The sequence below is a fragment of the Paenibacillus sp. XP01 genome (genome assembly GCF_057364885.1).
Window position 1 is genome coordinate 3,562,098 of sequence record NZ_CP139481.1, and the last position, 461,373, is coordinate 4,023,470.

The 461,373-nt window shown below is 46.9% G+C and carries 373 protein-coding genes, 9 pseudogenes and 1 riboswitch (2 of these 383 running past the window's edge); of the genes and pseudogenes, 68 read left to right on the top strand and 314 right to left on the bottom strand.

Annotation, left to right across the window (positions count from 1 at the left end; translation table 11 throughout):
- From SNR34_RS16200 to SNR34_RS16215, 4 genes are all read left to right on the top strand, one after another.
- Positions 1-1,404, top strand: the 3' portion of a protein-coding gene (locus SNR34_RS16200) for a WG repeat-containing protein (RefSeq protein WP_486179595.1). 1,131 nt of this gene lie to the left of the window's left edge; the window shows 1,404 of its 2,535 coding nt (coding positions 1,132-2,535); its start codon lies off the left edge, out of view; it ends in the stop codon at positions 1,402-1,404.
- A gap of 200 nt (positions 1,405-1,604) precedes the next feature.
- Positions 1,605-2,117: a hypothetical protein gene (locus SNR34_RS16205; RefSeq protein WP_486179596.1), complete on the top strand. Its 513-nt coding sequence runs from the start codon at positions 1,605-1,607 to the stop codon at positions 2,115-2,117.
- Between the two features lie 408 nt (positions 2,118-2,525).
- Positions 2,526-4,235 (top strand): ABC transporter ATP-binding protein, encoded by a 1,710-nt coding sequence (locus tag SNR34_RS16210; protein WP_486179597.1) that lies wholly within the window; start codon positions 2,526-2,528, stop codon positions 4,233-4,235.
- An 874-nt stretch (positions 4,236-5,109) separates the two neighbouring features.
- Entirely contained in the window at positions 5,110-5,544 is a 435-nt protein-coding gene (locus SNR34_RS16215; RefSeq protein WP_236414311.1) for a hypothetical protein, read from the top strand.
- Positions 5,545-5,594: 50 nt separating this feature from the next.
- Here the strand turns inward: SNR34_RS16215 and SNR34_RS16220 are convergent, their stop codons facing one another.
- The 26 genes and pseudogenes from SNR34_RS16220 to SNR34_RS16345 form a co-directional block, all read right to left on the bottom strand.
- On the bottom strand, positions 5,595-6,104 hold the full coding sequence (locus tag SNR34_RS16220) for a hypothetical protein (RefSeq protein WP_236414312.1): 510 nt from the start codon (positions 6,102-6,104) through the stop codon (positions 5,595-5,597).
- Between the two features lie 2,297 nt (positions 6,105-8,401).
- Positions 8,402-8,740 (bottom strand): hypothetical protein, encoded by a 339-nt coding sequence (locus SNR34_RS16225; RefSeq protein WP_486179598.1) that lies wholly within the window; start codon positions 8,738-8,740, stop codon positions 8,402-8,404.
- A 23-nt stretch (positions 8,741-8,763) separates the two neighbouring features.
- Positions 8,764-9,339 carry a papain-like cysteine protease family protein gene (locus SNR34_RS16230; protein WP_343262911.1) on the bottom strand — a complete coding sequence of 192 codons (576 nt, stop codon included), beginning with the start codon at positions 9,337-9,339 and terminating at the stop codon, positions 8,764-8,766.
- Between the two features lie 255 nt (positions 9,340-9,594).
- A complete protein-coding gene (locus tag SNR34_RS16235) occupies positions 9,595-9,756 on the bottom strand; it encodes a hypothetical protein (protein WP_486179599.1) in 162 nt (53 codons plus the stop codon).
- Positions 9,757-10,451: 695 nt separating this feature from the next.
- Positions 10,452-10,565 (bottom strand): annotated as a pseudogene (locus SNR34_RS16240) (winged helix-turn-helix transcriptional regulator); the annotation flags it as partial.
- Positions 10,566-10,646: 81 nt separating this feature from the next.
- The gene (locus SNR34_RS16245) at positions 10,647-10,841 is read right to left on the bottom strand and encodes a hypothetical protein (RefSeq protein ID WP_486179600.1); all 195 of its coding nucleotides are present in this window, start codon (positions 10,839-10,841) and stop codon (positions 10,647-10,649) included.
- Between the two features lie 1,080 nt (positions 10,842-11,921).
- A complete protein-coding gene (locus SNR34_RS16250; RefSeq protein ID WP_486182468.1) occupies positions 11,922-12,236 on the bottom strand; it encodes a DUF3888 domain-containing protein in 315 nt (104 codons plus the stop codon).
- Positions 12,237-12,296: 60 nt separating this feature from the next.
- A complete protein-coding gene (locus tag SNR34_RS16255; RefSeq protein ID WP_486179601.1) occupies positions 12,297-12,830 on the bottom strand; it encodes a hypothetical protein in 534 nt (177 codons plus the stop codon).
- Positions 12,831-14,492: 1,662 nt separating this feature from the next.
- Positions 14,493-15,656, bottom strand: coding sequence for an MFS transporter (locus SNR34_RS16260; protein WP_486179602.1), 1,164 nt, complete (start codon positions 15,654-15,656; stop codon positions 14,493-14,495).
- 139 nt (positions 15,657-15,795) lie between these two features.
- A complete protein-coding gene (locus tag SNR34_RS16265; protein ID WP_486179603.1) occupies positions 15,796-17,220 on the bottom strand; it encodes a 6-phospho-beta-glucosidase in 1,425 nt (474 codons plus the stop codon).
- Positions 17,221-17,249: 29 nt separating this feature from the next.
- A complete protein-coding gene (locus SNR34_RS16270) occupies positions 17,250-19,139 on the bottom strand; it encodes a beta-glucoside-specific PTS transporter subunit IIABC (RefSeq protein ID WP_486179604.1) in 1,890 nt (629 codons plus the stop codon).
- 174 nt (positions 19,140-19,313) lie between these two features.
- Complete coding sequence (locus SNR34_RS16275) at positions 19,314-20,195, bottom strand: LysR family transcriptional regulator (protein ID WP_486179605.1); 882 nt, start codon at positions 20,193-20,195, stop codon at positions 19,314-19,316.
- Positions 20,196-20,948: 753 nt separating this feature from the next.
- A pseudogene (gene ggt / locus SNR34_RS16280) lies at positions 20,949-22,529 on the bottom strand (gamma-glutamyltransferase).
- 58 nt (positions 22,530-22,587) lie between these two features.
- Positions 22,588-23,916, bottom strand: a complete 1,329-nt coding sequence (locus SNR34_RS16285) for an amidohydrolase family protein (RefSeq protein WP_486179606.1) — start codon at positions 23,914-23,916, stop codon at positions 22,588-22,590.
- Positions 23,913-24,353: a cupin domain-containing protein gene (locus SNR34_RS16290; protein WP_486179607.1), complete on the bottom strand. Its 441-nt coding sequence runs from the start codon at positions 24,351-24,353 to the stop codon at positions 23,913-23,915. Before SNR34_RS16290 ends, SNR34_RS16285 begins: the two co-directional genes overlap by 4 nt.
- Positions 24,354-24,399: 46 nt before the next feature.
- Positions 24,400-26,082 (bottom strand): CocE/NonD family hydrolase, encoded by a 1,683-nt coding sequence (locus SNR34_RS16295; protein WP_486179608.1) that lies wholly within the window; start codon positions 26,080-26,082, stop codon positions 24,400-24,402.
- A gap of 96 nt (positions 26,083-26,178) precedes the next feature.
- Positions 26,179-27,513, bottom strand: coding sequence for an FAD-binding oxidoreductase (locus SNR34_RS16300; RefSeq protein WP_486179609.1), 1,335 nt, complete (start codon positions 27,511-27,513; stop codon positions 26,179-26,181).
- Positions 27,514-27,560: 47 nt separating this feature from the next.
- Entirely contained in the window at positions 27,561-28,181 is a 621-nt protein-coding gene (locus SNR34_RS16305) for an ABC transporter substrate-binding protein (RefSeq protein ID WP_486179610.1), read from the bottom strand.
- Between the two features lie 58 nt (positions 28,182-28,239).
- On the bottom strand, positions 28,240-28,578 hold the full coding sequence (locus SNR34_RS16310; protein WP_486179611.1) for an ABC transporter substrate-binding protein: 339 nt from the start codon (positions 28,576-28,578) through the stop codon (positions 28,240-28,242).
- Between the two features lie 35 nt (positions 28,579-28,613).
- Positions 28,614-29,480 carry a fumarylacetoacetate hydrolase family protein gene (locus tag SNR34_RS16315; RefSeq protein WP_486179612.1) on the bottom strand — a complete coding sequence of 289 codons (867 nt, stop codon included), beginning with the start codon at positions 29,478-29,480 and terminating at the stop codon, positions 28,614-28,616.
- The gene (locus SNR34_RS16320; RefSeq protein ID WP_486179613.1) at positions 29,477-30,319 is read right to left on the bottom strand and encodes a creatininase family protein; all 843 of its coding nucleotides are present in this window, start codon (positions 30,317-30,319) and stop codon (positions 29,477-29,479) included. The genes SNR34_RS16315 and SNR34_RS16320 overlap by 4 nt, the downstream gene beginning before the upstream one ends.
- Positions 30,320-30,391: 72 nt before the next feature.
- Positions 30,392-31,579: an amidase gene (locus SNR34_RS16325; protein WP_486179614.1), complete on the bottom strand. Its 1,188-nt coding sequence runs from the start codon at positions 31,577-31,579 to the stop codon at positions 30,392-30,394.
- A gap of 21 nt (positions 31,580-31,600) precedes the next feature.
- A complete protein-coding gene (locus SNR34_RS16330) occupies positions 31,601-32,413 on the bottom strand; it encodes a cysteine hydrolase family protein (protein WP_486179615.1) in 813 nt (270 codons plus the stop codon).
- A gap of 63 nt (positions 32,414-32,476) precedes the next feature.
- Positions 32,477-33,505, bottom strand: coding sequence for an ABC transporter substrate-binding protein (locus SNR34_RS16335; RefSeq protein ID WP_486179616.1), 1,029 nt, complete (start codon positions 33,503-33,505; stop codon positions 32,477-32,479).
- Positions 33,506-33,531: 26 nt separating this feature from the next.
- Positions 33,532-34,410 carry an ABC transporter permease gene (locus SNR34_RS16340; RefSeq protein ID WP_343260452.1) on the bottom strand — a complete coding sequence of 293 codons (879 nt, stop codon included), beginning with the start codon at positions 34,408-34,410 and terminating at the stop codon, positions 33,532-33,534.
- Positions 34,411-34,440: 30 nt separating this feature from the next.
- Positions 34,441-35,238 carry an ABC transporter ATP-binding protein gene (locus tag SNR34_RS16345; protein ID WP_343260451.1) on the bottom strand — a complete coding sequence of 266 codons (798 nt, stop codon included), beginning with the start codon at positions 35,236-35,238 and terminating at the stop codon, positions 34,441-34,443.
- 273 nt (positions 35,239-35,511) lie between these two features.
- Between SNR34_RS16345 and SNR34_RS16350 the strand changes: the two genes are divergently transcribed.
- The gene (locus SNR34_RS16350; protein WP_486179617.1) at positions 35,512-37,110 is read left to right on the top strand and encodes a PucR family transcriptional regulator; all 1,599 of its coding nucleotides are present in this window, start codon (positions 35,512-35,514) and stop codon (positions 37,108-37,110) included.
- Positions 37,111-37,469: 359 nt separating this feature from the next.
- Here SNR34_RS16350 and SNR34_RS16355 read toward each other — a convergent pair whose 3' ends face one another.
- The 11 genes from SNR34_RS16355 to SNR34_RS16405 form a co-directional block, all read right to left on the bottom strand.
- Complete coding sequence (locus SNR34_RS16355; protein WP_486179618.1) at positions 37,470-38,186, bottom strand: hypothetical protein; 717 nt, start codon at positions 38,184-38,186, stop codon at positions 37,470-37,472.
- Positions 38,187-38,303: 117 nt separating this feature from the next.
- Entirely contained in the window at positions 38,304-39,686 is a 1,383-nt protein-coding gene (locus SNR34_RS16360; RefSeq protein ID WP_486179619.1) for a sensor histidine kinase, read from the bottom strand.
- A 41-nt stretch (positions 39,687-39,727) separates the two neighbouring features.
- Entirely contained in the window at positions 39,728-40,435 is a 708-nt protein-coding gene (locus tag SNR34_RS16365; RefSeq protein WP_486179620.1) for a response regulator transcription factor, read from the bottom strand.
- 572 nt (positions 40,436-41,007) lie between these two features.
- On the bottom strand, positions 41,008-41,808 hold the full coding sequence (locus SNR34_RS16370) for an ABC transporter permease subunit (RefSeq protein ID WP_486179621.1): 801 nt from the start codon (positions 41,806-41,808) through the stop codon (positions 41,008-41,010).
- 14 nt (positions 41,809-41,822) lie between these two features.
- On the bottom strand, positions 41,823-42,617 hold the full coding sequence (locus SNR34_RS16375) for an ABC transporter permease subunit (RefSeq protein ID WP_486182469.1): 795 nt from the start codon (positions 42,615-42,617) through the stop codon (positions 41,823-41,825).
- Positions 42,618-42,619: 2 nt separating this feature from the next.
- Positions 42,620-43,513, bottom strand: a complete 894-nt coding sequence (locus tag SNR34_RS16380; RefSeq protein ID WP_486179622.1) for an ABC transporter ATP-binding protein — start codon at positions 43,511-43,513, stop codon at positions 42,620-42,622.
- A gap of 78 nt (positions 43,514-43,591) precedes the next feature.
- Positions 43,592-44,278, bottom strand: coding sequence for a TetR/AcrR family transcriptional regulator (locus SNR34_RS16385; protein WP_486179623.1), 687 nt, complete (start codon positions 44,276-44,278; stop codon positions 43,592-43,594).
- Positions 44,279-44,993: 715 nt separating this feature from the next.
- Positions 44,994-45,977, bottom strand: coding sequence for a glycoside hydrolase family 43 protein (locus tag SNR34_RS16390; RefSeq protein ID WP_486179624.1), 984 nt, complete (start codon positions 45,975-45,977; stop codon positions 44,994-44,996).
- Between the two features lie 28 nt (positions 45,978-46,005).
- On the bottom strand, positions 46,006-46,824 hold the full coding sequence (locus SNR34_RS16395) for a carbohydrate ABC transporter permease (RefSeq protein WP_486182470.1): 819 nt from the start codon (positions 46,822-46,824) through the stop codon (positions 46,006-46,008).
- A gap of 31 nt (positions 46,825-46,855) precedes the next feature.
- A complete protein-coding gene (locus SNR34_RS16400; RefSeq protein ID WP_486179625.1) occupies positions 46,856-47,752 on the bottom strand; it encodes a carbohydrate ABC transporter permease in 897 nt (298 codons plus the stop codon).
- An 84-nt stretch (positions 47,753-47,836) separates the two neighbouring features.
- Positions 47,837-49,174 (bottom strand): ABC transporter substrate-binding protein, encoded by a 1,338-nt coding sequence (locus SNR34_RS16405; protein WP_236412829.1) that lies wholly within the window; start codon positions 49,172-49,174, stop codon positions 47,837-47,839.
- A gap of 262 nt (positions 49,175-49,436) precedes the next feature.
- Here SNR34_RS16405 and SNR34_RS16410 point away from each other — a divergent pair, with 262 nt between their 5' ends.
- Positions 49,437-50,501 carry a GntR family transcriptional regulator gene (locus SNR34_RS16410; RefSeq protein WP_486179626.1) on the top strand — a complete coding sequence of 355 codons (1,065 nt, stop codon included), beginning with the start codon at positions 49,437-49,439 and terminating at the stop codon, positions 50,499-50,501.
- 1,019 nt (positions 50,502-51,520) lie between these two features.
- On the opposite strand, the gene ilvD is transcribed toward SNR34_RS16410, so the two are convergent.
- Both ilvD and SNR34_RS16420 read right to left on the bottom strand, forming a co-directional pair.
- Positions 51,521-53,212, bottom strand: a complete 1,692-nt coding sequence (gene ilvD / locus SNR34_RS16415) for a dihydroxy-acid dehydratase (RefSeq protein ID WP_339272240.1) — start codon at positions 53,210-53,212, stop codon at positions 51,521-51,523.
- A gap of 17 nt (positions 53,213-53,229) precedes the next feature.
- A complete protein-coding gene (locus SNR34_RS16420; RefSeq protein WP_236412826.1) occupies positions 53,230-53,895 on the bottom strand; it encodes a GntR family transcriptional regulator in 666 nt (221 codons plus the stop codon).
- A 733-nt stretch (positions 53,896-54,628) separates the two neighbouring features.
- On the opposite strand from SNR34_RS16420, the gene SNR34_RS16425 reads away from it, so the two are divergent.
- Positions 54,629-55,867: an RNA polymerase sigma factor gene (locus SNR34_RS16425; RefSeq protein ID WP_486179627.1), complete on the top strand. Its 1,239-nt coding sequence runs from the start codon at positions 54,629-54,631 to the stop codon at positions 55,865-55,867.
- 325 nt (positions 55,868-56,192) lie between these two features.
- On the opposite strand, the gene SNR34_RS16430 is transcribed toward SNR34_RS16425, so the two are convergent.
- Both SNR34_RS16430 and SNR34_RS16435 read right to left on the bottom strand, forming a co-directional pair.
- Positions 56,193-56,690: an SRPBCC family protein gene (locus tag SNR34_RS16430; RefSeq protein WP_486182471.1), complete on the bottom strand. Its 498-nt coding sequence runs from the start codon at positions 56,688-56,690 to the stop codon at positions 56,193-56,195.
- A gap of 178 nt (positions 56,691-56,868) precedes the next feature.
- Positions 56,869-57,804 carry a phosphotransferase family protein gene (locus SNR34_RS16435; protein WP_486179628.1) on the bottom strand — a complete coding sequence of 312 codons (936 nt, stop codon included), beginning with the start codon at positions 57,802-57,804 and terminating at the stop codon, positions 56,869-56,871.
- Positions 57,805-58,387: 583 nt separating this feature from the next.
- On the opposite strand from SNR34_RS16435, the gene SNR34_RS16440 reads away from it, so the two are divergent.
- Positions 58,388-58,960 carry a sigma-70 family RNA polymerase sigma factor gene (locus SNR34_RS16440; RefSeq protein ID WP_236412818.1) on the top strand — a complete coding sequence of 191 codons (573 nt, stop codon included), beginning with the start codon at positions 58,388-58,390 and terminating at the stop codon, positions 58,958-58,960.
- Positions 58,950-59,999, top strand: a complete 1,050-nt coding sequence (locus tag SNR34_RS16445; RefSeq protein WP_486179629.1) for a hypothetical protein — start codon at positions 58,950-58,952, stop codon at positions 59,997-59,999. The genes SNR34_RS16440 and SNR34_RS16445 overlap by 11 nt, the downstream gene beginning before the upstream one ends.
- 470 nt (positions 60,000-60,469) lie before the next feature.
- Here the strand turns inward: SNR34_RS16445 and SNR34_RS16450 are convergent, their stop codons facing one another.
- The 3 genes from SNR34_RS16450 to SNR34_RS16460 all read right to left on the bottom strand — a co-directional run bounded on the left by SNR34_RS16450 (position 60,470) and on the right by SNR34_RS16460 (position 63,314).
- On the bottom strand, positions 60,470-61,348 hold the full coding sequence (locus SNR34_RS16450) for a CPBP family intramembrane glutamic endopeptidase (RefSeq protein ID WP_486179630.1): 879 nt from the start codon (positions 61,346-61,348) through the stop codon (positions 60,470-60,472).
- A gap of 156 nt (positions 61,349-61,504) precedes the next feature.
- Positions 61,505-62,149 (bottom strand): response regulator, encoded by a 645-nt coding sequence (locus SNR34_RS16455; protein WP_486179631.1) that lies wholly within the window; start codon positions 62,147-62,149, stop codon positions 61,505-61,507.
- A complete protein-coding gene (locus tag SNR34_RS16460; RefSeq protein WP_486179632.1) occupies positions 62,136-63,314 on the bottom strand; it encodes a sensor histidine kinase in 1,179 nt (392 codons plus the stop codon). The genes SNR34_RS16455 and SNR34_RS16460 overlap by 14 nt, the downstream gene beginning before the upstream one ends.
- A 125-nt stretch (positions 63,315-63,439) precedes the next feature.
- Here SNR34_RS16460 and SNR34_RS16465 point away from each other — a divergent pair, with 125 nt between their 5' ends.
- The gene (locus tag SNR34_RS16465; RefSeq protein ID WP_339272254.1) at positions 63,440-64,057 is read left to right on the top strand and encodes an SDR family NAD(P)-dependent oxidoreductase; all 618 of its coding nucleotides are present in this window, start codon (positions 63,440-63,442) and stop codon (positions 64,055-64,057) included.
- A 170-nt stretch (positions 64,058-64,227) separates the two neighbouring features.
- Here the strand turns inward: SNR34_RS16465 and SNR34_RS16470 are convergent, their stop codons facing one another.
- On the bottom strand, positions 64,228-65,079 hold the full coding sequence (locus SNR34_RS16470; RefSeq protein ID WP_339272256.1) for a helix-turn-helix domain-containing protein: 852 nt from the start codon (positions 65,077-65,079) through the stop codon (positions 64,228-64,230).
- Positions 65,080-65,196: 117 nt separating this feature from the next.
- Here SNR34_RS16470 and SNR34_RS16475 point away from each other — a divergent pair, with 117 nt between their 5' ends.
- Complete coding sequence (locus SNR34_RS16475) at positions 65,197-66,366, top strand: epoxide hydrolase family protein (RefSeq protein ID WP_339272258.1); 1,170 nt, start codon at positions 65,197-65,199, stop codon at positions 66,364-66,366.
- Between the two features lie 438 nt (positions 66,367-66,804).
- Here SNR34_RS16475 and SNR34_RS16480 read toward each other — a convergent pair whose 3' ends face one another.
- From SNR34_RS16480 to SNR34_RS16515, 8 genes are all read right to left on the bottom strand, one after another.
- Positions 66,805-74,121 (bottom strand): DUF5695 domain-containing protein, encoded by a 7,317-nt coding sequence (locus SNR34_RS16480; RefSeq protein WP_486179633.1) that lies wholly within the window; start codon positions 74,119-74,121, stop codon positions 66,805-66,807.
- 1,134 nt (positions 74,122-75,255) lie between these two features.
- Entirely contained in the window at positions 75,256-75,672 is a 417-nt protein-coding gene (locus SNR34_RS16485) for a helix-turn-helix domain-containing protein (protein WP_236412798.1), read from the bottom strand.
- 409 nt (positions 75,673-76,081) lie between these two features.
- A complete protein-coding gene (locus SNR34_RS16490) occupies positions 76,082-77,041 on the bottom strand; it encodes an L-threonine 3-dehydrogenase (protein ID WP_486179634.1) in 960 nt (319 codons plus the stop codon).
- A 37-nt stretch (positions 77,042-77,078) separates the two neighbouring features.
- On the bottom strand, positions 77,079-78,269 hold the full coding sequence (locus SNR34_RS16495) for a glycine C-acetyltransferase (protein ID WP_236412796.1): 1,191 nt from the start codon (positions 78,267-78,269) through the stop codon (positions 77,079-77,081).
- A 601-nt stretch (positions 78,270-78,870) separates the two neighbouring features.
- The gene (locus tag SNR34_RS16500; RefSeq protein ID WP_486179635.1) at positions 78,871-79,560 is read right to left on the bottom strand and encodes a metal-dependent hydrolase; all 690 of its coding nucleotides are present in this window, start codon (positions 79,558-79,560) and stop codon (positions 78,871-78,873) included.
- The gene (locus tag SNR34_RS16505) at positions 79,557-80,798 is read right to left on the bottom strand and encodes a multidrug effflux MFS transporter (protein ID WP_486182472.1); all 1,242 of its coding nucleotides are present in this window, start codon (positions 80,796-80,798) and stop codon (positions 79,557-79,559) included. The genes SNR34_RS16500 and SNR34_RS16505 overlap by 4 nt, the downstream gene beginning before the upstream one ends.
- A 153-nt stretch (positions 80,799-80,951) precedes the next feature.
- Positions 80,952-81,587 (bottom strand): FMN-dependent NADH-azoreductase, encoded by a 636-nt coding sequence (locus SNR34_RS16510; RefSeq protein WP_236412794.1) that lies wholly within the window; start codon positions 81,585-81,587, stop codon positions 80,952-80,954.
- 40 nt (positions 81,588-81,627) lie between these two features.
- Positions 81,628-82,011: a tautomerase family protein gene (locus tag SNR34_RS16515; protein ID WP_486179636.1), complete on the bottom strand. Its 384-nt coding sequence runs from the start codon at positions 82,009-82,011 to the stop codon at positions 81,628-81,630.
- 124 nt (positions 82,012-82,135) lie between these two features.
- Between SNR34_RS16515 and SNR34_RS16520 the strand changes: the two genes are divergently transcribed.
- Positions 82,136-84,664, top strand: a complete 2,529-nt coding sequence (locus SNR34_RS16520; RefSeq protein ID WP_486179637.1) for a helix-turn-helix domain-containing protein — start codon at positions 82,136-82,138, stop codon at positions 84,662-84,664.
- A gap of 781 nt (positions 84,665-85,445) precedes the next feature.
- On the opposite strand, the gene SNR34_RS16525 is transcribed toward SNR34_RS16520, so the two are convergent.
- From SNR34_RS16525 to SNR34_RS16535, 3 genes are all read right to left on the bottom strand, one after another.
- Positions 85,446-86,843, bottom strand: a complete 1,398-nt coding sequence (locus SNR34_RS16525) for a catalase (RefSeq protein WP_486179638.1) — start codon at positions 86,841-86,843, stop codon at positions 85,446-85,448.
- Positions 86,844-87,017: 174 nt separating this feature from the next.
- Complete coding sequence (locus tag SNR34_RS16530) at positions 87,018-87,158, bottom strand: hypothetical protein (protein WP_236412786.1); 141 nt, start codon at positions 87,156-87,158, stop codon at positions 87,018-87,020.
- Between the two features lie 102 nt (positions 87,159-87,260).
- A complete protein-coding gene (locus SNR34_RS16535) occupies positions 87,261-88,079 on the bottom strand; it encodes an alpha/beta fold hydrolase (RefSeq protein WP_486179639.1) in 819 nt (272 codons plus the stop codon).
- A 398-nt stretch (positions 88,080-88,477) separates the two neighbouring features.
- On the opposite strand from SNR34_RS16535, the gene SNR34_RS16540 reads away from it, so the two are divergent.
- The gene (locus SNR34_RS16540; protein WP_236412784.1) at positions 88,478-88,912 is read left to right on the top strand and encodes an Rrf2 family transcriptional regulator; all 435 of its coding nucleotides are present in this window, start codon (positions 88,478-88,480) and stop codon (positions 88,910-88,912) included.
- Positions 88,913-88,966: 54 nt separating this feature from the next.
- On the opposite strand, the gene SNR34_RS16545 is transcribed toward SNR34_RS16540, so the two are convergent.
- The 7 genes from SNR34_RS16545 to SNR34_RS16575 form a co-directional block, all read right to left on the bottom strand.
- Complete coding sequence (locus SNR34_RS16545) at positions 88,967-89,329, bottom strand: VOC family protein (protein ID WP_486179640.1); 363 nt, start codon at positions 89,327-89,329, stop codon at positions 88,967-88,969.
- A gap of 418 nt (positions 89,330-89,747) precedes the next feature.
- Entirely contained in the window at positions 89,748-90,599 is an 852-nt protein-coding gene (gene licT, locus SNR34_RS16550; protein WP_486179641.1) for a BglG family transcription antiterminator LicT, read from the bottom strand.
- A gap of 17 nt (positions 90,600-90,616) precedes the next feature.
- Complete coding sequence (locus tag SNR34_RS16555; protein ID WP_486179642.1) at positions 90,617-92,059, bottom strand: glycoside hydrolase family 1 protein; 1,443 nt, start codon at positions 92,057-92,059, stop codon at positions 90,617-90,619.
- Between the two features lie 59 nt (positions 92,060-92,118).
- A complete protein-coding gene (locus SNR34_RS16560; RefSeq protein ID WP_236412780.1) occupies positions 92,119-94,071 on the bottom strand; it encodes a beta-glucoside-specific PTS transporter subunit IIABC in 1,953 nt (650 codons plus the stop codon).
- Positions 94,072-94,476: 405 nt separating this feature from the next.
- Positions 94,477-94,815: an MmcQ/YjbR family DNA-binding protein gene (locus tag SNR34_RS16565; RefSeq protein ID WP_236412779.1), complete on the bottom strand. Its 339-nt coding sequence runs from the start codon at positions 94,813-94,815 to the stop codon at positions 94,477-94,479.
- A 25-nt stretch (positions 94,816-94,840) separates the two neighbouring features.
- Positions 94,841-96,169 (bottom strand): replication-associated recombination protein A, encoded by a 1,329-nt coding sequence (locus SNR34_RS16570; RefSeq protein WP_486179643.1) that lies wholly within the window; start codon positions 96,167-96,169, stop codon positions 94,841-94,843.
- Positions 96,170-96,182: 13 nt separating this feature from the next.
- Complete coding sequence (locus SNR34_RS16575) at positions 96,183-97,016, bottom strand: AraC family transcriptional regulator (RefSeq protein WP_486179644.1); 834 nt, start codon at positions 97,014-97,016, stop codon at positions 96,183-96,185.
- Between the two features lie 268 nt (positions 97,017-97,284).
- Between SNR34_RS16575 and SNR34_RS16580 the strand changes: the two genes are divergently transcribed.
- The 3 genes from SNR34_RS16580 to SNR34_RS16590 all read left to right on the top strand — a co-directional run bounded on the left by SNR34_RS16580 (position 97,285) and on the right by SNR34_RS16590 (position 100,414).
- Positions 97,285-98,130, top strand: coding sequence for a radical SAM protein (locus SNR34_RS16580; RefSeq protein WP_486179645.1), 846 nt, complete (start codon positions 97,285-97,287; stop codon positions 98,128-98,130).
- A gap of 51 nt (positions 98,131-98,181) precedes the next feature.
- Positions 98,182-98,751, top strand: a complete 570-nt coding sequence (locus tag SNR34_RS16585; RefSeq protein ID WP_486179646.1) for a 3'-5' exonuclease — start codon at positions 98,182-98,184, stop codon at positions 98,749-98,751.
- 193 nt (positions 98,752-98,944) lie between these two features.
- Entirely contained in the window at positions 98,945-100,414 is a 1,470-nt protein-coding gene (locus tag SNR34_RS16590; protein WP_486179647.1) for a carboxylesterase family protein, read from the top strand.
- 317 nt (positions 100,415-100,731) lie between these two features.
- On the opposite strand, the gene SNR34_RS16595 is transcribed toward SNR34_RS16590, so the two are convergent.
- The 11 genes from SNR34_RS16595 to SNR34_RS16645 form a co-directional block, all read right to left on the bottom strand.
- A complete protein-coding gene (locus tag SNR34_RS16595) occupies positions 100,732-102,636 on the bottom strand; it encodes a DUF2961 domain-containing protein (RefSeq protein ID WP_486179648.1) in 1,905 nt (634 codons plus the stop codon).
- Between the two features lie 77 nt (positions 102,637-102,713).
- A complete protein-coding gene (locus SNR34_RS16600; protein WP_486179649.1) occupies positions 102,714-104,504 on the bottom strand; it encodes an L-fucose isomerase in 1,791 nt (596 codons plus the stop codon).
- A 25-nt stretch (positions 104,505-104,529) separates the two neighbouring features.
- A complete protein-coding gene (locus tag SNR34_RS16605; protein WP_486179650.1) occupies positions 104,530-107,247 on the bottom strand; it encodes a family 78 glycoside hydrolase catalytic domain in 2,718 nt (905 codons plus the stop codon).
- A gap of 21 nt (positions 107,248-107,268) precedes the next feature.
- Positions 107,269-110,253 (bottom strand): glycoside hydrolase family 2 protein, encoded by a 2,985-nt coding sequence (locus tag SNR34_RS16610; protein ID WP_486179651.1) that lies wholly within the window; start codon positions 110,251-110,253, stop codon positions 107,269-107,271.
- Between the two features lie 44 nt (positions 110,254-110,297).
- A complete protein-coding gene (locus tag SNR34_RS16615; protein WP_486179652.1) occupies positions 110,298-113,348 on the bottom strand; it encodes a family 78 glycoside hydrolase catalytic domain in 3,051 nt (1,016 codons plus the stop codon).
- Between the two features lie 104 nt (positions 113,349-113,452).
- Positions 113,453-115,201: an extracellular solute-binding protein gene (locus SNR34_RS16620; protein WP_486179653.1), complete on the bottom strand. Its 1,749-nt coding sequence runs from the start codon at positions 115,199-115,201 to the stop codon at positions 113,453-113,455.
- A 79-nt stretch (positions 115,202-115,280) separates the two neighbouring features.
- Positions 115,281-116,201 carry a carbohydrate ABC transporter permease gene (locus SNR34_RS16625; protein WP_486179654.1) on the bottom strand — a complete coding sequence of 307 codons (921 nt, stop codon included), beginning with the start codon at positions 116,199-116,201 and terminating at the stop codon, positions 115,281-115,283.
- A 25-nt stretch (positions 116,202-116,226) separates the two neighbouring features.
- A complete protein-coding gene (locus SNR34_RS16630) occupies positions 116,227-117,168 on the bottom strand; it encodes an ABC transporter permease (RefSeq protein WP_486179655.1) in 942 nt (313 codons plus the stop codon).
- Positions 117,169-117,419: 251 nt separating this feature from the next.
- The gene (locus SNR34_RS16635; RefSeq protein WP_486179656.1) at positions 117,420-119,243 is read right to left on the bottom strand and encodes a cache domain-containing sensor histidine kinase; all 1,824 of its coding nucleotides are present in this window, start codon (positions 119,241-119,243) and stop codon (positions 117,420-117,422) included.
- Entirely contained in the window at positions 119,240-120,862 is a 1,623-nt protein-coding gene (locus tag SNR34_RS16640; RefSeq protein WP_486179657.1) for a response regulator, read from the bottom strand. Before SNR34_RS16640 ends, SNR34_RS16635 begins: the two co-directional genes overlap by 4 nt.
- Positions 120,863-120,865: 3 nt before the next feature.
- Complete coding sequence (locus SNR34_RS16645; protein WP_486179658.1) at positions 120,866-122,230, bottom strand: glycoside hydrolase family 140 protein; 1,365 nt, start codon at positions 122,228-122,230, stop codon at positions 120,866-120,868.
- A 311-nt stretch (positions 122,231-122,541) separates the two neighbouring features.
- On the opposite strand from SNR34_RS16645, the gene SNR34_RS16650 reads away from it, so the two are divergent.
- A complete protein-coding gene (locus tag SNR34_RS16650; RefSeq protein ID WP_486179659.1) occupies positions 122,542-125,217 on the top strand; it encodes a chitobiase/beta-hexosaminidase C-terminal domain-containing protein in 2,676 nt (891 codons plus the stop codon).
- Between the two features lie 856 nt (positions 125,218-126,073).
- Here SNR34_RS16650 and SNR34_RS16655 read toward each other — a convergent pair.
- The 8 genes from SNR34_RS16655 to SNR34_RS16690 all read right to left on the bottom strand — a co-directional run bounded on the left by SNR34_RS16655 (position 126,074) and on the right by SNR34_RS16690 (position 132,871).
- A complete protein-coding gene (locus tag SNR34_RS16655) occupies positions 126,074-126,262 on the bottom strand; it encodes a hypothetical protein (protein ID WP_486179660.1) in 189 nt (62 codons plus the stop codon).
- 14 nt (positions 126,263-126,276) lie between these two features.
- On the bottom strand, positions 126,277-126,426 hold the full coding sequence (locus SNR34_RS16660; protein WP_343260397.1) for a hypothetical protein: 150 nt from the start codon (positions 126,424-126,426) through the stop codon (positions 126,277-126,279).
- Positions 126,427-126,749: 323 nt separating this feature from the next.
- A complete protein-coding gene (locus SNR34_RS16665) occupies positions 126,750-127,484 on the bottom strand; it encodes an ABC transporter permease (RefSeq protein WP_343260396.1) in 735 nt (244 codons plus the stop codon).
- A gap of 10 nt (positions 127,485-127,494) precedes the next feature.
- Positions 127,495-128,232, bottom strand: a complete 738-nt coding sequence (locus SNR34_RS16670; RefSeq protein WP_343260395.1) for an ABC transporter permease — start codon at positions 128,230-128,232, stop codon at positions 127,495-127,497.
- Positions 128,225-129,148, bottom strand: coding sequence for an ABC transporter ATP-binding protein (locus SNR34_RS16675; protein WP_343260394.1), 924 nt, complete (start codon positions 129,146-129,148; stop codon positions 128,225-128,227). The genes SNR34_RS16670 and SNR34_RS16675 overlap by 8 nt, the downstream gene beginning before the upstream one ends.
- 158 nt (positions 129,149-129,306) lie before the next feature.
- Positions 129,307-130,230, bottom strand: a complete 924-nt coding sequence (locus tag SNR34_RS16680) for a sensor histidine kinase (protein ID WP_343260393.1) — start codon at positions 130,228-130,230, stop codon at positions 129,307-129,309.
- Positions 130,231-130,232: 2 nt separating this feature from the next.
- On the bottom strand, positions 130,233-130,934 hold the full coding sequence (locus SNR34_RS16685; protein WP_343260392.1) for a response regulator transcription factor: 702 nt from the start codon (positions 130,932-130,934) through the stop codon (positions 130,233-130,235).
- A 1,055-nt stretch (positions 130,935-131,989) separates the two neighbouring features.
- Positions 131,990-132,871, bottom strand: coding sequence for a LysR family transcriptional regulator (locus SNR34_RS16690; RefSeq protein ID WP_339272303.1), 882 nt, complete (start codon positions 132,869-132,871; stop codon positions 131,990-131,992).
- 114 nt (positions 132,872-132,985) lie between these two features.
- On the opposite strand from SNR34_RS16690, the gene SNR34_RS16695 reads away from it, so the two are divergent.
- Entirely contained in the window at positions 132,986-134,362 is a 1,377-nt protein-coding gene (locus SNR34_RS16695) for an MFS transporter (protein WP_486179661.1), read from the top strand.
- A gap of 85 nt (positions 134,363-134,447) precedes the next feature.
- On the opposite strand, the gene SNR34_RS16700 is transcribed toward SNR34_RS16695, so the two are convergent.
- The 3 genes and pseudogenes from SNR34_RS16700 to SNR34_RS16710 form a co-directional block, all read right to left on the bottom strand.
- A complete protein-coding gene (locus tag SNR34_RS16700; RefSeq protein ID WP_486182473.1) occupies positions 134,448-134,957 on the bottom strand; it encodes a GNAT family N-acetyltransferase in 510 nt (169 codons plus the stop codon).
- Between the two features lie 139 nt (positions 134,958-135,096).
- Positions 135,097-135,207: pseudogene (locus tag SNR34_RS16705) on the bottom strand (TetR/AcrR family transcriptional regulator); the annotation flags it as partial.
- Between the two features lie 200 nt (positions 135,208-135,407).
- Positions 135,408-136,712: a helix-turn-helix transcriptional regulator gene (locus tag SNR34_RS16710; protein WP_486179662.1), complete on the bottom strand. Its 1,305-nt coding sequence runs from the start codon at positions 136,710-136,712 to the stop codon at positions 135,408-135,410.
- Between the two features lie 160 nt (positions 136,713-136,872).
- Here SNR34_RS16710 and SNR34_RS16715 point away from each other — a divergent pair, with 160 nt between their 5' ends.
- Positions 136,873-137,490, top strand: coding sequence for a GNAT family N-acetyltransferase (locus SNR34_RS16715; protein ID WP_486179663.1), 618 nt, complete (start codon positions 136,873-136,875; stop codon positions 137,488-137,490).
- A gap of 472 nt (positions 137,491-137,962) precedes the next feature.
- On the opposite strand, the gene SNR34_RS16720 is transcribed toward SNR34_RS16715, so the two are convergent.
- The 3 genes from SNR34_RS16720 to SNR34_RS16730 form a co-directional block, all read right to left on the bottom strand.
- Positions 137,963-138,646 carry a GNAT family N-acetyltransferase gene (locus SNR34_RS16720; RefSeq protein ID WP_486179664.1) on the bottom strand — a complete coding sequence of 228 codons (684 nt, stop codon included), beginning with the start codon at positions 138,644-138,646 and terminating at the stop codon, positions 137,963-137,965.
- Between the two features lie 510 nt (positions 138,647-139,156).
- Positions 139,157-141,121, bottom strand: a complete 1,965-nt coding sequence (locus SNR34_RS16725; protein ID WP_486179665.1) for a GTP-binding protein — start codon at positions 141,119-141,121, stop codon at positions 139,157-139,159.
- Between the two features lie 784 nt (positions 141,122-141,905).
- Positions 141,906-142,565 (bottom strand): nitroreductase family protein, encoded by a 660-nt coding sequence (locus tag SNR34_RS16730; RefSeq protein ID WP_486179666.1) that lies wholly within the window; start codon positions 142,563-142,565, stop codon positions 141,906-141,908.
- 369 nt (positions 142,566-142,934) lie between these two features.
- Here SNR34_RS16730 and SNR34_RS16735 point away from each other — a divergent pair, with 369 nt between their 5' ends.
- Together SNR34_RS16735 and SNR34_RS16740 are read left to right on the top strand one after the other, a co-directional pair.
- On the top strand, positions 142,935-143,276 hold the full coding sequence (locus SNR34_RS16735; protein WP_486179667.1) for a winged helix-turn-helix transcriptional regulator: 342 nt from the start codon (positions 142,935-142,937) through the stop codon (positions 143,274-143,276).
- A gap of 657 nt (positions 143,277-143,933) precedes the next feature.
- On the top strand, positions 143,934-146,078 hold the full coding sequence (locus tag SNR34_RS16740) for an alpha/beta hydrolase (RefSeq protein WP_486179668.1): 2,145 nt from the start codon (positions 143,934-143,936) through the stop codon (positions 146,076-146,078).
- Positions 146,079-146,082: 4 nt separating this feature from the next.
- Here the strand turns inward: SNR34_RS16740 and SNR34_RS16745 are convergent, their stop codons facing one another.
- Genes SNR34_RS16745 through SNR34_RS16775 form a run of 7 tightly spaced genes read right to left on the bottom strand, consistent with a single transcriptional unit; the run spans position 146,083 to position 152,003 of the window.
- Positions 146,083-146,592: a DUF4188 domain-containing protein gene (locus SNR34_RS16745; RefSeq protein WP_236412740.1), complete on the bottom strand. Its 510-nt coding sequence runs from the start codon at positions 146,590-146,592 to the stop codon at positions 146,083-146,085.
- Positions 146,593-146,598: 6 nt separating this feature from the next.
- Positions 146,599-147,162 carry a TetR/AcrR family transcriptional regulator gene (locus tag SNR34_RS16750; protein WP_486179669.1) on the bottom strand — a complete coding sequence of 188 codons (564 nt, stop codon included), beginning with the start codon at positions 147,160-147,162 and terminating at the stop codon, positions 146,599-146,601.
- Positions 147,162-148,142 (bottom strand): ABC transporter ATP-binding protein, encoded by a 981-nt coding sequence (locus tag SNR34_RS16755; protein ID WP_486179670.1) that lies wholly within the window; start codon positions 148,140-148,142, stop codon positions 147,162-147,164. Before SNR34_RS16755 ends, SNR34_RS16750 begins: the two co-directional genes overlap by 1 nt.
- A 51-nt stretch (positions 148,143-148,193) precedes the next feature.
- Positions 148,194-149,363 carry a radical SAM protein gene (locus SNR34_RS16760; protein WP_486179671.1) on the bottom strand — a complete coding sequence of 390 codons (1,170 nt, stop codon included), beginning with the start codon at positions 149,361-149,363 and terminating at the stop codon, positions 148,194-148,196.
- Positions 149,332-150,444, bottom strand: coding sequence for a glycosyltransferase family protein (locus SNR34_RS16765; protein WP_236412730.1), 1,113 nt, complete (start codon positions 150,442-150,444; stop codon positions 149,332-149,334). The genes SNR34_RS16760 and SNR34_RS16765 overlap by 32 nt, the downstream gene beginning before the upstream one ends.
- Complete coding sequence (locus SNR34_RS16770; protein WP_486179672.1) at positions 150,437-151,753, bottom strand: ATP-grasp domain-containing protein; 1,317 nt, start codon at positions 151,751-151,753, stop codon at positions 150,437-150,439. The genes SNR34_RS16765 and SNR34_RS16770 overlap by 8 nt, the downstream gene beginning before the upstream one ends.
- Position 151,754: 1 nt before the next feature.
- Entirely contained in the window at positions 151,755-152,003 is a 249-nt protein-coding gene (locus SNR34_RS16775; protein ID WP_236412728.1) for an acyl carrier protein, read from the bottom strand.
- Positions 152,004-152,121: 118 nt separating this feature from the next.
- On the opposite strand from SNR34_RS16775, the gene SNR34_RS16780 reads away from it, so the two are divergent.
- Positions 152,122-152,970: a PIG-L deacetylase family protein gene (locus SNR34_RS16780; RefSeq protein WP_486179673.1), complete on the top strand. Its 849-nt coding sequence runs from the start codon at positions 152,122-152,124 to the stop codon at positions 152,968-152,970.
- On the opposite strand, the gene SNR34_RS16785 is transcribed toward SNR34_RS16780, so the two are convergent.
- The 8 genes from SNR34_RS16785 to SNR34_RS16820 all read right to left on the bottom strand — a co-directional run bounded on the left by SNR34_RS16785 (position 152,942) and on the right by SNR34_RS16820 (position 161,965).
- Positions 152,942-153,208: an acyl carrier protein gene (locus SNR34_RS16785; RefSeq protein WP_486179674.1), complete on the bottom strand. Its 267-nt coding sequence runs from the start codon at positions 153,206-153,208 to the stop codon at positions 152,942-152,944. The genes SNR34_RS16780 and SNR34_RS16785 overlap by 29 nt on opposite strands.
- Positions 153,209-153,210: 2 nt before the next feature.
- Complete coding sequence (locus SNR34_RS16790; RefSeq protein WP_486179675.1) at positions 153,211-154,251, bottom strand: hypothetical protein; 1,041 nt, start codon at positions 154,249-154,251, stop codon at positions 153,211-153,213.
- 25 nt (positions 154,252-154,276) lie between these two features.
- The gene (locus SNR34_RS16795; protein ID WP_486179676.1) at positions 154,277-155,818 is read right to left on the bottom strand and encodes a glycoside hydrolase family 32 protein; all 1,542 of its coding nucleotides are present in this window, start codon (positions 155,816-155,818) and stop codon (positions 154,277-154,279) included.
- Positions 155,819-156,592: 774 nt separating this feature from the next.
- A complete protein-coding gene (locus tag SNR34_RS16800) occupies positions 156,593-156,943 on the bottom strand; it encodes a VOC family protein (RefSeq protein WP_236412722.1) in 351 nt (116 codons plus the stop codon).
- Between the two features lie 623 nt (positions 156,944-157,566).
- Positions 157,567-158,664, bottom strand: coding sequence for a GerAB/ArcD/ProY family transporter (locus SNR34_RS16805; protein ID WP_486179677.1), 1,098 nt, complete (start codon positions 158,662-158,664; stop codon positions 157,567-157,569).
- A gap of 23 nt (positions 158,665-158,687) precedes the next feature.
- Complete coding sequence (locus tag SNR34_RS16810; RefSeq protein WP_486179678.1) at positions 158,688-159,911, bottom strand: Ger(x)C family spore germination protein; 1,224 nt, start codon at positions 159,909-159,911, stop codon at positions 158,688-158,690.
- A 10-nt stretch (positions 159,912-159,921) separates the two neighbouring features.
- A complete protein-coding gene (locus SNR34_RS16815) occupies positions 159,922-161,469 on the bottom strand; it encodes a spore germination protein (RefSeq protein ID WP_486182474.1) in 1,548 nt (515 codons plus the stop codon).
- 235 nt (positions 161,470-161,704) lie between these two features.
- Positions 161,705-161,965, bottom strand: coding sequence for a hypothetical protein (locus SNR34_RS16820; RefSeq protein WP_486179679.1), 261 nt, complete (start codon positions 161,963-161,965; stop codon positions 161,705-161,707).
- Between the two features lie 227 nt (positions 161,966-162,192).
- Between SNR34_RS16820 and SNR34_RS16825 the strand changes: the two genes are divergently transcribed.
- On the top strand, positions 162,193-162,714 hold the full coding sequence (locus SNR34_RS16825; protein WP_486179680.1) for a hypothetical protein: 522 nt from the start codon (positions 162,193-162,195) through the stop codon (positions 162,712-162,714).
- A gap of 19 nt (positions 162,715-162,733) precedes the next feature.
- On the opposite strand, the gene SNR34_RS16830 is transcribed toward SNR34_RS16825, so the two are convergent.
- The 11 genes from SNR34_RS16830 to SNR34_RS16880 form a co-directional block, all read right to left on the bottom strand.
- On the bottom strand, positions 162,734-165,988 hold the full coding sequence (locus tag SNR34_RS16830) for a hypothetical protein (RefSeq protein ID WP_486179681.1): 3,255 nt from the start codon (positions 165,986-165,988) through the stop codon (positions 162,734-162,736).
- A gap of 25 nt (positions 165,989-166,013) precedes the next feature.
- A complete protein-coding gene (locus SNR34_RS16835; RefSeq protein ID WP_486179682.1) occupies positions 166,014-167,021 on the bottom strand; it encodes a zinc-dependent alcohol dehydrogenase in 1,008 nt (335 codons plus the stop codon).
- 26 nt (positions 167,022-167,047) lie between these two features.
- On the bottom strand, positions 167,048-167,911 hold the full coding sequence (locus SNR34_RS16840) for a carbohydrate ABC transporter permease (RefSeq protein WP_236412716.1): 864 nt from the start codon (positions 167,909-167,911) through the stop codon (positions 167,048-167,050).
- Positions 167,905-168,873, bottom strand: coding sequence for an ABC transporter permease (locus tag SNR34_RS16845; protein ID WP_339278410.1), 969 nt, complete (start codon positions 168,871-168,873; stop codon positions 167,905-167,907). The genes SNR34_RS16840 and SNR34_RS16845 overlap by 7 nt, the downstream gene beginning before the upstream one ends.
- Before the next feature lie 96 nt (positions 168,874-168,969).
- Positions 168,970-170,559, bottom strand: a complete 1,590-nt coding sequence (locus tag SNR34_RS16850; RefSeq protein WP_339272332.1) for an extracellular solute-binding protein — start codon at positions 170,557-170,559, stop codon at positions 168,970-168,972.
- Between the two features lie 69 nt (positions 170,560-170,628).
- The gene (locus SNR34_RS16855) at positions 170,629-171,501 is read right to left on the bottom strand and encodes a Gfo/Idh/MocA family oxidoreductase (protein WP_486179683.1); all 873 of its coding nucleotides are present in this window, start codon (positions 171,499-171,501) and stop codon (positions 170,629-170,631) included.
- Positions 171,498-172,595, bottom strand: coding sequence for a dihydrodipicolinate synthase family protein (locus tag SNR34_RS16860; RefSeq protein ID WP_486179684.1), 1,098 nt, complete (start codon positions 172,593-172,595; stop codon positions 171,498-171,500). Before SNR34_RS16860 ends, SNR34_RS16855 begins: the two co-directional genes overlap by 4 nt.
- Positions 172,595-173,611 carry an NAD-dependent epimerase/dehydratase family protein gene (locus SNR34_RS16865; protein ID WP_486179685.1) on the bottom strand — a complete coding sequence of 339 codons (1,017 nt, stop codon included), beginning with the start codon at positions 173,609-173,611 and terminating at the stop codon, positions 172,595-172,597. Before SNR34_RS16865 ends, SNR34_RS16860 begins: the two co-directional genes overlap by 1 nt.
- A gap of 175 nt (positions 173,612-173,786) precedes the next feature.
- Positions 173,787-175,160 (bottom strand): ABC transporter substrate-binding protein, encoded by a 1,374-nt coding sequence (locus SNR34_RS16870; protein WP_486179686.1) that lies wholly within the window; start codon positions 175,158-175,160, stop codon positions 173,787-173,789.
- A 680-nt stretch (positions 175,161-175,840) separates the two neighbouring features.
- Complete coding sequence (locus SNR34_RS16875; RefSeq protein ID WP_486179687.1) at positions 175,841-176,368, bottom strand: GNAT family N-acetyltransferase; 528 nt, start codon at positions 176,366-176,368, stop codon at positions 175,841-175,843.
- A gap of 441 nt (positions 176,369-176,809) precedes the next feature.
- The gene (locus tag SNR34_RS16880) at positions 176,810-177,595 is read right to left on the bottom strand and encodes a glucose-1-dehydrogenase (RefSeq protein WP_339272343.1); all 786 of its coding nucleotides are present in this window, start codon (positions 177,593-177,595) and stop codon (positions 176,810-176,812) included.
- 310 nt (positions 177,596-177,905) lie between these two features.
- Here SNR34_RS16880 and SNR34_RS16885 point away from each other — a divergent pair, with 310 nt between their 5' ends.
- A complete protein-coding gene (locus tag SNR34_RS16885) occupies positions 177,906-178,445 on the top strand; it encodes a hypothetical protein (RefSeq protein ID WP_486179688.1) in 540 nt (179 codons plus the stop codon).
- Positions 178,446-178,537: 92 nt separating this feature from the next.
- Here SNR34_RS16885 and SNR34_RS16890 read toward each other — a convergent pair whose 3' ends face one another.
- The 3 genes from SNR34_RS16890 to SNR34_RS16900 form a co-directional block, all read right to left on the bottom strand.
- A complete protein-coding gene (locus SNR34_RS16890; RefSeq protein ID WP_486179689.1) occupies positions 178,538-179,524 on the bottom strand; it encodes a BtrH N-terminal domain-containing protein in 987 nt (328 codons plus the stop codon).
- Positions 179,517-180,080 (bottom strand): PadR family transcriptional regulator, encoded by a 564-nt coding sequence (locus SNR34_RS16895; protein ID WP_486179690.1) that lies wholly within the window; start codon positions 180,078-180,080, stop codon positions 179,517-179,519. Before SNR34_RS16895 ends, SNR34_RS16890 begins: the two co-directional genes overlap by 8 nt.
- A gap of 344 nt (positions 180,081-180,424) precedes the next feature.
- Positions 180,425-181,345, bottom strand: a complete 921-nt coding sequence (locus SNR34_RS16900) for a ketopantoate reductase family protein (protein WP_343260369.1) — start codon at positions 181,343-181,345, stop codon at positions 180,425-180,427.
- A gap of 148 nt (positions 181,346-181,493) precedes the next feature.
- Here SNR34_RS16900 and SNR34_RS16905 point away from each other — a divergent pair, with 148 nt between their 5' ends.
- Positions 181,494-182,045: a TetR/AcrR family transcriptional regulator gene (locus SNR34_RS16905; RefSeq protein WP_236412696.1), complete on the top strand. Its 552-nt coding sequence runs from the start codon at positions 181,494-181,496 to the stop codon at positions 182,043-182,045.
- A 293-nt stretch (positions 182,046-182,338) separates the two neighbouring features.
- Here the strand turns inward: SNR34_RS16905 and SNR34_RS16910 are convergent.
- The 8 genes and pseudogenes from SNR34_RS16910 to SNR34_RS16945 form a co-directional block, all read right to left on the bottom strand.
- A pseudogene (locus SNR34_RS16910) lies at positions 182,339-183,027 on the bottom strand (MFS transporter); the annotation flags it as partial.
- 10 nt (positions 183,028-183,037) lie between these two features.
- Positions 183,038-183,868: an amidohydrolase family protein gene (locus SNR34_RS16915; protein ID WP_486179691.1), complete on the bottom strand. Its 831-nt coding sequence runs from the start codon at positions 183,866-183,868 to the stop codon at positions 183,038-183,040.
- A 145-nt stretch (positions 183,869-184,013) separates the two neighbouring features.
- Positions 184,014-186,272: a glycoside hydrolase family 95 protein gene (locus SNR34_RS16920; protein WP_486179692.1), complete on the bottom strand. Its 2,259-nt coding sequence runs from the start codon at positions 186,270-186,272 to the stop codon at positions 184,014-184,016.
- A gap of 98 nt (positions 186,273-186,370) precedes the next feature.
- Positions 186,371-187,081: a response regulator transcription factor gene (locus SNR34_RS16925; RefSeq protein ID WP_236412693.1), complete on the bottom strand. Its 711-nt coding sequence runs from the start codon at positions 187,079-187,081 to the stop codon at positions 186,371-186,373.
- A 108-nt stretch (positions 187,082-187,189) separates the two neighbouring features.
- On the bottom strand, positions 187,190-188,764 hold the full coding sequence (locus SNR34_RS16930) for an extracellular solute-binding protein (protein ID WP_486179693.1): 1,575 nt from the start codon (positions 188,762-188,764) through the stop codon (positions 187,190-187,192).
- A 231-nt stretch (positions 188,765-188,995) separates the two neighbouring features.
- On the bottom strand, positions 188,996-190,744 hold the full coding sequence (locus SNR34_RS16935; RefSeq protein ID WP_343260363.1) for a sensor histidine kinase: 1,749 nt from the start codon (positions 190,742-190,744) through the stop codon (positions 188,996-188,998).
- Between the two features lie 76 nt (positions 190,745-190,820).
- The gene (locus SNR34_RS16940) at positions 190,821-191,702 is read right to left on the bottom strand and encodes a carbohydrate ABC transporter permease (RefSeq protein ID WP_339272361.1); all 882 of its coding nucleotides are present in this window, start codon (positions 191,700-191,702) and stop codon (positions 190,821-190,823) included.
- Positions 191,703-191,717: 15 nt separating this feature from the next.
- Complete coding sequence (locus SNR34_RS16945) at positions 191,718-192,704, bottom strand: ABC transporter permease (RefSeq protein WP_486182475.1); 987 nt, start codon at positions 192,702-192,704, stop codon at positions 191,718-191,720.
- 215 nt (positions 192,705-192,919) lie between these two features.
- Here SNR34_RS16945 and SNR34_RS16950 point away from each other — a divergent pair, with 215 nt between their 5' ends.
- On the top strand, positions 192,920-194,083 hold the full coding sequence (locus tag SNR34_RS16950) for a glycoside hydrolase family 27 protein (RefSeq protein ID WP_339272363.1): 1,164 nt from the start codon (positions 192,920-192,922) through the stop codon (positions 194,081-194,083).
- A 282-nt stretch (positions 194,084-194,365) separates the two neighbouring features.
- Here the strand turns inward: SNR34_RS16950 and SNR34_RS16955 are convergent, their stop codons facing one another.
- Complete coding sequence (locus SNR34_RS16955; RefSeq protein ID WP_339272366.1) at positions 194,366-195,181, bottom strand: AraC family transcriptional regulator; 816 nt, start codon at positions 195,179-195,181, stop codon at positions 194,366-194,368.
- Between the two features lie 194 nt (positions 195,182-195,375).
- Here SNR34_RS16955 and SNR34_RS16960 point away from each other — a divergent pair, with 194 nt between their 5' ends.
- Complete coding sequence (locus tag SNR34_RS16960) at positions 195,376-196,911, top strand: carboxylesterase/lipase family protein (protein WP_486179694.1); 1,536 nt, start codon at positions 195,376-195,378, stop codon at positions 196,909-196,911.
- A 147-nt stretch (positions 196,912-197,058) separates the two neighbouring features.
- Here the strand turns inward: SNR34_RS16960 and SNR34_RS16965 are convergent, their stop codons facing one another.
- The 11 genes from SNR34_RS16965 to SNR34_RS17015 all read right to left on the bottom strand — a co-directional run bounded on the left by SNR34_RS16965 (position 197,059) and on the right by SNR34_RS17015 (position 209,579).
- A complete protein-coding gene (locus SNR34_RS16965) occupies positions 197,059-198,645 on the bottom strand; it encodes a helix-turn-helix domain-containing protein (protein WP_486179695.1) in 1,587 nt (528 codons plus the stop codon).
- Positions 198,642-200,399, bottom strand: coding sequence for a cache domain-containing sensor histidine kinase (locus SNR34_RS16970; RefSeq protein WP_486179696.1), 1,758 nt, complete (start codon positions 200,397-200,399; stop codon positions 198,642-198,644). The genes SNR34_RS16965 and SNR34_RS16970 overlap by 4 nt, the downstream gene beginning before the upstream one ends.
- A 24-nt stretch (positions 200,400-200,423) precedes the next feature.
- Positions 200,424-201,278: a carbohydrate ABC transporter permease gene (locus tag SNR34_RS16975; RefSeq protein WP_236412962.1), complete on the bottom strand. Its 855-nt coding sequence runs from the start codon at positions 201,276-201,278 to the stop codon at positions 200,424-200,426.
- A gap of 39 nt (positions 201,279-201,317) precedes the next feature.
- A complete protein-coding gene (locus SNR34_RS16980) occupies positions 201,318-202,196 on the bottom strand; it encodes a carbohydrate ABC transporter permease (protein ID WP_339272373.1) in 879 nt (292 codons plus the stop codon).
- 208 nt (positions 202,197-202,404) lie between these two features.
- Complete coding sequence (locus SNR34_RS16985; RefSeq protein ID WP_236412674.1) at positions 202,405-203,718, bottom strand: extracellular solute-binding protein; 1,314 nt, start codon at positions 203,716-203,718, stop codon at positions 202,405-202,407.
- Positions 203,719-204,064: 346 nt separating this feature from the next.
- On the bottom strand, positions 204,065-204,487 hold the full coding sequence (locus SNR34_RS16990) for a hypothetical protein (RefSeq protein WP_486179697.1): 423 nt from the start codon (positions 204,485-204,487) through the stop codon (positions 204,065-204,067).
- Positions 204,488-204,912: 425 nt separating this feature from the next.
- Positions 204,913-206,181 (bottom strand): MalY/PatB family protein, encoded by a 1,269-nt coding sequence (locus SNR34_RS16995; protein ID WP_486179698.1) that lies wholly within the window; start codon positions 206,179-206,181, stop codon positions 204,913-204,915.
- The gene (locus SNR34_RS17000; protein ID WP_339272377.1) at positions 206,087-206,953 is read right to left on the bottom strand and encodes a DUF3737 family protein; all 867 of its coding nucleotides are present in this window, start codon (positions 206,951-206,953) and stop codon (positions 206,087-206,089) included. Before SNR34_RS17000 ends, SNR34_RS16995 begins: the two co-directional genes overlap by 95 nt.
- A 1-nt stretch (position 206,954) precedes the next feature.
- Positions 206,955-207,818, bottom strand: a complete 864-nt coding sequence (locus SNR34_RS17005; protein WP_486179699.1) for an aldo/keto reductase — start codon at positions 207,816-207,818, stop codon at positions 206,955-206,957.
- Positions 207,819-207,974: 156 nt separating this feature from the next.
- Positions 207,975-208,358 carry a DUF2255 family protein gene (locus SNR34_RS17010; protein ID WP_486179700.1) on the bottom strand — a complete coding sequence of 128 codons (384 nt, stop codon included), beginning with the start codon at positions 208,356-208,358 and terminating at the stop codon, positions 207,975-207,977.
- A gap of 51 nt (positions 208,359-208,409) precedes the next feature.
- On the bottom strand, positions 208,410-209,579 hold the full coding sequence (locus SNR34_RS17015; protein ID WP_486179701.1) for an MFS transporter: 1,170 nt from the start codon (positions 209,577-209,579) through the stop codon (positions 208,410-208,412).
- Positions 209,580-209,772: 193 nt separating this feature from the next.
- On the opposite strand from SNR34_RS17015, the gene SNR34_RS17020 reads away from it, so the two are divergent.
- Complete coding sequence (locus tag SNR34_RS17020; protein WP_339272385.1) at positions 209,773-210,318, top strand: TetR/AcrR family transcriptional regulator; 546 nt, start codon at positions 209,773-209,775, stop codon at positions 210,316-210,318.
- A 195-nt stretch (positions 210,319-210,513) separates the two neighbouring features.
- Here SNR34_RS17020 and SNR34_RS17025 read toward each other — a convergent pair whose 3' ends face one another.
- The 21 genes and pseudogenes from SNR34_RS17025 to SNR34_RS17125 all read right to left on the bottom strand — a co-directional run bounded on the left by SNR34_RS17025 (position 210,514) and on the right by SNR34_RS17125 (position 235,103).
- Positions 210,514-211,086 (bottom strand): DUF6609 family protein, encoded by a 573-nt coding sequence (locus tag SNR34_RS17025; RefSeq protein ID WP_486179702.1) that lies wholly within the window; start codon positions 211,084-211,086, stop codon positions 210,514-210,516.
- 213 nt (positions 211,087-211,299) lie between these two features.
- Positions 211,300-212,058 carry an SDR family NAD(P)-dependent oxidoreductase gene (locus tag SNR34_RS17030; RefSeq protein ID WP_236412664.1) on the bottom strand — a complete coding sequence of 253 codons (759 nt, stop codon included), beginning with the start codon at positions 212,056-212,058 and terminating at the stop codon, positions 211,300-211,302.
- A 67-nt stretch (positions 212,059-212,125) separates the two neighbouring features.
- Complete coding sequence (locus tag SNR34_RS17035; RefSeq protein WP_236412960.1) at positions 212,126-213,088, bottom strand: transketolase family protein; 963 nt, start codon at positions 213,086-213,088, stop codon at positions 212,126-212,128.
- On the bottom strand, positions 213,088-213,921 hold the full coding sequence (locus tag SNR34_RS17040) for a transketolase (protein WP_236412662.1): 834 nt from the start codon (positions 213,919-213,921) through the stop codon (positions 213,088-213,090). Before SNR34_RS17040 ends, SNR34_RS17035 begins: the two co-directional genes overlap by 1 nt.
- Before the next feature lie 117 nt (positions 213,922-214,038).
- Positions 214,039-215,382: an MFS transporter gene (locus SNR34_RS17045; RefSeq protein WP_486179703.1), complete on the bottom strand. Its 1,344-nt coding sequence runs from the start codon at positions 215,380-215,382 to the stop codon at positions 214,039-214,041.
- A 275-nt stretch (positions 215,383-215,657) separates the two neighbouring features.
- Positions 215,658-216,368, bottom strand: a complete 711-nt coding sequence (locus SNR34_RS17050) for a FadR/GntR family transcriptional regulator (protein ID WP_486179704.1) — start codon at positions 216,366-216,368, stop codon at positions 215,658-215,660.
- A gap of 207 nt (positions 216,369-216,575) precedes the next feature.
- Positions 216,576-217,862 carry a carbohydrate-binding protein gene (locus SNR34_RS17055; protein WP_486182476.1) on the bottom strand — a complete coding sequence of 429 codons (1,287 nt, stop codon included), beginning with the start codon at positions 217,860-217,862 and terminating at the stop codon, positions 216,576-216,578.
- 9 nt (positions 217,863-217,871) lie between these two features.
- A pseudogene (locus tag SNR34_RS17060) lies at positions 217,872-218,237 on the bottom strand (carbohydrate-binding protein); the annotation flags it as partial.
- A 56-nt stretch (positions 218,238-218,293) separates the two neighbouring features.
- Positions 218,294-219,214: a carbohydrate ABC transporter permease gene (locus SNR34_RS17065; protein ID WP_236412656.1), complete on the bottom strand. Its 921-nt coding sequence runs from the start codon at positions 219,212-219,214 to the stop codon at positions 218,294-218,296.
- 15 nt (positions 219,215-219,229) lie between these two features.
- Entirely contained in the window at positions 219,230-220,171 is a 942-nt protein-coding gene (locus SNR34_RS17070; protein WP_339278414.1) for an ABC transporter permease, read from the bottom strand.
- A gap of 137 nt (positions 220,172-220,308) precedes the next feature.
- Positions 220,309-221,985, bottom strand: a complete 1,677-nt coding sequence (locus SNR34_RS17075) for an ABC transporter substrate-binding protein (RefSeq protein ID WP_486179705.1) — start codon at positions 221,983-221,985, stop codon at positions 220,309-220,311.
- Positions 221,986-222,025: 40 nt separating this feature from the next.
- Complete coding sequence (locus SNR34_RS17080) at positions 222,026-223,687, bottom strand: ABC transporter substrate-binding protein (RefSeq protein ID WP_339272397.1); 1,662 nt, start codon at positions 223,685-223,687, stop codon at positions 222,026-222,028.
- Between the two features lie 119 nt (positions 223,688-223,806).
- On the bottom strand, positions 223,807-225,546 hold the full coding sequence (locus SNR34_RS17085; protein WP_236412652.1) for a sensor histidine kinase: 1,740 nt from the start codon (positions 225,544-225,546) through the stop codon (positions 223,807-223,809).
- The gene (locus SNR34_RS17090) at positions 225,543-227,111 is read right to left on the bottom strand and encodes a response regulator (protein WP_486179706.1); all 1,569 of its coding nucleotides are present in this window, start codon (positions 227,109-227,111) and stop codon (positions 225,543-225,545) included. The genes SNR34_RS17085 and SNR34_RS17090 overlap by 4 nt, the downstream gene beginning before the upstream one ends.
- A gap of 502 nt (positions 227,112-227,613) precedes the next feature.
- Positions 227,614-228,048 (bottom strand): hypothetical protein, encoded by a 435-nt coding sequence (locus tag SNR34_RS17095; RefSeq protein ID WP_486179707.1) that lies wholly within the window; start codon positions 228,046-228,048, stop codon positions 227,614-227,616.
- A gap of 129 nt (positions 228,049-228,177) precedes the next feature.
- Entirely contained in the window at positions 228,178-228,459 is a 282-nt protein-coding gene (locus tag SNR34_RS17100) for a hypothetical protein (RefSeq protein WP_486179708.1), read from the bottom strand.
- A 329-nt stretch (positions 228,460-228,788) separates the two neighbouring features.
- Positions 228,789-229,631 carry a carbohydrate ABC transporter permease gene (locus SNR34_RS17105; protein ID WP_236412646.1) on the bottom strand — a complete coding sequence of 281 codons (843 nt, stop codon included), beginning with the start codon at positions 229,629-229,631 and terminating at the stop codon, positions 228,789-228,791.
- Positions 229,632-229,669: 38 nt separating this feature from the next.
- The gene (locus tag SNR34_RS17110; protein WP_486179709.1) at positions 229,670-230,548 is read right to left on the bottom strand and encodes a carbohydrate ABC transporter permease; all 879 of its coding nucleotides are present in this window, start codon (positions 230,546-230,548) and stop codon (positions 229,670-229,672) included.
- A 69-nt stretch (positions 230,549-230,617) separates the two neighbouring features.
- Entirely contained in the window at positions 230,618-231,928 is a 1,311-nt protein-coding gene (locus SNR34_RS17115; protein WP_486179710.1) for an ABC transporter substrate-binding protein, read from the bottom strand.
- A 264-nt stretch (positions 231,929-232,192) separates the two neighbouring features.
- Positions 232,193-233,299 (bottom strand): response regulator transcription factor, encoded by a 1,107-nt coding sequence (locus SNR34_RS17120; protein ID WP_486179711.1) that lies wholly within the window; start codon positions 233,297-233,299, stop codon positions 232,193-232,195.
- Between the two features lies 1 nt (position 233,300).
- Positions 233,301-235,103, bottom strand: a complete 1,803-nt coding sequence (locus SNR34_RS17125; protein ID WP_486179712.1) for a sensor histidine kinase — start codon at positions 235,101-235,103, stop codon at positions 233,301-233,303.
- Positions 235,104-235,282: 179 nt separating this feature from the next.
- Here SNR34_RS17125 and SNR34_RS17130 point away from each other — a divergent pair, with 179 nt between their 5' ends.
- Together SNR34_RS17130 and SNR34_RS17135 are read left to right on the top strand one after the other, a co-directional pair.
- Positions 235,283-236,287: a LacI family DNA-binding transcriptional regulator gene (locus SNR34_RS17130; RefSeq protein ID WP_486179713.1), complete on the top strand. Its 1,005-nt coding sequence runs from the start codon at positions 235,283-235,285 to the stop codon at positions 236,285-236,287.
- Between the two features lie 126 nt (positions 236,288-236,413).
- Positions 236,414-238,657 (top strand): alpha-galactosidase, encoded by a 2,244-nt coding sequence (locus SNR34_RS17135; RefSeq protein WP_486179714.1) that lies wholly within the window; start codon positions 236,414-236,416, stop codon positions 238,655-238,657.
- Positions 238,658-238,820: 163 nt separating this feature from the next.
- Here SNR34_RS17135 and SNR34_RS17140 read toward each other — a convergent pair whose 3' ends face one another.
- The 9 genes and pseudogenes from SNR34_RS17140 to SNR34_RS17180 all read right to left on the bottom strand — a co-directional run bounded on the left by SNR34_RS17140 (position 238,821) and on the right by SNR34_RS17180 (position 244,183).
- On the bottom strand, positions 238,821-240,032 hold the full coding sequence (locus tag SNR34_RS17140) for a macrolide family glycosyltransferase (protein WP_486179715.1): 1,212 nt from the start codon (positions 240,030-240,032) through the stop codon (positions 238,821-238,823).
- Between the two features lie 69 nt (positions 240,033-240,101).
- Complete coding sequence (locus SNR34_RS17145; protein ID WP_486179716.1) at positions 240,102-240,362, bottom strand: hypothetical protein; 261 nt, start codon at positions 240,360-240,362, stop codon at positions 240,102-240,104.
- A 93-nt stretch (positions 240,363-240,455) separates the two neighbouring features.
- Complete coding sequence (locus SNR34_RS17150; protein WP_343260345.1) at positions 240,456-241,061, bottom strand: GNAT family N-acetyltransferase; 606 nt, start codon at positions 241,059-241,061, stop codon at positions 240,456-240,458.
- A gap of 190 nt (positions 241,062-241,251) precedes the next feature.
- Entirely contained in the window at positions 241,252-241,461 is a 210-nt protein-coding gene (locus SNR34_RS17155) for a hypothetical protein (RefSeq protein ID WP_339272419.1), read from the bottom strand.
- Positions 241,458-241,661 (bottom strand): helix-turn-helix transcriptional regulator, encoded by a 204-nt coding sequence (locus SNR34_RS17160; RefSeq protein WP_339272422.1) that lies wholly within the window; start codon positions 241,659-241,661, stop codon positions 241,458-241,460. Before SNR34_RS17160 ends, SNR34_RS17155 begins: the two co-directional genes overlap by 4 nt.
- A 166-nt stretch (positions 241,662-241,827) precedes the next feature.
- Positions 241,828-242,162, bottom strand: a pseudogene (csaA, locus tag SNR34_RS17165) (chaperone CsaA).
- A complete protein-coding gene (locus SNR34_RS17170; protein WP_486179717.1) occupies positions 242,146-243,030 on the bottom strand; it encodes an ergot alkaloid biosynthesis protein in 885 nt (294 codons plus the stop codon). Before SNR34_RS17170 ends, csaA begins: the two are co-directional and overlap by 17 nt.
- Before the next feature lie 37 nt (positions 243,031-243,067).
- Positions 243,068-243,481: a nuclear transport factor 2 family protein gene (locus SNR34_RS17175; RefSeq protein WP_486179718.1), complete on the bottom strand. Its 414-nt coding sequence runs from the start codon at positions 243,479-243,481 to the stop codon at positions 243,068-243,070.
- A 117-nt stretch (positions 243,482-243,598) separates the two neighbouring features.
- Positions 243,599-244,183, bottom strand: a complete 585-nt coding sequence (locus tag SNR34_RS17180) for a TetR/AcrR family transcriptional regulator (protein WP_486179719.1) — start codon at positions 244,181-244,183, stop codon at positions 243,599-243,601.
- 634 nt (positions 244,184-244,817) lie between these two features.
- On the opposite strand from SNR34_RS17180, the gene SNR34_RS17185 reads away from it, so the two are divergent.
- Positions 244,818-245,192: a hypothetical protein gene (locus SNR34_RS17185; RefSeq protein ID WP_236412624.1), complete on the top strand. Its 375-nt coding sequence runs from the start codon at positions 244,818-244,820 to the stop codon at positions 245,190-245,192.
- 486 nt (positions 245,193-245,678) lie between these two features.
- On the opposite strand, the gene SNR34_RS17190 is transcribed toward SNR34_RS17185, so the two are convergent.
- Positions 245,679-246,536 carry a hypothetical protein gene (locus SNR34_RS17190; protein ID WP_236412622.1) on the bottom strand — a complete coding sequence of 286 codons (858 nt, stop codon included), beginning with the start codon at positions 246,534-246,536 and terminating at the stop codon, positions 245,679-245,681.
- Between the two features lie 271 nt (positions 246,537-246,807).
- Here SNR34_RS17190 and SNR34_RS17195 point away from each other — a divergent pair, with 271 nt between their 5' ends.
- A complete protein-coding gene (locus tag SNR34_RS17195; RefSeq protein WP_236412621.1) occupies positions 246,808-247,662 on the top strand; it encodes a cupredoxin domain-containing protein in 855 nt (284 codons plus the stop codon).
- 218 nt (positions 247,663-247,880) lie between these two features.
- Here the strand turns inward: SNR34_RS17195 and SNR34_RS17200 are convergent, their stop codons facing one another.
- The 3 genes from SNR34_RS17200 to arr form a co-directional block, all read right to left on the bottom strand.
- A complete protein-coding gene (locus tag SNR34_RS17200) occupies positions 247,881-249,383 on the bottom strand; it encodes an alpha/beta hydrolase family protein (RefSeq protein WP_486179720.1) in 1,503 nt (500 codons plus the stop codon).
- Between the two features lie 93 nt (positions 249,384-249,476).
- The gene (locus SNR34_RS17205) at positions 249,477-250,367 is read right to left on the bottom strand and encodes a Vgb family protein (RefSeq protein WP_486182477.1); all 891 of its coding nucleotides are present in this window, start codon (positions 250,365-250,367) and stop codon (positions 249,477-249,479) included.
- A 263-nt stretch (positions 250,368-250,630) separates the two neighbouring features.
- Positions 250,631-251,047: an NAD(+)--rifampin ADP-ribosyltransferase gene (arr, locus tag SNR34_RS17210; RefSeq protein WP_236412618.1), complete on the bottom strand. Its 417-nt coding sequence runs from the start codon at positions 251,045-251,047 to the stop codon at positions 250,631-250,633.
- 212 nt (positions 251,048-251,259) lie between these two features.
- Between arr and SNR34_RS17215 the strand changes: the two genes are divergently transcribed.
- Entirely contained in the window at positions 251,260-251,502 is a 243-nt protein-coding gene (locus SNR34_RS17215; RefSeq protein WP_290371407.1) for a (4Fe-4S)-binding protein, read from the top strand.
- Complete coding sequence (locus SNR34_RS17220; RefSeq protein WP_438286784.1) at positions 251,499-251,786, top strand: GNAT family N-acetyltransferase; 288 nt, start codon at positions 251,499-251,501, stop codon at positions 251,784-251,786. Before SNR34_RS17215 ends, SNR34_RS17220 begins: the two co-directional genes overlap by 4 nt.
- A gap of 477 nt (positions 251,787-252,263) precedes the next feature.
- Here SNR34_RS17220 and SNR34_RS17225 read toward each other — a convergent pair whose 3' ends face one another.
- From SNR34_RS17225 to SNR34_RS17380, 32 genes are all read right to left on the bottom strand, one after another.
- Positions 252,264-252,668 (bottom strand): hypothetical protein, encoded by a 405-nt coding sequence (locus tag SNR34_RS17225; RefSeq protein WP_486179721.1) that lies wholly within the window; start codon positions 252,666-252,668, stop codon positions 252,264-252,266.
- Positions 252,669-253,154: 486 nt separating this feature from the next.
- Positions 253,155-253,355, bottom strand: a complete 201-nt coding sequence (locus tag SNR34_RS17230; RefSeq protein ID WP_486179722.1) for a hypothetical protein — start codon at positions 253,353-253,355, stop codon at positions 253,155-253,157.
- 285 nt (positions 253,356-253,640) lie between these two features.
- Positions 253,641-254,738 (bottom strand): GerAB/ArcD/ProY family transporter, encoded by a 1,098-nt coding sequence (locus tag SNR34_RS17235; RefSeq protein ID WP_486179723.1) that lies wholly within the window; start codon positions 254,736-254,738, stop codon positions 253,641-253,643.
- A gap of 13 nt (positions 254,739-254,751) precedes the next feature.
- The gene (locus tag SNR34_RS17240) at positions 254,752-254,976 is read right to left on the bottom strand and encodes a hypothetical protein (RefSeq protein ID WP_486179724.1); all 225 of its coding nucleotides are present in this window, start codon (positions 254,974-254,976) and stop codon (positions 254,752-254,754) included.
- Positions 254,973-256,187 (bottom strand): Ger(x)C family spore germination protein, encoded by a 1,215-nt coding sequence (locus tag SNR34_RS17245; protein ID WP_486179725.1) that lies wholly within the window; start codon positions 256,185-256,187, stop codon positions 254,973-254,975. Before SNR34_RS17245 ends, SNR34_RS17240 begins: the two co-directional genes overlap by 4 nt.
- A 6-nt stretch (positions 256,188-256,193) precedes the next feature.
- A complete protein-coding gene (locus SNR34_RS17250; protein WP_486179726.1) occupies positions 256,194-257,741 on the bottom strand; it encodes a spore germination protein in 1,548 nt (515 codons plus the stop codon).
- 249 nt (positions 257,742-257,990) lie between these two features.
- On the bottom strand, positions 257,991-258,737 hold the full coding sequence (locus SNR34_RS17255) for an HpcH/HpaI aldolase family protein (RefSeq protein WP_486179727.1): 747 nt from the start codon (positions 258,735-258,737) through the stop codon (positions 257,991-257,993).
- Between the two features lie 45 nt (positions 258,738-258,782).
- Positions 258,783-259,922 (bottom strand): M20 family metallopeptidase, encoded by a 1,140-nt coding sequence (locus SNR34_RS17260; protein ID WP_486179728.1) that lies wholly within the window; start codon positions 259,920-259,922, stop codon positions 258,783-258,785.
- A 6-nt stretch (positions 259,923-259,928) separates the two neighbouring features.
- Positions 259,929-261,437: an alkaline phosphatase family protein gene (locus tag SNR34_RS17265; protein ID WP_486179729.1), complete on the bottom strand. Its 1,509-nt coding sequence runs from the start codon at positions 261,435-261,437 to the stop codon at positions 259,929-259,931.
- Between the two features lie 16 nt (positions 261,438-261,453).
- Positions 261,454-262,776, bottom strand: a complete 1,323-nt coding sequence (locus tag SNR34_RS17270; RefSeq protein WP_486179730.1) for an ABC transporter substrate-binding protein — start codon at positions 262,774-262,776, stop codon at positions 261,454-261,456.
- A 24-nt stretch (positions 262,777-262,800) separates the two neighbouring features.
- Positions 262,801-263,538: a carbohydrate ABC transporter permease gene (locus SNR34_RS17275; protein WP_486179731.1), complete on the bottom strand. Its 738-nt coding sequence runs from the start codon at positions 263,536-263,538 to the stop codon at positions 262,801-262,803.
- Positions 263,539-263,636: 98 nt separating this feature from the next.
- On the bottom strand, positions 263,637-264,533 hold the full coding sequence (locus SNR34_RS17280) for a carbohydrate ABC transporter permease (RefSeq protein ID WP_486179732.1): 897 nt from the start codon (positions 264,531-264,533) through the stop codon (positions 263,637-263,639).
- A 43-nt stretch (positions 264,534-264,576) separates the two neighbouring features.
- Positions 264,577-265,788 (bottom strand): pyridoxal phosphate-dependent aminotransferase, encoded by a 1,212-nt coding sequence (locus SNR34_RS17285; RefSeq protein WP_486179733.1) that lies wholly within the window; start codon positions 265,786-265,788, stop codon positions 264,577-264,579.
- A 186-nt stretch (positions 265,789-265,974) separates the two neighbouring features.
- On the bottom strand, positions 265,975-266,742 hold the full coding sequence (locus tag SNR34_RS17290) for a DeoR/GlpR family DNA-binding transcription regulator (RefSeq protein ID WP_486179734.1): 768 nt from the start codon (positions 266,740-266,742) through the stop codon (positions 265,975-265,977).
- Between the two features lie 309 nt (positions 266,743-267,051).
- A complete protein-coding gene (locus SNR34_RS17295; RefSeq protein ID WP_486179735.1) occupies positions 267,052-267,849 on the bottom strand; it encodes an inositol monophosphatase family protein in 798 nt (265 codons plus the stop codon).
- Positions 267,850-268,013: 164 nt separating this feature from the next.
- Entirely contained in the window at positions 268,014-268,820 is an 807-nt protein-coding gene (locus tag SNR34_RS17300) for a polysaccharide deacetylase family protein (RefSeq protein ID WP_486179736.1), read from the bottom strand.
- Between the two features lie 181 nt (positions 268,821-269,001).
- A complete protein-coding gene (locus SNR34_RS17305; RefSeq protein ID WP_486179737.1) occupies positions 269,002-270,627 on the bottom strand; it encodes an extracellular solute-binding protein in 1,626 nt (541 codons plus the stop codon).
- 20 nt (positions 270,628-270,647) lie between these two features.
- On the bottom strand, positions 270,648-271,520 hold the full coding sequence (locus SNR34_RS17310; protein ID WP_486179738.1) for a carbohydrate ABC transporter permease: 873 nt from the start codon (positions 271,518-271,520) through the stop codon (positions 270,648-270,650).
- 15 nt (positions 271,521-271,535) lie between these two features.
- A complete protein-coding gene (locus tag SNR34_RS17315; protein ID WP_486179739.1) occupies positions 271,536-272,447 on the bottom strand; it encodes an ABC transporter permease in 912 nt (303 codons plus the stop codon).
- A 184-nt stretch (positions 272,448-272,631) separates the two neighbouring features.
- A complete protein-coding gene (locus SNR34_RS17320) occupies positions 272,632-274,755 on the bottom strand; it encodes a glycoside hydrolase family 3 N-terminal domain-containing protein (RefSeq protein ID WP_486179740.1) in 2,124 nt (707 codons plus the stop codon).
- 10 nt (positions 274,756-274,765) lie between these two features.
- Positions 274,766-276,151, bottom strand: coding sequence for a family 4 glycosyl hydrolase (locus SNR34_RS17325; RefSeq protein ID WP_486179741.1), 1,386 nt, complete (start codon positions 276,149-276,151; stop codon positions 274,766-274,768).
- Positions 276,148-277,074 carry an ROK family protein gene (locus tag SNR34_RS17330; protein ID WP_486179742.1) on the bottom strand — a complete coding sequence of 309 codons (927 nt, stop codon included), beginning with the start codon at positions 277,072-277,074 and terminating at the stop codon, positions 276,148-276,150. The genes SNR34_RS17325 and SNR34_RS17330 overlap by 4 nt, the downstream gene beginning before the upstream one ends.
- Before the next feature lie 19 nt (positions 277,075-277,093).
- Positions 277,094-277,810, bottom strand: a complete 717-nt coding sequence (locus SNR34_RS17335; protein ID WP_486179743.1) for a 6-phosphogluconolactonase — start codon at positions 277,808-277,810, stop codon at positions 277,094-277,096.
- A gap of 12 nt (positions 277,811-277,822) precedes the next feature.
- Positions 277,823-278,953 (bottom strand): ROK family protein, encoded by a 1,131-nt coding sequence (locus SNR34_RS17340; RefSeq protein WP_486179744.1) that lies wholly within the window; start codon positions 278,951-278,953, stop codon positions 277,823-277,825.
- Between the two features lie 241 nt (positions 278,954-279,194).
- Positions 279,195-280,838: a glycoside hydrolase family 13 protein gene (locus SNR34_RS17345; RefSeq protein WP_486182478.1), complete on the bottom strand. Its 1,644-nt coding sequence runs from the start codon at positions 280,836-280,838 to the stop codon at positions 279,195-279,197.
- Between the two features lie 252 nt (positions 280,839-281,090).
- Positions 281,091-281,864, bottom strand: a complete 774-nt coding sequence (gene pgmB, locus SNR34_RS17350; protein WP_486179745.1) for a beta-phosphoglucomutase — start codon at positions 281,862-281,864, stop codon at positions 281,091-281,093.
- 64 nt (positions 281,865-281,928) lie between these two features.
- Entirely contained in the window at positions 281,929-284,145 is a 2,217-nt protein-coding gene (locus SNR34_RS17355; RefSeq protein ID WP_486179746.1) for an alpha-L-rhamnosidase-related protein, read from the bottom strand.
- Between the two features lie 57 nt (positions 284,146-284,202).
- Positions 284,203-285,045 carry a carbohydrate ABC transporter permease gene (locus tag SNR34_RS17360; RefSeq protein ID WP_486179747.1) on the bottom strand — a complete coding sequence of 281 codons (843 nt, stop codon included), beginning with the start codon at positions 285,043-285,045 and terminating at the stop codon, positions 284,203-284,205.
- An 18-nt stretch (positions 285,046-285,063) separates the two neighbouring features.
- Positions 285,064-285,960 (bottom strand): carbohydrate ABC transporter permease, encoded by an 897-nt coding sequence (locus SNR34_RS17365; RefSeq protein ID WP_486179748.1) that lies wholly within the window; start codon positions 285,958-285,960, stop codon positions 285,064-285,066.
- A gap of 54 nt (positions 285,961-286,014) precedes the next feature.
- Complete coding sequence (locus SNR34_RS17370) at positions 286,015-287,301, bottom strand: ABC transporter substrate-binding protein (RefSeq protein WP_486179749.1); 1,287 nt, start codon at positions 287,299-287,301, stop codon at positions 286,015-286,017.
- Positions 287,302-287,333: 32 nt separating this feature from the next.
- Complete coding sequence (locus tag SNR34_RS17375; RefSeq protein ID WP_486179750.1) at positions 287,334-289,679, bottom strand: glycoside hydrolase family 65 protein; 2,346 nt, start codon at positions 289,677-289,679, stop codon at positions 287,334-287,336.
- Positions 289,680-289,769: 90 nt separating this feature from the next.
- On the bottom strand, positions 289,770-290,795 hold the full coding sequence (locus SNR34_RS17380) for a LacI family DNA-binding transcriptional regulator (RefSeq protein WP_486179751.1): 1,026 nt from the start codon (positions 290,793-290,795) through the stop codon (positions 289,770-289,772).
- A 707-nt stretch (positions 290,796-291,502) separates the two neighbouring features.
- Here SNR34_RS17380 and SNR34_RS17385 point away from each other — a divergent pair.
- A complete protein-coding gene (locus SNR34_RS17385; RefSeq protein ID WP_486179752.1) occupies positions 291,503-292,978 on the top strand; it encodes a sensor histidine kinase in 1,476 nt (491 codons plus the stop codon).
- Here SNR34_RS17385 and SNR34_RS17390 read toward each other — a convergent pair.
- Positions 292,965-293,534 (bottom strand): response regulator transcription factor, encoded by a 570-nt coding sequence (locus SNR34_RS17390; RefSeq protein ID WP_486179753.1) that lies wholly within the window; start codon positions 293,532-293,534, stop codon positions 292,965-292,967. The genes SNR34_RS17385 and SNR34_RS17390 overlap by 14 nt on opposite strands.
- 274 nt (positions 293,535-293,808) lie before the next feature.
- Here SNR34_RS17390 and SNR34_RS17395 point away from each other — a divergent pair, with 274 nt between their 5' ends.
- The 3 genes from SNR34_RS17395 to SNR34_RS17405 all read left to right on the top strand — a co-directional run bounded on the left by SNR34_RS17395 (position 293,809) and on the right by SNR34_RS17405 (position 297,746).
- Entirely contained in the window at positions 293,809-296,412 is a 2,604-nt protein-coding gene (locus tag SNR34_RS17395) for an Ig-like domain-containing protein (RefSeq protein WP_486179754.1), read from the top strand.
- Positions 296,413-296,424: 12 nt separating this feature from the next.
- On the top strand, positions 296,425-297,129 hold the full coding sequence (locus SNR34_RS17400; RefSeq protein ID WP_343260336.1) for a hypothetical protein: 705 nt from the start codon (positions 296,425-296,427) through the stop codon (positions 297,127-297,129).
- 116 nt (positions 297,130-297,245) lie between these two features.
- Complete coding sequence (locus tag SNR34_RS17405; protein WP_236412611.1) at positions 297,246-297,746, top strand: pyridoxamine 5'-phosphate oxidase family protein; 501 nt, start codon at positions 297,246-297,248, stop codon at positions 297,744-297,746.
- Between the two features lie 152 nt (positions 297,747-297,898).
- Here the strand turns inward: SNR34_RS17405 and SNR34_RS17410 are convergent, their stop codons facing one another.
- The 3 genes from SNR34_RS17410 to SNR34_RS17420 form a co-directional block, all read right to left on the bottom strand.
- Positions 297,899-298,681, bottom strand: a complete 783-nt coding sequence (locus SNR34_RS17410; RefSeq protein WP_486179755.1) for a MerR family transcriptional regulator — start codon at positions 298,679-298,681, stop codon at positions 297,899-297,901.
- A 468-nt stretch (positions 298,682-299,149) separates the two neighbouring features.
- On the bottom strand, positions 299,150-300,847 hold the full coding sequence (locus SNR34_RS17415; RefSeq protein ID WP_486179756.1) for a cellulase family glycosylhydrolase: 1,698 nt from the start codon (positions 300,845-300,847) through the stop codon (positions 299,150-299,152).
- A 236-nt stretch (positions 300,848-301,083) separates the two neighbouring features.
- Complete coding sequence (locus tag SNR34_RS17420; protein WP_486179757.1) at positions 301,084-302,370, bottom strand: DUF418 domain-containing protein; 1,287 nt, start codon at positions 302,368-302,370, stop codon at positions 301,084-301,086.
- A 143-nt stretch (positions 302,371-302,513) separates the two neighbouring features.
- On the opposite strand from SNR34_RS17420, the gene SNR34_RS17425 reads away from it, so the two are divergent.
- Together SNR34_RS17425 and SNR34_RS17430 are read left to right on the top strand one after the other, a co-directional pair.
- Entirely contained in the window at positions 302,514-303,242 is a 729-nt protein-coding gene (locus SNR34_RS17425; protein WP_486179758.1) for a response regulator transcription factor, read from the top strand.
- The gene (locus SNR34_RS17430) at positions 303,239-305,038 is read left to right on the top strand and encodes a sensor histidine kinase (RefSeq protein WP_486179759.1); all 1,800 of its coding nucleotides are present in this window, start codon (positions 303,239-303,241) and stop codon (positions 305,036-305,038) included. The genes SNR34_RS17425 and SNR34_RS17430 overlap by 4 nt, the downstream gene beginning before the upstream one ends.
- 101 nt (positions 305,039-305,139) lie before the next feature.
- Here the strand turns inward: SNR34_RS17430 and SNR34_RS17435 are convergent, their stop codons facing one another.
- From SNR34_RS17435 to SNR34_RS17480, 10 genes are all read right to left on the bottom strand, one after another.
- Positions 305,140-305,907 carry a response regulator transcription factor gene (locus SNR34_RS17435; protein WP_486179760.1) on the bottom strand — a complete coding sequence of 256 codons (768 nt, stop codon included), beginning with the start codon at positions 305,905-305,907 and terminating at the stop codon, positions 305,140-305,142.
- A gap of 66 nt (positions 305,908-305,973) precedes the next feature.
- Positions 305,974-307,701 carry a thiol reductant ABC exporter subunit CydC gene (gene cydC, locus SNR34_RS17440; RefSeq protein WP_486179761.1) on the bottom strand — a complete coding sequence of 576 codons (1,728 nt, stop codon included), beginning with the start codon at positions 307,699-307,701 and terminating at the stop codon, positions 305,974-305,976.
- Positions 307,698-309,518 (bottom strand): thiol reductant ABC exporter subunit CydD, encoded by a 1,821-nt coding sequence (gene cydD, locus SNR34_RS17445; protein WP_486179762.1) that lies wholly within the window; start codon positions 309,516-309,518, stop codon positions 307,698-307,700. The genes cydC and cydD overlap by 4 nt, the downstream gene beginning before the upstream one ends.
- Before the next feature lie 64 nt (positions 309,519-309,582).
- On the bottom strand, positions 309,583-310,599 hold the full coding sequence (locus SNR34_RS17450) for a cytochrome d ubiquinol oxidase subunit II (RefSeq protein ID WP_339272456.1): 1,017 nt from the start codon (positions 310,597-310,599) through the stop codon (positions 309,583-309,585).
- On the bottom strand, positions 310,596-311,960 hold the full coding sequence (locus SNR34_RS17455; protein ID WP_486179763.1) for a cytochrome ubiquinol oxidase subunit I: 1,365 nt from the start codon (positions 311,958-311,960) through the stop codon (positions 310,596-310,598). The genes SNR34_RS17450 and SNR34_RS17455 overlap by 4 nt, the downstream gene beginning before the upstream one ends.
- 477 nt (positions 311,961-312,437) lie before the next feature.
- Positions 312,438-313,616, bottom strand: a complete 1,179-nt coding sequence (locus tag SNR34_RS17460; protein ID WP_486179764.1) for a family 43 glycosylhydrolase — start codon at positions 313,614-313,616, stop codon at positions 312,438-312,440.
- Positions 313,617-314,618: 1,002 nt separating this feature from the next.
- The gene (locus SNR34_RS17465) at positions 314,619-314,810 is read right to left on the bottom strand and encodes a hypothetical protein (RefSeq protein ID WP_486179765.1); all 192 of its coding nucleotides are present in this window, start codon (positions 314,808-314,810) and stop codon (positions 314,619-314,621) included.
- Between the two features lie 20 nt (positions 314,811-314,830).
- Entirely contained in the window at positions 314,831-315,466 is a 636-nt protein-coding gene (locus tag SNR34_RS17470) for a TetR/AcrR family transcriptional regulator (RefSeq protein ID WP_339272463.1), read from the bottom strand.
- A 60-nt stretch (positions 315,467-315,526) separates the two neighbouring features.
- Positions 315,527-316,294: an ABC transporter ATP-binding protein gene (locus tag SNR34_RS17475; protein WP_486179766.1), complete on the bottom strand. Its 768-nt coding sequence runs from the start codon at positions 316,292-316,294 to the stop codon at positions 315,527-315,529.
- A 12-nt stretch (positions 316,295-316,306) separates the two neighbouring features.
- On the bottom strand, positions 316,307-318,628 hold the full coding sequence (locus SNR34_RS17480; RefSeq protein ID WP_486179767.1) for an ABC transporter permease: 2,322 nt from the start codon (positions 318,626-318,628) through the stop codon (positions 316,307-316,309).
- Positions 318,629-319,138: 510 nt separating this feature from the next.
- Between SNR34_RS17480 and SNR34_RS17485 the strand changes: the two genes are divergently transcribed.
- Complete coding sequence (locus SNR34_RS17485; protein ID WP_486179768.1) at positions 319,139-321,133, top strand: S-layer homology domain-containing protein; 1,995 nt, start codon at positions 319,139-319,141, stop codon at positions 321,131-321,133.
- Between the two features lie 205 nt (positions 321,134-321,338).
- Here SNR34_RS17485 and SNR34_RS17490 read toward each other — a convergent pair whose 3' ends face one another.
- From SNR34_RS17490 to SNR34_RS17650, 33 genes are all read right to left on the bottom strand, one after another.
- Positions 321,339-323,645 carry a beta-L-arabinofuranosidase domain-containing protein gene (locus SNR34_RS17490; RefSeq protein WP_486179769.1) on the bottom strand — a complete coding sequence of 769 codons (2,307 nt, stop codon included), beginning with the start codon at positions 323,643-323,645 and terminating at the stop codon, positions 321,339-321,341.
- A 37-nt stretch (positions 323,646-323,682) separates the two neighbouring features.
- Positions 323,683-326,358 (bottom strand): LamG-like jellyroll fold domain-containing protein, encoded by a 2,676-nt coding sequence (locus SNR34_RS17495; RefSeq protein ID WP_486179770.1) that lies wholly within the window; start codon positions 326,356-326,358, stop codon positions 323,683-323,685.
- A gap of 2 nt (positions 326,359-326,360) precedes the next feature.
- The gene (locus tag SNR34_RS17500) at positions 326,361-327,578 is read right to left on the bottom strand and encodes an NAD(P)/FAD-dependent oxidoreductase (RefSeq protein ID WP_486179771.1); all 1,218 of its coding nucleotides are present in this window, start codon (positions 327,576-327,578) and stop codon (positions 326,361-326,363) included.
- Positions 327,575-327,907, bottom strand: a complete 333-nt coding sequence (locus SNR34_RS17505) for a (2Fe-2S)-binding protein (protein ID WP_438286782.1) — start codon at positions 327,905-327,907, stop codon at positions 327,575-327,577. Before SNR34_RS17505 ends, SNR34_RS17500 begins: the two co-directional genes overlap by 4 nt.
- Complete coding sequence (locus tag SNR34_RS17510; RefSeq protein WP_236412573.1) at positions 327,907-328,179, bottom strand: (2Fe-2S)-binding protein; 273 nt, start codon at positions 328,177-328,179, stop codon at positions 327,907-327,909. Before SNR34_RS17510 ends, SNR34_RS17505 begins: the two co-directional genes overlap by 1 nt.
- Positions 328,180-328,192: 13 nt before the next feature.
- Positions 328,193-329,629 (bottom strand): aldehyde dehydrogenase family protein, encoded by a 1,437-nt coding sequence (locus SNR34_RS17515; protein WP_486179772.1) that lies wholly within the window; start codon positions 329,627-329,629, stop codon positions 328,193-328,195.
- A gap of 50 nt (positions 329,630-329,679) precedes the next feature.
- On the bottom strand, positions 329,680-330,567 hold the full coding sequence (locus SNR34_RS17520; protein WP_486179773.1) for a dihydrodipicolinate synthase family protein: 888 nt from the start codon (positions 330,565-330,567) through the stop codon (positions 329,680-329,682).
- Positions 330,568-330,614: 47 nt separating this feature from the next.
- Complete coding sequence (locus SNR34_RS17525) at positions 330,615-331,637, bottom strand: proline racemase family protein (protein WP_486179774.1); 1,023 nt, start codon at positions 331,635-331,637, stop codon at positions 330,615-330,617.
- A 24-nt stretch (positions 331,638-331,661) separates the two neighbouring features.
- Complete coding sequence (locus tag SNR34_RS17530; RefSeq protein WP_486179775.1) at positions 331,662-332,663, bottom strand: proline racemase family protein; 1,002 nt, start codon at positions 332,661-332,663, stop codon at positions 331,662-331,664.
- Positions 332,660-333,856: an NAD(P)/FAD-dependent oxidoreductase gene (locus SNR34_RS17535; RefSeq protein WP_486179776.1), complete on the bottom strand. Its 1,197-nt coding sequence runs from the start codon at positions 333,854-333,856 to the stop codon at positions 332,660-332,662. Before SNR34_RS17535 ends, SNR34_RS17530 begins: the two co-directional genes overlap by 4 nt.
- Before the next feature lie 23 nt (positions 333,857-333,879).
- Entirely contained in the window at positions 333,880-334,950 is a 1,071-nt protein-coding gene (locus SNR34_RS17540) for a M24 family metallopeptidase (RefSeq protein ID WP_486179777.1), read from the bottom strand.
- 120 nt (positions 334,951-335,070) lie between these two features.
- Positions 335,071-335,901, bottom strand: coding sequence for a carbohydrate ABC transporter permease (locus tag SNR34_RS17545; RefSeq protein ID WP_236412564.1), 831 nt, complete (start codon positions 335,899-335,901; stop codon positions 335,071-335,073).
- A gap of 6 nt (positions 335,902-335,907) precedes the next feature.
- Positions 335,908-336,711: a carbohydrate ABC transporter permease gene (locus SNR34_RS17550; protein ID WP_486182479.1), complete on the bottom strand. Its 804-nt coding sequence runs from the start codon at positions 336,709-336,711 to the stop codon at positions 335,908-335,910.
- 163 nt (positions 336,712-336,874) lie between these two features.
- Complete coding sequence (locus SNR34_RS17555; protein WP_486179778.1) at positions 336,875-338,245, bottom strand: ABC transporter substrate-binding protein; 1,371 nt, start codon at positions 338,243-338,245, stop codon at positions 336,875-336,877.
- Positions 338,246-338,344: 99 nt separating this feature from the next.
- Positions 338,345-340,150, bottom strand: a complete 1,806-nt coding sequence (locus tag SNR34_RS17560) for a sensor histidine kinase (RefSeq protein WP_486179779.1) — start codon at positions 340,148-340,150, stop codon at positions 338,345-338,347.
- A 34-nt stretch (positions 340,151-340,184) separates the two neighbouring features.
- Positions 340,185-341,699, bottom strand: coding sequence for a response regulator (locus SNR34_RS17565; RefSeq protein WP_486179780.1), 1,515 nt, complete (start codon positions 341,697-341,699; stop codon positions 340,185-340,187).
- Positions 341,700-341,714: 15 nt separating this feature from the next.
- Positions 341,715-342,260, bottom strand: a complete 546-nt coding sequence (locus tag SNR34_RS17570; RefSeq protein ID WP_236412557.1) for a helix-turn-helix domain-containing protein — start codon at positions 342,258-342,260, stop codon at positions 341,715-341,717.
- Positions 342,261-342,586: 326 nt separating this feature from the next.
- A complete protein-coding gene (locus SNR34_RS17575) occupies positions 342,587-343,999 on the bottom strand; it encodes a sensor histidine kinase (RefSeq protein WP_486179781.1) in 1,413 nt (470 codons plus the stop codon).
- Entirely contained in the window at positions 343,996-344,709 is a 714-nt protein-coding gene (locus tag SNR34_RS17580) for a response regulator transcription factor (RefSeq protein ID WP_486182480.1), read from the bottom strand. Before SNR34_RS17580 ends, SNR34_RS17575 begins: the two co-directional genes overlap by 4 nt.
- Before the next feature lie 308 nt (positions 344,710-345,017).
- Positions 345,018-346,172: a VanZ family protein gene (locus tag SNR34_RS17585; RefSeq protein WP_486179782.1), complete on the bottom strand. Its 1,155-nt coding sequence runs from the start codon at positions 346,170-346,172 to the stop codon at positions 345,018-345,020.
- Positions 346,173-346,344: 172 nt separating this feature from the next.
- On the bottom strand, positions 346,345-346,956 hold the full coding sequence (locus SNR34_RS17590) for a TetR/AcrR family transcriptional regulator (protein ID WP_486179783.1): 612 nt from the start codon (positions 346,954-346,956) through the stop codon (positions 346,345-346,347).
- 3 nt (positions 346,957-346,959) lie between these two features.
- Positions 346,960-347,274 (bottom strand): DMT family transporter, encoded by a 315-nt coding sequence (locus tag SNR34_RS17595; protein WP_236412548.1) that lies wholly within the window; start codon positions 347,272-347,274, stop codon positions 346,960-346,962.
- A 1-nt stretch (position 347,275) separates the two neighbouring features.
- Positions 347,276-347,629 (bottom strand): DMT family transporter, encoded by a 354-nt coding sequence (locus SNR34_RS17600; RefSeq protein WP_339272505.1) that lies wholly within the window; start codon positions 347,627-347,629, stop codon positions 347,276-347,278.
- A 306-nt stretch (positions 347,630-347,935) separates the two neighbouring features.
- The gene (locus SNR34_RS17605; protein ID WP_486179784.1) at positions 347,936-350,140 is read right to left on the bottom strand and encodes a M1 family metallopeptidase; all 2,205 of its coding nucleotides are present in this window, start codon (positions 350,138-350,140) and stop codon (positions 347,936-347,938) included.
- A gap of 60 nt (positions 350,141-350,200) precedes the next feature.
- Entirely contained in the window at positions 350,201-350,569 is a 369-nt protein-coding gene (locus SNR34_RS17610) for a YxeA family protein (RefSeq protein ID WP_486179785.1), read from the bottom strand.
- A gap of 6 nt (positions 350,570-350,575) precedes the next feature.
- Positions 350,576-352,513 carry an ABC transporter permease gene (locus tag SNR34_RS17615; RefSeq protein WP_486179786.1) on the bottom strand — a complete coding sequence of 646 codons (1,938 nt, stop codon included), beginning with the start codon at positions 352,511-352,513 and terminating at the stop codon, positions 350,576-350,578.
- Positions 352,500-353,267 (bottom strand): ABC transporter ATP-binding protein, encoded by a 768-nt coding sequence (locus SNR34_RS17620; protein WP_339272513.1) that lies wholly within the window; start codon positions 353,265-353,267, stop codon positions 352,500-352,502. The genes SNR34_RS17615 and SNR34_RS17620 overlap by 14 nt, the downstream gene beginning before the upstream one ends.
- Before the next feature lie 244 nt (positions 353,268-353,511).
- Positions 353,512-354,489 carry a DUF5643 domain-containing protein gene (locus tag SNR34_RS17625; RefSeq protein WP_343260292.1) on the bottom strand — a complete coding sequence of 326 codons (978 nt, stop codon included), beginning with the start codon at positions 354,487-354,489 and terminating at the stop codon, positions 353,512-353,514.
- Between the two features lie 55 nt (positions 354,490-354,544).
- Complete coding sequence (locus SNR34_RS17630) at positions 354,545-355,522, bottom strand: DUF5643 domain-containing protein (protein ID WP_486179787.1); 978 nt, start codon at positions 355,520-355,522, stop codon at positions 354,545-354,547.
- A gap of 17 nt (positions 355,523-355,539) precedes the next feature.
- Positions 355,540-356,748 (bottom strand): DUF4179 domain-containing protein, encoded by a 1,209-nt coding sequence (locus tag SNR34_RS17635; RefSeq protein ID WP_486179788.1) that lies wholly within the window; start codon positions 356,746-356,748, stop codon positions 355,540-355,542.
- Positions 356,735-357,292, bottom strand: coding sequence for a sigma-70 family RNA polymerase sigma factor (locus SNR34_RS17640; RefSeq protein ID WP_339272521.1), 558 nt, complete (start codon positions 357,290-357,292; stop codon positions 356,735-356,737). The genes SNR34_RS17635 and SNR34_RS17640 overlap by 14 nt, the downstream gene beginning before the upstream one ends.
- Positions 357,293-357,632: 340 nt before the next feature.
- Positions 357,633-363,728, bottom strand: a complete 6,096-nt coding sequence (locus SNR34_RS17645; protein WP_486179789.1) for an S-layer homology domain-containing protein — start codon at positions 363,726-363,728, stop codon at positions 357,633-357,635.
- Between the two features lie 241 nt (positions 363,729-363,969).
- Positions 363,970-367,323: a DUF5107 domain-containing protein gene (locus tag SNR34_RS17650; RefSeq protein ID WP_486179790.1), complete on the bottom strand. Its 3,354-nt coding sequence runs from the start codon at positions 367,321-367,323 to the stop codon at positions 363,970-363,972.
- A 250-nt stretch (positions 367,324-367,573) separates the two neighbouring features.
- Between SNR34_RS17650 and SNR34_RS17655 the strand changes: the two genes are divergently transcribed.
- Positions 367,574-368,395 carry a helix-turn-helix domain-containing protein gene (locus SNR34_RS17655; protein WP_486182481.1) on the top strand — a complete coding sequence of 274 codons (822 nt, stop codon included), beginning with the start codon at positions 367,574-367,576 and terminating at the stop codon, positions 368,393-368,395.
- 30 nt (positions 368,396-368,425) lie between these two features.
- Here SNR34_RS17655 and SNR34_RS17660 read toward each other — a convergent pair whose 3' ends face one another.
- From SNR34_RS17660 to SNR34_RS17670, 3 genes are all read right to left on the bottom strand, one after another.
- Positions 368,426-370,429: a glycoside hydrolase family 2 protein gene (locus SNR34_RS17660; RefSeq protein WP_486179791.1), complete on the bottom strand. Its 2,004-nt coding sequence runs from the start codon at positions 370,427-370,429 to the stop codon at positions 368,426-368,428.
- A gap of 120 nt (positions 370,430-370,549) precedes the next feature.
- Complete coding sequence (locus tag SNR34_RS17665; protein WP_343260286.1) at positions 370,550-370,741, bottom strand: helix-turn-helix domain-containing protein; 192 nt, start codon at positions 370,739-370,741, stop codon at positions 370,550-370,552.
- Positions 370,742-371,067: 326 nt separating this feature from the next.
- Positions 371,068-371,457, bottom strand: a complete 390-nt coding sequence (locus SNR34_RS17670) for a MerR family transcriptional regulator (RefSeq protein WP_343260285.1) — start codon at positions 371,455-371,457, stop codon at positions 371,068-371,070.
- A 110-nt stretch (positions 371,458-371,567) separates the two neighbouring features.
- Between SNR34_RS17670 and SNR34_RS17675 the strand changes: the two genes are divergently transcribed.
- On the top strand, positions 371,568-371,903 hold the full coding sequence (locus tag SNR34_RS17675; protein WP_486179792.1) for a YciI family protein: 336 nt from the start codon (positions 371,568-371,570) through the stop codon (positions 371,901-371,903).
- Between the two features lie 203 nt (positions 371,904-372,106).
- On the opposite strand, the gene SNR34_RS17680 is transcribed toward SNR34_RS17675, so the two are convergent.
- Positions 372,107-372,943, bottom strand: coding sequence for an AraC family transcriptional regulator (locus SNR34_RS17680; RefSeq protein WP_486179793.1), 837 nt, complete (start codon positions 372,941-372,943; stop codon positions 372,107-372,109).
- Between the two features lie 115 nt (positions 372,944-373,058).
- Between SNR34_RS17680 and SNR34_RS17685 the strand changes: the two genes are divergently transcribed.
- The 4 genes from SNR34_RS17685 (at position 373,059) to SNR34_RS17700 (ending at position 378,449) form a co-directional block, all read left to right on the top strand.
- Complete coding sequence (locus SNR34_RS17685) at positions 373,059-374,831, top strand: glycoside hydrolase family 2 protein (protein ID WP_486179794.1); 1,773 nt, start codon at positions 373,059-373,061, stop codon at positions 374,829-374,831.
- Between the two features lie 63 nt (positions 374,832-374,894).
- The gene (locus SNR34_RS17690; RefSeq protein ID WP_486179795.1) at positions 374,895-376,520 is read left to right on the top strand and encodes an extracellular solute-binding protein; all 1,626 of its coding nucleotides are present in this window, start codon (positions 374,895-374,897) and stop codon (positions 376,518-376,520) included.
- Positions 376,521-376,631: 111 nt separating this feature from the next.
- The gene (locus SNR34_RS17695; RefSeq protein ID WP_236412950.1) at positions 376,632-377,552 is read left to right on the top strand and encodes an ABC transporter permease; all 921 of its coding nucleotides are present in this window, start codon (positions 376,632-376,634) and stop codon (positions 377,550-377,552) included.
- A 15-nt stretch (positions 377,553-377,567) separates the two neighbouring features.
- Positions 377,568-378,449, top strand: coding sequence for a carbohydrate ABC transporter permease (locus tag SNR34_RS17700; protein WP_236412525.1), 882 nt, complete (start codon positions 377,568-377,570; stop codon positions 378,447-378,449).
- Between the two features lie 182 nt (positions 378,450-378,631).
- Here the strand turns inward: SNR34_RS17700 and SNR34_RS17705 are convergent, their stop codons facing one another.
- The 6 genes from SNR34_RS17705 to SNR34_RS17730 form a co-directional block, all read right to left on the bottom strand.
- Complete coding sequence (locus SNR34_RS17705; RefSeq protein ID WP_486179796.1) at positions 378,632-379,351, bottom strand: CPBP family intramembrane glutamic endopeptidase; 720 nt, start codon at positions 379,349-379,351, stop codon at positions 378,632-378,634.
- Positions 379,344-379,901 (bottom strand): PadR family transcriptional regulator, encoded by a 558-nt coding sequence (locus SNR34_RS17710; RefSeq protein WP_339272534.1) that lies wholly within the window; start codon positions 379,899-379,901, stop codon positions 379,344-379,346. The genes SNR34_RS17705 and SNR34_RS17710 overlap by 8 nt, the downstream gene beginning before the upstream one ends.
- Positions 379,902-380,142: 241 nt before the next feature.
- The gene (locus SNR34_RS17715) at positions 380,143-380,406 is read right to left on the bottom strand and encodes a hypothetical protein (RefSeq protein WP_236412522.1); all 264 of its coding nucleotides are present in this window, start codon (positions 380,404-380,406) and stop codon (positions 380,143-380,145) included.
- A 217-nt stretch (positions 380,407-380,623) separates the two neighbouring features.
- Positions 380,624-381,361: an MBL fold metallo-hydrolase gene (locus tag SNR34_RS17720; protein WP_486179797.1), complete on the bottom strand. Its 738-nt coding sequence runs from the start codon at positions 381,359-381,361 to the stop codon at positions 380,624-380,626.
- A gap of 148 nt (positions 381,362-381,509) precedes the next feature.
- Positions 381,510-382,535 (bottom strand): glycine-rich domain-containing protein, encoded by a 1,026-nt coding sequence (locus SNR34_RS17725; RefSeq protein WP_486179798.1) that lies wholly within the window; start codon positions 382,533-382,535, stop codon positions 381,510-381,512.
- 281 nt (positions 382,536-382,816) lie between these two features.
- Complete coding sequence (locus tag SNR34_RS17730; RefSeq protein ID WP_486179799.1) at positions 382,817-382,969, bottom strand: hypothetical protein; 153 nt, start codon at positions 382,967-382,969, stop codon at positions 382,817-382,819.
- A gap of 196 nt (positions 382,970-383,165) precedes the next feature.
- On the opposite strand from SNR34_RS17730, the gene SNR34_RS17735 reads away from it, so the two are divergent.
- Positions 383,166-383,705 (top strand): SUKH-4 family immunity protein, encoded by a 540-nt coding sequence (locus tag SNR34_RS17735; RefSeq protein WP_486179800.1) that lies wholly within the window; start codon positions 383,166-383,168, stop codon positions 383,703-383,705.
- Between the two features lie 654 nt (positions 383,706-384,359).
- On the opposite strand, the gene SNR34_RS17740 is transcribed toward SNR34_RS17735, so the two are convergent.
- The 8 genes from SNR34_RS17740 to SNR34_RS17775 form a co-directional block, all read right to left on the bottom strand.
- Positions 384,360-384,962, bottom strand: a complete 603-nt coding sequence (locus tag SNR34_RS17740; protein WP_486179801.1) for a hypothetical protein — start codon at positions 384,960-384,962, stop codon at positions 384,360-384,362.
- 130 nt (positions 384,963-385,092) lie between these two features.
- A complete protein-coding gene (locus SNR34_RS17745; protein ID WP_486179802.1) occupies positions 385,093-386,118 on the bottom strand; it encodes a leucine-rich repeat domain-containing protein in 1,026 nt (341 codons plus the stop codon).
- Between the two features lie 304 nt (positions 386,119-386,422).
- Entirely contained in the window at positions 386,423-387,586 is a 1,164-nt protein-coding gene (gene mmsB, locus SNR34_RS17750; protein ID WP_236412515.1) for a multiple monosaccharide ABC transporter permease, read from the bottom strand.
- Positions 387,570-389,120 (bottom strand): multiple monosaccharide ABC transporter ATP-binding protein, encoded by a 1,551-nt coding sequence (mmsA, locus tag SNR34_RS17755; protein WP_339272549.1) that lies wholly within the window; start codon positions 389,118-389,120, stop codon positions 387,570-387,572. The genes mmsB and mmsA overlap by 17 nt, the downstream gene beginning before the upstream one ends.
- 21 nt (positions 389,121-389,141) lie before the next feature.
- Positions 389,142-390,227: a multiple monosaccharide ABC transporter substrate-binding protein gene (gene chvE, locus SNR34_RS17760; protein WP_290371405.1), complete on the bottom strand. Its 1,086-nt coding sequence runs from the start codon at positions 390,225-390,227 to the stop codon at positions 389,142-389,144.
- Positions 390,228-390,552: 325 nt separating this feature from the next.
- Positions 390,553-391,866, bottom strand: a complete 1,314-nt coding sequence (locus SNR34_RS17765) for a response regulator (RefSeq protein ID WP_339272552.1) — start codon at positions 391,864-391,866, stop codon at positions 390,553-390,555.
- A complete protein-coding gene (locus SNR34_RS17770; protein ID WP_486179803.1) occupies positions 391,863-393,755 on the bottom strand; it encodes a cache domain-containing sensor histidine kinase in 1,893 nt (630 codons plus the stop codon). Before SNR34_RS17770 ends, SNR34_RS17765 begins: the two co-directional genes overlap by 4 nt.
- Positions 393,756-393,807: 52 nt before the next feature.
- Positions 393,808-394,815 (bottom strand): substrate-binding domain-containing protein, encoded by a 1,008-nt coding sequence (locus SNR34_RS17775; RefSeq protein WP_339272554.1) that lies wholly within the window; start codon positions 394,813-394,815, stop codon positions 393,808-393,810.
- Positions 394,816-395,043: 228 nt separating this feature from the next.
- On the opposite strand from SNR34_RS17775, the gene SNR34_RS17780 reads away from it, so the two are divergent.
- The 4 genes from SNR34_RS17780 (at position 395,044) to SNR34_RS17795 (ending at position 399,158) form a co-directional block, all read left to right on the top strand.
- A complete protein-coding gene (locus SNR34_RS17780; protein WP_486179804.1) occupies positions 395,044-395,712 on the top strand; it encodes a phosphatase PAP2 family protein in 669 nt (222 codons plus the stop codon).
- Positions 395,713-395,876: 164 nt separating this feature from the next.
- The gene (locus SNR34_RS17785) at positions 395,877-396,551 is read left to right on the top strand and encodes a response regulator transcription factor (protein ID WP_339272558.1); all 675 of its coding nucleotides are present in this window, start codon (positions 395,877-395,879) and stop codon (positions 396,549-396,551) included.
- Entirely contained in the window at positions 396,536-397,630 is a 1,095-nt protein-coding gene (locus SNR34_RS17790; RefSeq protein ID WP_486179805.1) for a HAMP domain-containing sensor histidine kinase, read from the top strand. The genes SNR34_RS17785 and SNR34_RS17790 overlap by 16 nt, the downstream gene beginning before the upstream one ends.
- A gap of 73 nt (positions 397,631-397,703) precedes the next feature.
- The gene (locus SNR34_RS17795; protein WP_486182482.1) at positions 397,704-399,158 is read left to right on the top strand and encodes a serine hydrolase domain-containing protein; all 1,455 of its coding nucleotides are present in this window, start codon (positions 397,704-397,706) and stop codon (positions 399,156-399,158) included.
- A gap of 44 nt (positions 399,159-399,202) precedes the next feature.
- On the opposite strand, the gene SNR34_RS17800 is transcribed toward SNR34_RS17795, so the two are convergent.
- Both SNR34_RS17800 and SNR34_RS17805 read right to left on the bottom strand, forming a co-directional pair.
- Positions 399,203-399,862 (bottom strand): DUF4386 domain-containing protein, encoded by a 660-nt coding sequence (locus SNR34_RS17800; protein WP_486179806.1) that lies wholly within the window; start codon positions 399,860-399,862, stop codon positions 399,203-399,205.
- A 78-nt stretch (positions 399,863-399,940) separates the two neighbouring features.
- Complete coding sequence (locus SNR34_RS17805; RefSeq protein ID WP_486179807.1) at positions 399,941-401,959, bottom strand: helix-turn-helix transcriptional regulator; 2,019 nt, start codon at positions 401,957-401,959, stop codon at positions 399,941-399,943.
- A 523-nt stretch (positions 401,960-402,482) separates the two neighbouring features.
- Between SNR34_RS17805 and SNR34_RS17810 the strand changes: the two genes are divergently transcribed.
- Complete coding sequence (locus SNR34_RS17810; protein ID WP_486182483.1) at positions 402,483-403,595, top strand: DUF418 domain-containing protein; 1,113 nt, start codon at positions 402,483-402,485, stop codon at positions 403,593-403,595.
- A gap of 211 nt (positions 403,596-403,806) precedes the next feature.
- On the opposite strand, the gene SNR34_RS17815 is transcribed toward SNR34_RS17810, so the two are convergent.
- The 9 genes and pseudogenes from SNR34_RS17815 to SNR34_RS17855 form a co-directional block, all read right to left on the bottom strand.
- Complete coding sequence (locus tag SNR34_RS17815; protein ID WP_486179808.1) at positions 403,807-404,970, bottom strand: alpha/beta hydrolase family protein; 1,164 nt, start codon at positions 404,968-404,970, stop codon at positions 403,807-403,809.
- A gap of 125 nt (positions 404,971-405,095) precedes the next feature.
- Positions 405,096-405,242 (bottom strand): hypothetical protein, encoded by a 147-nt coding sequence (locus tag SNR34_RS17820; protein ID WP_486179809.1) that lies wholly within the window; start codon positions 405,240-405,242, stop codon positions 405,096-405,098.
- Positions 405,239-406,010 (bottom strand): annotated as a pseudogene (locus tag SNR34_RS17825) (LCP family protein). The gene SNR34_RS17820 and the pseudogene SNR34_RS17825 overlap by 4 nt, the downstream one beginning before the upstream one ends.
- Before the next feature lie 40 nt (positions 406,011-406,050).
- Positions 406,051-406,740: an SGNH/GDSL hydrolase family protein gene (locus tag SNR34_RS17830; RefSeq protein WP_486179810.1), complete on the bottom strand. Its 690-nt coding sequence runs from the start codon at positions 406,738-406,740 to the stop codon at positions 406,051-406,053.
- Between the two features lie 36 nt (positions 406,741-406,776).
- Positions 406,777-408,564 carry an acyltransferase family protein gene (locus tag SNR34_RS17835; RefSeq protein WP_486179811.1) on the bottom strand — a complete coding sequence of 596 codons (1,788 nt, stop codon included), beginning with the start codon at positions 408,562-408,564 and terminating at the stop codon, positions 406,777-406,779.
- Positions 408,565-408,785: 221 nt separating this feature from the next.
- Positions 408,786-409,931: a WD40 repeat domain-containing protein gene (locus tag SNR34_RS17840; RefSeq protein WP_486179812.1), complete on the bottom strand. Its 1,146-nt coding sequence runs from the start codon at positions 409,929-409,931 to the stop codon at positions 408,786-408,788.
- Positions 409,924-411,387, bottom strand: coding sequence for a HAMP domain-containing sensor histidine kinase (locus tag SNR34_RS17845; RefSeq protein ID WP_486179813.1), 1,464 nt, complete (start codon positions 411,385-411,387; stop codon positions 409,924-409,926). Before SNR34_RS17845 ends, SNR34_RS17840 begins: the two co-directional genes overlap by 8 nt.
- Positions 411,388-411,392: 5 nt before the next feature.
- Positions 411,393-412,085, bottom strand: coding sequence for a response regulator transcription factor (locus tag SNR34_RS17850; RefSeq protein ID WP_236412488.1), 693 nt, complete (start codon positions 412,083-412,085; stop codon positions 411,393-411,395).
- A gap of 316 nt (positions 412,086-412,401) precedes the next feature.
- Complete coding sequence (locus SNR34_RS17855; RefSeq protein WP_343260266.1) at positions 412,402-412,995, bottom strand: TetR/AcrR family transcriptional regulator; 594 nt, start codon at positions 412,993-412,995, stop codon at positions 412,402-412,404.
- A gap of 102 nt (positions 412,996-413,097) precedes the next feature.
- On the opposite strand from SNR34_RS17855, the gene SNR34_RS17860 reads away from it, so the two are divergent.
- Positions 413,098-414,117, top strand: a complete 1,020-nt coding sequence (locus SNR34_RS17860; RefSeq protein ID WP_486179814.1) for an alpha/beta fold hydrolase — start codon at positions 413,098-413,100, stop codon at positions 414,115-414,117.
- Between the two features lie 257 nt (positions 414,118-414,374).
- Here SNR34_RS17860 and SNR34_RS17865 read toward each other — a convergent pair whose 3' ends face one another.
- Positions 414,375-414,932 carry a PadR family transcriptional regulator gene (locus tag SNR34_RS17865; protein WP_486179815.1) on the bottom strand — a complete coding sequence of 186 codons (558 nt, stop codon included), beginning with the start codon at positions 414,930-414,932 and terminating at the stop codon, positions 414,375-414,377.
- A 226-nt stretch (positions 414,933-415,158) separates the two neighbouring features.
- Between SNR34_RS17865 and SNR34_RS17870 the strand changes: the two genes are divergently transcribed.
- Positions 415,159-415,632, top strand: a complete 474-nt coding sequence (locus SNR34_RS17870; RefSeq protein ID WP_486179816.1) for a tautomerase family protein — start codon at positions 415,159-415,161, stop codon at positions 415,630-415,632.
- Between the two features lie 123 nt (positions 415,633-415,755).
- On the opposite strand, the gene SNR34_RS17875 is transcribed toward SNR34_RS17870, so the two are convergent.
- From SNR34_RS17875 to SNR34_RS17885, 3 genes are all read right to left on the bottom strand, one after another.
- Entirely contained in the window at positions 415,756-416,394 is a 639-nt protein-coding gene (locus tag SNR34_RS17875; protein WP_486179817.1) for a L,D-transpeptidase family protein, read from the bottom strand.
- 321 nt (positions 416,395-416,715) lie between these two features.
- On the bottom strand, positions 416,716-417,372 hold the full coding sequence (locus SNR34_RS17880) for a response regulator transcription factor (RefSeq protein ID WP_486182484.1): 657 nt from the start codon (positions 417,370-417,372) through the stop codon (positions 416,716-416,718).
- A complete protein-coding gene (locus tag SNR34_RS17885; RefSeq protein ID WP_486179818.1) occupies positions 417,368-418,570 on the bottom strand; it encodes a sensor histidine kinase in 1,203 nt (400 codons plus the stop codon). The genes SNR34_RS17880 and SNR34_RS17885 overlap by 5 nt, the downstream gene beginning before the upstream one ends.
- Positions 418,571-418,764: 194 nt before the next feature.
- On the opposite strand from SNR34_RS17885, the gene SNR34_RS17890 reads away from it, so the two are divergent.
- The 4 genes from SNR34_RS17890 to SNR34_RS17905 are packed head-to-tail and all read left to right on the top strand — an operon-like array spanning position 418,765 to position 421,834.
- Positions 418,765-419,697 (top strand): ABC transporter ATP-binding protein, encoded by a 933-nt coding sequence (locus tag SNR34_RS17890; RefSeq protein WP_236412480.1) that lies wholly within the window; start codon positions 418,765-418,767, stop codon positions 419,695-419,697.
- A gap of 12 nt (positions 419,698-419,709) precedes the next feature.
- Positions 419,710-420,534, top strand: coding sequence for an ABC transporter permease (locus SNR34_RS17895; RefSeq protein WP_343260261.1), 825 nt, complete (start codon positions 419,710-419,712; stop codon positions 420,532-420,534).
- 32 nt (positions 420,535-420,566) lie between these two features.
- Positions 420,567-421,628: an ABC transporter permease gene (locus SNR34_RS17900; RefSeq protein WP_486179819.1), complete on the top strand. Its 1,062-nt coding sequence runs from the start codon at positions 420,567-420,569 to the stop codon at positions 421,626-421,628.
- 29 nt (positions 421,629-421,657) lie between these two features.
- Entirely contained in the window at positions 421,658-421,834 is a 177-nt protein-coding gene (locus tag SNR34_RS17905; RefSeq protein ID WP_486179820.1) for a hypothetical protein, read from the top strand.
- Positions 421,835-421,911: 77 nt separating this feature from the next.
- Here the strand turns inward: SNR34_RS17905 and SNR34_RS17910 are convergent, their stop codons facing one another.
- Together SNR34_RS17910 and SNR34_RS17915 are read right to left on the bottom strand one after the other, a co-directional pair.
- Positions 421,912-422,532, bottom strand: coding sequence for a hypothetical protein (locus SNR34_RS17910; RefSeq protein ID WP_486179821.1), 621 nt, complete (start codon positions 422,530-422,532; stop codon positions 421,912-421,914).
- Positions 422,533-422,632: 100 nt separating this feature from the next.
- Positions 422,633-423,550: an ArsR/SmtB family transcription factor gene (locus SNR34_RS17915; protein WP_486179822.1), complete on the bottom strand. Its 918-nt coding sequence runs from the start codon at positions 423,548-423,550 to the stop codon at positions 422,633-422,635.
- A 170-nt stretch (positions 423,551-423,720) separates the two neighbouring features.
- On the opposite strand from SNR34_RS17915, the gene arfA reads away from it, so the two are divergent.
- Complete coding sequence (gene arfA / locus SNR34_RS17920) at positions 423,721-425,214, top strand: arabinosylfuranosidase ArfA (protein ID WP_438286793.1); 1,494 nt, start codon at positions 423,721-423,723, stop codon at positions 425,212-425,214.
- Between the two features lie 178 nt (positions 425,215-425,392).
- Here arfA and SNR34_RS17925 read toward each other — a convergent pair whose 3' ends face one another.
- Positions 425,393-426,412 (bottom strand): alpha/beta fold hydrolase, encoded by a 1,020-nt coding sequence (locus tag SNR34_RS17925; protein ID WP_486179823.1) that lies wholly within the window; start codon positions 426,410-426,412, stop codon positions 425,393-425,395.
- Between the two features lie 142 nt (positions 426,413-426,554).
- Here SNR34_RS17925 and SNR34_RS17930 point away from each other — a divergent pair, with 142 nt between their 5' ends.
- Complete coding sequence (locus SNR34_RS17930; protein ID WP_486179824.1) at positions 426,555-427,445, top strand: LysR family transcriptional regulator; 891 nt, start codon at positions 426,555-426,557, stop codon at positions 427,443-427,445.
- Between the two features lie 126 nt (positions 427,446-427,571).
- Here the strand turns inward: SNR34_RS17930 and SNR34_RS17935 are convergent, their stop codons facing one another.
- The 8 genes from SNR34_RS17935 to SNR34_RS17970 all read right to left on the bottom strand — a co-directional run bounded on the left by SNR34_RS17935 (position 427,572) and on the right by SNR34_RS17970 (position 434,579).
- Positions 427,572-428,738, bottom strand: coding sequence for an MFS transporter (locus SNR34_RS17935; protein WP_486179825.1), 1,167 nt, complete (start codon positions 428,736-428,738; stop codon positions 427,572-427,574).
- Positions 428,739-428,829: 91 nt separating this feature from the next.
- On the bottom strand, positions 428,830-429,858 hold the full coding sequence (locus SNR34_RS17940; protein WP_486179826.1) for an Atu2307/SP_0267 family LLM class monooxygenase: 1,029 nt from the start codon (positions 429,856-429,858) through the stop codon (positions 428,830-428,832).
- A gap of 83 nt (positions 429,859-429,941) precedes the next feature.
- Positions 429,942-430,223: an ArsR/SmtB family transcription factor gene (locus SNR34_RS17945; protein WP_339272608.1), complete on the bottom strand. Its 282-nt coding sequence runs from the start codon at positions 430,221-430,223 to the stop codon at positions 429,942-429,944.
- 146 nt (positions 430,224-430,369) lie between these two features.
- Positions 430,370-431,167: an undecaprenyl-diphosphate phosphatase gene (locus tag SNR34_RS17950; RefSeq protein WP_486179827.1), complete on the bottom strand. Its 798-nt coding sequence runs from the start codon at positions 431,165-431,167 to the stop codon at positions 430,370-430,372.
- Positions 431,168-431,423: 256 nt separating this feature from the next.
- On the bottom strand, positions 431,424-432,698 hold the full coding sequence (locus SNR34_RS17955) for a diguanylate cyclase domain-containing protein (protein ID WP_486179828.1): 1,275 nt from the start codon (positions 432,696-432,698) through the stop codon (positions 431,424-431,426).
- A gap of 197 nt (positions 432,699-432,895) precedes the next feature.
- Positions 432,896-433,408, bottom strand: a complete 513-nt coding sequence (locus SNR34_RS17960; protein WP_486179829.1) for a ClbS/DfsB family four-helix bundle protein — start codon at positions 433,406-433,408, stop codon at positions 432,896-432,898.
- Positions 433,409-433,490: 82 nt separating this feature from the next.
- On the bottom strand, positions 433,491-434,039 hold the full coding sequence (locus SNR34_RS17965) for a GNAT family N-acetyltransferase (RefSeq protein WP_486179830.1): 549 nt from the start codon (positions 434,037-434,039) through the stop codon (positions 433,491-433,493).
- Positions 434,040-434,132: 93 nt separating this feature from the next.
- Entirely contained in the window at positions 434,133-434,579 is a 447-nt protein-coding gene (locus SNR34_RS17970) for a GNAT family N-acetyltransferase (protein WP_486179831.1), read from the bottom strand.
- 112 nt (positions 434,580-434,691) lie between these two features.
- On the opposite strand from SNR34_RS17970, the pseudogene SNR34_RS17975 reads away from it, so the two are divergent.
- Together SNR34_RS17975 and SNR34_RS17980 are read left to right on the top strand one after the other, a co-directional pair.
- Positions 434,692-435,027 (top strand): annotated as a pseudogene (locus SNR34_RS17975) (aldo/keto reductase); the annotation flags it as partial.
- Between the two features lie 52 nt (positions 435,028-435,079).
- A pseudogene (locus SNR34_RS17980) lies at positions 435,080-435,214 on the top strand (MFS transporter); the annotation flags it as partial.
- A 488-nt stretch (positions 435,215-435,702) separates the two neighbouring features.
- On the opposite strand, the gene SNR34_RS17985 reads toward SNR34_RS17980, so the two are convergent.
- The 3 genes from SNR34_RS17985 to SNR34_RS17995 all read right to left on the bottom strand — a co-directional run bounded on the left by SNR34_RS17985 (position 435,703) and on the right by SNR34_RS17995 (position 439,286).
- Positions 435,703-437,634 carry a fructose-1,6-bisphosphatase gene (locus tag SNR34_RS17985; RefSeq protein WP_486179832.1) on the bottom strand — a complete coding sequence of 644 codons (1,932 nt, stop codon included), beginning with the start codon at positions 437,632-437,634 and terminating at the stop codon, positions 435,703-435,705.
- Positions 437,635-438,251: 617 nt separating this feature from the next.
- Complete coding sequence (locus tag SNR34_RS17990) at positions 438,252-438,395, bottom strand: hypothetical protein (protein WP_486179833.1); 144 nt, start codon at positions 438,393-438,395, stop codon at positions 438,252-438,254.
- Between the two features lie 108 nt (positions 438,396-438,503).
- Positions 438,504-439,286 carry a TetR/AcrR family transcriptional regulator gene (locus tag SNR34_RS17995; protein ID WP_486179834.1) on the bottom strand — a complete coding sequence of 261 codons (783 nt, stop codon included), beginning with the start codon at positions 439,284-439,286 and terminating at the stop codon, positions 438,504-438,506.
- Between the two features lie 224 nt (positions 439,287-439,510).
- Here SNR34_RS17995 and SNR34_RS18000 point away from each other — a divergent pair, with 224 nt between their 5' ends.
- Positions 439,511-440,107 carry an RNA polymerase sigma factor gene (locus SNR34_RS18000; protein WP_339272626.1) on the top strand — a complete coding sequence of 199 codons (597 nt, stop codon included), beginning with the start codon at positions 439,511-439,513 and terminating at the stop codon, positions 440,105-440,107.
- Positions 440,108-440,183: 76 nt separating this feature from the next.
- Positions 440,184-441,026 (top strand): DUF4367 domain-containing protein, encoded by an 843-nt coding sequence (locus SNR34_RS18005; RefSeq protein WP_486179835.1) that lies wholly within the window; start codon positions 440,184-440,186, stop codon positions 441,024-441,026.
- An 81-nt stretch (positions 441,027-441,107) separates the two neighbouring features.
- Here the strand turns inward: SNR34_RS18005 and SNR34_RS18010 are convergent, their stop codons facing one another.
- The 6 genes from SNR34_RS18010 to SNR34_RS18035 form a co-directional block, all read right to left on the bottom strand.
- Complete coding sequence (locus SNR34_RS18010) at positions 441,108-441,530, bottom strand: tetratricopeptide repeat protein (RefSeq protein ID WP_339272630.1); 423 nt, start codon at positions 441,528-441,530, stop codon at positions 441,108-441,110.
- A 37-nt stretch (positions 441,531-441,567) separates the two neighbouring features.
- Entirely contained in the window at positions 441,568-441,978 is a 411-nt protein-coding gene (locus SNR34_RS18015) for a hypothetical protein (protein ID WP_486179836.1), read from the bottom strand.
- Positions 441,979-442,672: 694 nt separating this feature from the next.
- A complete protein-coding gene (locus tag SNR34_RS18020) occupies positions 442,673-443,155 on the bottom strand; it encodes a GNAT family N-acetyltransferase (protein ID WP_486179837.1) in 483 nt (160 codons plus the stop codon).
- Between the two features lie 500 nt (positions 443,156-443,655).
- Positions 443,656-443,850, bottom strand: a complete 195-nt coding sequence (locus SNR34_RS18025) for a hypothetical protein (RefSeq protein ID WP_486182485.1) — start codon at positions 443,848-443,850, stop codon at positions 443,656-443,658.
- Positions 443,851-443,908: 58 nt separating this feature from the next.
- Positions 443,909-445,696 carry a beta-glucuronidase gene (gene uidA / locus SNR34_RS18030; protein ID WP_486179838.1) on the bottom strand — a complete coding sequence of 596 codons (1,788 nt, stop codon included), beginning with the start codon at positions 445,694-445,696 and terminating at the stop codon, positions 443,909-443,911.
- Between the two features lie 289 nt (positions 445,697-445,985).
- Positions 445,986-447,350: an MFS transporter gene (locus SNR34_RS18035; protein ID WP_236412446.1), complete on the bottom strand. Its 1,365-nt coding sequence runs from the start codon at positions 447,348-447,350 to the stop codon at positions 445,986-445,988.
- Positions 447,351-447,611: 261 nt separating this feature from the next.
- Between SNR34_RS18035 and SNR34_RS18040 the strand changes: the two genes are divergently transcribed.
- On the top strand, positions 447,612-448,841 hold the full coding sequence (locus SNR34_RS18040) for a helix-turn-helix domain-containing protein (RefSeq protein WP_486179839.1): 1,230 nt from the start codon (positions 447,612-447,614) through the stop codon (positions 448,839-448,841).
- Positions 448,842-448,960: 119 nt separating this feature from the next.
- Here the strand turns inward: SNR34_RS18040 and SNR34_RS18045 are convergent, their stop codons facing one another.
- Positions 448,961-449,344, bottom strand: a complete 384-nt coding sequence (locus SNR34_RS18045) for a nuclear transport factor 2 family protein (RefSeq protein WP_486179840.1) — start codon at positions 449,342-449,344, stop codon at positions 448,961-448,963.
- A 229-nt stretch (positions 449,345-449,573) separates the two neighbouring features.
- Between SNR34_RS18045 and SNR34_RS18050 the strand changes: the two genes are divergently transcribed.
- The gene (locus SNR34_RS18050; RefSeq protein WP_236412440.1) at positions 449,574-449,972 is read left to right on the top strand and encodes a MerR family transcriptional regulator; all 399 of its coding nucleotides are present in this window, start codon (positions 449,574-449,576) and stop codon (positions 449,970-449,972) included.
- The gene (locus tag SNR34_RS18055; RefSeq protein ID WP_486179841.1) at positions 449,973-450,746 is read left to right on the top strand and encodes an SDR family oxidoreductase; all 774 of its coding nucleotides are present in this window, start codon (positions 449,973-449,975) and stop codon (positions 450,744-450,746) included.
- 87 nt (positions 450,747-450,833) lie between these two features.
- On the opposite strand, the gene SNR34_RS18060 is transcribed toward SNR34_RS18055, so the two are convergent.
- The 10 genes from SNR34_RS18060 to SNR34_RS18105 form a co-directional block, all read right to left on the bottom strand.
- The gene (locus SNR34_RS18060; RefSeq protein WP_339272649.1) at positions 450,834-451,778 is read right to left on the bottom strand and encodes a hypothetical protein; all 945 of its coding nucleotides are present in this window, start codon (positions 451,776-451,778) and stop codon (positions 450,834-450,836) included.
- Positions 451,779-452,180: 402 nt separating this feature from the next.
- Positions 452,181-454,229, bottom strand: coding sequence for a glycoside hydrolase family 16 protein (locus SNR34_RS18065; protein ID WP_486179842.1), 2,049 nt, complete (start codon positions 454,227-454,229; stop codon positions 452,181-452,183).
- 261 nt (positions 454,230-454,490) lie between these two features.
- Positions 454,491-455,231 carry a type I methionyl aminopeptidase gene (map, locus tag SNR34_RS18070; protein ID WP_236412436.1) on the bottom strand — a complete coding sequence of 247 codons (741 nt, stop codon included), beginning with the start codon at positions 455,229-455,231 and terminating at the stop codon, positions 454,491-454,493.
- 95 nt (positions 455,232-455,326) lie between these two features.
- Positions 455,327-455,929 (bottom strand): DJ-1/PfpI family protein, encoded by a 603-nt coding sequence (locus tag SNR34_RS18075; protein WP_486179843.1) that lies wholly within the window; start codon positions 455,927-455,929, stop codon positions 455,327-455,329.
- A 60-nt stretch (positions 455,930-455,989) separates the two neighbouring features.
- Positions 455,990-456,071, bottom strand: a riboswitch (ZMP/ZTP riboswitch).
- Positions 456,072-456,165: 94 nt separating this feature from the next.
- A complete protein-coding gene (locus tag SNR34_RS18080; RefSeq protein ID WP_486179844.1) occupies positions 456,166-457,479 on the bottom strand; it encodes an ABC transporter substrate-binding protein in 1,314 nt (437 codons plus the stop codon).
- Positions 457,480-457,503: 24 nt separating this feature from the next.
- Positions 457,504-458,328, bottom strand: a complete 825-nt coding sequence (locus tag SNR34_RS18085) for a carbohydrate ABC transporter permease (RefSeq protein ID WP_486179845.1) — start codon at positions 458,326-458,328, stop codon at positions 457,504-457,506.
- Between the two features lie 19 nt (positions 458,329-458,347).
- Complete coding sequence (locus tag SNR34_RS18090) at positions 458,348-459,220, bottom strand: carbohydrate ABC transporter permease (RefSeq protein WP_236412432.1); 873 nt, start codon at positions 459,218-459,220, stop codon at positions 458,348-458,350.
- Positions 459,217-460,305: an ABC transporter ATP-binding protein gene (locus tag SNR34_RS18095; protein WP_339272657.1), complete on the bottom strand. Its 1,089-nt coding sequence runs from the start codon at positions 460,303-460,305 to the stop codon at positions 459,217-459,219. The genes SNR34_RS18090 and SNR34_RS18095 overlap by 4 nt, the downstream gene beginning before the upstream one ends.
- Before the next feature lie 24 nt (positions 460,306-460,329).
- The gene (locus tag SNR34_RS18100; RefSeq protein ID WP_486179846.1) at positions 460,330-461,166 is read right to left on the bottom strand and encodes a metallophosphoesterase family protein; all 837 of its coding nucleotides are present in this window, start codon (positions 461,164-461,166) and stop codon (positions 460,330-460,332) included.
- A 37-nt stretch (positions 461,167-461,203) separates the two neighbouring features.
- Positions 461,204-461,373: the final stretch of an HAD-IIA family hydrolase gene (locus SNR34_RS18105; RefSeq protein WP_486179847.1), read on the bottom strand. The gene runs 670 nt beyond the window's last position; 170 of the gene's 840 nt are visible here — the last part of the coding sequence; its start codon lies beyond the right edge, outside the window; the stop codon is at positions 461,204-461,206.

Sequence of the window (461,373 nt, forward strand, 5' to 3'; positions counted from 1 at the left end):
GAATCCATTCAAGGCCAAGCGAATACGAGCGAGATTCGTTACGGTTATCTGGATGCATCCGGTCAAGTCGCCATTCCGGCCCAATTTATGGCTGCGGGTGATTTCCAACAAGGTAAAGCTGTCGTTCAGACGAAAGAACGGGAATACGCCCTGATCGATCAACGTGGACAAAAATTGGCCGTGTATCCATACGCCTCTGTCGGACCGCTTGGAGAAGAGCTGCTTTCGTTTCAGCAGGAATTGTCCGGTCCTTACGGTTACATCGACGAACAGGGGCGCATCCGCATCGAGCCCAAATTCAATACGGCATTTCCTTTTAAAAGCGGGCGAGCCATCGTAAGCATTGCAGAAGATTCCAATTGGAAGTATGGCGTCATTGACCCGCAGGGGGTATATATCGTCCAGCCTTCGTATAACGACATTCGGGATTTGGGTGAACACCGGCTTGCGCTGGGCAAAGCGATCAAGGCGGAAGAACCGTTTCTTGGCTCCGTTTATGCGATTGCAAATGCGGATGGCCGCAGGCTAACCAAGTTTGTGTATACGGGCGTGGAGGATTATAAGCATGGGCTTGCTTCCGTGACCGACGGCAAACAAACTTTTCTGATCCAACTGAACGGCCAGCCGGCCGAGGGATATCCCCGTGTTGAAGGCGCCGGAACGCTGGAGGTATTGGAGCCTGATCTCATCCGGGTGTTCGTCCAGCAACGCTTGTCTTATGTGAACAGGGCAGGGCAGACCATTTGGAAGCAAAATACCGTCGTTCCGCTTCGTCCGCCGTTTCGCGTCGTGGAGCAGCAGTTCAATCCGAATCCGGACTACTTTGTGTATTACCCGCAGGTTGAAGGCTTTTCGAGTCCTGCCGTTGAAAAGGACGTCAATACCAAACTCAAAGCGATGTCCGGGATAAAACCGATTCCGTCTGACCAGAAGCTTGATTATAGTTATACGGGCGATTTCGACATCACCTTTTATCAATATAAGCTCCTGCAGCTGCAGCTTACCGGTTACAATTATCCGTTTGGCGCCGCTCATGGCATGCCGACCATGGTCTACGCCATCATCAATCTCGATACCGGGGAAATGTATGAACTGAAGGATTTATTTAAACCAGGCAGCGATTATGTCAAGGTACTCAGCGACATCGTTGGTGAACAGATTAAAAATGATCCGCAATATTCGTATGTGTTTCCCGATACGTATAAGGGCATCCGTACCGATCAGCCGTTTTTTGTTACTGCGGACGCGCTCCATGTTTATTTTGCGCCTTACGAAATTGCCCCATATGCGGCGGGATTCCCGACCTTCACGATTCCTTTCGCGCAGATCCGTGAGATCATTGATACCGAGGGCTCGTTTTGGAGAGCTTTTCACGCGCCGGAACCGACGCTGTATCATCCATAAAATCAAAATCCGTGAAGCCATATGAACATATGGCTTTTTGGTATGGTCAGAACATCGTCGCTCCCGCCGATTTGCTCGGACTTCATCGATACCGCACCGCGCACCGGTGGAAGAAGTGAACAGGTGAACGTTAGCCCCCATGTCGCCGTCGTACATTTTAACCATGTAACGGTACGTAGGGACGTAACTATTTTCGGGCCGTGGGCGTTTATTCATTTGAGGTGATTTCAAAAATGGCAGGGAGTATCGTTCGGCGGTTTCTGCTGCAAGGTTTGTGTTTCATGATTGCTGCATTCGGAGCTGCCTTTGCGCTGGAAGCCATTGAGGGCATGAAAATTGGGACCACGGAATACTATGGCTTAATGAATGCAGGGAACATGTATTTTCTTTTAATGCTGTTTGCCTTCGGTCATTATGTGGCGGCATTTTACATGCTGGTGGCGTTTCCGTTTTCTTGGGTCATGCGTAGATGGATTCCAATTGTTGCAGTAAGAGCCATGATTTACACGGGGATTGGCGGATGGGGAGGCGGATGGATCTTCCATCAGTTGTACAGCGATTATTTTGTTACCGGATATGATTTGAACCAGAGTACGTCACGCTGGCTTTTTGCGATCGCAGGGCTGGTGTATGCCTTGTTGGAGTATTGGGTTTGGCATAAACCTGTGGCAGTGGACGAACGTAATCAGCGTAATCAACCCGTGATGAAGTGATGTATGGAACATCCAGGCTGCTAATGGTGGGTGATTGGTCATATCGGGAGAGGATTTGCGTGAAATGCATTGAATTGCGCTAGCGAGAGGGATATAATGGGATTTATCTATTGAATTGAGGTGAAGTGGATGTCGTTCCGTATCGTTCGAAGTAACTAGTTCTCGGGCCGGGTCAAAACGCGTACCGGCTATCAAGGGGGTGGTCTGCCCTTTTGATCCACGAACTGGAGCTTTGAACGGTGCCAGGCATTCATTGAGTGAAAGTCAGGACACCGACAACGGGTGGAAACAGGAGACGTTTGTATAAGAACGTTCTCTTTGTTTGCCATCGGTCACGGGTGTGCTGGCTTTTTCTATTTTCAAAAGATAAGGGGTATGAGTATTGTGTTAAAAACGTGTCTGCGTCAGTTGAAATGGTGGATACTTATCTATATAGGGATCGGTTGCGGTATTCAGTTCCTCAGCAGCTTGGGAATTGTATACTTCCAGAAGGTGCTGGATCTGGCGGTTCAGGTTCGGCATTTTGACGAAATTATGGATCACATCTGGATCTACGGGCTTTTGCTTGGCGGGATGGTCATCCTGAATTACGTCGATGAATATCCAAGCGTGCATCTGTCCAAAAGCATTACCGAAAAACTGAAGATTATGGCGTTGTCCAAAATCTCGCGAATGGACTATCAGGCTTATCAGAACCTGGGGACCGGCCAGATGATCAAAGTGATCGAAAACGGGGCGGAAGCCGGTAATGAAATCATATACGGTTTTTTTCTGAAAACGTTGCATGAGCTGCTGCCGACCATATTGTTCAGCTTGTTGTTTATCAGCTTTTATGATGCACGGATTATGTTGGCGATTGCTGCAGGTTATGTCGTCATTTTTATCGTGACCAACCTGATCCTGAAATTGTTGTACCGTATGAAAGAGGCCGTTCTTCGTCAGCAGGAGTCTATGTCCCGTCATTCCATACGCGGATTCATGGAGCTTGTGGTGTTCCGCACAAATAAAAGGTATGAAACAGAGCTGGCCAAGCTAAGCGCTTCGGCTCGTCGAATGATTCAACAAAGTGCGAGCATGCGCATGATCCATGAAGCTTTTTTCACGATTTTTGAATTGTTCGTCACGATCATTAAAATGATTATTCTGATTGTAGGCATCCAGAGCGTCATTCAAGGCGAATCTTCCATCGGCGTGATTGTTGCATTGTTCATGTTCATTGAGAAAATCTATTCGCCGATCGCCATTTTCAACGTGCTGTTTGTGGACTATCGCTTGAATCGGGTGACCTATCGCAGGTTTCAGGATTTCATTGAGGCGACGGAGGATCGAAATCTGAATAGCGGTCGTGAAGTACACGTATTGGAGGGAGAAATCGAATTCAAAAACGTTTCCTTTGACTATGGGAGCACCCGCATATTGCATGATGTTTCGCTTACCATTCCTTCAGGAACTTCCGTGGCGCTCGTTGGTTTGAGCGGAGGGGGAAAATCCACCATGATCAAACTGATCATCGGTCTGCTGAAAAAGAAAGAAGGCGAGCTCCTGCTGGACGGCATCGATATCGATGATGTAAACCTGAACAGCTATTATGGCCATATTTCGTATTTGTCTCAGGACTCGCCGATCTTCGATGCAACGATTCGAGGCAATATCGCTTTCGATCATCCTGCCACGGACGAGGAACTTTATGGCATTTTGGATAAAGTAGATCTAAAGGAAAAAGTCCGGAAGCTGCCGGACGGATTAAATACGCTGGTCGGCGAAAAAGGACTGAAGCTGTCCGGCGGGGAACGCCAGCGACTGGCATTTGCCCGTGTGCTGTTTCAACGCCGAAACGTGTTGATTCTGGATGAACCGGTATCCGCACTTGACAATATTACGGAGCAGCGCATGATGGACCTGATGCTGAGGGAGTTCCGCGGCAAAACGATCCTCATCGTAGCTCATCGGTTAAACTTTGTTCAAAACGTCGATAAGATTGTCGTCATGGATCAAGGCTCCATTCTCGCGGAAGGCCGTTTCGACGAATTGATTCGCGATTGCGAAATGTTTAAGGAGCTTTGGAACAAACAGGGGAAGGAAGACATGGAGACTGGTGCGTCTGCTTCGTTATATTGAGTTTTAGGCAGCCTGGATTTATCGGATGAAATAAGGATGTGCAAAGCCGAGGATTTTCGTAATTTGTTGCGGAAGTCCTCGGCAATAAAGAAGCTGCGGCGGACCGAGTGTACTGTGGAGAAAACATATAGGTTAAAACCAGATTGATTCCTTTTTTGCAAGCGCTTTCTAAATTGGTGAGAAGTATTCTCTTGGACCCAACACAGAAGATTAGTTAGAGAATTTTAGCACGATATTTAGACAAAAGCATCAAGAGATACATCAAGAGAACAACAACGATTATCATATTTATCCATACGGAATGAAAAATTTCTCGGGGTTAATATTTATAAAAGGATACATTTATCCATATATAATCGAGAAAAATATGATGAATATTTCCTGGTGATCGTTGGGTGAAAATTTTGGCCACATCGAAAGTGTTTTTACCAAAATGTAACATATGCACACCGAGTGAAACATTGATTCAGGTTTTCTTTATGGGAAACATTAAATACAAAGTTGGAAAGATTATAATCTCAATCGAACTAATCGAACTTCGAAGAAAAAGGAAAGGAACGGAATAATCCAAAAACAACGGATAATCAAAAAAAACAATACAGCCAACAGATGCAACAGCATTCCTAATTTTAGACACTATTTCACAAAACCCGTATTTTGTACATATGTAGATATGCTCTTTACAGGTGAAACTTTCTGTCACTATTTAACGGGCTATGTACCGATTGCAGTATACTTCCCTTCATATTCCTGATGTTAAACACACAAAAAACGTCCATCTTTCCTGAAATTAAACCAATTGTTGGATTTTATGTATAGTTTAATTCTCTAAGGTTTATGCTATTTACCAGATAAAACTTTAGTGGAGGTAACCATGAATAAGAGAATGCTTCTTGTTTTGTGTTTGATTTCAATATTTGTTTATGACACATCAGTAAATGCGGAACCCCTAAAGGTGGAAGAAAAAGGGTCTGATAATATGAAGGTGAACTTTAAGCCTCTATACGCAAGTATTTCTGGAGAATTTGAGGTTGTCACTAAAAAGATTGATGGTTCATTTGTGATATTTTACTTGTCAGATACTGACCCTGTACTAAGTCTTTATGAGAGCTATTACCATGGGCAAGAAATAAATCAATCGGACAGCACAGAACTAATAATAAAGAATGGGGTTAAGTACCATTATAGCCCATTTAGAAATAATCATGGTGGCACGCTAACATGGGTTAAAAATAATATTCTTATTGAAATGAGTAGTTCTCATTTTAACAAAAATACCATGATGCAATATGCCTCTACTATCAAGTAAAAAACAAAGGATGCAAAACGCGAAATTAACGTATTGGCATCCTTTTGATTTTATTGATATGCGTAACCGTCAACTGTGAGCCAAAATCCGCCATCCATGTCATTGTTTGTATTGGATGTTATAACAACTTGGTATGTTCTCCCTGGAACCACATTGCTCACGTTCCAGCTTCTCCCTGTTACATCTTCAGTAAAAGTTTTACTCCACATGAGGTTTCCTGTCGTAAAGTCAGTAATTGACAAGGTGAAGTTTGCTTTTTCGCCAGCGTGAACGCCTACCATTTGTACATCAGTAATTTCAAAGGATGACACACCACTGTTTGTATATACACTTGCACCATCAAACTCATTTATGTTACGTGTTCTGACAGCGTAAGGTCCCCACTTCTTAACCGCTAGTGTTTCAAATTTGGGAGTAGCCGATCCGATCTCTGTGACTACCAATTTGGAAGATACATCTTCAGAAGATTCAGCATAGGACGGATTTACAGGGGAGATAAACAGCAAAAATGTAAATAACATAGCGAAAGCAATTTTGTAGTTTCTGGAGAAGATTAGCATAGATTAAATACCTCCTCGATTTATTGAAATATTTACCCTACAATTACAAATATATCCATATTTTGAACTCTCGTATATAGGTATATCCTACTATTTATTCGACTTGGGTTGGCCTTGTTCCGGGGCATAACGAAAGCGCCGGTAAACGAAAGTCTTCCATAACAGGCTAAGGCAACAAGTATCTCCGTTCCACCCTCATCGAACCCCTCCCACTCCATACGTGGATCTGATAACGATCTCTGAGCTCAAATCTCAGCCCGCAAAGGAAAGCAGCGAGCGGCAGTTGCCGTTCCACATTCCATGATGACGATTGCTTATCATTTGCTAACCCGCCAGAAAGACTACAAGCACTTGCAATTCAGTTTGGCCAAGCTCGTTGACCATGATCTTATACCTTCGATGCCCACCGATAGGCTGGACGTACCCAAACTCCTCGATGCTTCTCCGAAGCTTTCATATTCCGTATCGCCTGGCAGAAGGTCAAACCGAGGGTTATACGCTGCTGCTTTGATCTGATCGATTGGCACGATTCTGATGTTCATAGGATATATCTCCAATGATTTATGGCAACTAAAAAGGACCAACCTTCTGGCTCGTCCTGATAATCGTATTAGCCGTTGTGTCTTCTCAGAGCATCCTCTAAACGTTGGAATAAATCGCCATAATGTTCTTTTTTGGGTTCATCAGTTACAATTTTCATCCCGTCTTAGGTGGCACCGGTCCCGCCAGTTTCTCCAGTCGATCCAGTCAAATCAGTAGTTTTGACTGGATCAGATACAGCTATTGAAACCTGTGTTTTAGGATATTTAAGTTCTCTAATACATCTTAATGATTGATGAAGTTGAAGTAATGCATCCCCAACTTCTTTCCTAGCACGATTTATTTTTTTTCTTTTAACAAGGTAAGTGGCTTTCCGTAATTTCTCTAATTGCTGAATTAACTTTTCTTACACACCTTTTTCGCAACCTTTTCGATCTATTCATTTTTTCATCTTCCCCGACATTTTCGAGGGTGTGTGTTTATTTTATTTAAGCTCTCTAACACTCCAATTAGAATGACTAAGGTGGTCTCAATTTTATCCACTACGCGTTCATATTATTCGCCTATTTAAGAAATTTCTTTTGCCTAATCCCACCCAAATCACTGCAGGTGATATAGGCGTCATTAAAACGATGTTCTAAATGCCAATGTGATAAAAGAGAAATAATCTCAAAAATAAATGGCTTCCAAACTACAAATCTATTCCCTTTGTGGTTAAGGACCAGTAGCACTTTAACTTTGTTGAGGATAAACATATCTCCTCCGGAACTCACACTGTGACATCCTGAGTAACCCAACCAAGATTTATTCTATCGGTAAAAAGTTTGTCAGCGGCTCGGCAGGATTTCGTCCTCAACTGTTTATCCAGACGTCTGAGAGTTAGCCACCCGCAAAGAGGAAATATTTAAGCCGCTGATAGCAAATACAATTCCCGGCGTGGATTTTTTGGCACCGATCTTAGGCAAATCTGATCGTCTTTTGCTTTTTAACAAAATAAAACGCTTCTTTATACCTCGCATATATGCACCCAGATCCGGATCGCATAAGAATAAGGATTGTTCACTAAAAAATATTTAAGCAGGTCTATCGAATATGTGTCTCCACAAACCTATGGGCTAGCCATAATCCTTTCCCCAAGTCTGTATCTAAAAAGGCCACCTCACTGGGGGCATTCGATTGCGTCTATCCTTCCGGTCCCTCCCCTTCTCGCTGTCCCGCTAATTCTATCCCAGCGAGCTTCCGGGTCCTCTTCGTTAGGGGCGTAATCGATGGAAGGGGCTCTTTTCCTCGAGGCATTCGTCATTGTCGCTGTCAGAGAAATCTAAAGACTCCGTTTCGAACAGATCGTTGTATCTCTCTTCGCCTTCCCCCTCGTATTCTTCCACCGAAACGCTCAAGAACGCCTAGCTGATTACTCATGTCGGTGCGACAGTAATTGTCTTTGTAAACCGGGCGGTTGCTATCACCGTCGATAAGCAGCTCTACGTTTCTTCCTCATAACTGCACACGGAGACGGGCTTAGGGCAAGCATTTTGGATGAAGCTTGTGAAGTATTGATGTCCTTGATCGTCAGGCTGATAAAGATACATATTTTGATACTAATGAAGTTTATCTGCACGCGCTTTTTATTTAGATGTTCATCTAATCGGCAATCGGACGATGTTCTTGTCCATTTCGGTAATCGGTACAAGTTCTTGTCCTTCGCTCGGGACAAGAACTTGTACCGATAAAATAAAAAAGCCGCTAAATTAGCGACTTCAATGTGACCATGTTCTTGTACTTCGACAGTAGTCATACTGCCCTGTCGGCTTAGATACGTCAATCAGACTGTCAGATACATGATTAAATTTGTCAGAGTCAAATAGGTGTACTTCAAAACCCGGGCCCAAGGTTACAGCCTTAACCTCCTCTTCATTTGCATAACCGTATCCTGCAGGGTCATCTAAAACTAATGTTTTAAACTCTTCCAACCCTTGCCCCTTAGCATAAATCTGAACATCTTCCGGGACAGTGCTGCTCGCATGAATACTTGGAGCAATCATGTAACTGATCATCAGACCAATCCATATCGTTACGAACATTCTCATATGTTTCATTATTAGTCCTCCCAATCTAATCCTTATTGATAATGCCAAAAGTCTTTAAGTCCCCATCTCCATGTTCTATCCGCTCCTGTGCCACCGTTAAATTTTGAATACTCCATTGAAGTTTTCACTCCATCCCAAGGATCAAGATAATGCATATAATAAGTATATGTTGGTGTATTACTATATCCATAAATAGCAACCGCATGACCTATAAGAGCTGTAGGACTATTCCATTTCCAGCTAACATAGACAGGGCGCCCACCATCAATTTGACTTTTAACTTGGGCAACATTAAGATTTCCAGAGTAATAATTGGAGGATACCCCGTAGTCATGCATTCCACTTTGTGCTTCTACCGTGGATGCCGATACATTTGCACACGAACTGGTTGACTTCACTGTCTTTACAAAGTCGCATTGATACACATTTTTTTTAGCCATGAACTTGAGTACACTTGAACTTACTGCGGCCCAGCACCATTCATCTTTCTCTTGCTTTGCAATTGGATATGATGGCAAATCTGTAGAAGCAGCATACGCTTGTGACACGAAACTTAGTGTAAATATTAATGCAAATACAGAGAATATCATCGATTTTTTATGCTTCATTTTAAACCTTCCTCCTCATTTCATCGAAATTGAATTGAAAAATTCAAAAGCTCCTATTTGTGCCAATCTTCATGCTGCCCTCCCTTCTCATTCATCCAAAGTCATTTTTCTTACACTATAAAAAACAACCCTTTTAATTAAAAGGGTTCCTTTTTTTATCAATTTTTTAATCAAAAAAATATTATCGCAAGAGGTCTGAATCTGAAACAGATTGCTCCAAACTAAAGAGGCATATCCCGGTAATCTGTACAGGTTCTAGCCTTTGCTCGGGACAAAATCTGTACCGATAAAAAAGCCTGAAAGGTTAATCTCGTAACCAGCACTACAAATAAAAAGCGCAAGCAGAGAAGATTTAATCTCCTCCTGCCTGCGCTTCTTTATCGTTGCATCGGCCTCCTTCATTTCTGTACTGTCCACTTGACAGGCTTATGACCAGCTTGTATGGCGGCCTTTCTGCGTTAGAAACGAATTAATGCGATAATTCCAACCCTCTAATCCTTAATACCTTTTGCCAGAACTCGATATTCAAAAGATCTGGATCAATCATGCCCCCACACCACGGTGCTATTTAACTAAAGTTTCCTGTTAGTTTAACAGAGTCCATTTTTATGTATTATGCTTACTTAATGAGTGTTTTTAAGTTTGAGGTGCCAATATTTAGATACACATCTAATCGGAAATCGGACGATGTTCTTGTTAATTCCGGCAATCGGTACAAGTTCTTGTCCTTGGCTCGGGACAAGAACTTGTACCGATAAAAATAAAAAAATCGCTAATATAGCGAATTTCAATGGGAATATGTTCTTGTCCCCCGACACCAATTGTAAATAAGCGGTTCATGAGCAGACACAACGAAAGTGTAGCTTCCATCAGAATTCACTTTAGCCTGGTGGGGCGTCTCTTTACCCGTTTTTACGTTACGTTTTGTTTTTCCGTTAGCGCAGCGAAAACAGCCGATATCTTTGTGACCGGCTGCCTTCGAGGAATTATTAAGCAAACGTCTCCCGTTAGTTAAATGTTCACCTATTGGAATGAATCAAGGACTTTTTATGAATGTATTAAGTTCATCCAACTTTTCTTGAGGAATATTCTTGTTAAAACACCTATTTAAACTAGAGTTTATCTTGTAAAATCATTGTTCCCCATACATGCATAGCTTCTAACACAGGCTGAAATTGTTTGCCTTGCTCAGTCAATGAATACTCTACTTTCGGGGGAACAACTTTAATTAGCATAAAATAATTTGTGTAGTAAGGTTTTCAATGTATCCGCTCAATGTTTAGACATCCATCTAATCGGCAATCGGACTATGTTCTTGTCCATTCCGGCAATCGGTACAAGTTCTTGTCCTTAGCTTGGGACAAGAACTTGTACCGATAACATAAAAAAGCCGCTAAATTAGCGACTTCAATGGGACCCTGTTCTTGTCCCTCGACAAAAACTGATCCACAGCCATCATACAACTTTTGTGAAAACTCACGAATAAAGACTTGTTCATCCATCAACATAATCCTCCCCATTAGGTACTTTACAAATTAAAACCCTAAATTTTTCTGTCAAAAAATGAACTTGTTCTTTAGATAGTTTATCATTAAATTGCCGGAAAAAATCGAATCTTTTATGATACGCATAAAAGCGATTGATATTCCACTAACCTGCCCGTTCGTATTATGAGATCAACCAGTTCTTTCTGATTGATCCTTTTTTCATTTGCATAAATGATTAAGTTAGCTGGTTGAACGCAACTGGCCGTGGGACTTGATCCCAAGTCTCTAGTGTTCGCCCTACTTGTCATGACTATGATTGAGGCTGGTTGGGATGTAATATCCCGTATAACAAGCGATGCAATGGAGCTGATCTCCGTCATGATATTATTTAGATAACTACCTAATCCCAAATGACACAATGTTCTTGTCCTTTTCGGCAAATGAACCAAGTTCTTGTCCTCAGCTTGGGACAAGAACTTGGTTCCTTAAAACAAAAAAGCCGCTATAATAGCGACTTAGAATGGAACAATGTTCTTGTCCCTTGACACCAAACATTAGTTCTTATATCTATGATTTCGTCTAACTAGATTTATGTAAATTTATAAGCTGCTTATCACTTGGATTGTTCATGATAAGCATCGCAACTTTTACGCTAAGGCAACAAGTATCTCCGTTCCGCCCTCATCGAACCCCTCCCACTCCATACGTGGATCTGATAACGATCTCGGAGCTCAATACAGACGAATCGCAGCCCGCAAAGGAAAGCAGCGAGCGGCCTGTTGAGGCAGCAAGTTTGTTAAAAATGTGACATGCTGCCTTTTTAGGTTACTGCATTTTACTTGGATTCTCGACGAACATACGATTAATATGTATTCAACTCTTATTGATCCATCTCATTATTCAACTAACCTGCCCGTTAGTTGACAAAAAGCAGCAGATCATATTGACCAGCTGCTATCTTTATATTGTTACATTAACGTTTCCCGTTAGTTTAACGAGTTTTAATAATTTCTTGCCAGTTAGAAGGCAAGTAATAATCCCTAATGTGCTTATACCCAAGAACCACTACTGATCCGGAGTTATCTATACGAAACCTCATCGAGTCGAGTCCAACATCCAAATGAGGCCTACGTACGGGATTGTTTTAACCTGAACATCAATATGCGAAGAATGATATTCACCGTCTACATCAGTCCCATCCAAAAAAGGCGCATACGTAGGTAATACAGTTAATTTACTTGTATAGTATTGGTTAATCTGTTCCTGTATTTTTGGAGCTAACAAAGTAAGTACAAGCCGTTTCAAAGGTTCATCGTTTGGCTTTGAACAAACGGGCTGTATTGTCACAAAGAAAATGATGACTGTTAGCATTGATCCGATACATCTTACTAAAACCCTCATCCTCAGCATTTTAAGGGAAGTTTTCACTAAATGAAGATAATTTATTATGCTATCCTGCCCAATAGTTGATTAATGATCTAACCATTGCCCCAAATAAGTCTTTTGAGGTAAATCCATATTGTTGTATGATTTAGAAATTTCCAAACGAAAAATATCCTTTGTTTTATCAGTGAGTATATATCCATTTATTGTGTTAACAATCATCTCAATTTCAGATAAATTGTATGAAGTCATATCCATTTTCGAAATGCTCACTTGCTTACCCAGCATTTCTGATAAAGAAAATATAATTTGTTTCTTTACGTCGTCATTTAAACCTTCAAACAGGAGTACAAGGTTTTCAAGGTCATTCTTGCTACCTTCCATCAAACTGTGGGATTGTATCCCAATATGTCCTGGAGTTGAGGACTTGATAGCATAAATCTCAATGATGTCATCCATTTTAAATTTAAAGTTTAGGCCTTCTTCTGTTTCAACAAATAGGTAGCCCTCATTTAATTCTTTAGAAACACCACGGAAAAATTCATCTTGATTACTATTAACTTTAAATACTACAGAACGTTGTTCTTTAACTGTCATCTCAATAAATTGTCTCTTATTCATCCTATTATGCAATGTGATCCCCTCCCTTTTAAAGATAAGGTGTTCTATATGAGATATGTTGTTCCCTTTTGTCTTTAGACTATCCTGCCTGTTGGCTGAAAAAAAGCTACCGATCACATTGGTCGGCTGCTTTTTTTGTTTCATATCGCTATCGTTCCCCATTAGTGTAATCACTTGTTCAATTATAGATTACGCTAATCTAATCTTATCCTTACTAGACATTGTGAGTTAGAACAAGCAAGCCCAGACCTGACTCTTGATTCTCTATATCATAAAATTGTCAAGTTTGAGTAAGTTTGTTGCTTTATACTTCGTTTTCAACATTTTTTTGTTCCCAATCTCAAGCGTATATTGCATCCCGTTTTTCTGGAATCGAAGTTCATATCTCAATTCGAATTTTGACCGGTACAATGCTTTCGTTCCGTCTTCTAGTTGATAATACACATCGTTCTTCCCTTTTTACCGCTCCAATTCTACTACGACTGGGAATACTTTGACCCGGAAGAAAGCGTTCAGTGCTTTGTTTTGATAAATTAGTTCAAGTGATTCATTACCATCAACGTATCCGTTGAAGTGAGTTATCTCGAACGGAAACACAGTGGGTACCAGTACGTCCCTTTTGAAGCTCAATTGGTACTCCCTGACCAATCGGGCCTTATCGACGGGCGGATTGGCCCCTTCGAACAGATTGCGGATACAAGTTATTCGGTCTTCCTTTATGATTAGTTCCCATATGAAAGCAAGTCGTTCTCCCTCTAGCACTTCATCATCAAAATGAGCCAGTAGGTATTTCACATCTGACTTTGGGGAGGATACGAGCTGCACTCCGCTGATTTTGGATTTTCCCTTATCTTGGGATTTGGACAAAATCCTTGTCTACATATTTTTCGCCTCTTCAAGATCGTTTCTCAGTATAGCTTTTGCAAACCGATTTACTGGTCCCGGGAGAGTTTCGCCATCAGTGGGGGCTGCCACAGATTCGGATGGTTCTATGTTATGGGCTATTATGCTGCTCGCCAGCACCGAATTGAAAAAACTCATTATCATTAGAAGAAACAGCGCCTTAATTTCATAATATCCTCCTTGAAAAGGATCTACTCGCAGTAATAACTTCGCCAATTCGAAGTAGTCTACCCAATGACTGGAGATTTATTCATTCAACTACCTGCCCGTTAGTTTAATGAAATAAGGACAAGATGACGATTAGATAAACGCCTAATCGGCAATAGGAACATGTTCTTGTCCTCAGCAGCTATTTTCAGTCCGAATTTCCCCTTTTTAATACCTAACAACCGTGTTTAACCTCTCCTCTTGTTAGTTGTCACATAACATTGTGAACATTTATGGTACTTAATAAAGCTTCAAGTCCAATGTGATCAATGTTTAGATGTACATCTAATCGGTAATCGGACTATGTTCTTGTCCATTCCGGCAATCGGTACAAGTTCTTGTCCTTGGCTCGGGACAAGAACTTGTACCGATAAACAAAAAAGCCGCTAAAAAGCGACTTCTTATACTTTTCCAAAGAGCTGCAGGTCCATCTTTAAAGAACCACTCTTACTTGTAGATGATTTTTTTACCGCTTTTGCCGCTGCCTTTTTTGCAATTTCCTATGAAACGGCTTTAACAACTTTCCTTGTACCAATTGCCGATTAATCGACATCAATTCTTTGTCTTCTGTTCTTTCAAATCCTTATGATAAAATGCCGTTACTCCAAACCCTCCAATAGAAATTATCATTACAATAATTGCATTACTAGAAACCAAATCCTGCACATCTGAAAGATGGAGCATCTCCTTAATCAAACTTCCTTCGTATGGCGACAGTGTCGCTCCCAGGTTATACGAGATCAATACAATTGTTGTGCCTAATTTCGCCATTCTGGCGATTTGTCGTGCAAAGATATGCAGTAAATATGGCATAATGCAGCGAAACGAAAAACCGATGACCATTGAACAAAAGGTCGTAAGAATGATACTTTGTGAGACTGTCGTAACCCACATTGCTCCTCCAAGTAACATCATCGAGGAGGCCACGATATAATGTCCGAAAATTTTGTATATCTTACCAAAGGAAAATCCAGCAATAAAAGCTCCTAAACCTAAAAATGCAAGCATATTACTACCATTTGTTGCATTCCCAATCTTTTGCTCCAGAAGTAATGGTGTAATCTGTATATTGTAATTAATAAAAATCATTACGATCAAAAACAATAAAACGCCAAAACCGATCATGACTTGAAGTGATTTTTTATCAAGTGTATGATCTGAATGCGTTGTAAGCTGTTGCTTTTTATTTTCATTAAGTCCTCTTCGATCAGAAGGGATGAAACATAAAAATGCGATGAAAATAGGCAGTGCCAGTCCATAAACAAAAAATGAAGTATGCCAGCCCATTGGCAAAAGTTGACCAACCAGTAGCGTTAGGCAAATACCGCCTAAACCTTCAAAAGCACTTTCTAAACCGATCACGGTTGCCTGTTTACTTGGATTCTCACGATACATATCACTTATCATCTGAATAATTAACCTATTGAACAAGCCTATACCTAACCCAAATAAACAACGCGAAACGAATAACAATGAAAAATGCTCATGATATAATGCGGGAAAAATTCCTGCAATGAGAACAAGCCCTAATCCTGTAAGTATCGTTACTTTCTTTCCAATCACTTGTTCCAGACGATTTCCGATCAAAACACCCAGAATAACAAACAGTGAAGGGATTGTCGTCAGTAAGCCTACATGGGTTAACGATATGCTTGGAAAAGCCTTCGCGATGGCAGGTATATTAGCGGCGATTACTGGACCTGAGGAGATTAACAACGCAACGGACAGTAACGAATAGGTTCTAAGCTTCTCCTTGGATATAATAAAAGACCAACTCCTTTATGGCTTCACTTCGTTGTAGGAGAGAACGCAATAACGCATAAAGCCAATGACTTCATGCGTTATTGCTGATTCGTTAGAGCACTGTACCATTGCTTTCAATGACTTTTTTATACCAATCAAACGATTTTTTCTTGCTGCGTTTCAATGTCCCCTCTCCATCGTCATCTTTATCAACATAAATAAAACCGTATCTTTTACTCATCTGCCCCGAACTGGAGCTTACTAAGTCAATACATCCCCAAGTTGTATACCCCAACAAATCTACGCCATCTTCCTCCACGGCGGTTATAAAGGCTTGGATATGTTCGCGCAAATACTCGATTCGGTAATCATCTGCAATAATCCCCATCTCATCAGGCGTATCGATCGCACCCAATCCATTTTCGACGATAAATAGCGGCTTCTGATAACGGTCATATAACGAGTTCAATGTTATCCTTAAACCTTTCGAATCGATTTGCCATCCCCATTCACTCGTTCTCAGATGTGGATTGCGCAGTGTTGGGAACAGGTTGGCTGCCGTTTTTGTATTTACTTCCGGGTCTGCACTTGTTAACCTTGAACCATAATAACTGAAGGATATAAAATCAACGGTATTGTTTCGTAAGCATTCCTCATCTCCGTCTTCCATCACGATATTAATATTCACTCGTTCCAACATTTTCTTCGCATAGTTCGGATACTCGCCACGGGATTGTACATCGACGAAGAAGTAATGCTCACGATCTCTTGTCATTGCTTTCCAGACATCCTCTGGTGCACAAGTATACGGATACGTGTTGGCACCCGCCAACATACAGCCAATCTTCATCTCGGGATTGATTCTACGAGCAATTTCAGTTGCTTTTGCACTTGCAATTAACTGATGATGAGCAGCCTGATACTTAACAGCATCTTCATTTTCGCCTTCTTCAAACACAAGCCCCGAACTTCCGAAAGGCAGGTGTAACAACATGTTGATTTCGTTAAAGGTAAGCCAGTATTTCACTTTATGCTGATAACGGTTGAAGATCGTTTCACACAATCTCTCATAATGATCAACCATTTTCCGACTTCTCCACGAACCGATCGTTTTCACCAAATGGATGGGCACATCAAAGTGGGTAATCGTTACTAATGGCTCGATCCCATATTTCAAGCACTCGTCGAACACATCATCATAAAATTTCAAACCCTCTTCGTTTGGAAGCTCGTCATCTCCATTAGGGAAGATTCTTGTCCATGCCAACGATAAACGGAAACACTTAAAGCCCATTTCAGCAAGCAAGGCAATGTCTTCTTTGTAGCGATGATAAAAATCGATGGCCTCATGACTTGGATAGAAATGCTCATTATCACATTCCAGCATTTTCATTTTACCTCGCAACACAGGAACACGATCCTTGCCTGCCGGAATGACATCAACGGTGGATAGTCCCTTATTCCCTTCTCTATATCCCCCTTCGCATTGATTGGCCGCAACGGCTCCACCCCATAGAAAATCTTCTCTTAGTGCCATCTATAACACTCCCTCAACTTAAATAATCGTTACGCTTTTACAACTAACAATGTATTGTCAAAATTAATATGTTGTTGACTCGTTTCTGGTATTACATCTGAGTAGCTATAGGTGTTGGTGACAATAATAGGCGTTTGAGTAACATAGCCCTCCTGTCTGATTTTTTCCAGATCGAAGGTTATCAGTGTCTGTCCTTTCGTAATTCTCTGGCCTTCTTCAACAAAAGCTTCAAAGTATTTCCCATTCAGTTTCACTGTATTTAAGCCAACATGAATTAGAATTTCGACCCCCTCATCGGACAATAACCCCATCGCATGTTTCTTAGGAAACAAGGATACAATCTTGCCATCAAAGGGAGCAATTACTTTGCCCTCACTAGGTTCTATCGCAATTCCTTTTCCCATGGCCTCAGCTGCGAAAGCTGCGTCCTGTACATCCTGGAGTGGAATGATTTGACCTTTAATTGGAGTCGTAATCACGGAATCTTTTATTTCAATGACTTTATCCGTAACCGCGCTCACGCTTTCCGTGCTTTCAATAGGATCTTGAGCCGGTACATCTTTTTCGTATTTCAAACTGAGCAAATAGGTAAGTGCTGCCGTCACAACAGTTGTTATAACTAGTGCGATCAGTATGTTATATAGATTCCAGATATTTTCGCCAATGTACAACGGAATCGCTGGAATTCCTGAAGCGCCTGTCGCATAACGAGAAACATCCATTAGCCCTGCATAGAGTCCACCACTGGCGGCTCCAATCATACCCGCTACAAGCGGGTATCTCTTCGGTAAATTCACACCGTAAAGAGCTGGTTCTGTGATTCCCATCAACGCTGTAATACCACTGGAAGCAGAGATTTGTTTTAATGCTTTATCCTTGGTTCTCATCCCTACAACTAAAGCCGCGACACCTTGTCCAATACAGTTGATCATCGCTCCAGGACCGAGGATATTCTCATATCCTGATGTGGTGATTTGAGCGATGGATAGAGGAACAATATTATGGTGCAGTCCAAACATAACCAGTATTGGCCAGAAGGTTGCAACCAGGAAAATAACCAACCAGCTACCGTGTGCACCCAAGAAATCAAAGCCCATAGCCAAGTACGTTCCGAAAAATGATCCTAGAGGCCCTAATACCGTCAAGGCTAGAATACCCGCCACTAAAATGGTGCACATCGGAACAAAAATAACTTTTACTGCATTCGGAATGATCTTCTTAAACATAGATTCAATACAGGATTGTGACCAAACGATCAAGAGAATTGGAACCACAGATGAACTATAAGATACAAGAGTTAGTGGGATCCCAAAAACACTTACCTCATTTCCATCTAAACGCAATTGCGTCAAGTTTGGATGAAGTAAAATACCCGCTAAAACGAGCGCTAGGACGGGACTACATTTTAATTTGTTCGCAGCCGAATATGCCAATAGAAACGGTAAGAAGTAGAAGATGGCATCCGACATAAGACTGACTACATAGTAAGTTTGGGAATCTTTAGATATCCAGTTGAACAAAATCAGTAGCGCGAGTAATGCCTTGATCATACCAGCGCCAGCTATAGCAGGAACAATTGGGCTAAAAGTTCCAGATACGAAATCAATTAATTTCCCCAAAACACTAACTTTTCTAGCATCAGTTGGCTCTCCCGATGAACTCATGTTGGGTTTAAGGTGCTTGATCACTTCTTTGTAAACGTCTTCAACATGTGTCCCAATAACGACCTGGAACTGTCCGCCACTCTCGATCGCATCAATAACACCATCGAATGACTTAAGCGCATTTTGATCTGCCTTGCTATTATCATTCAGTGCAAATCTAAGCCTGGTCATACAGTGAGTCAGCGTGGATACATTCTCACTACCGCCCACTTTCTCTACAATATCCTGAGCTAACTTCTCATATTTCTTGCTCATCCATAATGCCCCCTCTTGTTGTTGCCGTCTAAATGAATGGAGCCGTAAGCGCTTTAAATAACTTTTCCATACAAAAAAAGCTATTTATCATTAATACATAAAGGCTGCATTCATTACACCTTTAAAATATCATCAGATAAACAGCTATAGCCAATGCCTATAATTTATACTTTATTATGCTTGAAAAGCATTTTTGATATGCTCCAAAAAACGTATCGCAGTTTGACTGAATATCTTATGTTTTTTCCAGACAATCACCGTCGGAAACTGAAGTTCCGGGTAAAAGGGTCTAAAACATAGCGTGTCAGACTGCTTCATTGTAAGCGCACCTTCAATACAAATTGCAGTTCCTAATCCCTGTTCGACGAGGTTAAGCACGTTAGATATTAAATTGTAGGTCGCTACAAAGTTTAGATGTGCGTATTCATCGGCAAACCAGCTTGCAATCTCGTTTTGTACGACAGACCGACTGGATATGAGCAGAGGCACCCCGAATAAATCGGTTGAAGTTATATACTCATTCTGTGCGAGTGGTGATGAGGTCTTCATAAGGACTCCCCAGCGCTCTTTTTGAGGCAGCCTGATAAAATCATATTTCTCAATGTGAATTGGCTCTAATAAAATACCTACGTCGAGCAGTCCTTTATCTATACGCTCCTTTATGTCATCGCCCGTTCCACTAAAGATATGGTACTTAACCTGCGGATACTCGACATTGAACTCTTTTAGCAGACTTAATATCACATTAGATGTTAAAGATTCAACACTTCCAATGGAGATGGTTCCTCCCACCAGGTTATGCTGGTCCCTAAATTCCTTCTCCGTTCGATCCGCAAGAGTAAGGATCTCCTCTGCCCTCTGACGCAAAAGCATACCTGCCTCCGTTAGTGTTATTTTGCTTTTCCCACGGATAAACAACTGGGTTCCTAAATCTTTCTCCAAATCAGCCAATTGCCTACTTAACGTAGGCTGTGTTACATGGAGAATCGTTGCTGCATGCGTTATATTCTCTACACGAGCAACTGTTAAAAAATATCGAAGCACTCTTAATTCCATAATTTCCTCCTAAGATGCATCAAAAGAACGATTTTAGTGGTGCGATGAATTCGTAGTCTTCAGCTAACGATTAACCTGAGGATGACAGTTGATTGGGATGATCAACTGCCTTTCCTAACTAATATGGGTGATTATACATCAATTAGAGTGAGATTACTTACTCAATGTATTATACGCCTCATCGGATACAGGCTCTGACCAATCGGTTTTACCTGGTGTAAGTGCCAAGTGCACAAACCAGCTATCACTTGTAGCTCGATGTCAATGTTTGATTTTAGCTGGTATGTTAATAACATCTCCGGCTTTGGGTCATTGTGCTTCCTTGCCTTCTTCCTGATGCCAGCCCTATAATCAATATTTGTCCTTTGTGATGCGCCTGCCAGTTGTTACGGGCTTCTGGAGCAAATGTTACATTTCATATAGCTGTATTCAGCGGAGTCGGGTCTGTAAACATTATCGTGTGAAGAAGGTAGACGTTCAATTTGAAGTTAGATAACTACCTATTCCGAATGACACAATGTTCTTGTCCTCAGTTTGAGACAATAACTTGATTCCTAAACAAAAAAGCCGCTATAATAGCGACTTTGAATAGAATAATGTTCTTGTCATACAACATTTTTCACATAAGTAGTGCTTTCAAAAAAGTCGTTGTTCCCCCAGTAGGATAACGGGAACCGTTCCAGCTTAGTTGTGTCTTATAGAAGAATAAAGCCTGCGCGGTATTATACCCAGACCTTTCGCCCCAGTTCTGGGTTACCATCCGATAGCCGCACCATCGCATCGTGGGTCGGTACCCCCGAGCAGGAAGCCATTGTCATCGATCATAATGGCGTGCGCATGTCCCATGACTCTAGCAAAATCTTCAACTGTATGCACCGCGTGTCCGGCCAGCCGTAAACGCTGCTGCACTTCTGCCGCGATTCGGCCTTCCACTCGCAATTCTTGCGTCGCCTCTCCCCATGTTCTTCCCCACACCCAGCGGGGTTCACTGACAGCGCTCTGGGGGGCCATGCCATAATCCACCATGCGGGTCAGCAGCGCGGTCTGTGTCTGCGGCTGACCTTCTCCTCCCTGGGTACCGTACAAAATATACGGTTTCCCATCGCGGCAAGCCATTGCCGGCATCAGCGTATGAAAGGTTCTTTTGTCCGGTTCCAGCCTGTTCACATGCGACGGATCAAGGGAGAAGAACGAGCCTCTGTTCTGCAGCAAAATACCGGTGTCTCCCCCAACCACAGCCGAGCCGAACTCAAAATAAAGACTTTGGATAAATGAAACGGCATTGCCCTCACTGTCTACTACCGCCGCATATGCCGTATCATGGCCTACCGGCTGGGTGTTCATCGGAAGGGCTCGCTCCATATCGATGCAGGCCGACAGCTTCGCGGCATAGGATTTGGATAGCAGCCGATCCAGAGGAATGGAGGAAAATTGTGGGTCTGTCAAATAACGATCGCGGTCACGGAAGCTCAGCTTCAGCGCCTCCACGAGCAGGTGATAGTACTCATAAGAACCATGCTCTATACTCTCCAAATCAAACTGTTCGAGAATTTGAAGCGCCATTATACCGGTAAAGCCCTGTGAATTCGGTGGGACCTGATAGAGATCAAGCCCTCGCTAACTCCCTTTGATCGGCTCCACCCATTCACCTCGGTGTCTCGCAAAGTCCTCCAGTGTCAGCAGACCGCCCTGCTCCTTAAGTGAGCGAACAATCTCCAGACCAACACTGCCTGAATAAAATACGTCTCGACCCTGATCCGCAACCTGGAGCAGGCTGTTTCCCAAAGCAGACTGCACAAAGCGGCTGCCCTGCTCCGGGACCTTGCCTCCAGGCAGATAGATGGCGGCTGTCTGTGGATAAGCTGCCAGCACATCGAAACGCTCGGCTGTATTGACATGCTGGTCCGGCGACAGCGGGAAGCCTTCCAGCGCATATTGGATCGCGGGCTCAAGCACTTCTGCCAGCGTCTTCGAGCCATATTCCTGTAATATGGCATCCCAGCCGTCCACCATCCCCGGCACGGTGATGACGCTGCGCGGCCCCCGCTGTGGGATGGCTGATTCGCCCGCAAAGCTGGCGGCGGTAATCCGGCTGCCCGAACGTCCACTCGCGTTATACGCCCTGACCTTTCTCTCTTCGGTGCTATAGGTCAGCCAGAAGGAATCGCCTCCCAGTCCCGTCATATGGGGGTATACGACGGCAAGACAGGCGCTCACCGCCACGGCGGCATCAAAGGCGTTACCTCCCTGCTGCAAAATACGCGATCCTGCCGCGCTGGCCAAAGAGTGAGGACTGACTACCATCGTCTGGGTGCCTGTGACTTGTGGAACCATCTTGCCACCTTCTTTCTCTCTTATGTTCAACTGACGGTAACTCCTGTTTGTTGTCTAATCATGTTACTAATTCAGACGCGAATGTCTGAGCTGTATGCAGAGCAGACTGCCATCTGCCGGAGGCATACACCCAGCGACTCATTTTTGTACCTGATAGCAGCTGCGTGACATCTGAAGCATCCGTGACTACAAAGTTGCAGGCGAGGCCTTCTTCTATTCCATACTCTTCGCAGCCCGTGATTTCAGCAGGTATATCCGTGATCATGCGCAGCAGCTGTACCAAATCCCGTTCACTGCCCATATGGGCAGCATACGATGTGATTTGGGCGATCTGTATCAGATCCCCGCGGCCGAACGGATGGAACGGGTCTTGAATATTGTCGGAGGCCGCAGCAAGCGGAATGCCTTCGGCAAGCAGCTCGCGAATGCGTGTTGTGCCCCGTCTTACCAGGCCGCGATCTTCCCGTCCCTGAAGATACAGGTTCACCGCAGGGAGCGTTACCGCGTTCAGACCGGCCTCCTTCATCTTCGCCATCACATGCTGTGCATCTTTTTCCGTCATGGCAGACAACGAGCACAGATGATCTGCCGTCACTCTGCCCTGATAACCGTAGCGAGTCGTATGCTCTGCAATGCTCAGCACGGTTTTTTTTCCGGGATGATCACTTTCATCTGCATGCAGATCAATGGGTACGCCGAAACGTTCCGCTAACCGAAAAATCCTGCTTATCTCTCTTTCAGAGTCATCTGCAAGATGAGGGGCTCCACCCAGTACATCAATCCCCATCCGCACTGCTTCCTCGATTGCCTCATCCGCAGCTTCATGATTGCCTCGGAACGGAACCATGAGTGCATATTGGATAGCCATACGGCCCTTCAACTTCTCCCGTACTTCCAAGGCTGCCTCGATCGTCCGAAAGGCCACCTCTCTCCCCAAATGAACAGGGAAGTCAAGGTGGCTCCTTATGGTCGTGGTCCCGTAGCTCAGTGCCATTCTGGCGGCAGTCAGCATGCGTTCCGCTAGCTGCTCCTTGCTGAATGTCTGTACAGCCTGGCTGTAATTAAGAATGGCTTCATGAAGCGTGCCGGATCGGTTCGACACCTGCGAGAGCGAAAAGGCCTTATCCAGATGCATATGACAGTCAACCAGGCCAGGAAGCATCATGCCGCCCTGCAGATCGATGCAATCCGCGTCTGAGAGCCGTTTCAGGTCCAATCCAGCCTGATGCGGGACCATCAGACGGGAAGCACCGCTTTCCCGTGCATCAAGGAAACGATCTTGCCGACGGATACTAACCCATTTTCCAACCTCCGCCTTTAGTTCATAAAGACAGAGGTCTTCCCGGTGCGGAAGGCGTACATTAATGAAACGCATCCCTGCACTCATTGTGCGGTAGCCAGCGCCTGAAGCACGGCCAGATCCTCCTCGTCAAGCTCGGTGGCCGGACCCGCTTTGATCATATCCGAGAACATTTCGTCCGGTACCATGGTCGTCAGACAATACAGACGTGTGCTGCCCGTGTTAATAATATCGTGATGGTTGCCCGGTGGAATGATAATGAAGGAGCCTTGGCGGATCGGAGTCTCATACTCGCTGCCAACTTTGGCTAGCCCTTCCCCTTTTAACACATAAAAATATTCATAAGCCTCCCGGTGTTCATTGGATGGAGTTCTGCCTCCAACCTCGAAGATCTCCACAAATGAAGTGAAAGGAACCTGCCCCCTGTCGCACAGCAGGATGAACTTATTCGTATCCTGTGCGGAAATTTTGTGGACGGGACAATTCTCAAAGTTACCAGCAACCAGACCTGGAATGTTCACCATATACATTCAACCTCACTTTGATTGATTTTAATTTAAGCATCGCTTTTTATCTTTTTACCGGCAGCCTCAAACAGGATATGTCCTGTTCTGTACTGCGAACAGCCGTGGTGGCAATCTTCAACCCACCTGTTCCCGTGCTGTTCATCTCGTCCCTAACACCGTTCGGATGCCGGGCGAACAACGGGAAGGCGCTGCCTGTCAACTCAAGCCGGACATACGAGCCAGCCGGCAGGGTGGCCGCCAAGGGACGCAGCCGGATCTGCGCTGTTCTCCATTCATTGGAGGCATCTGCTCCTTCACTGCAGATTTCCGTGCGACCCACACTCAGTAGCCGGGCCGTCCCTTTCTCGGATACGGTGGTGAGGATGGCCACCAGATCCGTCGGACCTCCCAATGTTTGGTACTGAACGGATAACTCCGGGGACCCAAAAATCGGGATATCCTCTGCAAGCGGTCCTCCCGTATATACCAGAATCTCTTGCCGTTCCTGAATGGCAGCTCGGTCGGACGGCAGGTAAGAGTCCAGACGCATCGGCAGACGTGAGTCGTATACGAATACATCCGGCACAGCCTCCTCCACATCTTCCTTATGCTTTTCGAGTCTCCCCCCTCCTGCCGCACCGTTCGCCGGGGTCTGTGACCCGGACAGATAAAACCATTCGGACGGAGAGGCCCCATCCTCAAATAGAAAAGGCAGCTGTTCCGCCGTATGCCATTCATGACTCAATTGGTCAAAATATCGGATAGGCAGTTCACCAGACAGTTCCATGTCTTCCTTGCCCTTCAGCCAATAATCAAACCAGCGCAGCTGCTCCAGATGATGACCACCATCTGCCTGCTCGCCATGATCGATTCCGCCCGCTCTACGCCCCCATGGAATGTGGGCCCACGGGCCGACAATGAGCCGATGAAAGCAATCCGGCGTGGCCGTAGCTTGCAGAGCCTCGAACGATTGTAACGTGCCCATAAGGAAACCGTCATACCAGCCCCCAATATGCAAAGCCGGTACAGGTTCCTTTACGATCTCTTCGATCCAGTTCATCCGCTCCCAGTACTCATCGTACGCTTGATGATCGATCCAATCATAAAATGCGGGAAAGTATTGCTCCAGAATCGGATGTCTTTCATTCAATGGCATTTTCCAAAGTATCTCATCGGGGCTGCGCATGAGTCGTGAGCATTGCTCTGCCGTTTCGAAGTCACCCGCTCTTTGTGCAGTGTCACGAGCAAGCTGGAAAGCCCACGGCAGATGGTTGCCAAGTGCGAAGGAGCCATGCGGATAAAATAAGCCATGATACATGTCTGCCGGACACATGCTCGGTGCAATCGCCTGGAGCGCAGGGGGGTGAAGGGAAGCTGCTGCCCATTGTGTTAGACCTTGATAAGAGAAACCGTACATGCCTACTTTCCCGGTCGAGCCGGACAGACCGGCTGCCCACTTGATGGTATCAAAACCGTCCTCTGCTTCCTGAACAAACGGATTAAATTCGCCTTCCGACTCTCCCCGCCCCCTGACGTCCTGAATTACTACGATATATCCCTTACTTGCATACCAGACGGGGTGGGCATGCGTAACGGTAGAAGCAATCGACCGGCCGTAGGGCTGGCGCATCAGCAGCACAGGATATTCTCCTGTCTCGTCCGGCAGGTATATATCTGAATACAACGTTATACCGTCGCGCATCGTGCAAGGGACCTTTCGCCGGATGACCACATTTCCAAATTTCATGCAACTCGCTCCTTTGCTGTAGATACGGATTGACTATTAAAATCCGCATGGCACGTTAACTGCTGCAGGTTGCGCCATTCGTCCATCATCCGTTGATCAGACGCCACTGACAGCCGAACGCTTTAATTTCTCCTGATTCAAAATCCCCTTCGGGTCGTTGCGGTTTTTGATTTCCCATAAACGATCATGCGCGTAGGATCGCCCGCCCTCCTTCAAATCCCAAGTGTGCGGATTATTTACTCTAACCCGGTTTTCCTCGTAACGTTCCATCAGCTGGTTCAGGTTTTCCTCCGTTGTGAAAGGAACCAGCGGCAGGCCGGAGATCAGCAAATTTCCGTTTTGGCGGGCAAACTCGATATGATTCATCACTTCTGGATATTCCTTTTTCATAGAGGAGATTTGCTCAAGGGCACAGGATGAATCAAAATTCAGCTGCAGATAGGTTAAGCCGGGGTCTGCCTTGCGCGCCCACAAAGTCGTATGATTCCATGTGAAATCGGAGACCCCTACACCTTTGTGATACTGTTCGGCAGAGACCTTCATCGCCAAGTGACCTCCATACTCCGATAGGATACGTTCAAGCTGGGATTCGTTAGCTGTATCCACTTCCAGTAGTGCGACAGCATGATCAGCGGGGAGATCAAGCGGAAGAAAATAGGACGGAACCGGCCATTCATGGATCGAAATTAGCCTTTTCACCAAGGAAGTGTCCTCAGCAACCAACTGCCCGAAGCGAAAAGCCTGTTCAAAACGGTCAAAGGTTACGGCCCACTGCATCCATTCCACTCGGGGAGCCAGATTGATTTCCACTTCGGACAAAATGCCGATTGTACCGTACGTATGCAGGTAAGGCAGCACCTCGTCTCCCTGGAGCTCAATGGTACGGGGATGAACCTCAACGGTCTTGATTTTTAGAGAACGTACCAACCCATCCCAGATCGTCCCCCAGCTGATCGAACCGATGCCGCCAAAACCGCCGCATAAAAAACCACCGATCGTCGCGGATTGAAAGGTGGAAGGCATCGTACGCAGCTCGTAACCTGCCTTGCGGGCAGTCGATTCCATTTTGCCGAGTCTGGCCCCGGCCTGGATCCGCATCGTGCCTTCTCCCATTTCGAGCACCTTGTTGTATTTGGCCAGATTCATGACGATTCCGCCTGTGACCGGAACACATTGACCATAGTTGCCGGTGCCGTTCCCCCTGATGGTCAGCGGAACTCCCAGCTCTGCTGCTATGGAGAGCAGATCGTCAAGTTCTTCCTCGGTGCGCGGACTGGCGATGCACTCGGCGACCTTACCCTGCAGCTGACTGGCCAGCACAGGAGAGAAGTGATGATAATCCATCGAATATTTGGCAAGCGCCGCCTCCTCCCACTGCAGCAATTCCGGATCCATGCGTTCTTTCAATACGGCTATCCAATGTTCATTCACTCGGTTCCCCTCCCGTATTTGTAATACTGATCTCCCAACGGAATCTCTTAGGAATTCGGCAAGAATTCATCCGTAAACACCTTGCTGACATCAGGCTCCTCTTTTAATGCCCCAATCTCCTTAAGCTGCTTTCCGAGCTCCGTCCAGCGTTCCTCTGTCATGTAGCCAACGCCATGTGTCGCCGCATCACCTTCATATACAAACGGGATAAGCGCTTCTGCGGCATAGTTCAGCTTTTCTTTCGTAAAATCAGGGTTTTCCTTTAAAATGACGTCATTCACGGTATCATAATTGGTCTTGTAGTAATCCCAGCCCTTCATCGAAGCCTCGACATAACCGCGCACAATATCAGGATGATCCTGAATATACTGCTCCGTGGTGAATAGCACATTGGAATACGGGTTATAACCGGCATCCGCCAGTAGCAGGAAATCAATGTCTACATTCTGCTGCTTCATCTCGTACGGCTCACTGGTTACATATCCCTGAATGGCAACCGTTTCATCGGCTACAAAAGGAGCCAGAGAACCGGTATAAGCCAATTCCTTCACGTTACCCAATTGGTATTTACTCTTCACAAAATCCCAGAACACCGAGCCCGTCCCCACGTAAACAGAGCGGTTGTTCAAATCGGCCAGGGAGGACATGTTCTGGTTGGCATGAACCATAAGTCCCTGCGGGCTTTTCTGGAATATCGTCGCAATCGCTACAAGGGGGATTCCTTCTTCAACGAGCGACCAGCAATTGATCCGCTGTAGCCAGTCCGAACTGCGCCTTGCCGGAAGCCACGATCTGTGTTGGAGACACCTGCGGCCCACCTGCCTGGATGGTCATATCGAGACCGGCCTCGCTGTAATATCCTTGTTCCTTTGCCGCATACAGCCCCCCATGCTCCGCTTGTGCAAACCAGTTCGTCACCTGTGTAATTGCCGTGAGTTCCTCGCTCCCCCCCGTAGCAGCGGCATTCTGAGGAGTTGGCTGATTCCCGCAAGCCGCCAGCAATGCGGATAAGGAAAACAATGCTGCCAGTAAAACGACAGTTCCTTTTTGTCTGTATTTGTTCATCTCATTACCACTCCCCAAGGAAAATTACGGATGATTTACTCTACTTCTGCTACCGGATTTCGAAGCGTCATAAAGCCACTGATTCTACACTCGGCGACATCTCCTTGCTGAATCCGGACGGAACCGGGTGTGCCCGTCATGATCACATCTCCCGGATAGAGAGTCATCATCTGTGAAAAATACGAGACAATGAACCATGGATGATACATCATGCGAGACACCGTATTGCTATGAATAATCTCATCATTCAACACAGTTTCAACGACGAGACTCTGCAGATCGCCTATTTCGTCAGGTGTTATGAGTTGTGGTCCAAGACTGAAAAATGTATCGGATACCTTGGATCGCTGCAGGAATCTGGGATTCCGTGCGTGAATGTCCTGGTTCGTCATATCCAGCGTTGCGGCAAAACCTGCAATGACCTCCTGCGCACGTTCTTCCGGCACATTTTTGCAGGTTCGGCCGATGATAATGCCAAGCTCTGCTTCTGATGTCACATTCACATCCTGAGCCGTCAGCTGGATATACTCTTCCGGCCCGATCAGGCTGGAGTCCGGCTTCATGAAGCAGACTGGCTCACGCTCTGGAGGAGTAGATGCGAGATCGATCGCTTTTTGCACATAATTCATGCCAATTCCCCATATTTTGCGAGGGTGGCGGAAGAGAGGAGCAGGTATAGCTCCCTCTGAAGGTATGAAAGGGATGGATGAAACTGTTCTGTCCCCGTGCTTCTGGTACCACTGGACAAGCTCCTCTAGCTGGCCTTGCTGCAAGATCTCTATAACGGAGATGCCCCATGTGCTTCCTTCCGCCTTGTTGATCTCCTTCAGAAGAAAGAATCGTTCCCCATGTTCAATCGCGGCCCGTTCACCATCGCCGTGTTTCAGACTGACGAGCTTCACAGGGTCCTTCCTGCTGGCTGCTGAACCGGTTCAGTCCCGCGGACATCGGTGATTTCAAAATCACACAGTTCCTCCAGCGCCTCCGACAAAATCGTTGAGATTCGTTCCTGAATAATGCTGCCTTTCTCCGGCGTGGCCGTCGTCGCATCACCAGCAATACCGGTAGCAGAGATATCTGCTATCTTCCAGGAAAAGCGAATTTTCCCTTCTAATGTAAGAAAGCGGTAAGAGGACATATCAGGAAGCTCTTTGACGAGGAACTCCTTCTTGACCCAGTCCGGTTTAATGGACATTACGAGAGAGGTCTCATAATCGCCACCATGAATACCGTATTCCAGCTCCTCGGAAGACAGGAGATCCTCTGCCACATTCAGACTGCTGGGACTGAGATAGAAAACCATCATCCCCGTTCTGATCCGTATTTCTCGGGATACTGTATTCAGCAAATCTACGTTGCCGCCATGGGTATTAAACAACAGTAACTTGCGAAATCCACTAGCCTTCAGACTTTCTGCAATGTCCAGCATGATAGCATGCAGTGTGCTCGCCGATAAGGAAATGGTGCCCGGAAGTCCGATATGTTCATTGCTTTTGCCATACGAGACCGGAGGCAGCAGCCAGATCTCCTTATCCGCCCGCACCCGCTCCAGCGTTTGGGATAATGTCGCTTCCCCAATCAAAGTGTCCGTATATACGGGCAGATGGGGGCCATGCTGCTCCACAGCTCCGACCGGGAGAATAATCAGCGCCTTCTCCTTCGGCAGTTCTTTGACCTGTTTGCTTGTCAGACGGGGCAAAAATCGTTCCTCCCACGCTGTTCCTTCGTATCGTTGAAACATAACTGACACCCTTTCTCCTGCGGCTTTAATGTTTTTTTGCGTAGCTTAATGTCCATATATCGAATGATGCTCTTATCCTTTTATTGCTGAATTTAATGCTGGAAAAAGGGATGCAGCCCATTTAAGCAAACGTTGATCCTGTCCCGGACCAGCGATGAGAGAAATACCGACCGGACAGCCCAGTACCTCCGCAGCGGGGATCGTAAGCTGCGGCAGGCCCGACAAGCCGGCAATGCAGGTTAAACGCATCGTTTTCACTCTTCGTTCTTCAATTAAAGGTCCTCCCAGCCCCAGCTTCGGGGCCGCTCCAGTGGTCGTAGGAATTACAAGCACCGTATCCGTTCTGAGCAGGTCAGCCATGTACTTGCAAACCCCAACCCGGCGTTTGGCCGCCTTCTCCTGATCGGCACGTTCAACGGTGCTTGCCCAGGAGAATCGCCCGGCCGTATCTGGTCCGAAGGTCGGCTGCTCACGTTCAATCCACGCCCCGTGCTCCTGCCATATTTCATAGCCCTGGATCGCCCTGAACATGGTCATCCATTCAGGTAGACCCTGCGGGGCGATGCGAACCGTTTCATGGCTCGCAGCCTTGCCGCACAGCAGCTTCAGGTAAGGGGTAAGCGCCTCTTTGCTCTCCGTGTCAGCAAGCTCCCACGCATCCTCACCGATGAGCACCCGGCTGAAGCCTGTACCCGAGTCTGTCTGCGGCAAAAGCACTTCTCCTACCCGGCACAGCGTCTCGAGATCACGTGCCATCCAGCCGACGGTGTCGAAGCTGGGTGCGAGTGGGATAACGTCTTTCGCGGAGACAATGCCATGCGATGGACGCATTCCATAAATTCCACAGTACGAAGATGGCACACGTACCGATCCTCCCGTATCCGTTCCAAGGGAGAAGTCAGCAAGCCCAGCGGCGACAGCAACCGCCGATCCGCTCGATGAACCGCCAGGGATACGATCGGGAGCCCTTGGATTCACTGGTGTTCCATAATGAGCATTTTCACCATTCAAGCTGAACATCAGCTCATCCGTATGCGTCATCCCCGTTAGCCTTGCTCCTTGCTGCAATAGCAGGTTGAGCGTTTCCGCGTGTTCCGCCTCGGGCCCATGCGTCTGGAGCCAACGTGGATTACCCGCGCCATTTGTATGGCCACGGACGGCAAACACATCCTTGACCATAAAGCTGAGTCCGTTCAGCTTACCCTTTCCTGTCGGTTCAACGTTTACCTGGTTGACAACGGCGTTCCATTGGTCCTTCATTGCGTCATCCCATCCTTCCGTTCAGCCTTCTAGCGATGCCAGCTCTTCCGAGTTGTTTCTCTCTATAGGGGTCGCTGCCCCGTTCAGCTCTTCTACCAACCAGGTGGAATCCGCAACGAAGCCATAACATTGCTTGATATTGTACAAGGTCGCTTCTATGCAGAAATCCGGGGAGCTTGTTGCCGAGCAATCCTCCAGAAGTATGCCGTCATATCCGAGACAAGCCGCGTCCTGCAGTGTATGCATGACACACTGATCGAGATTTACCCCGGCAAACAACACCGTTTGAATATTGAGATTGCGTAGAATACTGTCCAGTGGTGTATCCCAAAACCCGCTCATGCGGTATTTATCCACATAGATATCATCTGGGGATGAATCCAGGCCATCGACAATTGCCGTTCCCCAACTGCCTTTCTCCAGCACCCTGGAGCCGTTCCCCGGCAGCGGGTCCCCGATGCCGTTGCCCCGTCCATCCGAATTGTACACATGAAGCACGGATGGCGGCACGTTCATTCGGTCTTCCCGGTTGCCCCAGTTCACCCAAATAACAGGCACTCCCGCTTTACGCAGCTCGGGCATCAGTCGGTTCAACCGGCTGACCGGGTTAAGGAGCGGAGAGGTATCGACCCCAATGGAATCCAGCCATCCACCCGGTGTACAGAAATCATTCTGCATATCGATGACAATAACTGCCGTATGCTCGAGATCAAATATGACTTCCTGCGGCTGTGCAGGGAGGGTTACTGACTTGCCGTACTTTTGCGTTCGCCTTAGATCCACCAGCGTTTCGGACACTTGCCAATAGCTCTTTCGATTTCCAAGTTTGAACATATTAAGTCCCCTCATTTTTTCTGAAATTTCTGATTTGTAGCTTCAAGTACTTTTGGTTCAGGTTTATGGCTTCATCAGATACTCCGTTGTAAACGCCTGGGTAACATCTAGCGCCTTCGTTAATCCTCCGCCCTTGATCATCTGATCCTGCAGGGTGCTCCAGCGTTCCTTTGTCATGTAACCAATACCATTTGCCTCAGATTCCTTGTTAAGAATAAAGGGTTTTTCCTGCACTGCTTCATAATTCATTGCTTCTACGGTCATATCGGGATTGTAGGTTTGAATAAACGGGTTTACCGTTTCATAGTGGTCTAGATAGTAGCTCCAACCTTTCTGACTTGCCTGCACTACAGCTTCAACGACATCTGGGTGCTCTTTGAGATAATCTTCCGTCGTAAAAAGAACGTCTGCGTAATTCGCATAACCGGAATCGGCGATTTTCAGATAGTCCACCTCAACCCCCTGCTGGGAAAGCGCGTAAGGCTCATTCGTGATGTAACCCTGATTGAGCGAACTGGGGTCATTGATAAAATTGACAAGCTGCCCGTTATACTTCATTTCTTTTACATCTGTCAGATTGTATTGGCTCTTGATATATTCCCAGTAAGGCACCGCTGTACCGATGTATACGGTTTTGCCGTTCAGGTCTGTAAAATCCTGAATGTTCTCCCCCTTGTGGTACATCAGAACCTGCGGTGTGCTTTGAAAACCGGCAAGGATACCGACAACAGGGATTCCCTGTTCCCGCGCCTTCAAAATTTCATCCGCATAAGAGATACCGAATTCAGCTTTGCCTGCAGCGACAAGCTGCATGGTTGACACCTCGGGGCCTCCTGGCTGAATCGTCATGTCGATCCCCTTGTCCTTATAATAGTTCTGCTGCAATGCCGCAAAATAGCCTCCATCTTCCCCTTTGGCGTACCAGCCCTCGATCAGTTTCACCTGCTTCAAATCTGTTCCGGCTTCCCCTCCCGCCGGGGCGGCGGATTCTAGAGCGGAGGAATTGGAGCATGCGCTTAGAAGCAGTAGGATCAAAGAAGCAGCCGACAGCAGCCATTTCTTGTAACGAAAGTTCATATGATGTTTGGACATGTTGGATCTCTCCCCCGGTTCTGGTATCATTTCATTGCTGATTCATGCCAGGACTTCAAAAGTTTGTTCGACACCATGTTGATGATCAGGAAAAATGCAATTCCCAGGGCGGATGCCGCTAAACCGCAGGCGAACAGGTAAGGCGTTTGCAGGCGGGTTGCCGCAACGGTAATCCCGTAACCGAGTCCGCCTTGTCCGCCACCAATGCCCGCAATGTATTCACCCACGATCGCTCCGACAACCGAACTGGAGCATGAAATTTTCAGCCCTGCCATAATGTACGGGAGTGCCGCCGGAAATCTAAGCCTCCAAATGGTTTGCAGCTTGCTTGCATTATACAAATAGAATAAATTCTTCATGTTCTGATCCGTTGAGTTCAATCCGATCAGCGTATTCGATAAAATCGGGAAAAAGCTGATTAAGAATGAAATGATCACAATGGCATTTATTCCCGCTCCGAACCAGATCACTATGATTGGCGCTACCGCAACGACCGGAATCGTCTGTAGGATAATAGCGTAAGGATATACGCTTTTTTCCACTGTTTTGGACAGGGCCAGCAGAATGGCCAATGAAATACCGAGCACGACACTGATCGTAAAACCGATCAACGCCTCCACAATGGTTGTGCTTACCGACGTAATCAGATTCACGCTGTTCTCAGCAGCGGCCGCGGCAATATCGGATGGCTTGGGCAAGATATAGGGGGGCATTCCGAGGATCCGCACGATTAATTCCCATCCACCGATAAACAGGACAAACACGACGATTGGCGGCAGAATTTTTTTCAGCAGTCCAATGACTGGACTCTCTTCTGCCGGATGATGGCTGCGGGCATTGTCCTTCCCGGAAGCTCGGATACCTGGTGTCGTTTCAACGGCTGGATTAGCTACCATCTCTTCCATGTTGCTTCCCTCTCCTCTCATTTCTGGCTATCAATGTTTCAGTACATTGGACACGCTGCGTACATATTCGCCGAATTCAGGCCGGGTCCGGAATTCGTCATCTCTCGGATAAGCAAACGGAATATCGATAAAATCCGAAATTTTACCGGGACGAGGCGTCATCACTACGACTTTCGTCGATAGGAACACACTTTCGAACACGTTATGCGTAATGAACAGAACCGACATCTTCTTGTCCTGTTCCCAAATATTTAGCAGTTCATCCTGCAGCGTCTGCCTGGTAATTTCATCAAGGGCGCCAAACGGTTCGTCCATTAAGAGCAACTTGGGACGGGATATTAACGCTCGTGCAATAGATACTCTCATCTTCATTCCGCCTGACAACTCACGGGGCAGCACCTTCATATAATCCTTCAGGCCTACCAGCTCTAGAACCCGCTCCCCTTCGGTAATTCGCTCCTTTTTGGATACGCCACGCAAAGTAAGAGGCATGGTGACATTATCAATCAGCTTGGACCACGGGAGCAGGGTATGCTCCTGAAATACAAAGGCAATTTCATTCTGTTTACGTGCTTCCTTTGGGGAAGTACCCAGCACGGTCAGATGACCGGAGGTCGGTTCCGTCAAACCGGCAATCATATTAAAAATGGTAGATTTCCCGCAACCGGAAGGACCGACAAAACATAGAAATTCTCCTTCCCCCACATGCAGATTCGCATGCTGCACAGCTACAGTGCCATTGGGGTAGATTTTGCCGACATCATCGATAACAAGCATGGAACGGCTGTCCTTTTGGGCCGCTGCCTGTTGATTTTGGGTGAGCTGCATCTGAATCCCCTCTTCTCCTTGAAGTTGTGTCCTATCATATAGCCAAAAAATAAGAGTGTAAATATTCCTGACACAATTTTGGTTTTTTATCTAACGGTATACGCTTTACGTTGGTTCAAAAACAGAAGATTCTATATTTTGAGTAAACTTACATAACATATATATAACAAAAAGGATTGCGGGAATTCGACAAGACCCTATATAATTGCTTAAAAAGTGACGTCGTGTCCGGCACCTGATTCAGATATGTATCGTTTAGGAGGATTGATTAACATGCATTTAACTATAGAAGATGCCTTGGCGGTGTACCCGTTATCGGAAGGGAAGTTGGCAGCCGGTAAAAAAGGAATTTCCCGAACGATCAGCTCCATAAACTTGATGGATGCGCCGGATGTGATCAACTGGATGAAAGAAGGGGAACTCTTGTTGACTACAGCTTATGCGATTAGGGATTCACCCGAGGAATTTGTTAATTTGCTGCAAAAGCTCAATGAACGTGGGGCCTCCGGGCTTGGCATCAAGCTTGGTCGATACTGGGCGGAAATACCAGAGATAGCCCTGCTGGAAGCCGATCGGCTGGGTTTGCCCCTAATTGAGCTGCCTTTTCAATTCACCTTCTCCGAGCAGATCACTGCTCTCTACCAATCCGAGTTCCAACGTGATACCCGCCGGCTGAATGAATTGCTTGAAACGCAGAAGAAGCTGGTGGATTTTGCAATGCAGGCGGATGAGTACACCAATTATTTTCAAAGTATCACAAGCATTTTAGGGGTTCCTTTAGCCATCGTTACCTCTGAAGGACAGACCTTGTATAATATGACGCGCTGTTCCGATATGGAGCTGTTGAGCGATTGGCCCTGGAATCAGGCCAATCGGTTTTACAAGTCGGCGAGCAACCTGTTGTATCGTGTCCCCCTGCTGAAAAGCGGAAAGTCATACGGGTACTTGCTGATACAAACTGAAAATCTGCTGGAAGCACATGAAATGGAGGGAATTTTTCACCAAGCTGCCGTTATTCTTTCCTATCATCTGGAGGTCATCCAGAATCAGGAGGCTACTGCGGCAGGCAGTCGTCTTGGCACGGCCATGGAACGTTACTTAAAGGGGAACGCCTCTCTGAAAACGGTGCTCGAATTTGCCGAAGCATTGGGAAGCACATTTTGGAGCATGCCCTACGTATGCATGGTATCTTCCACAAGAGCGGATGCTTGGGACCATGAAAGTCAGAGGCGCAAACTGAGGGAGATTCAGAATAAGCTTCAGGATCATCCCAAAACGTCCTCCTTGGAATCCCATCATTTTTATGTGATGAACCGCATATATTCACTCTTCCCCCTTCTAGAAGAAGAGGCCAAGGATCGAAGGAAGTATGAGAATTCGGTACGTTTGTATGCGGATTTGATGCATGCATGGGACCACGGAACAAGGACATGTTTTATCAGTAAAGTGAGAACGGGCATGGAGGAGTTCATCGACGGCTTCCGGGAGTGCGGGGAGGCTGAGAGAATCAGTACAGAGCTTGGTTTAAGCGAACCGATTGTCATGTTTGCTGACCTGGAGTTTATTTATCTCTTCAAGCATATTCCGCAGGAGGTTATGGTCAGGTATTGCTCTTATTTATTCCGTCCACTGCTGAACAAAGAAGAGGAATACACCAGCGAGATGATGCACACACTTGAAGCCTATTTCGCCAACAACGGCCAAGTGAATGAAACGGCACGTGAGCTATATATCCATCGCAACACAGTGCTGTACAGGCTGGAGAAAATTTCGGGGCTGCTGAATCTGGATTTGAAGAATACCGATCATCTGCTGCTCTTGAAGCTGGGACTTATATTTAGGCACATGATGTCGCCCAAGAGACAAATTTAAAGCGACAGTTGACTACTAACCTTCACCTTTAAAATGACACAACACAAGACTTTCTGTAATGATAAATTTTAAATAAATCCCAATATGTATTTCCCTATATCATGTTTCAATAATTAAGTAAGGTGTACTTCCGTTCCCATTCCCCAACAGGCGGAAGAGACTTTTGCTTTTCACAAGCAAAAGTCCCCTTCCAAAATTAACGGCTTCAAAAATTCAATTTTTCACATATGTCTCGACTGTTTTTTTGAAGGACATTATGTGCATCACTTGGAAAAAAGTTGTGTATGGCAACAGCTCGATACCAAACGAGAAAATACCTGCCCCTCTCCCGGGCAGGTATCAACATCGATCACTAAATATTAGTCCAGAAGGCTGTAGATCTGAATCCTCTCCACCTTGGCGTCCTTGATATGAAACGACATCACATCCACATAATTGGATGGCTCGTAACGGAAGTCATCCTCCTCATCAGGGGCTCCATCACCAAGCAGTTTCCCCTCAGGGTAGGCATTTTTGAGTGTATCCAGGCTATCTCCTGCTTTAATGTTTCGCACTGTCGCGTACTTAGGATCTGTAATTTCGATATGAAAGATGGAGTCTTGCTTCCCCTCCGGTATACTAATTGTTTTAATCTCCAGACCAGGATACGTATAAACCTTTTCTGTAAAACCGATTAACGTATCCATGTTTGTTCCATCGTCGGCACTGTACGTATGAGATTTCAGGTTATCCGGTTTGCCCAGCATCTGTTCCATCTGATCTTCATTCGCTGTATCCGAAATCGCAATGGTGTGCTCATTATAGACAAAAGCAAGCTCTTTCAGCACCACATTGCCTTCCTTCTCCATCGAACCTTCCTTAATAGCTTCAGCACTCTGTCCTTCCGAATTTTCTGAAGCAGGCGCAGTGGAATTTGATGCCCCTTCGTCTTTGGCATGTTCGTCGGGCGTGTTTTTTTCAGCCGAGTTCTGCGCCGCTTCTGGAGACTTGGCACCATTGGACTGACAGCCCGTCAGTGCCATCGTTAGTAAAATACTCAGCAGGATAACAGCTGTAGCTTTGTTGATCCATTTCATCATGATCCCTCCATAAATGGGTGATTTCTTCTTTATGAAGTGATTATAAAAAAAGCATTTGTTAGTCTCATAACAGAATTGTATCACTCTTGTAACGTTAACTATTTACGCGCATGTTTACGCACGGGGTAACACAATCGTAACGGTCGTTCCTTCCCCGATTTGACTTTCCATGTCGATATATCCATTAAACCGCTCTACAATCTCTTTGCAAATCGAAAGTCCAAGACCTGAACCGTTCGCTGTGCTTGCATTTTTCGCCCGGTAAAAGCGTTCCTGCACTCTCTCCAGCTCATCGCCCGCGATACCGATTCCTTGATCACGTATCCGTATAACTACCTCGCTTGGCGTATGTGTAAGCTTCAATTCGATTAGCGATGGACTGCTTGAATATTTGATGGCATTGTCCACAAGGTTGGCGATCGCATGGGACATCAGCATTGGATTCACGTTGGCGTGGACTCTCGTCAGAAGCTTATCCTCCGGTTCCGCTTCCGCCTCCCTGAACATAATCTTGATCCCTTTATCCTTAGCCTTCGCTTCCATATTCATTGCCACTTGCTGAATCAGTTCGTTCATTTCCGTTTTCCGAGCTTCCAGTTCGTTAGAACCAGCCTTGTCAAAGCGGGATAGCAGCAACAGTTCATTAATCAATCGTGTCAACCGATCCGATTCCTGCAGCAGATGACCATAGATTTTTTGCAGTTCCTTGTTCTCATTCTCTCCTTCAAACAAGTATTGAGAGAAACCACGAATGGCTGCCAAGGGTGTTTTTAACTCGTGAGATACGTTGGAGACAAATTGTTTCTGGTACTGAATGTAATCATGAAGCTGCCGCCCCATGGAATCCAGCCCATCTGCCAGCATGCCCAGCTCGTCCTTCCGGTTAAGATGAACTCTTCGAAACTCTTGTCTAGAGAAACTTTGCACTGCGCCAAGCAGCAGTTTAATCGGCTTGGTTGTGCTGCGGGCAATCCACAGACTGGATAACGTAATCAGTACAATAAATCCGCCTGCACCCGCAAACAGGACATAACGGATTTGATCCATGATTGCATAAAAGTACGAAATGTCCTCCACGAACTCATACACATAAGCGTTTTCGTAATATTGATTCTGAATGGGTGTCGCAAAATAAAGCAAATGATCTTCCGTTACGGTGTAGGCATAACTGCCGTTCAGCGCTTTCTCAATATTCTTTTCAAAAATAAGAGGTTTTCCATCATTAATGATGATGCCATCCACAGCCAAACCCAGCAACTGCTTGGAGCTATCATAGATACGTACTTCCCTGCCTGAAGCTTTCAGCTTTTCCAGAGCAAGTCTGACAATTTCTGTGGTCTGTGGCTCTCCTGTCGATGATCTATGCTGATTCAACACCTCACGGAAGGACAACTCGGACAGATCCGCCTTCTCCATCATCTGTTTTTCAATGGTAATGAAGCTGTAATAATCGATGGCTTTATTCACCGCAAAAATAATGATGCCAAAGGACAGCACGGAGAAAAATAAATAATTCAGCAGTAACCGGGTTGCATACTTCAGCCCTCGCCACCTCCAAGTTGATAGCCAAATCCATAGATCGTCCTGACATACTTCGGTTCGTCCGCATTATCCTCCAGCTTCTTCCGTAATCGCATGATGGTCATATCCACACTGCGACTGTCTCCCATAAAGTCATATCCCCATCCGATCTGCAGCAGCTCATCCCGGGTAAAGATTTTCTCTGGCCTTTGGAGTAACGTTTCCAGAATTTTAAACTCTTTGGCCGTTAAAGACACGGGTACACCGTTTTTCAGCACCCTTCGGCTTTCCAGATCAAATGTCAGATCTTCATGAATGATGCGTGTAGATTTCACTTCTGCTCCTTCACTTGATTCTTCCTTGCTCTCGTTTCTTCTCAGAATCACCTTGATTCGAGCAAGCAATTCACGATTGTCAAAGGGTTTGGTCATATAATCTTCCGCCCCTAGCTCTAGTCCGAGCACCTTGTCGATTACCTCATTTTTGGCAGAGAGCATGATCACAGGAACGGCACGTTTCCCGGTGATTTCCTTGCACAGGTCATATCCGGAGCAGTCAGGCAGCATCAAGTCAAGCACCACCAGGTCCGGCCCAAAATCATCCAGCAGCTGCAGGGCTATTTTACCGTTTTCAGCCGTTTGAACGACGTAGTTTTCTCTTCTCAGTACGAGCTCAATTAAATCTCTGATTGCGACTTCATCGTCAATGACAAGTATTTTCTTCAATGTGCACCCCTTTTAGCCTTGTTCCCCAGCTTGAATCATAATTTACCCTCATCTTAGCACAGACACTTTAGATTCCTCCACCAGCTGGAAGATGAGGTTTATTCCACTGAGCCCAACATAACTTGTAATAAACCCGAATAATTCCAGCCAACGTTGGCTCGATTTTTGCCCTGCTCATCTTCTTCGCTCTGGCACGCGGCGGAACCGTTAACAAAGAGAGGCGGAAACCGATACCGTCGTTCATTAGATATTTTTATAAAGATGCTGCCAGGGCATAAAGGTACAAGATAAACATAAAAGGACCGAAAGCATTCATCGATGGAAGATGAACACTTACGGTCCTTTTTTATTTTTGTATTGAAATTTCATCCATTCTTTCAGTGCCTGAACAACCTGCTGAAGCTGTTCCTATCCTGTACCTTAGGCGCGCTGTCTCCCTTTTGCATCCAATAGTAGCCAAATTGACCAATCATTCTTCGTTTGTTTTACGATGATGTTAATTAAACGATCGGCAGCAACGGACGTGCTATTCCTTGTTCGAGCTCGCCCGGCAGATTCCTAACCCGCTTCCGCTACACCTTCAAATCTCTCTTTCTGTACGAAACATATGTCATTCTGAGCAACAAAGCGACGATTATTGTGGACAGCAGCACGAAAATCGAGCTGAACCCGCCTTGAAAAAGCAACTGCTCCGCTTCGAAATATTTAATGGGAGTGAAATATTTCAACCCATCCAAATTGGGATTCATGTCGATCATCTTGGCCATCATCAACGAAATCAATAATGCGACAATGGCCAGTGGAGAAGCGGATTTGGGGTTTCTGCCCATCGCCGCTATGCCCGCACCCGTCACCATAAAGATCGACTGTAGCATGAGCATGCCCGCCATAAGGTTCATAATTTCTCTGGCAAAAGTCTCCCCATCGTTAAAATATCCGACCATGAGTATCGATGAAATGCCCGTCATGATATTTAACGCCAAAACATTGGAAAAGCCGGCCAACAGCTTCGCCGTTAAGATCCGGCTTCTGGAAACCGGCTTGACGATCAGAAATTCCGTCGTTTTGTCGCTCTCTTCTTTAGCGATTACGCCAGCTCCAATCATCGCGGCATGAATCGTTGCCATCACGACTAAATAGTAGTAGCATAAACCGTAATATCCAGCGGCGGTCGACAGGTCGAAAGCGCCCCGCAACCCGAGCAGCACCTTCACTGCCGCTGGAAGCTGGGTTACAAGCTCGTTGAGGGACTGGTTACCGCTATATTCCGTGCCAAATTTCCACATGCTGGCCGCAACGATATAAAACACGCCGATGCACCAAATGATGAGCGATTTTCGATAGGCTTTCATTTCTCTCAGATACATATTCATGTAACGATTCCTCCTCAAGCAGCATGAATGTCTTTCTTATCGTAAACGGCATAGCCGGCGGCAACGCTTGCCGCGATCAGCAATATGGCGGTCAGCACAAAAGGCGCTTCGTACGAACCGTAACGAACGATCCATTCGCTGTCGAAATAGTGGAACGGAATCAAGTATCTTACGTTATAGCCGCCCATGACGGGCTTGAGTGCGTTATATACGATTACGCTTAACAGCAAACTGCCTACAGCGATCCCTGTCGCTGATTTCATGTTGGGGAATACGACCGCAATTAGCAAGCCCAAGGACATAAAGATCAACTGGACAAACCATAAAGACATGTCGATCATAAAAAAAATAATCATGTTGACGGCGTCTCCGGAAATAATGATGGCCGTCATGATCGTAACCGCAAAGCAGACGAACGTAGTGAAAGTCAGACAAACCGTTGCCGCGCCGAGCTTTGACGTCATGATCTGCTTGCGGGAAACCGGCTTGGTAAACAGAAAATCCGCCGTTTTTCCGCTTCTTTCTTTAAACAAAACGGTAGCGCCCAAGATCATCGCCTGCACCGCTCCCAGCTCGACCACGCCCTTAAATACGAACGTATAAAACCCCATATAGCTAGACAAGCTATCCTGGGAAAGCCCCAACAAGCTTCGAACCGCTTCCGGATAACTTTCCAAAGCTTTCTCTATGATGGCGGCATTCTCGGAAAACGCCGGGTAGAACAAGGAAATCAGAACAATCCAGGCCGATAAGGCGAAGGTCCATAAAATCGTAAATCGGGTGTTCGCTTTCAGTTCGCGCGCAAACATATTCACCGCTTCTCACTTTCCTTCCCGTAGTAATGCATGAAAATCTCCTCAAGACTAGGCTCTTCGATCAGAAGATTCGATAGCGGAACTTCCGAAAGCTTGCGAAGAAGCGAGTTGATATCCCCCTTGTAAAGGAAGCTGAGCTGGTTCCCCTGCGCTACCGCATTGCTTACGCCGTCTATCGAGAAAAGCTTCGGATCGGCTTGGTCCGATAGTTCGGCTTGAATTCTTTTATAGCTGTTTGCCCGCAGCGTGCTTATCTTTTCGAGGCTGATGATTTTCCCTTCCTTGATAATGGCAACGCGGTCGCACATTTTTTGAACCTCGCTTAGAATATGCGAAGAAAACAAAATCGTCGTCCCTTTTCGGTTTTCCTCCGCAAGAAGATCGAAAAATCGTTGCTGCATCAGCGGATCCAAGCCTCCGGTCGGCTCGTCGAGGATGATAAGCTTCGGTTGGTGCTGCAGCCCCTGTACGATGCCTACTTTCTTGCGGTTCCCGTAAGACAGATCATCGATTTTCCTATTCAGATCGAGGTCCATGATTTCTGCCAGCTCCATCATCCGTTTGCCGCAGTCCTTCTTGTAAAAGCTGGCCGAATACTTCAAAAGATCGATGACTTTCATCTTGTCGTAATAAAAAACTTCCGAGGGCAAGTATCCGATTTCCTTTTTGATTTCCACGCTTTGCTTGATGAAGTCTCTTCCGAAAATTTCTGCTCTCCCGCTTGTAGGATAGATGAGCGACAGTAACGTTCGAATCGTGGTCGATTTTCCGGCTCCATTCGGTCCGATAAAACCGAAAATTTCTCCTTCCTTCACGTCGAAGCTTACATCTTCAATTCCTCGGGCAGCGCCGTATCGTTTGGTCAAGTTATTAACCTCGATTGCATTCATACAAATCTTCCTCCTCGCAGGATATGCATTACGCTGACTAACCGTACGGTCAATATAATTCAAAAAAAATATTGGCTCCTACCGATAATGATTCCCATAAGTCGTTTTATAGCTTTGGACGAATGCATCTTTGCATTCTTCATCCGACATTTTGTAGTGGGCTTTCCATTCATCGAAATAAACAACAAAACTAAGCATCGGCATAAGCCCTGTGAAAAACCGCTCCACCAATGACTTGTTGTCGATTTGCAAAGGATATCCGTGTTGCCCCAATGTGTTCGGTATGCCTTCCTCTTCTTGATCGCGGAGCAGATCGGTAATTCGGAATAGGATGGAGCTGTGGCTTCCTTTTTTCAACGACTCGTCGAACAAGATGCGCAATATCGCTTTTCTATTCAAAAAGAAATCCAGGGACTGACGGATGGCGGCATCCATATGCCGATCGATCGCTTCGTTGTCTGAATGGGAATACTTGAACTTGTCGAGCTGGAATGTTAATTTTCCTTGTTGTTGCATGTCGTATCGTTCCTCGGACAGCCGCTTGATTGCCTCTTGCTTCAATTCGAGAATGAACGTGTCCAGAAGACTCTGCAAAATCTCTTCTTTATTTTTGAAATAATAAAAAATGAGCGCTTTCTTGACGTTGGATTTTTCTGAAATTTCCCTTACAGAAGTGCCGTCAAAGCCTTTCGTCGAAAAAAGCTCCTTGGCCGCCCTCAATATTTTCTCTCTGCTTTCTCTGGCTTGTTCCGATAAATCGCTCAAAACGCTACCTCCATGTTAATCAACTAACCGACCGGTCAATCGGTATTATGGCATGCATACGACCTCATTGTCAATCCTTTGCCCCCCTTTCGGGTAGCTTCGCCGTGTCAACAACCTACCGGTTACTTTCGGTAAAGCTTCATAGCGCAGTTCCAGTTTGGGAAAACCGGTAGTTCATGGGTTCGGTGGGTCTAAATACAGAACACGAACTTGTACCGATAAAATAAAAAGGCCGCTATAATAGCGACTTCAATGGGACCATGTTCTTGTCCCTCGACAGCGCCGCAAGGTCAATGACCCTACCACCGACCGAAGAGCTTTGAAATTTGGAGAAGCAAATGACCAACGCCCCAGGGTCAGTCCGATTGCTTTCATCCTTACTCATGTTTCTTCAGGCCCGATAACCGGATCCGAAATTTCAAGATATTCTTGTACTTCCGGTCACCCGAATTTATTAAATACGAGTGCTTTCAAATGAGCGGCCTCTTCTTATATATTTTTCAAGAAATCACTTATTTATGATATGATTCTCCGGAATAACTGGAGCGGCAAGTTTTAAGGCAACTTACCACTACTTATGGTACGGTTCGGCGTATTATCTGTAGAGCGAAATCGAAGGCACCCAGTAGGGTGCCTTCGATGTTCTTACTGTCTCTCTTTGGCGAGTTGGATAAACGAACTCAAATCCATCAACCAATCTTGTTGGGACACTCGTTCACTGTACAGAACGTGCAAGTGCTGCAACAGAGCCGCGGAAATCGGGTCTGCCGTCAGCCGTCCACAAAAGCTCTGTCACAAATGTATGGCGATTCGGATCGTATAGCGGATCTCCTATAATGTTCTTGTATGTTCTTGCGTGGAACACAAATAGCGTCATTTCGCCCGTCTCTGACACCGTGAAGGAATTATGACCGGGACCATACATAGAGATGCTCTCATCTGTCGAGAAAACCGCTGCTTGCGACTTGCGCCATGAGGCGGCATCGAGCAAATCAGCATCCGCATCGGCTTCAAGCAGGCCCATGCAATAATTGAAATCTGTGGCGCTAGCCGAGTAAGAGAGGAATACTCGATTACCCTTGCGAAGAAATGCCGCGCCTTCGTTCACTTTATAACCAATGATCTCCCAGTCATATTCCGGCATCGAAATCATCGTTTGCGGCCCAGTCAGCGTCCATGGATTACTCATTTTAGATATATACAGATTAGAGTTACCTTCGATACTCGGATCCTTTTGTGCCCATACGTAATAACGGCTGCCATTATGCTCAAAGGTAGTGGCATCGAGGGAGAAGCTTTCCCACGCGGTACGAACCTGCCCTCTTTCCGTCCAACTGCCTTCGAGCGGATTGGCACTTTCATTCTCTAGCACGTACATCCGATGGTCGAACAAGCCTTCATTCGTATCCGTCGTGTGTGCGGCAGCGAAATATACGTACCATTTGTCATCAATAAAATGCAGTTCAGGCGCCCAAATATTGGCACTAAGGATACCCGTCTCGCGCTTTCTCCAGATCACTACAGGAGTTGATGTAACAAGCCCCTCAAGGTTCTGGGCTCTACGGATTTCAATCCGATCATACTCCGGAACGGATGCTACGAAGTAATAATAACCGTCCGAATGTCGGTACATAAAAGGATCTGCTCTCTGCTCGATTAATGGTTGAATGTCGTTTAACACTCTTTGTTGGAATTCCATCTTATCACCTGTTTCATCATAATATTTACTACCCTTTAACAGCACCTGCAGTCATACCGTCTATGAAATATTTCTGGAAAGCAATAAACAGGATAAAAATTGGAAGGATGGAGAAGAAGGAGCCCACGATCAAAAGGTCATAATTATTGCCATAAGGAGTTAACAACGTTTTCAAACCGATTGGAAGTGTAAATTTACTCTGATCTCCGAGCACCATGAATGGCCACAACAGATTATTCCAGCTATTCATACCATTCAGAATGGCCATTGCCGCAAAGGATGGCTTCATAATCGGCATAATTAGTCTGAAATAAATCGCATACTCGTTTGCGCCATCAACCCGCCCAGATTGAATAATTTCTTTGGGTATGCTTCTTAGATATTGCCTGAAGAAAAATATGGTTGCGGCATTGGCTATACCCGGCAGAATGATTGCTGAATAGCTATTCACCATTTTCAAATCATTAATTAGGCTGTACAAAGGAACCAGCAGTATTTCGAAAGGCACCATCATAATGAGCAAAACACATATAAAGAGGAAGTTCTTACCTTTAAAATCATATGCTGCAAAACCATATCCAACAAATGCGCTTACAAAAAGTGTTAGAACTACTTGAACGATTGTTAAAGTCATGCTGTTCCAAAACCATACAAAGTAATCATGTTCTCCAGTAAACAGATAGATGAAATTGTCAAAACTCATAATACTAAAATCCAAACTTAGGTTAAGACCATATCTAATTAATGATTCACCTGGTTTAAAGGAAGATAGGGCCACTGCATAGAATGGAATCATAATTATAACGAATAGTATAACAAACAAACATATAATTACTATTCTGGAAATAAAATTATTCCTCGTCTGACTTTTGCCCACTTTAATCCTCCTCCTTTTTGAACATTCCACTAAATTTCAACTGCGTTAAATTGATAACCATAGCAATGACTAACAGAATGATACCAACTGCAGCTGCGTAACCCAGCTTATTTTTCTCAATCCCTTGTCTATACAGATATCCGACAATGGTTAAGCCAATATTTTTGGGTGAATTGTTACCGTTGAACATCATCAGGCTCTCGGTAAACATGGCTAAACCTGCATAAACACTAATTGTCGTAACATATACCGTGGTCGGCTTCAATAATGGCATTGTGATCGTTCTAAACTTCTGCCAAGCAGATGCTCCGTCAATTGAAGCAGCCTCATAGAATTCATTGTCAATGCTTTTCAAACCGGATAGATAGTAAAGCATATTAACACCTGTCCATCTCCAACATGCGAGGATTAACAGTGCTGCCATGCTCCATTCTCCGTCTTTCAAGAATTTAATAGGCTCTACACCAAATAGACCCAGGAAACTGTTCATTAATGAACCTTCCATTTCACCGAATGTAAGGCGGAAAATGGTACCCGCAACTGCGACAGATGTCAATGCAGGGAGAAAGAACGAAGATTTAAAAAACTCTCTTCCCATCATTAACTTACTGTTGATCATAACGGCGAATAACATGGGAAAGGGAATTAACAGCACTAAGGTTCCTAACATGTACACAACGCTATTTTTAATAGCCGTCAAAAACACTTTATCTGTAAGCAATTTCGAATAATTCGCTTCACCAATCCATTTAGGATCCTGTCCCAACATCTTATCTTGAAAGCTCATGACGAATGAATTTAGAAGCGGATAAAACCAGAAGATCAAAAATACGAGTATAAATGGCAATACAAAAACATAAGGCGCAACTTTTTGAGAGTATACAAATTTCTTTATCATATTCTCAATCTCCCTTGACTATGGTTAAACCTGCCGGCCACTATGCCTGCCGACAGGTTTAATCAAATCATTTGCTTATTATATTTATTTCAATTCTTGTTCAATTGCTTCTTGTGCTTCATCCAGCGCTTCCTTCACGTCTTGGCCATCTTCAAAGATCGCATTCAAAGTAACCGTATTGAAGACATTGCCGATCGTCGGTGAAGCCTTAACGGATTTGATCGCTTGAATTTCGTCTTTGATTTCATTCAAAGTATCAAATGCATTTGTTTTAAAGTATTGGACGTACTCGTTATCAGGGTTTTTCGTTACTGCATCATCTTTCCATACTTCCATGTTGATTGGGTCGAATCCAAGCGTATTCCAGATTTCAGTAGTAGCTTCTTTCGAAAGCTTAGCAAAGGCTACAAATTCTTTTGCCAGCTGAACGTCTTTACCATTCTTAGTTACAACTGTGCCGGTACCGCCTAAGCCAACGGAACGAGGATTACCTTCTTCAAATACAGGCAATGGAGCAATGGCATACTTACCTTTCAGGTCCTTCATTTCGTTTACAAAGCGGGACATGTACCACTCAGGCATCAATGCGCTTGCGTAGTTTCCTTTGTTGTATTCGCCTTTTGCTTCTTCTGTGTCGGGTTGCCCACCAGGGATCGTATGAATAACATTGTTCTTCTGCAGATCGACTAACATTTCATACGCTTTAATCATTTCAGGCGAGTTCACTTTTGGATTACCATTTTCATCTGTAAAATCAGCGTTTTGCTGAGCTAGCAGCAGCGAAGCTTGCCACGTTGCTGATGTATCAGCAGTACCTAAGTACTTGCCAGTTTTTTCATAAACCTTGATACCTGCTTGTTTGTAATCTTCCCAGGTTTTGATTGTCTTGTAGTCAACACCTGCTTGCTCGAGAATTTCAGTGTTGTAGAAAGCAAGCGTAGCACCTACGTGATAATCAAAGCCATAAACCTGGTCGGCTTTGGAGTAAATCTCGACACGTGAAGGAACAACAACGTCTTTGTATGGTGCAAATACATCATTCAAAGATTCCAGTGGAACATTGTCACCTTCCAAGAATTTAGGAAATTGACCAAGCTCAATATCCGCGATATCAGGAGCACCTTTTCCGCTTGTAACTGCCAATAAGAGCTTGTTGTGCATATCATCGTAAGGCATAACCGTTACATTCAACTTAATCTGTTTGTCTGGGTTCTGTTGGTTCCATAACCCCAGCATTTTATCCAAATGCTTGCCGTGCAAATCTACGAATGTCCAAAATGATAATTCTGTTGCATTCTCACCGGCATTAGCGCCTAATTGCTGTGTTTCCGTTTTTGAATCAGAAGGAGTACCACATGCTGTAAAAACAAGTGACATAATAAGGAGTGTAACGATGGAGATTAAAGCACTGCGTTTTTTCATTTGTTCGTCATCCTCTCTTTTTTTGTTATGCATTTGAGAAGTCGGCTGACTAGTTAGTTCTGTTAATTTAAGCGGGTTCAATCTACCTTGGCACCACCATCCTTAACATAATTCTAACCGTTCAAAGAAAAGACCCCTTCGCAACAATTTTTCAGATTCCATATTGTAAGCGCTTTACATGCCGTATTATAATATAGATGAAATATGCTTTATATAACCAATTGATTATAAAATCATAAAGTTTATGGGGAGATGCAACTTTTTGAAAAAGCTGGCGCTCTACAAACAAATTCGAGAAGATATTATACAGAAAATTAAATCAGGGCAGCTTCGGCCAACGGACCGCATTCCTTCTGAGCAAGAACTAATGGACGAATTCAGAGTAAGTAAAATTACCGTCAGGAACGCCCTAACCCTACTAGCTGACGAAGGATTAATTATACGCGTACAAGGCAAAGGCTCATTCGTCTCTTCTAGTCTTGTTGTTTCTAGCATCAATTCTCCACCATACTCACGCAGTGTGTCCTCCATGCCGCTCATCGGCTTCATCATTCCGACGATGAGAACCCGTGTCATTCAGAAGCTCGTTGACTACACGGAACACTTCCTGCAAGAAGCCGGTCTCAGCATGGTACTAAGCATCACGCGCGAGTCCTCCTCTATCGAATCAAACGTCATTCATACACTAACGGAGCTCGGTGTGAAGGGCCTGATCGTTTTTCCGACAGAAGATGAGAAGTACAATGAATCATTACTGCGTCTGTCGCTCGATAAATTCCCGTGCGTGTTCATCGACCGCTATCTGCGCAACATTGAGACGTACACCATTACATCCGACAATTACGGCGGTGCGTACAAGGCGGTCTCCCATTTGCTATCCAAGGGTCATCAGCAGATTGCGCTCATCTCACCTGAAAATGCCAATACAGCCGTCGAGGATCGCACGCTCGGCTTCGAGCAGGCTTACACAGATCAAGGCATCTCGATTGACAAGAGCTTGTGGTGTCACATCCCTCTCGACATTCTACGCGGAGAGCAAGCATTGGACTATGTATGCGACTTCTTGCAGGACCACAGTGGAATTTCGGCAGTCTTCTCCTTGACTGAAGAAACTGCACGTCTTACATCGGCTGCTATAAGTCGTCTGAACGATCACTCAAATATCGATTTGCTATCTTTCGATAATCCACATCTTTCAGGCGTAGCTTATGTGCAGCAGGATGAACAGGAAATGGCACGAACAGCCGTAAAGCTGTTACGTGAACAAATGGAAGATGTTTATTCTCCTAAGAACGCCGTCATTCCCGTACAACTCATCTTCCCATGACATGACAAACGTTGCGGCGATAGATGAATTGGGCATATTGATTGGTTTTACCAGCGATGTTGTTCATGATTGTCTGCCCAGTTATTTTAAGACTCACTACCAATTTGGTCGTGCCCCTTGCAACGCGAATTTCTACGCGAATACTAATAAATCTCCGAGCATAACGGTCATGAATGGTCCAGATGAATGGTGGAGCTGTTGTGAAAAGGATGGCAGTTCGCTCTAGTTTCTCGCCACAGCAACACGCCCATCGGTTGTCTTTATGTTATTACAGGTCAACGCTGGGAAACATCATTGACCAAGAATAGTGAAAAAGCGAAAATGCCGTCAAAAGCATGTTCGCTGTAAGTATCGACACTTCTGACACTGTTCTTTCTCTGCTTCGGGGAGTCTCCTCCATTCACGAAGACCTCTTCCCTCCGTGGGATGTGACAATGTATCCAAACACAAAGTACAGTTCGACCACAATATATACAAAAACCACTCCTGAAAATGGAGTGGTTTCTTTGGATTTAACTTCTCTTTTATGGAACTTTCGTTCCGCTAAATCAAGGGGGAGTAGTATTTCTAACATATTTTATTCCAACTCTAAAACTGCTTCGACTATCGCCTGATCAATCTCATCAAGCATCCCATCATAGATGTCATCAAATGCGCTCGGCGAGGCCGTGATTGCTTCGGCAATCCGTTTGTGGATCATATCCTGTGTTTTCTGGAAATGACATTGTAATCACCGCTATCCGAAGGAATCGGTATGTTATAGGCAGCTCCCCACTCTTAACAGGTACTCTTCCTCAAAAGGGAATAAATCCTTCCACGTACTGATACCGTAATCTGCAAGAGCTTCTGTTTCCGCATTTGAATAATTTTCTTTGCTGTATTTGTTCAGGATAATTGGTTGTGTAATAGTTGCCAGTAGAATCTTTAACCCCGTCTCCGTAGTGAGCCCCCAAAAGCATGTATTACAAAAAAAAACCGTTAATTTTCAAATGATGAAATTAACGGGGGTTTAAAATTGTCTATTCCATCAAATCTGTTACTGCACCTTTTGAAGCAGAGGAAACTAATTTGGCATATTTGCCGAGTACACCGGATTTTACTTTCAGTGGAGGTTGTACCCACGCTTGCGCTCGAGCGGCTAACTCTTCTTCTGACACCTCAACCTTAATTTCCTGAATGTCACTGTTAATGGTAATAATATCTCCATTTTGGAGCAAAGAGATCGGCCCGCCTACTTGTGCTTCAGGTGATACATGGCCGACTACAAATCCATGCGAACCACCAGAGAATCTACCATCTGTTATGAGAGCAACTTTCCCACCGAGACCTTTTCCTACAATTAGTGCTGTAACGGAAAGCATCTCAGGCATACCTGGTCCACCCTTCGGACCACAATAGCGTATGACCAATACGTCCCCTTCTTGAATTTCATCGTTCATGATCGCTTCTGTCGCTTCATCTTCGCTATCGTACACCTTTGTCGGGCCGGAAAACTGCTGTATCTTCATGCCTGACATTTTGGCAACAGCGCCTTCAGGAGCGAGGTTTCCTCGAAGCACAACCAGTGGTCCATCTGGCTTAAGCGGATTATCGAGTGGTCGTATAATCTCTTGATTATTCTGAAGTGGAGCAGCTTCCGCTAAATTCTCCGCCAACGTTTTACCAGTTACAGTGAGGCAATCTCCATGAAGTAATCCCTCAGCGAGCAATAGCTTCATTACCCCTGAAACACCGCCAATATCATTCAAATCCTGCATCACATATTGGCCACTTGGCTTCAGATCTGCCAGATGAGGAACACGCAAGCGGATTCGCTCAAAATCATCCAAGGTTAAATCCACTTCTACGGAGTGCGCAATAGCTAGCAGATGGAGAAATGCGTTGGTTGATCCCCCTAGAGCCATAACAACGGTGATCGCATTCTCAAATGCTTTCTTCGTCATAATGTCTCTTGGGTAGATTTCCTGTTCAAGAAGTGAGATGACCTGCTTACCGGCTGCTTCGCATTCCAATGCTTTATCCGCTGAGATCGCTGATGTCGAAGAAGAACCAGGCAAACACATACCCATTGCTTCTGCAGCTGCGGCCATCGTATTAGCGGTATACATGCCCCCGCAAGCCCCTGGACCCGGGCAAACACTACATTCGACCTTATGCAGCTGTTCATCTGTCATTTTTCCATCTTGATATTGACCAACTGCTTCAAAAGCTGAAACGATATCCACTTTTTTACCGTCGAGATTACCAGGTTGAATGGTTCCTCCGTAGACATAAACGGAAGGAATGTTCATCCGTCCAATAGCCATCAAACATGCAGGCGTATTCTTGTCACAACCACCGATTGCAACAATGCCGTCAAAACGCTCCGCTCCAGTCACAATTTCAATCGAATCAGCTATAGCTTCCCTACTTGGCAGCGAGAACAACATCCCTCCATGCCCCATTGAGATCCCATCAGAAACGGTAATCGTATTAAAAATTAATGGAGCACCGCCATGATCGCGTGCTCCCATCTTGGCTTGCGTCGCTAAATCATTGATGTGCATATTACAAGGTGTTACCTCACTCCACGTACTCGCTATTCCAATCATTGGCTTTTTAAAATCATCATCCTGAAAACCAACTGCACGCAGCATGGCTCTGTTCGGTACCCGGTTAGCACCTTCACTGATCACCTTGCTTCGAATACGAAGATCTTTTTTATTCTCCATGTCCCTTCCCCCTCATTTCAAAGTATTTCGTTCAGTTCCTGCATCGGTCGAATAAAATTTTGTTTCATTAGTCCGTGAGCATCATCACTATTTTTGCCTTCAAAAGCTTTAATAATCAAATCATGCTCTTCGACTGAAGCTAGTGTAGCCGTAATAGGTTGTTTTAAAAACACATATTTAAATCGCCTGATGTGAATCTGGAGAGAGGCATTAAATGTGGCCACATAAGGATTATCTGAGAGCTCCACGATATAATTATGAAATTGCTCATCCACCTCCATAGCCTGATAGACTTGTCCATTTTTAATGGAACTTGCAAATTCCAAATTTATAGATCTTAGTTTCTCGATCTGTTCTGGAACAATAATTTTGGCGGTGATTTCAGCAGCCAAGGCCTGAAGAGCAGCCATGGTTGAATACATCTTAAAAATATCGTTTTTCTCAATATTTGTTACTCTTGTTTCTTTTCCTGGGTGCATAGACACGAGGCCTTGAACTTCGAGTAACTGAAATGCCTCCCGAATCGGTGTCCGGCTGACTCCAAGCGATTCAGCCATTTCAGCATCAATAAGTTTTTCACCTGGTTGCAGTGTTCCATCAATAATCCATCGTTGAATCTGTGAAAACGCTCTTTCTTTTGCGGACATACGGACGGGTAAGGAAAAATCTTTAGGAATTGGCATTGTTCTTCATCCTCATTATAATTATTCTAATATGCAATATATCGCATACACAAGTGAGAAGCAATAATTATTTCATTTTTTACTCGCTCAATAAGTTTATCCAGATAATTACCTGTTTTAATGAGAGTTTGAGACAAAAAACTTTAATTTATTTGTATTTAATCGATGAATGTTATTATTTGGTACTTATAAAGACTTATGTACTTTTACTTAAGTACTCATCTAATCGGCAATCGGACGATGTTCTTGCCATTCCGGTAATCGCTACAAGTTCATTTCCTTGGCTCGGGACAAGAACTTGCGATAACTAATCAACAGGAACTATGACTTAGCGATAAGATCGGGTTGGGAACAGCTCCCCTTACATTTTGCGGTAAAACTGGTGATGAAAGAAGATTAAGAAAAGGACAGAGTTTCTACGACATGGAAAAGTTCCTAACTTGCACCAGTTCTCTGGACTTCCACCCCCAAGAGATTAGCCGATTAATTAGATGACTGAAGTTGTTTGTTCTGAGCTTGCTTTTCCAGAAAGCCAATATGTTTTTTAAGCTCCTGAATCTCTTTCTCCATTGGTAATCCTCACTTAATACCACATACTGAATTGCCTTTACGCTTTGCTTTTTCGGGGTTTAAAAAAGTGGAGTGGCGTCGTGTAAAATTATTTTAAAATGATGTGGCTTTTTACCTCTCTTCGGTGTCTAATGAATTGTAAGTTCAGGAGGAGGTACTACTGGTGTCAAGAGCTCAAGACAAAAAGAAAATCCCTACTCTTCCGGAGAAGCAGGAGCACATCCAGCATTTCGAAGCCATTTATAATCAATATCGAGATAGAATTCGAAATTATATTGCAGTAAAGACAAATTCGGCAACTGCCGATGACTTAACGCAACAAGCTTTTTTAAAAGCAATGGAAAAATTTCACTTGTTTAAGTGTAACTCCAGTATATTTACTTGGCTATTCAAAATCGCGCAAAATATTGTGAAAAACGAGTATCGTACGAGATCACGAAATAAAGAAATGGTGCACGAAGTAATCGATTTTCAGTCCCAATCGATATCCCTCGATATTGCTAAAGATGTCGATATCCGTCTTGATATTAGTGCTGCATTAGCCCGATTGAATGAATTAGATCAGCAAATCATATCATTGCGTTTTTTCGTCGATTGCACTTTATTGGAAATATCCAAAATCATCGGGATGCCGGAAAGCGCAGTCAAGAACAGACTCTATCGTGCCTTAAACAAACTAAAAAAAGAATTAAAAGAATGGGGTGACATTACAATCATGTCTATTAAAGAATTGATATCAATTGTGGATAAAAGCGAGGCTCCCTCCAAGAATGATGGTATGAACAAGGTATACCATGACTTATTTGAAGAGTTGAAAAGCAATGTAGATCGAATTATTACAACCTATCGTCATCGACCTTCTCAGAAAATCGCTATTGAGATCTATCCGGATCTGCCCACTTTTCATCAAGCAATAAACGAGCCGGATGCACCCAATTGGTTTATGGGAACCTATGAAGACAATAAAATTAAAATCGTATCCCCACTCAACCCAGGCCCTGAACATACGTATCAATCGGTACTACGGCACACTATTAGCTTGTTTACGATGTGGTTAGTAACGGATATTAATCCGTTGGCACCGAAATGGCTTACACACGGTCTCGGCGGGCATGAAGCCAAACAAATGTCACAAGAATATATCCAGTATAGCACCTCCGAAGCGATTCAAAATAACGCTGTCCCTAGCTTTCAAGCATTAACTAATGATACCTGGGATTTCGAGAAGATAGGGGGATATGGATTCTCGCACTTACTCGTAGAATACCTCATCCATTCATACAATTTAGATGCGCTCAACAAATTCATACGCGATGCCACTGATTTTCAAGGCGCATTTCAAGTATCGGAAGCTGAGCTGCACGGGATGTGGGTGCAATATTTAAAATCTAGGCCATGCTAAATTTTGATACTGTGATTTGACCATAACAAAACCACCTTCAAAAGGTGGTTTTGTTATGGTCTCATAGCTCAACAGTACACTATACATTGTACTATCTAGTACAGCCTTATAAACCCAATCATTAAACTATTCTGTCCGTTAGTTTAATGAATTAAAGGGCAAGATGCCGATTAGATACACGTCTAATCGGCAATAGGAACATGTTATTGTCCAATGCGGTAGCCTTCTTAAACAATCCTGCCAGCTAGCGCAACGAAGGCAGTCGATTTTTGTAGCCAACTGCCTTCTGGTCATCATTAAGCTATAGCCCTCTCATGCTAACAGTTTAAGATGGATCATTTAATTTACCTGTTTCAACTAATTGTTTTAACCCCTCAAACATTAAATCCCATCCTTGTTCAGAAGCATCATGGTATTCTGTAATAGCTTTTTTGATATCTTCTGAAGTCCAACCTTCTTCATGAGGAACGATAATCACCTGTGTAAAAGTCATCTCGCAACCCTTTTCATGGGGTTTAATCTCTACAGTAATTCTATCCTCTAAGTCATTAAACTGAGGCATCCTAAATGTGAAAACTAATTTAGTTGGTGGATCAATTTCTAGGTACTCACCAATCGCTCTGTAATCTTTACCACCGCGATGATCAACAATTTCCCATGTCCCACCGACGTGAGGTTCGTTCTTTGTCACTTTATTTGTTGTTTCCATAGTAAAAAGCCATTTTTTAATCATTTCTGAGTTCAACCATGCATCAAACAATTTATCTGCATTAACATGAAAATAACGTGTCATCTTTAGTTCGGTAGTTGATGTATTAACCATTTCGATCATCCCTTACTAATTATTTCGCGCTTTAATTGTACCCATATTATTTCACGACGGCAACCGATCGTTCTGAGACCGTCTGCCGTCGTTTGAACTTGAGCTATTGTTCCCCGTTAGTTCAATCATTTTCTTCCATCTTGTTTAACTGAGATACAAAAACATTGCTCAATCTCCGCTAGTCCATAATCATATCAACAACTTTTTTAGCGAACGCAGCATAGGATTCGATCAGGTCCGGATTTCGATCAATGGCCCATCTGAGGTTATCAAACGCGCTTAATAGCAGCAAATGTCTCATATCAGTCAGGTTTTCTTCACTTATTCCGTACCCGTCTAGAAATGCTTTGAATTCTTCTATATTCGGATTTCCGTCTAGGATATGGCACCGCATCAGCCAAATAATTTCTCCATGCGGCACCGTTCTTACTTCTGCATTACCCCAATCCAATAATATTACTTGTCCCGTCTGATTGACGATCGTATTCTTCAATGAAATATCTCCATGAATTAAACCGAAGCGGAACGTTTCTTTTTTCAAATTCTCAAACAGTTTTCGCACTCTCTGCGATTTCATTGGATTGATTACTCCAAGCTCAATCAATCGATCATACTCCGTCAAACTATTGATATTATATTGCACATATCCTAGCCAACTGCCGTCCGACCCTGCATGCGAGGGTGAATGAAACTCACCATGGACTGGATCTATCAGATTTTCCCCATATCCCTTCACTGGGATCGAATGAATAAGTTTGGCATATTGGCCAAGCTGCCTCCAAATATCGGACTTAAAAACCGTACTATCTACCCCGTTGTCTCCATCAACGAAAGCTTGAATCATATATGCAGTTCTATCAATTATGCCAATAGACAACACCTCAGGTCCGGGAATGCCAATTGCGGCAGCTTGTTCAATACACCATTTTTCTTTCACATAGCTTGGATATGTAACTGAGTCGTTCATGCGAACAACGACTTTACGTCTCTCTGTTTCGACTACGAAAACCTGATTTACGAAGCCTTTCCCTATGACCTGGTATGATGTTTTTACTTTTTCAAGAAGTACATCGCTTACAATTCGTTCTGCTTGTGTAACTACAGAGTCTCTCACAGTTTTTCACCTCCAAAAGTATCTTGTTTCGAATAGTTTACCACACACTTTTTTTGGAAAGTACGGTTATGACTAAACTAACCTGCCCGTTTGTTAAACCAAAGCATCCGATCACTTGGATCAGGATGCTTTCTTGACTTTATTAAGCTACAGTTTCCCGTTAGCTCAATGAGTATCCTCCTTTTAAATCCCAGCTCCTATGCATAACGACAACCACAATGATTTCGCGAAGTCTAAGGAAAAGCTTCAACAAATCCTTCAAGTTATCTGGCGTGTGTCGGCCATCCTCTCCTAGCTCGAAGTGCTTTATGATAAGTTCATACTGGCCCTTTCGTTCGAGACTGATTATTACGCATCATTCATGTTCAGCCTGAATCCGAAGACATGAATAATAATGAAAATAAACTTCTCTCATGGGTTAGAGGCTTATTTTCTTTTCTTCCATACCTTGCGGCTTGTTTATTCAAGCCATAAACCTCACACTAATTACCGATGAGTTTACAAAAAAACAAAAAGAAAACCGAACCTTTTTCCGATAGAGAGACAATATAGGGTGTAAGCTGCTTACAGGAGGGCCCTCTGAATGGAAAGTGATATGTATCAATTACTCAAAAGGATGAAAGATGGTGATCAACAGGCGTTTCATACGATATATGATGCCACTTATCAGGACGTCTATCGGACCGTCACCTTTCTGGTGGATCATCAGCAGGATCGGGAAGATGTCATGAATGAGATTTATATGCAAATGTGGACCTCACTTGCCAACTACGATACGAGTAGACCTTTCCACTTCTGGTTGCACGGCTTGGTGATCCGTCAAGTGCAGAGACTTCGGGTCAAGAGCTGGCGGAGATTCCGAATTTTTGAACGGATCCGTTCCTTCTCTCGGGAAGAGCCTCATTGGGATCAACCCGCGGTGTTGATGGATGGGACGAACGACATGATATCGCAGGCCATTAAGAAACTGACCGACAAACAGCGAACGGTGATTATCCTCCGCTTTTTTCATGACTATACGCTCGAGGAAACCGCGACTTTGCTCGATATTCCATTGGGTACAGTCAAGTCGAGATATCATGCTGGCCTGCAGGCGCTTCGAAAAAACATATGGAATCTCCCCCCAGAAAGGATGGAAAAGATCAATGACTATTGAACGCAAAATCCGTGAACATCTGCACAAAGAAGCCGAAACGGTGGAGTGCCCACCGGCCATTTCCAATCGAATAGAACAATCCTATTCTCAATATTTGCAACAAAAAAGGAGCGGAAGACCCATGAAAAAACGATTGATTGGTGGAATTGTTGCTGTTGCTATTTTGATTCCAAGTGCAGCATTTGCGGCACCTACCTTGATTGATATGTTTACCAGAACACCATTGACTGCTGAGCAATTCAAAGCGGATGAGATTGGCAAAGCAGCACTGGAGAAGCTGTATAGTGCATTTCCCGAAACAAAAGCGTTTGAGATCATCGATGCAAGCAACGTTCAAGGTGTTCAAACAAGCATCATCCTGCAGGAGAAGGGAGGGACCGGCAAAAAGATTACACTTCATATAAACGGTATTAACGGTGCGATTGAACACGTGATTCAAGAGAATTGGGAGCCTAAGGAGAAGCCGCTCACCGCTTTAACCGATCAGGAAATCAGGTCGAAGGTAGATTTTCTCATTGATAAATTGTATGGTAACATCGAAAAGTACGAGTTTTCTATGGAGCAAATGGAGAACTCGAATCAAAAAACGTTTATATTGAATTACAGCACTAAGGGATCAATAACACCGTTCTACCAGGCATTTGTTCAGGGCAATTCCATCAGTGTTTCTCTGATCGGAGTTGAGACTACACCTTCAAACAAGGTAGAAGGTTTCTTCTCTACAAATGGTAAACCAGATTATTTTGCCGATGCCTATCTAAATGATGAAAAACTGTTTGCTTTACTTAAAATCAGCCCAGCAGAATTAAAACAAGAATTAGAAAAGGGTAAATCTGTTGTGGAGATTGCAGCATCTAGAAATGTATCAAAACAACAAGTGATTGACGTCATTGCAAAAACGCAGGCTGACGGACAGATTCAAGGTGAAAAAAATGGCGATGTTCCAAAAAGCAATCGTTCAAATGAACAAATGTTAAAAGCTGTTGAACTAAAAGTATTACAAGTTATTGAGCACAAAACTGAAACACCTTCAAAGTAATTATCCATTCAACTAAGAGGATGTACGCGTAAATATCGAGATTGGTAAAAAGTAATACGAGGCCGGTATCCTTAGCATCCAGGAAACCGGCCATTTTTAGTTCAAAAGAGGCTAGCGACTTCAATGGGAAAACGTTCTTGTACCTTAACAACATTAACGTTTACTTCCTCTTTCCACTCCTGCAGACCAATAAATCAATACGAAGCAGCCGATCACTATGGTCGACTGCCTCAAGGGTTTTACTGGGCTAACGTTTTCCGTTAGTTTAATACATCTTCATTATCACCTAAAGTCGCAGCCAGCAGCTGGCAACTTATTGGGTGGCACTTTGTTCCTGAGCCTGGACCATCCTACCAAGAAAGACATCCTCTCGCAATTGCAGAGTATTTTTTATATACGGCGGGTTGGAATCCGGTCTGAAACAACAAGGGTATCATAGTGTTCAGGAACATTCTCTCTACTACCTAGCCTTATACCTTTTGAAGCATATGATTGCGATTTCGATTAGCGGCATACAGCATGGGAATGGCAATCAGCAGGCTGATGATAACCGGAACTACAGACCCCTCAAGCCCAAAATCACCTCCAGTGAGAAGATAAGGACCTTGCATTTTCACAATTAACAGACCGGCTGTAGTGTGTCCAGAAACAGGAATACCAAGCAAACCTTCAAGTGCATTCCAAGAAAAGTGCAGTCCCATGGCAAACCACAGATTCCGTCGCCACATAAATGCGGCTCCAAGCAGGACACCGGCTTCTAAGGTTATGGCGAACGCACTCCATAATGTTGCTCCTGCATTCCCAAGATGGGCGATTCCAAAGAATAGAGAAGTCACAGCGAGTGCGGCCCAATTTCCCAGCAATGTATTCATGGCTTGAAACATTAGTCCACGAAAGATAAGTTCTTCGACAATGGCTGCGCCTAAAGCGGCTTCAATAGAAGCGATTAGATTAGTAACCGTATCTGCGTTATTCGCCCATTGAAAGGAGTAACCTCCCAATGAAACAATAATAATCGTGGATAAGGCAATAAAGATAACCCCGGTTAGTGCTCCCATAACAGCTTCAAACCCTGCGCCCTTTTTTGATAACTCAGGAATGGATCGACGGGCCAAATATTTCATGGTGAGCATATAGACTATGATGGCCAGAAAGCTCATCGTTAGTGTCAAAAGAAGAGAAAGCAAGCCCGGTACTTGCTCCCCTAGCGGCCGGATGAATGCATCAACAAGAATTATGCTGATAGCCCCCGCAACCATCCAGACTATTGGAAAGCGCCAAAATAATCTCCATTTGCTTAATTTCTCATCCATCTGCGAATGTTCTTTTTGTGCAGATCTTTTCTTCATGTCTTAAATCATCTCCTCTATGGCTTGATCATAGTTATGAGTATAGGGTGAAAAAGTCATAAAGTGACAGTGCTCTTTTGTCATATTAAAGTCATGTGACTATACCCCTAAGAAGCCGGCAACTATATACGTTGCCGGCTTCTTAGGTAGGTTGTCTTAGTATTTCATGATTCCCGAGTCTCTGGCTTTACGGGCTGCCTCTTGTCTTCCCTTAACATTAAGTTTTGAGTAAATCGTTGAAATGTAATTCTTAACCGTTCCTTCGCTAAGAAACAAAGCCTCTGCAATATCTCGATTGCGCATGCCAGAAGCCAGCTTTTGCAATATTTCAATTTCACGGTTACTAAGCCCGTATTCATTATTTTTAATAGCGGATCCCGTATTCATACTTTTGATCATTTTACTCGCCATCTCCTGCGAGATTAACGTCCCGCCCGCATGAACCACCCGTATACCTGCAGCCAGATCCCTGGGATGGATGGCCTTAAGAAGATAACCTTCTGCTCCATAGCTTAAAGCCGCCATGACATACTCCACTTCCTGATAGGAGGTCAGCATCATCACTTTGATGATAGGCATTCGCTCTTTGATCAGAGCTGTTGCGTCAACGCCATTCATGACTGGCATATTGATATCCATCAATACCATATCGGGCTGAAACTGATGACAGCTTTGGACTGCTTCTTCCCCATTTTTAGCTAATCCAACGATTTCTATATCATCTTCCATGGACAATACGATATATAGGCTCTCCAAAATTAATTCCTGATCATCCGCAAGTAATACTTTAATTTTCCCCATGCAGCCCCACTCCTTTTAGGGGTATCTCGCATCTGACTTCGGTGATCGTTTCATCTCTCATCTCTGATGATACGAACAGGTTGCCCCCCAACCGCTCAACGCGATGTTTCATTGAAGTTAACCCGAAGCCATATTCCAATTTGTCAATCGGTTTCCCATTATTTCGAACAACCAGGTACAGAACGAATTCAGAAAATTGAAGCTCCAAATACAGTTGAGACGCTTTTCCATGTTTTAGTGCGTTCGTAATGGACTCCTGGATGACTCGCAGAATTGCCTGTCGTACTTCAAAATGCGTGTGCTTCTCTGTTCCTAGTACATTTAACGTCAAGAGAATTCCTGTATGTTCCCGAAAATTGGCCACATAGGCCTCAACCTGCCGTACAAGATCAGACTCTTCCTCTTCTTCTCCAATCTCATGAACAATACTTCTCATTTCGTCCAGATTTTGTTCAGCCAGTGCTCTTAAGCGAATTAACCGTTCCTTGACCTCTGCAGGCTTACGGTCCATAAGGGCGATGGAAGCATCAAGACTCATAATGATTGAGATAAAGGAATGCCCCAGGGTATCATGAAGTTCCTTGGACATACGATTGCGTTCTTCAAGCAGAGTCATTTTCTCAATTTCAGCAGCGTAGTGGGTTAACAGTTTATTTTGCTGCTTTACTTCGACCACAAGTTCATTTTTCTGGTGGTACGCTTTGGCCACGAAGCTGGCCCACATGCCGATGAAGCAGAATAATACATTATCTGTCCCGCTACTAATGGCTTGTTCCCAAGGTACCTTTAAATAAGACTGGAAGATAAAAGGAATGAACAGAATTACGGGAATGACCCAGAATGTCTTCTTGGTCAATAAGTACCCCATTATTAGACTCGGCAGCAGGTAGTCTGCTTTGGAAGTCAGTTCCGGATGAATAACCGAGTTCACATAATAAGAACCACCCAGCATTAGCTCCGCGATACAAAACCAGACCTTGTTCGTCCGCCGTTGAGGAAACCAGAATATCATTGGAACGATAAGTGCTGCCATTAGCCAAATGACATTTAACCATGTTCGGTTTGACAGGTCACTTTCTGTAATCAGCCGTGATGAAAGCAAAATGTAATGGTATAAACGAAGAGCAAAAATACCCCAATCCATAAAAGATAATATCTTTCTCATATCATCATCCTACACTGTTTTTCAGTAAAAACATCAGAACCCGTGAATTTAGTGTATCACTTTTTGTTCGTTTGTTTACTATTAATTACATTCCTTAATTCTCGATTCTCCTAGAGGTGGACTCCATGACTCAATTTCTTGATGCAAGATCAGCCAATTACATTGTAGCCGATCTAACCGATTCCGCCAGCATCGAACGGGCGGTTCAAACGACCGTTGAGCGTCACGGTCGCCTGGATATAGCATTCAATAATGCTGGAATCGGGGCTCCCCTTTCGCCCTTAACAGAGGTCTCAGAAGAGGATTTCGACCTTCTTCAAGCTGTAAATTATAAAGGAATCTGGGTGGCAATGAAAGCGGAAATCAAGGCAATGATCGATACTGCAGGTACCGGTGCCATTGTCAATAACAGCAGCGTCGGCAGCTTCAGAGGTAATCCGGGGTTGTCTGTCTACGGAGCCGCCAAACGGGCTGTTAATAGTCTGACCGAGACGGCTGCCATTGAATACGGACCTTCAGGTATCCGCGTAAACGCTGTTGCACCTGGCACCACCATGACTGAGATGATCGAGGGGTTAGTTGCACAAGTTCCAGATATAATCGAAAAAAGCAACTCTGTGACGCCTCTTAGGCGTCCTGCCGATCCTCATGAGATCGCACAAGCGGCTGCCTGGTTATTGAGCGATCGCGCCTCTTACGTAACAGGCGTAGTTCTGCCGGTGGACGGTGGAACAAGAGCGTAATCCCATACGGAAGGAGTATCCCAAAGGGTCCATTGACCTGGGATGCTTCTTCCGTATGTTATCAAACGCTCCGAGAATGAATCCTTCCCACAAAAGATGACGGCTGTTACTTATCCCTGAATTCTTGCATCTTCCTAAGCTTTGGGCACCGGGATCCTAAGGGCATTCGTCTATAAAGCTCCTGCCAGCTTGCGGGAGGTCAGCCGGTAGGTGGTCGGAGACATCCCCAGCTTGGCCGTAAACTGTTTGATGAAATAAGTATCATACTCAAACCCCGTGGCACGGGCAATTTCAATCAGGCTCATATCGGTATGGGTCAGAAGGTCACGCGAAACCTTTAACCGATAGGCAATCAGGTAACCCATCGCCGTATTTCCGCACCTTTCCTGAAACCGTTTATTCAGCGATACACGGTTCAAATGGGCGCAATCCGTTAGTTCCTGCAAGGCAATCTTTCGCGAGTAATGCGTATGGATGTAATCCAGCACGGCATCGACGGGCGAGTGCTCCCTCTGCTGATTCAATTCCTCGAGCAGGCCTAAAATCTGGATCAGGTATCTTTTGATCCTGCACACCCAAAGGGAGTCGCTTTGCGCTTGAACCTCCGTGCCCAGCACAAAAAACCATTCAAATAGCAGCGGATAAGCCGTTTCGGTTATACGGGGTGCACCATAACAACCCTGCTCTCGTTGAAATAGGGAAAGGCCTGTATGAATCCTTGGCACTGCCGGAAACGACTTTGTTTCAGAAAGAACAGTCGAGTTCAAAAAGTCCAGATGAAAGCTGAATGATTGGGCAGCAATGCTGCATTTTTCCGTTATCTCCACCTTATCCCCGTCTGCCAGACAAAGAATTCCGGGGGCGCTTATCGATACAGGTCGCTCGTTGAGAGTACCTTGAAGGCTTCCGGACGTAATAAAAATCAGCGTAAGCCGCTCAGGATAAGGCAGTTCCGTAAAATTCTCTACTGGAGCAAATTCTATGTTCACTGTCCGGTTTTTGTATCGGTCTATTTGAGGCATCTTGGTCATCCACCTATCAAATCGTATAGTTAAATGCTTCATTTATAACAGTGTATCATGCCGGCACGAAGGATATAATGGCGTTGTGAATCCACAGGAAAAAGGAGGAGCAGCGTTATGGCTGTTGAACGATTTCACATTCATGTCTCTGATGAAGTCCTTGATGACCTGCAAGACAGGCTGCACCGTGTCCGCTATCCGGATCAGCTGGAAAACGCCAATTCCCATTGGGAACGGGGGACGAATCTGCAGGCTTTAAAATCGCTCATCTCGTATTGGAAGGACCATTATGACTGGCGCGCCCAGGAATCGGTCCTTAACCGGCTGTCCCAGTACCGCTGTCAAATCGACGGAATCGATGTACATTTCGTCCATGAACGCGGGAAAGGTTCCGAACCTTTGCCTTTAATTCTCACCCACGGGTGGCCGGACAGCTATCTGCGTTATCAAAAAATCATCCCACTGCTGACCGATCCGGCCAGCTATGGAGGAGACCCTGCGGATGCTTTTGATGTCATCGTCCCTTCGTTACCCGGCTTCGGTTTCTCCGGCCGTCCCGCGCATGCCGGCGTAAACAATTTTCGAGTCGCCGAAATGTGGGCTAAACTCATGACGGAGGAATTAGGTTATGACCGGTTTGGTGCCGCCGGCGGCGATATCGGCTCGGGCGTAACCCGCTATCTGGCTTCCAGCCACCCCGGACAGTTAGTTGGCATACACCTGACGGATATCGGCATCATCCGGGATCTTATGGCTGCGCCGGAGCCGGACAAACTTTCCGAAGAAGAGCGCCAATACAGGAAAAACGCCGCAGAATGGATAGCCAAAGAAGGCGGTTATATGACGCTGCAATCGACACGTCCGCAGACGCTCGCATACGGCCTTTCCGATTCTCCGGCAGGTTTAGCGGCCTGGCTCATGGAGAAATTCCGGGCCTGGAGCGATTGCGGCGGCGACCTCCTGAACACGTTTAGTTCGGATGAACTGATTACCCATATTATGATTTATTGGGTTACCAACACGGCAGGCTCATCAGCCCGGATGTATTATGAAAATGCAAATACATTGCCGCCGCTGGCCCGTATAGAAGTCCCGACGGGGCTGGCCTTGTTCCCGGCAGATATTCTGCTGCCTCCCAAGGCTTGGGCTTCCCGCAGCCTGAATATTACCCGCTGGACTCCGATGCCCCGCGGAGGCCATTTTACCGCCTTGGAAGAACCCGAGGCGTTGGCCGAGGATATCCGCGCCTTTTTCCGGCCGCTTAGGAACAAGAAAATTCGTCCGTGACAAAATATTGTTAGATACCGAAACACGGTAATGATCCGCTTTCCCGCGCCGTCTGTCTGCAACATATGCATCTAAACGCCAAATCCCCTCTGAAAGTAAAGTCATCTGGGATGGATGGTGAGCATCAGCCCGTTAGCTTAAATGATATCTCGGTAAAATTAGTTTTTTGACTGATCAATGGTACAATGTACACTTATCCTCAGCTCAAAAAAGTTATAAACCGTCTATTTAGCTAGATTTCATGGTAATTCGCTTTTGGCATGAGGTATGATTTTTCAAATTGCTAATGTTTAGATAAACATTTAATCAGAAATGCCACATTATTCTTGTCCCTCGACACCCGTTTATCATGTTAATGACGGATTAATAATGTAATCTTCTCCTAATTTAAGACGACCTTGGTCCTGCACAAAACAGGATCAAGGTCGGTTTCTTTGATTATAGCTGCAAGAAAATCTTATACAGAACCTGAGCTGCTTCTGCTCTGGTTGTCGTTCCGTCAGGACTCAAGATGACATTGCTTCGCCCGTTTATGAAACCCATTTTGACCATTGCATCCATGTCATCGATTGCGTACTTTGCTACATTTGCCGCATCTGTAAATCTATTGAGATCCTCAGCTGTACGGGTCTGCTCGGTTTTGCCCACTGCCCGCAAAGCCCGCATGGTCAGCACAGCCAAATCTTGTCTAGCAATGTCCGTTTCCGAATAGAAGCTGCCGTTCGAGCCCAGGGCGATCCCGAGTGCTTTCGCGATTCCGATTTCCTCATAGTAGAGGTCTGTTCGCTTTATATCACTGAAGGTGGTGTTGAACTCTGCTTTGAGATCCAGTGTCCTTACCAACCAAGCTAGATACTCACCTCTTGTGACCTTTTGTCCGGGACTAAAGCTTGTTGCCGATGTCCCGTCGATGAATCCTTTGGACGCCATGGTTTCAACCGCTGGTGCGTACCACGAATCCTTGATGACATCATTGAAGAACTTCTTCGTATAAACAACTGCATATTCACCTGTGTTTGCCGCTGGAAAAACCATGGCTTGTAGAGCACTGTCGTATTTGCCATTCAGCAGCTGAACAATCGTACTGTTTGCAGCCAAGTACGAAACTGTAAGGTATTTGGAATTGGCCAATTCTTCAACATCAGGAGCATAAAGCACTCTGATTTCAGCCGGTGCATTCAGGGCTACCGTTTCTACTCCATCTAATTGGACAGCGAATACAATAACAGGTCTGCTGGCTGTCACTGATTTTACATCTGAATGAAGCTTTACTGTATCCAGCCGACCTAGTGACAGTTCTACACTCTTGGCACCTGATGTATACTTCAGCATATTAGAAGGTACGGTAACGGTTCCAAATTCCGTGTTAATCTCGATCTTGATGTTGGCATGCTCTGCGGTTAGTGCAGCGGCAGGAAGCTCAACCGCATAGGCATTTGCTCCCTCTGCTTTCGGTATTTCCACTATGAGCGTTTTAACATTACTGCTATTCGCCTTTACATGCTCCAGAGCCTTATTAAGGTCTTCCTGCCGGATGGGTGCTCCTTTAGCTTTACCGGTTTTGGTATCCGTCTTTGGTGCCACAATCTTAATCCAATTCCCTTCGACTTTTATGCTTTCAGGAGTCGGTGAAGGTGCGATGACTGACACAGGTGCATCCGTTGACGGCTGTGTTTCCGTAGGCTTCGGATTGATGACTGGATTGCTGATAACGACAGTAAGGGATTGGCTCGCATAATGAGTTGCCGTTTCTTTATATCTTACTTCGTAGACTCCGTTACCAAGACCTGTAACCTCTGTGCCTGTGATCGCATTCCAGCTGCCAGCGTCCCCACCCACTTGCCGGTATTCCATTCCAGGACTTACACCAGTGATCTTGCCGTCCTTGGCCCCAGATGCACTGACATTTACAGTCTTGACCTCTGCATTGGACGGGGGATTTTGCTCCTGCTTGGTTCCGTCAGGCACAACGATCAGGATCGCAGGACTTGGATTGCTCAAATCCGTTCCGGCGTACCGGAGCTCGTAGCTGCCAGCCTCCAGTCCTTCAATGCTGGTTCCACTAACCGGCATGTAACCACCTTGATCCGCCTTTCGGTACTCCATATCAACAGTCACATTTTCAATTCTGCCATCATTTCCGCCTGCCGCTGTAGGCGGTGTAATGACGAGTCCTTCCGCTGTTGGTGCCTCTCTGTCTGCCTTGGCTTCATTGCGAATGTCCACGGTTACCGGCGGGCTTGCCTTTAGGATGTCTGTGGCTGCATACCGGATCTGATAACTGCCGGGCTCCAGATCGCTAATACTCGAACCTGTAACAGGCGTGTAGTCCTCTTCGCCCAGCTTCCGGTATTCCATCGTATCATCCAAACCCTCAATTATGCCTTTTATACCGGTATCCGAATTGGCGTGTGAGATCACCCACCCACTCGCATCGGGTGCAGCCTGCTCCTGTGTCTGCCCTTCCGGTATAACGACTTCCTTATCCGGGCTGGCGCTCAGCGAACCAGTCTTCATATACCGGACATAATATTTACCGGCGGTGAGACCTGTGACCTCAATTCCTGCAATTGCTGTATATTCTTCTTCGCCTTCCTTCTTATACTCCATTTCTGTTGTCACACCGATCAATTTGCCGTCATCTCCATGGAGAACGGACGGGGCCACCCCGACCGGTGTTACTGGAGCCTCACGATCAGGACTGGATCCGGCCTGGAGAACTTCCCATTCCCATAGGCCAACACCGTTATCGCCTGCCTGTGATTGCTTGGTCAGGGTTACCCGCAGTGCCTTTACATTCATCACCGGATCAAACGTGTACGGATTGGAGGATTCCGCCGGAGTATGTTCAAACACTTTGATTCCCTCCGTAACCGTTCCCGCAGTTACCCATTCATCAGTTGCGCTATCCGCCGGGATATAGGAATATACAATTTGGGTAGGCGGCTTGATTCCGCCGGCATCTGACCACAGCACCAGATTCGAACTCCGGATAGATGCACCCTGCGGCCATTCATATTGCACCCACTCCTCTGCGCCTTCATGACCCCAGGTTCCCCAATGCGAAATGTTGTTGCCATCTTTCTTTCCGTCGTTTACTGCTGCCAGACTCTCCCAAGGAGAGGTATAGCTGGAAGAAGCATTTGCGAGGAAGGCCATATTGCCGTCTCTCGGACTGAGCAGACGCAAATCCATCAGCAGCTTCTCAAGCGCCAGGGTAACTTCTTCGTCTGTGGCATTCATATTCTTGATCACAGCAGAAGCATCTGTCTTCGACGCTTCGATTGGCGCAAGGCCAGGATCTGCAAGGTTTGAAGCATTTAATGTATTTACATAGTTATAGACCTTGATCAGTTCTGACTTATCTACCGCTCCGGTATAGCCGTATACCTTCCATTCCAGAATACCGCTGCCATTAACGGAAGGCTTCATGTCCATACGAACACCTGTAATATAGGCGGGCTCAAAGGTAGTCGTATTGTATTTATTAAGTTCATTGCCCAATCCCTTTATGTCCCGCGGGGTGTACCATTTTCCATCTTCGCCGCGAAGCATAAGCTGCATATCCTTCGGACGGAAGTTCCCGCCGTTGTCTTGAAATACATATACATCCATGGATGAGGCCAGGAATGGCTGATCCCATTCATACGTCACCCATGCCGGATCTCCTTCTCTACCCCAGTTATGCCATGCACTGTTGGGGGCACCTCGGTTCGGAGAGAAATCTGCCGAGCTTTTAGGTTCAATGCCGTTATTCATCGCTTCCGGATAACCGTCGCCACCAGAGAAGCTGGCGGAAGCCTTGGCTGTCAGCGCCGCATTTTGCAGCTCAGTATTCACGACATGGACGGTAGCCCGAACCTCCAAAGCACTGCCAACGACGTTTCCTTTGGCTTCGAATTGGCCTGCACTAGCATAGCTGCTTGGATCAATGGCATCCCAAGTGATTTCCTGCTCCAGATACCCGTCCTCTGATAAAATATAGATTTGTCCAGGAAGTTCTGGTTCAATATCCTTCTTGGTAACAACGCTAAGTGCCCGGTAAACGTCAACGGTATCTTCCTTGATCTCTATCATTACATCCTTGCTGGCCTTCTTGTCTCCGTCTGCCGCACTGAAGGTAAACGTGTAGGTACCTGCCTTGCTTACACGTGCATAGGCCGCTGTTTTGTCACCATCCACAAAGGAAATGTCCGCTGAACCTTCGGGCTTTTGCTTAATGGCCCATGAGTACTTCAACTGGGGTTCTTCTTCCTCGCTATGCACAGGATCGGGAATGGCCTCCCCGGACAATACCACGATACTGTTATTGCCAACATCCTGAACCGCAGACACTTGGCCAATTGCTGGAGGTTGTTTCTCCGGCGGTAAGGCCAGCTCGAAGTTTACTTGGTTAGAGCCCGTCAGTTGTCCATCACTTGCGCTAAGCATAACCGTATAAGAGCCTTCTTTGGTACCCGTAGCCTGTGTAATGCTTGCTTTCGGATGAGTAAAGGTGAGCTTGCCGCCATCCGGGGCGCTGACCACTTCCCATTGGTAAGACAGAGTCCCTTCAGGCGCGCCATCATCGGTTACAATCCCATTCAGCATAAATGGAATCAACGCCTGTGGATGTTGTGTCGCCAGCTCTGCAATAATTTGCGGAGCTTCATTTTCACCACCAGCTGACTTTTCAATGATCAATTCAGCACGCTGCACGCTACCCATCTGAAACATGGCAACGCCTTCATTGTTCTGAACATAGAACTGTCCGGCAGCTGCACCATTCAGCTTCATGGTATAGTATCCGTTCTCCATCCCCACTCCATCGAACAAAATCCGTGAAGTATGCTCTTTCCCTGATGGATTCAGGAGCTGAAGTGTAAAACCGTTACCATCTTTTTGAATTTGCGCGCTTTCTATTTTATCGCTTTCCAGCTCCAAATAGATTTTCTCATCAATCAGATTGATCCGCTTGCCGAAGCCGTCTTTCGGCGTAATGTTGTAGCTGTCTCCTTCGTCACTCACCAGCGCCCCATAACCGAACAGCCCGAATATCGGATCTGTAACAATATCGGAGCTGATGCTGAGAAGGGAACCATAGAGGCCTTCTTCCGATTCGCCTGAAAAATCATTCCAGCCGTTACTCATGACGCGTGAGCCGCCATCGTATACGTCCTTCGTGCCTGTGCCTCCTTTATACATCGAATATCGCCAAGAGGTGCTGCCAACGAAATTAGCCGAAATCTGTCCCATATTGACGGCGTTAAAGTTCGAAATCTTCGCGGCATAATTGCGCTGCTGTGCAATTGCCTTCTGCTCCACCGATCTGCCATCATTCTCATATCTTAGCCAGTCATCCATGATGTACCCTGCTAAAGACGCCGTATATTGGAAATTCCACCAGCCTTCACCGCCGCGGAAGACGGGCACGGAATAATGGAACCAGGTAGGCTGTATCCCGCGCATGGCACGTGTTTTCCAATCGGCCATTTCCATACTTTTCTCAGCTGCACCTGTAAGAGAGTCTGCTGGATAGTACGTGCGCAGAGCCTTCGCTGCGGCATAAGCCCCTTCTTCACCAGTATTGTCATATTCAAATTCCGAGCCGTAAGGATAAGTGGCTCTAGTCATATTCCGTCCCTTGTCGAGGGCGAACTTCTTCTGCAGATTGGCTGACTCGGTCTGCATCCCCTCTTCCTTCAGTGCTTCAATCATATCCGGAATTTGCTGCTCGCCGTAGAATCCGATGGCTCCGGTGGAAACGCGCTTATAGTAGATGTTATAAGCTTTCTCCAGATAAAACTGAGGTGATTCCCGGTACTCGATCAGATTAGGATAAGCCTTCTGAATCCGGTACATGTTAAAGAATCCGGTAGCTTCCATGATTTCGGAGAACGTACGTGTATAAGGCTTATCCTTGTCGGTGTACGCTCCAGAATCTTTCAGCCAGTTCGCAACGATATAGCTATCCTGCGTATTCTTCATGTATCGTTCCCACATGAAGTCGATCAGGTATGTCTCGATAGATCGAATTTCATCGGGGCTTGGAGCCAGATAGTTCTTCATCGTCATGAAATTAATGTTGTCATGGCTCCAGTCATCTCCCCAGTGGTTTGTGTTGAGATCCATGCCGCTTGAAAGATACCAGTCGAAATAGTTCCCGTAAGTTGGACTTTCCGGGTTGTTATCCTGTGTTTGCTCAACCATGAATTCGGAATGCGCATCCGAGATTGCATCCAGCTCGGCCAGAACATTGAACTCAAATTGAGTGAATTTATCTACCCATTCGTTGCCGTCCTTCAGCTTATATTCGATACGCACGCTGTTGTTGCCGATCGAATCAAACTGAAGCGAATAGATATGATGCTGTTCACCATTTACGATCTTGGTCTCCACAAACTCAACCGACTCGTTGTAACCGGGGTTTCCGTCAGGCAGTCCACGTCCGGCCCGCGAGTTGTCAACCATTTCCTTTCTGCTCTTCCCAGGCTTGATATCCGGAATATGCGCTTCGTCAAACGGATCATTCTCTGCCACATTTTGAATATCGATGGATTGTACATCAACGATACTGTCGTCATAGTGCAGGTCCAGCTTGACAGGCATATTGATGGCTGTCTGGAAGCCCGGCACCGCTACGGCATCAATCATGCCTGATTTATACAGGATGGACCGGAGATTGGCTTCACGGTCTTCCATCGAGGTCGAACTGTTATTTGGGCTTTGGGCACTTTCCTGCGGCGTGTTGTCTCCTCCACGGACTGCTGAAAATTTGAACTTATACGTCTTGGACTCATCCGGGCCTAGGACGAGGCTGGAAGCATCCGTAAAGTATCCGCGTCCCGTTTTTTGGATTTCTTTGGAGTGGATATAGAGCACGTTCAGCCCCGGATACCAGCCGCCACTGTCCCCTGTCCAGTTTCTAAAGGTGTCTGCAGCACGCCGCTCTCCTGCCTCATGCATCCAATAATCCACATACTCGATTCGAGCGCCGCTTTCCGGCACCGGAGTGAAGAGCATGAAGTTTCCCTCACCACTGGTGCGGATGGCATAAGAATATCCACTGTCAGCACCTGCGAAATTATGCACCGTCACACGATCATCATAGGTATCGGATAAGGTCTGGTATTTGTTGTTCCAGGGCATCGGCAAGCCGATATCCCCGAATTCGATATACTGATTGCTCTTGTTCTTCAGCGTAATCTCCCAAAGCATTGAACCGTCCTCGGTCTCCATATCAAAAACGGATTTCACATCGAAGCCCTTCATTACCCGCTGGTCTGTAGAGTCCAGATTCTGTCCAATAAAGTTGACTTCTACCTTCTTGCCGTCTGCTGATGCTGTCTTGTTGATGTAGGGGTTATCCGGATTAATCGTTGAATATTGTGTAGATCCCCCGGCAGCCAATGTTTTATTGGTATCCACTTCTACAAAGCCGTCCCTGTTGTCAGGGAATTGTTCATTGGCACCCGTACGGTAGGAGAAGATCATTTCCCCCATCCATTGGTGCTGGGTACCATTCTGCGGCGATGTAGTGTTAGGCAGAACGAAATTGATCGGCTCCCCCTGTTTATTCGTAGGATTGTTGTTGATATAGAGCTCTTCAATCTGGCCTAAGTCGCCGACTTTGGCCGACAGGCTGGCATTGGAGATAGCGGTCTTGACTGCAGCCGCCGCAGCCTCAGGCAAAGCACTAACCTGTAGCGGCAAACTTGGAATAGCCAGGAGCAGCGCGATCATAAGCGGCTTCCACTTCTTCGAAATCATTGTCATTATAACCTCCTGTATACATGTGATCATATCCATTAGGGGTTTAATTCTCTTAAAACCGGTAAGTATAGTTTCTTACACGAAATACCTTTGACCGATCAATCGAAAAATGACGTTCATGCTTTCGTCTAAAGTAGAATCTCTAAGTCGTTTGTTAAGATATCGAATCCTATAACCGTTATTCCACATACGTGGAACTTACATCGTTTAGCACCCCTTCAGATGATGATAGAATGCCCCACCTTCTCGTTCGACGCAGAGGCAATAAAAACAAGACAGAAGCTTGCGACATCCATTTCGTCAATAGAGGGATTTTCTTTTAACCTTTCACCCCGCCAACCGTGAGACCTGAGATAAAGCAGCGCTGAAAGGCACCCACATGGTAATCGATACCACTGCAGCCACTCAGAGCCATCACTACAACAAGAGGACATACCCCTAACCATACCTGCATTTTCTTCATGTGCAATCCCCTTCCCAAGGTTGTAATCCTGAATCCGTTTAAGGCTAGAAACTGAATTTCGTAAGCGCTTTATTTTCTATGTTACTTTCTGTATCCTAAAAAATAAATGCTCGATGCCAACATGAATTTTAAATATTTCAACCTGTTCGGAGGTGCCGGATTGGACTCGCCCGAGGGAGCTTAACGCCGCAACTGTTAGCCGTCGTAGACAGCTGCCGATCTCCGCGCCCCGCGTATCCGGAGAGGAGTAGGATGGCGGAACTGCTGCGCGAACCGGCGTATCAGTCTATAACTTTATTTACTCGGTATAAAACATTATTCTGCAGTCTACTAGTTTATTTGCTTTGAACTGTCGTAGGGAATAAGCAAAAGCCGAACCCGTCTTTTGAACAGGGTTCGGCTTTCTTATTTACGTGCCGGAAGCTAGGTGCATGTATCCTTTGTTTACTGGTATTTTGCGTACTCATCTTTTAACCAGAGCTTATTGTTCTCACGATGTATTGCTCAGATTCAGTTGATATTTCACCTTTATTAATACATGACCACCCGTGTTTAACCTCTCATCGTGTCAGTTGTCCATAACAATGTGAACATTTTCATGTATTGTTGTAACTTAATGAAGTTTTAAGTGCATGTGATCAATGTTTAGATATACATCAAATCGGCACATCGGGCTAACCCTGGTTAGCTTTCCATGGCATATCTTCAAGGTTAACGCCAAACTTCTTTTCTACCTCAAGAATAATCGCCCCATCATCATTTTCCGTAATTCTATGACCCAGCAATACAGGGAATTTTTCGCTTGAGAATTTTTTTACCAACGATTCAGCTTCTTCCCGGCTAGGAACTTCAAATGTTTCAACGGTTTTAAGCAATTTCATGTTATTATTTCCTCCTTCTATTCCTAACAAATAGTCTGTTGTAACTCGGAAATACCTTGCAATTAAGGGCAGCATTTCTAAGTCAGGATAATTAGCGGATGTCTCCCATCTTGAAATTGTCTGAACCGAAACGGCTAGAGCATTGGACAGTTGCTCTTGGGTAATACCACTTTTCAACCTTAGTTTTCTGATGATCGAACCAATCTTCATGTTTGCACCCCTAAAGCGAATTTCTTACGTTACATTTAGATTTTACTGTTCAAGGAAATGTATAACCAGCACTTAAACCGAGAACAAACTTAACAAGTATGTTATGTTAAGTCTTTTATTTGAATTAATCGGCTCGTTATCGCAACGAAGGCAGCCGATCTTTGTGGTCGGCTGTCTTCGGGGCATCATTAAGCTATATTTCACCCGACAGCTTAACCGTCAAGTTCAGCGACTTCAATGGGAATATGTCCTTGTCCCTCGACATTCTTCCAGCCCCTACTATTTCTCCTCACGGAAATGGAGGATGAAAAAAGAAGCTGCAACAAAAGGTCCGGGTAATGCCAAACCTCCTCTTGATGCAGCTTCTTTTGTACTTCTACTCGTTTTGCACAGCGAATTCATAATAACTTTAAGCTTTGCGAAGCATTTGTCTCTCGCTTAGCTGTGAAAGCATATCCTTCGTCATGGCCTTCAAGTCGTAGCGTGCATGAAATCCCCATTCTGTTTTCGCTGCCGTCGCATCAATGGAATGCGGCCAGCTATCGGCTATCGCCTGTCTCTTAGGATCAACGTCATAATCGAGGATAAAGCCGGGAAACTCCTCCCGAATCGCTGCAGCGATCGCCTCCGGATCCACGCTCATTGCGGTGACATTAAATGAGTTTCGGTGAATCAACCGGGAAGAATCCGCTTCCATTAAATCAATGATAGCATTCAGGGCATCCGGCATATACATCATGTCCATGCTTGAGTCTTTGGCGATATAAGATGTATACCGGCCAGCCGTCACGGCTGCGTAATAAATTTCCACCGCGTAATCCGTCGTTCCTCCGCCGGGAGGCGTCATATAAGATATTAAACCTGGGAATCGTAGCCCCCTAGTATCCAGGCCGTATTTATGAAAATAATAATCACAAAGCAGTTCGCCGGACACTTTGCTCACGCCGTACATCGTATTGGGCCTCTGAATCGTATCCTGCGGGGTATTGTATTTCGGGGTCGTAGGGCCAAAAGATCCAATGGAGCTTGGAGTGAACAATCTGCAGCCGAGCTCTCTGGATATTTCAAGTGCATTCATCAATCCGCCCATATTCAAATTCCAGGCAAGCAGGGGTTTCTCCTCTGCGGTAGCCGAAAGCAGCGCAGCCAAATGAATGACGGTATCAACTTCGTACCGCTTGGCGATTTCGAACATCGCCTTATCATTCGTCACGTCCAGCAGCTCGAATGGTCCGGATCGGGTAATTTCGTGGGCTGATGACCGGAGATCCGTAGCAACGACGTGATCCGCACCATAAATCTCACGCAATTTAACAACTAACTCAGAACCGATTTGGCCCAGTGCTCCGGTCACCAATATCTTTTTCATAAGACATTCCTCCCGAAATATACTCCCGCGAATGCATCTAAATCAGCTTCATTTCCTTACCAACTTTCTCATAAACGGAGATCACCTGGTCAAGCATCTCCTTGGTATGGGCAGCTGTCGGCATGTTGCGTATTCTACCGGTTCCTTTCGGAACTGTCGGAAACAGGATTCCCTTGGCGTAAACGCCTTCTTCATAAAGCCGTTTGCTGAACTGTTGGGTGGTTACTTCATCGCCAATGATACAAGGTGTGATCGGCGTTTCGCTTTGGCCTACATCATATCCAAGCCGGCTCAAGCCATTTTTCAAATGATTGCCGTTCCCCCACAGCTTCTCGATCAACTCTTTGTCGTTCATCAAAATGTCGACAGAAGCGCTACAAGAAGCGATTGCAGCCGGAGGTAGCGATGTCGAGAACAGAAACGGACGGCTTCTTAGCTTCAACCATTCGATCAGTTGTTTTTTACCCGCCACATAACCGCCGACAACGCCGATCGCCTTGGAAAGAGTACCAATCTGAAAGTCAATGCGGTCGGACAATCCAAAATGCTTTACGGTTCCCGCACCTGCTCCGAGAACGCCCGAACCGTGGGCATCATCCACATAAGTAATCAGATCGAATTCTTCCGCTATTTTCACGATTTCGGGCAGCTTTGCTATATCACCATCCATGGAGAAAACCCCGTCGGTGATGACCATAATTTTATGGTACTGACCGGATTCCTTGGCCTCTTTCGCCTGCTGTCTTAAATCATTCATATCCGAATGCTTAAAGCGAATCACCTTGGCTCTCGACAGGCGGCACCCATCAATAATTGAAGCGTGGTTCAGCTCATCGGATAAAATCGCATCATGCTGGTCCATTACCGCGGATATAGCAGCCATATTACAGTTAAATCCCGATTGATACACGATAACGGCTTCCGTTTTTTTGAAACGGGCCAGTTTTTCTTCAAGCTCAATATGAAGATCCATCGTACCATTAATTGTTCTCACAGCCCCTGCGCCTGCCCCATATGTCTGCGCCGCCTTAACTGAAGCATCAATCAGGCGGTCATCTGTTGCCAGTCCCAAATAGTTATTAGAAGACAAATTGATTAGGGACTTTCCGTCGATACGAATAACAGGACCATTTGCACCCTGCAGCGTATCGATGACGTTATATAGACCTTTAGTCTTTAGATTTTCGATGTTCGAATTTAAAAATTGGTCCAATGCTCGACTTGACATTCAATTCCCTCCTTGATATACGTTTGTACTCGTACAGGAGACATGTAATTCTACGAAAAACCTTTTTATAAAAGGGTTTAGACTAATTTCAATGTAGCATCTTTTTTATTTTTTGTACACATGTGAAGGACATAAAAATAAAAAATCCGCAAATAAACATAGCGATTGCTTCCCCCATCCCCGGAAACAATCGCTACTAAATCCTTGTTTGTATTTTTTGCTGCTCGGTAACTTCTTGTGCAGCCATTATTTCTTTTGCTTATTCCTTTACATCATTCGATTTACCCGAATTCAAACGGTATTCTTCCGTGGCAAACGTAATAAGCTGAGTCCGTACGGAAGCACTTGCCGAGGTTAGGCTCTCCTGACCGCTATAGCTACATAGCTACAAACTCCTTAAGGTGCTAGCATTCCCCATGCCATCAGCACTGTTCGGATCATCATGTTCGCCTGCAGCACTCGGAACAAAAACTTGTACCGATAACATAAAAAAGCCGCTATAATTATAGCGACTTCAACCGGACTATGTTCTTGTCCGATAGCATCCCAATCATACAGAGCGACGGCTGTGAAATGTTTCCCTCCGGTGTCTTATCGATGTTTAGGATGACAGATGGATAGCTTCTCCCGGTTCAAGGACGACCCCTACTCCATCCTCAAGGAGCGAGACGAAGTAATGCGGGTCTTGTTGAATGTACGGAAACGTATTGAAGTGGATCGGCACAACTTGTTTGGCTTGAAGCCAATCTGTGGCTACGGCCGCGTCTTCCGGGCCCATCGTATGGTTGTCGCCAATCGGGAGAAAAGCCAGGTCAATGTCATTGCGTTCCCCAATCACTTTCATGTCGTAAAAAAGGCCCGTGTCACCTGCATGGTATATTGTTTTGCCTTCGGCGGTGAACAGAATTCCGGTAGGCATTCCCGTATAGATAATGGTTCGGGTCTCAGGGTTAACATAACTGGAGCTATGGAAAGCCTGAGTCAGCTTCACTTTACCAAAGTCGAAGGTGTACGCCCCGCCGATACTCATGGCATGGGTTCTCACTCCCTCCCATCCGAGCACATCTGCCAGCTCTGCCGAGGCAATGACCAATGCGTTGTTTCGTTTCGCAATGTCTACCGTATCCCCTACATGATCTCCGTGGCCGTGGGTTAACAGGATTACGTCTGCTTGTATACTGGCCGCATCCAGATCGGTATTTGCGTTGCCTGTAATGAACGGATCAATCAGGATGGTAGTGCCGTTTGTTTCGATTTTTACAACAGAATGTCCATGATAGGATACTTTCATTTGTATTCCCCCTTTGATGAAATTGCTGATGCCGGGTTTCTTCGGATTAACGTGAGGTAACAGATGACTGCGGCGATATTGGATAACGCGATGACCGTTCCCATAGGGATGGCTGATTGACCTCCTCCGATCCCGGTAAGAGGTGCAGCGAGTCCGCCCAGCACGAATGAGATCAGGCCTAACAGCGCGGAAGCGCTCCCGGCGGCTTGTCCATAGTTCTGCATCGCGAGGGAGAAGCCAGTCGTAGTTACGACGCCGACGCTGGATACTACGAAAAATAGCGGCACTAATACCGCGTATAACCCCCCACCGCTCAATAACACCCCGAATAACGCCAAGCTGCTAATGGTTGCAAGCATAATTCCACTGACGAAAAGTGTATACCCGCTTATTTTGCCGGACAGCCTACCCGTAACTTGCCCAGCGATGATCAAACCAACCCCATTCAGCGCGAACAAAATGCTGAACAATTGCGGCGAAGCACCGAATAGGTCTTGAATTACGAACGTGGAGCCTGAAATATACGCAAACATCGCAGCCAGAACGAAACCTTGTGATAAGGCGTAACCCATAAAGATCCGGTCCCGAAGCAGGGTTCGGAACGTAACAATCGTCTCCTTCCAGCCGCCCTTCACTCTGTCCTTCTCTGGCAATGTCTCTTCCAGAGTGGTGAAGACTGCAACGAACAGAATCGCAGCAATAAGACTTAACGCTACGAATACGCCCTGCCAGGAAGCCACCCGCAGGAGCTGCCCGCCGGCAATCGGCGCAAAGATTGGACCGGCCCCGTTCACCAGCATCAGGAGTGAGAAAAACCGGGTCAATTCGGTCCCTGAAAAGAGGTCCCGCGCCACCGCCCGGGAAATCACTACGCCGAAGCTTCCAGCCAGACCTTGTACAAACCGCAACGCGATAAATGACCAGATGGCCCCGCTTAAGGTACACCACACGGATACGGCGATATACAGGAATAACCCCACAAGCAGCGGCCTGCGCCGTCCGTGCATATCGCTCAGCGGACCGGCTGCCAGTTGCCCGAACGAGAGTCCCAACATGCAGGCAGTCAAGCTAATCTGCGCCATGGCAGGTGATGCCTGCAAATCGCTGGCTAATGTCGGCAGCGCGGGCAAATACATGTCCAGGGAGAACGGGGCGAGCGCAGCCAAAGCACCCAATATGACCGCCACCCCCGCTCGTTTCCCCGCTTTCAGCCCTGCTTGTGCCTGAAGCTCTGTCATGCTCTTCCCCTCCTTGAATTCACCAAATACGCCTTCGATTCGAACGCCCATGAACACCTCCATGAGGATGCCCATCCAATGCTCGTATACCGGGTGAGCGATGGATGGGCAAAATGTTGCGAAGCATATTCAGCGTGTTATCTGAATGTAGTCTTAGAAGTTTTTGGCGGCTATGCGTGCTTTCTCGATCGCTTCGGCTTTGATTTGTGGAGCGCGGTCTCCTGCAGTGGACACTCCTTCAATAAACAGATTATCGAAATCGGTGATGCCTACGAAGTTCAGGACGGTTTTCAAATGACGGCTGCCGTTCTCCCGGTCCGCCACAGGTCCTTCCGAGTAAATGCCGCCGGTAGCCTGGATATGGAATGCTTTTTTGTTTTCAAGCAGGCCAACGGGACCGTTCTCTGTGTATTTGAAGGTTTTGGCTCTGACGCAGAAGGAATCAATGTATGCCTTCATTACCGGAGGGTAAGAGAAGTTCCACATAGGTGTTACGAACACATACTTGTCTGCAGCAACGAATTCATCAAGCAATGTATTCAACTGAGTTAATTTGAGTTGTTGCGCGGCAGTCAATTGATCAAACGAACCACCATTTTGAAGGGTTCCCCAGGCTTCCCATACGTCAACGTCAATTTGGGGAATGTCGCGCCGATACAAGTCTACATGGACTACTTGATCTCCCGGATTGCTTTCTTTGTAAGCTTGAACGAATTGCTCTCCGACGGAAAGACTGTAAGATGCTTCAACGCTGCCGGGATGGGCAGTTATATAAAGTACAGTTGACATAATTAAAACTTCCTCTCATCATTAAGTTTAGTTTGTGAAATTACACGATAAATGGAGCGATGCCGTTACCATAAGACCAGTTTTCTTTGGTGACCTCAACCAGATTGATGAACACATCTTCCGTTCTGATGCCGCACTGCTGATGAAGCTGCTCGGCTAATACCTCATAGAAGTCTTTCTTCACTTCTGCTGATCGGCCAGCATTCAGCGTGACCTGAACGATTAGAAAACCGTTACTTCTATCAATATCCAGGCAATTCGGATCAAAGCTGAAATTGTCACGTTCAAGTTCTTCTACAATCAGAAAGCGATCGTTCTGGGGGACATGCAGCTTGTCCACAATCGTCTGCAAGACGACCTCGCCAATACGGGCTTTCTCTTCGCTGGAGCGACCCTTCAATGTGGTAATGCGAGTCAATGGCATGTGTGTTACCTCCTCGTTGTTGTTGATATGGCTAATTATATCTGTTAGAATCCAGAACACGAATGTACATAAGTTCGTGTTTGTTCGTGTGAAGCTGCGGAAACTATGGAATTCAGGTGATAGGATGGAAGACGGGAAATTGCCAAAAGATTGGCCTCATGAATGGATCAAAAAAATTCGTTCCAGACCTGCCAGGCACGGCTTATCCAAACGGATGCGGCAAGTGGACCTGGCACGGCGGGTCGGTGTTGATCCACGAACGGTGCAGCAATGGGAGAATGGAGACCGCCTCCCCAGCGTGGGCAGTCTCAAACGAATGATCCAAGCGTTCTGCGAAGAAGGGCTTCTCCTGGAAGCCGATCCGCGTCATGAGGCTGAGGAGCTTTGGAATTCTGTAAAGCGCTTCTCGGAAGCGCGGTCAGCGACCTCACGGGAGTTTCCCGATTTCGACGCAACCTGGTTCGACACACTGGTTACTATGGAAGGGACAACACCGAAACCAATGATTGCCGCGCCGCAGGCTTCAATCGCGCCAGCACATCGGCTGCCCAAGCTCCCTACGCTCTTCGTTGGACGAAGTCTAGCCATGGCTGACTTGAAGGAACGGCTGAATGCTCACTCCCTGGTCTCTGTCGTGGGTCCCGGAGGAATAGGCAAGACGTCCCTTGCCGTTCAGGTGGCTTCAACGCTCGGGGGAACGTACCCGCAAGGGATATGGATGTTTGAATTCGGTTCTGTCAAAGAACCGCAAGACCTGGGACAACTGCTTCTGTCCACATTAAGGCTGCAGAACCAGGCAAACGGGACCGATCTTCAAACGATACTGGAGGCTTTGTCCGACCAGAAAGCACTCTTTATTTTTGATAACTGCGAACATGTCATTGACGCAAGCGCGTCTTTGGCTGAATCACTTCTTGCATTCGCGCCGGGGCTGACGATCCTCGCCACCAGCCGGGAACCACTCAATATTCCCGGGGAATCCGTCTATCGGCTTCCTCCGTTATCTTTTCCAGCGGACGAGCATTTGCTTGAGGAGATACCCGAACAGGAGATCATATCCTTTGAAGCCGTGCAACTTTTTTTGGAGCGGGCGCATATTGCTGCGCCCCAGTTTCAGCCCACATTGCAGAATCTCAGACTTGTTGGCTCTATTTGCAAAAAGCTGGAGGGAATCCCGTTAGCCATTGAGCTGGCGGTTGCCAGAATGAACATGCTGACACTGGAACAAATCACGGAACGCCTGGGGAATCTGCTGACCTTGCTGACAGCAGGCAAACGAACCGCTGTGACCCGTCAGCAAACGCTCAAATCCACAATTGATTGGAGTTATGAATTGCTGACCGGCAAAGAACGTCTCTTGTTGAGGCGGCTTAGCGTATTTGCGGGAGGGTTTACTTTGGAGGCGGCGGAAGAGATCTGCATCTGTGAGCCCGGAATGCCTGAGCGGGAAGATCGCATCACTCGCGAAGACGTACTCGACCTGTTGTCCGGTCTGGTCAACAAGTCTCTCGTTTCTATCGAGATCGGCGAGAATTACCGCTACATCCGCTACTTCATGCTGGAAGCTATCAAAGAATATGCAGGCGGAAAGTTGCAGAAAGAAACCGACAAGCATAAGAGCCATCAGCTTTCTGAACGCCATGTTCGTTATTACAGTCAATGTTTGGTCCGTGCGGAGCCCAAATTCAGGACTCACGAACGCGAAGCGTGTATTGATGAAGTACGGCAAGAATATGCGAACCTGCGTTCTGCCCTGGAATGGTCGTACTCTAACCCGCATGCCTATTCATTTGGACTTCACATGGCCTCAAACCTCTATTGGTTCTGGCTGCACGAAGGCAGGCTGAAGGAAGGATTGTTCTGGCTGGATCGCTTTCTGGATAATGAAACACACGAAGGACAGTCTGGCACCGATTCCGCAAAGGCTTTGCATGGACGTGGTGTCATTCAATTTATCCGTGGAAATGTTGAAGATGCCATGTATTCGGCGATCAGAAGCGTGGAACTCGCTCGCGATTTGGGAGAAAGCTCTCTCCTTATCTCCTCCCTTCGACTGCTCGCGTTTCTTCACATCAAACAGAAACGTCTTGAGGAAGCCGAACCGTTGGTACAGATGAGCATTGATATTGCTAGAGCCACGGGCGATTTGTGGAATTTAGCTTCCTCATTGCATGCTTACGGGAAGCTCCGATTAGGACAGCATAATTATTTTGAAGCGTCTAAGAGCCTGAATGAGAGTGTACATTTCTTCGAAGTCGTCCAGGACCAATGGGAAGTATCTGGTCCGTACGAAAGTCTGGGGTATTCCGCCCTGAAGCTTGAGCAGATTACTGCTTCTATTGAATATTTTAAAAAATGCATCGCCGCAAGCCAGATCTACAGAGGTTCTTGGATTCTATCGCGTGGTCTTGAAGGATTAGCCATTGCCTTATGTGCTAAGAAGGCCTTCACCGAATCTGCAATCCTTCTCGGAGCTGCTGAGAAAGGCCGCCAAAGCTCTGGCGGGGAGGCCATGCCCAATTTTCCCGCAGAGCATGAAGAGGTAATTCTTGATCTTCAGCATGTTTTTTCTGAGCAGGAATTGCAAGAATTGTGGAGCAAAGGTAAAGCAATGACACGTTCCCAAGTGCTTGCGTATTCACTGGAAATTTAGGTGATAAGCAAGAATAAGTGACGACCGTTTTCTCAAGATCATAATGAAAACGGTCGTCCACTTTTGCTAACTTTAATATTTTTGGATTCCACCTGACATTGTTGAGGGAAATATCAGCCGCCAAATGGAAATGGTATTGTCCCTTTTTTAAACATCATGAGTTCTAATTTTACAGGAAAGGTATATCCCATTGACTCTAACAACTTCATAGCTCCTTTATTTTGTTCATTAACCAGGGAATCCACTTCGTTTCGGTCATTCTTAATGTCTTTGCTCTTCTTTCCGCGTCATGCCAATGACATCGTGTCCAGCTTGGTACGAGTTGCGGCAGCAACAATCTCCCAATAACACCACTTGCACCAGCTACGAAAATATTTCATAAAAATTAAAACTATAATTCTCATTATTTCGAAAAACAAATAGGGCAGGAATGAACATACGTCATCCCTGCCCTTTTTAGAAACTGCCTAAAAAATATTTATATCAATTATCCGTAATAACGATTAAGATCAAAAAAATCATCAAAATAAACTCGGGCCAAGGATTACAATACACTTCAAAACCGTTCAACTGCAAGCCGGCGCACAACCAGGACTGATTCAGAAGAGACTAAACAACCGTTCCCCGGTGGAATACCGAGAAATGGCCGCAGCTTGAATGTTGTCTTTTTAAAGTGTCTACTTGACAGGGTTATGACCAAATAGCGATTTTTAATGGGAATATGTTCTTGAACCCCGACAATTGATCGACCCCATTCTCCTACTTCATGAAATTGCGTAAATCATCCCTTCTTCGGTGCGGCGATCTGACGCGCTACCCTCTCGGCTAATGTTGCATTCGCCTGGGATAAATAGCCTAACACCACCCTTTGAATCTCATGAGAAGCGGCCGATAAGTCATCAGCGAGGTTTTGAACAAGATGATCCTGCTGAACTTGCGTTAGCGATTCGTAGAATTCTCCCGCTTGCGTGAAATTATCGGGCTGTGGAATATCGGATCGAACGATCCGGCCGGCTACATAGCGCCCTGTCCCACTCGTTACCTGTTCAGTCGGTGACCAGTTTGTTTGATGGTTAATCGGAATTTTACGGAAATCCGATCCAAGGCGATGCCGCTGTGAATCCCAATAAATATTGCTGCGGCCTTGCAGCATTTTATCATCGGACAGCTCGACACCATCCAGAAGATTAGAAGGAGAGAATGCCAGTTTCTCGACCTGCTCCTGATAATTCGTTGGGTTCGTATCCAATACGAGTCGACCAACTGGCAGCAGCGGGAAATGACGTACATCCCATACTTTCGTGTCATCCAACGGATCGAACGACAGCATTGCCTCATCCTGTGGGTTCATCAACTGCACATACAGCCCGTATTGGACTGGTGTGCCTTTGGCAATCGTATCATATAGATCTTTACCCGAATAATCGGGGTTCTCGCTGGCCAAACGAGCCGCTTCTTCCGCATCGATATATTGCTCTCCAGCCAACGGAATCCAGCGATATTTGACATAGAAGCGATCGTTCTGTGCATTTTTCCAAACATAGGTGTTAACACTGTGTCCTGGCATATGGCGGAGACTCTTGATCGTCCCTTCGTCCGAGTACAATCGTACAACGAAATGGGTTGCCTCTGGTGCTCTAGCAACGAAACCCCAGAATCGATTGGGATCGATGAGATTGTTAACGGGTGATGGCAGGAAAGCACGGATGGACTCAGGGAACCGGATCGGATCTCGTACGAGGAACACAGGGATATGATTACAGAGCAGGTCGAAAACGCCTTGCTCGGTATAAAATTTCGTCGAGAATCCACGCACGTTGCGGGATGTATCCGGTGTCCCTTTGTTGCTGACCGCAAGTGAGAAACGAACGGTAACGGGTACCCGTTGTCCCGGCTGTTGCAGGAAGCACAGATTCGTATAAGCGGCCATCGAGTGGAGGGTTTCAAAATAACCAAAGGCTCCAAACCCCTTCACGTGAACCGGACGCTCTAATATCTTTTCGTGGACAAAGGTTTCAAGTGTTTCATGCAGCATGCTATCCTGTTCCAAAATCGGTCCCCGTTCCCCTACTGTCTGTGAATGGTATTCCGGCGACTGCTTAGCATGCCATTGTGATTGTACGTTCCCTCCCTGCCAGCTTCGACCGTTTGCCTGATGGTTAGCTTTGTTACCGTCCATTGATCCGCCCCCCATACCTACATTCTCGGGGATATATATGCATGGCTATGTACGAATATGACAGCATGTCATATTCGATGGCCGTGTCTCGAACTTACAACGAATAATACTGGGACGATCCCTGGTTTGAAACGACCATGCGTCTTATTCAGAACAGTGCCGAGTTAGGATGATTTAGGAGACAGTACGACATTCAACGGCCAGGTAACCCCCAGCTCCGTCCACATTCGGATCGGCTCCTTGGGACTGTACCTCTTTGAGGAAATTAATCGTCTTGGCAGAATCCCATAATTGATTGTTCTCCATACCTCCCATGAGAGATTTCTTCTCTGAAGGTACGTCTGGGAGATTCACTTTTTTCCCATCGACTTTGGCAACCAGATAACGTTCCCGTTAGTTTAATAGGTTAACATAAAACTAAAATCCATGCTCTGTTACTCTTTCAAGCCACTCACACATAAGAGACTCAAATAACAGAGGCTGTTCAATCTGAAGATTATGGCCTGCTCGGTCTAGTACAGCAAAGGTTGCTCTAGGATAATTGTCTAAAATTCTAAAAGCATCTTTGTAACCAACGACTGCATCTTGTCGCCCAAGAGTAAATACGGTTGGTTTATCGAAAACTAATTCATCGATATTTTTGGAAAATCCATAGTTTCTTTGAAGCTTACTAAGAAAATCGTAGTCAGCGATCTTACAACCGGCAATGATCTCCTCAGAATACCTTTTCCAATTATACTCATTGAGAACGACTTGATTTGCGCTAAAATCACTTATTTGCTCTTCACTTAAGGTGTCCAAAAACTCGCGATCACGATGAACAACCAAATGCTCGGGGACTTTCCTTCTTTTGTGATCGGGAATAATTAATGGACAAATCAGTGCAGCGCCACCAATACGATCTTTATGTTTATTAATTATTCCTCTTGTAATATATCCGCCGTATGATTCGCCTGCTATGAGATAATCTTGATTTGGGATGAAAGTTTCAATAAAATGTATAACTGCTTCCAGCATATCATCTGAATTACATATTTGATCGTAATCCTTTGTTTGCCCCATTCCAGGCAGGTCAAGATAAATGCGACGCCAACCGGGGATCTTTTCAAATATCGGTTCCATACATCCACTCATTAATCGATGGTCTGGCGAAAAACCGTGGATCATTATTATCGGTTTGCCTGTACCCATTTCCTCGTAATATATACGGGCATTCTTAACTTTACAATATGGCATACAGACTCCTCCAATTAACTATGTATAACTTGTTTAAATGAAGAAAAATCTTCATTGTTTAATCAAGCAGTTCTCCGTTTCCGTTACGTTGTGATTATACCCTCACATATTGCACATGTAAAGAACGTATGTTCCTGAATTCTTGTTTCTAGAAGCAGCTTGTGAAACTCCATTCCCAGTCAGCTTCATCTAAACCGGTTCCTGCACTACATTGAAGTAAAGATTCCCGTTAGCTTGGATGAAAGATCGTGTTCTTTTTTCATGCTAATTTCTTATCTGATGGGAATCATAATATGTTCGGAGGTGATCTTTGACCTACATGTTAACCTGCTGATGATGCCGTCGATTGACCTGTTCTTTAAATGAAACTATACTATTTAGCAAAGAAGGTGAGTAGATTGAAACAAATAAGTAGTCGCTTTTCGATGGCAGTCCATATTCTGTCCATGATCTCGCTGGACCCTCTATATAGTACAGGCGATCGAATTGCCCGCAGCATCAATAGTAACCCTGTAGTCATTAGAAGGATTATGGCCCAGCTCAAAAAAGCAGGTTATATTGAAACAAAACCAGGAGTTGCTGGGGCCTCTCTTCTGATATCTCCTGAAAAATTAACCCTACTGAATATCTTCCAAGCAGTCGAATCTGTGGATGGAAATCAGCTTTTCAAAATTCACAAGGATACTGACCCAAATTGTTCTGTAGGAATGAACATTGAATCCATTCTATTACCCCAACTCTCTAATGCACAGAAGGCTATGGAGCATGAACTAGCTTCTGTTACCCTAGCTCAGATTGTAGAGCAACTACGGATAAAGGCAAATGTAAAATAAAGCTACTCCTCTAATGGAGTAGCTTTATTTTACATTTTTTTGATTTGCGCCAAGTCAAACAGAAGCTTGCGCAGGCTCAACATATTCAATAAAACTACCGTCAGGATGTCGAACAAAAACGCTTGGACCAATAGGACCATGCTGATCTCTTACGATAAGGGTATTTTGTTTTTTTAATTCTATCTTCAATTCGTTCATGGAATCAACATACACCACTGCACGGAGTGACCTAGCAGGCTCCAAGGCCTCCGGACTTCCAGATACAATGACGTAAGGATATACTGTGGCTAAAGATAAGCCAGCCTCGGGAATATTCCACGTACGATCCATAGATCGGTTTGCAAGAGATTCATAATATGCAACGGTTGATTCCAATTGCTCGGTAAAAACGGGTATAAAATGATTTATGATTTTCATGTTAACCTCCAGTTTTTATTTTTATATATAACCATAATGGTTATAACTGATTTAGTTATATATAAATGTTTTGACCTTGTCAAGCTTTCAAAAAGGATCGACATGGTTAAAAATGATAGAAAGCGTTTCATGTTTCTCCTTTTGCTGGCAGGGTTTGGATAACTGAATCATCCACGGCCGCTCTGCCGGGAACGTAACCTATAACCGCACAGATGCTTACGACCAACATACGAATAACCATCCATTTAACAAGGTTATAGCACTGCTTCATTTCATTGCCTCCTGACTCGCTTAAATGTAGAATTTCGCGCAAAAATAAAAGACCGTTTCCCGGTAAAATACGAGAAAACGGCCATCGTTTTTCCTGTCTGCTATTCAAAAAATCCACTTGCCATAAGTAAACAATATAAACTTTGTTTTATAATCCTCCCTCGTCACATTGCTCCTCCTGTACAATTCGAGCAATGTGAATCATCAAATATAATAACTCCTCGTTCGATATGGAAATATCCAGCATGTTTTGAACGTAGGTTTTGATCATCTCCGCGCATTTGTATTCAAGCGGATGCTCCTTCACCATATGTTGAAACATAAAATCTTTCGCCGAATTGCCCAGTCGCCCTTCTTGTAAACGCTGGATGAAAAATTGCAAATGTGTAACGAGTCTCACATAATGGATGGAGTTTTTGTTCAATTGCATATCAAAGGTGTATTGGATAATGTTAAAAATATCTTTTAACATCTTAACGGATTGCATCGTGCGCTCCATATTCTGCTCATGTGTTTGGGCATTCACGAAATGAAAAGCGATATTCCCTGCTTCTTCTTCCGGCAGTTCAATACCCAGTTCCAGATTCAGCATCTGAACGGCTTCAACCCCCAGTTCGAATTCGACAGGATGAAACCTCTGGATCTCCCATAACATGCGATTCTGTAATGATACACCTTTTTTCCATCGTTCAATGGCAAACGACAAGTGATCCATAAGCGTAAAGAAGATTTGATCGTCAAGAGACAGCTTTTCTTTCGCATTGGTAATCAATTTGTTTATGACATTCACATGTTTTTCTGGCATGTTTTCGATAGTTCGTACGTAAGCCTGGGCAGACGGATTATTTTGCAGAATGAATCGTTTCTGGATGTGCTCCTCATCCAGTCGCTCGCCGACTTTGCCTTTGAATGCCAAGCCTTTTCCCATGACAATCATTTCTTGTCCCTGTTCATCTTTGGTCAGAAGCAAGCTGTTATTCAATATTTTGATTACTTTCATGCATTCATCACGATCCTTTATTCTTTCGTGACCGCCTGATCCGAATTACCGATACATCTGCCATTCTGTTTAATGACCTCCTGATACCACGAGAAGCTTTTCTTCTTCAAGCGCTTCAAGTCTTTCAGATCCTGTTCACCACGGTTTACATAGATCATGCCGTAACGTTTCCCATAACCTTGATGGGTGCTTACCACGTCAATAACGGACCAAGGGCAATAACCAATCACATCTACCCCATCCGTTAGAGCCAGTCTGATCTGTTCCAGGTGTTTCTCGATAAAATCAATCCGGTACGTATCGTTAATGGTGTAATCTGCCTCCAGTACATCCGGAGCTCCTATACCATTTTCCGTAATTAGAATCGGGAGACCATATCGTTCACATACCTTACGCAATGTTAGCCTTAGGCCAACCGGGTCAATGACCCAGCCATATTTCGTTTTTTCCGTATAAGGATTCTCCGCGGCCCGGTAGACTCCCTGCTCGCCAAGCATAATTTGCTGATCGCCCGCACGAGCTGTAACATCCGACGCATCGCCCGTACTGGCGGCAATGGTTGCCGTCGAATAATAATTGATTGCTACGAGATCAGGGCGGCCAGACTGGATATCTTCCATGTCGCCCTGCTCAATAACCGGCTCGATGCCACGTTCCTGCAAATAACTCCAGAATAATGGATTATACCGTCCCCACACCGATAAGTCGAGAAAACCCCATCCGCGAATCGTCTCCCAGTTATGTGCAGCGATTGCATCTGCTGGTCTGGAGGTTGCCTGATACATGGAAGTCATGTTTAATGCAGGACCGATTTTGCCTTGCGGGAGCATGGCATGAAATAGTCGCATCGTTCTGCCTTGAGCTACAAACATGTGATGATTTTGCTGGTACTGTTCCTTAGTGGAGGGCATACGGCCGCCCTTCGGTGTACCAATGGCACCTGGATGGAGAATCATCGTATTTTGCTCATTAATGGTCAACCAATATTTCACTTTATGCCCGTAATGCGTAAACAAGATACGCCCGTACTCGACAAAGGCATCGATCGTTTCCCGGTCGTTCCATCCTCCGGTTTTCTCAAGCTCGTAGGGTAAGTCGAAATGGTACATGGTCACAATGGGTTCAATACCATGGAGCAGCAATTCGTCAATCAATTGGTGATAAAAATCGAGCCCCTTCTCATTAACAGCTCCTGTGCCTGAAGGCAAGATTCGAGTCCATGCAATTGAAAAACGATATGCTTTGAGGCCCAGCTCTGCAAAAAGCTTCACGTCTTCTCTGAATCGGTGATAGTGATCGCTCGCAACCGTGAAATCGGCGGTTCCAGCCGGATGATCACACATATCGATTACGGACAGACCTTTGCCATCTTCGTTCCAGGCTCCCTCCACTTGATAGGCCGAGGTAGAGCCTCCCCACAGAAATTCATTGGGGAATGGTTTGATGTGTTGATATAACATCTCAAGCACTCCTTCATTTTAATGTTGATCAAGATATATGACGGGCCGTATTAAGGTTGTTACGAAAGGTGGATAATAGTCGCTCCAACCTCCACAGGACTCTGCTTCTCCAGCTTAATGTCCGGGAAACGATCCGAATTGGCGATAATGATCGGGGTTATGACTTCATACCCTTCTGCCTTGATGGCATCGATATCAAAGCTGATCAACAAGTCACCCCGTTTTACCCGGTCCCCCACTTTAATGGAAGAGTCGAAATGTCTCCCCTTCAGGTTGACGGTATCCACTCCAATATGAATGAGCACCTCTTCTCCATCATAACCATTTAATTTGACCGCGTGTTTGGAGTCCATGAAGGCCGTAACTTCCCCTGTGATCGGTGCATACAATTCTCCTTTGGCAGGAATAATTGCAGCACCTTTACCCAGTAATCCCAAAGAGAACACATCGTCTGGTACTCGGTCCAGATGGACTAATTCCCCTTGCATCGGGCTGGCGATCGTAAGTGGGCGTAATTCATTTTGGCCGGGTACATTTGCATTTGTTGCAGCAGACTGCGTGCCTGGATTGTTGTCTTTAACAGGTTCTTGGGAAAGCGTCTTGTCATCGTTAATGTTGGTATTTCCTTCTTCATCGTCTACTGGATCCTCAAAACCAATGATCCATGTCAGAGCAAAGGTAACGATAAAAGCGATCAGACAAGTCACAATAGCATGAACGATGTTCATCGGATTGCTGCCTATGAAGGCAGGCAAAGCGGCAAGTCCCGGAGAAACGAAGGCATAACGCACTAATCCGGTCAGACCGGCGTATATCCCTGCTACACCACCACCAATCATTGCGGCAATCAAGGGTTTTTTCAGTTTCAGCGTTACGCCGTACAACGATGGTTCCGTAATTCCCAGCACAGCGGTGAAACCGGATGAAGCAGCGAGCTGTTTCAGTTTTTTGTTTTTTGTTTTTAATGCTACAGCAAGCGTGGCCCCACCTTGAGCAATATTGGACGCGAGCATTCCCGGACCGTTGATCATTTCATATCCATTTTTGGTCAGTTGGCTTGTTGCAATCGGCGTCATTGCCCATGCAGTGCCTGTCACGATCAAGAACGGCTGCAAAGTTCCCATTAACAAAGGAATCAGCCAACTGGCTCTGGCATTAATCGCTTCTGCACCCATCGCAACCAGATCATTCAGGTACGTTCCGAAGGGCCCGATCGCCACCAAGGCAAGAGGTGCTGTAATCAATAGCACAATCATCGGTTTCGTGAAAAATTTGATCATTGAGGGCGATACTCGATCCGCGAAACGTTCAATATAAGACATGAGCCAAACGACAATAATAATTGGCAGCACGGAGCCTGCGTAATCGGTTAGTCGAACTGGAACACCGATGAAAAACACGTCTTTTCCTTCCGCCATCAAGGCGCTCCATCCCGGGTGTAACAAAACACCGGCAACTGTCATCGCCAGAATTGGACTTGTTTCGAACTTAATGGAAGCTCCATAAGCCAGTAGAATAGGCATGAAATAAAACGCCGCATCCGCAATGGTGTTAAGGATATAATAGTTTTGGCTTTCTGTAGTTACGAGGCCTGTCAGCACAAGTACGGCTAATATCGCTTTGATCATACCCGCGCCAATAATTGCCGGTATTACTGGAGTAAATGTCGTCGAGATGACGCTGATGAATCTGGAAATCCAGCTCTGTTTCTGCTTTGGTCCGTTATTTTGGCCGGAATCTGATTTGGACTCCGCACTTCGAGTTGCCGAACCCATCTGCTGAGTGATAACTCGGTAGACCTGCTGGACTTCATTGCCCACGACAACCTGGTATTGTCCACCATTGTTCACAACGGTAATGACACCTGGAAGAGCTTTGAGTTTTTCTGTCTCCGCTTTGGAGATATCATGCAGCTCGAACCGAAGTCGGGTTGCGCAGTGCGTAAGCCGAGCGATATTATCCTTCTTTCCAACCAATTCCGTAATCTCTTGTCCCAACTTGCGATAATCCATACCTTAGCCTCATTTCTGAATTTGGATATAAAAAAAGACCAAAACGATATGCCTTCCCCTACTCACATAAGGAAAAAGCAAAATCATTTTGGTCATGCCTGCTTTACCAGTAACAGCCAAATACTGCTAATATTCAATTCTTTATTGATGTAAACGTTTACTGGATCATAGTATCACACATTTATTCAGTTAGCAATCACTTCATACGACATTTTTCTTTATACCTAACCACTTATGTTTTACCTTTTATCGTGTCAGTTGTCCCGCTACAATGTGAACATCTTCATGTATTACGGTGCTTAATGAGTTTTTAAGTACATATACAAAGTACCCTCCTTTAAGCGTGCTGCGCGATCTCTCAGATCCAAATCGTTGTTGCGTAACATTGCAGAAAGGTCACATAAGTTATTTCACTTTACGTTTGGGTTTCGTCAGGTCAAAACTATGTTTTACCATATCGTGAAGATCATCCACCGGAAGGTTTCCATCTAAGATGATCGTATTCCAATGTTCTTTACTCATATGATATCCCGGCTTAACTTCTTCAAATGCGTTTCGGAGGAATTCAGATCGATCGGGATCACATTTCAAGTTAACGCAAAGATGACCATCTTTTTCAAATATTAACGCAAAGATCTTCTCGTTCCCTTTGTGGCGTATGGCTGTCCAACCTTCTCCAAAGGGATGGTCCTCATATGAGGCTGGATAAGATAAACAGTATTCTACGATTTCTTCTAATTTCATTGAGGTATCCTCCTATCTGTAAAGCCTATTCATGATTGGTGTTTTTCTTCTTGTGCCATGCTGTAATTTCTTCCATCCTTTGTTTAATTTTAAATTCAGACCCCTGTGTTGTCGGATGGTAATATTCGCGTCCGATCAGGGAATCTGGCATAGTCTGCATCGTTGTTAGCTTTTCTTCCGTGTCATGGGCGTACTGATACCCTTTACCATAGTTCAGCTCTTTCATAAGCTTCGTTGGAGCGTTCCGAAGTTGCAAAGGAACAGGTTCACTCATGGAATGTAGGGCATCTTTTTTCGCATAACGGTAAGCCAAGTAAGCAGAATTTGATTTGGGAGCCAGGGTCAGATAGATAACGGCTTGTGTTAGATGTACATCGCACTCTGGCATCCCTATGAATTGACATGCTTGAAACACCGAAACAGCGATTTCCAAAGCCCTATTGTCTGCCAGACCCACGTCCTCACTTGCAAACCTAACGAGCCTACGAGCAATAAATAAAGGATCTTCACCGGATTCCAACATTCGAGACAACCAATAAATAGATGCATTTACATCACTATTTCGCATGGATTTATGCAATGCAGAAATGATATTGTAGTGTTCTTCTCCATCTTTGTCATACAATAGTAATTTTCGATGAATAATTTGAAGCAGCCCTTCTTTGCTGATTTCAATAGCTTCAGCTTGTTTCTCTCCATTTAGCACAGCCATTTCTAAGGTGTTTAATGCCACTCTGGCATCGCCATTTGAATATTCCGCGATAGCAGATAGTACGCCCTCTTCAAAACCGATCTTTTGATCTCCGTATCCTCTAGGATCCAAAATCGCTTTTTTTAATAATTCAACAATATCTTCACTGCTTAATTGATGAAGGACAAAAACTTTGCTGCGGGATAACAAAGCTGAGTTAACTTCAAACGATGGATTTTCGGTTGTCGCGCCGATGAGAATAATGCTTCCTTTTTCCACATACGGAAGAAAAGCATCCTGTTGTGCCTTATTAAAGCGATGAATTTCATCGATGAATAGAAGGGTTTTCTCCCCTAATTGCCTGTTTCCCTCAGCTTCCTTCATTACATTCCGGATATCTTTAATTCCGCTGGTTACAGCACTAAAATCAATAAATTTAGACTTGGTTTGATTGGCAATAATTTTAGCTAGTGTAGTTTTGCCAACACCTGGAGGGCCCCAAAATATCATAGAAGACACTTGATCATTTTTGATCATATCCTGCAGAACTTTTCCAGGGCCAAGTAAATGTTTTTGTCCTATAAAGTCTTCCAACGATTGAGGACGCACACGATTAGCCAACGGTCGATCATGTTCATTATCAAATAATGTTCCTTGTATCACAGTATCACTCCATTTAAAGGTTCTGCTTTCGGAATTCGACAGGCGTATAGCCAGTTTCCCGTTTGAAAAATTTACTAAAATGAGTGGTTTCTTGAAAATTAAGCATTTCTGCAATGTCGCTAATCAAGTAATCTGTATGCATTAATAAACGTTTAGCTTCGAGACTAATTCGAGCGGATATGAAAGCTTTAGCACTTATTCCAACAGCTGCGACCGTAACCCGTGTTAACGTTTTTTCTGTGCAATTTAAAAGGGCGGCATAGTCACTAACATGATTTAACTTGGCAAAATTTTTCTCCACTAATTCTTGAAATTTTAAAAACTTTGGTGAGACCTGAGAAGGAGTAGAGATATTTTTTTGTTTATGAATAATGTTGAGCCAAGCTACAAATGCATAAAGCTGAAACCGTAACAATATATGAACATCTTCTTTAGCTACTTGAATTAAGGAGTCTTGAACCATTTGCTCGATCAACGTGTTTGCTCTCTGCAGCTCTGTATTATTTAGTGTTAAACCCTTAGGGGTTCTGCCGATATCAAACGTTAAATTCAGTTCATTCAACGTAAGTGAAGTAGGAAGAAGGAATTCCTCACGGAAAAGAATAACCCATCCATCCCAGTTCTCATCGTTTCCAAAATTATGGACTTGTCCAGGTGTTACGACTATCAAAGTTCCTTCCTTACAAGGGATGGGCTCAAAATCGATCCATTGAGTACATGTTCCTTCGGTGACACAAATGAGCATATAAAACTCATAACGATAAGTGATTTTCATACGTTCCTCTGGTGTTCGCTCTTTGAGAGAAGATACACTAAAAATCTCCAGATCGTAGGGGTAAGAAAACACGGGTTTATATTTAAGAGGTCTTATATTATTTTCCTGTTTGAATGAATGAACGATTACACGAACCTCCTTTAAGAGTATTTGACGAAGCGAAATGTCTGTAAAGTATCATTAAATTTCCCGTTTTTGCCTTCATCAAATCTGATAAATGACCTAAAATGATCATACCATAATATTGGGACGAAACAAAACAGGCAGTCAGTTCGCGTTACTTGGATTGATCTGATCGCTCTTTAATTTAGTATCAGCATCCGATATATGGGAGGCTAACATGCAGATTAACAGCATAACAGCAAAAAAAATCTTAACTGAAATGAAAGGAGATTCAAGTGTTGGTTTCACACATTCATTAAATCCTTATAGTGGTTGTGCTTTTGGATGCAGGTATTGCTACGTTAGGGAAATGCCTATTCAAAGGTACAGTGATACTCCATGGGGAGAATGGGTAAGCATCAAAACAAATGCGGCCGACAAATATCGGAATGAGATGGTCAATCTCCGCCGGAGAAATAAGTCCATTCATCTTTTTATGTCTACTGCAACAGATCCCTATCAACCACTGGAACGGAAGACGGAGCTAACACGCTCTATTTTAGAGGAAATGATCAAATACCCTCCGGATTTCCTTCAGATCCAAACACGAAGTCCTCTTGTCGTAAGGGATCTTCATTTATTACTTGAACTAAATCAAAAATGCGAGGTCCTTGTCTCTATGACTATAGAAACGGATCGGGAAGATATGAAACGATTGTTCGCTCCCCATGCTCCAGGTATTAAGTTACGCTTGAAGGCATTAAAAGAAGTGAATAACGTAGGAATCGCTACCCAAGCTTCCATTTCGCCTGTACTTCCATTCACACCCGATTTTCCTAAAACACTGGAGTCCATCGTTGATCGGATCTACATCGACACACTTAACATTGGAGATGGAACAAGGGGGAAACGTTCCGAGCGCTTAGGCATGCCATTTTTGTTTAAAGAGAACGAGTTGTCCGGATGGTATCAAATGGATATTCATCTTAGAGTGGAAAAGTATTTTAAAAAGTTTTTTCCGGAGGAAATGATATTCATTTCTTCCGATAAGGTTTATCCCTTAAAAGGAAAAGTGCTTGAATAGGCGGGGCCTATCCTTCTTTTAAGGTATGGGTAGATAAAGGAGAATGAGCCATTGAATTTTACAGCAATTGATTTTGAAACCGCAAACTTGAACCGATCGAGTGCGTGCTCTCTGGGTTTAGTTCAAGTTAGAGATGGGATTGTAACTGGTGAATATGAATGGCTAATTGATCCACAACAGCCGTTTAATCGAATGAATATGGCCATCCACGGTATTACACCCTCCATGGTTGACAAGCAACCTGTATTTGGAGAACTATGGACAACCATTGAACCACTAATATCCGGAGAAATTATCATTGCACATAATGCTGTTTTTGATATAAGCGTGCTGAGGTATTGCTTAGATGCCGCTGAAAATAGCTATCCTGAGATACAATATTTATGTACGTACAGAATTGGGAAAAAGCTGCTACAAGAGCTATCCTCCCATAAATTAAACATCATCTCTAACCATTTCGGAATTCGACTAAATCACCATAATGCGCTCGATGATGCCCGGGCATGTGCCCAAATTATGTTAAAGCTAATGGAACAGCAAGAGGAATGTGATCCGCTGCTTTTTGCGAAATCCTTGGGATTTCAGGCAGGATCACTGTATTCAGGTGGGTATACTCGGTAGCTGCGGCATTCAAGATATCTTCCCTCATGTTGGACGTGTACACACCAACACAGCATCCTTAATCACTCTAAGGCAGATGGGTTTGACTGACATGTCCCAAATATGTCATATCAGGTCTTGATTTCACCTTTTCTTATTATAAATAATGGCCTAAAATGATCATACCGCTTCACCTTTGAAAGGAGAAATACAAATGACACCTGACCATACTCTCAACGGAAAGAATCATCACACGAACAACACTGATACCGCCGGCCAAGCGGTCCGCTCCTGGCTAGGCATCCCCTACGCCAGTGCAGAACGCTTCCGCCGACCCATTTTGCTGCCGTTTAACCCGGCCTTGTCATACGACCAGAAGGGACCCGCCCCGCTCCAACCGGGCGACAATAGCTGGTTGGAGGCCGACAACGGTTTAAGCGAGGACTGCCTGAACCTCAACGTCTGGGCACCCGAAAACGCTGGCGACGAACCGCTCCCCGTAGTCGTCTACATCTACGGTGGCGGCTTCGAACGCGGCGCGAACACCCAGACCACTTCGAACGCCTCAGGTCTCGCCGCGACCGGCCGCGCCATCGGGGTGTCCCTGAACTACCGGCTCGGCCCGTTCGGTTGGCTCTCGCTCTCCCAATACGGCGGCGCGTTCGCGGATGCCACTAACCTCGGCCTGCAGGACATCATCACCGCGCTCAGATGGGTGCAGGAGAACATCTCTCGCTTCGGTGGCGACCCTCAGAACGTCACCGTCACCGGCCACAGCGCCGGCGCGTTCTCCTCGATAGCGCTCCTTGCAGCTCCGGCGGCCGACGGCCTCTACCAGCGCCTCGCTGCGTTCTCCGGCGGCGCATCCCGGATCGTTCCGGCCTGGTGGGCAGAAGAACTAGCGATCAAGTTTCTCACCGAACTCGGCATCGCGGACGAACCCGAACAACTGCTCACCCTGGATGGGAAGCTCCTCGCCGAGACGCTCGTTAAGATTAGCCCACGTGACATCGGCGACCGAAACGGCATCGACAACACGACGATTGGCATCGTGAACGACCACTCTCAGACCGGGGCTATTCTCGCAGACACGCCGCTGCGTGTCCTCGAATCCGGGCGTCACCGCGACGTCGACATTCTCTTTAGCACGGCGACGAACGAGGGGGACTGGTGGGTTATCAACGCGACCGAGCAGTTCGACCCGGGCAGCATCGACAACCTCGTTGACGAATTGGTAACGAAGTCGCGGATCCCTCGAAGCCGTGCTCGGCGCATCGTCGCCGCCTACGACGTCAACGGACGAACTCCTGTCGAAGTACGCGGGGCGCTCTTGACCGACTACCTCTATACCCTGCCCGCCGCCCGTGCGGCACTCGCCCACGCCGCTGCAGGCGGCAACGCCCACCTGCTCGCCGTTGGCCCTGTCGAGGGTGCGCCAGCCGTACACGGCACGGAGATGTACGGCATCGTCGGCCAGCAACGCCCCCGACATAGCGACGAGCAAGCCATCCGGGACACCTTCGTCCGCGACGCTCTCCTCGACTTTGCCGCAGGCAAGCACGATCGGCTTTGGAGCTCCGTGACCACGGAACCTGTCACACATGGGATTGGCAACCCACCATTCGACCCCACCGCCCATGCGGCCGAGGTCCTGCGCATCTTCGAGGGCATTGAACGGCCCTGAACGGCCCCAACGCGCACGGGGTCCCGCACCGATCCAACTCACTTAGCAGCGCCGGCGGCCCGCCACAGCACGTGAGAACAGCTTCATGAACAGGGAATTGACTATGAACATCGGTACAAGTTATTGTCCTTGGATTGGGACAATAACTTGTACTTATAGAACAAAAAAGCCGCCAAAATAGCGACTTCAATGGGAATATGTTCTTGTCCCTCGACAGATCAGGCTGTCCGAGAACAGGAATATTGTTCCTTAAATGACAAAAACATAAACTTGCCCACAACTGTCCCGATACCTCATCAATCATCAGCACCGTTCCTCTAGTTCATCGTATATACCCAATAACGGAATTCGTTCCATGCTCTGGCCTCTCCGTCCTGAATAAATTCGATTCGAATATGCAGCTCCCTCTTGCCTCTGGTATAAGATGCAGGGATCACAAACTCATCATCCAACCATCGTTTGTAGGGATTTCGGTCCGCAGTGTACCACGTTCTTTCTTTTACTTTCACCCCATCTACATGAACGAAAGCCCGTTGTCTCCCTGTGATCTGATCGCATCGCCGCCGCAGCCTTACGCCGCTGTTGTCCTCCCTGATGCGGATTGTGAATTCACTATAACCGTCTGTTTCATGCCCACTATCGCGAATAATGATATCGTCTTGATCCCCTTCATAAGCTGAATCCAGAGTGTAGTAACCGCGGCTGCCTCCTGTTTTGTAATCATGGTTCCTCTCCGATGAGGGGTCGCCAATATCCATTTCGTCCGTCAGAACCATTCCCGGATCGTCCACACCATAGTAGAACAGAATGCCTGAATGTTCGAGATACTGGTTGTTATGCTCGCCTGCTTCGATACCAAATACGAGCTCCGTCTGAAACGGATACCAGTCACCGCTGCACATTCTGACCATCGACCACGGGTTGTCAGGAATTCCGTCATAGGCGCTCGATGGATTACATTCAGGCGGCGTGGGAAACCCCCAACCATAACATATCCAGCTCTCGGAACCGTCGCTTTCAACTTGTGGTGTCGCATTGCCGTCAATATGCACACGGACATCGCCCTCACAGCTGATCGTGCCCGGTTTATGGGTAAAACCTGTTACATGACCAGCTACCATGTGTCCTCTTCCCTTGAGTTGACCGATGATGCTGTCCGATCCTGCTGTTGCCTGGCGTTCATAATATTTCGATGTGCGAAAATAACCGGTTCGGCCCTTCTCATAAACAGCGTTCCGCTCTTCTGTAAATTCAATGTTTAATTCGGATAACCATACGTCACGGTTCCCTTTGTTCACCAGTTCAATCACCGCATGCTCCCAGTACGGCATGGAGAAATAGTTATAGAACAATCCGTCCCCTCGTCTTCCGTGCGACAGTACGCCGACAGGATTAAATCCAAGCTCGTTGCCGAAGAATACACCTATGGGGCACCAAATATCCGGTTGTTCATGTTTATCCCAACTTGCTTTGATCCAAAGGTGCTGCAGGTCTTCGGATGAAAAGGAGCGGGGATTGAATGCAGCGCTTATGGAGGCGATACTGCCTTGCCCGACCTCTTCCAGAATGGTTAGCTTCTCCCCTGCTTTAACGGTCAACATTTCGTAATATCGAGACTTGCATTCCACGGCCGTTTTGGGATCTTCACCAACCCGAGACCACATTTCGATCAGCGGGGCATAGTTTTCTTTTCCCGTGAACGTAACCACTTGATCAGAGTCACTATAGGAATGATAAATGACATGGCCCCAACCGCCATCTCCTTTGGCTGCTCCTTTCAGTTGAATATCCGAGGTAATTCTGCATGATTTCTTGAAGGGCATAGGGACATAACTTCGGACTACGCGAATAGGTCCGCGTCCATTGTCCTCGGGCCCAATATAAGCGTCTGCCAGCGGAGTTACGAAAGGAAATTTACTCCCGAATTCGGAGGCCTTGATCACAAATCGGGGCGTATCCTCGCCGTCAAAATAAAAAGAAAAGGTAGGTTCCGGACTCTCGGGATAACGGTGTTGGACGAAATTATAGATGCATCCTGGACCGCAATAATCAAAAATCACCCACTCCTTGCCGTCCTTATAAAGCCACCAGTCCCAGTCCGCATTGCGTCCCTGCTTGTCGATGCTTCCTTCATAGTGAACCTGCACGCCGTCTTTTAGCACAGGAAGCAAGTCGAACTTTTCCATGTTGCCAATCCCTTTAGGCTGTAAATGGGTCATCATTAGCCTGCAACCTCCGAGTCATAAATGATTACTTGTCCATAGTCACAAAGGATTTCCAATCCTGCCATCCTCTCAGCTCAGCCATACAACGGGCCATATGCAGCACAAGCACGGTAGTCTGCAGCTTCCGGATCTTTCGTGCCAAATGCTGACCAGGCGCTAGGCCGGAAAATGCGCCTTGCTTCAACATTGTGCATGTTAACCGGAATGCGCAATATGCTCGCAAGCGTAATCAAGTCGGCTCCGATGTGGCCATAGCTTACAGCACAATGGTTCGAACCCCAGGCTTCCATCACGCTGTAGACGTCATCGAATATCGGATCACCCGCTACCCGTTTCGGAACAAACCATGTCGTCGGCCACGTTGGCGTCGTTCGCAGATCCAGTCGTTGATGTACTTCCTCCGGCAACTCCAAAGTATACCCTTCCGCAAGCTGAAGCACCGGCCCCAGCCCTGCTATGAGGTTAATGCGTGCCATCGTGACGGGCATTCCCCCTCGCGTTGTAAAGTCGGTAGAATAGCCACCGCCTGCAAATTGGTCCATATAGGTTGGTCGCCAGCTTACAGCATTTAGGCAAGCCTGAACCTCCTGTTCGTCAATCTCCCAGTGAGGCTTCATCGCGGGCTGACCGTCGCGAAGCTGCTCCCCCGTTCCATCAAGCGCCGCCGGTCCCGAATTGATCAGATGCATGAACCCTGCCGCAGCCAAGCCATCCGGCTGCCAGTCTGTCACTCGTTTCACGGCTTCCGGACTCCAAAACGCGCGAACATCGGCAAAAATCTGGGCGGTATGCGACAAATAGTGATTGAACAGCATGGTGATGGCGTTCAGATTGTCGTTCTCGGTGGCGACCATATAGGGTTCGCGAATGCCATTCCAGTCGAATGAACTGCACAGAATCGCTTCCAGCACATCCGCACTGGGAAGGTGATCGGTCCATTCACGCTGTCCCTGGAACCCGGAAGCAATGGCGTTATAACCATACGCCTCCTCTTCATATCCCAACTCGGCCAGTTTGGGATTGCCAATCATCAGATCACGCACGATCAACGTCATGCGGATGGAAGTTTTCCAGTTTTCCTTTTTGCTCTCTGGATCGATTTGAACCGATTCCGGATTGGGATCAGGTCCTTCTTTGCAATGAAGCTCGGCCCAAGCCATAGCTGAGTGGAATTCCTGCTCGTCATAAATATGTTTCTCCAGCCTGCGCGCAACCTCAGTCATGTCCACATAGGCGTTGCGCATGCCCAGATAACGCTGGTAGAAATCTTCGTCTACAACACAACCTGCGATGCCCATGGAGACGGAGCCGATCGACAGATAGGATTTTCCTCGCAGCAGTGCAGCAGCCAGACCCGCACGGGTGAACCGGATCAGTTGATCCCTAACATCCTCTGGCAGATTGCGTTCCTCCCGGTCCTGAATATGCCTGCCGTAGATTTTGAAAATGGGCAGGCCTTTCTGGTTATGCGCCGCATGCAGCGCAGCCAGGTAGACCGCACCGGGCCGTTCGGTGCCATTGAATCCCCAGACGGCGTGCGGCAGGGTTGGATCCGTTTCCATCGTTTCAAGCGGATAACACCAACCGTTTGCCACCGTGACCAGGACGCCGACGCCTTCCTTCCTGAATTGCTCGGCACAGCGGGCTGCTTCGCTCATTCCGGAGATGCATGTATCAAAGATGACAACCTGCACTGGGGAGCCGTCCGGGTTCCGGAGAACGGAGGTAATCGCAGCAGCAGCTTCATGCGCCAGTTCCATCGTGCTGCCAGCTAGCGCAGCCTTTACAAGCTTGCGGCGATCCACGATCGGGCGAATGCCGATCTTTGGAAATCCGTTTTCATAACGATGCTTCATATCCGTCATCTGTATTTCCCCTTTTCTGCATATTTTATCGGATCGTACCGATTGGGATGGAGAAGACGTGTCGTCCCGGGTTCAATTTGTGAGAACGGCGCAGTTTCGCGGCATTTACTGTATCAGGAGGCACAACAAGCGTGGCTGTGGTTCCTTCAGGGATCGTCACCTCCATATGCAGGCCTGCCTCGTCTTTCTTCCATGCTACCGCAATGGTTCCATGTGCCGTCCTTAGCGAAGCGCTCACCCGTTCCAACTTTGAGGGGATGATCGGCTCGATCCATATTTTTTCATAACCTGGCGAGTCGGGCCTAATGCCAGCCAGTCGCGTGTAAAAAGAAACGCTGATGCCCCCGAACATGGCGTGGTCATGGGAATGCATGCCACCTTTCTCGCTCCATTGCTCCCAGAGCGTCGTGGCTCCGCGCTCAATCTGGTATCCGAAGCCGGGATATTCCTTCTTGCTCAGAAGCTCATAGGCAACATCGATGTGCCCATAGTCCGCCAGTACGTCAATCAAATATCTTGTGCCATAGATGCCTGTATGAAGATGACCGCCGTGTTCCCAGATAGCTTCCACAAGCCGCTCTGCGGCTGAGGTCCGCTCTTTGACCGGCACCATGCCAAACGCGAGCGGCAGAAGCTGAGCGGTCTGGGAACCGCTGCCGTAAACACCGTTCCCCAAGTTCCAATGGCGATGAAAGGTCTGGTTGATATCCCGAGCCAGCCCCGAATAATGTTCATGATCTGCGCTCATGCCCAGGATCACCGCCGTTTCGGCAACAATGGACGTGATTTTGTAGTAAATACTTGTATTCACCAGTTCGACTTCGTGAAAGTAGTTTTCCCAACCATCATCATTGGGAGGGCACCAGTCCCCAAAGCCATCCTTCACCTGATGGTCTGGCCATACCTGATGCAGATGGTCAATATATGCTTTCATGGACGGATAACTCTGGCGTAAAGTATCCAGATCGTTGTAATGCCGATAGAGACGCCAAGGAAGGAAGACTTTGTCCCCGCTCCAGTCCGGGTTGGTCATGCTTTCTTCAATATCTCCGAGCCATTTGCGGTAGTAATTCTGCATATGGAAATGGTGCATGCCGGCTTCCTCAACGACAGCGGAATCCATGAGACAAGGCGTGCGCTCATCACGCTGACAGCAATCCGTGGGTATGCTGACCAGATTGTTGAGGTACGACCAACGAATATTGCTGTAGAGCTGATTGATGCCTTCATCCGAACATTCAAAGCTGCCGGCCGGCTCGACATCTGCATGAATGGGAATGGCCTGAATGGAGAGTTGATCTGTTTCACCGCTGACTTCCACATAACGGAAGCCGTGATAAGTGAAGCGAGGTTCATAACGTTCTTCCGGCTCCCCGCGGAGAATGTACGTGTCGGTTGCTTTGGCATTTCGATTCGTCCAGGGATCGATGCTGCCTTGTTCATCGACCAGCTCGCTGTATCTCAGCCGCACTTGACTGCCTTCAGGACCGGTTACCTGAATGCGAACCCACCCTGCCATGTTTTGACCAAAATCGTATACGCCCACGCCCGGACGTGGCCGAAAGACAGCGATGGGCTCGACCGGGTTGCGAGGCATAACAGGAGGTTGGGTGTTCGCTTCAAGCTTGCCGACAGGCGGTTCGGCAGTTACAGCCCTCGACCAATCCCCGTTTTCAAGAAATCCCGGTTGATCCCAACCGATGTGCTCCTGTCGTGCATCATAGGACTCCCCGTCATAGATATCGTTGGAAAGAATCGGGCTTGACGCGAATGACCAAGATTCGTCCGTCATGATAGTGCGCGTGCCGCCATCCTCAAACCGGAGGTCCAATTGCAGGATAAAGGCTTTATCCCGATTCCATTTCCATCCCCACCGCGAATAATTGAAATGGTAACCATTCCCGAGCCACACGCCGAGTACGTTTTCTCCTTCTTGAAGCAGATGGGTCACGTCATAGGTGTCATAGAGCATTCTGCGGGAATACGGCGAATTGGCTGGAGCCAGAACACGGTTGTCCGCCCGGTTTCCGTTGATGCAAAGCTCATACCAACCTACCGAATAGATCCGCAGTCTGGCTTCGAGTGCAGACGACGGCAATTCAAATGTTTTGCGAAACTGAGGGCTGTCAACAGGAAGGGGTGCCTCACAGATCGACAGCATGTTTTCCTCAAGCACGAGCCCATTCCCCGAAGGGCTAATCGTGCCTGTGGTAAAATGAGTCGTCTTCGGATCATAAAAGCGGTTGGAGTACAGCACGCGGCCATCACTCCCGCTGAGCTTCAGATCACGGAAGGTTGCCTTTTGCCCGTCTGTCGTCCGGAATGCAATCGTTCCTTCATAATCCGCTGCCATGCAGCGATGCGTGTAATGTTCATCTATGGATACTTGCCATTCCCCGGCTTCCGTACTTATCTTGAGCGAAAGACGTGGAGGAAGTTTGTGCAACGCAGGTAAAACAATCTTCCCCAAAGCCTGGCGTACGTCTTCTTCAACGCGGTAAATGTACACGAGCGTCTGCTGTATGTCTTCTTCATGCTCATGCAGTTCAATACCGCAGTGATTGCCTTCATCACGATAACCGAACAGAAATGCGGCACCACCTTCTTCCACGCTGAGAATGACCTCTGCCTGATATGAAAACCAGTCATGAGGCTGGACTACGGGTCGCGTAATCCACTTGGCATACCATTCGTCAGATCCTGATTTCTCCTTCATTTCCACCATGGTCTTCATGGATGTCATGTTATTGCTCCTTCCTGTAAGTCAGCACGATTTGCTTATGATGGGCACGCCGCTCCGGGATGTCTCAAACGCATTCCAAGCACTTACAGTAATTCCGTCCAGCATCACCTCAGGACCGATTTCAAACGGGATGCGTCTCTCTTCTCCCGCAAGCAGTCCAAAATCGTTGTCATCCAGATAACAACCCCACTCGTCGGGAAAATGGTGAATCATCACCCGAATCGCAGGCACGTTTCCCATGTTTCGAATGGCAATGAAACCGTTCTTGTCTTGGGTCTCGACAGACCATTCAAGCGTGGTGCGCGGAAGTTCACGCAGCGGTGCATCGGAGAGTTCGGCGTACAATGCAAACGCCTGCTTGGCCTGATCGCCCGGATATTCGTTTGCTTGATGCCGATGCTCCCTCTCAAAAGTTATCAGCTCTGGGGTCTTCGGCTGGGCATTGAACCAATACCACTGATCGGACACGAGCATTCCATTGCTTTCATAAAGCATGACGGCAATCAAGAACGGCCGAATTGCTGATTCTTCCGGCAAGGTTACTTCCAGCTGATCGATGCAGCTCGCCAGCCCGGGCTTCAAGGTTAGCGCCGGATAATTCCACGTTGTCATCTCGGTTAATTGGCTGTCGTACATCGAGACTTGGATAGCTGCATTTATAAGGACGTTACGCGAATCGTTCACGACATGCAGTGCTGCGCGGAACGTTTCATCTGGCTGCCACGCATCCGATTTGGCGCAGGTGATAAAAGCATTTTGCGGACGTGAAGCCTGTTTGGCACGATAATAGGACAGCTTCGGTGTACCGTAAAAATCGACCACCGCCCACGAATGTCCGGGAAAACAATCCGTGAATTTGTAGTACCAAAAGCCGCTCTTGTCTCTCCCTGTTCCTGCCCTTTGTACATCAGCGGTCAGCCGGATCGCATCACCTTGAGCGGTCTGGGAGTAGTTGATGTAGTCCTGCCAGTCGCGGATCGGTCCGTATGCGGCGTAACGCATGACTTTAATGACATCCTTCAGACCGAACTGGTGAAAATGCGCTTTCCAGCCCCTGCTGTCTTCGGTTGGAGGAAATGACGCCAGTTCTTCCTCCGGCATATAGCGGAGACAGCTTGAAACATTGGTCTGACTTGGAATGCCGAATTCGCCGTAAAACACCGAAGGCATCGCTAACGTTGCCTCATCCAAGGGTTCACCCCCGTGATATACGTTCCAATTATGCACGCTGCCTCCCCATGGATCGGTTCGATGGAACGGTCGGGACGGATCGTATCCGCGGCATCTTTTTCCAACCAGAAAGAGTCCTTCATCTGCACCGCCATGATTGCCGTTTTCGTTGCCGCCGCCCCACATGATCAAGGAAGGATGGTTCCTCAGCCGTTTCACCGAAAGCACGGTCTGCCGGTCGATGACGCCGAGGTCAGTCAGCGGTGAATCGGGCGGACCCCAGCAGAGCGGGAATTCCTGATAGACCATAATGCCTTTTTCATCACACAGATTATAAAATTCGTCACTTTCCACCAACCCGCCGCCCCATGCCCGGAGCATCTGCACATTGCCCCTGCGCGCGAGCTCCAGCAGTCGTTCATACTGCCCTTTCTGCTGGTCGAGCATGGCATCAGGCCAACACCAGTTAGCGCCTTTGATGAACATTGGCTCGCCATTGATGACAAACTGCCAGCGATATTCCGTTTCCGGAGCTGCATCGGTCATAGGGCGCATTTCAAGCGTACGGATGCCAAAAGACGTGTGAGCTTTCCCAACTTTAATGGGCTCAAAATTTGATCCGGATAACACAAGCTCATAGAGAGGCTGTTCACCGTAACCCGCCGGCCACCAAACCTCGGGATCGGTCAGTCTGATCACGGTACTGAATTTGCTGCGACCATATGGCACTTCAATGGAATAAGTAAAATGGGTATCCCTTTGGCAGCATGTTTGGTTATCGGGGTCAAATGAATCAACATCCATTTTCGATTTCTTTGATCGGATATAACCTTTGATGGATAATTCCACTGGCTCAACGAGACTGCTCTCAGCCGTAAACTCCAAGTGAAGCACAGCTTCATCCGAGGTGTGGGACAGGGTTACAACATACGGATCAAGCAAAGCTATATCCGGTTCGGCCACCACCCGTACATCCTTCCAGATGCCGATTGAAATGAGGTGTCCATAATGCCAGCCAAAGCCCGGACTTGGCTTCATCAGGCCGTTCCAGCTTCGAGGTGCAGGGTCCAGCCGAACGACAACCACATTGGGTTTATCACATCGAACCAATTCGGTAATGTCATGAATGGGGCCGCCAAACATGCCCTGATGATGTCCCAGCGATGCCCCGTTGAGAAATACGGTGCCCGAATAGTCGATCCCGTCGAACTGCAAGGAAAGTCGGCGCCCCACCCATTCTTCAGGCAGTTCAAATGACGTAGCAAACCACCATTCCTTGCATTCCACGCGTGTCCTGCGGAACCAGACGGGGGTCTCTTCAGGCATGCCGTGATGCTCCAGTTCATCGATAGTATTGGTACTCCAGTGGGGATCTTCCAGCAGTTCCTGATCAACCAGCGCTTTTTGCACCGTTGTGGGCACGCTGACTTCCAGCCAATCGCTCCGATCGTGAGCCGGTTCGTACCAACGTTCCCGCATGCCTTCACTCGCCCGGACTTTTCGCCCAAACCAGCCCGTCGCAGGCGCCGGATCTCCATGATCAGCCGCCTCGCCTCCCTTCATTCGCCAGGTTCCGGACAGAAGTAATGTTTCTTCGGAGGAAGAATTGCGATCGTTGTGGGGATTGGCATATGTGAAATCAGGTGATGGCTCTGCACCGGCATGGCGGGATGCTATTGGAGTGTGCGCTTTATCTGTCGTATAGCGGACTGGAATGCGGCTGTCCATCTCCACCCATGCATCCCCATGCAGCGAGGAACGGGCATAGGCCTCGTCCTGAACTTCGTCCAGAAAGCGCTTGCTTTCATTTGTACGGTAATATGAGATGTGTGTCATCGCGCTAACTCTCCATTCTTGATCCGTTTCGCTTTAAATGTGCATCATAAATTCCTGTGTACAAGCACTGGTCGGTATCCTTCAGGTGCTTCCATTACAATTGCAATTTCTTTCGGAGCACATACCTCCAAATGAAACGTGGACTCGCTGCCTTCCTCTTCCCGAATCTCCCATTTCACGTCGATCCTTCCGTCGCCAGGAAGAGGCACAGCTCCTTTTGCCCATTGGAGATGGCCAGGCTGGGGAGCAACCCGAACTCGTGTCCAACCGTCTGCAATCGGGCGAACCCCGAGCACCGATATTCCCAAAAAGTACCCTGGTGCTGCCGACCAGGCGTGGCAATGACTGCGTGTCAGATATTTCGGATTGGGCCGATTCTCGGCAAATCCCGGATACATCTCCCAGCAAGTGGTCGCCTCATGTTTCACCATTTCCCCAAACTTCTCTCTCATGTCCCGGAGCATATGATCCGTCTTGCCGTTCATCACTAGCGCCTCATAATAGAAGAACGTCATGAACGGACTCCCTATGGTTACAAAATCTTCAGGCGGCGATGTTAAATACGCGTTGAGCTTCTCCTTTCGCTCATTTGCTGCAATCCCGGTAACCAGCGCCATCACCTGCGTCTGCATACTATAGGTGCTGGAAAGAGAGCCATTGGCATGGATGCAGTCCATATAAGCCTGCCGATCATCACTCCATAGATAACGATTTATGGCGCGGGCCACTCTTTCCGATGCGGAACAGTAGTATGGGCTGTCTTCTGCGCACCCTGCCAATTCGGCCAATTGGGCCGCGTCTGCCAGCGTGCGCGCAAATATCGCATTTTGATGGGTGACCGTCCCGTCGTTCGGCTGCTCCAATGGTGCCCAGTCCAGCAGATTCCAGGCTTCAATGATCAATAGTCCTCTGGCATCGATATGTGAGATATAGTGATCGAGCGTGAACTTTACCTTGGGCCAGATTTTCGCGGCAAAGTTCCTGCTTCCCGTATGACGGGCATATTCAAGGCAAGCGGTGACCCAGAAAAACGTCCAATTCGGAATCACGCTGCTCCAGCCGCTGGGCACCTGATCCACATAGAGCGGCGTTTGCCGGCTTGATCCCGGAACAAGCTGCAGACAATGTTTTACGATATCCGTTGCACCGAATACATAGTAGTTCACGAGCGCTTCATTGCGGCTGTCGCCAACCCAAAACACCTGTTCATACGTGGGACAATCCACAAATGTATCCTCCATGCACAGCCGGGTGGTATGCTTGCTGATCTCCCAAATGTCATTCAGGATCGCGTCCGAACTATGAAATCGGCCGATCTCTGCCACCGGATAGTTGCTTTGCACAAGGGTAATGCCGAACAGTCGCACGGGTCTCGTATTCCCGTGTATGGTAAGCATGAGATAACGAAGTCCGCGCCGAATCGGCGATTCGTAGCGTTGTCTGCCTTCGCGGCATACATAGCGAAGCGTATTATCCACGCCAAAGGTATCCTGTCGCCAGTCGCCGTCCATATACTCGAAGCCATACGCGTCGATGACGGTGCCGGCCGCCGCATCGACCTCGAATCGCAGATAGCCTGACCATTCGCGGCCAAAGTCCAGAATCAGCTCCGTGCTCCTTCCGGCAGAGCTTGCCGGAACGATTGCAGGCTGCCGATTTGCGGCGCATACCTGCTGCAAGGCCGCAGGAACAGGACGCGTTTGCTCCTGCATCTTCCAGATGCTGGACGCAAAGATTGAAGCATCCGAGCTTAGCCTCTCGGGGAATGGTTTCATCCAGCCGCGGAATGGAGCAAGTTCAGGGACGGAAGCCAAACTGCGGCATCGCAGATATACATCGGCATCCGGAAATGCCTTCTCGTCCAGAGGCTGATTGCCGCCAAAGCCCTGATATGCTCGGATTGGATCGCGATCCGGCTGGTGGTCGATATGCACGAGGGTGGCAAACGGACCCATCAGGACAAACGGTGTTTTGCCCGTTTGCGCATCATCGAATGGCGATACAACCGTAAACGGAACATTGCAGTCGATTCCGAAGTGCAGACCGCCGCCATGATCCTGCCCTGCCAGCTCGATCAGCAGCAGATTGTCTCCCTGATGCAACGTTACCCGCTGAAGACGGCGCGGCCGTTCTCCCTCCATAGCTGATGCAGGATAATATGAGCCGTTAAGCGTGATGCCGCAAAGAGCATGGAACGCGCTGAAAAATCCGACAACGGCTTCGGCTTCGCTACTTGCGCGAATGACCGCTGCGACATAACCGGCAAAGGATACCGGATTGGCGTGCATCCTACTTGTCGGCTCCATCGCTTCACGTACATCGAGCACATACGTCCAGGGCACAAGAGATGCTTCTTTCAATGATTCCACGCGAACAGGCCATACTTCTTGCTCCGTCAGTTCAGGAATGTCACTTGCAACCAGGCATTCCCATGGCGCATCGCCAGGCGTGCCGATGATGCGGGCAGGAGTCCAAACGCCGTGCTCTGCGATCGGCAAGGTTTCGACTCCTTGCCAACGATCATTCCAGCGGCGCGCATCCACCTGTTCGGCAAAACCAAGCTGACAGGACATGCGCGCTGACCTTCGTTCATATCCGTCATGCAGAGCCGTCTGCCAGGATGCATCCGTACCCACGATAAGTTCTTTTCTCAGGTAACTCCCATCAGCCTCATAGCGAACCGACTCCAGTTGAGCGAGAAGCCCGCCCCTTCCCGGCAGATACGCGAACGTAGCTGCACCATAGCTGATGACAAGTACAGCCAGTGTATTACGACCGGAATGCAGCAGATGGCCCACTTCATGCACGTGATAGTTAAGTTCAGAAGGCCAAGAGCGATTGGGTCCTCTTCCGCACAGTACACCGTTGACATATAACACATATCTGGCATCTGCTGTGATGGTTACCTCGGCGCTTCCATACTCCCAATGATGCAATTCGAATTCCCGGCGAAAACAACGCCATTCGTTGCGCGGCCAGTCCTCGCCTTCTCCCCAGATCCATGAGGCGCGCCACGTGAATGCTTCCGTCTGAACAGCGCTTCCTTTCCGTTCCGTCGGCAGATCCCTCCCGCCAGTCGATAAAATGTGATCCATTGCTGCATCAACTCCCGTTTCACTGTACGTTTCAATAATAAGGGGCTAAAACTTCACAGCTTTAGCCCCTCTTCATGACACTTGCCGTTGCGAGCGAAGTCGTATTACAGCCCGTGAGCTTGACGAAGCCGCTGCACTTCGGCGTTATACCAGGCCGTAAACTCATCTGCTCCTGCTTTTTTGAATGCCGCAAGCGCAGCCTGTTTATTTGCTTCGAATGCCTGTTCATCCTTGGAAAGAATAACTTTGGCCGCTTCGCGCGCAGCCAGCTCTTTAAGTTCGGCTTCCTGTTTCTTCAGCTTGTCGTCCAAGGTTACGCCCGGAACGGTGTTGCGCTGCACGATCTCCTCGTCCGTCATGCCATTCATCCAGGTGGTGAACGTATTTAGTTTGCCTTCATCGATCAACTTTTTGAATACCTCTCCCGAGTAAGAAGCACCATAGTGTTCTGCAAAATCTTTCTCAAGCGGGGTGGCCGCTTTGGACAGCGCCTCCTCCGAGGTAAAGAGGTCGACCGGCATCTTGTCATCGGGATTGATCATGTTGCCGCCAAGACCGATGATGTTGCGATCCAGCGAAAGTCCGGTTGCTTCGTAGGGAACTCCGCCTGCTGCTTTCAATGCGAGTGTTTCGTCCGTGAGTGTCGGTTTGCCGTCCACCATCTTCCAGTGCTTGCCTTCTACGCCGTTATACATGGTGCGTGCACCCTCATAAGAGTAAATATAATTGAGGAATTCCATCGCTTTTTCAGGATGTTTTGATGTTTTGGATATGCTGTAGGCTTTATCCTGCCATCCGAGCGGATTGACTGCACCCGTCCAGGCCAGTTTGCCGGCAGGCACAACCAGATATCCTTTGCCATCATTGGCATGCTGTGCATTGAAATCCCCCATCGCCCAGGTGGCGGGACCAACAACGATCTGTCCTGCAGTTGCCTTTGCCATGTAGTCATTGTTCTTCATTGTCAGGGAATCCGGATCGAGCAATCCTCTGCGTTGAGCCTTGTTATAGAAGTCCAGTGCAGTCCAGAAGTTGGAGGACTCGTCGGTCAAGTTGCTGATGAAGTCGCTCCCGCCAACTTTGGATGCAGTCAGGTCGCTTGTAGCCCCTACATTCTCGGTAAAGATGATTGGCGGAATCGTATAAGGCCATAATCCCCAATCTTGCCACATGGACACGCCGTACACCTTTTTGCCGTCTTCGGTCTGCGGGTGCTTCTCCACAATTTTTTCGACAACGTCCAGCAAGTCATCCATTGTGGCCATTTCCGGTGTGCCAATCTCCTTGTACCAGTCCCAACGAATCGTCGGGCCTATAGTGATTGGCGCAATTGAAGTGCCCGGTTTGGATTGCACTTGGGGAGGCAGGAAATACAGGTTGCCGGTACCGTTGCTCCAGTTCTTTTTGCTGTATTCGACCACAGTACCGATGTTCGCCGTAATGTCTTTGCCGGATGTAGCGAGCAGATCGTCGAGCGGAACGATCAGATCCCCTTCAATCAGTTGTTTTTGATATTTGTTCACGTCCGTGCGCACCAGGTCGGGCAGATCGCCGCCAGCGAGCAATACATTGAATTTGTTTTCGTCTGCTTCAACGTATTCAATTTTGACACCGATCTTCTCGGCAATGGCTTCGGCCACTTCATTGTTCTGCTGCGTATTCCACTTGGATCCGGTTTCCATGATGAGCACTCGCAGCGTCACGAGGTCTTTGTCCGAGCCCGTGTCTGACGAACCGGTTTCGCCCGTGCTGGTCTGGCCTGTTCCCGAGCCGCTGCCCGTACAAGCTGCCAGCAGCAAAGACGTCATCATGAGCAGTGCGATGACTTGGCGGAACGACTTTTTAGTTCTCATGTCATAACCCTCCTGTTTCTTCTTCTATAATTATCGGCGATTGCCGGATAATCCGGTTTGGTTGCACCATTTTTCAGCCTTAACCCTTGACGGCTCCCATCATGATGCCTTTGACAAAATACCGCTGCAGCATCGGATACACCAGTACAATCGGCAGCGTGACAAGCATCGTAATGGTCATGCGAATGGACTGCGGTGTGAGCGTCCGGACAACATCTCCGCGGGTCAACTCCTCTGTCGTCATATTGGACAGGTTGCTGGACTGGTTCAGGAAGTTGTAGAGCACCAGTTGCAACGTTTGCAGCTTCGGATTTTCCACCAGGAAAAAGTTGTCGAACCAGGTATTCCACTGACCTACGGCGGAGAATACGGCAATGGTGGCGATGATCGGCATTGACAGCGGGAAAATGATGCTGCGATAGATCCGGAAGTAGCCGGCCCCATCGATTTTGGCCGATTCCTCCAGGGATGCGGGCAGCTGTTCGATGAACGTTTTGATCAAAATGATGTTAAAGCCCGACATCGCGCTTGGAATGATGTACAGCAGGAAATTGTTCTGCAATCCATAGGTTTTCATGGTCAGATACCATGGGATAAAGCCTGCATTGAAGTACATGGTAATCAGTACAAAACGGTAAATGATTTTGCGGAACGGCATCTCTTCTTTAGTAATGAGATAGGCAAAGAAGGAACAGCTGAACACCGTAATCAACGTTCCGAGCACGGTCCGGGAGACACTTACAATGGCAGCGTCCATGATGCCCGGCAATTGTACCGTCGCTTGGTATGCTTCAAGGGAGAAGCCGGCTGGCCAGAAATATACGCCTTTCTGAACCTCGATGGGATCGCTGATCGAATAGATGAAAATATAATAGAACGGATAAATGGTGATGATGACAAGCAGGGACAGCACGATGTAATTAAACAGGGTGAACGTAAGGTCTTTCCAGTCGGTATGGCGGACGGGACGAAGCGTCTGTCCTGTGGGTTGTGTGCGCATATTTGTTTTGCTCCTTTCCCTGGGGTCAGACGATGCCTTGACCGCGAACTTTCTTGGATAGAATGTTGACGCTGAAGAGCAGCAGAACACTGATTACGGTTTTGAAAATGCCCACAGCCGTCGAGTACGAGTAGTCGCCCGTCACAAGTCCGAGCCGGTATACGTAGAGGTCAAGCACTTCGATCCGGTCTGCAATCATAACGTTGCTGAACACGAGATATTGCTCAAACCCTGCGGACAGCAGGTTGCTGACGGAGAGCAGCAGAAGCACAATGAAGGTCGGCATGATGCTTGGCAGCGTAATGTGCCAGATCGTACGCATGCGCCCGGCGCCATCCACCTTGGCTGCATCGTACTGTTCGCTGTCTATGCCAACGATGGCAGCCAGATAGATGATGGCGCTCCATCCTGCGGACTTCCACAGCAGCAGCAACGTTTGCACCGTCCATACCCGGTCATAGTTACCGAGGATATCCACGGGTGGACTGCCGATCCCCGTTTTCATCATGATGGAATTGACGGCTCCCTCCGTACTGAACATGCTGAATGCGAGGGAAAATACGATGATCCAGCTGATATAATTTGGCAGTGTAGAGACGGTCTGCACCAGCCGTTTGAACCAGTCGGAGCGAACTTCCGAGATCAGTATGGCAAGCAGCATCGGTACCGGGGCGGTGGCAATGGACAACAAGCTCAGTGCCAGCGTGTTCGCCAGCACGGGCCCCATCCGTGGATCATCGAACATGTTGCGGAAATTTTCCAGCCCCAGAAAAGGGGTTTGTTGAAGCGGTATGCCTGGTTTGTAATCAAAGAATGCGTAGATCCATCCGAATAAAGGGACATAGCTGAAGGCCAGCGTAAACAGTATGAATGGCGTGGCCAGAAGCAGGAGCTGCATGCCATCCTTGCGATTCAGCTTGCCGGTCCTTTGGGTTGCGGCGCCGTTCAGGGTCTTGGTACGTTGCATATGAATTTCTCCTTTGTGCGTGTGCTTTCGTTTTGGCTTATTCATATGATAACGCTTTCTTTATTACCCTTGAATGAAAGATCCCCTGATCTGCTTGAAAAAAACAAAGCTGCCCTGCGAGCCGACTTGAACAATTTTGAGGCTCCGCTTGAACGAATAAACAGGGCTCCAATATGAAAAAAACGCCCTCATGTGCTGCCTTCCGGCGAAGCTCACGAGAGCATGGATCATTCGAAGCCGCAGCTCCTCTTCTATAATCGATGTACAGGCAAGGTAACGATGACCTCAGCACCCTGATCGGCCGGAACGAAGTGAATGCCGAAGTCCGGTCCATAATACAAACGAATCCGTTTATTGACGTTATTCAGTCCGATTCCGCTCCCGCCAACGTTGGATTTGGGCGATTCCCCCTTGGCCAGCTTTTCGTTTAACATGAAGAGGCTCTCTGCATCCATTCCGACGCCGGAATCGGTGACGCTCAGCATCAGACGGTCATGGTCGCCCGAGGCAGTAATTCCGATCTGGATGGCAAAATCTTCGCTCTGTCTGCCGGAAGCAATGGAATTTTCCAGCAGCGGCTGCAGAATAAAACGCGGCACCTGACAATCCATCCACTCTTCATCCACATCCATCGTAAACGTAATATTATTGTTGAATCGCATGTTAATGATCTTCAGATAATTGTCCAGATACGACAGTTCGTCCCGCAGGGAACACATCGAGTCTTTGCTGGAGAATACGGGGCGCAAAATATTGCCCAGTGCTACAATCGTATTTACGATGTTGTCCGCCTTCACAATGACAGCCATCCAGCGGATCATGTTCAGGGTGTTGTACAGGAAATGCGGATTAATCTGATACTGTAGTGCCTCCAGTTCCAGCTCCCTCTTTTTCTCCTGAATCTCATTGTTTTTGTTCACCAGTTCTACCATGCTGAGCGACATCTCATTAAAGCGGCGGATGACCGTGCCCAGCTCATTATTCGGAACATGATCGACGGTAACCCCGAGTTCACCGCGGCTCATGTCTTTCATTTTGCCGGACAATTGGTTGAGCGGTTTGATGATTTTGCGAAGCCAGAAGTAGGAGGCTATGAATATCGCGAGCACACTGATCGTGAACACCAGTACAAGCATTCGTTGAACGCCTAGAATCTGGTCTGCGTACTGACTGAGCGGAATTTCTTTCAGCAGGTACCAACCGCCATCATGGAGTTTGTAATATACAACCTGCATGCTGCGTCCGGCCTTTTCGTCATCCAGGCTTCCGTAAGCTCCGTCCGTCAGTTCCGCACCCGGTTTGAAGTGGCTCTGCGTACCTACCCGATCCGCCTCACTGGCCGAAATGATTGTTCCGTCAGCGCTGGCGATATACATATCGCCTTCTTCACTGTTCAGCGCCGTCGCATAGATGGATGACAGATACCGTTCATCGATATTAAAAATCAGCGTGGCGCTTGTTGTTGGATCATAGATGGCACGCGTGCCCCGCATCAGGCTGATCAGGTAACCATCGTTTTCTCCGGTCAGATACGGATTGTAGAACGATTTCTTGATCCCGGAATGGATAACCAGATGAGGATACTGTTCAAGCGTTTGACGGAAGGGCTCAGAAGTAAAAAAGCTCTCCTGCCATGCTTCCCGATCGTAAACGAGCGTCCGCTTCTGACTTCCTCCTACTGCCCCGAGATTGTTCGCCGTAATATAAATCGAGTCAATATAGTTGTAGTTGTCGATGAAATCGGCGATCACCCGCTGCACGTCGTTTTTCGATTCGAGAAATTCCTCTTCCGTTTTCTCCGAAATTTTGTACAAAAACTGCTGAATGTGATCATCCCGCAGAAAAAGCATGGATAAGCGATCGATCTCTTTCACCAGGCCGCCTATGTTATGGTCAAGCTGTTGGAATTGCTGGTAGAGCAACCGTTCGTTCTGGATTTTGATCATGTTCTGCATAAAGGAATAAATAAAATAAGAAGCCCCCGCCAGTACGGCGAGGCTGATGACCATAATATACAAAATAAGCTGTGTTCGGAGCTGTCTGGAGACAAACAGGGATTTGACGGATGTCCTCATTCATGGCACCCTCTGTCTTTGAGCGTCGTTTGGCGGCGGTATTCGTTCGGATTAAGACCTGTGATCTTTTTGAATACCTTGCTAAAATACGTATACTCGGGCGAAAAGCCGACCAGAGCCGGCACATCGGAAGAGCGCAGTTGGTTTTGGGCAAGCAGGTCCTTGGCACGTTCAATCCGATAACGGTTCACATAATCAATATAAGTGATCTGCAGCTCTCTCCGGAACAGGTTGCTGAGATACCCCATGCTTAGACCTACATGGTCTGCAACCATCTGGAGACTGATGTTTTCGGTATAATGACGCTTGATGTACTCAATGGCGCGGGTAATCTCGTCACTCATTTGTAAGCGTTTGCGAATCAATTCAACCAAGGTGTCAATATAGATAAGGACCTGGTCAAGCATATCCGGCATCGTGTCACAGGTTTCCAACTTTTCGTTCATGCTGAGCAGCAGCGTTTTCTCATTGTTATGATCGTATACATGCGTATTAATCCATTGCACAAGCTGGTAAATGGTGATCTCCATTGATTTTCGCTCTTCGTTCATGCCGCGTTCAATCTCATCCAGGAATTCGTCGTATTCTTTCTGTTTAAGTGACGGAAGCAATTCCCGAATAGGTGTGTGGCCTCGAAGCCGTTCAAGTCGCCCAAGCACGCCCGAATGGTCCGCACGCCCTATTCCTTGATGATGTTGTCCCGGGCCGGTGATGAATTTACGCTGCAATGCGCGCTGTGCTTCGGCATATTGTCTCGGCAGCGAATCATAACCTCCATTGATGCTGCTGATCCCGAACGATACGGTACTGTTGAAATAATGACGAATCGTATCCTGAACATGTTCGAGCAACTGACGAAGCTCCTGCACGATGGCTTGTTCGGACAACATATCGGCAAAATGCAATACAAGCGCGTAATTCCGGTCGTTGATCTGAACCGCCTCTCCCCGTTTATAACCGGACATGATCTCGCTTAAAATGTTTAACAGCGACATCTTGACCAAATGGCCGTGTTCATCCCGAAAACGTTCCTTGAGCGAGGCATAACGGTCCACTTCCATTACGCACACGACAAGACGAACGGGCGAAAGGCGCAGACCGCTCTCCGAGACGAACCTGGCGAATTCCTCCGTTGAGAAAATGCGATAGAACATAAAATCTTTAAACATCTTTTCCTTCACAAGCTCCATATCCGGAGACGCCGTCCCTGTCCTGCCTTGCGGTTGAGGCGGGGTATGCTGCTGATCCAGCTCTTCCCTGACTCCTGTCAGCACCTGCTCAATCTCTTCTTCGGTCATGGTCAGCTTCAGAATATAGCTGGACACGTCCAGCGTCAGTGCTTTGCGGGCCAGCTCAAACTCTTCGAGACATGACAGCACAACGACGCGTGTATGTTTGTCTTGCTTGCGGATGTTGGAGATCAGCTCCATGCCATCCATTCTTGGCATACTGATATCGGTAATGACCACGTCGGGTTTCTCGCGTTCATAATAATCCCATGCGGCCAGGCCATCCGGGAAATCGGCAGTGACCTCCAACCCGAATTTGCTCCATTCGACGGAATTTTTCAGTCCGATGCGAACGAGCATTTCATCCTCGACGATCATCACCTTATACATGCATTAGACCCCCTTCAAAATCAAAATCCAGTCATTCCCTCTTCCGCTGGTTGGGGCTGCAAAACGTTGAATGCCTTGATTCGGTATTGTAGAATCTGAATCTGAATCTGAATCTGAAGAAACCTTGGTCGTATCTCCTGTTCTGGGGCAAAACCACATGGCATTCGCTTGCTTGCCCTCAATATACCCCATGACGACGTCAACGTACAAGCCATTGGGCAGATAAATGTAAGCGTTATATTTATTCTGCGCAGCAACGGCATGATTCGCGCCTGCACGGTTCTGATGAATCAGATTCGAATTGGGTCTCCAATCCGGGCCCAGCTCCCCTTCGAGCAATGCACGCGCATGGCGCATCTGCTTTGCTCCCGGACGATGCAGTGCTTCAAGCCATGGCATAATGAAATAATCGCCTTGGCTGTTCGATTCAATGAGATCATGCGGACCTTGGTACATTGACCATATCGAATGGTGCCCATACGTATGACCCAGCGCGCCGGCAAATAAAGCGTAATATGCAGCTTTCCTCACATCCGCCGCATCGAAATAGCCCTGTTCACCCCGGAACCCGACAGGAATATCCTCGTAACATGGCTCAGCATCAAGCGTGGGTTTCACCGGCTTGCGCTCATAATCTTGCTGCACACGTCTATCATTGGTAATCTCCCGCTCTCCGTGTCCGGATTGAATCATATTAAAATCAAGCCATGACTCATCATGAAGTTGGCGGGAAGATGAATCGCATCCCGGTGGATGGAAAGCCATAAGCTGCCGGGCACCACCTTGTTTCAGCCCCTGTGCCATGGACGTGACGATGTCGAAATGGCGCTTCGTCTCCAGTGGACGGTCTCCCCCCAGTACCCAGATAATCTGAGGATATTCAGCGTATCGCTCACCCAGCCATTTTCCGTAATTAAAGGCCGTTTCCGGTGTAAATATTTCCGGCCCTTTCCCCCACTTCTTGTTGAACTTGTCACCCCAAGTCGGGAGCAGTGCAACATACAGCCCAAGGCTGCCTGCAAGTTTCAGCATGGCGTCCACATGATCCCAATAGGAGTAAGGTCCATCGGTATCCGGATGGGCTGGATCAGGTTGACCATTCTCGTCCATATGAAAAGGTAGTCTGCCTTGAGCATTGCCCGTTGTGGTACCGCTGAACTCGGCCAGCAGCACCGTTTGAATGACTGTGAAACGCTGTTCGGCCCTTGTACGGAGGTACAGTTCGCTCTCTTTCCGGTTCAAACGATGCAGAAGTTCCCAAGCCGTGTCACCGAGCCAAAAAAAAGGGACTCCTTCCGACGTTTCCAGATAGCGACCGTTGTCGGAAACCCGAAGCGCAGTGATGGCAGATTGTGGATTGGTGGACATGTTATTGGACCCTCCCTGTTTTACAGTTCCATGGGCGTTGCTATGGCGATCATTCATGTTTCTGACGAATCACTCTCTAATGAAAAGCATAAAATGCACATTTGTTTTCGTAAAGGGCCTTTACCGAGCAGAATCGTTCAACCCGGCTTCGTTTTGTTCAACCACAGTCGCTATTTTTTCAACCGTTTCAATGGATAATTCAAATCTGACTTTTATTGTAAACGCTATCATTTTAAGTGCCGCAAGTCGACTGACATGAAACCACCTCATGGATTGACCCTTGCGGTAAACCATGAAAAAGGAGAGCTGAGATGAAAAGTAGATCCGGTCGTTTAGCTTCACGATGGGGAATTCCGCTCCTTATATCCACCGTGCTCGCTTCGTTTGCTCCTGCTCCTTCCCTAATTTACGCGAATCAGAATCAGAATCAGAGCCAGAGCCAGAACCAGAACCTTAACAGTACCAGCCACACGATTACGATTGATACGAATGATGTGATTCAGGATGATTTTCTCGGCGTTGGCGTCAACACCATTCCCACGGCCCTGATGCCCGGGCAAACGCAATACGGGTATACGGAAGCCCACTGGGAGGTAGACAACAAGCGAATTCAGACCATTCAGCCCAAGGTGGCCAGAGTGTGGTTTCAGATCGACTGGATGGAGCCTGTGAAAGGAAACTATACGTGGGACAGCGCCAAAATGAAAGCTTTCTACAAATACCTGGACGCCTTCAAGGCTGCCGGAACCGAAATCGAGCTGAACTTTGGCTGGAAAGTGGGATCAACGGTGCATGACTGGTTTACCATTCCGGGGATAGATCCATGGACAAGTGCGCCTGCTGACCTGGATGCTTATGCGGCTTCCGCCTCTGCCCTGCTGGAGGAGTTGATACTGAACCGCGGTTACGACAACGTGAAATATTTGACGTTTTATAACGAACCGAACGGCAGTTGGGACTTTGAGGCTCCCGGTGACCAGAAAGCCTATTATGCCGAAATGGTTAATAAAACGAGTGCCAGGCTGACTGCGGACGGTCTACGCGATCTGATCGAAATCTGGGGTCCCGAAGAGACTGGCGCTCCGGCTTGGATTGAGTACATGAAACAACATGCGGATGATGCCATCGATGGATACAGCTTCCATGTATATGGGGAATCGTACGAAGGACTGGGGAATGCCTTTGTGTTGCGGAAACAGTATGTCGGCGACAAGCCGCTTCATCTGACCGAATTCGGCTGGGCAGATGATCAGGCGAGCAATTGGGATGCGGGTTATGCAAACTCGGTCATTCAAACCGCCAATATGGGCGTGAAATCAGCTCTCATGTGGCAGTTAAACGGGGTTTGGACCAATGATCCTACCGGCGGAACGAACGGAACATATACGATGTGGGATGCGCTGGTACTGGGGCTGACTCCTCGCAAAACATTTTATATCGCAGGCATGCTGAATCGTTATATTCCTGAGCACAGCGAGGTTCTGGCTGTGGATACGGGCGGTTCGACCGACGTACGCGCCGCGGCGTTCAGAGGCGACGACGGCAATTATACCGTGCTCGTAGAGGCCAAAGCCGGCACGGAAAAAGAGATCACGCTCGATTTTGGCAGTACTGCGGTCAACCAGACGTTCCGTAAATTTGAATACAACAACGATATTGTTCAAGAAGCCAATGCGGTTCTTCCTCCGGTTGCAGCAACCTTTCCAGGAGGAACTTCGCTGACAGACCGCGACGTCGATGGAAATTACAATGTGATCATCTACACGACCCGGCCTGCCGAGACCCAAGTCAAGCTGGATGAAATAAATCCTACTGTCCGCTCAGGCGATTCCATCACGCTTGGGGCAGAAGTAATCGACAATACCGGAAGTGTGACTTGGAGCGTCGTTGGACAAAACAACGGCACCATTAACCGTAGCAGCGGCGTATATCAGGCACCACAGGTGACGGATGAAACGATGATTGCGGTTCGCGCGACCAGCACGGCCGATCCATCGGCGTATGGCGTCGCCCTCGTACGCGTCCTTCCTGCGTCACAGGCGGATAAAGTCGAAGTTCCAACATTCAGCCTGGATCGGCACATATTCCCTAGCTCCGAAGTGCTCTATCTGGAGACGGCGACGAGCGGAGCGCAAATTCGGTATACGACAGACGGCAGCGAACCTACGGCCCAGTCCTCCCTGTATGTCAGACCGATTGTGCTGAACGAAGGTTCACTTGCACTCTATAAGGCCAAAGCGTTCAAAGATGGTATGCAACCCTCAGGCACGGTGTCCTCCCTGTATCAGATCGGACAGATCAGCAGCGCACCGGACGGGTATAAGCTGTGCATGGTCGAAAACGGTGGAGAGTGTTATTTTCAGGGTAAAGCGGTTGTCGCTTACGGTGCAGACGGATTATTTAATTATTCCATTCAGGAAAACGGCGTTGCTTGTACAAGCGCCATTCTCGGCGATCCGATTCCGGGCGTAGACAAGCGATGTTTTGTTAACCCCGAAATTCCGGATGAGCTACCGGTGGTCACGTTCTTCAACGCCGGTTTTGAAAAACCGGCTACCACTTCGGCCAGACCGGGACCTATGACCAACGGATGGGTGTTCGACAGCCGCTCCGGCGTGCAGCATAACAACGGTGCATTCCAGGCCACTGCCGCGCCCCAAGGTGTGCAGACAGGTTATCTGAAAACGGATGGCGGCGTCTCCGGCGCGATAAGCCAGTCGATCCATTTCAAGCCGGGAACGTACCAAATGTCGTTCAAGGCGGCCAAACGCACCAGCTTTGGAGGCACCCAGTCCTTTGACATCTATTTCGATGATCAAATCATCGGTTCGTATCAGCCTGAATCCGGCAACTTCCAGACCTTCCGCACAGAGCCCTTCGAGACGGCTGGCGGAAAACATACGATCAAGTTTGTAGCCACAACGACTCAAGGTGACAATACGGCTTTTATTGATGATGTACGAATTACGTTGCCACAGACCCCCTAAGACCCCATATATCGCCAATTTGAGCTTTGAGTCCCCTGTGGTTAACCGATCCGTCAGGCACGTTGAGCGGGATCGTTGCTGGATGGAGCTTTAATGATTAGGCAGGGATGTTGCGCGGTGGCAGCAGCGTAACTTCTACTCCAGTACCCGCCGGGGTTCAGGCTGCATTTTTTCGAAGTCAACATGGCGTTCAAGGTTCATTTCATCAGTCGCTGACGTTTCCTGCGGGCAGCTACCCCATTAACTTGAAAGCTGCCGCTCAGAATGCAAATGTGCCAACACATATCTCAAGGTGAAGTCATTGCCTCAAGTTGAAGAAACAAGTTTAGACTGATTCCATATAATAAGCAACGGCCAGTTTTAGATCTTAAAGTCTTAGACTGGCCCTTGCTGTTGTTCAACTAACGTTTCCCGTTAGCCATCCATGTCCCTGTCGGTACACCAGAATAATTTTCAGGGTAGCTTAATGTCTATAGGTATTCTTCGTACTATAATTTTGTATTGTCTTATTTTAAAGAAAGAAGAAGTGTAATCAACGTTGTTCGTTTCTTCTTCCAATTTCTGTACCGTCTTTTTAATGTTTTAAAGTGACTACCTATCGTACGGGCCTCCTTTTTTTTGCACGCAAAATAAGACAAAACAGTGTACACGACAATCGCCACATACCAATTTTGTCTCCATATTCCAGCATAAAAATAAAAGCCGATGACGTGCAGCACGATGGAAAAGAGCCACATTCCCGGGAACCACGGCGCGATGAGTTCAAACATCTCCTTCGAGAACAACCATACTGCAGCCATGCTTCCAATGAGGTTCAGCGTAGAGGAGATGGCGATGTTCCAGAACGGTTTCAACGTCAAATGATTCCAAAGCCGTTATACATCACGCCGAACACTACCGCAGCAATACCGGCAATGCCGACCGCATTCCATAACAACGACACACGGACCGTTTCTCCTTGATAAAACAGAGTCAATAACAGCGCCACCCACAACAAGCTCAACGTAAATACCTGAAAAAGCGATTGTCTAAGTTCCTTGATCACGTCCAATTCCTCTTCTACATACTGGCATTGATGACTACAATGGATTGTTCTGCATGCCGGACGGCTTCCTCGCCCTTTTTCCAACGAATCTGTTCATCCGGATGCGTAGTGATTCTGGCTGCATTGCGTTCCATGGCCGAATCGGCTTCAAACGTGACTTTCACTTCTTGTTCCTCCTCTCAAAACCCATATTACAAGGGAAAACGAACTTATCCCATCCATCTGCGTTTAGTTGCATCATTCCGTAAGTTTGTTGCATGACGAACAAGCGAGGGCAACTTTTTGAAGGTCCGAAGTTCTTCTTCTTTGCTCTAAACCCCGTGTTAAAACATCAAAAGAGCGAAAAGCAGTGAATCCTCGATCTGCTTCTCGCCCCATGAAGTGGACCGAATCTTCAATTTAATATATACTAGTATTCCACTTCCGTATGCCACACAAAACACTGCACATAGTATTCGTACTACCTTAGGGTCAACCCTTCAATATTTCATTTTCTTCCACTATATATTAGCCCTTTTAGTATAAAGGCAGAAAGACAGCCACATAGCAACAAGGTTACAATACTTCCCATCCGGTTTTCAGTTGTAGTTTCATAGTAGCCGGAAAGACCAAATACCGCTGTAATAGGATAGAAGGTTTTTAGGGCATTAGACATGCTCATAAATATTCCGGCAAAAGAATACATTTCGGTTAATACTAATGCAAGCCAATAGCTCTTTTTCAAATGCGATACCAAAGCAATAATGGGCGAGATCGCAAGGAATACACCTAAACCGTTCAACAAATATGTTTTCAGAAAACCTAAAATCATTCCCGTCGATAAATCCGAAAAATGTAAAATAGCTTCCGTTGAAAATGCTATAGCAAAGAGCAGCAAGTAAATGAGTATGCTGAATGCGAAAGTAATAATCATTTTTGAAGCGGTTAATTTTGCTTCATTTATGGGAATAAGCCGCAGAGATTTTATAGTGTCCTCCTGTTCTTCACGACAAATCATATAACTGCCCAAAAGGGAAATGACCGCAGGAAGGACAAACAATGTTGCCCATGGTTGAATAACAGTCATATACCAACCTGCACTGTCTATATCTCGCTTGCCATCATACACAACTCCACCTGCTACAAAAACAATGACTGCTACCAGAACTGTTGCAAAAACTGTAATCCAAATAATCTTTGAACGGCGAAGCTTTTGAAGTTCCGCCCAAAGTAATTTTTGCATGATTTACACCTCACTTCCTCCTACCCAATGCGATGTTTGCAAGTAATACTGCAACAATACCCCAACAGCAAATGCATAGAACTGCTAAGGGAATGTTAATTGCCTGTGTAAATACAATGCCCGGAATATCTCTATTTCGTAAGACTATAACTGCCATACTGGATAACGGGTGCAGATACATATTTACCGAAATTATAAAAAAGCCGAAAAAGGTATAAACCAATGCTATACAAACCGGAAGAATATATCCTTTTTGAGATGAAGCTATTGCCAAAATCGGTAACATGGCAAAAGCAGTAATAAAACCAATCTCTATACATTTTTTCAGCAAATAAAAAACGCTTCCCCATTCAAATTCGACATATCCGGGAAGTACGCTGAACAGAACAGAAGCAAGGGCTGTAATTAGCATGAAACAAATGGAGTAAATCAAAACTACAAAAAATTTACTGAAAAAGTATCCCATTTTGCTGATAGGCACAATCCAAAGTTGTTTGAGCATATCATACTGATTTTCGTCGTACATAAGTACGGTGCAAAGCATTCCTAAAATAAATGGCAAGATAATCCAAAGCGTATAACCGAGTGCAGACCATTTATAAAACTGTATTGGATCAACACCTGTTTCCCCAAAATACTTGAAGTATAATAGTGCGAAAAACGGCATAATGAGGGCAGCCAACAACATTAGCCAGACAAGTTTCCTTCGACGCAGTTTAAGGAATTCTGTTTGAATAAGTCTAAGCAATCCCTTCTCCTCCTGTAATTTTTTTGAAATAGTCCTCTAAGGTATCATGACAAAGTTGAGAACTAATAACGGCGACATCCTGCATCACGAGAGCCTTGTTGATTGCTGCCATATCCAGAGTAGTGTCATAGAGCCGCAGCGAATGCTCACCCTGTATCTCATAGTCCTTTACACCAAACTGCCGCTCCAAAATTAAAGAGGCTCTGGGGACATCCGAAACCTGAAGCTGGATGTACTTCCTGTTTTTCTTTTCCAGTTCGCTCATGCTGCTTTCTTCCAAAAGAACGCCATGATCGATGACTCCAATATCATCAGCCAATAATGAGATTTCTGAAAGAATATGACTGGAAATAAGGATTGTCTTTCCGTGCGCGACGCTCAAATTCTTTATAAAATCTCTTACTTCTGTAATGCCGATCGGATCAAGACCGTTTGTAGGTTCGTCCAAAATAAGCAGTTCTGGATCATGCAAAATAGCGTTCGCAATACCAAGACGCTGTTTCATCCCAAGGGAATACTTACTAACCAGCTTTTTATCTTTATAAGGTAAACCTACCACTTTCAATGCGTTTTCCACTGCATGTGGGGCTGCTGTGCCACGCAGCTTCGCAAAAATCTCCAAGTTTTCCGTTCCCGTCAAATTTGGATAAAATCCCGGTGTTTCGATAATAGCACCGATACGAGGATATACTCGTTTTTCCCGGCCTTTGATATTCTTTCCGAATACATCTACCTCGCCAGACGTGATCGGAGTTAACCCTAAAATCATTTTCATGATCGTGGTTTTTCCGGCTCCGTTTCGCCCTAACAGACCGTAAATTCGGCCTTTTTTTACATGGAGATTGACTGAGCTAATTACTGTCTGATCCCCGTAAATTTTTGTAAGTTGTTTCGTTTCAATTACAAAATCATTCATCTAAAATCTCCTCACGCTCATTTATTTTGCTTTCGTACTGTGATAACCAAGTAGAATGAAGAAACAATCACAATGAGAAGTATAAAGCATTAACCTTGCCAAAACCTTGCCGGGACCTTGTTTTAATCTTGTTTTGACAGCAAGAAAGCCCTGTGGGGTCACAGGGCTTTCGGTAATAAAACCGTGAATGTAGTCCCTAAGCCAGGGGTGCTGGCCGCTGTAATCATTCCTTTGTGGGCGCTGACAAGTTCTTTGGCAATAGAAAGCCCAAGCCCGTTTCCTTTGGCAGACCTAGAGTGATCGCCCCGATACATTCGCTCAAAGACATGAGGAATATCTTCGGGTGAAATCCCTTTGCCGTTGTCTGTTACCATGATTTTTGCCTGCTGTGTATCCTCGGTAATGCACAGCACTACATGATTCGCCTCGCTGTGAGTCATAATATTTTGTAACAGGTTATTAAGGATACGGGTATATGCGTTTGGGTCAATCCGAAGGGAATATTCTGTTTCGGGTATCTCAATGTCATAATCTAATCCAGCACTTTCTAAAATGGGAACCCACTCTGCGATAATGTTGCGGGATAATTCGTTGAGGTCATATTGCTCAAAGTGAAAAATCTGTTCCCCCGCATCCAGCTTTACCCATTCAAATAAAGCTGTGACGAAATCTTTTAGGCGATGTGCTTTTTCAGAAGCTACATGAATATATTCGTCTTTTTCCTGTCCGGTTACTAACCCGTTTTCGATTGCTTCCAGATAGCCGACAAGTGAGGCCAAGGGAGTCTTTACGTCATGGGAAAGGCTTGTCATTAGGCGCTTATATGCCTGCTCTGCTTGTTTTTGCTGAATAAGCCGGGATTGGCCACTGATTGCAACTTCGTTGATGTCATAACAAATTTGTCTGGTTATATCGTTTTCACGTGCCAGAACACGGCGGTTGAGATTGCCGCTTTTTAAATCATCCAAAGCGTCTTTGATAAAAGAAAGCTGTTCCCGGAAATGATGCAACTTCAAAACAAGATACAGGGTAATCAACAGTGCAAGGACAAGTCCCAAAATCAGATAACCGTTTATACTCATACTCATGCCTCCTTGTTGAAGCGATACCCTACGCCACGCACAGTTTGGATATAAAACGGATGCTCTGGGTCTGGCTCAATCTTTTTTCGTAATTTACTAATAAAAGACATGATATTGCTGTCGTCAAAGGCGTAATCTTCTTCCCAGACCTGAGTGTAAATCTGTTTTTTGGTGAACACACGCCCTTTATTCGATGCCAGGAAGAAAAGCAGATCAAATTCCTTTCCAGTAAGCTCAATCATAGTGTCCTTCACAGTAACAAGACGGTTTGTTTTGTCAAGGACCATTTCTTTCAGCATCATGCACTCGGTGTCTATTCCCGTCGTAGGGTTTAAGGTAGTATAGCGGCGAATAAGGGAATTGACACGGGCCATCAGTTCGTTAATACTGAATGGTTTTGTCAAGTAATCATCAGCACCAAGCCGCAGCCCGGAAACTTTATCTTCTTCGTCACTTTTGGCGGTGAGCATCAGAACAGGGACATTGCTGGTTTCTCTAATTTTTTGAAGCACTTGAAAACCGTCCAAGTCGGACATCATAACATCAAGTATGATCAGCGAAAGGCTATCCCGATGTTCATCAACCAACCGCAGCCCTGTTACACCACCTGGAGCAATCAAAGCCAATAGATTTTCCTGCTCTACACATTTTTTTATAAGAGCGCACAGCTCTTTGTCATCGTCTATAATCAAAACACTAATCATGTTTCTGTTCCTTTCCTCGCTTTGTTCTACCGTCCCTCGGCTTTTCTGCATCTTTCGGAATGAGCCAAACGGATGCCATTTAACTGCACAGGGTATGCGACCGTTAGCCGTAGTAATAATTGGTCATTCGGGGAAATTGACCCCATTTTTTGCTTATTCTTTTAATGTGATGTAATCCATGCTCTAAAATAGAGATTGTACATCGTATTCTTCCATTATTCAATTTAATAAACCTTCACAATTCCAGAAAAGCGCCCGTTTAGGCTTAAGACTTTGAGCGAGATTTCGGTACCCAATAGCCCTCCATCGTGACAATCTCCTGATATTTTGACAATCGCAACGGCCACCCCCAAAACGAAACCTTCCATTCCTTCATTTGCTCTTCTATATATGTATGGATGACCTATAATGATTCCACTATCATTAATACCTCTCTCATATAGTCCTCTTTCCTTAATCTCACTATAATCTGATCGGACGCTTAAGGATTTGCTCGGTTTGCCTATATCGCGCAGTTATCTGGTGCGGATCGGCTTTGATTTACAACTTTGATGAAAATACTTCTGAATAGAAATACATTTGGAAGGAGATGATGCACGCTCAATGTGCCTTCTATCTCTTTGAAAACGTATACGGCTAGACTCTAACTTTAAGTTTTCACTTTTTCAGCTTAAAGGAATAACTAACGACCATCCTTGTCATGTTTAAAAACTTTGCGTATATTTTCGTTAAAATGTTGTTATTCTATCTCTAACTTGGTAGTAAACATAAGCATCCGATCAATTTTAAGAGGTTGTTATGCCTGCCATTCAGTAATAACCGTTTTTGCGTATCCTATGTAAACGATGTGAATGTCATTAACCTCCACCCATTTGCATTATTAAATAAAATCTTCAGTGTGTTTAGCTCATAGAAGAACATATCCACTATGATAAAGAGCCGCTAAATATAGCGACTCCAATAGAAATATAATCTTGCCCTTCCCCCTTATGGTATACATAGCTCATTTTTCTTCTTATTAGTTCAAATTAATTTTAAGAAGAATTATACATCATTTAATATTTTCCATAAAAATCAGTTAGAAACAGCTGAAATTCGCGCGCAGCTTGGGACAGGTAACGCGCATCATTCCATGCAACGGAAAACGCCCGCCTACTTTCCACGCCTTCAATCCGGAGTAAAGGGTAGGACGGAGGTTCATCGCTTTTACATCCGGGAATTAACGCTACGCCCAGACCGGCTTGGACGAGATGGCCTAGAGCGGCGGGCTCCTCCACCTCGCATACGATGTTCCGCTGTATGCCTGCCCGTTCTATAATTCCGTCGTTGACTTCGCGGAACGGATGGCCGTTTTTGTATTCGATAAACGGTTCGTCTGCCACCTCTTTCAAAGAAATGCTGTCCCTGTACGCAAAGCGGTGTCCGCGCGGGACAGCCAGAAATACCTCCGTCCACAGCACGGGCAGGTTGGAGATGCCTGGCTGCGGCGATGGCAGGGACCCGAATGCGAGGTCCACGCTGCCCTCCTCTAGCAGCTCTTTGATACTGTACGTTGCTGCGGGCGCAATTTGATTGATGCGGAAGTTGACCTCCGGATACTGGCTGCGAAAAGCAGCCAGCGCAGGCGAAAGGCGATTCAGCGTATTGGTTGCAATTACGATCGTTCCCCGTTCCAGCCCTGCCATATCCGTGATTTCCTTCCGTCCTTCCTCCAGCAAGCTCAATGCTGCCTCGGCTTTTGCAAGAAATGCTTTGCCAAAGTCGTTAAGCCGAATTTGACGGTTGCTCCGGTCGAACAATGGCACGCCCAAATCCTCTTCCAGCCTGGATATTGTCTTACTGAGAGCGGGCTGCGCGATATGCAGCTGCTCTGCCGCTTTGGTCATGTGCCCCAATCTGGCTGTTATGCGGAAATAGTGAAGCTGCAGCAGTTCCAAGTTTTCACCTTCTTTTCATACACTAAAAGTTATGGATAGTGGACTAAATATATATTTTTCATTATTTATTTAACAGTATAAAATACGGAGTGACTAAAAGAAAGGGTGATTTCCATGAACGTAAAAAAACTATTGTATATCCTCGCCTTCACGTTGATTCTGTCCTCCATGAGCGCAACCATGTTTAATATTGTGCTACCCAAAATGGGAGAGGAATTCGGCTTGTCCTATTCGCAGGTGAGCTGGGTATCCGCCATTTACCTTTTGGTCTATGCTATTGGCTCTGTAGTCTATGGCAAGTTGGCCGATCTGATCAAGCTGAAAAACCTAATGACCTTTGGCCTTTTGCTTTTCGCCATCGGTTCGTTGATCGGGCTAATCTCCCAGGACTATTGGATGGTGATCATAGCCCGGGTCCTGCAAGCTTCTGGAGCTGCGGTCATCCCTGCCTCGGCGATGATCGTTCCGGCAAGATACATTCCGGCAGAACGACGTGGCTGGGCGCTGGGAATAACGGCGAGCGGTTTGGCCATCGGGAATGCACTTGGGCCGATCGTATCCGCCCTGCTCGTCAGCTTTGCCCATTGGCGCTGGTTGTTCTTCCTGCCGCTGCTTCTTGTTTTTACATTGCCTTTGTATCGCAAATATCTCGGAGATGAACAAGGGGACGGTGGTAAGCTGGACTGGATCGGGGGAGGTTTGCTGGCGGGAACTGTAGCATCTCTTATGTTGGCGATTACGTTCTCGGATTGGAGAGCGGCTGTTCTTGCCGCAGTATTCTTGCTGTTGTTCCTTTTCCGCATTTCCAAGGCGGATACACCGTTCGTCAATCCTGCCTTGTTCCGAAACAGCCGCTTTTCGTTGAGCTTGACCATTGCATTTGTGGTGATGGCAATAAGCTACTCACTACCTTTTCTTACTCCGCAGCTGCTGGCGGATGTCCACCGGCTTTCGCCGAATTTGATCGGGTTTGCCATGGTGCCTGGAGCTGCGGTTGCGGCCATTTTGGGGCGAAAAGCGGGTAGACTGGCAGATTCCAGAGGAAACAATGCGTTATTTTCATTAGCCGGCGGGCTGCTCGTGACATATTTTTTACTGCTGTCTTTTTTTGCTGGTTTGCCGCCCGTGCTTGTTGCTTTATTTCTTGTTTTCGGGAACGTTGGGCAAATATTCATGCAAATTGCAGTATCCAATACGATAGCAGGTACACTGCCCAAGGAACAGATGGGAATCGGAATGGGACTGTTCTCGATGGTAAATTTCATATCCGGCGCCGTGGCAACGGGGGTTTACGGAAAAGCCATCGACCAAGGCGCGACCTTTCGCCTCAATCCGTTTTATGATTACGCGGATTCATATGTGTATAGCAACTTGTATACATTATTAGCGTTCGTCGTCTTGGGGGTGTGGACCATCTATTGGATCTGTTTTCGTAGCGGGGCGCCTATAAGTCCAAGCGCAAAGAACGTTAAGAAACAGGCAGCGAGCTAATGAAATGCTAGCAGAAAAAAACACCTCCGGCAGTATGAGTAGTAAGCTCACGTCTCTTATACCAATGACGTGGGCTTTTTGGAATTTATACTCCGTCCCCGACCCTCAATCTCCAGTCATTACATCGTATGGTAGTACCAACAGGGTATTCAAAATCATATTCACCAATAAGAGAGAAGCCGAGCTTGCGACAAATGGCATTAGAGGCAGGATTGCTGATTTTAGGAAAAGCATGAATGAATTCATGTTTCTTTTCAGAATGGATCGAAGCTATGGCTTTTGCTGTTGCTTCTGTGGCGATCCCTCTGCCTTGGAATACTGGTAAAACACTCCATCCCACCTCATAAATCGATTCTCCTTGCCAAGACTGATCCCAATAGCCCACACTGCCAACAACCTCAAGACTCGGAAATAGGAGAATCTTAAACATTCGTCCTGTGCCTCTTTCAGCGATTTCACAATAGCGCCTATGACGAGTTACGAGTTTTTCCTCAGTTTCTGGACCTCCAAGGTGCGCTGTCATCTCTGGCGAATTTAATTGGCGAAGTAAACCTAGATCCCCTTCATTCCAAAGTTCAATGATTACTTTTCGCATATTACTTTGTTCCGTAATGTTACTCACCTCACTGTTTTTTTCGATCGAAACAAAACTATAAAACATCTGCTGTTTTCATTTTAATCATACCGGAACATACATTCTTAATCCATCTAAATTCACCTCAATAAGCAACCTACGCTTCTGCCGCAATTTGATTAATCGTGATGCTCTCGAATTCCTTTTCTGACATTAGCCTCATAAAAGCATCACTAATCGCTTGCCTTGATTTTGAAATACGCTTGGCCATAATCCTTCTCCCCTTTACCCCATTCAAAAAATGGTCACTTTGAAGTCCTGTGTTGAAAACTCAACAACCCCGCAACTGCTGCAGTTCAACGGTCAATTACCGTCAGATCTGCTCTTTTCGTTTTAATTCTAAATACTGAATAACCATGACGCATTCATTCATGACTGTTTAAGCCTTCACGCTCTTCGATGAGATCAACGTTAACGAATTTCAATTGTCCACCCCTTCATATGTTCTGACCCATAAGTAAGGGTATAGTTTTGAAGCAGCTGCTGAATTGTTGCGAACTGCTCTGAAATAGCTTTATTACTTGTTCTCACAATAAATACAGGATGAATATCGTTTTCGCTAAATTTATTAATAATCAATGTCAGAAATTTAATATTACTTTTGTGAGAATTTAAGTTCTCTTCGAATCCAAAAACTTTGTATGGACTTGAGTCATTAGCTTGAAGAATCAATTGTAGATGCTTATCTAAATTACCCGTGAGAAATTCAGATACTTTTATCAGGTATGGAGAGTTTGATTTTTGATCATAAGGTTCAAATAAATCAATATGGATTCGCTTATTTTTTTCATTGCAAATTGCTTCATGACTGTAAAATAATTCACTATGCATTGGAATAACTAATGTTGGATCGATTATTTCCCTACAGAGTTCTATCTCCTCTTGCTTTTTTTTATTTTCTTTTCGAAATTCTTTCGGTCCCTCTGGGAAAATCTTATTAAACTTTTGATAAAAATATCTCGGAGAAGAAAAACCACTCTCGTTTGATATATCAACAAGGCTTAAATCTGTCGTTAATAATAGTTTGATCGCATGCTCAATTCGTAAGTAATGAAGTAGATTTTGCAGCGTATCTCCTATTAATAACCTGAATTGTGATGATAAATAATCTAAATTTAAATATTCCTCTGTAATTTTGGCAATTTCATTCAAAGATGCCTTGTTGGTATAGCCCTTGAAATGAAATAAATAATTATATATTTTCTCCATTCGTTGCAGCTTGGTTGAGTTTCCTGCGAAAATTCTTTTGACATCAAAATTCGTCATGAGTATATCCAACAATTTTTCGATAATTTTTATTAGGGTTAAGTATCGTATCTCACTCTTGTTTACAACTGGAGATATTAGTCTGCATATTGCTTCATTCGTTTCTTTTATTCGCTCTGACCCTAGATATATTCCAGGGCTGAATTCATGAGCAAACCAAATTTTTGATATATCCGAACAATAATCTTTTGCGAATTCAGCATCTATATTTATTTGGAGAACTAAATTATTTTCATTAGTCTGCAATAGACGATGAACTTGATTGATATTGAAAATTTCAATGGCACCCTTACCTAAGCTTCTCTCTTCGTCTGCAATTGCAATGTGAATGCTGCCTTCCAATACAATAACCACTTCAATGGAATTACTCCAACGAAACGGTTCATCTCTAACTCTTAGAAACTGTACGTTTAAAGGAGTACTCTGGGCCAAATAGCTCTTACTACTCATCGTTTATTCCCACCTTTTAAATCAACTGTCATTAAAAGCAGCCTGAGTCTAAGAAATGTACCAACAAGTCAAAGAAATGTGAATTGTTCATTTTGCTTCATTTTAGGAAAATGAAACATGGAACATCAATGAACTTTAAAAAAGATTGGGGGAACTAACATTGAATCAAGTTGAGCTCACTTCCAAGCTTAATCTCCAACAACAAAAACACGTTGCAAATTTATTTTACGAAGCTTTTCCATTGAAAGTAAAATATCTTTGGTTTTATGGAAAAACTAAAGAGCAAGCAGTTGAGCTATTAGCTCAATCCATTCAATTTGAACAAGGCATATATGCAATAAGAAATGGAGAAGTGGTTGGGTTTCTCGGATATAATATTGGAAAAAAAGCCTTTGTGCCTGCCAATTATATCGCTTTTCGGAAGGTTTACTCTCCATTCGCAGCGATTTGGCGATTTGTTTTTTATGCTGTTTATTTAAGGTTTCATTTGTACAGGGAAGATATATTGCATATTGATCCTATTGCTGTGTCTGAAAAAGCTCGTGGCAACGGGATAGGTAAGTTGTTATTAAACAAGGTAGAACAAATTGCAAAAAACAAGCAAATTCCCAAGATAAATCTAGAGGTTGTTGACACTAATCCGTCAGCACAAAAATTATATGAACGTTACGGTTATGTTATCAAAAAAGAGCTTAAATCGGGCTCGCTTACTGTAAAAGCTGGCTTTAGGAAAGTGATATTTATGCAAAAGAGTTTAGATATCCCTACGACAACCTAATCTGATTGACGAAAACAGCTGCTGAGCGCTCCAGTTCCTTGTACTCGTTATTGATGTCTTTCTAAAGATACAAAGTAAATCGTGTTATTGAGGTAAGTCGATTACAATAAATTTGCCCCATAGTTGATTAAAGGCAGCTGACCATATTGATCAGCTGCCTATTTTGATTGTATTAAGCTGTCGTTTCCCCGTTAGATTCGCAGACTTCAATCGTATAAACCATGCCAAAACAGTTATTCTATTATTATTCTATTATTAACTCACCCTATACTCTTTATCCACTTATTCACTATAAATATGAATGGTTAATGAATTTACAGGTAAAATAACGATTAGAGATACGCCTAATTGCAATAGGAACATGTTCTTGTCCAACACGGTAATCGGGTACATGGTCTTGTACCGAAAAAAAAGCCGCTAATATAGCGACTTCAATGGGAGTATGTGCTTGTCCCTCGAGATTAAATTCGGTCTAACTCTTCTTGTAAGCAGCCTTATGAAAAGCATTGATATAACCAAACAGTGCTTCGCCATCATCAGGCACATCCGTATTTCCATCCAGTGGCAGCATCATTGCCTGATAAGGCTCTGGCACCATTCTATATTGATGAACATAGGAAGTTAGGACGAACCCGTTGCGTTGCCAAAACTGAATGCGTTCCTGATGAGCCTCCGTTGTGCCGGATTCCGCCTCGATAATCATACCTTTGATCCCGTGTTCCTTTAACCCCCAGGCTCTGAGCTGCTCCAGCATCCAAGTCCCGATACCCGATCCGCGCAGCTTCTGTTTAACCGCGAGGTAATCGATGATCAGGATGCGGTTCGCTGCCTTCCCCGCCAGTCCAGTAACAGCCATCGCAACCACTTCTCCATGATGCACGCCCGTGTGTAAGTAACCAATCCCCCGGTCCAGCATACTGCGCAGAATCGCTTTTGTCTTGGCGCCGGTTGGAAAAGCCTCATGATAGATCCGCTCCATCCGCGCCCACAATGCTTCATCCCACGCCTCTATAGTAGTAAACTCTAATTCCAGCATCTCATTCGCCTCCAGATTTTTATCATAACAAATTCCGCCTCTGCTAATACTGTTAATGCTGCTGCTGTTTTTATTTATTCCGTGTAATCGGTTGAGTACAATTTTTTTGAGATTATCCATTAAACAAATTATTTCTCTGGTTGGGGGGAAATAATGCCCTACTTCAACAGGATATGTTCGTCGTCTTTTCCTAAGCAATAAGCAGATAAACCTAAACAAGGGAACCGGCTCAGGGCCAGTCTAACATAGAGAACATAATAATTGGCTTATACTTATATTAACCATAGGAGTTGTCGTCATTAAAAGTATATTGATTCCATCGATAATGGCAAACAAATGCTGATCAATTACGAAATGTTCGTGGAAGACTTTTCTGAGAGAATGACTATGTACACCAACTTGTTAGTGTAATTGGAGCATAAAATAGATGGCCTTCTCGTAAAGTTGGTAAAAAGCAAAAAAGCACCAGCACCTGCTTCGCAGGGATCTGGTGCTTTCAGAGAATTGTATTCAATACGATTAGTATAATCTACGATCCTAAGGCTCGTCAGCGCTCGGAATTTCGTAATATTGCTCAAGCCGTGAAGACCTATAATTCCATAAATCCCCATGTCAGTCCCCTAATATCATTCAAGGTTCTAATTCAAGGTGCATCTTGGCTTCCGCCTCATCCCATGGCACCGAGTAACCCGCCCCCTTGGCGCAAAAGATGGAGGAAGATGTATACAATGGGTCTGCCCCTTTGCGGTAGCCCATACGCTCTATGACTTCCTCCGTATTATGGCAGCGGTCGTAGCCGCCGAACACGCAGCGGATGCTGCCTCGTCCATGCGTAAAGGATGCAAATTCGGCACTGTAGTTCATGAAAGTCGACACAGGCACCCTGCCCGTGACCACCGCTTGCGTTCCGGCTGTCTCCGGCGGATTAAAAATACCTGAAGCACGCTGAATATCGGACAGCACCCTGCCCATTTCATCGATAGCGACTTTGATTTTGAAATCGTAATAGGGCTCCAGCAGCACGTTGTCCGCCTTCTCCAGACCCTGCCGTAGTGCTCGAAAGGTAGCCTCACGAAAATCGCCGCCATGGGTATGTTCTTTATGCGCGCGGCCCCTCAGCAGCGTGATGTTCACATCGGTGACCGGCATGCCGGTCAGCAGTCCGTGATGCTCCCGTTCGTAGAGGTGATTCCGAATCAGATTCTGATAGCTGACATTCAGATCATCGGCATGACATCTGCTATCGAACGTGATGCCGCTGCCCCTTTCTCCCGGTTCAATCAGCAGATGCACTTCCGCATAATGTCTGAGCGGTTCGAAGTGTCCGTACCCTTTCACAGCCGATTCAATCGTTTCCTTATACAAGATTTCCGGTTGTCCAAAAGAGATCGCAAAGCCAAACCGCTCTCTAACAAGCTGCTCCAGCACTTCCAGTTGAATCAATCCCATGACGCGGATCGAAATCTCCTGCAATTTCTCATCCCAAACGACGTTCAGAGACGGCTCCTCCGCCTCCAGCGTGCGAAAAGCACCGAGCACCTTCTGTACAGGTATCGAATTGTCGAATAATACCTTCGATTGTAACGTCGGCTCCGAATCGTAAGCTAACTTGTCGGATATCGCCCCCAGGCCTTGTCCGGTCTCGGCGGCGGACAATCCGGTAACCGCAAACAAATCGCCGGCTTCTACTTGTTCCACCGGCTGCGATTTAAGGCCGTTAAACAAGAAGAGCCGCGTAATTTTTTCATCATATTGAACCCCGCCGCTCTCATAACGAAGCTGTTCTCTCACCTTCAACCGACCACCCAGTGCCTTAATGAACGTGAGTCTCGCTCCGCCTGCATCGTGCCGAATTTTATACACCCGCCCCTGGAACGAAGCATCCCCGTCATAAGCGGTTGTCGTCAGCAGATGCAGCTGATCCAGAAATTCAATGACGCCTGTATCCTGAAGCGCAGAGCCGTAAGCACAGGGGAAGAGAAGACCGGCCGCGATCATCCTCTGCAAAGCCTCCAGCCAGAAGCCAGAATCATCTCTCCCCCCCAGGAATGCTTCCAGCAAGGCTTCGTCCCGCTCCGCCATGGCCTCACGCAGCGGCTCACCGATGATGCCGTCAGCGAAGCCCTGTGTAATGCAACATACTTCCCCTGTCAACTGCTGACGGATATCCGCCTCGGTTCTGCCTGCATCCCCTCCGATCCGATCCGTCTTGTTGATAAAGAAAAACGTCGGAACCCGATGCTTGCGCAGCAGCTGCCAGACTGTCTCAGTATGGCCTTGGACGCCTTCAACTGCGCTTACAATCAGAATGGCATAATCAATGACCTGAATCGTTCGCTCCATCTCCGGGGAGAAATCGACGTGTCCTGGCGTGTCTATTAAATAGTAGCTGTCTCCTTTATATTCTATTACCGCCTGATCTGCGAACACCGTAATGCCCCTTGCCCGCTCGATGTCGTGGCTGTCCAGAAACGCATCCTGATGATCCACCCGCCCTCGCGACCGGATACTGTTCGTATGGTACAGCAGCTGTTCCGCAAAAGTAGTTTTACCTGCATCCACATGGGCGAACAGGCCAATCGTTAGTCGCTTCATCGAATCCCACTTTCACCATTTCTTGTTTTTACTGCTCATTTTATTAAAGCATAAAAATCGGGAGAGTGGGTAGGAGTCCGTTTGGAGAGAGAGTTCGATATCGTCCCAGCGAGAAACACTAGTTTCTTGACTTCTCTTTCCTGCTATACTCAACCACGTAAATACTACCTGACATGTGAATGGATTATCGATTTGGTGTGAATGAATTCACACTTACATCAAGGAGTAATCTATGCCAACAAATACTTTCTTTCGTTTAGATGAAGCAAGGCGCGAGGAAATATCTAATAGCGTTATGCGTTATGCATTTTTTTGTTGAAAATCTTTATGAGGATATGACAGTAATAAAATTCCCTTTTCCAGCTTTTCCTTACCGACCATCTTTGATCGTTTTTTACAAGTCATAATGGACTCCGGTGGGAAAATCAACAAACTTCGACTTCTTAGCCTTTAGAGGATTCATCCCTAGCCCTATGTAAATATCTCCGGTGATTGTTGAATCCGTCGCCGCAATAAGTGATGGCCAGGATGATTGATCAGGAGGAGTTCCGAATATTTTCATTAATAGCAGTCCGAATGCTTTGGTCCCCTTCGGTGTGTTTCTTCCGTACTTGATCATCTTGGTCTTTTTCGGTTTCTTCACTGTGACTCCATGGTTGAATGTGACCGTTCCGAATTAATCCGAATACCCTAAAAAATGCACCTCCAATTGTTAGTTGTGTCTAACAATTGGGGATGCAGTTCATATCCTTGGGTGTCTTTTATATTGCTTGAATGAATAATATCATGCCTTAGGTATTTCATTGAAGAAAGTGACATCTTCAATCGGTAATCTTACCGTTCGGTGTCCGGGCTTCGTCGCCTTACCGATGGCGATAAGCATAACAGGAGCGTATCTCTCTGGAATATCGAACGCCTCTACAAATTTAGTTTGGTCAAAGCCGCCCATAGGGACCGTATCATAGCCTTTAGCACGGGCGACAAGCATAAGCTGCATGGATACCAACCCACTGTCAATAAGTACTTTTCGGAGAACATTTTCTTGAGACATGCCCGCGAACAGTCTTTGGTAACGTTCCACGAATGATTTAGCTGTCTCTTCAGGCATGTAACCCGCATCGACCGCCATTCCATAAATTTTCTCGGCCAATGTGTACCCTTCCAAATCTCCGAGTACCGCAATGACTGCTGAAGCCTCAATCACTTGCTGCTGGCTGTTGGCGATAGGAAGCAGTTTTTGCTTCAGCTCCTGCGAGTCGATTACAAGGAACCTCCACGGCTGCAGATTGGCGCCTGACGGAGCCAACGTAGCTTGCTGCAAGATTTCTTTCATTTCCTCCCGTGGGATCATTACTTCAGTATCAAAGCAGCGTATGGACCGCCGCTCTTGAATAATGTTAAAAAACGGCTGCTCCACCTTTTGGTTCGGTTGTACAAAAGACATTCTTCTCTCCTCCTCATACTCACTATCCTCAATTGAGTCACAGTTAACAATCTCATTTACTCTGTAAGAAACAAGCCCTAAATTTCATTTCACTTTTCTTTGAAAGGATATCCGGAATCGATTAATTCCGGGAATAGCTTGCGGACACTAGAGGTGTCCAATTCCAAAATCAATATCTTTTAGTTCACATAGCCATACTCCTCCCTAAGCTTTATAAGACTAATTCTGCTTTAGTTAAACCACATAGCACTGCAGTAAAATAAGTCTTATTGTTACTATAAATTATTCAATATATAATCTAAAGTAGACACATTATTTTAATATAGCCTTATAAAGTAGACTAACTATATTATAGTAAGGAATGATTTTGTGGATATAAGCAAAGAGAACGAACTATGCCTCATCTCCATTTGCGAAGCTTTAGAGGTTGTTCGCGGAAAATGGTCTATTTTGGTACTTACCTTACTTAGTTTGGGTCCGCAGCGATTTAATCAAATGCGAAGAAATTTAGACAACGTCAGCATCAAGTCTTTAACGGATGCCCTGCGTCATTTGGAGCAGCATGAAGTAATCAACCGCCAGGTGTTGCCTACATCACCTGTCACCGTTGAGTATTCGCTAACGGATAAAGGAAGGGCATACACACCCGTACTTCGGGAATTACGCATATGGGGTGAGACCTGGGGGAGAGAAACGTCTGAAGAATGTTGATGATCGCGAACCCTCCTTAGGTTAAGCTGTTCCATAACTTCTCTAACCGGACTGCCGCTAATCTAATATGAATTGCATTCATCGATATTTACACTGTGGCCACGAAAAAACTCCTTCAAGAAAATGCAACCATGTCGTAAGGTATGGACATCATCTTGGAGGTGTTTTTCATTTAATTAGGTTACATATCTGCATCAACTCATGCTTGGATCTTAGCCGCGGTAACCACTCACTCTCATGCAAATATATGCCACCAAGCGGGGTTTGTCCTCTTGTGGGAGATTGGGAAACATCAACTATTCATTTTGGTAACTTCTAACCGTCAGTAGAATGGTATTCAGTTCACTATTTTGCATTATTCAGTACCGCATGCTATTATTCTTTCTGTACTACTGAATAATGAACAATAGCTTGATTTGCGATCTATTTCCAACCTTGACCGGGCCGTGATCTCTTTATTCATTAATGGTGGTGTGATTTATCTAGCTAAAGGTCATCCGTTAGCGGACTGGCGATAACTTGAAAGGCGGTAACATCCATGTTTAACATTAGTTCAAAAAATGACAAGAAAACACTCAGAAAACGGCTGTCAAAGTTTCCTCTTCCACGTATCTCTCCCCTTCCGTCGGGATGGAAAGGAGCTATTTTGGAGTTTCTATGGTTACGTTGTTCATTTGTTTAGTGCAAGCTTTCTATTACCTTGGGTCACGAGGGGTTCAGGACTACTTCGTTGGTACAATATTATCGATTCTGGCCGTTCTTGGACTCACGGGTCTTATTGCAGGCGTGTTGCACTGGGCTAAAAAAATGCCTTCTCGGTATGTTTGGTTCCTGCTGGCATCTATTGGTTTACTGTATCTCAGTTTTTTAGGACCCATACCGTTAACGTTATCCATTCTTTTATGCATCCTCTTCTCCTTTTCTTTACTTGGAGCCTTGCTTTATCGATTCATAAAGGGTTCGTATCGCAAAGCTGCAAGGTGGGTAAAAGTAACAGCAAGTTCAGGGATTGCTGCGGTGTTTATTTTCATTTGTGTACTGGGATATTGGCTCACTTGTGGAGGTTTTGCCGAGTTAGATGTTCAGTATCCTTTACAAACCGTCAAGACTGCGGACAATTACTCAAACTCCGTGGCCAATCCGGCTGAACCTGGTACATTTCGTGTAAATTCAGTGACCTATGCAAGTAATCCAACGTATCGCAAAGATCTTGATACCCAAGGTCATCTAACGACAAAGACTGTGGATGGATCGGCATTTGTAGGAAATTGGTCTTCCAGACGTACGAACACCTTTGGGTTCGGTCCAGAAGCGATGCCGCTGAATGGCACGGTTTGGTATCCTGAAGGCGACGGCCCCTTCCCGCTTGTCCTTGTTGTACATGGTAACCATCTTGCGACCGAGTTCTCTGATCCCGGATATGCCTATTTGGGAAAATTACTGGCAAGTCGTGGATATATCTTAGCTTCGATCGATGAGAATTTTCTGAATATTTCTCCGTACGATGATCTGTTTATTTTAGATGGATTGGAGGGTGAAAACCGTGCACGAGGTTGGTTACTGCTCGAACATTTAAAAACATGGGAGTCATGGAATGCTTCTGAAGGAAATCCGTTCCATGGCAAAGTAGATATGCAGCATATTGCACTGATGGGACATTCCCGTGGGGGTGAGGCCATCACTACGGCAGCCGCGTACAATCAAATGACAACATATCCCGAAGATGCAACCATCAAGTTTGATTACCATTTTAATATTCAATCCCTTGTCTCGATCGCAGGTACCGACATGCAGTACCAACCGGGCGGACAACCCATCGAGCTTCATGATATCAACTATTTGTCCCTACATGGCTCCCACGATATGGACATCAATTCGTTCGTTGGAGCGAATCAGTATTTTCGTACACGCTTTACTGAAAATAGTCATTATTTCAAATCATATGTGTACATATACGGTGCAAATCATGGACAATTCAACACGGTTTGGGGCAGATCCGATGCTGCCGGGATCGGAAACATGTTATTTAATAACTCCGAGATCCTTCCTGGTGAACAACAAATTCAAGCTGCAGAAGTATTGATTTCGTCCTTTTTGGAAGCCACATTGAGGAACAATCATTCGTATCGGACGGTATTTCAAGATCTAGGATACGCCAAGGAATGGTTGCCAGAAACCATGTATATCAGCAATTATTGGGACGGAAACACGACCACCCTCACTAATTATGAAGAAGATTCCGATCCGGGGACAACCACGTTACCCGGCGGGCGTTTGGAAGGAGACTCCCTAAAGGTCTGGAAAGAAGACAAAGTAAAGATGGAACTGTCGGATGAACAGTATAGCGCGGTTTTCTTGGAGTGGGATAACAGATCGGCTTCCTCCACTCCTGTATATAAGGTCATATTGCCGGATTCGGGGATCGATATATCTGACACAAGTACTCTTGTTTTTTCCATCGCTAACCATGATACCGGGCAAGAAGCTCATGAAGCAGACACTTTGGTCGACCTAACGATCTCCGTTGAAGATGAAACTGGAAACGTGAGTCGCTTGCCACTTAGCAATTTTTCACCCCTTCTCCCCATGTTCGAAGGTGTTCTTGCCAAGCGGCCGTTAGGATTCTTCCAAACGATTAAGGAACCGATTTTTCAAAACTTTGCTTTCGATATGAATGATTTTATTAAAGCCAACACCAATTTAGTGCCCGAACGGATCCGCAAGATTAGTTTTATTTTTGACCAGACCACCAAAGGTAATATCTTAATGAAAGACATCGGTATTCGGAATGATAAAAAATAAATGACTATGGATTTGGAGGTGTAGGCACAGCGGGTTCTCCATCGCGGCCAAGCCGCCGGCTTGCCGTTTCTCTACGACCCGTTGCCGGGACGTGAGTTCCCGCTTTTGCCAAACCAAACGTCGGCATATTGTTGTACATACATTCATATTGCCCTTCTGGGACCAGATAGGTTTCGTGAAAAATACCTACATCTCCTCCTGTTCCAATTTTGCGGTTGAAATCCCTCCATGCCTTCAAATGGTTAGCTCCGTGTCGGGCATAGTGCTCCAAGTGTTCAAAGCTTCTCCAATATTGAATGAGTGTAAGTCCCCGTCCAGAAAAGTGATAGGAACCTTCCATGAACCCGAGCTCCTCTTTGTTCCGGTACAGTTCCTGAAGCATCGGGGACATGGCATTCATAACAGGCAGCCATTTATGTACCGCCCACCACTTGTTAATCCGAAAACCAATCACGAACACAACGAAGGAACCCTCCATATGTGCGGTATACCGACCTGCAATCACGTTACCCATGCTTATTCACTCCTTCTCCTTAATTTCAAGCAAACCCATATGCGTTTCATAGAAGCGACCGATATCCGTAGAATTGTACAATTGAGCCGTCAGGAACGCACCATAAAAAATGGTGAAACAGATCTGTACAGCTTGTTCCAAGGTAAGAGTGTAATGGAGCTTCCCAGCTTGCTGTTCATCCCTCATGAACTGTTCGAATAAAACAAACATATTAGGCGATTGACTTCCTGCTTCCTCTTGGCCCGGAAAGAGCAGCGATACTTCAGCCCGACTCAGCTCAGGCATGCAAGGCTGCATGTTCTGTTCTGCGAGAAAAGAGATCAAACTCGGCATCATTCCCGGTCTTACTTGATACTCCTTAGCGACCTCGGACAGCAAATGGCGGAATGCATGAAATCCTTTTTTCCCTTCCTGTTCGATTTCGATTATCCGTTCAGTGAGCCAAACCCGCATAAAATAAATAAGGAGATCCTCTTTACGTTGATAAAACTTGAAAAAAGTGACCTTGGATATTTCAGCTCTCTTGCAGATATCCTCAATCATGACCTGGCTGAACATCCGATCCTTCATTAAGGATAATCCCGCTGATACAAGGATACAACTACTTCCTCGATGGGAATATCTTCGATCGTAATATCTTCAACCGGGTAGTGCGCAAGCAAATCCCTGGAAGCCATGCTAATGCGGTCCTTACTTATCTCCAGCGTGGCCTGAAATCCGTCCGCTTGGCGCACCTTCCCGTACAACTGCAGCTGTCCAGCCGCTACGTATTGCTTAAATTTCAACTGTATAATTTTCGTGTCGTTCAAGACATCGTCGATTCGCTTCAGATCCCCATCGAAGACAAGCCTGCCATCATTGATAATAATCGTCCGCTTGCACAGATCCTCAATGTCCTTCATGTAATGACTTGTCAAAATAATCGTTGTCTTGTGCTGTTCATTGTAATACTTCAAAAACTCCCGTACCTTTTTCTGTGTAACAATATCGAGCCCGATCGTCGGCTCATCCAGGAAAAGCAACCTCGGTTTATGAATAAGCGCTGCAAGGAGCTCCATCTTCATACGCTCACCTAGTGATAAACGCCTTACCTGAACATTCATAATGTGCTTGACGTCCAGCAGTTCGATCAGTTCGTTCAGTGTTTGTTTGTACAGCCGATCTTCAACCTGATAGATATATTTGTTTAGCAAAATGGATTCCGCCGCAGGCAAGTCAGCCCATAGTTGGCTCTTCTGCCCCATTACGATAGCGAACTGCTTTTTGAATTCCTTATTTCGCTCGTAAGGCTTGAAGCCCAGTACGATAAGCTCGCCGCTAGTTGGATGTAAAATACCGGAGAGCATTTTCAGCGTCGTCGTTTTGCCTGCCCCATTAGGCCCGAGGAAGGCAACCATCTCCCCCTCTTCGATCGAAAAGGAGATATTTTTCACCGCTTCCTTGGTCAAGCTTTTTCGATAAAAGAGATTTTTAATGGAATGAAGCATCCCTACTTCTTTTGTGTAATAGGTGAAGTTTTTAACTAACTGCATCACATGGATCGCTGTCAATTGCGTTCCCCCTTAACAAATAAAATGAACTTAGAAGGTGACCAAGAACGTTTACCGGCCGTAATGATAGAGCAACCCGCAACGGGAACAGACCGGCATCAGTCCACAAGCTAATACCTCGCGGTGTTTGGCGAAATTCTCCCCGTGCCAAACCTCCTTGACATCCACATCGCGGATGTTGCCGACCGCCATCTCAGGAAAGAACTTGCAAGGAGTGACGCTCCCGCTTGGCAAAACGTCCATACGGGTGGAGATCGCTAAGCATTCTTTCTTATTCATCCCAGTTATTTGGACGCCATTGATAAAATCCTCTATCTCGTCTTGCTCTAACGCAGGCAAAAAGCGAACCCTGCTTCCCCATGTGTGCTCAGAGACGCGGCGAACCTCCTCCTTGAGCGCACCCACCTTGTCGCCAGAAAGGCGATAAGTGAATGAATGCCAACTGCAGCCGCCCTGACGGATTGGATCCATCCAGTCAAACTCCCTGATGAAGAAGTCGTCCATCTCCGATGCCGACTCCGGTGCGATATACCACGGGTATACAAAGTACACCGAGTCCACGCCAAGCTCCTCGAAGAACTTCATAAAATCAAACATTTTTGGAATCATGAGATCATTCATCGTCAAGCTGACCGATACTCTGCCCTTAAAAATGCCCTTCCGCTGCAACTCCAGCAGACGTTCTATGGCACTGACCACCTTCTTGTAGGTCCCTCTACCCCGAATCGCGTCGTTCTCAGCCTCGAAGCCCTCCAGGCTGGCTAGAACGACAAGTCCCTCACCGATCTTGAGCAGTGAATCTAACTTTTCCTCCAGAAGAATCGCGTTTGTACAAATCGTCGTCGTCCGCTGATCGCGTTCCAGCAGACTCGCAATCTCATCGAACTTGCTATGGTATAACGGCTCTCCGCCCCAAAGATAAACTTTCGATTTCTTCTCATGGGTAAAGGCAAGGAGTTTATCGACCAACGCGACATCGATTTCTTTACCTTGCTCCTCCTTGGACATGTCCCAGTGAAAGCCGTCCGCGTTCCACTCGTAGCAATGCTTGCAACGCAAGTTGCATCCGTTGTTCAGCTTGATCCCGATATCTTCCGGGATCTCCATCGCATAGCGACTATCGGTAGCTCGAAGCCGACTGACCCGGGACATATTCATAATGGTACGTTTCAGGTCGTTAAACACACGCTCATCGAACTTCCGAGTCGTTTTTGGCTGCATCATTTACACCTCCATAAGTTTTGCAATACTCGCGGGCGTTTAGTAGGTTACCATGAGCCCGTTCCAATATTTCAATGTCGAATCCCTGCGTTTTCCAATCCTCAAAGAAAACGCCGAAGCCTTGCTTAATCCAATAATCAGCATTGGCTGTTTCGTGCCTGCCAAAGGGCTCTAGAAAAACCATAGGCGTCGCAGCGGCGAATGATTCCATCAAGGAATAGCCACCCGGCTTACTGATAACGGCTGCGCATCGTCGTATTCGTTCAAATAGCAGGGGAACAGTTCCGCTGTCTAAGTAAATGGGCATCTCTCCATGTTGAATCTTAGCCATTGGAGGAAAACCGAATTTCCCCAGTCTATTCCTCAGCCACGGGCTCCACGTGGGGTCGTTCCGATAGTAGCAAATGCGGGCATCAGGCTGGATATCCTCGTCAAAATAAGCCACAACATCCAGCTCCATACCGCCTTCAAGCAGGTCTCGAACAGCCTGCGGGTAAGTCCCGATTCCCCAGCCGCCACCATGAGCCACCATCCTCTTTTCCCGCTGGCGAAACGGGATCGGTGCTTCGTCCGTCATCGGAAGTTGTAATTCAAAGCGCTTCTTGGTCGGTTCGTAAAACCAAATATGGTTATAGCGCTCGCTTCGAGATCCATAGACCAAATAAGATGGCGAAAGCGAAGCATCGAGATGGAGCATGTCGACATCGAGCTGAGTTCCAACAAACCGTTCATATTGTTCCAAAATCGGGATCCAGAACCCAGTTAACGCAACGAACGACGTCCGGCGCTTACGGGACCAATCTTCCAGCAGTAGCTGTACCTTAACGGGATCCAGGCAATCCGAAATATCGCGAGCCAATTCCACACTCTTTCGGGCGATGGCGAAATTATCATGAAAGGCCTTACGATAAGCCGGCACCTTATTCTTGACACCGTCGAGATATACATTTTCGAGCACACAGACTTCGTTCGAAATGCCAGAACGGTCCAAGTGAATGCCTAGCTGCACGGCGGGCATGTACACACCTAGTGAGTTACCGGATCCGAGTATAGTGACACAAGGCTTCAGATGACTATCCATACCATTTGCCTCCCTGGACTTCAAAACGTTCCCTTACCCTGGCGATCAAACTTTTCTGCTCCTGCACATCTCGCGCGATAACAAACAGATAGAGCCTGCCCTTGATGAAACTGCCTTCACTTAACTTCTGTGGGTAATCCGATTCACCATAGCCAGCAAACAAACACGCCGGGGAAAGCGGGACGATGCCCTCGCCGGTATCATTAGGGTATAAAATGCCGTCAGACTTCAGCTGCCGCAACCACTGCCCGTAATCGAATCGGTGTCGACTACCTACCGATCGAAACGTAAATATTCCGTGCTCCCCATTATCGAGCCGCCGACCCAGATAATGGCTGATCAATCCCATCGATTGACGAGCGTTGATCTCTACAATCGGTACCAGTGTGCCGTCCTTCAGTATCATAGAGTCAACGCAAACATGGCCGAAGTAACCATCTTTATACAGCGAGGAAGCAAGCTTCTCTATAACATCAAAATAACCGTTCTGTATAAGCGAATCGACATGCGCCTCCTCCATCTCTTGCGATCCCATGTACGCAAACTGTCGGTTGAGGATTCGTTGCAGGCCGACGATCCGAAAAGACCCGAATGCATCAATCGAGAATTGACAAGAAAAATCATATTCCACATCAAGGAACGGCTCAACGAGAAAAGCCGTCGAGGACCCGTTTTGCTCTTGTTTACGCAAGTAGCAGACTACACGCTCCAGGGAAGCCAAGGTTTTAAAAAGCATGTTGCCTTTACCAGCCACGCCAAAGGGATCCTTGATCAGTACTCCCTCCGTCCGCTCCAAAATCCCCCGTCCTGCTGCAGCCAATTCATCCGCGCTGAACACAGGTTGGCTGTAAGAGCTACCAAGCAGTCTTTTAGCAAGATCGGCAGAATACAACTTGGAATTCACCCGTCTAACGTCTGTGAGCGCGGGCAACCTGCTTGAATAGTTGTACCTGTCGATCAGTTCATGGACGTAAGGTACAACCGAAAAGGGAGTCAGTTCGCGGAACCGTTTCAACCACTCGTCGGTCTCCGGAACTTCGTACAGAGCGCGAAATAGATTTGACTCATGGATTGGGACACCCGCGCTAAGCTGTGTAAAACGAAAGCCGATGTGCGCCAAATAATCCTTGTGCGCCTCATCCATCGCAAAACGGGTCAACAGTGTATCCTCCGGGCCGCATAAGGAAACCAACAATTCATCCATAGCCATTACGATCCGCGACCGCGACGGATCAGGAATAAAGGGCAACCTACTGTTCCCTTCTTCACGCCAATAGGTTTCCGAATCAAAGGTGCCGGCAAACAACATACTACCCGACCTCTTGATTCATGCCGTTCAGGAATGCCATAAAGGCACCTATTGAGCGCAGGCAAGTCAGGTCCAGGTCCTCGTATACGATCTCCACCCCGAAAGCATCTTCAACGCCGAGAATAAACGTTATCATCTGAAGGGAATCTAATTCGACGTCGTTAATCAGGTCGCTCTCCAGTGTGAGAGTTTCACGAAGTGAGTCATCCTCGCGCACAGTTGCAATGATATTTTTTAATGTTTCAAACATAAACGTCATCCTTTCAACTAGTTTTAGACTCGAATCTGTATAATTTTCACACAGTTAATTTAAATAAATGGTATAATAGTTATATATTTCAATTAATGTTACAAGGAGGATTTCAACCTTGAATCACCAATACCTGTTTGTTTCCGCCCATCTGGATGATGCTATTATTTCTTGCGGCGATTATATCGATTCGCTTGTTCGTGCTGGCCATCATGTGACCGTAGCAACTGTTTTCACTGGTGCTGGCACAGATCTATCCCTACTCGCTCGCATTCTGCACAAAAAGTTTGGGCTCAGCTCCGACGTGATGAAAGTACGCCGGGAAGAGGACGTTAGTGCATGCGACCTACTCGGTGTAGACACGATTCATTTGGACCTGCAGGAATGTATCTATCGCAAGGATACCAGCGGAGCCCCCTCATATAAAAAGCTGGACGATTTGTTCCATAGTGACTACGAGACCGAGCAGGACGTGATTTCTGAGGCAACAAAGGTGCTTTCAACGCGCCTCTGTCTTACAGACTACGACCATATTTATATTCCGCTTGCAATCGGAAGACATGTGGATCACGGCATCGTGCGGATTGCGGCCGAACAAGCTGTACGACGTATTAGTGATTCGGAAGTCTCTGCCCGTTTGATTTACTACGAAGATCTGCCGTATTTAAACTATGGTCAAGATATACAATGGGAAATTGATTTAGCGCAGAACTTACATCCGGTCTACATTTCGCTCCCCAAATGCAGTTTGAAGCAGAAGACGGCCGCTATTCTGACATATCGCTCCCAGATCCGTCTATTATGGCACTCCCGGCGGGGGATGCTTAAACAAGTGATTCAACATGCCCGTTCGTGCCGCCCGCCAGGGCTTCAGCTCGATCCAAACACATACTGCTTCCGTCTGCATGCTATGAGTGTACCTGACCAAGTACCGCTTGCTACACGCGTTCCTGGGAACTTTGTATAAGCTCAGCCAGATCGCCAACTGTTAGATGACTGTCTGTCATGTTCCCTACCAGTTCGTCCGGCAGCTCGAGCCCGAATTCGGTTTCGAGCTCCACGACGAATGTAATCAACTGCATAGAATCCATTTGGATCCATACCTCTTTAAGTAACGTATTATCGTTTATTCGTTGTTTGTCGTAGTCGGGTAGTTTCTGATGAATAAGGTTTTGGATGCGTTCCACACATGGTTGATTTTCCAATTTCAGACCACCCCCTCTTTGCCCGTTGGATTCATGTTTGACACGAGGCTCAAGTTGCGGATCATAAGTTCCATTGCCTCACGCTCACAGGCTTGAATACGCCTAATTAGCACTTCCACTTTCATGAGGTTATCCTTGTTTTTCGTTAGAGAATATTTGATGATCAAGTTTCGCGCCATAAGAGCATCGTCGGCAATCGACTGATAGCAAACCTTGAGCTGTTTACCTTCCTCTAGAAGACCAGCTTGATCCATGAAGTCAATTCGCTCCAACATCAAGATTTTGTGATCATAGATGACCTGAAACGGGCGTCTATCCTCCGCATTTTGTCCAATGCGTATGCGGTTCATCTCCAAAATCAGCTCCTCATAAACATTAATCCCCCACACACATGGATTTGTCATATAACCCAACTCCCTGTATTTGTCGGAGGGACTTCCACCATTCAAAAAGTCCTCAAGTTGCTCGATAACATAGTTTAGATTAAAGTCATACGCAGCTCGGTCGTTGTACTGTAACAGAGAAAGACCTCCCTTCCCCGCATACAGCCAATCTCCATCGTTATCGATTCCCTCGTAGGCGCGCTTCATTTGCTCAAATGTGATTTCTGCAAACGAGTATTTACTATTGAACGTAAAGTCGGCGATATGAAATATCCCCCGCTCCTCGTCATAACCAAAAATAAATGAATCATGTGAGAAAAAATCTTTAGTATCCAAAAACTGTGATTGATCTAGAAGCACATAAATATAGTTATTCATGTCAATACAGTCCATCAAAAAAGTGCATATATCCTTGTTGAAGTGCCGGATCAACTGACGACTTAAATGTTGGCGAAGAAACCAAGGACAAAATTCAAAGGAGGGAGTGCGGTAGAAGTCCACGTAAGTGCTTCCCTTATTCAAGGTGAGTTGTAGCGGAATGAAATGTGTCATAATCCATGGTTTAGCCTGTGAGTAATTGGCTAAGACGGCAAACATATTTGCCTGCCACTGCCACGAGGTTATAGCCGGATACTTCATCGGTAATATATTGGATCGCAATTAGGCACCCCCTTGGGTAAAGAATTTAATTTTCCCAAATGCTTGCCAGATCATTGATTTGAAGTGACACGACCTTTAGTTCTCCGCCAAGAGCATAGAGTTCTAGCCCCCTACTTTCCAAGTCGGGGAAAATCATGTCTGAAACGATTGTTTTTCCTTTATTGCCGAAGACCTCTACACTAGACCAATCCACGTAAATGCTCAACTGTATCTGTTCATGCTCTGACTTCATAAAGGCCTTGTGTTTTGCAGCAAAATCGGGATGAAAATCAATAGCGTTCGACTTCGTCCGATCGACAAACAACTCCTCATTCAAGACATTATATCCAATGATCGTCTCCTGATTGGAAGACTTTCGCACCTTGAACCCAAATTCTATGGCAGTACCGATTTCAAATTCCGCAATAATTTCTGCCTTTACAGCAGAAATATCTGACAAGACGTTGCTGCCTGGCTTAATCGTCAAGTCTTTCAGTGATAAAATCGGTTTCCTTAGTTGGCTTAACTCACTTATGGGTGCTTGAATTAAACGGAGCCCCTCCGAACAACTCTTAAGTTGTATCTCCCGGGGAATGGACATGTTGCCACGCCATTCCTTTGAAGGAAGAGTGGAAGCATACCGCCAATTGTTCATCCATCCAATCCATATCTTTCGTCCGTCCTCGTTCGGAATGCCATCCCAGGTCACGGCCGCGTAAAAGTCAGATCCGTAATCGATCCATCTGATAGCATCCAAAGATTCCAATGTTTCATCTGGTGTGAATGACTTACCGTCAAAGCTCCCTATGAAATACATCATGCCAGAACCGCCAGCCGGTGGCTCTGGATCCTTTGGATTCACACCATTTCGATCCCCGACACTTAGCGTCAGAATCCACTTCGTAATACTGGGATCCTCAGCTACTTGGATTCGAAATACATCGGGACACTCAAATACCCCACGGTGAATACCCGGAATATCGGAACCGAACTCGCTTGCAAAAGACCATTCCTTAAGATTTGAGGACGTGTAAAATTCGACACGGTCTCTTACAGCAAGAACCATTATCCACATTGAGGATTCATCATGCCAGAATACCTTCGGATCACGAAAATCTAGCGTTTTCATTGGGAATAAAACCGGGTTGCCTTCATATTTTGTCCAGGTTCGACCTTTATCCCTGCTGTAAGCGATGCTTTGTACCTGCGGTTTTCCTGGCTGAGCACTGTTGCCATCATTAGTATAGATAGCAACTAATCCTGATCCATCCTTGTTGAAAAATCCACTTGTATTGTTTTTGTCCACCACCGCACTCCCCGAGAAGATCGCTCCATCTTCTTCAGGAAAAATAGCCGGTGGAAGTTCCTCCCAATGCACTAAATCCTTGCTTACCGCATGCCCCCAATGCATTTTGCCAAAGTCAGGCTGGGTATCATGAGGTGTATGTTGGTAGAAAAGGTGATATTCTCCTTCATAGTAAACCATGCCGTTAGGATCGTTCATCCAATTTTCCTTCGGCGAATAATGTAATTGGGGCCTGTATTTATTTTCGCAAAAACTATTCTCTGGTTCTTTTCTGCCACTCATCTCACCCGATAAATGAATTTTCTTAATGTTATTCACTCTCCTTTTAGGTTATTTAGGATCTTATTGGAATGCGTGCTGGTAACTGCTTAGTGTACCTGAAATATGCATCCCTTATTAACAAAATAATCCATCTTCGTGCATTTGTCAAAATATTTTTTACTTAACTATATATATTTTTGGTTACATGATTCATTTTATTTTTACATTTGCACAAAATTCTATCAATCCACTCGAAAATGACCAGTTTTATTTAAGATGATCTAATTACCCTTCTTTATTTTGTAAACAAAATGTTCATCCCAGATGTTCATTAAGGCGCTGTCAAATTACATTTTTTATTGAATTTTATTTGATTCATCAAATTATGTTGTTAGAATTATTATTTCTAAGCTATTAGCATACTGTTTGGAGTGGTTATATAAATTCAGGCGGAGTCTATCCAACGTTTTATGAACCAAAACGAGACATTTCATTCAGAGGCTTTAACTTCACCGGTTTTTATTTAGATCCCCACCTAATCGGCAATCAGACTATGTTCTTGTTCTTTCCGGCAATAGAACTTGTACCGATAACATAAATAAGCCGCTAAAATAGCGACTTTAATGGGAATATGTTCTTGTACCTCGACATCTTTGGTCGAGATACCTGCTAATCTCATTTCAATAGTCTGCATCTACACTTCTACCGGGTAGTCAGTTCCTAGCAGCTTTCAATGGGCAATCTTTTTGTCATCCGACACGTTTATATCATGCAACTATTTTCTCAATTTATTATTTAAAGATGGATAAGAATATTGATAAGTTTCCCGAATGGGTCTCTAACAAAAAAACGCCGAACTCCCCATGGCTCCTCAGTTGGTCCATACTCAATTGGAATTCCTGCTTCTTTTATACGACTTAACGCATCATCAAGATCATCAACCTCAATTGACAGATCAGGCACAGGTGTTCCAGAGCCTCCTTCTAATAGAAAACTAACCTGAGTGTCCATTTTCTCGTTCGAACCGTATGTTGTAATAAATCCCATATCCATTAATTGATGAAGTCCAAGGATTTCCCCGTAAAAATACGAGGCTTTGGAAATGTCTTGCGCTTCAACATTTGCAACAATTCGTTTGACCTTCATTTTTCATCCTCCTAAAGTTTTGATATCTAATCATAAAGGCGATTGAAAAACTGAAATATATACGTAACACCAACTGGGGACAATTTCAGTTTGGGGCGAGCTAAGCGGTAATGTTTAAATTTAAACATATTCTGCAGCAACAGTCCAAGAAAGCGGCATAGGGATTATCGGCAAGTTCAAAAGGTAGCAAACACCGCTGACAACATGCCTTTTAAAAGGTTCATTATTGGGCCCGAACGGGCCATATTTTTGAGTGGATTTAAATAAGACCTACATTTTGTTGTTATTATGTAAAATACAATGGGTTCATAGATTGATTTTTCACAAAAAAGCTAGCCAATGTATATCATCGGCCAGCCTCTCTTTCATTGAACCATTAATATTATGAGACACAGGTACACTGTAACCCGAACCTCTTTTTCCTTTTACGATAATGGTATATGTTCCCGATGGATTTGTCTTTACACTAAGGCAGCTGAATTCAATCCGATGCCAACTCGTTTCCCGGCTGAATAATTCAGTCGTTTACCGCTCGCGTTATGGAGCTTCCTGATCGCTCTCTAAAAGACAACGTATAACGTAAACTCCGGACACCTAATTCATTGTGGAGTACATTGACCGCATTAGCCGGAAGTCTTTTTCTTGTTCTTGCGGAGCAGCATCGTCAAGAACAGGAGGAGCGGAAGCGCAACCTGGAAGATCGGCCAGATTCTATTCAAGGCCACATGGAGACCGAACCATACAAATTCGGTAAATCGGGGTGAAATAAACGTCAGACCGTATATGATAATGCTCAGGAAAAGGAGGGCAGGCTTGTATCTGAAAGGGGTGACCGTTTGCATGCCGATGACGGCACCGAACAAAAACCCCGCCGTTTTGATCCCGATTCCAATAAACAATATCATGGTAAACAGGACGTCTGCCCGTTCAAACACCTTGGGCACCTGTATAAGCTGCGTTACCTCGAATAACGGATAGGTGCTGGATGCAGCCAACTCCGGGCCCAGCACAAGGATGGAAAGCTCATTAACGACTATAAGGAAAATGGCCGTAATCCAGTATACGATAACGATCCACCGCTTCAGCTTACGTTTATCCGCAATAAGTTTAAACAGAGTTAAGAAAAGTACCGTCTGCCCGAAGGGGAAGGACATAATTTCGGGTATGGCTGCCTTCACTACGGGCATGAAGCCGTTCTCCAACACGGGAAACAAAAATTCAAAATGCAAAAGCCCCGTAAAAGGAATCAGCAGCATAATACTGCCATAACCCAAAACCATGAGCAGCACCCATATATGGCAAAGAAGAAACCAGACTCTTGGACCGAACCGCACCACATCGGCACAGACGATTAACGCAATTAAAGTAACGATCCCGGTTGGGGTTCTGTTCAGTAATGTCAAGGTCCCGAGCTCCCCCATATCCCTGATCGTTCGGGATGACTCATATGTAAAGTAACCGATGAACCCGAGTCCCGCCAGACTTCCCATCCATCTTCCCCAATAATGGCGGAACATCTCGAATAAATCCAGCTCCGGTTCAAGGCGGTGAATGGTCAGGTACATCAGCAGCAGAATGAAGCCGGCGATGGCCCCGATCATCATGGCCAGCCACGCATCCTGCTTTGCATCGCCTCCCAATAGGAATAGTGTTGTACTGCCAACCTGAAACAAAGAGAAGGCCATGACCAATCCGGATACACGGGTAACGATTTTACTCATCCTTTTTCGCTCCTCCAACAGGGTTAGGATTTGCTCCCGATATGCTTCTGCAGAAGCCCCGGGCGCCGAATTTGCGCATCCACCCGAACATCCAATTCCATCTTTTTAAATTCCCGCCCCCACTCGCTTTTCACTGTTTTCCACTCCTTCGGGTATTTGCGGTGAATCCGGTCAGCGAATCCCGCTGCGTCCACGCCAAGCTCTTGAAGCCTGGTCCAGCCTTCTTGAATCGTCCGTTCAACTTCTTTTTCGATCTCCGCTTCCATCTCATGGATGGTCTTCATTTTGGAGATATCTTTGTCGCATGTGGTTTCGATCAGTCCCCCGGTAAGTTTGACCGCAATCTCCATCGTGTAATGGAATCCGGTTTTGCGGGGGGTTAATTTGACTTTGGCGTTGTCTGCCCTGAACGACGTGTACATCTCGGACTGGTCGCCGCAAGGGAAACTAATTTGGGTATTCTTCACCTTTTGCGCCAAATAAGATAAGCCCAAACTTTCATCCCTGTTCAGGAATCCTTTGAGTTTTCCTTCATGAAACAACGCCAATTTGGTTAGAGTCAGCCTGAGCGGAGTTGAGGTCTTTTTGAAGACATCCATATTTTCGGCTTCCTCTTCGTTTTTGCGGGTTACCTCCCCGGTCAATTCGGCAACCGGCACTCCAATGGACTTGGAATCGGAATTCATGCTTAAAGCGAAATCATAAATCCTTGTTTTAGGAAAGACGGACAGGATATCGCTTTCCTTATCGATCAAATCAGCCATCCCGGCACCAGGGAGCTTTTCGGGCGGCATGAGTTTTTTCAAAGTATCTGAAGCAGACCCCTCCGTCACGACCAAAGCTACCATTTCCCTAGCCTCGGTATTGCGCAGGTAAAAATCGATCAGACGGTCCATGCCTGCCTCCGCCGCTCTTTTTCCAACATACACCACGCGATTATGCGAAATGTAGATCCGTCGCGATGTCTCCAGATTGCTGTTCGACAAAGCCTGATTATAGGTTTTTCCTTTTACCGAAATGACATGTGATGCGAGTTGGGAAGGTCCTCCAGATCCTCCTCCGGTTCCGCTTGCAATGGCCGACGGGATAATGACCTGATAGGATACCATCCACGAGCCATCCTCCATCATATCAACTCCCGTGGCTGAAGTTACCCACAGCTCGTTGAGCTCGATTCGGTTCCAACAGCCCGTTAAACCGAACAAGGCAGCCAGGACCATAATAAACCTGCCGAATTGATGCAACATCCGTTCCTCCTTATGCCATTGGGTCCCGACCGTGTTCCCCCGCCTGTTCCGCATAGGATTCCTGTTCCGTGGCCTGCCTTACCGGATTGACGTCGCCAATCATCACGGGCCGTTTTTTCATTTTCCACCAAGGCGCTCGTACAAACAGGTCTTTCATGTTGCTCCTATTGAACGGTGCGAGCGGCATCATGTAAGGAACGCCGAACGACTCCAACGCTACCAAACGAACGAGAATAGGTACAAGCCCTGCCAATACGCCATATAATCCAAAAGAGCCGGCCAACAGCATCAGCACAAATCGGAGCAAGCGGATGGAGCCGGCCATGTTGATGGCAGGCAGCACAAAGTTCGAGATGGCGGTGAATGATACCACGATAACCATGGCAGCGGACACCAGCCCTGCCTGGACAGCGGCTTGTCCAAGCACCAACGCCCCAACGATGGAGATGGCCGGCCCGATCGCCCGCGGCATTCGGACTCCGGCTTCGCGGATGACCTCGAAAGTCAGCTCCATAATGATGGCTTCGAACAGTGTCGGCAGAGGCGTGGCCTCGCGCTGCGCGGCCAAACTGATCAGCAGCGTGGTCGGCAGCATCTCCTGGTGAAACGTCGTGGTTGCAATGTAAACCGAAGGCAGCAGCAAGGCCAGGAAAAAGGCAGCCATCCGAATCACTCGAAGAAAGCTTGCGAGATCGTACCGCTGGTAATAGTCCTCGCTTGATACGATAAATCGAAAAAAGGTAATAGGGGCTATGAGCACAAATGGAGTCCCGTCAACCATTATGGCGACCTGGCCTTCAAGCAAGCCGCCCGCTACGGCATCGGGACGTTCGGTGTTATTCAGGGTGGGAAACGGTGTCCACACCCCATCCTGGATGAACTCCTCGATATATCCGCTCTCAAGGATGCTGTCGGTATCGATGGAATCCAATCGTTTGGAAATTTCCTGAACCACATCCGGATCCGCGATTCCCTGAATATATACGACCGATACCCTTGTCTGCGTATAGGCACCCAAGCTGCGGGATTCAATACGGAGCTCGGTCGATTTGATCTTTCTTCGAAGGAGCGCGATATTGGTGGAAATATCTTCGGTAAATCCCTCTTTGGGTCCCCTCAGCACCGTCTGGGACGTCGGCTCCTCAACCGACCTTTTGGATCCTCCGCTGATCGAGACGGCAAAAGCCCTGGAGCTTCCTTCGATGATGAAGGCCACCTCTCCGTTCAGAATGGCATCAATCAAGCCTTGATCGTTGTTGATGCAGGTTACACTCCCTATGGTGATATGATCCTTCAGCCACGTTACGTCATGCAGGTCGGAGATGGCTTCATTTCGGATATCATTAGCGAGATCTTCCACTATTCTCGTAAGAAGCTGCTGATCGATCAGGCCTTCGATGTAACCTACGGCCAAGGACGGGTTGCCATGGCAGTTATTCCAGCTGCGAAGAACAAAATCAGAGCTATGTCCCATTCGCTGATTCAGCATGGTCATATTGTCTTTAAGTGCACAGCTTAGCGGCTTCGATACGTCCGGCGTTTGCCGTCGATCGTTCAAACCACGCTTTCCACCACTGCTATGGGGGCGTTCCGGCTGTTTAAACAGCCATTTTTTCAACTTCTGAATCACGGAATACGCCTCCTTCTGGCTGGCGGTTAGGATGTAGTATGCAAAAATGTACATCTTTGTATACAAAGTACATGTAGAACAATCTCTTTCAGCATTGCTGAAGATGCGCCAAAGGCAGCAAAAGCCAAAAAGCCACCCTGAGGGCGGCTTTGATCCATGCTGCTTAAATAATCGGTTGCATAACGAAATCCAATGTCATCTCGACAACCTTTTGGATTGAAGGAGACTGGGGATAGAACGCAAGCAGTTCTTTCAGATTTTGCTCCAGAACTTGAATCGTGCCTTTATACAGTCTATTCAATGCCGGATCGGTCACTTCCTTTATCGCTTTTTTCAATTTAATCAGGATGATGGAATGAAAAGCGACAAGTTCATGTAATTCCATCGTTTCATGCCAGGCCAGATGTCTTTGCTGCACGCTCATGGTTTCCTCCTCGAGTGACACACCAGTATACTATAATGCGTTTGCTTCGATGGTTACTCTTGGTCGTGTCGGGTAACGGATACTGCAGCAACTGCTAATAAGTTGCCGGGAGCACATAAAAGAAGCCGGTTATTCGGCTTCTTTCATGTCTTTTTATGCAACATTTTTTCGGATATAGCGTTGTTTACTCATACATACATTTTTCATTGATGAGAAGAGGCATGGTCATGAAAAAAAATAAGCTCAACATTATGATTGTTATGATAGGAATTCTTGTTGTTGCTTCTGCTTGTGGGAATGTTACTGAAGAAAAACAGCTGGAGACTGCTCAAAACGTAAAACAGGAAAATGGTAATAGGGGTGGCCTACAATCAGAAACAACAAACTCTGCATTTAATGCTAACTTTGAGAAAGGTGTATTTGTCGATTTCGGTAAAGATAATGACCCTTTATTGAATGAACAGATTAAGGAAAATTTAAAGAAAACCCTTGAAGCACAAATGAGTGGTGACAAAGAAGCTTTCCGCAATGCGTTCAAGACTCCTGAGACTGGTGATGCATATTTAGGTATCATAGGTGATTATAAATTTACAGATATCGGACTTGTTCAAAAAGACACTACAAAAAATCAGATTTTGGTGGAGGTCCAAGGTGAATTAGCAAGAGAAACAGCAATTGATTCTGCTGCACTCACCTATTATTTTGCTTCGGATCCTGATGGGAATTGGTCTTTGGTTGCAATTGATTAATCTTTTCATTCAATTCGAGTTAAATTTGGGACCCGAGCTGTACCAAGAGCTCAGCGTGCTCTTGAGCTAATCCCTTACCACTTTTGGCTTGCACTTGATGGATAAATCCGTTCAATGCGCCATTTTTTGCTCCCGCATTACCCGATTCATCGGCTCGTTGCACTTTGATCCATTGTTCTTTCAGTCTCTCAGCCAGCTCTTGATCATCAGGGAGAAACTTGTCAATAAGTCCTGCCATGCCTTGATAGGTAAGGATCACTTCATAAGAAAAAGAGGACTTTGCAGCATTCCCAGCGATATCATACACGGATGCATCGACCAGATGCGCTCCAATACCCGTCAAATAAGCGGGGCGATCTGCAAGCACAGCATCGCAATCACTTTTGGCTATACCTGATAATGCATCCTGAGCGGAGCATTCGATCCGGATGACATCATCGACTTCATAGACGGGTTTTCCGGAAAATTCAATGATAGGGGCCGTTTTGTCGATCTTGACCTCGGTAGTAGAAGGCACCCCGGACACGCCATAAGCCGATTCTGCCCAATACGTTACTGACGTTACGCCTTCTGCGCTTACTGTAAACTCTGTGGTACTACCTGGGGTCTCACGCTGATCCACTCTTTCAGCCCCCGTAGTTTCGTAGAAGAGGGAGGCTGCTCCTTCCGAGTTCAACGTTATGGAAACATCTTCATGGTGCCAGCCCTGCTCATTTGCCTGCGGATTAAAGGCAACCTCAGTCAAGGGAGCCGTATGATCCTTAACCGTTACGGCAAAATCGTCGTAGTAAGCTGTTGAGATATTATAACGGCTGGTTACTGCGATCAGTCTGCCATAAGCCGTTCCTTCCGGTGCCGTACCGCGTAGGGTTGCTTTTTGCCATTGGTGAAGTCGAGATTCATCCAGATGCGTTTCAAGCGTGGACAAACTCTGCCCTTCCGCATTATAAAATCGGAACATGAACCCCGGCTGGCCTGATTCAATATAAATTTGAGTGCTTGCGGTATACTCTCTCCCAGGCACTAATGCGATTGGATCGCTTTGCACCGCGACGGAGGCTGTACGGACAAGATCCGTTGTTTTCAGGCTGTAATCACCCGCAAAACTCTTGTCGCCGCTTCGCTCAAAATGGGCATCCCCGCTGGTTGCAAACATTGAAGTCCAGCCCGGCAGCTTTCCGTTCTCTTCCGGCTGCTCCAATCCGGCATTGTTCACCGGCAAAGGTAGTCCCGGCGGTTCGGGTACAATCTCTCCATCGATTTTGATTCTATACAGAACCGTATTCGTTGCGAGATCGGTGAAATACAGGTTCCCATCCATCCCAAGATCAAATCTTGATGCATCCGTTAATGTTCTGAAATCCAGCGTTTCCGGATCAATGACCGTCAGCTTGTTGTTAAACAGAACATACAATAGTCCGTCTTCCGACCAACGCATCGGATGATGGTGCCACTGGGTGTAATAAAGCTTCGGATATATTTTTTTATATTTAACAAGTTTGTACGTGTCCGGATCGATCGCAAAAATATATTCATAGGATGCTCCCCAGATGAGTCCATCAGGCCCGAGAGACAGGTCCCCAATGAAAACAGGATCGATAAGTTCGGGAATATCCAGGGTAAACTCCGTCATTTTTTGCTCTTTCTGAACATCCCATACAAAAATTTTGGCCTCCTGCTCGCTTGGCGTGGAGCCCAGTCCTCCCCTAATGGTCGTTGATCCAAAAATCTTTCCGTCTACATAGGCAGTACTAAGCACACTCTGATTCTGGACCACGTTGCGATGGACTTTGGTTTCACCTGTCGCTGTATCATGGACCGTAAGCGATCCTCCCAACGTCCCGTATCCGGAAATGGTCGAAATAAACAGTTTACCGTCCCCTTCAGACATATGCACAAGCCGTTCCTGATCGTTCCCGAGTACAGCGAGACGCTGCGGATTCGTGCTTCCCGGTTCTTGATTCAGATCATAAACGTACAAGCCACCTTCCGGGTAGACTCCCATATAGACTTTGTTTCCAATCGGGTATACACTGTCCGCTTGACCGATGCTGAAAGGTTGTGCCGTCATGGTCTCTAAATCAACCAACGAAGATCTCGCTTGTGAACCTGTTGTTATCAGCTGTGTCTCTGATACGCTTTGAAGACGATTGACGACTCCCGGCAAACCCGGAATAATCGGCGGTTTTACGATGACTTTTTGGGTATCGAAATTTAGCATGGCTACCCCGCCGTCATATCGGACCGTAACGAGTGTTTTTCCCGGCAGCTCGGGATTGTTCTGAAACTCTACCCAATCTGCGCCTCTGAATCCACTCTCATACGTCATGCCGGTTTCCGCCACCTGATGCGTCGCCAGGTCAAAGGTTTTCAGTTTTTTCTCTGACATATAATACAGCTTTCCATCGACCGAGTCGGTCGCATGAAGACCGGTTACCTGCTGGAGCTCCGCATCAAGCCATGATCCTGTTGTTGTATCGTAGATGTAACCCTCACCCGGTATACCACTTCCATCCGTATAACGGGCGAACAAATAACGATTATCGATCGTACTCAAATCGTATACTGTATCGTTTTTAACGGTAAGCGAAGATGCAATATTTGTTTTTTCACCTGTAGCCAAATCCACTCTCACGATCTGTTCATGGGCCGTACCGGCATAAATATATCCTCCCTGGTAAGCAATGGAACGGACATACTCCTGATCAAGCGCGCCAATAACGCGGCCGTAATCCCTTACTTGCTTGGTAGCAGGGTCATACTGCCAAACCTTGCCGCCCGGATAAGTCCCGACGTACACTCTCCCCTGTTCATCCGTCGTGATGCTATTGGAGACAGACTGTCCTTCAAATTGGGCTACTTGAACGGCCTCATGGGTGACAGGCGAATACTCCCATAACCGTGCACCCGATCCTTCGGCCGCCACATATAGCGTACCGTTCGGCGCAACGGTATGCGCCCAGGAGCTTTCCGACGGCGCAAGAGAAACGGTCCGAAGCAGTTTGTACTCTTCGAGATCGATCACATTCAGGAAGCCTGGCTTTCCTTTGCTTGTGGCATACATCACGGGTTTTCCATCCTCGTAGCCTACGGTTCCGTTAAAGACAGCTACCGTGTAGTTGTTGGGAACAAGCAATTCTTCGGGTTCGCTGAAGTTTTTTTGATTAAGTCTGGATTCCTCTGCTCGGACAGGAGCAGGCTGCACGGGAAACATCACAACAACAAGCAAACAACTCATGAACATGGTGATCAGGTTGAAAAAAGGCTTTTTCATCACGTATCTCCCCTTCTTCATGTCATCAAAAATACTTGATCAACGTGGCCAGGGCCCCTTGAGCCGAGTCGGATTGATAATTTCCATAGGCTTGAAACGCTTCGTCCAACGCAAACATATGCGTGATAGCAGGACTTACCGTAATTCGCTGATCAGCAAGCAGCCTGACGTACTCGTCCATATTTCTTCCTTCCGTCCAACGCACGAAACCGATCGGATAATCCTGATTGTCCATCTCGTACTGCATATCGTACCTTCCCGGCCCGCCCGCTCTCGAGATCAGGATCTGGGCTTCTTTGCGAAACATCAAATCTCTTGAAAACTCCATGGACAAATCACCGACGATCACGACTTTTCCCCGGTCACGAAGCCACTCAAGTGACTTGTTGATCAGCATTTCTCCAGGTCCGCCAGCACATAAGAGGATGGAATCAAATCCGTGTCCCCCCGTTTCGTTCACCACAAAACGTTCCACTTCCTCTTCGCTTGAAAAGCTCGCTTGAATTCCCATCTGCTCCTGAAGCAGCTGAACCCGTGCTTCGCTCAGATCGTATGCAGCAGTGTGACATGCACCAGCAGCGGCAATTTGGGCCACAAGATTTCCGAGAATACCCAATCCAACGACAAGCACCTTGTCCCCGAACCTCACATCGGCTGTACGCAGTGCATGTATGGCAATGGCCCCGAGCCCTGTAAATGCGGCCTCCTCAGGTTTGACATGTTGAGGCACTTTGGTTACCAGATTGGTCGGTACCGAAATCACTTCTGCATGTCTTACGTAAGGCACACCGTAACAAGCCACTCGATCTCCCGGCAGAATATCCCTGACTTCACTCCCCGTTTTTTCCACAATCCCGACGGCACTATAGCCAAGATATACGGGAGATACGCCTGATTTCTTAATCGCACTCATCTCCGTACCGGGACTAATGCCCGAATATTCGGTCCTCACTTGCACATGTCGTTTGTTCAGTTCGGGTATATCCGCATGTAGTATCGCGACCTTTCCTTCCTTTGCAGCAACGATTTTCATTAGATACGGCTCCTCCTTCAGTCGATTTAGCCTTTTTCCGAACCGAGCATCACCCCTTTGGCGAAATACTTCTGAGCAAACGGATAGATGAGCAAAACGGGAATCATCGAAAGTACGATGGTTGCATTTTTAATCGACTGTGGGGCAAGGGCTGAACGATCCACAAGTCCCGCGTCGTTTTCTGCGCTGTAGATTAGCATATCCCGCAGCACGACCTGCAAAGGATATTTATCCGGATCGTTCAAGTAAATCAGCGGCAGGAAAAAGCTGTTCCAATGACCCATGAAATAAAAAAGACCGATGGAAGCAAGCGCAGGCTTGGATAAGGGAATGACAATGTTGAACAGAATCCGGTATTCGGAAGCTCCGTCGATCAGGGCCGCTTCGCGGATCTGGGAAGACATGTTTTCGTAAAAGCTTTTTAAAATAATCAGTTCCATGGTCCAGATGGCATTGGGAAGTACGAGTGCCCAAACCGAATCCGTTAACCCCAGCTGCTGCACGACCACATAAGTGGGAATAATGCCGGGATTCAGGAACATGGTTAGAACGATGGCCATCATAAAAAACCTGCGTCCGAAAAATCCTTTTTGGGACAAGGGATACGCGGCAACCGCCGTAAAAAGTAAATTCACAAACGTGCCGAATGCCGTATAAAAGATAGAATTCAGATAGGCTCTGGGAATCGTATCATTTTTAAGCACCTCGACATACGCCTCAAGGTTCAGACCTTTCGGGAAAAGAAACACCTTGCCTTGAACGACTGCTGCTGTATCGCTCAAAGAAACGGCTGTAATGTACACGATGGGATAGAGTGTCGCTACAGCAACAAGACAGAGTATCAGCGTGTTTATGACACCAAAAACAGAAATTTTGCGCTCTCCTACCATAAGCCGTTTCCTCCCAGCCTTTTGCTGATCGCATTGGCGGACAGCAGCATCACCATGGCCACAAGCGCTTCGAATAGCCCAACTGCCGCTGCATAACTGTAATTCGATTCAAGCAGTCCTTTACGGTATACATACGTTGAAAAAACGTCGGCAACGTCATAGGTCATCGGATTGTAGAGCAGCAGTACTTTTTCATAACCGACGCGGATCATGGACCCGGTTTTCAATATAAACATGATGAGCATCGTGGGAAATAATCCGGGAAGGGTAACATGGCGGATCATATGGAAACGACTGGCACCGTCCACTTTAGCCGCTTCATAGAGCGTAGGACTAATTCCCGCAATCGCCGCCAGATAAATGATCGATTCGTATCCTGCGTTCGCCCATATTTCCGAAATGACATAGATCGGACGGAACCAACCCGGGTCAACGAGAAAATATTTTTTCTCGAAACCGAATGCAGCCAGCATTTGATTCAAAATACCATGGTTCGGAGAGAGGAAATCGATAATCATGCTGCTGATAATGACCACGGACAAAAATGCCGGCAAATAACTGAAGGTTTGAACGGATTTTTTAAACCATTTGGTTCTGACTTCGTTCAGCAAAAGGGCAAGCATGATCGGAAAAGGAAAGCCAAAAATGAGTGTATACAATCCAAGGAGGAGTGTGTTCCGGAACAGCAGCCAGAAGTCTTGGTTCGTAAAAAACGTGATGAAATGCTCGAATCCCACCCATTCGCTGCCAAGCACTCCTGTAAATACGCTGTAGTCTTTGAAGGCAATAATCAGTCCATATAGCGGCCCGTAACGAAAAATGACGTAGAATAGGATGCAAGGAAGAAACAGCAGAAGCAGCTGCCTGTCGCGCTTGATATGATTCCACGTTTTTCCAAGTCGGCTTCTGAAGCTCTTCTTTGGCACTCCTTTATGGTAAACTGCCGAATGTTCCGTGCCCATGTCTGCCATAAGATTTTCGCCTCCAATCCTTTTTCCCACAAGGAGGGAAACGTTCCATCGATCGTCCCCCCAGTGGAATCACGGCCTTAAGGCCGTTTATTTGGACTCATCGTATCTTTTTTGAGCTTCATTATAGATCGTCATCAGTTCCTCCACGCCGCCTTTGCTGATTTGGCCTTTGAAATTCTCCCACTCGGCATCTCCGTAGCTGGCGTCAAGGATATATTTCGCGTTAAATTCTTCAGCCGATTTTTGCAGCGATGTCTGCAGCTCGGCGATCTTGGAAGTTTCTTCGTCCGTAAAATTAAGAATCGGATCAAGTGGTTCGAAACGATCCTCGTTCACGATTTTATCCTGCGCCTCCTGCTCTTTCTCCGAGAAACGATAGTAGATGCTACGATGGTCCGGTCTTAGGTAAGCTCCTTCCAGCCACATGGCATAACGATCCTCCAGCACGGTGATATCGACAAGTGGAAGCTCCTTCAGTTCCGGGTATACCGGATATCCGTCCTCGCCCCATTCGAAGTTAACCCCTTCCACTCCGATGGTCATCAGTTCACTTCCGGATGGGCTGGTCAGATAGTCGAGCAGCTTGAGCGAGGTTTCTGTATTTTTGTTCTTGGCTACGGCAACGCTGAAATCCGAAACTTCTGGCAGTGTTCTGACATTGCCGGTCGGTCCCACGGGATTGGCATACCTGAGGTCATAGTCCGGATTTTGCCCTTTGATCTGGTTGTAAAAGAGATCAAGGCGTCCAATCCAGTCAAACGTAACAAACGATTTGTCCGTCGTCATCTTGGTCGTCCAGGAATCCTGCGTGTCCGTCAAAAATTCCGGATCAAGCAGCTTTTCGTTGTACAGCTTCTTCATGAAATCGAGCATGTCCCTATGCTCTTGCTGGATTGCGGCGTACTTCCAGGTGCCATCTTTCTCATCGTAATAGGCGGGGTACTGATCCGTATTGCCTAGCCCCCAGCCGAAGGCCCAATCTCTGAAGATATTGGCCAAGCTTTTCGATGCATATGGGTAAGAATCAGGATAAGCTTCTTTTACTTTTTTCAAAGCCTCGTAAAACTCGTTCGTGTTCGTCCATTCCTTAATGCCAAGCTCATCAAAGATATCTTTCCTGTACATGAATCCGTGATTTACTTTGCGATTGAGGTTATAAATAGGCCAGGTATATACATTGCCGGCTTCATCGCCGAAGGATTTGATGACCCAGTCGTTTTCTTCCATATATAGCTTTTTGAAATTAGGGAGCTGATCGGCGTATTCATTGATGGCAGCTACACCGTTTTGTTTGCCGATTTTTTTGAGTTCGGCCGGTTTTAGCCCTGTAAAGATGTCCGGCAGCTTACCGGATGCCACAATGACTTTTAATTTATCCTGGTAGGTTTGTGGGGAATAGGTTTGGAAGTTCACTTTAATACCGGTCCGTTTTTCAAGCTCCTGAACAACCAGTTTGCTCGGACCGAGATCTTTCGCGTTGCTTGGCAGCATGTACGTGATGGTGGTCGGTTCATCTACAAGAGGCAAAGTGAGGCCGCCTGTATCACCGTACTGTCCGGGCTCCTGTGGCGGCAAAGCGGCAGAACCGCCTTTGTCCGTACCGCTGCTGCATGCGGCGAGGATTGAGGTGAACAGAGTCATCGCAAGTAACATGGAAATCCTCTTTTTCAGCTTCATCAAACATTCCTCCTTCAGATAGGTGGATCTGATTCACTAGAGCAAGGGGGCATTCCGTATAAGGCTTGATCACATTTCCATGAGGACGGTGCGTTTTTGTAGACGGCTTTGCTCTGCGCACTCCAAAAATCGGATGACTTCCAGCGTTTCAGAGGGATGCACCGTGCACACGCCGTTTTTGAACCAATTCATGACAGACTTTAAAAGCTCTTTGTAGCTCGGTTCAAGCGGGACATGCCGGGTAGCGTTTCTGGTGTGCAGGCTTATTCCAAAAGTCTCTGGGCCACTTCGGATTCCGCGGATCGTTCCCATTCTCCCCTCTTTCCAGATTCCAGTAATGAAATCATCGTGGTCAGTGGAAAAGGCGGTCACTTCCCTGCACCCTGGGCCCATGATACGAAACAACAGTTCTGCCGTATGGATGCCGTACCAAAAATAATGCCCCTGCGTCGATTCGATGTGCATCGGGCCATACACGTCCGCACCCAAGATGTCTTCTCTTGTGCATTCAGGCAGGGCTTCGGCATAACGTAAGCTTGAAGCACTCATTAAAGGGAGTTGAAACTCTTCTGCGAGTCTGATGATTTCACTAGCGTCTGCTGTAGACAAAGCAAAAGGTTTATCGATAAATACGGGCTTCCGGTAAGGGCAGATCACCTTGAACTGATTCAGATGTGTCCTTCCGTCGGCACTCAAAATAAGGATGGCATCGGTGCTTTCTGCAACCTGCTGCATCGTGGGCATCAACCTCACCCCGTATTCTTTCGTCATCCGGCCGGCAAACGTGTGTACACGGCTGATGCTGAGCGGAAAATCCGGAAATCCGCCCGCATATGCGGCCGTCACGGTCACATCTGAAAAAAGAGTCTCCCGGCTTTCGTGAAGAATACGGGTGAATGCCAGGGCATGCGAGCTGTCAAGCCCGATGATTCCAATATTCATGACTGGGAAGGAGAAGCAAGCCTAAGCCACTCATCCAGATGCTGCTTCACAAAATCGTCATCATTCAGGTGAGGATACTGGCGGTATACACGATCGATTTCCTCTTTTTGCCCTTCGGATAAGGTCTCCTGCGGATTCAAGCACCAAATCCCTCTCATGAGACCCTGCCTTCGAAGAACCTCGTGTATCCCCGGTATACAGCCGGCAAACTGATGGGCGGGATCAAAAAAAGCGGCATTGGCATCTGTAATCTCCACGCTGCGCGTGAGCCAATCCGGTGACAACGGCGATCCCTCTGGCTTGCGGAGGCGTTTCACTTCTTCCAGCAGCTGGACCGCTTTATGTGTCCAGACAGCGAAGTGACCCAGCAGCCCGCCAACGATTTTTTTCTCCATGGTGCCTTCTTCCGTTTCGAACCGGAAGGTTGTGAGCAGATCGATCAGGATGTTGTCATCATTCCCTGTGTATAGAGCAATGTCATCCCGGCGGCTGGAGCAGCAAACCGCTCGCACGACATCAATGGTTTGATACCGGTTAAAAGGAGCTATTTTGATGGCGATGACCTGATCGATTTCGGCAAAAGCCTGCCAAAAACCGTAGCTCAGCATACGGCCCCCAACGGAAGGTTGAAGATAAAATCCGATGACCGGCATGATTGCGGCTATCTTTTCCGTATGTCGAAGCAGGTCTTTCTCGCTCCATCCATCAAGTCCACCCATACTCAGCAGCACCGCATCATATCCAAGGGCTTTACTAATCCGGGCTTCTTCCGTCGCCTGTTCCATATCTCCGCAAACGCCCGCCACTTTGATGAAGGGCCGCCGCAGGCGGGCTTGCTCCGTTTCCTCTGCGGCCAAGCGGAGCACCCGTTCATAGAGGTTAACCTTGGGATCCCGAATCTCGAACTGGGTGGAATGCACGCCAACCGCAATTCCGCCGGCTCCTGAAGCGATGTAGTATTTGGTCAGCACCCGCTGATAGACTTCATCCAGCTCTCTGCGTTCATTCAAGGCAAGCGGATGAGCAGGGATGACCAGGCCTTCATGGAATGCGGCTGCCTGCTCCGGCGTAAGTGATGCTTGTTTTTGGTGCATCAGAACCTCCCCTTCCTTTCTGAAAAATGGGTTGGTTTGTTCCATGTATGTCCGCCGGATGCAACCCACTCTGCAATGAGATCAATCATTTCCAGCAAGCCTACTCTCGGATAACCGAATTCGCGAAAAGCCTTAGCTGCATTGCTGAGCAGAGCCGTTTCGGATTCGCTTCCCTCAAACGATGCAGCAAGACCAAACCTTTCGGCAAACTGCTGCGCTGCCCAGCGAACTGACATGGTTTCAGGTCCGGTCACATTCAAAATTTCGGGAGGGCTTTGACACTTGAGCAGACTCCTTAATGCAATCTCATTGGCATCTCCCTGCCAGATCACGTTGGCATGCCCCATCGCAAGCGGCACCGATTTGCCTTCGTGGACTTTTCTGGCAATTTCAAGCAGCACCCCATAGCGCAAATCAATGGCATAGTTCAAGCGGTACAGCAGCATTGGCGTGCCATACTTGTGAGAGAAGTATTCAAATATCCGCTCTCTGCCCAGTGTGGATTGTGCATATTCACCGAGAGGCTCAGGGGTTACCGATTCATCGACTCCTCCGAGACCTACCGGGGAAAAGGGATACACGTTACCGGAAGAAAAAACGACGATACGCGAATCTTTATACTTTGTTGCCACTCTTCCGGGCAAGTAAGCATTCATTGCCCATGTATAATGCTCCCTGCCCGTTGTGCCAAACTTGTTGCCTGCCATGTATATGACGTTATCCGCTGAAGGCAGCTGCATGAGCTCTTGATCGTCTAAAAGATCGCAGGAAATCGTCTTTACTCCAGCGCTTTCAAGATCGTTCTTCACCTCCTGATCCTGAAATCGGGATACAGCAGTCACCTTCTTGTTCATTCCTCCCGCCTTGATGGCTTGAGCGGCTAATTTCGCAAGACTTGGACCCATCTTCCCGCCTGCGCCTAATATCAGAAGATCCCCGTCCACTTTATGTAAGTCGCTGATTAGCCGGTCTGATGCCTCCGAAAGCTTTGCTTCCAATTCAGCCACGGTCTTCATCCGAATAAGGTCCCCTCTCCTTGTTAAGCCCTTGTAATTGGATCATATGTGGTACTTATTTTCAATAAGAAATTAGCATATGCCATGTTGTCTGTCAACTGGTTCTTTTGTAGTTCATATAAAATCAAAAAAGCACTTGCTCATGGCAGTGCTTTTTTAGACTTCTTTTCGTTTTTTAAAGATTGAGACTTTTTGACGGAAGCAGCACTTCAGCGAGTCCCTCTTCATCGATTAAATAAGACATGTACTGCTTCAGGCTTTCTCCGAAACGAATCTGGGTTTGCATGGAAATCGAAAGATCGCGATACGTCATGTATTTCGAACTATAGTCTCGATGAAGCTCCAACCTGGACGGTTTGTTTTGAAGCTCTACTGAAACCGATTCTGTAATATATCTGCTTGCAGGTAAACTGTATGTGTACTGCCTGATATAGGTCTGTGCCTCATCTGAAGTGAGATAATTCACAAAGCAGGCTGCCGTGTCCTTTCGGCTCGATTCTGCACTGAGAGCAATGGCTGTAGAGAGAAGGAGTGTCCGATCATTCTTAAAATGTGGTAGCGGAGCGATATCAAAGGAAAAATTTGCATTTTTCAACTCGTTCAGCATGTAATATGTCGTTAGCATGACGGAGATCTTCTGCTCCTTAAACAATTTCTCGGCTTCGAATTCACCCTGTGCCAAGGCAAGCGGAAATATGCCTTCCTCTGTCACAAGCTCCCTGAGCCATCGTAATCCTTCTGTGGGAAAGCCAGTTCCGTTCTGAGTTGGACGGGAATCGATCGAAGATGGATCGTCCTCATTTTGCATCCAGAAAATGGGCCACCGATTCATGGAAAATAACTGAAAAGCGATGCTGTAGCGATGAGGCGCCTTGAGCTCCCTGAGCAGTGCTGCCAGTTCATCCCAGCTCCAGCTGCTGTTTGGTTCACCCAGCCTTTTCTCCCTCAGATGCTCCTTGTTGTAACATAAAATAACAGGTGAGTATACGAAAGGCTGTGCTGCCAGAACACCTGATTCCTTCTCAAAATATGGTGTAAGAAAAGGATATATCGTATCGTCTCGATCCTGGTCGACAAACAAATCAAGATAATTTCTCTCTTGGAATTGGTACATATCCTGCAAGTTGATGGTTAACGCATCGATAATTCCTAGCTTGATCAGATTGGCGATATTGTCTGAATTCATATAAGGAAGCTCAATCGTTTCCACATGAATATGCGGATGTTTCTCGTGGAATCGCTTAATCAGTTCCTCCATCCCCGCTTCTTTATACAATGAGGGATAGACGCCAAAACGAATGGTTTCCTTGGAAGCAGGCTTTGTCACCTGCGTGCCCACCCTGGGAATTTTAATGATCAATCCCTCTTGTACAAGCTCATCCAGAACGTATCTCACCGAGTTTTTGCTTAGTTTGTACTGTTCTGTCAGCGCCAACTCGGAAGGCAGAAATTCTCCCGGACTGTATGCTCCGGAGTTAATTTTTTGCTTCAGATCGGCAGACATATGTCTGGTTCTGGTCTGAAAAGTATGACGATCTATTTTCGCCATTGGCCGTTCCACCTATCCTCTTCATCTTTTTATGTTCTATATAAACCGCACTAAACAATCACACAAGGCACTGCGAGTGCAGTACCATCTTCCGATCGCTGTTATCCCCCAGATTTTTTCAAATCCCTTTTTCAAAGGGAAAATCCGGTGATAAGCCTATGCTTCCGACGCAGCTTTCTTTCAGAAAGCTTTAAGACCGCTTCGCTTCTCCAGATGGGTTCTGCCTCTCCGTTAACGTGTGTATCTTTTTTGCGGTTTATATACCTATATTTCATTGTACTTCCTGATTATTATTTATTATACCAGATATGAACCAGTTGCACACGCTGTGAGTAAATTAATTCCCCTAAAATAAATACTGAAGTTTTTCATGCCTCTTTGGATGTAGTGGATGTTAACACGGGGGTTCTGAACCATTTATCCCTTTTAGAATTTATCGGATTCAAAAAACCGCCACAGGATAAGTACCTTTGACGGTTTAAGAAGGTGATCAAACCTGCTGAAGCAGCTTAATCTATCCAGATCGCATCATCCTTCGTGTATCCCTGCCGATCATCAGTATCAAGGCAAGACAATGATCGCGTACAGTGATAAGGGGCGACTTAAGCGTTTATTGGTTAATATTTTGCATGAAACTGTATTAAAGATGAACAGTCCTCCCTACTTGGGCTCACGAAGATTCAGCTCTTTAGTCTCTCATTGAATCGAGCATCGTAGACATATAGATAGGTTAGGACATTATGATTTCTAGTATTCTTAAACTCTTTTTCCAATTTCATTCCGAGACGGATCGCCACCTTTTTCGAACCGAGATGATTAACCGGCATGTTAGCGCAAATTCTCTTCAGATCCAGCTTGTCCACTCCATACTTCAGAACCGCTGCAGCCCCTTCCACTCCGTAACCATGTCCCCAATATTTTGCTTGAATAATGTAACCTAGATCATTTTCTTTCTTACTGTCGATATCTGAAACCCGAAGACCGGCATCACCGATAAGCGAACCATCGCTCTTAAGGAACACGCCGAGTCGTCCAAATCCAACCGCATACATTTCCATACTTTGCCTCATCCATTGCTGACTTTGATCGAGCGTAAAAGGTGCTGGCCAAAACTTCATGGTTACCGGATCAGATAAAATGGCATGCAGCTGATCTAAATCCCTCCAGTCATACGCCCGTAAGAATAATCTTTCTGTTTCTAATAACATAGGTTACGTACCTCCAGTGGAATCAATTCCATTATAAATATGTGTATAAAATACGACTAATTATGTTAGAATCCCTGCGTTTCCGTTAATTCAAATAGAAATAAAAAACGGCTAAATTAGCGACTTCCATGGGAACGTCTTCTTACCCCTCGACACCCTTCATCTAAAGGAATAATAAATCGTTTCTTTCTAATGGTCATTCATTCTCACGGATACTCTTTTTTTGGTTTGAAGCCTTGCTTTTTCCGCTCTTAATTCAATGACAAAATCAAAAAACATCATCTCCTCTTAAGAATTACGTCAGTATTAAGGCAAAAAAGACGAAGGAGCCCGCTGTGTGCAGGCTCCTCCAATTTAAGTACTGATGTAAATTTAATACGTATTTGATCATCTTGGCAACAAAATTTTAGAATGCATAGAAATATGAATTCCTGCCGTATATTACCCACGTCCGCCCTGAAAGGACGGATATTTTGTCATCCCTCCATCTGCAAATAAGGTAATACCTGTGACATAACTCGATTCCGATGAAGAGAGCCATGCGGCCACCGCCGCAATTTCTTCAGGCTTACCGATGTATCCGAGCGGTACCAGATCCTCAACCGATGCTCGTAACGTGGGATTGGCAAATTTGGCTGCGTTAATGGGAGTATTGATCGCGCCCGGAGCGATGCTGTTTACGCGAATTCCCTTCGGGGCAAATTCCAGAGCCAGCGTCTCGGTCATCATCTTGACTCCACCCTTGCTCGCAGCGTAATGAAGGAAATGCGGCCATGGGATAACTTCATGCACGCTGGAAATATTAATGATGCGGCCTTTGATGTTATGCTCCAGCATATAATCCACGGCCTCCCGGCAACCGAGAAATGCCCCGGTTAAATTTACATCAATGACTCGCTTCCAGTCTGCCAAACTCAGCTTTTCTGACGGAACCTCGTTCTCTAAACCAGCATTGTTGATCATGATATCCAGGGAACCGAAATGCTCATGCGCCGCCTGAACCAACTTCTGCACGTCCGCTTCTTTCGAGACATCACCCTGTACCCCAATGGCTTGTCCACCATGTAATTTGATTTCATCAATGATGGGCTGTACGTTCTGATTATTACTGTAGTAATTAATCACAACGTTTGCTTGTTCCTGACCAAAACGTCGTGCCATAGCCTCTCCCAAGCCGGTGGCAGCACCAGTAATGACAACGGTCTGTCCTTGAAGATCCTGATACATCTGCGTACCTCCTGTATCCATGACTGATATGTTCTAAATTACATTAACCGATCCCTTCCTCCATAAACATGATTTGATCCAATCAGCGGGGGCAGAAGGGCAGATCGACCAAGATATCATGTTGTTACTAATATGTTTATTATTTAGAGCGAGTATGCAGATGCAGCAAAATCTTGAATGGAGTAATGCTATTCAAGCTTTTTTCGAAGTTTTTGGTGTATCCCCTTAGCAGACTTTCGGAAATTAAATAGTAACTTTCCCCATCATTGTGGCGTCTTTATCTACATGAATCATCTAAAGGTGGGATATCATGCTAAAATCGTTCGCATTAACAATGCTGTTAACTTCATTTATTGTCCTTACGGCGTGTGGTGATACAACCTCACCAACTGATAAATCAACGAATACGATCAATACAACTCAGAATTCAGTACCTGATACATCTAAACATTCTGAGAATGAAACGGATTCTTCAACTCATTTTAAACCTGGTATTAATATTGATTTTAACGAGGCTGAATCCTCCCTGACAGAAGACGAATCCCCTCTTCTAGATGTACTTAAATTGAACTTAAAAGGACTTGTTGAGCATGACCATCATCTGTACCGATCCGGATTCGTCACCGAGAAATTGGCTGATGCTATGGAGGGGTATTATAATGAGGATTTCCAATATAAGTTTTCAACAATTGAAAGCATTGAAAAATTTGTATCAACCTATAAACAAGTGCATGTTTTTGTTCTTGGGGAACGTTTAGATTCCAGTACAGATACGATTGAAGCAGTTAAAATGATGTACGCCATCCGGAAAAATAATGAAGGTGTGTGGTCCATCTACACCATTGATTGATTTGATTCATTGATTGATGAATTCCGCTAAACGAGCAGCGCTCTTCCAGGCCGCTGAGGGAACGAAATCCAGAAAAACAACGATATAGGAGCTCAGTCTTTTAATAGAAATCCCATGGCTATGCGTTCTTTATCTGCAATCTCGAGCAAAAGCTCGGAAACCTGATTCAACTCCTGGTAGTTTCCCGTTCTTCCCGCAAGATCGATCATAGAAGAAACGTGAACCCACATTGGAGCGATTGCAGTAAACAACAAGTATGCCTGTTCAACTTTGGGGTCACCCGACAGCTCCACGCATTCTTTTAAAAAATCCCGATACAGATTGCGAAACAAAGCGCCGCCGGTTCCCGCTCTTTCCATTAGTAAAGCAGTCAAGCATAGATCGTGCTCCACATTTTTACTGCGGGAAGGCCACTTCAGGATTTCCTTGCTCATTTTTACAATGCCTTTATTCCCCATATTGCTAATGGGCGGGTTCAAGTAGTCATGTGCATTTTGGGCTAAAGATAATCGTATAGCGGGCATAAGCGGCGGACGGGTGTCGAGCGGTTCGATCGTAAAGGAACGATTCCTGGAGCTCATGGGCCCCTTAGCGTTTCTGGCCAAAGCCAAATGGTCCAAACTTGTCTTCACAAGTCCTCCCTGTTGTCTGGTATCCGCCATGTAGGCGTATTCTTCATCCATGCCATATATTACAGCATAATGGGCGGGAAAGTGTACTTTGTTCGTGAAATAATCCAAGTAATAGGAGTCTAATTTAAGCCCCACCGGAATTCCATGTTCGATGAAGCTCTGTACGTTCTGCCACGCTTTTTTAACGGACGAAGTTTCCTGCGCCTTAATGGTGAAGTTGAGCCGGGATGCGATGCGAGCAGTCAATTCGTCCGGCTTAACCCTTCCCCCAATAAAAGGGAAATCCATCCCCTTTGAATCCCAATAGATGAATCCCAGCCCTTGCCCAAGTCCGAATAACATCGGCTCGGATATGCGGACGCCCGCAAATTGAAGTAAATTGCCCATGGTTGTCGTCTCGCAATGTTCCCCTTCAAAAGGAATGAACTCCTCAATTATTTTAGACATGTCCCTTCGCCTCCTCCATCAATTCACTGATTATTTCCGAAACGAATACCTGCTCACTCTCGATAAGATGGATCGGATGAAGGAAAAGCACTCTTACGTGCAGCGGCAACCGAGTGGAGCCTTGCGATTCGTACTTCTTTTTTATTTTTTTTAAAGCCTCTTCGAGATAATCAAGCCGCTTCCGCAAAGCTTCAATGGCTGCTTCTTTGTCGATAAAAGGCAAAGCGGCGAGCCCCAGATCAAACCGGTTATCGCGCTCTCGCGAAGAAGACAGGACGACGATGATTTCATCCCTAAGTGCAGTCATACCGACTTCTGTTATGGAAAATCGGGTCGGTGCAGGTCCTTTGCCCGACTTCTCACCTGAAACCTCGGACTCGATGAGTCCCTTATTGTTCAATTTCTTCAGTCCAGCGTAAATCGAAGTCGTGCCGATATTCGCCCACTCCCGATAGCCGCGTTGGTCGATTAACTTGTTAATATCGTAACCTGACGCTGGATTGCTTTCGGCGATAATTTGTAACAGCATAAATTCTACGTTCGAAAGCTGCTTCATGGGAACCCCCTCACATCTAATATTACATGAGTGTAATATAACACTAGTGTAATAAAAGGTCAATCAAAGCTCTTCATGACTACTCCGAGAGTGAAATTTAAACATTGTTTTTTGAGAAACAATCAATATCACCGTTAATACCATTGCGTCGGGTGCAATCGAAATCGATTTTTTAGGCGGCGCTGTACGTGACATGCCAGCTTACACTCAACTGTTTAGATAATAATCTAATTGAAAATGACACAATGTTCTTATTCCTCTATATTTGGAGGACAAAACATAAACAGCCGATCACAATGATCGGCTGCTTTCTTCGTTTCACAACGCTAACGTTTCCCGTTAGTTTAGGCAAGGATTTCCGATTTGACATCATTTTGACTTAAAAATTCCATTAAATCATTACTCAGCTGCATAATCTCATTGTTAGCATGATTCGCATAATCCGGCAACATCATATCCCTAACCATTTTAGTTCGAAGCCATGTCATAAAGAAAAGATCCAAGAATACGTTTGGACATTGAAGCACCATTTTAAGTATTGGTGGATCAATTGAAACGCCAGCTTTTTGTATTGCCCTTAGATACGCTTTTAAAGCGACTGTTATTTTGCGTGCCGTCTTTCTGGTTCTGGCTGTTTTTTTGTCAATGATCTTATTCTCAGAATACAAAGTGCCCATCATGGCAATGTCTGATACGGAATGTGTGATTAGATACGCTTGCATATCCTTTTTAATAACGTAGGGAAGCTTTGCTGTTTCAAAACATTTTGCGAGGTTTTTTATGCGTTCTGTCACTACCCCATTCATTTCTCCAAATGCAGTTGCCACTATAATCCTTGGTAGAAATCGAGCATGCAATACTCCATCTTTAATCTGTCCGCCGAAGCCGGGAAAAGCTGGTAAAAGTCTATCCCCTACGATGTCCAGCCATGAAGAGAATCCAATTGAATTATTAGTCATCGTAACTATATTTTTGCTTTGATTATCTTTTAGCGCTAACAACGCTGATTCGGCCCGATCATAACGAACGGTAACGAAAATAAAATCGTATACATCGTCGTTTTCCAGCGTATCAATGACATTCACTTGGATCGATTTAACCGTCCCTTTTTCCTTATATTGCAGGCCATTTTCTCTTAATGATTTAAATCTATTAGAACGTGCAAACAGGGTAACGTCAAACCCTGCTTCAATGAGCTTAATTGCGTACATGCTCCCGATAACACCTGCACCAAAAATTAAAATTCGATCTTGTTTTGCTGACATTAAAACCACCCCTACTTATGAACATTTCCTTTTGATTATCAGACAACATGTTGTATGATGTGATTGTAAGACGTTATGATTTCTTGATCAACCATCAGTTTTTTATGATTTGTCGGATGATATTCTTATTCGCTAGTAGGAGGGAAACATGAATAAGCAACCCCAAATAACGGAGAAAACAAGACAAAAGTTTATAGAAGTTTTTTGTGAGTTATATACCCAAAAGCCGATTGAGAAAATTTCGGTTCAGGAAATTGCGAATAAGTCCGGATATAACCGCAGCACCTTTTATCAATACTTTACTGACATTTACGAATTGTTAGACTCTGTTGAGAATGAGTTATTGAATGACATTAAAAAAGAATTGGCGAATAAAGAGATATCGATGCATACGGTTCAAGATACGCTCTATTGTCTGGATAAAAGAGAACATCTCCTGGTTCTTAATGCCCTCTTAGGCGATTATGGAAGTGCCCGTTTTTTAAAACGCTTAAAAAAAGAAATCACTTTGGATCAATTAGAATTAAACGTTCCGCAAAACCATTCCTTAACGCCATACTTCATTGAGTTTTACCTGACAACTTCCCTTTCTTTATTTCGTCTTTGGCTCCAGCGTCAAAAGGATTTATCGTCAGAAGAATTTTTCAAGTTAGTGGAGAACCTATATTCAAAAGGGATTACGCCCTATTTTAAAGAATGAGTCTGTCCTTCAAACCAAATCCATATGTGGTATAACCATAAAAAAGCGCGCATCAGCTTGTTTACACAGATACCCCATAAAGACAGTAGAACCTGGTGATTCTGCGCCGGCGCTTTCAGAAAGAGCTAGCCGCAAGCGAACGCGAGTTCCTCCTCATAAAAACACACCACCTCCCTCTTGAGAATTAACTTCATTATTAAGGCAAAAAAAGACGAAAAGAGCCCGCTATGTGCAGGCTCCTCCATTTAAAACCATTTTCAGTTTATCCATTTAAGTGCTGATGTGAATTAATGTGGCGCCACAATGGCCCCCATTACCCCGACCAATGCGAACAGAGCGACCTCCTTCTGAGTGAAATGGAACGGCGGACTTGTCAATACCAACGGAACTGTAGCCCAAAACAAACTGAATGCTCCGAATACACAGGCATGATAAATTGCCCTCCGGCGCAATGCCGGTGTCGCCTTCAGCAGATGCAGCATGGAGTGCAGCAGCGCCGGGTAAGTTGTAACGGTCGAAGGCTTCCTTGAGGGTAGCGCCTTTGCCAATACTAGAGCCAGCGCGAAAATCAATGCCGCGGAGATGAAATATATGGCGCGCCAGCCCACATACTCCGCCACCAAGCTTGAAACGGGACGCGCGAGCATAATCCCCAGAAGCAGCCCGCTCATAACGTTGCCCACATTGCGACCACGCACGGCTTCAGGCGAGAGATGAGCCGCATACGGCACAAGGATTTGTGCTGCTACGGAACTACTCCGATCACGAGTGAAGCGGTGAGGAACAGGGTGGCGCTTTTGATTACAGCGGCTATTGCCAAAACGGCGGCTGTAAGAAGCAACGATGAAAGGATCAACTTACGATTTTTCAGGATGTCTCCGAGCGGTACGATAAATAACAAGCCGATCCCCCGGTTTCCATCTTGGGAGAATGATATGCATGAAGCTGCTGAATTTGCTTCAAAACCCGAATCCGTGCTTAATTCAGCAGCTTCATAGCTTGTAAAACTCCTGTGCATTGGCTCCAAATAAACGCTCAATTTGAGGTTTGCCCCACTCCTCGGGAATTGAGCATTTCAGGAGATCAACAACTTCCGAATAATCCGCGGCAAGCAGGCATACCGGCCAGTCGCTGCCAAACATGACCCGTTCAGGTCCAAACAGTTCTATAGCCGTTCGGATATAGGGGGTAAAATCATCCGGGCTCCAAGCCGCATGATCGCCTTCCGTTACCAGTCCGGATAATTTGCAATACATTCCGGGATGTTGGGCAAATTCGCTCATATACGATTTCCAGGGCTCGAATGTCTTCTGTTTAATCTGAGGTTTGGCAAGATGGTCAATGACCCCCCGCAAATTCGGGATTTCCCTGAGCAGCTCCGCCACAAAAGCCATTTGTTCCGATACGAGCAGCAAGTCCACCGGTACTTCCTCATCGGCATAGCTGCGGAGCGCTTTGACAAAGGCCGGTTCCAGAATGCGGGAGGCATCCGGCATGTCCTGGATCATAATCCGGAAGCCCTTAAATTTGGGGCTGCGCCGAAATTGATCATAATGCTGCCTGTGATCCGCATCCAAGAGATCGAGCCAGCCTACCACACCGGCAACCGATGGCGTCTGGTCGGCAATACTGAGAAGGAAACGGGTCTCCTCGATTGTGGGAGCCGCCTGGACAAGGATGCTTGCATCCAGTTCATGTTTCACCAAATATGGTTCCAAATCGGCCGGCATAAAATCGCGATACAGTTCAGGCAGCCCGGGGGTAATCCAGCCGTAGTCATTCCGATCGATCTTCCAGTAATGCTGATGAGCGTCAACACGCATCCAGCTGCACCTCCTTTGCATCATCGTTTCAAAATTCATCTTTCGGTTTCTTGAACATTGTATACGAAGCGATTCTGAATCGTTTAAACCGTGCAGAACGAGCTGAATAAGATCTTTACCGGTTAGTGCTTCAGGATCAATGCTGCTATTGCTCTTCTTGGCGAGTAAAGGTGTAGGATTGCCCTGCGGTTCCTTCAAAGGTCACGGGTCGTAAACCGGGGGCTTCCAAACGACAAGGACCGGAAACGGTGCACTTCACCACAGCGGTTGATATTTGACCTGAATCCCACGCAAAATCAAGCGTAAAACCTCCCCGGGCTCTCAGTCCTTTAACGGTTCCATGACTCCACTCCTCAGGCAAAGCCGGCAGCAGCCGGAGGATTCCGCCGTGGCTTTGCAATAACATTTCGGTTATGCCCGCCGTTCCGCCAAAATTGCCGTCAATTTGGAAGGGCGGATGATTATCAAACAGATTAGGCAGTGTCGAATGTGCCAAGAGCGCTTTTACGTTATCGTAAGCTTGTGTCCCGTCCTGAAGTCTGGCCCAGAAATTGATAATCCAGGCCCGGCTCCATCCGGTATGTCCGCCGCCGTTCGACAATCTGCGCTCCAACGTGATCCGGGCCGCTTTAGCCAGTTCGGGCGTACGTTCCACGCTGAAGCTTTCTCCCGGGTAAAGGGCAAACAAATGCGAGATGTGACGATGACCCGGTTCCAACTCCTCATAATCGTTCATCCACTCCTGGATTTGGCCATAACGGCCAATTTGCGGCTGTGGAAGGCGTTCCAGAGCCGCTGCCAGTTCCTTCCGGAATGCCGCATCCATCCCGATGATTTCCGAGCTTGCGATGCAGGCCTTAAACAAAGCATCGATAATCTGAAAATCCATGGACGCCCCGGCACATAATACTCCTGTCTCACCGTTAGCGAGCATGTAGCTATTCTCAGGGGAAACAGACGGACAGGTAACAAGGCGTCCCTCTTCATCTTCAATCAAGTAATCCAGCAGAAATAATGCCGCCTCTTTCATCGTCTCATAAGCTCGGGCAAGAAAGTGCCGGTCCTGAGTATACTCGTAATGCTCCCACAAATGCAGGCAAAGCCAAGCCGCGCCCATCGGCCAGAAAGAAGCCGGCAGGTAGGTATCCTGGGGTGCTGTATCCCCCCAGATATCGGTATTATGATGAGCGGTGAATCCCCTGCAGCCATACATTACCTTCGCCGTTGTCCGTCCGGGCTCGCGCATGCGTTCTATTAAATCGAACAGCGGTTCATGGCATTCGGATAGATTACCATTTTCTGCAAGCCAGTAGTTCATTTGCGCATTGATATTAATGGTGTATTTACTATCCCAAGCCGGAAGAAAACTATCGTTCCAGATCCCCTGCAGATTTGCCGGCAAGGAACCCGGCCTGCTGGAGGAGATGAGCAGGTATCGGCCATATTGGAAATAAGTTGAGATTAAACCGTGGTCGTCCTCCCCTTCACGTATCCTGGCAAGCCGCTCGTCGGTCGGAAGCAAACTTAAATCAGCCCGCTCCGGAAGGGTCAGCTCCACCCTTGCATACAAGGCACGGTAATCGGCGGTATGCCGTTCCAGCAAATCGGAATAAGTCATTTTACTAAGCGATTCCAGCCTCCGTTTGGCCTCCAGCTCCGGATCAGGATGCCGGAAAGTCGTTCCGGCGGCAAGCATCAACGTTACCGAGTCGGCATCATTCACCAGCAGGTATTCACCCACGGTCCGGCACTTGCCTTCCTCCGTGACGGCTTTTAGTACAGCATTAAACGTGCTGCCTCCTTTCCCACCGCATTCTCCGCGCATAACGAGTCCGCTCTGCTCCCATTTCTCGTTCTTTTCCAGGTAACGCCAGTTGTTTCTGTTAAACCGGGCTTTCAAGGAGATGGCATTCTTGTGATCTGCAGAGATTCGCATTATGATTGCCTGATCCGGGTAGCTAGCAAATATCTCTCTCGTATAACGGATATCCCCGATTTTATATCGGATCCGGGATACTCCATTGTCGAGGTCAAGCTCCCTCATATAGTCCTCCGCCGGCAAATCATGATTAGCGAACGACAGCAGCAGGTCGCCAAGCGGCAGATAATGCCGCTGGGATTCGGGAAGTCCGGCCATCGCCATTCCCGCAAGCTCTTCCGCCTCACGAAGTTTTCCATCCAGAATCAGCTTTCGTATCTGAGGCAAGTGGACCAGCGCATCTTCATTGTTGCGGTCACGAGGCCCTCCGTACCATATAGAGTCCTCATTCAGTGACAATTTCTCCTCAGCTGTTCTTCCGAAGATCATGGCTCCCAATCTTCCGTTACCAACCGGGAGCGCTTCGTTCCATACGACTGCCGGCTCACGATACCATAATCGCCGACCCGAATCTAAGCTCGCCATGATTTCCCTCCCCCTTTATAAGTTCATTAATATAGAAACTGCGTTTCAACTGTACCCATGAATCTACCTTGAATTTTTTCGCAGACCACAGAGATTCTTTATATTTCATTATTCCGGTAGGCCCCTGGAGTAGTGCCCGTGTATTTCTTGAATACCTTCGAGAAATAATGTTTGCTGTCGTATCCGACCTGCTGGCCAATCGCGCTGACAGAAAGCTCGCTGTTGGACAGCAGCAGCTCCTGGGCCGCCTGGATTCGTAACATATTGAGGTAATTGATGAAGGTATGCCCGGTTTCTTTCTTAAACAAACTGCTGATATAGTTGGGATGAAGATTCATTCGCTCGGCAAGGTCGTCCAATGAAAGATCTTTGCGGAAATGAATTTGGATATACGTGAGGATCCGCTTGGCACGACAGGAATAATCCGCATCGGATTCGTTTGGCAGCTCTTCTCTTATACGCCCAAGCAGACCGGCGATTTCGCCTTTGTCTATCGGCTTTAGCAGATAGTCCACCACGCCAGTTCGAAGCGCTCTGCGCACATATTCAAATTCATCATAACCTGTCAGAATAATGAAACGGTCGCACCATCCGCCGAGTTTGATTTCCTCAATCAGCTCAAAGCCGTTTTTCTCCGGCATATTCAGATCTGTAATGGTTACATCGGGCATATAGTCCTTCATCAGGTCAAGCGCATCATAAGCATTTGTTGCCTTACGGACCTCGGTTCCCAAGGGAGCGACTTCCTGCACAATTTTAACCAGCCCGCTTAAGATTAGCGGCTCATCGTCAACTGTCAATACCTTCATCCCGGCTCCCCTCCCCTTTCGTTATGCTAAAACTACGGCTTCAACCTTTGATCCTGTATATGAATAAAGTTCGATAGGGACGCTGATATCCCTATCGAACTTCTTCATTTATTTAACAAACAAATCCTTCTTCTTCTGATAAACCTCGTTTGCCCAATCCACAAGACGCTGCAGACCCATGTTCTCGGCATTGTTGATCATGGCTTCATAATTGGCCACGGCTTCTTCTTCCGATTGGGCCAGATATATTTTTACTTTTTCATTTTTAATCATTTCGTCGATTTTTGTTTTCATCGTCTTCTCCTCGGAATCAGGCTGCGTTTGAATCAATCCTATTTCCGGTTTATAGACGGTTACAGCTTTTCTCTCCATCAAAGCCTGCGTCTTCTGGGTTCCCGGAACATAACCCTGCAACCCTTCCATGACTCCGTCGTTGTACAAATACCACCACTTAATCCCGTTGTTGTTAATGAAATCGGCATCGGAAGGAGAGTATTTCAAATCCGGATATCCCTTGTCATTCCATGTCCAATGCTCGCCTTCGACGCCAAACATGGTTAGTTTTTTGCCTTCGTCGCTGGCCAGGTATTGGAGGAACTTAATCGATGCCTCCGGATCCTTGTTTTTCTTCGTAATAAACGTACCCGCAAAGCCTAGTCCGGTGCTTACGATCTTGGTATTTTCGGACAAGGCGCTCGGCAGCATTTTGAACGTGTAAGGTTTTCCGTCGCTTTTGGCTTTAATGTTATCCGTGTCTGCCACAGCGACAGTATGACTGTGAGCAAATGCTTTACCGCTTAATGCGTACTGATCGTCAATCTGATCGTTGGTGTAAGCATAGTTTTCGCCCAGAATATATCCGCTGCGATAAAGGCTGTTCATAAACTTGAAGTACTCCAGCATCTCTGGCTGTCTAATGGCATAATCGATTTTTCCGTCACGTTCGTACCAGCCATCGATGAGCGCCTCTAAACCGAACTGCTGCATAAAATACTGCTCGATCCAGTCTTTATCCATGATCAAAGGAATCATGTCCGGGTATTTCTCTTTAACCATGCCCAATACCTTGACGAAATCATCGACCGATTGAATGGGCGGATTGCCTAATTCCTTCAGGATATCCTCCCTTACGGCTATACCGGGATTTCCATCGCTGCCGATCGCGTATTTATTTTTACTCATTTCCTCCTGGGTCGCAAAAGAGTTCCGGACGGTATAGAAATTGCCGTCATCCATCGTATGGATCGCTTTTCTCGTATCGTCTATTTTAAAGTCAGGCGCATACTTCTCGATCAGCTCGTTCCAGGGATAAGACAGCTTGGAATCGGACATGCGGTCAATATTGGCATAGGTGAACACCAGATCCGGCAGGTCACCGGAAGAAATCATTAAGGGAAGCTGTTTATCGTCCGTAGCCACTGTTACTTTGAGCTTCACGCCCGTTTTTTCCGTAATCTTCTCGGCGACCGGCCCTTTCCATTCTTTAACCGGATACCAGGAGGCGTCGATGAATAAGGAGAGTTCCTTGACTTCCCCGTTATCCGCCGAGGACTGACTCTCAGTCCCCGCACCTGCGCTCTGGCCAGGATTGTTATTGCCGCTGCCGCAGGCAGACAATAACACGGTTAGCATAACTATGCTAAGTGACAAAAGCAGTGCTTTCTTCCCCTTTTTCTTTTTCATAAAACCCCTCCAGCATCGATTTTTTGATATTAAAGCAGTGCTTTAATATTAGGTTGGTGATGAACAGGCCCATATTAAATCGCTTACAAGAACAAAGTGACGATTCCGCCGTTTAGCATGTCTTTGAGCGGCCGGTTCTGTTATGTCTTAAGTTTAATCTGCGGTGAAGGAGTCCGGTAAGCCAACATCCTTAAGAAAGCGTTGTCATTTTTTAAGGAATTTCAATTGGAATTACGATTCTCCCCGCTTTTTAGGTACAACAAGGGTAAGACAGGTTCCGCTGCCCTGAACGCTATCCAGGATCAAGTCAGAGCCCTCTCCATAAAAAGACTTTATCCTTTCACTGACGTTGTATAGGCCTACGCCTCCTTCCATCTCATCGATCTGATGCAAAGATTCGCTCGCACCGGATAATCTTGAACGAAGGGCCTGCAGTTTGTCTTCGGGTATTCCCATTCCGCTGTCTGAAATACGGATGCGCATTTCTTCTGCATCCTCCGTTGCCTGCAGTTTGATATGAACCGGCCTCAAGGTCGAGGAAGCCCCGTGGACGATACTGTTTTCGACCAAAGGCTGAAGGATAAAGCGCGGACAAGGAACATGCTCCGTATCCATATGAATGTCAATTTCAATGGAAAGCCTGTCCTGCAGCCGCATCTTATGAATATTGAGATAGAAGATCACGGTTTCGATTTCGCGGGCAAGAACGGTATGATCCTCTTTGGATGACAGGCTGTAACGCATCAGCTTCCCGAACCAATAAGAAATGTCGGCCACTTCTTTATCATGGTTTGATTCGGCAAGCATTCGGATTGTCTCCAGCGTGTTATAGAGAAAATGCGGTTTAATTTGTGCCTGCAGCACTTTATACGCAGCCTCTTTATTCCTTAGTTCGGCACGGTGTACGTTGTTGATCAATTCGTCCATACGCTGAATCATAGCATTATAAGTGCTGGTCAAAAAACCGATTTCATCCTGCCGGCCCAGTTTATCATGTTTGCTGATGTACTGCTTCATGTTGTTATCATTCAAATGGCGCATATGCCGGGCCAGCCGGAGAATACGTTTTGCCAGTGTTGAGGCAAGAGCATAGTAGGCAAAGGACATGGACAGCAAAAGGATAACGATCGTTGAAATCATAATGATTCCTTTTCGTTTAACCGAATGAAACACCTCATCCACGCTGCCGATAACGACGATTCGTGCGCCGAGCTCCTCGACGTCCAGCTGGTTTACAATCGTGTTACGGTTAATGAAATAGGTTTTCTCCTCTTGGTCACTCAGCTGTTTCCTTGTAACTTCATCCACCTGGATACCGGTCTCTTTAATAGCATCCCGCACTCCCTGCTTCGGCAGCAGAAGGGCATTCCAGTTATCACCGCTCCCCGTCGCCTTGTAAAATCTGCTTATAAGACCACTATTGATCCGGAGTTCAAGAAGGCCGATAATTTCGGTGAAATCCGTGTTGTAAAGATTCTGATAGAACACGAGGGGCGGCGGAGACGCTCCATAATCGGACATAATCCACACTCCATGGCCCGGCTTCAGCCCGCTTGCCATCTTTTTTACCTCCGGAGAGAGGGTTGAAATATCCAGAAAGCGGTCGGAGATCGGCAAAGTCTGCGGTTTCGTTTTATAGATTTTAAACGACTCGATTTCATTATTGTTAAACAGCGAATGGGAGATAATCGGACTAATGTAACGGTTGTAGGCATAAATGCTTTCCGAATCCGAAGTGTATAGCCCTCCCAAATAATCCGTTACATAAGGGTTATATTGCAGATAACGTTGGATCGAACTGATCCGGACAAGATCCGCCTTCATGTTTGAGTAGGCTTGTTCCAGGATTTTCTGCCGACTTTCGACTAACTGCTGGGTAAGATTCCCATAGATTTGCACGTAGTAGTAATAGCCGAACGTGACGACCGGTATAAAAATTAAAATGACGTATCCCCAAATGATTTTTCTGACGATGCTCATGGTTCGAGACCCCCTGCGCCGCATAGTTCTCTTTAAAATACCATAAGCCAAGAGGGTTCAATACTCGTTTTCGGAATCAGCCTTTAACGGAACCGAGCATGATGCCATGCACAAAATACTTCTGCAGGAAAGGATACACGCAAATAATCGGCACAATGGAAACGACCATCGAGGTAACCTGCAGCGAAAAGCTTGTGACCCCAGAAGCGGGACGATTGGCGACAGCGAGTGAATCCATCGGCGCATTGCTCTGGTTGATGACTTCCATCATCCGAAAAGTAAGTGTGCGAAGGCTGTCTGACTGTACGAAATAAGCGGAATCCAGCCAGGAGTTCCATTGTCCCACACCCATAAACAGGGCCATCGTAGCCAGCAGCGGCGTTGAAACCGGCAAAATGATCTTGAAAAAGATGACAAGTTCACCTGCCCCGTCCATGTGAGCGGACTCTTTGAGTTCGCCCGGTATTTCGCGGAAAAAGGAAATGGCGATCAGCAGAAAAAAGGTGTTAAGCATAGAAGGAACAATATAAACGGCAAACGAATTCAGCAAGCCGATCGAACGAAGAACGACGTAATAGGGAATCAGGCCGCCGGAAAAGTACATGGCAAAAATGATGATGGTAAAATACGTTTTGCTGAACATAAGGCCCCGGTGCGAAAGCGCGTAAGCGACCAGGCTTGTCAACAGGAGACCAAGCAGGGTTCCCAATACAGTCCGTGCGACCGTTACCAGGAAAGCGCTTAGCCACTTCGTATCTCCGAGGAACATTTTATAGTTCTCCAATGTGACGCTTCTCGGCCAAAGGTAAACGCCTCCCAGCAGCGTGTCGGTGCCTTTGTTGAAAGAGGCAATCAGAACATAATAGAACGGATATAACATGGTAAGCATGATGATAAATAAGGCAGCATAAATGAAACTGTCAAAGAGTATATCTTTTTGCTTCTGAGTCTTTAGCATGCCTGCGCCCCCTTTCTAGAATAAACCTGAACCCGACACCCGTTTGGCGATGTAATTGCTGCTAAATATCAGGATTACGGAGATCACGGACTGAATGAAATCAATAGCCGCCGCATAAGAGAAACGTCCGTCACTTAAGCCGACTTTAAAAGCATAGGTTTGAACGATCTCCGAGGTGGGGTTGTTGATGCTGTTCCCGAACAAATAGGCCTGCTCAAAATTGGAACCGACAAGTCCACCGCCAAGTATGCTTCCGATCGTCAGAACGAGGACAACAACAATTGTCCCTTTCATTCCCGGTAAGGTGATGTGGCGGATCCTTGCCAGTCTCCCCGCCCCATCTATCTCGGCAGCCTCATAAAGCGACGGGTTGATCCCGGTAATGGCCGCCAGGAAAATGATGGTCCACCAGCCCATCTCCTTCCAGATGGCACTGCCCACGGCAAATCCCCAGAAGTAGTTGGGACTCGTTAAAATATTTAACGGCTTGTCGATTAGGCCGGATTCCATCAAAGCTCTGTTGACCATGCCTACATCTGCTGACAGGAAAGCGTAAGAGACACCCACCACCACAACCCATGAAATAAAATGAGGCAGGTAACTGATCGTCTGAACGAAACGTTTGAAGCCCATGTTTTTCACTTCGTTCAGCATGATTGCAAAAAGGATCGGCGCCGGAAAAGCAAAAATGACCTTCAAGAAGCTTAATACCAGCGTATTTCGAACAATATTCCCAAACTGATAATCATGAATAAATTCATTGAAGTATTTGAATCCGACCCACTCGCTTGTGAAAATCCCTTTGATGCCGTCCGAAATTCTGTAATCCTTAAAAGCCATCAGGATACCGAACATCGGCGTGTAGGAGAATATCAGCAGGAATATCATGCCGAGTCCGACAAAAAGATGCAGCACCTTTTGTTTTTTGAAACGCTTCCATAAAGACGTACGCCTTCCTCCTTTTGAAGCGGGAAGGGTTGGGAATTGTGTATTTATCTCCATAAGCGCTCCTCCTTTTAATTCTAGTCTATCCCGGAGGATGCAGCTGAAGTAAGTCCACATTCTTAAGAAAGCGTTATTAAAAATTAAGAAAGGCTGCTCCTTCTTAGACAACATCTGTCCATGTTCAAGCAACGTCAAGCTATGGCTGAATACGCATTTATCGTTTAAGTTCATTGTAGCTATTTTGAAAACAGGATTAGAAAGGAAGCGAGATGATGAGCAACCATTCGTTAACAGGATTCGCCCCTGCGCTGGGCTGGAATTCATGGAATACCTTCACATGGGATATCAATGAGCAATTAATCCGGGACGTCGCTGACGTATTTGTGTCGGAGGGTTACCTGGCAGCAGGTTACGAATACATCGTCATCGACGATTGTTGGAGCTTGAAGGAGCGGGATGCTGACGGCAGCTTGGTCGCTGATCCCGAGAAATTCCCGAGTGGAATGAAGGCGCTTGCAGATTATATCCATGATAAAGGCCTGAAGTTCGGCATGTATTCCTGTGTCGGTACACATACTTGTGCGGGTTATCCAGGCAGCTTCGAGCATGAATTTCAGGATGCAGCGCTGTTTGCCGAGTGGGGTGTGGATTACTTAAAATATGACTACTGTTTCAAGCCGCGTCATATCTCTGGCGAACTGTTGTACAAGCGTATGAGCCTTGCGCTCAAAAACTGCGGACGGGATATCCTGTTCTCTGCCTGCAACTGGGGTGAGGACAACGTATATGACTGGATTCGTGAATCAGGGGCTCATATGTATCGCTCCACCGGCGACATTCGCGACAACTGGGAATCGGTCAAGGAGCTGGCTCTTTCTCAGCTCGGCAAACAAAGCTACACCGGCTCCTTCTGCCATAATGACATGGACATGCTCATCGTTGGCATGTACGGAGGAAGCAATAACGACTTTATCGGAACGATTGGCGGCTGTAACGACATTGAATACAAAACCCACTTCTCGCTCTGGTCCATGATGGGTTCGCCGCTCATGATTGGATGCGATGTACGCAAAGCCAATCAGGCCACCAAGGATATATTGTTGAATCCGGACCTGCTTGCCATCAACCAGGACGCGGAGGCACGCGGAGCTTATCGCATCAAACCCGAGCCGCAGTGGTTCCACACAGACGATGTATTCATGCTGGTGAAGGTGCTGACAGACGGAGATCTCGCCATCGGCTTCTTTAACCTGAGCGACAGTCAGCGCGAGCTGTCCCTTCAATTCTGGGATATGGGGCTGCCTTACGCCGCCGGTTATGCCCTGTCACTCTACGATTGCTGGGAGCACAAGGAGCTGGGTATATTCCGCGAGCGTTATGCACCCGTTGTCGGGGCCCATGATTGTCTCGTCGTCCGGGCCAAATTGGTGAAGTAAATGGCTCAAAGCTGCCTATGCACCTCCTGTTCCGTTCCCCTCTCCTCGGACGATGTCGGCATCTATATCAAACTGGTCTCGCGCGCAGCCCAGCAATTTCTCTGCATTGATTGTCTCGGCGTGAAGCTGAACTGTGGACGGGAACCGATCGAGAAGCTGATTCGTTATTTCCGGGAATCGGGGAACTGTGCTCTCTTTCGTTAACGTAAATACGGCTAACCATTATTCTGTGCTATTGATGCACTTTGTGGTGTGTGCTTCGGTATTTTGCGCCTTGTTCTATTATCGACAGGTGTCTTTCTGATGCAGCATCATGTATGCTGAGGGCGTATATGATGTTGCTTTCTTGAATACTTTGGAAAAATAAAGCGGGTCATTATAACCGACCGAATAGGCCACGGATTGAACGGTTAAGCCGGATGTTTTCAACAGCTCGCAGGCGCGCCGGATGCGGCATGACATGATGTACGCCGATACCGATTCGCCTGTAGCTTCTTTAAATCGCCGAAACAGGTAACTGCGCTCCAGATTCACGGCCTGCACAATCTCGGCAACAGTCAAGGACGGCTTCCAGTAATTTTGCTCAATATATCTTCTCGCCAGCCATACGTAATCTTTGGGTTCGTCCTGCCGCTCGCTTGGAAAGTATTCCATGTAATAGGACAGCAGCAGGTGCAAGCGCGCATCTGCCCGCAGCACTTCACTTGCCGATGCACCCGCATTCCAGGCCAGATGAAACCAAGGCTCCAGCGTCTCTGGCGCAGCTGATGCAACAGGCTGCGATATCGAAAGTTGGGTCAATTCCAATATCTGCGAGGCGTCCTGCCCGCTGAACTCGACCCACACGTACTCCCACGGATCGTCCGGGTCTGGGTAATAATAGATTTCCTTTTGCGGAAAAATCATAAAACTCTCCCCGGCGCTCAGTCGAAAACGTCGGCCCCCTGTCTCCAGTGTTCCTTGCCCCCGAATAATATAATGCAGCGCATAGACGTCACGTACCCCCGGTCCCCATTGATGGGTGTTACACGGCTTATGTCCGCCGCTGATAAAGTAAACATGACTGGCCCTGCTCCTGTCTCTCCATAATGAGCCCAACCTGATCCTCTCCCTTGTTCATATGTAGTCATTATTAAATATTACTGTCACCTTTATTTTCACGACTGGAAACACAGCTTCAAGTTGCTTATCATGGATATAGAGAGCTTTTGCCCAGCATAGATGTAAGCGCACCCACGCTTCTTGAGACGACATACGTAATGGATATTCAATCCAGAGAGGAGAATGTTGTGTTGCTTAGAACGGTTACAGTAGAAAATGGTCAAATTCAGGGGCTGCCCGCCGCAGATCCGCGTATAACCAGCTTTAAAGGCATCCCGTTCGCAGCCCCTCCGGTAGGTGAGAATCGGTGGCGCGCTCCGCAGCCTGCGCCAGACTGGGATGGGGTGCTGCAAGCTTTTGATTTTGCGCCGATCTCCATGCAAGCCCCAACGGTCATCGACGATAACAACATATACACCCGGGAATGGGCTGTTGATCCGGACCTGCCGATGAATGAGGACTGCCTGTATCTGAACGTCTGGACACCCGCCAAACGGGCCGATGAGAAACTGCCTGTGTTTGTCTGGTATTTTGGCGGAGGACTTCAAGTTGGTCACACCGCCGAAATGGAGTTTGACGGTGAACGTATTGCCCGCAGAGGCATTGTTGTGGTTACCGTCAACTACAGGCTTAATGCGTTTGGCTTCCTGTGCCATCCCGAAATCAGTGCCGAATCCCCGGAAGCTCCGGCCAACTTCGGACATCTGGATCAACAGGCAGGCACGCAGTGGGTGAAACGCAACATTGCCGCCTTTGGCGGGGATCCGGATCAGATCACGATTGGCGGACAGTCTGCGGGAGGCGGCAGTGTACTCAGCCAGATGACCTCCCCGCAAAATAAAGGGTTGTTCCATCGGGCTGTCATTATGAGCGGCATGGCGACCGAGCTGTACCCGAATGTACGTGTACCCGCGGTTCGCGGCACACTGCGTGATGCCGAGCAGGAAGGTGTTGCATTTTTCCGCTTCCTGGGAGTATCCTCGCTGGCTGAAGCAAGGCAGCTGGATGCCGAATACCTGCGTGACAAAGCATTGGAATACAAAGGCTTCTGGGGAACCGTTATCGATGAACAGTTCTGTGCAGGCGATCCGTTCACCCGCTTCATTCAGCATCAACGCGAACCCGTTCCCGTGATGCTCGGGCACACGTCTTCCGAGTTCTGGACCCGGCCTGCGGTAAGCAGCCTGGACGAACTGAAACAGATGGCTGCCGAACGTTTTGGCGAGGATGCCCCGGCCTTTTTGCAGCGCTGCGAAGCCGACACCGGTGACTTGGAACATGCCCTGCAGATGGCTTCAGTCCGCATGATCGAACATGCCATCCAGCTGGCGATTCGATCGAACAGCGGGCACCCGTCCGAGACACCGCTCTATTATTATAACTTCGACGCGGAGATTCCAGGCTGGGATCAGCCAGGCACCTTCCATTCTGTCGATTTGTGGTTTTTCTTCGAAACACTCGCCAAATGCTGGCGGCCTTTCACTGGTAAACATTATGATCTGGCGCGCCAGATGTGTAACTATCTATCCCATTTCATCGCGACAGGTAACCCGAATGGTCCGGATTCCACCGGCAAACCTCTGCCCTATTGGATTCCGGCCAGCGTACAACAGCCTTATCGCATGGAATTTGATGAACAGGCCCGGTTACAGCGTGCTGAGCCTGAGCCTGTACTCGAATTGGTCATTGAGCATTATTTCAAAAAGCAAAATGAGCCTGTTTTGTAACGGTTTGCTGCTACTCTAATATTACAATAAAGAGCCGTGCAAATGTGCATGGCTCTTTATTGTCTTGCCTGTTTAACTTCCCCCTTGTTATCAATGCAGTTATACCTGGTCAGCTGTATGATATTCAATGTGGGCGTTAATCGTTGTCTATGATTTCCCCAAAGCCTTGAATGTGCATGACTCCTCTCGAAATTCGCTCGGGGTTTTGCCCGTATGTTTTTTGAACAGCCTGCTAAAGTATTTCACATCTTCATATCCAATGATCGCAGCCACTTCACTGACTTTTGCAGGAGAGACTGCCAACATCTCCATCGCTCGCCGGATACGCATATTCGTCACAAAATCCCCAAACGTGAGGCCTGTTTCTTTCTTAAACAATTCGCTAAGATGTCCCGGATGCAAATGGACCTGACCGGCCACCTGCTGCAGACTGATCTCCTGTGCAAATCCGGATTCAATGTAGGCAATGGCCTTTTGCACATGTGACGCCTGTCCTTGGCCCATTTCGCAATAATAGGTTTGCATCAGACCGTATAAATGCTGAAACAGCAAATCCCGGAGGTCCGCGGCATCTGCATCCGGTTCCGGCTGCCAAGGTTCATATCGCGCAGGTTCTTCTCTTCCTAATGCATGCATGGTACGAACAAGCCAGCGCTGTCCGGCGATGACCGCAGAATGCAAACAGGCATTGAACGATTCCGGCGTCACTTCCGGATCCATGATAAGCTCGCTTACAAGCTCTCGTGTCCATGCGGTCAGCATGACAGGATCATTATCGAGCAGAAGTGTCCCCAGAGCAGTTTCTTCTTCATGCGAAAGCAGTGTTTTCCCGCCTTTGCGATGACGTACATGTTCAATGCCCCATATTTTATCCTCCAACAACCCCAGAAACTGAAATGCCGTGGATGCGGTCATGTAACTTTCGTGGAGGCGTTCCTCACTAGAAACCGGATGTCCTATAGATGCACGCAGTTGACATTTCAGCAATGGTTCCATGTGATTGAACACCGCTCCCAATATGTTCTGCAGTTCCTGCTGCCTGTTCGGTAGCTGTATAACGCCAATAACCTGTTTCTTATGAATATGTACGATTGCGCCAGGCAGCATATCCTCCAGCATGTTATGTACTGCAAACCTCAACAGCGCAGCCGAAGAATGACTCCATCCTTTGGCCTGAACAATGAATACCTGTTGATAGCCATGCCCCTCATTCAGAGAATCATCGGCGAATTCGACGGCTCCCCTCTTCAGGAATGCAGGGCAAGAACCCGAATCCACGTCACCATCAATAACCCATCGTTCAAACAAGTGCTGCCTGTTCTCCCGTATTAGTCGTCCTTCTTCGGATTTTTCAGCCCAACGATCCATAATTCTTTGTTTGGCTTGAAGAACCGTTTGAATGATTTCTTCCGGTTTGCTCGTTTTGAGCAGGTAGTCCTTCACTCCCTGGCGGATCGCTTGCTGGGCATAAGGGAAGTCATCATATCCGGACAAAATAATAACCTCCAACTCCGGCAGCAATCGCAGCCCTTCGTCGGCCAGTTCAAGCCCCGTCTTACCCGACATCCGGATATCGGTCATCAGAATGTGAGGGCGTTCTCCTGCCAACCGCGTTATCGCTTCTTCCGCTGAGGCTGCCGGTGTGAGAAGTTCTATCCCTAACTCGTGCCACGCAATTACGCTGGCAAGTCCGGTCCGAATAATTACTTCATCATCGACAATTAGTAGTCTCATGGTCTTTCCTCCAAAAAGGGTATGGAAAATGAGATCCGAGTTCCCCCGCCGATCCTGCTGTCCATTTCTAATTGAGCGTCAGGCCCGTAATGAAGCAGCAGTCGCTCATTCACATTGTGAATCCCGTATCCGCCAACGAACGGTTTCTCATCCGGCTGATTTTCCCTCAGCTGGTCCAGCTTCTCTTGCTCCATGCCAACGCCATCGTCCAGCACGAGTACGTTCATTCGTTCCCTCCCTTGATCCTGCCGAATCATGACGGTAATTGTTCCCGTGCCAACCTTGGGCTGAATACCATGGATCATCGCGTTCTCGACGAGCGGCTGGAGCAGCAGCTTCAGCATCATCCTTTGCTCCAATGCGGGATCCACGATATACTGGACTGCAAATTTATCGGGAAAACGGATGGACTGCACACGTACATAATGCTGGATGTGCGCAATTTCCTGTCCTACAGGACAGTATTCTTTACCGTTGTTCAAACTGATCCGCAGGAAATCACTCAGACCTTCTACCATTTCTGCAATTCGAGTCTCTTTCGACATTAAGGCAATCCAGTGAATGGACGAAAGGGTATTATACAGAAAATGAGGATTGATCTGTGCCTGAAGCGCCCTGAGATCCGCTTCCTTTTTGCGGGCTTCACCACGTATAACTTCATTCTTCAAACTCTCGATATGCGCCCCAAGCAGATTATAGCTCTCTCCGAGTCTGCCAATTTCATCATCGGTTTCGGTTCCGAACAAAGGAAGTGGACGATGTGGGTCAATACGGGACAAGTGTCTGGTGAGCACACGCAGAGGCCTCGTCACTCGGCGGACGGTAAACCAGACAAGTCCTGCGCAAATGACAGCGGAAGCAACCACAGCGAGTGCCGTAAGAATCAGAATATAACCGTTTTCCGACTTGTATTGATCGTAGGGCACCGTTCCGGTCAACGTCCATCCCGTCAACGGTTGCGGGTAATAGAGGAGCGTGCGTTTATGTTCTCCGCTGCCATACGTTGTCGTGCCGCTCCCCTGCTGCCACATCGTTGTTTGCACATCTGGTTCAACCTGCTCCAGAGATTGCCCAAGCCGGGATTTATCCATGGAAGCCAGTATTTCTCCCGAACGCCCGATCAGCTCCAAGCGGCCTTCGCCTCTTCCAAGTCCCAGCGTAGCCCAGTCTTTGGATATAGCCTTTTCATCCAGACTGATTGCGAGCCACCCAAGATGACGATAGTCATGAATGCTGCGGATGGGACGTACCAGCGTGATCACATTTTGTATCCCTGCATAGTTGTGAACCGGATACACGCTGGTCCATGTTTTGTCTCCATCTCCGCTTGGTATTGGCGGATAGGCAATCCCCGGCTCATACCAGGTTGCCGTCGTCAAGGAGGCATTGAACCGATCCGGATAAATCGCAATGTTCGCGATATACTTTTTGGAAGCTGCCAGATTGGTCATTCTGCCGACAATGTCCACGCGGTCCAGCTCGTGATCTTCATTTCGACTCAAGTACTGCTGAATATCCCGCTCCCCGATCAGAAAAATCGATAGATTCTCGGCGTCCTGCAGCATATAGCGGAGGTTGGCTTCCACTTGTTTTAATGTATCCATGCCGGATAGCTTCGTTTTCTGTTCGGTAATGCGGGACGAAATCAAAAACGCGAACAGACCTAGCGCCAGCAGCGGCACAATCATGGAAGCTGTTACGACCACCGAGAGTTTTCTCTGGAGCGAAGAAGTAAGCCAGCGTCCCAATGCCATTTCCTCCTCTGGATGCGATTTCGTTTATCCTTTGACCGCACCAGCCGTCATGCCTTTCATGACCTGTTCCTGAAAAACAAGATATAAAATAATGGTCGGAATCACCGATAAAGTCATGGCGGCCAGCGTTAATCCATAGTCCGTCTGATATCCATCTGCGAAGTTCGCAATCGCCAGCGGCAGCGTTTTCAAACCGGTTTTGTTGATGAACACGAGTGCAAACGAAAAATCGTTCCAAGCATGCAAAAAGCTCAAAATCGTAACCGTGGACAAGGCAGGCACCGACATGGGCAGCATGATCCGGGCAAACAGTCCCCACAGCCCTGTTCCATCCATAAAAGCAGCTTCTTCGATGTCTCGCGGCACACTTGTCAGGTAAGCTGTGAGCACAAAGATGGCTGTAGGCAATGCAAACGCCGTATAAGGCAGAATTAACGCCCAATATGTATTCAACAAGGACATCTGCTTCATTAGAATAAACAAAGGAACCAGCGTACTATGAATGGGAATCAGCATACCCACAACGAAAAAAGTCATGACCAGTCCCTTCCAACGGAACTGGAACCGCGCCAATATGAAAGAAGCAAGCGCAGCAATAAACAGCGTCAATACCAGCGATCCCAACGATACAATCAAGGAGTTGCCAAATGCCGTTCCCAGTTTCGAGCTTTCCCACGCATGGCTGAAATTGGCCGCGTTCCATTGGGCCGGCAGCCCAAAAGGTCTGCTGTAGAAATCTTCATTCGTTTTAAACGCACTAATGACGAGCCAGTAAAACGGATACAATGTTAAAATACCATACACTGTTAGCAGCGTCCAAATGATTCCACTCCGCAGACGACGAACCGGATGGCCTGAAGCTCTTCCTGAGGATGGCATCGTTACAGGTGTTGTACTCATTGAATTCACTCCTCTCCCTCAGTTCTCTTTCCGTTTGCGACTGGTCACCCACTGGCTTGTTCCGATTAGCAGCAAGGAGATCAGCACGATGGTTGTTGAGATGGCACTGCCGAAACCATATCGGTATGTGGTAAAGGTGGAATTATACATATAGGTAGCGAGCAGCTCTGTAGCATGTGCCGGCCCCCCCTTGGTCATGATGTACACCAGATCGAAGGATTTCAGGCTGCCCGAAATGCACAAGATGATCGCGACCTGTACGGTTCCCCAAATCATGGGCAGAGAAATGGACACCAGCTTGCGGATTCCTGATGCTCCGTCCATCTTGGCCGCGTCATGAATCTCACCGGGAATGTTCTGCAGCGCAGAGATGAAAATAATCAGGTACAAACCAACGAAGCTCCAGAGCAGCGGCGGTACAAGAGAAAAGATAGCCATCTTATCATCAGAGAGCCATTGCAGTTTCCAGCTTTCCAGCCCCAAGGCGTCCAACAGAAAGTTCAAAATCCCAATCTGTGGATGATAGATATACTGCCAGATCATGCCGATCACGACGGTAGATAACACCATGGGCAGAAAGACGGCGGAACGCAGGAAGCGCTGCAGCGGATTGCTTTTATGCAGCAATACCGCCAGCATCAGCGCTAACGGAATCTGTCCAAAAACGGACGCCAGGACAAAAATCACGTTGTTTTTCAGCGCCCGCCAGAATATGGGATCATGCCAGATCTCCACGTAGTTATCCAGACCGATGTAGCTGGACTCCCCGATTCCGGACCAGTTAAAGAAACCATAATAGGCTGACCAAACAACGGGGACAAATACGAACAACGCATATATGATCATTGCCGGAGCAAGCCCCAGCAGGATAAAACGCCGATTGCTTAATGCGTTCATTTATTCACTTCCCTTCGTTAATCGCTTTCTACCGACTGCAAAAACATTCACACCAGGCCACTGCGAGTGCAGTACATTTCACCTTGCAAATGAGAGGTTCAGACGTAAACCCCCTCCTCTGAGGGGAAGGGGGCGATGGCTGCTCAACAATCATTATTGTGCAGTACTTGCATCGTTTTGCGTCTCACCAATACTCGGATCAGACTTCTTAGTTGCCAATAGCATTGGCTTGTGCAGCCTGAATTTTGGCCGCGATCTCTTCGGCTTTGCCGCCCATCAACAGTTCCTGCAGTCCGTTATTAATGACTTCTACCGTTGCAGACCCCAGCTTGGAATCGTAGACCGGGTTAATCTTCACTTCCTGCATTAAATCATACAGCTCCACGAACAAAGGATGTGCCTTGGATTTATCCAGATCAATGTTGTAGCTGACGAGCGTGCTGCTGTCCAGCGTAGCCTTCTGGCCGTCCGGACCAGCCAGTGCGTAGAACAGCTCCATGGCGGCTTCTTTTTGGGCACCGCTCAGCTTCTTGCTTACACCCAGGCCGGTACCTACCACGCCAGAGGTTGTTCTTGCCTCCCCTTGGCCACCGTCCACGGGTGGAAGAATAGTAATATGCGTATTGTCCAATACCTCTGCAGGAGCGTTGTTCACCAGGTTTGCCAAAGCCCATCCACCATTCATGACCATGGCTGCTTTCCCCTGAAAGTACAGCTGCATCATCTGTGTCTCGTCAATACTGTTAAAGCCATCCTGGAAAGCTTTGTTGTTGCCAAGCTCCTGCATCTTATTTAGCGCCTCGATAAATTGCGGATCCGTAAAACTCGCTCCATCCTGGGCGACTGCCTTCAGAAACCAATCCGTGCCTGTAATCCGGTCAGCGAGTGTACTGAAGATCGTGGATTGTGCAACCCAGTTAGCCTTGTTCCCAAGCGCCATCGGAATTACCTTGTTCTCGTTAAATGTTGCAATGGCTTGCTCCAACTCGGCCCAAGTCTCAGGAACTTTGACGTTATACTTTTTAAATAGTGCCTCGTTGTAATAAATGAATGAGCTTGGCGCCAGATTCATCGGCACGGAGTAGATCTTCCCGTCAACCGTGTAACCATCCAGTGCGTTCGGGATAAAATTGTCCCTCCACTCTGGCTTCGCGTCCAGCTCCGCATTAATCGGCTGCAGCAGATCGCCTTTTACAAATTCTTTCGTCATTGCATCAGGCCACATGACAAACAAGTCCGGCATTTCATTCGCAGCGGCCACCGTGCGGAGCCTTGTTCTGAGACCATCTGTAGGCAGGCCCTCATCGACCACTTCAATCTCTGGATGGGCCACGCGGAAATCCTCAATGATCTTGCGCATCGCTACCGCTTTTGCATCCTGGCCGGTCCAGTTATGCCACAGCGTAACCGTAACTTTATTGTTGCTGTCCGTTCCTTCCGACTGATCACTGCCACTGCAGGCTGCGAGTATCATTGAAAATAAGGCAATAGCCATACATCCCGAAAGCCATCTTTTTAACATTCTTTAATCCCCCTCGGCATTTTGAATACATTTATTGTAAATGATAACGCTATCATATCGTAAGGTGACGATCCACGGATGCAGGGGTGAAAAATATCGGATGCATGCTTACCAAGCGTTTCAATTAAAAAAGTCGCTAACTTAGCGACTTGGTAGGGTATTATTTACGATAATATGAAAGTGTAGCTGCTATCTCATAAGCCGCATTGACATCTTTTCCACCTATATCACAATGTGGTCCGCAAACCAAAGCAACATTCGTAACAAGTATGCTCAAATCAAATTCATCCAAAATTGTGAATGTGTATATGTTATTTGCGGTTTATATAGCTTCATCTTCCAGAATTCAAACAATAGTTGCACAGTATCCTGTTTGCTTCCCTTTTTCAACGGCCTTGATATAACCATCAAAGTAATAAGGGATATCATCTTCTTTTCCATTCTGAATTCTGCCTCTAACTTTATCGAATGCAAATATTGAAATTGAAAATTCAGGCTCACCCGTAACTAAAACAGGCTGCTCTCTTTCTTGTACCCAATAATACTTTCCACCGTAATTCCTTCTTGCCACTTCGAAAATGTAACTTCCAACCATCGAAGAAACAGAATCCAACGTATCATGATCCAATTCATACTCACATAATTCGTCAAGAATAACGTCTACTTCACGTAGACTGAGTACGCTAAAATCAAAGTTCCCTTTATCCGAGAAATTGTTTTTGAAGCTTTCTGCCGTTGAAATAATGTCTTGTTCTAATCTACTTTGCATAAATCTAACCTCCGCCTCATACACCATTGCAAATTGAACTTACCTATATTGCCGGCATATCCCAATATATTATTTTCGCTTGTTCGTCCCCTAATCTATTCTCCAGACATTTCCGTTATCCTACCCGTTAGCTTGATGATTATTTTTAATTTCAAACAATTTGATACAACATGCTGATCATTTTTGATGGGAATCTTCATTAAAATAATGTTTGAACTGTTTTTCCATTTTATTCGCTACTAAGTGGGTGGAGCGTAAATGTACAATTGCTGTTATGACAAAATACAGGGAGACTATTGTAATAACGGAATAAACGATAACCATCTAAAACTCCTCTCTAGAAGGTAGGTGATCAAAGATTGCCTGGTTCTATTTGACGCGACTCCTGGAACAATAATCGCTAGCCAATCGCGGTCTGCTATGATCTACTTATTGTTACTGACGTGTGAACTGTAGGTTTGAAATACCTCAACCCCTTTTTTCAAACGTTGCAATCCATCTACAAGGCGTTCTCTAGGGCAAGCATAGTTCAATCGAATGAATTCATGTCCGTTACCGCCATAAATGGTGCCCTCAGAGACATATAATCCTGTCTCCTCCCTTATGAGTTTGCACAGATTATTTACATCATGAGTCACAGTCCGGCAATCGATCCAGGCCAAATAAGTAGCTTCCGAATGGATAACCCGCAGCTGAGGCAGCTGACTGACCACAAAATGTTCGAGATACTGCTTATTCGTCATGAGATAGTCCAATAAGGCTTGCAGCCAAGGCTCCCCTTCCGTATAGGCCGAGATTGCCGCTTCAATCGCAAAAGCGTTAGGTTCGGCAACCTCATCGGTATTGATGCTGCGATGTACGAGTTTTCGGATCTCCGGATTCGGCACAATAATACTCGACGTTTGAATGCCTGCAAGGTTGAACGTTTTCGTTGGCGCTACACAGGTAATGCTATTTTGAGCAATTTCTTCCGATACGGAAGCGAATGGGATATATCGGTATCCTGGATGCGTTAAATCACAATGAATTTCATCGGAAAGAATAAGCACTTTATGCTTAACGCAAAGCTTACCAAGTTTCTCAAGGTCTTGTCTGTCCCACACTTTGCCGATTGGGTTATGCGGGTTGCAGAAAATCATAATCGTTGTATCAAGATCGGCCAGCTTCTTCTCCACATCGTCAAAATCGATCGAATAGTGATGGCTATCGTAAACCAAATCACTTCCGAGAACTTCTCGTTGATTGTTCTTAATGGAGTTGTAGAAGATATTATACACAGGCGCAAGAATAAGGACCTTGTCGCCGACTTTGGTCATTTTGCGCACGATCGAAGAGATGGCAGGCACTACGCCTGTGCAAAACATAATCCATTCTTTTTGAATTGAAAATTGGTGTCTCTTTGCCCACCACTGGGCGACTGCATCGTAGTAAGTGTCCGGTACCGTGGCGTATCCAAAAATACGATGGTTTAATTTCTTTTGCAGGGCATCGACGATAGCCGGCGATGTCTCAAAGTCCATATCTGCCACCCACATCGGCAGTTCTCCCGGTCCAACCTCCCATTTATATGAGTTCTTGTCCAATCGGCTCGTCATTTTGTCAAAGTTGAATGACACTTCTTTCACCTGCTTTATCCAGCTCGTATTTGGTGTTGGCGGCAAAGATTTTATCATCATCGGTGATGATTTTGCCAATATCCTTCGCTTTGATTTTTCCGGAGATTGGATTTCTAACACTGTCAATCATGGTCTTGGCTTCCACCTCTATGGTTGAGTACTCAAATGCCAAGTCGGTATTAAGAATTGTCCCGTTCTCAATTACGAGGCGGTCCATGTAACACATTCCTTGATTGCTTTCGATGGTGCAGTTGATAAACGTGATGTTCTTTGAATTCCAGCCTAGATATTCTCCGATGATCCATGAATCATAGACAGTGACGTTCTCGCAATTCCAGAAGGCGTCTTTCGATATAAGCTTTGCATTACGGATCGTCATATTCTTTGCTCCATCGAAAGCATAGTTCCCTACCAGTGTGAAATCGTCGATGGTGATATTTTCGCTATTCATTCCAAAGTAGTCGCCTTTTGCGGTCACATGATTCAAGTGAATATCCGTGCAGTTCCATAAGGTCTCTTGTGCATTAGGCAGATCCACATTCTTCAGGAGGATTTTGCTCGAACGCCGAAATGTCTTCGGTGCCTCGATGATGCTATCGTTCATGGAAATTTGATCCGTATACCATATTCCCGATCGGGCCATTTCTAGAAAAGTGCTGTTATTGACGCGAATATTGCTGCAGTACCATAACGGATACTTCCATTTGAAAATGCTATTATGAATAGCAATGTCGTTGCTCTCCTTTAATGGCGACTCGCCATCCGCAAATATCGAATTCTTAATGATAAGATCTTTACTCTTAAAAAGAGCTCGTTCTCCGGTTAGCATTTGTTGATCGATCGTTTGCATTTTACTTTAATTTCCCTCCAAATACCGGGAAGAAGCTATGCTCACCATAATCCTGGATGTGCTCTACATTCTTCAAGGTCTCCATATCTGCATCGCTGATCACAAAATCAAGCTCTGCATTGTTTCTCATGTGATCTGGATTTGCCGTTTTGGGAATGACGACCAGTCCAAGCTGGATATCATACCGGAGGCATAGCTGGGCAACAGATACTCCATACTTTTCAGCTATTACCTTAATATCTGCATGATCAAGGACTGCACCGTGTGCAATTGGTGAATATGCTTCTACCAAGATGTCATTCTTCTGACAGAATTCAATGAGCTCTAAGGGCGTATTGCTCACATGTGCCAAGATCTGATTGACCATCGGCTTGATCTCACAGCTCTCAAATATATTCTCTATATCATCCTGAAGGAAGTTAGAAAGACCGATTGCCTTTACTTTGCCTGTTCTATAAGCATCCTCCATCGCTTTCCATACTTCTTTGTTTTCCTCGAAGTAACGGTTCTCCTCACGGAACTCCTTCCAAGGCTGCGGGCTGTGGATAATCAGAAGGTCAATGTAATCCAGCATCATTTTTGATAAAGACTCATCAATGGACTGCTTAACTGCATCATAGTTCTTTGCTTCTGCAGCAACCTTTGTCGTAATGAAAAGTTCTTCTCTTGCGACACCGCTGGAACGGATTCCTTCCCCTACACCAACTTCATTCATATAAGCCTGTGCAGTATCAATATGGCGATATCCGATAGATACCGCATCACGTACTGCCTGTGCCGCCTGTTTATCATCAAGCAGCCAGGTACCAAGGCCCAATTTTGGAATTTCTACACGATTTGATAATTTGTAAGTTTCGTTAAACATGTTTTCGTCTCCTTTGCATGGTTATTTTTTTACATCCTTATCAGTAAGTTCATTAGTCAGTGGGTGATGGCAGTGATCAAGGGTTCCTTGTCATTGCCAACATTTTCATTACCCTGACATGCACCTTGCTTTAAATGGCGATTTTGCAGATGTACATCAAGCATTGGTTTCGCGCGGTGCAACCTTGACTGTCGCAGAACGAGCTCGTGTACTAATCATCGAGTTTAAATAGGAACTGCCGTTGTACTTCGCACGGTACGCATTGTCGATGAGATCGCCCGTATGCCCACCGATCGGTTCGAAAACGACTTCCTTTGTCATGCCAGCGACAGTGATACGCCCCGCCTTCTCTCGTATTGCAGCCTGATACCAACGGGAGTTCTGACCGAAGTAGGCGCGCACATAGAGTGAGTCATCAACCACAACAGACCAAATCCAAGTCGGGGTGCCGTAGGTTATTCCGTCTTCGCGGAACGGCGAGATGTGCAGGTCGTCAGCTTCAGTTATTTTGCGCAGTTCTTCTTTCGACCATGTGTCCATGAGAGGCATCCTCCTTATTAGGCAACTATTATAGAATGTTGAATTAAATTCCTATCTAGAAAATTGATTTATGGAACTATACTTGTAATTTCTCATTAAAATAAATACTAAACTCAATATTAAGAATAGGAATCCGCCTAATACGACGTACTGCGTACCCAATCCAGATATAACCAGTCCACCTAACGATGTACCGGTTGTTACCCCCAAGTTACCGGACGCCAGAAACAGTCCATTCGAGAATTCAGGGGCTTCCGGAGCTGCAGACGACATCCAGTACTGACTGATATTATTTCCTATAGCCACTACGATTCCAAAAATCAAAACAATGAATGCCATAGGTACAGTGAACTGTCCCATTAAGAACAACAAGATGTAAACGCCCCCTAATACGAATGGAAAAGAGGCGACAGATTTTATGGCATTTTTAGTAAGCAGCTTCCCGGCGACGATGTTTCCTATTATACTTGCCCCACCGAATAGGAATAACATGAAACTAATCGTTTTCCCGGGTACATTGGTAATGGTTTCAAGATACTCGGCAAGGTAACTACTGACTCCATACATCGCTGCATTTATAAAAATGACCGCAGCAATGGACAGCCAAGTCATTGGTTTTGTTAATACAGTTAATTGAGATCCATAAGAGAGTCTTTCCTGAACAGGCATAGATGGTACGAATAGCAATATAGCCATGAATGCTATAGCATTCACAATAGTAAAGAATAACATTGCCATATCAAGCGAAGTTGTATTAGCAATCAAACTAGAGACAGGTGCACCAAGTACCATCCCTCCCGTTACTCCCATAAATACTTTAGAAGTGGCTTTTGGAGCCTCTTCCTTGCTAACAGAGGCTGCTGCCGCTGTCAAAGCGATTGAGACATAAACGGGATGTAAAAAGGCTGGGATCACACGAGCAATTAATAAAACGGTAAAGTTTGATGCAAATATGGAGACCATGTTGCCCAGAACGAAAACACCTAATACAAGTAACATTACCTTCTTGCGATTGATGCCCGAAAACAATAACGGCATGATGGGCCCAGATATGGCAACAGCAAGTGCAAAGAGACTCACTAGCAACCCTGCTTTGGAGATACTGATATGAAAATGGTCCGCAATTAAAGGTAATATCCCTACGATCCCCATTTCCGTATTTAAGATGCCGAAAACACCTATGGTCAATATTAGAATCAACCATTTATTTCTGTTAGCCAATAATAAGCAACTCCTATCTTCAGCAGTTTTTGCGCAGCAGATGATTTAACAAAGAAGGTTGTTTAATCAACTCATGTCTATTATTATATGGGTAAGAAAGATACATTCAATGGTTAAAATAACGAAGTCTGTTGATATCTCAACACAGCAATCAAAAATGTTAATTATCTAAGAAAGTTTGGTGAAATATAGGATGGTAAAGATGGATCGGAGAATTGCTAAAACGCAGGAAGCCTTGAAAAAAGCTGTTATTGAATTAATGAGGGAAAAAAACTTCGATGATATTACTATTCAGGATATTGCAGATCAGGCTGACCTTAACCGCGGAACCATTTACCTTCATTATCAGGACAAATATGATTTGTTGGATAAACTGATCGAGTCACATATGAATGAACTAAGCGAGATGGATGATTGGGCATGTAAGCTGGATTGGAGCAATGGGCTTGTACCTTTTTTTGAGTACTTTGAGAAAAACTATTTATTTTTTTCGACCATGTTAGCGAGTAAAGGAGCCCCTTCTTTTAGAACTCGGCTTCAAAATTATGTTATGGAAGGATTCAAAGGAGAGATTGATCGAGAAAGCGGAAAAAATGTGGATTTAATTGAAGATGTTATGTTGCAATATGCGGGTACCGCTTATGTAGGAATCATTGAATGGTGGATTCGAAATGAAATGCCGTATCCCCCGCAAATCATGGCCAAACAAGTTGGAACCTTATTGGAGAGAAGCCTATAGAACATTGCTGGTCCATTTGTCATACAGCTATTAAGAAATTAAACCTCCAGATTAGTGATGTTGCCAGGTCGGATTCGCAAGACGAAAGAAGAGCAGGCCACTTTAGGGCCTGCTCCTGATGTACGTTATCAACTGTCTTTTCCCATTAGCAACATCATTCTTCATTTACGCATTCACTTTATAGTTAGGCTTTAATTATGCTCCCAGGGATTTGTGCTCCACACTAACCGAAGGCTTGGAATAGAACAATAGATATAGTCCAACTCCTAGTTTGGTAGCTCCATCAAGAATTCCGAAATAAAGGAAGGGTACGGGCTGAAGCAGCATCCCAACTATAGCAATTACTGTACAAACCGTTCCAAGGATAATCATGGACTTTCCGTGAACGTAATAAAATATAAAGAAATGAATCCCCGTTGCAAGAAGTGCCCCGAGCCAGATCATCCGCCAATCCAGGCTTGGAAAAAACGGACCTGCGATCAAAAATATGAGAATAAAAAGAGCGATCACCCCAATATTCCCCACCCGATCCTGAAAAGATGCGCTTGGCCCCTGAGATAATCTTCGATGGACACTCGAATTTAAAAATGAAATATAGAAACCAATAAAGTATCCGGTCATAAAAATGAAAGGATTTAAATAGTATTCTCCTCCAAATAACGTTGATACAATGATGACGGTTCCGATGATGGTCAGCCACAAACCACAGACTCGTTTCTGGTTAAATTGCAATGGAACTTCACGATCATATCCTAGTTTTTGAAGCATCCCCGCCTCCTGGAAAAGATATAGTGGAGCTGTTTGGAGCATAGGCTCAATTCAAGTTATTCTGCGTGGGTGCTCAACGTTCCTGCCAGATCCTTGAACAAAAGCAGCCGACCACATCGATCGGCTGCTTTTTTGCTTTTACTGTGCTATTGTTTCCCCTACGTTAAACTTCCTTAAGCCATCTTAAGACCTTGTATATCATAAGCCAGTCTTTCAATCCATATGCGAGCCACCGTTAATATCGATTTCCTCTCCTGTAATATAGGACGCCTGACTTGAGGCCAGGAAAGCGATGGCCGACGCAATTTCTTCGGTTTCTCCCGGACGTCCCATTGGAATGCTTGCGATGACTTCTTTCGCCGTATCCTCATCAAGCGATTTCCAAATGTCGGTATTCACAAGCCCTGGTGCGATGCAGTTCACCGTAATGCCGTTCGCAGCCACCTCGCGGGCGAGGTTTTTAGAGAATCCAAGCACCGCTGCCTTCGAAGCCGAGTAATGGGCCCCACCGAAGACGCCGCCACCACGTTTCGCGGATACGGACGACAAGCTGATGATCCGGCCATATCCCTGTTTTTTCATCTGCCCCAGCACCGCCTGGGTGCACAGGAACAAACCGAACATGTTTACGTTGAATACGCGTGTGATGTCTTCCAGCGTCATTTCTTCAACGGTTGTTTTTTGGGAAATTCCCGCATTGTTCACTAGAATGTCAATTCTACCGAAATGCCGGATTACTTGCTCCACCATGGCCCGGTTCGATTCCTCGCTGGTTACATTCAGTTCGATGCCGATGGCTTCCCCGCCTTGGGCACGGATTGCGTCCACCGTCTCCTGAATTCCTTCTTGATTGATATCCGCGATGACCAGCTTCGCGCCTTGCTTGGCCAATGTCAAAGCGATCGTGCGACCGATTCCCCGTTTTGAACCGCTTCCTGTGACGATTGCTACTCTGTTATTCAATTCAAACATGAAACTAACACTCCTTTTAATTTTATGATTCAAACCCGCTGGGTTCGATGGATCCGGCATGGGTCGCTTATCGGTTGTTTTTCACCAGGGATTGCGCCGTGTGCACAATGTTCTCCACCGTAATCCCGTTCATTTCAAGAAGCTTCTCATAAGGAGCAGACTCCCCAAACTTATCCTGTACACCGATTCTGCGGACGATGGCGCCTCCTTCCTCGGCGACCACTTCGCTCACGGCGCTGCCTAGCCCGTTTAGAATGTTGTGGTCTTCCACCGTAATAATCCGTCCGGTACGCAAGCAGTCCACCACGGCTTCGCGATCAAGCGGTTTAATTGTATGCATGTCAAGCAATTTTACGGACACGCCGGATTGTTCGAGAATTTCCGATGCTTCCAAAGCCAAATGGACCGTATCGCCGTTTGCAATGATGGCGATATCATTTCCGTCTTTCAGTCTTTTTGCTTTTCCGATCTCGAATTCATCGTCCTCGCCGTAGATGACCGGAATGGTATCACGCGTAAAACGGAGGTAAACCGGTCCATAGTGTTCCGCGGCCTTAGCAACCAACTTGCGGGTGGAAGCATAGTCCGCGCCCATAATAACCGTCATGTTCGGTATGGTGCGAAGGACGCCCATGTCCTCAATCGCTTGATGGCTTCCTCCGTCGTTGGCTGGGGTCAAACCGCCATGGGAGCAGGCGATTTTTACATTCAAGTGTGGATAGCATACCTCTTGTCGAATCTGTTCCGCCATGCGCAGCGAACCAAACACCGCATACGTACTAATAAAAGGAATTTTGCCGGTGGTCGCCAGCCCGGCTGCAAGGCCTGCCGCATTTTGCTCGGCAATCCCAACGTTAATATGCTGATTCGGAAGTTGGTTGGCAAACTCCGTCGTTTTGCACGATTTGCCGATGTCGATGTCCACAACGTAAATATTTTTGTTTTGTTTGCCAAGTTCCAAAATTTCATGTCCAAATGCGTCACGAGTCGCAATTTTCTTAACGGTTGCTTCACTTTTTGGTGTACTCATCATTTTAGCCCTCCCGCAAGTTCTTCCATGGCTTGCTTATACTCGGCTTCCTTCGGGGCGGCGCCATGCCAGCCGCATACGTCCTCCATGAACGAAACGCCTCTTCCTTTGACCGTGTTGCAGACGATACAAATCGGTTTCCCATGCTTGAGATCCCTTATTTCGTCCAACGTATCTACGATCAGTCCCATGTCATGTCCGTCGATTCTTCTCGTATCGAAACCAAATGCTTTAAATTTTTGCTCCAGGTCCAAATTCGGCATAATCTCGTCGCAAGTTCCGTCGATTTGAAGATTGTTGTCGTCCACAAAAACGATCAGGTTATCCAACTGATATTTGTTCGCCGTTTGCGCCGCTTCCCAGATCTGCCCTTCCTGACACTCCCCGTCGCCGAGCATCGCGAACACCCGGTATGATTTGCCGTCCCTTTTGCCCGCGATCGCCATGCCTACCGCGCAGGAGAGGCCTTGACCTAAAGAACCTGTCGAAATATCAATTCCTGGACATTTTTTCATATCGGGATGTCCCTGGAACGGCGATCCATACTTACGAAGCGTATGCACGTTTTCGAAGGGAACGAACCCTCGATGAAGCAAGGCAGCATACTGGATTGGACACACATGCCCTTTCGATAATACAAAACGATCACGGTCCTCCCATTTCGGATTCAGTGGGTCAATATTCATTTCGTTGAAATACAGCGCGGTTACGATATCCGCAGCAGACAACGATCCGCCCGGATGCCCGGATTGAGCCTCGTAAATCATCGTAAGTGCAGTTTGTCTCAGTTCGATTGCTTTTTGTTTAAGCTCGTCGACCTTAAATTTTGTCATTGTGCTCACCTCATTTTATGATTATATACCGATTTGTCATGTTGTCTACTTGTATCCTAAGTTATTGTAAAAAAAACGAGTATTTAGATCCTTTCTTATACTCATTTTTTAAAAACATTAGCCGACCTTACTCGAGCTTGCACGATCCAACGATGTTGAATGGATTTTATGGCTTTTGCCCGTTTGCTTCACCAAGAAGATGATAATTGCAGCGCTTACAATCATGCTGATTCCCAGCACAGTCAAACCGAGATTATGACTGCCTGTCATGTCATTCACAAATCCAACGAAGTATGGCCCGAAAAACCCGCCAAGGTTTCCGATACTGTTGATCAAAGCGATCGCTCCGCCAGCGGCTGCTCCCGTTAAGAAAGATGGCGGGATTGCCCAGAACGGAGAGTATGCGCCGAATGCTCCGCAAAGGCTAACCGTTAGAAGTGCAAACGAACCGACTAGGCTGAATTCCGACACGTACAAGCTGGCTATCATTGCAATGGCACTTATCGTCAGGCAGCCGGCAACGTGAAACTTTCGCTCATTCTTTTTGTCCGAGCTTTTTCCCACCAAATACATGACAACCATGGCACAAAGATACATGCAGCCTAGCAACCAGCCGATGCTTTGCAGACTCCATCCCGTCGTTTCGGTTAGTCCTCTTGAAATGGTTGGCAGGAACATATTAATGCCGTAATATCCGAACATCCAGAAGAAGTAGCCGATCGCCAAAATAAGAACATCTTTGTCCCGCAACACTTCAAGAAACGTCGGTTTTTTCACTTTTTGCTTCTCCAGCGCCTCTTTGCGGGTCACATCCAGCAGCCAAGTTTTCTCATCACCGGTCAGCCACTTGGCGTCTTCAATGCGATCCGTCAGGTAGTAATAACAAATGATGCCCAGAATCACTGCCGGAACCGCTTCCAAAATAAATAGCCACTGCCAACCGGAAAGTCCAAACCATTCAATCTGCAAAAGGAACGTCGATAACGGGGAACCGATTGCGTTTGCGGCCGGAATGGCGATCATGAAACCGGCAATGGCTTTCGCGTGATGTTTGGATTGATAGAATCCACTAAGATAATGAACCATACACGGATAAAAGCTGGCTTCGGCAACGCCGAGCAAGAAGCGAACGATATAAAACTGGATCGGGGTCTGAATGAACGCCATGACGACCGCCATGATTCCCCATGTAATCATGATCCGGCTGATCCAGCGCCTTGCACCAATCTTGGACATCATCGCGCTGCCTGGAACCTCCAACAAGAAGTACCCCAGAAAGAAAATTCCTGCACCGAAACCGTACACCGCCTCGGAAAAACCGAGTTCTTCATTCATTCGCAAGGCAGCAAAGCCGATGTTTACCCGGTCCAGAATCGAAATTGCGAAACATAAAAACAAAAAAGGGATCAATCGCATCGTTACTTTACGAACTGTAGATTTCTCAAGCTGAAGTAGATCCATAAGAAAATCCTCCCATTAATTAATACGAATCCATTTTTGATTTAAACGCTTACAATTTGGTTCGAAAATGGATACCATATCTTCCGTTGCAGAGTTTCCAATAGTTAATTTGCTTCACCTCCAATTGATTTGTAATCTTGTAAACTTGTATCCTAAGTTAACTTGTCTAGAATATAACAAGTTCATTTTTAATTGTCAATAACTGATTATAAAATTTTTAAAGAATAAGCATAACAAAAATCCCTATGCCTTTACCTTATGCATAGGGATTTTTGTTAATCTTTCCAATAACGATCATAAAGATTTTGCATATGCTCCATCATCAGCCTGGCAGCGGTATCCTCTTCTTTTTGCTCAATAGCATTAATGATTTCCTGGTGCTCTTTAAAATTAGTGTCTCTATAGTCCGGACGGGTTACTGTCCGATCCCGAATAAATCTCCACATTTCCTGCTGTTTCATTGCTTGGGTAATCACAGTCATAAACTGAATATAAAGATCATTGTGTGAAGCTCGAGCAATTTCCATATGCAATCGTTCATCGGTTTCAGGCACATAGTGTCCTTTCGAAGTTTCGGACTCCATCTGTTTGATCGTTTCTCGAAGAAGAAGGATTTCTTCTTTGGTAGCCCTTTGAGCCGCCATTCTGGCAATGAGCGGTTCAATGCTCATTCTCGCTTCGACAATGTCCTCTGGAGACACCGAGTTTATTAACGATTCGTCGGTAAGCGACTCATCCTGTGCGACAATGCTTTTGACGTAGACACCTTCACCTTGTCTGGAATAAATGTACCCTTTCATCTCCAATGCACTCAGTGCTTGTCTTATAGGAGCACGGCTTACTCCAAATTGCGCACACAATTCACGTTCCGTTGGAAGCTTGTCTCCGATTTGAAACGTACCGGATTGTATTTCGGAAAGAATCTGATCATAAATCTGAATGTACAGTTTGTTGCTGGATACGCGATTGAATTGTATTGTAATCATCTCCCTCTTTCAGCTCTACTTGCACAATCTACTTGCACTATATCCATAAATATTATATAAATTAGAGTCTTGTTAGACAACATAATGTAAGACAAATGTGCAGAATAACATATCGTATCGTGAAGCCCTGAGTACTCCGCTATACCATAAAAGCCAAACAAGCTGCCTGTAGGCAGCTTGTTCAAGTACATTCACTCCATATGATTATTAAGGCTGAATGACAAATGTCGTTACGCTCTGGGCTGGAAGGTTTGCCGTAAATCCATTGCCGGATATCTGGAGTGAGGAGCCTGCCGCCAGATTGCGCGTGCTATCCGTGATCCAGGAGGATACGGCGGATCCCTTTACATTTTTCACCTTGAATCGCTGATTCACGCCCGATGTATTTTTGTTAATAGCGACAATGACGATCTTGTTGTTGTCTCCCTTGTACGCCGAGACATACACGCCGTTCGCCGGATTTTTGGTTGCATCTACCCTGACGTCTCCAGGACGGATGAATTTGGAGTAATGAGCCATACTGTAGCCGCGTTTGCTAATGGTTCCGTCTTCCTTGATCGGACCATAATGTCTGCGAATGTACCACCATACATAAGCCTGGAAGTTCCCTTCAACCATGGCGTTATACATGTGCTCCGCAACACCCAACGCCTCCGGCCAGCGATCTGCCGAGTCGGTTTCGCTGTTTGGATAGTAGACTTCGGTCATCCATAGCTCCTTGCCTGCACCCTTTTGCTCGTACAATGGATATGGAAAATCACTGTATTGTGTGCCATACGTATGTGCTCCGAGAATATCGAGATTGGCGAGCGCTTGTGGATCATTTAAAATCGGATCCGACATTTGTTTCACATAGGAGAAGGACTCCGGCGCAATGACCCTGTTGTTGATCGAGCCTGCATTTTCTTTCATGAATCGCAGCATCTCCTCCGGAGACCACCAGGTCCAGTCATGGGCGTAATCCGGCTCGTTCTGGACGGAAATGGCATACAGGTTCACGCCGTTATTTTTCATAAACATATCGAACTCATTCAAATACTGTGCGTAGGCATCATACTTGTCGTATTTGAGCCGTTTGGCCTGTGTGTCCTGAACATAAGCCGTCACATTGATATTGTCGATGTTCGGTCCTCCTGTTCCCGTGGACACCAGCTTTAAGGTACTCGTTCCATTGACCATCGGAACCTGAATCGATTTTTCCTTCCACGTATCCCCACTGCCCGTGGCTTCAAAAGGAACATTGCTAAGTTCTAATGTACCGTTCACATATACATCCAGATTACTCGTCCCTGACGGAAGCGAATAACGAATCTTTACGTTTTTGGTGCCTGTGCTGCCAATCAGGATTGTATTCCACAGAACAGCCGAGCCGCTCGCATTTTGAAAATGAACATAACCCGTTCCCGTATAACCTGAAAATGAATTCGCTACCGCTGCTCCGGTCAACGTTGTCGTTGATTCGGCTTCATACGTCGAACCGTTGCCCGAAGTCATGCCAAGCGTGAAGGTTTCCGTCAAGTCACTCGGCGGATTCCACGGAGAGGCGAATACAATCGCCCCGTGTTCAATCGCTTTTTTGGCCGTTTCCACTTCCCGCTGCCAATTGTTTTTGTTTTCGTCGATCGGGATACGCAGCACAGAGAAGCCCAGCTGATTCGCACCATTGCCAAAAGCCGTTTCTCTTTCTGCTGCGGTCAAATCACCAATCCAGCCCGAATGTGTCATTCCGCCAAAACCACGAATAACCTGTTTTTGCGAAGAGACATTAATGACGACATCGTTAGCTGCCATCACTTTGGAAGCCGCGGGCACAAAAAACAAGGGCAAAGCTGTCGCCACAGCCAGTACGGTACAGAACGATTTTTTCATGAAAGTATTCACGCATTCTCATCTCCCGACGTTCATGATTTGTACGAATTCAATGCTTACCCCTTCACACCTCCAATCGTCATCCCCTGTACGAAGTATTTCTGGAGGAACGGGTACACCATCAGAATCGGAACGCTGGCTATGATGGTCATGGTGGCCCGAATGGAAGTCGGCGTAACAGCAACCCCGCTGTTCTCGGCCGACTGGTATGCATCACTTGCCGATGAGGTTGCCGCAGTCGTCGATGTCTGCAAAATCTTCATTAATTCATATTGCAGGGTGCTGAGTTCCTTGTTGGATGAATTGTACAGAAATACGTCGAACCAGGAATTCCACTGACCTACAGCCACAAAGAGTGATACCGTTGCCATTGCCGGAATGGTTAAGGGAAGGACAACACGGATGAATGTCGTAAACTCCCCTGCCCCGTCAATGCGGGCTGACTCGAGAATGCCCTCAGGCAACCCTTCGATAAACGAGCGGATCACGATCATGTTGAACACTCCAATCACCCCGGGAATGATATAGACCCAGAAGGAGCCAATCAGTCCGAGATCACGAATCAACAGATACCCTGGAATCAGCCCTCCGCTGAAGTACATCGTAAATACAAAGAACATGGTCACAAACTTGCGAAGCACAAATTCCTGCCGACTGAGCGTATAGGCAAGCATGGCGGTACAGAAAACGGACACGATCGTCCCGATGATCGTACGAAGCGCCGAGATCAGCGTGGCATGGTAGATGTCGGATTCCCCAAAGATATATTTGTAATTATCCAGTGTCCACACACGGGGCCACAGATAGATCCCCCCGCGAATGGCGTCGTTGGCGTCATTGAGGGAAACGGCTATCATATTGAGAAAAGGGTAGATCGTGACAATCATCAAACAGACCATAAATATGATATTAAATGCATCAAACGCCCGGTCCCCGGCGCTGCTGTTCCGCAAGCGGGATGATTTTGCTTTTGGCATGGTCTAGGCCTCCTCTTAGAATAATCTGCTTTCTCCCATTTTTTTCGCAATGTAGTTGGCGGTGAAGAGGAAGATGAAGCTGACCACGGTCTTGAAAATACCTGCCGCTGTACCCAAGGAGAAGTTCCCCATTCCGAGACCATACTTCAGTACAAAGATATCCAGGTTTTCTGAATAATCCATATTCATTCCGTTGCCCAGCAAGTATTGAGGTTCAAATCCGGATTCCAGGATGCTGCCCATATTCATAATGAGCAAAATAACGATAACCGGCTTCAAGCCTGGCAGCGTAATATACAGCATGCGTTTGAACCGGCTGGCTCCGTCAATCTCCGCAGCCTCATACTGGGCAGGATCAATCGCCGTGATTGCCGCCAGATAGATGATGGTGTTCCAGCCAACGTCTTTCCACACCTCGGTAGCGCCCAGTATGCCCCAGAAATACTCCCCTTTCCCCATCCACAACACCGGACTGTCGATCAGGTGAAGCTTCATGAGCAGCAGATTGATAATGCCGTCTGGTGACAATACGGTCAGGACGATGCTCGAAGCGACAACCCAGGAAATAAAGTGAGGCAGATAGCTGACCGTTTGCACAAAACGTTTAAAAATGATATTCTTCAGCTCATTTAACAAAAGCGCCAGCGTAATTGCGGTAACAAACCCAAGCACCAGTTTGATCGAACTCATGACAAGCGTATTTCGCAGCACCCGATAGAAGGTATGATCCTCAAAGAGGGTCTGAAAATGTTTCCATCCCACCCACTGCTGATCCGTAAATGCTCTGGCCGGCTTGAAGTTCTGGAAAGCCATCGTCCAGCCCCATAATGGCAAATACTTGAAGACAAACGCCCAGACGACAAAAGGAATACACATCCAGGCCAGCGTTCGTTGCTGCACAAGTCGTTTCCAAAAAGAGGTTGCTATGGTTCCCTTCGGGCCGGAAGCCGGCGGCATAGATTGAAGAGATGCATTCGGTTTCTCCACGATGCAGATGCTCCTTTCCCATGCTGTTATTCATGCGCGGAAAAGCCTGGTTAACAGGTAGTCAACGTCTTCTCCAGCGCACGTAACAGTTTGTTTTGACCATCAATTTACCATTTGCCTGCAATCCGGTTTTGGACAATCTCGGTGATGGTTTTCTCGTAGCCTGCTTTGTCCAGCTTGTTCAATTCGGTCATGTAGGCATTCCACAGATTGTCGAAGTTCGCTGGTGTACCCAGGATCATCTCCGGCAAATATTTACGCTGCAAATCATCCGATTTCGTTGTAAAAATCTGTTCCGGTGAGCCCTGCTCCAGTGCAATGGACCATGCCGGGAACCACGGACGCTCTTCCGGCTTGTTGAATAGTTCACTAAAGGTCTGGATGCCGTAGGCTTCTAGGAATTTCTTATCTCCTTCGGTGTATGTTGCCGCGACTACTTCAGGCTGATTCCCCGGACTGTATGCGTTTCCATCAGAGAGGGTGGATTCACCGCCATAGCGCGGCCAGTCTGTACCGAAATACGTAAAGCCGAATTTGCGGCTCAACTCCAGATCATCATGCATTTTCCGTTGATCATCGTTCGCATAATAGTAGCGGCCTTTTTCATCCACGCTGTAGGTTTCATCCTTGATGCCCCACTGTACCAAAATCTGATTCTCTTCTTTCAGCAAATTGTCAAAATACTTGATGATACGTACTGGGTCTTTGGCATTAACCGAAATTCCGGTTGCATAGTTGTTTACAAAGCCGGGAGGATCAATGTACTGATCCTTGATGCTCTTGTCAAAGACAATCGGAAGAGGTGCATAACGCTTCTCATCAATGCCCGCTGCAAGCAGGTTTTTGGAGGCATCCCCGATCTGCCAGCCATAGTTAAAATATCCGAGAACACGACCCGAAGTCAGTTTGGCCAGATATTGGTCCTTGTTCATCGTGAAGGACTCCGGATCAAGCATGCCTTTGGCGTTAATTTCGTTCAGCTTCTTGATCCACCGTTTCTGCTCATCGGTTCCGGCAACCACCTTGGCTTCATGGGTCTTCATATCGACCATAACGCTGCCGTCATTCGGATATCCAGCGAGGTGCATGGCCGGATTTTGCAGGGTGAAAAAGTTGTTGGCTACGCCCGCAAGGGATACAAAACCGATCGTTTCCGCTCCGTCAACCGTAGGATGTTTCTCCTTGTAGTCCTCGATCAGGTCGAAGTATTCGTCCAGCGTAGTTATCTTCGGATAGTCAAACTCCTTAAGCACAGAACGCTGAATCCAGAAAGCTCCCCCGCCTATATTGGGGCTGCCCGAGTATTCTCCCTGATTGGCTGTATACGGCAGCGCGTAGATTTTTCCGTCTTCCGCGTTTCTCATTTTGTCAAAGTACGGTCCATACACCTTCTTGATATTCGGTCCGTACTCCTCAATCAGATCATCCAGCGGAATGTAAGCTCCGGCATCCAGCAGCTTCGACATCTCTCCGCTGGAGCTGATGACATCCGGGTAGTCTCCGCTCGCAATCATGACGCCGGCCTTGGTCGCGCTGTCCCCAACCAGGTATTCCATTTTCCAGTCCACGCCCGTCTGTTCCTGCAAGGCCTTGCCAATCGTTGTTTCACTTGCCAAGGTGTCCTTCTTGCCCGAAGAGAACAGGTAATAGGAGAATGTAACCGGACTGTTATCCTCTTCACCTGCAGCTGCAGGCGCTGGGGTTGAATGGTTCGCGCTGCATCCTGCCAGCAGGGCGATCAGCGCTGCAGCCAAGCCTGCCTTTTTCAAAGTCGGTTTCAACATGAATCAATCCCTCCAATGGTATAATCTCAATCGATATGCATTACCACTTTCCTGCTACCCGGTCCTTTACAGCCTGTGTAATTGTAGCCTCGTACGTTTTCTTGTCCAATTGATTCAACTGGCCCATGTAATCATTCCAAGTATTTTCAAACGCCGTAGGCGATTCCATGATCATTTTGGGCAGGAATTTTTTCTGAAGATCATCTGCCTTCGTAATGAAAATCTGTTCAGGTGAACCCTGCTCCAACGCAATGGACCATGCAGGGGACCAAGGGCGTTCATCCGGTGTGCTGAACAGCTCGGCAAACGTCTCTACGCCATACTTTTCCAGCAGCAGCTTGTCGCCGTCCGTGTAGCTGAAGGTAGCCACTTCGGGCTGATTGCCTGGGCCATAAGCATTCCCGTCCTTCAGCAAGGAGTTATTGCCGTATCGCGGCCAACTGTAGTTGAAATAGTCGAATCCAAACTTCTGGCTAAGTTCCGGATCTTCATGGTATTTGCGCTGCTCGTCATTTTCATAATAAAAGCGCCCTTCTTCATTCACGCTATACGTTTGATCCTGAATGCCCCACTGTACCAGAATCTGATTTTCTTCCTTGAGCAAATTGTCAAAATACTTGATGATTCGTACTGGGTCCTTGGCCTTGACGGTTATGCCTACACCATAGTTGTTCACAAAGCCCGGCGGATCGATATACTGGTCTTTGACAGTCTCATCGAACACGATCGGCAGCGCCACGTAACGCTTGTCATCGATTCCAGCCTTTTTGAGATTGCTTGTTGCGTCACCCACCTGCCAGGAATAACTGAAATATCCAAGCACCCGCCCGGAAGTCAGTTTGGCCAGATACTGATCCCGGTTCATCGTAAAGGATTCCGGATCGAACATGCCTTGTGCGTTCACCTCGTTCAACTTCTGAATCCATTGTTTCTGATAATCAGACCCGGCTACGAGTTTCGCTTCATGGCTCTGCATATCCACCATCACACTGCCATCATTCGGGTAACCTGCCAGATGCATGGCCGGATTTTGCAGGGTGAAGAAGCTGCTTGGTTCACCTGCAAGTGTGGCGAAGCCAATCGTGTCCTTGCCGTCCATCTGCGGATACTTCTGCTTGTAACGCTCAATCAAGTCGAAATATTCGTCCAGAGTGCGGATTTGGGGATAATCGAACTCTTTCAACACCGCACGCTGAATGTAAAATCCCGTCTGAAAATTGGGTTCTGATACATATCCGATGTTGGCTGTGTACGGGAAGAAGTAAATCTGACCATCTTCCTGCCTAAACTTGTCCATGTAGGGACCATATACACGCTTGATATTCGGTCCGTATTGCTCAATCAGCTCATCCAGTGGAATAAATGCACCTGCATCCATCAGCTTCGCCATCTCTCCACTGGAATCAATAATGTCCGGATAATCACCACTGGCAATCATGACACCTGCCTTGGTTGCACTGTCACCTACCAGGTACTCCATCTTCCAATCCACACCCGTTTGTTCCTGAAGCTTCTGGCCGATCGTGGTGCTGCTTGCCAGAATGTCCTTCTTTCCCCCGCCAAATGTAAAATACTTGAACGTAACCGGCGTATTGTCCTCGCTGTCTGGAGACGTTGCCTCCGGACTGGCTTTGTTGCAGCCAGCGAGCGTCAATGCGAGCAAGATAACCAGACCTGTGAACAAAGATTTCTTTCTAAACATGTGGTAGATGCCCCCCTTTGACGACCTTCGTATCGTGAAGCATCCTCAATATACCAAGATAGCGCTTACAATGTTACCCATGAAAGTGTACCTTCTGCTTAGAAAAGTATATTGTCCCCTCAGTCACCACGCATGCACCTTTCATTCAGCGGCAGCTTGATCCGGATCTGTGTCCCTTCACCTTCCCGACTGTGAATGGAGAACGTGAAGCAGTCACCGTAACACAGTCTCAAGCGGCTATATGCATTCTTCATGCCGACATGTTCCCCCATATCCGTGTTCTGATCCAGATACTTTAGCAGCTCTTCCAGCCTGGATGAAGACATGCCGATCCCGTTATCTTCGAGGCATATGTGAAGATGGTCATCTTCTGCGGATACGGAGAGTTGAATCAGACCTTGACCCGGCGTGGACTCAATCCCGTGAATGCTCGCATTTTCTACAAACGGAAGAATAACCATCTTTGGAATTCGAACCATAATCACCGCAGGGGCTGCCTCAATCCGGTACTGAAGCTTTTCGCCAAAACGATACTGCTGAATCTGCAAAAAGCTGTCGATCAGTTCCAGCTCTTCCTTCACCGTCACATGCTGCTGGTTCCAGCTGATCGATTTCCTGAACATTTTAGCCATATGATGTACGATTTTGGCTGTTTCCTTCTCGCCTTTGATCAGGCTCCGCATCCGCACGGATTCGAGCGTATTGAACAGAAAATGAGGATTAATCTGACTGTGAAGCGCATGAAGCTGTGCCTGCTGCTGTTTAAGTTCCAGATCTTTCTTCTGAATGTCCGCCAGGTACACCTCATCGATCAAGCTGCGAATCGTCTCGGTCATCCGGTTGAATTCCGTCGTAAGCTGACCAATCTCGTCTCTCGCATTCTCAGGAGGGATGGTCTGAAAATTCTGCGTTTTTACTTTTTTCATATGTTTCAGAATGCGTACCAGTCTGACATGAATGGATCTGGACATCGCTGCAATGATGATCGAAGGCAATACAAAATTAATACAGGCCAGCCAGACAACGGAGGAACGAGATTTTCGAACCTCCCGCAGGACAATCTCTTCATCCATAACGCCTTGCAGCGACCAGCCTTCCAGGTAGTTAATACCGGAATAGATGCTTTCAAACCGAATCGTTTGGTTCGGAAAATGAATCTTGCTGTACAGCTCCCCAATCCGGTTTCCCTGCGTGTCAGGGTCATTGGAAAAGCGGATATGCCCTTCCGGATCTACTAGGTACACGCTTCCGTCAAAACCACTGTTGCGAAAATGTTCCTTGATGACATCCATATTGAAGTCTATTTTCAACAATTGTTCGATACCTCCCGTATCCAGATTATCGAGTCGCTGAACAAGGCTGAGTGTCTGGTCCGTGGCAATCAATGCCGGATAAGGGGCAGAGTATGCCCGAAATTGCTCATACCAGTTCGTTTTGCGCACAGCCGCCGTCAGCCGTTCAATGTACCCTGAGGATAAGATGGTTGGATTATCGGTGTATACCTGGTACCAGCGAATTCCCTGGCTGAGCTGTCCTGAAAATTCCCCTTTCAAATATGTATTGTAGGCCTGAATATATTCAAAATGACTGCCAAACGACCGGGACAATGTATCGTTAAACACAGGATCGGCATAGAACGAATACGATAAGGCCACTGCCTGATCAACCGTAACGCGCAGGTCATTCCTCAGATTGTTCATGGCGACACCAGCGTCACGCGTTTTCTGACTGCGGATATTCGCCGTGGTTACTTGATAGAAAACTACATTGGTAACCACGATGGGAATAAAAACAGACAGCACATACATGAGCAGCAGCTTGTCCCGAAGTTTCATGTAATTCAGATTCCACCGGATCATTGGACACCTCGCTGTCCATTTTCCTTCAGCAGATTACGGTAGGCTGTGGGTGACATCTTGACGATCTTCTCGAACTGGGTCACAAAATAATCGGCGTTCTGGAACCCTACGCGGGCGGCGACCTCATACATTCTCAGATCCGTTTGGCGAAGCAGCTTTTTCGCCTCCTGGATGCGCAGGTTCAGCAAATATTCATTGAAATATTGATCGTAGCTTTTGCGAAACAGACGGCCCAAGTAGACCGGATTCATATAAAACAGGGCCGCAATGCTTTTGAGACTGATGTTCTCGGTATAATGGGCATCAATATATCGCTTAATCCTGCTGATATCCCCTTTGGATTGCTCCATCCGCAGCTGTGCGATGTACCCCTCTGCCTCCTTCAGGGCTGCCAGAAAAGCTTCCTTCAGCAGTTGCAAGTTCCAACCCTCATGACTTTGTTCTGCCAATGTCTTTAACCGCTGAAGCCCCGCGTCGGTTCCACCCATCTCATGAACGACCGCCAATATTCCCGTAATACAGCGCAGCAGAGAGCCGGTTACCGCTTGAGGGGAAAAGCGACGAGCATAAAAAAGCTCAAACATGTCATTTACAATCGCAAGGCACGCAGAGCGGTTCCGTTCCTCCAGACTCAGGATTAAGGGGTCAACATCTTCCTGATTCACATTAAACACATAAAGAGACTTGTCCCTGATATCCGTATACCGCACAAAACCTCCTTGTTCTGCATATTTGTGCTTAGCCGCCTCTGACGCTTCCTCATAAGACCTCGGGACTTCGCATATTTCATGTACAAGCGTGCCTGCATAGAAACCCGAATCTGCATGTAAATGTTCGCTCAGTTCCTTGTGGATGGCATGCAGTTTGTCTTCCACATGACGTTTCGAAATTTGTCCCTTCCATAACAGCATCAGACCAAATCTGCCGCGCTGCTCCTCCATGACGAAGATACTGAAACCATCCTCCTCCAATGGATGAAGACATTCGCGAAGTTGTTGAAGAGTCACTGTTCTCACTTCCAAACCCTGCTGCGGTTCAATCAGCGCAATCATCAAACTAGCCTGATGACTTATTCCAAGCATCTCGGCATATCGATGCTCTTCCGCCTTATGCACCTGGCCTTTGATCATGTTCTCCAGCATCAGGCTGCTGGCCTGTTCCTCTGGCAAAAAAACATGTTTGCGTTTCGTACGGATCAGGTTCCCCGCTTTTTGCAGCGTTGCTGTCATTTCTTCCTCATCGATCGGTTTCAGAATATAATCCTGAACCCCGTACCGAATAGCCTGCTGCGCATACTTGAAGTCGTGATAACCGCTAATAATGATGAATACGGGTTCCAGGTTCGGTGACTTCACCACGGAGCGAATCAGTTCCAACCCATCCAGAACAGGCATACGAATATCGGTAATAATTACATCCGGCTGCAGACACTCTGCCCTGTCCAGTGCTTCGAGACCGTTCTCCGCTTCTCCGGCGATCTCCATGCCGAGTCCATGCCAGTCAATCAGTTCATGCATTCCTTTTCGAACAAACATCTCATCATCCACCAGCAATACCTTCAACATTCAATCGTCCCCTTCCCTAACAAAAAAATAAACCGAAGGCATCGTTATTACCTCTGCCGAATCCGACACAGCTCCTGCATTGCAAAGTTTGGAATTTGGTTCAGAAACGCCTTATCGGAAAACGTTTGCATTCTCTGATTCAATGTGCCAGCTGGTTTACAGTTTATAGATTGTTGCCTGTAAATTCATTGCACGAATCGTCCTATTGATTGCGCGAAATGACAACCGATTCACGCCCAAAAGCAAGTATAACGTGTCTCAGATTCGTTACATTTTCAAATAGGCGAAATTGCACCAAATAGCTTCACCTCAGTTCGTTAGCATAAATCAGTGAATGATGAGATACGACAAAAAGACAAAGCAAAAGGGACGAAGCAGAATATCGATCTGTTTCGTCCCCTCTTTGCTTCATCATGGCAGCAGTCATAGACCTTTCATCTGACGACTATAAGTAAACTGCTGTTGATCATGATTCTCCTTACCAAAGCATTCTTTGTTTCAATCATTTTTCGTTTTGTTCCTTTACTTCCATTCCTCTTGTAAAAAAAACGATACCAATAGCAGCAAAAGTTACATAATTACTTATTCTTGCTATGACGTCTTCATCATCCTCGTAATTAATCCAAAACAAGAGGGCGAATGGCGAAATGATCATTAATACCTTCATAACCAACATAAATACATATTGGACTTTTTGCTTTCGTAAATTCCCTTTTGTTGAGGTTATTTTAAGGCTGACCTTCGAAGAGTCATAGATTGTTATTAGTAGTGCGATAATACTTGTGTATGCCGTTATTTTCGAGCTCATTTGAATCCATGGAATAAATGCTACTACTGCAATTCCTAGATAAATTCCTGCAGCTAGGTAAAAAAGGTTGCTTTTGATTTTTCTTTGCAAACTCTCTCGCTCCTCACTTTTATATATCTGTTTTACCATGATTATACAACAACAAGTTTTTGTAAACCTTGTATTATGAAATATCTCTGATTGGTGAACAACAAAAAGACCGCCGAGCTAAGCTCTGCCGTCCTTTGTTGCAATTATTCGCTTGTATAATGGTAAGAACTACATTTGCAGTTTATTCCATCCCTTTAAAAGAATGGTTGTTTGCTGAATATCTCCGCCACGATCAATATACGCAGACCACTTGGGAAAAACCTCTTTGAAGAATTCATTTCCTAAATCGGTTAAATCTGAGCTTCGCAGCACCAAATCGTCTTTGAGCGAGCCATCCTCATGGAAAGGTTCTATAACTATTAACTTGTGCTCTGCCAAAAAATTCATTAGTACCGTTGTCATTGAAGTAACTTGCTGTCGATAAGACAAGCTTTTGCTTCTTTTTAACATCGCGGGATAACTGTATCTTAATATACTCACGCTGATCACCTCAAATTCCACCTACTGGTTATGACTATTCTAATGTATACATAAATTACCAGTCAAATGAGGAGGATTCATGCCTATTATACATTCCCTACCTTAATCTCCCACTCTCTTTGCGATGTCGTCATAAAAGCTGAACCTTGGGAGACAAAGGGACCATTGCGGGGCCAAACAAACCTTCTTAATTCCAGGTTCAAGTGGCACTACATCATCCAAATTCCGGTACAAATACTCCGCTATCGAGCCGTAAGTAGCACCAAAGGTCGGTCATCAGATCAGTGGATCGTCTCTATTTAGCCCTTCACTGCTGAGCCTACTGTCATCGCACGCTCGACCTGCTCACTCAAGAAGAGATAGACGAGCACCATCGGCAGAGATGCAATGGTCATGACAGCTCCCATGGCTCCCCAATCTGTACTGTAAGAACCCTGAAAGAATAACAGACCAAGCGGCAGCGTCTTCATATTCTCATCCGAGATCAGAATGTAGGCAAGCGTGAACTCATTCCAGTTATTTAGGAATTGAAAAATAGCCACGGTCGCAATCGCTGGAAGTGCCAACGGTACAATGATACTGAGAAATAGACGATAAATGGTGGCTCCGTCCATACAAGCCGCTTCTTCAATCTCCTTCGGAATCGCCATCAGGAAGCCATAGAACACCATCGTAGAGAATGGGAGTCCTATAGCTACATAAGGCAGAATCAAGGCTCCATAGGTATTGGTCAGGTGAAAATCACGTACCAGCAGCGCAAGGGGAATCATGATGACCTGCAGCGGCATGAACATGCCGATAATCATGTACGTCCGCGCCAGCGAGTTGAAGCGCCATTTCATACGGGCCACGGCAAAAGCAAACATCAGAGCCAGCAGCATAATCAGTAAGGTGGAGATCGTCGATACCACGAAGCTGTTCATGAAATACCGCGGGATATTGAATTGCTGCCAGGCGTTGATATAGTTCTCAAATCGAAAGGTGGTGGGCAATCCAAACGGATTGGTCACAAATATCTCATCATTGTTCTTCAGTGAATAGGAAATCATCCAGAATAGCGGGTAGATTGATACGATCAGGTACAGCCACAGCGGTAGCTGCAGGACAGCTTGTCCGATTTTGCGCAGAGCCGTTGTACTCATTTCCGTTCTCCTTTACATGTCTAGTTGCATTCATGCGATTAGGCTTGTTGTCCACGGTCAAATACCTTGTTGATGATTACGGTAGCGAGCAGCGAGAGCAGCACCAGCACCACGGATACAGCGCATGCATAGCCATAATTACTCTCCATAAAGGCATAGCGATAGATCATGAAGGTGAGGGTATAGTTAACGGTACCTGGACCTCCATTGGTCATGATCAGCATCTGTACGAACGCACCAATCCCTGAAGTAATAGCAATGATGAAGCAGAACTTGTAGGTCTCTCTCATCAAAGGCAGGGTGACGTAAAGATGTGCCTTCCATTTGCTGCAGCCGTCGATTGTGGCCGCCTCGAAGTAATCCTCCGGAATGGATTTCACCCCTGCATACAGAAGCGCGAATTGGTAGCCCATGAACTGCCAGGCATTGACGAAGGCAATCGCAATAATGGATTCCGTCGGAGAATTGAGCCAGTTCTGCTGATACGGAATATGCAGCAAAGTGAACAGGCGATTAATGAGTCCGTTGGTCGGATCGTACATCGCGATCCATAGCTGGCATACAACCGTAACCGACAGCACAACGGGAATAAAGTAGGCGGTCTTCAACAATTTTCGACCACGAGTACGGGGATCTGCGCAGATCAGAGCAAGGATCGTACCGAGCCCAATCTGGAAGACAACGAGCACAAGGGCGAAAATGCCCCCGTTCTTCAGCGAGGTCATAAGCAGCGGATCATTGAACAGCTCGATATAGTTGCTGAGTCCCAAGAACTCGGGTGTGCTCAGTCCGTCCCAATCATAAAAGCTGCGAACTACGGTCTGAAGTACGGGATAGATTATAACAATACTGTATATCAGCAGTGCTGGCAGCAAAAACAGAGTCAGTGCTGTCTTGTTACCCAAATATTTATTCATGTTTTTCTTCCACCCCTTCTGTCTATCAGAGCACCCCTTGATGAAAAATCACCAAGGGCTGCCGGGTTCCTAGTTCTCTTTATCCAGCACACGATTCAGACTTTCGATGAATTCCTCTGGCGTGTAGCTATCCACCAGTAGAAACTGTGTGCCGTCATTGATGGCATTTGTAATCGCCGTATTACTTAACAGCTGTGCGTAATTCTCTGCATTCGGCAGAAGCTCGGTTGCTACACGCTGCATCATGGCAGGAACATCCGAAGCGATCGGCAGGTCAACCTTAGGCGAAACGATCGGGCTGCCCAGCTGCGTGTAACGGTATTCGGCAGACTTAGCCGCCAAGAAAGCTGCGACTTCGACCGCTGTATCCTTGTTCTTGCTGCCCGGATATACGGCATACCCTTGCGGAGCTCCCGCCCCGTTGATGAAATACTTGGATTTCTCATAGGTAGCCTCGTCCTTGGCCGGCCAATACATCCAGTCCACCTGATCTCCCAGCTTCTCCTGCGAACTGTAAATCTCCCATTGGCCATTTACGAACATGGCGGCTTTGCCTTGATAGAACAAAGAGGACGCTTGATCATAGTTGGTATTCGTTGCATTCGCATCGAATAATCCCGCTTGCTGCAGCTTCTTCATCTGCTGAGCGGCAGTCACGAAAGCCTCAGGCAGCTGCTTCACGCCCTCTTCACCCAACGCTCCAAAGCCTTGCGGCTGCTCGCGGGTCACCAGACCGTTGTAGAAGGCGGTCGTAATCCACTTTTCCTTCGCAAATATGGACATCGGCACATAGCCGGCAGCCTTCAGCTTCTGCGCAGCCTCCGCCATCTGATCAATGGTCTTGATCGGTGTCTGGATGCCAACCTGTTCGAAGATCGATTTGTTGTAATAGAGGATCTGGAACTCGATTCCCGTATCGGGATAAGCGTATACATGATTGTCCGGCGCTACCAGCCGGGATTCTACGCCCGGATTCAGATTCTGCTTGAATTTCGTGGTAGCTTCATAGTCATCCAGCAGCTCAACATTTTTGGATTTTGCCATCGTCTGCAGCGTCGACCAGTCCGTAAAATAGATATCAGGCATATTGCCCGTTGCCGCATAAGTCTTCAGCTTTTGATAGCCATCCTGGACCGCAGCCTCCAGCTCAATCTCTACATTCGGCATTTCCTCTTTGAGTTTTTCCACCGCATAATCGAACGGCTTGGACGTGTCATCATCAAAATGCTGCGCATACACCTTCAGTTTGATTGTCCCGTCGCCGGATGGATTCGACGCTTCCGGAGAAGAGGATTCCGTGCTTCCGCAAGCAGCCAAAACCAATGACATTGTAAGCGTTAGCAATGCAGCCTTCAAACGTTTGTGATTCCGTACTTTCATTTCATGGCCTCCCTGTGCAGCTCTCTATTGACTGCGTTTTCATTGGTGCAGCTATAGTATAATCAACACGGACATGGTTCTTTAAGGAACAAAACGGGCACTATCTGTAAAAAACGGGACAAATCCCGGCAGGTCGTTCATGAAATGCCTTGAAAGGAAGAGCAGCCATCCTTCAATAACGAAGAATAGCTGCTCTCTATGATCGTAATTTATGGCTTACTTTCATACTTGCTTTTGTAAAAGTCCAGACGTTTCATTTTGCAGCTATCTCTTCTTGATCTGCTCATATTCGGTCGGCGTCATGCCAAAGCATTTTTTAAAGGACTTGCTGAAATAATTCGGGTCGCTATAGCCGACGCTCTCCGCGATTTCGTACAGCTTGCGGTTGCCCTCCAGCATTAGCTCCTTAGCCTTCTTCATCCGAATATGTGTAATATGATCCACGATCGAGAAGCCGGATTCCTTGCGGAAGACGCGCCGCAGATAGCTGGGGTCGACGAATACTCCGGCGGATACCTGCTCTGCAGACAGGTCTGGGTCTGAATAGTGCTCCTGGATATAATGAATGGCCGCAGCGAACAGGCTCGAGGCCTTCGTCGGGCGGATTTGCTCCATCAACCGAATCAGGCGATGGTATAGCGATACCAGCCACTCCTCGGCGGCCTCCCAGCTTCCAAGCCCTCGCAAGTGATCATAAGGAGAGATCACATCCCGGTGATCCCATAGCCGATCATAGCCCATGCCCCGTTCACTCGCAAAGGTCAGAGCCAGGGACAAAATCCCCATCAATGTCGCATCCGCATACTCGTCTCCCCATTCATGCATTCGGAGCTGTTGCACAGCCCTGCGGACCTCCTCCAGGCACTCGCTGTCCTTCATGAGCAGTCCCAGGACGACCGCATCGCGCAGGCTTCCAAGATCGGGCGCTACAGCCCGGACACCACCATTACTTTCTATAGACTCCCCAGCTTCACCGCGCTTCTCTGCAATCGGCAGCTTCGGCAGATCCGGCCCAATCCGTGTCAGCATCGCGCTCATCTCTTCTGCATTAAAGGGCTTAAGCAAATAATCCTGAACGCCTGTGCGCACCGCTTTTTGCAAATATTCAAACTCGTTATGCCCGGAAATGAATACAATCGCCATCCGCTCGAACCGAACCTTGAGCCGCTGCGCCAGTTCAATCCCGTCCATGAACGGCATATTAATATCGACCAGAGCCAGGTGAGGCTTGTGTTTCTCTGCTTCCTGGAGCGCCTCTTGTCCATTTCTCGCCTCACAGCAGACCTGGAAGCCATGACGTTCCCAGTCCATTTTGAGACGCAGAAAATCACGAAATAACGGCTCGTCATCAACAATCATCACTTTATACACGCTATGCCTCACTTCCCTTTTTCAGCATCGGCAAAGACAGCTCGACCCTTGTCCCCTCTCCGGGAACGCTATGCACCATAATTCCGTATTCCTCTCCAAAATACAAATTCAACCGTTGCTGAACACTATACGTACCGATCGAACGCGCAACCGACTCGGATGAATCCCGTGACATAATAGCCTCTACCTGTGCGGCCTCCATCCCTACCCCGTTATCCTCTACCCGGATGATGACCTTGCCGTTCTGACTGAAGGCGGATATACGGATGAAGCCCTTGATGCCTTTGGCCTTCAACCCATGATAAATCGCATTCTCCACCAGAGGCTGAAGCGACAGCTTCGGAATCGGGGTGCCCGCCAGCTCAGACGGAATGTCAATCTCGTAACGAAATACATCGGGATAGCGGATCTGCAGAATCGTCAGATAGTCATCCGTCAGCTCCGTCTCCTTTTCCAGAATGATGAGCTCTCGTCCTTTATTCAAGGCCATCCGGTAAAAATCAGCCAACGCCTTGGTCGTATCTCTCGCTTCATCATGACGGTCCAGCTCATTCAGCGCATAGATGGTATCCAGCGTGTTGTATAGAAAATGGGGCTTGATCTGTGCGCTCATCAAGGCGAGCTCAAATTCACGCTTGCGATTCTGCTCCTGCCTGACTGTGTCGAGCAGCTCCCGCACCCGTCTAACCATATAGTTAAAGGCCTCGGCAATCGTACCGATCTCATCCTCGGAACGTACATGCGCTACGGTATGTATATCCCCGTTCACTACCTTTCGCATCGCCCCAGTCAGCTGCTCCAGCGGACTGACGACCATTCGGGACAGAAAGCTCGCACCAAGCCAGGAAAATACCAGGCAGAACACGCCAATCGCTGCGGTTAATCCGACATTCTTGCGTACATCTGCCATAAGCAAATTCAGGGACACAACATTCACGAGCTTCCAGTTCATCCGGTCGTAATTGACTACCGTAATCAGATTACCGTTCTCTTGAAACGAGCACGCTGCAGCGGAAGAGTGACCGGCGCAAGACTGCATGGACAGCACCAGCTCGGAGCTAATCGGTTGCATCAGCTGCGCATGATCTTCAGCTACGACCACCTGGTTGCCCCTATCGAGAAAATAGTAGGCTTTCGGTGTGGATGCATCACTGGATTTCAGATATGCAGATAACCGCTCCTCCTTCACCAGCAGGAACAAGGTCCCGTATACTTCCCCATTGTCAATGTGAATGACCGTCTTGCGGAGCGTCAGAATCGGAGAGGCCGGGTCCGGTGTCAGCATGTCTCTGCGTTCCATGTCGATCCAGCTCGCACGCCCATAGCTGTCCATCTCTTGACCGCTAACCACCAACTTGCGGATCCGCTCGGCATCCCCTTTCTCGTCATAGGAGGAGTATATGTTCCCGCTGCGATCCACGAATACAGCTCCGTCTACCTCCTTGAAGATCGATACATCTATGGACAGGCGGCTCTGCATCAGATTCGCAAAACGCGTCTTCTCGACCGTGGATTCCGGAGACCCGCCATTCGATTCATACAAACGGTTAATATTCGTGACCATAATATTCGCGGCAGTCTCTACACTGCTGAAAATGTAATCGGTTCTAGACAGAATCAGTTGAGATTCGTCCATCACATTGCTGGTTGTCCGCTCAATCAAGGAGCGGCTGAAGATTTGGCTCGATCCGGCACCAAGAATAACCAATGATAACATGATTAAGGGAAGAAACAGGGCAATGACCTTGCTCTTGAAGCGCAGCCGCCCGAACCATTGATGTGCCAAAGACAAGTACTTGTACATGATTCGCCCCCGCAATTTGAAGAATACTCATCATGTTAACACAACTCCTCCACAGAAGAGTAGATAGAAAATGCTAGAAAGCCGGGGAAGATGTAAGCGGTTATTGAAATCGCTTGTAGAGTGTGATAGGCTCAAGATATTGTTTTAGTAAAATTATTAACTAAAAGGTGTGAGCGCAGTTGGCAACGATCAAGGACATTGCCCGGCAAGCCGGCGTATCCGCCGCAACCGTATCCAGAGTTCTCAATAATGACCTGTCTCTGTCCGTGAGCGAGGATACCAGAAGCAATATATTCGCCATTGCGGAAGAGCTCCAATATAAGCCCAAACGGCTCGGACAGCTCAAGCGGAACATGCAGCGTGCCGGCAAAACGGTCTCGCTGCTGCTCTGGTGCTCCATTGAGGAGGAGCGAGACGATCCTTACTATGCTTCCATCCGGCGCGGAATCGAGATGCGCTGCGAGGAGCTTGGGCTAACACTGGGCCAGACCTTGCGAGGACGCCTCTCCATAGCCCAGCTGCAGCCTGCCGACGGACTCATCGCGGTCGGTGGCGTCAACCCGGAAGAAATCACACCGCTTCCGATCAACAAAGAGGCTGTCGTCCTGGTCGATCAGTATCAGGAACTAATGGACTATGATACGGTGCGGGTACATTTTCGCCAAGCGGTCGATCAGGCTCTGGGCCATCTACTGGAGCTTGGACATCAACGCATCGCCTTCATCGGCGGCGAGAGCACTGGAGAACGACGGGCACACTACTTCAAGAAATTTATGGAGGAGCGAGGACTCTTCAATCCTGAACTTGTTCGTGTAGGAGCTTGGAGCAGTGCTGACGGATACCGCATGATGAATGAGCTGCTGGCAGAGTCGGAGCGGCCTACGGCTGTATTCGCTGCCAGCGATCCGCTCGCCGTCGGCGTGCTGCGCGCGCTTCACGGGCACGGACTGCGGGTGCCGCAGGATATGGCTGTCGTCGGTTTCGATGACATTGAGATGGCTGCTTATCTGCAGCCCGCGCTCACTACCATTCGAGCCTATCCCGAGCAAATGGGCCGCGCCGCCGTGCAGCTGCTCTCCGAGCGACTTGAAGGGCGGGAAGCCCCGGCGCATAGTGTGATTGGAACCAAGCTTATTGTAAGAGAAAGTTCTCGCCCTGGGACGCTTGAAGCGAATCCCAGGTGATCCGCACGGCACGATGACATTATTATTGCTGCAGGAGAATAATGGTCACACACATTTGAACTTCAAGTACCGACGGCTATAAGCCTGATCGGGCAACAAATCATTTTGATCCCGGGAGTGAATCTGATGAATATCCATGTAGACGAGACACTAGGCCTGTTTCATTTGCAGTCCAAAGACAGCAGCTATCTGTTCCAAATCATTGAAGGCTATCCTGCCCATCTGTATTGGGGTGCGCAACTGAACCACGATGCCAGTCTGGGGCACATTCTGGAGCTGCGGGAGCGCTGCTCGTTCTCTCCGAATCCGATACCTGCGAATCGTACGATCTCACTGGACACGCTGCCTCAGGAATATCCGCAATTCGGCACCAGTGACTTCCGTCAGCCCGCTTACCAAGTGAAGCTGGAGGATGGCAGCAGAATTACCGAGCTGAAATACAACGGCTACCGTATCGTCCCTGGAAAGCCCAAGCTGACAGGACTTCCTGCTGTCTATGCAGAAACGGATGAGGAAGCTACGACGCTCCACCTGTATCTTAAGGATGATTATTCAGGTCTCAAGGCAACTTTGCTGTACACCGTTTTTGCCAATCATAGTGCGATTGCACGCTCCACTTTATTTGAACATGAGGGCAAGGCTGCACTTCACCTCGAAGAAGCCATGAGTGCATCCGTAGATTTCAGCGACTCCGAGTACGAGGCTCTCTATCTGTCGGGTGCCTGGGTACGCGAGCGCCATATTCAGCGGAAAGAGCTCGGTCCTGGTGCCCTGCGTCTGGACAGCCGCCGCGGCTCCAGCAGCCACCAGATGAACCCATTCCTCGCCCTGCTCCGCCCGGACGCCACTGAGGATCTTGGCGATGTATACGGCTTCAGCTTGGTGTACAGCGGCAATTTTGTCGCACAAGCCGAAGTTGAACAATTCGGACAGACCCGGGTCAGCATCGGAATCAACCCGTTTGATTTTTCGTGGCAGCTTGCGCCCGGAGAGTCGTTCCAAACGCCTGAAGTCGTGATGGTGTATTCCGGTCAAGGGCTGGGAGGCATGTCTCGTATCTATCACCGCCTGTACCGGACTCGTCTATGCCGCGGCAACTTTAGGGACGAGGTGCGTCCGATTCTAATCAATAACTGGGAGGCGACCTACTTCAATTTCGATGCTGACAAGATCGAAGCGATCGCGAGGGAAGCCAGTCCGCTCGGCATTGAGCTCTTCGTCCTTGACGACGGGTGGTTCGGCAAGCGTGATAATGATGACAGCTCTCTTGGGGATTGGTTCGAGGATCGCCGCAAGCTGCCGGGCGGTCTAGCTGATCTGGCCAAACGCGTCAATGACAAAGGCATGCAGTTCGGCCTGTGGGTCGAGCCGGAGATGATCTCGCCAGAAAGCGAGCTGTACCGCAAGCATCCGGACTGGTGCCTGCATGCCAAGGGCCGTCGTCGTACGGAAGCCCGTTCCCAGCTTGTGCTTGATCTGTCACGCAAGGAAGTATGCGATTATCTGTACGACACGCTAAGCGCCGTATTTTCCTCGGCTCCGATCACTTACGTGAAGTGGGATATGAATCGAAACATGACGGAGGTGACCTCGGCGTCTGCCTCCCGTGAGCGGCAGCAGGAGACGGCTCATCGGTATATCCTTGGGCTGTATGATCTGTTGGAACGCCTGATCACCAGTTTCCCGCACATTCTGTTCGAAAGCTGCTCCGGTGGTGGCGGCCGCTTCGACCCAGGTATGCTGCACTATATGCCGCAAACCTGGACCAGCGATGATACGGACGCTATCGAGCGATTGGCGATCCAATACGGTACAAGCATCGTCTACCCGGTCAGTACGATGGGTGCGCATGTATCGAATGTACCGAATCATCAAGTACACCGTACCACCTCCCTTACCATGCGCGGTGACGTGGCCATGAGCGGGAATTTCGGCTATGAGCTTGATCTGACCGCACTATCCGCGGAGGATAAGGCTCTGGCAGCAAGACAGGTCGCCCAATACAAGGAGATCCGTTCTCTGGTACAGCAGGGGGATATGCACAGACTGCTCAGCCCGTTCGAGGGACGCGGCAATACGGCCTGGATGTTCGTGAACGAGGATCAGTCGGAGGCATTCGTGGCCTTCTTCCGTGTGCTGGCCGAGGCCAATGGACCGATTCGGCGTCTGAAGCTCAAAGGACTCGACCCGAACAAGAAATATCGACTCGAATCAGGCACTGATGCTGCTGGCAATGAAACATCCCCATTCCGACAAGCCTTTGGCGGACAGAGCTTCGGTGGCGATCAGCTGATGCGGATCGGTCTCGTCATCTCAGATCTCCAAGGCGATTTCGCCAGCCAAACCTTCCGTCTGCGGACTGTGGAGTAACAGAATACGCTATGATTTGTGCTAATGTTCATTAAAGAAATACAGTAAAGCAGCTAGCAGGGTAACGAAGAAACAAAATAAGTGCGCCAGCTTCATCGCATATGTATATGCGAGCAGCCAGTTAAAGAGGGTCTCCCTCGATAACTGGCTGCTTTTTTCGTCGTTATACTTTAGCAAAATGGCTTTTGATTATCTCGGCGGCCCGCTTGAAACCGCCGGCATGCCGTAAAGATTCGCCGATAAGGTAAGCCTGCTGTTTGTAGCGCGGATTGCTCAAAACTTCTGTTAATGCCGCTCTCAAATCTGTTGCGCTTAGAGCATGTTTGTTTAAAGTGATGCCCCCTCCTAACTCCTGTACCCGTTTGGCGACAAGAGGCTGGTCCGAAGTTAATGGAATCATCACCAATGGCACGTTGTAATAAAGGGCTTCACTCGCACTGTTCATCCCTGCATGTGTAATAAAAACATCCGTATGCTGCAGCATATCGAGCTGCGCAATGTACGGCTTGACGACAAAATTGTCAGGAATCCGATCAGCCAGCGGCTCCATATCCGTGTATTTTCCAGAGGACAGAACAACATTCACCGGCAAATCTCCCAAGGCTTCAAAACAAAGCCGATAGAAATCCAGATCCTTATTTAAAATGGTACCCATGGAAATGTACACCGTTTGCGGATAACGTTCACGAAGCAGCTCGAACGAGAAGGTCGGTGCATCTTGGCGCGGTATGATCGAAGGACCCGTAAAAATAAAACTATCGTCCAGCTTATCTGCTTGGGGCTGAAAATAACGGCTTGTATATACGAGCTTTAACCGACCTGCATGCGCCGGAATCTCTTCCAGCGCTGGAATCTTCACTTGAAACTCTTTGGCTAACTCACGAGTTATCTTTCTCGTGGCCTCATACAGTCCCTCAGTATCCGTCTCCTTGTCATTCGATCCTTGGCCAGCCCCTAGAGGTTCTACAAAAGCAAAGGAGGCGATCGAGCACACCGCAGGAATTCCGAGCTTTTCTGCAAGAATAGTCCCTCCCCAGCCCATCAGGGAATCAAAGATCATATAATCGAACTTTTGATGTTCAATCACTCGAAGTACCTCAGGGACGATTTTTCGAATGATACCGCCTGCCATCATATAAATGAACTGATAAGGATGTTTGTACTCCTGAGGTTTCAATACCGGGTCATGAGAGAAGGCATCTTGCGGAAATGGATAGGTAAGTAATTGGGCTCCGGTTTGTTCAATTCGGGAACGGTACTCCTCAGAACACACATAGACAACTTCCTCGCCATGGTCAATCAACTGAGTAACTAATCCTAATGACGGATTCACATGGCCTTCAGCCGGAGTAATGACAACTAACACACGTGCCATCTGGTTTACCTCCCAATGAAATAATCTCCCCCGTTCTTCGTGATGAATTTAACGACGAACCGTTATCCGTTATATGGGAAGATTCTCCTTTGCATGGCTTATCGGATGATGTTCTTGATGAACGAGTTCTGTGATTCGTAAGGATGCCAGGAAACTTAACAAAACAAACAATAATTGAAGCGCTAAAACCATCAAAACCCCCGCTGATATACCCCACTGCACTGTTTCCGCCAAGGAGATCAGCGCACCGCCTGTACCGATGCTCAATGCCACATAGAAGGAATCTACGAATTGGAGATGGCGGACATTTTCCTCTCTTTCTTTCGGCACGTTACAAGCTCTTGTCCTTGACTCAGGTCAAGAACTTGTAACGTTCATACCAAAAAGTCGCTAATTTAGCGACATCAGTGGGCATTTTGGAAGTTATGAGTATTTCTTTGATAATAAAAAAAGAAGTTTTTCTTTTACATCCACCCAATCGGTGTCTATTATGCTGTAAAAAACATTATCATGAATGGATCCGTCGGCCTTTACTCTATGCTTACGGAAAACTCCTTCCTTTACAGCTCCAATTCGTTCGATTGACCGTTGTGATCGAATATTTTGTCCACTCACGGAGAATTGCACGCGTATTAGATTCAATTCTTCAAAGCAATGCTGCAGCAGAAGGAATTTGCACTCCGTATTGACACCTGTCCTCCAATAGTCCGGTGAGAGCCATGTCCATCCAATCTCAGCATTTCTATTAATCATATCCAGTTCGCCTATTCGAGTAGTTCCAATGATCTCTCCTGAAGCTTGGTCAAATATGGTGAAGGGGAGCTGTGTTCCTTTGTTTTTGTTCGCCAATGCATCTGTCAGCACTTGATCCAGTTCTTCCGTTGTATTCATCGTTCGCCAGGTGTATTCCCATACATTTGGAGACATCAAGACTCTGATTAATTCCGCCTTGTGGCTATCTTCCATCGGAACGAGCGTAACTATGTTCCCTTCTAGAACGAAATTCGTATTTTCTTGCAGGATAACCACTCTCCTCCGTCTACTTATATATAATATAGATACAAAGTAACGAAGTGAGAAGGGACAATCCGTAAAAATTTTTTTTGGTCCTCTATATTCATTTATAATAAACGTTCGAAATACTCGCTGGTTTGCTGTTTCATTAAACTTGTCTGCCCATTCGTTGAACAAAAACAGTCAATCGCAATGATCAACTCATTTATTTCATTTTCCTTTTGTAGAAGACTCTTGACCAAAAGAAAATTGCATTTCCGATCAGCAAAATAGTAAACTCCCAGCCCGTTTTACCTTTCGAGATTAAATTGATTAATGACCAAACCAATAACGCCAAAGTAAAAAATATGTACGTGTTTTTAGCAGATTTATCATTTTGAAATTGTTCCATTTCATCAGCTCTTCGCAGTTTCATTTAGAGTCCTCCTCGTAAGTAAATAATTGGTCAACGGTGGTGCCCAATTGCACTGATAATTTGAACGCTAGGGTCAATGTAGGGTCATATTTATCATTTTCTATGGCATTAATCGTTTGTCTTGTAACGCCACATTTAATGGCCAGATCCTCTTGAGATAGCTTCATCCTTTTTCTAATATCCCTAATCTTATTCTTCAATAAGTGATCACCTTCTCTATATGTAAAAACCTTTTTACATTTTAAAGGGTAAGCCATTTGGACTTTTGTGTCAAATTGTTTTTACATTTTGAATAGAGCTTATTGCACTAAACTGCCCGCTATGAACAAAAGCAGCCGATCACATGGATCAGCTGCTTTCTTTGAATTATCCGATTTTCGTTCCGTTAGGGATATGCATGTCTGGCTTCAACAGCACAACATCTCCCTGTTCTGGCAGTCCGCCTAGAACCAAAACTTCCGACTTGAATCCCGCGATCCGGCGCGGTGGAACATTGACGACACCCACGTTCTGTTTTCCAACGACATCTTCAGCTGTATATCTTTTTGTAATTTGTGCGCTGGAAGACCTGATGCCCATTTCTGCGCCAAAGTCAATTTCCGGTTTGATCGCCGGGACTTTGGCTTTGGCAACAAATTCAGCACTAATAACTGTGCCTACACGAAGATGCAGTGTTTTAGAAAATCATCCAATGCTGCCATACGCAATTTCTCCCCGCATCCAGACTTCTGCGTGTCTCTCTGCAAATTGTTGGAAGGAGACAGGCGCATTCCCAGTCACTCTCATTACAGTATCCGTAATTCGATCTTCCGCTCCTTCCTCGCGAATTTTACGGTCGAGTTCGGTCATGATCTCAGCATACTCCTTACTTAACCCTGCCGCTAGCCAGCTGCGGATCAATTCATCGTCGGATATTGACCGGTGTGTAATCTTTCTACCCGTTACTTCACTAATCATTCGACTAACGTCATCATATGAAAGAGAATCGGGTCCCGTAATGATATGCTCCGTATTATGTGCATCCTCATCAGTAAGTGCTCTATAAGCGACTGCTGCGATATCTTCGGCTGCCACAAAACCAATCTTGCCTTCCCCTGCTGCGCTAATGATCAAATCCTGCTGCGAGATGGTTGTTGCATGCTGACCTTCGGTAAAATTTTGCATGAAATAGGAAGGCCTGAGTACGGTCCATTCCGGAACCGATTGCTTCAGTAATCGATGAACAGGGCCAAATACCGAACCTTCCTCCGGGATGGATGCACTGCTAAGAAATACAAACCGGCGTACTCCCTGCTCCAAAGCCGTTTGAATAAATGGCTTCATAACTTTAATGGGTTCCGGATCGCCCACGGGCGCCACCAAATAAACGCGTTCAACATGATACAGGGCAGGAAGAAACGTCGAACTGTCGTACCAGTCGAAATGGACTTGTTTCTCCGGGTCTGTAATGGCTTCTGCATTTCTCATGGCAATGGTAAAGGAATACCCCTGTTGATCCAGCCTTTCCGCAATTCTTTTTCCCGTCTTTCCTGTGCCGCCTGTAATAAGTATTTTTCCATGATTCATCATTTTGATTTTATCTCCTTTTACATGTCGATTTAAAAACTTAATCTTGTGCTGCTTCAAGTAAAACCGCCGGATTCCAATAATCCTTAAAAAGCGTTATCTTCCCATCCTTTAAGTGGAACACGGAGATATACGACTGCCGATACGGTCTTTCTGTTTCTGTCATTACTGCATTGCATGTATACTCGGCAGCGATTTTATCTTTGGTTACAAGCAGGTCTGGAGATGAGAAAGAGAGAACCCTCATTCGCTTGAACAGTTCATAAATATAGTTACGAATCTCTTCAATACCAACCAGCCTTTGAGTATAACCCGCGGGAGCATAAGGAAACTCAACGACGGCATCTTCACTAAATAGCGTGAACCATTTTTCGAAATCCTCCGTTACTAAGCTGCTTTGAAACACCTTTAGCATTTCGGTTGCCTGGGCATGCAGAACATTTTCGCTTTTCATATTCATCCCTCCTGTTTTTAATAGACCATTTAGTCCGAAATGAGCAAAAAAATAATTGAATCGGACTGTTTAGTCTAGAATTCCGAAAAATAATAATGAAGCAATGAGTCGGCTTCATTATTGATCTAAGGCAGATAAACTTACTGTGACGTAATCATCCATAACCTTGGGGTCACTCGTCATTTTGGCCAATTGGATCAAGGAGTATCTTGCAAAATTCAAGTAACGAGCCAAAGCTCGAAGGTCTCGGTCACTCGCAATTTCTCCATTCTCCTGTCCCCGAACCAAAGCTGCATAAAAGGCTTCTTCCAGCGTATTCAAATCCTCCGATAAAAATGATCTGATCTCCATATCATGAGCCATCTGATCAATGGCTGAAAAAATAATAAAGCATTCCTTTTGCCGGTTCTTATCCTTTAATACCTTTGCTGCTTCATGAAATACATAAGCTATCCCCTGCTTTGCAGATTCAGAGGTCGCTAAATACTTCATGGCTGCGCTGCTCTTTTCATTTACGTAATGCTTCAAAGCAAGGATGAACAAGTCTCTTTTCGTACCATAAGTGTCATACAAGCTTTGCCGGGCAATACCGAGTCCTTTCAGCAGCTGAGGCAACGAGGTTCCCTCATAGCCGTAATGTCCGAAAACCTCCATAGCTTTACGAAGTACTTCCAACGTATCAAACTCTTTGTTTCTTCCCAATTTCACCCTCCTTTGATCGTCATTATATCCTTTTCGGACTAAACAGTCAAGAAAAAAACGACATATCTACACAGATTTAGGTGAGAAACTTCCTTCCCCAGCCTCTAATCGAATCGATGATACATGGCAGGGTTTTTGATGATCATGGCAGCCTGCCCTATGCGCAGAAACCTTTCCTGATCTCTAAATCAAATGTGACGCCTCTTATGATTTTCCCTTCTTTGAAACAATTTTAATCAACGGAAATGAACATCTACTTCATATATCTCCAAAACATTTGCTTTTCGTATCCATATTTTTTACGGTTGCATGCCATGGACAAGGCAACGGATGTGTTGCTCATCTATCAATTCACTTCGATATAAATCTTCTACTACGTGGATCTCCCTGCAAATTCTCGGCTCTGTTCGGCATCCTCACCAATGATAGGTACTTCGTAAACTCTGCCCCTTCCGTAATGTGTACACCGACCACAAGAAAGTGGCAAACACTGCGTCTTCTTAACATGGAATAGTCCCCTGCTCTTGTCCTCCGACAATCAACAGAAGACTATTTCATTTTGTTTTCCTATTAACCCAATCCATGTGAAGCCAAAAGAATAATATATCTTATCACTTTGAGGAGGTTGATCTCTATGACATTGGTAAGATACTCTACTGGTCCAGTTGAAAATGCTATTAATTTGTCGACACTTCCGGGAGAATCCAGAACTTTTTTCGCAAAGGCAGTCAATAACGGAAGTAGCACTGCTAAGGTGCGTATCCGTTTATTCCGTTTGAATGGTGAAAAAACTTTGGTTAGATCCGTTATTTTCACTCTTGCACCAGGCGCTTCCAGCTTCCGAGTTCTGAACGTGGCTAATTTGGTTCAATTTGAAGTTGAGTATACTACAAACAGCAAACATGTCCTTGTGTCAGGATGGGGTAAAAACGCATCTGGCCGACTCGTTGCAGCTCATCGCTTCTCACCTACTGAATTGGCGAAGAAGCGTATTAAAAAGCATAGATAATAATTAATAGCTTGGAGATCCACCTGCTTCCGCAGAGGTGGGTCTTTTTTTGTATGTATCTCTAATCGGTAATCGGTATATGTTCCTCTGCCGCACTTCCTCCATACCAAATCTGTCTGCTTCCCCATCCTGTCGTAGAATAATAGGAGGTCTCAAATCGTGGCCCGCACCGTCCAAAGGCCACATGGCATGTTTATGAGCAAATCCCTTATCCTTCAGCCTCTTCATGATTACTCATTCGTCCTTGCGAAAAGCCATACCCCATCGTCTGTTCCCGAAGTGAAAGCAAGCCCGCTATTGTCTCATCCAATAAGGATCGGGCGTATCTAGAAATAGCCCTTCGGTTTACCGGATGCGCGTGCCAACACAAAAACACCTCCAAGGATGTTTCCATATCTCAGGATATGGTTGCATTCTCTTGAAGGTGCTTTAGTATGCCATCGGTCCATGATGCACACATGGGAGAGTTGTTGAAGGATTTCCGTATTACAGGTATTGAACGGCGATGAAGTAGAACATACCGTCCGAATTGAAGTTACCTACAATCGTAGGGGCTCCTTTTTTCTCAAAAACAACGCGGTCAGATGGGAAAGCTTCCTTCGTTGCTTTGTATCCGGTCAGATCAACACCAAGCCAATTTTTAGCCTGCTCCGTAGCTTGTGCTAACAGCTGCTTTTCGGTGAGTGCTTTGATGGATTTTTCATATTTATCAATAACATCCTGATCCTTGCCATACAGATCATCTGCCAATGCTCTGGCGTTCACACTTTGGACATCAAGCGTTTTTTTGTCGATCTCTATCCACGTCCCGAAATCACCGTCCACGAACATGAACTCATACACTTGTTTAGTCCCTTTTTTAATAAGAGAGACACCGGCCAGCTCTCCCTGTTCCACACCTTCCAGTTTGTCGAAAACAGCTTCCGCAGCATCTTGTACAGAAGAGTCTACTGCATCCGGTTGAATTGACTCGGAAGTGTGGCTCAGCTTGTCATCATTAATGTAGTAGGTCAGATTGTCAGTACTGATGTTAGCATTACTAATTTTTCCTTTTGCATCAAAAATAACATGGCTATATGGGGATTTTTTAATGGAATAGGACCATTCCTTCGCGCCGAAGGACTCACCTTTGTCAAGTTTATAAGCAGTGCCCGTTATTTTCTTTAATGTTTGCTCCACTTTCTTGACTGCCGCAGCAGGTGCAGTTGTTGCGTTTTTTTCAGCTGCAGTAACCGTTGATCCGACACTGGCTGCACTAGCCTGTGTTTGAGAATAGGCCATAGAAGTGGCACCAATGATTCCTGCCAGTGCTACAGAGCTGAGTACTTTGTACATCTTTTTCATAATGGTTCCTCCATATTGTGTAATTTGTTTTACACCTATATAACGCTCAAGAACCTAGCGATTGTGACATAAAATATTTTTTATCCTAAAATTATGATTTTCAAGAAATGAAAATACTTCAAAAGGCCGTTTGCATCGTTTGCTTAAATGCAAATCATTTTATGAACAATTACTGAATGTTTTGAATTTAAACTATATTCGATGTATCGAATGCACTACAATGTGTAGTAAGTGATTATATCAATTTATATATATCGGAGGGCTTCTTATAATGGTACTTACATTATTAAGCATATTAATGATTGTGTTATTGTCCGGATACATGGTTCTGAACACCCATAAACAAAAAAGCAGAATCACGGGCATGCCTGGAATGATGATTGCCATGAGCATTGGAATGATGTCTAGTCTTGCCCTTGGTTTTCAACTGGGCATTGTGTTTGATCATGATTTGGCAGTTCCTTCAATTATCGCTATTTTATTCGGTTTGGGGACCGGTTACTTTACAGGAAAGCCTGTGAGCATACTGGCATCGTTGGATGGTATGTTGGCTGGAATTATGGGTGGAATGATGGGGGCCATGCTCGGTTCAATGCTTGGTTTTACCTATATCATGGCATTGTTTATTGATATCTTGTTTATCCTTATCTTTTGTGTTGTTCTTCAATTAACAAGTTCAAATTCAGTGGAAACCCATAAAACCAAACGTAACGGGATCAGCGTGCCCTTTATTGCAGGTATCATAACGGTTGCCTTTGGAACGGTTTCGGTCGGTTTACTGCTTTTTAATCAGTATCAAGATCATCGAGCCTCAGCAGTTTCTTCCCAAAATAAGCAACAGAGCTCTGCTCAAGAAAATGCAGGCTATAAGGTGATTTCAGTGGATGTCAAATCCAATGGTTTTAGCCAAGACAATATTGTAGTCCAAGCAGGTGTTCCTACAAAATTAAATTTTATAAAACAGACAGGCTATACTTGTATAAAAAGTGTGGAGTCCACGGATCTGGGCATTGATGTGTACCTTGAAAAGGGAGATAACTTCATTACGTTAAATGATTTGAAACCTGGAACATATCATTTCAATTGTGGCATGTATATGTACTATGGAACGATCACTGTTGTGTAACGTGAAATTTTCCGCCCGCTCCATGTTGGTGAACGCCGAAGTGTAGTTTCCTGAAAGGATATTCTATCTTCATTCTCTTCATTCAATGCGTGGTTTTCACACAAAAGTTAACCGCCCAATGAAAGGCGGTTAACTTAATCCAATGGCTATTCATCTATCGATGCTATTTTTGTCTCCTTTCAGCCCAAAATTTAATCCAGCGTTTTCTTTGACAAGTGTTATAGCGAGTTTACGAACTTTACCTCCGGAAAGTGGCTATCCGGTCCCTTCATTAATATTCCGCCTTTATTTTTCAAATACATATCAAAAAAGTCCAGCATATAGGCATTGATTATGGAGCTCGCTCTCTCAGGCGCAATCTTTCCTGTAATGCCAAGCATGTTGAACATCGGAGAAATGAACTGGACGTCGGTAAAATTCAAATGCTCTGTATTTTCGATATAGAGAACTTGTCCCCCTTCGTCGACCGTTTCGCGCATCCGTTCAAGCTCCAATTTTTTATCTTCCGTTACTTGATCTTCCCACTCTCTTGTTGAGCCCATACGGTTAAGCTCTGCATCGGTGTAGACCCGGTCATCCATCACCCTTTTTAGTTTCTCGAAATAGCTCTCCGAGTTGATGAACAAAAACGGCTTTCGCAGACCCTCTCGGTCACGCAGCCGATAAAGCCCTCCATCAAGGTCGACTCCTGCCGTGATGCGCGGATCGTAAGAAGCATCATAGGCCGTCGCTCCGCCGATGGAATGGCCGAACACCCCGACATGACCGAGATCCATCCTCCCTTTGAGATGACTTGGAATCTGCCCTGATTGGATGAGCTCGAATTGGTCCAGCACGAACGCCACATCGTCGGTTAGAACTTTTCCTAACTCGTCGCGAACTCTTCTACTCGTCCGGTAATCCTGGTCGGGCGAAAATAAGTCGTTCGTTGTGCCCCTCGTGATTCGTCCGTCCGGAAATTCGGTTGCAATTGTATTGTAGGTGTGGTCGACCACGGCCACGATATATCCGTGACTCGCGAGATTTTCGGCTTGCGACGTGTGAAGGAACCTTGAGGAACCATTGCCTGGATTCGCCAGGATTAGCGGGTATTGAGTCTGTGCCGAAGAAACTTCGGCCCCCGAATAAGCATGACTGGATACGTACTTTAGGTGTTGAAAAGTAAACCCGGGAAGACCATAGCTCTCCGCCATATAAGATAAGATTCCGGTATCGGGGATAAAGGGCGTGTACTTTCCGGTGTCAGCTTGAGCCGGATACCATACCTGAACCATCAACTCCCTCTTGCCTGTCGCGGAATTTCCAAATGTCTCCTCCCGGTTTGAATCGACGAAATGAAAAACTTGCGTGCCAACCTTCAACTTGCCAGTTGGCGCCGGAAAGTCGAATACGGGAAACACATAGAGGAAGCACCCCGTTGTGATTAACCCAATCACGATAAAAAGTCGGCCCAGCACCCTACGGATTCGCGAAGCAGTCCGAACGACTTTCGGCATTATGAAAACGTCTTTAAGCGAAAGCACAAGCATCAGGATCGTAAAACCGTATAAAAATAAAAGCTGAACCCTGTATCCTTCGACAAGCAAATGTGTCACTAAAAAAATGGAGCCTGCTCCGCTTGTCAGGAGCAAAGCTGATCTTCGAATACGTGGATTGAAAATGAACAGGAGTGCCAACAAACAAGCACTTGAAAAGAAAAGCAGCATTTCAAAAAACCTCACACCAACTCCCCCTTAAAAATAATCCTATCAATGGATTAGTATAGAGGGACAGCTAGGTTGATACCATTGATCTAGATGACAATTGCCTTACACTCATGTAAGGTTGACCAGACGCCCAATTTGATTACACTCTTCAGCAAACCAAATATCCCCGTCGCTACCTAGCGCAATACCGTGCGGTTCTGCATTTTTCATAGGAATCGGATATTCCGTAATCATTCCATCGATCGTTATTCGACCGATCTTGTTGCCGCCCCATTCCGTAAACCAAAGATCCCCGTTCCTTCCAGAGATTATAGCGTGGGGACGAGCGTTCGGCGTAGGAATCGGAAATTCCTTTATTTCGCCTGAAGGCGTAATTCTACCGATGTTATTTGCATTAATTTGCACAAACCAAACAGCCCCATCCGGCCCGCAAGCAATACCGACAGGCCCGGAATTCGGTGTAGGGATTTGATACTCCATCATTTTCCCATCCGTGGTTATTCTTCCGATCGTATTGTTTTGATTCTGTGTAAACCATAACGCCTTATCAGGACCCGTAATAATAAAAGAGGGGAACGTATCCTGGGCAGGCAAATCAAACTCCGTCATTTCCCCTCTCGTTGTTATCCTTCCGATCTTTCCGCTCTTCATCTGGGTAAACCAAATCCCACCGTCAGGACCTTCTGTAATCCCGAATGGCGCAGAGCCCGAAGTCGGCACATCATATTCTTTGAATTGACCGTTTAACGACATTCTGCCAATCTTATTTGCGTTATATTCTGTGAACCACAGGTCGCCCGCCTGATCCGAAATGATAGACATCGCTCCAGCGTTTTCTGTCGGAATCGAGAATGATGTGATCTTGCCTTTGGCGTCTATTCGCCCGATATAATTGCCCTTTTGTTCCGTAAACCAAATGGCTCCGTCTTTCCCGGCAGTGATTCCGTACGGCCCTGATTCATGATTGCCGACTGCATATTCAATAATCGTGTGTGTCATACGCTCCCCCTCCAGCAAATTACGCAATGTATCTAAATCCCCGTATACCATTGCTTCAATGTATGGATTGATGCTTTCGATATCATTGTCCCAATTCAGAGAAAACTGCGAACTTAAAACAATCGATTTCACTTTTAGATTTGCAGAACATCGAGCAATTCTAGTGCAGCTCGTTATGTTTCCTCCCCAAAAAACAAAGAGGACCTTAAAAGAGCCCTCGATTCGAAATAGGATATTTTTGAACATTGATCTATATGCGGAAATTAATCGTAGATCACATTTTTTCCTTCTTCACTTAATTTTTTTAAAGATGCAAGCATATGATTGATCTCTTCATCGGAGTGTCTTTCCCATGAAGCTAATTCAGCGACTATCTTTAGAGGTGATTTAGATCTATATGAGCGTGTCGGGTTTCCAGGAAATCTTTTATCCGTTAAGTTAGGATCATTTTCAAAATCTCCTAAAGGTTCTACAATATAGATCCGTTCTTTTGAATTAGATCTTGCTAGTTCAGCTCCCCATTTGGCAGCATTCAATGTTGCAGTAAAGTATATATGGTTAGATTTTTTTTCTTGGTAATTGGATAAGTATTGCGGTTCCAATAAATCACCAATTTTCAGTTCTGCTTTAGTACCATGAAAAAAAGGACCTTGATCCAAGACATCTTTTTTGGCTTCCATACGGATGCACCTCTTTTATTTTTTGATTTGTCTTTAGCAGTATAGTGTAGGAATTACGAAAAAAACAGTCTATAAAAAAAATATTAAAAACGGTATAATTTAAGTAGAGAGAATGATATTGAACAGAAATTGCCTATATAGCAGGTGTATGAAGGATTACCTTCTCCCATGTCAATAAACAAAAACTCAACAGGGAAAGATGTGAAGGAATCGTGATAAAGCAAAAGGTATATTACGGAAAAGATATCGAGGTCATGTTTAATCCAGAGGTATGCATTCATTCCGGTATTTGCGTAAAGGGCCTCCCTGGTGTTTTTGATTTAAGCAAACGTCCTTGGGTTAATCCCGATGCCGACACTACGGAGGCCATTGCCCGACATATTGATACCTGTCCAAGCGGAGCACTGACGTATAGACGTCTGGACGATGAAAATTCAACGGAGAAAGAGGAATGAACTTGCATATTGTAGAACATGAAACCGCTAATAAAAGATTCCTTATTCGAGATAACGGCGGCATTGCTGCCGTGATGACATATGTCATTTCAAATCCGGAGCTTTATATTATCGATCACACGTTGGTCGAAAATGCTTACCGGGGACAAGGGCTTGGCGATCAGCTTGTCGAAGCTATGGTGGAATACGCACGGGAAAACGGTATCAAGATTTTGCCCTTATGCCCGTTTGCCAAGGGACGATTCGAACGTTTCTCCGAATACGCGGATGTTCTTCATAAGTAATCACGAATAATATAGTTATGATTATAATAAGATCAAAGAGCCTGAGGGTACGAAATTTCTTCGTTCATCTCAGGCTCTTCTCCTTTCATCAGTGCTCATTCGTGCATACATCATAAAATCATCCTTCTAACTCATCGCTGTTAACAACACCGCATTCGTATTAAATACACCGTGAACGATCATGCCTGGCAAGAATGTCCACTGATCCATCTTCTTCCACATTTCTGAGCTAGTCATCCTACGGGTTCGGATCTGGTCCATAACGTACAACCGGGCGTTAACCACACTCTTGTTCCGAGGAAACACTTACCTACATATTATATTATGATTTAAAAATGCCAACCCTCTAAAGAGAATTGGCATTGAGAGATGGGAATTGTGTTTAAGTCTGATATGTATTATTTCTATTGATATACCTCACCTGATCCTGCTTAGAAACGTCCTTGTTTTGTGTCGGCCCAAAGTCTAGGTATACTGCTAGGTTGTTTTTGTATTGGAAGATTGTCTTCGAAGATATTTTTGACTGGGACGATGGAGAAGGATTGTAAGAACCGCAAAAATATAAATTAGAATGGACAAGACCTCTTTCGAAGAGAACACCTGAAGAAGACCAAGGATAACAATAATCAGAGATGTTTTATACATTTTACAGCTAATAAAAATGACGGCTAATAACGCAGGGATTAACGCAATGTAGATACTAGCTTCGGCAGCTCCAAAAGCATAATATAAGCTTTCCGAATGGGCATCTAGATACATAAACTTGGCATCCGCTTCTCGAATTTTAATTTGCAGCTGCACCATCGAATATACCAAAATGATTAATTTCAAACTTAGTAAAGCGCGGGCCACATGCAACATTACAGGCATCTTCATCTTCATGCAATTAGCTTTCTCCAATCTCTATGTATATTATTTTCCTTAATTATACTTTTCAACAAACCAATAACACATTAGACTTAAGTATGGTTTTTTATTGATCCAAATTCGTAAATGTGTATTCGTTTCTTGACTCCACATTTTTCAATTTAAGCGTGATGTTTGAAAGACTTGGAGATAGAAAGAGCATAGCGAAATTTAAATCGGATTCAGCATCGGCAAAAAAATAGAAAGAGCAGCCTTCTCACAGGCTGCTCTTGAACACAGAACCTGGACTTATTTAACCAGAAATGAACCGAGGCAGATATATGTTATTCTTTTTTAAACCATGTTTTGGCCTCTTGAGAACTCAATCTCCAGATCACGAACACAGGAAGAATAACCCCAATGATAAATCCTGCGTTATGCCAGACCGCGAATTCAGTCAAGCGCAGCACAATCATAATGACTGATAATACCATTGCAGCCGTTCGTCCTGCCCCTGAACGATTATTTAATCAAAAACCCACGAAGGCTGCCGCCAAACCGGTAGCAATCATCGCAACACTTAGCCATTTTTTTTAAAGACTCGGGACTGCCAAGTAAATATATCCCATTAATTACGTTAAAAACCGCAGCAAGATACATAAGCATTTGGGTCAAACGAATAACAGCTGGTTGATGTGGGTCTTTTTCCTTAGGATTATTCATCTGACCCCCCCCTGTAATTATCTTCCAAAATGTATTTTCACCTTCTGCTCCATATTAAATGCCAGACCACCCTGAGCCTTCTGAAAATTAGGCAACAAGATGCCTTAGTCTTTTCGTTGATCTTAGCAAGCCTCTGGCCTATAACACGGTCGCCAAACTTACAATAGACCAAACAGAGCATTGGCTCGTTTGCATGTGTGCAAGGCCTCCATACCACCTTAATATTGTGGTTGGAGGCTTTAACGGATCACGGATTGTCCGTGGAGTTCAATAAAGGGTGCGGCTTTATTTGGTTTTCCAAGCCCCCAGTTTGCTGCGGACCCAGGCCGTCAAGAACAGAATCAGGCCAAAGGCGATAAACGTGGAATCAAGAAAAATGTGGCTTGTCGCCAAATACCGGTCAAAATCAACATCACTGGAAATGCCCCAGAAACTCAAGACTAAAGCCAAAAATCCAAGCGGAAAGGCGAGCGCCCGGTAATCCTTCAGTCCGGTCCACTCGGCCATTCCGGTCACCGCCGCATAAAGATACGTGGTCAATTCGATAAACGTGCCGGGAAGCCATACAGCAAGAAGTAAGGCATCGATATGTTGAAAAAACTCGCCAAGTCCGATATAACGAACGACCTCGACAAAAGGATAGTTCAGCGTGCTGGCATACTCGCCAAATAGAAAAACAGACACAAGTCCGGACATGGCCAGCGTAACCATCTCCCCCAACCAGACCATCAACACGAACAGCTTCGCCTTCCGCTGATTCGACAATAACGGGAAGTATATTCCCAACAACAGATACCCTGAGAACCAGGTGATCGGAACGATCGCCCCCTTCATCGATGGACCCGGACCTTCCCCCATGATCGGCAAAGCGTTAGATACGTTCCATTCGGGGATAGTGAGGACGGTGAGCAGCACGAACACGACGATCGTAATCGGCAAAAAAAGCTGGGCCAGGCGTCCCAGCACCTCCGCTCCTCCCCTTACCGCATAGGACACCAGAAACATAATGCCCCCGGCAATAATGAAGGAGGGCGTGTTTTCCAAAAAAACAGAGGAAATGAAGTTGCTGTAAATCCTTAGAACAACGCTGGTCAGATAAAAGCCGTAAAACAGAATAACGAACCCAGCCGCCTTTCCCACCCACTTGCCGAATACCCGCTTGCTGTACGTTATGCTCGTTTCTTGCGGAAACTTGCGGCTTAGCCACAGCATCGCCAGCACGAAGAGTACGCCGACGAGATGAGCCCAGATCGGCGACAACCATAAATCGCGTCCCGCCGCCTCCCCTGTAATTTTAGGAATCAGCAGCAGCCCGTCGTAGGCTGCTAGTGAGTACAGCAGGAGCGCAAATTGACCCGGAGAAATCTTCCCTTTTTCCACCATCAGCATCACCTCATCAACGTAATAAGCCGGCAAGCGGCTGGTATAGCCAGTCGATCAACATAATCGGCCCCGGCATTTCGGGAAATATAATGACCAGCAGGGCGGCAATCCATCCAATCGCCGCCAGGATGATAAGCATAACCCGCTCCCGGATAAGGCCTTGGTTCAGACGGAGCCACTCGAACCTGACGATCATAGCTACGACCAGCGAAACTCCCGCAATGTTCACCCAAATCATGGCTTGCTTTGCTCCTCTGGCGGCAACCCGGCAGGTGCATTATTCATACCGATCCGGCGTACGTTAATATCGACCGCCACATTGACTTCCAGCCTTGGGAAGAATTTATCCCAATGGGGCTCGAGCTTGCTCCATTCTCGGGGGTTTTGACGATGGATCGCCTCGCCGAAACCGAAAACATCGGCCCGCATACGCTGCAGCTCTGCTACCGTCTGTTTTACGATTTGCCGAATATGTTCAGCCATCGCCGCTTCAACCTTGCGGATATGTTTGGGTTCCGACATGGGCAGTCGGGTTGTATTTTGGATCATGCTCAGGTCTGAATTGATACGGATACTCATTTGCCATTCCCCTTTCTTGCGCGATGGAAGCAAGCGGCAGTCCGAACGGATGGTCGTGAGTGTTACGCGGGAAGGAGACGCTCCTTCTACATTTACGGTTTGTACCTCTCTTTTCAATTGATTCATCACCAATCTCATCGCAAAGAACGAGTCCCCCGTCATCGTTCCGACCATCTTCCCGTGGTTAAATACCGCATAACCCTTGATATAGGGAACCCCGTCACCGCCACCTCCTTCCTTCGAGGAATCGACGAAAGGCAGGATCGCCGACTGCTGATCGCTGCTAAAGTGCTGAACCAATTGACTTATCGTCATCGATTTTTGAAAGACGCGCGCGGATTCGCTTTGCAGAAGGTCCGCTCTCGTCTGTTCCAACAAATAAGGCAATTCGAAAAAATCCCGTGCTTTACCGCGGGTGACAAATGGAGTGACCCGCAGGCGAATCTCATCGTGCCGCACCAGGTAATCCAGCTGTTCACGAAACCCGTCCCGCGCAAGCGCTTCGCTGATAATCAGCACTTGCAGCTGTCCCCAATAAATTTTGCGCGGCAGCATCATTTGCAGCCGTCCCTGCGCGTCTCCCGCCGTTTCGCCGACTGCGGTGTGTATTATCGTTTTTCCTTTCTGTTCCTTACGATCCCCGCTTTGCGTCTTGCTGCTTTCCTTTTGTTGGGGAGCTGCAATTTCCAGGGTCAATTCGATGCCTCCGTCCTTTGTGCGGTCAAAGCCTGCGCTCGTGACAATCGCCAAACTGTTCACTTCTTCCCTGTCCCAACAGCCGGTCAAGGATAGAAGAGCCGCTGCCGCCACTAAAGGGAGCAGCCAATTGCGAAACCGAAGCATGGCGGATATCGGTTTTCTTTTTTCCATAAGGCTCTAACGTTCGCCACCTTTACCCGGATTTGGCCGCTGCCCTGACGCCAGGCGCCGCCGATTGCTTTTCCCCGAAAAGCTTGGACGCGCAATCATCTTCCACCACGGCAGCCGCACCGCCGCATCCTTCATATCGCTCGGCACAAACGGCGCGATCGGGGACAAATAAGGCACTCCGTAAGATCGCAGCGTGCACAGATGGATGATAATGGCAAGCAGACCGTACATGACGCCAAGAATCCCCAGCAGCCCTCCGGCCAGGATGAGCAGAATGCGCAGCAGACGGACGGCGAATTCCAGCGCATAATGCGGTGCCGTAAATCCCGCAATGCCCGTGAAAGCGATGATAATGACGATCGGTGCGGATACGAGGCCGGCGGAAACCGCCGCTTCACCCACAACGAGCGCACCGACGATCGTCACCGCCGAACCGATTTGCCGCGGAAGACGAAGGCCAGCTTCCCGCAGCACCTCAAACGCCAGCTGCATCATCAACACTTCCACGATGGTCGGGAACGGGATCTCCTCTCGGGCGGATGCAATGCTCGTCAAGAGTTTGCTCGGGATCATCTCCTGATGGAAGGTCAGCAGCGCAACATACACCGCCGGAAGCATCAGTGAAATAAACAATGTCAAGTAGCGCAAAATGCGCAGCAGGCTTGAATATAACGAACGGTTATAATAATCGTCCGCCGCCTGCAGCAAAGTAACGAGCGTTACGGGAACGATCAGCACGTCGGGCGTACCGTCGACCAGAATCACGATACGACCTTCCAGTAAGCCGGCGGCGGCGATATCGACCCGCTCCGTAAACTGCTGCTGAGGAAACGGCGAATAAGGGGCGTCCTCTGTAAGTTCCTCGATGTATCCGGTTTCCAACAGGCTGTCCATATCGATGCGCTCCAGGCGGTTCTCCACCTCCTGAATCAAGGACGGCTTCGCGATGCCTTCCATATAAGCGATATAAACCTCTGTTTCGGTATTGCGGCCAATCCGGAACGATTTTAATTTCAGCTTGACGCTCTGGACTTTTCGCCGTAACAGCGACAAATTGGTCGAAATCGATTCCGTAAAACCTTCGCGGGGACCTCGCAGCGACGGCTCGGTCTGCGGTTCTGCCACGGATCGTTTATCCCATTTGGCGATTTTAAGCAGCAGGGCCCGATCGCAATCCTCGAACAGAAGCAAAGAGTAACCTTTAATCAACTGCCCGGCGCATTCGCTAAGATCCCTGAGCTCCTCAATCGCCCCGATGGGCAAAACCCGGTTCTTGATCGATAAGATATCTCTTGGTTCCGAATCGGTCATCATCATAAGCGGCTTCATGACGTTGTTGTCGATTTCCTGGCTGTCCGACATATCGGGAATGTAGACAAGCTGTGCCGCAAGCTCGCCGCCTACCAGGAAGGAACGAAAGACGACGTCATCGGCCTGGCCCAAAATGCTCTTCAACGTGTCGACGTTTCGGTCAAGCGATGATACCAATGTCGTTGAATCGGATGAGGTGTTTTCTCTGCTCGTTTTTGGCGGGTGCGAAGACCGTTTTTGCATATGGGGTCACCTTACCTATCTCGTCAAATAAATTAATCAGGATTTGTATATATTTCCTCGTTCCGTTATTTTCACCAAAAAGTCTGATTTTATTTTTTATTCATAAATCTTGGCATCAGGCAACGAAAAAAGACGCTCCCTGATCATCCAGGAACGCCTTCTCGCATTGAATTTTCAATTTTAAAACATATTTCCGCATTTTTAAAATGGTTCAAATTCGTTAATATTTAGTGTGCATAGCTTGAGGATTCAATCCTTGACACACCCTAAAAATGCAGAAGATGAATAAGCCAGGAGCGTCGTTAAATGCGTATAGTAATACTGAACGCCTTGCTCCAGACGTCTCGGCGTTATTTCCAGATTCCCCGCCGTACCCGCCACCTTACCTGATTCAATGATTTTGGAAAAAGCATCATCCATAACCTTTTGCACTACAGGATGCCCGGCATTTCCGGGATGTCCAAGAGATTGCGAAAGGTCGGACGGACCTATAAACAACACGTCTATTCCTTCAACTTTTGCGATAGCATCAAGGTTATCGACAGCATCCTTGTCTTCGATTTGCACGCAGACCAACAAATCTTGATTAGCCTGTTCGGCATATTCGGTTAACGTGATCCCGAATCCGTAATTGGCAGACCGAGTGCCCACCGCCAAGCTTCTACTGCCGATGGGATGGTATTTTACAGCGTTGATGATTTCCCGAGCCTCTTCCGCAGAGCTGACGTGGGGCGCCTGGATCCCCATCACACCGCGATCCATGTATTGCCCGATCAGCTCCGGATCGTTCTTTTGCGGCCTAATGATCGGTGTAATGCTGCTCGCTTCCGCTGCCATGACCATGTATTCAACGGTTTCCAAGGTGATGGAACCATGCTCGCAATCAATCAGCACCCAGTCGTATCCTAATTTCCCGGCCATTTCTACAAGCTGTACAGAAGGGATCATTATGGAGACCCCTAAGGCAGCTTTACCCGCTAACAGTTTTTGCTTCATCTTATTTCGCAAAGCGGTTCCCCCCAAAAACATAACATTGGTATTTTATTCGCAACTCAATCGTTTAATCAGGTTAGCCAGCAGCTTCGTTCTAGGCACCATGCTTTCAATATCCAAAAACTCCTCCGCCGTATGTGCGTTACCGCCACGCGGACCAAGTGCATCAATCGTAGCCACCCCTACTGCCGCAGTCAGGTTGCCGTCCGATCCTGAACCTATTTTCATATCCGTTAACGACTCTCCCAGCTGCAGCGCTTCTTCTTGCACAATGTTCAATAAATGCTCAGTTTTCGCAGTTTTGATCATCGGAGGTCTTGTAATACTGCCTTGCAAAACTAACGTTGTTCCTTCAGTCGTTGCAGCCCCGCAAATATGTCTGATTTTGCGCTCCAACTCCACTGCCTGTTCCAGCGTTTCCATTCGTACATCAATAGAAGCTTTGGCATGGGCAGCAATGGTGTTGGGCGTCGTTCCGCCGCTAATCACCCCGACATTGACATGAATGCCTGCATCTGGATCGGTCAGCGCATGAAGTTGAATAATTTTATGGGCAAGTTCACCAATAGCGCTTCGTCCCTTTTCCGGTTCCTCCCCGGAATGCGCCGCCTTGCCGGTGACATGCAGTTCGAATTTGCCGCCGCCGCGCCGACCGGTTATAAGCCTCCCCGTCATATCGCTCGGTTCAACGATCAAAGCATATTTTACACTCGCCGCTTCCCGCTCAATCAATTCCCTGGAATAGATCGAACCGTGCTCTTCATCGGAATTCAGAATGATTTTGACCCGCTTGAAGCTCTCGTCACCTTGTTCGACCAATGATTTTATCGCAAACAGCGTCATGACCAAGCTGGCCTTCATGTCGTATATGCCGGGTCCGTAAGCAAAGGCTTCATCGCGTGAAAATGGCCGGCTTTGTGCGGTACCTACAGGAAATACCGTGTCCATATGTCCAATAATCAAGATGTTTATGTGCTGCCCCTCAGGATGAACAATGACCAAATGATCGCCCCGCTCGGACTGCGGATCGACCGTAACCTGAAATCCAAGCGCCTGATAGGCAGAGGCCAGTACTTTCCCCACCCGATCCACACCCGCTTTATCAAACGTCCCACTATCGATATTGACAATCTTCTCAATCAGGTCAAGCATGTCCGCTTCCTTGTTGTCCCAAAAATGGGTCGGCATCGGATCTCATCCTTTCTTTGCGGCTTTCAAAAGAGCTTCTTTTGTATTTTCACAAAAACAATCGGTAAGATATGTCGATCCATTCACATCAGCGATCTGAATTCCTTTTACTCGTTCGGAGTCCGCATATAATTCCTCATACTTAACAGCATCGTGCTGAACCGCCTGCTCTTCGCAACCTTGCAGACCTTCAAATAAAACCCTTCCCGTAAAGCCGCTTTCACCCGTAACCCCGACTAGGTGCAAAGCCGTTGGTGCAATGTCAATAATGCCTGCCGGAATATCCGTCACATGACCTTTTTTAAAGCTGGGACCGAATCCCATGCAAAATGGTCGCATATCCTCATTTCGGATAGAGCCATGGTAGGCTTTATTCTCCGTCTTGGAGTTTAAATAATGAACGACGCCTCGAATGCCATCCGGATTCATTTCGTCGGTCCACGCTGGAACCACGGCCAACAGAGGGGCCCTCTCGTGGGTAATGCTTCCGATCACCGCACTTAAAGGCAGAGCATTGTTCAGCTGCTGATGAAGCGGTTCTCTCGCCAATAACATACCGCACCAAGATTGAGCGGATAGCCAGTCAGCGAAGGCCCGCAATTCCTCGACTTGATTGTCATCCCCATAAATGAAAGCGTCCACCGCGATAAAATTCAGTTCCCTGTTCAATTCTTTTCGGGCTTGTTCCAAATAATGCTCCAGGCTACCGACCATGTTTGCCGTCGAATGTCCGTGATCGCTGATGAGCATGATATCCAGCTCATCCTCGAGGCCAAGTCGCGAGACAGCCTCCAAAATCTCGGACAAACATTGATCCACCAGCTGTAACGCTTGTTTAGCCTCTGGCGAGGCGATGCCGCAATAATGCTGCGTTTCGTCCGGTTCGGGAAGCCACAGCACCATAACGGTATTCTGCTCATCGGGCAATTGCTGTTCAATAAGCGTGCGAACGGCCCATAAAGTTCTCTCCTTTTTGCGGATGGAGACATCGGTTTCGTCAGCGACCGGGCCTCGGGCAGCATGCAATTCGCCAAGCTCTGAAATACCATAGTCGGTGGACGGATTCATGACATGCTGCGGATGGTTAAAGTTCCAGAGCAATGAAGCTCCGGGCGAACTTCCGCCCGAAACCGTCAAGCGCAAGTTCTGTTGGGCCAACCGGTCCCCGAGCGTCGGACGCAAGAGCAGATCTTCTCCCGTTCGCTGCTGAAATTGCAATATTTTCCGATGGTCACCGGTCTGCAGCAGTCCGTCTTCCGAAAAGTGAGGCGCGTACATGAGATTGCCCATCAGACCATGCTGCCCCGGATAGGATCCGGTCGTTAATGAGGCCATGCACACCCGTGTCAGCGATGGATAAGCCGAATAAAAGGATTTGAACAGCGTGCTGCTTTTCATTAACTCGCAATACGTAGGCATCGTATCGGCATTAACCTGATCAGGCCTTAATCCGTCCGTTCCGATAATAAGCACCCGCCGTCCCGAAGGACTTTTCTTTTCAGCCGTTTTTCCCATGGTTTCTCAGTCCTCTCTATTTATTCAACAGCTCGCGTATCTTGTCGGCAGCTTCCTTCATGGATTGTTGGGCCGGAACATTTTCGGCATAGGTTCTTCCGAGCGCATTTTGGATTTCAGACTCTATCTTTTCGAAGTCAGGCACGACCGGGATTCCCTTCCCGTAAGGAAGCTGGTCGACAGTGATTTTGAAGAACGGATTTTCTTCATAAAACTTCGTCATTTCAGACGCGGTGACGGCAGATTTGCGAATCGGCATGTATCCGGTATGCTGGGCAAAATAAATGGTTTGCTGCTTATCGGTAAGGAACTTCATGAACTTCCAGGCTGCATCTTGCTTCTCCTTTGGGGCCTTGGCCACAATGGCGAGATTTCCCCCGGAGGTTGAAGGAACAGCATATTCTTTAAACTTTGGCACAAAATCGACGCCAAGCTCAAACTTTACATTATTTTGAATTTGGTTCAGGTCTCCTGTCGAGGCCAGCAGGAACGCGACCTTGCCGTTTTGGAAATTGATCATTTCTTGATCGCCGTCTCTATTCCCGCCCATAGGCTGCATCATCGTTTTATCGTCATATATCATTTTCCGATACATTTCCAGACCTTGAATCGCTGGCGCTTGGTCGATCACAACATCCTTATGATCCGGCGTAAGAATATCTCCGCCATTGGACCACATCAACGAGTAGTAGTAAAGGGGAGGCAGCAATGACGCATAGCCGAATCGTTCGGTCTTCCCATCCTTGACGACGGTCGCTTTCTTCGCAGCAGCCATCATATCATCCCAAGTGGTAACCGGGTGCTCCGGATCAAGCTCGATCTCCTTCGCGATATCTTTATTGTAGTACAGGATCGGCGTACTCCGGTTGAAGGGAAGGGTGTATGTCTTTCCTTCAATTAAAGTGTCATCTACAAAGCTGTCCACAAAATCGTCGTACTTAAACTCCGGATCATTTTGAATATAAGAGTCAAGCGGCAGCAATGCTTTATTGTAAGCAAAGGCCGGCCAGAATCTCGCGTTCAACTGAACAACATCCGGTACAGCATTGCCCACAATTGCCGTCAACAATTTCTTGCCGATATTATTCGTACTTTCCTGGAACACCGCATTGACCTTCACTTCATCTTGCGATTGATTGAATTGTTCGGTCAAGTCTTTGATGGTGTCCCCGATCACGCCGCTATTGCCGTACCAGAACTCGATTTGTACCGGACCCTGCTTGCTATTTTGCTCTGATGAGGAGGAAGACGAAGCTCCTTGCCCGCAACCTGCAAGTACCATAACCAAACTTGACGCCACGAGAACACTTTTAATGAATGTACTTTTCAATGGTTTCACCTCGTTGTTTTAATGGCTTATCGCTTACTTCAAACCCGTAGTGGCCACACCTTTAACAATAAACTTCTGCATGGAAATGAAGATTACGACTAATGGAGCGATAATGACTGCAGCAGCGGCCATGACCAGATTCCACTGCGTTCCTCCGCTTCCTCCGCCGCCTTCTTCCATAAATCGCGACAGTCCTAACTGAACGGTCCGCAAACTTTCATTGTTGGTTACAATGAGCGGCCAAAACAGTTCATTATAATTCCAGATAAAGGACAACAAAATATACGTCACAACAGCAGCTCCCGATAAAGGCATCATGAGATGACGCATGATTCTGGTGTGTCCGCAGCCATCGAGGATAGCGGCTTCCTCAAGCTCTTTCGGCACCTGCATAAAGGCTTGCCGCAGCATAAATATGCCAAAGGCTTTTACGGTGAAGGGCGCGATCAAGCCCATATACGTATCCACCCACCCCAATTGTTTGATGGTCAAAAAATTAGGGATAAACGTAACCTGGTCCGGAATCATCATGGTAGCCAGCACCAAGAGAAACAGAAACCCGCTTCCCTTAAACCGCAATCTGGCAAAGGCATAAGACGCTGGAATGATCAATAGCAGTTGAATCACGATCGTGATACTTGCTGTAAATAAGCTATTGAATAGATACCGGCCCAGCGGAGCCAGCTTCCATATTTCCACGTAGTTTTCCCAGCGGAACACTTGCGGGATCAACGTAGGAGGAAACATGTACACTTGATCAACGCTCTTCAATGAATTGCTCAACATCCAGATAAAAGGAAATAACATAATGATTGAAAAAAGACTCAAAAGGGCGAAACCGAACCATCTAAATGCAACTTGCTGCAGTCTCATGAATAGTGCACCCACCTTTTGGAGACTTTCATCTGGATAAACGTGATGAGCATAAGAATCACAAAAAGCGCCGATGAAGCTGCGGAAGCGTAGCCGATATCAAAAAATTCAAAGGCATTCTGGTAAATGTAATAAATGATCATATTTGTGCTTTCTGCCGGCCCGCCGCGGGTCATCGTAAACAGCAGATCGAAATCTTCAAAAGCGCCAATTAACGCGACGATCACAACAAACAAGATATAAGGAGAGAGCAGCGGCAGCGTTATCCGGGTAAACAGCTGAAGCCTACCCGCTCCATCCATCTTGGCCGCTTCATACAGGGATTCCGCGATGTTTTGCTTGCCAGCCAGCAGAATCACCATGTAGTAGCCAACCACCTTCCACACCTTCGTAATGATTAGCGCCGCCATGGCCCACCCCGGCTTTGCCAGCCAAGGAGCGGCAGGAATCGAGAAGAAATCGAGCACCCAGTTGATCAGGCCAAAATCCTTGTTGTACATCCACACCCATAGGGTTCCTATGGCCGCCATAGGCGTAATGTAGGGTAAAAATACGACCGAGCGAAACCATCTGACGCCCCGCATTTTTTCATCCAGCACAACAGCCAGTACAGTAGCCAGCAAGACCGTAAAGCCGACGGAAAAAATCCCAAATATAAACGTGTGTCCAACAACTGCCCAAAATTCGGGAGCGGAAAACATCCGGATATAGTTGCCTGCGAAAATCCAGTTAAAATCAGGGGCAATCAGATTCCAGTCCGTCAGACTTAGAAGAAATGTCATGCACATTGGATAAAGATGAAATACGACAAGAAGAACGATGGCTGGAAGAACCAACACATAGGCAGTCAAGTTTGTATACGACCATTTGGCTATGCTTTTTTTGTTACTCACCGTTTGCCCGCTCAAGATCCTCTTCCTTTCAAAAGCCCATTGTTTATCCATGTTCACTCCTTTGCAAAGAAGACAACGCCGACCTGATCAATGCAGCAGCCTCCTGCAATTGCGCCATGGATGCAGCATAGGAAAGCCTGATAAAACGAGGAGCCTTAAACATGTCCCCCGGCGTCACAACGACCCCCGCTTGATCCAGCAAATATTGCGCAAAGTCCTTGCTGCTGGAAATCGTCCTATTCTCATACATGGAGCCAAAGTAGCCAGACACATCAACCATCAAATAAAAAGCGCCTGTTGCATCAGGACATGACAACCCTTCAATCGATCGAATTTCACGAATCAGATATTGCCTTCGTTCATCAAAGGATTTTGTCATTTCCTGAACCGAATCCCCCTCATCCTTGAGCGCTGCAATCGCCGCATATTGGCTGATCGAGCTAGGATTGGAGGTGGTGTAACTTTGAATGACCGTCATGGCGCGAATCACGGGCAATGGACCGCAGGCGTACCCGATTCTCCAGCCTGTCATCGCATACGCCTTGGATAATCCGTTAATCGTAATCGTCCGTGCTTTAATCTCCTCGCTTAAAGCGGCGATCGAGGGAACCTTCTTGCCATAATTCAAATATTCATAGATTTCATCCGCAATAATGTAAAGATCATGACGAACAGCGATCATGCCGATGGCATACAACGTTTCTCGATCAAATACCGTTCCGGTCGGATTATTCGGATTTGTGAGCAAAATAGCCCGCGTCTTGGAAGTTATGTTACTGGCAAGCCGCTCTACGTTGAGCTGAAAGTCTTGTTCAGGCTCGGTTTCAACAAACACAGGAATCGCCCCTGCGTACGCGATCATTTCCGGGTAACTCCCCCAGCAGGGAATCGGCAAAAGCACTTCGTCGCCTTCATCGCATATCGAAAGCAGCGCATTCGCCACGGCTTGCTTCGCTCCAGTGGTGATGACCACCTCCTCCGGACTGTAACTAAGATCATTATCTCGCTTGAGTTTGTCACAAACTGCCTGCCGGACATCATGCGTCCCCTGTACGGGGGTATACTTCGTCACGCCCTTGATTATCGCTTCTATGCCTGCATGGGCAATATGGACCGGTGTGGGAAAATCGGGCTCGCCCACGTTAAGCGCGATTAACTTGCGCCCCGATCGGCGAAGTGTTTCGACTTTATCTCTTAATTCTGCTCCGATATAAGGATTTAGCGTACGGACACGATGACTCAGTTGATCATTCAATGGTTGGTTTCCCCTTTCACTTCATGTGGTTTCTACATTTGAAATCATAACAAGCAAATGTAATACACCCGTAAAAACAACAACATTATATTGTTAAATTTTTTATTTACAAATAAAAAACCAAATAAAAACAACACATCATATGTTTCCACACGATGTGCTGCTTGTATCGCAATGCTCTTTAATTTATATAGAAACCCATTGTAATGAGGACAATTCGGTGTGTGGTTTCCAATCTTCGGGCAAGTCCGTATCCGTAATAATCATGTCCATTTCAAGTAGAGTAGTTACTTTATACAGATGCCTGACTCCCATTTTAGAAGCGTCAGCTACCAGCATTTTCTTTTGGCTTTGAGTCAGCAGCCTTTTCATCATAAGAGCGGTCTCGCTTTGAAATGTACTGATATTGTCAGGCGTAAAGCCCCCGCAGGAAAAGAAAGCTTTGTTTACGGTAATGTCTTTTAGCATGTCTTGAGCCAGCACGCCCGACATTCCCATTGAGGAAACCTGCAACTCTCCGCCGATCTGAATCAATCGCCCGTCAAATTCCCCATTTCGCTTATATTGGGCGAATTCAAAAATAATCGGGACGGAATTGCTGACCACCGTAAGCTCTTTTTTTTCTCGCAAGAATGGCGGCATTTGGGCGATGGTGCTCCCGGCAAGAAGAAATATAATATCATTATCCTCTACCCTGCTAGCTGCCTCGGCAGCAAGTTTTTTTTTGATCTCCAGATTGATTGACTCTCGATCGTTATAGATCCATTCCAGCTTTTGATGACTCGTTTTGATGGCTCCGCCAAAGATTTTTTTTAATTTGTTCAGACTCTCCAGCTTGTCCAGGTCTCGACGGATCGTCTCGGTTGTCACGCCGAATTTTTCGGCAAGATCCTTGACATAAACTTTGTCGCGCTGCTCTAATTCCTGCAGGATATCATTCCTTCTCTTCTCCACTTCGCTATAGGAAGAATGCATTCTTAACCTCCATATTCTGTATTCTGTATGTATGCCATGAATCCATCTTAACTGAACCAAACCAAAGAATCCATAAGGAAACAGGATATTTAACCTTTCTTTTCGGTCATTTACACTCTAATAACAATGTATTTTCCTACTAAGAGCATATTCAGGCGGATTAAACAACATAAAAACCACATATCTGAATTATTCTCATTGAATAGTTTACATAATAAATAAGAGGGAAACCCCTTTGTTAGCAGTTTCCCTCAACGATCACCTGTATTTTTTTTGTGCGGAGTACAACTACAAAACATCCTGAGAGATATTTACCATTTCCTGATGCAGCTCCTTGCTGGCCGCAAGAATACTGCTGCCTGTCATATATATATCAATCGGATCTCCATTTAAACAAGTAATACTACCTCCTGCTTCTTCGACTAACAATTTGCCTGCTGCAAAATCCCACGGTTTCTGAAATGAACTAAAGTATGCATCGAATCTTCCGCATGCCACGTAAGCCAGCTCCAGTGAGCCGCATCCAATCATACGGATTCCCCTTGACTCATTAGCGATACGATGTACGAACCTTTCAAATCCAAGTTTCTTTTCTTGCTGATCGTATCGAATAAACGTAGAAATTAATGAATCGGCTAATACGACTGATGTTGAATTCACCCAAAGTCGTTTATTGTCCAGATATGCACCTGAACCTTTCTCTGCCCAAAAAAGTTCATCCGAAGAAGGGTCGTAAACAGCCCCGCAGATCCCTTGTCCATTCTGATATAAAGCGATGGAGATCGCGAAAGTTTGTTTTTGATGTAAATAGTTCGTTGTCCCATCGATCGGATCAACAATCCAAACGAAATCATTTGACTCAAACGCTTCTCCTGTATAACTTTCTTCCCCCATCATTTTGTGATGAGGAAAATGTTCCTTTATCCGTTGTATGATCATTTGCTCATTTTGGCGGTCTACAAATGTAACCAATTCTTTATGAGATGCTTTCGAACCTACATCAATGTTTCCTTCCAAATGCCGCAAACTATTTTTTCCGGTCTCGATGACACATTCTTTGAGTACGTGAAGGTATGGATTAGACATGTATAAACCTCCATTCAAAGTGCTTTTTTCTATGATATCACAGAAGAAGTTTTGGTTACCATGAGCACAAACTACTCAACTGTAGTGCCTTATGATGAACGGTAGCCTATGTTGTTTGACAGTGAAAGAGCGCCACTATAAACTTCAGGACGTACCGGCAATATCTATTTCACCCCTAGGCTAGTCAGCTTACCACCTGTTAGTTCGATAGGGACGCCGTTTATACTTACCCAAACACTTTGAGCGGACGGATTATGAACCATGCGACAATCTGCAGAGAATCGAAGCCTTTTTAAAGCTTGTATATACGAAACAATTTCGGCGTTCGTTGCATACCAGATATCCTGCTTTCCCGCAACAATTTCTCCTAGCCGGTCTAACAGATCCCAGTTTCCCTCATCTTCAAATTCATAGCTATGGCCCCAGACATAAAGCAATGCCATGTGGCTGGGCCTTTCCTCTAACGCAACAAATTGAGAAGCGTACTCCATCACCTTATTATGATGGCATGTTGGATGCCACCTGAACAGATCCTTCGGCATATCAAACCTGCCGTGGCTTTCTATAGTCCGAGCATATTCTATCCCCAAAGCAGGCAATAATGACACCACTTGATCGGAATAGGTTCCAAATGGATAGCTCAGCCCTCGTACAGGATAGCCTACAATACTTTCCAATCTTATCCTGTCCTCCATAATTTCCTGAACGATTTGTTCGGCCGGAGTTTGTTCAAGAAAAGGATGATGAACCGTATGGCAGGACACTTCATGACCTGCATATAAGACTGCAACTTCAGAGCTTGAAACGACCCCATCCGTTCCAAACTTGCCACTGTTTAAATGAAACGTTCCTTTGAGACCATATTCATTGAACTTCTCTACCAGTCTTTTGTCATACAATTTCCCGTCGTCGTAACTTAGAGTTAGCGCCTTGTGTGCTCCGCCTGGAAAACAATCATACTGAATTTGCATTTCAATTCTCCTTTGCTTACATCTATGTTCCTATACCAACCGAAGCTGGATGTGCATTGATCTGTCGCCTTGCTGCTTGTTTTTAATGTGGCCGGAGAGCTCAGCATAGACGAAACCACTGCCGGAATATAGTTAAAAGGGCTCTTCGATCGGAGAGCCCTCTTTTGATGATTCCTGTAATTTACTCCAGTTTCTTTACATTCGCTTCAATTTGGTTATTTCGTTCCTCCACCAGCTTATCGAACCCATTATCCTTTCGATATTGGACGAACTCGGCCATCGCCTGATCGACTTCCTTGTCCGACTTGGCATCCAAAATCTTGGCGATCGTCTGCGACCAGTTCTGCTCGATCTTCTCTGCGTTTCTCGAAGACTGTTTTGATAAATAAACGTCCAGTCCTGCAAGTTCGAATTGCGGCACTACATGGTCTTTGGTCCATTGTTTGGCCTGCTGCAAAGCCTTCGGAAACTGCGAAAGTCCCATTTGACGCGAAAGCAAAGCACTGTCCTGCAGCCACAGATGAGTCGTCAAGCCGATTTCTTTCTCAAAGCCCGCCGGATCCGTCTGCTTGAAATTCAATAAGTCATCATGTAAGACCGGCTTTCCATTCACCAGGCTGTAAGTTTCCCCCTCTCGTCCAAAATTCATCACATTGTTCCCTTCCTCGCTGACCAGATATGTTATGAGCTCCATCGCTTTTTGCGGGTCCTTGCTGCTTTTCGTGATGAAAGTTTGAGTCCAGCCTTCGATGGACGTTCCTGGCAAGGCAGTCGTTCTTCCAACCGTAGACGATGGCCCGTTAACAGCAATATACTCCTTACCCGGGTGCTCATTCGCCCACACGGACAGCGAATCTGTCTCCCCGGTCAAATCCGCAGCGAAATACGCGAAATAGCTGCCGTTCGTGATCCGGGCATTTTTGTCGTCTCCGGTCATCGTAATCATATCCCGGTCTGCCAACCCTTTTTGACGCGCTTCGACGAACACCTTCAGCCATTTCTGAAAATCGGCATCCATATAACGGTCGTAGTATTTACCCTCTTCTGTCAACATTGGGACTCCGATAAAATCGGCCAGCGTTCTATTAAACACCCCGTTCTTCTCAGAGCTATCTCCTGTAAATGGGGTCACGCCAATCGGAATCATCGTTTTTCCCAGTTCATCCTTCGCACCAAGCTTCTGCACGGCTTCCAATGCAGAAATAAATCCTTCAGGCGTGGTCATATCCGGCTTGCCGAGCTGTTCATAGATATCCTTCCGCACCAGAAACGCCTGATTGCCGTAAATGCCGCCCTTTTCATAATCGGATTTCGTGTTGGAGAAATTGGGATACCCGTAAATATGGCCGTCATCCCTTGTAAAGAACTTGAGCGTTTCAGGTTTGGAAGCGGTTTCCAAAAAGTAAGGATCGTATTTCTTGGCCAGCTCATCCAGCGGAATCGCAAATTTTTCGGCATCCTTAACTAACGGGTTGCTTCCATCCATCGTAATGATATCGGGCAGATCCCCGGAGGCCATCATCGTATTGAGCTTGTCGTCGCTGCCTCCCAGATACGTGATGTTGACTCCGGTATCTTCTGTAATGAACTTGGAAGCTACGTCATTGCCCCAGGATTGAGCAAACCAGTCAAAGTTAATATACCAATCCAGTTCGGCTTTGGCCTTGTCTTTCTTCCAACTCGGCGTATTTTGGTCCACTTCAATCCTAGAGTCCGGCAGCTCGGTCGTGTTTGCCTTCCCCCCGCAGCCTGTCAACGATAATGCCAATGCAGCCAAAGTCATAATGATGATCGATTTCTTCATCATGTTTTCCCCCGTTCTTATCCTTATTCTTTGACGCCTCCGACCAGCATGCCGCTAATAAAATATTTCTGAAGAAATGGGTAAACCAGCATAATCGGCAAGGTTGTTATGATCATCGTGGCTTGCTGCAACGATTGCGTCGTAAATGCCGTGGATATATATACTCCCGCTTTGGCAGAGCTCGCAGCACCGGCACTCGTTAACATCTGATACAAATAATATTGAATCGGGTACAATGTTTTATCCGTCACGTACAGCTTGGCGACGAAGAAATCATTCCACTGATAGACGCCATGAAACAAAGCAATCGTGGCGAGTACCGGAAAAGATAAGGGAACGATAATTTTGAAGAAAATTTGAAATACACTGGCTCCGTCGATCTTGGCCGATTCTTCGATGGATTCCGGTAAGTTCCTGAAGAAGTTCATTAATATGATCATATCGTAAAAGCTGAATAATACAGGGATAATGTAGACCCAGAAACTGTTTGCCAGCCCGAGCGACTTGACGACCAGAAATGACGGAATCATTCCTCCGTAGAAAAACATCGTGATGATCCCCATACGGATGAATATCTTTCTCCCCAACAAATAGGACTTGCTCAAAGCATAAGCTGCAGCTCCTGTAACGGCCAAATGCCCAATGACACCGATTACCGTTTTGGCAACGGTCACACCGAATGCTCTGTATATGGTCGTATCCTTCAAAATGGTCTCATAGTTGACTAGCGTAAACTCCCTTGGCATCAGGTAGATGCCTCCCTTCATCGCGTCATAACCATTGTTGAAGGAAAGGGCAATGATATTGAGCAAGGGAAATACAATGACGGAAACAAAAACAATCATGAACACCATGTTAAACATATTGAATATTTTTTCGCCTCGATCCAGTCCCATACGGTTGCCTCCTTTCTAGAAAATGGAGCTGTCACTAAGCTTTTTGGTCAGAACATTGGCGATCAGAAGCAAAGTGACCGAAACAACAGAAGAAAAGATGCCGACAGCCGTTGCAAATGAGAAGTCTCCTTGCGCAAGGCCCAAGTGATACACATACGAATCAATAACTTCGCTGCGCGGCATGTTCGAAGCGTTTTGCAGGACCAGCGTCTGATCCAGATTTGCCCCGAGAATCGAGCCAATGCGGAGCAGAAACATCAATACGATAATGTTTTTGATGCCTGGAATCGTCACATGCCAGATTCTTTTCAAAATTTTGGCTCCATCCACTTTAGCTGCTTCATACAACGATGGATCAATCCCGGCTATGGCTGCCAAATAAAGAATGGTTCCCCAGCCGACCTCTTTCCAAATATCCGATAACGTTGCTATCCACCAATAAGCGTTTGCATTGGACAAGAAAGAGATCGGTTCAGATATAAGATGCGTGGATAGAAGGAAACTGTTCAAAAGGCCGGTCGATCCGAGCCATGATGTAATCATGCCGCCAAGAATGACCCATGACAAGAAATGGGGCAAATAAGAAACCGTTTGCGTGAATTTCTTAAAGAAACTCAATCGGATTTGATTGATCAAAATAGCCAAAACGATTTCAAGCGGGAAACCGATCAAAAGCTTCATCAAACTGATCCCTAACGTGTTCGTTAACACATTATAGAAATCGTTGTCCCCCAAAAAAGCTTTGAAATTATCCCAGCCCACAAATTCAGAACCCGTAAAGCCGGATAAGGGAGAATAGTCCTGAAATGCGATAACCAGTCCGAACATCGGAACAAACGAGAAAACAACCATCAATATGATGCTAGGCCAGACCATGACTTGAAGCTCCCACTGGGAAAGAAACTTGCGTCTCCATTTGGATAACATCTCCTTACCCCCTCTCTATCCCATTTTTAGTTTTGCAACATCCAGGCGTCACCTGGAAATAGCCAGACTCCCTCATCAAGTTCAATTTGCTGTGCGGAAAAATTTTACATAATTAATTAACTTCATTTAATAAATAGGCGAGTCTGGCGTCCATTTCCAAAAAAACAATTTGATGCGCGATTTATTAACGATATTCTACGGATGCAATAGGATGTTGAAGATCATTGATATAAATATTGAATGTCCCCGGTTCTATCGTTTGCTGCAAATGGTGATCCAAATATCGAAAATCCTCTACACTCAACGTCATCTGCACAGAAACAGTCTCATATGCCGGGACGCTGATCACCCGATATTTCTTCATCTCGCGGATGGGACGTACTGCTCTTGAGACGAGATCCTCAATGTATAAGATAACCGTCTCGTCATAATCATACTTGCTTGGATTGCTTACCTCAAAAGAGATCGTTAATTCCTGATCGTCCGTCAGCTCATGACCTGAAATCCGGAAGTCCGAATACTGCGTATCGGTGTAAGTCAGTCCGTGACCGAAAGGAAATAAAGGTCCGATCTCGCAGTCTTGATACCTGCTGCTGTAGCTTGATTCGTTGGCAGGCCGCCCCGTGCTGTATTCATTGTAATAGATCGGCGCTTGCGACGAATGACGAGGGAAAGACATCGTCAACTTTCCGGTAGGGGTATCGAGGCCTGTAATCAGCTCGGCAATTGCATTTCCGGCTTGCGAACCTGGATACCAGCACCACAAGAGAGCCGGAATATCATCAATAATTTTTTGAAGAGCCAACGGTCTGCCGGAGAAACAGATGCACGCATACGGTTTGTTCGTCTGCTTGACTTCGCGGATCAGCTGCTGCTGGCTGCTCTCCAGTTCGATGTTTACGCTGCTATGTCCTTCGCCGCTTAATTCCCATCGCTCACCGATCGCCACGACAATGAAATCGCATTGTGCCAATCGGGAAGCTGGACAGTCCTTGAGGGTTTCGTAGACTTGCACATCAAAAGCTTCATTCGCTCGCTTCATTCCTTCTGCCAAGGTAACAACGTCATCGAAGCTGCCCTTGCATTGCCAATTCCCCAATAATTGATTGCTGCCGGCAAATGGACCAACGATGATGATGTTTTCGTATTGTTGTTTTAGAGGCAGCATTTGTTCATTCTTCAACAATACACAGCTTCGTTTGGCCGCGTTCTTTGCATCTTCCAGAAAACGTGGATTCAAAAGGACTTCATGCTCCTGATCTTCGTCTGCATAAGGATTTTCGAACAGGCCCAGTTCATTTTTGAGCTGCAAAATCTTCAGTACTGCTGCATCAATCTCCTGCAGAAGCGCCGGATTCTCTGAAACAATTTCTTCGTAGTGCTCCAGGTACAGCGTCGAAACCATTTCGATATCAATGCCTGCTTTCAAGGCTAATTCGGCGGCTTCCTTACCGTTCGCGGCAATGCGGTGGTTCTGCAATTCGGAGACGGCGCCCCAATCCGATATAACGATCTCATCAAATTGATAAGTGCCTCTCAAAATTTCCTTCATCATCTCTTCGCTTGCACTCACGGGTATGCCGTTAAAGCTATTGAAAGAGCTCATGACGAATTTAGGCTTCTCTTGCAGGGCAATTTCATAGGGCTTGCCATAGTAGGCGTAAAATTCTCTCCAGGACATATCTACGGCGTTGTAGTCCTTCCCCCCGATGCCAGCTCCATAGGCCGCAAAATGCTTCAAACAAGCCGCAACTCCCGAATCGGCGATAACGCCGTGCTCTCCTTTTTGATAACCTCTGATCATCGCTCGGCCAAGGTTGCCGGACAATAAATGGTCTTCGCCGAAGGACTCCATCACCCTTCCCCATCTGGAGTCACGCACAAGGTCGACCATCGGCGAGAAATTCACATGAATGCCGGCAGCACGCAGTTCGGAAGCGGTGTCCTCCGCAACCTGCTGCAAAATACGCTCATCCCAAGTACAGGAAAGGCCCAATGGTATAGGGAAAATCGTTTTGTAGCCATGAATCGCATCGTGCATGAACAGCAAAGGAACCTTGAGTCTTGACTTTTTCAAATACTGGCTTTGAATCCGGTTCGTGATTTCGGCGCTTGAGACGCCGATGATGCTTCCCATCGTATACAGGGTATCTCCCTCAAGCATATGGGCAGGGAAGTCTGGACCTGTTTCGACCATTTCGCTGTCTACCTTGCCAATATAATGTTCTCCGGTAGTCTGGGAAAGCTGTCCGATCTTCTCGGCAAGCGTCATTTCCTGAAGCAATTCGATAATTTTGCGATTTTCCATAACTGCTCCTTTATTTCCACTCCAGCGGAGGCAGAATATCTTGCTGCAATTTGCACATCTCGTCAATCATTGCGCAGGCCTGATAATACGTAGGGGATTGAGGGTCCAATAAAATGGCCTGCAGAAGCTTCGTCTTGGATTGCTCTACATAAGCCTCAAGCAGCAGTTTGTGAATCGTTCCTTGAATATGAATCGTTCCGATGATCGCGGTCGGCAGTTCAACCGTCATCGGTTTCAACGTAATTCCTTTACCGTTAACGATGGCTTGCGTCTCAACCACCATATCGTCGGGCAGCCCTTTGATCGCCCCTTTGTTCGGCAAATTGACAGCATTCAGTTCAATCTCATCATCGAAGAAAATGGCTTCAATAATCGGAATGGCATATTCATTGCTGCAGCTCACCTTTTCCTTGTCGAAAATATAGGCCTCTTCCACCCATAATTCCTGTGTTTGGACTTGTGCGAACAAGCCTTGATCGATACTGTTACCGCTTGCACAATATACGAAATCCGGAGTTCTCGAATCGTCCTCCCAAAGCTTCTCACGAATAGGATCATACCGGTACTGCAAGGACAAGCCCGCATAGAAATCTTCGGCATAAGATACATATTCGCCACAATGATTGGTTCCTGGATACGGATAATATCCGTATGTGCGGTACATCGTTCTCGATAGGGCAACATGATCGAATTGAGCCAGACGGTTGGCTTTGCGTTCTTTTTCATCAAATAAAGGATACAAATCTTCCCCTGTTTTTTTGTTCCAGATTTTGGTGAAGAAGCCGAAATGGTTGAGGCCGCCGCCTTCCATTCCGATGTCGCTGATATCCATCTCGAGGAATTGGGACAGCTGCTCGATTCCCATATCAAGCCCGTGGCATAGACCAACGATTTTGATCGAGGTGAGCTTGGAAATGGCTTCTACCAGTTTTGCTTCAGGATTGGTATAGTTGATGAACCATGCGTCTGGACATACGCGTTCCATGGTGCGGGCGATTTCGAGCATGGGGCCCAGATTCCGCAAGGTATGGAACATTGAGCCGGGACCGCCGTTTTCCCCGTAAATTTGCTTGCTGCCAAATCGCCGAGGTACGTGGAAATCCTGGGACCAGTAGAAATAGCGGTTCACTTCAATGGCAACGATGACGAAATCCGCCTTCTCCAGCGCCGCCTCCAGCCGGGTCGTCTGCCAAATGTTCGCCGGATGCGAGAATGCGGTGAACATATCCGTAGCATATTTGTACGTTCGAGCCACGTTTTCTTCTTCGATATCCATCAGGGCGATTTCCAGCTCCACCTGGGTTTTCAATCGCTCGGACAGTACCATATCCTGAAGCGCTCCCAAAGCAAAAGAGACGCTGCCTGCTCCAATTAAAGCCACTTTCATTTTCTTCATGTTGTTCGTGCTCCTTTGTCATTTTTTAGCGCCATGTACCCTGCTCCGATGATTCCTGCATCAGGGCCGAACCGGGAAAGGACGACATGGACTTTGTCTCTTAAATGCTTGAACACTTTCGTTGTAGCGCTTTCAATCACTTGATCGACCAACCATGGATTATGGTGAATGACTGCCCCTCCAATGACGATGACATCCGGGTCGATCGTTTGCATCAAAGAAGCAATCGCGTTGGAGAAGTGTTCGACCCATTCCTTTATAAACCTTTGGGCTTTCTCGTCGTGCCGTTTGTAATTCTCGAAAAGCAAGTTTACCGTGGCCTCGTTACCGTACAGGCGTTTGCTTCCTCTCTCCAGGGCCCTGCCGCTGCAGAGAGCTTCCAGCGTGCCCGGCTGAAGAGAGGCATGGGCATGGTGCTTTCCGTGATCGGAGATCACCATGCTGCCAATCTCGCCAGCGTAACCGTGTGCTCCGTGAAACAGCTTGTTGTCCACGATAATCCCACTGCCGATTCCTGTGCTCACTGTAATATAAATCGACTGATGATACGCTTTCGACGCGCCCTGCTCTGATTCAAGCAGGGTCACAACATTGACGTCATTTTCGAAGTGAACCTCGTATCCCGTTAAAATCCGCTTGATCACATCGGTATGAATCCCTTCCAAGCAGGGAATATTGGTCGCATCGTATAGAATCTCATTCCCCTCTCTCCAGGGAACAGGCAAGGCTATGCCAACCTTATCGGCAGACCGGTGGAAATCTGCTTTTTCGATCAGTCGCCTGACATGACGAAAAAGGTCTTCTCCGGTTTGAAAATCCCCGGTCAATGCGGTCTCTTTTCGAACCAGCCGCAGCTGCTCATCCACCAGTCCAACTCGTATGTTGGTTCCTCCTATATCTACGCCAATGACATGGTTACTCATAATTTGAACTCCTCAGTTTTTATCGCTCTTTAACGTACTTCGCCGCCTCGGAATCCAGGTAGAAATCAATATGTTCGTAACCGAGAAGCTCCTGGGCAGGAAGCTTGGCGTCCGGATTTGTAAAAATGTCTCGGACAACTTCGGCTTTATGCCCGCCGGTGATGACGACAACCACCCGTTTGCTGGCGGTGATTTGCCCTAGCCCCAAGGTAATCCCTTTGTCCAAATGCGTGGGCTGCCGGAAATATTTCTGGGCCACTGTCCGGGTCGTCGGCGACAAATCGACCACGCTGCTGTAGGACAGGCTCGGACTGCCTGGTTCATTCAGGCCGATGTGACCGTTCATTCCAACGCCCATCAAACTGAACGTTATCGGATGCTGCTTAATAAAGCGGTCAATCCTCAAGCATTCTTCCTCCAAATCAGGTGCCGTTCCATCAAAGAATTCGATCTGCCGAGGATCAAGCTGGATCAGCGAGAATAGATCCTCGTTCAGCATTTGATAACAGCTTCCTTCAACTTCTTGGCTCACGCCCACCCATTCATCCAGACTCACAATCTTCAGATGACTAGTTTCAGCGTGGATCCCGGCGTCTTGGGCAAATGTCAGGTAGCTCTTCTGCGGCGTGCTGCCTGAGGCCAAACAAAACACCGGATGATCGTCCGATAACTGGGTCTTCATCTCTGCAGCAACTGCCGCTGCAACATCCTCTTCTGTCTCGAAAATTCGAATCATGCTGCTAACCTCCTATCCGGATATGACATGGATCATTTCATTCTGAAGCGAGAGGACAGCAGCCCCGACCGCAGTCGAATGGTACATGTCACTGTAAGTAATCGTTGGGGTCCACTCCACATACTGTCCGACGTAATATTTTGTTCTCTCCACAATCCGCTCCGGGAACAGCGCTACCGTCTTGCCGCTGATAATAACCTGTTCGATGTCGAGCACGCGGATGATATTGATCATGGCGAGGGCAAGATGTTTGCCCACGTAATCTGCGCAAGCTTCGACTTCCGAGTCAGAATCAAGATCATACCTGCTTAACAAATGCTGCAGCCCCAACCTGCTCTCCAGCCAACCGACGGAGGAAGGCGACCTCCGGTATTCCGGGTCAAAGCACATATACTCCAGTTCTCCCGCGCTTGCATTGAACCCTCGGTGCAGTCTCTTATTGAGAATCAGTCCGCCGCCAATCCCCTCTCCAACCGCAATGTGCACGATATCCGTCGGTGCTTGGCCGGCATTCTCCAGATTCCTGAACTCAGCCACAGTCGCAGCATTTACATCGTTCTCAAGGAGAATAGGCAAGTCAACCCGCTCCATGAAATTCCGGATGATCTGCTCATAGGGATAATCCTGCTCCTTGTTATCCTGAATTCGCATTCTGATCGTTTTCTTTCGGGTGTTAATCGCTCCGTCAACCCCGACGCCGATGCCTACGACAATGCTGTTTGTCTTTGTTGCTGCATCTTTCATGCGCGAAATGACATCCTCAAAAATCGAAGCAAACAGTTCGGTATAGAACGGAACGTCGGTTTCCACGGAATACGAATCAATAATTTTGCTGTAGAGGTTGATCAGCACGGCCGTTATTCTTTTGCCTATAATTTGAATTCCGATCGTTACGTAGCTGTTTTCATTAAACCGGTACACCGTTCTTTTTCTTCCCAGACCCCCGGAGCCTTCACGACTCTCCCCGGTGGTGGTCAACAGCCCGATTTCTTCAAAAAAATTGACGATTTTGCTGACGGTCACAAAGCTCATTGCCGTTTTTTCTGCGATTTCCACCTTGGCCAATTCCGGATTTTGCATCAGAATATCAAAGATGATCTTTCGATTCTCATCCTTGATATCATTCGGCAGAAACGACTTCATTTTCTCACCTACCTTTTTTCCGAAACATAATTAATTAATAACATTAAATAATTAGAGAAAAAATATAAAGACCATTAAGGATCTTTGTACAATCATATTACATACCTCTTGTAATCGCTGTCAAGCGTTTTCTTTTCGAAGAACGATTTATTGACGATGGAGGAACGTTCCGTTGAATAAAAAGCACAGAAGCTAGATCCAGTCTTGCTGTGTCTAGTTCAGTGCCCTTATTCTGTCCGCTTTAATTCGCCAATGATAAAATAACGGCTTCATACGGCCTTAATTTTATATTGTCTTCATTGGTCTCCGGTTGTCCATCGATGTTGTTCAGCAATATCTGGGCATGCTTAAATTTAGCTTTCAACGGACCTGGAACCTGAAAAAAATGCTGCGAATCGGAATGGTTCAGCACGATCAGCCAAGTATCCGAACCATAGCTGCGCGTGTAAGCATAGATCGGGGTATCGTCGACGGATTGATCAGCGTAATCCCCGTAAACCATGACCTTGTGCTTTTTACGTAAACGGATTAACTCCTGATAATACGCATAGATTGAATCGGGCGACGCCAAATCGCGCTCCACGTTAATCTCTTCATAGTTCGGATTGACTTTGAGCCAGGGCCGTGATTTCGTGAATCCGCTATGCGGTGACCCGTTCCATTGCATAGGCGTGCGGGAATTATCCCTGCTTAATAATTGCAGTCTGTTCAGTGCCTGTTCAGGCGCCTCGCCATTCATCATTGCTTCCTTGTATTTATTGTGCATGGCGATATCGTTGTAGTCGTAGATGGAAGAATAGCGGACGCCTGTCATGCCGATCTCCTCGCCCTGATAAACATACGCCGTTCCGGGGAGCGTATGAATCATCGTTGCCAGCAGTTTTGCCGATTGGACGCGGTAGATACCGTCATTTCCGTAACGAGTAACCTGTCGGGTATGATCATGATTGTTCAAGAATTGAGAGTTCCAGCCTTCTCCCCGCAGTGTTTCATACCATGAAGCCTGAATTTGGCGGTATCGGGCCAAATCCCATTCGGCCATGTCGTCCGCAACTTGAAAATGAAATAAAGTATGCAGCTCCCGTCGATTTTCCGCCACGTATAACAAACCATCTTCTGGCGTCACAAATGGGATTTCACCCACGGTCATGATGTCGTAGTGGCGCAAAACCTCCCTGTTCATTTCCTGCAAGTACTCGTGAATTCCGGCATTGTTTCCAAGATAATCAATATTCTCGGGATGAGCGGCGTCAGGGAATCCGTCGATTTTGGCGAGCAGGTTAATTACGTCCATTCGGAAACCGTCGATGCCCTGGTCCAGCCAGTATCGCATCATACGGTAAATTTCCTTCCGCAGCTGGGGGTTTTGCCAGTTTAAATCAGGTTGTTCTTTCGCAAACGAGTGGAAGTAATATTCCCCTGAACGTTCGTCGTAGGTCCAAGAAGACGGTTCGAAGTACGAGCGCCAATTGTTTGGAGGCCCGCCTTCCTTCCCCTGTCTCCAGATGTACCAGTCGCGTTTCGGGTTTTCCAGGGACGAACGAGACTCTTCAAACCAGTGGTGCTTAGAGGACGTATGATTGACTACCAGATCCATGATCAGCTTCATGCCTAATCCATGCACCTTTTCAAGCAGTTCTTTGAAGTCCTCCATCGTGCCTGCTTTGGGCATTATTCGATAATAATCGGAGATGTCGTATCCGTTGTCCTTATCCGGCGATTCATAGATTGGATTCAGCCAAATGACGTCAATGCCGAGAGAACGAATATACTCCAGCTTCTGAATCAAACCACGCAAATCGCCATAGCCATCATCGTTCGAATCCATGAAGCTGCGCCAATATACCTGATATACAACAGCCTCTTTCCACCAAGCCTGCTTTATTTCTGACTCCCGGTTTTTCATGCAGATTTCCTCCTTTGGATACCGCGCCTTGAACGGATCGGTCTATATAAACCGCAATATTAATCCCACTAGGCCACTGCGAGAGCAGTACCATCTTCCGATCGCCGTTATCCCCAGATTTTTTCAAATTCCCTTTTTCAAAGGGAAAATCCGGTGATAAATGCGCACGCTTCGCTTCTCCAGATTGGTTCTGCCTCTCCGTTAACGTATGGATGTTTTTTTGCGGTTTATTTATCTTTCTCCGAAAGATTGCAGCGTTTCCTTAAGAAACGCCAAATTCAGACCGGACGTGCCATTCAACACGATATCCGCTCCTGAAGGCTTCAGCACAGCCTCCTCCCCGATGCCGACCGCAATCATGCCTGCTGCCTTAATCGCTTGAATGCCTGCCTGGGCATCCTCGATCCCGATGCAGCGCGCAGGATTCGCCCCTACTTCCGCTGCCCCTTTCAGAAAAAGATCGGGAGCGGGTTTGCCGTTTGGAACGGAATCTGGATGTACGACGAACCGGAACAATGAATCCAATTCGAGCGACCGTAAAATTTGAGGGGCGTTCTTGCTTGCCGAAGCAATGACGGCAGGAATGCCTGCAGCCTGGAGCTCAAGCAGCAATTCTCTGATCCCCGGGTAGGCTTGTTCGGGCGTCAAGGCACCCAGCAGCGACACGTAATGTTCGTTTTTGCGGCGGGCAAAATCCTGTTTCTCTTCATCGGAATACCGCTGGTCTTGGCCTCCAAGTCGAAGGATAAGGTCCAAAGATTCCATGCGGCTGATCCCTTTCAGCTGCTCGTTGAATTCTCTGTCAAACGCGATCCCCAACTCTTCCCCAAGTTGTTTCCAGGCCACGTAATGGTACTCCGCCGTGTCGGTGATGACACCGTCCAAATCGAAAATAACAGCCTCAAGCGTACTAGATTCTCCGGAATCTCCGCGGTGTCCCGACCATTCTTGATCAACGGTGTTCTGAATACCGATTCCAGTTGCATTTGTTGTTTCGCCTTTCATCTGTCTACCTCCAAATAGGTTATGATCTATAAAGTACCGTAATCATGTCGTGCGTTAAGCAACCTCAATGTTCGGCTCCTGCAGACTCAAAATCCCAACGAATGAACTTGCTGTCGCTGGCATACCGCTTCCCGTCCCACTCCAAAGTAACGTCCCATCCGGATGGATTGGATATTTCGGCGTAACGCGCTCCTTCTTGCCCTCCGTAGCAAATGCTGAACTCGCTATCGCCTATTCTCAGGCGATCCAGTCTGCAGACTTTGTCGTTCCAAGCACGCGGCAAAGCCGGTACGAGTTCGACCCTGCGTAAATGGGCTTCGGGTTTAACGCCGAAGAAATGCCGCACGATGGGAACCGCCAGCGCATAAATCGTCCAGGCTTGGACCACACAGCCGTAATCCGGCGACATCTCGGAAAATGATCCCGGCTGCACCCGCGAAAAGCTTCCTCCCATTTTGCGGAGCAATGCCAGCGCTTCATCCGGATTGCCATACGCTGCCTCGGCTACGGCATGAGCCCCCGTCGAGATCGTCATCGTTCCCTGTTGGTAAATGGCGGCCAGATACGTACCGTACTCCCCGACGAACTCGCTGCCACGCATCGTTTCCAGCGCACGCTGCGCTTTCTCCGGATCGGCGATTCCCGCCTCCATCGGGGTCACGATCACCCAGTTCTTGTTGAGCAGCCAGCCTCGGTCCCCTTGGTCTCCGCGCGCCTCTTCCAACAGCCCTTCCACGTACTCGCGGTAACCCTGAACGCCTTGTTTTTCTGCGAGGGAAACCATGTAATCGACTTTGGGCAAAATATCTTCAGCCGAAGCGACCGCGTCTGCATAAAGCCCGCTCCGTTCCAACCAGAACACTCGGTTGACTGCACGAACGGCCCGCTCAGACAGATCCAGGTAATGCTTGCTGTTATCCCCCTTGCCCAGGTGACTGCTCATCTGAGCGAGTGCTTGAAGAGCTTTCGCAGTATACACGGCGCTGTCGATTAACTCCATGTTCAGTCCGGCAATTTCGATAATTCCGTACCCTGACGGGAACAAATCTCCATCCGGGTCCATGGTCTCCAATAGCCACTCCATGCCCTGCACGCAATAATCGTAATGCTGACGCAGAAGCGCTTCGTCTCCAGTCCATAGAAACATCTCCCATACAAAAGCGATGTAATGAGCGGTCTCCTGGGTATTTCCTTTATTCGATACGGCCCCCATGGTGGTGACTTCATGTACGATGCGTCCATTGTTGTTGGCTTCTTTCGATTTTTCCAGCAGCAGATTCAACGTATCCTTCACCAAGTCGTGGTCTCCGGTTGCGAGAACGCCTTGCAAAGCATACGTATTGTCGCAGCCGAACCACCACGGATACGTTGGACCGCCTGCAGTTAGTCCTCGGCCGATCCCGTCGACGCGTTGAACCAGCCACTGATTGTTGCGCTTGACCCAGGCGAAGTGTTCGTTCAATTCTTTTTCGCCTTCGATGCTCAGGAGCGATTGCTGGTCCAGTTCGTCATAGAAAGCTTCCTTTTGTCTTCGTAGTTCTTTATAGTCCTGTGAGAGATTTGCATACGTCTGCTCGCAGGCATTCCGGGAATGTTCCGATCCCGCAACGAATAGGCGGAAGCTGATCGTTTCATTCTCTGACAACGTGCATTCTGTTTGGAAAGAAATCCCCATACCCTTCCCGGCGGTCAGTTCAGGACCGTAAATTTCTGGGCCCACGGTCATCCCGGTACCAGGCAGATCGCTTCCCACAAGCACATACCAGTCGTGGCTGTCATCCTTCACCATGACTTTACGGCTTGATAGGCGCTCGGCCGTTTCCGCGGGTCCTGGATGTATGCCGATTTCGTCGGAATACCACACCGGCCGCAGGTCGGTTCTAGCCAACAGCTCCAATTGGAGCCGGGTTTCTCCCTGGCCGTAGGACGTGATCTCGTATTCAGCCACCATGCCTTTTTCGAGATCCGGCGCGAACTGCGAGCGAACGATCGAGACCGGAATATGGCTCAACCCATGGTCATATTCGAAGCTTCCTCCTCCCCAGGACTCGCTGCTGTAACTGTCTGCCCTGGTCCAGACCGATATTTTGCGGTCGACGTCGGTTATTTTCAGCCAAAATCCGTCCAGCAGTTTGATGGGATGCAGCCAGACGCCCCCCATTTCGTTGGCCATGTGATGTCCGAAATCAGGAAAAAAACCGTCCTGGGTACCGCAGATTTTGACGTATTCTCCAGCGTTGTAATACAAATTAATGGGATGCTTGCTTGTGATACGTGCCATCGTTGTCCTCCTATTCAATGACTCTCCTACTAATACTCATCATCGTTCAGGGCAAGCTTATCCCTTGATGGCGGATGAGATGGAGATACCTTCAATAAAGTATTTTTGTGCGACGAAAAAAACGAGCAACGGAGGAATCATGATCAGCATGGTTGCAGCCATCAGCATGTTCCATTCTACGTTGTACAACCCTTTGAACATGGAGAGTCCCAAGGCTAGCGTGTATTTATCGCTGGAATTCAAGTAAATGAGCGGGCCTTGAAAATCATTCCATACGCCCATAAACGTGAAAATCGATACGGCGATGAGCGGGGGCACGGACAGCGGCAGCATAATACGCGTGAAAATCTGCCATTTGTTCGCTCCGTCCACGTATGCCGATTCATCCAAATCACGCGGAATGCCGCGCATGAACTGCCTGATCAGGAAAATATTAAAGGCACCGCCGCCGAAAAAGGCCGGCACCACCAAGGGAAGAAACGTATCCACCCAGCCCATTTCCTTAAACATGATGAACATCGGAATCATCGTGACTTGGGATGGGAGCATCATCGTTGCCAGCAGCACCAGAAACAGCGCCCTTTTCCCGCGAAAATTAAACCGCGCAAATCCATAAGCACTTAGTGCAGCCGAGAATACGGTCCCGACCATGACGGGAATCAGGATGATCAGCGTATTTTTCAGAAATGTAAAAAAAGGAATGGCAGTGACTGCATTAGCATAGTTGGACCACATCCATACCGATGGGAAGAAATCATTTTTAAAGACTTCTGCGGGCGTTTTTAAGGATGTAGCAAACGTCCATAACAAGGGCACCAATACAATAGCCGCCCCCGCAATCAGCAGAAGCAGAGATAAAATGCGCAATACGATCGGATTCCGCATGGATCCTTCATTCATAAAGTGTTCTCCTTCCGATCAATCTTTGTCGTTGTCGCCCTGATAGTAGACCCACATGGATGAGCTTCGGATAACCAGGAGCGTGAACGCCATGATGATAATGAACAGTACCCAGGACAACGCTGAAGCGTATCCCATGTCGAAATCTTGAAATGCCTTATTGTACAGGTACAAATTATAGAACAACGTCGAATTGACCGGCCCGCCGTTGGTCATAACGAACGCTTGGGTGAAAAACTGGAATCCGCCGATAATCCCCATGATTAGGTTGAAAAATACCGTAGGTGATATCATCGGCAATGTGATATGCCAGAAACGTTGAAACGCCCCGGCCCCATCCAGGTTTACCGCTTCATAAAGTTCTTCGGGAACGCTTTGCAGACCCGACAGATAAATAATAACCGTATTGCCAATGCCCCAGAGCCCCATGACAATAAGTGCGCCTAGAGCATAGCTTGGGTCCTGCAGCCAGGCTGGACCCTGGATGCCAAAGAGGCCCAGAGCGCGGTTGAGAATTCCATACTCCGGATTGAAAATCATGATCCACATCATGGATGCCGCTACGGCTGGTATAACCGAAGGCATAAAATAGATCAGCCGGAAAAATTTCATACCCCGATTGCGCATGTTGAGCAGCAAGGCAACCAGCAATGAAGCAACTTGATATAAAGGGACCGAAACCAGCGCAAACACGAACGTCACTTTCAACGATTGATAGAACAGCTCATCCTGAAACATCGTTCGAAAGTTGTCTAAGCCGACCCATTCAATCGATTTTACTCCAGTGATGATGTCCCACTTGCTGAAAGCCAGAAAAAGAGAGAAAAGCATGGGTCCTATCGTAAACAGCAATAGTCCTAACAACCAAGGCAGAATAAACCAGTATCCAGCACGTTCGGATTTAGAATTACGCATGACAACCTCCTTGATGAAGAGCATGAACCGGCTTGCCAGCCGGCTCACCTTCTGTTATTTCTTGAGTTTACTGTCGACGTTTTTAGCTGCCTCGTCGAGTGCCGTTTTTACGTCCTGCTCGCCCAGTAGCATTTTCTCAAGGGCTTTCGTGAATTCTTCAACAAAAATCGGACCATTCGGGGAGCGCAGCGTAACCGGCTTACGGGCAAAATTCATCATCTCGATGACCGGTTTATCCGCCACTTCGTTCGCTTTGACTTCTTCCAATTCCTTAATCGTGGCTGGAAGCACCCGTCCGTTTGTGGATCTCAGCTTCTGCGCATCGGTACCGGACAGCCACTTCACCAATTCATAAGCTTCCTGTTTATGCTTGCTTGCCGCATTGATTGCCCATCCTGCGCTGGCAATGATGCTGGAGCGGGTGCCGTCCGCGTTTTTTGGAATCATTGCCGAGCCGTACTGCACTTCGGATTTATCCAAATCGCTCTTGATCCAACGTCCCGTAATCATCATGGCCAACTTGTCCGTCATGAACATGGAGGAGTCGCCGCCAAGGGTTTCCGAATCCATCGGCGTTGGCGAAACACGGTTCGTTCCCTGGGATAGTGCTACATATTTTTCCATAGCCGCCACCGTGTTGTCGCTATTCATGTAGCCTTCAGCGACGGTTCCGTCCTCATTGGCAATATCTGCACCATGGTCCCACAGGTACGTATAGATCGGATATTCCCATTTACCGGCGTTGAACCCGAACTGGGTCGTTTTATTGCCTTCCGTTTTGGTCAGCTTCTGGGCCACGGCAATCAACTCATCCCATGTCCACTCATCTGTCGGATAAGGGATACCCGCTTCATCAAACAAGCGTTTATTGTACCAAAGCGCTAAAGGATTGAAATCCTTTGGCAGATAATATTGCTTCCCTTCGATGTTCATGTTGTCGATCAGATCTGGCTGAAATTCATCCAATTTGAACGACGTATCTTTGGCGAGATAGTCGTCCAGCGGCTCAATGACGCCTTTATCGACGTATTTGTAATAATCCCCTTCCCCAACGAGAAAGACATCCGGCGCTTGACCTGCCGCAAGCGAGGTCGTCAGCTTCGTTCCATATCCCTCACTTGGAATCGGCTCGAATTTCACTTCGATATCAGGATGCGCTGCATTGAACTGCTCGGCCAGCTTCACTTCATCCGCGCCGCTGTTCACATCGCCCCAGACGGAAAACGTCAGTTTCACTTTGTCGTTCGATCCCCCGGAGCTCTCGCCGGCACCCGATGAACAAGCGGAGAGCACCATAGAAAGAATCAGCACCATAATCACCCAAAACGATCTTTTTTTCATGTTTAATGGCCTCCTTTATATGCTTTGGAATGCTAAATTTGAACTTGAAGACGTTGGTTAAAAGTCCGTTGTTCGCCGGAGACATAGACCGAGACCGGTTCGCTAGACTCGCTTTCGATCAGAAGCTCACCCGAAGAGATCGTGACCAACAAACGATGCCCCTGCCAGTAGAGCGGAAATTGAAGGCGATTCCATGAGACTGGAAGTTGGGGTCTCAGGTGCAATTGCCCATTCAACATGCGTACTCCAGCGAATCCCATAACGATGCACTTCCATATACCTCCCAAGGAAGCCGAATGGATGCCGGCATCCGATGAATGCATATGAGGACCCAAATCGATCTCCGTTGCCCGCAGAAACAATTCGTGCGCCAGCTTGAGGTCGCCGAAATCGCTTGCAAGGATACTATGCGTCGATAAGGATAGCGAGGAATCGTGCAGTGTCTTAGGTTCGTAATAATTGTAATTGGCCCGTTTGACGGCAGGATCGAATTGATCCTCCAGCAGGAAAAACAGCATCATGATATCGGCCTGTTTCGAAATCTGCATGTCCCCCACTTGATCGAGATTAAAGTCGTTGAAAATACTTGCAACTTTCGTTTGGTTTTTGTATGGGGTCAAATCAATGATTTTTTTGTCGAGATACGTATCATCCTGCGGAATGATTCCCTGTTCGTTCGGTTCGGGAAGATACAGCTGATGCAGCTTTTCCCACTGCAGCCTCGCAGTGCCAAGATTCAGCTTTTCCTCCAACCTTTTGAACCATTCGGGACGTTCCTGCTTCAGCTGCTCATAGTATTGGATGGCGAGCTGCATGTTAAAATGGGCCATATAGTTTGTAAAGGCATTATTGTCGATATGTTCCTTGTATTCATCCGGACCGACCACCTGATTGATGTGGTAACGTCCTGCTTCCTCATCCCATTCCAGGCGGCTGGCCCAGAAGGTAGCTGTATCAAAGATCATTTCATAGCCGTAATGTTCCATGAATTCCTGATCGCCGGTGGATTGCACATAGTGCCAAACGGCATATGCAATGTCTGCGGTAATATGCTGCTCAATGAATCCTGACCAGATTTTGGTCTGCTCGCCGGTAACAATATCTACATCCCCCCATACGGGAGTTACCTCGCCATCCTCGATCCAGGCGGCTTCCCACGGAAACATCGCACCCTGGAATCCATTGTCCTTTGCTTTTCTGCGTGCCCCTTCCAAGCCTTTATAACGATATTCAAGCAAAGAGCGGGCAACTTGAGGGTCGTTGTAGATAAAGAACGGGAGTATAAAAATTTCCGTATCCCAGAAGGAATGTCCCTTGTACCCTTCGCCACTGAGACCCTTTGCTCCAATGCCCATCCGATTGTCATGGGCCGGAGTCATGATAACGAGATGATATATGGCAAAGCGGATGGCCAGCTGATCGTAGCTGTTCTCGCTATCGATCTCTATGTTGTACTTTGACCAAACCTTCGCCCATTCGTTAGCGCTTTCATGGAAGAGCTGATCATATCCTTTGCCTGCCTCTTCCTTTAGTTCCGTCAAAGATTGATTACGCAGCCGTTCAAGGGAGTAGCCTTGCGCATCATGGTTTTTGTCTCGACTTGTATGTACGGTCGAGATCTTCTCGATTTCCAGGCATGATCCCTGGGGTACATGCACATTCGCTTCGATGCCAACCTTGCGTCTTCCCATCGTCTGGCGCAATTCCGTCCCCAATGTTTTTCCGTCCAAACTCCAGTTATGCACCGTATTAGTGACGAAATCGATACCAGACTCTGTTGTGGTGGCCGTCATCTGCATATAGGTCTTGTCGAAAATCCGCTTTTCTCCCTCAGAAAAGTGCTGGGCTCCGGAATTCGTGTATTGGCCGTTGATTCCTGATGCGACATGTATAACGGCTTCGCCATTGATCGGCGTAATGCTGACCTTTGTACCAACAAGGTGTAGGTTGTTAAGAGATACAAACCGTCGGAACTGGAGTTTGTACGTACTTCCTTGGGGGCTTTCCCATAGAATGTCTCGCGTAAGTTCCCCTGTTTTTACATTCAGTTCGCGGCCATAAGCGACCGTTTTGCCTTTCTCCAAACTGAAGGTCTCGCCGTTGATCGTGATTTGGATTTCCGTCACGTCGGCTGCATTTGGCAGTTCCGTTACCTCATGTGCATCGAATTTGTTGAAAGTCCCGGAGATAAACCAGTTGCGAACCTGACCGATATAGCTCTCGTCAGTGGCAGAGCGTAATCCCATATAACCATTTCCAAGAGAAAAAACCGCTTCAGCTTTACCCTGATGTGCTGGATTGAAAGAAGTTTCTTTCACGACCCAGTTGTTCCATTCCCCTTGTCCTGCATCGTATTTCAGCAAAATGTATTCCCCCATATTTTATGGATTGCGATGATCCGAAACGTTTTGGATTTCTTGCAAAAATGTACCGAAACGTTTTGGAAAAACAAAACATTTCGGTATAAGTTACTTCATTTCACTTCTTGGAGCCATTGTAGAGGCACGCAAGATCAACTGATTTTCAAGAACATGCGATTTGGGGCTGTCGTCGGATCGGAGCATGCTCATCAGTAAAGTAGCTGCTTCGTACCCGAGTTGATACATATTCTGGCTAATGGTGGTTAACGAAGGTTGAAAATATACGGCTGTCGGAATATCGTCAAATCCAACCACGGACAATTCCTGCGGAACGGATAAACCCAACTGGTTAGCCGCTTTTATTACGCCAAGTGCCATCATGTCGCTGGCAGCAAAAAAAGCAGTGATTTCCGGATTAGCCTTGAGCAATTTTAAAGCTTGATTCATGGCTTCCTCTTCAGTGAATTCCCCATTGGCAACCCATTCGCGGTTCCAGTCAAGCCCGGCCTTATCCATTGCCGCGACAAAGCCCTCCAAGCGTTCTTTCGAGACGTAGGCTTCAGGATAACCGTTAATCATCGCGATGTTGCGATGGCCAAGCTCGATGAGATGGTTTACGGCCGTCTGAGCGCTTTCCTTATGATTCGTCGAAACATAACCGACGTTGTGGCTCTGAATCGGTACGTCGATCAAGACACAAGGAATATCACTGTCAAGTACCTCTTGCAAATAAGGATCGTCCGTCTTTACCCCTTGCAAAATGACACCGTCGACCTTCCGTTCCCGGCATAGCTGGGTATACGTTTTCATTTTCTGCTTGACCGTATTTGTGCTGAAGAGAATCAGGTCATACTCTGACGTGGCGGCACTGTCATTTATACCGCACAATACCTCGAACACGAAATTATTATCAATGTTCTTGTACGTCATGCCAGACACCAGTAGTCCCAGCGTCTTCGTTTCCTTCATGACCAAACCTCTGGCCAAACCATTCGGACTATAGTTTAAAGACTCTGCCGTTTCTTTGATGAGCTTCCGCGTGCTTTCGCTGACGTCTGAATATCCATTCAGCGCTCGCGATACCGTCGTGATCGAAAATCCCGTTAATTGCGAAATATCCTTGATCGTTGCCAATTGTATTGTTCCTCCAAAACGTTTCGGATCATTAACAATGTTAAGTATAAACATAATTTTGAAATAATCAAGCCAAAATTTAGATGTTTGCTAGTTTCCAAGCGAAATGAGCGATTGCATCTTTTTCTCAAGCTCATCGATTGGATCAAAGAGCACCGGTGCTTTTTCTGGAAACAGATACATGAAAGACTCCGAGTAGATCGCTGATCTGCTTCGGCAAGGCCTGCTCAAGGAAGCATCATGATATCCAGAACCGCGAAGTCGCAGCTTTTCAACGAGAGGGAACTGCGCCTAGTCTGGTGTTGCCATTTTTGGTTCTTCGCTATAAGTAATGTTCAGGGGAGTTGAATTATGAGGGCCGGAAACGTACATTCCCCCCCTTTTTACCCTATATAGGTTGAACTAGACATTATACGATAAACGGAGAGGGCAGAAAGAATCTGGAGAAGCGGAGCGTTCGCCTGAAAGCTTTCTGAAGGAAAGCTACGTCGGAAGCATAGGCCTATCACCGGATTTTCCCGTTACATAAGGGAATCAAAAAAATCTGGGGATGACAGCGATCGGAAGATGGTTCTGACCACGTAGTGACTCCGTGTAAAAATCATTGGTTCAGCTTATATATGATAATGGATAAATTTAGACGATATGATAAAATGAGGTGTGTTCCTTGATTTTGCAAAGAGTCGAGTTTAATGGAGGGCATCTTCTTGAAATGGTTATATGTCGTCATGTTCGCATCCCTATGGCTGCTGGGTATCCTGATGCTGTCACAGCATTTTCGCAAAAACTTTTGGATCGGTCTTTCTCTGCTCTGCGGGGGTATGGCAAGCTTTACCTTTTCCATCCATTTAACAATCGTTCCTTATCTATCTAGCAAGGACTTGCTCAATCCGCTCTTAAGCAACCTTCTTTATACGTCCAGCGTTGCGGCCATAACCGTTTATTTTTATTTGTTTGCGTATGTTTTTTGCATAAGCGGGGTATGGTTCGGGGTGATCCGTAAGAGAAAAAACGCTATTCTCATCAGTATTGCTTTATTCATACCCGCAGCTTGTCTACTTGGCAATCATCTGCTGAACGAGCCTCCAAACATCTTTATCATCAACAGCTTTCGCTGGTGGGACGGATTCTACTTCATCTTGGGCTGCTGTCTTTATTTCGCCTCCTATCTATTGGAAAAGGAAGCTGAAGCAAGACGGTCTAAGCGGCGAATAGCTTTCCTATTCTCGGCAGCGATCCTTTGGGCCTTTTCGACGGATTTCCTAGGCTTTAAAACACTTCGTTTGGAAGAATGGCAGTTTCAATTGGAGAGCAACAATGCGTGGAAGAACAACGTGTTCGTTGTTCTTGGCCTAGTCGTGACCATCGTATATTTTACGCTTAAATACGGGTTTCTCGGCATTAAATTGCGGATCGAACGAGAACGTCTGAATTCCTCAATGCGCGCTCTGACACTGGGGGTGTCTATTCTCAATCATTCCATCAAAAACGAAATTCAAAAGATCAGCTACCTGGCTGAAAAAACAGGGGACTACATACACTCCGGCCAGTCTGCTAAATCACAGCAAACGCTTGAGCAGGTACAGACCGTGGCTAATCATTTGCTCAATATGGTTAGCCGCATTAAAGATAAAGCCGATGATATCGCACTTGAAGAGAGGGAATTGGATATTAACGAACTGATCTCTTCCGTTACGTCCCCTTTAAAACCGCAGCTTGAAGGACGCGGTATCGTCCTTCAAGAGCTGATCGAATCGAAAGGTAGATTAAGATGCGATCCCACTCATCTTAAGGAAACGCTGTCAAACCTGCTCCAAAATGCCCTCGACGTAATGCCTGAGCGAAACGGCACGCTAAGCATTCACGTTTATACAGGGAATAAACACTTGTTGATAAACGTTGCCGACAATGGATGCGGTATCCCGAAGGAGCAGCATAGCAAAATTTTTGAGCCCTTTTATACAACAAAGAAAAACACGCTAAGCTTCGGTTTAGGACTCTCCTATTGTGCTTCGGTGATGCAAAAGCATAATGGAAGCATACGTATACTTGAATCCGAGCCTGGCAAAGGCACCGTAATCGGCTTATCCTTTCCGTTGAACCGATTCACCACTGCTTCCAAGGCCAATCGCTACTTTGATTGGAATCCTTTCTCTACAGCCCGCCGAATTAACCGTTTCTAAAAGGGTTGAGCTTGTTTTTTATGCTTTTCAACTGTGATTTGATCGTATTGGTGGATTTGTATAGTTTTTCAGAAATTTGCTGTTTGCTGAGCCCCTGCTTACGTAGCTCGAATACTTCTCGTTCCGTGGGCGTAAGCGGCATTAGCTGAACCTCGTTTCGCATAATACTTGCGGCATCCGCATGAATAGAGGACCGGTTGGCATATGCTTCTCTTACTGCACGAACGATGTCTTTGTAGCTTTGCTTCGTAATGTAATTCATGGCGCCCAGCTGAAACGATTTGATAATAATGTCTTTGTCCGAAAGCGAGGTCAGCATAATAATTTTTACGTTACGATGTGTCAGCAGTGTTGAAATTTCATGGGCGGCCTCCAGGCCGTCCAAATTGTTTTCAGTCAAATTAATATCCATAAGTACGACATCGATCTCTGTTTCAAGTGCAGTTCGAACCGCCTCTTCTCCCGTACCCACTACTGCAACAACATCTATATCCGTTTCCTCCGCCAAATCACTGCTTATATTCTGCTGCCAGAAAGAATCGTCCTCAACGAGCATTACGCGTATACGCTCCATGTAAGCACCCTGCCTTCCGCGGTATTCTTTCTATGGAAACCGGAAGCACTACAGCTTCGAATGTAGTATATCAAAGATGGTTATCGCCTGATAGGATGAAAATTTTTCACCCTTTCAGTATCGCTGCAGGGTGAGAAAAGTTCATCCTCCCCAGCCTATTCTCGAACGCTCTATAATGCGAATTGTGAATGACGGCAACAGCGCCCGAAAGCGCCCATGTCGCAACGATTCCCATTTAAAAAGGAGTAGATTCAGAATGTCCACAAATAAAAAGCAAGACGCCTCCCTTCGCTTAGCCGGAGAAACCAGTGCACCCATCATCAGTTACAACGTACCTGAACCGACATCCTACACCGGTCGTACCTACATTGAACTGACATTTCCCGACGATAGTTTTCTTCCGTCAGCAGCCGGTAATAACTCAATCGTTTCACGAGCAGCATCCGCCAAAAACGAGTCTCCGGTTGAGGCGTTACGTAAAGCGAAGCAATCGGGAGAACGGATGACTGAAAAGCTTAAAAAGCTCACCGAAGAGGAGGTCGAGCAAGCAGCCCTTGAAGGCAAGCAGCTGTCAATTTGCCGGACGATGACTGGTGCATTGGCCCACCGGTTCAAAGGTGATTCTACCGCTTCTATAAATGCGGTGAACGCAGCTTCCCTTCGCCCGCCTCTGCCTACGACCGACGACGGCGGATACCCTCCTTCCGTTCCCACGGATCCGGGCGGCGGTGGTGACGGCAGCTTTCCTGACCCGGTAGATCCGAAAATCAGCGTGTCGATTACTTCGCCGGCCCCAAACACCAGGATTACCGGACCACATACCGGAGCTCCAGTGACCATCACGGGTAAAGCCTTGGTAACCGTAGGCGGAGGCACGATTTCACATGTCAGAGTTAAAATAGGAGATGGAGACTACAATGAAGCCACGCTTTTAACCAATGGTTCCTGGACGTTCAATACAATAATTGCGACAGAAGGAAGCCTGGCCATTAAAGCACAGGCAGAGCACAGTTTCGGTTCGGTTACGAACGTATCGACGGTAACGGTAAACGTAGATCTCGAGGATCCGGACACGGTTCCACCAACCGTAGCAATTACCTCCCCTGTTCCGGGACAGCATTACAGCGCTGCCGGGAGAGACTCCATTTCCGTCATGATCGAGGGTACCGCGTCGGATATGCATGGTGTTTCCAAAGTCGAACTTATTGTCGATGGCGGAGCCTCGGTGTTGGTCGATACGTCTGACCGATACGCAAACTGGAAAAAAGCGCTGACGTTAGGAGCAGGAAACCATTCAATTGTAGCTCGCGCTACAGACAGCTTTGGATTAACTGGAGAAACGAGCCTTACGGTATTGATCGATGCCACTCCACCCACCATTTCTATTACTTCGCCCGCAGCAGACGGAAATGTGGCCGGGACGCATACGAAAGGAGCAATCCTGGAGGTGACGGGAACTGCCCTAGACGATCATGGCATACGAGTCGTAGAGGTGACTGTTGATAATAATCCCGTTTATACACGTGCAGCCGAAGTCGAGCCTAATAATTGGTCAAAGTGGAAAGCCGCCGTTCAAATTGACCAATCTGGCCATCATTTTATAACTGCTAGAGCAACGGATCTTGCAGGCAATACGGTGGAGACAATGATAAAGGTGAATGTCACCATCGTTCCGGAGATTACCTCCCGCACTAACCGCATCATTTTGATTGAGTCCTACCGCCTTTCTTCTTTCTGCGGACAATACGGGATTGGCCGCATGCTGAACACGTTCTCTCTTCTGCCGGGCGAAAAGAGCAAAATAACGATTCGGTCCTATACGCAAAGTGAAGAAAGCTTAAAGGATGCGTCCAGCATTCTTGATTCCGTAACGGACGATATCGCATTGGAATTCGAAAAATCAATCGGGGACGAATCGTCCAATAAAACAGTATATGAGGAAAGCGATGCCTACAAACTTGAAGCAAGCATGGGTATCAGCTGGGGCGGATGCCTGAGCGCATCGGCAAGTGCATCAACTAGTGGCACGACGAATGCCGCGCGCGAGCAACTGACCAAAAACATTGTAAATGCGGCCGAAAAACATGTGTCCAAAGCCTCGGCACGCCGTGACTTGAAAGTGGAAACCACTTACGAAATCAAAACGACCAAATCGGAAGAAAACGTCATTATCCGAGAGATCGAAAATGTGAATATGAGCCGTACTCTTAATTTCGTGTTCCGTCAAATGAATCAGGAATTTATAACGCTGCTACACCTGGTAGACTTGCGGATCGGCTATTTCTGTGCAGATAACGACTACTACAGGGAAGTGACGCTTCCGGAGCTTGATGGCCTTTTGGCTGAGGTGATCGTGGAAGAAAAACGGGCTGAAATCCGAAATGCAATTTTGAATCAAATGACAAACATTTTCGATTACAAGGATCGCCACCATGTCTTCGTTGAGGAAGAACAGTTTACTGATTCTGATGGAAATGTCGTGCCACTCTCCAGTTATTTGAGAGTTAAGAAAGACTACACTACAGAATACTATGACGAAGCCACTGGAACAAAAATTAGTGTCCCCGGCATTATTATGGCAGCCAACCGGCATGTTCTTCGTACTGATGGCATTGCCGTCGAAGCGGTGCTCGGACAGGGCGAAGCGCTGGATGCTTACTCCCGCAATCTGCAGGAACAAGCCGTTCGAGAGAAGGAGCTCCGCAACGATATGCTGGAGGCAGAGATCAAAATGAAACAGCTTGCCCTGTCGATTCTAAAAGAACGCGATGAGGCGGCGGCTCAAATTTACAGTTTGCTGAACCCTGCACCGATTGCAGAGGAAGAATCCACCCCGGCTGCTGCTGTTACTCTTAGATAAGGGGGGGCATACATGGGAACCTCAGGGAACGACAAACATCAAAATCCTGTTCTTCATGAAAGAGCCTTAGAAAAGATCAGCAAATTCATGGTCGACCACGATGTTTTGTTCAAGCTATACAAAAAAGCGGCCGATCAGCTGAAAAAGGCGCTGGAGAAAGGAAAAGCAGGTTATGTACTGGATTTTCATAAAGTCCATATGCAATACCTGATTATGGTCTATACCGCAGTTGTGAAGATCGAGGAAACGGCGGAGGCCGTTTCTCAGTTGGAAAAAAACTTGGATGCTTATGTAGCATCGGCAGAAAAAGAACTGCAATTTTCAGCGACGATCTCACCCGATCCGTTGCAGAGAATGACGACAAACGAGCTGTATTATAACTCTTCGGATCCTATATTTAAACGGCTATACAACGATACCGTTCTAACACAGCGCCAGTTGACCAAGGCTGTTCTGGACTCCCTTGTTGAACACGGTGACCAAGGACGTCTAATCAAGGAGGACACGAAGATAAAACTCGGAGAGCTCAAAGAAAAGCTGGAAGCGATGGTTCCGAAGTCGTCAGCGGAACAATTGATCATTAACCGCAACAAGCAAAACCTTGATATGGTTTCCCTTAAACTGGCGAAGCTGGAGGTCATAATTGGACGTATTGTTCAAGCGATAGCTGAAGCCCAACGAAACGAAGAAACGGCTAATCACTATCCGATGATGTAAATTCCTGCTTTTCTCGCCGCCTTCAACAACCGCGAAGACGTTGCTCCTGCTGAGGGGTTTGACGAGCTTAGCGTTGGAGATAATGAGATATATACATCAAAAGGAGGAATCCAAAGATGAATCCAACCTCCGTCAACCTGGAAGCGGTCGAGAAGGTACAGGAACTGATCAAAGACATCGAGATTGCAATGCTTACAACGATATCCGATAGAGGGCTCGTTTCCCGACCCATGAAGACCCAGGACGTTGAGTTCGACAGCAACCTGTGGTTCTTGACGAAGAAAGATACTAGCAAGTTTCATGAATTGCTTCACAACCAGCAAGTCAACGTGGCATACGTAGGAAAGTCTTTCGTCTCCATCCGCGGTGAAGCCGAACTCGTGGACAGTTCGGAGAAGGTGAAAGATTTCTGGAACCCGGCCTACGAAAAAATACTTGAAACGACGTTTGACGATCCAAACCTCGTTCTCATCAAGATCAAAGCCGAAACTGCAGAGTATTGGGATTCCGGTAACAAGTTCAAGATGGTCCAATTTATGTTCCGTAGGCTGCTGGGTCAAAATACGGAAGGAACCGATATCAATCAGACCGTGGAATTGAATTCGTTTAATGATTGATGAAGAAATGCCCATCATGCTATAGGTGATGGGCATTTGGTTTTTGTACTCTACGTGAAGAGAGCGAACCGAACCCAAATCCTGTTTCAATGAGGTACATCTTCATCAAAAGCAGCTGCACGCTTCCCATTTTGAACCTTGACGCCGCCTGGTTAATAACCCTCTTCTGCCTGGGTCATGCGACGCCTCACGGCTTCTTCCATCGCCCGATTCAGCCACTGCTCTTCTTCGGGCGTAAACGGAGAGCCGCCGACGGTCAGAGGCTCAAGTCCGGCGATGTCAAGCTCTTCCGGATTGCCGATCATGGCAATCGTCTCTTCCCCGACCAGCGCCATCTGGGCCTCCATGTACTGCTCAATGAGGCGCTGAACCTCCGGTGTGTGCACGGGGCCTCCGCTTCTTTGCTTCACTTCCCGGACAAATTCCAGATATAGACGGTCCATGTCCTGCTGCACCTGCCCCATATGGTCAAAAATGGCGGCAGCAGCCTGTTTCCCCCTGGCCTGTTCCAGCCATTCCCGCTGCTCCGGCTCGGTCTGAACCCCGCGAATAATTGCCATCAACGTGCTCATCTGCTCGTGCCCGTTCAGTTCCGATAGAGCGCGAAGCCGTGCAAGTGCTGCTAGAGCGCGTTCAAGCTCCTCTTTCTTTATCCGCATCCCGATCTCCAGCTGACTCAGCATCCCGTCCCATTCTTCCGCAGCCGTATCCGATTCCAAAATGTCCCGGATCTGCTTAAGGGGAAAACCTAAAAATTTCAGTGCCGTGATTTGCTGCAGCCGTTCCATCTGCTCCAGCCCGTATACCCGATGCTCGCCCGTCCCCTGCCGATCAGGGGATAATAGTCCCTGCTCCTCGTAGTAGTGCAGCGTCCGGATCGATACACCCGCCTGCTCCGAAAGCTGTCCCACCGTGAGCCACGTCTGTCCATTCATTTCTGCAAAAAACCTCCTCCATGAACTGTCTTCTCTATGCATGAGATGATTTCATTCTACTCCCTCACGCAGCGTCAGGGGCAAGCAGAAATTAAAATATAGTCGGACTTCCATACTTTATGGTACATGCCTAATCAGTAATCATATAAGTTGTTGTCCTTGGATAGGGTCAAGAACTTGTACTGATATAATAAAAAAGCCGCTATAATAGCGACTTTGAATAGAACAATGTTCTTGTCCTTCAACAACAAGCTTCCCCAGCTGAGCGTTACACGTGGTTCACACTAACACCCCATGCCAGAGCCGGAGCATTCCATTCTAAAAAGTATACCAGCCTTCGCCAATATACACCTCTAACAAGGGGAACACCATACAGCAGCACAAACTCCCCTACTTGCAGATCATCCGGCGATGAAAAATCCGCTTGCAGCCGTCGACAGTCCCCCTGGTCTTCGATGCATGGCAGAGCTAGGGCTCGATTCCCCAGACGAGCTTTCCTTTCCGGTACAGCGTAACTTTGTTCCAGTTGCTGAACGACGTCTTCGTCCCGTCGAACGAGTAGTCGTCCGACGGGTTGAAATCCGACCAATCGCTCTTGGCGATACGCACCTGGATGTCGCCGGATTGGCCGCCTGCCGGAATCGAACCGGCCATCGCCGCGAACCGGATTTCCAGATACCCATCGGTTCCTGTTCGCGCCGGTTCGATCGGTGCAAACGTTCCGCTAACGGTGTCTGTGCCAACCTGGGCCCAATCACACCAGAATTGGAGCTCTTTGCTGCCGTCTTTCGTGAAATAATAACGAATCTTCACTTCACTCAACGGGACGTCTGTCTTACCGTTATTGGTGATGTTAAACGCAGCATGGATCATATTGTCCTCTGCCGCACTGCTGTTGCTCGTTTTGTACTGGACGGCGAGTCCCTCGTCAGCGTTCGTTCCGCCGCTCGCAGGCGCCGTCGCTTCTGCTGCCTTTTTCGATGGCGCCGGGTCTGCTGCCTGTTTCGGAGCGGCTGGCTTGCCGCCGTTCACGGGCTTCATGATCCTGGCAAGCATCTTTTGCTTCGGCTTGTTCCATGTCTGCCAGTCGTCTAACAGCAGCCCGCCGGTATCTCCGCTGTTCGGGTTGAGGCTCCAATATGTCCAATACAGATCATTCCGGCTGATGTAGTCGACAAGCGCGTTTTGCCACTTGCCTTCCTTCGAGGCCCTATCGACGCTGCGTCCGCCGAACTCCCCCAGCAGGATCGGCGCGATTTTTTCCTTATGGATGTAACCCCAGTTCGCATCCCATACACCGGACAGGTTAGCGGGAAATTTCCTGTCAGCAAACCACGGCTGCGACGAAACACCCGGGCCGTAATCGTGCGGCGAATAAACGATCCGGTTTGCCACCTTCAGCCGGACCGGATATTTGCGGACCCCTTTCAGATTGCCGCCCCACCAATAGGAGCCGCTCTGTCCCTTTACTTTCGCGTCCACCCCTTCCACAACGATCAGCCAATCCGGGTTAACGGCGAGAATCGCATTGCCCGCCCGTTCGGCAGCCAACCGCCAGTCGGTGGCCGAATCGCCGCATCCCCAGCAAACGGAACCGTGCGGCTCGTTATGCAAATCGGCGCCGATCACCGTGTCGTTGCCCAGGTAACGCTTTGCAAGCATCTTCCAGTCTTTGATCCATGTCTTTTCCGGAACCGATGGCGTATACCATCGCTCCGTTTGCCCCGAGGCCGTTGGACGGTGACGGTCAAGAATGATTTTCATCCCGCGTTCTCCCGCTTTTTGCACGAGCTTGTCCAGCAGTTGCAGCGGCGTCAGCCCCTTCAGGTCAGGATTTTTCGCATAGTCGATTCCGCTTGGCGTTTTGCCCGGCAACAGCATTTCGTTCGTATATGGAATGCGCAGCAAGTTGTAACCTTCCTTGGCAAGCTGGTCCAGCACGCTGTCCATCGACCGTGTCCACAAGCCATGGGGAGCAAAGTTGTCCGTTTCAAATCCGAACCAGTTCACTCCGTTGAAGTTGGCCGGTTTGCCCTGCGCATCGACGATACGGTTGCCTGACGTGTGGTAGTAGCCCAAAGAAGACAAGGAATTGGCTGATGCTGCAGCCCCGATACCCGAGACGAGCATGGCCACCAGCAGCAAACAGGTTCCTATTTTTTTCATCCGATCCTCCCTTTCTATGATCCAGATTAACCTTAGGAAAGCAGTGTATAACCTCGCAGGTACATCGCACCTGCAATGACATGCTCCTTAGAATATATCGGTTAATCAAGGCAGTTGTTGTAGATATATTTCGCGTGACAGGGAGAATACGAGCTTCGTTTGGGCTTATACCATTCGCTCCGCGAAAAAATATGGACTGATCCCTTTGCAATACCGCAACCGGGGTTTACCTTTGTTTAGCGGTTTGCGGCAGCACCATCAGGCTCAAGTGAGTTTGCCTCGCTTTTCAATGGAGTCCGTTGTTTTCGTTTCTTCTTTCTTGGCTGTCCTCTCCAAGACAGGTACGTCCAGATGCGCAAAACGTATTCGACGGGCCCACTGCTGAACTTCTTCAAGTAAACGGGACTAAGCCACAACTGAATGCAATAAACGGCAAGCGCGATGAGCGCCCCGACGAAAACACCGGCACGGCCAAACAGTCCGAGTCCATATCCGTAGAAAATCGTCGTACAGATTACGCTTTGCATCAGGTAATTCGTAAGCGAGAGACGGCCTACCGCTTCAAATCTTGCCATCAGGGCAGCACGGCCGCTTCCCGTATACAGCAGTGCAAAGGCGTAAATGTAGCCAAGCGCAAGCAGCATACCTCCGAGCGTTGTTCCAATTCCGGTGCCTGGCCAACTTTCCACGCCAAGCTGCGGGGCTAATACGCCGTATGCTTTCAGTAACAGTCCGATCGGAATCAGAAACGCGGCGCGGTGAGAATATGTACGTCTCATGGCTGGCGGATCGTCAAACGTTCCGATTCTCGCGGAACGCATGCCGAGCAGAAACATCGGCAGCGTGATAACCGGGGCCAGCACGAGAGCAAGCAAGATGAAGTTCTTATCCATCTCCCCGAAAGGGTCGGCATTGTTGCGAAAATCCTTGATCTCCGTATAGCTGCCGTTGCCGTATACATCCTGGCTTTGCACAATGTAATTGATCATCTCCTGAGACGGAGCAGCCAGTGGGTCTGACGGATCTGAAGCCGGGAGACCAAGCAGACCCGCACCCGTTAGTAATATTATCGCCCAGATGAATAATGTTTTTGGTTTCCGGTTCAGAAACAGAAGCAGAAGGAAACCGGTGATGCCATAAAACGTCAAGATATCCCCTTCCCACAGAAATATCGAGTGCAACAGCCCGATAATGAATAGAAGCAGAAAACGGCGGGCCAGGTGACACTTCGGTCGTAGTTCCCGTGTTTTCAGGCTTTCCGATAGCTTGATCATTCCAAACCCGAACATAAATGCGAAGATTGGCATGAAGCTGCCCACCACCGTAATCTCCAGGAATGAATGAAAAGCCATGTCCGCCCCCTTAATCCCAAACAGATGCAGTGCGCTTTCGCCGAACAGGCCGTACTGGAAAATCAACATATTGGCCAGCACAATGCCCACCAGGCTGAATCCGCGCAGCCCATCGATTAATTGAACGCGCTTTTTATATGTACTCAGTTCGATCACCTCGGTATTCAGCATAACGTCCCGTCCTAAATGAGCGTTAAAGCCTTCCTTAACATTTCCTTAACGCGGCATTGGAAACAGGCCTCTCCCTTTAAGCAGCGTTAAGGTTTCTCTGGTACAATGACTAATGCAATATGTAGACAAGGAGAGATTTCCCAATGAATTCTGCAAAAATTCTAATTGTGGACGACGAAAAAGCGATCGTGCAAATGCTCGAGTTCGTGCTGCGCAAGGAAGGCTTCGAGCATATCTATACAGCAGACAACGCGGAAGACGGCATGCAGCTTCTGCTCGAATACGGCGCCGATATTATTTTGCTCGACGTCATGCTGCCCGACCGTACGGGCTTTGAGCTCGGACCGCAGATTCGGGCGCAGTCCGACGCCCATCTGATCTATTTGACGGCACGCACGACGGACTTGGATCGACTGACGGGCTTTGCCGTAGGTGGAGACGATTATGTGACCAAGCCGTTCAATCCGCTGGAAATCGCAGCCCGAATTAAAGCGCGTCTAAGGCGAGGAGTAGCCGAAACAGCGGTCCAATCCGCCGTCACGCCTAACGCGGACCCTCGTCAGCGATATGACTTCGGGGGATTTGTCCTTGATGAACGGGCCGGTGAGCTGCTTGTCGGCGGCCGGAACGTGCCCTGCCCTGCCCAAGCCTACCAGCTGCTGCTGTTCCTGTGCCGAAATCCAAACATCGTCTTCTCCAAAGCCCAACTGTACGAATCCGTCTGGGGCTTTGACGGACTCGGCGATGACAATACGGTCATGGTCCATGTCCGCAAAATACGTGAACGCATTGAGTCAGACCCAAGCTCGCCACGTTATCTCCTGACCGTTCGCGGACTCGGGTATAAGCTCGTGAAGGGTGAAAACGTATGAAAAAGCAGGCAAAAATGAAACGGAGCCGTATCGCGAGGCGATTGGGATTCCATTTTACCCTCCAGTTCTTCACCCTTTGGCTGCTGGTGCTGGCCATTGTATTAATTTCATTATTTACAATGATGTATTACATCGGTAACGAACAGTTGAAGACCGACTTACCTTCAGAAGTGCTGGATTCGTTGTCGATGGAGGCGATCATCGAGGGCGACAGCGTAGAGCTCCCTTCTTTCTGGCAGGATCAGCTGGAACAAAAAGGATATTGGCTCCAGATCGTCAACGAAAACGGACGGGAGGTTTATGATCTGAACGTACCTGAAGGCGTGCCGAAGCAATACGCTGCCTCTGATCTGCTGCGAATCAGTGATACGGGAAGGCTGAGCGAATACAATGTCACCACGTTATACGAAGAGATTTTCGGCTCCCGAAATCTTTATCTGCTGGGGCGGAAAGATGCCGACGGATCAAGGCTTGAAGCATGGTACGAGCTGTACTCCGAAAATGGACGGGTACCAGACTCCGCCGCTGCAACATTAGACGATAAAGTGAAATCGATCGGAGCTTCGCTTGTAATACTGGACGAAGCCGGCCGCGTCGCACAGAACTTTGGGCTTCCGTCAAACTATGCGACGTACGGGGCGCTGGCCCTGATTGAGATGCGTCAGCAACCGGCCAAATCGAAGATGGAAGTCTCCTATCATTACGATCCTGCTTCCGAATATACATGGCTGATTGAACGGCCGCGAGCGAGTGAACAACCAACGAACCAGCCGATATTGCGTACGCTGCTGATCATTCTGGTTATCGTCGGCATAGCAATTTTACTGCTTTCCCTTGCTCTCGCAGTGTGGCACGGCTACCGATACGGCGGTCCCCTGCTGCTGTTCATGAGAGGCTTCGAACGAATGGGCAGAGGCGAATATGAACAGGTCTTTACCGAGAAGGAACGCCGGAAGATTTTTGGCAAAAACGGCCGCTTCCGCGCCCGGTATAAGCTGTACCACGAGGTCATCGCAGGCTTCTCCGAAATGGCAGATAAACTAGCTCGTGCGCGTAATGAACGCCTCCGTTTGGAGCAATCCCGGGAAGAATGGATGACTGGCATCTCGCACGATCTGCGTACACCGCTCACAACCGTCCAAGGTTACGGCCATCTGCTGGAAAGTGGGCAGTTCAGCTGGAGCGAGAAGGAGCTGAGAGAGGTTGGAGGCACAATCCGCGAAAAAAGTACATATATGTTAGAACTGTTGCAGGACTTTTCGCTGACGTTCGAACTGAAAAATCATACGCCAGGTGAAAAGCTGGAACCGCTGGAACTCAATGAATTCGTTCGCCGTGCCGTTCTTCGTTATGTTAACGACGTAACGTTGCAAAACGTCGTTTTCGATTTCGAAGAAAGTCCGGCTTCCCTACGTATTCTAGCCAATCCAAAGTGGTTCCAACGTTTGCTCGACAATTTAATTTCCAACGCTGTCAAGCATAACCCGCCTGGGACGGAAATCGTACTGAGCGTTATGCATGAAGGAGAGTTTGCCTTCATCACCGTCCGTGATAACGGTGTAGGCATGGACGCGGAGACACAATCCCGCCTCTTTGACCGTTATTACCGAGGGACGAACACGGACGAGGGGATGGATGGAGCGGGACTCGGTATGAGTATCGCTTACGCTGTCGTGGCCGCGCATAAAGGCACGATTACGGTGGAGTCCGGCGTTGGCGAAGGCACAATGATCAAACTGACGTTCCCCGCGCTGCCATCTCCGGCTTCCGAACGAGAAACAGGAAGTCACCTGTAGTCGTGGATTAGACGTACTTCAAAAAATGAGCAGCCTGTTTACCCTACAGGCTGCTCATTTCTCATTAAACCAACGTTTCCTTTCCAACTCTCCCTCCTTCTCTACCCTTTTGACTTATTTTCGGGCTTTGCATAGTTAAACTCGTGGAACATATAGCCGCATCCCCATAATGTCTGAATGCATTCGTTTCCTTCCGGATAATTGGAGAACAGCTTTACACGCAGACGTTTAATATGGGTATCTACTGTACGTTGATCATAAATCTTCCGGTGCGAAGATTTCCAAACTTCCGTAAGTAATGCCTCACGAGAATATACCTTTTCTTGATGTGTGACTAGGAAATAGAGCAGATCATATTCTTTCGGAGTCAGATGGACCTCATGTTGCTTTACCATCACACGGCGTGCTGAAGGGTAAAGAACGATTTCACCGATGATGATGGCGTTGTTATTCGAGTCATCGGCTTCGGGAACATAGGGGTTGGGAGCATGTACACGAGTTATCATGTTTTGGATGCGCAGCACAATTTCTCTTGGACTAAACGGCTTGACGACGTAATCGTCTGCACCGGCTCTAAAACCTTCCATACGGTCCCTTTCTTCCGATCGCCCGGATAACATCAGTATCGGCACATCGGGTTGTGCCTGTTTCAACCACTTGCAAACATCAATCCCATTCATGTCAGGCAGTAACCAATCCAACACGATCAAATCATAATTGACATGCTTCACGCAATAATTTTGGATGGCTTGTGTGCCGCTCTGCGCTTCTTCGACTGTGAATCCCTCTTTCTCCAAATACATCCGCAGCATACTGCGAATGCGCATTTCGTCATCAACCAATAATACTTTTCTATCGTTTTTCATCATTTCTGCCGCCCTCCAACTGCATGAACAACGTGAACCCACCGATTCACTTGCATCACTTCAAGCTTGTTAAACATCGGATGCAATCATCTGCGATTCAATCTGTTTCAACGTATAAAAGTATCCCTTCCGCTCCATCAATTCCGTAAATGAGCCGATCTCCACGATTTCGCCCTGTTCCATGACGACAATCTGATCCATGCTCTCCAGGCCGGTGAGGCGATGACAAATGAGAAGAAGTGTGTCTCCAGCCGCTTGTTCGTACAGTTGCTTCAGGACATGCTGCTCGGTGACGTAGTCAAGAGAAGACGTTGGTTCGTCCAGCAACCATAGACGTCCTTTGCGCAGCATGGCCCGTGCCAAGGCAAGCCGCTGTTTTTCTCCATCGGATAAGTTTTCACCTTTCTCATAGACCACCTGATTTAGAGAAGCCGTTGAAAATTGCGCTTTAGCAAGCACATCTAATAGTCGCTCGTCGGAATGTTCTTCCGCATTTAATAGTAGATTTTCACGAAGCGTTCCTCGGAAAAAATGGCTTTGTTGCAGCACCACATTGGCCAACTCCCAGATGTTCGCCTCGTCCAATTCGTGAATGGAAACGCCATTTATTGTTATGCTGCCCGACGTTGTTTTTCGTAGTTTGAGCAGCAACTCGATTAACGTAGATTTCCCTGATCCGCTCGGCCCAACAATCGCTGTTTTAGAGCCTGCCGCAAGATGTAGTGAGATATTGTTTAGCGCTGGCCTCCACTCCCCCTCATATTGAAAAGCAAGATTGTTTATTTCAATCGATATGGGCACATCTGTTGTAAAAGGAGTCGACTTTCCCATTGGCGATCCTGCAACTTGAGTCGATAATGTTTCCGCCAGCCGTTTGGCAGCATGTTCGCTATCTTGCTTATATGCAGGCAATACGGCCATAGCAGCGGACTCTTCAAAAACCGTTTGCGCGGCCAGCACCAGCATGGCAAGAAATACGCCAGCAAGTCTTCCGTCCACAATCAAATATGCGCTGAGCGTCAGGACACTCCAAGCAATGAAAAAGGTAACAAATACATGCATGGACTGTCCCAGCAACAATTGAGCGGAAGCTCGCTGCTGCTCGGCTGCCAATGAAGTCGAATCGCGCTGAAGCTGCTCCTCACGCTGTGCCAATTGCCCGTAAACCTTTAAATCCCGGAAGCCATACAGCACTTCCGTGATTTCCGTGGACAGTTTCGATCGATGCTCGCGGACACGCTCATGAATTTTCCGTTGTCCCCACAGAACGATGCCAGGCACGACCACTGCAGTAATTACCATTCCCAGCACCAGCAAACCGGCAATCCAGATGGAATAGGACGCGGTAAAAAGCACTGTTGCCAAAAACACCATAATTACAATAACCGGCGGATATGCAACACGCAAAAAATAGTTTTGTAAACTTTCTACATCCCCCACAATCCGTGCGAGCAGGTCCCCGCTTCGATTTTTATTCAGTATCCCGGGTGTCAAAGGGATGAGCTTGGCAAAAAAGGAAGTTCGCAAACGGCTGAGGATGGAGAACGTTGCCCTATGGGTGTATAATCGTTCTCCATAACGGCTCGCGGACCGGAGAAAACCAAGCAATTTCACAAGAGATGTAAGAATAATCAATGTGTAGAGCGGTGGCTCAAATACCGTTTGAGAAATCAGATACCCGCTTGCGGAAAAGAGAGCTACACCGGCTATGCCAGCCATAAACCCTCCTAATATCGAAATGACAATATCTTTCCGCTCTTGGAACATCGCCTTTGACAACATAGCCAACTCACTCATGTTAATCCCCCTTTTTGTTGGACAGCGACCATTTCAGCATATTGGGGCAATCGTTTCAGAAGTTCTTCGTGACGGCCTGAATCCACAATCGTTCCTTGATCTACAAACAAAATGTTGTCGGCATGTTGAATCGTATATAATCGATGTGCCACCGTAATCATGGTAGACGTTTTCGATAATGTAGAAATGGAACGCTGCAGTATGCGTTCGGTGTGCAAATCGAGCCCTACTGTAGGCTCATCGAACAATATGATGGCAGGTCGCTTTATAAAAGCTCGTGCCAAGGCAAGACGTTGCTTTTCACCACCAGATAGTCCGCGTCCTCCCTCGCCAACGAAAGTATCCAATCCTTGATCCAATTGTGCCGTAACCGTCGTTAGTCCGGCTTCCTCTGCCGCTTTCTCGATTTCTTTCCTGGAAACGTCCCGACCCGCACCGATCGCGATATTTTCGGCGAATGTGCCTGCGAAAATATAAGGGTGCTGCGTTATATAGATAACTTGTTTAAACCATACTTCTTCATTCTCTTGCGAAAGCGGATTTCCGTTCACCAGAATCGTCCCCGAATCCGGTTTCAGCAAACCGGCAATAAGATGAAGCAGTGTCGTTTTACCGGCACCGCTTTTTCCAACAATGGCAATGTTGCTTCCGGGTTTAAGAAACACACTTCCCGAATAAAGTTCGAATGAATCCGGAGCATACTGAAACCGTACATTCTTTAGTTCTATCGAAGGCGGTATTGGAAGCGACTGGACATGGGGCATCGGGAAGGCTTCATTTGCTTTCGTCATTCGATCGTTCTCATCGCTTTCCTCGGTTCTCACCATGTTCTCCATTAGAACGGGTTTACCGTTACCCCTATTCTTCTCAAGCATGCTTTCCACCCTACGGATCGCCCCCATGCTTGTTCGTCCGCTGTGAAAAGCAGTGCCTGTATTTTTTAAGAGATTATAGAATTCCGGAACGAGCAACAAAGCGAGAAATGCCGTGTGGAACGTCATGGATTTGAAAACAACCAGCTGAATGGCCAATTCAAGAGCGACAATACCGATACTAAGCATCACAATGGATTCCAACATGAACGTATTCATGAATGCGATTTTCAAAATATCCATGGTTGTATCACGGTAGTTTAAACTGCTATGCTCTATCGCCTGCTGCTGTCGTTGGGCCCGGCCGAATATTTTCAATGTAACCAAGCCTTGGAGGGAATCCAAAAACGTACCGGAGAAGTGGGCCAGCTGCGCATATTTTTCTTCCGATTTATTTTTCGTCTTCAGTCCCACCAAGATCATGAAGATGGGAATAAACGGAGCCGTAAACAACATGATGAGACCTGAATTTGCATGTTGAGTAAACGTAACGACCAGAATCAAAATAGGGATGATCATGGCTTCTACCATTTTTGGCATGTACTGACTGAAATAATGATCGGCCTCATCTACTGCATCCAATGCTACGCTGACCTTTTCTCCCGTCTGTCCCCGAACACTTAAACCCATGGAAGAACGGGTCAAGCTTCGCATAACAGATGCTCGCATGCTCGTCTTTGCGTTGGCCGCCATGTGCAGACCTATTCTCCCATTGCCAAATGATAACAGTGTACGTAAAGCCATAGTCACCAAAAGCATGCCAAGGATCAAAACGATGGATGAAAAAGAGGCTTTTTCCACGAAAATACGCTGGACGGCTTCTGCAAGCAGTGCAGCTTGAACAACGATGGCTGTACCAAGTACAAATGAAATGAGGGCAAGAAGAACGACGGATTTTCGTTGTGCAGACATTTGTTGAGCAATGAGGCTCGTCTTTCTTTTCACGTTAACCCTCCTCCTTTCTGGAGGTTGCGTTGAGGGACGCCCCTCAAGGCAACAATGAACTTGTCTATTTCTTTCCTTTCACATAATCCGCATCAAATAGAAAGAGTCTGAAGACCAAGATCAGTGAAGGAACCAAGAGACACATACCGCCGATAAACGCGACCACCAGTGCGAAGCCCATGGATGAGGAGGTGACGCTGCTTTGAATGGTGATGTATGGGTCAAGAATGTATGGATAATGTCCAATTCCGTAAGCAAAAAAAGCGCTGAAGAATTGCAGCATGATGCATATAAACGCCCAGCCGTAACGACGTCCTCGATATAACAGCCACATGGCGATCATAAAGAAGGCCACAGAAAATGCGAGCAGCCACCACAAATCCATCATATTTTGAAAATGCCGTTCATTGTGTTGGCCCAAAAAAATAAATGTCGTCAATGCGATCACGATTGTAGGTGTGCTCCAAAAAAGGGCATAGGTCCGCATCAATTTCAATGCTCCATGATCTTCAGCCCTCGAAGCGTAAAAAGCCAGAAAGGAAGCGCTGATGAATAAAACAGAAACAATGGCCAGCCCAACGATGCTCCAGGACAATGGACTGCTAAAGAGCGCCCAGTAATCCAACGAGGCCGTCTCTCCTTGTTTCAAAATAAATCCGCCTTCGGATAGCGTCAACGCGACTGACAGTGAGGCAGGAATAAGCACCCCGGTTGCTCCATACAGAAACAGATAAACCAGATTATTTTTTGAACCATAATTCTCAAATGCATAAAATGAACCGCGAATCGCGAGCAAAATGACGGCAAGACTTCCTGGGACAAGCATGGCTGATCCATAATAATAGGAGGTTTCCGGGAAAAAGCCGATTATGCCAATGTAGAAAAAAACGAAAAATACATTCGTAATTTCCCAAACGGGCGATAAATAACGAGAAATCAGCTTATTGGTTACATGATCCTGTTTCGTTAATCGAGCATAAAAAGCAAAGAAACCTGCTCCAAAATCAATGGAAGCGATAATGATATATCCGTACAAAAACAACCAGAGCACCGAAATTCCAATCAATTCGTAACTCATCATGCGTGCTCACCCTTCAATGCTGTTTTATCGCTTGCATGCTGCATCCATTTCTCCATCTCAACTTCTGCCGGATTATGTTTGAACATGCGACGAAGGACAAGACCGCTAACGGTCCCCAACACGATGTATAGAAGAAGGAAAAGGAAAAAAAGGATTCTGACGCTGGGGGATGTCGTCGCAGCTTCCTCTACACGCATAAATCCTCGAATAATCCAAGGCTGCCTGCCGAGTTCTGCGTAAAACCATCCCAACTCAACGCCTAAAATAGCAAGCGGTGCTCCTAATGCAACTAACCTCAGCAGCCACTTGTTGAGTTCATTTCGCCTTTTCCAAAATACGAAGAGAAAATACAGAAAAGAAATGCCTAGCAATGCAAATCCAATGCCTGCCATCAAATCGAAAAAGTAATGAACGATAAGAGGCGGTTGTTCGTCAATCGGAAACTCATTCAGACCCGTTACTTCTGCATTGAAATTTCCAAAAGCCAAGAAACTTAGAAGTTTCGGAAGATGAAGTGCTCCTATAATTTCATGTTCAACATTAAGCCACCCTAAAAATATCAAATCGGCGCCGCTCTCCGTTTCAAAATGCCATTCTGCCGCTGCGAGCTTTTCGGGTTGATGCTCAGCCAAAAACTTAGCGGAGACGTCACCGGCCAATGTATTTATTAAACTGAACACCAAAACCACTGCCATCATCAGGTTTAAGGCTTTTTTGTGGTATCCAGAAGCTCCTTTTCGAAGCATTGCAAAAGCTGCAACGCCTGCCAGCAGAGCCGCTCCTGTTAAATAGGCCGAACTTAATACATGAAACACCTTGGAAAAGGTTGCCGTACTCAGCATGGCTTGAACGGGGTCAACGGCTGTGAATTGTCCTCCTTCAAACGTAAAACCTCCCGGTTGATTCATAAATCCGTTTACCGTTGTGATAAATACGGCTGACATCCCTGCCCCGACCACAATCGGAATGGTTAGCAGCCAATGCATCATGGGGTTTTTAAACCGATCCCATGTGTACAGGTAAATCCCTAGGAAAATGGCTTCAAAAAAGAAGGCGAACACCTCCATAAACAATGGAAGCGCAATAACATTACCCGCAAGCTTCATAAAATGAGGCCATACTAAAGAAAGCTGCAGCGAAATTGCTGTTCCCGTGACTACGCCTACCGCAACGGAGATAACGAACCCTCGTGACCACCTCTTTGCCATAAGTATGTAGTGCAGATCTTTTTTGCGGATGCCTATTAACTCGGCCAGTGAAATCATTAAAGGGATCCCCACGCCAAGTGTTGCGAAAATTACATGGAATGCTAGCGTCATACCAGTCACCAGTTTGCTCCATAGTACCGTATCCATCCCCATCTTTACCTTCTCCCCTCCAACTTTGTTTTTGTCTAAAATGAAGAAACAAAACATCAGGTTTAGATGCTGAACTTCATGACCTTCGGGGGCTAATTGATGCTTAGCTGCTTTGTGATTAGAAAGAGATTTTTTTCACATAGTAGGTTTGGCCGTAACCCGAAACTGTTGAAAGTGCGGTCCAAGTATTACAAAACCTGATATTTAAAATTTATTATATACTTGACGTTTAGCGTTGCAATTGTGGTCACGCCTTCTCCTCTAAACGTTCAAGGAAGGATCAATTCTTTCTTACAACTCCGTGAAAAATGTAAAAATCACCCGATTGGGCTATTGCGTAATAGAGCTAACCTATGGAGAAACATTACAGTTGGACCAACATGCTGAATAATACCACTTTAGTTTTCACCTAAAAAAGAAACCTTTCTTCTAATTCATTGTTAGTCACACAATAACTAGAAGAAAGGTTTTGGGTTGTCATTAATTCAAGCTATTCGCAGCATCTTGCACCGTGATCCTTAATTTTGCTTTGTATCCAGCCGTATCAAGCTTCCACCCCGGTTCACCGAAGTATGGCGTACCGTCCGGCTTCCATAAGAGCTGCTGAACTCGGGCGTGTCGGTTCGGATCATACAAGGGCTCTCCCGAAATCTCCTTATAGGGGCGGGCATGGTAAACAAAAAGGAGCTTTGAGCCGTCTTCGGACATCGTAAAGCTGTTATGCCCCGGTCCATATTGAGAATTAGACTCGCTGCTTGAGAACACCGGTTCTTTCGATTTGGTCCATGAAGACGGATCAAGCAGATCACTCGTTTCATCCGCCGTGAGCAGCCCCATGCAATAACGATCATCAGTCCCGCTGGCCGAGTAGGCCATGAAAACACGCCCGTTCTTGACCAGAACTGCCGGCCCTTCGTTCACGCGGTGCAGCTGAATCTCCCAATCATATTCCGGTGAAGAGATTTTTACAGGCTCGGTCGAAATGGACCATGGCGTATCCATCCGAGCGATATAAAGGCAAGATTCCTCAACAATCTGAGCCCAAACCAAATAGCGCTGTCCCCGATGTTCGAACGTGGTGGCATCGAGTGAGAAGCTTTCAACCGGCAGCTTGATTCGCCCCTTTTCAATCCATCTTGTCGTAAGTGGATCGTTGTCCTCACATTCTAGGACATAAGGACGGATTGCCCACTTGTCTTCTGCCGTTCCGGCCGCGAAGTAGATATACCACTTTCCATCAATATGATGAAGCTCTGGTGCCCAAATATGGCTGCCCATCTCCCCCTCTTCGTGTTTCGTCCAGACGACCATCTCCTCGGCATCGGAAAGGCCGCTGATGGTCCGGGATCTCCGCAGCACGATGCGATCGTACTCTGGCACAGAACCCGTAAAATAGTAGTATCCGTCCGTATGCTTAAGCACATAAGGATCGGCGCGATTCAGCACAAGCGGATTCGGATACTCGTCATCTTTAACGGTTCCTTCAACGGTAACCGTACCTGACTGCTCAAGCAGAACGGGCGGGATGCTTTCCCACACCACCGGCAATGTCGTATTTATGCCATTCTCCAATTCGGCCTCGACGAAGCTCGGTAGCTGCAGCGGCTCACCTATGGCCAAACGGATCGAATGCTCGCGAATGTCTTTTATTTTCATCATCGTTATGTCCCTCCCTAAAGTTGAACGATCTTGATCACTTGTTAACCTATCAAGCCCTTGAGCGATATATGCCAATCTCTTATGAACATGGAAATCCAGCATCCTCCACATAACCTATAATAAAACTACATCAGTAGTCTAGATCAGAACTAAAGGTTTTACCTTGCAAATTTAAGTTCATTATAATGAGCTCCAACGATTCTTTATTTGTTATAATCTAAACACAATTACTCCCAAAATATAAAGTTCACTTCTCCTAATAGGGGTTCTCAATCTTCTTTATGGGAGTAGTAAGTCGTAAGGTACCAGCTCAACATGCCTCGTAAGCCCCTCGTCCTCTCCCTATCTAATTTTAAAGCATCTTAATCGGATGAGCTTGAATGCCTTGTCATTAGCATCTCTTGAGCTTTTTGCGGATCGTTCATAAGTAGAGTACGATACTCCAGCATCTTGTTAAGGGTGTCCAGCATTCGGTCCCTTGAGCTCTATTCCTAATTAATCCCCTTAAGTCGCGACCTTATTGTCAAAATACCCGCTATGAGGTACATAAAAGAAGTAACTCCAAACAATTTAAAAATACTCGGGGTCATCGTCATATATAGGCTGATAGGAAGCGACCACAAAAATGCAATAAACATAAGTGATGGCTTATGGATAACGGATGCTAACAACGCTACACAAGCTGGAACGAAAAGCGAAAATAGTGTGCTTATTATAACATCGTTCTCAGCACGTTCATGCGTGTAAGGATTTAATAAAGCTAATATAATCCATAGAATCATGGTGCAAGTTGAAGATATGACTCCAATACGTTGTGCTATTCTCATTTCCATCCCTCCGTTGTTATACAGGCTAAAAGAATCAGCGATAAAGTTCTCTCCTTTACAAAAAAGACACCCCAAGCTAGATTGTTGGAATGTCAACGCGATCAGAACAAATTCTGTTTAATATTCCCCTTTGTTCGCTTGCTGATCTAGATGGCATCCGAATGGGCCTCTTTCCTTATAACGAGAGCAGGATGTTGGGCAGAAATGTAAACAGGGTAATGAGGGCAACACTTGTTGCCGTATTCGTCTTTTCGAAGGCATACACTCCCAGTGAGAAGGCCGTAAGGCCAATCCCGATCATGGAGATGAGCTGACCCAACCATACAACCAGAAACTTGCCAAAGGATTTTTGAACCGTATGTTCCATCGATGCTGCTCCTTTCTCTTCTAGGCTTGATGTGGGAAATATAAACGGGTGATGTAGGTGAAGCTTCCTTGTTCCGCTCCCAGAACACGTTCCGTGATATGAGCGAAAGCTTCCACCTTTTTCCGGAGCTCCTCTTCCTCCCATTGAAAAATGCCCTGATCCAGTAAAAATTGTGAGGATACCAGCAAAAATTCAATAGCTTCCTTGGGATTAGGTGTGTGAAACACTCCTTCCTGAATGCCCTGCTCGACCACTTCAGCCAAAATGGGGCTTAATCGGAGAACCGTCTCAACAAGACTTTTTTGATGCATTTCCACATTTTGCACATGGTGCAATTGCTCAATCAGCCCGAGCTTTTTTTCGTCAGGCTGATTTTGTGCCATAATAATGCGAAAAATTTTGTCATGGGCGTTCAGGTTCGGATCAGATACTACACGTTTGGCTGATGCCTCCCCGTTCAGAATAAAACGCATGACGATGGCATTCATAACCTCTTCCTTGGACTGAAAATAATAATAAAAGGTGCCCTTGGCAATGTTGCAAGCCTGGAGAATATCCATGACAGTCGCTTTGGTGTACCCTTTTGTCACGAACAGAATCTCGGCCGCATCCAGTATTTCATTTCTGCGTTCTTCCGGATTTTTAATTAATCTCATATTCTGTCCTCCGTTCCATTCGACCGACTGTCGGTCTATTCTAGTCGTGAAGTTCTTGAATTAGAACCCCATTTCAGCTAACCATTGTGACAGATGACCTTCCCTGTTTTTCAGATCCTGACGTTCTCTTGCATATTTGCCGATATGTTTATCTGCGACCAGTTTGCCGTCCATCATGAACAGAACTCGTTCTGATCTGGCAGCGACCCTGACATCATGCGTTACAAGCAGAATGGTAGTACCTGCGGCATTGATGTCGCCAAGAATATCCATGATCTCGTGTGTAGACTTGGAATTCAGTGCCCCTGTCGGCTCATCTCCAAACAAAATATCCGGATTATTGATAAGCGCCCGGCAAATGGCAATCCGCTGCAGCTGCCCTCCCGAGGCTTGCGTGATGTTGTGATGAGCCAGCCCGTCAATTCCCATCTTTTTCATGAGTGACAGCGCCCTTGCATTAATGGCATCCCTGCTGCTGTTCTTGGCAAGATACGCGGAAAGTACGATGTTATCCAGCAAGTTCAGATTCTTGAGCAAATGAATGTTCTGAAAGATAAACCCCATCTTGGTCAAGCGCAAACTTGCGAGGTCGCTCTCCTGGAATGCGGATATTTTTTTGCCGTTAAAGTAGACACTGCCGGCACTGACCTGATCCATGCCGCTGATGTTGTACAATAACGTAGACTTGCCTGAGCCGGACGGGCCCATAATTGATACGAACTCTCCTTTTTTTAATTGGAGATTAATATCTTTCAAAATGCTATACTCTTCATTCTCACCGATTGCTACGGATTTATTCACGTCTTTGGCTTCTAGTATCGTTGTCATCGTTGTTCCTCCCTATTCCACGATCATTTTGGATATGCTGGCTTCCTTGATCGACTGGATGCTGATCCAAGCCGTCAGTACGATGGTTCCTGCAAGCAACAACGGACACAGAATATACGCCTGTATCGGGTCAATAACGAAGACAATACTGGAAGCGCCAAATGTGGACATAATACTGCTGACAAGCAGTGGTCCGAGCGTATTTGACAGTACTGTTCCGACAGCAACTCCGAAAGTCAATATGATAAGTGACATGACTACATACTTCAGCTTAATCTTGGACAAGGCAAAACCGAGACTTCTTAGCACAGCAATATCGTTATTATCCTTGGCTACCAACATTTGAAGAAACAACGAGGTGATTAGTATCGATATGAATACCCCGATGGCCAAGGCCAGCATGGTGACCAGCTTTAATTGCTGAATGGTTCCCCCGAGCGTCTGATCCAGATACCCTTGAAGATCCGTCACTTTTGCTGGAGAGAAGGATGTTTCAAATTCGGCAATTTTGGCAGCCATTTGACTGCGATCTTTCAGATCAAGGCTGACCACATACCACAGCACACTATCCTTGTTGTATGGCAGCAGAGCTTTTGCCGTTTTTCCGCCATTCGTTACGTCCTGATAGATACCGCTGACCGTCATGACCTGGTCTTTGCCATTAACCAGTAAGGTTAACTGTTCTCCCGTCTTCAGCCCGAGCTCGCTGCTGTTCGCATCGGACAATGCAATTTCGTTCTCGGTCGTTGGCGCATTACCGCTGACATAAGACAACGGGAAAATGCTGAAGTCGCCGGTTTCCACGCTCAGATTATCATAACTGCCCTCTGCATTCCGAACTTTGAACTGGCTTGTTACCAGCGGGGAATACGTTTTGATGTCGGGGTCGGTCTTGATCCGGGAAATCAGATTTTCATAGCGCTGCTCAACATCATCAGTATGCCTCAAGTCAATGCGAATATCGCTTTGTCCTACACCCATATAGGAAATAAAGCTTGGTGCCTGCAAAGTGTTAAGGAAATTAATCGGCACGATCATGATGAACGAACTGACGACAAACACGAATAATAACAAACGGAACATCTTGATTCGCTGTACGACTTCTTTCAGTCCCAGAAAGATCGGCACGGAAGACCAGCGATTGCGGGACAGACTGAGACGATTGCGAACGATCTGTGTATCTCCCAGACTTCCCGTCCGAAGCGCCTCCACGGCAGAGATGGACCGAAACCGCCGCAGCACCGTCCGGCAGAACAGAACGACCATGGCAAATATCAATCCGGCAGCCAGTAAAGGCACGGCAAAATGCAGCAGGGTTGCAGGTGCTTTGCCCATATACAACAAAATATTTGAGACAAAAAGTCTGTTAACGCCTAGTGATGCAACGTAACCCAGCAGGGAAGCGAACCCGGCCATAAATACATACTTCATGAGATACAGTTTCTTAATGTCTTTCTCTGCGATCCCGATGGCTTTCATGACACTGATCTCCCGGTAATCCTCTTCGATCGTAGCCAGCATCGTGAACCGGATACAGAGCATGGCGATCAGAATCAGCACAAGGCTGACCAAAATAATAACGGCTGCTATTACGCCATCAGTCATGGCATTCAGTAACTGAAACAGTCCATAAGTCACAACCGGACCGGCATTGGGAAGTCCGGCGTTCTGATAGGCTTGTGTGAACTCTCCTGTCTTTCCGGGATCGGTCAATCGAAACTCGATGAGATACTCCATCTCTCCGACACCCTGCTTCAGTTCCATCAGGTTGTCCGGGCTCACCACGAAACGTTTGGAGTGTACAACTGACGGGTTCATCTGGGCATCCCGGACAAAATCGACAATGGTATACGAACGCTCAAATGGTCCATTATCGATTCGTATCTGGTCCCCCACGCTTAATTGATTCTGCTGCATGTAATATACGGGGACAGCAATCTCGCCATCCTTAACCTGTATAATTTCACTGTTCAAATTCAGTAAGTAGTCGAAATCCTGATTCTGAGCAACAAAATCGATGTCCATGACGCTATTTTTTTCAGATTCTGCTCCGAGAAACAGATTGGCGCCATCAATATTGACCATCTCTACAATCTGATGCTGCGCGACCATGGGTTGATCCTCGGCCCATGTGTTTACTTTGGCCTGATCCAGCTCTCCGGCATGCATTTGCACAAAGTGTGGTGTCTTGGATTCAGAGAATAAATATTGAATGGAACTCGTCAGCTCCATAATCATCCGTGACCCCGAAGATACCAGCAAGGCTGCCAGCAGTACAAAAATAAACAACGCAGCCGTGATTCCTTTCTTTCTGGAAATATCATTTCTCAGCATTCGTAGCAGCATAAACAAACATGGCTCCTCTCATCTACAAATTCCTGCCCCATTCCCGACGTGTAGATATCCACATTATATAATCGCTTTTACATTTGTCAATTAGTACATATTTTTCTAATTTGTCGAAATATTTGTCATTTTCATTCTCATATATGCAAAAAGTAAATCCATATAGTTCTATCAATCTTCAAAAAATTGTACTTCGACCCTGAATTTACATTATTCGTCATAGATCAAAAAAAGTATGAATACATTCATCCATGCCCCAACGTAAATTGTCAGACCCTTTCTTTACCACAGGGACTCTACTTTTGGATGTGTCACTTGGATGTATATATGTATATGCAAGTTCAATGGATTGATTTTAGAATGGGCGACCTTCCATTTTCATCTTTATGTATATAAACCGGGAATTCTGAAGTGAATTTTGTAATAAAATAGTATTAAAAATTCCCTTGCTGAATCCGATATAATATAAGTCTTTTATACTATATTAAGGGGATATTTATGAAAACACGTAAACTGGCTGCAGCATCCATTCTTTCAACGACTCTTTTGCTGGGAGTTTTAGCATCCCCAATTGCAGCGTCTTCATCATCCCTCACGGATATTCCAAACAATTATGCCAAAAACGCCATCATCGAATTGGCAGACGCAGGGATAATGAACGGGACCGGCAATGGAAAATTCAATCCATCCGGCAACATCACAAGACAAGATTTTGCAATCGTATTATCCAAAGCATTAAATCTTGATTTAAGTATAGCCTCAGCAAAATCATCGACCTTCTCAGATGTACCAGCAAGCTCCTATGCATTTGCTGCCGTTGAAGCAGCACATAAAGCAGGATTAATTCAAGGTGTCGGCAACGGAAAATTTGCTGGTACCGAACCACTCACGCGCGAACAGATGGCAGTCATTTTTGTGAATGCTTTAAACGTTGATACAACCGGCAAGGGTTCAAAACTTGAATTTTCCGATTCCTCATTTATTTCAGACTGGGCTAAAGAATATGTGGCAGTTGCCATCGAAATGAAATTAATGGAAGGAAACAAAGATGGGAGTTTTAATCCTTCAGGAAGTGCAAAGCGCCAGGATGTAGCTTTGGTTACTTCTAAATTTCTCACGAAAAAAACCGAGTTAGATCAAGAACAAGCAGAAGAAGCAACGACCAAACCTGAGCCGGAACAAAAGCCAGAGCAGGAGCCTGAGAAAGAACCCGTCAAGCCTGTACAGCAACAACCATCGACGCCTGTATCAAGCTCAACTCCTGAGCCAGCTTCTCCATCGGTGCCTGATCGTGACCCATCACCAACACCATCTCCCGCACCAACTCCAAATCCAGAGCCAAATCCGAATCCAGAATCACCAATTAATGCGGCTCCTGTAGCTAAAGATTTGCGTTTTATGTTTGAAGAGGAAACCGAAAAGTTGGTTGTTGGTCAAAAGGTCACTATCGGCTTTAGCTATGATGATGCAGAAGATGACCAACAACAATCTGTGAATTATGCTTGGTATCGCTCAGCGAATAGTGAGGGAAGGGAAAAAGTATTAATTCCTGATGCCAATAGTAGTTCCTACACTTTTACTTCAGATGATGTTGATCATTATATCAGCGTTGAGGTAACACCGATTGCTGCTACAGGAACCACGACCGGGGTAACAAGTTATAAGGTTTTAGAACAAGTCGTAATGGAGCCACCGACTGAAGAAGCGCCTCTCACAGTGGACGCAAGCAAATTTTCAGTCATTGATAATTACTCGAATGAGGTTGACCGAATCATCGGGCAGGCATCTGCAGTAAGCCGTGCAAATGCATGGGTGTATATCTACCCATGGGATGACAAAAATGGAAATAATGTTGTTGACGACGGTGAATTGGGATCAGGATATTTCAAGGGAACAAGTCAAAGCGACGGCTCATTAACTGGCGATCTCGGATACCTTGAACCGGGTGACTATACCTTTGTAATAACTGCAATGGATCCTGGAACACAATACGAGTCTGCAAAGAGTGCCGAAAATGCATTTAAATTTACTTTGACTAAAGGCGTACAGACTCCTACGATTGGCAGCGACCTTTTTCTTTTTGGAAATTATGAGTCACGAGCAGTGTTCAACTCAGGGGATAGCGGTGTAAACCTGGACTTCTATTACCAAACTAATGATGATTTCAACAATGGTACTTTAGAAGTAACTGTTGATGGAATTACGTTTGCAGAAGGTGATGAATACTCTATAAGTAACGAAACTCTTAATGGGGTTCCCCTGATCACTCGGATAACTCCCCAGCAAATCAGTGATGACGGCAAAACACTTACTATAACCGGAATAAACGGTAAATACACTGTGGTGTCCTTCTATTTGAATAATAAGGATATACCAGAGCAAGGCAGCTACAATATAACTGTTAAAGCAGACGCTGACGGAACAGAATCCAGCAAATCTCCAGCTCCAGACCAATACATTACATTCGTTTCAGAACCAATTTTTGAATATTAAAATCCTGTTAGCCACCTCTTTGGGTCGTATGAACGATCATAGAGGTGGCTCTTTTTTGTTATGGAACTTTAAGATGCTGCTTACCTTTAGCCCGTTCCTACTGCTACCGATTATTTTAGTGTAATGTCCAAAGAAATAATGAACTCCCCTGTTCTTGTCTTACGAAAAAACGCACACTGCAAAAGTGTGCGCTTGCATTTCCACCCTATGATCCCATCGGGTTCCGTTCAATATAGACGTGATATCGTTCGTGAAACACACTCGCCAGCGGAATGAACAACAAATTGTCCAAGGTATAGCGGAAAGCAAACCCATGCGGCCCTGTTTCCTTGGTGAAACTTTTCATCAGATCATCTTCGTGCAATTGAAGCTGCAAATAGTCATTTGCATCAGAGAGCGCAGCCAAAATGTACGGTCCATACGCAAGAGATGCCAGTTCTTCCCGATCCGGCGCCGTTTCCAGGCGGAGCCTGCAGTCGAAAAAGAGCTTGATCTCGTCTCCATCCTGCCAATCCCGACTGATGCAGATATATCCTGTAGGGTCATCGGCCATGTCGGCAGGCTTGCCGTTGATCTCCATGCGGCATTCCGGTCCGGCCCAGTATGGACGGCGAATCATCAATGCAAATTCCCCCGTTCCCTCCATCCGCAGCGCCGCTTTTCCGGGATCATGCGGCTCCACGTCCAGCGTCAGCTTCATCTGCCGTTCCCGCCAATGGAGGGTTGAAGGAACCAGCAGGTTCACATACAGCGCAGATTCATCGTAATGATAAATAGCTTCCGCATATTTAAAATGATTCTCCAAGCCCGTGCCATGGCAGCAAGTATTCCCCGTCACGTCAAAAGACTTTGTCCCGCCGGGTGCCAGCGGCATGAAATACGTGCTGCCTCCCGTCGGCTGATGATCGCATGAGGCCAAAATGTGATTAAACATCGTACGCTCGTAATAATCCATATATTCCGCTGCCGGATGATACGCAAACAATTCCTTCGTCAGTTTCAGCATATTGTACGAGGCGCAGGTTTCTGCGGTTTTTTCGCTGAGAAAATCTCCAATTTTGCCTGGCTGCCGGAACATTTCGCCTTCTCCCGTGCCGCCAATCGAATAGATATGCGCACCCGTGACGGCCTGCCAAAAAAAGCGGGACATGTCGTAATACGCCTTCTCCCCGGTTGCCTGGAATATTTTCAGGGCGCCGATCACCTGGGGGATATGCTGGTTGGCGTGGAGGCCGCCGAGGGCATCTATACCCGCGCGCAGCGGAACGAACAAGCGGTCGTTGTCAAACAGGTTCGCCGCCGCCAGATGTTCAGACTTGCGCGTGATGGAGTACAGCTCGGCAAGCGATTCGTTCATCCCGCCGAATTCGCCGGCGATGTACATGCCCCACATCGTTTTGAGCACGCGGTTTGGAAGCCGGTTCAAACGGCGGTATACCCAATCGCCAAGCTGATCGGCGATCTTCAGCGCCGTATGGATTCCCAAAAGGCGATAACAATCGAGCAATCCGGCAAAAATTTTGTGCAGGGTATAGTAAGGAGCCCATATTTCCGGATACCGGGTAAACTTCTCCAACAGGTCAAACTGCTCCTCGGAGTAACCGCTGAGGAAGCCGGCATCAAATCCGGGCTGACCTGCAAAAGCATGCTGGCACTCTTCCAGCGAAGCGATCATATACTCCGCCTTCCGCTTGATGTCCTCATCTCCCGAAGCTGCGTAGCACAACGCCAGCGCAGACAGATAATGTCCGGTCGTATGTCCCCTCAGCAAGCACCCTGGCGAATCCCAACCGGTCATTTCCGGAGCATCGCGCGTATCCAGTCCGGCAGCGGCTCGGAAATTATACAGCATCTGATCGTCATTGACCTTTTTCAAGAAGGCAAGGCTCCTGTCCTGAGCCGCTTTAAAGGCGGTTCCTTCCTTCAGCGCCACCGCGACAGCGGGAAAGCCATGCACGGCAGGAGTTGTGTCCATCGTTTCCCGATCCTGCCCGGCTGCCGCCCAAACCTCGGCGCTTACCGGAATGGCCGTGTCTTTAAGGACACCTTTAACCATGACGGGACCGGGCTCATCCATCGTACATTCCTCTCCCGGTTCCCAATCCACGGCATGGGAAATGATCTCCCCCTCGGCCGTTTCGACCACGGCCACCGCCGGCAAATAAAATGGTTTCCCCATATCCGCTTTCAGGCGTATCGGATAAATCCGAGACACGCGAATTCGATTCTCTTCCTCCAAAATGGTCACGTTGTAGACTTTTTCCTTGCTGCAGCCGCCGTATCGAAACGTTGCCCGCAGCGGAACCGTGCGTGTGCCAATGCCATATTTCGGCCGGTTTACCGTGCCGTCGTCTCGGAGAAAACGAGAGTCCCCAGATGTCCAGCTGATTTTTGAACCGTATTTCCCTTCTCGGGGCAAGCGGAGATCAAATTCCACCGTGGCCAGATTGCCCAAATACAGCGCCTCCATATCCTGGATTACGATGCGTTCCTCCTCTTTAACCGAACCCATATCATGCCCCCCTATTCGCTTGTGGTACGTCCGACCGTTAACCTGGAGATGGGACGGACGTTCCGATCACCTTCCACTGTTGAATGCCTGTGGATGTCGTTTCCTTGGCCTTCATGGTAAGGCGGATTTTCGTCGTCGTCACCGGATCGAAGGAGGTCACGTTATACTGATCCGGAAGCACGCCATATGCAGAAGGATCAGGCACCTCCACCCAATCGGTTCCCGTCCAATACTGGATGTAAAACGATGCCGGCAGATCGATCCCATCATTATCGTCAAACCAGTAAACCTCGCTTGAGGAGAGGGTGAACGGTCGATCGAAGTCATACTGCACCCATTGCTCGCTCCCGCGGGTATCCCAGTTTCCGTAGACCGGATGCCCCCTGTCCGCCGAGCTTGTCGGCTCGTATTCGTCATTCAGCCCCGCCAGGCTTTCCCAAGGCGAGACGTAGGAGGCTGAGACGGTTCCTTCGATCGCCACGTTCGGATTTGCGGGATCCGGCGGTTCAACAACCGGCGGCGATGGTTTATCCGCGGCTAGAGCGGCGATCTCTTCCCCAACCAGCGCACGCGAATAGAGCTTGATTTCATCGAGGCTGCCGGCAAAATAATGTCCGTCCGTCCCGGACTTTCCGATATATTTGTTCACTCCGTTCAGCAGGGAACGAATACGTCCTGGATTCACTTCCGAGGTCCTGGCCTGTTCTACCCCATCCAGGTACAGAACTGCCGTGTTTCCGGATAGGGTGACCGCCGCATGATGCCATTGTCCGGATGTCAATCCGCTGCCGGCAACGCTCACGGCTCCTGTCCCTTGCGGGCCCGGTGCTGTGAAACGTAACGTTCCGCCGGCTTCGATGGTTAGGTCCGCCGACGTGCCTGCGGCTGAAACAAATTCGAAAATGCGCGCGCTGGCTGTGTTGATATCCGAATTGTCAGAGGATGCACCGTCCGGACTCGGACCCCCGTTAACGTTTACCCAGGCGGAGAATGTAAAGTCCCGGGTTCCTTTCAGCATCGTATCCGGTAGCTTCATGTAGCTTGACGAGCCGTTCAGGCCCAACCCTCCGCCTCTTGCGCCGTCCGTGCGCGAAGCATGGTAAACGGCGGCATCATGGCCAGCACCGGAATAATCAAGGGCGATACCGGAATCCCCGGCCTCTTCTTCATCAAACAAGTAATTCCCTGCCAGCTCTCCCTGACCGACGTTTAACGTGAATTCCTTTTGCACCGGGGCGCTCTTTTCGTCATAATCCCGAAGCTGTACCGTAAATGTGTAGCTGCCCTTGGCTTTGCCGGATACTTTTCCGGCGATCGTACCTGTGAAGCGGTCCAGCGTCAGCCCCTCCGGCAGCGATCCCCCTGTGATATTCCAATCATAGAAAGGAACTCCGCCTTCGGCCTGCAGCTTCAGTTCATATTGCTGTCCTGGCTTTGCATTGGGAACCGGGACGTTTTGGATGGAAGGGCTAAGAAAAGGCGTCAGGGAACGATTCAATTTCCAGCCTGCTTTTTCCGCAATCAACAGCGTCAGTTTGGTCAGCATCCAGCGCTTGTTGTGAAAGAGATGAGTACGGCCGCCGTTCTGGCCGCTGATCCGGTCCCAGTATTGCGGTTCCCCGGGAATATGATAGGTGTCATCCAGCGGGACCGGGACCCCTTGGTAGGCAACGATATTATCCGCCGTTCCTCCGCTGCGCTTATAAGCAGCCATGCCTCTCCAACTATGGGAAAACGCAAGCGCATGCCCGAATTCGTGCATGATGAGTCCGTACACGTCCGTAGATGTGTCGGACATCTCCGTCAGGTACCACTGCTCATCATCCAGCGAGGTAAACGGCGTTGCGGTATCGTAAAAGTCCAAAATGGTGAGAAGCGACCGGTGAATTCGGTCAGGGACCGTCACGCCGTTGCGTTTATGATATTTCCCGTTGTCGGACGCTCCGCCGGTCGAATAAGGGCCGTTGAGCCCTCTCAGATAGATCCACATCCCGTTGTAAGGCTCATCATTGGTCACGGAGTCATGACCGTCAAAGTTATCCTTTGGCAGCCGGGTGACTTCCGAATTCGCCGGGACGGTATCGAAGGGCTCCATATCAAAGAAGTAGAACCAATCCTTGATCGCCTGTTCGCTGGCCTCTCGGATCGCGGGATCGCTGAAATAGGGCTGGATCGTATCGTATCTGTAATCAAATTTCAGCGGCAGGCTCGGCTCTCTGGCATCATCCTGGTCCCATACGCGAATCGGGGTGGTTTGTTTTCGGACTATGCCATTGGCATCCGTGACCGCGAGCTCCAGCGTGTAATGTTCGATCTCCCCATTGCCTCCGATTCGGTCGGGATGGATTTCGAGCAGAAAGGGCTTGCTTTCGCCGGCATTTTGGAACGTTAACGTCTTTGCCGCCCCGGTTGCGCTCAGCGTGCTCGGACGGTCTATCATCAGGCGGGAAGTGCCTTTGGCTTTAATATCGATCGTCAACGGATAGGCGGCGTCTTCCGGCGGAACTACGTTGAGTTTCACATAAGGGTTGGCGATGTATCCCTGCCAGTCTACCAGCTCAACGCCGTAATCGTTGAGTGTTCTTCCGAAAATGTCAATGATCTTCGCTTCTCCGCCGATGGATTCCGCCTTTACCGACTCGGCCGCAGCCGGGAATGCACATAAGGAAAACAGCAGCGAAAAGCTCAGCGCCATGGATAACCACCTTTTCATACTCATGCCTCCTTATTCCATGTCTTATATAATCGGTCTCTGGCGCCCGAAATACCTGAATGAAATTGGATCAAAGCAGCGGCGCGAATCCGGCGAACATGCTCCATCGCTTCAAGCAGGTTACGTTCCCGGTCCATCCCCGGTGCTCCGGCATCGCGGCAAATGGCGGCCGCCGCGACTCTTCCCTGGGCCATAGCCACCTGCGCGCTTTCGATTCCCGTTATGTTTCCGGCGACGTACAAACCCTCGACCGGCGTCTGCATATCCTCATTGTGCAGCGGAACATGACCACCGAGTTCCTCTGCATACACCAATGGACATCCGGCCACCGCGGCCAATTCGGCGAGCGGGGATAAACCTCCGGCAAGAGCCACAAAATCGACGTTTTCCTCCCGTTCGCTGCCCGGAATGATTTCGCCTGTCCCGGTTACATCCGCCAGCCTCACGGATTCCACGTGATGTTCGCCATTGATCGAAATCGCAGAAGTGCGCAGCCGTAAAGGGATATCCCATATTTTCAGCCCGCGCCGCGGAAAGAAGCGGGATATTGCACCAGCCATCCCCAGGCTGGCGCCCAGCTTTCCCCCGATCCTCATCAGCGGAGACGGGGCCAAATGAGCAAGGCCCAGCAGACGTTTCACTGCTTCTTTAGGCACATCTTCCTTGCTGAATACGGAATTTTGTTCTGGCAGCACGATTCCGGCGAGCGAAATTCCGCTGACGGACAGCTCGCGGGCAATCGCCATGGCGAGCACATTCACGCCGATGATCAGCCCGCGACGGCCCGGCTTCACAAAGTGCACATTGGTCATTACCTGGGCGGCTCCGATCGACATGACCCCTGGCAGCGTCCAGCCCGGCGTCGGCTGGGGAATTTCGGCGGCGCCGGTGGCGAGGAGAACCCTTGCAGCCGTGAACGACGCGCCTCCGGCTCTCACGACCCAGCAACGTTCATTCCGAAACATGCCGTGAACGGAAACGCCGCAGCGGATATCCACTCCCAGCACGCGGCATTGTTCGATCAACTGCTCCGCAGCCTGCCTTCCAACCCACCACTTCCCCTTTTCCTCGTGGAACTGTCCCAGCATGCGCCCGCCGGGCTGCGGGAATTCATCCAGCACAGCTACGCTCAAGCCATGCCCGGCCGCCACTGCGGCGGCCGATAAGCCCGCCGGGCCGGCTCCGACGATCAACAGATCGAATGACGTCGCCGGGGTCATGGCAGCTTCCTCCCCGTAATTTCATTGGACAGCTGCCGCCCTTCGGAAATGCGCATCCCCTCTTCAAGCGGGGTTAGACAGGAGCGCACCTGCCCCTTGCCTTCCACGGTCAGCCGGCATTCCATGCAGTGGCCGATGGCGCAATACAGGCCGCGGACCGCACCGGACTCCTCATGCCTGCGCAGCCTGCGAATCCCCGAGGCCAGCAGGGCAGCCGCAATCGGCTCGCCCTGAAGTCCGGTCAGCGTCCTGCCGCCAAACGTAAAGCTGACCGGTTCCCTGCCTCGTTCCCACCGGCCCAATATCGGATGATTCGTAATCCGTTCCATCACAATTCACCATTGGCCAACTGGCCGAAGGTCACGGGCCGCACCGGAGGACGATGGGACAGGAGCTCCGGGTCTCGGGGTGACTCCGGATTTTGGGCATGCACCCAGGTCTCGAGGAGATGTCTGCATACCCTGCCCTGACAAGCTCCCATGGCGGCCCGCGTTTTCATTTTTAGCTGCCTCGAAGTATGGCATCCTGACCCGTAGGCAGTCTCCAATTGAGCGAGGGTTACTTCTTCGCATCGGCAAATGATCATGGAAGGGCGTTTCATAGGAAACCTCCTATCAATAAGAAATGGCGCATGTCTTAAGCTCGGTGAAAAAATCCAGTCCAGCCTGGCCCTGTTCGCGCGAATGGGAGCTTGACAGCTTCATGCCGCCAAACGGGGACTGATACTCGACACCCGCGGTTTCCTGATTGACACGGACCATTCCGGCCCGAGCCTCGTCCAGGAACCGATGGGCAGCCGATAAATTTCGGGTAAACAGCGAAGCGCTCAGCCCATAAATCGATTGATTGCACAAAGCTACCGCTTCGTCAAAGTCGGCCGCTTTCAGCACCGCGGCGACGGGGCCGAATATTTCCTCCTGGATCAGTGGGTGACCTGCGCTTACGCCGGCGGCTACGATCGGCCGAATATAATACCCCTCTGAATTTCCGGAGACAGGCGGGCCCTGCGCCAGAATATCCGCTTGTTCGTTCGCCATGTGAACATAGGACATGACGGTTTCATACTGGCCTGCGGAAGCCACGGGACCGAGGTAAGCCTCGCTGTCCAATGCCGGGGCCAGCTTAATTTCGGACATGGCATGCGACAATTCCCTGACAAACGAATCGTAGATGCCTGACTCCACGATAATCCGGCTTGTTGCCGTGCATTTTTGCCCCGCCGATCGAAACGCGCCGCTGACAATGAGCGGCACAGCCGTTTCAAGATCGGCGTCGCTTAATACGACGGCAGCATTTTTGCCGCCCATTTCGGTCTGATATTTGATATTGCGCCTGGCGCACATTTGAGCAATGCCAAGTCCTGTGGACGTGGAGCCGGTAAAACTCACGGCGTCCAAAGGCGTTTCCTCCAGCAGCGCCTTGCCGATCCGGCTGCCCTTGCCGATAACCAGATTGATGACGCCGGGCGGAAGCCCAGCTGCTTCAAACAGTTCCGCCAGCCTGGTCGCGGTCAGCGATGCAAGCTCGGCCGGCTTCCATACGACCGTGTTTCCGCAAATCAGCGCGGGCGCTATTTTCCAGATCGGAATGGCCACGGGGAAGTTCCAGGGCGTAATGATGCCCGCCACGCCGAGAGAAACCTTTCTCGTGAATTGCAGCACATTCCGCTCACTCGAAGGGATCACCGTCCCATTCGCCCGAAGGCCCTCGGAAGCGTAGTAACGCAGCAAATTCACTCCCCGCCTTACTTCCCCGCGCATTTCGGCAATCGGTTTTCCCATCTCCAGGCTTGCGAGAAGGGCGACGTCATCCGAGGCCGACTCCAGCAGATCCGCCATCCGTTCCAAATGACCGGCTCTGGCGGGGCCGCTCAAGCCAGACCAAGAGCCGTAAGCTATTCGCGCCGCCTGCTCCGCCTGAACGACCTGCGACGAGTCCGATAAATGCAGCACCCCTACCTGCTCTTTGGTATTGGATGGGCTGAATACGGCGCACTCTCCCGCCGTCGGCTCGATCCATTCTCCACCGATCCAGTTGCGGCTGTTTTTCATTCGCGTTCCTCCTTTTGCAAAGCTCATCATTCAGCTGATCCACCAACTGATCATGGCTGGCTCCATTCACGATTTACAGCAAACTCAAATGCTTCCTTAATGGCGGCATACTCGGCTTCCGGGAGAGGCAGGCGGGGTGGACGCGTCGGTCCTGCCGAAAATCCGGCCAGTTCCATCATATATTTGATCGACTGGACGAGCTGCGGACTGGCATCGAAGTGAAACAGCGGGAGAAGATGGCGATATAGATCGGTTGCCTCCTGAACTTTTCCTTGTCTCGCCAGATTAAAAAGCTCCACGCCTTCCTTGGGCAGGGCATTCGGCACGCCCGAAATCCAGCCCGTTGCCCCGCACAGCGCACCTTCCATGGCTAAATCGTCAACGCCGATCATCACTTCCAGATCGGTGTGCGCCAGAATATCGTGCACGCGGCGGATATCCCCGGAAAATTCCTTCACGGCCACGACATGTTCAAGTCCGGAAAGTCTGGAAAGCAGCTGGGGTGTCAAATCGACTTTGTAATCATGAGGGTTGTTGTAAACGATGATCGGTAACCCCACTTCATTCAGTGCTTCATAATGAGCGACGACCTCGGACTCGAGCGGCTTGTAATTGATCGGCGGCAAGGCCATCACGCCGGCGGCGCCCGCGTCCCTGGCGTGCCGTACCCAATCAACAGCCTGCTTGGTGGAAGGCGCCGCGGAGCCGACGACCACCGGCACTCGCCCTGCCGCGGCTTCGATGACCGTCTCCACCACCTTGGCCCGCTCCTCCTGCGTCAAAGTTGCATATTCGCCCAATGATCCGGCTGGAATCAAACCGTTCACGCCCTGTAAGATGAGCGTATCGCAAAGCTCGGCAAGACGCTGGTAATCGACCTCGTAATCCGCTGTAAACGGTGTGACAAGCGCGACATAGACCCCTTCAAATGTTGGCATATTGATATTTCTCCCCTCAGTGTTATCCAGCCTGCATCGAACTCGATTCAGTACAGAACAAAGCCTTCCGGCAGCGGGTCCGACGGATCGAGCAAAAAGTTCATAAAGCCCAGAATGTGAGCAGTTCCGGTAAGGCTGGGAATGACGGCATGATACCCGTGAGTTTCCGTTTCACTCGCGATGCTTCCTACGATTTGGGCGCCAGTGATGCCTTCATATATAACCTGCTGCCCGGGCTCCAGCGGACAGCGGGCATGCAGAACCGCCATGTGGGCGCAGGCGGCGGCCCCTCCGGGCGACCGATCAAGCTGCTCTCCGGCCAATGCAGCCGCACAGCGATATGCGAGCCGGTTCGGGTGTCCGTCATCGCCCGTTGCATCGTGCCTTTGATAAAAAAAGACGCCGTGAATTCCGGTTATCCAGTCCAATTGCGGATGCCTTACCTCAAGCTGCCGCTCGATCTCCTCCCGGATCAGCCTGCCCCATTCCCGCAGCTTCGGAAGCGCAAAAACATCACCGGTTTCCCACATCGACGTATCGACGACAGCATAAAACTCACCGCCAAAGGCGACATCGACCCTTGCCTCCATGCCTTGAACCTTCACCGCAAGCTGCTCGGCATACACGAAGCTTGGGACATTCCAAAAAGAAACCGAGCGGACCTCATGCCCGTTGCAGTCGGCAAATGCCTTGATCGTTCCAGCAGGGCAATCGATCAGAATGCCTTTGGCCGCTTCCGAAGGCGACAGCTGTCCCGTTGACGTCCATGCCGCGACGGCGGCGATGATTCCGTGGCCGCTAATGGCCGAAAGGCCGGCCTGGTTCAGGAATAACAGTCCGAAGCTTGCTTCCTCCGTCGTTGGTGCCGTCACAATCGCCCCCGTCATCTCGCGGTGTCCACGCGGTTCAGCCAGCAGCAGCTTTCGGACGGAATCGAAATGTCGTTTGAAAAATAAAGACTTCTCATACTGGGAGGAGCCGCTGATCTGCGGCAGCCCCCCGGTGATGATCCGCAGCGGTTGACCGCAGGAATGCGTATCAAGCGCCGCATACCATTTCGTTGTTTCCATAGTGCCGGCCTCCGATTAACTTCGTTAGAGCAGGAAGAATCCCTGACTCAGCGGGTCTTTGTCCTGATAAACAAACTGATGAAAGCCCGTAATCCATGCCGAACCGGATATTTCGGGAATGACTGCCGTCCTGCCGCCCACGGTCGTTTCCTCCAACACTTTGGCCTGGAACATGGAGCCCACGATGCTTTCATGCACAAACTCCTCTCCCTTTTGCAGTTCCCCCTTGGCGTAAAGCACAGCAACCTTCGCCGAAGTCCCCGTACCGCAGGGAGAGCGGTCAATGCCGCCGGGGGGCACAACAACCGTATTCCGGCAGCTGGCCGACGGCGATACGGGATCACTATAGAACTCGATATGGGTGAGTCCGCGAATGACGGGAAATTCGGGATGTACCACCTCGATTTCACGATTGACCGCCTCCCGGATCTTGATCGCCAGCCCGACGATTTCCGAACCGCGGCCGGGAACGAGCGGCAGACGAAGCGGACGCGCATCCACAAGCCCGTAAAAATTGCCCCCGTACGCAATATCCACGGAAATGACGCCAACACCCTCGACGCGAACCTGTACATCAGACTGGTATAAAAAGGAGGCGATGTTGGTGAACGAAACCTTTTTCACCTTTCCGTTCTCCACCGTAAGCTTTGCTTTCACCATACCCGCCGGCGTATCCAAATGGATGACGTCTTTGCTTTCCGGATAAATTCCTCCCTCGATCATCGCGGTGCATAAACCGATGGTGTCGTGTCCGCACATTGGCAAATATCCGCCGCTTTCAATGAAGACAACCCCGATGTCTGCCTCTTTATTGCATGGCGGGGTCAAAATGCAGCCTGACATGACTTCGTGTCCCCGCGGCTCCAGCATCATGGCCTGGCGAAAATCGTCGTAATGCTCGGACATGTACACCATCTTCTCGGTCATTGTGCGGCCGATCAGCTCGGGTGCTCCGCTTGTTACGGTCCGGGTGGGGTTTCCCCCCGTGTGCGTGTCGATCGTGGTCACCAGCTTGAATATTTTCAAAAGACTACCTCCTGTCTGCCCGCCTCTCGGCGGAAACGGTCATAACGCAGCGGATCAACCGGAATGCAGGTCGGGACTCCTTTCAGCATTTCGCTAATGACTTTTCCCGTAACGGCCGCGAGGCTGATGCCATCGCCCTCGTGTCCTGCCGCAATGTAGAATCCGGGAATTTCATCAACGGCAGATACGATCGGCAAATGATCCGGCGTCCAAGGGCGCAGCCCCGCATAAGTTCGAAGCAGCGGAACCTGTTTCAGGACAGGAAAAAATCGAATCGCCCTTTCAGCGATAAGCTGGATGACCTCCTGATCCACCCGGGCGTCCATCCCCGCAAATTGGCGGCTCGAGCCAATCAGGAAATTTTGCGAAGCAGTCGGTTCGAATACGAGCGCGATCCCGTATTGTTCAAATTTCGGTTCCACGCTGCGTTTTCCGCCAAACTTGCTCATCAGGTAACCGAATTCCATCACCTTTCGCTTCCCGATGCTCTCCCAGCGGGAAGCGACCAGAATGTGACCTTTGCGGGGTTCGATCGGAATATCCAGTCCGACCATTTGTCCAATATGCTTCGACCATACCCCTGCAGCATTGATGACGGTCCGGGTATGAATCGTGCCGGCGGCGGTCTCCACCCCGCGTATTCTCCGCTTTGCATCAAGCAAAATCGCCGTAACGGGCGTATGAACCCGCAGCCTGGCTCCGTACCGTCGGGCGGCAGATGCCAGCGAATAGGCGAGCAGCACCGGATTCACCGTCGAATCCGTGGCACACTCCAAGCCGCCGGGCAGATCTTCGGCCAGTGCCGGCCATTCGCTGCGGAGATCTTTCTGGTCGAGCATGCGGAACGGAAGGCCGGCCTCACGCTGGCGTAAAACCCAGTTTTCGGCGGCAAGCATCTCCTCTTCCGTCTCGCAGACCAGAATGCTGCCGGGGGCGCGGTATTCAAATTCCTCACCCAGCTCCCGAGCCCATTCCGCCACCAGCTCCTGCGATTTTAAGGACATCTGGCTGTCAAAGCCGGGGTCCTTGTCAATCGCAAGAATATTGCCGTCGCATTTGGAAGAGGTTCCTCCGGCGAGCTCCCCTCGCTCCACCACAATCACGTCCATACCTTGCTTCGCTGCATAATAAGCAATGGACAGGCCGATAATGCCTCCGCCGATGACGACAACTTCCGCAGATTCCGCATTCATGAATCGCTCCCCTGCCTCCCCTCTTACAACACAATCAGTTCTTTATTCGATGTTGTCAGCACTTCAATGCCCGTATCGGTAATCAGAATATCGTCTTCGATGCGAACGCCTCCAAAATCAGGAAGATAGATGCCGGGCTCAACCGTCATAATCATGCCAGGCTCCAGCCGATCCTCCGTTTGTTTGGAAAACCGCATAAGCTCGTGAATCTCCAAACCAAAGGCATGACCAAGGCCATGGCCGAAATACTCCCCGTACCCGCGGCGGGAAATATACTCCCTGGCCAACGCGTCGCCCTCCTTCCCGGTCATGCCCGGTTTCAGTCCCTCCAGAACGGATTTGTTAGCGTCCAACACGATCCCGTATATTTCCCGATGGCGTTCGGTCGGTTTGCCGATAAAAACCGTGCGCGTTAAATCGGAACAGTATCCATCGTAATTCGCGCCGAAATCCAGGGTCACGAATTCATTCATGCCCAGCGGCTTGTCGCTGGCCAATCCGTGCGGAAGCGACGAGCGCGCGCCGGAAGCGACGATGGTCGGATACGCCGACGACACCGCGCCTTTTTTACGCATGAAATATTCCAGCTCCGTCGCCACCTCCCTTTCGGTCACGCCCGGCTTCATTACGCCCAGAATAAACGCAAAAGCCTGTTCCGTAATTTCGATCGCCTTGCGGATACAACGCTGTTCCTCCTCGTCCTTGATGCCGCGCAGCTTTTCGATGACATTTCCGGTTGGCGCCAGCTCGATCCCTGCAAACGTCCGCTCGTACGCTTCATAGTCGGCAAAAGGAACATGATGTTTTTCAAACCCCATTTTCTTGACGCCGGCAGTACTCAGTTTTTCACGGATGAATTCAAGAGGCTCGCCCCCATGCTGCACCACTTCAAATTCCATGGCTTGCTGCTCCGCTTGGCGAACATAACGAAAATCGGTCACCAGCCATGCCTGCTCCTGTGTAATTACGGCCCAACCGGCGGTGCCCGTAAAGCCGGTAACGTATCTCCGGTTAAACGGACTGGAAATCAACAGTGCATCCAGTTCCTGCCGCGCAATTGCTTCTCTTGCCTTGCCGAGTCGCCGAGCTTTCATATTGGATCACGCTCCTTCCGTATTGTGACAAAGCGAATGTATACAGTCTCTTCAGCATGTAACGAAATTGGGTTGAATTTTCTTCAACCATGTTGAATCATAGGGATGCCGACTCTTGAATTACCCCTTCATTCCGGTCAACGTAATCCCTTCGATAAAATAACGCTGGCCTATGAAAAAAACGACGATAACCGGTAAAATAACGACGGTCGAGGCCGCCATCAAAAGATGCCACTGCGCGCTGTGAAGCGACTGGAACATTTGCAGGCCCAGCGCCAGCGTGAACTTTCTCTCCTCATTCAAGTACACCAGCGGTCCCATGAAGTCGTTCCAGGAATTCATAAAGGAGAACAATCCGATCACGATCAGAGGCGGTTTGGACAAAGGAATGATGATCCGGGTGAAAATGGTCCACGGGCCTGCACCATCCACATATGCAGCTTCGTCCATATCTTTCGGTATCGTGGAATAAAACTGCCGGAGCAAAAAGATATCAAAGGCCGAGCCAAACCATACCGGCAGAATCAGCGGGACATACGTATTGATCAGGTCGGCAAACCTCCACCCGATAAACGTAGGAATCAAGGTGACGGCGCCGGGAAGCATCATGCTGGCCAGCAGCAGGCCGAAGAAGAGCCGTCTTCCCGGCCATTCCAGCCTGGCGTAGCTGTAAGCTCCAATCGAACTGCTGAAGAGTGCTCCAAACAGACAGCTGACCGTAATGATCAGTGTGTTGCGGAAAAACAGGAAAAAGTCGATGGTGGTTAGCGCCTCCACATAGTTTTGAAGCTGAAAGGGCGAAGGAATCCACTTCGGCGGCATCTCGAAAATTTGCAGCGAATTCATCATGGAACTGCGTACCAGCCAAAACAGGGGCAGCAAGCAGAAGGCAGCTCCCGCAATGAGGATCGAGTAAACGATAATCTGCTGAATACGGCGGCTTTTCTTCACAGGGAGCTACACCTCGCTTTCATAGAATACCCAGGATTTCGACGTGCGGAAGAATATGACCGTGACCAAAAGCACGATGATGAACAGAATCCACGCAATGGCGGATGCTTGCCCCATTTCCCCGAACTGAAAAGCCTGCCGATAAATATAGTAGTTATAAAACAGGCTGGCATTGTTGGGCCCTCCCTGCGTCATAATCAGCGCCTCGGTAAATACCTGGAAGGCTCCGATCGATCCCATGATCAGATTAAAGAAGATAATTGGCGTCATCATGGGAATCGTAATATGCCGGAATTTCCGGAATGCGCCGGCACCGTCCACAATGGCCGCCTCATACAAGGATCGCGGCACCCCTTGCAGGCCTGCAAGGAAAATGATGATGGTGCTCCCCATCCCCCAAAGGCTCATCATCACAATCGAAGGCACCACCGTTTGTTCGGAATACAACCAGTCGAGCGTAGGCAGATTCAGTGCTTCAAGAAAGCTGTTGAACAGTCCCAGATCAGGACTAAACAGCCAGATCCAGATCATGGAAGAGGCGACCGCAGGCACGATGGACGGCAAATAAAAGATCGTGCGAAAGACGGATTTGCCGCGAATGAACTGCATGTTCAGCAAAAAAGCAGCCATAAAGGAGAACACAAGACCAAGCGGAACACGGAGAATGACGTATTTCAAGGTGACCCATAACGAATTGTAGAAATAGGGATCCGTCCCGTCAAAGAGCCGAATATAATTGGCGAATCCGATAAATTTAGGCGTGTTGACGATCCGGTAATCCGTAAAGCTGAGCAGCAAACTGGCGAGCATCGGCAGCATGACAAACAACATCAGTCCCACAATGCTGGGTAGGGCGAACAGGATGCCCGCCATGGCGATCCGGCGTTTGTGCTGAATATGAATCCCCCCTATCTTCAATGAATACCGTCAAAGTCATGGACAGACCGCGGTTTGCTGCTTCCGCCGAAAAGGATCACCTTCCGTAATAACCCTCGATCAGCGGCACAACTTTGGGCTCCACCCCTTTTAGCGCCTCTTCCGCTTTTTGTTTGCCCGTCCATACCAAGTCAAGTGCCGGCGTGACGAGCGCGTTGATTTTGTCCAGATTCTTTACTTCAAAGCCGGGCGTGCGGATTCCGTTTTCAATGGTTTGTTTCATAAAAGCTTCCGTGTAGCCTTCCGGGTGCGCTTTGTTCCCCGCCGCCCATTTGTTGATCAGTTCGGGATTCGTGTACCACTCCTTCTTCAGCGGCATCCATAATCCGCCCTCGATCAACGGCAGTACCGATTCGGGATCGGTCATATATTTATACAGCAGCCAAGCTTCTTCCGGATGTTTGGTTGATTTGAAAATGACCGTTGGTGCACCGTCCAGCAGCGTGTTGCTTTCCTTCAGCTTCGGCAGGACTCCGACGCCGAGATTAAAATCCTGTTCCGCAAAGGCTTGAAGCGCCCAGTTGCCGGATACCGTCATGGCGACCTTTTTCGTCTGAAGCGCCGTATCCGGCATGTTTTTGGCCTGCACCGGCGTAGGGGAAACATGGTGCACATACATCAGGTCCGCAAGCTTTTGAATCGCCTCAATCGCTTCCGGCTGGGCCAGCCCGAAGCCTTTACCGTCTTCGGTCAGGAAGTTCCCGCCGTTGGATACCACCGCCGCCATCATATTGTACGGATCATACTGAAGGCCGAACTGCCTGATTTTATCCGGGTTGAAATTCGGGTCCAACGCATTTCTTCCCTGATCATCGAGCGTTAATTTTTTGGCATACTCCACAAATGTGTCCCAATCCCATGCTTTGTCTGCATCCGTTGGAGGCAGCTCGACTCCCGCTTCCAGCAGCAAATCCTTGTTGTACATAAGACCATACCCTTCAACAGCGGTACTCGTCCCGATGATGTTGCCAGGAGCAATTTCATACCATATCTGATCCAGGTAATCGTCCTTGTTGAAATCAGGATCGTTTTCCATGAGCGGGGTGAGGTTCAGCAGCTTCCCGTCACGTCCCCAGCTCAGAGCGGCCCCCGATGACAGGTAACCGAGATCCGGTGCAACGTTGCCTGCAACCATCGTCGTCAATTTGGTCAAATAATCCGCTGGAACATGCATCGGTTCGACCTGGATCCCGGTTTCCTGTTCAAAACGCTCAAGCGCCTCCGTAACTGTTTTCTTTTCAATGGTGTCTCCCCAAAAGGAAAATTTAAGTGTGACGGGCTCCTCTTGACCGTTCTGGCCGCCTTGGGCTTCAGGAGCATTTCCGGTATCCGAGCAGCCCGCCAGCAGCAAGCTGATCGCCAGAGCAGACGATAATATCGCTCCTGTGAGACGTTTGGCTATGTTCATCTGCGAAACCTCCATTCATTGGCTGATGGTTTGTATATTTATTGTAAAAAAAATCCGTCGCCCAAAAAATTCGAACATATTTGTATAGGTGGAGTATTTTCACATGTTTGATGCCGGCAGGTTGATTTGTACCCTAGTGCCCTGTCCCTCAACTGAAGTCAGGGTGACGCCATAGCCGTCCCCATAGATGAGTTTGATTCTTTTGTCCACATTCCGGATGCCGATGGATTCGCCTGCACGCTTACCCAACTCTTCCAATTTGCTCGGAGCGATGCCCGTGCCGTTATCCTCGACCGTGAAAAAACGTTCGCGTCCGGTCACCCATCCCCGGATGACGATCTCTCCCCCGCTATGCAAACGGGAAAATCCGTGAACGATCGCGTTTTCGACAAACGGCTGCAGGAACAGCTTGGGCACTTGGTATGCATACAGCTCGGGGGCAATGTCATAGCTGACGGTAAACCGGTCTTCGAAACGCTGATTGGTAATGAAAATATAATGCTTCAGCCAGTTCAGGTCGTCGGCCAAATCGCCGGTGTCCTGGCTGTTCCGGGTCGTATACTGCAGCATGGAGGATAAACTGACGATCATGCGGCTCAGCTCGGTCTGGTTGTTTTCAAGCGCCGTCCAATTCATGATGTTCAGCGTGTTGTACATAAAATGGGGATTCAGCTGAATGTTCAGCGACATGATCTCGGTCTCTTTTTCCCGCAGCTTGACTTTGTAATTCTCTTCGATCAAATTGTTGATTTTGACATTCATTTGATTGAATTTGTGGATTAACAGTCCCATCTCGTTATAGGATTCAACGGGAATTCGCGTATCGAACTCGCCCTCACCCGTTTTTTTGATGGCTTGCAGCAGCTGATGAATGGGCTTGGTAATGGAATTGGCAAAAATATACGCGAGCAGGAGTGAAAGAAGCAGGAGGATCACGGCCAAGTAAAAGGTGTAGGATTTGATCTCCGGCAAAAAAGCCGACACCATCGCTTCGGGCGATATGGTGATCCCCGAGATCCATCCCGTCACCCCAGACGTATCAAAACAAATGATAAGCGGCTTTCCATCCTGCGTCACATTCAAGGTTCCGCTTTTCCTCTCCGTCATTTCATCCAGCCAAGCGGGATCGATGGCAGCCGTTTCCTGCTCCATGGATGTGCCCGCCACTGGCTGCCCTTCCGGGCTGATCACAAAAAAAGAAGCTCCGGCGGACGGGAGCGTGTCGGCGAAGCGGGAATGGTACATTTCCGGCCGATACACAACGGCCAGCACGGGAAGCTCGGCCTTGCCCTGCAGTTCGGCGACTTCGCCATTATTGATATTGAACAGCTTCAGCAAACGGACGCCAGCCAGCAGGCGAACATATTCGGGAGGCTTGGAACGGCGGATATTCTGCTGAAACATGTGATCAAACGAAAAGGTAGGTACCCACTCCATCGCCCCGTCCCCCTGTAAAGCTGCTTGGTATAATGCCGTTTGGTTGAAGCTGCTATACGGAATAAAAGGAGAGGCGCCCGTGGAGCCAATATTGGAATAACTGGTTATGAGATGGATGGAATACATCTGTCCCTGGTCCGTAAAGTACGTGTTTAACGTCCGGCTGACCTTTTTTTCCATCGAGATCATGCTGTATTCGTCATCAGGGTTTGCATGCAGGTACTGCTCATACAACGTTTGGTCCGCGATCATGGCCAGGCTGCTTTCTTCTACCCGCGCGAGTTCGGCGTCCATGATTTCATTGTTTTGTTTAACGATGGAATACCAATTTTGCTTGGCAAATTCGGAGACGAAATCCCTGCTTGAATGAAAATACATCCAGCTCAGGATGCTGAGGGGGAGCGAAACGATGAGTGCATAAGTCAGGAAAAGCTTGGACCTGTAGGTGAGATCTTTAAAACGCGGCAATGGACAACGTCCTCTCAAATGGCATCCCTTCCTTTTAGCGAATAGCAGATAGATGGCGATACTCTTCGGGGCTTGTGCCAAACTCCTTGCGAAACAGACGAATGAAATACTTTGCGTCCTTGTACCCTACGCTTTCGGCAATTTGGTACACTTTCCGGGGGGTCTGCAGCAGCAAGTCGGCGGCAGCCTTCATTCGGGTATGCGTGATGTACTGATGAACGGTCATCTGGGAGTGGGTTTTGAAAAGCATGCAAAAATACGAGGGATTAAAATGAAATTTCGTTGCCAGCGTACTGAGCGACAAATCATCTTCGTCATAGTGCGTATCAATATAAGCCTTGCAGCTGTCGATAATGGATTCGGCTTTGCACTGCCGTCGTTGTTCCAGACGTTCCGTCAGCCCGAAGATCCATTCCCGCGCCGCCTCTTTAAGTTCATTTACGGTATGACAGTGAAGCAGTGCTTCCTCATAGGCTGTGCTATTCAAGGGTGCAAACCCTTTTTCCATTAAAAGGGAAGCCGCTTGATGAATCGATGCAGCGAGAAAATATTTCAATTTTTCCGGCTCGGGAAAGGCGTTCCCGTCATCCTGGCGAACAGCGGAATCCAGACAGGCCTCAATTTCCGGCTTGTTTCCGGACAACACCGCTCTGATCAGCCCGTTGATTTCAAGCTTCACGACGGCAGGCGGGTCTTCGCTATTGATCTGCCCGGCTCCGTACAGAGCCCCTCCGCCTTTATAAAATCTGGCTTTGAGCGCATGGCAGGCTTGCTGGTAAGCTAGTCTGACGCCATGCCATTCGGCAAAACAACGCCCCAAGCCAAACGTTAGTTCCGCTCCGTATGTCTGCAGGAAGTGTCTAATGACCCCATGAAGGCTGTCCTCGAAGCCGGGCGGCACCATGGAGGTCGACTCGGAGTTCATAATCAAGACGGTGAGCATTCTTTCCTTCATGCAAAATGCGCAGGAGAATCCGAATTCCTCCATGATCTCCAGCAGTGTCCCTTTGAGGCTGCTCAGCAGAAGCTGATGGTCTTTCGCCATGCCAAAAACTGCGGCCAGCACGACCCCTTGCTTGAATGCCGGGAATGTGCTTTCCAGCAATCGATAATTCTGGTCAGATGGATATCCTTCCAGCAGTTCGGATAGTGCGGATTCCAAGCATGCCAGACGCGCAGTGCTGGCTTTACGCTCTGCTTTCGCAAGCAGCGGCATGATGTTTTTTTCCTCCACCGGTTTAAGCAAATAATCGCTGGCGCCTAACTGGAGCGCACGCTGCGCATAAACAAAATCGGAATAAGCACTTAAAATGACAACGCTTTCATCTCTTCCCCTGCGCGTCAACTGTTCCATTAATTCCAGGCCGTCCATCACCGGCATCTGAATGTCCGTAAACACCAGATCCATCGAATGAACATCCAAACTTTCCAAAGCCTCCTGCCCGTCTCTGGCATCAAAGATGGTATACTCCGGTTTCAGAGCCTTCAGCATGCGGGACAGCCCTCTTCTGTGCCTCGGTTCGTCATCCACAACCAAAATATTTAACATGTTTCATCCCCTTTCCTACCCATTCGTATCGGAACAAAACACCGACAAATACTTGACTTCATCGGATACCAGCACATATTTGTGGTTCTCTACCGAATCAAAATACAGACTGTCGCCGGCATTTAACGTGTATTCTTCCTTCCCTACGTAATAAATCATCGTACCTTCAAGCACATAAATAAATTCCTGCCCGACATGGGAAAACGTCCTTTTGCCTGTCTTGCCTTTCTGTACGACAAAGTAAAACGGCTGCATCAGTTTTTCCGGCCGTTTGGCCGCAATGGCGGAAAACGCATACCCTTGGTCTGTCTGGACCATTTTTTCCATGTTGCTCGCTTTTGGCGTGTACACCGTTCCGTTAAAATCGTTATCATCCAGCAGCATGGAAATTTTGGTTCCAAGCGATTCGGCAATCCTGATCAGCGTGCCGATGGGAGGGACCGTCTTCCCGTTTTCGATTTTGGACAATAAGCTTTTGGTAAATCCGCATGCCTGTGCGATCTCCTCCTGACTCCGGTTTTGTTCCAGTCGAAGCTTTCGGATTTTGCTTCCCAATTCCATTCCATTGCTCTCCTAACCAAGTGTCATTCAACATAGTTTAATCATATGAAACAACATTAAATTCAAATTGTCAATAAATTTTAACAAATGCATCTAGACAATTTAACATAGCCGTGATAGAACAATGGCAAGGTTGTGTTTTTTGCGATGATTATTCCATCAACAAACAAAAAAGCCGCTAAAATAGCGACTTTTACTAGGTTTTGTTTTGTCCCTCGACCATTTTGGCGATCGAACGCTGCCCATTTCCAACACGTATTATGATGGGGTATTCAGCGATGATCGAAGCAAGCGTTAGTTATCTCTGATGGAACTATCGTTCTCCTTCAGAGCAGAATTTCGATTCTTGTTCCGTTATGAAACTCGCTCATAACGTGGATTTCCCCATCATGGGCCTTCACGATATCGTTCGCGATGGCCATGCCGAGTCCTGCCCCTTTATGCAGCTCGCCTGTATTTGTACCGCGATAATAACGGTCAAATATCCGTTCAAGCTCCTCTTCCCGGATTCCTTTCCCGTTGTCTTCGACAGCGATTCGGACCGTATCGCCTTTCTTTTCGACGCTTACAACAATAGAAACATCCTCGGAGTTATGGACCACCGCGTTGTAGATCAAATTGGCGACCGCCCGGCGGATCAGGATTTCGTCAACCTCTTTGAGGATTACTTCGTCGCTGTACCGGAAATCGATATTCCGATTGCCGTACCGGGTATCGTTCAACGTATCAATGACCGTGTTCCGAACGAGGCTGACAACGTTTACGCTCTTCAGATTGAGCGTGAGACCCTTGTTTCTCAGACGGGTGGAAAGGTTCAGATCTTCAATCACGTCTTTTAAATAAAGCGACTTCCGCTCGATGATTTCCGCGTAATCCCGCATTTCCTCGACCGTAAAATCATAATCCTTATCCCGCATCATTTCGGAGTATCCCTGAATCGAAGCTAGCGGCGTTTTGATATCGTGCGAAATGTTCGCGATCCACTCTTCTTTCATGCGGTCCAGCCTGTTCCGTTCCAGTTCGCTTGCCCGCAGCTCCTCGGTCAGCATGTTGACGTTGTAAAACACGTCCTTGTAAATGCCCTTCGTTTCGTAGTGTCCCCGGTAGTTCTTATGGGCCAGCTGTTTTATTCCGTCTATAAGCGCGGAAAGCGGCCGGGTTAACCTCTTGCTGAACAGATAAGCGATGCAGAGCGCAATGAAACCGTCGACGCAAAGCACGGTCACGATCCCGATTTGAAGAAAACGTCCGACCTTCCGAATATCATAGGTGAGGATATTCCGCTCCAGATAAGGGTCCTGAAAGCCGATCAAATAGCTGTAGCGCTTCCCGTTCCCCTGCTTTTCCCCGATAAATACGGTCGACATCAATTCTTTTTCCATATACTTGTAGGTTTGCACGATATCCATCGGTGTGTATTTGGTCTTGGCCTCTGGCGGCACACGAAAGCCATAGACCTGATTCCCGTTTTCATCCAAAATTTGAATCCAGGCCTGATTGCGCTCAAGCGTGTCCTTCCCCTGACCCGTAATGTCCATCCCCGTTTCGGAAAGAACAATCTCTTGTCCGAACGAACGGGTGATGGCCTCGGCCGAGTTGTCTCCTTGAAGAAACGGATACTTTGGTGATTCATTCTGGTATATATAAAGCCCGATGATTACCAAAATGTTTATGAAAATGACGATGACGACAATAAGAACGACGGATGCCAGATATCTGCCGGTCAGCCGCCATTTCATCGCAACGGTTCCTCCACAGCCAGCTTATACCCGAGCCCTTTTACGGTCACCAAATATTGCGGGCTTGAGGGATTCTCCTCGATCTTCTCCCTAAGCCGCCGAATATGAACCATGACCGTGTTGTCATAACCGAAGGAATCCTCCCCCCACACCTGATCGTACAGGCTTTCCTTGCTTATGATCCGGTTCGGGTGCTTCAGCAGATAGCTAATGAGGCCCAGCTCTTTCGGTTTGAGCTCAATGATTTCGCCGTTTTTCTTCAGCTCCAACTTATGTTCATCAAGCTCGAACGGACCGGCTTTCAGCGTGCGTTCCTTTTTTTCCTCATCCAAAGCAGCCTCCATTCTTCTGAAACGGGCTTTGATCCGGTAAGCCACTTCCTTTGGACTGAACGGTTTGGTAATGTAATCGTCACCGCCTATGGCAAATCCGAGTATTTTGTCGATTTCCTCCGTTTTGGCCGACAAAAAGAATATCGGCACGTTTGAAACGCTGCGGATTTGTTTGCATACGTCATAGCCCTCGCCGTCCGGAAGCATAATGTCCAAAATAACGAGGTCGGGCTGCTTGTCCTGAAACCGAATCCAGCCTTCTTCGGCGGAAGAGGCGGTATACACATGCTCGAAACCTTCCTTACCCAGCACGGTTTTCAGCAGCTTGACGATATCCTCCTCATCGTCCACGATCAATATTTTCTGACTTAGCGGCAATTGGTTCGATCTCCTTTCTGCAGGCAGGAAAAAAGACCGGCAGCTAGAACCTGCCGAGTCTTCAGTAATCATCTTCCCCGCCTTTCCACGACTATAACCATATACCGAAATGGGCATATTGGCCAGCGACTCTATGATTATTCTTCACTTTTTTAGATACTCATTTTCCATTTCAAGCTGCTTGGGAATGCAAGATGGAGAAGAAAAATGCACCTTCAACTGTTGGAGTGTGTCCTAACAATTGGGGTGCAGTTCAAAAAAACTTTTAATGGGCCAATGTTCTTGTTCTATAATTACTCCCGCATTTGTTATTTAGGATCAAATTTATGTTTCCTTGGTACTAAATCCGCAACATAGTCAAAGTAAAAGTTCCGTCTCCCTCTTTTCATTAAGATGAACATCGTATGGATAAATAATACGACCCACATAATGATGAGAAATGCAAGTATAATCATTGTGATCCATACGTGATAGGGATTAAGAGTTATATCTAACTCAACACCAGAAAATATATTTAGGGCCCATGATATTGCGAAGGGTAAATATATCGCAAAGGACCTTTTCAGCATGGACTGCCACGGAGGTGCTTCACCATCAACATGAACTAGTTTAAAACGAAGTATTTTGGTTCCAATTGTATTTCCCCTCCAAATAAAAGGAACTACAAAGAACAGAATAAAAAAGCAAGTCGTTTTATAAACAAATTCTGCGAATCCACTTGTTGGAAAAAGTCCAGCTGTAAGGTTCCAACTCATCTTAATCAATAGATAGTCTATAATTACAGCCAGCAATTGCGACAAAGGAGGTACGAGAGAATTTTCTTGCATTTTTTCTCCCTTGGCAATAAGGCTCTTTCGAGATGGAAATAGAGCAAGCAGGACAGGAGCAATGACGAATCCAAACAAAGCACCAGTACTGTTTAATATAAGATCATCCACATCAAAGATACGATACGGACAATTATAGATCCCATAAATACCTGTTATTTGTGTTGTCTCAATAAAAAGGGATAACGCAAATCCAAAACCAAGTGCTTTCTTCCAGAATCGTTTTTGTTGGAAAAAATACCTTAGATAAACACCTAGGGGCAGCAACAATAGGAAATTGAATGCCGCCTGCAAAAATGCACTTTGCGTTAGTAATCTCACATAGGTGGAAGGCTGTGACCAGACAACGGAACCGCTATTCATAATATCCCTAACGAAATTAAACGGGATTAGATTATAATGCACCGTATCAGGTGATTGAAGAGCACAAGTATTTCGAGTATCCGGAAGAGGCAAAAGAACTAAAAACAAAACCGATAACATATAAAAAGTAAAGGAATAAGCCACTATTGAAGCCCAAAGACTTAAATAACCATATTTTCTATAACTATAGACTAACCAAGGGATAATTAGAAAAAAGCTCAACACACCGAATAAAATAAAAGCGATTTTTATTGGAATTAAATATACAGACATATGGGTACCTCTTTAATAATTTAGTTCTTCAGCAATAAACATATTTCCCTATTCATTCTTTTCATATACCCCTTTAACAAATTCCAACGAAAACCTGTACATTCTACATGATCGGAAGAAGGTACTGCCCTCGCAGTGGCCTTCTGTGATCGATTAGTGCGGTTTATACAGATCACATTTCACGGATCCCCTTCCAAAATACAGACCAGGTCATATTTAATCTACGCTCATATTCTTGATAAGGGGAGCTCATCATATGAAAAAGCATACCGTCTAGTATGATTGTAAAAGAAGTAACGATTGTCTCCTCATCGATAAGCTCATTCTCTTTGTTGTTTCTTAAGATGGAAAAAACAAGTTCTCGAATCCCTTCTTCTACCTTCTTATTTTGGGCTGTTATGAGTTCTTTAAAATTATCCGGAGGGTAAATCCCATACCTTTTTAGAAAAGAACCTTTATCATTCATATAATAGTATTTATTCAATTCAACTAAAACATGATATAATTTTTTTTCTAATGATAAATTTTCAATAACATAAAATTGTTGTTGGATAAACTCTAAATAATCTTCAATAACAAAATTTACAATTTGTTCAAAAAGATCTTGCTTGCTCTCAAAATAAGCATAAATCGAAGGCGTTTTAATGTGCACATTTGCAGCTATATCTTTAAGTGCTGTTTCCTCGTAACCATACGAGGAAAACAGCTTTAAACCTTGTTCCAATATCATTCTTTTCGTTTTTTCACCCTTTTTCAATTCACTTTTCACCTCATTTGTTGGCATTCATCAAGATATCAATTTTAAGCTTACTATGCTGAAAATAATTCCTGCAACCAAAATAAGTTTCTTCACATTCTTCGGTTCTTTAAATATAAACATCCCAAGTAACACACTTCCTGACGCGCCTACCCCAGTCCATATACCATAACCGATACTAATAGGTATTTCGATTAATGAGACGGAAAGAAAGAAAAAACTTAAACACAAACATAAAATAAAAAAGATGGTTGGCTTTAATTTTGTAAATCCTTCCGTCAGCTTCAGATTAATAATACCTCCAACTTCAAACAATCCAGCTAATATTAAGGATAACCAATACATTTTACACACTCCCTCTTGATCGTTTCTCTTCCTTCGGTTCATCCGAAATTAATTTTAGTCCAATAATACAGCTAATTAATAGAATGACTAACACAATCTTGGTTAAACTTACGGGGTCGCCTAAAATTGTCATGCCCACTAAAGCCGTACCAAAAGCACCCAGGCCAGTAAATACTGCATAAGCCGTCGAAACGGGAAGTATTTTTAATGTTTTAGCGAAAAACCACCAACTCAGGACTAATAATACAACTGTCGGAATAACAATTTCTATTCTTGTAAACCCTTCTGAAAAACCTAGACCAAGTGCCCAACCTACTTCAAGAATTCCACCAATAATTAAGTACAGCCATGCCATGATAACCTCTCCCCTTTAAAACTTAAATCTAACTAATGAACGTTAGATTTTTTGTTTAAAAATTTTTGTCGCTTTGTAATGAAAGATTACGACCATTGAACAGCCTTTCAAATAATTTAACTAACGTTCATTAGATTTTATGATAGTTATGCTGATTTTGCAAGAGTACAATTGATTTTCAATCCAAAAAGCAAATCCTACGTTCCTTAAGCATGATTCGTTGGATGTTATACTTTCTGCAAACAGGGAAAAAGACCGGCAGCTGAAACCTGCCGAGTCTTCAGTAATCATCTTCCCCGTCCTGCATTATTCTTCGCCGAAAAATTTCGCCAATGGGTTAGCGATCTTTTTATCTGCTGCGACGTGGCCTGTTTTGTTCAAAACGTAATACTGATAAAAGCTGCCGCTAAAACCGAGCGATTGCAGCATCTGCTCCGCAAACGGCTCGACCGCGTTGTCGCTCAAGGCGTCACCGTTCCAGAAAAAATGCACCAGCAGACGGTTTTGATTGTAAGGATGCTTAACGACGTATGCTCCCGAAGCTGACTTTTGGTTCATGTTGCTTTTCCAGTCGAAGCCGATGGCCTTCGATTTTGGGATGATGCCAGGTTTAAGCGCCTGGATGAGTCCGTTCGTATTCGCGCTGCCGATGGCAATGATATTGCTGGTTCCGAGCTCCTTTTCCAGCTTTTTCTTGAGCGTTTGCCGATCGGAAATAACCTCGTATGGAATACCCATGATCCCCAGAGTCCCTTTAAGCTGTGTCAAGATCGTCTGCTGCTGCTTTTTCGCTAGGCTGCCGGCCTGGTCGCTCAGCACAATCGTCAGCGGTTCGCCCTGCAGCGCCTTATCCATGATGCGGCTCATCGTTTCCGCTGGAAGATTTGCAACCTGGGCCAGGGACGAATGGTACGAGTTCTTAAACTGTTCATGCCAATACGAAGCTTCTTCCGCCTCAGACAATCGGTATTCGGGCTTTAGAGCAAACTGCGGATCATGCAGCGCCTTGTCCATTTCCTTTCGTGCTTCGTTTCCGAGCGTATCCTGTATTGTTTGCAGAAGCCCTTGGATCGTCGCGTTTTTGTACTGGTACCGCTTAAAATATTCCTGCATGAACGCATCGAATTTGTCCTCACCCACCATGCGATACAACTGGTAGATGGCCTGGCGTCCTTTATTATAAAATGTCGGGCTTTCCAGGCCCCCCGCTTCCGTATTGGTTGCGGCGATCGGCTTGTCTATCGAAGACAAATCATCCATTTGGATCGACTTGAACCCGTTCAAGTCGTCACCTTGTTTTTCCGCGAAATAGACCTTCGAAAAATCGGCAAATCCTTCATCCAAAAACGATTCTGTCTCCGAATCGTTGCCAATCAAGGCATGGAACCATTGATGGGCAATCTCGTGCACGAATGTAGTATCATGTGCCGGATCCCTGTTCGGCCGGATTTGTCCCATTTGAATGACCCGGGCAAACTCGACAGCCACTCCCTCGACATACGACTCTGCAATCCGGAACTCAGGGTAAGGGTATTTCCCGTATTTTTCGCTGAAAAATTGAATAGTCTTAAAAGCGGCGTCGATGTATTCATCGACGATTTTTTTCTTGCCTGGCATATTGTCGAAATAATAATATTCAATGGTCAGGCCGTCACGCGTTACGCGCTCCACCTTATAATTCGGGCTGGCAAAAAAGACATGCTCCCGGGTGTTATCGGCAACGGCGGTAACGACTTTTCGGCCGGGCTCTCTCGGGTCCGCCTGCGTGGTGATCGTCCCCGGCATCAGTACTTGATAGGCTTCCGGGACGTTAATATGAACTTCGAAATCCGCTGAATCATAATAATCGGTTTCGAAGGTCTTGCTGTACGGCTTTTTGTTCCACTCATGCTTGTTCTCGTCATAGACCGACATGACCGGGAACCAATGTGCGCCGTTGATGATGTCTTTGTAGTAAGACAGGCGCTGCATGCCGTAAGGGATTTTCACCTCAAAGTTGATTTCAACCGTCACCGCTTCCCCAGGCTTTAGCTCCTGCTTCAATTCAACGGTCAGAGCCTGATTGATGTTTGAAAAAACCAAAGGTTGTCCGTTAGCCGCCGCGCTGCGAATGTCAATGCCGCCAAGAAAATCCTCCGGCTTCTTCTGTGGATTTTCCTTCTGGATCTCCTCGTTGTTTTGCTCAAACATCGAAGTTTGGGTCGCTTTGGACCGATTGGCGTCGGCGAACGTATGGAAAACGATCTCCCGCAGTGTATCGTTGGCCGCGTTCCGGTAAGTGACGGTCTCGCTTCCTTGAATGCGCATATTTTTCGCATCCAGCCTTGCATCGATCCGATACTGGACCTGGGCATGCGCTTGTGACATTTCTATGGATTCCGCGGATGCGGCGGCTGGTGCTGCAAGCACTTGGCCGGCACCGACGACCGGACAGGCCGCAAGCGTAAAAGCCAGCGAGTAAACCAGCGTTTTTTGGGATACCGTTTTAAATTTAAATGTTTTTCGATACATTAGATTCTCTCCCTTGTTAACATGTTATAGTAGACTACATCCTGGTTTTCCGTATTCGTGTTATTTCACGGCACCCTCGAGCTTTTGCTTTGCTTGTTCGGGCAGCTCGTCCGCCTGAACTTCCTGGTAGGAGCTGACGTCATTCCCTTTCACATAGATTCGAAGGTACGCATCTTTGCGCAGTTCTTTAGCTGCCGTAAAGGTCAAAACCTTTTCTTTTCCTTTAGAATCAAAGCCCTCCTGAGTGTATTCGTAAGAAACATACTTCTGTCCACTGTCCGACTTATCTTCGATTCTCTTTCCGTCTTGGTTAATCTGCACGTAATATTGCTGCGCGCCGATTCGGTTCACATTTACGTTTTGGATGAATACGACGAATCCGACCAGAACGATCACAACGACCGCTAAAGCGATAATTCCCTTTTTCATTCCCGTTCACTCCTTATTTTTATAGGTAACGATTTTGCAGTACGCATGTACGGTCAAGAAGTAATAAATCAGGTAGATGCATACATAGACACCCATGCAGCTTACGACTGGAACAACCAGATTGGCCATCATCAGCTTCGACAGTGCCGACAGGGCAACAGCACAGTGCGCGATGCCGAAAGCAAGCGGCAGGGCAAAGATGAACAGTACCTGTTTGGCGACGGATTTGCGGATTTCCCGTTTTTTGACGCCGATTTTATGCAAAATCACATAACGGGCTTTGTCGCTGCCGGCTTCCGTCAACTGCTTGAAGTAGATGATGCTGCCCGTCGCCGCCAGGAACACGAGGCCGAGGAATCCGCCCATAAACATCAAGAGGCCGGTAGATTCCATTCCCCGCGAATATGCGCTGTAAAAGCTTGAAAGCCCGGCTTTCTCCGGTAAAATCTCTTCCAGCTGCTTTGTCAGCTCTTTCGCCTTGTCCTGATGCGTAATGCCGTAGGCTTCAACAGCCATGACCTTGGCATCCGGCTTAAGCTCCGCAAACATGTCATCGCTAACGACAATGGTGGAATAGACCGTTCCAAGATTCAGCACGTTGTATTTTTTTAATGTTTTGAATTGGATGGTTTTATTGATCCCTTTCCCCTTCAGCTTGATCGACGAACCGACATACTCCGGCGAGATGCCTTCCAAATAGGCAGGTTCAAGCACGGCGGCTTCGTTGCCTTCAAGACTTATCGCATCGTCCCGCCCCTGCAGCTTGGTCAACCGGTTAAAGTCGCGGCTTGATATGACGGTAAACGACTGCTCCTCTGATCCTTGGGCATAATCCTGACCGGAGGTGTCCGCATCTACCTCCAGGAGAGGAATGGACTCATGGTAGAGCACGTTATGCCCCGCAGCCTGCTCGATCGCCTTATCGGCTTTTCCTGTGGCCGTACTGTCCACGCCGATAAACATATAGCTGTTCGGATTCGAAACCGCCGCGTTCGTCCGGGTGTTGTAATACGTGCTGTACGCCGTTCCAACCGCTGTCAGCGTCGTTGCGCTCAGCACAGCGATGATCGTAAGCGTCCGTGCGTTGCCTTTCATCCGGTACAGCAGCTGGGAAGTCCCGATCAGGTTCAGTCCGCGCCAGTAGCTTTTTTTGTGTTTGCGCGCCAGCTTCAGCAGCGTAACGGTCAACGTGTTAAACAGCAGATATGTGCCCAGGATGACGGATACTAAAATAACGAGCGGAGTCAGCATGAAGCCGATCGCAGCCCATGCCTTGGAAGTAAACATATTTTGCAGCGCAAGCCAGTAGCCGAACCCGATGAGCACCACAGACAATAACGCAATGAGCAGGGAAGACTTTGGCTCTTTCTCACGCTCTTGATCTGCTTTGAACAGCTCGATCAGCTTAAATCGATAAATCAAGCGATAGCCTTGGACTGAAGTGATCAGCGTGATGATCATGAACACCAGAAACGTATTCAGGATCGCAGCTGGGGAAATAGAGAAATTAGCCACGACAGCGTAACCCATCACCTTCATCAACATCATTACAAAAAACCGACTAAGTCCCGCTCCCAGCGCGATTCCGGCGATCAGGGCCAGGATGCCCATCAGAAAGTTTTCATAAAAAAGCATCCGTCCGATCTGTTTTTTTCGGACGCCAAGCAGCGAATACAGCCCGACCTCTTTTTTGCGCTTGCGCGTGAAAAACGAATTCGAATACCAGATGAACACCGCCACGAAAACGATCAGCACGACCGCTGCCCCGCTGAACGCCGAGCTGATCTTCTGCGATCCTTCCGATGCGGATGCGATCGTGCTGTCGTATTTCAAGGACACGAACGTAAAGTAAATGACGATGCTGAATATCATCGAAGCGAAATAAAGAAAATAATTCATGAAGTTCTGGCGGATGTTCTTCCCGGCGATCCTAAACAGCGTCATGCTGACCACCTCCGAGCTCCGCTAATACCTCGAGAATCTGTCCGAAAAATGCTTGTCTCGTCATGCTTTCCTTATGAAGCTCCTTGAACAGCCGGCCGTCGTTGATGAAAATGACCCGCTTGCAGAAGCTCGCCGCATAAGCGTCGTGCGTAACCATCAGGATGGTCGCTTGATTGTGCCGGTTCAGCTTGCTTAAGCTTTCCAGCAGACCGGTCGCCGATTTCGAATCGAGTGCGCCGGTCGGCTCGTCCGCCAAAATGAGGCTCGGATTCGACACGATGGCCCGCGAGGCGGCAGCCCGCTGTTTTTGACCACCAGAAATATGATATGGGTACTTATCGAGAATCTCGCGAATGCCGAACGTATCGGCGATTTCCTCAACCCGCTTTTCGATTTCGACTGCAGGAACCTTGGAAAGGGCCAGCGGCAGCAGGATGTTTTCCTTGACCGTCAACGTATCAAGCAGGTTGTAATCCTGAAAAATAAATCCGAGTTTATTGCGGCGGAAATCAGAAAGCTTTTCCTCGTTCATGGCCACAATGTTTTGCCCGTCGATCGTAATTTCACCGGAGGTCGGCGTATCGATGGTCGAGAAGATGTTCAGCAGCGTCGATTTCCCCGCTCCGGACGGGCCCATAATGCCGGTATACTCTCCTACTTCAATGCTTAGATTAATGTTTTGCAGCGCCGGATATAGGTTTCCTTTTGTGCCAAAGGTTTTGTTTACGTTTTTTGCTTGCAGTATGGTTTTCATGGTGTCGCTCCTTAACATCGATAAGAATAAATCCAATTTTAAAGACCCCACCTTACACCGTGATAATCCCAACCTTACAGCAACCTTACAGTTATGCAAAAACCCTCAGGGTCTTTATTGCATCCCTGAGGGTAAAATTTATTTTGAACGATGCCGTTATCATAAACTCTGTTTCTGAAGCAAAACCTCCGGTCGCACGAAGTGCGCCGGAGGCCTTACCGTCATGAAAGAACGTTTGGTTCCATCACTTCACTTTTACCTTCATTTCCAGTTCTTTCACGTATGATTTGACGATATTGCCGTCGGCATCCAATTTATACGCTCCGCTCGTCGCTCCATCTTCGGCATATTCGGGTTTGAAAGCTTTGACTATAATCGACTTGGCGTTTTTCCCCAAAGGGCTCAGCACGAAATCGTGGTACATGTCGCCGGCTTTATTATTCTCGTCCGATCCCCGGCCCGAAAGAATATCCAGCTCGCTGCCTTGGTCATCCCAAAATTCGTAACTGATATCGGAAGACTTGCCCTTCTCCAGCCCCTTGACGATCAACTGAACGCGGGAAGAGGTGGAGGTCAGGTTCATTTTGCTCAGCGTCACGGTAAGTTTGCCCGTCTTTTTCGTCACATTCGGTTTCAGGGCAGTCGCCTTATCAGCACTCTTTTGCATTGAGAGGTCAAAAGTGTAAGGTTTGCTCACGCCTTCCAGGGTGATCTTTGCCGTCAGCTTGAACTTGTCCGGGAAGGAATACTGCTCACCGCCGAGCCAGGAAGGATCGGACAGATGAATGATGGCTGTATCCGGGGTAGAACCCGGGCCCCAGCGCATGTCCGGCCTTTTGTCCATTGATCCGCCTCCGAGATCATAAGTATTTTTGCCGTTGATCAGCACCTGGATATCTTTGATGGCGCCTTTCTCCACAATTTCCTTCTCGGTTTTTTCATCAAATTTGCGTTCGGTCATGCCGCCGACAAGTCCCTTTCCGCTCCGCTGCAATGAAATGTGGATGTAATTTCCGTCATGGACCGCTTTGCTCACCTTCAGCGTAATGCCGTTCTGGGTGATGCCAGCCGTTTTTTCCGTTTTCTGCGCCGCAATGTTTTGAACCTCCGGAGCCTTGGCAGCCGCCGCATCGCCGGACTTTGATGTAATTGCCCAAGCTCCTCCACCAACCAGCACCCCCGCCAATGCAGCAGAAGTCATGACTTTGTACATTTTGTTCATTCGTTTGAATCCTCCAATTGTGTTTTATCTCTTTATACAATTCCGTTTCTGTTGTTTACTTCACGTTTACCGTCATTTCCAGCTCTTTAATATAGTGTTTGACGATATTCCCGTTCTCGTCCAATTTATACGCTCCGCTCGTCGCTCCCGGTTCTTTAAATTCAGGTTTGAACACCCGGAGCGTAATCGACTTGGCATCTTTCCCCAATGGACTTAACACGTAATCGTGATACATGTCCCCGTCTTTGTTATTCTCGTCCGTGCCAAAGCCTGAAAGGAAATCCAGCTCATTGCCTTGGTCATCCACAAATTCATACATCAAATCGGAAGGTTTGCCCGATTCATACCCTTTCTCGATCAACTGTACGCGGGAAGAGGTCGACGTCAGGTTCATTTTGCTAAGATTAAGGGTCACCTTGCCCGATTTTTTCGTCACATTCGGCTTCAGGACAATCGGCTTGTCTGCATTCTTTTGCATGGGAAGATCAAACGTATACGGTTGCTCCACGCCTTCCAACGTGACTTTTGCGGTCAATTTGAACTTGTCCGGAAAAGCAAACTCTTGCCCGCCAAGCCAGGAAGGATCGTTTAATTCAATGATAGCCGCATCTGGCGTAGAGCCTGGCCGCCAACCCAAGCTCGGTCTTTTGCCAAGAGATCCACCACCGATCTTATACATGTCTTTGCCGTCAATAAAGATCTGAATATTTTTGATTGCCCCCTTCTCATGGATCAGATCCTGGGTCTTTTCATCAAATTTGGAGTCGGTGATACCGCCGACCAAATTGTTGCCGCTGCGCTGCAGCGAAATTTTAATGTAATTTCCGTCATAGAAGGCCTCACTCACCCCAAGCGTAATCCCGTTTTGCGTAATCTCGGCCGTTTTTCCCGCTTTCTGCGTTGCGTTACTCTGTACTGCTGGAATCTTGGCCTCCGCCTCAACGGTTGCCGATTTCATCCCCCACACTGCCCCGCTCAATAGCAAACCTGTCGTCAGTGCAGTCGTAGTCAACACTTTGTACATTTTATTCATTAGGAACCCTCACTTTTTTATTTTGAAATATCGTATAACTTATCCACACCGGCTCGGTCCACCGGAACGGTAATTTCCAATTCATTTACGTACTGTTTGATCAGTTCTCCATGACTGTCGACTTTATATCTCCCCGTGGAAGCTGACGGGTCTTCCATTTCCGGCAAAAACGCTTTAAGCGTCACCGATTTCGGGGCATCCACAAAACGGTCAAACAGCAGTTTGTTAATCATTTGCTTTTGTTCATCGTTATTAAAAAATCCAAAGCCGCCGACAAGACCAAGCATCCTGCCGCGATCGTCCCACAGCTCAAAGGATAGATGCTGTCTAAGGAGCCTGGCCTCTTTATCGTTCGACGTGATGTTAAAACCTACTTTTGTCGTAATCGGCGTGAACTCGATTCGTTCAAGCGTAACGATGTTTCCTTTCCATTCCCTCGCCTCATTGAAAGCGGCAGCGAGCTGATCTGTGTTTTTGCGTACAGGAAGCTCGAAGACGAACGGCTCTTCGATGCCCTCCAATCCAATTTTGGCCGTCAGCACAAACGAGTCCGGCAAAATGGGTCCAGGTTCCCCCGTTAAGGAATAAGCCGTCAGTTCGTAGAGCGCCGAATTCGGATCAGAGGTTGGCTTCCCGGAAAGACCGATTTCTCTCTTTCCCGTCGTTCGATGAACCGGTTGGCCATCGATCAACACGTCAAATGAATGTATTGCTCCTTTGGGGAAAATTGCCGGCATTCCATTCCCCGTCGACTCCGAGTCCATGATTCCACCGACGAGCCCTTCCCCCTCGCGCGTTACGGCCAAAGATAACCGGGTTCCGTCATACACCAATTGCGGGATGCGAAGGGTAACCCCCTCATGGGTCACACTGGCGTCGGGATGGGCCGCAAGCCCTGTTTCGTCCGCTGTCCGTAACCCCAGATCGTCAGCCAGCTTGAAAATGCTGCCGATCAGCGGAATGTTCTTCAGCGAATCCGCCATCGCCGGTGATACCATGGCACCGCCTATACCACCAACCAGAGCGATCGCTGCGGCCGAGGCCGCAACCAAGGCAATCCGGCGGGTCTTGCGCAACCCCGCGGTTTGGCCGCCTCTGCCATGCATCGGAAGGTCGGCCAAGGAGGCGTAGACTTCATCCTGCCGGCGGCGGACGATTTCGGGAACCTCAGGCAGCGGTTCTTTGCCAATTTCCCGAAGCTTTCGATCGATATCATAGGTTTTCATAAGCCAGCTCCCCCTTCCGAATTTGCTTTACTTCATCGGCCAATATCCCGCGGGCTCTGTGCAGGCGCGCCCTTACGGCTCCATCGGAAATATCCAGCACGGATGCGATCTGTTTGATCGGCAGATCCTGATAATAAAACAAGTGGATGACGATTCGTAACGATTCATCCAGATTTTCCACCGCTTCCCGAAGATCGAGCTGGCGGTTGTCCTTATAATAAGGCGCTGAGCGATCCAGGTTCGCCTGTTCCGGGAGCTCCGCCATAACTACCGTTCTTTTGCGCATCCGCAGCAGCTGGTTGCATTCGTTAATCAGAATCCGGATTACCCACGTTTTAAAATATTTCGGTTTTCGCAATGTCGACATTGATTTATACGCCTTAAGCGTCGTTTCCTGAAATGCGTCCGCACAGTCTTCATCACGTCCGACAATGGACTTTGCCAAACTGTACAGCTCGGGCTCCAGCCTCCGGAATAGCCGGATAAACGCTTCACGATCTCCCCGCTGCGCTCGCTTGACTTCCAGTTCCATATCTTGCTGCACGAATTTCATCTCCTTTTGAGGGCCCTCTATAGGATTAGATGGACTCCCCTGCCAAAATGTTATATTTCGCCGTAAAAAATTTTATCATCGTACGGACTTGTCATCGTTAGACATCCGTTTGGCCTGCTCCCCCAATGCTCATTTCGCCGCTCACAGGAGCCTTTCTGATGGCCAAGCTTTGTAAATGCTGCATCCGACGGCCGGTTGTGCTGACGCCAAAGGCCTTGTTTCTCCGACGTAATTATACAGGGAATGCAGCATGCAGAATCAAAAAAGGCTGCGATGAACGATCCATCGCAGCCTTTGGGCTATTCCAGGCTATCCTTTTTGCCTTTGAATCCTAAAGCGAAAGCTTGAGCATTTCACTCATCATTTTGGCCATTTCAGCCCGGGTAACAAAACCCTTCGGTTCGAAACGTCCATTTCCTTTTCCGTTCAGCACGCCGAGTGCCTGCATTTGCGTGACGGCATCCCTTGCCCATGCAGAGATCGACCCGGCGTCACCAAACGCTGCATCATTTCCGAGAGGCATCGCCGAAGGCTCTGCCTTAAGGACTTGAGCCATTTTATACAGGATGACCGCTGCTTCCTCCCGCGTAATGCTGTCCATTGGCCGGAAGCGCCCGCCGCTGCCCTGAATGAGCCCCAAGCGTGCGGCTTGCTTGACCGCTTCCGTATAATAAGCATCCGGTGCAAGATCGGCGAATTGCACATCCGCCGTTTCCGCCTCTCCTCCAAGCATTCTCGTCAGCACAAGCGCAAAATCAGCGCGGGTTACCGGTGCTGCAGGAACAAACCGCTCCGCGTCCACACCTTGAATCAGGTGCTTGGCCGCCAATTGGCGTACGATATTCTCTGCCCAGTGATCCCTCAGGTCCGAGAACGATTTGCGCAGCTCGAGGATCTCGTAGGTTCCCGGATGATCGGTTGTAAAAGTTACCGTGCGTCCGGCAAACGAACCGCCTGCGTAGCGCAGTTCCCCGTTCACCCTCTCATAGACGCCGGCGTAGTCCGAATCGAGAAGTTTGGCTTGCTCATCTGTAAGGTTGAGCTGAATTTCCGCCGCCGCATCCAATTTGCTAAGTTTTCTCGACTCCGTTCCCTTGATCAAGAACATGCCAAGCTCATAGGCGATTCCGGTGGAACTTATTCCTTTTTCAAAACCCGAGTTCCCCGGTACCCCTGTTCCAAATGTAATGCTGAGCTGGTCCGCTTCCCCGATCTGATTTGGCAGCGAACGCTGCGTAAACGCGATCTGGCTGCCCGGCGCACGAACGACCAAAGATCCATGGTGTTCCTCGAAAAATTCGCGGAGTGCGGCCGCGTCCAATTTCAAGGTAACAGGCTGCCCGGATTCGGCATTTCCCGGTTTGATCTGAATCTCGAGCTTTCCGTTCGAAGCCCCGGATCCCGCCTTCCGCAGCAGTTCCGCGCTCACCCCGTACGTTCCGCTGCCGATTGGCGTTGCTGTGACTACTCCGTTGCTTGCAGGCTGCTCGGCTTCCGGAGATCCGACCGGTGTGGATATGCTACCACCGGAGGACGGCGTACGGCCGGAATCCCCGCCGCCCGGCTGAACGGTTCCCGGTGGATTCCCTTCGCCCGAAGCAGAACCGGTATGGAAACCCCATATTTCCGAGAACGTTTGTCCGCTGTTCGCATCCTCTGCTTTGGCATACCATTGATAATAGGCATCGCCCGCCAGTCCGGCCCAACGAACCGAAGCGTTATCCCCGCTATCCACGTTCTCCTGCCGGCCGATCAACTGATCGGCATACACGCTCACCCCGATGTAATCGGTGGCTACCCGTTTGGTGGCAGCCTGGAGATTCAGGTCCAGCGAAAATTCGTCTTTGCCCGGGTACTCCTGGGGATCATAGAAATTATAGTCATCGAGATAAGGGGAATATGTCTTGATATGAAGCTTGTTATTCGCCATATCGAACTGCATGAGACGAATGTAACCCAGGCCCCCTTCCGGAGCTCCCTGGTAATCCGCCAGCATCTGGTACACATTGCGGTCCGGAATGCCGTCCCCGTCATCGTCAAGTTGGTCGATCTTAAGTTCGGCATCATGATAATGGCCGGACAATGCCGCGATGACGTTTTTGTTGGGTTTCACCACCTTCTCAAAAATCTGGTCCGCGATCGGCGCACGATTGTTGGAAACGAGCAGATATTCATGCAAACAAAGGATCGCTTTGCGTTCCGGATACATGGAAACCACCTGATTCATCCACTCGATCTCTTTCTCGCCCAAGCCCCAGCCCATATAGACGATAATGAAATCGTTGCCGTTCGCGGAGACGAGATCGTAGTGGCCGCGGTTGTTTTCATAGGAGCCTGCAAATACCGGGCTGTCCTGAAAGCGGTAGTCCCCGAAATATTTGCTGAACTGGGAGTAATCATTGTCCTGATGGCCCACATCATGATTGCCGGCAAGCACCCCGTACGGAATATTTGCCTGCTCCAGCACCTTCATGTTCTGATCGGCTTCGATCCATTGATATTCCTGATCGGCTTTATCGACGACATCCCCGGTATGAATAATGTACTTCAGCTTGAGCTGATCCTTGTTCTCGGCGATCCACTGCACGTTTTTCCGGTAAATGTATGGATAGTCCTGGGAATAATATTGGGTATCCGACATCCACAGGAACGAGAAATCGTAAGGGTCCTCGGATATCGGCCCGCTTTTTGCCGTCCGAGCTGCCTCCTCTCCGATTCCGGCGCCTGCAATCTCGTCCTGAACCATGACCGAAATCATGCCGTTATGCGCATAATCGCCGGCTTTGACGGTCGACTTAAGCGTAAAGTCCTCCTCACCGGCAATGACCTGTTTCAGGGTAATCCATTTGGATTGCCCCTCGCTCCAGGCATAAAGACTGACTTTACGGCCCGGCAGGGACTTCCCTTTCCATACCACGTCCACCCGGTCGCTAGGCTTCACGGAAGGGTCCAGTTTGATTTCGAAACGCTGATAGGGAAAGCGATCGTCCGAATCCGTCGTCAGGTACTGCCCGTCCTCCGCCCCGATTTTAGCGTAATCCTCAGCATCCAGACTTTTCTCGCCCGATGGAGCATGCTCTCTTGGGGGCTCCGTGTCCGCGGTATTCTGGAAACCCGTAAAACCGTGCTTGCTTGTTCCGTCATACAAAAATCCCCGATAAAACGAGACGTCCATCCGATCCCCCGTGGGGTCTTTAACGTTCACCTTCAGATCAACGGTGCTGCCCACTCCGGTTTGGCCGTTTGTCGGCGAAATCAGCCGCGGCGATTCCGGATTCTCGGCAGGCACCTCGAAGCGAATCGTCTTCTCCGTTACGTTTCCGGCCTGATCGGCGGCCTGGATGTATAGCTCATGCGGTCCGGCAGCCAGCTGGGAGGAGCTTGTCTCGATCGGGAGCCGAATCGGCTCTCCATCAAGCTTCGTTTCGACCTTGGCAACACCGGAGAGGGCATCGGTGACTTCCGCTTGAATCGTAAACTTGCCGCGGTACGATTTACCGTCTTCGATACTTGCGGAGATGCTTGGAGGCGTGTTGTCGACCGTTACTTTGGCACTGGCAGAAAACCCGCCGCTAACTGCTTTAATGACATGCTCCCCATCCGACTCTTGCACAGTATCCCAGAGCCAGGACTTGGCCGCAAACAGGCTTTCGGGGAGCGTAAAACGGAACCCGATCGCTTCATGCTTTCCTGCGGAGTCGCCCATTTTGATCTCCACGTCCCGCTTGGCATAAGCCGGGTCCATGATTTCGGTACCGTCGGCCAAAACAAGTCGCACGTTTTTGATCTCGAAATCATCCTTGTTTTCCTCTACCCGTTCATCAAACGGACCGGATTTGGAACCTGCCCGAATATAGATCGTGTTGTCCTCGCCCGGCTTGAGGCGGCTGGCTTCGATCGGAAAGCTAAGCGTCTGGTAGGATGTAATCGGGTCCAGGAAGGTATACAGAATGGTTTCGTCCTTCAGTTCCTCGGGTCCCATCGTGATCGCATTTTTGAAGTAATAGTCCACGTTTTTAACATCGAACACAAAATAAGCGTCATGCTCCAGCGCGGTTCCCGTCGGCGTCGTGACTGGCTGCCCGTCCATTTCAAAGATAACGCTGTCCGGATTGCCCGTCTTGGCCGTGCCTTTGATCGTTTTCGTACCGCTGACCATATCGCCATCCTTCACGTTTAAACGCAGATCGGATTGATCGGGCCCGCCGGTAATATCCACCTTGTACTTCGGCGATGTCACTTCGTTAAACCCATCGGACACGATGTAGTAGTACTCGATGGTTTTTCGTCCAATCAGGTCCGCCGCATAAATGGTGTGGTGATAGTGCAAATCACCGTAGTCCTCGGTAAGCTGGTACGGAATATAATCGGATTGTTTATCGGATTTCACGTACAAAGTCACGGATGCGACCTGCTGGTCATCCTCTGCCCAGGCCTTGATCTCGAAGCCTTTGCTTTGGTCCGTCGCCGTGATTCCCGTCCGGTCCTCGAGAGTCGGCGGCACGGTGTCGATCACGACAGTAACCGGAGCATCGGGGACTTGCTTGGCTTCCAGCGCGCCTGGGCCGGGGAATTGGGTGCCGCTGCCGATCTTGATCATTTGAGTGCTGCCATTGACCGGGTATTTATATTGGAGTCCGGTATTTTCCTTCGTTTCCGTTTTACCGTCCTCGTACACGGTATCCGCATCATAATAAGCAGCAGAGATTTCCTTGCCGGTATTCGTTTTCACCACAAATCCGCGTTTCCCCGAGTTGGAAATGCCTCCTGCCGCAACTTTAAACAAATTAACGTTTTCCTGCAGATCCGTCCCGTAAAATTGGTTAAAATCGGCGACCGCCAAATGCGGGATGCTGCTGTTGATGATCCAGAAGACGACAGCTTGCCTGGAAGGAATCACAAAGTCCTGTTTATCCGGAGACCATATGACATCCGCTGCCGGTCCTTTATCCGTGTAACGGTAATACAGCTTGTAGTTCCGGAAATCAATGTCCTGATCCGAATTGTTGTAGATTTCCACGAATTCATAGCCATCGGCTCCATTGACATTCGTGGTATTCGGAACGACCTCCGTCACCAGCAGCTGCGGAGCCTTTTGCGGGTCAAAGGCCGGAACATTGCGGATCTGCACCGTATAGGAATCGGTGATCACCGACTTCCCGCCGCTAACCGCTTGAATCCGGTAGTCCAAAGAGGGCTCGACGAGCTGTTCCGCCGGGATCGCAGCAGCATATACACCGCCCTGCGGTTTCATCGCCACGACCGTAAACTTGGATTGCGAAGCGGTTTTATATAGAAGATTCACAGTAGAATCCGCCGGCTCCGCTCCGGCATGTTCCAGCGACGCATCAATCGTCAAATCCGCCGCCGCGTCCGCCGCGGTTACCGGTGTATGCTTAATGAGAAGGCCAGGGTCGGCCTCCCCCGGGGCTTCCGTTTGCTCCTTCGTTACCGTTCCCGGCGTTGCCGGAAGTGTTCCCGGCCCGTCCATCATGATCATGTCGACGCTGCCTGCCGCAGGGTGCCGATAAAAGATTCCCTTGTTCGGCTGCGTCTGTTCATCGTTCTGATACGAGGCCGAAACCAGCGTCATGCCCGAAGCAGCCAGGATCTCAAGGGTTCTTCCGGCGCCGTTGGCCATTCCGCCACCTCCGTCGATCCGGAACAAATCCGAGCCTTCCATCAACTGGGTTCCGTAGTTTCGGTTAAAATCGTCGACGGTCAGATGGTTGTTGCTGCCGTTCATGACCCAGAGCACGATGGCTTTTCCAGCCGGAATGACCGCTTGGGAGCTGCCTGTAAGCGGCCACTCCACATTCGTATTATATCGGAGCCTGAAGTCTGCAAAATCAAGCTCTCGCCCGCTATTGTTGTATACTTCAACGAATTCGTAGGCGTCGGCCGAGTTCACGTTATCACTGTCCGGCACCAATTCGGTAATCAATATATCCAGCGGTGCCGACATGTCGGGCTGCGACTGGCCCGTGATCTGTACCGCATACTCGCTGCTGCGTACCGGCACGCCTTCCCCTTCGCGAGCTTCGAAATAATAATTCAGGCTGCCTCCGACGATCTGGTTGCCTTCAATAGTTGCAGCATATTCCTGCCCGCCCATATTCGTCAAAACCACTTCTTTCGGCGTTTGATCATCCACCCTGTAATACACCGAAGCGGTTACCGTGGTCTGCCCCCCCGAGATTTGGGCGGATAATGTCAAAGGCTGCCCCGACGCATGGGTAGCCACTGCGGGCGTATGTACAATTTGCAAGCCTTGAGCTGCCGTGCTCTCCGCTGTCCGGTCGGCTTCTGCCGCGCCCGTTTCTTGAAGAACGTACGGAAGGCTGGGATCCGCAAATCCGGCAGGGGCCGCAAGCCCAAACAGCATTCCGGTAATCGCCGTGATCGCGCCCCATTTTTTCAGGTTCACTCGGTTCAAATTCCTTGCACCCTTTCTGCTTTTACTTTTTTTGGATTTTTTGTGCATAGGTACTTTGAAAAATATACATTTGTTTTGTAAACGCATGATAATACGAAGGTAAATTCAAGTCGCACCCTTCAAAAGGGATGCCGCCCTTGACATAACGTTTTGTTATTAAAAAAACAAACCACCGGTATCAAAAGCATACCGGTGGTCTTATGATTCACGCCAAACTGGGCCCTATTTTAACTCAACATAATTGCAGATGAATTTTCGCTCCCTGGTGGTTTGGTTCCAACTGCAGCGCTTCATTGAATCGTTTCTTCGCTTCTTCTTTATGACCAAGACCAAGCAACCCAAGCCCGAGCATGAACAAGCAGTGCGTTTGATTTCGCTTGTTCAAATCATCCTCAAATACCAGAAAATCGGGTAAGGATACGGCGAAGTAATCGATTTTAACATCATCAAACCAATGTTTTTCTGCGAAATCGATCAGCTTGTTAAAGCGTCGTTTTGCTTCTTTTGAATTGTTCAGTCGATCCCAAGCAAGGCCTTGATAAAAAATCATCTCTGGCGGCTGGTCATTATAATACATCGCACTAGCCGGTTCCTCCAGCCCCTCTGAAGCGAGCGTCCAGTGATAGACGGCCTCTTTTGGCTGTCCGAGTCCCTGGTAGGCAATACCCAACTCATAATGAATATTGTTCTCCTGCGCGCCTTCAAGTTTGCCTTCACCCAGATTCTCCGGATATTGGAGTGCTCGTTGAAGCAGCGAAACGGCATCTTGATAAGATTGGCGTTTATTCTCTTGCTTGGCGAGCTCAACTAGTGCAAGCGTATATTGTCCTGTCGCTTTTCCCTCTCCGCCTTCCCAAGGATGGAAACGACGACTTAATAATGACGACAATGCTTCATGATGTTGGCCTAATGTATTCAGCAGCGTAACATATTCGAGATAAAGGTCGTCGCGATGTTCTACAAGGTTCATATGCTTCTGAAGCTTCGTTAATCGTTCTTGTGCAGGAACGCCCGTTTTTTTATGCAGCTGATCGAGCTCGTAAAATACTCGGGCATCGTTAGAATTACATTCGAAAGCCCGGTTAAGCGACTGCAATGAAGCCTCTGCATCGTTGCGTTTATTGTAGTAAGCCAGCGCAAGATTGCGGTGGGCCGTGGCGAATTGCTGATCCAGGCGGACGGAGTTCTCCCAATGTTTTATGGCATCTTCCGCCCGTTTTTTATCATAGTAGAGGTTGCCCAAGTAATAATGCGCTTTGCTATCCGATGGATTTTTATCGAGCGTGTGATGCAATACGCTTAAATCGAACAAGCTGTTCGGGAAACAGTAATCAGGTGCAGCTGCGCTCCCAAGCTGGCGTTCATGTTCCGCTGTTTCGCTTTGTCCCATTTTGTCATAAACAAATGCAAGTGTGTAATGAAGCATTGGATAAGCCTTTTCATTTTGGATGGAACAAATCTCTTCCAACACACGGGCTGCTTCCGCGAACAAACCACATCCCGTATAATCCGAAGCCAGATTCAAGTAATTATGAGCGTCATCCCTCATAAATCGGCGGAGCTCCGAACGCACCAGTTGAGCCTCTTCGTTTTTTCCCATGGCTTCGAGAATCATGAATTTCTCATATCTGGCTCCGAAATCGGCAATATCCATCGTCAGCGTTTCGTCCGCAAATGCAATGGCTTCCTCATGACGGTCCAACTTGCGAAGCAGCGCGGTTTTGAGCAGCCTTGATTTGTAGTTTCTTGTATTTCGAACCAATGCACGTTCTACCAGCTCCAGCGCTTCCCAGAACGCTCCCTTTTCGCATGCGATCTGGCTTAATGCATAGTAGCCGCTATCCTGGTACGTTGCCGACCAAACTGCCTTATAAAACGCCTTAAATGCCTCTTCATTCCGTTCTTGAAGCCGGAGAGCCAGGCCAAGTTGGTAGTAAGCTTCGCTATCATACGGATTGGGATTCCGCCAGGTCAATGATTCGATTGCCGTACGGAAGTGTGTTTCCGCCTTTTCCAATTCCCCTCTTCGAAGCATCAGTGTGCCATAAGCGACATTGAGCCGAATGTCAGAAGCATCTCTTCTTAATCCCTCTTCGTAATATGCTTCCGGTTCGAACGTGGCATGCCGGTATTGCTCCAAATGAAGGCCGGCAAGATACAACTGTTCTGTGCTCCTCAATTCTTGCGGGAGAGGCAGCGGCTTGGCAGCATCCGGGATTTGTTCGATGGAAGGTTTCGCCGGCTTGTAGCTGATGAGCAAACTCTGTTCGGCATTCCGTACGGTTAGGAGCAAATCATGCGGTTGATCCCCCTCGTCCAATGTAATAACCGTTTTGTAAGTGGATTCTGGAGAAAGTGTGACACGATCATCTACATACGTACGTTTACGACCCTTTAGTTCGATGGTCGCTCCTTCAAAGACGGATGTAGCATAGGCCATTACCGTCGCAACGCGGAGCGTTTCATCTACCTCCAAATTCACTGCCGCATCAATGGAGGCGTTTTTGACGACGCCGATGTTTTTGTACGGCATGAAATACTGGGTGAACGACTTTTCTTCGTACGGCTGGAGCCATGTAAAATCAGGCTGGTTGTCCGTGAATACGCCGGTCATCAACTCGATGTAAGGTCCGTCTTCATCCGTCAGGCTTCGGTCCCAGGCTTGACCGAATTCCCCGTTGCCCCAAGTCCACTGCTTTTTGCCCGGGGAGACATGATGATTGGCTACATGCAGCAGACCTGCTTGCACGCTATGGTCGTACCCTCCCACAAAGTTATAGTCGGATTTGTATGCCATATAGGAAGTCGGGACCGGAATGTTTTTGTACCTGGAAATGTCGACGCCCTCGGAATAATCCATTTTGTAATAGGTCCCTGTAGCAATCGGGAATCTGGACACATCGCGTTTTCCATGGTCGAATACTGCCGTTACATCAGGAGGAAATACCGTTTGCGTATGATCATTGACGGCGACGGCCGGATTGGCCCACCACAAAAACGTTTGCGGCTCCGACGTACGGTTGTACAATTGCGCTGTAATTTCGATATAGGCCTTGCCTGGATGCAAGGTGAAGCCTGTCGTTACTTTTGTGCCGTACATTCGATCAATCTCACTGACCCAAACGGTCGCGCTGCCGTCTTCATTCTCCGTTATGGTGTGCTGCACAGGTCCAAATGTGTTCGGTCGATGATGCTGCGGCCAGTTAAACTCGATGCCCCCTGAAATCCAGGGACCCGCAAGCCCGACAAGCGCCGGTTTGATGACGCGATTATAGTATACGAAATCATAATTGTTCGTTTTATCTAATGCACGGTAGATCCGGCCACCGATCTCAGGCATGATTTCGACTCGAACGTATTCGTTTTCAAGAATGGCCATGCCATATGACTTTGTTTCTTTCTCATCCAATATTTTATCGATGACCGGAAGCGGGTAAACTCGTCCAGAGCTCCCCTGATACACACGCTTCTCCAGAAACATTGGATTTTTGTCCGGTTTACCCGTTCCGTACGTGGGGATTTCAACTTGTTCCTCCCAAACCCGAACCTTACTCGAAACAGCCGATGATGGCTCTTTTGTGCTCATTGCGTAATCCTCCTTTGTGTTTATAGGTTAAATTTAACGGCTCTACCCCCTTTATACAATTGACGAAAGTCGGTAGTTCATGGATTATATTCTTACAATAGGTTTATGAATTCCCCTTTTGGATAAGGGAGTGTATGATATTATTGAAGGATATTCTGATACAAAGGCGGAGATACGTATGCTTGGGGCAGATCTGAATTTGAAGTCCGACGGATTCGAAGAAGAAAAGATTTTTATACAGCCTGAATTTATGCTCAAGGAACTACAGAATGACGCATTAACAAGTCATTTTCATGTAAGCGATATCGGATTTTTTCCAGAAGCAAAATTTCATTACAGAGAAAGGCCAAAGGGTTGTGAAACTCATATTCTCATATACTGCGTCAAGGGCGAAGGCTGGGTGGAAACGAACAGAACCGTTCAAATTCAACCTCGGCAGCTTGTCGTTATTCCATCGGAAACCCCGCATCGCTATGGTGCCTCTAATGAAAACCCGTGGTCCATTTATTGGATGCACCTTACAGGGACAGACGCCGAATCTCTGATCCGAGCCTATTCCCTGAACGTCGGACCTCTCTCTTTTACATTGAACTTGCACTCCCGGTGGATTGAAGATGTTGAACAATGTTATGCCTTGTTGTCGGATAAACCGTACGCCATGAACAATCAGATCTATGTGTCACAGTGTATCCGGCACCTCATTAGTCACGTCGGCTTTAGTTTGATGCATTCGCTTCAAGACAATAAAAACGAACGATATCTGGAACAGGCCGTGCAATACATGACGGAGCGGCTGACGGAGTCCCTTTCGCTTCCCGATTTGGCAAGTCATTTAGGGTTATCCAAACAACATCTGATCTACCTGTTCAACAAGGAAACCGGCGTGCCTCCTATTGAATTCTACCTCAGACTTAAAATGCAGCGTGCTGGACAAATGTTGTCCTTAACCTCTAAAAGCGTCAAAGAAATTTCCGGAGCTGTCGGTATGAAGGACCCCTATTATTTCTCCAGATTATTCAAAAAAATAATGGGATGCTCCCCGACCGAATATCGGAGCATCCCAAAAGGTTGATATAACATATAAGAAATGAAGACAACCGTATCACGGAACCAAGTTATCGGTGAAATAACCGACATAACTGGTTAATGAACCGCTCGTCACCGAAAATCCGGTAGGTCTTTCAACATGTAAACGAATGTCATCCCATCTGGTCTGAGGGATGTCCATAAAATGTAATACGCATCGCTCTCCAGGTTCCAACTCGGGAATTTCTTGTTCATAAAAATCACCGTGTGGATCAATAAGCCTTAAAGTATATCCAGATGTCCTATAAGATGGGATGTCATCCGAAGTTTCTATAGTTACTGCCACCTTACCCGCACCATTTTCCAAATTTACGGCAACGCGAATCGGGGAAGCCAATTGACGCAGGGCTTCATATGAAGGCTTGGGCGTGCCATCCAAAGTCATGGAACCGTGTACACGTTGGCGCAGCATGCCTTCCCCTGCTTCGCCCATCTGTGTCCGATAATCGTTCAGACTGAAATAGATAAGGGCAGCAATCCCAGGGTGTTTCCGGTATTCCGTCGTGTTGTCCGTCAGGATTTGCTTTCGTCGTTCGTCTCCACCCTCGTAAGCAGGTTCACATAGTCCATACTCGGCAACGATCACAGGTTTATCTTTATGAGCCTCTGTAATGGTTCGAATCACCGCGGGTCTGTCCAAATCGCCGTGCCACGTTCCAATGTAATCATTCCACATGATAACATCGCCTACACCCGTCGCATCCTGGGAGGGATTTTCATGCACCGTATTGGAAACGTAGTTCATAAATCGGGTGTCATCCAGTTCGCGAACAAGCGTTTTTAATTGTTCAAAATAACGGACCGTGACCGCAGATTGCCCGTTTACCTCGTTGCCTAGCCCCCAAGCATAGATACATGGATGGTTGTAGTGTCGATGAATCATTTCCTGGGCATGCTGCATGGAGGTCGAGAGCCATTCGTCGTCAGGATCATGCGGCGTTTGCCAGTGGGGAATCTCCTCCTGTACCAATAAACCGTTTCGATCACACCATTCCAGCAGCTTGCGATCTTGCTGCCAATGAAAACGGGTGATGACGCAATTGGCTTCTTTAATATGTCGGAGCATCTCTTCAAGTTGGCTCGACGTTTCAGCCATCCCTCGGTCCGGATGTGATCCAGGCATCCATTCGACCCCCATAAGACGCACCGGCTCTCGGTTAAGCAGCAGTGTACTTCCTTCTGAACGAATCTCTCTGAAACCAACCTCAATCGATACCTCATCCGAGAGTATATTCCCCGAGTATAAAGCAAGATCCACCTTGTACAAATGAGGATGGTCGAAATGCCACAATTTTGGGCTTTCCACCTTGATATTTTTAAAGCGTAAAAAGCCTTCGTTGCTAAACATCTCCCATTGCTCTGAAATTTGTGCGCCATCTTCACTCGCTGCGGTCACGACAAGCCTTAGAGAGGTGCTGTTCGCCTCCCCACTCTCCCACAAATGAATCTCGCCTGATAATAAACCGTACGGAGAGCAACGCCTGTCTCCTTCTTCGTTAAAGACAGGAACGGCCTGGATTTTGGCATAATCGATCGCTGCGCGACCGCTAACGATAAGCGATACGCCGCGTATAATTCCGCCATCGTCCGCCCAATCAAAGCTATTCCCTACGGGTAGGGCTGTCCGACTGTTCTCATTATTTGCCGATACCACAATCCTGTTGTTTTCTCCAAAGATGATGGCGCTCGAGATGTCTAAAACAAACGAAGTGTAACCTGAATCGGCATGTTCTCCTACCTTCTGTCCATTGATCCATACAACGGCATCACGATACACCGCATCAAACTGCAGACGAAGCAATCTGCCTTCCCATTCAGGAGGTGCAAAAAAAGTGCGGCTGTACCAGCCTGTGCCACGAAACTCCTGCAAACCCTTTTGCACATTCCATGTGTGTGGGATTTGAATGTTCTCACCCATGGAAGGGCCATGTTCATGCCATTTCAGTTTCAACCCTTCGTTCTTTAGATCTGCCTGAAATGTCCAGGATTCTTCCAACGGAATATTTAATCTGCCGTGCATGCGATTTCCCCTCTTTCTCACATTTGTGCTTTATTATAGGGAAGCAGAACGCTCAAAGCCATTGAGCATCTTCTGATTGCATGGACAATATGCTGGACTTTTCAGATTTTTGCAGGCCAATCATTTTTTACGCTTCCGAAATGCGGACGGAGTCTCTCCAAATGACTCCCGAAACTTTCTCGTAAAGTGAATTCCACAATCATATCCTACATCTGCAGCAATTTCGGAAATTTGCCGATTGGTACCCAGCAAAAGCTGCGCGGCTTTTTCCAGCCTGAATTTGTGGAGTGTATTTAAAATGGTATCGCCCACTTCTTCCTTATGGTCACCCTTTCAAGGGATGAGTCACAGAAAGCATATCGATTCAAACTATGGGGACAAGATACACTTGTGATCAGTGATTGTTCGGTTACGTTCAGCAACCATCAACTTAAATGCAGCTCAAAGGGATTATCCCGGTTGGAGCTTAACGAGAAAATCATGTTAGAATAGCAAACAGCTCGCTCTAAAACCAATGGATGATTTTAAAGCGAGCTTCTCTTTCTTCAATCAGCACCATACCGATTCACTATACCGGTCAAGCCAAAAAAGCCGCTAAATTAGCGACTTCATTGGGAATATGTTTTTGTCCCTCGACATTATTTGTCCTGTAGTAGTTTATCTGAGTCCTCTAGATTTTTGAAAAAATTGATTTTATGATCGATTTTCTCCAGCGTCTGTTCAAGTTCCTTCATTTGGTCGATAACTTTCCTGCGATACGTTTCCATTAATTCACGTCGCGCTGCTATTGTAGAGACTTTACTACTATGCAAGGCGGTAAAGTTCTGCATCTCCCGAATGGACATCCCCATCGCTCGAAAGTAACTTAACACATGAAACCATACGATATCGGACTTTGAATACTGACGATATCCATTTTCGTCCCGTACTATACCGTCAATTAACCCGATTTGCTCATAGTATCGCAATGTATGGATGCTTAATCCCGTCTCTTCAGAAACTTGTTTGCTCGAAAATTTGTTTTCCATATTTTTATTATAGCACTGGCTCGGACGATATTGCTATCGAGTGCACTCTATACTTTATCATTGCACATGTAAGTAAAAATACAAATTTAAGGTAATGGAGGTTTTTGGGTATGTCTGATAATACAGCAAGCAACAATCCAGGAAAAATGCACTTCATGTTATGGTCTACACCCCCGAGAACGGCTTTTTCTAAGGAAATGACCGGTATGACCGAAGAAGAACGAAACATTATGCACCAACATATTGCCTATTGGACGGACTTGCAGAATCAGGGGATTGCTTTAGTTTTCGGACCCGTATTAAATCCGAAATCTCCGCATGGGCTTGCAATCATTGAAGTTGAGAACGCAGAGCAAGTCTCACAACTCATCACAGAAGACCCCGCCATTATTGCAGGATTGATGACTGCCGAATACTATCCGATGAATGCTGTGTTACCGAAATAACACTCTTCACTCTGAAGTAAATGTAAATTGGGGGCTAATGCGACAAAGGTATTGGCTCCCTTTTTGCGTGTTCATTCCACCACAAAATCCGAAAACCCATTCTATTACCAACAGCAGCCGATCTCAATTGATCGACCGCTGGCGCATATGAATTAGGCAGTTCTTTCCCTTAACGGCCCGCCTTTATAGAATTCAGGCGAGTATCAATCTCCCTGCATTCTGCGGTATTCGGTCGGAGAGAAGCCGTTGCGCTTCTTGAACGTTTTGCTGAACTGGTAGACGTCAGAGTACCCACATGCTCTCGCTATGTCTGTGACCGAATCACCTGTGTACCGGAGCCGGCGAACGGCATGCTCATTGCGAAGCTGATCCAGGTACTGCTTGGGACTGCACCCGTACCTGGCTGCGAAGGTTCTGCGTAAATAAACAGGAGAGAAACCCGTCTGCTCCGCCAATTCGGTGATGCGAAACTCGGTGGCAAATTCCGTATCCAGTTTCTCTTTGAACCTGCGAAGAGCCGCTGTTATTCCTTCCTCACTGCTGTGTCTTCCCCCTGCTTCCGCCGCCTCGTGTACCTCTTGCACCAAGCGATACCAGACCGATTTCACTCGTGCTTCCCGCACAAGATCCCCAGGTACCCATTCCCTTTCTGCTTCCCGGAACAGTTCCCCGATCTTCCCCGTACGCTCACTCTGTAAAGGCAAAAGAAAGGGCAGTCGCAGCCGCTCGATCGGCTCCGGCCCAATCCATTCATTCTCATTTTTCCTTAACGAAGCGCAATCGAAGAGCAGCATCGTCATTCGGAGTGGATGCGCCTCGGAAGACTTCATATAAAGAGGCAGCCCGGGCCAAAGGTAGACCAATGTGCCCCCCTCCACTTCCACGTCCCTCTCCTCGCAACGAAAAATTCCCTTGCCGCTGTAAATATAATAAAAGGTGTGCCCGGATACGGTCTGCCGAATATCTTCCCAGCCTGGCAGCGCCGGCTTGGCGATGACCCAGTGCAGATGCACCACCATATTTCCCAAAGCATACTCCATAGATACTTCCCTTCTTTATTTGTATCATTTTTGACAAATGATTAAGATTGTTTTTACCATTGTCGCTTCATTGCTACGAATGCTAAACTCCGAACATACAGACCATCGATTACAGATGTTCTACTGGAAAAATGAATTGGAGATGATGAAATTGATCCGCACGTTTCAGCAGCATCGACGTAGAGAATGCCAACTGCTTGATGGATTATGGGATTTCGTTTTTGACAAGGATGACATTGGATTATCGGAAGAGTGGCACAGGAACTTCCCTTCCAACCACGATCGCATCCCCGTGCCAGCCTGTTGGAATAACGAGCTTGGCAAATTCGACTACGAAGGAGTAGCATGGTACCGCACGTGGGTAACCCTTGATGATATCAGCCATCTGCGTCTACTGTTCCACGCGGTGATGGGACATGCCGATGTGTACTGGGATGGACAGCATCTGGGATACCATTATGGTGGATTTACTCCTTTTGACTTTACGATTCCTAGTGTGACTGCCGGAGTCCACGAACTCGTCGTCCGCACAGACAGTACGCTGGGGACGAACACGTTGCCATACCATATCGTGGACTGGTTTCATTACGGCGGAATCATTCGGCCCGTTGAGGTTCAGCGTTTACCTGATGTTTGGATCGAGGGGATGCGCATTACCTATGACATGAAAGAAGATTCCAGCACTGACGTCCAAATCCGGCTCACGCTCCGCTCCATGTCGGATACTCCAGTCGAAGTGCCCGTATCCTTCTATAGGAATGATGAGATATTTCGAAATGATAACGCTTACCTCCCAGCTAAGGGTAGCATGGAACTCGTTGTGGAACAAGCCTGGTCAGACCTCAAGCGATGGGAACCGGAAAATCCAGCCCTTTACATGATCAGAGCCGTAGCCGGCCATGACGACCTTACAGACCGCATCGGGTTCCGTACCGTGGAGGCCCGGAACAAGAAGATTTGGCTCAACGGCAGGGAGCTTTATTTGCAGGGAGTTAACCGCCACGAAGAGCACCCCGAATGGGGCTTCGCATTTCCCAACAAATTGATGACCAAAGAGCTCGATATCATCCTGCAGATGGGATGCAACACTGTACGCGGGTCACATTACCCCCAAAGTGAATATTGGCTCGATCTGCTGGATGAGCGAGGCATACTCTTCTGGAGCGAGATTCCGATTTGGGGCGCAGCGTTCCCGGCGGAACACACGGACGACCCGCTCTTCGTAAAACGTGCGATGACCATGATGGATGAGATGATCGAGCGCGATCTTCACCATCCCTCGATCCTGTTCTGGTCTGTCCATAATGAAATTGATACACGTTCCAAAGAGGCCTATGAATTGTCCATCAAGATGACAGAGCTTGTTAGGAGCAAGGATCCGTCAAGGCTGGTGGCTTATGCCACGATGCACCCTATGACAGACATCTGCCTCGGACTATTCGACGTTATCGGAATCAACTATTATGGCGGATGGTATTTTGGACATGTCGAGTTCGAAGAGATGCTCGAAATCTTTCACGAGCGCTGCAAGGAATATGGAGCAGAGCAAACCCCTGTGCTGATGACCGAGTTTGGCGGAGCAGGCGTATACGGCGATTCCGGCTGGGAACCCCGCCTATTCAGCGAGGACTACCAGGCGGATCTACTCGGAAAGTCGCTGAAGCTCTTCCGGGCCGATCCGAAGATTAGCGGAACTTATGTGTGGCAATTTGCAGATACAAGGGCTCAGCTTCAGAGTCATTTTCCCCACTTCAGAGACCGGGCACGCTCCTTCAACAACAAAGGACTGGTCAACGAATATCGCAAACCAAAGCTGGCCTATCGCGTAGTCAAGGGCATTTATACCGACCATAACGATCCATACGACTGGGGCTCCACATTGAGATGATAAGCAAAGGGCTATCCCTGGAAGGGATGGCCCCTCCAGATCAAAAAACGTCATTCCAAATTGATGAATACCATGATGGAGAATGAGGAGGACGATTTGTTCATGTACACGCGAAAGATGAGCAGGCATGCCGTTGTTTTAATGATCTTGGGACTGTTTACGACTACGCTGGCTGCGTGCAGCGGAGGAGCTGAGCCAACAGACTCGTCAGGAGTAGAGCAGAATCAACCGCTAACCCAATTAACGTATTGGGTGGATTTGTTTCCGGATGCTGCTGCCATTATGAAAAGTTATGGAGAAGTAACTGCCTGGAAGGAAATTGAAGCCAAAACCGGTGTGAAAATCGAATTTCAGCACCCGGCACAAGGCCAACTCGGAGAACAATTCAACTTAATGGTAGCATCGAATAAGCTGCCTGATGTTGTAGATTATGGATGGAACGCATACCCAGGCGGCGCACAGAAAGCAATCCGAGATAAAAAACTCATCCCATTGAATGATTACTTGGATCATGCCCCCAACCTAAAAAAACTGCTGGAGGATCATCCGGAATGGAGAAAAATGGCTTCCACAGATCATGGGGATCTCATTGGCTTCCCGTTCATTCGTGAGGATGTCACCCAACAAGTGTTCCTGGGACCTGCAATACGCAAAGACTGGCTGGACCAATTAAATTTGTCGGTACCCACGACAATCGATGAATGGCACACCGTTTTGAAAGCGTTTAAAGAACGGGACCCGAACGGTAATGGTGAAGCGGATGAAATTCCGATTCTAATTTCGGCAGGAGAATTAACTTTTGCGGGTGCCTTCGGGACACCTAACGATTTCTACCGGGAGAAGGATACTGTCAAATACGGGCCGATTGAACCCGGCTTCAAGGAATACCTCGCCACAATGAACCAATGGTATAACGAAGGTCTGCTCGACAAGGACTTTGCGACGACGGATGCCAAAATGACCGATGCCAAAATAACAGGCAATCAGGTGGGGGCGGCGGTCCTGTTTCTCAATGGCGGCATTGGAAAATACATGGACTTGATGGCGCAAAGCCAACCGGATTTCAAATTGGTCGGAACCCCCTATCCGACATTAAATCCTGGCGAAAAGCCGGTCTTCGGACATATGGATAATCCCGTTACCGGCATCTTCGCAGCCATAACCGGAAGCAACCAAAACGTTGTTGGTACCGTGAAATTTCTGGATTATTTATACAGTGAAGAAGGAAAACTCATTATGAACTTCGGCAAAGAAGGCGAAACATACACACTCGTTGACGGCCAACCCCGGTATACGGATGCGATCTTGAATAATCCTGACGGACTGCCGATTTCCCAAGCCTTCAGGAAGCATATTATGGGCGCTACCTCCGGTCCTTTTGTGCAGGATGTACGTCACACGCAGCAGTATACGACCAAGCCGGAACAAAAAGAGGCCATGACGTTGTGGTCAAACACTACACAGGAAAAAAGAATGCCTCCCGTTAGTATCTCTGTAGAAGATAGCAGCCGATACTCCTCGATCATGACCGACGTCAATACATTTAAAGACGAAATGATTCTGAAATTTATTATGGGTACGGAACCGCTTGATCATTTCGATAATTATGTAGAAATGCTGAAAGGGTTAGGCATCGAGGAAGCGATCCAAATCCAACAGGCAGCTTTGGAAAGATACAACAACCGATAAGCAAAGCTTACCATTCCGGAATATGACGAGGATGCATGTCATATTCCGGACATCCGGGAGGGAGAATTTGTGCCTGATTTAGACAGAAGCGCTGTACAAGCAGCAGCCAGAATGCCCGCGGAAAGCAAAAAAAGGATCATCATGAGGGACTTGGTTCGTAATCGCTACATTTATTTGATGCTTGTTCCCGTTATTGTTTATTACGCCATCTTCCATTATGGTCCTATGTACGGCTTGCTCATTGCTTTTAAGGATTACGGGATCGCAGATGGCGTATGGGAAAGTCCTTGGGTCGGTTTTACCCATTTTCAGAACTTTTTTGAAAACCCTTACTTTTGGCGTCTTCTTCGCAATACCTTAATGATCAGTATTTATGAATTGTTGTTTGCATTTCCTGCCCCGATCATCCTTGCTCTATTGCTGAATGAGATACGTCTTGTCATTTTCAAACGAGTCGTACAGACGATTAGTTATCTTCCCCACTTTATTTCAATCGTGGTCGTAGCCGGCATGCTTGTTGACTTTGCTGCCCGTGATGGCCTGGTGAATAACATGCTCGGCTTTTTTGGATACGAGCCCATCGCATTCCTGCAGGAGCCGGGATGGTTTCGCTCGATCTATGTATCCTCCGGGATCTGGCAAGGAATCGGCTGGGGTTCCATTATCTATCTCGCCGCCATGTCCTCCATTGATCCTACGCTGTACGATGCGGCTCGTATTGATGGTGCAGGACGTTGGAAGCAAACCTTGCATATCACGATTCCAGGCATTATGCCTACCATAGTCATCTTGTTTATCCTTAATATAGGATCCATGCTTTCCGTGGGAAGCGAAAAAATCATTCTGTTATACAACCCGCTTACTTACGAAACGGCTGATGTCATTTCAACCTATGTTTACAGAAAAGGTATTCTTGGAGCCGATTTCGGATATTCCGCTGCAGTAGGTTTATTCAATTCGGTCATCAGCTTCATTTTGCTCATACTCGCGAATACGATCAGCAAGCGAGTAAGCGAACATAGACTGTGGTAAAGGGGATCGTGAAAAATGACATATAAACGTTCTCTGGGTGAAACTGTATTTTCATGGTTTAATATTTGCTTTATGCTTTTACTCTGCTTCGTTACGCTCTATCCATTTATTTATATCCTGTTTGCATCTCTAAGCAATCCTGCAGAAATGGCCCAGTTTCGCGGCATGCTGTTCTACCCGCAAGGATTTAGTTTCGCTGCCTACAAAGCGGTACTGGAAAATCCCATGGTTACAACCGGGTACCGGAATACGCTCTTCTATGTCACAGCAGGTACAGCCATCAATTTGGTGATGACAACGCTCGGTGCCTATGCCCTCTCCCGTCGCAACGTTTATTTCAAAAACCACATCATGCTCATCATCGTGATTACTATGGTGTTCAGTGGGGGACTTATTCCTTCTTACCTGCTGATCAATCATCTCGGGATGTTGAATACACCTTGGGCACTTCTCTTGCCAGGGGCCATCAATTCGTTCAATTTGATTATTATGCGAACCGCATTTCAAGGCATCCCGGCAAGTTTGGAGGAATCCGCGCGCATCGACGGAGCGAATGACTGGGTTATTATGACAAGAATTATTATTCCCCTGTCCATGCCCGTCATTGCCGTCATGATTTTATGGTACGCCGTAGGCCATTGGAATTCGTATTTCAATGCATTGATTTATTTACGGGACCGGGAATGGTTCCCTCTTCAGCTGGTGCTCAGGGAGATTCTGATTTCCAACAGTACAGACAGCATGATGACAGGAGCAGCAGCCGGCGATCGTCTGGATATCGGGATAACGATAAAATACGCGACGATCATTGTGTCTACACTGCCGATCCTGATCCTGTATCCGTTTCTGCAAAAATATTTTGTGCACGGCGTTATGATCGGTGCGCTCAAAGAATAATGGACAGATTGGTTTCAAGGTTGCACACATTTGCTGCAAAACCTTGAAACCATTTTTGCCATAAGCGTGATATATCTAAATTCAAAACAATCTGGGGATAACAGTGATCGGAAGATGGTTCTGACCACGTAGTGACTCCGTGTAAAAATCATCGGTTCAACTTATATAGGGACCCTGGGCAGCTATTTCATAAATAAAGCACTGAAAATCACGACATCCTGCAAGAAATGGATCGTTAGCGCCCAGAAAAATCCTTTTGTTTCTAACATTGATTTGGCCAAAAACCATCCGATAAAAGCAGCCATCAATACGCCTGGTATCCCGCCCGGATTTCCAAAATAATGAACGATACCAAAGATCGATGCGGCTAATCCTTGCGCTACATACGGAGAAAATCCATATCTGCTAACAACGGCAACAAACGAAAACCGAAAGATGATTTCTTCTGAAAAAGCATTCATAAGCGCAAATAGAAGGATGAGTATAACCCCGGGATATAACTCCATACTTACGCCCCCTCCATGAATCACTTGGAAGTAGATGACGACAGACGTTACCAACGTAATCACGATTGCGAAGTTTACACCTAACTTTTTCCACGTCTCCGTCTCTTTTGGCTTAACGCCAATCCACGGTTCTGGCCGGATTATTCCATCTCGCCTTTTAAGGTTTAAATACGCAAGTCCCTCTTTCCCCGCGATTCCATAGACGATGCCGATCAAAATAACAGCCAATAACAATACCGTGACTTGATAACTCATCTCTAGATTGTATCCAGCACTTTCGAATATTTTTAATAGGAGGGGCGGACTGCTTTTGAACCATACCAAGAGAGGGGCACAAGCAGCAACCACGATCGAAATGAACAGGATGGGAACGAAATTGAACCGTTTTTTATTCATTCTCTTGCCCCCTGTCTGGACGGTTTAACGATTCCAACGCATGTTGGCACCATTCGATGGTCATTCGCAGATATCGCTCACCGTAGTCGAGGGTCAACAACCAGAGCTGGGCCTGTTTGCTTTCCTTGTCAGGAACACTCGCTTTAATTCCTGCAAGCATCGCAGTTAACCGCTCGCTCTCTTCTAATTCTTCCTGGAGAAAAGCGATTAATTGGGGGATATGCCGTTCATCGGAGACAAAGAGCTTCATAAGCAATTCGTTCCTGATCACAGATTCCTCCGGCGGGAGGGCTAACCATGAATCAAGCTGTTCACATCCTTGTCGCGTAACACCATAGACGATTTTACGCCTTCCCGTCTCAGCTTCTTCCACAACGGACACATAACCCTCTTGCTCCAGTTGTTTGATGCTCTTATGAATATGTCCGTAGGATTCGTTCCAGAAAAGGCCGATGCTTTCCTTCGAAAACTTTACAAGTTCGTAGGCACTCATGGGTTTAATGCGAAGTAAGCCGAGAATAGCAAAATGGGTGGTATTGATTCTTTTCATACGTCCCTCCTCCTTCACAATATATCTTTGAGATATATTCAATTAGCATAATACTCCATAAGGCTAAGGATGGCAATCCATTTAGAGAAAAAATAAGCTCAAGCCATTTTTAGCATTGGAAGCTCCACAACTTGAATTGCCGTTACTTCAACAAAAAAAGCAGCCCCGAACGGACTTCCCACACTGCTAATCAGTTAACAATGGAGTAGTTCATTCAAGGGCTACCTTTTTTATTTAATATTTACCAAGTAATCCAACCGCTTGTTCGTTTATAATTGTGAAGAAGTTCGTATTCTTCACTACGCATCAGTCGTTTCATTTTTGTTCTATAAAGGCGATAATCATCTTTTCGTGCTGCTTTACACTCTTTGTTGTAATGAACGCTCTTGATTCCTTTACGGAAATCTTTAAGCTTCTCTCTCCTTGGATCAATGGGCTTCCTGTTGATCCCCAGACTATGCTGCTTCTCATCTTCCCAGGATTGAATCTCTTCACGCGTAAACATCTTCATCCCCATTGTGCCGGGTTAGATTTTGGCTTTTGAAGCCATGACCTTAGACACAACTAATAGAAGAAGATCTTCGGATTGAACATGAAATCACCTCGGTTTTTATTCAACCTAATTTTAACATATGGTAGCAGATTGGTGCATGGCCTGAAGGTGGCTGCATAACGTTTAGATATCCATTTAATCGGCAACCGGTTCAAGTTCTCAGAATGACTCAAGATTTATATTTATGGATTAATTGTTGGATCGCTTGTCGAACATCACCATGAAATAAACCTCCATGATAACAAATCAGCTGCTCGATATCGTAGTCAAGCAATCGCTGTACCGATCGTACGGCCTCATCCAGATCCATTGTATACTGGGGATTAGCAATGGCGAGCTCGCCTTCCTCGATGACGACGGCGTCTGCAGCGATCAGTGTTTTGCTGGCTGGCAAATATAATGAGATGTGCCCGGGCATATGACCTGGCGTGTGGATGATCTTAATCCCGCCGCACCAAGGCAGCCAATCCTCATCGGCTACCGTCCGGTCAACGGCAACCGGCTCGATCGACTTCAAGAGGCGAATAAATTGCTCCGCATATGGCTTTGCTTCATCGGTCAATGCGTCAAACGTTGATTCTGCCTGTTCAAGCCGCAATGATTTTTTCGTTCCTTCAATGTAAGGCGCTTCTAGCTCGTAAGCAACGATTTCGATGTGTGGATACGCCCTCTTCAAAGCAGCGACTGACCCCATATGATCCATATCGTGATGCGTCACGATCAGTTTAGTCATTGAATCGAGAGTAACGTTATACCGGTTAGCCGCTTTTTCAATAAGAGGCATGAAATCGGGATAACCGCAGTCGATAAGAATCGTGTCAAACTCATCTTGAAGAAGGATTGGGGTAATGACCTGTTTTTGTCCGTTATATTCAAACTCAATATCAAGTAGATGATAAGTACTCATCAACATACCTCCTAACTAAAACAACAATAATTATTGCATATTATTAACACATGACCTTCTCCTGCGATACGAAGCGCCGAAAGCCCCCATAGCCCCTGCGTCATCACGCTCCAAATGAAATTTCCCCGTCATACGGTGCCCTTCTTCATTAATCTCCGCCACCGCCGCAGGATGAGCAGCTGGATGAGCTGCAAGAAGAATCTGAGGATGATCCGGAACCTCCGGATGAACCACTGCTGTCTGTGCAATGATCTGCATAACAGCTGGCACTGCTCGTGCAACTGCTGTTTGACGAAGACCCGGAGGCAGTCTTTTCCTGCGGGAGAATTTCCTGCTCCAGGCGACCCATGCGCACCCCGTATGTCGCTTCATGATGTATGGAATGGTACACCATGGCACTCGCCATGAGAAGAGCCACATCCCCCGTACCCGGAGATTCAAGGGAGAGTTCATTTGCGCTTAGACTTGCCGATCTTTGCAGTTTTTCAATCAAGTAGGTAATAACCTGCGCAGCTTCAGGACTCTCCTGCATGCGCCTGGCATGGAAGAGTTGATTCACCAGTTCGGACGGGTCTCCCTGCGCGATCAACTTTTGCACATCACCGGATAACGGATACCTGAAGAAATCGCCCCAGATCACGGAACTATAGGGAGTAAACGCGAATAATTGACAGTACACCCAGTCAAACCAGGCTCGTGCTCCTGGCGTTTCGCGGCGGGTAACAGCCGGCTCATGATGTACAGTGGAACCCATAAACTCTTCGCAAAAGTCAGCGTAGGATCTCGTAAACATCAGCATTTCATGCCAAAATTCGTCTACCTCCTCGCTGAACATGGGCACCTGCTTAAGTAAAGAAGCCATAATGAAGTATCTCTTCAGCTCCAGCAGCTTCCATCGATACTCGTGCGTTGTCATATGAGGATATTCCTGTCCCATACGGATCTTCAGTTTGTTGGAAAAATGTTTATTGAAACTCTTTTCCAATTGAAGAACGACTTGCTTATAGGAGACCTCTTCGCGAAGTCCAAGATTCAAAGGTAACTTTTTGCGCCTGTACGTCACTTTTGCATGCCTTCTGCGGCTTCCCGCCGGACGGAAAATTCTGATCTTACGCCGAATCAAATATACCCCAATAACCAATAAAATGGCTGCGATGTAGTAGTAGATAGGCACAGCGCCTCTCCTCTCCGTTGATATCGTTTCTATGTATGGGTTAAACTCTCACTAGTATAAATGACGACCGGTAATGACTAAAAGAGCCCTTTGGCTTAAATGCCAGGGATGTATGTTTCTATGCCTGCCCATTGCTTCAAAAATCCAACGTTCAGGGAATTTACCCCTAACCTACGAAATTGCTCGAACATCGAATACAAGCAGGAATTGGTCTGCTGGTTTTACTTGTCATCTGATACGACAATTATCAATACTAGTCAATAAACCTATTTTTGTGATTGCTACTCTCTCCATTGGACATAGCCACGCCACCGACCTGTGCCAGTGCTTCCAACAGCTTTTTTATCTTCATCAATTTCCTCCAGGATTCCATCAACCCATAGAAATGGATTTCTATGCGGTATTACCTCTTGTATTCTTTCAACATCAAACATGATTGCCTTCTCTTGTAGTTTATTTAAAAACCGATTCAAGTAAATCCCGGGACATCTTAGATGCTTATCTAATCGGAAATAAGAACATGTTCTTGTCCCTCGACATTTAATGACCAATTAATGGTATGATTATAATACCCTGTTTTCGTTTTTTATTTTGCCGACCGGTCGACTAAATTTTCAGTGAGGTGCAGCTATGGAGCCTGTTATCCGAGAACTTAAATCCAGTTTTGAGAGTCTGAATCCCTCCGAAATTGAGCAATCCGAATACTTGTCGAATCTAACAACCGAAAGACTTCGGCTGATCCCCTATCCGAACTTCGCTATCGAATTTGACAGTCCTTTATACCTCTTCCGGTTTGAAGATCGAACGCTTGCGATATTCGGACATGATCTCGGTGGTTATTACGCGGTCGATCTCGAGAGTGGCACCGTAACATATATCCACCAGGAAGACGCCCTTTACCGGCTGCAATTTTGCAATTCAAGCTTTGATTCTTTTTTGCAATTTCACAACTTGTTTATGCAGCAGGTAAAGTGGCGAATTGAATCCGGCAACGATCCGCAAAAAGCGGTGGAAGCGCTGGAAACAGAGTTCAGACGCTATGATTCTCAAGCCACGGAAAACGACGAGTCCTTTTGGCCGATGCGTTTGTACGAGCTTTCCGACGACCTGTTTCCGCTGAATGATCTGCGTATAAACTTTTACCGATCGATCCTCGACAAAACGAAATGAGATCGTTACCGATACCGCGAAACGTTTTTCCGTGACGATCGCTAAAATGTCCGTATTGCGTTTTTGTTGTATTTATACACCAATTCTTCCCTTAGTGGACTATCTTGTCTAGTATATAAAGCATCTTCGTTTCGCCATAGATCAAACCAAGGAATGGCCTCATTCTCTACAAATAACAATATTTGATTTGCACATCTATTTATAGAATCCTCATCTTTATGATACCTGAAGTTATAATGTATTGAATATTCATTTTTGTATCCATTTGCTTGGATTCCGTTTAAAGCTATAAAGTCCAGATCATCTAATAGAAATCGTATCCCCGTATGAACTCTATAGAAAGGACCAGACTACCGCGGTCAGAACCATCTTCCGATCGCTGTTATCCCCAGATTTCTTTGATCCCCTTGTTCAAGGGGAAAATCCGGTGATCAGCCTATGCTTCCGATGCAGCTTTCTTACAGAAAGCTTTTAAGCGACCGCTTCGCTTCTCCAGATTCTTTCTGCCCTCTTCGTTATCGTGTAAATTTCCGGTTCAATCTATATAGTTTCTTTTTTACGAGTTCTCCATGCTTTTTCTCAAGGAATTTATCTTTCATTGCGATCATGTCCCCTTCTTCAGTGACTCGTCTATGTCTAAATTCATGATTACTTTCAGAAGGAGTATCCCCCAGCATTTAAGTACTCTTGGTTCCACTCGTGTACAGGAACCGGAGTAATGCAATTCATATAATACTCCTTATACTTATCCAGCCCGAAATAAACAGAGTATGACCAGTAGAGCCTATGCATCAAATCTTTAGCTGTATGTAATGCGGTTAGTTCGTAAGGCTCTAATCGTTCAAGTGGATTCGCGGGATAGATATCTGTTTCCACGATGGGATTTCCCATTCCCAAATCGCCGATTCCTGGATCTATATACACCAGATTGAATCGAGTAGAACATGAATCCGGACGATTTCCAAAATCTTGGCTAATATAATGTTTGGGTACATCCACAACTGTTTTAGGAGCCATGGCTGCATCTTTCAATTTCTGCTTTGCGGTCAACTTTACAGCTGAATTCAACACTCGGATCACTCGAAATTCTTGAATATCCTGTAATTTAACCTCATCCCAAGCAGAGATTGAATTCTCCAAAAAGATATTAAACATGATAATACAAGGCTTTTTGAGTAATTGAACAACTGTTGAAACTGAGTCTGTCACAGGTACAAAATAAACATCATTTTCTTTCCAGCTGAATCGATTTAACATAATGTCTGGCGCCCCCTTTAGATCCATTTTTGTAGTTGTAGAAGAGCCCCTTTCCTACTAGTACATCGTCTTTGGAGAGTAGAAGACATGCCTGGTCTTATGGCTACTTATGAATTTACCGCTATTTATTTTATCCTATATGATTTTGTAAATGTATTCGCCACATGGACTTCATTCGCTTGTCTTCAGCAATATTCTCATAGAGGATATGCTCCTTCCCTGCTTGTTTAAACCAATCGCGTAATGCTGCAATCCTTCCTTTATTAAAATCAATAAACTGAAAATCTAGTTGTTGTAAGTGCTCCATTTCAAGTAATGCCTCTAAATCCTTGGCTTTAATACTTGTAGAAATCTGCCTTAATTCTAACATTTCAAGAAGGGGTGCTGACCACAAAAGATCTATATGTTTTAACGCTTTCATATTATCCAGTTCCAACTGTCTAAGGTTATGCATTTTAGAGAAGTCACATAAAGCCTCCACCTTAGATAAGGACAATCGTAAATAAGTAAGATTATGCATTGAAGCTATATCATCCAGATTCGTTAAGTTACGTATATTTGCTAAGCTAAGCATTTTAACTGTAGAATTCGCAAGTGCTGCTAGGGAACCTTTCAAAGTACAATCATGAATAAAGAGACACTCCAATTTGGTTAACTGACGAACAAAATCAACTTCATGAATAGTAGTACTCAAAATGAGCGTGTCAAGTTCAGTTGCATCGCCGATCGGTGTTAAGTCTACAAATTCCCCATATAATGAAAGATATTGAAGATTTCTAAAGTTAGAAGTAAAGTTTAAGTTTACCGGCTTTTTACTTGTAATTGATAAAAATTGCAATCGCTCTAGTTTACCAAGTATACTCAAATCAATATGATGTTGAAGGTTTAACTGTAAAGCTGTTATATGCTTTAAGTCAGCGATGATCTGTAATAATTCCTCTGTATAGCGCCCTTTCATATCAATTTGACGAATAGACAATACTAAATCCGGACGTTTAGCAAATACATGCTTATCTAATTCTTGTAAATCTTCGAGCTTATCTATATCAACGACAAACGAAATAAGCGCCCGATGTCCCAGTTGCTTAATCGCTTTATTCATTTTCCCTATTGTCCAAGGTGCACCATGCATAGAGCTCGTCCATACTTCTCCCATAACGACTCCCCCAATTCTTTTATGCTACCGATAATCTATTTAAATATTATTGTTAACCAAGCGATCAGAATCTCTATCTGAGATAGTCTTAATTTTACTGCATTTTACAGCGAATCCATATGGGGAGCAAGTTTATGGTTTATTTCTCCGTTAGAGCATCCTTCCTTGGGCTATTCTCTCTCCTAAAATAGCGACTTCCATGGGATCATGTTCTTGTCCCTCGACAGAAAACAGACCCGCTATGATCGATAGCGGGTCTGTTCTTCATTTCCATATCTGTACAAGAACGTATTCTTCTACAGCTTTAGGCCGATCTTTTGTTTTTGTTGTAGATATCGAAAGCTACGGCAAGCAGAAGCACCAAACCTTTGATTCCCTGCTGCCAGTCAATGCCCAAACCAATGAGGGACATTCCGTTATTCAGTACCCCCATTACCAAGCCGCCGATGATTGCTCCAAACACGGTTCCAATGCCACCGGAAGCTGAAGCCCCGCCGATAAAGCAGGCTGCAATGGCATCCAATTCGAAGTTGGTACCCGCTCTTGGAGTGGCCGCGTTCAGACGGGCAGCGAAGATCAGACCGGAAACGGCGGCGAGCACGCCCATGTTTACAAATACCCAGAATGTCACTTTTTTGGTTTTGACTCCGGACAGTCCTGCAGCCTTTTCATTTCCTCCAAGCGCGTATACATGACGCCCCATTACAGTACGGTTCATGACAAAGGAATAAACGATGATCAGTACAAACAGCAGGATCAAAATATTCGGAATTCCGGCGTAACTTGCCAACACGAAGGTAAACAGGTTCGTCACCGCAGCCACCACAATCAGCTTGAGCAGGAAAAGTCCCTGCGATACGACCGCGAATCCGTATTTCCGCTGGGAGCGGCGTTCCCGCAGTTCATTCACGATGTACCAGACCGTAAGCGCAACCCCGACAAGGATCGAGATGAGCCCGAAACCCGAGAATTGAATATCTGGCAGGAACCCGGAGCTAATCTTTTGGAATCCTCCCGGAAAAGGAGAGATGGACTGCCCTTCGAGCACGATCATCGTCAACCCGCGGAAGAGCAGCATGCCCGCAAGGGTCACGATAAACGCAGGGATCCGCACATAGGCGATCCAGAAGCCCTGCCAGGCTCCGATTAACGCCCCGACCAGCAAAGAAGCGATCACCGCCATCCAGGCCGGAAGCTGCCAGTCGACCATCATGATTGCTGCCACTGCACCGACAAAGGCTGCAACGGAACCTACCGACAGGTCAATATGTCCGGTAATAATGACCAGTACCATCCCGATGGCGAGCACAAGAATATAGCTGTTCTGCAGGATCAGATTCGTAATATTGATCGGTTTCAGTAAGAGCCCGCCAGTCAGCAGCTCGAACAAGATCATAATGACAACCAGGGCGATGATCATCCCGTATTGGCGTATATTGTTTTTGAACAGTTTAGTTAGCATTTCCATGCTTCTCGCCTCCAGACTTCGTCATATATCTCATCAACGTTTCCTGCGTAGCTTCTTCGCGGCTGACTTCTCCCGTGATGCGCCCGGCATTCATGACATAAATCCGGTCACACAAGCCCAGAACCTCCGGAAGCTCGGATGAGATCACCAGCACACCCTTGCCCTCTGCAGCAAGGCGGTGAATAATGGTATAGATTTCGAATTTGGCGCCCACATCGATTCCGCGGGTCGGTTCATCCAGAATGAGAATATCCGGACCGGCAAAAATCCATTTGCTCAGCACCACTTTCTGCTGATTGCCACCGCTCAGGTTTCCGGTTTTCTGCAAAATGCTCGGTGCTTTGATATTCATGCTTTTCTTCATTTCTTCGGCAACCAGCACTTCTTCACGTTCGTTCACAACTGCATTTTTGGTCAGCTTGCTCAGACCGGTCAGTGAGATATTGCGTTTGATATCATCCATAAGAATGAGCCCGTATTCCTTCCGATCCTCCGTCACGTAGGCAAAACCATTTTGAATCGCCTCCGTTACGCTGTTGTTCTGAATCGGTTTGCCATCCTTGATCAGCTGGCCCGATATGTTGCGTCCATAAGATTTGCCGAAGATGCTCATGGCCAGCTCCGTACGTCCCGCCCCCATCAGACCGGCAATGCCCACGATCTCGCCACGCCGGATGTTCATGTTGACCTGATCCAGCACCTTGCGTTCGGCATGATGCTCGTGATAAACGGTCCAGTCCTTCACTTCCAATATGACTTTACCGATATTGGCATGACGTTCCGGGTAGCGGCTTGTCAGATCACGGCCCACCATTCCGCTGATAATCCGGTCTTCGGTGACGTTATCCTTTCTCATGTCCAGCGTCTCGATCGTCTTGCCGTCCCGCAATATCGTAACGGAGTCCGATACCTTGGACACTTCATTCAGCTTGTGGGAAATCAGGATACACGCAATTCCCTGCTTTTTGAATTCCAGCATTAATTGGAGCAGATTTTCGCTATCATCCTCATTAAGCGCTGCCGTTGGTTCATCCAGAATGAGCAGACGAACCTTTTTGGAGAGTGCTTTTGCAATTTCGACCAGCTGCTGTTTACCCACGCCGATGTTGGATACAAGCGTGTTCGGATTTTCGCTGAGCCCCACTTTGGAGAGCAATTCACGTGTACCGACCAACGTTTCTTTCCAGTCAATGATGCCTTTGCTGGCACGTTCATTGCCCAGAAAGATGTTCTCCGCGATGGACAGGTAAGGGATCAGCGCGAGCTCCTGATGGATAATGACGATCCCCAGATCCTCGCTCTGCTTGATATTTTTGAACTCGCATGTTTTGCCCTGAAACAAAATATCCCCTTCGTATGTTCCATGTGGATATACACCGCTAAGCACTTTCATCAGCGTGGATTTTCCTGCACCGTTCTCACCGCACAGCGAATGAATTTCGCCTTCCCGGACCTTGAGATTGACGTTCTCCAGTGCTTTGACCCCAGGAAAGGTTTTGGTAATGCCCTTCATTTCCAATATGATTCCGGTCATGGGATTTGCTCCTTTCCATTATTATTTCAATCCAATTTCTTCTTTGGTGTAATATCCGGTGCCTACAATGTCCTTCTCCACGTTTGTGCGATCCACTGAAATCGGATCCAGCAAATAGGCTGGTACGATCTTAATTCCGTTGTTATATGACTTTTCGTCATTCACTTCCGCTTGTTTTCCTTGCAAAATGCTATTGGCCATCTCTACCGTTTGTTCCGCCAGCTTGCGAGTATCCTTGAATACCGTCTGCGTCTGCTCTCCGGCAACAATGGATTTGATCGAGGCCAGCTCCGCGTCCTGACCTGTAATGACGGGCAAAGGTTTACTCTTTGATCCGTATCCGACGCCTTTTAGCGACGAGATAATGCCAATGCTGATTCCGTCGTACGGGGACAAGACCGCATCCAGGTGATCTCCCGAATAATAGGCGCTGAGCAGGTTATCCATCCTCGATTGAGCCAATGCTCCATCCCAGCGCAAGGTCGCGATCTGCGCCATCGTGGTTTGGTTGCTCCGCACGACAAGCTTGCCGGAATCGATATACGGCTTCAGCACAGACATCGCACCGTCAAAGAAGAAATACGCATTGTTATCGTCGGGCGAGCCGCCAAACAGCTCAATGTTGAACGGGCCCTTGCCTTCCTTGAGGCCCAGCTTCTGCTCAATGTAAGAAGCCTGGAGCACGCCCACCTTAAAGTTGTCGAACGTCGCGTAGTACGTTAAATAGGGCGTGTTGCGAATCAGACGGTCGTAGGATATGACTTGAATGCCTTCATCGTGAGCCTTCTTGATCACATCCGTCAGCGTATTGCCATCCACGGATGCAATCACCATCACATCCACTCCTTTGGTGATCATGTTCTCAATCTGTGAAATCTGATTTTCGACCACGTCCTCAGCGTATTGCAGATCCGTTTTATACCCCTGTTCCTGAAACAAACGGACCATGTTCTCTCCGTCGCCGACCCATCGCTCGGAGGATTTGGTTGGCATGGAGATGCCGACATATCCTTTTTCCTTGCTGCCTGCCCCACTCTCAGCCAGATTGCAAGCCGACAGCATCAGGGTCATCACCAGAAGCCAGATCATCACTGCTCCTTTTTTCATATCAAGTTCCCCTTTCCTCAAATCATGCGGATCGTGAACGAATCATAAGATAACGCTTACAACGTTCGAAGTGACCCATACTGCTTTCTGTTTCCGCCTGATCCAATCGTAGCATTATGACGTCGAGACCGTCTTTGCAGCTTTTGAACCTTTTTTATAATATTTTAACTTTTGTATAACCTGTAGAAGTTAAGATGCTGAATCCCTTGCCTCGAGTATCGTTCATCCACCGGGTATAAAAAAAGAGCTGATCCGCTTCGCAGAAGCAGAACAACTCCGTTGCCCTTGTCCATGTCCGGTGATGTTATTCCTGGTCCGCTTGATGTTATACCAGGTCCGCGGAGGCACTGTGCCCTGTGCCCCCGTCTTTTCGGTACTGCGCAGGCGAGATCCCCATCTTTTTCTTAAACGCCGTGCTGAAATAATGCTGGGTGTCGTAACCGACCCGTTCTGCAATGCTGTGGATGGGCATCGTCGTGGAATCCAGCAGCTGCACCGCTTTACGGATGCGGGCATGCGTGACCAGGGTTACGAAAGTATCGTTCAGCTCTTTCTTGAGCACCCGGCTGAGATATACCGAGGAGACTTGCAAGCGGGCAGCGAGCGATTCAAGCGTCAGTTCCCGATCCGCGTACTCCTCATTGATGATCTGCCGAGCCCTGCGCACCAGCGGAGACAATCGGGCTTCCCCATAAACAAGTTCCCGGCATAGCCGGTAAGCATTCGGGGCCTCTTCTAATGTACCTGTATTTTGCACCACACGGGCATGAACGGCGATATTGAGGCAGGAACCGATCTGCTGTTCAATGATGCAATCCAGCTCTTCCGGAGCCGCCTGCCACAAGCAAAAGCCGATTAACCCATTCGGGTCCCTGAACAGGACATGCGGAAGTTCTCCCAGCAGTTCGCCGATAATATTCTCCACGGCAAAAAGAAACAATTGGCGGTCATTCTCCCGCATAAGGGACTGACGGGCTTCGGCCGCAGGCCAGCGGACGATCCCGAGCTGCACGGGCGGATCGGATGGCAGACGCAGGAACGCCAGCTGCTCTGTCAGATCTTTTCCTTCCGCAAGCCCTTCCAGCCACTCCAGACAAAAACGCTGACGCAAAAGCGGAATATTGCGTTCGATCTGATCCGCAGCCTGCTTAACGTAAGCGGTCCGCTTGCGTTCTTCGTCCATCCGCCGATGCAAACGCTCGAGCGCAGCATGCAGCCGCTCCGCATCTACCGGCTTTAGGATGTAATCCTCCACGCCAAGTCGCACGGCCTCCTGGGCATAAGCAAACTCATCATGACCGGAGATGATCAGACAGCGGCAGCCCGGACATTCGTCCTGAAGGCGGCGGATCAGATCAATCCCGTTCAGAAATGGCATATTCATATCCACAAGGATGATATCGATACCGAGCTGGACAGCCAGCTCCAGCGCTTCTTCACCGTCTTCCGCTTCACCGGCAACCTCCATGCCCAGCCGATCCCAATCAATGGCATCCCGTATGCCTTCGCGAATGATCGGTTCGTCATCTGCAATCAGAACTTGGTAGCGCCCTGAAGTCTGCAATGTCTGGACTCCCGCCACAGAAACTGCCGCACTCTCCAATTCTGTCCAAGCTGCTTGCATGGTTGCTCTCTTCATTGACTCTCCCGCCTTCCTTCAATATCGAATTGCAATGCTTGTGGTAGTTCCTTCATTAACGGCTGAGTGATGGTCACGCAGGTCCCTTCACCTTCCTGACTATCCAGGCTGATTCCGTATTCTTCGCCAAAAGAAAGCCGCAGACGTGCCTGTACATTCAGCATGCCATAACTTTTGCCACCCTGGCCGGCTTCCTGTATTTCCATGCTCTCCAGGGGTGTGCTGAGGAGACGAGTCATCTCGTGCAGCCGCTCGCCTGTCATCCCGGCGCCATCGTCCTGTACAGTAAGCAACAGCTTGTCGTCTTTTACTTTAGCTTCGATCCAAATGTTACCCGGCCCTCGTCTCCCCTTAATCCCGTGATAAATGGCATTTTCCACTATGGGCTGCAGCACCAGCTTAAGCACGAACAGCTCCTTTAGGTCCTCGGGAATCACCAACTCACATTGAAGCCGGTTCCGGTACCGGGTCTGTTGAATCTGCAGATAGCTGGATATATGTTCAATCTCGGAACGCAGAGGAATGAAATCATTGCCTTTGCTGAGCCCGATCCGAAACAGTCTGGAGAGGGCACCCACCATCTCGGATACATCGTCTACGCCTTTCCTCTGTGCCATCCAATGAATCGTATCCAAGGTGTTATATAAAAAATGAGGTTTGATATGCTCCTGCAGGCTTCGCATTTCCGCATCCCGTTTCTGCCGCTCCCGCAGTTCATTAAGGGACATGAGCTGCTGGATTTGCACCAGCATTCGGTTGAAGCTTCTGCCGAGCATGCCGATTTCATCGGCACGATCGCTCCAGCGGCCGGATCTGAGATTTCCCGTTTCCGCTCTGCGCATATAAGACATCAACCGGAAAATAGGCTGAGCGATGGAATTGGAAAATCGCAGGGAAGCGCTCAGGCCAAAGAGACAGACCACGAAAACAAAACTGACCACGTAAAACTGGATCTGGCGGACTTCCGCCGTCGATTCCTTGGCCGGGAACACCCCTACGGTTCTCCATCCCGTAAACGCGGAAGACTGGTACATGAATAACAATTCCTTCCCTTCTGCTTCTGCGTTAAATGTTCCGCTATCTCCCGATGTGAACCACGCGGGTGGAATCTGCTCAACGAGTGGATTGTCCGGCATATAGACGCTTCGCCCTTCTGCATCGGTCACCATGACATATCCGGATTTCCCCAGCGTTACATCCCTGGCGGCCTGAGAGACGGTACGCAGCTTGAGATCAATCATAATGACACCGAGCACGCGTCCCGATGATTCATCCGTGATGGAACGTGCGACGGACACAATTTCACTGTCTTTATACCGGACATGCGTCGTGATGTTACGATGTCTCGGTTGGCCCAGAACGGTAAAAATGCCGGCATTCCCGGCCGCGCTTTGGTACCATTCCTCCTGAACCAGGCTTTGATTGGTTTTCGGATACATCTCATTGCTGATGTAATCTCCGTTTCGGTTAACGAGCACGATCCCTGCGATTTCCGGGTACAATGTCGTGAAGCCCTGCAAATATTGCTTGATTCCATAAAGCTGATCCTGATCTTTGGCCCGATTCAGATCGTTATAAGGTACAGCTGTGCCTGTATGGCCGTCAAAATCCGTTTTCCCTTCCATAAAAGCACGGATATCCGGATCAAAAGCGATCAGATAGGTCATATTCTGCAAATTCTCCATCTTGCTGTCAAGCGCTTCATTGACTTTGCCGATCAGCTGCATCGTGTGCCCTTCAACCTGTCGTTCGACAATCCGTTCCACCGTCCAGTTCACCAGCAGCCCGAGTCCCACCGAAGGAACGATGGCAAAGAGCAAAAAGAGCAGCATCAGCTGATAACGCAGCGGCATATTGCGCAAGCGCAGCCGTTGCAATCCGCCCTTCATCCGGAAACGGATTTTCCTCCAGCTGAGGGACATAGTTGACCGATTATTATTTTTATTTGGCATAGTAATCATCTACATTCGAACGTGTCACCACAGAGATTCCGGTGTCTACCCTAACAGGCAGCGGTGCGTTCTCATCGGAAGAGGACGGTGCGGGCACGGTCAATTGATGGTGCAAATGAAACAGATATTGAAGGGACCAATATCCCATGTTCCAGGTTCCTTGTGCGATCGTTGCAGAGATGGTGCCGCTCTTGATCATATCCAGCGTAGCCTTATTCGTATCAAAGGAGATGATTTGGAGCGGATGTCCCGCATTTGCATTCTGAACCGCTTCGCCTACGCCTGCCGCTCCCGTCGCCTCGGTTACAAAAATTCCGCCGAGCTTCGGATACGCCTTCATCATTCTGAGCGCTTCATCTTTTGATTTCATTACATCTCCGTGTCCATCGGCAACTTCAACGACCTTCATGGAAGGGTACCGGTCACGGATCGTATCGCGGAACCCCTGTGTTCGTTCTTCATGATTTTGCTGGCCCGGCATGGTCAGAATGGCGACTTCTCCCTCCCGGCCCAGAAGCTCGGCCATTTTGTCCGCAGCAGTCACCCCTGCCTGGTAATTGTCCGTACCGAGAAAAGAATAGGCTCTGCTGTCCGGTGCGTCCGCATCAAACAAAACGACCGGGATACCCGCGTCCAGCGCCTTGTTTATGACGGGAATCAGCGATTGCGGGTCAATGGCGGAAATGGCGATGCCTGCCGGTTTTCGTGCAATCGCCTGCTCGATGACTGTGGTCTGTTCCTTCGGATCATACCGCGTAGCTCCCCGGTATTCCACGGTTACCCCGAGCGCATCCCCGGCATCCTCGAAGCCTTTGAGCACACTTTTCCAATATTCCAAGCCGGACTGGAACGTGATCATGATGTAAGTTTCACCAATATCACCGCGCAGTCCCCGGTCTTCCCATGAGCCATTCGCTTCGCTTGCGTATTCGTACCTGAACACATACAGCGCAAAAGCCGAGATGAGCAAAATATAAACCAGCAGCGTTTTTTTCATATTCGTCTTCACTTCCTTAGAGGTCTCTCCACTTGCGTTCCGCTTAAATTGTAAACGCAAACACGCAAAAAAGAAACCGCTTTCCGTTTTAGCCAGAGTCATCTGTGTATGGAGACACAGGGCTAACATTTACTCAAGCAATATTTATTGTAAGATTATAACATAATACAAATATCATATGGCCGGCTCGACCTATGAAATTCAGGCATCTTGGAGGTTCCCGACATTTTGGCACAGCATGAGAAAAAGAACTTCTCCTTCCCGCTGCTCATTGCAGCATTAAGCCTCACCGTATTTGCACTGATTGCCTTGTCCGTCAGTGATCACCAGATCCACCGGTTTGATGACAACCTGATCGGATGGGTTCAGGGCATGGAATCACCCGGCATGACCAAGTGGATGCGGGTATTCACATGGATCGGCAGCGGACGGCCTGTCATCACCATCACGATCATGTTTATGATCGTATTGTATATTTTCCTGGGACACAGGCGGGAACTTCTGTTTTTGGCCGCGGTCATTGCAGGTTCAGCAATGCTGAACACCTTGTTGAAACTGGCATTTCAGCGTGCCAGACCAACCATCCATCGCATTGCAGAAGCGAACGGATACAGCTTTCCGAGCGGACACTCGATGGCGGCGTTCAGCCTATATGGCGGATTGGCCTTTCTGATCTGGAAGCATATTCCTACAGCAACGGGCCGGGTGATGATGATCATCGTCAGTGCGGCCTTAATTTTGGCGATCGGCCTGAGCCGAGTTTATTTGGGCGTGCATTATCCCAGCGATATTGCCGGAGGTTACTTTCTGAGCGGCAGCTGGCTGGCGATCTGCATTTGGTTTTATCAGCGTTATTTGGAGCGGCTGTCGCTGCTTCATTCCAAACCTCAGACATAGAACTTTATAATGAGAAAAAGTCAAAGACCCGCCACCCTCAAGCTGAGGTTAGAGCGGGTCTTTTTCCCTATTAGTTCAGGTCCCCCCGATGAGATGGAGATTTTATTTTTTGTGGATTTTTGCTATGCTGGGTTACATATTTGGATACGGGAGACTGAGCATGAATGCATAAAATACTGATCGTGGACGATGAAGCAGATCTTCGAAAGCTGCTGACCGATTATTTTGAAATCAACGGGTATTCCGTCCTAACGGCCAAGGACAGCAGGGAAGCGCTGCGAAAAGTGGAACAACAACCCGATCTTGTTTTGCTGGATATCAACATGCCTGAGCAGAATGGCCTTCAATTATGCGAGAAAATCCGAGACTTCATCTCGTGCCCGATTTTATTTTTAACGGCTCGAATTGAAGATGCCGATAAAATAGCCGGATTTCAGGCCGGCGGCGATGACTATATCCTGAAACCTTTCAGCATTCACGAGCTGGGGGCCAGGGTCGAAGCGCATTTGCGCAGAGAACAGCGAATCCAGACCAAATCCTCGGTAAGGTTTAACGATGATTTGGTCATTGATTATACAGCCCGTGAGCTTTACTACCAAGATAAGCAAATTCCACTCGTGAAAAAAGAGTTTGACATTATCGAGTTACTGTCCACACATCCCAATATCGTGTTCGAAAAGGAACGCATATACGAAAAAATTTGGGGGTGGGACAACCAGGGCGACAGCAGTGTGATCGCGGAACATATCCGGCGAATTCGTTCTAAATTAAAGGAACACGGCTGCGTTGACCGAATCGAGACTGTTTGGGGAGTAGGATACAAATGGCCAAGCTCATGAATGCACTGCTGCTCAGGCGATTTACCTTACGGCAATCTTTTATGCTGTTATGCGTAGTCACGCTCATTGCCGTACTGGTCGTCATCACGCTGGAGTTTGCCTGGGCGGAGAAGCTGCGGCTGCGTTTCGGAGAATCGGAGTGGATGCTGCCCTCCCTCGTCGCGGCAGTGATGCTTACCGTAGCAGCCGGAATCGTCACCATGGCCATCTTATTTTACAGATGGAAACTGAAACGTCCGCTGGAGCTGTTAAAGCAGGCATCCGAGAAAATTTCGGCAAACGATCTGGACTTCCACATCTCCTATGACAGCCGGGACGAGATGGGCGAGCTGATTGCGGCATTTGAGAACATGCGCTCCACATTGGAGAAAAACGTAAAGACGCTCTGGCGGTCGGTGGAGGAACGCAAGAAACTCAATGCCATTTTTGCTCATGACTTGAGAACGCCGCTGTCCGTGTTGAAAGGAAACACCGAGCTCCTCGCCACCTATCTGCCTGAAAAGAAATTGTCGGAAGAAAAGGTGCTGGATCTAATCCATACCATGAATCTTCACATCGTGCGTCTGGAGAGCTATGCGGAGGCTATGAGCTCAATTCAGAAGCTGGAGGATGTCCCGGTGCATCGCCAGTCGATCGATACGATCTCGTTGACGACTTTGTTAAACGACAGTGCCGAACAAATCGCAAGGCAATTCGGCAAAACCTTCGTGTCTTCCATGGAATATGATCATGCCGTAATCAACGTGGACCCCTATATCGTCATGCAAATTTTCGAAAACATGATGGCCAATGGGGCTCGATACGCAGCCAGCCAAGTGAACGTTCACTATGACATTCAGAAAAGCACGATGAAGATTACCGTCTCAGACGACGGGCATGGTTTCTCGGATGAAGCCCTGCACAAGGCTGTGCTCCCTTTTTATCGCGGCGAAGTGTGGGACGCGACCGAACATCGCGGGCTGGGCCTTTATATTTGCAAGGTGTTTTGTGAAAAACATGAAGGGGACCTGCAGATCGCAAACGGTCCTCATGGCGGCGGGAGCGTTACGGCAAGTTTTGGGACCCCAGTTGATAAATAGTTGAAAAAGTGCTGATAGCATTTCCTTATCTTGAATTTTAGGAGTGCTAATGATGCCAAAACTGAAAAAAAGAATGTTTGTTGCAATCAGCTGTTTATTGTTGTTATGTTCCGTGTGGCCGAACCCCATGTCCGCCACGGAAGCCCGGGACAGGTCGGAAATCCTGCAAGACATCGACGAATATATGAATCGGAGCATGAAGGCCAATCACATCAAGGCTGCTTCACTGTCCATTGTTAAGGACGATGAGGTCTACTACGCCAAAGGCTACGGAACATTCACAGACGGCCAAAGCGTGACGGACGACACTCATTTCCCCATTGCTTCGTTAAGCAAGTCCTTTACTGCGTTGGCCGTGCTGCAGCTGGTAGACCATGGACAAATTGACCTGGATGCGGCTTACGATTCTTATTTTCCCGAGCATTCTCCACTGGATCCCCGCGTACATGACATTACGGTCCGTCATTTATTGAATCAGACCAGCGGTCTCAATGACAAAGTAAATCCGGATATGACGAGGAATGCGCAGTTCCAAACCCTGCATGAGGCGAATCGGTTATTAACGGAGGTTCAACTTGCCCATAGCCCCGGAACCGCGTACAGCTATCATAATCCCAATTACGTGCTGCTGGCGAACCTCGTGGAAAGCGTAAGCGGGGAGCGTTTTTCGGATTATCTGAACAACCATATTTTTGAACCGCTAGGAATGAACCATACCTTCAGTGTCAGCACGACGCAGCAAATCAATGAGAATGAAACGATCCCGTTAGGACATTACTTGATTTTGGGACGTGCCGTAGGCCAATCGGAACCGCTCTGGTTCATTGAGGGCCCGGCCGGCATCATTTCAACCGCAGAGGATATGTCCCTCTGGATGCTTGCCCAATATCACGGACAGCTCCTTTCTCCTGCCCTAATGAAGCAATATCACGCAGCCGGGGCCATCGGTCCGTACGGCATGGGCTGGCTTGCAAACCAAGACGAATCCGGGGGCAAAATGATCTCCCATAGCGGCATCTTCTGGACGTACAAGTCGGAAGAAATGATTTTTTTGGACGAGAAAATGGGCGTTGCGATCATGTTTAATTCGGGCATAAATGCTTTTGTGAATTACTCGGCTTTTATTCATGATATTGCGAAGATCATGAGAGGGGAAAAGCCTGAAACCTCATTTGTGAACGGTCGAAACATGGAAATGATCATGATTGCGCTGATCATCGCAACGCTCGCATGGGGCGTATATGCCTATTTTCGCATCCGTCGGAGAAACAAACGCCTAACGATGAGTAAATTGATTCTGATCACGGTTAGAAAGCTGATTCCGGTCCTAATACTCTTGTCCCTGTCCCCATTGATGACGTTGATCGGCGGAGGACGCGTGCTGCCTTGGTTCGGCATCTGGACTACTCTGTCGTCTCCAATCATTTGGCTTGCTGTATGGTCGCTTGTCAACTTCGTGCATTTGGCTTGTTATTATTACTTCTACGTTCAGAATAAAAAGAACGGTCGTTGGGATTTACCCCAGTAGTTTTATTCGCATAAATGAGCTGCCGTTCTGGCGTGTGTCGATCATCAGGAGTTTGCTGTGCGCTGATTGAATCCCTTCACGATGAGCCAGAGCGGCAGAACTATTTCAAATATTGCCCCTGGAACATAAAGAATCGTTCCGAGGTCTAGACCAGCGATCGCCAGGCAGCTGGATGTTAACAATCCGGCATACCCGATAAATCCGATCATGGACAATAAGCGCGGAACCAACCTGGACTGGTAGAGCACATAACAGAATAACAAGCTGCCTAGACTCAGTACCACCATAGCCAGTTCAAAGAGCATAAAATGAGATTCTGCCGCAAACTTTGCCAGTACTTGAAAGTATCCGCCACCTGATTCCGCCTCCCTGTAATCACCGCTCAACGCGAGGAGCAGTATCGGAACGATTAAACTAAGGATAAGAATCGCTGACTCGATCACCCTGGAAGCGAAGTACCCTAGCGTAAACGCTTCGTTCTGTTTTTTTAATACAGGGTACAGCAGCATGGCAATTCCCACAACCGCTATCGCGTTGATTAACTCCAAAAACAATCCTAAGATTACGTTGGTTCGGTCCAAATTTAAAGCTGCCAGTTGTTCGGGCTGCTGAAGAACGGGGTTCAGCAACCCGCTCCCTAACAGATACGCAACCGTCGACAACAGAAAGAGTGACCCTGCTACCCTTAAATTCCATTTGTTCATGCTTATCTCCCCTTCGCTCATGTTATAGAAATCATAGCTTAGGGGCTTGGGGATCAATAGACACTTTAGTGTGGTTTTTTATCGTTCTTTGGGGAGTAAATTCAGCTCATGAGCACGTGCAACCGCTTCAGTGCGCCTCCGAACTTGAAGTTTCTCGAAAATTCTGCGATTATGCCCTTTTACCGTGTCCACAGCCAAGGAGAGTTTTGCACCGATGTCCCGGTTGGAAAGTCCCTTGGCAACAAGCGCTAGCACATCGAGTTCACGCTGGCTGAGCGGCTCAACCAAATCGCAATTCTTCGTTGATTGAAGGATCGTCCTGACACGCTCCAGGCCAGCTTGTGCTTCGCGAAGAACCGGAAGCGGAAGATCGCCGGCCAGCTTGATAGCCTCTTCGTAGCATTCTCCCGCCAGGTTGGGTCCATTGTCTGCTTCATGTAATTGACCGAGTCCGATAAGAGACATAATGGCCATCAGTTTATGTCCCATCACGTGACTGTAAGAAATAACTTCATTGTAGGCTTTTTGAGCTCCCGCATAGTCTCCCCGCCGTTGGCTTGAGATGCCCAGCATCCATGCCGCCGCCGTCCGAACAGGAAGATTATCCTGGCGGAGATACTCTAACGCGAGCCTGGATTGGTTAATAACTTGATCGATCTCATAGGCTGCACTCCTCAAAACATTCTTGCCCGGAGCAATAAGCTCGATGAGGTCATCGCTTTTGTCGTCATGCTCCGTCATTTGCATGAACTTTTCAGCTGTCTGTAATTTTTGATGGGTCCCGTTAGGATTCACGGCCATCATTAACGAACCCACTGCAGCCCGGGTTGCCGCAATCAGCCCGATCAAGTCTCTGACGCGAACGTCCTGTCGGGCGCCTTCGAGCGCTGCCTCTGCCGCTCGCAGTTTGGGTTCAACGTGCGTCGGCTTACCTGTGATTAGCAAAGCTGAACCGTACATCACCCACAACGCCGGTCTGGCGTCCAATTCTGCAGCAGGCAGCGACTCCAACCATTTCAGCGAAATGCCTGCTGCCCCGCGAAGATGCAAAGGCATCCCATGGCCTTCCAAAAGAAGCGCGGGGCGTTCAACATCAGCTGTTTCAACGGCGTGGCGAAATGCTTCGATTTCAAGGCCGTGATTTTCATACCAAACGCTTGCCCGTTGGTGTAGTTCTGCAACATTGGTACCGTTGAGATGATCCTCTAACCGTCTTTGCAATGACTCGGCGAACAAGTGATGGTAGCGATACCATCTTCGTTCATGGTCCAAAGGAATAACGAACAGGTTTTGGCGCTCAAGATCCAGCAACCGTTGCTTCCCTGATATTGCCGGATCGAGCAGAATAGCATCGCAAAGAGAACCGCACAGGCGGTCGAGGATCGAGGTGCGTAACAAAAAGGTCTGAACAGCCTCCGGTTGCCGCTCCAGAACCTCTTCTACCAAATAATCCAGCACAAAATGATGGCTGCCAGCAATAGACTGAATAAACCGGTCTGTACCACGATCGCCTTGAATAGAAAGGGCGGCCAACTGCAAACCGACAATCCATCCTTCCGTTCGTGATGCCAGCTCATCGATGATATTCTCAGGTAGGTTTAGTCGCATGACTTCGTTAAGAAACCCTTCAACTTCGGGACGCGTAAATTTCAGATCTGCTTCACGCAGCTCTGTTAACTGGTCTTGAGCTCGTAACCGGGCCAATGGAATAAACGGATCCTCGCGTGTGATCATGACCAGATGGATATGCGAAGGCAGATGATCGAGGAGAAAGGAAATCGCCTCGTCTATCGGCTTCGATTTCGCTGCGTGATAATCATCAAGGACAAGAATGAAAGGTGATATGACAGCAGCTTCCTTTAGGAGCACCTCTATAATGGACTCCATCGGAGGCGGTGCTGGAGATTGAAGCATTTCAAGCACGCCTTCCCCGATCTTCTCGTCAATCGTTTGCAGCGATGAAATAACACAGGTTAAAAACCGCGTAAGCTCATTATCCCCTTCCTCAAGTGATAGCCATGCAACAAGCCGCCCGCATTGGGGAATCCATTCGCCAATCAATGTCGTTTTGCCATAGCCAGCGGGCGCGGAGATCAAGGTCAATTTACGATGTAATTCACATTGAAGCCTTTCTATCAAGCGTTGACGGAGAACTGTATTTTGCCGAAAAGGCGGTATATTGAATTTAGTGGAAAGGTTACGCTTAGACATAAGCATATTTTACCATTAGGGTTTGCCGCCATCAATGAATCGAATTACCAAACTTGAATGAAGACAAAGGATTTCTTTTTCGATTAGATAGCCGCATTAGAAGACCGTTTATTGCTCTCGGTTGGGTCATTTCTCGGTTAAACTTTAGTCTCCGGCCGCCATCCAAAAAAAACGAAAGCAAATAAATAAGTTCTGTGACATTTTGTTTACAAGTTGATCAAACTTTGGCGACAAGTCCCTTCTATATTGAATTAGTGAGTGCTGTAAAGGAAGCACAAGCTAACAAGTAATAGAAACAGACTAGGAGGAGTATGAATTGTCATTAAACTTTTTGTCACCGAATGAGATAAGGCATCAAGGCGTGGAAGTTGACCCTGGTGCCCCCAATTCTCAGCAAAATAACGCGGATTTGTCGCATAAGCGAGGTAACCCACGTGGGTCCGGACGACTTATGGCTCTAGATGCTGTAAGAGGTCTAGCCGTGATCGGCATGTTTTTACAGCACTTTGCTTTGAATGAAAGAAATGCTATCGTTGCAGGCAATACGACGCTATTATTTGTTCTTTGCGGAGGTATTTCGTATTCGCTTATGGCTCAGCGGATGAAGGAGCGCGGAACGGATGCAACCGTTTTTCGGTCAAGAATGCTAGCGCGGGCTGTATTTGTGGATGTGATCGGCTACCTCCTAATCCTGCTGAATACCCCATACGGCATCATCCTGCCTGCTTACGCTGCCATGTTCGTGCTTGGATTAGTGCTCATTCACCGCTCAACTCGTGTATTGGTTTACACTGCTTTAGGTTTACTGGTGTTGGCACCGCCACTTATGCTTCTGGGGTTAAGTTACTTCAATGGAGCAGATCTGCTTCAAGATATTGCCGGGGGGCCGATGTCTGCTCTCGCACTTTCTCCTGCTTTTGTAGCAGGAATGGCGATTGCACGATTCAATCTAACCAATAAGCGAATTGCAGTCTCGCTTGCCATAAGCGGTTTCGTCATGCTTGTTATTGGTAAGATGCTGGAAGCTTATGTCCTTCCTGATCTAAGAACATCTTTTGAATCGTGGATCGTTCGTGTTCAAGGTACGAATTTCGTTCCAGTTGACGAATATGCCATTTGGCCATTTAATGTAAATCCACCGCTCTGGCACATGCTTCTCCAGACAGCACCGCATACCGCGTCAACGTTCCAGACGTTAATCGGGCTCGGAATTGCATTTCTGGCCATAGGACTTGCGTTCCTGATCCCGAGTAAAATAAGCGTCATTTTAAGCCCTTTTGCAGCAGTTGGTCGTGTCGCCCTTACGATGTACGCCGCTCAGTTCATCGTTGTTTGGGTGTTGACCCTCCTGGGAATCGATTATGGTTTAGGTGAATTTCCGCTTGGTGATCTAATCGTAGTTGCCATCACATTGGTGGTGGGCTCTCTTATTGCTCTTAAGCCTACTGGCCCACTCGAGTTAATGATGCGACGATTCGACCAAAGATTCAGTTCCTTCGGTCCAGCACCAGCATCCAAATGAAAAATCTAATCCGCAATTATACATCTTTAATGAGTATCCCACCCTCGGTTGGGATACTCATTAAAGAACCCAGAACAAGATATGTTCCAGGTTCACAGAGCAAATATAGGTAAGATCACAATAAGCAACGATAATGAATATATGTAACTTCCTCTCAAGTTGAAAAGAACTTTAGAGACTCCCTTCATTCAACAAAATACGTTACATTGATTCACTCCACATTGGAGAAAATACGCACGGTTAGCCCATCTTGAAATCCCTCAAGAGAAGCGGTCAAATCCGCATGATTAAGAAAAGAAAGAGCTCTGCTATCTGTATTTACTGTTGGCTTTAAAGCCCCATTTACAGACTGGTTAACAATGTGCAGTTGACATGATTCGCCATGATAATCTGTACCCTCCAAGGTATACACCGCTCGAACATGGACTAATTTATCTTCCAAGTAATCCTGAATATCTACTGCTCCTGGTAAAATTAAACCTTTGAAGTAAGGACTCTCGCTTTCTCCTGTGAAAAAAACTGCAGTTTGTCTTCCAGCACCTTCTTCCATACGTACCTCGCTGCCCGTAATCTGAACATCGATTGTCAAAACTTCTTTCCTGCCCAGTAAAAATTGCTGAATAGATATCATCGAACTGCTTGTTTGTTTCTCCGTAAATTGATGTCCGGCTCCTCTGACCAGTTGCAAGTGACATTGACCTGGCGCATACGATTCTTGGGCTTTAATAGAATAACTATAATGTACGATTTCATCCGCAGTACCATGGATAAGCAGCACAGGTCCGTTATACGGAATGATCTCTTCGAACGGATTCATATTAACCACTGTTTCATGGAAGCTCTTGCTAATGGACATCCTCCCGCAATCAATAACTTCCGGAACATGTTCGACATCATATGAAGAGTTGGCTAAAGCACCTTTACGAGCATCATCGGGGATACAAAATGCTGGATAAAGCAGAATTAACGATTCTACTTCATGTGCGCGCTGAGCTGCTGTCAATGCTGATACAAACCCTCCCTGACTGAAGCCGATTAACGTCAGACGATTCTGATCAATGTAAGGTAACCCTTTAACATAATCCATCACCGCCATTAAATCCTCACATTCAGTCAGCACCGTCATATCTGTTGATGCCCCGTCACTTCTTCCTTCTCCATGAGCAGAACCTCCACAAAAATCAAAACTATAGGATGCGTAACCCCATGATGCAAAAGTTCTGCAGCAGTCACCTAAATCGTTGGAATTCCCACCAAATCCATGACTAACAATAACGGCTGGAAGGCTACTTCCCTTCGGTAGAAATTCTGTACCGCGAATCGTTAACCTGTCCCTTTTACAACTAAAATCACGTTCTACAACATGGCTGCACATCGTTCAACATCTCCTTTAACAAATAAATTCGCTTTCACCCCACTTATTGTCATTATATTATAAAACTGAATAACGCCGCTCAAATTTCCCATGATATCAACTAGTTTAGTATAATTGACGTAATGTCATGTCCCTCCCTCAGCGGCTGCCGATTCACGGATTTCGTCTCCTGCCCAGGATTCAACACGGTCCAGATCATGAAGCTCTGCCGTTGTTCCCTGTACCTGAGTCTCCGCCGAAAGCGCATTGAAGATGGATTTTCTCTTTTTCATTCTCCAACCTCCCCACTCTCCCGTTCATGATCAAGCGGTGAATTACCGGTTTCTGTAGTCTCGAACTCATCGGCTTCAAGTATGTTCCGAACGTAATCCTTCAGTTCATTGTCGTTTGTTACGCCAAGTACAGCTGCTCTTCCGACATAGGTTTCTTTAAGCAGCTTCATCGGCGGGATTTGCTCACTTGCCTCCATTTTGCTCTTGTAACCAACCGATGCCAGCTGCCACATATCATTTACCGACAAATTCGTGTCGATATACGGACTGACTTCTTGGAGGATCGATGGAAGCTTCATGATGGATGTTGTGCTTTTCATTTTTTCGACGATGGCATTGGCAAAATCGCGCTGCCGCTTCGTTCGGGATAGGTCCATGGGTGACCGCTGTGTTGATGCGGTTCTTCCCATGCTCCGGAATATCAGTATAGGTATCCCGAAGAATGGAAAACACATGAATACGTTTTTTAACAGGGTCGAGGGAAACAACCATCATGCTGTCAGATCTCGGAATCTCGTTTTTCTTGTTGCCGCGTGCATCTACGCCCATCAGCAAAATATTAACAGGTTCCTCGCCAGCCCATTTTGGAGGTTCTGCGACGTTCTCCTCGCTCGCCATCACTTGGGCAAAGGGAGAATCCTCCGACGTTTTTTTCAACCCCTCTAACCCTCTGTATATGGATAAGGAATAATAAAGCCCGAAAGCGACAACTGCTGCTAAAATCGTGATGCTTATTACCGCTGTAAATTTTTTCTTTTTGAACGCCATGGCGGACACTCCTTTTCTTGGTACTCAATAGACAAAGCACTCAATGTTCCTGTAATCCTTGAACGAGAAGCGAAGCATAGAATCTGCTGCCATCCGGCTTCAGATGAACGCCGTCTTTGTAGAAGAACTCATCTTTGCCTTCGCTCGCTGCGTACCAATCCACCACTCTCGCATTATCAAATTCATTTACAACATCCTTAATGTTGGCGTTCACTGTATCCTGCCATCTTTTTGGAACCCGGGTTGTCACGACCAAAACCTGTTTGGCTTCCGATAATGATGTAAGCAAATTGCGCAGTTGATCTTTGGAAAAGGGGCCGTTCGTGCCAAGCTCTATAATGATACGGTCTCCCAACTTCCCCTCCGCACTTAATTGTTGAATTAATTTTCCGGCCTGGGACATCTGTCTGCCGACCTTTCCATCAACGGTGACTTTCGGAAGCTTCTCTTTCAGGTAAGGCTCAACGCCAACCATGACGGAGTCTCCAATGACGGTAACTCCTTGCCCATCGATGGACGAAGATTCAGGTATGTCTGCCTTTAGGGAGCTCATGTCTTCCTTTACTTCAGATGGGGTCAGGCTTGAACTATTCTCGAATGTTTCAAAAGATCGGCGATCCGCTTTTTCTTGTTCACCTTTGGAAGAAGCCTGGTTATGAAAAGCAAGATACCCAAGGATGGAGATGAGGAGGACAAGCCCCCAGTACATCCACGTTTTTCGTTTTTTCATCGTATATTCCACCTTTCTTATCCATAAAAATGGATGCTACGCGTTTTGCTTGAGATGTTGGACGAGTAAAGAAGCGTAATATTGAGCTCCTTCGGAAGTGAGATGAATCCCATCAGGAGTAAACAGTCCACTTTTTTCCTCACTGGCTGCATACCAATCGATAATGTTTACATTGGAATAATCACGTGCAACTTCTTTCAAAGCATCATTCACAGGATCCTGCCAAGCTCTGGGCACCCGAGTAGTTACCAGATAAAGCTGCTTGTCTTGCAGCGTATCTATTAGCTTTCTTAGTTTGCTTTGATTAAAAATCCCGTTGCTCCCCAGTTCAATAATGATGTGGTCCCCCAGTTCTCCTTCTGCTTGCAGCTGATCCACAACCTCTTGAGCATGCGTCATCTGCCTGCCGACCTTTCCGTCCACCACAATGCCCGGAAGCATCTCTTTCATGTAGGAATCTACATCCAGTGTGATCGAATCCCCGATTAGTGTGATGCCTTTTCCTGAATAAGACGAGCCGGCAGCATCTTCATGACTTGTTTGGGGCATGTCATCAGTGACTGGCCGATTGTCATTGATCGATGGCTGTTGCTGGTCAGGGATCTCCTGTTCATCCTTTTGCAGTGTTTCGGGAATGTTCACGGCTTGGGCGAATTCAGGCTGATCCTTCGAACCGCTGGTTATCCAGGATAGGGCGATAAAGAACGCAAACAACGTCAGACTTATGCCGACCATGGGTTTAAAACGATGATGACGCCGAATATCACGCCATTTCGCGCGAAAATGTCCCCTGCGAATCGGTTCTTCGATGAACGTGTACGAAAATACGGACAGCAATAGGATCAGGCCGAGACGCAGCATCAACGGCGCCAATCCAAGCCCTTCACTACTCGCCCCATCGGGTTGCATCAAAATAATCACGGGATAATGCCATATGTAGAGGCTGTAAGAACGCTTGCCAAGCCAGGTCAGTGACCGGCATCCCAAAGCGCGGCCTAGACGACTAGCCGGATGCGCCAAGACAGAGATCAATACTGCCGTAACCAGAGAGAGAAGGAGAAATCCATACTGATATAGCGAATCTTCATACTCATTCGTGCGAAGAATACACATGATCAGGATGAACAGTGCACATGCACCAATGACATCAAGCGATCTCCGTGCCCCGGGTGAAATCTCCTTCCCCAACTTCCAGCTTGGCCATGCAACCGCTAAGGCCGCACCGATCAGTATGGCAAACGCTCTGGTGTCTGTTCCGTAATACACTCTGCTCGGGTCTGTTCCCGGCACATACATTAGAGCCATGGCCATCGCAGATACAAGAGACAGCACCAACATGCATGAAAGCAACTTTCCGCGCCGAGGCGCAAACCTTAGAAAGATGAACAGTACGATCGGCCAAACGACGTAAAACTGTTCCTCAATGGAAAGAGACCAGAGATGTCCAATGGGCGAAGCTGGGCCGAAGCTTTCAAAATACGAAACTTCGTGAAATATGAGATACCAGTTATTCACATAGAAAACAGAAGAGATAAAGTCTCCTTGCAGTAACAGGAGTCTCGCAGGATCTGCTGCCAACAACCACAATGCAACCAGCAAGAGCATACTTAACATCGCAGGCAGCAATCTGCGAAACCTTCGCAGCCAAAAGTTCCAAATCGATACGTCATGATTCACTTTCCACTCCATTAGAAGCTGATCCGTAATCAGGTAACCGGACAGGACGAAAAATATACCTACTCCCAGTAATCCTCCCTGGGCCCACTTCAAGTCCAAATGGTAAGCGATGACAGCCAGTACGGAAATGGCTCGTAAACCATCCATTCCAGGCATATAACGCTTCATCGGTTGATTCAATTTCCCACGCATTATGCTTCATTCCTTGTCTGTATTGGGGCTAAATCTCTTTAATCAATATAAACAGCGGATGTCGCCAAAGTTTGATCAAGATGTAAACAAGTTGTCACAACAGGGACATCGTTATTGACAACGAAAACACCCTTGATATGGAATGTAATCCGTATCAAGGGTGTTTTAACGAAGTGCTATTCAAATTCGATGATAAATGCTGGCTCCTCCGTGGAATCATCATTGGGCATGCTTTTTGGATTCACAAAGGTTTTAGGCCCTTGTATGAACAAACTTGTATTGTCCAGACTCCATTTCATATTCAACGGCAATATTCCACGGTAAACGGGCTCGTTATAAAGCACATTTCTGCCTTGCATTTTCCCTACATAAACAGCATCTTCATCTTGCAACGTATATGCAATAAATTTTTTGTCCGGTGAAAATTCAAATGTAGATACTCTCTCCAGAATAACGGAAAGCTCACCGTTCCGCTGATCGTATTCGTACAACGTATCATCTCTACCCAAAAAAGCAAACTGATCGTCGCCTATCCAGATCATTGGTTTATCAGCAATTTGACGCTTGTACTTTGTCTCAAAATGCCCATCGATCAATTTGCCAAGCGCGATGGTGGGCCTGCCCGATTGACGGGTATCAAGCAGCTTAATCAATGCACTGCGGCCATCATTGGATACCTGGACATCAAGAAGTGTATCATCCGAATTGAACTCGTTTAATGTGTAGGATTTGGATGCCTTGGTCTTCGTATCATACACCCGCAGACTGTTCTTTTCGCTTTCAGCAGCGTCCAGTACCAGATAACCTATCATTTGGCTGTTGTCAGACCAGGACATATTTTGCAGGTAACTCTGACCTTTGGGGTTAAATGTGTCGACCTCTTTTTCTTTTCCGTCACTGGCAGAAATGAAAACAGTCGTGATTGTCGTTTTGTTTATACGTACATCGGCGACATGCCTACCGTCCGGCGACAGTGACATTCGGGAGTGGTCCACATCGTTCTGCATAATGTCTTTACTTTGTTCAAAAGGGAGAGTCAATTGTTTCAACATGAAACGCTCAGGGAAACCTGTACTTTTGAATGAACCCAATAGCGTGTCGATTGTTGACCAGCCCAACCAGTACCCTTTATCCACTTTTTCTTCCGGAAGGCGGTAAATTTTTTTGACTTGAACGGGACTTAAGTCTTGATGTGTTTGTTCGTCTGCCTTGTTCCCTGATATGATGATGGTTTCGTTTGGAAAGCGGGCGCCACAACCTGTTAACAGAAGGACAAGCAGAACAATCACGCTTAAACCAAACCCACCATATTTCTTAGCCATGATTGTTCCCCTCCTCTACGGATACATGGTTAAACTCTACCGTAACTGCAGTATGGTAATCTTGACTGACGACAGAAATGGTACCCTCCAGTTCATCGACAATGGATTTGACGATACTTAATCCGAGCCCCACGCTGCCCTCTTCTGGATCTTTGGAATGAGCGAAGTAGAAAGGTTCGAACAGCTTGGAAAGCTGCTCCGCATCAATGGGATCACTTGGATTGTCAATGATAAAACGGACTTTCCCGTCCGTACGAAGCCCTTTTACCGTTATCTCGGAGAAGTCCAAACTGTATTTAATAGCATTATCCAGCAGGTTAATAAAGAGTTGCCGAATTCGTTCCTCCTGGGCGAGCATGTATAATTCGGTCTCCATGTCTACAGATATGCTTTTTTTGTAGCGTTGTGCACGTATGGACATGGATTCGCATACATCTCCTAGAACGGCTCCGACTTCAATGCGGTCGAGTTCATGGTTGGTTGCATGACGACGCGAGACTTCAAGCAGCTTGAGCACCATCTTATGAAGACGTTTGCTCTCTTCGATGATGTGGTTCATGCCTTTTTCAAAAAAGGTGCGATCCCTCTCTCCATTCGCCTTGATCAATTCTGCATAGCCCAATATGGAAGTTAAAGGTGTTTTGAGTTCATGGGTAACATTATCAAAGAAACGCTTTTCCTGCTCATGAAGATCCTTGAGTTGATCCCGATCTTTTCGGATAATGTTCATTTGCAGGCCGATCTGATCAATCATGTCATTAAAATTTTCGGCAAGCCGTCCGATCTCATCCTTTCGTTTGAACCGGATGCGAACGTCCAGATTGCCATTCTTCACTTCGGACGAGGCACGGGCCAGTTTCCCAAGTGGAAGAGTAATGTGTCTTGACAGAATGAAAGAAAATAAAAAAGTAACTGCAAAAATAGCAAGTGTGATATAGAGCGTAGTATCCAGAATTCGACTGCTTTGCTGATACAGCTGGCTAAAGTCCTTGTAGAAACGTAGAATCCCTACTTTTGATCCATCGATCACGACGGGGTAAGAGAACAGAATCGTTGTTTTGTCATCGTCATAATTGATGTTATACGCAGTCTTTCCATCGATCGCTTCTTGCAGATCCGTTCTCTGCGGCTGTGAAAATAAGGACTTGTCCGAGGCAAATAACATCTCTCCGTCAAGGGTATATACGCCGACACTATTTCCGGTGGCATGATTCAAATTAATGCCGAGTTCCTCAGCCATTTCCCCAAAATATAGCTCATTACTCGAAAAATGGTTGATCAGAAAGGTTTGACGAACATAAACATTGCTATTATTTTTGAGTCCAACGAGTTCGGTTGTGATCAGATTCTGGTTGCTTGTATGAATGATCTCCTTCACCGTTTGGCTCAATACTAGAAATGAAAAGGAGAAAATCAACAGGAATCCGAGAAGAAATTTGATGCTGATTTTACGCATGTTAATCACCTGCTTTTGAACTTGTATCCGATTCCGAATACTGTTGCAATATGATCTGTTGCATCCAGCTTTTTGCGAAGCCGCTGGATATGCGTATCTACCGTCCGAGTATCACCTGCAAAATGATAGCCCCAGACAACATCAAGCAATTCAGATCTGCTAAATGTTCTCCCTGGATTCCTCACCAGCGTCATAAGCAAATCATATTCCTTTGGCGTTAATTCAACCGGTTGACCGTTTTTGTTTACAAGCCGTTCTTCGGACCGAATCTCAATATGATCAATACGGATGATATCCGGTTGCGAATCGTTCTGTTGCCTGTGATTGGACTGCTCCAAACGGCGAAGTATAGTTCTAATCCGGGCAATGACTTCGCGGAGGTCAAATGGCTTGGTGATATAATCATCTGCGCCGAACTCTAGTCCGAGCACTTTATCCGTTATATCGGATTTGGCCGTTATCATGAAGATGGGGATGTTATACTCGGCGGTAACCTTTTTGCATATATCCAGCCCGCTCTGGTCTGGAAGCATCCAGTCCAGGAGCAGCAGATCAGGCTGAAAGGACTGAATTTCGCTTATTCCATCGGCTCCATTTGATGCGATAAGTGTCTGGTAGCCCTCCAATGAGAGTCCGTACGAGAGCAGGTCCGCAATGGGGGCATCATCTTCAATGATTAGGATTTTCGCATTCTTCATTATAATCTCCGTCTCTTCTAGGTACTTATGTCAGATGTAACACTGACATTGTTTCTTATGTTAACGAGTTGTGCAGAAATAATCAATTCTCGTTAAATCGAAGAGTTATGATCATGAGTACTGTGAAATAGTCAAACTTCTTTTGGATGGAAGTTAGATCACGATAAAAGAAAAAGACGAATCAATTTAAGATTGACTCGTCTCTCGTACACATATTAACGTTCTCCCTGTTTTGATTGATCGCTAAACATTTCTCCGCCAATAGCATAATAATTTGCATCAACTTCACGAAATCCCCCTTCTTCTTTTGCTTCCGTTACCCCTGACAGAGCATGTTCAAATGCTGTTCAATGACTTGCTCCACTCGCTCAGCTGTAAGCCTTTCAGGCTGCATTAACATATGAATGGCGAGTCCATCGATCAGTGCATACAGCTTCTCTGTCTCGACACCGGCATCCATATCCGGATCGGTCAAGCCCTGCGTTTGCAGCTCCTGGATCACATATTGGGCTGACATATACATCCCCTGATGCATCTGATCACTTAATTTTTTTAATTCGGGGTAAACAAGCACTTTGGCTGTAAAAGAAAACCAGACCTCCATTTCTATTTTCCTGTCCTCGTCCAACGGCAGAAATTGCAAGAGCAGATTTTTCATGTTCTGCAGTACAGATCCATTCATCTGCAATGCCTCCACTCTCTGCTGCACCCGGTCAGCAAAAAGATTCATGCAAAAGGCAAACAGCTCAGCCTGTGTGGCAAAATAATGCCTCATTGAACCTACGGATAGACCCGCTTCCTTCGCGATATTCCGAACGGTGGCATGCTCCAGTCCGTGATCCCGGATGACGCGGATGGCAGCAGCGGCAAGCATTTTTCGTTGTTTTTCATGATCTACGATTTTTGGCATAGTCCTATTATACACCAAGCTTCTCTTTTATAGTACACTGTGCTATAATCCTTTTTAGTACAATGTACTATAAAAAACGCACAACAAGAAAGGAATTCGTGAATGATGGGCACAAGTATTCAAAGCAGACCAAAGCGCAAGTTTCGAGTATTAAAATTCGCACTCCTATTTTTCTGTTCGGTTCTGGTGGTTATCGGGGCAGGGTTTCTCTATGAATGGTATGCCTCTTCTCAAGCCAAAGATGATTTTCCTCCTCCAGGAAAGCTGGTTGAAGCAGGAGGCTACAAACTTCATATTCATAAACAGGGAAACGGATCATCTACCATAATTATGGAAGCCGGCAGCGGTGAAACCAGTTTATCATGGAGAGACATTCCCTCGGAGCTTGCTAGACATGCAACTGTGGTGACCTACGATCGTGCAGGGTACGCCTGGAGCGAGGCCGCGCCCACAGAGCGTACAGGAGCCAACATTGTCCAAGAGTTACATCTGGCGCTTCAGAATGAAGGCATTGATGGACCCTATGTCATGGTAGGTCACTCCTTGGGGGGCATGTATGCCAGACTATTTACGCAGATGTACTCCAACGAAGTACAGGGCCTTGTCTTAATTGATGCCCGCCCTGAGGATGATGAACGGAATACGAAAGCTTTACTCCAACAGGATCATTTCAAAGGCAACCCACCTGCCGCATTACTATCCTTGTTGAAGTTATCTGGAAGCTTTCGTCTATTTCCGGACTTCATGCTGGAAGGATTGGTTGCAGAGCAAGATCGGGATGCATTTATTAACGTGATTGCAACGCCTTCCTTTTTCCGTGCCAAAGAAGAAGAAGGCAACCTCGCATATACGACAGAAGATGCCATTCGCGGGCAGAAACTCGGGTCCATTCCTGTTCGGGTCATTGCGCGCGGTCTCCCTCAGAACTATGCCCAGGCGGGAATTTCAACTGAAGTTGGGCAGCAGCTTGAAGCGATCTGGCAAGCAGGTCAGCGTAACATGATGAATCTGTCCAGTGACAGCAAGTTGATCATTGCTGAACAGAGTGGTCATATGGTGATTCATGATGAACCGGAGTTGGTTGTGAAGACCATTCTCGACTTGGTTTCGAATATAGACTGAACGAGACGGATTGAAACATCGTCCTGTACCGCAGAACATTTTAGCAGAGACTGTCCTTACAAAAAAACGCCTGACGGCGTCCTTTAGGTTCGAGCATCTATTTCATACGAATTTTTCTCGTTGGGTTCGGATTTTTTCCTGGGCCCAACTTCTTTGTCTTACATCACTTATCTTGTATCCGTACCCGAGTATTCTCTTGTAACCCTCCGGATACAACCTTTCCCCCATGTTTTACATCTGCATCATTAAAGACTTCGTCAAGACTTTAACACTTTCACACTGTCCTGGCACCATTGAATCAAACTAGAGAAATGACTTTTCCCGTATTGGTTGGCGATCATCCAGTATTTATAGTTCACATCGGATCGATCCATGTTCAAAAGCCATTTCTCGAGATTCTCGAATACCCTTAGGCTTTCTTCAAGCTTACGTTGATAGGCTTCAATATGCATGATGATTATATCCGGCGATGAGTTGCTGCCAAAGAAAACCCTCAGCAGCAGCTCGTTTTTCTTAAGCTCTACCAAGTAATCCGCTGGCTGGGATAACCAATCAGATATTGTCCGCCTGCCTTGATCCGTAATTCGGTAAAGCTTCTTGTCAGGTTTTCCATGCTGATGAATGATTTCAACTTCAATATCATTGCTCTCCAGCAGTTCAGCCAAACTGGGGTAGATTTGCCCATAGTTTTCATTCCAAAAATAACTTGTGCTCTGCTCCATGTGCTGTTTTATATCATAACCGGTATGTGGTCCTAGAGTGAGAATGCCTAACACTGCAAATTTAGTATTCGCTTTCCCCTGCCGATTCGCCATTTCAGTTTCTCCTCCAAAATCAAAAATACATAGCATATCCAATGATAAACTCGTGGAATTATTATATCGTGTCATCCATATTTTCGCATCCAACATCCCATATATTAATTTAATATATATTATTATAATAATTAGTGTTGACAAGGATTCAGTGAACGATCTATATTTAATTTGCCGGCAAAAATCCATTTTTATAAAATGTATATTCTTTTAAAGGAGCATATTTATGACAATTATCAATGTGAATTACCCTGTTGGTCGAATGACCGTTCAGCAGCGCAGTCAGTTGGCTGAAGCTTTAACGGATGCAGTATTAGTTCCGGAAGTAGGACAATATTGCCCGCCTGCAAGAGAAGGATTTCAAGTCCATTTTACGGAGCGTCCTAAAGATTACATGGCAATCGGAGGAAAGTTATTATCTGAGCAGCCTGACCGAGACGTGATTACGGTCAACATTCTCGTCATGGATGGAGACTGGCCAAACGAGGTCCGCAGCATCGTGATTTCAAATATATACAAATGCCTGACCAGCATCCTTGAAGTTGAGGAACCTTCACCGAATTGGTGGGTAAGTTTTCAAGTCATAGAAGATGGAAGCTGGGGATCTCGCGGCGGTGTGCTTTCCATACTTGACTTGGTGGAATCCGGAGTCTTTACAGATGAAAAGATAAAAGCCATTCGGAAGAACATTGTTACCTGAACAAGAACAATCGACATATTGAAATTGAAAACACCTCCAGTTAATCTCTACATCTTTCGATATAGATGCTTTATCTTGAGGTGTTTTGATTTGCGCCTGCGGTCCCTTGCCTTGGATTCACATCTATTCAACCAAACCTAACTCTTCATATACCTTTTGAGAAACAACACCATTCGGAATAAGGCGATGATCCTTCTGATATTTCTTAAGTGACTCGGTTGTATTGAAGCGGAACTTCCCGTCACATTCCCCATTGTAATATCCTGCGCTTTTTAACCGGGATTGAATAAGCTGCACGTCTCCACCAACATCCCCCTCGGCTAAATCCCTCGGATTTTGATTGATTTCTCCAAGCACATGACCATATATCGTTACTTTGGTTCCAATCGGGATTAATTCGTACAGTTCGATGACATCCCGGTTAAGCATCCGGATACAGCCATGGCTAAGGTGTTGACCGATGGAATAGGGTTTATTCGTACCGTGTATTCCAAAATTGCCCCACGGAACATTCAATCCGATCCAACGCGGGCCAAATGAGGGCCCCCAGTTGGTTCCTTTATATTCGACTCTATAATCTCCAACTGGAGTCGGTGTTGACGGATTGCCAACGGCGACAGGGTAGGTCTTAATGACTTGCCCCTGCTTTCGTACAAGCAACTTGTGACGTTCAGGATAGATCGCAATCTCAAGATCGCTTTGCTCATGTATAATCGGCAAGACGGGCGGAGTTAAATGAAACACTCCAAGCATTGCCAACATGATTAGAATCCATTTTTGATTCGTTAGTATCATGTGTTTTCACCATGTTAAGTCAATTTCATATTGATCAAACATCTTTAATATTTAATCAATAACGACATTTTATACACTTCATTTTGTTGATTTTCCCTCCTTCCCCTACGAGGTCGACCATGGGCTCAAATCAAGTTTTTCCAGTCAGGTTAAACCAAAAAACCGTTAAAAAAAGGAGCGCTGCTAATTGGCAACTGCTCCTCGCTTTTCTCCAGTTTTACACAGGCTGCAAATTTTCCTTATGGTATACATGAAAGGCAATGCTTCGTAGCATGATCACTGCTTTCGCTAAAAAGGCTCCCACCGACTTAGTAGTAGTCCAAGCTCCGTTCGGTTTCGGCATTCTAGTTTCTCAAGAATGCGGGACACATAATTTTTCACTGTGCCCTCTGTGACGTATAGTGCAAGCGCAATGCTTTTGTTGCTTTTCCCTGATAAAATTTGCCTGGCCACCTCCAATTCCCTTGGAGTAAGCAAGTCCAGTTTTTCATGATGAGTATCGGATGAAAACCCTTCATGAGGAGCATAGGAACCCGCCAAGCCTTTCACCATCTGCTCTGTTACCCGAGAAGTAAGCAGAATGCTGCCGGAGTTGGCCGCTTTAATGGCATTCATAATTTCCGCAGAACCCGAATCCTTCAGGATATACCCGTCGACCCCGTAGCTTAATCCCCTGATTATATAATCCTGTTCGTTGAACGTGGTAAGAATAATGATTCGAATATCGGGGTATTGATCCTTAACCCGCTTTGCTGCCGTAATCCCGTCCATCACGGGCATTCGGATATCCATTAACACGACGTCTACTTGAAGCTTGTTCAAAAGGTTAAGCAATTCTTGTCCGTTCACTGCCTCTCCGACGACTTCAATTTCCTCATGCAGGCTTAGAATCATTTTGAGTCCTTCCCTCACGATTTCCTGATCATCCACAATCATAACTTTAATCAAGGCAGATGCCCCCTTTATCCATTGAATTCAATTCGGTTTTCCCGCTCACGACAGGAAGCCGGACTTCTATTGCAAATTCGGGATTAAGATGAATCATCATTTGTCCCCCGAGGGCCGTGATCCGTTTTTCCATGCCAAGCAACCCATGGGATTTGTCCAGCGAATGGCTGACCTGGCCGTTATTACGGATTTGCATGTAGATCCCCTCTTTGCTTTTCACGATCCGAATATGGAAACGGGTTGCTCCCCCATGCCGAATTCCATTGGTCAGAGCCTCTCTAACGGTTTTAAGCAGGCAATCTTTAATCTTGGAAGGTTGTTCCTCTATGGATGAATCCAGTTCAAGCTCGAATCCGACCCCTGTCGTTGGATCAAAATTGGAAAACAGTTCGTTTAGCGCGACTCTCAAATGGTCGATCTTGTTTGTGGGATTGAGCGTATCCACCGCTTTCCTTAAACTGGCCATGCCTTCCTTGGAGATCAGCAGCGTTTTGCTCAACACCTCTTTCGTTCTCTCGGGGGATTGGTCAACCGTTTGGTACGCATACTCCAGATTCATGCCCAAGGCAACCAGCGAATGGCCGATGGAGTCATGCATTTCCTGGGCGATTCTTGTCCGTTCTTTCGTGATGGTTAGCTCCTGGACCATGCTTGAATATAGCTGCAGCTTGCGATTCGCATCCTGAAGTTCGCTATATAAACGTTCTGTTCTGGTCTTCTCCGCAATAATCGTTCTGAACAACAAACCCACAACCAAAAAGCCGGCAAAGTTGATGACATCATTGAACAATTGGTCTCCAAATGGGAACGAAACCAGATCTGGAAGAACGTAAGCCATACCATCCAGACCTACGAGAAGGGGGATCAAACGATCGCCAAAAATAATGAGTTCGATCAATATAAGCTGAATCAGGGCAGAGATGCCTATCGAGGGTAACAGGAGGTTTAGCGCAGCCAAAATGAACATGCTGGCGGCCATGGAATACACGAACGCACTGCGTTTACGATAAGATAACAACCCGTATCTCCCACGAATGAAGTCATTCAAAGCAAGCGCACCGACCAACGGCCAAACTGCAAACGGAATGGGTCGATCCAGGTTCCATAACTGATGGACGAAAGACATAAACAACAATACTTTAAACGTAAGCAGTACATAAATCCGGTTATTAACGGAGGCAAACAACTCCAACATCAAATCTCCTCACTCCACGTGGTAAATAGACAGTTCTTCCATCATACCATGGTTGAATCTCGCAGAGTAGATAACGAAAGTCATGTTAACAAGACACCCCTTCGAATGGTTACTTTCGTGAATTGTTGCCCCCGCAACGAGCTAATACACTGGTATAGCAGCAATGCCAAGTCAACCTTCTGGAGGTAAAAATATTGTTAGAACTAATTCAAGTAACTAAAGCATACGGCAACCGAAAAGTCGTTCAAAATTTAAGCCTACATGTCCACCATGGCGAAATTATGGGACTTCTTGGCCCCAATGGCGCGGGAAAATCCACAACCGTTTCGATGATTTCGACGATTTCGGAACCGGATCGCGGTGACATAAGAGTAAATCAACAAACCGTCAAAGGACGTTTAGCCGAGGTCAAAAAGATCATGGGCGTCGTCCCTCAGGACCTCGCCTTGTACGAAGCGTTGAGCGCCCAGGACAATCTGGAGTTTTTTGGCTCCCTGCATGGAATGAGGGGACAGACACTCAGAGACCGCGCCCAAGAAGTTCTTGAGCTCATGGGACTGCATGATAAAAGAAATCAAAGCGTCGGAGAATTTTCCGGAGGGATGAAGCGCCGGATCAATATAGGCATTGCACTGATGCACAGACCCCAATTGCTGATTTTGGACGAACCGACCGTCGGCATTGATCCACAGTCCCGCAACCATATCTTGGAGATGGTCAAACAATTAAGCCGGGATCAGGGAACAACGATTATATATACCAGTCATTACATGGAAGAAGTTGAATATCTATGCGACCGTGTAGCTATCATGGATCACGGCAGGCTTATCGCCTGTGGAACGAAGCAGGAACTTAAACAACAGTCAGAGGCTCTGGATATCCTGACAATCACCTATCAGCCTAACGGGTTTGAAGATTGGGAGGCAGTCAGCCGGATCGGGGGAATTCAAAAGATGGAACTGGAAAGCAGCCGATTGATTCTTTCCATTAATACGGCGATCGGAAGCGTTATAGACATTTTGGATGCATTGAGAACATTGGGCGTACAGATGTCCTCTTTTCAATATGAGGAAGTTAACCTGGAGCATGTGTTTTTGCAGATGACGGGAAAATCTTTAAGGGATTAAGGGGGGATTTTTGTGCATCCATGGATTCGCATTCTATTGCTGGATATCAGGCTTTTATCTAAATCGAAAGTGTTTTATTTCAAGCTTGTTTTGCTGCCCATTGCCATGATTTTTATTTTGGGCACTCTGTTCGGCAAATCCTCGCTCCCTTCCCATTCTCATCAAGAAGCTTCCACCGGACGGGTAGGCACGGATTCAAACATCGTTTTTCCTGTCGAATGGGTATCCGCCACAAACCAAACGGTTGACCCGATGCAATATGAGGCCGTAGCCATGACGGTACTGTTTTCCTTTCTCACGGCTTTCGAGCTCGCACACAGTCTGGTACGGGACAAACTGAATCACACACTGGGCCGCATTCAATCCTCGCCTTTGCCCATGATTCATTATGTCGCGGGAAAGCTTCTTGGCATTACTCTTGCCATTGTTGTTCAGATGGTGGTGGTCATGATCAGCAGTCGTCTGTTTTTTCAGGTAACCTGGGGCCATGTTCCGGCGGTGCTCTGTATTACGGTCCTTTACGGGCTTTGCATTGGTTCGGTGGTCTTAAGCTGTGGTTTCTGGGCCAAAGATCATGCTTCCATTTCCAGTTTTTCCGCCCCCGTACTGTACGGGCTTGGTTTTTTGGGAGGCAGCTTTTTCAATAAAGACAGCTTCCCGTACATATTAAAAAAAATCCAGGAATGGACACCCAATGGGCGAGCCATCGATGCCTTCTTACACGTAATGCAAGGGAAGAATTGGTCGGCACTTTTCTGGGATATGCTCATACTGGCGGGAATGGCAGGCCTGTTGTTATTGATGGTCTTGCTCTCCGCGGGCAGGAAGGTGAAATGAATATGCAGTTATGGCTTATGGTAACAAAACAAATGAAGTTGATGCTTGCGAATCGGATCGCCCTGTTGGCTCTTTTGGCCGCCCCTCTCCTGCTCACGTATTTATTTGCGTTTGCCCGGGATGAATATCCGATTACGCTCTATATCGCCGACCAAGACCAGAGCGGCTACTCTCACCAGTTGACCTCAATGCTTAAGGAAGACGGCAGCTTTAATGTCTTGATCCTGCCGGAAAACATTATGCATGAGAAAATCATGGAACAAGATACGACTGCGGGCATCGTCATTGAGCAGGGGTTTGAATCAGGCGCTGGAGAAGGAACTGTTCCTTCACACATTAAATTGGTGCTGCCTAAGAGCAGTGCTCATCAAAACGTCGGACAACTTATCGGTGCAAAACTTGAAGCGTTCCTGCTCCATCAGGCGGAACCGGATCAACGCCTTCTCTCTTACAAGAAAGCGATAAATTCGTCAGAGGGATCGGTTCGTTCAAGGCTTGACGGATTCCTGCTGATGTTCCTGTGGTTTGCGGTGATCCAGGGATTCCGCACCTTGATGGATGAACGCGAGAACGGCCTTCAGCGCAGGCTGCTCATGGTGCCGGTACGCTTTGCCAAATACCTTCTGTCCAAGGTCATTGCGGCTTACCTGGTTGGCATTTCGATTGCCTTCCTTGTATTGATCGCCAGCACATGGTTTCTGGACACGACGGTATGGGATCATTTCGGATTTGACATGGCGATTTGGGCCTCTTACCTGCTGGCTATTACAGGGCTGGTGATGCTGCTTGTGCCCTGGATCCATTCCCACCAAAGTTTTACCGTAACCGGGTCTGTCATTATGGCTTTAGCCGGGATTTTGGGAGGGTCATTCTTCCCGATTGAGGACAGCTTCCCCAAATGGTTCAGGCTGATTTCCGAGTGCGTACCCGGTACATGGGCCATGAGGGCGTTGAAGGACCTAAGCATGGGGAGCTATTCCCTTACATCAACCCTCGAAGTGGTTGGCGGATTGAGCGGGATTGGAATTGTGACTATAGCGCTATCGTTCCTGCTGATGAATTATACACTGCACAAACAAAAACGGAACGGTTAAACGTTCAGGTAAAAGGAGTTTGTTCGTTCATGAATCTAATAGGTTTGCTCGGCATGATCGAGATCATTTCAGGAATACTTGTCAACGTATATATCGGCCCTCTGGCCAACATTCTTTTTCGGAAAGACGGGACAGGTCCGCGCATTCCGCTGCGCGTAGCAGGCATATATTTAATCATTAACGGCTTTTCTAGATTGACCAGCTGAATCGATTACCGAAAAGCCAGAACAGCGGGGAATCCGCTGGTCTGCTTCAGGAATGAATTGGCACAGCATCTCGTCCGTCACGCTTTCGTATATTGCAAAATGGCCGCTGCTGCACGGACGCGCAAGTCCTCCTTGTCGCTGTGCAGCGCAGCCTTCAAAATATCGAGCGCAGATTGTACCGTTGCTCCATCCACATGGACCGAAGGTGCATCGTTCGATTTTTCGATGGCATCGGTCGTCATATGCTCCAATTGGGCCTGGGATACCGGGTGTCCGAATTTTGCAAGGGTTGAGGAACTGTGGCAAAGCTCCCGAACTTTATCGTTTGCCTCTTCTAGGGGAACTCTGCCCAGCCAGGTCACTCCTCTTCGATGGCAAATCAAATCTTCTCCGATTCCGCAAGAATCATCGTAATAGTAATCACCCACGTCTCCAATATAGATCCAATGGCCATCGTGAATCAAAACACGGTCCCCGTCTTGCATGACTTCTGCAAATGTATGCAGCGTCTCCATGGAAGCCGCAAGCTCGCCCCCTTCCAGCTTATAGCTTGAAACAAGCCGTTCCTTCCATGCTGCCGGTGGATGCATTTCCAAATCTCCTGTTCCCGGCCATGCAATCCCGATGAAGTTGTCGGCAAGAAACGACGATCGGCGGTCAACGTCGTGCACCGCCGTTTGAATATGAAAGAGATTCATCTTGATTCCTCCAAAAGCTTAAATTAATGTCTACTATTCAAATTTACTTGTCGAACAGAACTCAAGCCAAATACGTTTGCAACATGATGGAGCATTCTTCTTAGGTATCGGTCGGCAAATCGTAATAATATCGGATCACGATATCCTGATCGTAATTGCCGAAGCCCTTTCCGAACAGCGTTAACCCGCCTCTTCCCCGCACCGCTTCTTCGGGATGAATCCGAAAGGCCCAGTTCGTGGCCTCTAGCTGCAAATCGTGAATTCCGACATCCGAGATGCGCTGTCCGTCGATGAAAGCACCTTGGTCATTGATGCGTAGAACCTTCAATAGGCCGTATTGGTTCACGTCGGAATGCCACCATTGCGGTGTAAGCCTACCCCTTCGGTTCCCGAAATCTCCCGGGCTTGTCCAGGTTCCTAAATAATGCCCGTTCAGCGAAAAACGGATGTCCGAAGGCCAGTTTTCATTGGTTTGAGGAGCCTCTGAACCGAGTTCCAGCGAAATTTCAATTTCTCGGAGTATCTCATCCTTATGTAAATAATTCGGGATTTTATACTCGACGAATCCTCGCGCCATCCATAATATGCCCGCATGAACCCGATCCGGGTCCATGAAGCAGGCCGGCGTGTCGTACTGTCCGATCATCCGGGTCGTCGTGGCAATGCCGCATGTCGGCCACGCTTCGTAATCCGTGTATTGTCCAACGGGAATCGACACCTCGTGGTAAGAAGCATCCACCTGCTCGGGAGACAGTTTGATCAGCATGTACTCTTGCGTGACATAGCAATATTTATAGGTTCCCCCGTTCTTTCGCTTCATCCGGCTTCCCACAATGCCGGCCTTTTGCAGCTTGCTGACATGAGTGCTCACAATGGCTTTGCTGAGATAAAGCTCGTTTGCGAGTTCATTGATATGCATTTCTTTATTCAGCAGCAGCAAACGAATGATATTCAAGCGCGCTTCGCTTGCCAACGCCTCGTAGACCGCAAGAGAAGACGCGTCCGTACTTAACTGCATCGTTTAGTCCCCTTTGTCTAGAATTCGCTATTTAGCGAACTCATAAAAATAAGCTTGCCCCTTATATCTACATTATGATACACATTAATTATCAAATCAACCTTTTGATTTCGCTATTTAGCTAATTCAAAGATAAAGATATGGAGGTTTTCCTTTTGCTCAAATCCAAAATGCTCATCGACAAAGACTTTCAGATCGCTTCGGTCGACCCCCGTATATACGGGTCTTTTATCGAACATCTGGGGCGAGCCGTTTACGGCGGTATTTATGATCCGGGGCACCCTACGGCCGACGAACGCGGGTTCCGCAAGGATGCCATCGAGGCGATCAAAGCGCTGAACGTGCCGATTATCCGTTATCCCGGCGGCAACTTCGTATCTGGGTATAACTGGGAAGACGGTGTAGGTCCGGTAGAAGAGCGGAAACGCAGACTTGAGCTTGCATGGTGGACTATCGAAACCAATGCGGTAGGGACGAACGAATTCGCGGATTGGGCCAAGCTCGTCGGAACGGAAGTCATGATGGCGGTCAATCTCGGCACGAGAGGCATTGATGCGGCAAGAAATCTTGTCGAATACTGCAATCATACTTCAGGCACCTATTGGAGCGACCTGCGCATTTCTCACGGCTACAGGGAGCCTCATAAGTTCAAAACCTGGTGCCTTGGCAATGAAATGGACGGCCCATGGCAGATCGGAGCTATGACGGCTGCCGAATACGGCCGAATCGCCAACGAAACGGCAAAAGCGATGAAATGGGTCGACCCGAGCATAGAACTCGTGGCGTGCGGCAGCTCCAGCCGGGGCATGAGCACATTCGCGGAATGGGAAGCTACCGTGCTTGACCTGTCCTACGAGAATGTCGATTATCTGTCTTTGCATGCCTACTACAATAACAACAAAAACAACACTTACGATTTCCTGGCGACATCGCTGGATCTCGACCAATTCATAGACAGCGTAGCATCCATCTGCGATTTTGTTCAGGCCAAGAAACGCAGCAAAAAGAAGCTTATGCTGTCGCTTGACGAGTGGAACGTTTGGAATTCCATCGGAACGAGCCGGGCCGAGGAACGTTGGCAGATCGCGCCGCCGGAATTTGAGGACGTGTATACGCATGAGGATGCGCTGGCGGTGGGATGTTACCTGATTACGCTTCTCAAGCATGCGGATCGTGTGAAGATGGCCTGCATTGCCCAACTGATCAACGTTATTGCGCCGATCATGACTGAAAACAACGGAGCCATCTGGTTTCAAACCACGTATTATCCGTTCATGCATGCATCCAATTTCGGACGCGGCACCGTTCTGCAATCCATCGTCTCTTCGCCGAAATATGATTCCAAGGATTTTACCGATGTGCCCTATCTCGAATCGATCAGCGTGTACGACGAGGAGCAAGGAATCATCACGATCTTTGCAGTAAACAGGCATCTTGACGAAAAGATGGAGCTCGACGTTGACCTTCGTTCCTTCGGAGAAACGACGTTCATTGAGCATATCGTTTTGGAGAACGATGATCTGAAAGCCGTCAACACCAAATCGAACCCGCACAACGTCGTCCCTCACTCCGGCGGACATACAAAGGTAGACAACGGCCAATTGCAATCCGTCCTGAACAAAGCATCATGGAACGTCATCCGTCTGCAAACCAAGCAAGTTTAAATTGGCTTGATCGTCACCAAGAACCATTATCCCGATAAGCTGAACCTAAACGTAACATTTGCAAAACCATAAAGACCTCCGCCCTGAATTACAGGGTTGGAGGTCTTTTCGACTTGGATACAGAACACCCCTTAGCATTCAGGAGATTCGGCAATATCGCCCCAAGCAAATAAACGATCTATTCATTTGTGCTACGTGCCAACAAGTGTTTCAGGTTGTCATCAATAAATTGATTATCAATCCTGTTGATTCCGCGACCGGCAAAATGGCCCCAGACCGACGGGATTGGGTTATAGACAGCATTAGGCATAAGCTTAGCCTCGTATTCATTATCTTCTGCTGTACAGAAGAGATCCGTGCTTCCCGGCATGATGCAGGCAAGAGCTTTAATGCTTCTGAGCGCTTTATCGAAATCTCCATTATACGTGGGGTTTGCACTAATATCTGCATGCTGACCCGTCCATAACATGGCCAGAACATTATGAGGATCCATATTCATAAAGCTATCTTCCCAGACGCCGGATATAAAATCTTCCAAGGATTCAAACCCCAGCTCTCTATAAAGCTTCTCCCTATAAAAAGCATGCGACACCCCCCATCCCCCATAGACCCGGCCAACGGCACGCATGTCTGCAGAAGTCAGCTGGTTAAGCTTACTTGAATCGAAACGGGCTGCAGCCATGAGCGCAGCTTTCATACCGTCCAAGACAACAAAGGTATGGGGCCAAGACTTGGAGACACCCGCGAAAGGTGCAATTCGTTCCACCATCTCCGGATAACTTGCACCCCATTGAAATGCCTGAATGCCTCCCATGGACCACCCAACGACGAGAGCAATCTTCTGAATACCGAATGTTTCGGTCACCAGCCGATGCTGAAATTTAACGTTGTCGTAGATGGTTACCTGCGGAAAATGAGCCCGGTCGAATGGTGGAGGCGTATTACTGGGAGACGAGGATAAACCGTTGCCCAGCAGATTTGGAACGATAATAAAATATTTTTCCGGATCCAGGGCCATCCCGCTGCCAATCAGCCATTCATTCTGAACATGCTGGTCGCCAAAAGCAGTCGGATAAACGATGACATTGTCCTTCTGTTTATTTAATTGTCCATAAGTCTTATAAGCAAGAAAAGCGCTTGGCAACGTCACTCCCGATTGCAAGGTTACATCACCCAAATTAAAAATCTCATAATCCATCGTATGTTCGCTCCCTTCAAAATAGAAACCACACGTTCAATGTGTAATTTCTTGTACATAGTATAGAGCTGTGATACTCTCAGTAAAAGTGAATAGAATTCAAGATAGTATTCAATTAAATTGAAAGTAAAGGGGATGTATGATGGAGCTGCGTCAATTGATCACGTTCCGCACCGTTGCTGTAACATTGAATTTCACTCGGGCTGCGGAAGTTCTGAACTACGTCCCCTCCAATGTGACAATGCAAATTAAAGCTTTGGAGGAGGAGCTTGGCATTCGTCTCTTTGATCGTTTGGGCAAACAGCTTGCTCTCACCACGGCGGGCAAACGCTTTTTAACGCATATCCAAGGCGTTCTTGACAAATTGGACGAAGCCCGCAGCGTCGTTCATGACAACGAAAATCTAAGTGGCACTCTAACGATAAGTGCCAATGAGGTCATTTGCGCCTATCGCCTTCCAGCCGTCTTTCAACGGTTTCGTTCCCGGCATTCCGGAGTTCGTCTGATTTTCCGCTCCGTTCCAAATCAAGAGCTCAAGCAAACCCTTTTGGAGGGAACCTCGGATGTCGTCTATATGTTGGACGAACCCATTCGCTCGAGCGCGCTTGTCGTGGAGCCGTTACTGGAAGAAAATTTCCGCTTGTTCGCTGCACCCGACCATCCACTTGCCAAACAAACGGATTTACGACTGGAAGATTTCCATAATGAAGTGTTCCTGACGAATGAAAAGGGTTGTCCTTATCGCACCATGTTTGATCGGTCATTTGAAAAAGAGGGCATGGACAGCATTACGTATTTAGAGTTTCAAAGCGCCGAAGCGATTAAACAATGTGCAATTTCGGGAATCGGCATTGCTTTTCTTCCTGAAATCGTAGTGGAAGTCGAAGTTGAACGCGGAGATCTTGTGGCCCTTCCATGGCAAATTCCGGACTTGCACGTGTATACACAGATGTTGTGGCATAAAGACAAGTGGCTTTCACCTATCATGGAATCTTTCATAGAAGCATCAAGGGAACTTCTTGCAAAAGAATAACAACGACGTTAGATTACTAAAACAACACTTTAGTTGAACAAAAAGAGCCGATCGCATTGATCGACTCTTTTGTTTTTGCTCAATAAAGAGCGCTTCCCGGAATTGAATCTCTGCCCGTGACTGTTCTTATCCGCCGATATTAGATTTGCTCTTCATGGAAAAAGATAACACCGCCGGAACGATCCCAAGCGCAACACCGATCGCTCCAAATAAACCAACGGATTGAAGGGATATGTTTTCCACGACCATTCCCCCAATTATAGCCCCACCGGCCATACCCAATTGAATGATTGAAGTGTTTAAGCTCAGGACAATCCCCGAGGCTTTTGGAGCCATACCAATTAGATATACCTGTTGGACGGGGCCTGTTGACCAGGCAAAAAAGGACCACAACATAAGTAAGGGCAGCATGATGAATACGGAAGTTTGGGCGAGTCCTGTCATTAAAAGCAAGATCCCGGAATGGAAAAGCAGGCCTCCAATCAATGTACGGGGAATCCCCCATTTATCCGCACCATAGCCGCCGACCTGGGAACCTAGCAGACTGGCTATACCGAATGCAAACAGCCCCATACTGACCATGCGGTCGCTCATTCCAGTAATGTTCAACAGGAATGGCGAAATATATGTGTAAATGATGGTATAACCAAGTATCCAGAAAAATCCTATGGATAGAGCTATAGAAATTTGAGGCGTTTTAAGCAAGGATAGCTGCTCCCGTATTGGCACAGGAGTCTCTCCCTTAGACTTAGGAATAGTCAACCCAAGTACAAACATTGCAATCAAGCTGAGTATGCCGATCCCCGTGAAAATGATTTTCCAATCATAGGAACCAGCAATCACTCTTCCTAAAGGAACACCGAGAATAAGCGCAAGGTTAAAGCCTAAAAGAACGGTAGCAATTGCACTTCCTTGCTTGCCTTGTTGAGCAATGTTGGCGGCGACGGTCAAGGCAACCACCATAAATACACCCGTGCCAACCGCCAGTATGATTCTAGCTGCCAGCAGCATGGAGAAGCCAGTCGTTAAAATCGTGACTAGATTGCCTATGAAAAATAGCGTCAAAGCAGCCAGCATAAGCTTTCTTCGATCCATTTTTGCAGTGATTGCAATCAAAATCGGGGTGCCGATTGCGTAAGCAAGTGAGTAAACGGTGATGAGTTGTCCAGCGGCTGCCAGCGTCACTCCGGTATCACTTGCTATTCTATCCAGTATACCCGCGATTACAAATTCAGATGTCCCTACCAAAAAACTGACAATGGCCAGAATATAAATTTTCCAAGGATTTCCCATGTTATTCCCTCACATTCATTTCTATAGTTCCAGAATTATAGAACTCCTGTTTAATATTGAGCTGCATCTGATTAGCTCACATCCTGTCTTCTTATTTTCTGGCGAGCTCCTTACGAACAATAGGGGCAACTTTAGTACCGAAAAGCTCGATCGTCCGCAGCAATTCCAAATGAGACAGTGAGCTGAAATCAACATACATCAGAAAACGGGTCAAACTTAATTTCTCTTGCGCAAGCAGGATCTTCTCCGCCACATATTCTGGATCACCAACATATAGAGCACCACGAAGGTTGCAAGCTTCTTTGAATGTGTCGTGAGTATAAGGTGCCCACCCTCGTTCCCGTCCAATCTTATTCATCTGCTCGGCCATAACGGGAAAGTACTGTTCAGCGGCTGATTCAAAGGATTCCGCAATAAAACCATGGGAATGCGTTGCAATTTGCAGCTTACCGGGATCGTGTCCGGCTTTCTTAGCAGCTTCCTTATATAGCTCCACCAATGGTGCAAAACGTTCCGGCATTCCACCGATAATGGAGAAGATTACGGGAAGTCCCAGTTTACCGGCTCGAACGGCTGACTCCGGGTTACCGCCAGTGGCGATCCATACCGGCAATGGGTCTTGTTGTGCACGGGGATATACGCCCATATCATGAATAGCCGGACGATGTCCGCCACCCCACGTCACCTTTTCATTAGCGCGTATTTTTAATAAAAGTTCAAGTTTCTCTTCGTACAACTCTTCGTAGTCGTTCAAGTTATACCCGAACAGTGGAAACGACTCAACAAAAGAGCCACGTCCGGCCATGATCTCAGCCCGCCCTTTCGTTAGAACGTCCAGTGTTGCGAAATCCTGATATACCCGGACAGGATCATCCGAAGAGAGCACCGTTACAGCGCTGGATAGCCGAATCCGCTTCGTTGTGGATGCTGCGGTCGCTAGAATGATAGCTGGTGATGAGCTTGTGTAGTCAATCCGATGATGTTCGCCAATAGCATACACGTCCAGCCCAACCTGATCAGCCAATTGAATTTCCTCGATCGCTTGCCGCAGCCTCTCTGCCGGCGATACACCACCATGCTCTGGATTGGTATGTAGAAAGGTAGTCATGCCCAATTCCATGTTCTTTGACCTTTTTTCCATCATCATTTGCTCCTTTATCATTTCTTCACTTCTAGAAATGTAGAACTGTTACTCAAAAAAATTTACGCCAGCAAATAAGGCGCAAATTTCTCTGCCATTTCCCGATCAACACAATAATGAATATACGATCCACTTTTAGACGAATGAATTAAGCCCGAGTCAGTTAATTGCTTCAGGTGATGTGACAACGTCGAGCTAGCTACGGTTTCCAGTTTCTCTCCAATAGCTGTAAAGCATTGATTGCTCTCTTTCACCAGCAGCAATGCAATTTTTAAACGTGTGGGTTCACCTAACGCCTTGTATATTTTGACCGCCTGGCCCATTTCTTTTTCGTTTTCAGTCATGGTTAATGACCTCCTTTTCAAGCACAACTCTACATTTCTATAAGTGTAGAACTGATGATAACACCTTATTGTTTAAATGTAAAGGGGACTATGGCTTGCCACCAGTGCTTGAGTTAACGAAAGTGGAACCGGTGCGGATCGAGCTGTTACTGCATGACGATGGAATAAAAGAGAGCTGCCAGGATGAAACGGTATAGAGCAAACCACTCCAGTCTCAGTCGTTTGATGAGTTTAATAAACGTCACAACCGCAATCATGGCTATAAGGAAGGAAGTTATAAAGCCAATTAACATCAGATATATATCGTCTGAGCGAAGTAAATCGCGACTATCGTATAAATCCAACAAGGTTGCACCAAACATGACTGGTACTGAAATAAGGAAGGTAAAATCCGCGGCTGCTTTTTGGCTGGTCCCCAGCAAAAGGCCGCCTGAAATTGTCGATCCTGATCTCGAAAACCCTGGCCACAAAGCCAAACATTGGAACAGGCCAATACCGAAAGCTTGTTTATAATTAATGTTATCCATCGTATCAGCGGTTTCTTTTCTTCTGCTCCGTGCTGCGATAATCAACAACAAACCACCTGCAACCAAACCAATCAAGACAGGAGTTGGACCGAATAATTGGCTTTTGATCGTATCCTTGAAGAGAAGATATACAATTAACGCTGGTAACATAGCCAAAATCATATGGATCACGTTTAGTCCTTTTGAAAAATCCATCTTGATTAAATTTGTCCCAATTTCCATATATCTTTTCCAGTAAAGAATGAGAACTGCCATTACTGCGCCCAACTGTATAACTATTTTAAAGGTTGTTGACGCGTCTCCCTCAAAGTTAAGCAAATCACCTGCCAAAATAAGATGTCCAGTAGACGATACTGGTAAAAACTCGGTTAAGCCTTCTATGATACCGAGTATTATTGCTTTAATTACATCCGTCATCCGTAAATATCCTCCTTAGGAAAATAAACTTGTTTAACAATTTTAAGTATAAGGGGTTTTGTTTGTTCTCTCCCATCGATTAACGTAACAATATTCGATTCAGCGTGACATTATTGTCACATAGGATGTGAATCTCTTTCGAATATGGCAAAACGGATAACGATGTTCGATTCGAAGAAAAAACGAAACGACCGTTCTCCGGTAAAGTGCCGGGAAACGGTCGCAATTTCATATTGTTTTTTGTTACACCGATATTTTACGAATGAACAAAGGAGAATATACGATATGTATTTTTTCCTTCTGCCTTAGCCAGATAGAGTGCGGCATCTGCTTTTTGAAGAAGCTCTTTGACGGTATCCCCTTTTTCGCAAAATGCGATGCCTATGCTGGAAGTCGTACGAAGTTCCTGCCCTCCGATATTCCAAGGAAGCTGCAATTGTTCTAAAATATTTTCGGCCAAAACACGGGTATCCGAGAACGTGGTGCGAGGAAGGACAAAGACGAATTCGTCACCGCCCATTCTCGTTAAAACCTCATGTTTACGAAGGCAAGCCCCTGCTCGCTTTACAAATTGCCGCAGCAATTCATCCCCTGCTTCATGACCTAATGTATCATTGATCTGCTTGAAATGATCCAGATCGGCAAACATCACAGCCACCTGTTCCACGTCCGTTGTTTCTTCATTTAAAACCTGATTTAACATTTTCGTTAGAAACCTTCGGTTTGGCGCTCCGGTTAAAGCATCACGGTAACTTAATTGCTCCAATTGTTCCTGATGCTTTTTTCGCTCTGTCACTTCCCTTCCCACCAACATCATATTTTTAAAATTACCGTGTTCATCAAACATGGGCGTTCCCTTCAACTCCAGCCATACGGGATCTCCCTGCTCATGTTGGCGTTGTATTTCATAGGTAAAGGGCTGTTGCAAGAGCAGCATCTCCATAAAAACAGTACGAAACTCCTCATCCACTTCGTCATTCGGGTTGTAGAATACCCACTTGCCTATATATTCTTTTGGATCAAACCCAAGTACCATCTTATGAGAAGGAGACGCATACTCCACGATTCCGTCAAGATTGATCAGCTGGATCAAATCCAGGGAATTATCCGCTAACAATCGATAACGTTCTTCGCTTTCCTTCAGAGCCGTAAGCAGCTTTTTTTGCTCCGTAATGTTCTTGCCCACTCCAAAAACGCCATTGACCTTCCCTTCATAAAACAATGGAACCTGCTTTATTTGCAAGTAAACGATATCTCCGTTTTTATGCTGCGCTTCGGTCACGTATTGACAGGATGCACCCTTTAGAACCTCACCGAAAAACTGTTTAATCAAATCAAGCTCATGCTGACAAAATAAATCTTTGTACGACACACCCATAATTTCTTCCTTGTTATACCCTAAACATTCAGTAACCCCTTCATTCACTTCTACAATTTTTCCCTCGTTGGAAACGATAAAGATGGCATCTGGATTGTAATTAATGATCGATTTTAATGCCTCTATAGACTGCTCGCTCAAAAATTCTCTCATTCTTCTTGTTTAATCCTCCGCCATGATTACGAAATTTGTTAACGTTATACGATATAGTAGCAAATTTTGACTTCGTTTGGTATTACTAAAACTTACCAGTTGGCGTCTCGCAAGAACTTGGTTCCTTAAAACAAAAAAAGCCGCTGTAATCGCGACTTTGAATGGTACAAGTTTTTTATCCTTAAACACTACATTGACTATTTCCCTTGCAACTGATTCTTTTTCCACTTTCTTATTTTGGTCCTGAATGTTGTGAATGGTGCCACGGAATTGATGTGAATATACCTTATGACAGGCCACTTCGGATTGCTTCCCGTCCATTTTAAAGTGCCTTGAGTATATAATTCTTCGGTAGTAAGCGTATCAATCCAGGACTGGAATTGCAGCTCCACTTTTTTGAATTCTTGACGCAGCTCAGTTAACGAAAGATGAGCATAATCGTTATAAAAAGATTGATAGAGTGCACCTAACTGGTTCCATTTGTAATCAGGAGAAGGAGTTACGACTTTTTTTCCAGCACGCTCATCCTTGTCCCAACTCATCACAAGATTTAGCCACCCGAGTTGGTAAGCAATCATTTCACTTGGTGTCCGATCTACATCCTTGTCACGTGTATCTTTAAGTTCTTCAGGAATTTCGTCAAACTCACCATCAAATAACAAAAAGCGTTTATGAATCTCTTCCTTTAAACGGGTTTTAGACTCGTACATGGTACCACTCCTTATCCGTCTTTAACTGAGGTGTGTATATTATTTAATGAAAAGAGTTTCCGGTGAAGAACACTAGTGTTCGTTAGCTCATCGGACGCCACTCCTCTTTAATAAGACCGTATATAACTCGGTCAACATATTGATTGTGAAGCAGCTCATAGTTTCTAATAATTCCTTCTTGAGTAAAGCCCAAGCGTTCTGGTATCGCTCTGCTTTTGAAGTTGTTAGTTGCAGCTCCAATCTCAACCTTAGCTAACCGCAAATCATTAAAAGCGTGATTGATGAAGGCGTTACAGGCCTTGGTCATAATGCCGTTACCTTCAAATCGGGCTCCTAACCAATACCCTATTTCAGTTCGTTTAGAATCCCAATCCATCCATAAATAGCCGATCGATCCTACGATTTCTCCCTTATGCCAGATACCGGACCAGTATCCATTATCCTTTGAAAATCGACTTAAAGAACGATGGATAAAGGCTCTAGTATCATCAACCGTTTTTGTTTGATCCGGAAACTCTAGCCAATTTCTTAAAGAATCACGGCTACGATCAATCAACTCAAATAATGGTTGTGCATGTGACTGCTGGAGAATCGAAAGGTATGTCTGATCATCAATGATGGCTTTGTACATAGACTAATCGCCCCTTATTTGGTCGCCCACAATTTGGTTAGAGCTATTGTAGCAAAATCCAATAATGTAATCTACCAAAATCAAGACAAGTTTCTACCGTTTCCATTCATATTGAATATCAGGCAAATTCTCCTCATTCTCATGTCCTCGACCAATCATTTCAAATCCATTTTTCTCATAAAACCTTTGGGCATTTTTATTAACTTCAAATGTATATACGGTTAATTTTCCACTGGCTTGCTCCTTTGCTTTATTAAGCAAAGTTTGCCCTATACCCCTACCTTGATAATCAATATGAATATAAAGTTGGCTGATCTCCTTTTCATTATAGGCAATCATTCCAACGACTTTGCCATCCATTAACGCTAAATCGATTTGATACTGTTCAGCTAATATATGTTTTAAGAAATAAAGATGGCTGTCGAAACTATGGATTTCAGCCTGACCAATGGCCCGTTCCTTACTGTCTCTCCACATTTTCACTGTAGGTTCAGCATACTTGGGATGATACTTAGATACTTTAATTTCTAATTTGTTCATTACATACCGCCTTTCAATGTATAGATTTTCAGAATGCAGCACCGTTTGTTTCTGTACAACTACTTTCGAGTATACAAGAATAATTATCTTATGTTAATTACAAGGAGCACTCACAGGCAAATATAATGCCAATCATCCGTTTAAAAGCAATACAAGAAGAGGCGAAGCTTTTAATATAGAAACTCTGCGAAAACTTCAATATTTAATGGATGTAATGGGCGAGATTGGAGACAAATATAACGTTGGACCGGCGACCACAGCAATGGCTTGGGCCATTGCAAAGGGAACTGTACCCATTATAGGAGTTACCAAAGAAGCACAAATCGACGATGCATTAGCTGCTGTTCATCTCACATTAGAAAGAAAGGACATTCAAGATTTAGAACAAGCTGCTATGGAGACAGGTATATCCGTCAGAGGGGCATGGGAAAAAAGCATGAAAAAATAATTTGCGTTTTATACTAAACGCTCTTCGGATTTGGATGGAGGAAGATCATCCCCCCAACGCAGGAATTTTCCTGATTTCTTCCCTGTTCATCGGCCTTGGCTCGGTAGTCGCCCAGATTCTTGTACCTTACGCTACTTTTTTATCTTCAGAAAAACAACGTGAACGAGTCGTGGGCAATGTCTTGAGCGCGGCTGGAAGACTGCAGCTGTTCTGGGCATCATTCTTCCGGCTGCAGCGCTGCTTTACTTCTTCACCGAACGAAAATCCGTCTTTAGCAAGCTGGAACAAAGCTAAACCTGGTCACCAATACGTTCAGCCAGTCAAAAGGACTTGAAACATGTCTTTTGACTGGCTTTTATCTGGTCTGCTGCACCCTTACGTGAAATGAAATAGTTGTCGCACAGGGTTATGACCATCGGACAGCTCTTTTTTTTCTTTACTATATAGGTTGAACCAATGTTTTTTTACACAGAGACACTACGCGGTCAGAACCATCTTCCGATCGCTGTTATCTCCAGATTTCTTTAATCCCCTTTTCAAGGGGAAAATCCGGTGATCAGCCTATGCTTCCGAAGCAGCTTTCTTACAGAAAGCGTTTAGACCGCTTCGCTTCTCCAGATTCTTTCTGCCCTCTTCGTTATCGTATAAATTTCCGGTTCAATCTATATAGTCGTTTCACTTCATGTAACGATATTCCAGCAGTTTTTTCAAATTCGAAATTTTTTGCTGCAGCTTCTCCCCAACATTGGTTTCCCTCACAAGCTTCCGTTCCAGTTCTTTGTCCACCAGTCTTTTTACAGACAATACGTCCGTGCCGTTGCATAACACGTCTTCTTTTGAATTAAACTTCTGATGGGCGACGAGCTGCATGCCAAAGGAATTATACAACAAGGTATATCCGGCGATGCCTGTTGTGGATTGATAGGCTTTGGAAAAACCGCCGTCAATGACGATCATTTTCCCGCCCGCTTTAATGGGGTTCTCTCCACGAATTTCTCTAACTGGCGTGTGGCCGTTAATGATATGTCCGTGATCCGGATTCAAATCAAACTCCAGCAGAATTTTCCGGCAGATCTCTTCATTTTCACGCAAATAGTAGTAAGGGTTCTTTCTCTCCTTATGGGTTTCTTTATCCTGGATAAAGTACCGTTCAAAGGTGGTCATTTCTCTTTTTCCGAAGAGCGAGGAACACTCCCCTGTCCAGATGTACCATACCATATCCGTAGCCAGATCATCCGTCTCTTCCGGATGCGCAAAGGAGTAGCGCAAGTAATATTCAAAAACATCGAGCAGCTGGCGGCCCGAATACTTTTTGTCTTCAATCTGCATTTCTTCCATGTTTCCTTCTTCATCCAAAGGAATACAGCCGTGGATTAACAGATTCCCGTTGTATTTTAAATAAAGGCTGCCCTTTTTCATCAGAAAATTCATATGTCTGGCCAGCTTTTCGGAATGCTGAACGGAGAACAGCAGCTTTTCCATCACCTCGTGTTCTTCCTTCAGCAATTGTTCAGGCTGCTGCGGGTCTACGGTTGCGAAACAGGTGTTTTCCAGCGGGTACGTTTTTTCGCCGATTTTGATTTCATTTTTGTCGTAATCAATCTGCTCAAGCAAAAGTCTTTCTGCCATATTAAAGTATGGGCGTCTCTTGATAATCGGAGCTTCAAGCTTGAACTGGATCATGGCAATGGCTTGATGAATTTTGGTGATCTGCAGAATTTCTTGCTCCGTTACGTTATGGCCTGCCTGCAGCTTCGGTCTGAAGGCCGGATTGTCATCATAGTATTTCTCCGCCAAGTTCAGCAGTGGGCGAAGATTGATACCGTAAACGTCTTCGATGATATCCAGATTGTCGTATCTGGCGCAGATTCGGATAATATTCGCAAGGCAGACCAGGGAACCCGCGTAGGCGCCGATCCACAGGACATCATGGTTCCCCCACTGAATGTCTACAGAATGGTAGTTGATCAGCGTGTCCATAATTTTATCGGGGTCCGGTCCCCGGTCATAGATATCTCCGACCACATGAAGATGGTCAACCACTAAGTGCTGGGTCGTATAAGCAAGGCCGATAATGAGCTTGTCCGCCTGGCCCAAGGAGATGATTTGCCGGTATATTTCCTCATAATAAGGATCCTTATTGTTGGTCGAATCTGTTTTGTATAAAAGCTCTTCTACAATATATACATACTGCTCCGGCAGAGCTTTACGCAATTTCGAGCGCGTATACTTGGAAGAGGCATAAGAAATAAGCTTAAGCATTTGTTCAATTGTTTGTCTATACCATTGGTTCAAGGCTTGTTTACTGCATAGGGCTCCTTTAACCAGCTGTATTTTTTCTTCCGGATAATACACCAATGCCGCAAAATCATTGATTTCTTGATCCGTCCAAACCTCTCGGAATAAATCTTTGATTTTCTCTTTGACCGTACCCGAACCGTTTCTTAGTACATGCTGAAAAGCCTGGAACTCCCCATGCAAATCACTGACAAAATGCTCGGTTCCTTTGGGGAGATTGGAGATCGCTTCAAGGTTGATGATCTCGGTGATGACTTTTTCTTCCGTATCATATTTCTGGGCCAATAAATCTAGAAACTGCGCATCCAAAACAGATGTCCCCCTTCAAGGAAATAAGTGGTTATGATCCATACTTACTAACGAATGAATAGAAACTTACATTTAATTATTCATATCATAACATATACCCAAAATTTTAGCTTACTCACGTTGAGAAGATAAATTTTAAGGTACCGGGCTCAGCGGTTTTGCTCAGTCTAGTCAGGAGTTCGAACTACCGCCCCAACAGGAGATCACTATGCAAAAGGTGATCAAGATGTTTTGAATGTGAATTTGATCAGTTCTTCACCTCATTAATAGATTTGCCGAGCCGATTTGCGGGGCCATAGCAACAGCAGTTCCTCATACGATACGTTTATCCTTCAAAGTTAATTATATTCACATTTTCTGAATTACAAAAAGGCCAACCAGTAATTGCTGGTTAACCCGATCTTGCGAAAAGGGGTAATTTAGCGACCAGCAGGCAACGATCGCGGTTCATTTCAAATGGAGGGACTCTATCGCTTTCATAACTACCTCTGGGTGATTTTGGGGAATCATGTGTGCAACGTTTTCCTGTACGATCAGTGTGGAGGTTGGAATTTCTTTGTGCAGTCGGAAACTATGCTCCTTTGTTTCGAAAGGATCGTCTGCGCCTACCATAATGACTAGCGGCACCTTGATTTCTTTGTATCTGTCCGAAACAGCCCTGGCAGCGGGAACAAAAGCGAGAACATCTTCTCGGTAAATTGGAATTGGCCATACCAATAAAGAGCCGCCATGAACATCACGATGATCGCTAACACAACCACCCGTATTCCTCCTCACGATCATTATATTCACATACTTATATATACATTAAAAACGTACTATATAGTATGTTAATGGCATAATAACGCGTTTAATCTCAGGACAAATGTCTAATGGTTGGCAGGCCCTCTAATTCCATGCCACAACGTTTTTGATATCGTATGGATAAGGGCGCGCAATGAATCCGGCCGTGGGTCGAGCATCCATTCGATGAGAACGCCTTTTAGCAATGCATCCAGCATCAAGGCGATCGAACGGGGATCGACGTCTTCTGCCATGTACCCCCTTCGTTGCATTTCTTGCAGCAATATCCCTATTTCATCCATCATGTGTCCGTGAAGTTTTTGCAAGTTTTCGCGGATCTCGGCTTCTCCGGAAACTAAAAACTCCAAAAATAGGCTGGATCGTTCTTCTCCAGCCTCAAGGCAATTAAACTGGGACTCCAACCATTCCGACAAGGCAGTCATCGGTTCGTTCGATGACAGTATATGGTCCACTTGGTGGGGAAGCAGTCGAAGCTGCTGCTCATAAGTTTGTTTTAAAATCGAAAGAAACAAATCTTGCTTGCTGGAGAAATGCCAATAAACCGCCCCCTTGCTTAGCCCGGCATACTCGGCAACTTTATCCAAAGAAGAGTTTACATATCCGTTTGAAGAAAAGACATGTGCAGCTGCTTCCAGCACGCGGGACCTCGTGTCCGTAAGATCGGCATGGAGTTCCGCTTGCCTTTCCTTTAACCATTCCCTCATCTGCTCCTTGCTGCCAAAATGTCTGCGGACAGCAGTCCAATGTACGCCGGCCACTCTGGCTATGTCAGCAAATGTAATCAGGTCGAATGCTTTCGTCTTGACTAATTGTTCTGCTGCTTGAAAAACTTTGTCACGAACATTCAAATCGAATCACCTCCACACACCTACTATAGATGTGTTATTCAGATACCCGTCAGTATGCTAATATAATAAAATTCCTTCAGTATGTTGTCAATTTAATGCATTGTTCTTCCCCCGTAACAGCTCCCGATTTACCGATGAATAACGTCATATCAAGTTTTTTCGATCGATTTGTCACATTTGCCTGATGCTGTTCCGTAATACAAGTTGTAAGGAGGGGAAGCAACTTGGACGAACCGATTCAACAAATTGTCAGTGACGTTCTGAAAGGGGAGAAAGACAAGTATGCATTGATCGTCATGCGTTGCGAGAAATTCATCTTCAATTACTGCTACCATATGCTCGGAGATTATGGAGAAGCAGAGGATTGCAGTCAAGAGGTGTTCTTGAAGGCATACCGCAGCTTGCACAAATACGATCCAGACAGACCCTATGAGGCATGGTTGTACCGGATTGCCTTTAACCATTGCATTGACTTGCTGCGCAAACGCAAAATCACGCGATTTCTGCCCTTTTTGTACAAAAGTGACCGGGACAACAACCAGGTCGATCAAGCTATTGATCACAAATATTACAATCCGTCCGTGCTGCGTGCGCTGGCCATGTTGTCCGCCGAGGAACGAAGCTTGCTGATTCTGCGCTGCGTCGAGGAAAAGAGCTATAACGAAATTAGCCCTATTCTGAATCAAAACGCGACCTATTTACGAAAGAAATACGAGCGGGCCGCCGCCAAATTCAGAACATACTACGTCAGTACAGAGGAGGAAAGAAAAAATGAGCATCGACCCCGGCCAAGACCTGAAACCACTATTTCAAAGAGTTGAACCTTCAGGAACCGCCCTTCAAGATCGGATCATGAACAACATAGGAGAAAAACCTTTCAAAAGGGAGCGATTTTTTGTGAAAAATAGAGTGAGCTTTCTCCTCTTAGCCGGCATGCTGCTGACTGCATCAACGGGATTTGCCGCCGTAAAATACCAGTCCTTGGCCAACGACAAAGGGGAGATTCTTTTTCAAGAAAAGCCGTTCTCCACTGCCCCTGCATCGAATCGCACCGAGGACGAAGCAATACGAATTTCCAGAATGAACGAAATTTGGGTGAATGACATCAAGCCCGGCGAGGCTGCGATCATCTACGTCGTGCCGAACAATCCGAACCATGTCCTCGATCTCAAAGCCAATTCACATATCGTAAAGAGTTTCGCCGAATTAAAGAAAATGCTGCATGTACCCGGCATGCCCCTATCCAAGGAACTCTCTGGCTCAAGCACGTATACGTTCCAAAAGGCAAGCGTACATATGGAGCACGGGATGGATCTGAATACGCTCTCCGAAGAGGAAAAAACAAAAATTGCAAAGAAACTGCTGGCCGAAGCCCAAGCTTCCGGCAAAGATTATGCCCTGATGCCGGTGAATTTTACGGATGATTTCTGGCTGTCGTTCCTAACCTATGCCAGCGGCAAAAATCAAATTTCACTAAGTATCCTAAACGCCAAAAATACCGGCCCTGTCACCGCCTCATATGAAGACGGACTGAACAGCACCAGCCAAAAAATAAAAATAAACGGACAGGACGTCATTCAGAGAACCTCTCGCGGGGGTTCCACCGAGTTAATATGGGTCTATGAGGAACCTGAAACCAGCTATGTTTATCACTACACCCTAAGTGTCCGCAAAGGTAATATCTCTCCGGAAGAGCTGATCCGGATTGCCGAAACGATCATTCCCGGATCGAAACATTGAGCATCCCCGCTTCGTTCTACACAAGACTAGACCCGCTGGTGAGCCCCGGTGGGTCTTTTCATTATGTTCTTATCCTCTCAATCAAATCTCTATTTTTGTCTCTAAAAACTCCAGATACTTTGGATCATCCTCCATAAAAATCCCAATACCCGCACCCATGTAAGCCCGTGTTAACTCGTCCGCCGCCTTTTCAAGGTTCCCCTGTTCATAATACAACTGCCCTAACCGGAGATGAATATAGGGATTCCCTACTCCCTTCGGACATTGTACAGCGTTATAAAAGCATTTAAATGCCTTATCGTAATTTTTCATATGGAAATGGACATCCCCGATTGCCACGTATAACCACGTAGCGGCCTCCCATTCTTGATGATTTTCCGGTAATAATCGCAGGGCCTTAACATACTTATGCTTGCCCGCCTCAAAATCGCCTGCCTTCACCAAATCATCGCCTTGTTTACTTAGAGCTGTAATCTCGCCATAGGTTGAATCTGAAAGCTGCATCGCTATTTCTCCTGTCCTATTCAATTTGTATCATTTTCTAACGAATGATCGTTTTTTGATTTTCATCAAAAATGATTGCGCCTTGTATCGCCAACAAATATTCTATCGCCCAAATGATATGATTTGTGAAATCTCGTTTGTCATCTGGCGAGAATACGAAGCGAATGCGTTCGGTACAATCTTTAACCTCGGGCGGACATTCTTTGATGATACTTGCAATGTAATCCGTATCTGCGGCTACAATGTGACCAGTTTCAAAATGCGCTGTAAAACTCCAACCTGGCCAACGAAGAATCATATATTTTTCGTTCGTGAACGGATTCGCCGATGCTCCGATTTTCAATCCATTCTTCGTTTCAAAATCAAAATAATCGCTTAACTCAGAGACGAGACGCTCATGGGAGTATGGAGGTGACGACTTCGCAAGATAGGCATGTATGACAGACATGTTCCGGTTCTCCTTTGGGTTTATATAAGGCAATCAATATTGAATCCAAGGCCCTGGAATGGTTTTGAGATCACAAAATCCCGAGCTTCCGCCGGGTCCAACAAGCAAAAGTATGGCCATTTGAGAATCAGAAGTTCCTTCATATCACAATTCAACAAACGACACTCGTGCATGCTTGCAGATGAAAAATCGCATTCCGATATGGATGACCTGGGCAACCAATTGAGATGTATCAGGCCATCAGAATCTACAATAATATCATGGTGCCTTCTGTTCATTCTGCCCTAGATTGCGATTTATGAAAATCCTGCAAATTTACCAATTAACATATGTCAGAAACAGAAACAGCTGATTCCATTTACCGGAATTTATGGCCAAAAACCGCTGATAGAGAAAATGACAGTACAAGAAATTGAAAACAAGTCTGGATATAACCAGAGTAACTTCTACGGTGCTTTACCAATGTTTACGATTTCCTCAGCTTGCATTTCTGTTCTTTGGGGATGTAGCCCGTTAGAGCATTTAAGAAATAAACACAGGACAGCACAAAAAAAGGTGAGGCCTTCCGCAGGAAGACACACCACCGATGTACAAGGAAACGTGAGAGCATGAGTACATGAAAGTTCTTTTTTATGGGCAAATCCGCATTTTATCACGCTTACCGATCTGCCACAAAAGGTTTATTGCCCCGTATTCAATGTAGTTCTAACTCCATAAACACATCGGCTCTTACATAGGGCATGGGCCCGATCTGCTCGACAGGAACATGTTTGAACCCAACCGATTCGTAAAGGTAAACGGCATTCGGCAGCTTGGTGCTGCTCCCCAAAAAGAGCGATGTAGCGCCAAGCCCGCGTGCGCGGTGAATGGCCGCTTGAATGATTTTCCGTCCGTATCCACGCCCCCTCATCTCGGGTGCCACGCTCATCTTCGAGAGCTCGAACACGCCACTCCCGGTCGGCACGAGTGCAACGCATCCGACGATCGAATCGCCATCACGTGCGATGAGTACGTCCCCTCCTCTGTTCACGATGTTCTCTACCGGGTTATCGAGGATGACCAGATCCGCCTCTTCGATGGCGAAGATGCGTGCAATCCATTCTTCGTTAAGTGTTTTAAAGGCCCGAGCTTCTTCGGGCGTCTGCATCGAAGTGATCGTAAGGGCTGTTTCAAGCATCCAATATTTCCTCCTCATGTAGGGGTTATTCCCACTATAGAAGAAACCAAACGATTGATCAATATCGGTATTCCTATTACGTTTATAGACAATACCTATGTTCGAATTGCGAACCCCAAGGTCGGGTGCATGGATAGAGTATAAACCGGGTAGCAATCAAACTCCGGCATACGAGGAGAAACCACCATCTATTGGCAATACTACGCAAGTTACAAAACGATATAAGTTGAACCGATGATTGTTATACGGAGTCACTACGTGGTCAGAACCATCTTCCGATCACTGTTATCCCCAGATTTTTTTGATCCCCCTTTTCAAAGGGAAAATCCGGTGAAGCTTATGCTTCCGATGCAGCTTTCTTTCAGAAAGCTTTTAAGCGACCGCTTCGCTTCTCCAGATTCTTTCTGCCCTCTCCGTTATCGTGTAAATGTCTAGTTCAACCTATATAGCTGATTGTTCACTAGCTAAGAATAATAATCCTCCAATGAGTTCTTTCGGTTTCACATAGTAACGATCACCCCATCAAAGTGAGTACTGACAATATAACGAGCTCCTTTTAAGATGGCAATTCTGGCTGTTTCCGCATCCAATACCGTGCCTGCTCCAATAATCATTTCTGAATGATTTAGACGGGCCAACTCTGCAATGGCTTCATCGGCTCCGGGCGTAGAGAAAGTGACTTCTATAGAGCGTATTCCGCCCGCAAATGCTTGTTTGGGGAAACTTGGGTAACATTCATGAGCTCCCTTTCAGCTAGTTCTTGTAATAAAAATCAGGAATGGCCGTCCACCGTCTTTTAAGTTCATGTGCAATGGCTTTAGGTTTTCGATCACGAGTGAAGATCCCCTTTTTGTTTCCTTGTACACGAATGATTCCCTGGCTCGTTGCAAAATCGGCAAAGTTCCACACTTGCTCACCGACAAACTGTTGAAATTCATCAAAAACTTCATGGTTTGCTTTATAAAACGCAACTTGGTATTCCTCTGTAAACATAATGGGTTCGACATCATGCAATCCGGCGACAGTGTCCGCTCCGTATTCGGTCATCATAAATGGTTTGTCTGGACATCTTTTCAGCCATTCCTTAAATTCAGTGCGCAGCATCTCTTTGGCTGATACCAAATCACCACCATTTACATACCATCCGTAATAGCGGTTAAAGGTAAGGATATCTAATAACTCCGCCACTTGATCCTGTTCAGGTGAAGATTCAATTTGAGTGACAATCGTAACAGGACGCTTTTGCGGATCTAAATCTTTGGCTAATTCGATTAGCGGTTTAAAATATTCATAAGCACCCTTTTCCTCTGAGGCAGGCTCATTGGCTATATTCCACATCACAACAGAGGGATGGTTTTTGTCTCTTTCAATGAGTTCCCTGATCACCTCTTGGTGATGTTCGAACGTTTTAAGCTCATCCCACGTATTTCTAAGTTCTCCGCCACGATGCAGCACCATCATGTTTAAATGCATTCCCACCGCGGGTACTTCATCAATGACAACAAATCCTTCCCGATCCGCAAGCCTCATCACTTCTTCTGAATATGGATAGTGAGCGGTACGGAATGAGTTCGCTCCCGTCCATTTCATCAAATTAAAATCCAAAACATTGGCTGCTTCATCTAACCCTCTTCCATGAATAGGCGTATCTTCGTGCTTACCATAACCTTTGAAATAGAACGGTTTATTATTGATCAGGAACTGCCCTCCGCTCACCTCAACCGTTCTCACACCAAATGGCTGTTCATAAACATCGATCGTTTCACCTTCATCTTCCAGTTCAATCCGAAGGGTGTACAAATAGGCATTTAAAGGTTCCCACAGCTTAACGTTGGGAATCGTAAGTGTGCTTGATTTTCCTTCTGACTCTGAAATAACGATGCCCGATTCATCTACAATCTTTGCTTTAACAGATGCTGAACCAATCACATCAATGGAGTAATGAACTGTCCCATCCAGTTCAGTTACGATCGTCACATCCTTAACATAAATGGTCGGCGTCGTATATATTTTTACAGGACGATGCAAACCGGCATAGTTGAAGAAGTCAAAATTAGGATGATTCCGAACAACCTTTCCAACACCAGCAACGTGCTTCTCGGTTACAAAACCAACGGGTAAGGTCGTCTCATCCACAATATTGTTCACCGCAACGGTTAATCGATTTTTGCCTTTTTGTAAATATCGATTAATTTCAGCCTCAAAGGGTAAAAAGCCCCCTTTATGCTCTACAACGAATTCTCCATTCAAATAAACTTTCGCAAAATGAGTAGCAGAACCAAACCGTAAAACCACTCGTTCTTTGGCAAGCGAACTGGGCAGAGTAATCTCCCGCTCATACCAAACCCAGCCAACATGGTCACGGATGTTTGCACTGACTGCCATATCGTTAAATGAACCAGGAACCGCCATACGGCTTGGATCCTTCAACGTTTCCTTCTGCCAGTTCTCTTTAAATCCCATGCCAGCATCCAGTTTAAAGTTCCAAATCCCGTTTAAATCTATAATGCTACGCGTTTCGGTAAGTGTAGGATATAGCATATATAATCTCCTTTTTTTCATTCATTAAAGTGGTTGAAATCATAAATCTATATAGGTTGAACCAATGATTTTTACACAGAGACACTACGCGGTCAGAACCATCTTCCGATCGCTGTTATCCCTAGATTTCTTTGATCCCCTTGTTCAAGGGGAACATCCGGTGATCAGCCTATGCTTCCGATGCAGCTTTCTTACAGAAAGCTTTTAAGCGACCGCTTCGCTTCTCCAGATTCTTTCTGCCCTCTTCGTTATCGTGTAAATTTCCGGTTCAATCTATATAGTTGGGTTATCACAACGAGTCTTTATCACTTCTCTTCTTATTTAAAACGCTTACAAGTTCAGCCGTACGCTTTTTGTTTAACGGATAGAAGAAGGCCATACAAATAAATACGAGCAGAAGGCCGATCGATGGTACTAATGTCGCTAATAAATGAATCCCGTCCAACGTACTTGCAGCTTGGGATTGAAGCTCAGCATTGTAACCAACGGCGGCCACAGCTATACCGCCTATTCCTCCAGCTACAGCCTGTCCTACTTTACGCGCAAAAGAATAGATGGAGTAGATGGTTGCATCCTCTCTCATACCGGTTACATGTTCATGGTAGTCAACCAAGTCCGTTATAAAAGCCCAACTTATTAAATTGAAAAGAGCATATCCGAATAAACCCAGCGATAAAATACAAATATATTGAACCGCCGATAGGTTTGGAAGCAAAAATAAAATAAAGTAAACGATGGTCGATAGTAGAAACCCAGAGGCAGCTACTTCTTTTTTTCCGAACTTGGCTACCAAAGGTTTGACAATCGGCATTCCTATAAGGATCGTTGCCGATTGAACGAGGCTAAACACACTTAACAACTGGGCATTTCCAAAGTAATCCTTAAACAAATACGTATTCACTGTTCCAATTAACATTAAATTAATTAAGAAAATAAGTGAGCCAATGAGAAATACAATTAACGGTTTATTTTTAAGAAGACCTTTTAGCGTTTTTTTCAAATTCATATTCGGTTTATGATTTTCATCCATGACCACACGTTCTACGGTTAATTTATAACAAGCCATATAACTTGCGATCGACAGAATGCCAAAAATGACTGCACCCATTAAAAAGCGATTGGCATTCGCCTCGTTATTCACAAACATAAGCAGTGGACCCAGAACACCGACAATCAATTGAGCTAATGTCGCTCCAAGTGATCGCCATGTGGACAGTGTCGTCCGTTCTACAGGGTCAGCCGTAATGACTGAAGCCATTGAACCGTATGGGATATTAACCGTGCTATACAATGTGCCCCATAAGATATAAGTAACATAGGCATACGCGATGTAAAATCCATTGGACATTCCCGGTATGTGAACAAACATTAGAACGCCAGAAATGACGAGAGGGATCGACATTCTAAAGATCCAAGGTTTGAATTTCCCGTTCTTTCCGGCTTTTCTGGTATCGATAAAGCGCCCCCACGTGATGTCTGCAATCGCATCCCACAGACGTGCCAGCAAAAATAATCCCCCTACCGTAGCAGGATTAATTTGAAAGACATCGGTGTAATACACCATCAAAAACGAGCCCACCAGAGCAAAGAAAAAATCATTCCCAAAATCACCAAACAAATATCCAAACTTATCCTTGTATCCAAATGGACGCATAGAACCCACCTCTTCATATATGTTGGCCGTAACAGTTTGTTTGAAGTGCAAATTGAATTAATGATTTGTTGGCGCTTTCACGATTAAAAAGGATGGTGCTTTAACGATTGGTTAGCCCCCTGTTTCCTCCCTCATTTCAATTGTTGAAATCGATTTCACAGAAAAGTATAATCACTATTAGATATTCTTTATGGTAAATTCCACAGATAAAAAGGAATTAACACATCTAATTTCTTCACTCTACAACCTGGAGGTTTCAACATGCATAACTTTCAGCAGGAGAATATCGAATTTATATGTAACTTGGCACACAATATCTATAAAATACCTATATACTATTTTGACAGTGAGAATACGTTAACTTATGAAGCGGCTCTTGATTTCCGGCATAACCCTTTGTACACGTCCAACCCCGCCATTATTACAGAGTTATTTACCGAAATGGGATCACAACATTTTCCCGTTATTCGCGAAACCCTGTATCATGAGAAATTTTTCGCAATAAATGTCCATTTTAATCAAGAATGCAAAGGGAGAATCGTCGTCGGTCCAGTAATTAATTTCAGGATGACCGAAGAGACTATTAAAATCACGTTAAGGGATTTAGTAACCCGGGGAAACAAAGAGGAAATAAAGCATTACTATGATCAAGTCCCGGTAATCAGCAATTTTAATTTTATTAATCTGAGTATGATTATTTATTTTATGCTTTATCAACAAAAGCTGGAGCTGGCTGACATTTTGCTGAACAATGAAGGTCTTGATCAAAATATGCTAGAGATTGAACAACCCTATTCCCAAATTATTGATGGACGTCAAAATAATTTAGTACACACTGAAATAGATAAAGAGAAGAAGCTTTTGGATTTTATACGGTTAGGGAGAACAGATAAAGTATTGGAGAATTTTCATGCTATTCATAAACAAGGAAAGAAAGGTGTGTTATCAAAGACCAGTTTTTTGAGAAGTCAAAAGAACATCGCCATTTCTCTGATCACGTTAACCACCCGAGCAGCAGTAGAAGGAGGATTGTATCAAGAAATCGCCTATAACCTTAGTGATTTGTATATCCTTAAATTAGAGGAATTAACCGAAAGTAGAGCGGTCGATGAATTGATTGAGGATGTTTTAATTGATTTTGCTGAACGAGTCGCAAACAGTAAAAAACATAAATACTCAAGACCTATAAATATTTGTCAAAATTTTATTTTTAATCATCTGAATAAAAACATTACCGTTTCCCAACTGGCCGAATTAACTTCCCTGAATCCCAATTATTTATCTAACCTTTTTAAAAAAGAAGTCGGGATTTCGATTCCTCAGTTTATCCAGAAAACCAAAATAGAAGAAGCTAAAAACCTGCTGTCTTACTCCAGTTATTCTTTAGCTGAGATTTCAACGATGTTGAATTTTTACGATCAAAGTTATTTTGCTAAAGTTTTTAAAAAGTTTACGGGATGTACGCCTAAACAGTTCAAAAATCAAAAATGAAGTACCTGGATTCTAATGTTGCACTATGACCATAAGAAAACCGCCTTTGGTGAAAAGGCGGTCTATTGAGCTATCGGTCTATTGAGCTATCGTTCTCTTTCGTTGTAACGTTGTATTACTCAACTGTAATCTTCAATCAATGAGATTTTTCCTTCCTTAAACTCGAATTTCGATTTTCCATTTAATTGCAGCTTATCTCCAATTTTTAATCCGTTAGGTAAATCCACGGCAAGAATACCTTCATAATCAATTCCAACCTCTACTTTGTCATTGATGACACTGTACTCGGTGATGATCTGGCGACGGCTGGTGAACATCGTTGACGACTGTTCTGCCAATTCCCTGAATGCTTGTATTCCTTTGGTTTCCGTAGTGGTTTCGCCATTGGAAATATTCCTAAATATGATATCCTTGTGCAAGAGGCTTACCATGCCTTCAATTTCAAATGAATTGTATGCCTCAAGATAATTTTCAATGATATCCCTTATCTCTTTGCTAAGCATAACCGTACTCCCTCCTTGATCTTGTTATGTAAAAGATATACTCCTAATTCTATAGTACCATAATAAAGAAAAAATCCGACACGTCCCGTTATTCCGTTGCTCAAGTCCAAAAAAGCAAATAAATAATCGTTTGATACATATTTCGTTTGAAAAAATGTTGACTTAAACCATGGTTTAAGACGTATCCTATTCCTGTCGGCTATGAAAGATAAAATTTGGAGGCCTCCCGATGAAGTATTGTTCCATTAGCGAAGCTTCAGCCCGATTCAACATTCCGGAATCAACCTTGCGTTATTATGAAAAAAAAGGACTGCTGCCGCTAATCGAGCGTGATGAAGCCGGCAGGCGGTTATTTTCAGAAGATCAAATGACGCTCCTTAAAATCATTATTTATTTGAAAAACACGCATATGCCAATAAGTGGTATCAAGAAATATATTGATCGGGTGGTAGAAGGAGACCAAACCACGGAACTCCGACTGGAAATGCTGAAGAAACACAAGCAAGCCGTGCTGGCTGAAATAACATTGATGACAGAAGCCTTAGAAGGCATTGATGTAAAAATTGCACGTTACACCAAACGGGTTCAGGAAAGAAAGAATAAACAAAACAGAAAAGAGGCGCCATAAATGAAGCTTTCAGGAAATACAATACTGATTACAGGCGGAAATACGGGAATAGGATTGGCTTTTGCAGAGCGCTTTTTAAAAGCTGGAAATAACGTCATTGTTTGCGGACGGCGTGAACAGGCCCTTCAACATGCGAAAGAAAAATTCCCTGATCTTATTACCCGTGTATGTGATCTGGGCATTGAATCCGAACGTGCAGCATTGTTTGATTGGGTAACAACGAACTATCCAGCGGTGAATGTGCTGGTGAACAATGCAGGAATCCAGCAACGGTTTAATGTGTTAAAAGCGGATGCAAAGCACGATTGGAGTTATTTCAATCAAGAAATTACAACCAATATTGAAGCGCCTTTCCACCTATCCATGCTGTTTGCTCCGTATTTTGCAGCCAAAGAAGAGGCGGCCATCATTAACGTGACATCCGGGCTGGCTTTTACGCCGTTTGCAATCGCTCCGATTTATTCAGCGACCAAAGCGGCCCTTCATTCGTTTACCATGAGTTTAAGACACCAGCTTTCCGATACGTCCATAGAAGTCATTGAGGTTGCTCCTCCGGCAGTGAATACAGAGTTGGGCGGAGCGGGACTGCATGTCCAAGGAGAACCGCTGGATGCCTTCGCAGATGGAATTTTCAAAGGATTGGAAGAGGGGAAAGCGGAAATTGGATATGGTACATCGGTGAACCGTTTGCGCATGTCGCGAGATGAAATTGATGAGTACACGGAGAAGATGTATCAGGCTACGAAAAACGCAAAAGGGACGAAGAGCAGATAGCCCTCTGCTTCGTCCCTGTAATCTATCGGTATTGTTTCTATTCACCGATGTGTTTTTTAAAGGCATTAGAGATAGCCCCTCTACTTCTCAATGTTTCACACTGAGTTGTGTAAGAACATACCTATACTCCTTGCCTTTCTTCACTTTTTTTACAATAGCATCAACGCGGCTAACCAAATCGTCATTCGGATAATCAGGATCGTATAAATGTCCATACACTCTATAATTGTTGCTCCCCATATCGTAAAGTTCATCTACCTGAACATAGAAGACTCTCTCGCCGTCAGCACCATCAAAGGTATAACCTTTACCATTGTATTTAAGATTAAGCACGGACCGATGATTGCTAAATTTGATATTGAAATATTTTAATATTGAGGTTTCAACAGATGATTTAGTGATATAAAGTTTTCCGTGAGATGAACTTATTCTTGAATTAAAGTTGTTTATGTAGTTATGCCATACGCCGAAGCGAATAAGATCGGAATTATTTATTTTCTTAGCATCAAATTTGTATAGCTGCAGCTCGGTAAAATTGCTAAGAAAAACCCCTAATTTCTTGGACTCGGAAGAGGAAAGATCCACCTTTTTGTATAGCTTAAATGTCCCCTTAGGGAAAGAATAGTCCGTTGTTTCTGTACCTGACCAAGTCAACGTGACCGTTTCTTTTTTTACGCTAATCGTCATTTTCCCATTATTGTACTCATCCTTATATTTAAAGCTCGCCGTACCTTTTGCATTAAAAGTAACCGTTCCGGTGATGAAACTGCTCCTGTATTTTCCCTTTGAATTCAAAAAACTATTTCTGCTATCGTTAGTGGGGAGGTAATAATCGTTTGTCACCTCTACTTCTACTTGTGTTCCTTTGTCCTTCATTCTAAGATACATTTGATTCATTCCATATGAACCAATGTCATACTGATCACTCCACGTCCCCGTATAACTACTTGCAGCATAGGAAGCCGGACTAATTACTAGCTGTGCCATAAGAATCATTGCGACTATACTGAACACCATTAATTTTTTGATCATTTTCATTCTCCTTCAATTCTACATGATCTAACCTGTCCATTGGACTAAACGCATATAAACCGCACTAATCAATCACATAAGGACACTGCGAGTGCAGTAGCATCTTCCGATCGCTGTTATCCCCTGCTTTTTGATCCCCCTTTCCAAACTCAGCGAAACCAGTTTCATTTTAAAATGCAATACCTCATCCCTTCCTCATAAATTTAGTTAGATTGGTATATATTCCAAACACCTAGTTGATTATAGGTAATTTGGACTTGCCCTTCAATGCTTTTCTACCTGAAACAGCACTATACTTGTAATTTTTTGTTCCAACAGCACATCCATCTCAGGTTGAAACGCAACATACATACATTAAAAAAAGACCAGCAACAAAAAAAGCTGCCGGTCTTTCGCATTTCCTTACTGTTCTTTGTACACTCGGACATAATCTACCTGCATAACGGCGGGGATATCAGACGCGTTCGGAGTACGTCCGCCGTCAAAGTTTCCACCGATCGCCAGGTTCATAATAAGATAAAATGGCTCATCAAAAGGAGCGTTCGGGTTGTTCGGTGCGGCTGCCGAATACCACTGCTCGTTGGTGACTTTATAGAAAAACTTGCCGTCAACATACCATTTAATATGGTCCTCTTCCCAGACGACCGAGTATACATGATAATCATTGGCAAACGTTTGCCCTTCCGGGAAGTGATATTCGCCGCCGGCTGACTGGTTCATCGGCCATTGTCCGCCAAAGTGTACGGTGCCACTCGTTGACCCAGGCAGACGCCCTCTCGCTTCCATGACGTCGATCTCTCCCGATGCGGCCCATGTGCCATATACGGAATGTTGGGGAAGCATCCAAAGCGCAGGCCAAACACCATCGCCTGTGGGCAGCTTGGCACGAAAATCCACTCTGCCGTACTTTAAGGAAAGCTTATCCTTGGTGTTAATCTTGCCGGAGGAATATTGTGCATACCGACTAGGATCCTGCGGGAAGGATTTGATATCATTCATCGCCCTGATATTCAACTTCCCGTCTTGTACAAAAATATTTTGGGAGCTGTTTGTGTAATGCTGAAGCTCCGCATTGCCCCATCCCCAGGTACCGGGATCGTCATTGAGATAATAACCTGTTTCATAGTTCCATTTACTCAAATCAAGCGTGGTGCCGTTGAATTCATCCTGCCAGATGAGATTCATGCCTGCGATAGCCGGATCGGTCGGTGTTCCAATAGCAATGTCCTCTTGGTCAGAAATATCTGGACGCGGAGCATTCGGATTACCGATCAGCGTATAGTTGACGAAATTGCTGCCTACATTTCCGCCCGTCTGTCCATTCAGCGGATAGCCGATACGAATCTGCATATCCACCTGAATCGGTTGAAACCACAGGCCATAGATATAATCGCTCCAATATCCCCACTGGTTGGCATCAGACATATTATTGTAGCCATTACCGGAGTATGCAAACTTGCTCTGACTGGAATTACTCAAATCCACCCATTGCCCATTGATATTAATCTGGTATACGAAATTACCCAGCTCTTTGGCAATTGGCGCACCTCCATCAATTTTGGGAAGCGGTATGCCGATAGAGCCATTCGCATCTGCCGTAAACGTTGTTCCTTCATAGGGCGTAATCACATAAGAATGACGTACGGGTTCATTAAAGATAATGGTATAGACCACGTTAGCCGAAGAAGTTTTGGATTGTAATTTGACATTGATCGACTCCGTAACGTTAAACCAGTACCCTCCTCCGCCGTCGGTAAATTGGCCAAAGTTATGATCATAGATCCAGCCGCTGGCTGCATTATTGTCGATATCGATCCATGTGCTGCTGTTTACAGGTTTTACATATACCTTCAAATCCTCGGCAACGGCTTCATAAGTTACCGCCGGATCATTGTTGAACGTCGGATATGTAAATCCCGCGCCGCCTGTGAAGCCTGCCGTTATTTGCGGCCCCTGTGTCGGATGCATCGCCGTGATGGTCGTTTTGTTTATATTTTGAAAAACAAGCCGATATTCAAGTGTAACGCCATTTGCTTTGGAGTATAGTTGAATATCGGTGGTTGCCGAGACCGTGAACCAATAGCCGTTAAAGCCTCCATCGGCCCAGTGCCCCCAGTTTTGGTTATAGATATAACCGCCGGCTTGATCAATATCCACCCAGCTGCTGCCTACTTTCACATTGACACCGACGTCATTGTAAACATCGTTCCACGTCGCCGAGCCTCCGTTGAATTTAGGCATGACGAATCCGTAGCTGGCTTTGCCAACCCCTGATTTGGAGATTACAGGTCCATCTGCGGGCGAAAAGTAATCCATCGAGGTCACCGTAGTTCCCGCTGCCTGAACTTTCGAAGCAGGCATTACGCCAATGCTGGCCAGCATTACAATCACTAAGAACAAACCAAGTACCTTTTTCACCAATCGTTTCTCCATAAAGTGAAATGGTTTCATCCTAGTCCTCCTTTTTTTCGCCTCCATGTTGAATGAATACGACCATCAATCTTGCTATAACCCATTTCACGATCCCTGGATCGAAATGGAAACCAACTCCTTTCGATGTCTCGATCTATGCAGCATTTACTTCCTTTCGTCCCACAAAATAAAAAAAGTCGCTATTACAGCGACTTGAACCCATTATTAGGGTATTCCTATTTTTCATGATAATTACCATTGAAATGAAGTCAATTATCCGTGAAAGGTTTCACCAATCGTTCAAAGCGTGATAATCATCGGACCATTTTTGGTAAGGATTATCGTATGTTCCAATTGTGCCACAGAGCTCTTGGCCGTAGCAAAGGTCCAGCCATCATCTTTTTGGAATACTTCCTCTTCCAAGGTAGAGATAAAAGGTTCGAATGCAATAACCATGCCTTCCTTTAATAATTCATCATCCGATAGATCATTATAATTATAAATATGGTCAGGTGCTTCGTGGATGGTGTGTCCAATGCCATGCCCTGTAAGATTTTTGATCACCGTGAATCCATGCTGTTTGGCTGTTTGGAATACCGCTTTTCCGATCCCGCTTTTTTTGGAACCAGGTTTTGCTTTCTTAAGTCCTGCTTCAAATGCTTGCTTAGCAGCTTCGCATAATTTCGTTAACACTTCTTCACCTTTGCCTACGACAAACGAGATTCCCGTATCCGCGAAATAACTGTTTTTTGAGCCGGAAACATCGATGTTTACCAGATCCCCTTCTTGGATAACCCGATCTCCCGGAATACCATGTGCCACTTCTTCATTAACGCTGATACAAGTATAACCAGGGAAATCATATTCACTTTTTGGAGCTGAAACTGCGCCTTCTCTGGCAAAAAGCTCTCCGGCAATATCATCAAGCTCTTTCGTCGTTATGCCAGGAATCGTTCGTTGTACCAATTCATCTCGAATAGAGGCAACAATTTTTCCAATTTCCTTCAACCCATTGATGTCTTCTTCTGTCTTTGCAATCATCTGTTCTACCTCGCAATCTTTTATCTTCAATTCATTATATAAGTGTTATCTCCTCAATGCACCCGATACATGCAAAATATTTGTATATGATCCCTCTATCGCAAATTCGGCTTATAGACATCGCTTAGGTTACCAGCTTCGTAAAATGGATACTCCAGCTTTTGCTGGACTTGAAGAACGGTCTCCGTGGACGTCAACATCTCGACGACGTATAACCCAAGGTCAATGGAAGCTGTAACTCCCGCACCGGTTACCGTGTTACCGTCACGCACTACACGCGCAGCAACGACTTCCGCACAATAGGGAGCCAGTAAATCATAAGCTGACGAGTTGGTCGTAGCCTTTTTTCCATGCAGGAAACCGGCTGCTCCCAATAGCAAAGCCCCGGTACAAATCGAAATCTTATAGGGCACGTTCTCTGCCGTGCGAACCCAGCGCATGAAATCCTCATCAAATCGAAGCGTTCTCGTGGATCGGCCACCAGGGAAAAAGACCAGATCAAAATCACCTAGATCAGGCAATACCGCATCGGATTTCATTTTCAGCCCCCGGTCATCTGAAATTTCATCCTTGTCTGCACAGAATGTCCAAGATACGTTTTCCTTCGCTTTCAGAATCGCCAGCCAAGTCACCGCTTCATAAAATCCAGCCAAATCCATGCTTGTCATTCCATCAAATAATACAAACGCCATTTTCATCGCCGCCACCATTCCTTTCATTTCCTTAAAATAAATAAAGTGTTCGATCAAAAAGATCAAACACTTTGCCCAGGCGTACGGCATATAAAATATGTGCTTCCTTGTGGTTCACTCCACGTTTACGCCAGTCGCACATACCGGATATTTAGCTCTAAGTATACATGACCTCTTTCACTATTGTAAATAAATGAAATGGTCCCAGTCCTTCCCTTTCCTTTTGTGTTTAGGATACCGAGCTACTTGTTTAACAAGGCATCGGCTTTCTTCGCTGCTTCAGCTATGGCTGCCTCTGGCGTAACGGACGAATCCACAACCGCGCGAAGAATTTCATCCTTGATGATCTCCCCAATTTCCGGATAAACCTTCTGCATTGGACGCGGACCCGCATATTCCAGTTGGTCTACCGCCACCTTGAACAGCGGCTTTTCCTCATAAAGCTTCTTCATCTCATCGCTTTCCACGGCACTGATTCGGCTGGGTAAATATCCCGTAAAGGAGCTTGCATAAATCGTTTGCTCTTTGGAGGTCATCCATTTAATGAACTTCCACGCCGCCTCCTGCTTTTCCGGGGACAGACCCGATGTCATAACCAGATTGGCACCGCCTGTCGGCACTCCATACGTATCATTGGCAGGCATAAATGTCGTTCCGAGTTCAAAGCCCTGCTCCTCGGCAACCTTCATATTATTGGTCAAGTCCGCGGTTGAGGAGAACAGCATCGCAGAACGTTGATTGTGGAAATCCGTCTTGGCTTGCGTACCCGCATCATCGGTCGTGCCGATGTTCATAATGCCTTCATCCTTCATCTTCAACCACAGCTTTACGGGCGCAATCCCGGTTTCATTATTGAATGCCGCACTTTTTCCATCCTCGCTGACCATCGTTCCTCCACTCTGCCTTACAAAAGCTTCGTAGAACCAAATGTCGACAGGCATCGAGATGCCATAACGCTCATCCTTCACCGTCAGCTTGCGTGCATAATCTTCAAACTCGGTCCAATTCTTCGGTCCGGCAGGATCAAGTCCCGCCTCCTTCAGCATCGTCCGGTTCAAATACAGAATCGGCGTACTGCGCAAATAAGGAAGAGCATACAGTTTGCCATTCACATAGGAATTCCCCATGAGTCCTGGAATGAAATCTTCCGTATCGAGCTTGTCTTTCTCAACAAAAGAGGTCAATTCCTGCGTCATGCCGGATTCGGCGAACACCCCAACGGAAGCAATTTCATTTTGCCAAACTTCGGGGGCATTGCCCGCTGCAAAAGCCGCCTGAGCCTTGGAATGCTGGTCTGCATACGATCCCTGGTATTCCGCCTTTACGATCACTTCATCCTGGGATTCATTAAACATTTTCACCAAGTTCTCATTGTTCTCGGCGATCTTGTCACCCCAAGAGTACCAATATGTAATCTCGACCGGTTTATTGGCCGTACCATTGGAACTGTTACCTGAAGCAGCCGTATCGGTTGAACCAGCGGAGTTGGAATCGCCGCAAGCCGTCAAAGCAAGCGCAAGCGTTGCCGCTAACATCATAGAACCAAATTTTTTCATGGATAAGTCCTCCTATGAACCTGATTATTTTACGCCCGAATAAACAAATGCTTTAATAATTTGACGTTGTCCGAATAAGAAAACGATAAGGATCGGAACGACCAGTATCATGTTTCCAGCCATCAAAATGTGCCAGGCGGCTCCTCCGTCGACCTCGCGCAGCTTGGAGATTCCGATCGGCAGCGTTCTTGCAGCATCGGAGGTGGTCATGACGAGCGGCCAGAAATAATCATTCCAGTGTGCAATAAAGCTGAACAATGCAAAGGTCACCAAGGTTGGCCGTGCCAAGGGCACCATAATCTTGAGAATGATCTTCCATTCCGGGGCTTGATCCAGTCGCGCCGCTTCAATAAGCTCTTCCTGCACCTGCTTGAACGACTGCCTGAGCATGAATATGCCGAAGGCGCTGGAGGAGAAAGGAAGAATGAGTGCCAGCAAATGGTTAATGAGTCCCCACTTGCTCAGCAGCAAATACACCGGCAGGAAAATAAGCTGACCAGGAATCATCAAGGTCACCATCGTGATCCCGAATAACAGCTTGTCTCCTTTGAAGGAGTATCTTGCGAACGCATAAGCTGCCAATATAATGGTTGTGAATTGAAGCAGGAGTATACTGACCGATACGATAACGCTGTTCATTAAATATTTCAAAAAAGGCCCCGATTCCCACGCCGCTTGGAAATTGCTCCACATGATCTTGGACGGAATCCATTTGGGTGGAAAGATCACCGTTTCCGGGTAAGACTTCAATGAGGTCGAGATCATCCATAGAAAAGGGACTGCAAAAATCGCAACCAATGCGACCGTGGCAGTAACATTCAGGATACGCAGCCATGACTTCGTTGCCATGATATTTCCCTCCTCCTTTCTATTGGTAGTGAACCTTGCGGCTCAGCAGCTTGAAGTAAACTAGCGTCAGCAAACCAACGACAAGGAGCAATATCACTCCCGCTGCAGAAGCGTAGCCGATCTTGAAGTAGCGGAATCCGTACTCGTAGATGTAAAAGACGAGCGTGTTGGTTGAATTGATCGGCCCCCCGTTGGTCATGATGGCAATGGTCTCAAACACCTGGAACGAGCTGATCAAATTAATGATAATCAAGAAAAACAGGGTCGGCGAAAGCATGGGCAGCGTAATTTTGTAGAACTTCCGCCACCAGTTGGCCTCGTCCAGAGCGGAGGCTTCATACACATCCTTCGGAATGCTTTGGAGACCGGCGATGAAAATGAGAGCGTTGTAGCCGACGCCTTTCCACACCGAAACAAGGACAAGCGACAGCAATGAACTGTCCGGACTGCTCAGCCATTCCAGCTTGGGCAAACCAACCATATCCAGCAACCCATTTAGCAAACCGAATTTGGGATCCATCAGCCACATCCACACCAGGGATACGGATACAAGCGAAACAATGTGCGGACTGAAAAGCGCGCCCTGAACAAACCCATACCATGCCCCTTCCCGATTCAGCCATATGGCTAGCAGCAGCGAAATCACAATGGATAACGATACGGAAAGAAGCGTATAGTTCAAGGAATTGCTCAGCACCTGAAGAAACGCGCTATCCTCAAATAACTCGACAAAGTTGTTGAAGCCCACGAACTCCTTGACCGGATTAATGAAATCCCAGTTGTAAAAGCTCAAAAAGATCATATAAAAGATCGGATAAATGAAGAAAATGGAAAATATCACGATCGAGGGAGCCACCATGACATAGGGACGGAACCTGGACCACACGGTCATGAATAGTTCCCTCCCAGGACAATCAGTTCTCTCGTTTCGGACCGCTCATGCTGACGAGCACGTACACCGCTGCGATCAAAATAGTACAGGTCCTGCATAGACACGGAGATGTACACCTCGGAGGCTGACTCCAGAGGTTTCAAGAAGCTCTTCACGGACACTTGGCCAAGTGCGGAGTCCAGTTGATAGATGATTTCTGCCCCTAGCGTCTCACGGGTCAGGATCCGGGCCGGGAACTGCACGTGTCCGGGCTGCGACCGGTTCTCAAGCATCATTGCCGTTTTCTCCGGACGAAAGCCTACCTGCCCGATTTCGTCATGCAGCTGCCCGTTCAGAAACGGCAGGAGTTGTTCGCGGTCAATCACATTCATCGGCGGCGTGCCGATAAACCGGGCTGTGAACACATTATCCGGGTCATCGTAAATTTTCATTGGACGATCCGCTTGTTGAATGCGCCCTTTATTCATGATCACGATACGGTCTCCCATCGACATCGCCTCAACCTGGTCATGCGTAACAAAGACAAAGGTTGCGCCCAGCCGTTTGTGAAGCTGGATCAGTTCCGTTCGCATCTGATGGCGAAGCTTGGCATCCAGATTCGACAACGGCTCATCCATCAGGAAGACCGCGGGATTTTTAACCATGGCCCGAGCCAAGGCCACCCGCTGACGCTGACCGCCGGACAGTGCCTGCGGTTTCTTATGCAAATACTCGGCCAGACCGACGACCTCGGTGATCTCTTTGACGAGACGTTCTCGTTCAGGCCGAGGCACCTTGCGGTTCACCAATCCGAATTCGATGTTTTCCTTGACCGTCATCATCGGATATAATGCATAGTTTTGAAATACCATGGCGACATTGCGCTTGCCCGGCTCCACTCCATTGACACATTGGTCTCCGATCCAAACTTCTCCCGCCGACTGCTTGTCAAGTCCTGCGATCATGCGGAGCGTCGTCGATTTTCCACAGCCGGACGGGCCGACCAATACCGTAAAGGAGCCATCCTCAATGGTCAGATTGAGATCTTCGATGACTTTATCCTGCTTGAAGCTTTTTTCAATCTGCTTCAACACAATTTGTGCCATGCCATTCCCTCCTTTTTCTTGACATTATTGTGCCGCCGCTGCTAGATGAACGGATAAAGTAAGGTCGCTTTCCTCTCCCAATGCATTAGCGACCGGTCCAAAGCCCGGCAGATCATAACAAAAGCTCTGAATGTCTTCGTTTAAACCAGCATCCTGTATAAGACGGTGAGTTATCGCTACTCCGCCCTCATGCACTTCAATAACGCGATATGCCGGCACATCGAGACAAGCTGCGGTCTGTACGTAATGCCATTTACCTTGCTCCACGATGGAGTTCAAGTGATTATGTCCGCAGAAATAGATGCCTCCCTCTGGCCGACTGTTTAATATGCCCTTCAGTTCCTCCTGCGGACGGATGTACAGCTTATCGAGCATCGAGCGCGCAGTCGTATCAAACACCGGATGATGGCCGAAGAGGAGCACTTGCTTCTCGCGCGAATCGGCAAGCTGGTCTTTAAGCCAATCCAGCTGCTCTTCGTCCAGCTCTCCTCCCCAATCTGTGCGGTTCATTTCCTGGGTAGTGTCCAGAAAAATCAATCTGGCGTGAGGCGTATCCATCGCCCGATAGCGCTCCTGACCTGTTAGCATGGAAATCTCATGTTTTGGCATCGAATATGTATCATGATTTCCCAGCACATGAATGAAGTTCCGTCCGCTTCCTGCAAGCATGGAAAACATCGAACGGAGTTCCTGATCCGTTCCTTCATGCGTCAAATCGCCAATCGAGACATGAACGTCCGCCTCCTCCTTCAGAAAAGCGTTAAGCATATGCTCGTATGCCCGGACTCTCGCTGCCTTCATTTCTTCGGTTCCATGACTCATGGTTGAATAGTGAAAATCACCAAGTAACGCAAGACGCATGCATGCCACCTCCACTTTTATTTTGGAACATTGCTGCTCAAGCTTTCTCCATCTCCAGCACCGTGGAATGCTTTGAATGATTCTGCTGCTCCATGATGCATTCATTCAAGGAAGGCCATATATAATCCGGAACGATATCCGCTTTTCCGATATCCTCTCTTGAGGAGATGCCCGTAAGCACGAGGGCTGTCTTCATTCCATTCAGCT

Excerpts from the sequence above, each read along its gene's own strand:
- SNR34_RS17585 (WP_486179782.1), bottom strand. The coding sequence starts at position 346,172 with ATGTCTGTATATTTAATTCCAATAAAAATCGCTTTTATTTTATTCGGT.
- SNR34_RS17370 (WP_486179749.1), bottom strand. The coding sequence starts at position 287,301 with ATGAAAAAAAGATCGTTTTGGGTGATTATGGTGCTGATTCTTTCTATG.
- SNR34_RS17265 (WP_486179729.1), bottom strand. The coding sequence starts at position 261,437 with ATGGGAAAAACGGCTGAAAAGAAAAGTCCTTCGGGACGGCGGGTGCTT.
- SNR34_RS17395 (WP_486179754.1), top strand. The coding sequence starts at position 293,809 with ATGTCCACAAATAAAAAGCAAGACGCCTCCCTTCGCTTAGCCGGAGAA.
- SNR34_RS16940 (WP_339272361.1), bottom strand. The coding sequence starts at position 191,702 with ATGCTAAAGACTCAGAAGCAAAAAGATATACTCTTTGACAGTTTCATT.
- arr (WP_236412618.1), bottom strand. The coding sequence starts at position 251,047 with ATGGAAGCCAAAAAAGATGTCTTGGATCAAGGTCCTTTTTTTCATGGT.
- SNR34_RS17660 (WP_486179791.1), bottom strand. The coding sequence starts at position 370,429 with ATGCACGGCAGATTAAATATTCCGTTGGAAGAATCCTGGACATTTCAG.
- SNR34_RS18055 (WP_486179841.1), top strand. The coding sequence starts at position 449,973 with ATGAAGCTTTCAGGAAATACAATACTGATTACAGGCGGAAATACGGGA.
- SNR34_RS16380 (WP_486179622.1), bottom strand. The coding sequence starts at position 43,513 with ATGAATGCAATCGAGGTTAATAACTTGACCAAACGATACGGCGCTGCC.
- mmsA (WP_339272549.1), bottom strand. The coding sequence starts at position 389,120 with ATGACCGGAATCATATTGGAAATGAAGGGCATTACCAAAACCTTTCCT.
- SNR34_RS17360 (WP_486179747.1), bottom strand. The coding sequence starts at position 285,045 with ATGAATGAAGGATCCATGCGGAATCCGATCGTATTGCGCATTTTATCT.
- SNR34_RS17710 (WP_339272534.1), bottom strand. The coding sequence starts at position 379,901 with ATGAAAAGAATCAATACCACCCATTTTGCTATTCTCGGCTTACTTCGC.
- uidA (WP_486179838.1), bottom strand. The coding sequence starts at position 445,696 with ATGCTATATCCTACACTTACCGAAACGCGTAGCATTATAGATTTAAAC.
- SNR34_RS17415 (WP_486179756.1), bottom strand. The coding sequence starts at position 300,847 with ATGAAAAAAATAGGAACCTGTTTGCTGCTGGTGGCCATGCTCGTCTCG.
- SNR34_RS17170 (WP_486179717.1), bottom strand. The coding sequence starts at position 243,030 with ATGATGAATCATGGAAAAATACTTATTACAGGCGGCACAGGAAAGACG.
- SNR34_RS17765 (WP_339272552.1), bottom strand. The coding sequence starts at position 391,866 with ATGAAGAGAGCAACCATGCAAGCAGCTTGGACAGAATTGGAGAGTGCG.
- SNR34_RS17845 (WP_486179813.1), bottom strand. The coding sequence starts at position 411,387 with ATGCGTAAAATCAGCATCAAATTTCTTCTCGGATTCCTGTTGATTTTC.
- SNR34_RS16760 (WP_486179671.1), bottom strand. The coding sequence starts at position 149,363 with ATGCAGCCAAAAACGACTCGGAAGTTCGATGAGCGTGTGTTTAACGAC.
- SNR34_RS16440 (WP_236412818.1), top strand. The coding sequence starts at position 58,388 with ATGGAAAGTGATATGTATCAATTACTCAAAAGGATGAAAGATGGTGAT.
- SNR34_RS17205 (WP_486182477.1), bottom strand. The coding sequence starts at position 250,367 with ATGACACACACGATTATTGAATATGCAGTCGGCAATCATGAATCAGGG.
- SNR34_RS16335 (WP_486179616.1), bottom strand. The coding sequence starts at position 33,505 with ATGTCCAAACATCATATGAACTTTCGTTACAAGAAATGGCTGCTGTCG.
- SNR34_RS18035 (WP_236412446.1), bottom strand. The coding sequence starts at position 447,350 with ATGCGTCCATTTGGATACAAGGATAAGTTTGGATATTTGTTTGGTGAT.
- SNR34_RS17540 (WP_486179777.1), bottom strand. The coding sequence starts at position 334,950 with ATGAAAGCTCGGCGACTCGGCAAGGCAAGAGAAGCAATTGCGCGGCAG.
- SNR34_RS16290 (WP_486179607.1), bottom strand. The coding sequence starts at position 24,353 with ATGGTGAACATTCCAGGTCTGGTTGCTGGTAACTTTGAGAATTGTCCC.
- SNR34_RS17930 (WP_486179824.1), top strand. The coding sequence starts at position 426,555 with ATGGAGCTGCGTCAATTGATCACGTTCCGCACCGTTGCTGTAACATTG.
- SNR34_RS17875 (WP_486179817.1), bottom strand. The coding sequence starts at position 416,394 with ATGTTGGCAATGCTTGGAGTGTTTCATTTAACTCCGCCCGTCTTGCCG.
- SNR34_RS17300 (WP_486179736.1), bottom strand. The coding sequence starts at position 268,820 with ATGCAAATTCAGTATGATTGTTTTCCAGGCGGAGCACACAAGGCGCTA.
- SNR34_RS17770 (WP_486179803.1), bottom strand. The coding sequence starts at position 393,755 with ATGAAGGGCGGATTGCAACGGCTGCGCTTGCGCAATATGCCGCTGCGT.
- SNR34_RS17230 (WP_486179722.1), bottom strand. The coding sequence starts at position 253,355 with ATGAATAATCCTAAGGAAAAAGACCCACATCAACCAGCTGTTATTCGT.
- SNR34_RS16745 (WP_236412740.1), bottom strand. The coding sequence starts at position 146,592 with ATGGGTAACGTGATTGCAGGTCGGTATACCGCACATATGGAGGGTTCC.
- SNR34_RS17010 (WP_486179700.1), bottom strand. The coding sequence starts at position 208,358 with ATGGACACATGGTCGAAAGAAGAACTGCGCAAAATAACTGAAGCTGAC.
- SNR34_RS16765 (WP_236412730.1), bottom strand. The coding sequence starts at position 150,444 with ATGGATAGTCATCTGAAGCCTTGTGTCACTATACTCGGATCCGGTAAC.
- SNR34_RS17040 (WP_236412662.1), bottom strand. The coding sequence starts at position 213,921 with ATGACAAAATTTAAGGTCGACGAGCTTAAACAAAAAGCAATCGAACTG.
- SNR34_RS17855 (WP_343260266.1), bottom strand. The coding sequence starts at position 412,995 with ATGCCAAAAATCGTAGATCATGAAAAACAACGAAAAATGCTTGCCGCT.
- SNR34_RS17830 (WP_486179810.1), bottom strand. The coding sequence starts at position 406,740 with ATGAAAAAACGAAAAACGTGGATGTACTGGGGGCTTGTCCTCCTCATC.
- SNR34_RS17605 (WP_486179784.1), bottom strand. The coding sequence starts at position 350,140 with ATGTATCGAAAAACATTTAAATTTAAAACGGTATCCCAAAAAACGCTG.
- SNR34_RS17260 (WP_486179728.1), bottom strand. The coding sequence starts at position 259,922 with ATGCCGACCCATTTTTGGGACAACAAGGAAGCGGACATGCTTGACCTG.
- SNR34_RS17925 (WP_486179823.1), bottom strand. The coding sequence starts at position 426,412 with ATGGATTATGAGATTTTTAATTTGGGTGATGTAACCTTGCAATCGGGA.
- SNR34_RS16245 (WP_486179600.1), bottom strand. The coding sequence starts at position 10,841 with ATGGATGAACAAGTCTTTATTCGTGAGTTTTCACAAAAGTTGTATGAT.
- SNR34_RS16490 (WP_486179634.1), bottom strand. The coding sequence starts at position 77,041 with ATGAAAAAGATATTGGTGACCGGAGCACTGGGCCAAATCGGTTCTGAG.
- SNR34_RS16825 (WP_486179680.1), top strand. The coding sequence starts at position 162,193 with ATGAAAAAAAATAAGCTCAACATTATGATTGTTATGATAGGAATTCTT.
- SNR34_RS16590 (WP_486179647.1), top strand. The coding sequence starts at position 98,945 with ATGACACCTGACCATACTCTCAACGGAAAGAATCATCACACGAACAAC.
- SNR34_RS17485 (WP_486179768.1), top strand. The coding sequence starts at position 319,139 with ATGAAAACACGTAAACTGGCTGCAGCATCCATTCTTTCAACGACTCTT.
- SNR34_RS16850 (WP_339272332.1), bottom strand. The coding sequence starts at position 170,559 with ATGAAGCTGAAAAAGAGGATTTCCATGTTACTTGCGATGACTCTGTTC.
- SNR34_RS17615 (WP_486179786.1), bottom strand. The coding sequence starts at position 352,513 with ATGACGCTGTTTAGGATCGCCGGGAAGAACATCCGCCAGAACTTCATG.
- SNR34_RS16625 (WP_486179654.1), bottom strand. The coding sequence starts at position 116,201 with ATGCGCACACAACCCACAGGACAGACGCTTCGTCCCGTCCGCCATACC.
- SNR34_RS17455 (WP_486179763.1), bottom strand. The coding sequence starts at position 311,960 with ATGGGGATGGATACGGTACTATGGAGCAAACTGGTGACTGGTATGACG.
- SNR34_RS16420 (WP_236412826.1), bottom strand. The coding sequence starts at position 53,895 with ATGCCAATTCCTAAAGATTTTTCCTTACCCGTCCGTATGTCCGCAAAA.
- SNR34_RS16480 (WP_486179633.1), bottom strand. The coding sequence starts at position 74,121 with ATGACAATGATTTCGAAGAAGTGGAAGCCGCTTATGATCGCGCTGCTC.
- SNR34_RS18050 (WP_236412440.1), top strand. The coding sequence starts at position 449,574 with ATGAAGTATTGTTCCATTAGCGAAGCTTCAGCCCGATTCAACATTCCG.
- SNR34_RS17630 (WP_486179787.1), bottom strand. The coding sequence starts at position 355,522 with ATGAATAAAATGTACAAAGTGTTGACTACGACTGCACTGACGACAGGT.
- SNR34_RS16725 (WP_486179665.1), bottom strand. The coding sequence starts at position 141,121 with ATGAAGCGACTAACGATTGGCCTGTTCGCCCATGTGGATGCAGGTAAA.
- SNR34_RS16530 (WP_236412786.1), bottom strand. The coding sequence starts at position 87,158 with ATGGGAGGTATGGAGAACAATCAATTATGGGATTCTGCCAAGACGATT.
- SNR34_RS17815 (WP_486179808.1), bottom strand. The coding sequence starts at position 404,970 with ATGTGCAGCCATGTTGTAGAACGTGATTTTAGTTGTAAAAGGGACAGG.
- SNR34_RS17700 (WP_236412525.1), top strand. The coding sequence starts at position 377,568 with ATGACATATAAACGTTCTCTGGGTGAAACTGTATTTTCATGGTTTAAT.
- SNR34_RS17305 (WP_486179737.1), bottom strand. The coding sequence starts at position 270,627 with ATGATGAAGAAATCGATCATCATTATGACTTTGGCTGCATTGGCATTA.
- SNR34_RS17950 (WP_486179827.1), bottom strand. The coding sequence starts at position 431,167 with ATGACGGATGTAATTAAAGCAATAATACTCGGTATCATAGAAGGCTTA.
- SNR34_RS18010 (WP_339272630.1), bottom strand. The coding sequence starts at position 441,530 with ATGCAGCTTTCAGATTCAACCTATGGCGAGATTACAGCTCTAAGTAAA.
- SNR34_RS17955 (WP_486179828.1), bottom strand. The coding sequence starts at position 432,698 with ATGAGAGAATTTTTGAGCGAGCAGTCTATAGAGGCATTAAAATCGATC.
- SNR34_RS17840 (WP_486179812.1), bottom strand. The coding sequence starts at position 409,931 with ATGGCTAAGAAATATGGTGGGTTTGGTTTAAGCGTGATTGTTCTGCTT.
- chvE (WP_290371405.1), bottom strand. The coding sequence starts at position 390,227 with ATGAAAAAAGGAGCAGTGATGATCTGGCTTCTGGTGATGACCCTGATG.
- SNR34_RS17685 (WP_486179794.1), top strand. The coding sequence starts at position 373,059 with ATGTTCTACTGGAAAAATGAATTGGAGATGATGAAATTGATCCGCACG.
- SNR34_RS16595 (WP_486179648.1), bottom strand. The coding sequence starts at position 102,636 with ATGATGACCCATTTACAGCCTAAAGGGATTGGCAACATGGAAAAGTTC.
- SNR34_RS17715 (WP_236412522.1), bottom strand. The coding sequence starts at position 380,406 with ATGTTTACGCGTGAAGAGATTCAATCCTGGGAAGATGAGAAGCAGCAT.
- SNR34_RS17090 (WP_486179706.1), bottom strand. The coding sequence starts at position 227,111 with ATGTTGAAGGTATTGCTGGTGGATGATGAGATGTTTGTTCGAAAAGGA.
- SNR34_RS17735 (WP_486179800.1), top strand. The coding sequence starts at position 383,166 with ATGGAGCCTGTTATCCGAGAACTTAAATCCAGTTTTGAGAGTCTGAAT.
- SNR34_RS16875 (WP_486179687.1), bottom strand. The coding sequence starts at position 176,368 with ATGTTATTAGAAACAGAAAGATTATTCTTACGGGCGTATGACTGGAGG.
- SNR34_RS16830 (WP_486179681.1), bottom strand. The coding sequence starts at position 165,988 with ATGAAAAAGCCTTTTTTCAACCTGATCACCATGTTCATGAGTTGTTTG.
- SNR34_RS17340 (WP_486179744.1), bottom strand. The coding sequence starts at position 278,953 with ATGAAGTCGTTTCTGCCGAATGATATCAAGGATGAGAATCGAAAGATC.
- SNR34_RS16390 (WP_486179624.1), bottom strand. The coding sequence starts at position 45,977 with ATGGAATTCCAACAAAGAGTGTTAAACGACATTCAACCATTAATCGAG.
- SNR34_RS16900 (WP_343260369.1), bottom strand. The coding sequence starts at position 181,345 with ATGTCAGCAAAACAAGATCGAATTTTAATTTTTGGTGCAGGTGTTATC.
- SNR34_RS16770 (WP_486179672.1), bottom strand. The coding sequence starts at position 151,753 with ATGTTGTTTGCCGGCACCTTTGATTCGGAAACCTATTGGCGTGAAGAA.
- SNR34_RS17610 (WP_486179785.1), bottom strand. The coding sequence starts at position 350,569 with ATGAAAAAGGGAATTATCGCTTTAGCGGTCGTTGTGATCGTTCTGGTC.
- SNR34_RS16230 (WP_343262911.1), bottom strand. The coding sequence starts at position 9,339 with ATGAAGCATAAAAAATCGATGATATTCTCTGTATTTGCATTAATATTT.
- SNR34_RS16805 (WP_486179677.1), bottom strand. The coding sequence starts at position 158,664 with ATGAGTAAAATCGTTACCCGTGTATCCGGATTGGTCATGGCCTTCTCT.
- SNR34_RS16620 (WP_486179653.1), bottom strand. The coding sequence starts at position 115,201 with ATGAGAACTAAAAAGTCGTTCCGCCAAGTCATCGCACTGCTCATGATG.
- SNR34_RS16255 (WP_486179601.1), bottom strand. The coding sequence starts at position 12,830 with ATGAATAAGAGACAATTTATTGAGATGACAGTTAAAGAACAACGTTCT.
- SNR34_RS18100 (WP_486179846.1), bottom strand. The coding sequence starts at position 461,166 with ATGCGTCTTGCGTTACTTGGTGATTTTCACTATTCAACCATGAGTCAT.
- SNR34_RS18020 (WP_486179837.1), bottom strand. The coding sequence starts at position 443,155 with ATGCTTGAAACAGCCCTTACGATCACTTCGATGCAGACGCCCGAAGAA.
- SNR34_RS17865 (WP_486179815.1), bottom strand. The coding sequence starts at position 414,932 with ATGGCGAATCGGCAGGGGAAAGCGAATACTAAATTTGCAGTGTTAGGC.
- SNR34_RS17480 (WP_486179767.1), bottom strand. The coding sequence starts at position 318,628 with ATGCTGAGAAATGATATTTCCAGAAAGAAAGGAATCACGGCTGCGTTG.
- SNR34_RS17720 (WP_486179797.1), bottom strand. The coding sequence starts at position 381,361 with ATGAGTACTTATCATCTACTTGATATTGAGTTTGAATATAACGGACAA.
- SNR34_RS16720 (WP_486179664.1), bottom strand. The coding sequence starts at position 138,646 with ATGGATAATCTCAAAAAAATTGTACTCAACCGATTACACGGAATAAAT.
- SNR34_RS17410 (WP_486179755.1), bottom strand. The coding sequence starts at position 298,681 with ATGAATGGACAGACGTGGCTCACGGTGGGACAGCTTTCGGAGCAGGCG.
- SNR34_RS17175 (WP_486179718.1), bottom strand. The coding sequence starts at position 243,481 with ATGAAAAGCGAAAATGTTCTGCATGCCCAGGCAACCGAAATGCTAAAG.
- SNR34_RS17490 (WP_486179769.1), bottom strand. The coding sequence starts at position 323,645 with ATGGGTTCGGTTAAAGAGGAGGAACGCATCGTAATCCAGGATATGGAG.
- SNR34_RS16495 (WP_236412796.1), bottom strand. The coding sequence starts at position 78,269 with ATGTCAAGTCGAGCATTGGACCAATTTTTAAATTCGAACATCGAAAAT.
- SNR34_RS16675 (WP_343260394.1), bottom strand. The coding sequence starts at position 129,148 with ATGAATGATTTTGTAATTGAAACGAAACAACTTACAAAAATTTACGGG.
- SNR34_RS16685 (WP_343260392.1), bottom strand. The coding sequence starts at position 130,934 with ATGATTAGTGTTTTGATTATAGACGATGACAAAGAGCTGTGCGCTCTT.
- SNR34_RS16525 (WP_486179638.1), bottom strand. The coding sequence starts at position 86,843 with ATGGACGGTAACAAAGCTAACCATCAGGCAAACGGTCGAAGCTGGCAG.
- SNR34_RS17235 (WP_486179723.1), bottom strand. The coding sequence starts at position 254,738 with ATGGTGGAAAAAGGGAAGATTTCTCCGGGTCAATTTGCGCTCCTGCTG.
- SNR34_RS17335 (WP_486179743.1), bottom strand. The coding sequence starts at position 277,810 with ATGATTCGAATTTTCGAGACAGAAGAGGATGTTGCAGCGGCAGTTGCT.
- SNR34_RS17460 (WP_486179764.1), bottom strand. The coding sequence starts at position 313,616 with ATGATGAAAATAAAAGACATTCGCGAGCATTCGATCCGTTTGGCCATA.
- SNR34_RS17905 (WP_486179820.1), top strand. The coding sequence starts at position 421,658 with ATGAATCTAATAGGTTTGCTCGGCATGATCGAGATCATTTCAGGAATA.
- SNR34_RS16635 (WP_486179656.1), bottom strand. The coding sequence starts at position 119,243 with ATGAGGACATCCGTCAAATCCCTGTTTGTCTCCAGACAGCTCCGAACA.
- SNR34_RS16565 (WP_236412779.1), bottom strand. The coding sequence starts at position 94,815 with ATGAAATTAGAAGAAATCGTAGAATACTGTTTATCTTATCCAGCCTCA.
- SNR34_RS16475 (WP_339272258.1), top strand. The coding sequence starts at position 65,197 with ATGGCTGTTGAACGATTTCACATTCATGTCTCTGATGAAGTCCTTGAT.
- SNR34_RS17535 (WP_486179776.1), bottom strand. The coding sequence starts at position 333,856 with ATGAATGCGGAATCTGCGGAAGTTGTCGTCATCGGCGGAGGCATTATC.
- SNR34_RS17125 (WP_486179712.1), bottom strand. The coding sequence starts at position 235,103 with ATGTACAAGTACTTGTCTTTGGCACATCAATGGTTCGGGCGGCTGCGC.
- SNR34_RS16920 (WP_486179692.1), bottom strand. The coding sequence starts at position 186,272 with ATGGCGAGCTTAGATTCGGGTCGGCGATTATGGTATCGTGAGCCGGCA.
- SNR34_RS17225 (WP_486179721.1), bottom strand. The coding sequence starts at position 252,668 with ATGAAGATGAAGATGCCTGTAATGTTGCATGTGGCCCGCGCTTTACTA.
- SNR34_RS17915 (WP_486179822.1), bottom strand. The coding sequence starts at position 423,550 with ATGCAGTTAAGTACGGACGCGTCTTCTCTTGCGGTCTACGAGGCGTTG.
- SNR34_RS17965 (WP_486179830.1), bottom strand. The coding sequence starts at position 434,039 with ATGTACAAAGCCATCATTGATGATCAGACATACCTTTCGATTCTCCAG.
- SNR34_RS17450 (WP_339272456.1), bottom strand. The coding sequence starts at position 310,599 with ATGATGAGTTACGAATTGATTGGAATTTCGGTGCTCTGGTTGTTTTTG.
- SNR34_RS17670 (WP_343260285.1), bottom strand. The coding sequence starts at position 371,457 with ATGGAAAACAAATTTTCGAGCAAACAAGTTTCTGAAGAGACGGGATTA.
- SNR34_RS17405 (WP_236412611.1), top strand. The coding sequence starts at position 297,246 with ATGAATCCAACCTCCGTCAACCTGGAAGCGGTCGAGAAGGTACAGGAA.
- SNR34_RS17675 (WP_486179792.1), top strand. The coding sequence starts at position 371,568 with ATGTCTGATAATACAGCAAGCAACAATCCAGGAAAAATGCACTTCATG.
- SNR34_RS17255 (WP_486179727.1), bottom strand. The coding sequence starts at position 258,737 with ATGAAGCAAAAACTGTTAGCGGGTAAAGCTGCCTTAGGGGTCTCCATA.
- SNR34_RS16520 (WP_486179637.1), top strand. The coding sequence starts at position 82,136 with ATGGAAGACGGGAAATTGCCAAAAGATTGGCCTCATGAATGGATCAAA.
- SNR34_RS16450 (WP_486179630.1), bottom strand. The coding sequence starts at position 61,348 with ATGAAGAAAAGATCTGCACAAAAAGAACATTCGCAGATGGATGAGAAA.
- SNR34_RS17390 (WP_486179753.1), bottom strand. The coding sequence starts at position 293,534 with ATGCTCGTTGAGGACGATTCTTTCTGGCAGCAGAATATAAGCAGTGAT.
- SNR34_RS17885 (WP_486179818.1), bottom strand. The coding sequence starts at position 418,570 with ATGTTGGAGTTGTTTGCCTCCGTTAATAACCGGATTTATGTACTGCTT.
- SNR34_RS17140 (WP_486179715.1), bottom strand. The coding sequence starts at position 240,032 with ATGGCACGTGTGTTAGTTGTCATTACTCCGGCTGAAGGCCATGTGAAT.
- SNR34_RS16355 (WP_486179618.1), bottom strand. The coding sequence starts at position 38,186 with ATGAAATGGATCAACAAAGCTACAGCTGTTATCCTGCTGAGTATTTTA.
- SNR34_RS17020 (WP_339272385.1), top strand. The coding sequence starts at position 209,773 with ATGGTAAAGATGGATCGGAGAATTGCTAAAACGCAGGAAGCCTTGAAA.
- SNR34_RS17470 (WP_339272463.1), bottom strand. The coding sequence starts at position 315,466 with ATGAGATTAATTAAAAATCCGGAAGAACGCAGAAATGAAATACTGGAT.
- SNR34_RS17505 (WP_438286782.1), bottom strand. The coding sequence starts at position 327,907 with ATGGAACGGATTACGAATCATCCGATATTGGGCCGGTGGGAACGAGGC.
- SNR34_RS17590 (WP_486179783.1), bottom strand. The coding sequence starts at position 346,956 with ATGCCAACAAATGAGGTGAAAAGTGAATTGAAAAAGGGTGAAAAAACG.
- SNR34_RS16320 (WP_486179613.1), bottom strand. The coding sequence starts at position 30,319 with ATGTTTCAACGATACGAAGGAACAGCGTGGGAGGAACGATTTTTGCCC.
- SNR34_RS16505 (WP_486182472.1), bottom strand. The coding sequence starts at position 80,798 with ATGACAGAGCTTCAGGCACAAGCAGGGCTGAAAGCGGGGAAACGAGCG.
- SNR34_RS17595 (WP_236412548.1), bottom strand. The coding sequence starts at position 347,274 with ATGTATTGGTTATCCTTAATATTAGCTGGATTGTTTGAAGTTGGAGGT.
- SNR34_RS16895 (WP_486179690.1), bottom strand. The coding sequence starts at position 180,080 with ATGAAGCAGCTTTCGAACGTAGAATTTATGCTGTTACAAATTATCGCC.
- SNR34_RS17055 (WP_486182476.1), bottom strand. The coding sequence starts at position 217,862 with ATGACTTCGGGCAACGGTTCGACGTATGAAGCCGAATCAACGACAACG.
- cydC (WP_486179761.1), bottom strand. The coding sequence starts at position 307,701 with ATGAGTGAGTTGGCTATGTTGTCAAAGGCGATGTTCCAAGAGCGGAAA.
- SNR34_RS18040 (WP_486179839.1), top strand. The coding sequence starts at position 447,612 with ATGCATAACTTTCAGCAGGAGAATATCGAATTTATATGTAACTTGGCA.
- SNR34_RS17220 (WP_438286784.1), top strand. The coding sequence starts at position 251,499 with ATGAACTTGCATATTGTAGAACATGAAACCGCTAATAAAAGATTCCTT.
- SNR34_RS17250 (WP_486179726.1), bottom strand. The coding sequence starts at position 257,741 with ATGCAAAAACGGTCTTCGCACCCGCCAAAAACGAGCAGAGAAAACACC.
- SNR34_RS17135 (WP_486179714.1), top strand. The coding sequence starts at position 236,414 with ATGAATATCCATGTAGACGAGACACTAGGCCTGTTTCATTTGCAGTCC.
- SNR34_RS16305 (WP_486179610.1), bottom strand. The coding sequence starts at position 28,181 with ATGGTTCATGCCAACCAGAACATGTCCTCCCTGGCCGATTTGAACAAC.
- SNR34_RS16925 (WP_236412693.1), bottom strand. The coding sequence starts at position 187,081 with ATGAAGGTATTGACAGTTGACGATGAGCCGCTAATCTTAAGCGGGCTG.
- SNR34_RS16965 (WP_486179695.1), bottom strand. The coding sequence starts at position 198,645 with ATGAGACTACTAATTGTCGATGATGAAGTAATTATTCGGACCGGACTT.
- SNR34_RS17365 (WP_486179748.1), bottom strand. The coding sequence starts at position 285,960 with ATGCGTAATTCTAAATCCGAACGTGCTGGATACTGGTTTATTCTGCCT.
- SNR34_RS17315 (WP_486179739.1), bottom strand. The coding sequence starts at position 272,447 with ATGTTATCCAAATGGAGACGCAAGTTTCTTTCCCAGTGGGAGCTTCAA.
- licT (WP_486179641.1), bottom strand. The coding sequence starts at position 90,599 with ATGAAAGTAATCAAAATATTGAATAACAGCTTGCTTCTGACCAAAGAT.
- SNR34_RS17705 (WP_486179796.1), bottom strand. The coding sequence starts at position 379,351 with ATGAATAAAAAACGGTTCAATTTCGTTCCCATCCTGTTCATTTCGATC.
- SNR34_RS17185 (WP_236412624.1), top strand. The coding sequence starts at position 244,818 with ATGACATTGGTAAGATACTCTACTGGTCCAGTTGAAAATGCTATTAAT.
- SNR34_RS16515 (WP_486179636.1), bottom strand. The coding sequence starts at position 82,011 with ATGCCATTGACTCGCATTACCACATTGAAGGGTCGCTCCAGCGAAGAG.
- SNR34_RS16455 (WP_486179631.1), bottom strand. The coding sequence starts at position 62,149 with ATGGGGAAAATTAAAGTATTACTTGCGGATGATCAGGAATTAATTTTG.
- SNR34_RS17110 (WP_486179709.1), bottom strand. The coding sequence starts at position 230,548 with ATGAATAAATATTTGGGTAACAAGACAGCACTGACTCTGTTTTTGCTG.
- SNR34_RS16880 (WP_339272343.1), bottom strand. The coding sequence starts at position 177,595 with ATGTATCAGGATCTTCAAGGACAGACCGTTGTCATTACTGGTGCTGCC.
- SNR34_RS17435 (WP_486179760.1), bottom strand. The coding sequence starts at position 305,907 with ATGATGAAAAACGATAGAAAAGTATTATTGGTTGATGACGAAATGCGC.
- SNR34_RS17105 (WP_236412646.1), bottom strand. The coding sequence starts at position 229,631 with ATGAGTACAACGGCTCTGCGCAAAATCGGACAAGCTGTCCTGCAGCTA.
- SNR34_RS16820 (WP_486179679.1), bottom strand. The coding sequence starts at position 161,965 with ATGAGCGTGCAGCAAAGACATCTGGCCTGGCATGAAACGATGGAATTA.
- SNR34_RS17510 (WP_236412573.1), bottom strand. The coding sequence starts at position 328,179 with ATGAAACGCCCTTCCATGATCATTTGCCGATGCGAAGAAGTAACCCTC.
- SNR34_RS16640 (WP_486179657.1), bottom strand. The coding sequence starts at position 120,862 with ATGTATAAGGTGATGATCGTCGAGGATGAAATGCTCGTTCGCATCGGA.
- SNR34_RS17000 (WP_339272377.1), bottom strand. The coding sequence starts at position 206,953 with ATGCAAACGATCGATCAACAAATGCTAACCGGAGAACGAGCTCTTTTT.
- SNR34_RS16695 (WP_486179661.1), top strand. The coding sequence starts at position 132,986 with ATGAACGTAAAAAAACTATTGTATATCCTCGCCTTCACGTTGATTCTG.
- SNR34_RS18095 (WP_339272657.1), bottom strand. The coding sequence starts at position 460,305 with ATGGCACAAATTGTGTTGAAGCAGATTGAAAAAAGCTTCAAGCAGGAT.
- SNR34_RS17310 (WP_486179738.1), bottom strand. The coding sequence starts at position 271,520 with ATGGGACTGGATCGAGGCGAAAAAATATTCAATATGTTTAACATGGTG.
- SNR34_RS16990 (WP_486179697.1), bottom strand. The coding sequence starts at position 204,487 with ATGCAAAGTAGATTAGAACAAGACATTATTTCAACGGCAGAAAGCTTC.
- mmsB (WP_236412515.1), bottom strand. The coding sequence starts at position 387,586 with ATGGAAATGCTAACTAAACTGTTCAAAAACAATATACGCCAATACGGG.
- SNR34_RS16680 (WP_343260393.1), bottom strand. The coding sequence starts at position 130,230 with ATGAGTATAAACGGTTATCTGATTTTGGGACTTGTCCTTGCACTGTTG.
- SNR34_RS16405 (WP_236412829.1), bottom strand. The coding sequence starts at position 49,174 with ATGAAAAAACGCAGTGCTTTAATCTCCATCGTTACACTCCTTATTATG.
- SNR34_RS16810 (WP_486179678.1), bottom strand. The coding sequence starts at position 159,911 with ATGTTGCATCAATTCGGCAGGTTTATTATGGTCCTGGCTGCCTTGTTC.
- SNR34_RS17775 (WP_339272554.1), bottom strand. The coding sequence starts at position 394,815 with ATGAAAAAAACGCTGCTGGTTTATATTTTGCTCATCTCGGCTTTTGCG.
- SNR34_RS17690 (WP_486179795.1), top strand. The coding sequence starts at position 374,895 with ATGAATACCATGATGGAGAATGAGGAGGACGATTTGTTCATGTACACG.
- SNR34_RS16730 (WP_486179666.1), bottom strand. The coding sequence starts at position 142,565 with ATGTCTTTTGTACAACCGAACCAAAAGGTGGAGCAGCCGTTTTTTAAC.
- SNR34_RS17430 (WP_486179759.1), top strand. The coding sequence starts at position 303,239 with ATGAAAAAGCAGGCAAAAATGAAACGGAGCCGTATCGCGAGGCGATTG.
- SNR34_RS17900 (WP_486179819.1), top strand. The coding sequence starts at position 420,567 with ATGAAGTTGATGCTTGCGAATCGGATCGCCCTGTTGGCTCTTTTGGCC.
- SNR34_RS17565 (WP_486179780.1), bottom strand. The coding sequence starts at position 341,699 with ATGTTAAATATTTTGGTTGTGGATGACGAACCGAGGCACAGAAGAGGG.
- SNR34_RS16375 (WP_486182469.1), bottom strand. The coding sequence starts at position 42,617 with ATGTTTGCGCGCGAACTGAAAGCGAACACCCGATTTACGATTTTATGG.
- SNR34_RS16645 (WP_486179658.1), bottom strand. The coding sequence starts at position 122,230 with ATGTCCACCAATCCACAATCTGCCATCACTGCGCTTCGGGTTTCCGAC.
- SNR34_RS16580 (WP_486179645.1), top strand. The coding sequence starts at position 97,285 with ATGCAGATTAACAGCATAACAGCAAAAAAAATCTTAACTGAAATGAAA.
- SNR34_RS16545 (WP_486179640.1), bottom strand. The coding sequence starts at position 89,329 with ATGAAAATCATAAATCATTTTATACCCGTTTTTACCGAGCAATTGGAA.
- SNR34_RS16535 (WP_486179639.1), bottom strand. The coding sequence starts at position 88,079 with ATGCCATATTGTAAAGTTAAGAATGCCCGTATATATTACGAGGAAATG.
- SNR34_RS16500 (WP_486179635.1), bottom strand. The coding sequence starts at position 79,560 with ATGAAAGTATCCTATCATGGACATTCTGTTGTAAAAATCGAAACAAAC.
- SNR34_RS17515 (WP_486179772.1), bottom strand. The coding sequence starts at position 329,629 with ATGAAAAACAGCCGCAACTGGATCGGTGGAGAATGGATCGAGCCGACG.
- SNR34_RS16340 (WP_343260452.1), bottom strand. The coding sequence starts at position 34,410 with ATGGAAGAGATGGTAGCTAATCCAGCCGTTGAAACGACACCAGGTATC.
- SNR34_RS17100 (WP_486179708.1), bottom strand. The coding sequence starts at position 228,459 with ATGTTAAAAAGAAGCAAAAGCTTGTCTTATCGACAGCAAGTTACTTCA.
- SNR34_RS17075 (WP_486179705.1), bottom strand. The coding sequence starts at position 221,985 with ATGTTGAAACCGACTTTGAAAAAGGCAGGCTTGGCTGCAGCGCTGATC.
- SNR34_RS18045 (WP_486179840.1), bottom strand. The coding sequence starts at position 449,344 with ATGCTTAGCAAAGAGATAAGGGATATCATTGAAAATTATCTTGAGGCA.
- SNR34_RS17960 (WP_486179829.1), bottom strand. The coding sequence starts at position 433,408 with ATGTACGAGTCTAAAACCCGTTTAAAGGAAGAGATTCATAAACGCTTT.
- SNR34_RS16865 (WP_486179685.1), bottom strand. The coding sequence starts at position 173,611 with ATGAAGACCGTGGCTGAATTGGAAGCAAAGCTTTCGGAGGCATCAGAC.
- SNR34_RS17650 (WP_486179790.1), bottom strand. The coding sequence starts at position 367,323 with ATGAGCACAAAAGAGCCATCATCGGCTGTTTCGAGTAAGGTTCGGGTT.
- SNR34_RS16930 (WP_486179693.1), bottom strand. The coding sequence starts at position 188,764 with ATGAAAAAGAAAAAGGGGAAGAAAGCACTGCTTTTGTCACTTAGCATA.
- SNR34_RS17190 (WP_236412622.1), bottom strand. The coding sequence starts at position 246,536 with ATGAAAAAGATGTACAAAGTACTCAGCTCTGTAGCACTGGCAGGAATC.
- SNR34_RS16370 (WP_486179621.1), bottom strand. The coding sequence starts at position 41,808 with ATGAATATGTATCTGAGAGAAATGAAAGCCTATCGAAAATCGCTCATC.
- SNR34_RS18085 (WP_486179845.1), bottom strand. The coding sequence starts at position 458,328 with ATGGCAACGAAGTCATGGCTGCGTATCCTGAATGTTACTGCCACGGTC.
- SNR34_RS17500 (WP_486179771.1), bottom strand. The coding sequence starts at position 327,578 with ATGACCCCGGCGACGTCATTCGATCTGTTGATCGTCGGAGCCGGCCCG.
- SNR34_RS16350 (WP_486179617.1), top strand. The coding sequence starts at position 35,512 with ATGCATTTAACTATAGAAGATGCCTTGGCGGTGTACCCGTTATCGGAA.
- map (WP_236412436.1), bottom strand. The coding sequence starts at position 455,231 with ATGATTGCAAAGACAGAAGAAGACATCAATGGGTTGAAGGAAATTGGA.
- SNR34_RS17600 (WP_339272505.1), bottom strand. The coding sequence starts at position 347,629 with ATGGCATGGCTGTACTTAATTATTGGTGGAATTCTTGAAGTAGGTTGG.
- SNR34_RS16740 (WP_486179668.1), top strand. The coding sequence starts at position 143,934 with ATGGTTACGTTGTTCATTTGTTTAGTGCAAGCTTTCTATTACCTTGGG.
- SNR34_RS17785 (WP_339272558.1), top strand. The coding sequence starts at position 395,877 with ATGCATAAAATACTGATCGTGGACGATGAAGCAGATCTTCGAAAGCTG.
- SNR34_RS16325 (WP_486179614.1), bottom strand. The coding sequence starts at position 31,579 with ATGAAGGACCAATGGAACGCCGTTGTCAACCAGGTAAACGTTGAACCG.
- SNR34_RS17035 (WP_236412960.1), bottom strand. The coding sequence starts at position 213,088 with ATGAGTACACCAAAAAGTGAAGCAACCGTTAAGAAAATTGCGACTCGT.
- SNR34_RS17680 (WP_486179793.1), bottom strand. The coding sequence starts at position 372,943 with ATGGAGTATGCTTTGGGAAATATGGTGGTGCATCTGCACTGGGTCATC.
- SNR34_RS17420 (WP_486179757.1), bottom strand. The coding sequence starts at position 302,370 with ATGCTGAATACCGAGGTGATCGAACTGAGTACATATAAAAAGCGCGTT.
- SNR34_RS16890 (WP_486179689.1), bottom strand. The coding sequence starts at position 179,524 with ATGTCTAAAATAATTGAGGAGTTCATTCCTTTTGAAGGGGAACATTGC.
- SNR34_RS16470 (WP_339272256.1), bottom strand. The coding sequence starts at position 65,079 with ATGCCTCAAATAGACCGATACAAAAACCGGACAGTGAACATAGAATTT.
- SNR34_RS17795 (WP_486182482.1), top strand. The coding sequence starts at position 397,704 with ATGTTTGTTGCAATCAGCTGTTTATTGTTGTTATGTTCCGTGTGGCCG.
- SNR34_RS16870 (WP_486179686.1), bottom strand. The coding sequence starts at position 175,160 with ATGGCGAAAATAGATCGTCATACTTTTCAGACCAGAACCAGACATATG.
- SNR34_RS18075 (WP_486179843.1), bottom strand. The coding sequence starts at position 455,929 with ATGAAAATGGCGTTTGTATTATTTGATGGAATGACAAGCATGGATTTG.
- SNR34_RS17945 (WP_339272608.1), bottom strand. The coding sequence starts at position 430,223 with ATGACTGAAAACGAAAAAGAAATGGGCCAGGCGGTCAAAATATACAAG.
- SNR34_RS16465 (WP_339272254.1), top strand. The coding sequence starts at position 63,440 with ATGACTCAATTTCTTGATGCAAGATCAGCCAATTACATTGTAGCCGAT.
- SNR34_RS16485 (WP_236412798.1), bottom strand. The coding sequence starts at position 75,672 with ATGAAGATTGGTTCGATCATCAGAAAACTAAGGTTGAAAAGTGGTATT.
- SNR34_RS17425 (WP_486179758.1), top strand. The coding sequence starts at position 302,514 with ATGAATTCTGCAAAAATTCTAATTGTGGACGACGAAAAAGCGATCGTG.
- SNR34_RS17070 (WP_339278414.1), bottom strand. The coding sequence starts at position 220,171 with ATGCCGCCGGCTTCCGGCCCGAAGGGAACCATAGCAACCTCTTTTTGG.
- SNR34_RS18090 (WP_236412432.1), bottom strand. The coding sequence starts at position 459,220 with ATGACCGTGTGGTCCAGGTTCCGTCCCTATGTCATGGTGGCTCCCTCG.
- SNR34_RS17045 (WP_486179703.1), bottom strand. The coding sequence starts at position 215,382 with ATGGATCTACTTCAGCTTGAGAAATCTACAGTTCGTAAAGTAACGATG.
- SNR34_RS17005 (WP_486179699.1), bottom strand. The coding sequence starts at position 207,818 with ATGTTTAACGAAACTTACAAATTATCAAATCGTGTAGAAATTCCAAAA.
- SNR34_RS17970 (WP_486179831.1), bottom strand. The coding sequence starts at position 434,579 with ATGAACAAATTAGAAATTAAAGTATCTAAGTATCATCCCAAGTATGCT.
- SNR34_RS16970 (WP_486179696.1), bottom strand. The coding sequence starts at position 200,399 with ATGGCATTGGGACGCTGGCTTACTTCTTCGCTCCAGAGAAAACTCTCG.
- SNR34_RS16615 (WP_486179652.1), bottom strand. The coding sequence starts at position 113,348 with ATGGATCACATTTTATCGACTGGCGGGAGGGATCTGCCGACGGAACGG.
- SNR34_RS16945 (WP_486182475.1), bottom strand. The coding sequence starts at position 192,704 with ATGGAGATAAATACACAATTCCCAACCCTTCCCGCTTCAAAAGGAGGA.
- SNR34_RS16980 (WP_339272373.1), bottom strand. The coding sequence starts at position 202,196 with ATGAACGCATTAAGCAATCGGCGTTTTATCCTGCTGGGGCTTGCTCCG.
- SNR34_RS16430 (WP_486182471.1), bottom strand. The coding sequence starts at position 56,690 with ATGGTTAATACATCAACTACCGAACTAAAGATGACACGTTATTTTCAT.
- SNR34_RS17465 (WP_486179765.1), bottom strand. The coding sequence starts at position 314,810 with ATGGAACATACGGTTCAAAAATCCTTTGGCAAGTTTCTGGTTGTATGG.
- SNR34_RS16560 (WP_236412780.1), bottom strand. The coding sequence starts at position 94,071 with ATGGATTATCGCAAGTTGGGACAAGAGATTACGGAATTGGTTGGAAAG.
- SNR34_RS17655 (WP_486182481.1), top strand. The coding sequence starts at position 367,574 with ATGCTCAAGGAACTACAGAATGACGCATTAACAAGTCATTTTCATGTA.
- SNR34_RS17850 (WP_236412488.1), bottom strand. The coding sequence starts at position 412,085 with ATGAAGAATGCGAAAATCCTAATCATTGAAGATGATGCCCCCATTGCG.
- SNR34_RS17050 (WP_486179704.1), bottom strand. The coding sequence starts at position 216,368 with ATGATTACAATACAATTCAATCGCGTATCCAGCAACAAACTGTACATT.
- SNR34_RS16215 (WP_236414311.1), top strand. The coding sequence starts at position 5,110 with ATGAATAAGAGAATGCTTCTTGTTTTGTGTTTGATTTCAATATTTGTT.
- arfA (WP_438286793.1), top strand. The coding sequence starts at position 423,721 with ATGCTCATCGACAAAGACTTTCAGATCGCTTCGGTCGACCCCCGTATA.
- SNR34_RS17375 (WP_486179750.1), bottom strand. The coding sequence starts at position 289,679 with ATGGGGGAATACATTTTGCTGAAATACGATGCAGGACAAGGGGAATGG.
- SNR34_RS16225 (WP_486179598.1), bottom strand. The coding sequence starts at position 8,740 with ATGAAACATATGAGAATGTTCGTAACGATATGGATTGGTCTGATGATC.
- SNR34_RS16975 (WP_236412962.1), bottom strand. The coding sequence starts at position 201,278 with ATGCCATCCTCAGGAAGAGCTTCAGGCCATCCGGTTCGTCGTCTGCGG.
- SNR34_RS16775 (WP_236412728.1), bottom strand. The coding sequence starts at position 152,003 with ATGTTTGAAACATTAAAAAATATCATTGCAACTGTGCGCGAGGATGAC.
- SNR34_RS17495 (WP_486179770.1), bottom strand. The coding sequence starts at position 326,358 with ATGAAAAGGTGGTTATCCATGGCGCTGAGCTTTTCGCTGCTGTTTTCC.
- SNR34_RS17800 (WP_486179806.1), bottom strand. The coding sequence starts at position 399,862 with ATGAACAAATGGAATTTAAGGGTAGCAGGGTCACTCTTTCTGTTGTCG.
- SNR34_RS16265 (WP_486179603.1), bottom strand. The coding sequence starts at position 17,220 with ATGGCACTAAGAGAAGATTTTCTATGGGGTGGAGCCGTTGCGGCCAAT.
- SNR34_RS16270 (WP_486179604.1), bottom strand. The coding sequence starts at position 19,139 with ATGAGCAAGAAATATGAGAAGTTAGCTCAGGATATTGTAGAGAAAGTG.
- SNR34_RS17740 (WP_486179801.1), bottom strand. The coding sequence starts at position 384,962 with ATGTTAAATCGATTCAGCTGGAAAGAAAATGATGTTTATTTTGTACCT.
- SNR34_RS16985 (WP_236412674.1), bottom strand. The coding sequence starts at position 203,718 with ATGTTAAAAAGATGGCTTTCGGGATGTATGGCTATTGCCTTATTTTCA.
- SNR34_RS16950 (WP_339272363.1), top strand. The coding sequence starts at position 192,920 with ATGAGCAACCATTCGTTAACAGGATTCGCCCCTGCGCTGGGCTGGAAT.
- SNR34_RS16295 (WP_486179608.1), bottom strand. The coding sequence starts at position 26,082 with ATGAAATTTGGAAATGTGGTCATCCGGCGAAAGGTCCCTTGCACGATG.
- SNR34_RS17870 (WP_486179816.1), top strand. The coding sequence starts at position 415,159 with ATGACAATTATCAATGTGAATTACCCTGTTGGTCGAATGACCGTTCAG.
- SNR34_RS16555 (WP_486179642.1), bottom strand. The coding sequence starts at position 92,059 with ATGTTATATCAACACATCAAACCATTCCCCAATGAATTTCTGTGGGGA.
- SNR34_RS17935 (WP_486179825.1), bottom strand. The coding sequence starts at position 428,738 with ATGGGAAATCCTTGGAAAATTTATATTCTGGCCATTGTCAGTTTTTTG.
- SNR34_RS17550 (WP_486182479.1), bottom strand. The coding sequence starts at position 336,711 with ATGCTCGCCAGTTTGCTGCTCAGCTTTACGGATTACCGGATCGTCAAC.
- SNR34_RS16860 (WP_486179684.1), bottom strand. The coding sequence starts at position 172,595 with ATGCACCAAAAACAAGCATCACTTACGCCGGAGCAGGCAGCCGCATTC.
- SNR34_RS18015 (WP_486179836.1), bottom strand. The coding sequence starts at position 441,978 with ATGTCTGTCATACATGCCTATCTTGCGAAGTCGTCACCTCCATACTCC.
- SNR34_RS16935 (WP_343260363.1), bottom strand. The coding sequence starts at position 190,744 with ATGAGCATCGTCAGAAAAATCATTTGGGGATACGTCATTTTAATTTTT.
- SNR34_RS17820 (WP_486179809.1), bottom strand. The coding sequence starts at position 405,242 with ATGAAAAAGAGAAAATCCATCTTCAATGCGCTTTCGGCGGAGACTCAG.
- SNR34_RS16710 (WP_486179662.1), bottom strand. The coding sequence starts at position 136,712 with ATGAGTAGTAAGAGCTATTTGGCCCAGAGTACTCCTTTAAACGTACAG.
- SNR34_RS16600 (WP_486179649.1), bottom strand. The coding sequence starts at position 104,504 with ATGACGGATATGAAGCATCGTTATGAAAACGGATTTCCAAAGATCGGC.
- SNR34_RS16275 (WP_486179605.1), bottom strand. The coding sequence starts at position 20,195 with ATGGAATTAAGAGTGCTTCGATATTTTTTAACAGTTGCTCGTGTAGAG.
- SNR34_RS16905 (WP_236412696.1), top strand. The coding sequence starts at position 181,494 with ATGAATAAGCAACCCCAAATAACGGAGAAAACAAGACAAAAGTTTATA.
- SNR34_RS17095 (WP_486179707.1), bottom strand. The coding sequence starts at position 228,048 with ATGGTAAAACAGATATATAAAAGTGAGGAGCGAGAGAGTTTGCAAAGA.
- SNR34_RS16630 (WP_486179655.1), bottom strand. The coding sequence starts at position 117,168 with ATGCAACGTACCAAGACCCTGAACGGCGCCGCAACCCAAAGGACCGGC.
- SNR34_RS17030 (WP_236412664.1), bottom strand. The coding sequence starts at position 212,058 with ATGTTTGAATTGAATAACAGAGTAGCAATCGTCACAGGAAGCGGTTCA.
- SNR34_RS16835 (WP_486179682.1), bottom strand. The coding sequence starts at position 167,021 with ATGAAAATCGTTGCTGCAAAGGAAGGAAAGGTCGCGATACTACATGCG.
- SNR34_RS18065 (WP_486179842.1), bottom strand. The coding sequence starts at position 454,229 with ATGAAACCATTTCACTTTATGGAGAAACGATTGGTGAAAAAGGTACTT.
- SNR34_RS16915 (WP_486179691.1), bottom strand. The coding sequence starts at position 183,868 with ATGCGTGTTGACGCTCATCAGCATTACTGGAAGATCGATCGGAATGAC.
- SNR34_RS17520 (WP_486179773.1), bottom strand. The coding sequence starts at position 330,567 with ATGCCAACATTTGAAGGGGTCTATGTCGCGCTTGTCACACCGTTTACA.
- SNR34_RS16250 (WP_486182468.1), bottom strand. The coding sequence starts at position 12,236 with ATGCTGAGGATGAGGGTTTTAGTAAGATGTATCGGATCAATGCTAACA.
- SNR34_RS16285 (WP_486179606.1), bottom strand. The coding sequence starts at position 23,916 with ATGAGTGCAGGGATGCGTTTCATTAATGTACGCCTTCCGCACCGGGAA.
- SNR34_RS16840 (WP_236412716.1), bottom strand. The coding sequence starts at position 167,911 with ATGGTAGGAGAGCGCAAAATTTCTGTTTTTGGTGTCATAAACACGCTG.
- SNR34_RS17155 (WP_339272419.1), bottom strand. The coding sequence starts at position 241,461 with ATGAAACTGCGAAGAGCTGATGAAATGGAACAATTTCAAAATGATAAA.
- SNR34_RS17400 (WP_343260336.1), top strand. The coding sequence starts at position 296,425 with ATGGGAACCTCAGGGAACGACAAACATCAAAATCCTGTTCTTCATGAA.
- SNR34_RS17620 (WP_339272513.1), bottom strand. The coding sequence starts at position 353,267 with ATGAAAACCATACTGCAAGCAAAAAACGTAAACAAAACCTTTGGCACA.
- SNR34_RS17475 (WP_486179766.1), bottom strand. The coding sequence starts at position 316,294 with ATGACAACGATACTAGAAGCCAAAGACGTGAATAAATCCGTAGCAATC.
- SNR34_RS18060 (WP_339272649.1), bottom strand. The coding sequence starts at position 451,778 with ATGATCAAAAAATTAATGGTGTTCAGTATAGTCGCAATGATTCTTATG.
- SNR34_RS17085 (WP_236412652.1), bottom strand. The coding sequence starts at position 225,546 with ATGATCCGGTGGAATCTGAATTACATGAAACTTCGGGACAAGCTGCTG.
- SNR34_RS17240 (WP_486179724.1), bottom strand. The coding sequence starts at position 254,976 with ATGATTTGGGTGAACATTGCGGGAGTTTCGCTGGTCGTAGCTATGATC.
- SNR34_RS16510 (WP_236412794.1), bottom strand. The coding sequence starts at position 81,587 with ATGTCAACTGTACTTTATATAACTGCCCATCCCGGCAGCGTTGAAGCA.
- SNR34_RS16330 (WP_486179615.1), bottom strand. The coding sequence starts at position 32,413 with ATGTTCAAACTTGGAAATCGAAAGAGCTATTGGCAAGTGTCCGAAACG.
- SNR34_RS17295 (WP_486179735.1), bottom strand. The coding sequence starts at position 267,849 with ATGTCTAATCCATACCTTCACGTACTCAAAGAATGTGTCATCGAGACC.
- SNR34_RS17625 (WP_343260292.1), bottom strand. The coding sequence starts at position 354,489 with ATGAACAAAATGTACAAAGTCATGACTTCTGCTGCATTGGCGGGGGTG.
- pgmB (WP_486179745.1), bottom strand. The coding sequence starts at position 281,864 with ATGAAAGGCGAAACAACAAATGCAACTGGAATCGGTATTCAGAACACC.
- SNR34_RS16220 (WP_236414312.1), bottom strand. The coding sequence starts at position 6,104 with ATGCTAATCTTCTCCAGAAACTACAAAATTGCTTTCGCTATGTTATTT.
- SNR34_RS16605 (WP_486179650.1), bottom strand. The coding sequence starts at position 107,247 with ATGACATCCATGAAGACCATGGTGGAAATGAAGGAGAAATCAGGATCT.
- SNR34_RS17355 (WP_486179746.1), bottom strand. The coding sequence starts at position 284,145 with ATGGCACGTATCACAAGCAAGCATCCCATTAATTTGTATTACAACGCT.
- SNR34_RS16800 (WP_236412722.1), bottom strand. The coding sequence starts at position 156,943 with ATGAAGGTCAAACGAATTGTTGCAAATGTTGAAGCGCAAGACATTTCC.
- SNR34_RS17860 (WP_486179814.1), top strand. The coding sequence starts at position 413,098 with ATGATGGGCACAAGTATTCAAAGCAGACCAAAGCGCAAGTTTCGAGTA.
- SNR34_RS17835 (WP_486179811.1), bottom strand. The coding sequence starts at position 408,564 with ATGGATGGTTTACGAGCCATTTCCGTACTGGCTGTCATCGCTTACCAT.
- SNR34_RS16345 (WP_343260451.1), bottom strand. The coding sequence starts at position 35,238 with ATGCAGCTCACCCAAAATCAACAGGCAGCGGCCCAAAAGGACAGCCGT.
- SNR34_RS16445 (WP_486179629.1), top strand. The coding sequence starts at position 58,950 with ATGACTATTGAACGCAAAATCCGTGAACATCTGCACAAAGAAGCCGAA.
- SNR34_RS17695 (WP_236412950.1), top strand. The coding sequence starts at position 376,632 with ATGCCCGCGGAAAGCAAAAAAAGGATCATCATGAGGGACTTGGTTCGT.
- SNR34_RS17195 (WP_236412621.1), top strand. The coding sequence starts at position 246,808 with ATGGTACTTACATTATTAAGCATATTAATGATTGTGTTATTGTCCGGA.
- SNR34_RS16310 (WP_486179611.1), bottom strand. The coding sequence starts at position 28,578 with ATGAACAAATACAGACAAAAAGGAACTGTCGTTTTACTGGCAGCATTG.
- SNR34_RS17940 (WP_486179826.1), bottom strand. The coding sequence starts at position 429,858 with ATGGAATTGGGCATGACTACCTTTCTACATACCAATCCAGAGCATGGT.
- SNR34_RS17065 (WP_236412656.1), bottom strand. The coding sequence starts at position 219,214 with ATGCCAAAAGCAAAATCATCCCGCTTGCGGAACAGCAGCGCCGGGGAC.
- SNR34_RS16610 (WP_486179651.1), bottom strand. The coding sequence starts at position 110,253 with ATGACACACATCTCATATTACCGTACAAATGAAAGCAAGCGCTTTCTG.
- SNR34_RS17910 (WP_486179821.1), bottom strand. The coding sequence starts at position 422,532 with ATGAATCTCTTTCATATTCAAACGGCGGTGCACGACGTTGACCGCCGA.
- SNR34_RS16650 (WP_486179659.1), top strand. The coding sequence starts at position 122,542 with ATGAAAAGTAGATCCGGTCGTTTAGCTTCACGATGGGGAATTCCGCTC.
- SNR34_RS17570 (WP_236412557.1), bottom strand. The coding sequence starts at position 342,260 with ATGGAATTGGGAAGCAAAATCCGAAAGCTTCGACTGGAACAAAACCGG.
- SNR34_RS16400 (WP_486179625.1), bottom strand. The coding sequence starts at position 47,752 with ATGATAAAGAAATTTGTATACTCTCAAAAAGTTGCGCCTTATGTTTTT.
- SNR34_RS17080 (WP_339272397.1), bottom strand. The coding sequence starts at position 223,687 with ATGTTTAGAAAGAAATCTTTGTTCACAGGTCTGGTTATCTTGCTCGCA.
- SNR34_RS16460 (WP_486179632.1), bottom strand. The coding sequence starts at position 63,314 with ATGAGAAAGATATTATCTTTTATGGATTGGGGTATTTTTGCTCTTCGT.
- SNR34_RS17525 (WP_486179774.1), bottom strand. The coding sequence starts at position 331,637 with ATGGAAACAACGAAATGGTATGCGGCGCTTGATACGCATTCCTGCGGT.
- ilvD (WP_339272240.1), bottom strand. The coding sequence starts at position 53,212 with ATGGAGAATAAAAAAGATCTTCGTATTCGAAGCAAGGTGATCAGTGAA.
- SNR34_RS17555 (WP_486179778.1), bottom strand. The coding sequence starts at position 338,245 with ATGAACATAGCCAAACGTCTCACAGGAGCGATATTATCGTCTGCTCTG.
- SNR34_RS17330 (WP_486179742.1), bottom strand. The coding sequence starts at position 277,074 with ATGAGTAACCATGTCATTGGCGTAGATATAGGAGGAACCAACATACGA.
- SNR34_RS16855 (WP_486179683.1), bottom strand. The coding sequence starts at position 171,501 with ATGAATATTGGAATCATCGGGCTTGACAGCTCGCATGCCCTGGCATTC.
- SNR34_RS17320 (WP_486179740.1), bottom strand. The coding sequence starts at position 274,755 with ATGGAAAATCGCAAAATTATCGAATTGCTTCAGGAAATGACGCTTGCC.
- SNR34_RS17730 (WP_486179799.1), bottom strand. The coding sequence starts at position 382,969 with ATGTTTGATGTTGAAAGAATACAAGAGGTAATACCGCATAGAAATCCA.
- SNR34_RS17325 (WP_486179741.1), bottom strand. The coding sequence starts at position 276,151 with ATGAAGAAAATGAAAGTGGCTTTAATTGGAGCAGGCAGCGTCTCTTTT.
- SNR34_RS16700 (WP_486182473.1), bottom strand. The coding sequence starts at position 134,957 with ATGCGAAAAGTAATCATTGAACTTTGGAATGAAGGGGATCTAGGTTTA.
- SNR34_RS16885 (WP_486179688.1), top strand. The coding sequence starts at position 177,906 with ATGCTAAAATCGTTCGCATTAACAATGCTGTTAACTTCATTTATTGTC.
- SNR34_RS17745 (WP_486179802.1), bottom strand. The coding sequence starts at position 386,118 with ATGGGAGAAGTATGGACGAGCTCTATGCATGGTGCACCTTGGACAATA.
- SNR34_RS16750 (WP_486179669.1), bottom strand. The coding sequence starts at position 147,162 with ATGAAGGATCGGATGTTCAGCCAGGTCATGATTGAGGATATCTGCAAG.
- SNR34_RS17575 (WP_486179781.1), bottom strand. The coding sequence starts at position 343,999 with ATGAAATGGCGGCTGACCGGCAGATATCTGGCATCCGTCGTTCTTATT.
- SNR34_RS16665 (WP_343260396.1), bottom strand. The coding sequence starts at position 127,484 with ATGCAAAAATTACTTTGGGCGGAACTTCAAAAGCTTCGCCGTTCAAAG.
- SNR34_RS18080 (WP_486179844.1), bottom strand. The coding sequence starts at position 457,479 with ATGAAAAAATTTGGTTCTATGATGTTAGCGGCAACGCTTGCGCTTGCT.
- SNR34_RS17790 (WP_486179805.1), top strand. The coding sequence starts at position 396,536 with ATGGCCAAGCTCATGAATGCACTGCTGCTCAGGCGATTTACCTTACGG.
- SNR34_RS17245 (WP_486179725.1), bottom strand. The coding sequence starts at position 256,187 with ATGGAAAAAAGAAAACCGATATCCGCCATGCTTCGGTTTCGCAATTGG.
- SNR34_RS17635 (WP_486179788.1), bottom strand. The coding sequence starts at position 356,748 with ATGAAAACCTATGATATCGATCGAAAGCTTCGGGAAATTGGCAAAGAA.
- SNR34_RS16795 (WP_486179676.1), bottom strand. The coding sequence starts at position 155,818 with ATGAGTGGCAGAAAAGAACCAGAGAATAGTTTTTGCGAAAATAAATAC.
- SNR34_RS16845 (WP_339278410.1), bottom strand. The coding sequence starts at position 168,873 with ATGGGCACGGAACATTCGGCAGTTTACCATAAAGGAGTGCCAAAGAAG.
- SNR34_RS17025 (WP_486179702.1), bottom strand. The coding sequence starts at position 211,086 with ATGCTTCAAAAACTAGGATATGATCGTGAAGTTCCATTGCAATTTAAC.
- SNR34_RS17115 (WP_486179710.1), bottom strand. The coding sequence starts at position 231,928 with ATGAAAGTACGGAATCACAAACGTTTGAAGGCTGCATTGCTAACGCTT.